This is a genomic window from Xylophilus rhododendri (assembly GCF_009906855.1).
GTDB lineage: Bacteria > Pseudomonadota > Gammaproteobacteria > Burkholderiales > Burkholderiaceae_C > Xylophilus > Xylophilus rhododendri.
In genome coordinates, this window is sequence record NZ_CP047650.1 from 3310879 (window position 1) to 3766020 (window position 455142).

Consider the following 455142-nt stretch of genomic DNA (forward strand, 5'->3'; position numbering starts at 1 on the left):
GCGTGCGGCTTTCGCCGGCATGCAGGTCGATCTCCCGCACCACCCGGCCCTGGTCGTAGACGAAGGCGACGTCGGCCAGCTCGATCACGTCCTCGATGTCGTGGGTGATCATCAGCGCCGGAATGCCCCAGCGCCTCCTCACCTCCCCCAGCTCGCGGCGCAGTTCGCCGCGCAGCATCGGATTCAATGCTGCGAAGGGTTCGTCCAGCAGCAGCACCTGCGGCTCGCAGGCCAGGGCCCGCGCCAGCGCCACCCGCTGGCGCTGGCCGCCCGACAGGTGCGCCGGCCGGCTCGCCGCCATCCCGGCCAGGCCGAAGCCGGCCAGCAGCTCCTGCACCCGGGCCTTGTCGGCCGCGCCCAGGCGCGGCCGCCAGGCCGAGGTCAGCCCGAAGGCCACGTTGTCGAACACCGACAGGTGCGGGAACAGCGCGTAGTCCTGGAAGAGGAAACCGATGCGCCGGGCCGGCGGCGCCAGCGCGATGCCGGCCGCCGAGTCGTAGAGCGTGCGGCCGTCCAGCCGCACATGGCCGCGTGTGGGGCGCAACAGCCCCGCGATCGCCTGCAGCGTCAGCGACTTGCCCGAGCCCGAGGGGCCGTACAGCGCCGCGAACGGCACATCCGTCGCGAAGCGTACCGCCAGCTCGAAGTGCCGCTGGCCGTCGGAAACCGTCAGCTGCAGGTCGACGTCGATCACGGCTTGCCGAAACCGTAGCGCTTGAAGACCGCCTGGGCCGCATCGCCCAGCAGGTAGTCGCTGAACTCCTTGGCCAGCGCCTTCTGCTTGCTGTCGGCGATCACGGCCACCGGATAGCTCACCGGTGTGTGGCCGCTCGGCGTGGCGACGACCTTGACCTTGTCGCCGGCGATCGCGGCGTCGGTGCTGTAGACGAAACCGGCATCGACCTCGCCGCGGCCCACGTAATCGAGCACCTGGCGCACGCTGTCGGCCTGCACGAACTTCGGCTCCAGCGGCTCCCACAGCTTGGCGCCGTCGAGCACCTGCTTGGTGTAGCGGCCGACCGGCACGGTCGCGACCTTGCCGATGGCGATCTTCTTGACGGCCGGGCCGCTCAGGTCCTGCAGCGACTTCACGTTGACCCCGCCGCTGGACGGCTCGATCAGCACCAGGCTGTTGGTGACGAAGTTGCGCCGGCTGTCGGCCTCGATCAGCTTCTGGTCGTTGGCGCGGTTCATGGTTTCCTGGTCGGCGCTGGCGAACACATCGACCGGCGCACCCTGGGCGATCTGCTGCAGCAGCGCGCCCGAGGCCGCGAAGTTGAAGCGCAGGGTGGCGCCGGGCTTGGTCGCCTCGAACTTGGGGCCGAGTTCCTTGAAGGCATCGGTCAGGCTGGCGGCGGCCGATACGGTGATCTGCTGGGCCGAGGCGGCCAGGGGCAGGGCGAACGTGGCGGCCACGGCGGTGGCACAGGCGACGAGGCGGAACAGGCGCATGGAAATCTTTCTGGGAAAAGTGGATTAACGAAGCGAGAAAAAGCGGTTGGAGACCACCAGCACCAGCACCGACAGCGTCGAGGTGACCAGCACCAGCAGCAGGGCCGTGTCGTCGTGGCCGGCCTGCACCGCGTCGTATATGGCCATAGACAGCGTCTGGGTCTGGCCGGGGATCGAGCCGGCCACCATCAGCGAGGCGCCGAACTCACCCATGGCCCGGGCGAAGGCCAGCAGCGTACCGGCCAGGATGCCGGGCCAGGCCAGCGGCAGCGTCACCCGCAGGAACACCGACATCGGCGACTGCCGCAAGGTGCTGGCCGCGGCTTCGAGCGAACGGTCCACCCCGGCGAAGGCCGCGCTGGCCGACTTCAGCACCAGCGGCAGCGCCACCACCGCCGAGGCCACCACCGCGCCGTGCCAGCTGAAGATGATGGTGTAGTCGAAATGGGTGCGCAGCCACTGGCCCAGCGGACTGCGCCGCCCGGCCAGCACCAGGATGCCGTAGCCGATCACCGTGGGCGGCAGCACCAGCGGCAGCATGAAGACCGCCTCCAGGAAACCGCTGCCAAGGAACTTGCGCCGGCCGAACAACCAGCCCAGCGCGATGCCCAGGACCAGGCTGCACAGGGTCGCCGCGGCGGCGACCTTGATCGAGAGCCAGAGGGGATGCCAATCGGTCGACTGGAGCAGGTTTTGCGTTGTATCCATGGGAATACGACGAATTGTTGCACAGGGGTACCGCCCCACGGAACGGCGGGAATAGACAGCAGACCGACAGCTTGCATGGCTAGAATCGGCCCCCATCCCTTGGGGAGTAGCCGGCTTTCACGCAATGTGGAAGCGCCAGCGTCAACACACTCGGCCGTCCAGAACGGCCGTGGCGCTGGCAACCCGCATCGACGATGCGGGCTGGCGAGACCATCGGCGCGTCAGCACGACCAGACATGGCCGGGCGGTGATGACGTGCCCATGCGCTCTCGCCCGGCCGCAAAAGAAATCCCGATGAATCTGCTCTCCACCGCCGCGCTCGCCCTGGCGATGTCCACCGACGCTTTCGCCGCCGCCATCGGCAAGGGCACCGCGCTGCAGAAACCCCGCTGGAGCGAGGCGCTGCGCACCGGCCTGATCTTCGGTGTGATCGAGGCGATCACGCCCCTGATCGGCTGGGCGCTCGGCCTGGCCGCCGCCAGCTACGTCAAGCAGTGGGACCACTGGATCGCCTTCGTGCTGCTCGGCGTGCTGGGCGTGCGTATGGTGATGGCCGGCTTCAAGCCCGACGAGGAGGAAGAGGCCGAAAAACCCAACCGCCATTCCTTCTGGGTGCTGGCGATCACCGGCTTCGCCACCAGCATCGATGCGATGGCGGTCGGTGTGGGCCTGGCCTTCCTGGATGTTTCGATCCTGCCGGTGGCGCTGACCATCGGCTGCGCCACCTTCGCCATGGTCACGCTGGGCGTGATGGTCGGCCGGGTGCTGGGCAACGTGGCCGGCAAACGCGCCGAGATGCTGGGCGGGCTGCTGCTGATCGGCATCGGCAGCGCCATCCTCTTCGAGCACCTCAGCGGCGCGGGCTGATCCTCAGGCCTTGACCGGCGAGGCAGCGACCAGATGTTCCGTCAGGAACCAGACCTGCAGCTCGTTGGTCCGCAGCACATTGCTCACCAGCACGTCGTTGGTGCCGGGGTCGCCCACTTCGTCGGCCTTGTCCGCGGCCTCGCGGGTGGCGATGATGATCTGTTCATGCGCTTCGGCCAGGCGCTTGATCTGCACGGCGGCCGGTTCGCGGCCACGCGGCGGGCGCGGGATCTTGGTCATCTCGGCCACGTCGGCCGCCATGGCGATGGCGATGCCGCCCAGCAGCTGGATGCGCTCGGCGATGATGTCCACCAGCTCGACCTGCGCCAGGAAATGCTGGTCGTACATCAGGTGCAGCTGGTTGAAGGTCGCGCCCACCACTTGCCAGTGGTGCTTCTTGTACATGTCGCGCAGCGTGATCGTGTCGGCCAGGCACTGGTTGAGCAGGGCCACGCTCTCCTTGCAGCTACGTTCCGAGAGCCCGTTGGGCATCTTCACGATCTCGCCGTACTTCTGCGTCTCGTGTTCGTACTGCTGCAGGTTGGGCTTGACCTCGGCGGTGCGCTGGGCGGTGGAGGCGGTCTTCTTGGGATTGGTTTTGGTGGCCATGGCGTTGGGTTGCGAAAAGGGTCCTGACAGCATGCGCCTGCGGGCCGCGCCGGCTGTGGGCGCCGGCCTGCGTTTGGCGTAGGCGGGCCGCCAGTCCAGAGGGCCGCGCCACTGGCGTGGAAAATGCTGGCTGCCCAACGCCTCCTGTTCTTCTTTCGAAAGCCTTCCACTCATGGCCAACCCCATCCGAGGGCGCCGCGGCATGGCCGTGGCGCCGCATGCGCTCGCATCCCAATCCGCCCTGGCGGTGCTGCGCGAAGGCGGCAACGCCATCGAGGCGATGGTCGCGGCCGCCGCCACCATCGCCGTCGCCTATCCGCACATGAACGGCATCGGCGGCGACAGCTTCTGGCTGGTCGCCACGCCGCAGGCGGGCGGTGGCCACGAGGTGGTTGGCATCGATGCCTGCGGCGCCGCGGCCCAGGGCGCCCGGCGCGAGAACTATGCCGGCCTGGCCGCCATTCCGTTTCGCGGCGGCCAGGCCGCGATCACCGCCGCCGGCACCCTGGGCGGCTGGGACCAGGCCCTGCAGCTGAGCCAGCGCCTGGGCGGCCGCCTGCCCCTGTCGCGCCTGCTGGCAGACGCCATCGACTACGCCCGCCACGGCGTGCCGGTCACCACCAGCCAGTACCTCAACACCTCGGGCAAACGCTCCGGCCTCGAAGGCGTGCACGGCTTCGCCGATGTCTTCATGCCCGGCGGCGAGCCACCGCGGCCCGGCACGCTGTTCCGCCAGCCGAAGATCGCCGCCACCTTTGAGCAGCTGGCGCGCGCCGGCCTCGACGACTTCTACCGCGGCGACCTCGCCCGCAGCCTGGCCGCCGACCTGGCACGTGCCGGCAGCCCGCTGGTGCTGGCCGACCTGCAGGCCTGCCGCGCCCAGCTGCGCGAGCCGCTGCGTCTGGCGCACAGCCACGGCACCGTCTTCAACATGCCGCCGCCCACCCAGGGCCTGGTGGCGCTGGCCATCCTGGGCCTGATGGACCGGCTGGGCGTCGAGCGTTTCGACCACCTCGGCCCCGACTACGTGCATGCCGCCGTCGAGTCGGTGAAGCAGGCTTTCGCCGTGCGCGACCGCCACATCACCGACCCGGCCCACATGCAGATCTCGCCCGCCGACATCTTGGCGCCCGCCGCGCTGGACGCCATGGCCGCGCGCATCGACATGGCGCGCGCCGCGCCCTGGGGCCAGGGCAAGGGCCCGGCCGACACCGTCTGGATGGGCGTGATCGACGGCGAGGGCCGGGCCGTCTCCATGATCCAGAGCGTCTATCACGAGTTCGGCTCGGGCGTGGTGCTGGGCGAGTCCGGCGTCAACTGGCAAAACGCGGCGCCTCCTTCTCGCTGGACCCGGGCCACATCAACACGCTGGAGCCGGGCAAGAAGCCCTTCCACACCCTGATCCCCGCGCTGGCCCTGCTCGACGACGGCCGCACCATGGTCTACGGCAACATGGGCGGCGACGGCCAGCCGCAGAGCCAGTCGGCGGTGTTCACCCGCACGGTGGTGCACGGCCTGAATCCGCAGGATGCGATCTCGGCGCCGCGCTGGCTGCTGGGCCGCACCTGGGGCCAGAGCTCGGACAGCCTCAAGCTCGAATCGCGTTTTCCCGCCGCCACGGTCGAGGCCCTGCGCGCGCGCGGCCACGAGGTCGATGTGCTGGGCGACTTCGACGAGACCTTCGGCCATGCCGGCTGCCTGCTGCGCCATCCGGACGGCAGCCTCGAAGGCGGCTTCGACCCGCGCTCCGACGGTTCGGTGGCGGCGTTCTGAGCGAGCAGCCCTGGATCGTGCACTGCGACGGCAGTGCCGTGCCCAACCCGGGCCGCATGGCCTGCGGCGTGGTGTTGCTGGCGCCGGACGGCAGCCGCCACACCGTGTCGCGCGCCATCCCCACGGTCGGCTGCAACAACGAGGCCGAGCTGTGGGCCATCACGGTCGCCCTGGCCGAACTGCGCAGGCTGGGCGCGACATCCGCTGTCCTGCACAGCGATAACAGCACCGTGGTCGCGCAACTGGCCGCCCCCGAGGCTGGGCGCCCGGCGCCCATCCTGCGCCTGGAGCCCGCCTTCGAAGCCGCCCGCCGGCTGATGGCCGAATTCGGCGAAGCGCGCCTGCAATGGGTGCCGCGCCACCGCAATGGCCAGGCCGACGCCCTGGCGCGCGCCGCCCAGGGCCTGCCCGAAAAGCCGGTATTGCCGCCCGGCCGCAAACGATTATCTAAAGCTCGGCGAAAAAACGGATGAAACGTGAATCGCCACGGCAATAACCGGGGCGGGTCTCGTCGAAGGTGTGGGTAGTTACTTGCAAATCTTCGATATTGCGCAGGCTGCAGTAAATCCATTCGTGGCCGGCGATGAAATGCTGGCCGGCCGTCTGGAAGGCGCTGAACCATTCGGCGCCGTCGTGCCCGATGCCCACCGCATGCGGCTCCACCATCCGGCGCACGCCGCGGTAGACGAAAGCGACGGCCTTTCGTTCCCGGATCGCTTCGATGAGCGCATGCAGCATGGCTTTGTGGTCCAAGGGTTTTCGTAGTGCTGGGAGGGCGGACGGCGAGTTGAGTGCTCGCGTCGAAAAAGTTTATCCCAGTCACCTTTGGAAATACCACCAACTCACAGTTGCGAGGACTACGCCATTCGGCCTATTCCTGGAATGAACCTTCGCTTCCGTCGAAAACCAGGCCGGCGCTGACGGCAGGCGCAATTTAGTCGACGGCATCACCTGTTCGGGTCATGACGGCCCGGCGGCGCACCGTCAGCATGGGAATTCCCAATACCCATCCCACCTGCGAGGCCATGACATGAGAGCGTTACCCGGCATTTCCGTGATCTTCATCGCGCTGGCGCTCGCCGCCTGCGGCGGCGGCAGCAACTCACCCACCGTCGTCGATGGTGGCACCGTGGTTTCGCCCGGCGTGCCGGACACGACCGTGGCACTCGGCGCCACCCTCAGCGGCACCGCCGCCACCGGCGCCGCGCTGGCCGGGGCCGCCGTCACCGTCAAATGCGACGGCGCCTCGGCCACCGCCACCACCGCCAGCAACGGCAGCTACTCGGTCACCGTCACCGGCGGCAAGCTGCCCTGCATGATCCGGGTCTCGACCTCCACCGTCGATCTCTACGGCATCGCCACCGGCAGCGGCATGAACGCCGCGACCGCCAACGTCACGCCATTCACCCAGCTCATCCTGGCCGCCGCCGCGCTGACCGATCCGGCGCTGCTGTTCCAGGGCTTCACCGCCACCAGCCTGAGCGCCGACACCCTGGCCACCGCCACCAGCTCGGTGGCCAGCGTGCTGGCGGCCAGCGGCATCGACATCAGCGGCGCATCGCCGCTGAGCACCGCTTTCGCGGTGGGCGACGCCAGCGATGCCAAGCTCGACGCCCTGCAGGCCAAGCTCGCCGCCGCCACCGCCACGCTGAGCGACCTGGTCGTGGCGATCAAGGACGGCACCACCGGCCTGTCCACCGCGCTGCTGACGCCGCCGGCCGTCTCCGCCTGCCCGCAGTTCCGCAGCATTGCCTACCGCGTGGCCTTCAACAGCGGCCGGCGGCTGCTGTTCACACCGGACTTCAGCGCCGGCACCGCCACCGTCACACGCTCGGGTGTCGCGGTCAGCGGCACGGTGGCGATCAGCACCACCACCGGCTGCCAGTTCACCTACACCGGCAGCGACGGCACGGTGATGACCGGCGTCGGCAACACCGAAGGCATCCTGGGCCTGCGCGATGCCAGCCGCGCCATCGTCGGCATCGGCCTGCCGCAGCAGAGCTTCAGCGTGGCCGACGCGGTGGGCGGCTGGAACACGGTGGAATACATCTACGACAGCTCCAGCGCCTTCTACAGCAGCGACTACAGCACGCTGCAGATCAGCGCCGCCGGCCCGATCACCAAGACCTTCTGCGACAACCTCGCCACCAACTGCACGGTGAGCGACCATGTGGCCAGCCTGGTGGCCGACTCCACCGGCGCGCTCAGCCTGAGCGGCCGGCTCGATTCCGACTATGTGGGCGGCGAGCCGGTGTATGCCTACAAGTCGCCCAGCGGCGGCAAAGTGCTGGTGGTGCCGATGACCAACGGCGGCATCCTGGTGGCGCTGCCGGCCGGCATCACCGAGACCCTGCCGACGGTGGGCGCCACCTCGAGCTACTTCGACCTGCTCACCCAGCCGAGCGGCTCGGGCTCCGCCTCCACGCTGACACGCGACACCAGCGTCGTCACGGCGGTCAACACCAGCACCGGCGCGGTGACCCGCGATATTCCGACCAAGTCCGTCACCGGCCAGGTGCGCTTCTACAACCAGCCGCGGCCCGGCATGCGCTACCGGGAACGCAACTCGGTGCAGAGCGGGCAGATCGCCCTGGCGCCCAACGGCACCAAGCTGACCGTCTATGGCGGCGCGGGGGCAATCAGTTCTTCGGGTTGTCCATCAACGATTGAGCGCCGGCCGGGGCGCGGCCCCGGCTCCCTCTCCGGAGTGCCGGCCCTCGCACCGGCAAGGCCGCAAGCCTAGTCAAGCACCCACCAGCCGGGCAGCAGGCGGCGGTAACGGGCCTGGTCGAAGCGATCGTCCATCAGCCAGACGGTGCCCCGGTCCGAGCCCGACCGGATCACCCGCCCCGCCGCCTGCACCACCTTCTGGAAGCCGGGGAACACATAGGCGTAGTCGTAGCCCCTGGCCGTTCCGTAGAGGGCCTGGAGCCGCAGCTTCAGGCGCTCGTTGACGGCATTGACCTGGGGCAGCCCCAGCGTGGCGATAAAGGCGCCGATCAGCCGGTCCCCGGGCAGGTCTATGCCCTCGCCGAACACCCCGCCCAGCACCGCGAAACCGATGCCGCGCCCGCCGGCGGCGAAACGCGCCAGATAGGCTTCGCGCTCCGCCTCCGACATCCCGCGCGACTGCGCCCACACGGGGATATCGGGCCGCAGCTCGACCAGCAGTTCCAGCGCCCGCTGCAGGTAATCGAAGCTGCTGAAGAAGGCCAGGTAGTTGCCCGGCGCGCGGTCGAACTGCGCGCCCAGCAGATCGACCAGCGCCCGTAGCGAGGACTCCCGGTGCTGCCAGCGGGTGGAGATGTGGTGGGCGATGCGCACTTCCAGCTGCTCGCCGCCGTAGGGCGAAGGCACGTCCAGGCTGGCTGTGTCGGCCGGCAGGCCGAGCAGGTCGCGGTGGTAGTCCTCTGGCCGCAGCGTGGCCGAGAACAGCACGGCGGCCCGGGCCAGGGCGAAGCGTGGCGCGAGAAAGCTGGCGGGCACCAGGTTGCGGATGTCGAGCTGCACCATGCCGCGGCCCGCCAGCCGCGTGGCATCGAACAGGGAATGCGCGGCCAGCGTCTCGGCACGCCGCGCGAAGGCCAGCAGCTCGAACCAGAAGCGCTGCAGCAGCGCGGTGTCGGTGCCGGGCGGCGCCTCGGACAGCGTCTCGCCTATTGCCGAGACGGCCTCCTGCAGCGCGCGTGAGAAGGCCTCCGGCACGGTGTCGAACTCGCGCCGGGCGCCGGTTTCCTCGCCCTCGGGGGCCAGGGCTTTCCAGGCCCGGTTGAGACGGTCCAGCGTGCGTTTGAGCACGGCGGGCGCCTGCCGGCGCAGCTCGGCGAACAGCCAGGGATCGAGGCTGGCCGAATACATGCCGCGCGCCCGCTCGATCAGGTTGTGCGCCTCGTCCACCAGCAGGCCGCAGCGCCATTCGGCCTCCAGCGCCAGGGCGAAGAGCAGGGCGCTGCCGTCGAACCAGTGGTTGACGTCGCCCACCACCACATCGCACCAGCGGGCCATTTCCTGGCCCAGGTAGTAGGGGCAGACCTGGTGCTGCAGGGCGATGCCGCGCAGGGTCTCGCGGTCCAGCGCCTGCGGGCTGGCGGCGGCCTGGGCGCGGGCGGCGGGCAGGCGGTCGTAGAAGCCGCGCGCCAGGGGGCAGGATTCGCCGTTGCAGGCGCGGTCCGGGTATTCGCAGGCCTTGTCGCGGGCCACCAGTTCCAGCACCCGCACGCCGGCGCCGAGCTGCTGCAGGGCGTCGAGGGCGAGGCGTCGGCCGGAGGTGCGGGCGGTGAGGTAGAAGACGCGGTCCAGGCCCGGCCGGTCGGGGCGTGGCGGCACGGCCGGTGGACAGGCGCGCAGGGCGGGGAACAGCGTGGCCAGGGTCTTGCCGATGCCGGTCGGCGCCTGGGCCATCAGGCGGCGGCCGTCGCGCTGGGCGCGGAACACGGCTTCGGCGAAGACGCGCTGGCCGGGGCGGAAGTCGCCGAAGGGAAAGGCCAGCCGCGCCAGGGCCGCGTCGCGCGCCCGGCGGTGCGCGGCCTCCTGTTCGGCCCAGGCCAGGAAGCGCTGGCAGCGGTCCTCGAAGGCCTGGCGCAGTTCGGCCGCGCTGCGCCGCTGCAGCAGCACGGTCTCCACGCCGCTGGACAGCTCGTAATAGACCAGGGCCAGTTCCACCTCGGCCAGCCCGCGCTCGGCGCAGAGCAGCCAGCCGTAGACCTCGGCCTGCGCCCAGTGCAGGGCGCGCTGGTGGGCCGGCTGCCGGGCCAGGTCGCCGCGGTGGGTCTTGATCTCTTCGAGGCGGTTGGCGACGGGGTCGTAGCCGTCGGCGCGGCCGCGCACCGCCAAGCCCTGCCAGCGGCCCGACAGCGTCACCTCCCGCTGGTAAGGGGCCGGGCGGCGCGCGGCCACGGCGGCATGGCCGGCGATGCCGTCCTGGGCGGTGGGCGAAGGCGAGAAACGGACGTCCAGATCGCCGCTGCGCCCGGTGAAGTCGCACAGCAGGCGCACGGCCACGGTGTAGCCCGGCGGGGTGGCGGCGTCGTCGGGCAGGGCGGCTGGCATGGGCCGCAGATGGTATCGGCGCGGGGGTTTTCCAGGTCCGCGGGCGCCGCTCAGGCGGTCGGCCGCTGCTCGAATCCGGCGGGTGGCGGGCCTTCGGCCTCGGCCACCGCCACGCCCTCCACCCGGGCCTGGGCCGGGCCCTGGCGCGACCAGTCGATCAATTCCTCCACCGCTTCGGCCGGGCCGCACACCAGGGCCTCCACGCTGCCGTCGCGCCGATTGCGCACCCAGCCGCTCACGCCCAGCGCCAGGGCCTGCTCCACCATGCTGGCGCGGTAATACACGCCCTGGACCCGGCCATGGATGTGCAGGTGGCGGCAGACGCTCGGCGTTTCGGACATACCCGGAATGCTGCCACGGAAGATGCCCGGCGATCTCGATTTCCGATACGATCTTCGCGCTTTGTAAGTAACGGTACAAGCGCGGCACGACCCACACCGACCTGGACATTTCCATGGCAGACAAACAGCTGGACGAATCCACCTGGAAGGCATTCGCGAGCAAGCGCGAACTCAAGGGTGCCGACCTGCAGAAGGCCCTGGCCGCGCTGGCCGCCGCCGAGAAGAAGGGGCCGCAGGGGGTGGACGCCGCCCTCGACGCGGTCGACAAGCAGATCGGCCTGCTGCAGAAGGAGCACAAGGCCGACAAGGACGTCGTCAAGCAGCTCGAAGCCATGAAGAAGGCCAGCGAGGCCGACCGCAAGGAGGCGGCCAAACAGGCCAAGGCCGCGGCCGCCAGCGCCGCAGAGGACGAGGAGGAAGACACCCCCGTCCTGCTCACCACCAAGATGATTCCGCTGGTGCGCCAGCTGAAGAAGGGCGATGTGAGCATGCACGCCATGATCGGCACAGCCGGCCGCAACACGGCCGTGCTGATCATGCGCAAGCCCATCGGCATTCCCCGCCGCAAGCTGCTCGCCGAGGCGCTGGATGCGACCGGCGGCGCCAAGTACGTCGTCGGTGAATGCCTGTGGGAGGCCGGCGCGCTGACCTTCGTGCTCAAGACCCAGGCCGCCGGCATGGCCAAGCGTCTGCGCGCGGCGCTGCTGGCGCAGACCGAGCTGCGGCTGAAGGTGCGGGTGCGGGGCGAGGACCCGGCCGATATCGACGAGGACGGCGAGGACGAGGAAGACGCCAAGCCCGCCGCCACCCAGAAGGCCGCTGAGAAACCGGCTGAAAAACCCGCTGCCGCCGAGACCGCCGAGCCCCCGCATGCCGCGCTCTACCGGCAGCGCCTCGACGAGCTGCACAAGCGCATGGCCGACGCCTTGAAGGCGCAGCACCCCGAATCCAACAAGCTGCGCGCGGTCAGCGGATTCGCCGAAGGCAAGGCCGAGGCCGGCGACTTCGCCGGTGCCGAGAAGGCGCTCGACATGCTGCAGAAGCTGCTGGAGCAGCCGGCGGCCACGCCCGAGGGCGCCGACAAGGCCGCCCTCGATGCCGCCCTGGACGGCTGGCGCAAGGCGCGCGCCGGCGTGCTGGCGCAGCTCAAGGACATGGCCGACGAACTCAAGGAAGACCGCGGCGAGGATCCGGACGACGAACTCGCCCGCGACGCCGAGCTGGAAGTCAACGCCGTGATGAAGCAGCTCACCGCCGAGCCGCGCACGCTGCAGCAGGTCAACGAACTCACCCGCTGGGTCACCCAGGACGACGTGGTCACCGATGTCGACGCCTACGTCGGCAATGTGCGCGCGCCGCTCACCACCGCCCTGGCCGCGCTGCGCCAGGCCTTCGGCCAGCCGGCCTGAGCCTGCGGGCCAAACAAGGACACCAAGACATGCCGACCAAACTGGGCCAATGGCTGGACGGGCGCAAGGCCAAGAACGAGCTCAAGAAGCGCATCCAGGACGATGCCGCCACCTTCGACAAGCTGATCAAGGAAGCCGTGGCCCTGGCCGGCAAGCTGCCCGAGCCGCAGCGCCGTGGCGGCGCCGCGCAGCTGCAGTTGCTGCGCGACCGGCTGACCGAGGCCCGGCTGCTGAAAGACCGGCAGAAGCGCGCCGACGGCATCACCCAGCTGGTGGGCGAAACCCGTGAGTGGATCGCCAAGGCCTCCGCGCCGGTCACGCCGCAGCAGCCGCCCCCGCAGCCGCAGCAGCCGATCCAGACCCTGGGCGAGGCGATCCGCACGCTGACGCAGGATGCCAAGGCGATGGCCCAGGCGGTGCGCCAGGCGCAGCTGGCCGTGCCGGCCGCCATGGAGAGCGCCATCGCCGCGGGCGACAAGCTGCTCGATCCGAAGACCGCCTATTCCACGACCAACTCGGTCAAGGGCCAGCAGGCGCTCAAGGCCATCGTCGATGCCAGGGCCAAGGTGGAGGAGTTCCTCGACGCCTGGAAGGCCGCCGGCCCGCAGGAACTGCAGAACCGCGCGGCCCTGCCCGATCCCAAGGCGCTGTTCCAGCCCCTGGAAGCCATGTGGCCCCTGCGCCTGGCGGAGGTCACGAATGCCTGGGCCAGCATGGCCGACACCGCCACCGCCGAGCGGGCGCTGCAGCAGTTGCGCAGCGGCCAGAACACGCTGGCGCAGTACCGCCAGGGCCTGCTGGGCCAGCACCAGGGCGCGGCCGCGCGCATCGAGGCGGTCAGCGAGCGCATCGGCGAAGCCGGCGCCATGAAGATCTACGAGCTGGCGCCCGCGCGGCTGCTGCTGAAGAAGGCCCAAGCCGACTATGTGGGCGCGGACAGCTCCGAGAAACTCACCGCCGTCACCCAGGCCCTGCAGGCGGCCGAAGCGGCCATCGAGAAGGCCAAGGCCGACATCGGCGAGGCGCGTGTCAAGGCGATGGAAAAGTTCGGCAAGCAGCGCCGGGCCCTGGCCGACCAGCTGGCCGCGGCGCGCCTGGTGCGCGGCGCGCTCGACGAGCAATCCGCCGTGTTCGCGGAGATCGGCAAGATCCAGAAGGAACTGGAAGCGGCCGACCGCGACCTGGGCACCTCGGTGACCTCCGCCGCCATCGACAGGGCCACCAAGCTGCTCGACGAGGCCATCGCCAAGGACATCGCCAAGGCGGCCGAGAAACTCTCCAAGGACCTGAAGAAGCAGGCCGAGGCCGACCTCGCCGCCCTGCCCGCCTACCAGAAGGCCTTCGCCCAGCTGCAGTCGGTGCGCACCGAGGTGGCCGGCATCAACGGCGGCCATGTGCAGCTGCAGGCCATCGACGCGCTCATGGTGCGCACCCGGGTGGACGCGCATGGCCAGCCGCCCGGCGGCTTCAAGGCCGCGGCCCAGACGCTGGCCGACGCCAAGATCGGCGAGTTCGTGGCCAAGGCGCGCAAGGCCGAGAAGGACTTCATCGCCAAGGAGCTCTCGCCAGCCGGCAAGAAGGCGCTGGAAGCGGCCGACAAGGCCGTGCTGCTCTACGGCCGCTGCCATCCGCAGTCCATGGTCGATGCGCAGAAACGCGCCATCGCCCTGGCCCTGCAGGCGCCCAACCCCGAGGCCGGGCTCGGCAAGATCACCGAGGACCTGACCGAGGCCGCCAGCAGCCAGCAGGAGGAACTCGCCCGCATGGGCCGCCTGACCGACGCGATCGAGAAGGGCCTGGACGAACTGGTCAAGCAGGGCTTTCCGGCCGGCAGCGCCGACCTGGCCGAACTGGGCCGCCAGATCGGCGCGGTGCGCGCCGCCCTGGCCGACTGGCGGGTGGAAAGCGCCACCACGCTGCTCGACAAGCTGCAGGACCTGGCGGTGGAACTCGGCAAGGACTTCGCCAAAGCCAAGCAGGACTGGACCGGCATCTACGAACAGCTCAAGCCCGTGCGCTCGCGCGCCGCCCAGCTCAGCAAGGCCACCGGCGCCATCGCCGGTCCGGCCAAGGGCCTGTTCGACAACATCGAGCAGACCCTCGCCGAACTGCAGGACGGCCGGATCGACCACCGCACCGCCGTCGAGATGGCCAGGCGCTACCTGCAGCGCGGCGCCGACCAGGACCGGGTGGCGGAGGAAGCCAAGTTCCCGCCCGGCTTCGACTTCGACGAATTCCGCATCGAGGCCGGCAAGCTCACCCAGCTCTGGAACACCCGCGCCAAGGGGCTGCGCGAGCAGATCGAGCGGCTCAACCAGGCGCTGCTCAAGCAGGGCCTCAAGGGCGGCGCCGGCTCCCTGGGCTGGGGCGCCCGCCTCACCGAACTGCAGAAGCAGCGCGACGAAGTCGACCGCGCGCTGCAGCCCAGGCTGGGCGAGCCCACCCTGCAGACCCTGGTGCGGTCGCACAACGAGCTGATGCAGCAGCTGGCCGACCTGGCCGCCAGCCTGCCCGATCCGGCGCAGACCGCGGACGCGGAATTCAAGCAGGCGCTGAAGGACGGCCAGGCCCGCGAGGCCAACGATGCCTGGGCCGCCAAGTACCGCGGCACCGAACAGCTGCTGCTGGAGATCGAGAAGGCCGCCGACGCGCCGCAGAAGGCGCTGCGCCAGCAGCTCCAGGCCTTCGAGCAGGCCAGCACCGATCCCAAGCAGGCCGAAGCCCTGGAGAAGCTGCGGGTGAGCTTCGCCCAGAAAGTGATCGAGAAGCGCCGCCTCATCGCCGCCGACAAGGCGCCGGCCCGCAACGAGGCGCAGAAGCTCAAGAGCGAGGTCGCCAAGAAGTTCATGAACCTGCAGGCGGACACCTTCAGGGACCTGTTCAAGGACCTGGGCCAGCGCGTCGACGACGCCCTGGCCATGCTGGACACCGACGACCCCCTGCTAATCGAGGCCGCCCGGCGCGAGATCGACCTGATCCGCCTGACGGTGGACGACGCCAAGGGCAAGGGCGACAAGGCCGGCGCCTCGCTCGACCAGGTGCAGAAGGCCTGGGCGAAGCTCTCCCACACCCTGGGCGACGACGCGGTGGTGCAGAAGCGCCTGCCGCGCACCTACGCAGGCCTGAAGGAGCGGCTCGACAAGGCCATCGAAGCCGCCAAACGCCTGCCGCCCGACCAGGGCCTGGCTGCCCTCGACCAGCTCGCCGAGCCGATCGGCCAGGCACGCGAGGCGGCCCTGGCCGCCCAGGTGAAGTACGACGGCTTCAAGCTGCGCAAGGAGGCGGTGGAAGCCCTCTTCGACAAGATGAAGGACCACACCGGCGCCACCCTGCTCGGCGGCCGGGCCAAGGCCTACAACGAACGGTTCGCCTCGCGCCTGAGCGACGCCCATGCGACGGCCCGCCAGGAAGGCGAACTCGAAGCCGCGCTGCAGCAGCTCGCCGCGTTGGAGACCGAACTCGACGGCCTGATGGCCCAGAAGCCCGACGAGGCCCGCGCCAGCCTGCAGGAGCTGAACGCCGACGCCGCGGAAGAGCAGCGCGAGCTGCGCGACCTGGCGCGCAACTGGAACAGCACCCAGTCCTACTGGATCGACAGCCTGGTCCCGGCGGTGGAGAGCGCCGTCAAGCAGCGCAAGGTCGAGGCCGAGGAGCAGGAGGTGGAAAGCCTCAAGGCCGCGGTCAACAGCATCGGCCGCTCGCTGGCGCCCTACCTGGACGTGGTCTCCAAGGTGCCGCACAAGCGCGGCCTCTCGAACGGCGCGCCGGACATGAAGGCCGCCCGCGCCGCCTTCGCCCAGGCCTATATGCGCATCGGCCAGCTCAACAAGACGGCGCTGCGCCTGCGCGAGGGCGGTGCCAGCACCAATGTGGACCTGGTGCGCGACCTGCAGAAGCTGGAGCAGGAGTGGGTGCGCCGCGTCGGCGAGCTGCGCGGCACCCTGGGCCAGCTGAGCGAGAGCATGAAGCAGCTGCCGGCCAAGGCCTCCGCCACCGAGGACCACGAGGACTACCTCTCGCCCGCCGACAAGCAGAAGCTCGAAACCGCCGTGGGGCAGATCACACCCATGCTCGACCGCCTCGCCAACCGCTTCCCGGCCGGCGCCTTCGCCGGGCCGCTGAAGGTGCTCGCCGCCCAGGACAGCTCCCTGGCCGACCGCAAGAAGGCGCGCGAGCAGGCCTTGCGCACCACCCGCCAGCTGGGGGCCGACGTGGTCGACAACCCGCTCTTCGTCCAGCTGTTCCGCGGCGCCGCCGCCGGCATGGTGGACGTCGATCCGCGCCCCGCGATTTCCTTCGTGCGTGCCGCGCTCAAGAAGATCGAACTCGCCGCGCTCGTCGGCATCTGATTCGGAGCTCCCCATGGCGACAATGAAAGACAAGGCCAACTTCCTGGCCGGCACCGCGGGCCTGGCGCAGGACATCGGCAAGGAACTGGTCAAGCGCGAGGCACGTGCCCAGGTGCTCGACAGCCTGGTCGGCCAGGGCCTGGACAGCTCGCGCGACGAGCTGCGCGCGGCCATGACCTTCAGCGTCAAGCGGCGCGACAGCAAGAAGGAAGTCCAGTCCATGGACGAGCGCGGCCAGCGCAAGTCGATCGAGACCGAGGACGCCCGCACCAAGTACGAGTCGCTGGACCCCAAGGTCGCCAAGCGCGTGACCGACGCGCTGGGCAAGATCCTGGTGCTGCGCGACAAGATGGCCGCCGCCAGGGACGACGCGGGCCAGCCGGTCTTCACCACCCAGGACATGATCGACGAGCTGTTCACCCCGCTGGTGCGCGAGGGCCTGCTGCCCGAGACCCTGGTGATCGACGGCTACAGCGAAGTCGCGGTGATGCTGCGCGAGGTCATGGGCTCCTTCCGCGGCATGCTGAAGAAGCAGGAAGACGACAAACGCGAGGCCGCCGCCAAGGCCGAGGCCAATTACCACAACGCCGGAACCAAGATGGAACGGCTCGCCAGCCTGGGCACCAAGGCCAAGGGCTTTGCCGAGGGCCAGATCGACACCCTGGCCGGCAAGGTCGGCATGACACCCGAAGAGCTGATGCGGGCCAAGACGATCACCACCAAGAGCCTGTCCACCGCCAAGTCGGTCTACGGCGCCTACAAGGCCGGCGTGGCGCTCGACAAGACGCTGGACGGCACCGTCAACCCGCAGCTGCTCAGCACCAAGATCGGCAAGATCAGCGCGCCCACGCACCTGGTGTCCTCGGCGCTGACGCCGGTGATCGGGCAGCTCAAGAACATTCCCGAAGGCCCGCTGACGGCGGTGCTGGCCGAGGTGGAGCAGCAGCTCACCGCCGCCGGCCTGAAGATGGACGAGGTGGTGCGGGTCTCCGGCGACAAGATGGTCGAGGTGCTCAAGGGCTTCGCCAAGCTGATCGAGACCGACGGCGTGAACATCACACGCGACGTGGTGAGTGTGCTCAAGAGCAGCATCTCCGGCGGCATCGGCCTGGGCGGCTCGGCCGGCGGCCGCGCCGGCACCGAGGGCGACATCGACAAGGCCGTGCGGCGCGGCGAGCTGCGCTCGGGCGCCCACGAGCTGGCCGACCGCATCGAGCAGGCGCTGCGCCAGGCCCTGTTGCCCCGCAGCCCCGCCGCCTCCGACGCGGTGGGCGGCGCCTTCGCCAGCGCCTTCGATGCCGATGCCCTGGTGGACCTCGTGGAGCCGGCGCTGGGCGGCTCGCCCGACACCCCGCCGCAGGCCACCGAGGTGGTGGCGCTCATCGGCAAGGCCATGGAAAAAGCCGTCGGCAAGGCGCACCGCGACCTGGCCCCCTTCGGCACCCAGCTGGCCAAGGCCTACCAGGGCGCGGCGGGCGGCGAGGTGTCGCGCCTGGGCGGCCTGTTCAAGAAGGGAAGCCTGGCGGATCCGTCCGGCGTCTTCGGCCAGCTCGTCAAGCCGGCCGGGGAAGCCGCCGAATCGGTGTTCGGCTCCGATGCCTTCCTGCAGGCGATCGCCGGCGACGAGGTCGGCGAAGGCATCAGCGCCGCCGCCAAGGAACAGAACGCCGGCCAGGAAGTGGAACTGGAAGAAGCCAACGAGGAACTCGATGATTTCGAGCGCCAACTGGTGCTGATCGACGAAGGCGGCATGGCGCTGGCGCGCCAGCAGTCGCTGGACGTGCTGATCGCGCAGGTCAAGGCCGACCAGCGCGACCTGGAGATCGTGCTCAAGGTGGGCTCGCTGCTGTCGGGCGCCGGTGGCGCCATCACCAAGCTGGGCACCGATTCGAAGAACGTCTCCATCGGCCAGCACATCGCCGAGCAGACCGCCGGCACCGTCGCCAAGACGGCCGCCAGCCAGGTGGCCGGCTCGCTGATACCGGCGCTGCAGGCGGCCGAGCTGGTGATGAAGATGTCCGTCACCATCGTCAAGATCGCCCGGCGCGCGGAGCTGGCCAGCAAGTTCAGCGCCGACGTCGGCAAGGCCCGCAAGGCCGGCAGCATGCTCATGCCCTCGATCGAGAACTTCTACTCGGCCAAGGTCACCCAGCAGGTCTACGCCAGCATCGAGCTGGCGCTGCAGACGGTGCAGCTGGCCGGCACCATCTGCGCCAGCGTGCCGGAGCCGATCACCATGGCGGTCGGCAAGGCGCTGACCGCCGCCAGCCAGGCGGCCGAGGCCGGCCGCGACCTGGCCAAGACGGTGCAGGACGAGGTCATGCTGCGCAAGGGCTGGAAGATCACCCTGGCCGCCATGAACAACCCCGCCAACCGCCGCGCCGGCCTGGACGCCCTGCGCCACAACGCCACCCTGGCGGTGCACTCCATCGCCTGGGCAGCCACCGACGGCAAGGACCCGATGGCGCGCGAGATCCTGCGCTCCTGCGGCGTGACCGCGCAGTCCCTGGCCGACTCGGAAAGCGACAAGGACAAGGTCATCGAATACCTGGAGACCCTGCTCGAGGAGGACCTGCGCTTCAAGGATTCGAGGAAGGTCAAGCTCGACTGGGCGCCCCAGCCCCTGCAGCTGAGCTACGCCGGCTGGTTCACCCTGAAGCAGCGCGCCCGCGGCGCCGAGCCGCCGCTGTCGGAGGACCCCACCGCCGACATCGACGCCGCGATGAAATTGCTCGACCTGCAGCCGCGCATCCACCTCATCCATGCGGATCCGACGCGCTACACGCCGGTGGAACTGCAAGGTTTCCACACCCAGGCCGAGAAGGCCGCCCGCCTGCTGGGCGCCTTCAAGCCGGTGGCCGCCGACCGCATGGCCCATGCCGAGATGAAGCTGATGAGCGAGAAGCTGCGCGCCCAGGCCGAGGACCGGGCACGGGAGCTGTCGGTGCTGGTGGAGGAGGCCAAGGCTTCGGTGCCGGTGCCGGTGCCGGTGCCGGTGCCGGTGCCGGTCTGATCCCGGGCACGGGTTAGATTCGACCCATGCCCACCTTCCTGCACACCGCCGATTGGCAGATCGGCCGCCTCTACGCCACCCTCCCGCCCGAAGACGCGGTGCCCCTGGCCGAGGCCCGCACCGCCGCCGTCGAGCGCCTGGCCGCGCTGGCGGTGCAGCATGGCGTGGATGCGGTGCTGGTGGCCGGCGATGTGTTCGATGCGCAGACGGTGTCCGACCGCACCATCCGCCGCCTCTTCCTGGCCATGGCGGGTTTCGCCGGGCCCTGGGTGCTGATCCCCGGCAACCACGATGCGGCGCTGGCCGAGAGCGTGTGGACCCGGGCGCGCCGCCTGGAGGTGGTGCCCGCCCATGTGCACCTGGCCCTGTCGCCCGAGCCCCTGCTGCTGGAATGCCTCCGCACCGCCGTGCTGCCGGCCCCGCTGACCCAGCGCCACACCTACGGCGACACGACGGCCTGGTTCGACACCGCGCCCAGCCCCGAAGGCTGGCTGCGCATCGGCCTGGCGCACGGCAGCGTGCAGGGCATCCTGGCCGACACCATCGATTCGGCCAACCCGATCGCGCCGGATCGCTGCCAGCGCGCCCGCCTCGACTACCTGGCCCTGGGCGACTGGCACGGCTGCAAACGCATCGACGAGCGCTGCTGGTACAGCGGCACGCCGGAGCCCGACCGCTTCAAGGCCAACGATGCCGGCCAGGCCCTGCTGGTGCGCATCGATGCGCCGGGGGCGCTGCCGGTGGTCACGCCGCTGCCGGTCGGCCAGTTCGAGTGGCGCAGCCAGGCGGCCGTGCTGTCCGTGCCTTCGGATCTGGATGAACTGCTGGATGGCCTGCAGGCCCTGTCGCCGCAAACCGTGCTCGACCTGACGGTGCAGGGCCAGCTCACCCTGGCCGGCCAGCAGCGCCTGCAGGCCGGGCTGGACCAGGCCGCCGCGCGCATCCGCCACCTGGGCATCGACCAGGCCGGCCTGCGCATGACGCCGAGCGACGAGGATTTCTCTGCGCTGAACGTCGATGGCTACCTGGTGGAGATCCTGGCCGAGCTGCGCGCCGAACAGGAAATGCCGGACCCGGCCGGCCAGACCGCCCGCGACGCCCTGGCCCTGCTCGGCTCGGCCCTGCTGGAGCGTCCGGCCGCCGGCGGGCAGGGAGCCGCGGCATGAGCCTGTACCTGAACCGCCTGCGGGTGCAGGAGCTGCGCCAGTTCCGCCAGCCCTTCGAGCTGCAGGACATCGAGCCCGGCCTCAACATCTTCGCCGGCCCCAACGAGGCCGGCAAAAGCACGCTGGTGCGCGCCATCCGCGCCGCCTTCTTCGAGCGCTACCGCTCGAAGATGGTCGAGGACCTGCGCCCGCGCGGCGATGCCGGCGCGCTGCCCGCGGTGGAGATCGACTTCACCCTGGACGGCCAGCCCGGCCGGCTGCAGAAATCATTTCTCGGCACCCGCGCCCGCTGCAGCCTGAGCCTCGGCGGCCAGACCTGGGACGGCGCCGATGCCGAAGACCACCTGGCCGCGCTGATCGGCTTCCAGTACGCCAGCAAGGGCGCCAGCAAGACCGAGCACTGGGGCATTCCCGGCCTGCTGTGGGTGGAGCAGGGCAGCGGCCAGGAACTCGCCGAAGCCGCCAGCCATGCACGCAAGCACATCCACACCGCCCTGCAGGAGCGCATCAGCCAGGACAGCGCCGGCGCCCTGGCGGCCACCGGCGGCGACGAACTGCTCGCCCGCTTCGAGCTGCAGCGCAACGAGCTGCTGACCAGCGCCGGCAAACCGCGCGGCGCCTACCAGGAGGCCATCGCCCGCGCCGAGGAGCTGCAGCAGCGGCTCGCCGAGGTGACCGGCCGCATCGCCAGCTACCAGCAGCAGGTGGACCAGCTCGCCCGACTGCGTGCCCAGCATCTGCAGGACGAGCAGGACCGCCCTTGGGAGCCGCTGCGCGAACAGCTCGCCGCCGCCCGCCAGACCGAGCAGGCCCTGGCCCAGGCGGCCCGTCAGCTGGCCGATGCCGGCGCCGGCCTGCAGCAAATGCAGGGCCGGCGCGAGCTGCTGCTGCAGCAGATCCAGTCCCATGAGCGACTGCAGCAGCGCCTGGCGTCGGGCCAGCAGGAAGCCGCACTGGCGGCAGACGGCGTGCAGCAGGCCGGCCCGGCCGCCGCCCTGGCCCAGCGCCATGCCGACGAGGCCCGCGCCGCCGCCGACCACGCCCGCAAGACCCTGGCCCTGGCGCGCCAGGAGGCCACACGCACCATGCTGCAGGCGCAGCAGCAGTCGGCCACGCAGACCCGCGACCGCCAGCAGCGCACGCTGCAGGCCGCGCTGGCCAGCCAGGAGGCGCTGGATTCACTGCAGGCCCAGGCGGCGGCCCACACCCTGGGCGAGGCGCAGCTGAAGGAACTGCGCCAGCTCGAACGCGGCTGGCAGGACCTGCTGCTGCAGCGCAAGGCCGTGTCCACCCGCCTGTCCTTCAAGCTGCTCGACGGCCAGGCCCTGGTGCTGCAAGGCGAGCCGGGCACGGACGAACGCCTGCAAGGTGAGGGCGAACGCCTGCTGGGCGAGCCGGTCCGGCTGCAGCTGCCGGGCCTGGGCGAACTCAGCATCACCCCCGGCGGGCAGGACCTGGCCGGCCTGGCCGCCCAATGCGAGGCCGCGCGTGTGCGGCTTGCCCAGCGCCTGCAGGCGCTGGGCCTGGTCGATGTGGCCCAGGCCGAAGCGCGTTTCGGGCAGCAGCAGGCCTTGCTTATCCACCTGCAGCATGCGCGGCAGGCGCTGCAGCAGGTCGCGCCCCAGGGCATCGCGCCCCTGCGGGACGGCCTGGCCCAGGCCGAGGGCCTGATGCAGTCCAGCCAGGAAGCCCTGGCGCAGCTGCCGCCCGCGCCGCCGCAGCCCGCGCCCGAACTGGCCGCCGCCGAGCGTGCCCAGGATGCGGCCGACCAGTTCGACCGCCAGGCCCGCGCCCTCCTGGCCGAGGCGCAGCAGGCCCAGGCCATCGCCCAGGCCGAGCACCAGTCGCGCGCCCGTGCGCTGGAGTTGCTGCAGGAGGAGCTGCGCGATCCGCAGCAGCAGGCCCGCCATGAACAGGCACAGCAGCAGCTGGGCGAGCTGGCGCAGGAGCTGCGGCTGCAGGCTGCGTTGGTCGAGGCCTTGACCCGGCAGCGCGAGCAGGCCCGGCCGGACATCGTGCAGCAGGACATCGCCCGGCTCGGCCGCAGCATCGCCCAGCTGGAACTGGCGCACGGCCAGCGGCATACCGAGATCCAGGTGCTGGACCATGCCTTGCAGCAGGCCGGGGCGGCGGGGCTGGACGAGCAGCGGCAGACGGCCGATGGCGAACTGGCGCGTGCGCGGCAGCGGCTGTCGGAGCTGCAGCGGCGTGCGGCGGCGCTGGACCTGCTGTGCGGCAAGTTGCAGTCGCGGCGGCAGGCTGCGCTGGCGCAGTTGCGGGCGCCTTTGCAGCGGCATCTGGAGCGGTATCTGAAGCTTCTCTTCGCGCAGGGCCGAGTGACGGTGGGGGAGGGCCTCACGCCCGATGTGCTGGTGCGGCCTGCTGCTGGCGGCGGGGAGGATGCCGGGGTGTTTGCCTCGCTGAGCTTCGGGGCGCGGGAGCAGTTGGGGGTGATCAGCCGGTTTGCCTATGCCGATCTGCTGCGGGAGGCGGGGCGACCTACCTTGCTGATCCTCGACGATGCGCTGGTGCATAGCGATGCCGGGAGGCTGGGGTTGATGAAGCGGGTGGTGTTCGATGCTGCGCAGAGGCATCAGGTTTTGCTGTTTACCTGTCATCCTGAGGGGTGGCGGGATATGGGGGTTTTGGTTCGGGCTGTCGGGCTTGCTTCTTCTTAGTTCTTCTCCTTGGCGGAGGGCTGGTTCTCCTGGCGGAGGGCGGAGCTGGGGCTGCGCGCCCCAGACCGCGCTCACTTTCTTTGCTTCGCTGTATGGACCGGGGACATAGGTGACAGGTGTGCGATGACATGGTTGACACCTTCGGGCGAGCTGCCCGAGGGGAGAACAGACCATGCCCTGGAGCACCCGAGACACCATGAGCCTTCGAGAAGAATTCGTCAGCCTGGCCCTGCAGGACGGCGCCAACCGGCGCGAGCTGTGTCGGCGCTTCGGCATCAGCGCGCAGACCGGCTACAAGTGGATCGCCCGCTACAAGCAATTGGGCTCGAGCGGCCTGAGCGATCTGTCGCGACGCCCGCAGTCGAGCCCGGCAGCCACCGCCCAAGCGCTGCAGCAGGCCGTTGTCGCCCTGCGCCTGCAGCATCCGGCCTGGGGCGGGCGCAAGCTCTCTGAGCGGCTGCACACGCTGGGCCACCCGCGCCTTGCGCCGAGCACCGTCAACTCCATCCTGCATCGCCACGGCCTGATCTCCAGCGCCGCCAGTGCCGCGGCCACGCCCTGGCAACGCTTCGAGCGCGAGCGGCCCAACGCGCTCTGGCAGATCGACTTCAAGGGCCACTTCCCGCTGGCCTCGGGGCGTTGCCACCCCCTGACGCTGCTCGACGACCACTCGCGCTTCAACCTCGCCATCCGCGCCTGTCCAGGCGAGACCAGCCAGGCGGTCGAGCAGCATCTGGTGGACGTGTTCCGCCGCTACGGCATGCCCGAGCAGATCAACGCCGACAACGGCGCGCCCTGGGGCGTACCGAGCCAGCCCGGGCAGCTCAGCGGCCTGGCGGTCTGGTTGATCCGCTGCGGCGTGCGGGTGAGCTTCAGCAGGCCCTACCACCCCCAGACCAACGGCAAGGACGAGCGCTTCCACCGAACGCTCAAGGCCGAGGTCCTGCAGGGCCGCGTGTTCAGCGATCTCGGCAGTGCGCAGCAGGCCTTCGACCTCTGGCGCGATGTCTACAACCAGCAGCGTCCGCACCAGGGCATTGCCATGCAGACGCCGATGAGCCGCTACCAGGCCAGTCCCCGCTGCTATCCCGAGGTGCTGCCGGAGATCGAATACGGTCCCGGGGACACGGTCATGACCGTGAAGTGGCTGGGCGAGCTGCGCTTCAGGGGGCGCCGCTACAGGGTGTCAAACGCACTGCGGGGCCTGCCCGTGGCCGTGCGTCCGCACGGCCAGACAGATGGCCTGTTCAACGTCTTCTTCATGCATCACTGGCTTCAGCAGATCGACTTGAGAGCGCACTGAATCAACAGCAGAATGCGTCAACCATGTCTTCGTACATGTGTCAGCCATGTCCCCGGTCCATACACTTCGCCAAAGAAAGTAAGCAAAGAAAGGCGACCCGGCTGCGGGAGTCCCCCTCCTTCGGAGGGGGCACGCTGCGGTGCTCGCAAAAGCGGGGTCCACGACAACTCGCTTCGCTCAAACAGGTCGTGGCCCTGATCCGCTTTTGCTGCGCTCCTCACTCACCCGCAGACGGGACCCGGGGAGCGGGGGCAGCCACTGCTTCGCAGGGCGACGGGCCGTCGCTGCGCTCGGCCTCCACTGAAATGCGGCCGATGACAAAGGGCGGGTTATTCAATCGGAGGCCGAGCGCAGCGACGGCCCGTTGCGCTGCGAAGCAGCCGCTGTCCCCGCTCCCGGGTCCCGTGAGCCCGAGAGCGAGGAACGGAGCAAAGGCGGATCAGGGCCACGACCTGTTTGAGCGAAGCGCAGCGTAGCGAGTTGTCGTGGACCCCGCCTTTGCGAGTACCGCAGCGGTGCCCGAAGGGCCTCGGGTGTCGGGTCGCCTTTCTTTGCTTACTTTCTTTGGCGAAGCAAAGAAAGTGAGCGCGGTCTGGGGCGCGCAGCCCCAGCCCCGCCCTCCGCAGGAGTAACAGAAACAGGAGCAGCAACCCGCCCCAAAACCCCATCCAGAACAATAGCCTGCAAGCTGCCAACAGCCTCCTCGAAGAACACAGGATCGTCCAGCGTCCGCCCCGTCAAAGCCTGCACCTGCACCCCAAAATCCGCATAGTGCTGCGTGGTGGCCCACAAAGCGAAGATCAGATGGTGAGGCTCGACAGCCGCCAGCCGCCCATCCGCCACCCAGGCCCGAATGACGTCGGACTTGCGCTCGACCAAGTCCCGCAACTCCCGCCCCAGCTCATCGCGCAGCAGCGGTGCACCCTGCACCATTTCCAGACAGAACAGCCGCGAAGCCTCGGGACTGTCCCGAGACACCACCAGCTTGCGCCGGATGTAGTCCGAGATCGCCTCCCGCGGATCCTGCTCCACGCTGAACCCCCGCAAGGGCTCCAGCCAGACGGTCAGCAGCTGCCGCAGCACCTGCACATACAGGTCCTCCTTGTTGGCGAAGTAATAGAGCAGATTGCTCTTGGAGACATCCGCCCGCGCCGCCACCTGGTCCACCGTGGTGCCATGCAGCCCGAAGCGCGAGAACAAGCCCAGGGCGGCCTGCAGGATCACGCTGCGTTTGTCCTCCGCCTGCCGCGGCCGGCGAACGGCCGATGCAGGACCTCGCTTGGCGGCCACCCGCGCGCGCACGGCTTTCTTTTTCACGGCCACCAAGGGCTTCTTCTGGATAGGCATGCGGACAAGTGTGGCCCAGCGCCCAGCAGGCCGACAAGCGCTTTTGACCATTTGGTCCAAATGGCACGGACCTTGCATTCCGCCCCGCCAGCACCGAACACCGCGAGGCAAAGCCATGACCCTGTTGTCCGTTCCCGTGATCGACCTGTCGCCCTGGTTCGAGGGCTCCCCCGAAGGCAAGGCCGCCGTCGCCCGCGCGGTGGACGAGGCATGCCGCAGCATCGGTTTCCTGGTGATCACCCACCATGGAATCGACCCCGCGCTGATCGAGCGCGTGGCCGCCGCATCGCGCACCTTCTTCGCCCTGCCGCTGGCCGACAAGCGCCGGGTGGACCGCCCGCGCGAGGACGCCGTGCGCGGCTTCAGCGCGGTGGGCGAGGAGGGCCTGTCGTACAGCCTGGAAGAGCAGGCCCCGGGCGACCTGAAGGAGTCCTTCTCCATCGGCCCTTCCGGCGTGCCCGAGGACGATTACCACCGCGGCCCGGCCGCAGGCGCCCACTTCGAGCCCAACCGCTGGCCCGACATCCCGGGCTTCCGCGAGGCCTATACCGAGTACTTCGACGCGATGAGCCAACTGGCACGCGAGCTGATGCGCATCTTCGCCCTGGCCCTGAAGCTCGACGAACGCTTCTTCGACGACAAGATCGACAGACACATCAGCATGTTCCGCGTGCTGAGCTACCCGCCCCAGCGCGAGGCCCCGCTGCCCGGCCAGCTGCGTGCCGGCGCGCACAGCGACTACGGCAGCCTGACCATCGTGCTGCCCGACGACAAGGGCCTGCAGGTCTTCAACAAGGCCGGCCAGTGGGTGGACGTGCCGCTGGTGCCCGGCAGCCTGGTGGTCAACATCGCCGACCTGATGATGCAGTGGACCAACGACCAGTGGATCTCCACCCTGCACCGGGTCGACAACCCGCCCTTCGAGACGGCCGGCGGCAACCGCCGCCAGTCGCTGGTGTTCTTCCACCAGCCCAACTACGACGCCGTCGTGGAATGCCTGCCGAGCTGCCTGGCGCCGGGCGAGGCACCGAAGTACGCGCCAGTGACTTCGGGCGACCACCTCACCTCCAAGTTCGTCAAGCAGACGACCTTCGGCGGCACCAAGGCCATGGCCTGAGGACGCAGCGAACGGCGATGGCGCATCTCTCCTACGTCAACATCTTCGCGCACGACATCGTGGCGCTGAGCGGCTTCTACCAGCGGGTCTTCGGCTTCGCCGAGATCGAGGCGATCCGCTCTCCCATCTTCCGCGGCCTGGACACCGGCCGCAGCAGCCTGGGCTTCAACGCGGCCGAGGCCTACGGGCTGCTCAAGCTCGACGAGCATGCCGAGACGCAGGGTGTGAAGTTCCTGCTCAACATCGATGTCGATTCCCTCGACGAGGTCGATGCCACCGTGCCGCGCGCGCTGGCCGAGGGCGCCACGCTGATCAAGGCGCCCTACGAGACCTACTACCACTGGTACCAGGCGGTGCTGCTGGACCCGGAGGGCAATGTCTTCCGCATCAATTTCATGATGGACCGCGAGGCGGTCTGAGCTTGCTTTCTTCTTCATCTCCCCAACGAGGTATCCCATGTCCGTCAAGCGTTCGATGAGCGGCGTCTTCGCCCTGCTGGCCCTGGCCGCCGTGTCCCTGCAGGCGCATGCGCAGGCGGCGGCCCAGGGCTTCACCCTCAAGGGCAAGCCCAAGATCGCCATGATCTATTTCGGCCCCAAGAACGACGGCGGCTGGACCCAGGCCTTCGACGAAGCACGGGTGAAGGTGGAGGCCGCGCTCGGCCAGAAGATCCAGTTCGTGGAGAGCGTTCCGGAAGACGCCTCGGCCATCAAGCCGGCGGCCGAGAAGTTCATCCAGCGCGGCGCCAACATCGTCATCGGCACCGCCTTTGGTTATTCGGACGCCTTCAAGGAACTGGCCGCCAAGTATCCGGACGTGGCCTTCCTCAACGGCTCGGGCACCACCAACGGGCCCAATCTCGAATCCTTCTACGGCCGCACCTACGAGAGCCAGTACCTCTGCGGCATGGCGGCCGGCGCGGCATCGAAGAGCGGCAAGCTGGGCTTCGTCGCCGCCAACCCCTTCGGCGTGGTGAACTGGACGGTGAACGCCTTCGCCCTCGGCGCGCAGAAGATGAACCCGGCCGCCACCGTCACCGTGATCTACACCGGCGCCTGGAACGACCCGGTGAAGGAACGCGCCGCCGCCATGGCGCTGATCGACCAGGGTGCCGACGTGATCGGCCAGCACGTCGATTCGCCCACGCCCCAGCTCGTCGCCCAGGAGCGCGGTGTGTACGGCACCGGCCACCACCGCGACCTGCGCCAGTTCGCGCCCAAGGCCACGCTGTGTTCCTCGGTGTGGGTGTGGGACAAGTTCCTGGTGCCCGAACTGAAGAAGGTCATGGCCGGCAACTGGAAGCCCCAGCCCTACGGCGCCTTCATCGAGATGAAGGACGGCGGCACCGACATCGCCGGCTTCGGCCCCGGCGTGCCCAAGGACAAGGCCGCCGCGATCACCGCCGAGCGCGACGCGATCATGAAGGGCAAGCAGGTCTACGCCGGCCCGCTGAAAGACCGCGACGGCAAGGAGCGGGTGGCCGCCGGCGCCACGCTGTCGGATGCCGACCTGTGGAAGATGGACTGGTACGTCAAGGGCGTGATCACGCAGAAGTGACGACCACGATGCCCGGCCATGCGCTCGAACTGTCGGGCATCCACAAATCCTTCGACGGCTTCGTCGCCCTGGCCGACGCGCAGTTCTCGGCGCGCTGGGGCGAGGTGCATGCCCTGCTGGGCGAGAACGGCGCGGGCAAGTCCTCGCTGATGAACATCGCCGCCGGTCTCTATGCGCCCGAGGCCGGCGAGCTGCTGGTGGACGGCAACGCGGTGCGCCTGGGTGGCCCGCGCGATGCGGCACGCCACCGCATCGGCATGGTGCACCAGCACTTCAAGCTGGTGGCGCCGTTCAGCGTGGCGGAGAACATCCTGCTGGGCCTGCCCACGCCCGACGATGCCGAGGAATCCGGCTATCGCAAGCGGCTGGGCCGGGTGCGCAACGAGATCCTCACCCAGGCCCATGCGCTGGGCTTCGAGATCGACCCGGACCGGCGGGTGGACAAGCTCTCCGTGGCCGAGCAGCAGCGGGTGGAGATCCTCAAGGTGCTGCTGGCCGGCGCCCGCATCCTCATCCTGGACGAACCGACCGCCGTGCTCACCGACCAGGAGGCCGCGCGCCTGCTGGCCACCGTGCGCCGGCTGGCCGAGGGCGGAACAGCGGTGGTGCTGGTCACCCACAAGATGGCCGACGTGATGCGTTATGCCGACCGGGTGACGGTGATGCGCGGCGGCCGCACCATCGCCACGGTCGATCCCGGCCAGAGTTCCGAGTCCGACCTGGTGCGCCTGACCGTGGGCGAGGCCGCACCGCCGCCACAGCGCACCGTGGCGCCGCGCGGCGCCGCCCGGCTGCAGCTGCAGGACATCCGCGCCGGCATGCTCGACGGCCTGTCGATGACGGTGCATGCCGGCGAGATCTACGGCCTGGCCGGCGTCGGCGGCAACGGCCAGGGCGAGCTGGCCCAGGCCATCATGGGCCTGCTGCCCCTGTCGCAAGGCCGCATGGAACTGGAAGGCTTCGGCGACCTGACCCAGGCCAGCACGGTGCAGCGCCGTGAACTCGGCATCGCCGCCATCCCGGCCGACCGCTACGGCCTGGCCCTGGCCGGCGCGCTGACGGTGGCCGAGAACTTCGGCATCGGCCAGGTGCATGCCGGCCGCTACGGCCGGGCCGGCCGGCTGGACCGGCGCCGCATGGAGGCCGATGCGGCCGAGGCGGTGAAGGCCTTCGACGTGCTCGGCGTGCGCTCGCTCAGGCAGAAGGCCGCGCTGCTGTCCGGCGGCAATGCCCAGAAGCTGGTGCTGGCCCGCGAGTTCGGCCGCAAGCCGCGCCTGGTGCTGGCGCACAGCCCGAGCCGCGGCCTCGACGTGCGTGCCGGCGCCCAGGTGCACGAACGCCTGCGCGCAGCGCGCGATGGTGGCGCGGCGGTGCTGCTGATCAGCGAGGATCTCGACGAGGTGCTGGCCCTGGCCGACCGCGTCGGTGTCATCGTGCGCGGCCGCATCGTGGCGGAATTTGCCGCGCCGGCCGAACGCCAGGCCATCGGCCAGGCGATGGTGGCGCATGCCTGAATCCCCATCTTCCGCACCCCGCCGCTTCGTGCCCCTGCTGGAGCGCCGCTACACCCTCGAACTGCGCCAGCAGCTGGGCTGGCCGCAGCAGGTGCTGGTCCTGGCGCTGGCCGTCTTCGCAGGGCTCTTCATCAGCGGCGCCATCCTGGTCGCGGCCGGTGTCTCGCCGGCCGACCTGCTCAACGAATTCATCGTCCAGACCTTCACCGATCCGGAGAACCTGCGTGCCGTGCTGTTCCAGGCCGCGCCCATGGTGATGGTGGGGCTGGCGGCGGCGCTGGCCTTCCGGGCGCGTTTCTGGAACCTGGGGCTGGAGGGCCAGATGATCTGGGGCGCCATCGGCGCCACCTTCGTCTCCATCCACGAGATCGGCCCGCCCGCCCTGCGCATGTGGCTGATGGCCGGCGCGGCCCTGGCCTGCGGGCTGGCCTGGAGCGTTTTCCCCCTGGCGCTGAAGATGCGCTTGGGCATCAACGAGATCATCTCCAGCCTGATGCTCAACTACGTGGCGGCCAACTTCCTGCTGCACCTGGTCTACGGCGCCTGGAAGGACCCGAAGGACTCTTTCCCCTACTCGCCCAAGTTCCAGCCCTTCGAGCGCCTGCCGGAGATCTTCGACGGCTTCTCCAGCGCCATCGTGCTGGCCGCCGTGGTCGCCCTGCTGGCCTGGTGGTTCGTGGACCGAAGCCGCGCCGGGCTCTACCTGCGTTTCATCCACGCCAGCCAGCGGGTGGCCGATGCGGTGGGGGTGCCGGTGCGGCGGCTGGTGATGGCCTCGGTGCTGCTGTCGGGCGCGCTGGCCGGTCTGGCGGGCTTCATGGTGGCGGCGGGGCAGGAGGGGCGGCTGACCCAGGCCTTCTACAACGGCTATGGCTTCAGCGGCATCCTGATCGCCTTCCTGGCCCGCAACAACCCGCTGGCCGCGAGTGTGGTCGCCGTGGTGGTGGCCACGCTCTTCGTGGCCGGACGCAGCCTGCAGGTGTTCTACCAAATCCCGTTCTCGATGGTGCAGCTGATCCAGGCCATCCTGGTGGTCTGCGTGGCCTCGTCGGACTTCTTCATCCGCCACCGCATCCGCGCCGTGGGAGCGGTGCACTGATACGCCGACCATGGACCTGATCGCCAACTGGCTGGGCAATATGCCCGACGCCGCCGTCCCCTTCGCGCTGGCTGCGCTGGGGCTCATCGTGTCCGAACGCGCGGGCGTGCTGTCGCTGGGCGCCGAGGGGCTGATGCTGGTCGGCGCGCTGGCCGGCATCGGCGTGCAGCTGGCGGTGCACGAGCCGGGCATCGCCCTCATCGGCTCGATGCTGGCCGCTGCCGCCGTCTCGGTGCTGTTCGCGGTGATGGTGGTGTGGCTGCGGGTGAACCAGGTGATCGCCGGGCTGGCGCTGGTATTCTTCTGCCAGGGGCTGACCGGGCTGCTGGGCACGTTGCTGGGCTGGACCAACCAGCCGGTCACCGGCCTCACGGCGGTGGCGCTCGGCCCGCTGGTGCAGCTGCCGGTGGTGGGCAAGCTGTTCCACCAGAACGTGGTGGTGTACCTGGTGCCTTTCATCATCGCCGGCGTGGTGCTGTACCTCAACCGCAGCGTGGCCGGCCTGCGCCTGCGCGCGGTGGGCGAGAACCCGCAGGCGGCGGACGCCGCCGGCATCCCGGTGCTGCGCACCCGTTTCCTGGCCATCGTCGCCGGCTCGGCGCTGGTGGGGCTGGCGGGCGGCTACATCGCCGTCATCAGCACCAAGCTGTGGATCGCCGGCATGACCGGCGGGCGCGGCTGGATCGCGGTGGGCCTGGTCATCTTCGCCCGCTGGTCGCCCTGGCGGGCCTTCGCCGGCGCGCTGCTCTTCGGCGGCATCGAGACACTCATCCCCCAACTCTCGGCCGCCGGCATCGCCATGCCGCAGTACTTCGTGCTGATGACGCCTTATCTCGTCACCCTGGGCGTGATGGTCTGGGTGGCCGTCACCCGGCGCGGCGCCGACGAAACCCCCGGCGCCCTGGGCGAGCCCTACCTCCGCGAAGAACGCCGATAGCCCCGGCATCCATCATGCAAGCCTACGTCTACGAACAGCCCCGCGAACTCGACCCCGCCGGGTTCGCCGACTACCTGAACCCGGCCACGACCGCCGTCATCTCCATCGACATGCACCGCGGCCATCTGGACGAGTCGCCCGACTGTCCCTGCCCCGCACCGCGTGCCCGCGACCTGGTCGCGCCGCTCGATGCTTTCCACGCGCAGGTGCGAGCGCTCGGCGTGCGCCTGGTGCATGTGCGCGCCACCGTGCGCCCCAACGGCGAGGACGACTTGAACGGCATCCCCGCCGCCTGGCGCCGCACCTTCCCCTTGTACGTGGGCGAGATCCCCAACTCCGCCGGCCATGCGATCGAGGGATCGAAGTGGACCGAGTGGTGCACCCATGTCGAGCCCACCGACATGCAGGTCAGCACCAAACGCCGCCTGTCGGCCTTCTATCCCAGCGACCTGGATTTCCTGCTGCGCAACCAGCGCATCGAGACGGTGGTGCTGGACGGCGGCTTCACCGACTGCTGCGTGCTCAACACCGCCTTCGATGCCAACAACTACAACTACCGGGTGATCGTGCTGCGCGACCTGGTGCGCGGCACCGATGCGCACCTGGAGGGGGCGGCGCTCAGCATGGTGTCGCTGCACCTGGGGCTGGTGATGGATTCGCAGGAACTGCTGCGGGTGTGGCGGGCCGCGGCCTGAGGCGCGCGCTTCAGCGCCGGTCGAAGAACTGCGTGTCGCCCAGGGCGACGGCGGTGCGCATGGATTCGTAGGCGGTCAGCACCCGGCCATAACTCCCCGGCCGTGTGCGCAGCATTCTTTCGACGCGTTCGAAGCGGCTGGCGTCGCAGTCCTCGCCGGCCGCGCAGCGCAGGGCGACATCGAACTCGTGCCGGTCGCATTGCAGGCCGGTGCCGCAGGGCAGCAGGTAGAGGGCCGAGGCCACGTCGGTGTCGGAATCCAGCGGATGGAAGTTGCCGTTGAGCATGAAACCCTTGCCGCCGTCGCGCGGTTGCAGCGCCAGGCGCCAGCCCAGGTCTTCGAAGACCAGCGGGTCTTCCATGCGCAGCACCTGGGTCACCGCCTGGCCGAGCCGTGCGGCCTGGGCCGGGTCCCTGGAATATTGTTCGAAGCTCGCGTGGTATTCGGCCACGGCCTTGACCAGGGGGTCTTGCGACAAACCGCTGCTCCACAGGTCCCGGGCCCGCGTTCGGGAGATTTCCTCCGAGACAAAATCCGCGCAGCGCATTTGCAGCTGCTTGCGTGCCAGATGCATGTGATGGGATTTGACGATTTCCGCGGCGGGGTGATCGGCCACCGGGCGGATATCGCCCGTCTCGGTTTTATCCGCCGAATCCTGGCATTGCCGCATGAATTTCACGGCGTAGAAATAACCGCCCTGTTCCGGATGCTGCAGCGCGTAGCTGAAAAACGCCCGCATGTCGCCGCCGGCGTTGTAGCGGCGCAGGAGTTCGGCCGAGATGTTGGGCGGGTCCTTCGAGTCCTCCGCCGCCGGGCCGGACGCGGCCATGGCGGGCGCGGTATCGGCATCGCCATCCGATTGGTCCACATGCGCCAGCAGCATCGGATCGTGGTGCGCCCACAAAATGATGGTGGCGAGAATGGCCGCCATGGCGGAGAGGGTGAATTTCATGCGGCGGCATTTTGGAGCCGCCGCCGTCATCCCGGTAATCCTGTTTCAAGATGACTAATCTTCGATATTGAATGACTTGGTCTCGAAAACCCCGATTGCCGATATCAAGTCATCAATATCCCGGCCCGCCTGTCCTGGCGGCTGCAGGCACCGGCTGCGCCGCCTGCCGCAGCGCATGCGTGATCACGCTCGAAGCCACGGTCGCGAAGAAGCGCGCCCCCCAGGCGCCGTAGCGCGCCTCGTCCGCGCCGTTCATGCCGATGATGCCGGCGCATTGGCCCGCGCCGGAGATGGCGCGTAGCGCCCGTTCGATCACCGCATCCACCTCCGGCGCCTTCCAGTCGCTGCCGAAACCCATCGAGTGCGACAGGTCGTTGGGCCCGACGAAGACCGCATCCACGCCTTCCACCGCGGCGATCTCGGCGGCTTGCGCGACCGCCTCTTCGGTCTCGATCATCACGATCAGCGCCACGCCCGCATTGCTGCGCCGGGTGTGCTCCGCGCCGGGAAAGGCGCCGTAGCCGGCGGCGCGCGGGCTGAAGGCGCTGCCGCGCCGGCCGGTGCCGGGGTAGCGCACCTGCTGCACCAGCTCGCGCGCTTCCTCGGCGCTCTGCACCATGGGGATCTGCACGCCGCTGGCGCCCATGTCCAGCACCCGGGCGATGTCCTGGCGCAGACAGCGCACCACCGGCGGTATGCCGCTGGCGCGCGCGGCGCGCAGCATGTGTTCGGTGATGCCCAGGTCGGCGCTGCCGTGTTCGTTGTCGATCAGGATGAAATCGAAGCCGGCATAGGCGCACATCTCCACGATGGCCGGGCTGGGCAGGGAGTTGAAGATGGCGCGCAGGGTGCGGCCGCTGCGCAGCAGGGCCGGCAGGCGGTCGTCGAGGGGGTGGCGGATGTCCGTGTTCATGCTCATGCTCATTCGGCCTGGATGCCCGCGTCGCGGATCACCTTGCCCCATTTCACGATCTCGGCGTTCTGGAAGGCGGCGAAGGCCGCGGAGGTGCGGCCGTCGGGCTCCACGCCCAGGTTGCGCAGCTTGTCCTGCACATCGGGCAGGGCGACGATGGCGGCGATCTCGCGGCCCAGCCGGTCCACGATGGGCGCGGGTGTGCCGGCCGGCGCGAAGATGCCCTGCCAGGACTGCATCTCGAAGCCCGGCACGCCGGCCTCGGCCATGGTGGGCACGGCGGGCATGTTGGCCAGGCGACGGGCGGAGGTCACGGCCAGCACCTTCACGCGCTTGCCGTCGATCATCGGGCGCGCGGCGGCCACCGTCTCGAAGACCATGTCGATCTGCCCGCCGATCAGGTCCACCATGGCCTGCGAGCCGCCCTTGTAGACGATCTGGCGCATGCGGGTGTGGCTGATGTTCTGGTAGAGCTGGCCGGAGAGGTGCTGCGAGGTGCCGGGGCCGGCGGTGCCGTAGGTCAGGCTGTCGGGCTTGGCGCTGAGTTCGGCGGTGATCTGCTGCACCGAGTCGAAGCGGCTGCCGGCGGCCACCACCAGCACGTTGCTCACCATGCCGACGAGGTCGATGGGCACGAAGTCCTTGACCTGCTCGTAGCCCAGGTTCTTGTTGAAAAAGGCGTTCACCGCATGGGTGGTGATGGTGCCGCCCATCAGGGTGTAGCCGTCCGGCGGCGCATGGGCCACGGACTGGGTGCCGACGATGCCGGACACGCCGGGCTTGTTCTCGATCACCACCGGCTGGCCCAGGCGCTGGCCCAGGTGCTGGGCGACGAGCCGGGCCACGCCGTCGGACACGCCGCCGGGCGAGAAGGGCACGACGAACTTGATCGGCTTGTCGGGCCAGGCGGCGGGCTGGGCCAGGGCGGGCAGGGCGACTGCCGCGGCTGCGAGGGCCAGAAAGAATTTGCGGGTCATCATGGTCTTTGTCTCCTTGTGTTTGTTCGAATCGGGCTCAGGCGGCGCGCACCGTGTCGCGCTCCACGATGCGGCAGGGAATCACCACATTGCGCGGCGCGGCGTCCTCGCGCATCTGCTCGTGCAGCAGGCCGACGGTGGCTTCCACCATCTCCTCCACGCTCTGCACCACGGTGGTCAGCCGGTAGGCGCCCCAGGCGGCTTGCGGCACGTCGTCGAAGCCGACGACACCCACCTCCTGCGGCACCTTCAGCCCCAGCTCCTGGCGCAGCACGTCGAGTGCGGCGATGGCCATGTGGTCGTTGGCGACGAAGAGGGCGTCGGGCTTCTCCTCGCCCGCGAACAGCTCGCGGGTGGCCTGCTTGGCCCGCTCGAAGTCGTAGTGGCCGTGCGCGCTGGCGAACACCGGCATGCGGGCCTCGGCCATGGCTTCGTGGAAGCCGCGTTCGCGCTCCAGGTTGGTGGAGGAGTTCTCCAGCCCCGCCAGGAAGGCGATGCGCCGGTAGCCGCGCGCCAGCAGCAGCTCGGCCACCAGGCGGCCGCCGCGCCGGTTGTCGGAGGTGACCGCGCTGGTGCCGTGGCTGGCGAAGGCGTGGGTTTGCGGCACCCGGTTGAACATCACCACCGGCACGCCGGTATCGGCGCACTGGCGCGCCAGGTCGGGCGAGAGCATGGCCGAGGCCATCACCACGCCATCGACCTGGTACTGCAGGATCTCGGCCAACACGCCGTCGGTCTGCTCGTCCTGCTCGGTGATGAACATCAGCACGTGGTAGCCCTGCTTCTGCAGCTTCTGCGAGAGCTTCTCGATCACCAGCGGATAGAACTGGTTCTCCAGGTAGCCCATCACCAGGGCGATGATCTGGCTGCGCCGGGTGATCAGGCTGCGCGCCAGGGCGTTGGGGCGGTAGCCCAGGGTCTTGGCCGCGGCGAGCACCCGGGCGCGGGTGTCCTCCGACACGCTGGCACCCGGCGTGAAGGTGCGGCTGACGGCCGACTGCGAGACCTTGGCCAGCTCGGCCACGGCCTGTGCGTTGGCGCCGGACCTCATGCGGCGCTCCAGCCGCCGTCCAGCATCAATGCGCTGCCGGTCATCAGGCTGGAGGCGTCGCTGGCCAGGAACACCACCGCGCCCATCACCTCCTCCACCCGGCCGAGCCGGCCGAGTGCGATGCGCTCGGTGACCCAGCCGCGGAAAGCGGGGTCGGCGAACATGCCGGCCGTCATGGCCGTCTCGATGAAGGTCGGGCAGATGGTGTTGACGCGGATGCCGCTGCCGCCCAGCTCCCAGGCCAGGGCCTTGGTCATGCCTTCGACCGCATGCTTGCTGGCGCAGTAGAGCGTGCGGCGCGGGCTGCCCACCACACCCATCTGCGAGGAGATGGTGACGATGGAGCCCGGCAGGCCGGCGGCCAGCAGGCCGCGGGTGACGGCGCGGGTCACGTAGAGGGCCGCCTTCACGTTCAGGTCGAAGACCGCGGCTATGTCCTCGTCCGACACCTCCACCAGCGGCTTGGGCCGGTTGAGGCCGGCGTTGTTGATCAGGATCTGGAAGGGGCTGGCGGCGGCGAGCCTGTCGTCCACGGCCTGCGGATCGGTCACGTCCAGCACCAGGTGATCGGCCTGGCCGCCCGCGGCGCGGATCTGCTCGCAGGCCTGGCGCAGCTCGTCCTCGGACCGGGCCGCCAGCGTCACCACGGCGCCGGCCTGGGCCAGCGCGGCGGCTGCGGCCAGGCCGATGCCGCGGCCGGCGCCGGTCACCAGGGCCTTGCGGCCATCGAGGCGGAAGCTGGGGGTGCTCGGCAAGCCGCTCATGGCGCCGCCACCGGCTCGTACCAGGGCAGGTCGGCGCGGTCGCCATAACGGCGCACCCGCAGGTTGGCCTGCTCGCCGTGGCCGGTGAAGTTCTCCATGTGGCACAGGCGCGAGCAGTACTCGCCCATGGTGGCGCTGGCCGCGTCGGTCAGCACCTTCTGGTAGGTGCAGGTCTTCAGGAACTTGCCCACCCACAGGCCGCCGGTGTAGCGCGCCGCGCGGTTGGTCGGCAGGGTGTGGTTGGTGCCGATGACCTTGTCGCCGAAGGCCACGTTGGTGCGCGGGCCCAGGAACAGGCCGCCGTAGTTGCTCATGTTCTGAAGGAACCAGTCCGCGTCGCGCGTCAGCACCTGCACATGCTCGAAGGCCAGCTCGTCGGCCTTTTGCAGCATCTCCTCGCGGCTGTCGCAGACGATCACCTCGCCGTACTGCTCCCAGCTCACGGCGGCGATGGCCGCGGTGGGCAGGATGGCCAGCTGGCGCTGCACCTCGGCCATGGTGGCGCGCGCCAGCGGCTCGCTGTCGGTCAGCAGGATGGCGGGCGAGGTGGGGCCGTGCTCGGCCTGGCCCAGCAGGTCGACGGCGCACATCTCGGCATCCACGCTGTCGTCGGCGATCACCAGGGTTTCGGTGGGCCCGGCGAACAGGTCGATGCCGACCCGGCCGTAGAGCTGGCGCTTGGCCTCGGCCACATACATATTGCCGGGGCCGACCAGCATGTCCACCGGCGCGATGCTGGCGGTGCCGACCGCCATCGCCACCACCGCCTGCACGCCGCCCAGCACCAGGATCTCGTCCGCGCCGGCCATGGCCATGGCGGTGACGATGGCCGGATGCGGCGCGCCCCGGTACGGCGGCGCGGTGGCCACCACCCGCTTCACGCCGGCCACCTTGGCGGTCAGCACACTCATGTGGGCCGAGGCGATCATCGGGTACTTGCCGCCCGGGATGTAGCAGCCGACCGCGTTGACCGGAATGTGCCGGTGGCCCAGCACCACGCCGGGATAGGTCTCGACTTCCACGTCGCGCATGGAGTCGCGCTGGATCTGGGCGAAGTTGCGGATCTGGGTCTGGGCGAAGGCGATGTCCTCGACCTCGCGGGCGGACAGGCTTTTGCGGGCCTTCTCGATCGCGTCGGCCGAGAGGCGGAAGTCAGCCGGGTCCCACTGGTCGAACTGGCGGCTGTAGTCGCGCACCGCGGCATCGCCACGGGTTTCGACCGCCTGGATGATGCCCTCCACGGTGGCGCGGACCTTGGCGTCGTCGTCGGCGCGGACCTGGATGTCCTTGCCGCGTTTGAGGTGTCTGATCATGGGTTTTGTCTCGTCGGGGACGGCATTGGCCGCTGGGTTGCATAGGTTTGCAAGACAGACTTTTGAGTCTGTGCAAACGTATGCAAAGGGGGTTTACCCTGGGCCCTGCCGATGGACGGTCGCTTCGGGCAACGAGCGGTCAATGGCCGTTCTTGCAGCCACTCCAGACTTTCGCCTGTGCCGCCCATCCATCGCTCAAGTAAACAAAAATGCTTGCATCGAGTCGCAATTTTGCTTATCTTCGGCGGCCGCTGGAGTCGAGTCTTGAAGATCAGCGAATTCAAACGATGGCTGGAAGCCGAGGGCGTGAGGATCGAGAACGGCACCAGGCACTGGCGCCTCTACTTCCGGGGCCACTGCAGCACGCTCCCGCGGCATCCCTCGCAGGAGTTGAAGGAAGGTACGCGGCGCGCCATCCTCAAGCAGTTGGGCATGAAGGCCTGAATGCGCCGGGCATCCCACATCCCCATGCCATGACCCATCGCAACTACCCCGCCTCGTTCGAGCCCGATCCGGATGGCGGTTTCGTGGTGACTTTCCGGGACATCCCCGAAGCCATCACCCAGGGCGACACCCGAGAAGAGGCCGAGTCCATGGCCGGCGACGCCCTGATCACCGCCATGGACTTCTATTTCGAGGAAGGCCGCCTGGTCCCGCCGCCGACCAAGGCACGCCGGCGCGAGGTGCTGGTCGCGCTACCCCTCTCGGTGGCCGCCAAGGTCGAACTTCTCAACCTTGTCGTGCAACGCAAGGAGCGCCCGGCCGACCTCGCCCGGGCCATGGGCGTGAAGCCGCAGGAGGTCACCCGGCTGCTGAACCTGCATCACGCCACCAAGATCGATACCCTGGCCGCCGCGTTCCGTGCGCTGGGGGGCGAGCTGGAATTGAACATCCGCTTCGCCTGACGCCGGCCGGCTCACACCTCCGGCAGCATCCAGTCTTCCGCACGCGCGAAGCAGCCGCTGTCGCCCAGCTTGCGCAGGCCCACGTCGGCCATCCAGCCGATGCGTTCGACCAGCAGCTGCAGCAGTTGCGCATGGTGGGGCAAGGCCTCCCCGTCCTCATCGACCGATGCCGCTTCGCGCGACAGGCCGACGGCCACGTTGGCCAGCGAGCAGAGCTGGCGCAGGACATGGCGGGCCTGCTCCAATGCTTCGGGGGTGATGTCCGATGCCAGCGCTGCATCGGGTCGTTCGTTCGATGGGTTCTTCGTCATGCCAGTCTCCTGTTCAAGAGAAAACCGGCGCACACCTGCTTGGAGGTGGCGGCGGCTCGAACGGGTTGGCGTACCGGACCAAAGCCTACGGCAAAAAACCGGCAGGGCGCGAACCCTCCCACTCGAGCCGCCATAAAACGGTTCGAATAGAAAAGGCCGCATAGCTGCGGTGGGCTAACGGCCTTAGCCGTGAGCTTTGGATTTTCAGGACGCCAATCCCGACCGCGTTCATCACGCGACGGCGAACTTTAACGGAAGCAGCGCGCGAAGCCCATCCTGTCATCCGATGGAGGGATGCCTTGCGACCACGCCCTTCTCAACTTTCATCGGCCAGCAGCGCAACGAATGCCCCAGGCGTCAAGCCCGCCCGTTCGGCTGCGTTCGCCGAGTCCTGGAGGCGGTACTGCAGCCGCTCGGCATAAAAGGCGCGCATGTCCTGGAAGTCCTGCACGCTGAGCATGACGCCGACCATGCGGCCGTGCTTCAACACGCCGATGGGCTCGCGTTGGGCGCGGTGCAGGAATTCACCGAACCGGGTTCTTGCTTCGGTGGCAGTCAAGGTCAGCATTGGGCACTCCGTCGATTGAGCGTTCGTTTTTACCCAATCGTTCAGCTGGGTCAACCATTGCCCCCCGCGCTGGCCTTGGCCGCAGCAGCCCCAGCAGATCGACAGTTTGTACACAGATTGATACGATTGCCCGCCGCCCGCTTCCCGGGCGCGCGGAAGGCCCTCCATGCCCGAGCACAGCGCCCAGCGCAATCCCGCCGTGGACATCGGCAAGGGCATCGCCATGCTGCTGGTGCTCTACGGCCATGCGATCGGCGAGCTCTACCTGTACGGCGACACACGCGCGGCCCCGGTCGCGGCGCAGCTCAAGCTGATCTACAGCTTCCACATGCCGGTGTTCTTCCTGTTCTCGGGCATGGTCCACCGGGTGCGGGAGCTGCGGCCGCAGCTGCGCAATGCCTGCGCGCTGCTCTTCACCGCCTACATCGTGCATGTCTTCTGCTGGGCCGCCGGCACGCTGTACGCCACGGCAGCGCCGGACTGGAAGGCGCTGGTGTTCCCGCTGATCGAACTGCGCCACTTCAAGGCGGTGATCGTCTGGTTCCTGGCCGCGCTGGCGCTGGTGCAACTGGCGTATCACCTGCTCAGCCAGGGTCCGATGGCGCGGCGCCTGGCGGTGGCCGCCATCGTGCTGGCCGGCTTCGTGTGGGCGCAGGCGCGGGCTTCCAATGTGTTCGAGCTGTCGGCGCTGTTGCCGGGGCTGCTCTTCTTCGCGGTCGGCCACCGCATGGCCGGGCCGGGCAGCCTGATGCAAAGGCTGGGCCGGCATGACGGACTGGTGCTGGCGGCGCTGGTCTTCACGGTGGTCTCGGCCGGCTGGAACACCGGCTGCCGCTGGGACCTGGCGGGCGACTGCCCCAATGTGCCCGGCAGCTTCGTGGCGCTGATGATCGCCGGCCAGTACGGCGTGCTGCCGCTGTTCCTGCTGACGGCGCTGGTGGGCTGTTTCGCGGTGGTCGGCCTGTCGCAGCGCATCGCCGTGCGCCTGCCGGCCGGCGGCCGGGCCCTGGCCTGGGTGGGCCGGCGCACGCTGCAGCTGCTGGTGGTCAACGGGCTGGTGATCTTTTTCCTGCACCCCTGGCTGGCCGGGGTGCTGGCGCCGCCCGGCAGCCTGTGGGCCCTGGAGGCAATCGCGCTGACCATGGTGGCGGGGCAGCTGCTGATGGTGCTGCTCTTCGGTTCGCTCACCTCGCTCCCGCTGCGGCTGGCCAAGTACCTGGCCGCCCGCCTGCCGCTGCTGCGCGCCTGAAGCGGTTCGGCGCGCGTCACAGCTGGTAGCAGGCCGGCCCGGCCGCCTGCCCATGATGTGCCGACAAAACCCCCACGAAGGCGATCATGGAATTCACCATCAACGGCAAGGCCGTGGAGGTGGCGTGCGACACGCGCACCTCGCTGCTCGACCTGCTGCGCGAGCAGCTCGGCCTCTCGGGCACCAAGAAGGGCTGCAACCAGGGCGCCTGCGGCGCCTGCACCGTCCTGGTGGACGGCGAACGCATCAACAGCTGTCTGGCTCTGGCGGTGCAGTACCAGGGCCGCGACATCACCACGGTGGAAGGCCTCTCGGGCGAGGGCGGCCTGCATCCGCTGCAGCAGGCTTTCGTGGCGCACGACGGCTTCCAGTGCGGTTACTGCACGCCCGGGCAGCTGTGTTCGGCCGTGGGCATGATGGCCGAGGCGCGGCGCGGCATGCCGAGCGTGGTGAGCGCCGACCTCTGCGCATCGAGCGTGGTGCTGGACCACGACGAGCTGCGCGAACGCATGAGCGGCAACCTCTGCCGCTGCGGCGCCTACAACGGCATCGCCGATGCGATCTCCGAGACCTTCGAGGCCGAGTCCGCCGCGCAGCCCGCGCTGAAGGAGGCCGCATGAACCCCTTCGCCTACCACCGCGCCAGCGATGCCCGCTCGGCCATCGCCCTGGCCGGCCCCGCGGCCGGCGCCAAATACCTGGGCGGCGGCACCAACCTGGTGGACCTGATGCGCGAGACCATCGAGCGGCCCTCCACGCTGGTCGATGTGTCGGGCCTGAGCAAGAACATCGAGGCCCGCGCCGACGGCAGCGTGCTCATCGGCGCCGCCGCCAGCAACAGCGCGGTCGCCCTGCACCCCGCCATCCGGGAGCGTTTCCCGGTGCTGGCCCGCGCCATCCTGGCCGGCGCCAGCGGGCAGATCCGCAACATGGCGACGGTCGGCGGCAACATCCTGCAGCGCACCCGCTGCCACTACTTCTACGACCAGTCCACCCGCTGCAACAAACGCGAGCCGGGCAGCGGCTGCGATGCGGTGGAGGGTTTCCATCGCATGCATGCGGTGCTGGGCACCTCGCCGAGCTGCATCGCCACCCATCCTTCGGACATGTGCGTGGCCCTGGCCGCGCTCGATGCGCTGGTGCACCTGTCGGGGCCGCAGGGCGACCGGGTGCTGCCGCTGGCCGAGCTGCACCGCCTGCCGGGCGACACGCCGCAGATCGAGCATGTGCTCTCGCCCGGCGAACTGATCGTGGCGGTGGAAGTTCCGGCGCTGGCCTTCGGCGCACGCTCGGCTTACCGCAAGGTGCGTGATCGGGCCAGTTATGCCTTCGCGCTCGTATCGGTGGCGGCTGCATTGGATGTGGAGCAGGGCCGGATCCAGGCGGTCCGCATCGCCCTGGGCGGCGTGGCCCACAAGCCCTGGCGCGCCCACCAGGCCGAGGCCGCGCTGCAAGGTGCCGTCGCGGATGAAGCGGCCTTCCTGGCCGCCGCCAACGCCGAGCTGGCCGATGCGGTCGGCCTGCGCGACAACGCTTTCAAGATCGAACTGGCACGCCGCACCATGGTGGCGGTGCTGGGCCAACTGGCCAAGGAGGCCGCATGAGCATCGTCCAGGAAGTCATGCAGAAGGCCGTGAAGGCCGTCCTGCCGCATCTGCCCGACCGTTTCGTGCCCGGCGCCTCGCCCGATGCACTGCGCGATCGCCATGGCCTGCTGGGCGAGGCGGTGGCCCGTGTGGACGGCCCGCTCAAGGTACAGGGCCGCGCCCGTTTCGCGGCCGAGGTCGACATGCCCGGCATGCTCTACGCCGCCTTGGCCTTCAGCAGCATCGCCCATGGCCGTATCGCGGAACTGGACACCTCGGCCGCCGAGTCGGCCGAGGGCGTCACGCTGGTGATGACCTACCGCAACGCGCCGCGCATGCAGCCGCCCTCCCTGATGATGACCAAGCCCCGCGCGGCCGGCGCCAGCCAGCTGCCGGTGATGCAGGACGAGCGCATCCACTGGAACGGCCAGCCGGTGGCCGTGGTGCTGGCCGAGACGCAGGAGCAGGCCGACCATGCCAAGTCCCTGATCCGCGTGCGCTACGAAGCCGAGCCGGCCGACACCGACTTCCACGCCGCCATGGCCCATGCCCGGGTGCCCGACACCGTCCTGGGCGAGCCGCCCCGGGTGGAGATCGGCGATGCCGAGGCGGCGCTCAAGGCCGCGCCCCACAGCGTCGATGCCATCTACACCTCGCCGCGCCACAACCACAACGCCATCGAACTGCACGGCGTCACCGTCGCCTGGCAGGACGGCAAGCTGCGGGTGCACGACGCCACCCAGATGATCAACGGCACGGCCTGGACGCTGGCCGAGGTCTTCGGCATGAAGGAGGAAGACGTCCATGTGAGCTCCCCCTTCGTCGGCGGCGCCTTCGGCGGCAAGGGCCTGTGGGACCACCAGATGCTGGCCGCGGCCGCCTCGAAGCTGGCCGGCCGCCCGGTGCGCCTGGTGCTTTCGCGCGAGGGCGTGTTCCGCGCCATCGGCGGCCGCACCACCACCGAGCAGCGGGTGGCCCTGGGCGCCAACGAGGACGGCACCCTGGCCGCCCTGATCCACACCGGCTGCGTGGCGATGACGCCGCACAACAACTGCCCCGAGCAGTTCACCTTCCCGGCCCGTCACCTCTACGCCACCAAGACCATGCTGCTGGAGCAGAAGGTGGCCGACATGCACATGGTGGCCAACACCTTCATGCGCGCGCCAGGAGAATCCATCGGCACCTTCGCGCTGGAGAGCGCGCTCGACGAGCTGGCCCACCGGATGCAGCTCTGCCCGGTGGAACTGCGCCGCCGCATCGAGCCCGAGAAGGACCCGTCCTCCGGCCTGCCCTTCTCCTCGCGCCACTACCTGAAGGCACTGGAGCAGGGCGCCGAACGTTTCGGCTGGGACCGGCGCCACGCCGTGCCCGGCAGCCGCCGCGAGGGCGAATGGCTCGTCGGTTTGGGCATGGCCACCGCCACCTATCCCTACTTCCGCATGCCGGGCGGCGCCGCCAGCATCACGCTGGGCGCGGACGGCAGCGCCGTCGTGCAGATGGCCAGCCACGAGATGGGCATGGGCACGGCCACCGTGCAGGCCCAGCATGTGGCGGTGCGCCTGGGCCTGCCGCTGGAGAAAGTGCGCTTCGAATACGGCGACAGCAGGATGCCCGCAGGCACCCTGGCCGGCGGCTCCTCGCAGACGGCCTCCATCGGCGCGGCGGTGATCGCCGCGCACGAAAAGCTGCTGGAGCGACTGCTGGAACTCGCCGGCCGCGAATCGCCGCTGCATGGCCTGAAAGCCGAGGAGCTGGACGCCCAGGACAGCGGCCTGTGCCAGCACGGCCACCCGGATCGCCACGAAAGCTACGCCTCCATCCTGTCCCGCGCCGGCCTCGCCGAAGTGAAGGTCGAGGCCGAAGCCCCGCCGCCGCTGGAAATGCAGAAATACTCCATGCATTCCTACGGCGCGCAGTTCTGCGAGGTGCGGGTGAATGCGGTCACCGGCGAGACCCGGGTCTCGCGTTTCCTCGGCTCCTTCGACTGCGGCCGCATCCTCAACGCCCGCACGGCCGCCAGCCAGTTCCGCGGCGGCATCGTCATGGGCCTGGGCCTGGCGCTGACCGAGGAGACCTTCTTCGACGAACGCAGCGGCCGCATCATGAATCCGTCGCTGGCCGAATACCACGTGCCGGTGCAGCTCGACGTGCCCGCCATCGACGTCATCTGGACCGACGAGCCCGATCCGCACAGCCCCATGGGCGCCCATGGCGTGGGCGAGATCGGCATCACCGGCGTGGGAGCGGCGGTGGCCAACGCGGTCTTCAACGCCACCGGCAAGCGGGTGCGCAGCCTGCCGGTCACGCTGGACAAGCTGCTCTGAGGCGTGGGCGAAGTCGATGGCCGCACAATCGTGCAGCCATCAACAAGAGACAAACGCGCAGCCCCTGCGCGTGCCAACAAGCCATGACAGCAGCCTTGCCAGACGCCGCGGCCCGCGCCGCCCAGGACCCACCCAACGGCGCGGAGGTCCTGGTGCGGACCCTGCTGGCCAACCAGGTGGACGTGTGTTTCGCCAACCCCGGCACCTCGGAGATGCACTTCGTCGCCGCCCTCGACCGCATCGAGGGCATGCGCTGCGTGCTGGGCCTGTTCGAAGGCGTGGTCACCGGCGCGGCCGACGGCTACGCCCGCATGGCCGACAAACCCGCCGCCACCCTGCTGCACCTGGCGCCGGGCCTGGGCAACGGCCTGGCCAACCTGCACAACGCCAAGCGGGCGCAGGTGCCCATGGTCAACATCGTGGGTGAGCACCGCCAGGGCCACAAGGCCACCGACTCGGCGCTGACCGGCGACATCGAGGGCATCGCCCGCACCATGTGCGACTGGGTGCACACCTGCAGCTCGGCCGACCACATCGCGCAGGACGCCGCCGCCGCCGTGCAGCGCGCCAACAGCCGGCCCGGCCGCATCGCCACGCTGGTGCTGCCGGCCGATACCGCCTGGACGCAGACCCGGAACAGGCAGCCGGTGGTGCTGGCGCCCGAGCCGCCGACCCTGCCGTCGGACCAGCGCTTCGACGCCGCGCTGAAGGCCTTGCGCAGCGGCGAGAACACCATCCTGCTGCTCTCCGGCCGGGCCCTGCGCGCCGGCGCGCTGGAGGACGCCAGCCGCATCGCCCAGCGCAGCGGCGCGCGCCTGCTGGCGCAGTACGCCAACGGCCGCATCGAACGCGGCCGGGGCCGGGTCGTCATCGAACGCACCCCCGCCCCGGTGGACCAGGGCGTGGCCGCCTTCCGCGATGCCCGCCATGTGATCCTGGTCGGCGCCAAGGTGCCCGCGCCCATGTTCGGCTACCCCGGCAAGCCGGACTACCTGATGGACCCGGCCGCCACCCTGATCGAACTGACCCAGCCGAGCGACGACCTGCCCGCCGTGCTGAAGGAACTGGCCGCCCGCCTGGGCGCGGCCGACGCCGCGCCGCTGCTGCAGCCCGAGGCGCCCCTGCCCCTGCCCGACGGCGCCCTCACGCCCGACGCGGTGCTGCAGGCCGTCTCCGCGCTGATGCCGCAGCAGGCCATCGTGGTGGACGAATCGGTGACGGCCGGCCGCGCCTTCTTCCCGATCTCGCGCGCCAGCGCGCCGCACGACTACCTGCAGCTGACCGGTGGCGCCATCGGCGACGGCATCCCCATGGCGGTCGGCGCGGCCGTCGCCTGCCCGGGCCGCAAGGTGATCAACCTGGAGGGCGACGGCAGCTCCATGTACACCATCCAGGGCCTGTGGACCCAGGCGCGCGAGCGGCTCGACGTGCTCACCATCGTCTTCGCCAACAAGGGCTACAAGATCCTCAAGGGCGAGATGGCCAACGTCGGCGCCGGCACCTGGGGCGCGCGGGCCGAGCAGATGCTGTCCATCGTCAACCCCGAGATCAGCTGGGTGAAGCTGGCCCAGGGCATGGGCGTGGAGGCCGCGCAGGCCACGACCACGCAGGAGCTGCTGCGCCTGCTGCGGCACGGCTTGGCGATGCAGGGACCCTTCCTGATCGAAGTGCAGCTGGCCTGACGGCCGGGCCGCGGGGCAAGCCCGGTACCCCCGGGATATCCCTGTCCCGCGGCCGTTGACGCTGCCGGAGGCGGCTGCTTATGATCCGATGACAGCGCTAACATCCGGATCCCCACTTCATGTCGTCTCCCGAAAAAACCCCTCCCACGCCCGAACCGACCCGCCGCAAGGCCCCCGAGGAGCTGCGCTCCCACCGCTGGTACGGCGTCAAGGACATGCGCTCCTTCGGCCACCGCTCGCGCACCGCCCAGATGGGTTTCAGCCGCGACGACTATCTGGGCAAGCCGGTGATCGGCATCCTCAACACCTGGAGCGACATGAACTCCTGCCACACCCACTTCAAGCAGCGGGTGGAGGAGGTCAAGCGCGGCGTGTGGCAGGCCGGCGGCTTCCCGGTGGAGATCCCTACCATCAGCCTGGGCGAGGCCTTCCAGAAGCCCACCACCATGCTCTACCGCAACATGCTGGCGATGGAGGCGGAGGAACTCATCCGCTCCTATCCGCTCGACGGCGTGGTGCTGATGGGCGGCTGCGACAAGACCACGCCCGGCCTGGTGATGGGCGCGCTGGCCAACAACCTGCCCAGCATCTTCGTGCCCGCCGGCCCCATGCTGCGCGGCGACTACAAGGGCAAGTACCTGGGCTCGGGCTCGGACACCTGGAAGTACTGGGCCGAGCTGCGCGCCGGCAACATCACCGAGCAGGACTGGCAGGAGGTGGAGGACGGCATCGCCCGCTCCCCCGGCACCTGCATGACCATGGGCACCGCCAGCACCATGACCAGCGCCACCGAGGCCCTCGGCCTGACGCTGCCGGGCGCCTCGTCCATCCCGGCGCCGGACTCGCGCCATTCGATGATGGCCACCCACTCCGGCAAACGCATCGTGGACATGGTGTGGGAGGACCTGAAGCCGCTCGACATCCTCACCCCCGCCTCCTTCGACAACGCGGTCGTCACCGCGCTCGGCCTGGGCGGCTCGACCAACGCCATCGTCCACCTGATCGCCATGGCGCGCCGCGCCAGCATCCCGCTGGACCTGGCCCGCTTCGACGAGCTGGCGCGCCGCACCCCGGTGATCGCCAACCTGCGCCCCGGCGGCCAGTTCCTGATGGAGGACTTCTTCTACGCCGGCGGCCTGCGCGCCTTCCTCAAGGAAATGGGCTCGCACATCGACGGCAGCCAGAAGACGGTCAACGGCCACACCCTGGGCGAGAACATCGCCGATGCGCAGGTCTACATCCCCGAGGTGATCCTGCCGCTGAAGGCCCCCAAGCTGGAAAGCGGCGGCCTGGCCGTGCTGCGCGGCAACCTGGCGCCCGATGGCGCGGTGATCAAGCCGGCGGCGATGGAGCAGCACCTGCGCAAACACACCGGCCCGGCCGTGGTCTTCCAGGACTACAACGACATGGCCGCGCGCATCGACGACCCCGAGCTGGACATCACGAAAGACAGCGTCATCGTGCTGCAGAGCGCCGGCCCGCAGGGCGCCCCCGGCATGCCGGAATGGGGCCAGCTGCCCATCCCGCAGAAGCTGCTGAAGGAGGGCGTGCGCGACATGGTGCGCATCAGCGATGCCCGCATGAGCGGCACCAGCTACGGCGCCTGCGTGCTGCATGTCACGCCCGAATCGCATGTGGGCGGCCCGCTGGCCCTGGTGCGCACCGGCGATCTGGTCACGCTGGACGTGGACGCCCGCCGCATCGCCATGGAAGTGAGCGACGAGGAAATCGCCCGCCGCCGCGCCGCCTGGAAGCCGCCGATGCCGAAGTTCAGCCGCGGCTACGGCGCCATCTTCCTGAAGCACGTGCAGCAGGCCGACACCGGCTGCGATTTCGACTTCCTGGCGCCGGACTACGTGGCCCCGGATGCGGCCCAGGCCTCCGCATTGGCCGGGGGCGAGCCCGAGATCCACTGAGACGGCGCGCCGCGCAAACACAAGACAAAAGAGACAAGACACCATGACCTCCACCCCCCGCACCCCGCGTCGCGCCCTGCTGCTGGCCGGCCTGCTGGCCGCCGCGCCGCTGGCCGCGCTGGCCCAGGCACCGGCGCCGTATCCGACCCGCGTGGTCACCATCATCGTGCCCTTCGCCCCCGGCGGCGGCACCGACATCGCCGCCCGCCTGGTGGCGGTGAAGCTGGGCCAGAAATGGGGCCAGTCGGTGGTGGTGGAGAACCGCACCGGCGCCGGCGGCCTGATCGGCGCCGAGGCGGTGAGCAAGGCCAAGCCGGATGGCTACACCCTGCTCGTGGGCAATGTCGGCACCCAGTCGATCAATCCCTCGCTCTACAAGATGCCCTACGACCCGGACAAGGCCTTCACGCCGATCTCCCTGTTCGCCGAGCTGCCCTTCGCCTTCGTCGTCAATCCCAACGTGAAGGCGACGACACCGAAAGAGCTGATCGCCCTGGCCAAGGCCGAGCCGGGCAAGCTGACCTATGCCAGCTCCGGCCAGGGCGGCTCGCCGCACCTCACGGCCGAGATCTTCCAGCAGGCCACCGGCGTGAAGTTCACCCATGTGCCCTACAAGGGCGGCGGCCCCGCCATGGCCGATTTGATGGCCGGCCATGTGGACATGCTCTTCGCCTCCATCCTGGAGACCAGCGGCTACGTCAAGGCCGGCAAGCTGCGCGCCCTGGCCGTGACCAGCGCCCAGCGCTCGCCCGCCATGCCGGAGGTGCCCACGCTGGCCGAACTGGGCGTGAACAACGCCGAATCCGGCTCCTGGGTGGCGCTGCTCGGCCCCGCCGGCCTGCCCGCTGGACTGGCCGAGAAGATCGCCGCCGATGTGCACGAGATCGTCGGCAGCGCCGACACCAGGGCCGCCCTCATCGCCCAGGGCGCCACGCCGCGCGGCGGCACGCCGGCCGAACTGCAGCAGACCATCGCCGCGGACAAGGAGCGCTACGGCAAGGTCATCAAGGCGGGCGGCATCCGTATCGATTGAAGCCGGTCCGCATCCACACAAAAAAGACAGAGACAAACACCATGACCACCCCCTTCCTCCCCCAGCGCCGCACCCTGCTGCGCGCCACCAGCGCCTTCGCCCTGCCGGGCGGCCTGCTCGCCAGCGCCGCCGTCCACGCGCAGGACAGCTGGCCCAGCCGCGCCATCACCTACGTCGTGCCCTTCACGCCCGGAGGTTCCACCGACGTGATCGGCCGCGTGGTCTGCCAGAAGCTCGGCGAGACCCTGGGCCAGCCGGTGGTGGTGGACAACCGTCCCGGCGCCGCCGGCGCCGTGGGCGCGGCCTATGTCGCCAAGGCCAAGCCGGACGGCTACACCCTCTTCGGCGGCACCATCAGCACCCATGCGATCAACGCCAGCCTCTACAAGAACCTGCCCTACGACCCGGTGAAGGACTTCGAGCCGATCTCGCTGGTGGCCTTCCTGCCCAATGTGCTGATGGTGTCCACGCAGTCCGGAGTGAACTCGGTGGCCGAGCTGATCGCGCTGCTGAAGAAGGATCCTTCGAAGCGCACCTTCGCGTCCTCGGGCGCCGGCACCTCCACCCATCTGGCGGGCGAGCTGCTGGCCGACCTGATCGGCGTGCCGCTGTCCCATGTGCCCTACAAGGGCACGCCGCCGGCCATGCTGGACGTGGCCTCGGGCCAGGTCACCTTCATGTTCGACCAGTTCACCGCCGCGCTGCCGCTGGTGCAGTCCGGCAAGCTGCGCCTGCTGGCCGTGACCACCGGCAAACGCGCCGCCATCGCTCCGCAGCTGCCCACGCTGGCCGAGGCCGGCGTGCCCGGTTTCGAGATGGCTTCGTGGCAGGCCATCTATGCGCCGAAGAACACGCCCAAGCCCATCGTGGAGCGGCTCTCGGCCGAGATCACCAAGGCGCTGAAGCTGCCCGATGTGCATGACAAGCTGACCAACCAGCTCGGCATGGAAGTCGTGGCCGGCTCGCCCGCCGACCTTGCCGCCCTCATGCAGAAAGAGATTCCCCGCTGGGGCGAGTTGGTCCGCAAGTCCGGCGCCTCCGTTTGATTCCCGTTAGACCTCCTCACCCATGACCGCACCCACCACCCCCACGCCCCTGTCCGACGAAACCCGTGCCCTGCTGCGCAAGGTCAGCGTGGCCACGCTGTGCACCCAGCTTTTCAAGCGCGGTTTCCGCAATGTCTTCCTGCAGGGCGTGGGCCGCCTGACCACGCCGAGCAAGGGCAACCTGGTCGGCCCGGCCTTCACCATGCGCAACATCCCGGCGCGCGAGGACATCGACCAGATCAGCGCCTTCGACGACCCCAACCACCCCCAGCGCAAGGGCATCGAGAGCGTGCCGCCCGGCCATGTGCTGGTGATCGACTGCCGGGGCGAGAAACGCGTGGCCTCGGGCGGCGGCATCCTCACCACCCGGCTCAAGGTGCGCGGCGCCGAGGGCCTGGTCTCCGACGGCCCGGTGCGCGACAGCGGCACCATCGCGCAGATGGATTTCCCGGTGTACTGCGCCGGCGGCAGCGCGCCGCTGAACCTGATCCACCACCACGCCATCGACCTCAACGTGCCGGTGGGCTGCGGCGGGGTGCCGGTCTATCCGGGCGACATCATGGTGGGCGACGAGGAGGGCGTGGTGGTCATCCCCGCGCACCTGGCCGAGGAGATCGCGCGCGACGCCACCGAACAGGAAAAGATGGAAGCCTTCATCCTGGAAAAGATCGAGGGCGGCGCGAAGCTGGCCGGCACCTATCCGCCCAACGCCGATACCCGCGCCGAGTTCGGCGAGTGGCGCAAGGCCAAGGGCATCTAGGAGACACACCATGCAACGCCGCCTTCTCACCGCTGCCCTCGTGGCGGCGTTCGCCTCCCTTCCCGCCCTGGCCCAGCAGCCGGCCTGGCCCGCGCGGCCGATCACCATCGTCGTGCCGGCCTCGCCCGGCGGGGCGATCGACCTGCTGGCCCGGCTGATCGGCAACAAGATGACGGCCGACTGGGGGCAGCCGGTCGTCATCGACAACCGCACCGGGGCGACGGGCATCATCGGCACCGACCTGGTGGCCAAGGCACAACCCGATGGCTACAACCTGGTGCTGGTGGCGAGCAGCCATGCGATCAATCCCAGCATGGTTCGGAAGCTGCCCTTCGATACGGTGAAGAGTTTCGAGCCGGTGGCGCTGACGCATGTGGTGCCGCTGGTGCTGGTGACATCGCCTGCGTTTCCGGCGAAGACGGTGCAGGACATCGTGGCCTATGGCAAGGCGCATCCCGGCGAGCTGAGTTTTGCTTCCAGCGGGAGTGGCGGGGCGCCGCATTTCTCGGGCGAGCTGTTCAAGTCGCTGACCGGGATTCAGATGACGCATATACCCTACAAGGGCAGCACGCTGGCGCATCCGGATCTGATGAGCGGGCGGGTTTCGCTGATGTTCGATACGGTAGCGGCCACCAATGCGCAGATCAAGGCGGGCAAGCTCAAGGCCTATGCGGTGACGACCTCTTCTCGGGCGGCTTCCCTGCCGGATGTGCCTACGATGCAGGAGGCTGGCATCGCCGGGTATGAGACCAGTACCTGGGGCGGGCTGCTGGCGCCGGCTGGCACGCCCAAGGCTGTGGTCGACAAGATCAATGCCGAGGTGAATCGGGTGTTGGCCCTGCCGGACGTCAAGAAGACTTTGCAGGACAACGGGATCGAGGCTGGGGGTGGGTCGCCTGCGCAGTTTGGGTCGTTTATCCAGGCTGAGATGGTGAAGTGGGGGAAGGTTGCCAAGGATGCTGGGATTCAGCCTGAATGAGGCTTTGTCATTCTGGGGTTTTGTCTCCTTGGCGGAGGGCGGAGCTGGGGCTGCGCGCCCCAGACCGCGCTCACTTTCTTTGCTTCGCTGTATGGACCGAGGACATGGCTGACACATGTGCGAAGACATGGTTGACGCATTCTGCTGTTGATTCAGTGCGCTCTCAAGTCAATCTGCTGAAGCCAGTGATGCATGAAGAAGACGTTGAACAGGCCATCTGTCTGGCCGTGCGGACGCACGGCCACGGGCAGGCCCCGCAGTGCGTTTGACACCCTGTAGCGGCGCCCCCTGAAGCGCAGCTCGCCCAGCCACTTCACGGTCATGACCGTGTCCCCGGGACCGTATTCGATCTCCGGCAGCACCTCGGGATAGCAGCGGGGACTGGCCTGGTAGCGGCTCATCGGCGTCTGCATGGCAATGTCCTGGTGCGGACGCTGCTGGTTGTAGACATCGCGCCAGAGGTCGAAGGCCTGCTGCGCACTGCCGAGATCGCTGAACACGCGGCCCTGCAGGACCTCGGCCTTGAGCGTTCGGTGGAAGCGCTCGTCCTTGCCGTTGGTCTGGGGGTGGTAGGGCCTGCTGAAGCTCACCCGCACGCCGCAGCGGATCAACCAGACCGCCAGGCCGCTGAGCTGCCCGGGCTGGCTCGGTACGCCCCAGGGCGCGCCGTTGTCGGCGTTGATCTGCTCGGGCATGCCGTAGCGGCGGAACACGTCCACCAGATGCTGCTCGACCGCCTGGCTGGTCTCGCCTGGACAGGCGCGGATGGCGAGGTTGAAGCGCGAGTGGTCGTCGAGCAGCGTCAGGGGGTGGCAACGCCCCGAGGCCAGCGGGAAGTGGCCCTTGAAGTCGATCTGCCAGAGCGCGTTGGGCCGCTCGCGCTCGAAGCGTTGCCAGGGCGTGGCCGCGGCACTGGCGGCGCTGGAGATCAGGCCGTGGCGATGCAGGATGGAGTTGACGGTGCTCGGCGCAAGGCGCGGGTGGCCCAGCGTGTGCAGCCGCTCAGAGAGCTTGCGCCCGCCCCAGGCCGGGTGCTGCAGGCGCAGGGCGACAACGGCCTGCTGCAGCGCTTGGGCGGTGGCTGCCGGGCTCGACTGAGGGCGTCGCGACAGATCGCTCAGGCCGCTCGAGCCCAATTGCTTGTAGCGGGCGATCCACTTGTAGCCGGTCTGCGCGCTGATGCCGAAGCGCCGACACAGCTCGCGCCGGTTGGCGCCGTCCTGCAAGGCCAGGCTGACGAATTCTTCTCGAAGGCTCATGGTGTCTCGGGTGCTCCAGGGCATGGTCTGTTCTCCCCTCGGGCAGGCAGCCCGAAGGTGTCAACCATGTCATCGCACACCTGTCACCTATGTCCCCGGTCCATACACTTCGCCAAAGAAAGTAAGCAAAGAAAGGCGACCCGACACCCGAGGCCCTTCGGGCACCGCTGCGGTACTCGCAAAGGCGGGGTCCACGACAACTCGCTTCGCTCAAACAGGTCGTGGCCCTGATCCGCCTTTGCTCCGTTCCTCGCTCTCGGGCTCACGGGACCCGGGAGCGGGAGCGGGGACAGCGGCTGCTTCGCAGCGCAACGGGCCTTCGCTGCGCTCGGCCTCCACTGAAATGCGGCGCTCAGTGTGGGCGGGTTATTCAATCAGAGGCCGAGCGCAGCGAAGGCCCGTCGCCCTGCGAAGCAGTGGCTGTCCCCGCTCCCGGGTCCCGTCTGCGGGTGAGCGAGGAGCGGAGCAAAAGCGGATCAGGGCCACGACCTGTTTGAGCGAAGCGAGTTGTCGTGGCCCCCGCTTTTGCGAGCACCGCAGCGTGCCCCCTCCGCAGGAGGGGGACTCCCGCAGCCGGGTCGCCTTTCTTTGCTTACTTTCTTTGGCGAAGTGTTTAGACCGGGGACATGGGAAACACCCGTGCGGGGACATAGGAAACACCTCGGCTCAATTGGAAGCGGTCGCCGCAGCGCTGTCCAGACGCATGAAGCAATGGTGGCTGAAGTAGATATCGAAGCAGCCGTCGTGCTCGGGATCGGGCCGGAAGGCCACCGGCAGGCGGTGTAGCGCGTGCGACAAGCGCAGCTTGTGGCCCTGGAACTTCACGAAGCCGTTCCAGCCCACGGTCACGACGTGATCGTGCTCGGCGTATTCGATCTCCGCCAGCGTCTGCGGCATGGCCCGCGGGCTCATGCGGTAGCGCTGTGCGGGTGTCTGCATGGCGATGCCCTCGTGTGGTCTTTCGTGGTTGTAGACAGCCCTCCAACGGTCGAGCGCGTCCTGTGCATGGGCGAGGTTGTCGAAAGTCCTGCCGTTGAGCACCTCGGCCTTGAGCGAGCGGTGGAAGCGCTCGAGCTTGCCGTTGGTCTGCGGGTGATACGGCGCGCTGTGGCTGACTCGCATGCCCAGCCGGATGAACCAGATGTCGAGCCCGCTGAGGTGGCCTGGTGCGCTCGGCGCGCCCCAGGGCGCGCCGTTGTCGGCGTTGATGCGCGCGGGCAGCCCGTAGCGCTCGAAGACGGCCTGGAGCTGGCTCTGCACCGTGGCGCTGTCGGTCCTGGCGCAGGCGGCCGCGGCCAGGTTGAAGCGCGAGTGGTCGTCGAGCAAGGTCAGCGGGTTGCAGCGCCCGGCAGCGGTCTCGAAGTGGCCCTTGAAGTCGAGCTGCCACAGGGCGTTGGGCTGCTCGTGCTCGAAGCGCTGCCAGGGCTGGCTGGCAGCGCTCGCCTCTTGAGGGATCAGGCCGTTGCGTCGCAGGATGTCGGTGACGGTGCTGGTGGCGGGCACCTCGCGGTGGCCGAGGTCCAGCAGCCTGCGGCAGATCTTGCGCGCGCCCCAGGCAGGATGCTCGCGCCGCAGCGCCAGGACGGCCGACTGCATGTCCGCGGGCGTCTGCAGCGGGCTGTGTACGGGGCGCCTGGAGCGCTCCACGAAGGCCGCCTGACCTTCCACTGCAAAACGCTTGAGCAGCGCATAGCCCGCCTTGGGCGTGATGTTGAAGCGCCGGCACAACTCGCGCCGATTAGCCCCTTCCTGCAGGGCCAGTTCCACGAACTCTTGCTTGGTGCTCATGAGGTCTCTCGGTTGCCAGGGCATGGGCTTCTCCTCGGCTTGACTGCCGCACAGAAGTGTTTCCCATGTCCCCGCACACCCGTTTCCCATGTCCCCGGTCTGAACAGCGAAGCAAAGAAAGTGAGCGCGGTCTGGGGCGCGCAGCCCCAGCTCCGCCCTCCGCAGGAGCAGCAGAAATAGAGCAAGATTCCCACCCGCCAAGCAACCCCCCCCAAAAAAAACCAGCCATCAGCATGCACCACAAAATCCTGATCCACCAAAACGCCTTCACCCCCGCCGTAGAAGCCCGCCTCAAGGCAAGCTACGAAGCAGAAATCCTCCCCCCTCGGGCCCTGAAAGGGACACCTTCCTGCAAACCCACGCCAAGGGCGTGGAAGCCATAGCCACCTCCGCCCGCTTCGGCGTGGACGCCAAGACAATCGCAGCACTCCCCGACCTGAAGGTCATCTCCAGCTTCGGCGTAGGCCTCGACACCCTGGACCTGGAAGCCGCCAAACAAAGAGGCATCCCCGTCGGCTACACCCCCGACGTCCTCAACGACTGCGTCGCAGACACCGCCTTCGCCCTCCTGCTGGACGTCTCCCGCCGCATCACCGAGGCCGACCGCGCCGTCCGCCAGGGCGCATGGAAGAAGGGCCAGTTCACCGCCGCGACGCGGGTCACCGGCAAGCGCCTGGGCATCCTGGGCCTGGGCCGCATCGGCAATGCCATCGCCAAACGCGCCTCGGGCTTCGACATGGAAGTCCGGTACCACAACCGCAAGCCCGCCCAAGGCTCGCCCTACACCTACGTCGCCTCGCTGAAGGAACTGGCCCAGTGGTGCGACTACCTGGTCATCGCCAGCGCGGGCGGCGCCGAAACCAAGGGCCTGGTCTCGGCCGAGATCCTCGACGCCATCGGCCCCAAGGGCTACGTCATCAACATCTCGCGCGGCACGGTGATCGACGAAGCCGCCCTGGTCGATGCACTCACCCATCAACGTATCGCCGGCGCAGGCCTCGACGTGTTCGAGCGCGAACCCCATGTGCCCGAGGCCCTGTTCGCCCTCGACAACGTGGTGCTGCTGCCCCACATCGCCAGCAACACCCACGAGACCCGCGCCGACATGGCGCAGCGGGTGGAAGACAACCTGGCCGCCTTCTTCGCCGGCAAGCCCCTGGTCAGCGCGGCCTGGTGAAACCATGAGCGCGGGGGAGATGTAACAGCGTCCGGAGAATTCTTCTGTTTGCAAGCGAGGTGTCAGCAAAGCGCGACTCCCGCGGCTAGCATGGCGGGCTCCGGTCCCCCCGAAGGGGCCGGAAACAAAGCCCGAGCCCACCACGCTTCGAAGGAGCCTGACGCATGTACCTCTCCCCCCGCATCCGCTGCTGGTTCGCCGCAGCTTCCCTCACCGCGCTGTCCGCCGTGCCCGGCCTGGCAGCGGCCCAGACCGCGGCCGCGATCAAGCCCAATGTGGTGATCCTGGCCACCGGCGGCACCATCGCCGGCGCCGGCGCCACCACCGTCAACAGCGCCAGCTACTCGGCCGCCAAGGTCGCGGTGGACAAGCTCATCATCGGCCTGCCGGAGCTGCAGAACGTCGCCAACGTGCGCGGCGAGCAGACCTTCCAGATCGCCTCCGAATCCTTCACCAACGACAACCTGCTGGTGCTGGCCCGCCGCGTCTCGGCCCTGGCCAAGGACCCGGCTGTCAACGGCATCGTGGTCACCCACGGCACCGACACCCTGGAAGAAACCGCCTACTTCCTGAACCTGGTGGTGCACACCGACAAGCCCATCGTGGTGGTCGGCTCGATGCGTCCGGGCACCGCGCTGTCGGCCGACGGCGCGCTCAACCTGTACGACGCGGTCAGCGTGGCCGCCTCGGCCGACGCCATGGGCAAGGGCGTGCTGGTCACCATGAACGACGAGATCAACAGCGGCCGCGACGTGGTCAAGCTGATCAACATCAAGACCGAAGCCTTCAAGAGCCAGTGGGGCGCGCTCGGCATGGTGGTCGAGGGCAAGAACTACTGGTTCCGCGCACCGGTCAAGCGCCACACGATGCAGAGCGAGTTCGACATCGACAGCATCCAGTCGCTGCCGGTGGTGGAGATCGTCTACGGCTACGGCAACGTGCCGCGTTCGGCCGTCGACGCGATCGGCGCCACGCCCGGCCTGCAGGCCATCGTGCACGCCGGCACCGGCAACGGCTCGGTCGCCGACCGCGTGGTTCCCGCCCTGCAGGACCTGCGCGCCAAGGGCATCAACGTGATCCGCTCCAGCCGCGTGCCGGCCGGCTTCGTGCTGCGTAATGCCGAGCAGCCGGACGACAAGTACGACTGGGTCGTGGCACATGACCTGAACCCGCAGAAAGCCCGGATCCTGGCCATGGTCGCGATGACGAAAACGCGCGATCCGAAAGAGCTGCAACGCATCTTCTGGTCTTACTGAACGAGCTTCGGCGGGCCGCTTCGGTCCCGCCCTCTAAAATCGCCGGTTCCGCGCCCGCACTCGATGCGTGGCGTATGGGCCGGCTTCTTTTTTGGATGGCCGGTCTCCACGCTCCAGCCGCCATGTTGTCCTTCCAGCAGATCATCCTCAAACTCCAGTCCTACTGGGCCGAACACGGCTGCGCCTTGCTGCAGCCCTACGACATGGAAGTCGGTGCCGGCACCTCGCACACCGCCACCTTCCTGCGCGCCATCGGGCCCGAGCCCTGGAAGGCCGCCTACGTGCAGCCCAGTCGCCGCCCCAAGGACGGCCGCTACGGCGAGAACCCCAACCGCCTGCAGCACTACTACCAGTACCAGGTGGTCTTGAAGCCCGCGCCGTCCAATATCCTGGAGCTGTACCTCGGCTCGCTCGAAGCCCTGGGCTTCGACCTGAAGAGGAACGACATCCGCTTCGTGGAAGACGACTGGGAGAACCCCACGCTCGGCGCCTGGGGCCTGGGCTGGGAGGTCTGGCTCAACGGCATGGAGGTGACGCAGTTCACCTACTTCCAGCAGGTCGGCGGCATCGACTGCAAGCCGATCACCGGCGAGATCACCTACGGCCTGGAGCGCCTGGCCATGTACCTGCAAGGCGTGGACAACGTCTACAAGCTGCAGTGGACCGAAGGCCTGACCTACGGCGACGTCTACAAGCAGAACGAGGTCGAACAATCCACCTACAACTTCGAGCACAGCGATGCCGACTTCCTCTTCACCGCCTTCAATGCGCACGAGAAGCAGGCCAAGCATCTGATCGAAGCCCAGCTGGCCCTGCCCGCCTACGAACAGGTGCTCAAGGCCGGCCACAGCTTCAATTTGCTCGACGCCCGCGGCGCGATCAGCGTGACCGAACGCGCCGCCTACATCGGCCGCATCCGCAACCTGGCGCGCTCGGTCGCCCAGAGCTATTACGAAAGCCGGGAGCGCCTGGGCTTCCCGATGGCGCCCCGCGAGTGGGTGGCCCAGATCCCGAAGAAGGCCGCATGAGCGCGAGCACGAACATGACGATGAACACCCGGAACCTGCTTGTCGAACTCTTCGTCGAAGAACTGCCGCCCAAGGCATTGAAGAAACTGGGCGACGCCTTCGCCGGCGTGCTGGCCGACCAGCTGCGCGCCCAGGGCCTGGCCGCCGCCGATGCCGCCGTGACCGCCTTCGCCTCGCCGCGCCGCCTGGCCGCGCATGTGACGGCCGTGGCCGCGCGTGCCGCCGACCGGGCGCAGTCGCAGAAGCTGATGCCCGTTTCCGTCGGCCTGGATGCCGCCGGCAACGCCACGCCCGCGCTGCTCAAGAAGCTGAGCGCGCTGGGCGCCGATGCGTCCGCCGTGGCGGGCCTGAAGCGTGCGCCGGACGGCAAGGCCGAAGCCCTGTTCTTCGAGAGCACCGTGCCCGGCGCCACCCTGGCCGCCGGCCTGCAGAAGGCGGTGGCCGAGGCCATCGCCAAACTGCCCATCCCCAAGGTGATGAGCTACCAGCTGGAAAGCGGCTGCGAGCTGCCGGGCTGGTCCAGCGTGAGTTTCGTGCGCCCGGCCCACGGCCTGGTGGCGCTGCATGGCGCGGACGTGATCGCCATCGAGGCCCTGGGCCTGCATTCGGGCCGCGACACCCACGGCCACCGCTTCGAAGCCGCCGTCGATCCGGTGGTGCTGCGCGACGCCGACAGCTACGCCGCCCAGCTGCGGGAAGAGGGTGCCGTGATCGCCGGCTTCGCCGAGCGCCGCGCCGAGATCGTGCGCCAGCTCCAGGCCGCGGCCGAAAAGGTCGGCGGCGGTGCCCGCCCCATCGAGGACGAGGCCCTGCTCGACGAGGTGACGGCCCTGGTCGAGCGCCCCAATGTGCTGGTCTGCCAGTTCGAGGACGAGTTCCTGGCCGTGCCGCAGGAATGCCTGATCCTGACGATGAAGGCCAACCAGAAGTACTTCCCGCTGCTGGATGCGGCGGGCCAGCTGACCAGCCGCTTCCTGGTGGTCAGCAACATCGCGCCGGCCGATGCCAGCGCGGTCATCGGCGGCAACGAACGTGTGGTGCGCCCGCGCCTGGCCGATGCCAAGTTCTTCTTCGACCAGGACCGCAAGAAGGCCCTGGCCTCGCGGGTCGCCTCGCTGGCCAAGGTGGTCTATCACAACAAGCTGGGCACCCAGGGCGAACGGGTGGAGCGCGTGCGCGCCATCGCCCAGGCCATCGCCACGCAGCTGGGCGACGCAACCCTGGCCGCGCAGGCCGACCGCGCCGCGCTGCTGGCCAAGGCCGACCTGGTGACCGACATGGTCGGCGAGTTCCCCGAGCTGCAGGGCACCATGGGCCGCTACTACGCGCTGCACGACGGCGAGGACGCCGCGGTGGCCGATGCGGTGGAAGACCACTACAAGCCGCGCTTCGCCGGCGACAGCCTGCCGCGCAACAGCGTCGGTGTGGTGGTGGCCCTGGCCGACAAGCTGGAGACCCTGGTCGGCATGTTCGGCATCGGCAACCTGCCGACCGGCGACCGCGATCCCTTCGCGCTGCGCCGCCATGCGCTGGGCGTGATCCGCATGCTCTCCGAAAAACAGCTGGCGCTGGACCTGGACGCCGTGATCCGCGCCGCGCTGCCGGCCTTCGGCAGCCTGATCGCCGACCCGTCGTCCGCGCTGTCCGACTTCGTCTACGACCGCCTCGCCGGCAGCCTGCGCGAGCAGGGTTTCAGCGCGCAGGAAGTCGATGCGGTCGTCTCGCAGCGCCCGCAGCGCCTGGGCGAGATCACCCAGCGGCTCGATGCCGTACGCGCCTTCGCCAAGCTGCCCGAGGCCGCCGCCCTGGCCGCGGCCAACAAACGCATCGGCAACATCCTGAAGAAGGCCGCCGCCACCAGCGTCGATGCCCATGTCAGCGAACTGCTGCTGCAGGAGCCCGCCGAGAAGGCGCTCTTCGCCGCCATGCGCGAGACCCTGCCGCAGGCCGACACCCGCTTCAACGCAGGCGACTACACCGCCTCGCTGCAGACCCTGGCCGCCTTGCGCGCGCCGGTCGACGCCTTCTTCGACGGCGTCATGGTCAACGCCGAGGACGACGCCCTGCGCCTGAACCGCCAGGGCCTGCTGGCCGAGCTGCACCGGGCTATGAACCGGGTGGCCGACCTGTCGCGCCTGGCCACCTGATACCCCACGGAGGTCCGCCCGATGAAACTCGTCATCCTCGACCGCGACGGCACCATCAACGAGGGCCGGACCGACTTCGTCTCCAGTCCCGAAGAATGGGTGCCGCTGCCCGGCGCGCTGGAGGCGATCGCGCGGCTCAACCATGCGGGCTTCCATGTGGTGGTGGTGAGCAACCAGCCGGGGCTGGGGCGCGGGCTGTTCGATGTGTCCACGCTCAACGCCATGCACACCAAGATGCACAAGGCGCTGGCGGCGGTGGGCGGGCGGGTGGACGTGATCTTCTACTGCCCGCACGGGCCGGAAGAGAAGTGCAACTGCCGCATGCCGGCGCCGGGGCTGTTCGAGCAGATCGCCGACCGCTACGGCATGTCGCTCGCCGGCGTGCCGGTGGTGGGCGACCGGCTGCGCGACCTGCAGGCCGGCCATTCGGTGGGCTGCGAGCCGCACCTGGTGCTGACCGGCGCCTACAGCAATGGCGTGTCCGATCCGCTGCCGCCGGACTTCCCCGCAGGCACGCAGGTGCATGCCGATCTCGCCGCCTTCGCGGCCTATCTGGTCGAGCGCGATGCGCTCGCCCTGCCTCCGGCCGCGCCCCGCGCGGCCAGCTGAAAAACTTCCATGGCCTTTCTGCGTTCTGTCCTGCATGCCCTGTGGATGCTGGTCACGGTGATTCCCTATGCGCTGGCGATCCTGCTGGCCACGCCTTTCGCCAAGGCCGACACGCTCTACTGGATGGCGGCCCAGTGGCTGGGCCTGGCCAGCGGGCCGATCGGCCGGGCCATCCTCGGCATCCGGCTGGAACTGCTGGGCTACGACCGGCTGCCGCAGGGCGACAAGAGCGCGGTGATCCTGCTGGTCAAGCACCAGTCCACGCTGGAGACCTTCCTGATGCCCACGCTGATGCCGCATCCGCTGGCTTATGTGTTCAAGAAGGAGCTGCTCGCCGTGCCCTTCTTCGGCTGGGCCATGGGCCGGCTGGACATGATTCACATCGACCGCGGCCAGCGCGCGCGCGCCTTCGTCAAGGTGGTGCAGCAGGGCCGGCGGCTGCTGGCGCGGGGCGTGTGGGTGATCATGTTCCCCGAGGGCACCCGCATCCCGCGCGGCCAGCGCGGCAGCTACAAGAGCGGCGGCACCCGCCTGGCGATCGAGACCGGCGTGCCGGTGGTGCCGGTGGCGGTGACCTCGGCGCGGGTCTGGCCGCGCAAGGCCTTCATCAAGCGGCCGGGCACGGTGGTGGTGTCGATCGGCCAGCCGATTCCCAGCGTGGACCGCAAGCCCGAGGAACTGATGCGCGAGGTCGAGGAGTGGATCGAGGCCGAGATGGAGCGACTGGACCCGGAGGCTTACCGCTGACCCGGCGGCCGCGACGATGGCGGGTCTGATCCAACTGGCGCTCGATTTCCTGGGCCTGTCGCCGGCCCACAGCGAAGGTGCGCCCGCGCCCGATACCGGCGCCATGCCGCCCTCGGCACGGCGCGGACCGCGTGGCGCGCGGCCGGATGTACGCATGGGCTCGGCGCCGCCGCGGCGTTTGCGGCAGGCGCCGCCGGCCCAGCCGGAACTCGACGAGCAGGCGGTGCTGCCGGTGCATCCGCAGGCCAACCGCCAGGCCCTGCTGCTGGGCCGCCCTGTCGCCTACCGGCTCGAACGCGGGCGGCGCGGCACGGTGGGTTTCATCGTCAATGCGCAGGGGCTGTCGGTGCGTGCGCCGGGCTGGCTGTCGCTGCACCGGGTGGATGCCGCCGTGGTGGAAAAGGCCGACTGGATCGTGCGCAAGCTCGCCGATGCCGGCGTGCGGCAGATCCAGCAGGAGGCCGTGCGCATGGTCTGGGCCGATGGCAGCCGCTTTCCGCTGCACGGCCAGCCGGTGGTCGTGCGCCTGGGCGCGCGGCGCGGGCAGGACGGTCTGCGCGAGGATGCCGAGGCCGGCGTGCCCGCCCTGTGGCTGGCCGTGCCGGCCGATGCGGCGCCCGAGAAGATCGGTGTGGCGGTACGGGCCTGGATGCAGCGCGAGGCGCGCATCGATTTCGCGGCCCGGCTCGACCGCTACGCCGCATCGATGGGCGTGCACTGGACGCGGCTGTCGCTGACCGATGCCCGCACCCGCTGGGGCAGCGCCACGGTGGGCGGCGCGATCCGGCTGCACTGGCGGCTGATGCACTTCCGGCCGGAGGTCATCGATTACGTGGTGGTGCACGAGCTGGCCCACCTCAGGCACATGGACCACAGCCCGCGGTTCTGGGCGGTGGTGCAGGAGGCCTTGCCCAACTACCAGGCGCTGCGCGCCGAACTCAAGTCCGACGACGCGCCTCGTTGGTAGCCCTCAGGCCGGTCGCGGATCGAAGGCTGCTGAAGTCGGCTCCGCACCCGCGCCGAAACGCCAGCTCGATGCGGTGACGCCGCCGAACACATGGGCATCGTGATAGACCAGCGTGGCCGCATCGTCGCCCGCCGCGCCGGCGGCCACCATCAGCGGGATCAGATGGTCCTCGCGCGGATGGGAGATACGGGCGCCGGGCGCCTGGTCCCATGCGCGCAGCGCGGCGGCGCGCTGCACGGCGGAGGAGGGCGCCAGGGCCTGCTGCAGCCAGGCGTCGAAGGCGGCCGACGGGGCCCGGGCGCCGGGGCCGAAATTGCGCAGGTTGTGATAACTCAGGCCGCTGCCGACGATCAGCACGTCCTCGTCGCGCAGCGGCGCCAGGGCGCGGCCGGCGGCCAGGTGGGTGTCCACGTCGTAGCCGCTCTGCAGGGACAGCTGCAGCACCGGCACATCGGCCTGCGGATAGATCACGGCCAGCGGCGCGAAGGTGCCGTGGTCGAAGCCCTGCTGCGTATCGACCTTCGCCGGCAGGCCGGCATCCGCGAGCAGGCCGCGCACCCGCTCGGCGACATCCGGCGCGCCGGGCGCGGGTAGCGCACCTCGTAGGTGTGCGGCGGAAAGCCCGAGTAGTCGTAGACCATGCCGGGGTTCGGCGTGCCCATCACCTCGAAAGCAGCGGCCTCCCAGTGGCCGGAGATCACCAGCACCGCACGCGGCGTGCGGCCGATCTGGCGCGGCATGTCGGCCAGGGCGGCATCCAGCGTGGCCAGGCGCGAGCGCATCTCGGGCATCCACGGCCAGGGGCCGCCGCCATGCGAGATGAAATAGACGGGCAGGCGGGCGAGGGCGGCGGTGTTCATCCAGCCCATGCTAGCGACGGCCGCGTGGGCTTGCAGGCCGCGCCCCCGATGCCCCCGGGCCGCTGGCAGAATCCGCCCCCATGACTGCAAGCAACACTCCCTCCGCCGCCCAGGGTTACGCCGGCGATGTGACTGCCCGACAGGCCTGGGACTGGGTCTCTGCCGGCGATGCCGTATTGGTCGATGTGCGCACCGATGCCGAGCGCGAATGGGTCGGTTATGTGCCCGGCGCCGTCGGGCTGGCCTGGAAGCAGTGGCCGGGCATGGCGCTGAACCCGGCGTTCGACGAGGGCGCGCGCGCGGCTTCCGAAGGCGGCGCGAAAAAGCTGGTGCTGCTGTGCCGCAGCGGCGTGCGCTCCATCGCCGCGGCCAAGCGGGCGACCGAGCTGGGCCTGCAGGCTTACAACATCCTCGAAGGTTTCGAGGGCGATCCGGATGCCGAGAAGCACCGCGGCCAGATCGGCGGCTGGCGTTTCCACGGCCTGCCCTGGAAGCAGAACTGAGCCGGCTCAGCCAGCCGGCGCAGGGCGGACGCCGAAGCGCCAGAAACCGTCCTCGCCGCGCTGGCGTTCCACCTGGCCGGTGAACCACAGGTAATGCAGATGCGCCACCGCCTCGCCCATGGCGAAGGTGGTCTGGTGCGCATCGAGTTCGCGCCGGAACAGCAGCCCCAGCACATCGGCCGCGCATTTCGGCGCCTGGGCGCAGGCCGCCAGCAGCTCGGCCAGCCGTTCGCGATGGTGCTGGTGCAGCTGGCCGATGCGCACCTGCAGCCCACGAAAGGGCTTGCCGTGCGAGGGCAGGGTCAGCGTGTCGGCCGGCAGCGGCGCGAAGCGGTCGATGGAGCTGAGGAAGCGTCCCAGCGAATCGGCCTCCGGCTGGCTGGCAGATACCGAGATGTTGGTGGAGATGCGCGGCAGCATCATGTCGCCGCCGATCAGCACGCCCAGCGCCGGGCTGTACAGCGCGATGTGCTCGGGCGCATGGCCGTAGCCGACGATGCAGCGCCAGCGGTGCTCGCCGATGGCGATCTCGTCGCCGTCGAGCATGCGCCGAAAGTTCGCCGGCACGGCCGGCACCAGGCTGCGGTAGTAGCCGCTGCGCTCGTCCAGCAGCTCCAGCGTGGCGGCATCGCGCAGGCCGTGCGAGGCGTGGAAGGCCGCCTCGCTGGCGCCCGCGCTTGCGTCCCGCCCGATGGCCAGGCAGGCCGCGTGGTAGTCGGTGGCGCTGATCCACAGCGGCGCCTGCCAGCGCTCGCACAGCCAGTGCGCCAGGCCGATATGGTCGGGATGCATGTGGGTGACGATCACCCGCAGGATGGGCAGGCCGTCCAGGCCCTGCTCGAACACCTGCTGCCACTGCGCGCGCGAGGCGGGCGCATCGATGCAGCAATCGACCACGCTCCAGCCCTCGCGCCCGTCGATGCGGTCGCGCAGCAGCCAGAGGTTGACGTGGTTGAGCGCGAAGGGCAGGCCCATGCGAAGCCAGCGCACACCCGGCAGCAGCTCCATCGCCGTGCCGGGCTCGGGCAGGGTGTCGGACCAGGGATAGTCGAGTTGACGCTCCAGCTCGTTCATGTCGATCGATTGACGTTAACGTCAACGTAAGATGTAATCCTGCATTGTAGGCAGGCCCGGTCCTTCCTGCCCGCGACCCCGCTCCTTGGCCTTCACCGACCCGCCGCCTTGCCCACCACCGCCGCCACTGCCGCTGCCCCCACCTACGCCATCGGCGACCTGGCGCGCGAGTTCGACCTGACCACCCGCGCCATCCGCTTCTACGAGGACATCGGCCTGCTGCAGCCGCAGCGCCAGGGCACCGGCGGCCGGGTGCGGGTGTACAGCGCGCGCGACCGGGCCCGGCTGATGCTCACCCTGCGTGCCAAGCGCCTGGGCCTGAGCCTGGGCGAAGCCCGCGAGCTGCTCGACATGTACGACGGCCCGCAGGACACCGTGCCGCAGCTGCGCCGCCTGATCGAGCTGCTGGCCGCGCACCGCGCGCAGCTGGAGGGCCGGCTGGCCGAGCTGCAGGCCAATATCGACGAGGTCAAGGCGCGCGAGCGCAAGGCAAAGGCCCAGCTCTCGCGGGCCCAACGCAACCCCTCTAACATCGAGACATGACTGAATCGACCAATTCCCCCGCACCTTCCATCGACGACCTGTTCAGCCACAACCGTGCCTGGGCCGCCCAGATGGAGCGCGACCGGCCCGGTTTCTTCACCGGCCTGGTCAAGCAGCAGACCCCCAAATACATGTGGATCGGCTGCTCCGACAGCCGCGTGCCGGCCAACCAGATCACCGGCCTGGAGCCGGGCGAGGTCTTCGTGCACCGCAACGTGGCCAACATCGTGGTGCATTCGGACCTGAACGCACTCTCGGCCATCCAGTTCGCGGTGGAGCGCCTGAAGGTCGAGCACATCATGGTGGTCGGCCACTACGGCTGCTCCGGCGTGCAGGCGGCGCTCGAAGGCGCGCGCATCGGCCTGGCCGACAACTGGCTGCAGCACATCAAGAGCACCCGCGACCGCCACCGCACCCTGATCGAAGGCCTGCCCGAGGGCCAGCGTGCCGATGCCCTGTGCGACCTCAACGTGATCGAGCAGGTGGTCAATGTCTGCGTCAGCACGGTGATGCTCGATGCCTGGGCGCGCGGCCAGAAGGTGGCCGTGCACGGCTGGGCCTTCGGCGTGCACGACGGGCTGCTGCAGGACCTGGGGCTGCGGGTGTCGGGCGGCGATTCGCTCGACGGCCTGTACCTGGCAGCCCTGGAGCGCATCGCGCTCAAGCGTCGCGCCGGCTGAACGCCAGCCACCCTCAAAACATAAACGGAGACAAGACATGCAGGACCCCATCGTCATCGTAGGCGCCGCCCGCACCCCCATGGGCGGCTTCCAGGGCGACTTCGCCAGCCTCGCCGCGCACGACCTGGGCGGCGTGGCCATCGCCGCCGCCATGGAGCGCGCCGGCATCGCGCCGGATACCGTCGGCGAAGTGCTCTTCGGCAACTGCCTGATGGCCGGTCAGGGCCAGGCGCCGGCGCGGCAGGCCGCCTTCAAGGGCGGTCTGCCGCAGAGCGCGGGCGCGGTCACGCTCAGCAAGATGTGCGGCTCCGGCATGAAGGCGGCCATGTTCGCCCACGACATGCTGCTGGCCGGCAGCCACGAGGTGATCGTGGCCGGCGGCATGGAGAGCATGACCAACGCCCCCCACCTGCTGCCCAAGGGCCGCAGCGGCATCCGCATCGGCCACGGCCAGATCTTCGACCACATGATGCTCGACGGCCTGGAGGACGCCTACCAGGCCGGCCGTTCCATGGGCACCTTCGGCGAGGAGTGCGCCGCCCACTACAGCTTCAGCCGCGAGGCGCAGGACCACTTCGCCACCACCAGCGTGCAGCGCGCCCATGCGGCCACGCTGGAAGGCCGCTTCGCCGCCGAGATCGCGCCGGTCACCGTCAAGGGCCGCAACGGCGACACGGTGGTCTCCATCGACGAAGGCCCGGGCAAGATCAAGCTCGACAAGATCCCGCAGCTCAAGCCCGCCTTCAAGAAGGACGGCACCATCACCGCCGCTTCCAGCTCCTCGATCAACGACGGCGCCGCGGCGCTGGTGATGATGCGGGCCTCGACGGCCGAGCGCCTGGGCGCCAGGCCCATCGCCCGCATCGTCTCGCACGCCATGCATGCGCAGGCGCCGGAGTGGTTCACCACCGCGCCGGTGGGCGCCACGCAGAAGGCGCTGGCCAAGGCCGGCTGGGGTGTGTCGGACGTGGACCTGTGGGAGGTCAACGAAGCCTTCGCCGTGGTGCCGATGGCGCTGATGCGCGAGCTGGAGCTGAACCACGACATCGTCAACGTCAACGGCGGCGCCTGCGCGCTGGGCCATCCGATCGGCGCCTCGGGCGCACGCATCCTGGTGACGCTGCTGCATGCGCTGAAGGCGCGCGGCGGACGGCGCGGGCTGGCTACGCTGTGCATCGGCGGGGGCGAGGCCACGGCGATGGCGGTCGAGCTGATGGGCTGATGGGCTGATGGGCCGAGGCCCTGGCGCTAAAGCATCACTAGCCTGACGGCAAGCCCACCACGGGCAGGAGATGTGGTTCTTTCGGGTAACCAACTTTCGCAAAGGCAAGTTGCGTAATTTGTGAGCGTCCGCTGACTTTCGGCGGATATGGTGCGCGGTTTTGTCCCAGGGCAGAACCCGCCATGAACCGCCAGTCCTTCCGTATCGTCTTCAACCGCGCCCGCGGCCAGCTGATGGCCGTGCAGGAAAGCGCGGCTTGCACCCGCAAATCCGCCGGCGGCGAGGGTTGCCGCTCCCGCCGCCGCTCCGTGGCCGGCGGCCTGTTCCTGGCCCTGCTCACCTGGGGTCCGATCCACGCCCAGATCGTCGCCGACCCCGGCGCCCCGGGCGGCCAGCGGCCCACGGTGCTCAACACCGCCAGCGGCATTCCCCAGGTCAACATCCAGACGCCGTCTGCCGCCGGCGTCAGCCGCAACACCTACGGCCAGTTCGACGTGAACCGGCCCGGCGCCATCCTCAACAACAGCCGGGTCGGCACGCAAACCCAGATCGGCGGCTGGGTCCAGGGCAACCCCTGGCTGGCCGGCGGCAGCGCCCGGGTCATCCTCAACGAGGTCAATTCCAGCAATCCGAGCTACCTGCGCGGCCCGGTCGAGGTGGCCGGGCAGCGCGCCGAGGTCATCGTGGCCAACCCGGCCGGCATCCAGGTCGACGGCGCGGGTTTCATCAACGCCAGCCGGGTCACGCTCACCACCGGCACGCCGGTGATGAACGGCGGCAATCTCGAATCCTTCCGGGTCCGCCAGGGCACGGTGCAGATCGAAGGCCTGGGCCTGGACACCCGCACGGCGGACTACACCACCATCCTCAGCCGCGCGATGGAGGTCAACGCCGGCATCTGGGCGCAGAACCTGAAGGTGGCCGCCGGCGCGCACGACGCATCGGCCGACGGCAGCACCGTCACGCCGGCCGCCGGCACCGGCGAGCGCCCGCGCTTCGCCCTGGACGTGGCGGCCATCGGCGGCATGTACGCCGGCCACATCTGGCTGATCGGCACCGAGGCCGGGCTGGGCGTCAACAGCCGCGGCACCATCGCCGCGGACGGCCCGCTGATCGTGACGGCCGACGGCCAGCTCATCAACACCGGCACGCTGCGCTCGGGCGCCGACGCCGACATCGCCGCCCGCACGCTCGCCAACGCCGGCACCATCGCCGCCGCCGGCAGCCTGCGCACCAGCACCGAAGGCACGCTGGACAACCGCGGCGGCACCATGGAAGCCGCGCAGCTGCGCCTGGCCAGCAGCCAGGGCGATATCGACAACCGCGGCGGCACCCTGCGCCAGACCGGCCCGGCCGGCCTCTCGCTGGCGGCGCCGGTGCTGAGCAACACGGCCGGCGGTTTCATCGGCTACGAGCCGGTGGCCGCAGCCGCAGCAGTGTCCCCATCCGCCGCCGCCGGCGGCGCGACCGCCTCGCCCGCCGTGGCCGCGGGCGATGCGCCCGATGCCTCCACCAACCCGGCCGCCGCCGCTTCGTCCGGCGGCTCTGCCCCGCTGCCGGCCGGCAGCATCGCCGCCGCCACGGTCCTGCGCAACGACGGCGGCCACATCTACGCCGGCAGCCCCGTCACGCTGGCGACACCTTCGGTCGACAACAGCGGCGGCACCCTGCAGGCGCAGTCCCTCGCCGTCAGCGGTGCGGAATTCCGCAACGTCGGCGGCACCCTGGTGCTGAGCCAGGGTTTCCGGGCCGATGTCGGCCAGTTCGACAACAGCGGCGGTACCGTGCGCGCCGGCTCGCTGGCCATCGCTTCGGCGGGCGACATCCTCAACCGTGGCGGCGTCCTGCTGGCGCAGGACGGCGCGGCCGACCTGCAGGCAGGCCGCGCGCTGGACAACACCGAGGGCCGCATCGCCGCCCAGGGCGCGCTGGCCCTGCGCAGCGCCGCGGCCACCACCAACACCGACGGCATGCTGGCCGCCGGCGCCGCACTCAGCCTGACGGCCGGCAGTGTCTCCAACACCGGCGGCACCATCGCCTCCACGCAAGACTCGGCCAGCGTGAGCGCCGCCACGGTGCTGGACAACCGCACGGGCCGCATCGAGGCAGCCCGGGACCTCACCCTGCAGGCCACCAACCTGCACAACGGCGGCGTGCTGCGTGCCGACCACGACCTGCGCGCCGATGTCTCGGCCGCGTTCACCGACGACAGCCCGGGCAGCGTCAGCGCTGCCGGCAATCTGGACATCGCGGCCGCCAGCATCGCCACCGCCGGCACGCTGGCGGCCGGCGCCTTGGCCGACGGCAGCCTCGCCACCAGCGGCGAGCTTCGCGTGAAAGCCGCCGGCGCCATCGCCGCCACCGGCCGCAACCTGGCCGGCGGCAGCCTGCAGGTGGAAGGCGCCAGCCTCGACCTCTCGGGCAGCGTCACCGCCGCCCAGGCCATCGCGGCGCGCGCCACGCAAGGCGGCATCGACACCCGCCAGGCCGAAGTCGTCGCGGCCGGCACCCTGGCCCTGGAGGCCGAGGCGGAACTGCGCAACCAGGGCGGAACCCTGGCCGGCGGCCAGCTGCGGATCGCCGCCGGCGATTACCAGGGCGCGGGCGGCGCCGTGCTCGCGCAGGGAACACTGCAGGCCCAGGTACGCGGCGCCTTCGACAACGACCACGGCAGCATCGCGGCCGGCGGGCTGGATGTGGCCGCCGGCAGCCTCTCCAACCGCCAGGGCCGCATCGTGGAGAGCGCGCCGGAAGGCTCGCCCGCCGGCACCGCGGGCGCCATCCGCAGCGCGGCCGGCCTGGACAACCATGGCGGGCTGATCGCCGTCCAGTCGGAGCACTTCACCCTGCAGGCCGGCGGCGCGCTCGACAACAGCGAAGGCGTGATCCGCCACGCGAGCGCCGATCCGGCGGCGGTGCTGGCCTTGTCCGCATCGGCGCTCGACGGCAGCAGCGGCCAGATCCTGGCCGACGGCGCCCTCCATGCCCAGGTGGCCGGCGCCTGGACGCAGGACGGCGGCCTGAGCAGCGCCGCCGCCCTGCAGCTGGAGGCGGGGCAACTCTCCAACCGCGCCGGCCAGCTGCAGCAGACCGGCCAGGGCGATGCCCGCATCGCCGTCGCTGGCAGCCTGGACAACCGCCAGGGCGCCATCGCCAGCAACGGCCGGCTCGACCTATCCGCCGCCAGCCTGCTCAACGGCGCGGGCCGCGTCCAGACCGCCGCCGGCGCCGACCTGGCATTGAACGCCGCAGGCGCCGTGGACAACCGGGACGGCGGCCTCATCGCCGCCGGCGGCCAGGGCCGCCTGAGCGCGCAGAGCCTGGACAACCGCGGCGGCGCGCTCACCGCGCAGGGCGCATTGGCCGCCGACATCGCCGGCCTGCTCGACAACCGTGAGGGCCTCGTCGCCGCCAACGGCGATACCCGCCTCGCCGCCGGCACCCTCGTCAACGACAGTGGCACCCTGGCCAGCGTGGAGTCAGGACTGCAGCTCGGCGCACGCCAGGCCGCCAGCAACCAGTCCGGCCGCCTGCAGGCCGCCGGCACACTCGCCTTTGCAGGAGCGGCACTGGACAACCGCCAGGGCCAGTTGATCGCCGGCAGCATCGATATCGACACCGGCGCGGCCATGCTGGACAACCGCGGCGGCACCATCGCCACCACCGCGCCCGCAGGCGATCTGCGCATCGCCTCCGGCCCCCTGCAAAACGATGCCGGCCTCATCCAGTCCGCCGGCGACCTCGCCATCGACACCCACGGCCAGGCCCTGTCCAACCGCGATGCCGCGGCCCATGCCAACCCGGACGCTCCGGGCGGCATCACCGCCGCCGGCCGGCTCGACCTGCAGGCCGGCCCGCTCGACAACAGCGCCGGCCTGGTCGCCGCCGCCGGCCCGCTGCACATCGCCCTGGCCGCCGGTGCCGACGGCACCGCCCTGCGCAACGCCGCCGGCCGCATCCTCGGCCAGTCCGGCATCACCCTCCAGACCGCCTCCGGCATCCTGGACAACCGCGTCGGCCAGATCCAGACCGCCGCCGACCTGTCGCTGGACGCCCGCAACGGCAGCGTGGACAACAGCGCCGGCCTGCTGCGTGCCGGCGGCCGACTGGACATCGCCGCCGCCACCGTCGCCAACCGCACGAGCAAGGAGCAGGACCAGGGCATCGAAGCCCGCGACCTCGCCATCCGCACAACCGTTCTCGATAACACCCAGGGCGCCATCCGCAGTGAAAACGCCATCGACATCGCCGCCAGCCGCCTGCTCGACAACAGCGCCGGCCTGATCGTCGCGGGCGGGACCCTCACCATCGCCGACCCGCAAGCGGCTGCTGCGCCCGCTTCCGCCACCCTGCTGCTGCGCAACGGCGGCGGCCGGCTGCTCGCCGGCACCGACCTCGCCATCGCCGCCGCCACCATCGAAGCCAGCGGCCAGGCCCAGGCCGGCCGCGACATGCGTATCTCCACCACCCAGGACACGGTGCACGACGGCCAGTGGAGCGCCGCCCGCGACCTCGCCTGGACCACCCCCGCCGACCTGCTCAACCAGGGCCTGCTGCACGCCGGCCGCACGCTCGATGTGCAGGCCCGCAACCTCGGCAACGCCGCCGGCGCCGAACTGAGCGCCGAAGTCACCACCGCCCTGCACGCCGCCGGCACCCTGGCCAACCAGGGCCTGATCGACGGCAGTGCCACCCGCATCGACGTCGGCACCCTCGACAACACCGGCGCCGCACGCATCTACGGCGATGACATCAGCATCGCCGCCCAGCAGCTGCGCAACCTCGGCAGCTTCGGCGGCGCCGCTCCCACCATCGCCGCCCGCGAGCGCCTGGACATCGGCGCCGCCACCGTCCTCAACCAGGACGGCGCCCTGCTGCTGAGCCTGGGCGACACCGCCATCGGCGGCAGCCTCGACGCCAGCCGCCGCGCCGCCGGCAGCGCCGCCGACATCACCAACGCCAGCGCCACCATCGAAGCCCTGGGCTCCATCGCCCTGAGCAGCGCCAGCGTGCAGAACCTCGACCTGCACCTGCAGACCGCCCGCCAGACGGTCTCCACCGGCCACGAGCAGACCCTCGTCCCCGATGGCCAGACCGAGCGCTTTCCCGCCAGCGAATTCGTGGAGATCGACGGCTACATCCATCACAAGCTGCATCCGGAACTCTATGGCACCGTGAAGACGCTGGAAGACGCCATCCGCCCGGCCGCCTGCGGCGACTGCACCGAAAACTTCATCTTCGAACCCGCAGATTCCCGGCGCTTCGAAGAGCTCGGCGTCACCCCGCCGCCGAGCGGCATGGGGCCCCTGGACCAGAACGGCGAGATCAACAGCCCCTGGACCCAGCTGCAGGCCGCCATCGTCCGCCACAACGCCGTGGTCGCCGAGAACGACGCCTTGTCCGTCGGCTACTCCGGCTGGACCGTCTACGACACCGACAGCACGACCAGCCGCGACGTCCTCATCGCCAGTGCCCCGGCCCGCATCAGCGCCGGCGGCGACATCCGCATCGCCGGCGCGCTCACCAACCGCGACAGCCAGGTCATCGCCGGTGGCGCCATCACCACCGACCGCCCGCCGCAGAACCTGCAGACCACCGGCCAGCAGATTGAACACAGCGCGGGCACGGCCACGCACTGGCACCGCGTCACGCACACCTTCCAGGATGCCAACGCCCACACCGACGGCACGCAGCCCTACCAGCCGGCCGACACCGTCACCACCTATCCGCTCGCCACCGGGCTGGCGTACCAGCAGTACGCCACCGCCAGCGGTGCCGGCCATTCCGCGGGCAGCGCGCCCCAGCCGGTGGCGCCGGTTCCGGCCGATGTCGCCAGCGGCCGCGTGGCCGCGGTGGCCATGCTTGCGTCGCCGACGACAGCCAGCGTCGCGGCGTCGGCCGACCGGGGTGCCGACAGCGTCGACACCAAGCTCATCGACGACGCCTTCCACACCACGCAGCCAGCGCCGCCGCCCACGCCGGCCGCGCCCGCTCCTGCCCCCGCGCCGTCCGCCGCCGATGCGGCCTTCGTCCGTGTCGCCACCCCGCCGCGCACCCTGCCCAGCGCCAGCCTGTTCAGCATCGACCCGTCCAGCAGCGTCCCCACCCTCGTCCAGACCGATCCGCGCTTCACCGACCGCAACCAGTGGCTCAGCAGCGACTACATGCTCGCCGCCCTGGGCCAGGACCCGGCCCTGGCGCAGAAACGCCTGGGCCACGGCTTCTACGAACAGCAGCTTTTGCGCAAACAGGTCGCCCAGCTCACCGGCCGGCGCTTCCTCGGCGCCCTGATCGCCAATGCCGGCAACGCCACGCAGGTCCGCGCGGGCCAGGACCTGAACATCGGCATGGTCGCGGTCGGCGCCAGCGAAAGCGTGGCCTGGAACACGCAGAACCACCGCAGCGAGTCCGAGACGGCCGAGATCGGCTCCAGCATCGCCACCGTCAGCGGCATCACCTCGCTGCAGGCGGCGCAGGACATCAGCATCCGCCAGGGCCAGCTCGAAGGCGGCACCGGCCTGCTGGCCGTGCAGGCCGGCCGCGACATCGCCATCGCTGGCAGCCAGGTCGTCGCCGACAGCGCCACCCAGCTGACCGCCGGCCGCGACATCGTCATCAGCGCCCAGACCCAGACCAGCAGCGAAACCCACGACCGCGCGCAAACCAGGAGCGGCCTCATGGGCTCGGGCGGCATCGGCGTGACCGTGGGCCAGCGCGCCCAGAACGAATCCACCACCAGCACCGCCACCACCGCAGCCGCCAGCACTGTCGGCAGCATCAACGGCAACATCGCGATCACTGCCGGCAACCAGTACCGCCAGATCGGCAGCGATGTGGTCGCGCCCACCGGCGACATCGCCATCCAGGCCCGCGACGTGCAGATCGTCGAGGCCCGCGAGACGACGCAAACCCACAGCGAACAGCACCTGCGCCAGAGCGGCCTGACCCTGGCCGTCACCAGCCCCGTCATCGCCGCGCTGCAGAGCGCCGCCGCCACCGTAGAGGCAGTCGGCCAGACGCAAAGCGGCCGCATGCAGGCGCTCGGCGCCGCCAGCGCCGCCATGCAGGCCGGCACTGCTGCACAGGGCCTCGCGGCGATGGGCAATGCCGCCAATCCCGCAGACGCCGCGAAGGCCGGCAACGTCGGCATCAGCCTGAGCCTCGGCTCCAGCCAGAGCGACAGCAGCACCGACCAAACCAGTGACAGCGCCCGGGGCAGCACGGTGCAGGGCCGCAACGTCGCCATCAGCGCCACCGGCGCCGGCCACGGCAGCAACATCCTGATCCGCGGCAGCGACGTCAGCGCCAGCAGCAACGTATCCCTCGACGCCGACAACCGCATAGACATCCTCGCCGCGCAGGACACCGCCAGCCAGCACAGCAAGAACAGCAGCAGCTCCGCCAGCGTCGGCATCGCCCTCCAGGCCGGCAGCAGCGGCTCCGGCATCGGCTTCAATGCGGCCGCCAGCATGGCCCGGGGCCATGCCGACGGCGAGGACGTGATCCAGTCCAACAGCCACATCAGCGCCGGCAACCGCGTGGACATCCACAGCGGCGGCGATACCAACATCATCGGCGGCGTCATCAGCGCCAACCAGGTCGCGGCCGACATCGGCGGCAAGCTCACCATCCAGAGCCTGCAGGACACCAGCCGCTACGAATCCAGGCAACAAAGCGCCGGCGCCAGCGTGATGGTCGGTGCAGGCGGCGGCGGCAGCGCCAGTTTCAGCAACAGCAACAGCAAGTCCAACGCCGACTACGCCAGCGTCGCCGAGCAGAGCGGCATCCAGGCTGGTGCCGGCGGGTTCCAGGTCAACGTCAAGGGCAGCACCGATCTCGTCGGCGGCATCATTGCCAGCACCCAGGCAGCCGTGGACTCCGGGGTCAACCGCTTCGACACGCAGAGCCTCACCACCAGCGACATCCAGAACCACGCCGACTACAACGCCAGCGGCTTCAGCCTCTCGGGCAGCTACAGCCCGGGCGGCACCGGCAAGGCCAGCGACGGCAGCAAGCAGGGCGCCACGCCCAACTCAGCCGGCGGCATCAACGGCGCGGCCGCAGGCATCGGCAGCGCCAGCGGGCACGCCAGCAGCACGACCACCAGCGGGATCAGCGGTATTGCGGGCAACACCGAAGCACGCACGGGCGCCAGCAGCAACGGCCTCGTCAACAACTTCGATCCGGACAAGGTCGCCAAGGAGGTCGCGGCCCAGGTGCACATCACCAGCACCTTCGGCCAGCAAGCAGCCAAAGCCGTCGGTGACTATGCCGACGCCAAATACAAAGAACTCAAGGACACAGACCCTGCCGAGGCCGCCAAGTGGGCCGAGGGCGGTGCCTATCGAGTCGCCGCCCACGCGCTCGCCGCAGGCCTCACCGGTGGCATACAAGGGGCTATTGGGAGCGCCGCCAGTCAACTCGCCATCGACGCGGTTGCCCAGCAGATCGCTCAGACCGATCTACCCACCGGCGTCAAGAACGCCCTGGTCGCTGCGGCCGGCACCGCCATCGGAGCAGCAGCCGGCGGCGCAGCAGGCGCAGCCGGAGGCTTCAACGCCACCACCAACAACTACCTGACCACCGCCGACCTGGCGAAGCACGACCCGGTCAAGGAGCGTCAGGCTCGCAGCCTGGAGAACAACGCCGCGGCCGAAGACGCCTGCCTCACCGGCAACGCCACGACCTGCGGCGGGGCGCTGGCCAAGGTTGCGGCCGACATCACCGACTTGAAGGACTATCAGACGCAGTTGGAACTGCAGGCCCAGCAGACAAGCGATCCGGCTGCGGCGGCTCAGCTGAATGCCCAGATCAGCGAAGTCAACAGCCAGATTGAGTCGGCGAGGAACGTCGCCCGGGTGGGGCTCATGGCGCTGGATGGAGGGAACTTCGATCTTTCTACCCTCACGCCGGACGAGCGCATGGCGATTGGGTTTGCGCTCGATCCAGTAGAGGGCGTGGGAAGACGCACCGCTCTAGATCGGTCAAATTTTGAGATGGTGAACATTCTCAAAATAACATTAGACCCTAAGATTGCGGGCCAGATGGAAGCGCGTGGGTGGGATTTGATCGACATTCATGCCGAGATCGGTCGCGGTGCAGTCGGTACTACGATGGATAACCGTTCCGCCGCGAAAACAGCCGACGGACAAGGACGAAATGATTCTGCGTCGGTATACGGATCAAAAAACGGTTATATCGTTGTCAACGATCGGACGGGCGAGATAGTGCAGTTAAGTAATAGAAATGATCCAAAATGGATTCCCGACAGTCGCATAATATGGAAATAATTTATGAAAATCGATGACCAAAAAATATATGAAGACGGCGAAGATTTTTTTGAATTAAATGGAAATGCTGTTATGAAGTTATCGCCCGAAGCCGCGCTTTCGGTTTGTAAGATTGCCACATTCCGCCGTGTGTCAATTGGCCGAATTGAGGGAGGTATTTTTAATGCCTCTGGTTTCGAGGCTCGTGGCGATTGTGTCTGGGACAGCAAAGTGGCGGTCATTTTTGATTCGCCTGGGGAAAACAACGAGCTTGCGGCAAAATTTATCCTCGAAGAGAAATTTGTGCACAACGCTTTTATATTGACAGTCTAAAATTTGGGGTAATTCCAATCGTATGACGGAATGTCATCCGGCAATGCGGCAGCATCCGCCATGGCAGGAGGCATCGCTTTCAGGTCGATAGCAAAAAAGTCGGTATAGGCGTTCGTCGGCAGAGTATCAACAACTCCGTCAGCATCAGCTGCAGCAGATCCCGCGCGCCGCGAGGATGCGGTGTACAGGGAATCGATTCAGCCCCGCACTCAGCCAGCAGCTATGAGGCCTTTTGGGAGATTGGCCTGCAAGGCGGGTGCAAAACAGTCGTGTTCCATATAAACGAGCATGAGCCATCACGGTGTCAGCAGGCGAGCTTTGCACCCGCCCGCTCGGATTGAAGGAAGCAGCGAGACCCCTCAGACCACGACCGCCTCATTCAGCGCCGGATAGTCCGTATACCCAGCCGCCCCCCCGTTATCCCCATAGAAGGTATTGGCATCCCAAGCATTCAAGGCCGCCCCCGCCTTGAACCGCGCCGGCAGATCCGGATTGGCGATGAACAGCTTCCCCCAAGCAACCGCATCCGCCTCGCCCGCCTCCAGCAGCTTCTCCCCGGTAGCCTGGTCCAGCCCTTCGTTGGCGATATAGACGCCGCCGAAAGCCGCCTTCAGCTGCGGCCCCAGGCGCGGCGCGGCCTGCGATTCGCGTGCGGCGATGAAGGCGATCTTGCGGCGGCCCAGTTCGCGCGCCACGTAGCCGAAGGTCGCGGCCCGGTCGGAATCGCCCATGTCGTGCGAATCCGCGCGCGGCGCCAGGTGCATGCCCACGCGGTCGGCGCCCCACACCGAGATGGCGGCGTCGGTCGCCTCCAGCAGCAGGCGGGCGCGGTTCTCGATGCTGCCGCCGTAGGCGTCGGTGCGGCGGTTGGTGCTGTCCTGCAGGAACTGGTCCAGCAGGTAGCCGTTGGCGCCGTGCAGCTGCACGCCGTCGAAACCGGCGCTTTTGGCGTTCTGGGCGCCGACACGGTAGGCCTCGACGACGCCGGCGATTTCCTCCAGCGCCAGCGCGCGCGGCTCCACGTAATCCTGCTGCGGCCGGATCAGGCTCACATGGCCCTTGGGCCGGATCGCGCTGGGCGCCACTGGCTTCTGGCCGTCCAGGTAGTCGGGGCTGGAGATGCGGCCCACATGCCAGAGCTGCATCACGATCAGCCCGCCGGCGGCATGCACCGCCTGGGTCACCAGCTTCCAGCCTTCGACCTGCTCGTCGGACCAGATGCCCGGCGTGTTCGGATAACCCACGCCCATGGGCGTGACCGAGGTGGCCTCGGTCAGGATCATGCCGGCCGAGGCGCGCTGGGCGTAGTACTCGGCCATCAGCCGGTTGGGCACGCGGCCGCCGCCGGTGGCGCGGGTGCGTGTCAGCGGAGCCATCACGATGCGGTTGCGGAGCGACAGTGCGCCTGCCTGCAGGGGGGTGAAAAGAGTGGTCATGGGTGCGACGGTATGGGTGGAAACACGGAGTGGCCGCACCTTATCGGCCGTGCCATCCGTGCGCTGCGCGGCATGGAATATCCCCATGGGATCGGGCCTTTGGCGGCCCGGCCCCGGGCCCGGAAGCGGTTTCGTGGCAGGCAGCGGGGGCGGTGCTAGAGTGCGCCGACCTGTTTTCCTGCGACTTCCGATCCCCGCATGACCGTGCCCGATCCCTGTCCCTGCGGCCGCACCGACGCCCGCCGCAAAACCCTGTCCTATGCCGCCTGCTGCGGCCGCTGGCTGGAGCATTTCGACACCGCGCCCGCGCCGGATGCCGAAGCCCTCATGCGTTCACGCTACAGCGCCTTCGTGCTGGAGCGCGAGGCCTATCTGCTGGCCACCTGGCATGCGGATTTCCGGCCCGCATCCTTGTCCTTCGACCCGGGTACCCGCTGGCTCGGGCTGGAGGTGCGCAGCTTCCAGGCCATCGATGCCGACCATGCGGAGGTGAGCTTCGTGGCCCGCCAGCGCGATGCCGGCGGCCGGGCGCACCGGCTGGAGGAGAACAGCCGTTTCGTGCGCGAGTTGGGGCGCTGGTATTACCGGGATGGCGACCTGGGGCCGGGCCATCCCAAGGCGGCTCAGAGGTAGGTGGGGCGCCGGCCGTAGAGCACATCGGCCGAGACGGAGACACGCACCAGCCGGTCCGGCACCGTCTTCTCGATCGCGAATCCCGGCAGCGCCGTATCCCGCCGCAGCGGCTGCATCAGCGCCTCGCCGCGCCGGTTGATCACCACCGCCACCTTGGGCGTGCGCGCCGTCTCGCCCACATGGGTGACCACGGCCGTCTCGCCATTCGTCAGCAGCACGAAGCAGCCGGGCGGATAGATGCCCAGTTCGCGGATCAGGATGCTGGCGAAGGGATCGTTGCGGCTCTGCAGGAACAGCTCGCGCGCCGCCTGGTGCGCCGGCAGCGGGCCACGCCCGGTGCGCGGGCTGTGCTTGGCGGTGAAGATGTCCACCAGCCGCAGCAGCTGCGACATCTCGCTCGGCCCCTGGATCTTGTTGGGGTAGCCGGTGCCGCCCTGGGCCTCGTGGTGCTGCTCCACCGCCTGCAGCCATTCGGCGTCGTGCAGGCCGGCGGCGCGCAGCATGCGGGCGCTGACCAGGGGATGCTGCTCGATCTCGGCGCGTTCGGCCTCGGTCGGCGGCACGCCTTCGGAGGCCAGCCGGCCCTGCAGTTCGAGGATGGACATGTTCATCGTCAGCGCCGCGCCCACCAGGCTCACGCAGCGGGTGCCGCTCCAGCCGATGCGCTGGGCCAGCACCGCGCACAGGGCGGCGCAGTGCAGGGCATGGGCCACGCCATAGTTGGACAGGCGGGTGTGGTCGTGCCGCAGGATCAGGTAGATCAACTCGTCCGAATGCTCCTGCGCCGTCGACACGACCATGGCCAGCGTCTGCCGCAGCCGCGCCAGGAACAGGCCGTCGCCGGGCGCGCGCAGCAGGCCGCCCAGGCGGGCTTCGAGTGTCAGCCAGCGGTCGGGCAGGGTGTCTTCCTGGTTGTCGTATTCCTCTTCGCTGCCGGGCAGTCCGGGGATGGCGGTGTCCACGAAAGCGCCGCGCGCCTGCAGGGCATCGGCCATGCCGATGTCCAGCACCACCTGGCCGCGCGCCAGCAGCAGCTCGCCGCTGGCGGTGCGCACATCCCAGGGCAGGGCGGCGCCGGCGACGACCTGCAGTCGTACTTCGTCGAAAGGGATGAGTTGCATGCGGACGGACCTCGAAGGGCGGCGCCGCGCACTGGCGGGCCGAAACGGAATATCGGGGAAATCTTAGGGCCTGGCGCTGCGCGGGAAAACCGCCAACTGGCGGGTATTGGCCGGCCATTTCCGGGCACTGCTGCGCGCAGGGCGACAATCCTCTCATGCCTGACACCCGCGACACCTCCTCCTCCATGCCCTTCGATGCCGTGCTGTTCGACTGCGACGGCGTGCTGGTCGATTCCGAACCCATCACCGGCGCCGTGCTGCGCGACATGCTCGAAGAGCGCGGCTGGAAACTCAGCCACGAAGATGTGATGCGCATCTTCGTCGGCAAGGCCGTGAAGGACGAAAGCGCGCTGATCGAGGCGCAGACCGGAAAGCCGCTCACGCCCGAATGGTTCGCCGAGTTCTGGCAGCGCCGCAATGCGCGCCTGTCGGCCGAGCTGCTGCCCATTCCCGGCGCGCCGGAGGCCGTGCGCCGCATCTTCGCGGCCTACAACGGCCGCATCGCCTGCGCCTCCGGCGCCGACCGCGGCAAGATCGAACTGCAGCTGCGCAAGATCGGCATCTACGACTGCTTCGAAGGCCGCTACTTCAGCGGCCACGACCAGCCGCGCAGCAAGCCCTATCCCGATGTCTACCTGGCCGCCGCCAAGGCGCTGGGCGTGGACCCCAAGCGCTGCGCGGTGGTGGAGGACACGGTCACCGGCGCCACCGCCGGCGTGGCCGCGGGCGCGACCGTGTTCGGCTACAACCCGGGCGGCCTGGGCCACAGCGGCACGGCCGACCTGCTGGCGGTGGGGGTGCACCGGGTGGCGTCGAGCATGGAAGAGATCGCCGACTGGCTGACCTGAACGGCGGGCGGGCCGGCAAGCGGCGCGCGCCTCATGCCGGCCGGGCCAGCGCCGCCAGCTTCTGCTCGAAAAAGCGTTCGTACTCGCGCACCACCTCGGCGTTCTCGTACAGCACGCCGATGCGTTCGGCGATGGCGGCGCGCATGGCGCGGCTGAACTCCGCGTCCGTGGCCAGGCGCAGGGCGATGCGCACATAGTCGTCCGCGTCCCGCGCGATCAGCTCGTGCAGTCCCATGAAGCGGTACATCCCGGCGGTGTGCATGCCCCGGTAGAAGGCGCCCGGCAGGGTGACCACCGGCGCATGCGCGGCCCAGGCTTCCAGCGTGGTGTTGAAGCCGTTGAAGTGCGGCGTGTCCAGCACCGCGTCGCAGAGCTGTTCCAGGTTCATCAGGTCCGGCATCGCCAGGCCCGGCAGGCAGGTGATGCGGTCCACCAGCCGGCCCATGCGGCCTTCCAGGCGGCGCAGCAGCACGGTGCTCCAGTGGGCCACCGGGGAGCGGGTCAGCAGGATGCGGGCCCGCGGATCGGTGCGCAGGATCTGCTCCAGGATCAGGTCGAAATCCGGGTGCAGCTTGAAGACGTACTGCGGGCAGATGAAGACATGCTCGTCGTCGCGCAGTCCGTAGTCCGCACGCTGCTTGAGGCGCTCGGGCAGGCGCGGGCGGTAGTAGTAGCTGAAATGCGGCACCCCACGCAGCAGGTGCAGCTGCTCGCTGTAGTGCGAGGCGGCGTCGGGCGGCTCCAGCTCGTCCACCGAGATCCACCAGTCCACGGTGGGGATGCCGGTGGTGTCGGGATGGCCGGCATGGGTGCACTGCAGCGGCGCCAGGCGGGCGTGGGCCAGCATGGACTGGTAGGGGTTCATGCCGATGTCGACGTAGAAGATCGCGTCGAAGCGGGCCTGTTCCAGGGTCTGTCGGTCGCGCTGCAGGTCGCCCTGGAGGTCGATCACACGGTCCGCCGCGGCGCGCATGGCGTGCGCCATGTCATCGCTGCGCCGCGGCGGCAGGCAGACGAGCACCACCTCGAAACGGCTGCGGTCGAGCTGGTCGACGATGCCGCGGGTGGTGCGCCCGATGCTGTGTGTGTAGAAGAGCGAGGAGGCGATCGCCAGCCGGATCCTGGCGCCCGGGCCGGCGTAGCCGGCCACCCAGGGCGCCGTGTAGTCCAGCTGCGGCATCGACTTGCGCGCCAGCAGCGCGCCCTTGCGCTGCAGTTCGCGGTCGTCGCGGCCGTGGTAGGCCAGGTAGAAGAAGCCGGGCGAGAACAGCGGCGGCAGGGTTTCGCTGCGGGCCAGGTAGTCGTCCAGCGTGGCTTCGAGCTTGCCGCGCAGCGTTTCGATCTGCTGCAGCGAGTCGGGCAGGCAGGGGAAGGCCAGCTCGATGCGTGCCTGCAGCGCGGGCGAGGGGTGATCCTGGTGGAGCGCCTCCAGATCGGCCAGGCCTTGCGCGAACTCGCCCATTTCGCAGCGGCAGTCCGCCAGCCGTTCCTGGGCGAGGCGGTGGCCCGGCACCATCTGCAGCAGGCGCTGGTACACCTCGCAGGCGGCCTCCAGGTGTTTGTGGGCCTGGTGCAGCGTGCCCAGGCGCAGCAGCGGCTCGGCCTGGCCCGGCATCGCGGATTCGGCGCTGGCGTAGGCGGCGGCCGCCTCCGCATGGCGCTGGTGTTTCTCGTGGATGGCGCCGAGCCGCAGCCATTGGGTGCCGGCGGCGGCGCCTTGCTGCATCGCCCGGCGCAGCGCATCGGTCAGCGGCGAGGGTTCGGGCATGGCGGCCAGCAGGCCCAACAGGTTGTCCAGCGCCTGCGCATGCCCGGGGGACAGTTCGAGCGCCCGCAGGTAGGCCGCGGCGGCCTCGCTCCAGTGCTGGCTGCCCTGGCCCTGCAGGGTCAGGCCGAAGTGGTTGTGGAAGTCGGCCTGGTGCGGATCCAGCGCGATGGCCATGGCCACCTGCTGCATGCCCTCCTGCGAGCGGCCCTGCTGATGCAGCGCATAACCCAGCAGGTTGTAGGCGTCGGCCGGCGGCGAGGGGGCCTTAAGCAGATGGCGGTACAGGCGTTCGGCCAGGCCGAGCTGGCCGCGCCGGTGCAGTTCGGCGGCCACCACCAGCATGTCGCGGGATGGGTCCGGCAGCGCCGGCGTGCCCTCCGCCAGGCAGGCCTGGAAGATCTCCGCGGCGAGCTCGGACGCGCCTTCGCGATGCAGGTGCACGGCAACGCCGATGAAGGTCTGGTGCTGGCTTTCCAAGAGGGCGCTCATCTCGTTGGGGAGTAGCCGGCCATTATTGCCCCGGGGGCTCGCGTCGCGCCCGGCCGCTTTGCCGCGGTGGGGGATCGGGTCTAGAATCCGCCCCGCTCCGGGGTGCATGGAACGACATGCTGAGACGGCAATACCTTTTGCCAAACCCGCGAACTTGAACCGGCTAGTACCGGCGTAAGAAGAGCTGCAGTTCCCTGGCCCCCTGGGCGGATCCTCCTTCATGGAGCGCATCCGTCCGGCGCGGGCCGGTCCGAACGATTTGCGGAGCACCCATCGTCCCCACGACCAGGAGTGCTTCCATGAATGCCCCGCACGAATTCGCCGAACTGCTTGCGCTGACCCGCGAGCCCTTCCCCGCCTCCCGCAAGGGCCGCATCGCAGGCAGCCGCGCCGACATCCAGGTGCCGGTGCGCGACGTGGCCCTGACCAGCGGCGAGACCGTCTCGCTCTACGACACCTCCGGCCCCTACACCGATCCCGCGGCCCGCATCGACGTGCGCCAGGGCCTGGCCGATGTGCGCGGCCCCTGGATCGCCGAACGCGCCGACACCGAGAGCTATGCCGGCCGCCTGGCCCGCATCCTGGACGACGGCGGCACCCACGAAGGCCGCGACCAGGCCCGCATCGAGCAGCTGCGCGCCGAGGCCGCCGCCCTGCAGCGCACGCCGCGCCGCGCGAAGTCCGGCGGCAACGTCACCCAGATGCACTACGCCCGGCGCGGCATCGTCACGCCCGAGATGGAATACGTGGCCCTGCGCGAGAACGGCCGGCGCGAATGGATGGCCGAATACGCGGCCGACACCGAACGCGCCCGGCGCGTGGCCGGCAACCCGATGGGCGCGCAGATCCCGCGCATCATCACGCCGGAATTCGTGCGCGACGAGGTGGCCCGCGGCCGCGCCATCATCCCGGCCAACATCAACCATCCCGAGGTCGAGCCGATGGCCATCGGCCGCAACTTCCGGGTCAAGATCAACGCCAACATCGGCAACTCGGCCGTCACCTCCAGCATCGAGGAAGAAGTGGAGAAACTGGTCTGGTCCATCCGCTGGGGCGCCGACAACGTGATGGACCTCTCCACCGGCCGCAACATCCACACCACCCGCGACTGGATCGTGCGCAACAGCCCGGTGCCCATCGGCACCGTGCCCATCTACCAGGCGCTGGAGAAGGTGGGCGGCGTGGCCGAGGACCTGACCTGGGAGCTCTACCGCGACACGCTGATCGAGCAGGCCGAGCAGGGCGTGGACTACTTCACCATCCACGCCGGCCTGCGCCTGCCCTTCATCCACCTGACCGCGAAGCGCATGACCGGCATCGTCTCGCGCGGCGGATCCATCATGGCCAAGTGGTGCATCGCCCATCACAAGGAGAGCTTCCTCTACACCCACTTCGAGGACATCTGCGACATCATGAAGCAGTACGACGTGAGCTTCTCGCTCGGCGACGGATTGCGGCCGGGCTCGGGCGCCGATGCCAACGACGAGGCCCAGTTCGCCGAGCTGCGCACCCTGGGCGAGCTGACGCAGGTGGCCTGGAAGCACGATGTGCAGACCATGATCGAAGGCCCCGGCCATGTGCCCATGCACATGATCCAGGCCAATATGGACGAGCAGCTGCGGCTCTGCCACGAAGCCCCGTTCTACACGCTGGGGCCGCTGACCATCGACATCGCGCCCGGCTACGACCATATCGCCTCGGCCATCGGCGCGGCCATGATCGGCTGGGCCGGCACGGCCATGCTCTGCTACGTCACGCCCAAGGAGCACCTGGGCCTGCCCGACCGCGACGACGTGAAGCAGGGCATCATCGCCTACAAGATCGCCGCGCATGCGGCCGACGTGGCCAAGGGCCATCCGGGCGCGCGCTACCGCGACGACGCGCTCAGCAAGGCCCGCTTCGAATTCCGCTGGCAGGACCAGTTCAACCTGGGCCTGGACCCGGATACCGCCCGTGAATTCCACGACGAGACCCTGCCCAAGGACAGCAGCAAGTCGGCCCATTTCTGTTCCATGTGCGGCCCCAAGTTCTGCTCGATGAAGATCTCCCAGGAGGTGCGCGAGTTCGCCGCCGAACGCGGCCTGGCCGACGAGCAGGCGCTGAGCGAGGGCATGGCCGAGAAGTCGGCCGAATTCCGCGCGGCCGGCGGCGAGTTCTACATCCCGATCCGGCAGGCCTGAAGATGGCCCGCATCGCGATCGCCGGCGCCGGCCTGCTGGGCCGGCTGCTGGCCTGGCAGCTGGGGCATGCGGGGCACGAGGTGGCGGTGTTCGATCCGGCGCCCGGGCCGGAGCCCACCTACGACGGCCACGGCGCGGCGGCCTTCAGCGCGGCCGGCATGCTGAGCCCCACGGCCGAACTCGACCGGGCCGATGCGGCCATCGCCGCACTCGGCTGGCGCTCCATCCCGCTGTGGCGCGACATCGTCGAAGGCCTGGGCGCTCCCGGCCTCTTGAAGCAGCGCGGCAGCCTGCTGCTGGCCCACCGTGCCGACCGGGCCAGCGCCCAGCGTGTGCTGGCCCGGCTGCAGGGCGCCCGCCCGGCACCGCAGGCCCTGGGCGCCGAAGCCCTGGCCACGCTGGAGCCGGCGCTGCACGGCGCGGCCAGCGCCTGGCTGCTGCCGCAGGAGGCGCAGATCGATCCGCCCGCCACGCTCTGCCTGCTGCAGCGCCGCGCCGCCGCCTCGGTGGACTGGCACTGGCGTTCGCCCGTCGCTGCCCTGTCGGCCGGACGGCTGCAGGCCGGCGGCCGGACGCTGCATGTCGACTGGGTGTTCGACACCCGCGGCCTGGGCGCCCGCTCGGGCAAGGCGGAGGACGGTGGCTTCGCCACGCTGCGCGGCGTGCGCGGCGAGACCGTCTGGCTGCAGGCGCCCGCCCATGGCCTGACGCGGCCGGTGCGCCTGCTGCATCCGCGCCATGCGGTCTACCTGCTGCCGCGCGGCGCGGACCGGGTCTTCGTCGGCGCCAGCGAGATCGAGTCCGAGGACCGCTCGCCCGTCTCCCTGCGCAGCTCCGTCGAGCTGATGGCCGCCGCCCACAGCGTGATGCCGGCCCTGGCCGAGGCACGCATCGAAAGGCTGGACCGCAACCTGCGCCCGGCCTGGCCCGACCACCAGCCCGGCACCGAGGTGAGCGAGGGCCTGGTGCGCATCAACGGCCTGTTCCGCCACGGCTGGCTGATGGCGCCAGCCCTGGTGCAGGACGCGCTGGCCCGGGCCGGACTGAAGGAGGCGTTGCATGCCTGAGATCGCCATCGAACTCGCCGGCCGCCCGCACCGGGTGCCCGAAGGCAGCAGCCTGGCCGATCTGCTGGCCGCGCTCGGCCATGCGCCGCAGGCCTGCGCCACCGCGCTCAACGGCGACTTCGTGCGCCGCGAACAACGCCATGCCACCCGGCTCGCCGAAGGCGACCGGGTGGTGCTCGTCCAACCCATCGTCGGTGGCTGAACCATGAACCCATCCTCCTGCCTGCCCGCCGATACCTGGCGGGTCGGCGACACCCTGCTGCGCAGCCGTTTCCTGCTGGGCACGGCCGGTTATCCCTCGCCGGCGGAGCTGGCCCAGGCCATCGCCGCCGCGCGGCCGGCTGCCGTCACCGTCGGCCTGCGGCGCGGCCTGGCCGGCGGCGGCGACGACAACGGCTTCGTCGCCACCGTGCATGCCGCGGCCCGCGCCGCCGGCGCGCAGCTGCTGCCCAACACCGCCGGCTGCCGCACCGCCCGCGAGGCCGTCGTGCTGGCGCAGATGGCGCGCGAGCTCTACGGCACCGACTGGATCAAGCTCGAAGTGGTCGGCGACGAACACACGCTGCAGCCCGATCCGGTGGAGCTGGTGGCGGCGGCGCGCGAACTGGCGCGTGATGGTTTCACCGTCTGGCCCTACTGCACCGACGACCTGGTCACCGCGCGCCGCCTGCTCGATGCCGGTTGCCCGCTGCTGATGCCCTGGGGCGCGCCCATCGGCTCCGGCCAGGGCCTGCTCAATCCCTTCGCGCTGCGCACGCTGCGCGAGCGCCTGCCCGACACCGTCCTGATCGTGGATGCCGGCATCGGCGCGCCCTCGCATGCGGCGCAGGCCCTGGAGATGGGCTTCGACGCGGTGCTGCTCAACTCGGCCGTGGCCCATGCGGCGCGCCCGGCCGCCATGGCGCAGGCCTTCCGCCTGGCCATCGAGGCAGGGCGCACTGCCTGGGGCGCGGGCGTGATCGCCCGGCAGGACTTCGCCGTGGCCAGCACGCCGGTGGGCGGCGAGGCCTTCCTGATCGGCGCGCCATGAGCGGCCTGGCCATTGTCTGGACCATCGCCGGCACCGACAGCGGCGGCGGCGCCGGCATCGCCGCCGATCAGCGCGCGGCCGATGCCTGCGGCGTGCACCTGTGCACCGCGGTGGCGGCGGTCACCGCGCAGAACTCGCAGGGCGTGCGGCGCATAGACGTGCTGCCGCCCGCCACCCTGGCCGCCCAGCTCGCCACGCTGGAACACGACCTGCCGCCCGCCGCCATCAAGACCGGCCTGCTCGGCGGCCCGCAGCAGGTGGCCCTCGTGGCCGAATGGATCGACCGGCTGCGCCAGCGCGCGCCGGTGGCGCTGGTGGTCGACCCGGTGCTCTCGGCCAGCACCGGCGCGGACTTCGCCGATGACGCCACGCTGGCCGCCTACCGCGCCCTGCTGCTGCCGCGCGCCACGCTGATCACCCCCAACCGCCGCGAGGCCGCCCGGCTGGCCGGCCTGCCGGAAGCCAGCGCCGCGCCGCTGCTGGCCGCCGCCCTGCGCTCGCGCGGCGCGCACAGCGTGTGTGTGACCGGCGGCGACGACACCCGTGCCGACGGCCTGGCCCTGGACTGGATGGACACCCCGCAGGCCGCCGGCTGGCTGGCCCTGCCGCGCCTGGACACGCCGCACCACCACGGCACCGGCTGCACCTTCGCCAGCGCCGCGGCGGCCGCGATGGCGCAGGGCTTCGTCGCCGCCGATGCCCTGGTGCTGGCCAAGATGGCGACCGCCCAGGCCTTGCGCCACGGCAGCGCCGCGGGGCAGGGCGCCGGACCGGTGCGGGCGCGCGCCGGCTTCGCGACGGATGCCTCGCTCATGCCGCAGATGTCGTGGAGCGCCGAGCCCTGCTTCGCCCCTTTCTCGTCGCCCGCCGCATGGCCCGCGCTGGGCCTCTACGCCATCGTCGACAGCGCCGGGCGGGTGGCCCGGGTGCTGGAAGCCGGCGTGCGCACGGTGCAGCTGCGCATCAAGACACCGCCCGGCCCCGACCCGGCCTGGCGCGCCCAGGTGCGCCAGCAGATCGCCGAAGCCGTCGCCCGCTGCCGCGAACACGGCGCGATGCTCTTCGTCAACGACCACCATGCCCTGGCCGCCGAACTGGGCGCTTCCGGCCTGCACCTGGGCCAGGAAGACCTGCTGGCGCTGGACGACGGGCAGCGCCTGGCCCTGCGCGCCGACGGCGCACCGGCGCTCGGCATCAGCTCGCACAGCCTGTGGGAGCTGGCGCGCGCCCGCTCGCTGGCGCCGCGCTACATCGCCTGCGGCCCGGTCTGGCCGACGCTCACCAAGCAGATGCCCTGGCGCGCGCAGGGGCTGGACAACCTGGCCTGGTGGGTGGCCATGGCCGGCGCGCCTGTGGTGGCCATCGGCGGCATCCTGGAGCCGGCACAGGCCGAGGCGGCGGCCGCGCGCGGCGCCGATGGCGTCTGCGTGGTGCGCGGCCTGGGCGATGCGCCTTCGGCCACGGTCCCCGCTTTCCTGCAGGCGCTGCGGCGCGGTGCCGGGGCCGCACGGCCGCCGCTGCCGCCAGGGCCGCGGCCCAGCCTCTGAAGCGGCTCAGCCGTAACGGGCATGCAGGTCCTGGAGCTGTTCCTGCATGCAGGCCTCTGCCGCATCTCGTTCTTGCGGCGTGTGGAGCGCCAGTCGCGACTGCAGGGACTCGACATACCAGTTGGTACACGGAACCGGGCGCTGCACACCCTGGCGCAAACATGCCAGCGCGATCGCGCGCAGAGGGGGGTCGAACCGCACGATGTGCGCCAGTGCGTGGAAATGGGCGATCTCCATCGACAGCGGATTCACGCTGCGCACCCCCAGCAGCAGCACCCGCAGCACCGGCATCTGGCGCTCCTGCGGCCAGGATTTCAGTTGCCACAGCAAGTGCAGGAACATGCTCAGCACCGTGGGGGCGAGTTCGCTGCCGAGGGCCTGCTCGCCCAGTACGCCGGACCAGAAAGCCTCGGCCAGTACCAGATACAGGCGCTGCTGCTCGACCTGCGGCAGCAGGAAGTCGGCTCCGAGCAGGGTGTCGAGCGCCGCGAATCCCCGCTCCGCCTCCACCGGACGCTGGCCCAGGCTGGTGGCCGCCGCGATGAAACGCAGCAGTTCGGCCTGGGCCTTGCGCCCCAGGGCCTTGCCCGCGGCGATGCCGGCCAGCCGGGTCAACCACGGCTCCTGCTGCGGCAGCGGCAGCCGCAAGACGGCCAGGGTGGCGCTGAGCAGCGCGCGCCGCGCCAGCGCCGGATGGGCAATGAAATGGATCTGCGGCAGCACCGCCGCCAGTGCCGCCGGCAGGTCGGCCGCCGAAGCCAGCCGGACCGCCGCGCGGGCACGGGCCAGGTCCGCGCCCACGATCGCGTTCAGGGCCTTGCTGGTGTGGGCCAGCGCCTGCAGATCAGGTGCGGACAGGAAGGCGAAGGTCCGTTGCTGCAGCTCCACCGGCAGGGTTTCCAGCAGACTCGGTTCGGAGCTGCCGACCCCGGCGTCTTCGGTGCCGTCTGCATCGGCATGGACGGACGCGGGACCGCCTGGCTTGTGACGTCCTGACGCGGCGCCGAGGTTCGCAGGAGGAAGGGTCATGGCTGGCTTCTCCTGCGGTCTTCAGGCCGCGTGCAGTTCGGTGCCACCGGTCACGATGCCGTGCAAGGTCTCCAGCAACGCGATGTGCAAGGCCTGGCGATCGCGCAGCGGAAAGTAAGGAGGGCTGGCCAGGAGCGCCTCCGTCATTTGGAGCCCGCACTCCGTTTTCAGCGACCAATCCTGTACCAGGGCCAGCAGACGGCGAAAGATCCGGGACACCGCCTGGTTCGTCTTTTCGGTGCGGTGGTACGCATCGCCCAGTGCACCCGTGCTGAAGGCCTGCGCCACGGCCAGGTAGAGCCTGCGCTGGGCGCGGGGATGCAGGCCGCGCGCCTCGGCCAGCAGCAGCTCGAAGGCGGCCAGTGCCGCCTCCACGTCCTGTGGCTGGCCGTCCAGCCGCTCCACCGCCGCGATCAGCTCGCGCAGGCGGGTGCGCCACACGGGGGTGTGCATGGGCGTTCCACCATCTCCAGCAGCCGGGCCAGCCAGTCCGCACGCTGCCCGGGTGCGAGCAAGGCCACGCTCAGGATGGCGATGCGCAGCGCGGGCAGCAACAAGGGCAGACGGGTGATGCGGGCCAGTTCCGGCAGCGCCGCCTGGAGCGCGGCCGGCAGGTCGCGGGCTGTCTGCAGGTTCCTGACCACCAGCGCGCTGCTGCGCGCCTGCGCGGTGCAGGCCTGCAGGCGGCGGCTGGTCGCCCACAGGGCGCCGACGTCGCGCGGGTCGTCGAGGCACAGGACGATGCGGTCGAGCATCTCGGTCGGCAGCATCTGCAGCGGGCCGGGCAGGGGGGCCAGTTCCTCATCGATGACGTGGGTATCCGGCTGGCCTGGATCCTGTGTGGTGACAGTGTCGGCCGCACGAACGGCGGCGCCGGGGTCGGCGTTGAGATGGAGCATGGTGTGCGGGTCTTCGTCGGCAGCGAGGGGACTCGATTCCAATGCCCCGCCGCGCGGGCCGGAAACCGCCGCACGAAGCGGCGGCGCGCCCACCGAAACGCCGTCTCAGGCCTGCGCGCCGGATGGATCGGGCCGTGCGCGCTTGGCCGGGCGGGCCTCGTCGGTCTGCCGGGCCTGCAGGGTCCTGCGCCGGTTCAGCTCGAAAACCTTGCGCAGTGCGCGGCGCCGCTCGCCGACGAGTTCCTGCACCTCGCGCCGCACCGGGTGGCGCATGAGCGCGGCGACGGTGTGCACCATCATCAGCTCCGGATCGGGGTCGAGGGTGATGCCGCCCCAGTAGGTGCACTCCATCGCGACGGCCCAGGCCGTGGACTTCAGTCGAAGGATCGCCGGCCAGGCGTGGGTCAGCCCCTGTACCCGCTCGCCCGGATGCAGGCTGTGCATGCCCAGCAGCAAGGGGGCCAGAACCTGGATCGCCCGCTCGTCCGGCCAGTTCCGCACCCGTTCCAGCAGGTGGACGAACATCGGCAGCACCCGCGGGTCGTGCGGCGTGCCGGCGGCGCCCTGGGGGCCCAGGGCGCCTGCCCAGAAGGCGCCGGCGATCGCGCGGTACACGGTGTCCTGCACCGCGTCGGACTGGTCGGCGCAGCCGTCTATCAGGCAGCCGAAGGCGGCGAAACCGCTGTCCGCCCGTGCCGGCCACCGGCCCAGGATCGCCACCGCCGTGCCCAAACGGCGCAGCCGCAGCCGCTCGTTTCGCGGGAAGCCCTTGGCGTCGATTTCATGGCCCAGGCGCGCGATCCAGGCATGGCGCTGCCAGGGCGGCAGGCCCAGCACGGCCAGCGTGGCCACCTGCAGCGCCGGGCGCGCCAGCGGCAGCCGGTCGATGCCGGCGATCTCCCACAAGGCCCGCTCCAGCGCCGCCGGCAGATCGGCCGCGCACGGCAGCCCCTGCACGACAAAACTGCGGGCCCGCTCCTGCGCCACGCAGGCCCGCAGGCCGCGGCTGGTGCCCGCCACCGCCGCCAGCTCGCGCGGCCCCAGGTGGGAAAACACCTGCTGCCACAGCTCCACCGGCAGAAGGGCCAGGGCGTCCAGCGCAGGCTGGGGCGGTGCTGCCCGACCGTCGGCATCGGCTGCCGGTGCTGGCGGATCATGCGCGCCGGCCCGGTGGCTGGCGGCGGCACCCGCCAGGATGGCCGATGGCCCGGGGAAAGCTGGGTGCATTGCAGCACTCGCTGGTCGCAAGGCGGGGGTGGGCTTCAGCGCCAGCCGGCTTCCAGTTCACGGCGCTTTCTCTCTGCCGCACGGGTCGCCCCGCGTTGCTCGATCGGCGGATAAGTTGCCAGTTCACTGTGCACCGCTTTTTCGAGCGGGCTGATGTCTCCATAGGTGAGGATGCCCTCGGCCAGGCAGGCCAGCCCTTGCGCCCGCCACTGCGGTTCCATGCGATCGACCGCCGACAGGGCGGCGACGAATATCGACTCCTGGGCGCGCGGGGGCAGGATGCGCATGGCCAGCAGCAGGTCTTCCAGAACATGCCTGCTGTCTTGCGGCGGCCAGGACTGGATGCGGCCCAGCAGGTCGCGAAACATCTGCGTCACACGCGGGTCCGGCGCCACGGAGTCGTCGCGGTGGCCGAGGACGCTTCTGTACAGCGCGCCGGCGAGTGCGCGGTAGAGCCGCCTGAGCCCCGCCTGCGGCAGGTCCGCGCTTGCGGCCAGCAGGGTCTCGAAGGCCGCGAATCCCTTGTCCGCCGGCACGGGGCCGAAGAAGTCCAGGCTCGCGTCCTCGGCCGCGGCGACGATGGCTTGCAACTGCTCCACCTCGTGGCTCGCCAGCGGCATCGCCGCCACGCCGGCCGACAGCTGCCGCAGGCACCGCCCGCGTTGCCAGAGCTGACAGCCCAGGATGGCCGCCACGGCGGCATGCACCACCACCCGTGCCTCGGCCAGGGAGCCGAGGGCGCTGATGCGCGGCATCTTCACGGCCAGCACCGATGAAATATCGTCGTCGTATTGCAGCAGCGCGTGGCTCAGGGCTTGCGCCTGCGAGGCCGCGGGCAGGGGGCTCGGGGTGCGCGCGGACAGTTCACCCAGCGGACCCGGCTCGTGCCGCGCTTGCACAGGCGCATCGCTGGCGGGATCGTCGGTGCGCTGGCCGGCATCGCCGACGCTTGCGCCGAGGTCGGAGCGGGTGGAGGAGGTGGAGTGGGTGGCGGGAAAGTACATGGAAGAGCGTTCGCGGGAAAGGCCGTCATTTCAAGGCTTCGCGGCCAAGCCGGTGAGCGCAACACGAAGACGCGTTCGGCGTTTCGAAGCGGCCGTCTCCAGTCAGCGGCACCGGCAGCACCTGCGGGGCCGGCCTCAGGTGTTGCGCTGGTGCAGGTCGTCGAGCTGCGCGCGCACCGCCTCGACCGCCGCGCGCACCTGCCCGGCCGGGCAGCCCTTCAACATCGCGCGGGTCTCCGCGATGCGCCAGTCCGTGTGCGGCATCACGGCCAGCAGGCCCTGGTGCAGGCATTCGAGTCCGATGGCCTGCAGATCGGGCCCCAGGAGCTGCACCTCCCGCCGCACCGTCACATGGGCCATCTCCAGCTGACGCCGGCTCAGGCTGCGCAGGCCCAGCAGCATCACCCGCAGCACCGGCGCGGAGGACTCGTGCGCCCAATAGTCGATACGGGACATCATGCGCATGAACAGGCGCAGCGCGGCGGGCTCGCCGGAGCCTGGCCATGCCGGCGGGTTCAGCACGCCGGCCCAGAGGGCCTCGGCGACGGCGAGGTAGAGCAGCAGCGTGTCGCCGCGCGTCAGCCGGGTGGCGTCGTTCAGCAATGCGTTGAGCGCCTGGCATGCACGCGCCGCCGGCACCGGGCGCCTGCCCAGGTCCGCCGCCGCCTCGATGAAACGCATCACCGCGCCGCGCGGCGCATCCGCCAGATCCTTGCCGGCCGCGATGGCCGACAGCTGGCGCAGCCAGGGCTCGCGCTGCGTCCGCGGCAAGCGCATCGTCGCCAGCGTGGCGCTGCGCAAGGAGCGCAGCAGCAGGCCGGGATGCACGATGGCGCGCATCCGCGGCAGGGTCGCAGCCAGCGCCTGCGGCAGGTCGGCGGCCCGGGCCAGCGATGCGGCATCGCGGGCGCGTTCCAGATCGGGCGCGAGCACGGCATGCAGGGCCCCGCAGCTCCGGCTGAGCGCTGCCAGGTCCGCTTCGCACAACCGTGCCGCCACCGCCTGCTGCAGTTCCACCGGCAGCTGCAGCAGGCCGCGGCCCGCGGATCGGGTCGGGGGTGGCGCCGGCAGGCGGGCCGATGTCCCCTCCGGCGCCCCATCGTCGGCCGCATGCAGCAGCCGCGCGGGCGTGGTCAAGGCATTCGGCTGATGGGGTCCGCCATCGGGCTGGCAGGCCAGCGCGCATCGCCGGAAGGCCTCGGCCAGGGCCAGGTGCAGGGCACGCCGGGTGCGGGGCTGCAGGTCGCCGGCCTGCGCCAGCAGCAGCTCGAATTCGGCGAATCCCGGGGCGTGCGGCGCCGGCCTGCGGCCCAGTTCCGCCACCGCGTCGATCAGGCGCCACAGCCGGCCCGAATCGGCCGAACGCGCGAACCGGTCCTGCGCCGCCTCGGACAGGCAGGAAAGCCAGGTGGCGCGCTGCCCGGACGGCAGGCGCAGCACGCTCAGCACGGCGATGCGCATCGCCCGCAGGGACGCGGCGGAGCCGGAGGGCAGGGCGGCGATGTCGCGCAGCGCAGCTTGCAGCGCGGCGGGCACATCGTCGGCCGCCTGCAGCCGGGCGCCTATGCGGGCGGCGGCCCTCTCCTGCGCCGCATCGGCCTGCCGTGCGCGGCTGCCGGCCCACACGCCGGCCAGGTCGCGCGGATTGTCGAGGCGAGACAGCGGCCCGCCCGGCAGATCCTGCGGCTGCGGTGGCAGCGGACCCGGCATGCCGGACAGGCGATCGGCCGGCGCGGGGACGACACAGGATGCCGGATCGGCGAGCCGCGCCCGGTGAGTGGAAAAAACGGGATGCATGGATGCTCGCGGGCAGGAAGGAACCCCGATTGGAGGAGCCAGCCCCCAGCGCGGGACCCGCACCGCCCGAAGATCGCGGCGGCGCGGCGAAGCGCGCACCGCGGCCGGCTCAGTGGATATCCGGCAGCTCGGGGAGCATCCTACGAATGGGCCGGGCGGCCGCGGCAGCGCTGGCTGAATGCATATACGACCTCCGCTCGCGCGCATGGTGGAGGCTGCCCAGCACGGCCCAGTTCGCCAGGTCGGATTGGCTGGGATGCAGGCGCTCCGCGGCCTGGAGCAGGTGGTCCCCCATCATGGGGCCACCGCCCGGCGACCACCTCGCCAGCAGCTGGTGGAACATCCGTGTCAGGCGGGGATCGGGCGGGGCTTCCGCGGCCTCGCCACTCTCGTCGCCGAAGACACCCGCCTCGAACGCCTCGGCCAGCGCGCGGCAGAGCACCTGGCGGGGGGATGGCCGCAACTCGGTGAACTGCGCCATCAACAGATCGAACGCAGCCCGCCCGCGCTGCGGATCGGCCGGCCTGCGCTCCAGCTGCGCGACCGCGTCGATCAGGCGGTGCAGCTGCTCGCGCGGGGCGCCGGGCGGGAACCTGGCATCCACCACTTCGGACAGGCGCGACAGCCAGGCGCGGCGTTGGGCCGGCGACAACGCCGGCAGGACGAGGATGGCCGTGCGCAGTGCCGGCAGCACCAGGATCAGCCGCTGCATGGATGCGGTCTCCCGCACGGCGCGTTCCAGCGCTTCAGGAAGATCGCTTGCGTTCTGCAGCATCCAGACCAGGGAGGCGCTGGTCCATTGCTCCGCCACGGCACGCTGCAGCTTGCGGCTGGTGCCGCGCACCGCCGCCAGGTCTTTCGGACTGCTCAGGTATCCAAAGATCGTGCCCAGCATTTCCGGCGCCGGCGATTCCAGGTGCCTGGGGTCACCGGCCTGAAGCGGGGCCAGTTCCTGCGGGACAAGCGACACGGGGTCGCCGGCCGGAGGAAGCTGCTCGATGACCGCCTCCTTGCACACGGTGCCGGCACTCACGGCAGAAGAGGAGGGGAAGGCAGCGTTCATGGCGGTCGTTCGGAAGCGGAAACCCGCGATTTCAAAACCCGGCCGTCGCGGCGGCCCTGGAGAACCCGAAGACTTCATCGACGCGCCGAAGCAGCCCCGCTCAGCCGCCCTGCAGCTCCCGCGCATCCGCCCGCCAGCGTCCGGGCGCCTGGCCGGTCCACAAGGCGAAGGCGCGCGCGAAACTCTTTTCGTTGCGAAAACCCGCGGCCAGCGCCACCTGCTTGATCGGCCGGCCGCTGCCGCGCAGCAGCGACTGGGCCAGGGCCAGGCGGGTCTCGTCCTTCAGCGCCTGCAGGGCAAAACCCTCCTCGTGCAGCTGGCGGTGCAGGCTGCGCGCCGACAGGTTCAGGGCCGCGGCCACCGAGTCGGCCGTGGCGAAGGGTTGCTGGCGCAGCTGTTCGCGCACCTGCTCGGCCAGCAGCCGGTCGCGCCGGTACTGGCGCACCGTCAGCGCCAGGGCGCGCTGCAGCATGGCGCGGGTGGCGGCCTCGTCGCGCACCAGCGGCAGACCGAGGTAACGCGCATCGAAAAGCATGCCGCTGCCCTCGCAATCGAAGTGCAGCGGGCAGGCGAACAGCAGCGCATACACGGCGGCATGGCGCGGCGCGGCATAGGCCAGCCGCGCCTGCCGCAGGGCGATGCGCGAGTCGATCGCCCAACTGGCGAAGCCATGCAGATTGCGCAGCAGCGTCACATGGCAAAGCTCGCGCAGCGCGGGCGCGATGGGCCGCTGCTCCTGCAGGCGCAGGCTGGCGATGTCGCCGTCCACCGCCAGGTGCAGCAGCACATCGTCCGTCAGCAGCCGGTGATGGCGGCACCAGCGCGCCAGCGCCACGCCCAGGGTGGGCGCGGTGACCGAGGCCCGGCACAGCATGCCGTAGCTGCCCCAGGGCAGGCGGCGCGAGAACCAGCCCAGGGCCTCGTCGTCGAGCTCCTGCATCGCATGGGCGCACAGGGCCTCGAATTGCGCTGCGGTGATGCGGCCGTCGCGCAGGCGCAGCTCGCGCGGCGCGATCCGTGCCTGGCGAAGCGCCGGGCCGGGGTCCAGGCCGCGCAGTTCGTAGGCGGTCAGGGCCGCACGGGCGAAGGCCATGGGCGTGGCGGCACTGGCGTTTTTCTTGGCTGGAACGGGCATGGCTCGGTGGCAGGATTTGCAACCATTGTGGCGCCATATGCGGCGCTGCGAGGCGTAGGCTGGCGGCTCCGACAGGAGACAAACCAAATGCAGCTACCCGGACTGGACTTCGGCCTCGGCGACACCGTCGACGCCCTGCGCGATGCCGTGGCCGACTTCGCCGCCACCGAGATCGCCCCGCGCGCCGCGCAGGTGGACCGCGACAACCTCTTTCCCGCCGACCTCTGGAAGAAGCTCGGCGACATGGGCCTGCACGGCATGACCGTGTCCGAGGAATATGGCGGCACGCAGATGGGCTACCTGGCGCATCTGGTGGCGCTGGAGGAAGTCTCGCGCGCCTCGGCCTCGGTCGGCCTGTCGTATGGCGCGCACAGCAACCTCTGCGTCAACCAGATTCACCGCAACGGCGATGCGGCGCAGAAGGCCCGCTACCTGCCCAAACTGGTCAGCGGCGAACATGTGGGCGCCCTGGCCATGAGCGAGCCGGGCGCCGGCTCCGACGTGGTCAGCATGCAGCTGCGCGCCGAGCTGAAGGGCGACCGCTATGTGCTCAACGGCGGCAAGATGTGGATCACCAACGGCGGCGATGCCGACACCCTCGTCATCTACGCCAAGACCGACCCGGCGGCCGGCGCCAAGGGCATGACGGCCTTCATCGTCGAGAAGGGTTTCAAGGGCTTCTCGGCCGGCGCCAAGCTCGACAAGCTGGGCATGCGCGGCAGCAACACCTATCCGCTCTTCTTCGACGACTGCGAGGTGCCGGCCGAGAACGTGCTCGGCGGCGAAGGCAATGGCGCACGGGTGCTGATGAGCGGCCTGGACTACGAACGCGCCGTGCTCTCCGGCGGCCCGCTCGGCATCATGGCCGCCTGCATGGACGCGGTGCTGCCCTATGTGCACGAACGCAGGCAGTTCGGCCAGGCCATCGGCGAATTCCAGCTGATGCAGGGCAAGGTGGCCGACCTCTACACCACCTGGCAGGCCACCCGCGCCTATGTCTACGCCCTGGGCAAGGCCTGCGACCGCGGCGACCATGCCCGCACCCTGCGCAAGGACGCGGCCGGCGCCATCCTGTATTCCGCCGAGAAGGCCACCTGGATGGCCGGCGAGGCGATCCAGGCCCTGGGCGGCGTGGGCTACACCAAGGACTTCCCGGTGGAGCGGCTGTGGCGCGACGCCAAGCTCTACGAGATCGGCGCGGGCACCAGCGAGATCCGGCGCATGCTGGTCGGGCGCGAACTCTTCGCGGAAACCGCATGAGCGCGCTCGAAAGCCAACTCAACCCCCGTTCGGCCGAATTCCAGGCCAACGCCCAGGCCATGCGGGCCCAGGTCGACGACCTGCACGCCCAGGTCGCCCGCATCGCTGCCGGCGGCGGTGAAGCCGCCCGCGCCAAACACGTGGCCCGCGGCAAGCTGCTGCCGCGCGAGCGGGTGGAGCGCCTGCTCGATCCCGGCACGCCCTTCCTGGAGATCGCCCCGCTGGCCGCCCACGGCATGTACGAGGACGCGGCGCCCGGCGCCGGCCTGATCGCCGGCATCGGCCGCGTCTCGGGCCGCGACTGCGTCATCGTCTGCAACGACGCCACGGTCAAGGGCGGCACCTACTTCCCCATGACGGTGAAGAAGCACCTGCGCGCCCAGGAGGTCGCCGAGCAGAACCGATTGCCCTGCATCTACCTGGTGGACTCCGGCGGCGCCAACCTGCCCAACCAGGACGAGGTCTTTCCCGACCGCGATCATTTCGGCCGCATCTTCTACAACCAGGCCCAGATGAGCGCCCAGGGCATCGCCCAGATCGCCGTGGTGATGGGCAGCTGCACGGCCGGCGGCGCCTATGTGCCGGCGATGAGCGACGAATCCATCATCGTGGCCAAGCAGGGCACCATCTTCCTCGGCGGCCCGCCGCTGGTGAAGGCCGCCACCGGCGAAGTCGTGAGCGCCGAGGACCTGGGCGGCGGCGACGTGCACACCCGGCTCTCCGGCGTGGCCGACCACTTGGCGCAGGACGACCTGCATGCCCTGGCCCTGGCCCGCGCCGCCGTGGGCCATACCGCCGCGCAAAAGCCCTTCGCGGCGCAGCGCCCCGCCGAGCCGCCTCGCTTCGATGCGCAGGAGCTCTACGGCGTGATCCCGGCCGACACCCGCAAGCCCTTCGACGTGCGCGAGATCATCGCCCGCATCGTCGATGGCAGCGAGTTCCACGAGTTCAAGGCGCGTTTCGGCGCCACCCTGGTCTGCGGCTTCGCCCACATCGAGGGCCAGGCGGTGGGCATCGTCGCCAACAACGGCATCCTGTTCTCGGAGTCGGCGCAGAAGGGCGCGCACTTCATCGAGCTGTGCTGCCAGCGCGGCACGCCCATCGTCTTCCTGCAGAACATCACCGGCTTCATGGTCGGCCGCAAGTACGAGAACGAGGGCATCGCCCGCCACGGCGCCAAGATGGTGACGGCGGTGGCCACGGCCAATGTGCCCAAGTTCACCGTGATCATCGGCGGCAGTTTCGGCGCCGGCAATTACGGCATGTGCGGCCGGGCCTTCAGCCCGCGTTTCCTGTGGATGTGGCCGAACGCGCGCATCGCGGTGATGGGCGGCGAGCAGGCCGCGAGTGTGCTGGCCACGGTGCGGCGCGACGGCATCGAGGCCAAGGGCGGCCAGTGGTCGGCCGAAGAGGAGGAATCCTTCAAGGCGCCGATCCGCCAGCAGTACGAGCGCCAGGGCCATCCCTACTACGCCAGCGCGCGGCTGTGGGACGACGGGGTGATCGATCCGGCGGACACCCGGCGGGTGCTGGCGCTGGGGCTGGCGGCGGCGCGCCATTCGTCGGTGCGCGAGCCGAAGTTCGGTGTGTTCCGCATGTGAGGGCGCGATGGTCGAAGTCTTATCCAAACCATGCGGGGAGCCGTGATGGCCTTGTTGAAAGTCGAAGTTCTGCAGACCGTGGCGCGTGTCACGCTGGCGCGGCCCGAGGTGCGCAACGCCTTCGACGAGCGGCTGATCGCCGAACTCGACGCGGCCTTTGTGGGGCTGTCGGCGCGTGAGGATGTGCGCTGCATCGTGCTGGCGGCCGAGGGGCCGGCCTTTTGTGCCGGCGCCGACCTGAACTGGATGCGGCGCATGGCCGATTACAGCCGGGAGGAGAACGTCGCCGATGCCGGTGCGCTGGCTCGCATGCTGCGGACCATCGCTTCCTGTCCGCAGCCGGTGGTGGCGCGGGTGCAGGGGGATGTCTATGCCGGGGGCATGGGGCTGGTGGCGGCTTGCGATATCGCTGTGGCCATCGACTCGGCCGGGTTTTGCCTGAGCGAGACGCGGATCGGGCTGGTGCCGGCGACCATCAGTCCATATGTGATCCGGGCCATCGGGCGGCGGGCTGCGCAGCGCTACTTCTTGACGGCTGAGCGCTTCTCGGCGGGGGAGGCGCTTCGGGTGGGGCTGGTGCACCAGCTTGTCGACTCGGTTGAGGCGCTTGATGGCTGTGTCGATGGGATCGTGAAGGCTGTTTGCCAAGGGAGTCCGGCTGCGGTGCGGGCTGCCAAGCTTTTGATCGATTCGGTCGATGGGGCTGTTCTTGACGATGCGCTTGTGGCGCTGACGGTTGAAGGGATTGCGGATATTCGGGCTTCTGCCGAAGGGGTGGAAGGGGTGCGGGCCTTTCTTGGGAAGCGGGCTCCTGGGTGGGTGTTGGGATGAATGGTTGCTGCCGCTGCTGGGGTGGTGGTGGTGCCTTGCTGGGGCTGTTCTCCTGCGGAGGGCGGAGCTGGGGCTGCGCGCCCCAGACCGCGCTCACTTTCTTTGCTTCGCCAAAGAAAGTAAGCAAAGAAAGGCGACCCGGCTGCGGGAGTCCCCCTCCTGCGGAGGGGGCACGCTGCGGTGCTCGCAAAAGCGGGGTCCACGACAACTCGCTTCGCTCAAACAGGTCGTGGCCCTGATCCGCTTTTGCTGCGCTCCTCACTCACCCGCAGACGGGACCCGGGAGCGGGGACAGCCACTGCTTCGCAGGGCGACGGGCCGTCGCTGCGCTCGGCCTCCGATTGAATACCGCCCCACACTGAGCGCCGCCTTTCAAACCCAGGCCGAGCGCAGCGATGGCCCGTTGCGCTGCGAAGCAGCCGCTGTCCCCGCTCCCGCTCCCCGGGTCCCATCTGCGGGTGAGCGAGGAGCGGAGCAAAGGCGGATCAGGGCCACGACCTGTTTGAGCGAAGCGCAGCGTAGCGAGTTGTCGTGGACCCCGCCTTTGCGAGCACCGCAGCGTGCCCCCCTCGAAGAGGGGGACTCCCGCAGCTGGGTCGCCTTTCTTTGCTTACTTTCTTTGGCGAAGCAAAGAAAGTGAGCGCGGTCTGGGGCGCGCAGCCCCAGCTCCGCCCTCCGCCAGGAGACCAACGCGAATCAACAGGAAGACAAGCCCCAAAATGTTCAAAAAAATCCTGATAGCCAACCGAGGCGAAATAGCCTGCCGAGTAGCCTCCACGGCCCAAAAACTAGGCATCAAGACAGTAGCCATCTACTCCGAAGCAGACGCAAACGCCAAGCACGTAGCAGCCTGCGACGAAGCAGTCCCCCTGGGAGGCAATACCCCCAGGAAAGCTACCTGAAGTGGCAGCACATCCTGCAGGCAGCCCAGCAAACAGGCGCAGAAGCCATCCACCCCGGCTACGGCTTCCTGAGCGAAAACGCAGACTTCGCCACAGCCTGCGCAGATGCCGGCCTCCGCTTCATCGGCCCATCCCCCAGGCCATCCGGGCCATGGGCCTCAAGGCCGAATCCAAGCAGCGCATGGAGCAGGCCGGCGTCCCCCTGGTCCCCGGCTACCACGGCGCGGACCAGAACCCGCAGCTGCTGCAGCAACAGGCCGCCCGCATCGGCTACCCGGTGCTCATCAAGGCCAGCGCCGGCGGTGGCGGCAAGGGCATGCGCATCGTCGAGCGCGACGAAGACTTCGCCGCGGCCCTGGCCTCCTGCCAGCGCGAGGCGCAGAACAGCTTCGCCAACGACGCCGTCCTCGTCGAGAAATACGTCCAGCGCCCCCGGCACATCGAGATCCAGGTCTTCGGCGACACGCAGCAAAACTACGTCTGGCTGTTCGAGCGCGACTGCTCGGTGCAGCGCCGCCACCAGAAGGTGCTGGAAGAAGCCCCCGCACCCGGCATGACGGAAGCCCTGCGCCAGCGCATGGGCCAGGCCGCCGTGGCGGCGGCACGCGCGGTGGACTACGTGGGCGCCGGCACTGTCGAGTTCATCGTCGAACAACGCGACGACGGCGCCATGGACTTCTTCTTCATGGAGATGAACACCCGCCTGCAGGTCGAGCACCCGGTCACCGAGGCGATCACCGGCCTGGACCTGGTCGAGTGGCAGCTGCGTGTGGCCTGCGGCGAGCCGCTGCCGTTGCGCCAGCAGGACCTGCGCATCCAGGGCCATGCCATCGAGGCGCGCATCTGCGCCGAGAACCCCGACAAGCAGTTCCTGCCGACCACCGGCACGCTCGCCGTCTACCGCACGCCCGCGGACGCCCACCATTTCAGTCGCGGCCCGCTGCGAATCGACGACGGGGTGCGCGAGGGCGACACCATCACGCCCTTCTACGATTCGATGATCGCCAAGCTGATCGTGCACGGCGCCACGCGGCAGGAGGCGCTGGCCCGGCTCGATGCCGCCCTGGCGCGGGTGCGCATCGTCGGCCTGCCGACCAATGTGCAGTTCCTGCGCCGGGTGGTGCAGAGCCCGTCCTTCGCCGAGGCGCGGCTGGACACGGCGCTGATCGAGCGTGAACGGGCCGTGCTGTTCGACCAGGACGAACTCGGCCTTCCGCTGACCGCCGCGGCCGCCGTGGTGCAGCAGCTGGCCGACGAAGAACGGCTGTCGCAAGGCGGCGACCCCTTCGCCAACCGCCAGGGCTGGCGTTCGCACGGCGCCATGCGGCGGCCCTTCGCCTTCGAATGGCGCGGCGAGCCGGTGCAGGCGGTGCTGGAGCGCGGGCGCGACGGCAGCCTCTCGCTGGCCGTCGGCGGAACCGCGGAGCCCCTGTCCTGGTCGCCGGCCGCCGACGGCGCCATCGACCTGCGCCTGGGCGGCCGGCGCATCACCGCCTTCGTGCACCGGCATGGGCAGCAGGCCCAGGTCTTCACCGACCGGGGTGCGGCGGCCATCGCCATCGTCGATCCGCTGGCCCATGCCGGCCACGCCCAGGACAGCGGCGGCCGGCTGACAGCACCCATGCCGGGCAAGCTGCTGTCCTTCGCGGTGAAGGCCGGCGAGCGGGTGGCGCGCGGCCAGCCGCTGGCGGTGATGGAGGCGATGAAGATGGAGCACACCATCGCCGCGCCGGCCGATGGCCTGGTGCAGGAGTTGCTGTACGCGCCCGGCGACCAGGTGGCCGAGGGCGCGCCGCTGCTGGTGCTGCAGGCCTGAGGCGGCTCAGCCGCTGGCCGCGTCGGCCGCATGCGCCTGCAGCCAGGCGCGGGCCTCGGCCCGAGTCCGGTCGCGGATCTCATGCCAGCGGGCACGCGAGGGGCGTTCGCCGGAGTCCAGGTAGGAGAAGGCTTGCAGCACCGCCGGGCGCAGATAGAAAGGCAGCGCGGCACAGTGGTCCAGCAGTTCCTGGAAATCGGTCTCGAGCACCGGCCTGGAGGACAAGCGGTCCGGCACACGGGGGCCGCCCAGACCAGGATCTGCGCCTGCTCCTCGGGATCCAGCTCCGGCAGGGCACCGAGCAGGCGGGGCAGCACGATCAGCGGCGTGTGCGGCAGCGCCGGCAGCAGGGCGAGCAGCCAGTTGCGGATCTCCGCCGGCTCCGTGGCCTGGCTCAGCGCCGTGGTGGTCTCGCCCAGCGCGGGCAGCCACTGCGCCAGCCACAGGCGCTGGAATTCCGGCGACGCCCGGGCCGTCCGACGCACGCCCACCAGCACGGCCACGCGGTGGCACGTTGGCAGCTCGGCGCATTGCGCCAGCAGCTGGCGGGCCAGCGCCGGAAGGCCGATGAATCGGGCGCCGGCCAGCAGCAGGAGCACTTGCTGGTGTTCGCATGGCGAGGCCTGGGCGCGTTCGATCAGCGCTAGGCAGGCGTCGCACAACTGCTGCAGGCTGTCGGCATCGCAGCGGAAGCTGTCGGTGTGGGCCTTGAGGATGCGCGCCGCCTGCAGCGGGCCGAAGGCGGCCAGGCTCTGCAGCAGATGGCTGCGCTGCCGCTGGTCTGCGAGGCGCGGCAGCAGCTTCAGGGCCTGCGCATGCACGGGGCTGCCTGCAAGTCCCAGCAGGGCCTGGCGCCAACGGGCGGCGCAGGCCGGGCCGTCGTCGCCGAGAGCGGCCAGGTGGACCTGCAGGCGTTCGAGCAGGCACAGCCGTATCTCGGGGTCGGCGATGGCTTCGATGCGTTCGAGCATTTCGAGGAAGGCCCGCAGATCGCCCAGCCGCGCGTGCTCGCGGGTGTCCAGCATCAGGCGCAGTTGCGCCTGCTGGTCTTCGGTGATGCCGGCCGCGTCCGGCGGGGACGCGGGCTTGCGGTGGAAGCGGCTCACCCGGCTCTTGAGCTGCAGCAGCTTGCGCCAGCGCTCGCGGGAGATTGCGCCGGTGGCCGCGCACAGCGTCAGCAGCTGCCGGCTCGCATCCTGCAGCGAATGGCAGGAGCGGCGCAGCAGAAAGTCGAGGGCATGGTCGATCTGCTGCTGGCGCAGCCCGCATGGCGCGGGCAGGTGGTCCAGCAGGTGCCAGATCAGCCGGTCGGTGTGGTCCGGCCAGAACCGGTCCACACCCGCCCAGGCGGCCTCCCAGCACGGGGCGGCGCAGGCCGGGGAAGGTCTGCCAGCGCATCGATCGCGGCCATGAGTTCGCCGGGCGTCTGCGCCAGCGCCAGGGCATGCATCGCCCGGCTGGCCGCGGCGGGCTGCCCGAAGACGGCGGCGAAGCGGCTGTTGAGCCGGGGCAGCTCCAGCACGGTGTCCAGCGGCGGCGTGTCGCGGTTCTGCCGCTGGATGGCCTGCGCGATCATCCAGAGCAGTTCGTTCGGGGTCTGCTCCAGGCGCGGCGGTGGCGGCGGCAGGCCGGTGTCGTCCTGGGGCAAGGGTGGCGTCGGTGGCGCGCCCTGGGCGCCGATCGGCGGCAGGCTCATGCCGGCTCCCGGCTCGCGAGGACGGCCAGCGAATTTTCGGCCCAGGCGGCCTGCGCCTGCGTGGTGTCGCGCTGCAGCGCGGTCAGCAGCGCAACGCTGGCCTGCGGCGCCGTCGCGCAGAAGCGCCGCAGGCAGCGCAGCGGGCCGGCCCGCAGGTGAAAGGGCAGGCGGCGGCAGGCTTCGATCAGCAAGACCCGGTGCGCTTCGTCGGTGTCGAACCGGCTGCGCAGGCAGTGGGTGAGCATCTGCTCCAGCACACGCGCCTGGTCCTGCGCCGGCAGCAGGGGCAGGGCGTCGATCTGCAGGCGCAGCACCGCGTCGCGGTTCTCCTCCTGGCGCAGCGCGGGCAGCAGGCCCTGGATGGCGGGCCAGGCCTGAGCGGCGTTGCGGGCCTGGCGCAATGTGCCGGACACCTGCGCCAGCGCGGTCAGCCAGTGCCGTTTCCAGAGCTGCCGCACATCGCCGCCGCACCGGGCGCCGGGTTCCAGCACGGCCAGCAGGGCGAGGCGATACCTGGGATCGACCCGGGTGCAGTCTTCCATGGCCAGCTCCTGTAAGCGCTGCATCACGGCCGGCTGACCGAGCCGGTGGATGAAGTAGCTCATGCCATGCAGAAACTGCAGGTGACCGCAGGGCTCCTCGCGCGAGCGCTGCAGCAGCGCGATGAGGCCATCCGCCATCGCCTGCCGGTCGTCGGCGTCGATGACGGGCGTGTCGATGTGCATGGCCAGCACACGGATCGCGTGCACCGGCGCCAGCTCGCCGAGTTCCTGCATGAGCTGGCGGGGTGTCAGTTCCAGCTCGTCCAGGGACAGCATGCGCAGGGCTTTGGCATGCCATGCGGCGCCGGGTACCCGCAGCAGGGCCTGGGTCACCGAGGCCAGGTCGAACTCCGCGCAGGGCTCCTCGCCGCGCTCCGGCCGCGCGCGCAGCAGCTCCAGCAGCTCGAACCGGATCGCCGGATCCTCGACCGCCTCGACCTGCCGGATCAGCAGCTGCAGCGCCTGCGCGGACTGCGCATGTCTTGCTCGCCCGCCGCAACGCTGCAGCAGCGCCAGCGCCTCGCGCCGCGCGGCCGGCAGCCGATCGACGCCGGGGATCTGTTCGATGGGATGCCGGTCGCGCAGCGGATCTTTCAAAGCCCTGCGCTGCAGCTGCATCAGCATGCGCCAGAGGCTGGCCGGGATGTCGGGAAGTTCGGCGCAGGACTTCAGGAGGCGGTCGGCCACGCCGGCCCGGTCGCCGAACCGTGGTCGCCGGGCCAGGTCCGCCAGGCGGTGCAGCAGCTGAAGGCGCAGCGGCTGCACGGGCGGCAGCCGGTCCAGCAGATCGCCAAGCAGGACCAGCGGCCTGGGATCGTGGTTGCGGCCGATCCAGTCGCAAAACCACGCCAGGGCCTGGTCCCAGCATTCGCCCAGGTACCGGTGCGGCGCATCCGCCAGCGCGTCCAGGGCCTGCCGCAACTCGGTGGGGTCCCGGGCCAACGACAGCGCCAGCATCAGCATGCTGGCGGCGATCGGCTCGTGGAAGGTCTGCTGCAGGCGGCTGTTCCAGAGGTCCTGCGACAGCAGCGGGTTGTCGGCCAGCGGCCAGCGCAACCATTCTTCGCTGACGAGCAGGCGGATCTCCGGCGGATAGGCTTCGAACTCGATCGCTACTTCCGCCACCGCGCACCCTTGCGCTTCGACAGGAGGCGGATGGGCCGCGGGCAGCGGCGCCGCCAGGTTCGCGAGGGCAGGCATCATGGTCGGTCGGTTTGCAGGCAGGCGGAGTCCGCAACGATGCGCAGGGACGGCCGACAGCGCCGCTTCGCGGGCGAAGCCGGCCGTGCCGCGGCGAAGAAGCGTTCAGCCGGGCGGCTGGCCGTGAGCCCATTCGCGGCGCTGCCGGGCCGTCCGCCCCTGCAAGCCGGCGAGCGCTTCCAGGCTTTGGTGCGGCGGCCAGCTGCGCAGCGATTCCAGCCGCTCCAATAACGTGGCGCGCAGGTAGAAGGGCAGTTGCGAACAGGCCTGCACCAGCCAGGCCTTGTGGCGGTCGTCGACCACATAGCAACCGTTCAGCAGCATCGACACGATCTGCCGCAGCAGGGGCGCCTGCGCGTGCGCATCGAGCAGGCGCAGCGCCGCGAGCTGGCTGCCCAGCACCGTGTCGCGGCTTTCGTGCCGTCGCAGGGCTGGCAGCAGGGCCTGGATCAGCGGGCCGGCCTGGGTGCCATCGCCGGCTTGCGACAGCAGGGCAACGGTGTCCTGCAGCGCGGTGTCCCAAGCGGTCTGCCATTCGGCGCGCAGGAGCGGCTCGCCCTCGATGCCGACCTGCAGTGCCGCCAGCACACGCAGGCGCTTCGCCGGGGTGAGCGCCGCGCATTCGTCCAGCAGCAGGCGGTCGAGCCGCTGCCACAGTTCCGGATCGACGACGCCCTCGGCCAGTCCGGCCAGCGTGCACAGAAAGGCCGCATGGTCCTGCGCCGCCTGGCGGGAGCGCGCCAGCAGCGAACCGATGCAGCCGGCCAGCAGCGCCAGGTGGGCGGGGCTGTCGTGGAAGGCCTTGATGTGCCGGATCAGCACCTGCAGCCCGACGCGCGGCGCCAGCGCGGCCAGCTGCACCGGCAATGCTTGGCCGATGGCGGGATCGTCGCGCAGGCATACCTTCTGCAGCACCTGCGGGCGCAGTGGCGAGTCGGCCAGGCGCAGCAGGGCGCGCGACAGTGCCGCGTTGGCCTGCTTCAGCTCTGCCGGCTCGAACACGCCCAGGCGCTGGCGCAGCAGGCAGAGCAGGTCGAAGCGGATCGCGCGGCTGCCGGCGGCTTCGATGCGGGCCAGCAGGGCCTGGGTGTGCTGCAGCGTGGGGGTGTGGTGCCGGCTGTCCAGGCAATCCTGCAGGACGAGCCACTGCCCGCGCTGCTGCGCGCTGAGGCCGGGTGTGTCAGCCAGCGCGCGGCGGCTGGCGTCATGCGGTGCCCGGTGCTGCAGCTGCAGCAGCTGGCGCCACAGCGGGGCGGGTATGCCCGGTCCTTGCGCCGTCAGGCGCAGGATGCGGTCGGCGCAATCGGAGCGCCAGGCGCCATGGCCGTGGTCGAGCAGGAAGGTGGCGGCGCGCCGCAGCTGCAGCAGGCGCATCTCGGCCGCGTCGGGCAGGCGGTCGAGCAGGTGGGTGAGCGGGGCCTCGGCCTGGCGCGCCTTCAGCCGCCGGGTCATGGCGGCCAGGGCCGGCCAGGCGGCCTGCCAGCACAGGTCCAGGTAGGGCGGCGGCACCGCCGCCAGCGCGTCGGCCGCCTGGCAGAAACGCGGCAGGTTCGGCGCCACCCACAGGGCCTTGATCACCTCGTAGGCCGCCATCGGACGGGTCAGCAGCCGGTGCTGGCGCTGGTTGCAGTCGAAGGCCGGCAGGCCGCTCTGCGCCGGGTTCTGCACGGCCCCGCGCAGGCTGCATTCGACGACCAGCAGCATCAGCTCGTCCGGCATCTGCTCGTAGCGGGTGGCGGGCGGGGGTTGCGTCATGTCGGGCGGCTGGCCGGCCGTGGTGGCGGTCGTGTTGCGCAGGGTGATGTTGTCCATGGTCGTGCGGGCCGCAGGCCATAGCGCTACGCAGCGGCGCTGTCGGCGGCCCAGGCCTGGATCTCGGCCTCGGTCCGCCTTCTCAGCTGAGCCAGGCGGGCGGCCACCGGGGCCGTGCTGCGCGGCAGGGCCCCGAGGCCCTTCAGCGCCTCCCGCCGCAGGTAGAAGGGCAGTCGGGCGCACAGCTCGATGAGCAGCAACAGGCCGGTCTCGGGCACTTTTTTCAGGACTCGCGCGGGGCGCAGTCCCTGGCAGAAGGAGGCCAGGATCTGCGCCTGCTCGGGTGGCTCGAACACAGCCAGGGCCGCCGGCAGCCGCCGCAGCAGCGACGCCGGATGCCGGCGTAGCGCGGGCAGCAGGGCTTTCAGCCAGATGCGGATGTCCGGCGCCCGTGTGGACCGGTCCAGCGCTGCGGCGATGTCCTGCCGGGTGCTGTCCCACAGCGCCTTCCAGGCAGGCTGGAAGTCCGGGCGCCGCTCGGCCTGCCAGTCCAGCGGCGCCAGCAGCGCCAGGCGCTGCTGCAGCGGTACGGCGGCGCACTCCGCGAGGAAGCGCTGACAGATCGCGGCGGTCAGGAAAAAGCGATTGTTCACCAGCCGGCGAAGCAAATGCAGATGCTCGTGCGGGTATTGCAGCGAGCGGTCGAGCAGCCCCAGCCAGGTCTTTTCCAGCAAGCGCAAGTCCTCGCCGCCCTGGTGGAAGGACCAGGCATGGTGCGCCAGGATGTCCATTGCCGCCAGCGGACTGAAGGCCTGCAGTTGCTGCAGCAGCTGCTGTTGCAACTGCAGGCGGCGCTGCGGATCGCCCTCTGGCGAGGGCATCACCTTCAATGCCTGCCGCGCGAACGGGGTGTTCCCGAATTCCAGGAAGGCCTCAGGGAGTTGGGTCGTGGTCAGGTCCTGCTCGCCACGATTGAGGTGGCACCGACGCTGCAGGAGCAGCTGCAGCATGAGCAGGCGAATGCGTGGATCGGCGAGCCGGCGTGCGCGTTCGAGCAGCTCCAGGAAGTGCTGCCGCCGGCCGAGGGTGGAGGTCCGGCGCATGGCCGCAAGCAGCGGCAGATCGGCCTGCTGGCCAGGCGTCAGCGAAGGCAGCACCAGCGCCGGAGGGTCGGGGTCAAGACGATGGAGACGCATGCGGCCGTACAGCCGCAGCAGCTTGTGCCAGGTGTCGTCCGGGATCGCGCCCATGGCGGCGCGAATCTGCAGCAGCCTGTCGGCCACGGCGTTGCGCATGCTGCAGCCATGGGCGGTGAGATACACGATCGCACGCTCCCACTGCAGGGCACGCAGCTGCGGATGACTTGGCAGGTGTTCCAGCAGATGCTCCACGCTGCGCTCGGTCTCCGCCGGATCGAGCCGCTGGAGCGCTGTCCAGACCGCATCCCAGCAAGGGCCGATGCAGGCCTCGGGAACCTCGGCGATCGTATCCACCGCGGCCTTGAAGGCATCGCCATCCGATGCCAGCCAGAGCCGGCCGATCACCTTGCTGGCCGCGGCCGGGCCGCTGAAGATGGCGTCCAGCCGGCTGTTGAGCCCGGCGATGACCGGCACGGTGTCCAGCGGCGGTGTGTCCGGGTTGCCGTGCTGGATCTCCCGGGCGACCATGCCCGGCAACTCGGGCACCAGCCCTTCGAAATCCGGAGGCGGCGGTACCGGCAGACCGGCGCCGGATGCCGGCAACTGCGAAGCTGCGCCTGGCGGCGGGATCATGGCGACTCGTCCGCTGCCCATGCCTGCATGGCTTCGTCGGTTTCCCGCTGCAGCTCCGCCAGCAGCGCGTCGCCGGGCTGCGGCGGCAGGTCGCTGTCGTGGGCCAGCGCTTCCAGGGGCGCGGAGCGCAGATAGAAGGGCAGTCCGCCGCACACCTCGATCAGGCGGCAGCGGTGCTCCGGCGTGAGCCAGCAGAAGGGCTCGCGTTCGAGCCGCTCGATGATCTGGCACAGCACACGCGCCTGGTCGTCCAGGGCCAGCAGGGGCAGGGCGGCCAGCAGGCCATCCAGCGCGGCGTCGCGCTGGCCGGACTTGCCCAACGCCGGGAGCAACGCCTGCACCAGCGGCCAGGCGGCCTCGGCCGAGCCAGCCTGCCGCAGCGCGGCGAAGGTGTCTGCCAGCGCGCGGTTCCAGCGCTCCGTCCAGCTCGGCGGAACGCCGATCACGCAGGAGGTGCCGGTTTCCAGAGCGGCCAGGATGGGCAGGCGCCAGCGCAGGCCGACCTGTTCGATCTCGCCCTCGACCAGGGTGCGCAGGCGCTGCCGTGAGGTCTGGTCCTCGATGAGGCCCGCGCAGTTCGCCAGCGCGAGCAGGAACTTCGGATGATCGTCCGCATGCTGCTCGCGGGACAGAACCAGCAGCTCCAGGAGGCGCTGCTCCAGCTGCGCGATGGCCTCCGGCTGATTCTGGAAGGCGAAGTGCTGCCAGTCCAGCACATGGGCCGCGGCCAGCGGCTGCAGTGGTTTCAGCTGCTCCAGGAGCGTCCGGCGAAGCGCGGGGTTCTGGTCCACCCACATGCTCAGCAGCACCTGCTGCCGCAGGTGGGTGGAGGCCAGGGTCAGCAGCATCTCGCGCTGTTTCTTGCTGACGACGCTCCAGACGTCGGGTTCGCGCCGCATCATGCACATGGTCGCCACCTGCAGCAGGTCGAAGCGGATGGCCGGATCGGCGACACCTTCGATGCGCTGGAGCAGTTCGAGTGCATCCTGCAGGCTGACCGTCTCCAGAAAAAATTCCCGGCAGCGCTGCAGGATGGCGAATTCCTGCTGCCGGTTCTGCGGCAGCCTGGCGACAAGGGCGGCGGACGGACGGAACAGGCCGCCGTGAGCCAGGTTCTTGCCCTGCAGGTGCAGCACCTTTCGCCACAGGCGGTCGGGCAGATCGGGCTCCGCGGCGCACAGGCACATGAGCTGGTTGGCGGGCCATTGCGTCTTGCCGTAGCGGCGGTGGTCCCGGCTGTGTTTCAGCAGGCAGGCGGCCGCGCGCTGCAGCTGCTGCAGGCGCAGACCGGATGTGTCGGGCAACTGCTCCAGCATGTGGATGAAGAGCCGCTCGAAATCCCGTGTCGGCTTTCGTCTGCCCAGGCGCTCCAGGTTGATCCAGGCGGCATCCCAGCATTCGGGTTCGTATTGCTGCGGGACCTCCTTCAGGGCTTCGATCGCCTTGCTGAAATCCTCGGTACCGCCTGCCACCCACAGCGCCTTGATCGCCCGATGGGCGGCAAGCGGCTTGGCGAACGTCTGGCGCAGGACCTGGTTGCACCTGCAGAAGGCCTTGATCGAATGGCCGGCCGGGGTCATCCGGTTGAGCTTCATTTCAGTCTCGGTGAAGAGCAGAAGGACCTCCCTGGCCTGGCGTTCGTACAGGGGCGGTGGCGCCGGGCGCCCGATGACTGATGCCGTCTAAGTGGTGGCGGGCAGGGTCATGATTTCAGGCCTGTGTGGCGCCTGCTGCGGCCGAGGCCATCCAGGCCTGCTGCTCCCGCGCGGTCTGCTCCAGCAGTGCTGCCAGCTGCGCCTGGATCGGGCCGGACGCTTCGCCCGGCAGCGTGCGGCGGCAAAGGTTCTGGAGCTTGTCCAGCGCTGGCGGCCGCAGGTAGAAGGGCAGCCGGACGCAGGCCTCGATCAGCAGGGATGTGTGCCCCTCCTCCAGCTGGCAGCCGTAGCGCAGGCAGCAGCGCAGCATGCGCTCCAGCATCTGCGCCTGGTCTCGCGGATCGAGCAGCGGCAGCGCGTCCAGCTGGGCCCGCAGGACGGCGTCGCGGCCCTCCCGCTTCGGCAGGGCCGGCAGCAGGCCGAGCAGCAGCGGCCAGGCGGCCTGGGCCGTGGTGGCCTGGCGCAGCGCCTGGGTGGCGGGCGCCACGGCGGCCTCCCATGCGGCGCTCCAGGCCTGCTCGACTTCGGCGCAGGACCAGACCTCTTTTTCGAGCTTTTCCAGGATCGGCAGCCGTTGCCAGGGCGGCAGCTGCGCGCACTGGTGCAGCACCAGCGTTTCGATGCGCTGGCGCTGCACGCGGTCGGTGAACTGCACGCAGAGCTTCGCCAGGCGGCCCAGGAAGAGCGGGTGCTCCTGCGGGTCCTGGCAGGAACGTTCCAGCAGCCGGTCGATGCAGACGTCCAGCAGCTGGCTGCCCTCGGTCTGGGACAGAAGGGTTTCGACCTGCCAGGCCAGCACACGCAGGGCCTGCAGCGGTGTCATGGCCGCCAGCTCCGCCGGCAGGGTCGCGGGCTCCGCCTCGCCGGGCCGAAAGCGCAGCCGGGTCAGCACCTGCCGGCGTTGCGCCGGGTCGGTGATGCGCAGCAAGGCCCGATCGATCGCCGCCTTGGCGACATCCCGGTACGGCGGGTTGGCCGCCAGCAGCAGCGGCAGCAGATGCCTGAACAGCTCCACGCGGACGGCCTGGTCTTCGACATCCTCGATGCGGCCGATCAGGGCCAGCATCTGCGCCTCGGTCATCGCTTCCAGGCCGACTTTGGTGCAGCCGCGCAGGAGTTCGAGCTGCCCGCGCTGCGCGGGCGACAGGCCGGGGGTGGCGAGGAGTTCGTGGTAGTCCGGCGCCTCCCGCGTGAACCGCGTGGCGCGCTGCAGCCGCAGCAGGCGGCGCCACAGCTCGTCCGGCATGTCGGGCATGAGGGCGGCGCAGCGGCGCAGGATGGCGTCGGCGCCCGCGCTGCTCCAGATGCCGGGGCCCTGGTGCAGCGCCCAGGAGACGGCCCGGTGCAGCTGCTGCACAAGCACGGCCGGGTCGGCCGGCAGGCGGTCGAACAGGTGGAAGAAGGCGGCTTCCACCTCCGGCCTGTTCTGCATGCGGGACAGCCGCGCCAGGGCGGACCAGGCGGCATGCCAGCAGTCGGACTGGTAGCGCAAGGGGATCTCGCCGAGGGTTTCGACGGCCTGCCGGAACTCGGGGAAGTCCGGCGCCGTCCACAAGGCCTTGACCGTCGCGTCGGCCCGGCGCAGCGGCGCCAGCTGCCGGGCCATTTCCCGGTTGCAGCCGCTGAAGGCGTGGACCGGACTGGCCTGCGGCCGCTCCAGCAGAAAGGGCTCCAGGGTGCCGAGTTTGATCTCGGGCGGCAGCCGCTCGAACCAGGGCGGGATCTGCTGGCCGGCCGCCGCAACGGTGCTGGCGAAGGAGGCACCCGGCGGCAGGGCCGGCGGCTGGGTCGCTGAGGGAAGCGTCATGGTCGGTGGAATCTGGTGGTCGAAGCGTTCGGCCCTCCAAGATGCCGGCTGCCGTCATGCAGCTGCGGGCCTCGGGCGAAGCCGCTGCCGCTGCGGCGAAAGCGCTGCTAGCCGACGGGTTTCGGGGCCGGGGCGGCAGTGGCTCCGCGGTCGTGGAGTCCGGCCTGCCGCTGCGCTTGCGTTTCTTCGTCCAGCGCCCCCAGCCGCGCCTTGACCGCGGCCGCCGCTTCCTTGCTCAGCAGATGCAGCAACTTCCCCGGCCGCGGCCGCAGGTAGCAGGGCAGTTGGCGGGCGGCCTCGATGAACTGCAGCAGGTGGCCGTCCTCCTTGTCGAACCGGTCCACGAGGTATTCGTGGCAGATCGTGTGCAGCGCCCGCACCTGGTCGTGCGGGTCGAGCAGCGGCAGCGCCGCCAGCTGCGCCTGCAGCACCGCGTCGCAGCTCTGCCGCTTTTTCGATGCCGGCACCAGGGCGTGGATCAGATGCCAGGCGGACGCGGAGCCGGTGGCCTGCCCCAGCGCCTGCAGGGTGCCGGCCAGGGCGGCGGCCCACTCGGCGCGCCAACGCTCCCGGAAGCCGGCTTCCGGGCCGTCCAGCGCCGCCAGGATATTCAGGCGATGGCCCACTTCGAGCCGCAGGCTGTCTTGCAGCACCAGGCCGCCGATGCGTGTGCGCAGCACGACATCGGGAATGCTCTTGCTGGCCCGGCCCAGCGTGTGCAGGAAGGCGGGGTGTCCGTCCGGCACCTGGCGGGAGCGCGCGAGCAGCAGCTCCATGGACTGGCCGGTCAACAGCAGGCCATGGGTGTCCACGCCCAGCGTCATCACCTGGGGTTCCAGCAAACGGATCGCCTCCACGGGCGGGAAGGCGAGCAGCTCGCGCAGCAAGTCCACACGCGGTGCGATTTCCTCCTCGAACGGGATCTCCAGCAGAACCTCCTTGCGCAGCGCCGGATCGGTGATCCGCAGCCGGGCCTGATGCACCTGCGTTTCGGCGGATTCGCGTTCCTCGGAGTGGGGATTGCCCATCAGCACGACCATGTACAGCAGTCCCAGCAGGTCCAGGCGCACGCCCGGGTCGGCGACACGCTCCACCTGGGCGAGCAGCGCCGGCAACTCCTCGGGGGCAGGCGCCGGCACATGCAATGCATCTGCAGCTGGAGCTGGTCCTGCTGCTCGGCAGTCAGGCCGGGGGTCCGCAGGATGCGCTCGAAGTCCGTGGCCACCTGTCGGTACTGGGTGCGTTGCTGCATCTGCAGCAGCTGGCGCCACACCCGCGGCGGCATGTCAGCCTGCTCCGCCCACAGCTGCAGGAGCCGTGCGGTGGATTCGACGCTCCAGGCGCTGGTGCCGCGGCTGCACTGGCTGCCGAAGCGGGCGGCACGCCGCAGCTGCTGCAGGCGCAGCCCCGGGTGGGCGGGCAGGCGGTCGAGCACAGCTGTGAACATGGCCTGGAGCTCGGCCGCCTTCGCAGGTGCGGACAGGGCCTCCAGCGCGTTCCATGCCGCCTTCCAGCATTCGGGCAGGTAGCAGGCCGGCGCCGATGCCACCGTATCCAGCGCGGCCTGGAACTGTGCCGCGTCGTTAGCCGTCCCCAGCGCATGGATCACCGCGCTGGCCGCGACTTCCAGGGCCAGCTCGCGGGCCAGGGTGCTGTTGCACTGGGCGAAGCAGGCGATGCCGCCGGACTCGGGCTCGAACAGCTGCCATTGGAGGTTGCAGCGTGCGATCGCCGACTTCATCTCGGGTGCCTGCTGCTCGTAGCGCGGCGGCGGGAGTGTCCTGGGCTTGGTGATGGGGCCTGGGGCTGTCGGCGGGAAATGCATGGTGGATGGGGATGGTTGATGGGCAAGCGCGAGGACCGGACGCCTGCGGCTTTTCAGATGTCCGTTCGATCCGCCGGCAAGGCCCGCCAGCGCTCGACGGCCTCGGCCGTCTGACGTTCGAGCGCCAGCAGACCTTCGTCTTCGCCCTCGTGGTGGGGCGCGATCAGCTTCCTGATCTGCATCAGCAGGCCGGGCCGCAGATGAAAAGGCAACTCGGCGCAGGCGGCGATCAGCTGCGTCACCTGCTCGCGGCTGGTCAGGAAAGGGCTGAACAGGCAGTGCAGGACGACTTCCTTCAGCGCCAGCGCCAGGTCCCCGGCCGCCAGCAGCGGCAGCTTGGAGAGCACGGTCTGCAGCACCGTGTCCCGCAGTTCCGGACGGCGCAGCGTGACCAGCAGGCACCGCAGGGCCGGCCACGCTTGCGCCGCCGTCCGGGCATGCTGAAGCGTTTCGATCGACTGCCTCAGGCAGGCCCGCCACTCCCGCGCCCAGACCTGCCGGGTTTCGCTGCTGCGCCAGTTCGCGGTGGAGAGCTTGTCCAGCAGCGCCAGCCGCAGGCAGGGTTCGAGCCGTGCGCACTCCTCCAGCAGGAGATCCGGCAGCTGCGGGGCCAGGCCGACCGCGCACACCAGGTGCACACGCAAGGCCAGCAGATGCAGGAAGGCGAGGTGCCCGGACGGCGTTTCGCGGGAACGCAGCAGCAGCGGAACCAGGCAGTCGGCCAGCAGCCGGCGGCCGCCCGCGGCTTCGAGCAGCCGATAGAAGTGGGCGCCGAGTACCCGCATCGCCGCCACCGGCGGCAGCCCGGGCAGTTCCTTGCGCAGTGTGTCGACCGACAGTTCGCCCTCTTTCAGGGGCAGCATGCGCAGCACTTCCTCGCGCTGCGCTGCCCCTTCGATGTTCAGCAGGGCGCGGCAGCGTGCCGCCGCGACCGTATCGGCATCCTCGGTGCGGGCGGTCGCGCGGCGGATGCGCAGCCACTGCAGCAGGTCCAGCCGCACGGCCGGGTCGGCGACGGTTTCCACCTCCGCGATCTCGTCGAGCATCTCCGCCAGCGTGCGTTGGCGATAGCGCTGGTCCATGCAGCGCAGCAGCAGCGCCAGTTCTGCGCGCCGCGCGGCCGGCAGCCGTTCGGCGCCGTCGATGTCCTCGATGCGTTCGGGGCCGGCTTCCGGATCGGCCACGCTGGTGTGGCGCAGCTGCAGCAGCAGGCGCCACAGGGCTCGGGGAATTTCCGGCAGCTCCAGGCAGGCGCGCAGCAGGCGGTCATGGAACTCCCGGCTCCAGGCGTCCGAGTGGCAGGCGTCGACGAAGCGGACGGCTCTCTGCATCTGCTGCAGCCGCAGCGCCGGCGCGGTGGGAAAACGGCTCAGCAGATGGTCCAGCAGCGCCTGCAGCTGCCAGGTGCTGCAGGGCGTGACCCAGCGGGGCAGGATCTTCCAGACATGCGCCCAGCAGTCTTCCTGGTACTGCACCGGCGCGTCCGCCAGCGCGTCGATGGCGGCGCGCAGCTGCGTGTCGTCCTGCGCGCAATACAGCGCGCGGATCAGATCGCTGGCGCGCAGCGGCTGCCGGTAGACGTCGTGCAGGTGGGCGTTGCCGCTGGCGATCGGCCCGATCGGGTTCTCGGCCGGGTGGAGTTTCAGCCAGATGTCGCTCAGCATCAGGGCCAGCTCGGGCGGCAGTTCCTCGAAGCGGGTGGGTTCGAAGTCGGCCTCGTCCTGTCCTTGCGCAACGAGCGGGGGGTTGCCTGGCAGCTGGACCGTGCGCGCTGGCTGCGGACGGGTGTCGTCTACCTGCATGGGGGTTCCCCATGGCTCGACGGGCGGGCGATGCCGCCCGGCGGCGGCAGGTCGATCCAGGCCTGCCGCTCCTGCCTGGTCCGCTGCTGCAGGGCCGCCAGTTGCGTGGCGCCCGGGCTCTCCGGGTCACTGCACAGGTAGCCCAGCGTGTCCAGCAGGCGGGGCCGCAGGTAAAAAGGCAGGCGGCCGCAGTCCTCGATCAGCTGCAGCGTGTGCTCTTCTTCCATGGCGAGGGGATCGACGACGCATTGGAAGGCGATGTCGTCCAGCAGCTCGGCCTGACGCTCGGGTTCGAACAGGGAAAGCGCGGCCCTTTGTGCCTGCAGCACCGCGTCACGGCTGTCCTGCAGGCCCAGCGCATTTGTCATCGCGAGCATCAGGGGCCGGGCGGCGCAGGCCGCCTTGGCCTGCCGCAGCAGGTCGCTGGTGGCGGCCAGCGCGGCCCTCTGCGCCGACTCCCAGTCTGGCCGCAAGGCATCGCCGGGCCAGGAGGCGGTGTGGCGGATCGTCAGCACGGTGAGGCGGTCCGCCGCCCCGAGCGCTGCGCTCTCCTGCAGCACCCGGGCGGCGATGTGCAGGCGCAGCGCCTCGTCGCCGAGCTGGCGGCTGGCGATTGCCAGTTTGTGCAGGAGCGCGGGATGCGTCTCTGCCGCGTTCCGGGAGCGCTCCAGCAGTGCATCCACGCATTGCCGCAGCAGGTCCATGCCTTCGGCATCGGGCGCGAAGTTCAGGAATTGACGGTCGAGCACCGCCATCGCCGCCAGGGGCGGCATCGCGGCCAGCTCCTGCAGCAGCGTGTCGCGCTCCGCGTGCCCCTCCTGGAAAGGCACGATTTCCAGCACCCTGGGACGCAACGCAGGATCGGTGAGCTTCAGCATGGCCTGGTGCACTTCGCGTTGCACATCGGCGAACTCCGGGCGCAGGCGACGCTGCCACATTGCGCGACTTTCCAGAACCCCGAACAGGGTGAGACGGATGGCCGGATCGGCAATGCGCTCGATGCGCGCCAGCAGGCCACGCAGGGCCCGCGGCGTCGGCTCGACGGGGTCTCTTCTCACGCAATCGCCGAGCAGCGTCAGCTGGCTGAATTGCGCTGCCGCCAGCCCGGCGGTCATGGCGATGCGCCAGTGCCTGTAGGCGGACGGGTGGTAGGACATGTGCAGCAGCTGCAGTTCCAGCAGTCGATGCCAGAGGCCGGGCGACAGGTCGGGGTACTCGGCGCAGCGGCGCAGGATGGTGGTGGCGGAGCTCAGGCTCCAGCCGACGCCCGCCTTCCTCTGCAGGAATGCCGTGGCCCGTCGAAGCTGGCGCAGGCGCAGGGCCGGGTTCTCGGGCAGGTGTTCGAGCATGTGCGCGAGCATGGCCTCGACCACCGGCGCCTTCGCATTGGCCGAGGCGAAGGCCATCAGGGCATGCCATGCGGCCTGCCAGCACTGAGACTTGTATTCCTGCGGTGCGCTGTCGATGGCATCGACCGCCCGCCGGAAGGACGGGACGTCCGCCGCCACCCACAGGGCCTTGATCGCCGCGCTGGCGGCCACCTGCCTGGCGAGCTGCGCGGCCAGGGCGGCGTTGCCCACGAAGACCTCCGGTCCGCCAGCCTCCGGCTGCCACAGCAGGCGGTTCAGGATGTCGTCGGCAATGGTCTGCTTCAGCTCGTTCGGCAGTGCCTCGAAGCTGAGCGGCTGCGGCGGGTGGATCGAACCGGACCCCTGCGAGGCGCTGGTGATGTGCATGAGGCTTAGTCCCCGGTGTCGTCGGTGGCCCGGGCCGTAAGCGCCAGGCCGGGTGCGTGCAGGGCGACCCAGGCCCTGTGCTCCTGTTCGGTCTCCTCCGCCAGCGCCTTCATCCGTGCCTGGCTGACGGCGGCCTCGTCCCCTGGGAGGAGCATGAAATTCAGCAAGGGGATCGAGTCGCGGCGCAGGTAGGAAGGCAGGCAGCGGCCGGCCTCGATCAGCTGGATCAGCTGGTCTTCCTGCATGCCCGCTTTGTTGACCGGGCTGAGCATGCATTCGATGCAGATCGTGTGCAGGTGCCGTGCGGCATCGTGCGGATGCAGCAAGGGCAGGGCCTCCAGCTGCGCCTGCAGCGCGGCATCGTGCTGGTCCGGCTTCGTCAGAGCCGGTACCAGGGCCAGCAGCAGGGGCCAGGCGGCGGCACCCGTCGTGGCCTGCCGCAGCGCATGGTGCGCGGCGGCCACCGCGGCCGTCCATTCGGCCTGCCAGCGGTCCTGGAGATCGATGTCCCTCCATTCGAGGCGGTCCAGCGCCGCCAGCACGTCCAGGCGCTGCGCCGCGCCCAGGGCCCTGCTGTCCTCCAGGACCAGGCCGGCGATGCGTGCATGCAGCGCCTGGTCGCGCAGGTGCCGGAGGTCCTTGCCCATGGCGCACAGAAAGGCGGGATGGCCGTCCGGCAGCTCCCGGGATCGCTGCATCGTTTCGTCCAGGCAGCGGCCGAGCAGGGCGATGCCGTCGCTGTCCCGGCCGAAGGCATGGGTCTGGCTGGCGATCACCTCCAGCGCCGCCAGCGGCGTGAGTGCGGCCAGTTCGGCCAGCAGGGTGTTCTGCGGCACCAAGTATTGCAGGAAGGGCAGGTTCTCCAGCACCTTGGGCCGCAGCGCTGCATCGCGGATGCGCAGCAGGGCCCGGTGCAGTTCGGCTTCGGCGGCGTTCAGTGCCTCGGAGGGCTCGGCGCAGGCCACGGCGCGCCTTTGCAGGCACCAGAGCAGAGTGAGACGGATGGCAGGGTCCGCGATCTGCTCGACGGGGCCGAGCAGGGCCCGCATGCGCTGCGGCGTCATCGGTCCGGGCAGGCCGTCCAGGCAGTCCAGCAACAGCGTCAGCTGCTGTTGCCGCTGCGGCGACAGCCCGGCGGTCCAGGCGAGCTGTCTGCCCGTTTCCAGATTCTCTGCACACAACTTGTCGGCCAGCATCTTCAACAGGCAGCGCCACATGCTGTCGGGCAGCACCGGCAGTTGCGCGCAGTGGCGCAGCAGTTTTGCGATCGGCGCCAGGCGCCATTCGCTGGTGAAACGGCTTTGTTTGTAGGAGAAGGCGACGGCGCGCCGCATCTGCCGCAGCCGCTGCTGCGGATCCTCAGGCAGACGGTCGAGCATGTGGAAAAAGAGGATCTCGACATCGGGCCGGGGAGGCGGGCGCAGTGCGCGGGTCTTCAGGGCACGCCAGGCGGCTTCCCAGCATTCGGCGGTGTGGTGCGGCGATACATGTTCGAGCGCATCGATCGCCATCCGGGCCTGCGCGACGCTCTTCGACGCCCACAAGGCCGAGATCGCCGCGGCGGCCGCGGCCGGCTCGGCGAGGGCACGGCCCAGCCGCTGGTTGCAGTCGGCCAGGGGCGTGACGCCGTCGGCCTGCGGATGGTCGAGCATCCAGCGCAGGCTCCAGTGGGCGACCTCCAGCAGCATCTCCTCCGGCAGTTCTTCGTAGCGCAACGGCGGGGCGCTGGCGGACGTCGATGCGGTCTGGCTGGCGACGGTGGTGGTGGTGGTGGTGGTGGTGGCGGTGACATGCATGCGGACGCTCTCCGCTCAGCGTGCGCCGGCGCCTGTCGCCTGCCTGGTGCGGCTCTGGATGGCCCAGTTCAGGTGCTCTTGCCTGGTCTGGCGCACCAGGTCGGCCAGCTGCCGGCAGCTCGGGGCTTCCGGCTGGCAGGGCAGCAGATCCAGCCGCGCGGGGCGCAGATGGAAGGGCAGGCGGGCGCAGGCCTGGATCAGCTGCAGGGCATGCTGTTCCAGCAGCATCGGATCTTGCTGGATGCAGCAGCCGACGATTTTCTGCAGCAGCCGAGCCTGCAGATGCGGCTCCATTGCCGGCAGCCCGTGCAGCATTGCCTGCAGCGCCGCGTCCCGGCTGTCCGGCCGGCGCAGCGCGGGCAGCAGACCCTGCGCCAGCCGCAGGACGGCGGCCGACGTGTCGGCCTGCGGCAGGGCCGCGATGGTCTCGTCCAGCGCGGTCCGCCAGTCGGCTTGCCAGCGCTGGCGCATGTCCATGTCGAACCAGTAGGTGATCTGCAGCGCTGCCAGGACGGTGAGGCGCGATGCCGGCTCCAGCGTCGCGCACTCCTGCATCACCCGCCTGGCGATGTCCTCGTTCATCCTGGCGCCACTGGCGTTCCGGCTGGCCATCGCCATGTTCCGCAGGAAGTCGGCATGCCGGTCCGGCGCAAGCCTGGATCGCTGCATCAGCTCGTCCAGGCAGCGGGTCAGCAAGGCGCGGCCCTGCGTGTCGAGGCTCAGGGCCCGGGCCTGCTGGAGCAGCACCTGTATCGCCTCGCTGGGGTCGAAGGCCGCCAGTTCCTGCGCCAGGGTTTCGCGCAGCGGATGGTCGGCGTGCGCTTCGATGCATCGCAGCACCTGCGGCCGCAGCCGGGGTTCGCGCACGCGCAGCAGGGCCTCGTCGGCGGCCTTCTCATTGCGTTCGCACTCCTCCTGCGTGCGGCTGACGCGCCTGACGCGGGCGCGCAGCGTCAGCAGCAGATTCAGGCGAGCGGCCGCATCGCGCACCCGCTCGGCGCCTTGCAGCCAGCCGGGGAAACGGCCGGCCAGGGGTCCATCCGTGACGTCGCGGTTGCATTCGACCATCAGTGCGAGTTCCTCCTGCTGCACCGGCGTCAGGCCTTCGAGGCTGCTGCCCGGCTGGAAGTCGCCAGCGGTCGAGAAGTGCATCCAGAACAGCAGCAGGTCGCGCCACAAGCTGTCGGGGATGCGGGGCAGGGCGGCGCAGTGCTGCAGCAGCCGGGTGGCGGATGTGGTGCCCCGCGGGTCGAAGATGCGATCCACCATGAAACGGGCCGCATGCTGAAGCTGCCGCAGGCGCTGGCCCGGATCGGCGGGCAGGTGGTCGAGGATGTGGAGGAAGGCGGCGTCCACCTGCGGCTCGTCGACGTTTTCGTCGCGGTCCGCCGCGGCCAGCACAGCCCAGGCGGCCCGCCAGCAGTCGCAGCGGTATTGCGCGGGCGCCTGTTCGATGGCGCCGAGCGCGGCCCGCAAACCCGGGCCGGTGCCGGCGGCCCACAGGGATTCGATCACCCGGCAGGTCGCGGACGGTTCTGCGAAGGTCTGTGCCAGGGCTTGATTGAGATCGCCGAAGAGGTCCGCGCCGCCGCACTGCGGCAAGGGGACGATCCACTGCAGCATCGCCCGGAAGACCTCGTACTTGATTTCGTTGGGCAGCGTCTCGAATCGGCCGGGCTCGTGGTTCTGCGCCACCAGGGGCTTCGACTGCTGGACGGGTACGAGATGCATGACGGGTCGCAAGGCATGAAAGGGAGCGCGACGATGCCGGGCCGCGTGCGCTCCCCGCATGCGCCATGCGAAGCCGGCACCCCCGTGGCGAAGCGGCACCGCCCGCGGCTTGCTGCAAGAATGTCGGGACAAGCCTTCCAGCCCATCCCATTGGAGACATGCCCCATGGACTATCCCGAAAGCGTCGCCCTGGTCGATGTCGGCCCGCGCGACGGCCTGCAGAACGAGAAGCAGCCGATCGCCGCGGCCGACAAGATCGCCCTGGTCCACCGCCTGCAGGCCGCCGGCCTGAAGCGGGTGGAGGTCACCAGCTTCGTCAGCCCCAAATGGGTGCCGCAGATGGCCGACAACACCGAGGTCATGGCCGGCATAGACCGCCAGCCCGGCGTGGCCTATTCGGTGCTCACGCCCAACATGAAGGGCTACGAGGCGGCGCTGCCCAGCCGGCCCGACGAGATCGTGGTCTTCGGCGCGGCCAGCGAGGCCTTCAGCCAGCGCAACATCAACTGCTCGATCGAGGAAAGCATCGAGCGTTTCCGTCCGGTGGTGGAGGCCGCCCAGGCCGCCGGCATCCATGTGCGCGGCGCGATCTCCTGCGCGCTGGGCTGCCCCTACGAGGGCGAGGTGGCGCCGTCCCGGGTGGCCCGGGTGGCCGGGCTGATGAAGGACATCGGCGTGCAGCATGTCGGCGTGGCCGACACCATCGGCACCGGCACGCCGCTCAAGACGCAGCGCGCGCTGGAGGCGGCCTTCAAACACTACGCGGTGCGCGAGGTGTCCGGCCATTTCCACGACACCTACGGCCAGGCCCTGTCCAACACCCTGGCGGCGCTGGAGCTGGGCGTGTGGCAGTTCGACACCTCGGTCGCAGGCCTGGGCGGCTGCCCCTATGCCAAGGGCGCCACCGGCAATGTGGCGACGGAAGACGTGGTCTACCTGCTGCACGGCATGGGCATAGAAACCGGCATCGACCTGGAGGCCCTGGCCGATACCGGCGCCTGGATCAGCGGCGTGCTCGGCCGGCAGACGCAGTCGCGTGTGGGGCGGGCCCTGCTGGCCAGACGGGCGGGCTGAGCCGCGCTTCGCTCGGGCGTGGCGGTTTTCGCGGCGCGGGGGGCGGGCCCGCGCGCCCTTTCCATGATGGCCGGTTTTGCCTGCCTTCGAGGAACCGACCCGCATGGACATCAGCCGCACGCCACCCGCACAGCCCTCATGGGGTGCGCTTTCCGCCGGGGCCGTCGATCCGTCGAAACCGCCGTCCGGCGGTGAGCCGACGCGGCTGGAGCACCTGTCCAACGAGCTGCTGGTGGAGATCTTCGACCACCTCGACCCGGGCTTCCGCTACCCGGGGCGCCGGCGTGGTGAGGAGGCACGCGGGATCGCCGTCTTCACCGGGCTCAACCGGCGTTTCGCCGAGGTGGGGCGGCACCATGCGGTCGCCGAGGATCTGGCCAGGAGGGCGCGCTGTCCCGGCACGGCGCGGCAGTGCGCCGACGTGGTGAAAGAGGCCCTGGCGCTGCCCGTCTCGCTGCGGCTGCGGGTACTGCACACCCTGGTGGAAGCGGTGCAGTTCGCCGACGGACAGGCGCACGGCGCACTCGCACGGGAGGCCGCCCGATGCATCGTGGAAGAGCACCCCGGCTTGCTGCGGCAAGACCTCTTCCTGAAACTGCAGATCCATGCCTTCGCCCGCAAGGACATCTGCTGTCCCTACCTCGACCGGCTGCATGAAACCGCCCCGCTTTCGCCCCGGCAGGAGCAGATGCTGCAGACCCGGTTCCATTCCGCCAGGGTCCGCACGCTCAGCGAACACCTGGCCCATGTGGAGCAGAAGAAGGGGCAGGACCTGCTGATGCACTCGCTGGCAGGTGTCTGCACGCAGCCCGCGGCGGACGTGGTGGCAACCATCCACCGCCGGCGTATCGATGCCTGGTTCGCCGGCCTGGAACCTGCGCGGCAGGCGACCATGCTGCGTGCCCTGGCCGCTGCGATCCGCAGCAGCAGCGTGCGCCATCGGCCGGCGCACTTCGAGGCGCTGCTCCTGCTGTACGGCCACCTGGCGCAGGCGGACCGCGGGCGCCACACCGGGCTGATGGAGGCCACGGCGCGCCATGTGCCGGGCGGGTTCGCGCAGCTGGCCGCGCTGACGGCTGCGGGCATGGTCCTTCCCCCACCGTCCGCCTCCAGCCGTGTTCCGCCGGACATCCTCGCCACGCCGCCCGTGGTGCCGCCGGACAGCGAACCGGAGGACGGCGTCCAGGTCGTCACGCGCACCCGGCTGGAGCAACTGCCCAACGAGGTCCTGCAGTGGCTCTTCGACTACGTCGATCCTTGCCTCGCCGATGTCGCGCCCGACGACAAGGGGGCACGCGGCGTGGCCGCCTTCACCAGCCTCAACCGCCGCCTGGCCCACGCCGGCCGCGACCATGCCGCCGCCGCGCGCATCCTGGCCGCGGCCCGCCGCCTGGCCACGCCGCAGCATTGCCAGGCCCTCGTGTCACCCCTGCTGCAACTGCCCGCCGCGCTGCAATCGCGGGTGCTGCATGCCCTGATGGAGCTGATGCGGCAGCACAATGGCCCGGTGCACTGGGCCATGCGGGAATGCGTCGTCCTGCTGCTGCTCGAACACCTGGGCGCGGCGGTGCGGGGCAGTGAATTCATCCGCGTCCAGCTGCACGAGCTGGTGCTGAACGGCGCCAGCGCCAGGCTGGAAAAGGCGGTGCGCGCCGAAGTGCCGCTCACGTCTCGGGAAGAGCATCTGGTGAGAACGCGTTTCTTCCGCTCCCGGCTCGGCATGCTCGGCGGCTACCTGTCGCTGACCCGGCACCGGGAGCCGGATGCCTGGGCCTCGGCGATCGCCGGCGCCTGTTCGCAGCCCGACACCAGCGAGCATGAACTGCTGGCCAGAGGCAGGATCGGCGAGCTGTTCGAGCAGATGGACGACACGCAGCGCCGGGCCATGTCGCGCGAGCTGCTGCGCGCCATCCGCACCAGCCTGCAGATCAACCGGGAGCTGCCCTTTCTGATGCTGCTGCGGCTGCATGAAAAAATGCCGGACGCGGAGCGCCGGTGGCATGTGCACCGGCTGGCCGCCGCGGCACTGCATGTGCCCGAAGGTCCCGAACTGCTGGCCGCCGCCCGACCAGGATAGTCCGGGCCCTGCTGGCCAGGCGGGCGGGCTGAGCCGGGCCTTTTCCGCCGCGACCCCTCGCATGCGGCGCGATCCATCCACGCATCGCGTTTCGTTTGCCCAGCCTGTTGTTCGGAAGGGCGGCAGGGCAGGACGGCTGGATTTTTCCACCATGCGGGAGGAACGTAGCTTCCTGTCTGTCCGGTGCTTCACCGGCAAGTTCGAAATCGTCGCTGCCTTGCTGCCGCGGATCAAACGCCTGGAGCCATGCGCTTGGATACTCACCATCGCGGGCACCTGCGCGCGATGCGACGCGGACATGCAGGCCTTGTCCTCAGGCCTGCGGCTGGATGCCCTTTTCAGCGGTATGGACGCAGCAGAGCAGTGGGCCATGTCCCGCGCGCTGCGCCGCTCGATACGCAACAGCCTGCAGCGGCAGCGGGCGGCGTCCTTCGAGGCGCTGTTGCTGCTGCATGAGAAAATGCCCGCCGCAGACCGTCCACGCCACGAACAGCGGCTGAGCGCCACGGCGTGCCATGTCAACGGCGGGGCAGCCCTGCTCGCCTGGCACCGGGCCCGCCGCATGGCGGACACGGTCGCCGCCGCGGCTTCCCCGCCCACCGAAACCGAGACCCCGCCATGGCCGATCCCCTCCTGGCCGCACCGCCAGCCGAGCCCGTCTCCCCGGTCTCCACCGCCCACCGCCTGATCCCCGAGGCGCATTCGCCCGAGGCGCGCGCCCTGCTGGCCGACCGGGCACGCATGGCCTTCGACCGCTGCACGGTGCCGGTGCCCTCGCCCTGCATCTCGGTGTGCCGCATGAACGAGGACCGCAGCCTGTGCCAGGGCTGCTTCCGTTCGCTCGACGAGATCCGCATCTGGTCGCGCAGCGATGCCCAGGAGCGCCGCGCCATCTGGACCCGCCTGCTGGCGCGCGCCGGCATGGCCGAATAGGAAGGCCGCCCCCATGCAGGCCTTCACCTTCCACCTCGATTTCGTCTCGCCCTACGCCTACCTGGCCTTCGAGCAGCTGCCGGTGGCGCTGGAAGGCTGCAGCTATGCCGCCGACTACCGGCCGGTGCTGCTGGGCGCCATCCTCAAGCAGTACGGCCACGCAGGCCCGCACGGCATCGCCCCCAAATACGCCTGGGTGCTGCGGCAGACGCGGTGGCTGGCGCATGCCCATGGCATCGCCATGCGGATGCCGGCGGTCCATCCCTTCGATCCCCTGCCGCTGCTGCGCCTGGCCCTGGCTTGCTCGCAGGACGGCGGCATCAGCCGCCATGTGGCCGGCCGCATCTTCGCGCATGTCTGGCAGGCCGATGGGGCCGATGCCAACGATGCGCAGCGCCTGGCCGCGTTGACGCGGGAGCTGGCGCCGCGGCTCGACCCGGCCTCGCCGGAGGTCAAGGCCCTGCTGCGGGCCAACACCGCCCGCACGCTCGAAGCCGGCGTCTTCGGCGTGCCCGCCTTCACCGTCGGCCAGGACATGCTCTGGGGCTTCGATGCCTTGCCGATGCTGCGTGCCCGGCTGCTGCAGGACGCCTGGTTCGCCGGCTAAAGGTCCGCGTTCTTCTGTTCGAGGAACAACGCCAGCATGGTGTTTTGTGTCTTCAACAGCCCGGACTGCAGCTGGAGCGGCAGGTCCCCATAGGCGGCACGCCTGAGCACGGCCAGACGGGTCCACCAGGTGTCTTCGTCGATGTCGGTATGCGCCAGCACATCCATGCTCGCGGCCGTCAGCACATCCAATCGCTCGTCCGGCAGGAGCTTGGGCGCGGCGGCCAGCAGGGGCGGCAGGGCGGTCTCCAGGCTGTGGGTGAAACGCAGGGCCGGCAGCAGGGCCTTGGCGAGGCGCCGTCTGGCCGCAGGCGTTTCGGCGGCCGCCAATGCCGTGCAGATGGCTTGCAGGGCCTGCTGCCATTGGGCTTGCCAGCGCGCCTGGCCATCCGGGTCTTGCTGGGAATGGATCGCCAGTTTCTCCAGGAAGGCAAGGCGCAGGTGCAGATCGAGCTGTGCGCAGTGCGCCAACAGCGCGCGGCCGATGTCCCGCCCCGGATCCTGGCCGCACCATTCGCAGATGCCGGCCAGGCGCAGCAGCAGCTGGGGGTGTTCCCGCACCCGGTCGACGCACTGGCGCAGCAGCGCCGGAAGCGCCTGCCGCAGCATGGGATCGAGCAAGGGCCCATGGCCGACCTCCAGCGATTCGATCAGGCGCAAGGCATCCTCCGGCGTGCGCTTCTGCACGGCCTTCAACACCACGCCCTGATCGTCGTTCCAGAAAGCGCGGAACACCGTTTGCAGCAAACGCGCTTCCAGCGGCGTGCCGATGAAGGGGGCGGCCGCGTCGCGCAGGGCCAGGCAGGCGATCTCCTGGTCCTGCTCGGGCAGCCCGAAGAGGCACGATTGCGCGTTGGCCAGCAGCAGCAGGCGGATATCCGGATCCGCGACCGCCAGGATGCGCCCCAGCAGGGCGTGGAATTCCGGGAGGGTGGCGTCATGGTCGACATCACCCAGGCGCATGCATTCCTGCAGCAGTGCCAGTTGCGCGGACCATGCCGGCGGCAGCCCGGCGACCGGCCCGCGCGCCTCGACGGACGAACGCACGCCCGCCAGGTGATAGAGCTGCAGCAGACGGCGCCAGGTGCCGGGCGCCGCTTCGCCGCCCGCGGCGCCCAGCTGCATGAGGCGCTCGACGAATCGCAAGGTGCAGGGCTGGCGGCCCCGTGTGACCAGATCCAGGGCGCAGCGCCACTGCTGCCGGCGCAGCACGGGGTGAGCCGGCAGCCGGTCGAGAAGGCGCCCGGCCAGATCGGCATCGGCATCCCTGAGATCGAAGCGCGCCAGGGCATTCCACACGGCGTTCCAGCAGGCCTCGTGGTACTGCTGCGGCATCTCGTCGATGGCATCGACCTCCGCCAGGAAACCCGCGGCGTCCGGAGCCTGCCACAAGGCGCGGATCAACTCGCTGGCGCCGAAGGGCGAGGCAAGGCTCTTGTCGAGCCTGCTGTTGAGACCCTTGAAGGGGTTGATGCCGGCTTCTTCGTTGCCGAGCTTGAGCAGCTTGTCGAGGATCTCGTACTGCAGTTCGACCGGCAGTCTCTCCAGCCAGCCCGGCTCGGTGCCGGCGGTGGTCTGCCATGCCGTGCGGCTGGCCGGGGGCGTGTGGCGCGTGTCTTGTACGGAAGCGGTGTTCATGGTGGCTTGAAGGGCGGGCGTCTGGCGCCGGGCAAAAAACCACGCACCATCGCCGCCGCGGTCCGGCGCACCGCACCTTGGAGCCGAATGCCTGCCGCGGTTTGCGAAGAATCCGGCCGAAGACAGGCGTTTTCCGGCTCCTGAAATCACCCTTGCGGGTTTCCCCGCGAGTTGTCAGAGAAGGGTCAGTTTCACGTCAGAAGCGGGTCAGTGCCGCATCCAAGAATGGACGCAGCCGCCCGGCGCGATGTCGCCGGGCCGCGCATCCATACCAACAGGAGACCCGCATCATGTCCAGCACCTACGCCCCGGGGCGGCCATCGAGCCCCGCGCCCGCGCCCCGGCCGATGACCTCCGAGGAGAAGAAAGTCATCTTCGCCTCCTCGCTAGGCACCGTCTTCGAGTGGTACGACTTCTACCTCTACGGCTCGCTCGCGGCCATCATCGCCAAGCAGTTCTTCAGCGGCCTGGATGCGGGCGCGGCCTTCATCTTCGCGCTGCTGGCCTTCGCCGCCGGCTTCCTGGTGCGGCCCTTCGGCGCCATCGTGTTCGGCCGGCTCGGCGACATGATCGGCCGCAAGTACACCTTCCTGGTGACCATCCTGATCATGGGCCTGTCGACCTTCATCGTCGGCATCCTGCCCAGCTACTCGGCCATCGGCGTGGCCGCGCCGGTCATCCTGATCGCCCTGCGCATGCTGCAGGGCCTGGCCCTCGGCGGCGAGTACGGCGGTGCCGCCACCTACGTGGCCGAGCATGCGCCGCAGGGCAAACGCGGCGCCTACACCTCGTGGATCCAGACCACGGCCACGCTGGGCCTGTTCCTGTCGCTGGTCGTCATCCTGGGCGTGCGCAGCGCCACCGGCGAGGCGGCCTTCGCCGACTGGGGCTGGCGCGTTCCCTTCATGGTCTCCATCCTGCTGCTGGCCGTGTCGGTGTGGATCCGCATGACCCTGTCGGAGTCGCCCGCCTTCGTGCGCATGAAGGCCGAGGGCAAGACCTCCAAGGCACCGCTGAAGGAATCCTTCGGCGAGTGGAAGAACCTGAAGATCGTGATCCTGGCGCTGGTCGGCCTGACCGCCGGCCAGGCGGTGGTCTGGTACACCGGCCAGTTCTATTCGCTGTTCTTCCTGACGCAGCAGCTGAAGGTGGATGCGATCACCGCCAACCTGATGATCGCCGGCGCTCTGCTGATCGGCACGCCCTTCTTCGTGCTCTTCGGCATGCTGTCGGACAAGATCGGCCGCAAGCCCATCATCATGGCCGGCTGCCTGCTGGCGGCGGTGACCTACTTCCCCGTTTTCAAGGGCCTGACGGTGGCCGCCAACCCCGACCTGGCGGCCGCGCAATCCAGCGCGCAGATCACGGTGACGGCCGATCCGTCCACCTGCTCCTTCCAGGGCAATCCGGTGGCCCGCGAGATCGACTTCCGCAGCTCCTGCGACATCGCCAAGCGCTACCTGGTGCAGAACTCGGTGTCCTATGACAACGTGGCCGGCCCGGCCGGTTCCGCCGCGGTGGTGAAGGTGGGCGACAAGGTCATCAGCGCGCCGGCCGGCAATGTGGTCGACCTGAAGTTCGACGCCGATTCCAGCGGCAAGATCGCCGCCTTCAAGAAAGAGGTGGGCGACGACCTGAAGGCGGCCGGCTATCCCGCCAAGGCCGATCCGGCCAAGATGAACAAGCCGGTGATGATCCTGCTGCTGGCCTGGCTGGTGATCCTGGTGACCATGGTCTACGGGCCCATCGCCGCCATGCTGGTGGAGATGTTCCCGACCCGCATCCGCTACACCTCGATGAGCCTGCCGTACCACATCGGCAATGGCTGGTTCGGCGGGCTGCTGCCGACGACCTCGTTCGCCATCGTGGCCAGCACCGGCAATATGTACAACGGGCTGTGGTACCCGATCATCATTGCCTGCGTGACGCTGGTGATCGGTACCTTGTTCATCAAGGAGACGAAGGACGTGGATATCTACGCCAACGATTGAGGCTCGTCCTTTTTTCTTTCCGGAAACGGGCCCTTTGCTGGAAGGCAGGGGCCTTTTTTCATGGCCGGGTTTTTTCGCCGGCCGCTTGGATGGGCAGGGCGGATTGCATCGACATCAGGCTGCTTTCGGTCAGCTCGATCTGGCGGTGCAGGCCGCCGTTCATCAGGCGCAGCAGGGTGCTGAGTTCCTGGCGGTCCGGTTCGGCGGTGCGCTGCGGATCGAGGAGTTTTTCCAGGCCTGTGTAGGCGGCTAGAAGTTCGCGGAGTTGGGCGACTTCGGTGATGGCGGATTGGGTGAGGGTGGCGAGGGTGCTTTCAGCCATGTTGGGCTTTCTAGTCGTTGTGATGGATAAACCACCGCACCCGCTTCCAAACGAGGGCGGCAGCTCGAACGGGTTGGAAGACCGGACAACTACTAGCGAAAACCGGCAGGGCAGGGCCCTCCCGTCCGAGCCGCCAAAACTGGGGCACGAACAGCGCAGCCGCAACGCTTCTTGAAGAGCGTCACGGCTGTTGTTTCACTAGCAGTTGTTCGGGCTTCCAAACCCGGCCGCTTCCTGGGGAAAACGGCGGATGAATTCTAAGCGGCGCTCTGGTTTTTCCTTCTTCTACTCCTACGGAGGGTGGAGGTGGGGCTCGCGTCGCCCCACACCCCGGTAACTTTCTTTCCATCGAAAGAAAGTCACCAAAGAAAGATTCGAATGCGGGAGCGGGGACGGGCTTTCGCCCGGGTCGGGCCTTTGTTTCGCTGCGCTTCACTCGGCTCTCGGCATGGCGTAGTGGGCTCAGCAACTGGAACGGATGCTCGAGGTTTGGGCCGCCCGCTCGCCAAAAGCTTCACGCACTGGCGCGGTTGGTGGGCGCTTGTTTTGGCGCACTGGCGGTTCTCCCGGATTGGACGCAGCGCTTGATCAAACTTGTCGGTTGGCTGAGCGTGAAGCTTTTGGCGAACGAGCGTCCCGATCCTCGAGCATCAGCAATCGTTGCTGAGATCAATTCGCCATGCGGAGAGCCGAGTGAAGCGAAGCGAAACAAAGGCCCGACCCGGGCGAAAGCCCGTCCCCGATCCCGCATTGAATTTTTCTTTGGTGACTTTCTTTCAATGGAAAGAAAGTTACCGGGGGTGTGGGGCGACGCGAGCCCCACCTCCACCCTCCCACGGAGTGGAAGAAGGAAAAACCAAGACCCCCGTTAAAGACCAGCAGCCAGAGCCCCCGGCATCCGCTCCCGCAAATAAGCCATCGCATGCTCAGCCCGAGCCGTCAGCGACCACTCCGCCCGGTGCACGAACCAAAGCGTGTCCATCACAGGCACAGCACACTCCGTAGCCCGCACAGCCTCGGCCTGCGCAAAGGCCTGCCGCGCATAGCGGGGCAGCACGGTAAAGCCCAGCCCCCGGGCAACAGGCTCCAGGATCAACCCGATCTGGTTGACATAGCCATGCTGCGGCAGGCCCCCCACCCCCGGATTCCCCGGAAAGTGCCGCGACAGCAGCCGCGTGGCCATCGCCTGCCCGTCCGGATGGTCGATGAACCCCAGCGCCACCAGGTCCTCCCAGCAATCGGCGACCGCACCGCGCGGCAGCACCAGCTCCAGCGGCTCCTCCACGAAGGCGGACGCGGCCAGCCGCGCATCCTCCGGCCGATAGGTCATCAGCCCCAGCTCGGCACTGCGCGAAAGCACGCTTTCCAGCACCTCGCTGTCGGGCCCGAAGCGGTGGCGCACCCGCAGCCCCGGATGCGCCGCCTGCAGGTCCAGCAGCAGCGGATACAGCGCCAGGCCGATGCTGCCGGGCGTGATCAGCGTCAGCTCGCCGCGCGTGGGCTCGGTATCGCTCAGCCAGCATTGCAGGCGATGGCCGGCCTGCTCCATCTCGGCGCAATAGCCCAGCAGCGCATGGCCGGCCGGCGTCAGTTCGATGCCGCGTGGCCGGCGGATCAGCAAGGGGCCCAGCGCCTGCTCCAGCTGCCGCACATGCTGGCTCACGGCGGCCTGGGTGAGACTGCGTTTGTCGGCAGCGCGGGTGAAGCTGCCCGTCTCGGCCAGGGCGACGAAGGTTTCCAGCCAGTGGGGATGCAGCATTAGGAAGTTTTATCGAGTCGATAAGGAGTTGATGGTTTTCATTATGGCGACAGCTGCCTAGACTCGCGCCCTCCCCACAGATCTCAGGGTTTACTCGCGTGTCCCATCTCTTCGCTCCCTTCCAGCTCAAGGACGCCGTCCTGCGCAACCGCATCGCCGTTCCGCCCATGTGCCAGTACAGCGCCATCGACGGCCTGGTCACCGACTGGCACCTGCCCCACTACACGGCGCTGGCGCGCGGCGGCGCGGGGCTGGTGATCGTGGAGGCCACGGGTGTTTCGCCCGAAGGCCGCATCACCCCTGGCTGCCTGGGCCTGTGGAACGACACGCAGGCCGAGGGGCTGGCGCGCATCGCGGCGGCCATCAAGGCCGGCGGCGCGGTGCCCGGCATCCAGATCGGCCATGCCGGCCGCAAGGCCAGCGCGCACAAGCCCTGGGAAGGCGACGACCACATCGCCGCGGGCGACCCCAGCGGCTGGGCCACCATCGCGCCCTCGGCCATCGCCTATGGCGGCAACCTGCCGCAGCTGCCGCGCGCGATGACGCTGGACGACATCGCCCGGGTGCAGGCCGACTTCGTGGCCGCCGCCGTGCGGGCGCGCGATGCCGGCTTCGAATGGCTGGAACTGCATTTCGCCCACGGCTACCTGGCGCAGAGCTTCTTCTCGGCGCACAGCAACCAGCGCGACGATGCCTATGGCGGTGATGCGCAACGCCGCTCGCGTTTCCTGCGCGAGACGCTGGCGGCGGTGCGCGAGGTGTGGCCCGAGAACCTGCCGCTGACCGCGCGTTTCGGCGTCATCGAATACGACGGGCGCGACGAGGAGACGCTGCAGGACTCCATCGAATTGGTGAAGGCGTTCAAACAGGGCGGGCTGGACATGCTCAACGTGAGTGTCGGTTTCACGATTCCGGACACCTCCATCCCCTGGGGACCCGCCTTCCTGGCGCCGGTCTCCGAACGGGTGCGGCGCGAGACCGGCCTGCCGGTGGCCTCGTCCTGGGGCTTCGATTCGCCGGCCAATGCCGACGAGGCGGTGGCCCAACAGCAGATCGACCTGGCGATGATCGGCCGGGCGCACCTGTCCAACCCGCACTGGTCCTACCAGGCGGCGCTGCAGCTGAAGGAAGCGAAACCGTCCTGGGTGCTGCCGGCGCCTTATGCACACTGGCTGGAGCGGTACCGCATCGCACAGTAGGCCTATGGCCGGCATCGGCGCGGGGCCGGCGGCTAAGCTCAAGGTATCGACAGATACCGGCTTTCCATGCATCCGAAACCGTTCCCGCCCGCGCCGCTGCCGCGCCGCCGTTTCGTCCAGACCCTGGCCGCCGCCGGCCTCGCCGGTGCCGCCCCGTGGTCGCTGGCGGCCACCGCGCCGCGCCTGGGCAGCCCGGAAGTCCTGCGCGGCACCGAGTTCGACCTCGTCATCGAAGAAACCTGGGTGAACCACACCGGCCGCCCGGCCCTGGCCACCACCGTCAACGGCTCGCTGCCCGGCCCCACGCTGCGCTGGCGCGAGGGCGAGACGGTGACGATCCGGGTGCACAACCGCCTGCGCGAGCCCACGTCCATCCACTGGCACGGGCTGATCCTGCCCTACCAGATGGACGGCGTGCCCGGCATCAGCTTCGCCGGCATTCCGGCCGGCGCCACCTTCACCTACCGCTTCGAGGTGCGCCAGAGCGGCAGCTACTGGTACCACTCGCATTCGGGCTTCCAGGAGATGCGCGGGCTGTACGGCAGCATCGTCATCGACCCGGCGCGTGCGCCCGCCCGGCCGTCGCAAGACCGCGACTACACCGTGCTGCTCTCGGACTGGACCGACGAAGACCCGATGCGCATCCTGGGCAAGCTGCGCACCCAGAGCAGCTACTACAACTACCAGCAGCCGACAGCGCTCGATTTCCTGCAGGACGTCTCGGCCACCGGCTGGCGCGCCGCGCTGGACCGGCGCCAGATGTGGAACCAGATGCGCATGAGCCCGACCGACCTGTCGGACCTCTCCGCCGCCACGCTCACCCACCTCATCAACGGCACCACGGCCCAGGGCAACTGGACGGGGCTGTTCCGGCCTGGCGAGAGGCTGCGGCTGCGCCTGGTCAACGGATCGGGCAACACCTTCTACGACGTGCGTATCCCCGGCCTGCCACTGCGGGTGGTGCAGGTGGACGGGCAGGAGATAGAGCCGGTGACGGTCGATGAATTCCGCTTCGGCCCCGGCGAGACCTGCGACGTGGTGGTGGTGCCCAAGGATGATGCCTACACCCTGTTCGCCCAGACCATGGACCGCAGCGGCCACGCACGCGCCACGCTGGCGGTGCGCCAGGGCTTGTCGGCGCCGGTGCCGGAACGGGACAAGGTCGAGTGGCTGAGCATGGCCGACATGATGGGCGCGATGGACCATGGTGCGATGGCGGGCATGGACCATGGCGCCATGGCGGGAATGCAAGGCATGGGCGCCATGACCGGCATGCAGCCCATGGCAGGCGCTGACGAGGCGCCTCCCGACCCCCTCGCCACCCCCGGCACCCGCGTGCGCCACGCCCGCACCGAATACGGCCCCAGTACCGACATGCGGGTCGACACCCCCCGCACCAACCTCGACGACCCCGGCATCGGCCTGCGCAACAACGGCCGCCGCGTGCTCACCCTGGCCGACATGAAGACCCTGGGCGGCCCGCCCGAAGAACGCGGCCCGGGCCGCGAGATCGAGCTGCACCTCACCGGCAACATGGACCGCTACACCTGGTCCTTCGACGGCCTGGAGTTCAGCCAGTCCACGCCGGTCGCGTTCCGCCACGGCGAGCGGCTGCGGGTGATCCTGCACAACGACACCATGATGACCCACCCCATGCACCTGCACGGCATGTGGAGCGACCTGGAGACGGCCGACGGCGACTTCCAGGTGCGCCGCCACACGATTCCCGTGCAGCCGGCGCAGCGGGTGAGTTTCCTGGTCACGGCCGACGCTCTGGGCCGCTGGGCCTGGCACTGCCACCTGATGCTGCACATGGAAGCCGGCATGTTCCGCGAAGTGGTGGTGGCATGAGCGCGGCCCGCAACCTCCTGCTGATCTGCCTGGCCGCCACCGCCGCCGGATCGGCCACCGCCCAGGCCATGGACCACGGCGCGATGCAGATGCAGGGCGGCGACCCGCCGGCCGACGCGCGCGACCCGCACGCGTACTCCGGCGGCTACCGCATGGGCACCGGCCTCTACGCCCTGCCGCACCAGGCCGGCACGGCGCACCAGATGGAGATGGCCGACGGCAGGAGCTTCGGCTCCTTCCTGGCCGACCGCCTGGAGCGCGCCGGCCATTCCGATGGAGTCGAAACCGCCTACGACCTGCGCGCCAGCTATGGCACCACCTACGACAAGCTGGTGCTCAAGGCCGAGGGCGAGGCCGCACAGGGCCGCATCGGCGAAGCGCGCACCGAACTGCTCTGGGGCCATGCGGTCGGCGGCTACTGGGACACCCAGCTCGGCCTGCGCAACGACGCCGGCCACGCCCGGCCCGGCCGCAACTGGTTGGCCTTCGGCGTGCAGGGCCTGGCGCCGTACTGGTTCGAGCTGGAGGCCACCGCCTATGTGGGCGAGGGCGGCCGCACCGCGCTGCGCCTGGCCGGCGAATACGAGCTGCTGATCACCCAGCGGCTGATCCTGCAGCCGCGGGTGGAGGCCAACCTCTATGGCCGCGACGATCCCGAGGCGCGGCTGGGCAGCGGCCTGTCCAGCGGCACCGCGGGCCTGCGGCTGCGCTACGAGATCAGCCGGCAGTTCGCGCCCTATGTCGGCGTGGAGCGCGCCGCCAGCTTCGGCGGCACCGCCGACTACGCCCGGGCCGCGGGCGCGCGGCCGGCGCAGACGCGCTGGGTCGCGGGCGTGCGGATGTGGTTCTAATCGCCGTCTCTTTCACCATCCCCAGGATCACCAGCATGTCCCTGTCCCGAGTCCTCGCCCGCGCGGCCTGCGCCGCCGCCGTCCTGCTCGCCAGCACCGCCGCCCTGGCCAACCCGCAGCTGCTGGCGTCGAACCCGGCCGAGAACGCCGAGGTGCCGGCGCTGTCGCGGGTCGAACTGAACTTCAGCGAGAAGCTCGCCGCGCGTTCGTCGGCCGCCAAGCTGACCATGACCTCCATGCCCGGCATGACGGGCCATCCGCCCATGCCCATGGCCGTGACCGTGTCGGCCGGCGAGGATGGCAAGACCATGCTGGTCACCGCCGACCAGCCCCTGCCCAAGGGCAGCTACCGGGTGGACTGGCGGGCCGCCTCCGGCAGCGCCAAGCCGGTGACGGGGACGGTGAATTTCACGGTGAAGTGACAGGAGCGTCCCCGCCATGATCGATTTCCGCAGTGTTTTCCTGCCCTATTGCGTGCTGAGGCTGATGGACGGCAATCACGTCGTGCTCAACCGCAACGAAGCCCCGGCCGGCCTGACTGTCGAGGGCGGCGTGAAGATGGAAGACCATCCGGTGCGAGTGCGCCTGCAGGACCTTAGGCCCGAGAGCATCGCCGCCGCCAGCGTGGACGGCAGCGGCGATGCCGCCCGCATCCTGCTGTACGACGACAACAGCATCCCCACCGATAGCGCCGAGCACTGGGCGGCCTACGGACGGCGCCTGCAGGCGCTGGCGGCGCTGGGGCTGGAGGCGGTGCGGGAGGGGGATCCGGAGTTCGTCGTCGTGCCGGACTTCCCGGTCTTCAAGGCCAGGGCCCGCTGAGCGCCGCCGGTCGGCGTATCTGGTCCCCTCGACAGGAATCGAACCTGTATCTAGCGCTTAGGAGGCACTCGTTCTATCCATTGAACTACGAGGAGGGGTTGCAGATTCTAGCTGTCTTTCATTGGAGAGCGTGCCCCGCTTGCCACCCCTGTATCATTCGATCCACCCTGGCAGTGAGTCGGGATGTGATACGGGAGTGAGTCGCCGATGGCATCGATTTCTAAGGTCGAAGGGCGCTGGCGTGCATTGATACGCCGGAAGGGGCACAAGCCTATCAGCAAAAGGTTTGACACCAAGGCTGCGGCTGCAGAATGGGCTCGCGCCATCGAGACGCAGATCGATGTTGGCCAGGTCCCCAAGATGGCCAGCCCGGCCACCATCGGGACCCTCATCAAGAAATATCGTGAACTGCGATCGACGACGAAGCCGATCCTGGATACCTCAAGCGAGCATTACGTGCTGAAACAGCTCACGCGCACGCTTGGCGAGATACGCGCGGAAGCACTTTCCGTCGACGATTTATTAGGTTGGGCTACGCGGCGCAAGGATGAGGGCGCCGGCCCTTACACAGTCAATTGCGATCTATCAAAGCTGGGGACGGTGCTGCGCTATGTAGGGGGTAGTCTGCCTGACGTAATCGGCACAGCCCGCCCAAAGTTGGCCTATCTCGGACTGATTGGTGGGGGCGGCATGCGTGAACGAAGGCCCGTTGAGGATGAGCTAGCCCGCATTTGTACTTGGCTGGTCGAAAACCGAGGTCAGGTCTATTCAGACTTCGTCCTTTTCAGCGCCTACACCGCCATGCGACGTAGCGAGGTCGCCCGCATCGCCTGGAGCGACGTTGATGAGAGGAAGCGCCTAGTGCTGGTGCGTGACCGGAAAGATCCGCGGAGAAAGATTGGCAACGACCAATGGGTTCCATTATTGGGGGAGTCTTGGAACGTTATGCAGCGTCAGCCCTCCAAGCAGGCCATTGGGGTAGCTCAGGAAGATCAGAGGATTTTCCCGATTCATCCCCAGACCATTTCGAAGTATTTTAAAGATGCGTGTCGTGAACTTGGCGTGCCGGATCTTCATCTGCACGACATGCGTCATGAAGGTACAAGTAGATTGTTCGAGGAAGGCTTCGAGATTCAAGAGGTGGCTTTGGTCACTGGGCACAAGGACTGGCGTCACTTACGCCGTTACACTCAGCTGAAGCCAGAGTCATTGCACTTAAAAGTTGGAAAGCAAAGGGGTTGAACATGGCAGTTCCGCGGGTGTTTGTTTCTTATTCTCACGACTCTCCAGAACATAAAGCGTGGGTGCTAGATTTGGCAACTAAATTGCGGCACAGCGGGGTGGAATCAATTCTTGACCAATGGGCGTTAGGTCCGGGCGGCGATTTGCCTCACTTCATGGAGCAAAATTTAGCCAGCGCGGATCGGGTGCTTATGATCTGCACCGACCCGTATGTAAAAAAGGCGAACGCTGGTACTGGCGGCGTAGGTTACGAAAAAATGATTATTACGCCCGAGTTGATGAAGAGCATTGATTCTCGGAAGGTCATTCCCCTTATTCGGCAGTCAGGAACAAAAAATGTTCCGGCGTTCCTTAACTCAAAAATCTATTTGGATTTTTCGCGAAGCGATCAGTTTGAGTTCAGCTTCGACGAACTGGTGCGCGATCTACATGGCGCGCCACTTTACGCGGCGCCTCCGGTCGCCGCCAATCCCTTTGATATTGCCAACGCGACAGAGCCGGTGGAGGCTGCGAAGCGCTCGTCTGACCCCATCATAAGTCTGATGAGATTGATCGTTAAGGCCTTCGATGCAAGTCATTTCGACTGGGTGAGGTACGCATACATCATCGAAAATTCAGAATATTCGCGAATTATGGTAGATATGTTTATTTCGGATTTGATTAACAAGCGGCTGGTAAGGCAGGACGACGAGAAGGATATATGGCTTACTGACGAGGGGCGCCGCTTCGCAATTGTGAATAATTTGACCGGGAAGCGTTGACGATCACCCCGCCTGTTGTCGACAAGTGTCCAGATACGTCGCGACATCTCTATAATCTGCAAACCGCTTTCCTCCATCGACATATGTGGGAACGGCGAGGGTTTTTTTGGCAACTTGGTTATAGATGGTATTCGGTGCCAAGTCTAATACCTCGCCGAGTTGCTCTACATTAAGCCGTAACCCATATTTCTCGACTAGATACGCTTGGGTAATAAGGCTCATTTCAGGCCCCCTCAATAGATAGCTGATAGCCGGCCGGATGAATTTGGACGGTGCCTCCGGAACTGCGGACCTCAGCAATCGCACGATCGAGGGCACGCCAATACTCGCCATGGCTGAGCTGGCTGAGTTGGAAGGCAAACAGATCGACGCCGGCGTCGATGTTGTCCAGCTCCTGGTAATACAGGGCTGTGGGCTTCCAGTGGCCGCTTGCCATCGCCCTCATGCGTATCTCGGCCAGGGCAAGCTGCGCGGCCTGGATGTGCGCCCGGGCGCCGCGAACGACGCCCTGCAGTTCGATGGTGTCAGCGATGTTCATGACGCTGACGACGTGAGTCCACTGGCCCTCGTTGGCAACGCCCTCGCGCAACGCCTTGAAGCCCGCACGGACGGGCTCCAAGGTGGCGTCGATCTCAGGCTTTGTGAGCAGGGTTGCCCTGGTCATGGCCAGCAGCATTGGGTTGGTGGATACCGGGCGCGGCCGGCGCGGTTTGCGGAGACCATTCATGCCAATACTCCTGCCTCGAAGTAGCCGAGGTTCCCCCCTGCAGGGTTGGAAGTCGAGGATCTCCGGGTCTGCGAGCACATGGCCGTAGGGACCGGTGAACCAGGGCGATTCATGCACACGCGCGCATGCCACCAAGCGCGCGGCGCCGATGATCCCTCCGCGCTGCAGGTCGCTCGGTTTGGGGAGCACCTCAAGGACATCGCGGATGCGTTCATCCGCGCGAATGAAGAGTCGGCAGGCCTCGTAATCAGGCATGGTCATAGCTTGGGCCGCGTGGATCAAAACGCGGCCGCGGCGGTATGTTGTCCAGCTGCGGTTTTCGACGGGCTTATGACCATTCACGATTAGCCAGGCCCACGGCTGGCGAATAGAAAGCGCGATCATGTTGCGGTCTCAGGAGTAGTGACCTCAACCCGAACGGGATGCATGGTCCGGCCAACGACGAAGAGCATCACGGCGCCGCCGGCGTTGAGGGCAGCCAACTCGGCAGCGTCAGGACGCCAGAACGAAACCACAGAAGGAACGTCGTTCTGCATGACATCCGTGATTGGCAAGGCCCCCACTGGCAACGCACCTTGGTACCAGCCGGCGGGTGCGCCGAGCACTCGATTGTTTGAGGAATGCTGGAAGAAGTTCATGCTGCGGCCACCTCCAGCTCGTCTTCTGCGAATGTCTCGACGCGCGCCTTTTTCTTGCCGACCGGATCTAAGCGCACATCCCATGCATAGCCGCTCTTCGACCTTCCGACGATCCGGCCGAGCTGCCCGGCGAACCCTTGAAGGTGCTCGGCCACATTGGTGCTTACTTGAATGCGCTGGGAAATCACGAAGCCGTCAGATGCACCGGGCGGCGGAGCCATGGCCTCAATTTCATCGGAGCGAGCTGTGGCCAAGTCGTAGCTGGCAGGCCCCGTTCGCACGTACCAGGTGTCGCCGTTGCGGGCCTCGATCGTCCCTTCCTTTCCAGCCACCTTGCGAATGTGACGATTCGGCCCTCTGATGCCTTCTTTGAATCGCACCGCCTGGCCAAGTGCAAAAGGCGCGGCGGCCGCACCAGGCTGCCGCAGGACAGCCTGGCCTTCGTCGCCTTGTGCCGCGACAGCGGCACCTGAGCCGGTGCCCTCGACTGCGTCCGCCGGCACCGGCGACGAGCTGGGCGCCGGGGCCTGCCGAAGGACAGGCCCCGCCTCGTCACGCTGCGGCGCGTCAGCGCCGCCTAGACCTGATCCCTCGGCTGCTTGAAGAGCCGCGGAGATCTGCGCAGATGCGTGTTCCTTCGAGGTCTTGGCAATTTCGTCAGCCGGCGCAGCCGGGCCTTTTTTGCCCTTGACCTTTTCTTTTCCTCCCCCCCGCACCCCACTAGCTTGCGCAGCAGGGGGTAGGGGTAGAGAGGCCTTTGGCGATCGGGATTTGGGCAGGAATTTGGCCTCCGCATCGGCCTTGGCCATGGAAATAATGGCCGGCAGGCGCGATGCATAGGCGATCCCGGCCACGAGCATCAGCCCGGCGTTTTCGCCGTGGCGCGCGCCGGAATCGCGCTGCATGATCACGAGCAAATGCAGCTGGTCGGGGTCGGGCGTTTCCTTAGCGTAGTCGAGCAAAGCCGAAGTTGGAGAGACTTTGCCCAGGCCGAGGAAATCGGAGAGCGCTGTAGCGTCATCAACGCTGAGGCTGTAGATCGCCGACTTCACTAGCACGCGATGCACATCCATCGTGAATGAGGCGCGGCCGGTGCCCCGGATCACGTTCCACGTCTGCTGCATCAGCATCGTGCGCCAGGCCTGCTCGTACTGTTGCTTCGCCTTCAGGAGAGCCTTGGCCTTCTTTTCCTCGGAAAACTCGCGTACTTCCTTGGCGACTTCCTGCGTCTCGTTCGCCTGGCTGTCCACGCTTTTCAGCAGCCTCAGAACGACCTCGTTGGGCAAGGCGGCGATGAGTGCACCGGCCTTGCGATGGTCCTCGATCATCACGGGCGTGATGCCTTCGGCTTTCATCTGCGCGCCGATGATCTTGCGCAGCGGAACGCCTGTTGGACTGTCCTCGGCATCGTCTAGGCGCTTGTAGCCCTTGTACTTGGGCTGATAGCTGCCCACCAGCAGCTCCTTGGCCTCAGTGCCGGCGATAACGGTCTGGCCTTTTTCCTTGGCCTTCGCAACGACGACCGCCGAATGTGCCTCCTGCTTTTTGTGAAAGCAGGGAGGGAAAGTGCAGACGTCCGGCCCCTTGACGTCAGAGAACAGATCCGGCTCGTGGCCTGTTCGCTTCGGGCATGTGCTGCATGCCCCGGCCTCGGGCAGCAGGGATGCATCGGTGATCTTGAAGCGGGCCTTGTCGAGCCGCAGCATGAACTCTTCTTGGAAGTGGTTTGCCGCGTCGCGGTAGCTCGGCACATCGCCTTGCCAGTCCTTTTTGACCAAGTACTGCAGCGCCTTGGCTTGCAGTTTTTCGTCAGGTATGCGGGCGATCAGCAGTGCCTTGCTGGCGTCGATCGTGCCCTCGCGCAATGCCGTGCGGCCTGCCTGGAACAGAGCCAGCAGCTTCAGCTTTGCGTAGACATAGGCCTTGCTCTTGCCGATCTTGCCCGCGACCTGGTCGGCCGAAAGCTTGCTGTGATCCATCAGCAGCTGATATCCCTCGGCTTCCTCAAGGGGCAGCAGATCGTCGCGCTGCAGGTTCTCGGTGATCTGGATGTCTAGCACCTGGTCGTCGGTGAGGAACCGCACCACTGCCGGCACGTCGGGCACGCCGGCAAGCCGGCTGGCCCGCCAGCGGCGCTCGCCGTACACCAACTCGAACTCCGGCAGGTCGGTGCCGCGCGCCCGGCCCTGGAACGTGTCCTGCAAGCGCTCGCCTGGCAGCGGCCGGACCAGGATGGGCGAGTGGACGCCGCTGGTCTTCACGCTGTCTGCCAGCTCGGAGAGCTTTTCGGCGTTGAAAGTCTTGCGAGGGTTCGTCAGGCTGGCGACGATGCGGTCGAGGCCGAGGCGCACGACAGCGCCATCCGGGAAACTCGCCATGGGGGCCGTAAGGGTGGTGGGAGCTTGGTTCATATGCTGCGACTCCGATAAAAGCCGGACTCAGTGATGGGATTGCCCTGCAGGTCGGTGATGCGGCCATCGCGATAACGCAACGTGTTTCCAATGCGCGAGGGGATCTCGTGCTGGGCATCGCTTCCAGATCGGTGGTGCCGGCCAGACAGCTCGGGGCAGTGGGTGTTCTCCGTAGAGACAGGAATGCGCCTGGGCCCGGCGACAAAGCGAGGGCGGTGCAGCAGGTAAACCGCCGTGAAGTGCTGCCCCTCCTCGGTGGCAAGGGGATACGGGCAGCTCTCATCGATGGACTTCCCGGCCTTGGCCGCGGCCGCTGCCAGGTTCTCGATGCGGATACGATCGGCTTGTTTGATCTTCACTGCGGCTGGGCCTGCAGGACGGTGACCTTGACCACATGCGGCATCACGATCCGCACCTCTAAGTGCTTGGCATCGAGCGTCAAATGCGTGCCCTTGCGGCAGTGATTCGCCCGAGCTTCAGCTGCCATCCGGCGGGCGCGCGGGTAGGGCTCTTCACCGTGCACGCCGAACGTCACAGCGCCGAGCTGGCACTGGAGCTCGTACACGACGACTGGCACGGGTTCCTCCCCCGCAGTTCGTGCACTCATGCGGAAATGGGCGTCCTGTGTCAGAACGCCAGTGAAGGTCAGCGCGTCAACTACGTGGATATCTTCTCGCGCCTGCAATGGATCGACATCGCCGAACATGTCGAGCTCGGCAGGCGCCGAGGCGTGTGCAGACGTCTGCACGGCATGTGCTTTGCTTTGCATGGGATGTCCTCAGATCAGAGGGAAGGGGCTGGCCAAAGCCGTCGTCGCTGCGCATCCCGCCGCGGCCAGGAATGCGAGCACGACGGTGATGGCGAAGGCTTTGGCAACGCGCTGACGGCGGCGCCGTGTGCGGAGGCGGTGCGTTTCTGCGGCCTGCACGAAGTAGTTCGGCTTAAGCACGGGCGCCTCCGTGTCGAAGTACTTGGGCGGGCCAGGCTGTGGGGAAGCGCCGCTCGGCGTCCTCGGCCGCGGCCGCGTTGCTGGCGAAGATGCCCACGTAGGTGACGCCGGCGACCTTGATGCGGAACGCGCTCATGACCGCATCCCCTGAAAGTACTCGTCCTGCAGGGGGTGGACGTGAAGGCGATCACGCAGCCGCTTGGGGTCCATCGCGCCACGGCCTTCGCCGTAGGCTTTGATCCAGCTAGCGGTGTTTACCGCGGCAGCATCGGCAATGAGCCAGCGTTCGGCCTGCGTCGATGCGACCATGTAGCGGTCGGCGCGGTCTTCTGCGCGACGCGCGCGAACCATTTGGTTGTCGGCGATCACCGCCAGGCCAACGACTGCGACAAGCAGTATTAGCAACAGCACCAGCGCGGTGGCGCCATTCATGACGCCACCCCCGGATGGTTAATCGAGAACACCCGCAGCTGCTCGCGAAAGACACGCTCTATCTGTGCCTTCGCCACGCACTGAATGGCGGCGGCCAGCTGCAGAGCTTCTTCAGCTGGCATCCATCGGCCTTCGCCTTCGAAGGCGATCCAGATCCATTCATCCCGCTGATTAAGCGTGCAGTCGGAAACTTCGAACCCATGCACAACGCTCGCTTGCCGTTGCACGTAGGTGCCGCTGAGGTCATGCGGAAGGTGGCGCTCGAACGATGGCGCGCGAGCCAAATGGGGGGATGCTGCCGGCGTGACCGAGCCGGCAATCGGTTGTGCAGACGTCTGCATGCGCACTCCTTGTTGGGATGCGCAAATCTATTCGATGTCGAATAACAAAGTCAATCGATATCGAATAATTCCTCCTGCTCCGCTATTCCATCCCTTTGGACTTGGAAGGAGTAGATCTTTGCGGAACGTCTTTTCCCGGTAGGCCCAGGGCGCCGATGATTCGTTCTGCCATGCTTTCTGCAAAACCGGCGTCGTCGGCTTTTTCGGCTACGTCTTTGAGGATCGCGGCGACCGAAGACCTGATGCCCGCTGGCTGTGGTTCTAGTAGGGCTCTCAGTTCTAAAACCAGTTCGCGAACCCCACGTGTGGGCGGGTTCAGCGGCGTTGGTGCTGGCACAGCCGGCGTTCGATCGGCCACTCTCCAAAGGACTCGGTGGTCCCCGGCCTTTCGGGCTTCCTTATTCATGTTAGACGCCACCCAGTCCGCAACGTCAGGGTCGTAGAAAGCCTCAACGGGAATGCCGAAGAACTTGGCAACAGGCGCCATGCTGGTCCGCCTGGGTTCGCGGACTTGCTTGTTCAAGTATTTTGCGATCGTAGGCTGGTGCACACCTTCCGCCTTCGCGGCGAGGCTGTTCGGATTGAGCCCCTCGGCGTCGAGCAGGAGCTTTAAAAGGAAGTGGCCATCCATCAGTCTAACTATGCGCTAACGAATAATTCGCTTCTGCATTGAAAAGCTATTCCATATCGAATAGGATGCAGGCATGGAAACGACCTTACAGCTCCTGAAACGACTTCGGTCCAGCGGGATGACCCAGATTGAGATCTCGAAAGAGACCGGCATTCCTCAGCCGCGTTTGTCGCGGTGGGAGCAGGGAGACGTCGCCCGTTCCGCGGATGACGCCCTCAGGCTGAACGATTTGGCGGCGAGACGAGATGCAGAAAGTGCTTCTGTCGCGGAAAGGAGCAGCCATGCAGCCGCTTAAGCCCATTGCATGGCGGCGACGTGCTATGGAGAGGGGTGAACGCGCTCGTGCATGGTGGTCACAAAACTTTTTACTGCTGTACCGCGGTGAAGAGCCCCTGTCGCCGCCGCCACCATGCATGGCCGAGCTAGTGCGGTGGCTGCAAGGACACGGGTCAAACTGCGCGGCGCCAGCTGCTGTTAAAGCGATTGCCCACGCAAGATCTTCACTTGTCCAGCCACGGTCCGACAAAACTCTGGCGACAGCTCTGGAGCATCTGGAGCGGTCTGCTTGAAAGCACTTGACGCATCCGAGATTTTTTCGAGCCAAGTAAGGCTGCGCTTGATTTCGGCGTCGAAAAGCGGATCTTTCTCTGCGACTTTTACAAGCGCTTGGATAACAAATTCGAGTGCGAATTTTCGAGCGTTGTTGAATTCGTCTTGGTCGAGCATGGGTGTCCCTTTCTTGGACCTTGGGTGCATGGAAGCTCCACTGTACCGAGGCTGCGGACACCCGCCTTTTCTGCCTTGCTGCCTGCCCAAACGACGCGCGGGTTGTCACTCCTCCAAGGTCTTGTCGCGGGCAGGCGCCGAGATTTCCGTGCATCGCGGTGGCAAGGCCTTTTCTTCCTTTTTTCATCGGGCTACCTCTCCATGGCACGCAGTGTCGCGGCGAGCGCCTGAGCGCAGCAATAACGACAAGGTCGAGGGGTCGCTATGGAGATGAGTATTTTGGATGCGGCCTACAACGTCGGCCAGGACTACAAGGATGGGGGGGCCGCAGGTCTGGCGCGCCGCATGGGCGAGAACCCGAGCCACTTCTCATCTCAGCTGGCCCAAACCGGTTCTGCGAAGCTCGGCCTGGCCACGGCGCTAAAGATGTCCGTCATGACCGGAGACCTGCGGATCCTTCAAGTGTTTGCCCAGGAGTGCGGCCAGATGCTTGTGCCGCTGCCGGAGATTCAGAGCCTCAGCACCGAGGATTGCCTGCAACGACTTGGAAGCGCCTCGATCGAGTTTGCGCACGTCGCCGCGACATGCTGCGAATCTCTCGCCGACGATGACGTGAATGCCAATGAGCTGGCGAGATTCAGGAAGGCCAAAGGCGTGCTGCAGAACGCCATGCACCAGCTGGACGTAGCCATGGCTGCCAAGCACGAAGCCAGCAAGCCGGCTAGCGAGCGGAGTGGTGGCGCAGCATGAGGCCCGCAGGCGAGGTTTCGATGGCGTTGCTTCACGCAGCTGTGTCTCTGTCTACGGCCGAGCGCGGCGCGACCCTACGCGAACTGGCTGGGTCAGCCCAGGTGGGGGTTGCGGCTGCTCGCCAGGCGGTCGCCAACATGAGCCGTAGTGGGCGGCTGGTGAAGTGCGGTGAACGCCCCGTGCCATACCGCAACCGCAAGGTGGCCGAGTACAGAGCTCCGCATGCCTTGCCGCCCGCCAATCGGGGGCCGGTCGAGCTGAGTGCTGTCCTTGCCTGCTGGGCGAGGTAGCAGCCGCGATGGCCGAAGTGATCATCCCCACAGTGGCCGAGCCACTGTGGGACAACATTCCTGCGAGCCTCGCGCAGCGTCAGCAGTGGCTGCTGTGGAAGTTCGAAATAAAGCCTGGGGCGAAGAAGCCCCAAAAGATCCCGTACTACGTGATGGGCGGTCGCCGTACTGGCGACGTGGGCAGTGATCGTGATCGCCAGCGGCTCGCCACGCTGCAGGTCGCTCAGCGCGCGTATGCCAAAGCGCAATGGGACGGTGTTGGCTTCGCCTTTCTGCCCGATGACGGCTTGATCGGCGTCGACCTTGATGGGCAGTGGAACGACGATCCCGAGGGCTGGACCGACCGGTGTCGGAACATCGTCCAGGCCTGTGGCAGCTACACCGAGATCTCGCCCAGCGGCAAGGGCGTCCACATCATCGGCAGCGGAACGACGACCACCAACAAGTCCAACGACATTGGGGTCGAGATCTTCTGCGGCAGTCAGTATTTCACCTTCACAGGCAAGCTCTGGCCGGATGCGCCTGCCGACGTGCAGCCGCTCGGCGAAATGGCCTTGCGTCGGTTGCACAAAACGGTGGATGAGGCCAAGGACGCCCACAAGAAGGCGAAGCAAGCGCCGCCGTCAGCAAGCAACGCCGAGCGCAGCCCTAGGTCGGCTGGCCAGGACGACTTCGCCTACATCAACGCGCAGGCGATGCAGGGGTTCGCGCTATGGGTGCCCGAGCTGTTCCCGAAGGCGCGGCAATACAAGGGCGGATACCGGATCACTTCCAAGGAACTGGGCCGCGACCTGCAGGAGGACTTGGCCATCCATCCCGAGGGCATTCAGGACTTCGGCGAGGAGGCGACATATACGCCTATCGACCTGGTCATGAAGTGGCGTGGTCTGGCGAAGCCCGCGGAAGCGCTCCATTGGCTTGCCGCCCGACTGTCCATCATCTTGCCAAAGCCAGGGGGGCGCGAGCCAAAGGCACCGCGCGCGAACGATCCGGCTCCCGCTGGGGGGCGGGGAGATGACGGTGGGCGCGGCGGCGCCGGCGATGGCGGCGGCTTCGGCGAGCCGCCTGACGACGATAGCGACCTCGAAGCGCTGCATGCCAAGCTGGTCACCAGGCGAGGCTTCCCCGTCGATTGCCGTGAGAACGTTCTCTATTGCCTGACGCTTGATCCTCGCCTGAACGGCTTGGTGCGCAAAAACGACTTCACGGGCTTACTGGAGCGAAGTCGAGAGACGCCCTGGGGCCGCGCAGCAGGCGAATGGGATGAGGAAGACGACCTTATGCTCGGCGAACACCTGTTGTTCAAACATGGCTTGGCCGTCAAGGCGAAGGCCACGCTTCGAGACGGCGTGATGATGGCCGCTCGCCTGCGCAAGTACAACCCGATCGTCGACCTGATCAAGGCTGCAACCTGGGACAAGGTTTCTCGCCTGGACCATTGGCTGGCTGACGTCTTCGAGGTCCAGCAGCGGGAGTACACGGCCCTCATCGGGCGGTGCTTTTTCATGGGGCTGGTCAAGCGCGCCTTGGAGCCTGGCTGCAAGTTCGACTACATGCTCATCATCAAGGGTGAGCAGGGCCTGCAGAAGTCCAGTGCTTGGCGGGCCATCGCCTACCCCTGGTTTACCGACAACGCGATCCGCATCGGCGACAAAGACAGCCAGATGGCCCAGCAGATGGCCTGGATCGTCGAGTCGGCCGAGCTGGAGTCGCTGAACAAGTCGGAGTCGACCCAGATCAAGCAGCATCTGTCGGCGCAGGAGGACTGGTATCGGCCTCCGTATGGCTCGCAGATGATCAAGGCGCCTCGCCACTCTGTGCACGTCGGCACGACCAATGCCGACACGTTCCTGCGTGACGCTACGGGGGACCGGCGCTTCTGGCCGCTGGAGGTGTTCGTGGTCAATCTCGAACTGCTCAAGTCCCTGCTGCCGCAGCTGCTCGCTGAAGCCTATGTTCGCGTTTCAGCAGACGAGCGGTATTGGCCCAACCGCGAGGAAGAAAAGCGGTTGATCTTTCCCGAGCAGGAGCCTTTCAAGCGCGGTGACCCCTGGGAGGAGTACCTGGGCGAATACGTCAATGCTGAGGTCGGCGCCACGCAGGTCGACATACCCCGGCGCGACCGCGAGTTCTTTCCGACCACCGAGTTGTTTGACAAGGCCCTTCAGATCAAGGCCGACAAGATCGATGGCTCGGGGAACATGGATACCCGGCTGGGCAACTGCATGAAGGCGCTCGGCTTCAAGCGTGAGCGCGAATCCACCGGGAAGCGCAGGAGGGGCTTCACTCGCCTGCGCCAGCCGGTGGATTCCGCCGCCCAGCCCGCGCAAGCCGCGGCACCGAATCAGTGGCAGGAGCCGGATGACGCCCTGCCGTTCTAACCCTTTCAACGACAGCGTGGCTGGATGCCATGCGGTTTGGCCTCGCCCCGGCCGGGCAGACGTTTGCACGTTTGCCTCCCCGGTCATGACGCCGCCGCCGTCCACCCTAGTCCACCCTTGGGCCACCCGGGGTGGACGGCGCAAGTCGTTGATCTATTACGGGAACTGTCCCGGCCGTCCACCGGACCACCCAATCCGGCCGTTCCCTCATGAGGCGTGCGTGCGCAGACAGGCAGGCGTGTGTCTGCGCGCGCGCCCGGGCGCAACCCACCCGCACCTACTGAGAGGGATGGACAGATGGACGGATCAAGCATTGACGCGGGTTTGCAGCGTCCACCCCATGACCACCAGCCGAGTGAGATCCCGATGAGCCAGCCAGCGAAACAGGTCAACATGCGCGAAGCCATGCCCCGGACCGCGAAGTGGGTCGCAGAGATGCGCGAAAGGCACGGAGCGCAATACATCGACCGCTGCATCCGAGCAGCCTTGGCCGGCGAGCGCAACCAGTTCTATGCCGTCGAGGGCGGGCATGTGGTGGGCACGCCGTTCGATTGGAGCGAAACGCTGCGATTCCTCGTCACGATGAGCATCGTGTCGGGTGGTCCCTACGTAGCCGCCATGCGCGATCCTGCCGGCGACGTGGACCTTGTCGTTGTTCCGCCGGCCGCGACGAATGGAGGCGCCAATGGCCCGCATTGAGTGGATGCACAACCGCCTTCAGAACTGGGCACTGTGGGCGGCGCGGGAACGCGGCGGGGGTCTGGGATTCTCCACTCAGTCGGTTCTCCTGCGGGATGTGACCGGCTCTGAGGCGCGCGAGTCATGGGTGCCAGTCGATGAGGTGGAGGCTGGCATCACGGATCGGGCGGTGTCATCCCTTGCTGAGCCTCATCCTGAATTGCACGAAACCCTGGTGCATTTCTACATCCACCAGCTGAGCGCGATCGGCATCGTGGCTGCTGGCTCGGCCGCAAGCGTATCGACGGTGCATAGCCGGCTGGCGAATGCTGACCGCAAGCTGGCCGCCTGGCTGGCTGCACGGACTGAACGCCAAACCGCGGCAGCGGCGCCGCTTCCCAAAGCCCCTCGCGTTACCGGCACGCTACGGCGCAGCAAAAATGGGAGTTTTACAACATAGAGCGAATCGGTACATTTCAGGCACCTTGAGAAAAATGGGTTTACGCGATGGGAACGCAGGGCTTCTCCCAAAAGCTGCGTCTTGCGACAGCAGTCAACAGGGTCAAGAAACAAGGAACTAAGCCGGTCAGCGAGGAAGAAAAGGCGCGGCACAGGCAGGTCGCAAAGGCTCGCGCCGACAAGCTACTCGCTGAGAACCTGGCACAGCGTGCGCTCGTTCAGAGCAAGCGCATCTAGTCCACACACATTCATCTACAGCCCGCCGCGAGCAATCGCGGCGGGCTTTTTCGTGGCCGGATGGAATCGCGCTGTCACGCCGAGCCCTGAAGGCGTCCCACCACGGGGAAATGGTGGGGTCAACGGCACGAATGCGGTCCCGTGTTATCAGGGTGCGCCGCGAACGGCAGGGTCCAGTTGGGTCAGATCAAGCCCAGCAAGTCCGATGGACCCAACAACGAAAGCTCTATGCCCGTCGCAGCCCCCCGCCCGTGCACGTATCCGGGCTGCGGGAGGCTCGTCCGCGACGGGTCTAGCCGGTGCGAGTCGCACCGCCGCTTCGAGCAGCGCCAGTTCGACCAGCAGCGCGGATCGGCTGCGTCACGCGGGTATGACTCGGCCTGGCAGCGTGCCCGCGAAGGATTCCTGCGAGCTCATCCGCTCTGTGCGAGCTGTGAGAAGGCCGATCTGGTGACACCCGCCACGGTCGTAGACCACATCGTCCCGCACAGAAACGACAAGGTACTCTTCTGGACGCGGTCCAACTGGCAGCCGCTCTGCAAAAAGTGCCACGACATCAAGACGGCCACCGAAGACGGTGGTTTTGGAAGGCGCAAGTAACTAACTAATGCTGGGTCTGGAGTTGAGCAAGGTGGCAGTTTTTAAACTTCTTTCCGCTTAGGCATGGGCACGGTTCGTTCCGGCCGATTTTGCCCGGCGCGGAAATTCGATATTCCCCGTTTGGCATCTTGGTGAATACCAACTTTGATCCTTTGAGGTTCTCGGAGATTACCTGCTCCGGCATCGTCACGGGGTGGTTGGTCACTTTGTCAATAGGTGTGAAGAAGATAGGACCAATCGCTGCACCCGAAATTTTCGCCTTTCTCGTATACCCGAGTTCAAAGGATTTAATCACTTCATGCGCCATTTGCCGAATGGCGGCTCGCTCTGGACTCGATACGTCAATACGAGATTCGCCGTCGCGAGATATAGTAACGCCAAGGGCGTTTTTGCGAGAAAAGGCCGCATATGAGGCGGGTATTTCGGGCGACACATGCCCCAAGCCCTCTTTGTTGGAAACGCGGTTGATCAAGTCCATGCGCGTCAACCGATTTCCCGTCCCATCATCGAGGACCACTGCATTTAACCAATCGGTCTGTGATATTGGGACGCTGGGCCCATGCGGCCAATCGAGAAAGGCCTCGTGCGTGCCCGAGTTCGTCCCCACAGCTGCAAGCGCGTGGTAGTTCGGTAAAAGCTCATCGCGTGGCATTGCAGTATCAATTAAAAGATGCGTTTCAAAGCCAGCTTGCCTCACGAGTGGCGGGGCGTCAGGCTGGCCCCTGAATAGGACGCGCATAACTTGAGCCATTGTTTTCGACTGATGTAATTTGCCGTTGTCGAAACCATCGGCCGCGTCTTTTAGTATTTCAATGCTGTCTCGAAAGTGTCCTGCGATCTCTTCTGGTGTTTGCTGGTACTTGGTCATGTATGAGTCCTAACTTCGCGGCTTGCAGCAATGGGCCGGATTCCGGCTCCGGCAAATATAAACCATAGACTTTTTTGGAGCTAAGTATGGCAATCCTTTCGATTACTGAGTTCGCGGCGCTGGGCGCTAACTCCCGGGGCGGTCTGGCGCCGGTTGCGGCAGTCCCACCCGCAGCTCAGCAAACTCTGGCGATCGCCGGTGCATCAGCCGCATCTGTCGCATTCAGCGCAAAAACGAACTTAGTTCGCCTTTGCTCAGATGTCGCCTGCTATGTGGAATTCGCAACCTCGCCAACAGCTAGCGCCACGAAAATGCGCTTGCCGGCCGGTGTTCCTGAGTACTTCGGAGTCCAGCCGGGCAAGGGCTACAAGGTCGCAGTGATTGCGGGCGCGTGATGCTGGTCGGTCGCCTTGGTTCTATCTTTGCGGCGTCGGCTGCTTCCGTAGCGCCGACTCCGGCACCACCAGCCTCGGCATTTCCGAGCGCTGTTAGGAACCTTGCGGTTACTGGCGCGAATCAGGACATGGTTCTGAACTATGCCTACGATGCACCGACCAGCGGACTCGCTGTGACAACTGCAGGCTATCTTCACTACCAGCGCCTTCTAGGTGACACCGCTTGGACGGCAATCGATCCGACTGCTCTGATGGTGGGTCGAGCTGCACTCGCAGGCCCAATGCCTGCTGGTTTCCTGACTCGTGGCAAGACCTACGAGTACCGTGTGGTGCCCACCAATTCCAGCGGCTCGGGTCCGGAGTCCATCGTCCAGATCTCGACCCCGATGATGACGCTGACGTCCCCGACGATCACTTCTGATCCTTTGGCTGGTACAGCTGTCACCTGGACTAACGGTACGGCCGTGAGCACCACGGGTGGGGCTACCCCGACGCTGACGCACAAGCTGTTCGTCAATGGCACCGAAGTGCTCAACGCCACCAGCGGCAGCTATACCTCGACGGTTGAAGGTGACGTGATTGCTGTTGCGATGGACGCAACTGATTCTTCAGGTACTGCCCGTGAAGTGGATGGCCGAACCATCTATGCGGTCGGCACCACCGTGGTCACCGAAACCTCATTCGAGGGCCGAGTTCGCAAACGTGCACTCCCTGCGACCAGCCGATTCACTGCCGGCACCCGCTGGCTGAACCTGGCGGCTCAGACAGTTGCGAACGTGGCGGCAAGCGTCTACACGGGAGCCATCGGCATGGTGGGCGTGCCGCAAATGGATACCGGCAACAAGCTGCTCATCAAGTCGGCGCCGGGGACATCCCTGGGCTTCGACATGACCTGGAGCGGTCTGACCGTTGCACCTCCGACGGACAAGATGCTGTCCGTGGTGCTGTACTTCCCGAATTGGCCTGACATTCCAAACCGGGTGCTGAACAGCATGGGGTTCGTTGTCCGCGGGGCAACCGGCGCCACCCGCTATATCTGCTCCTCGGCATACATCAATTTCGACGGCACCTGTACCGTGACTTTGATCGACGCCAACGACGCCGACGCCATGGCCGCGTTGAACAACGCGAACTACACGGTCACCTCCACGACCGGGAGCAATGGCGTCAACGCGCATTACAACTGGACGGAGAACATCTCCGACTTCCGCATCTACACCAACATCCAGAATATCCCGGATGCACAGGTGCTGCTGCTGGGCGTGTTCAGTTCCAGCCGTCTAAAGAAGCCGCTGATGCTGTCCACCACGGACACTTCCGACGAAAGCGCAGTGAACCTGATGGTGCCTGCTGCAAAAGCTCGTGGCATCAAGCCTGCGATCCGTTCTGGTGGTGCCGACATCTTCCGCAATACGGACTACCTGGCCGCGTTCAAGAAGGTGGTTGGTGATGGCTCGGCCGAGGTCTACAACGGTGCCTACCAGCGGTGGCCCAATGGCACGATCAGCGCCAAGCAAACCGAACTGGACTACAAGCAGCAGTCCGACTGGATGCGGACAAATGGCCTAGGCGATCCGGCTACCAACCCAGGTATCCGGGGTTACTCGGGTGCAGGCAATGCGCTGGGCGACCGAGCCAAACGCCAGCGGGCGGCATGGATGTCTGGTCTGACCATCATGAAGGGCGGCGCGAAGAACGGCATCTACTTCGGTCCTCACGGCATCGACGATCCAACGTCCCTGTTCACCTTCGGCAGTGGCTCGCTGAGCGCCATGCAGCGGTACACCAACATGGCTGAGAAGTTCGGCAGCATCGCTATCAGCTTCTCCCACAACTACGCCACCTATGGTTCGACGCCGGTGCCTGACGCCAATAACGGGGTCGCTACTGGCGGCGAGTGGATCGAGAACACGATCAGCCGTTTCGACTGGCTGAACACCAACTCGTCGAACGGCACGCTGAACGGAAAGATCAAAGCCGGCACCTTCAAGGAAATCAACGATTTCCTGCTCGGCAACTGATGCGGCGAGCCCCTCACCCTCGAACCCGGCCGCACTGGCCACCTACTGACCGCCCGTGCATCTCATGCGCGTTGGCCGCCTGGGGAGGGGGGGGCGATAAAGTTTCACGCGTTCAGAACCCAGACCGTCAGTTCAGGCAAATTTCTGCGCGCGCAGGTTTTAGGGGTGGGGGGGTACCCCCGCCAGACAGGAGAACACCATGGGTGCACGAGGACCAGCCCCGAAACCCGGCGAACTGAAAGCCCTCGAAGGCGGGCGCGGCCACCGCGCACTCAACCTCGACACCACGTTCCGGCCCGAGGTCGGCCTGCCGGACGCCCCGCGCTGGCTGACGCCCGAGGCGAAGAAAGCGTGGAAGCGGCTGGGCACTGAGCTGCTGTACTACAACCTGATCAGCAAGGTCGACCGCGACGCGTTCGCCATGCTTTGCCAAACCATCGGCCGCCTGGAGATCGTCGAGCGATCGATCATGGGACGGATGGGGCGCCTGCTGGAGCAGGACAAGGATGCGGCCGAAGCGCTGATGGACAGCACGCCCAATGGGCTGAAGGTCCAAGCCGCGATCTACCAGGTACTCAACAAGGAACAGGAGAAGCTGCACCGGATGCTCGCCGAGTTCGGTCTCACACCGGCGCAGCGAGCTCGCGTGACCACTGCCATCCGTGCGCAGCTGCAGCTTATCGACGGGGGCGGTGCTCCCGCTGTCACGCCCTCGGGCGCACCTACCGGCTTCGCCGACTTCAGATGACCACCTCTCCCTTTGTCACCCGCGCGGTCGCATATGCCCGCCAGGTGACAGAGGGGGAGGTTGCCGCAGGCAAGTTCGAGCGCCTGGCCTGCAAGCGCTTTCTGCGAGACATGGACCGGCAGGGCAGTGATGGCTTCCCATACCTGTTCGACGATGCCGCTGGCGCTCGCGCCTGCGTTTTCATCGAGCTGCTGCCGCACATCAAAGGACAGTGGGCCAAGCCGGAATACATCAACGGCCGTCTGCAGCATGGACGCCTCCGGCTGGAGAATTGGCAGGTCTTCATCGTTGTCCAGCTGTTCGGCTGGAAGCACCGCGTCTCCGGCCTGCGGCGCTTTCGTCGCGTGTACCTGGAGGTGGCCCGGAAAAACGCGAAGTCCACCCTGGCGGCGGGCATTGCCCTCTATCTGCTGGTGGCCGACAACGAGCCCGGGGCGCATGTGTATAGCGCGGCCACCACGGGCGACCAGGCCCGCGAGGTGTTCGACGTCGCACGCAATATGGCGCTGCGCCTGCCGGAGTTCCAGGCTCGCTTTGGCGTGGACATCGGCAAGCACGACATCACAGTGCCCGAGACGGCCAGTAGCTTCAAGCCTCTGAACGCCGAGGGCTCGACCCTAGACGGGCTGAACATCCACGGCGCCATCGTTGACGAGCTGCACGCTCACAAGACCCGGGCGGTGTACGACGTGCTGGACAGCGCAACGGGCGCCCGCAGCCAGCCGATGATCGTCATGATCACCACGGCCGGGAGCGACCGCTCCGGCATCTGCTACGAGCAGCGCGACTACACCTGCAAAGCGCTCGAAGGTGTGCTGCCGCAGGGCGAGGGGCTGGGCACCGACGATACATGGTTCGGCGTGATCTTCACGATCGACGATGGCGATAACTGGCAGGACCCCGCGGTGTGGCGCAAGTCGAATCCGAACCTCGGTGTGTCCGTCCAGGTCGACGATCTGCAGTCCGCGATCCGCAAGGCACAGGCCCAACCGAGCGCGCTCGGCAACGTGCTGACCAAGCGGCTCAATGTCTGGGTCAACGCCGATTCCGCATGGATGGACATGCAGGCTTGGGACCGGTGTGGCGACCGCAAGCGCGTTGCCTCGGCTGCGCGCCGGCTGCCCATGATCGGCAGCTTGGACCTGGCTAGCAAGATCGACGTGGCCGCCAAGGTGGCCCTCTACTACGACCAGGCCGAGGATCTTTACTTCCTCCGCCCCATGTTCTGGTTGCCGAGCCGCGCTGTGGAGCAAGGGTTCAACAGCCAGTACGAGGGTTGGCGCCGCGCCGGCCACCTGCAGGTGACCGACGGCGAGACGATCGACTTCGACGTGATCGAAGACGCGATCCGTGCAGACGTCTGCACTGAAGAAGTTCTCGAATATGCCTACGACCCGCACCAGGCTACGCAGCTGGTGGGGCACATGCTGGCCGAAGAGGTGCCGATGGTGGAGTACCGGCCGACGGTGTTGAATTTCAGCGAGCCCATGAAGACCTTTGAGGCTCTCGTGCTCAGCGGAAAAATCGTGCACGACGAGAACCCTGTCATGACCTGGATGGTCAGCAACGTGGTCTGCCACCGCGACCACAAAGACAACATCTACCCGCGCAAAGAGCGCGAGCAAAACAAGATCGACGGCCCTGTCGCCGCGATCGCCGCACTCGGCCGCTGGCTGGCCCAGGAAGTCAGTCCTGCGACCGGCTTCTGGGAAACCTTCGAGGAAACATGAATATCTCGCCCCGACACATGGCGCAGCTTGCGGTGCAAAAGGGCGCGGACATCACGCTCACGCAACCTGACGGCTGGCAGTTTCTCGGCATGGGTTCGCCGACCTGGGCCAAGGTGCCGGTCGGAGAGAACACCCAACTACAGATCGCTGCCGCCTTCAGCGCCATCCGGTTGATCTCGGAGACGGTGGGCACGATCCCGCTGCACCTCTACAGGCGCACCTCCCGTGGCCGGGAACGGGCGCTGGATGACGATCGCTATGGTTTCGTGCACGACCAGCCCAACGAGTACATGACGGCGGTCGAGTGGAAAGAGGCGATGGCGGTCAGCCTCTGCACGATGGGACAGGCCTACAACTACTGCCAGGCCTTCGAGTCCAGTGGCCGGATCGTCAGCATCCAGCCCGTACACAAGAGCCGCGTCCGGCCAGAGGTCAACCAGGCGGGCGAAGTGCTGTACCACTTGACCAAGCGTGATGGCAGTGCCCTCACCTTGAAGCGCGCGCAGATCTGCCCGGTTCGCGGCTTCGGCGGCATCGGCGATCTGGAGGGATACGCGCCGCACCGGCTGCACAGCAACAGCATGGCGCTGACGGTGGCTGTCGAGAAATACGGCGCCGAGTTCTTTGGCAGCGGCGGCCGGCCGACCGGCATCCTCAATACGAAGGCGAACTTCGGCAAGGAAAGCCGCGACAGCCTGCGGGCCGGCTTTGCGGAGTACATGCGCCAGTCATGGCTCAAGGGCGAACTTCCTGTGCTCGACAGCGATACCTCTTACACGCCCGTCAGCACGCCAAACAACGACGCGCAGTTCATCGAGACCCGCAAGCTGCAGATTGCCGAGATTGCCCGGATCTATCGGGTGCCGCTGCACATGCTGATGGAGATGGACAAGGCTTCCTACAACAACACCGAGCAGGCCAACAAACACTTCCTCGACTACACCCTGCTGCCCTACCTCAAGCGAATCGAGCAGGCGCTCAACAGCTGCCTGCTCACACGCGTTGAGCGCAAGACCTTGAATTTCGAGTTCGACGTGCGCGGCCTGCTGCGGGGCGACAGCACCCAGCGCTCGGAGTACTACGTGGCCATGCGCAACGCCGGCGCCATCACCCAAAACGAGATCCGCGAGCTGGAAAACATGCCGCTGATCGACGGCGCGGACGATCTGCTCGTGCCGCTGAACATGGCGCCCAGCGACCTGCTGCGCGGCTTGCTGAAAGGCAAAGAAGGAAACCCATGATGGACCGCATCGTTGCTCCCATAGAGATCAAGTCCGCCGACGACGACGGCACCTTTACCGGCTACGCCGCTGTCTTCGGCAACATTGACCTGGGCTACGACGTTATCGAGCCCGGCGCCTTCAAGTCGGCCAAGACCACCCGCGACGGCATGCTGCGGATCGCCATCGGCCACAACCTGACCCAACTGGCGGGCAAGGCCAAGTTCGAGCAGGACGACCACGGCTTGCGCGTCGAAGCAAAGCTCAGCCTCGGCGTCAGTTATGTCCGCGACAACTACCAGCTGATGAAAGACGGCGTGCTCGACGGCCTGTCTGTCGGCTTCAACATCCTGCGCGACGGCGCCGACTACGAGGAACGCTCGGGCAAGCATGTCCGCGTCATCAAGGCGGCCGAGCTGTGGGAGTTCTCATTGGTGCCGTTCGGTATGAACCCAGCGGCCCTGGTCGACAGCGTGAAGTCGATCCGTGATTTCGAGGCGCAGTTGCGCAGCCTCGGATACAGCCAGACCGAGGCGAAAGCTCTCGCATCTGGCGGTTTCAAGTCGCTGGCTCACCGGGACGGTGATCTGGACAGCGGGACGCTGGAAGACGCCCTCAGCAACCTCCGTCAATCCCTCACCTGGTAAATCTCATGAACATCACCCGAAAGCATCTGACCTTTGCCCTGATCGGCATCCTCGCCGTCGGCGCCATCTGCGCCTTGGCCGGCCACCCCATGGTCCCGCCCGAGTGGCTCGCCGGCATTAGCGTCCTGCCGTTCGCCACCGGCGAAACCGCTGTCGTCAAGCAGCTGGAGCAGCTCACCGACGTGGCCAAGGCGGCGAAAGAGGCCGTCGAGACCATGCGCAAGGCGCACAACGATCTGGACGGCCAGGTCAAGAAGCTGCACGACGAACTGGGCGTCGGCAAGCCCGACGCGATCACCAAGGCCGCATTCCAGGATGCGGTGGCCAAGGTCGACAAGGCTGAAACTGCGCTCGACAAGCTCAAGGGCGAAGTCACCGAACTGGCACAGAAAGCCGCCAACATGCTGGGCAGCGCCCAGCAGAAGAAGTCGCTGGGCCGGCAGGCGGCCGAAACCGACGTCGCCAAGAACTACCGCGGCGGCACCGTCGAGCTCGGCACCTTCGACAGCCCGTTGCATGCCAAGGCAGCGATCACCTCTGCGGTCGGAAGCGCCGGGCTGCTGGTCGATCCCTACCGCGTGCCCGGCATCCTCATGGAGCCCGAGACCCAGCTGACCGTGCGCGACCTGTTTCCGACGATCGGCATCAGCTCCAGCTCGATCGAGTGGCTGCGCGAGAAGCTGTTCACCAACAACGCCGGCCCGCAGAACGGTGAGGGCACGACGAAGAACGAGTCGGCCTGGACATTCGAGAAGATGCAGACCCCGGTCTCTACGCTCGCCCACTGGATCCCGGCCTCGCGCCAGATCCTGGCCGATGTGCCCGCCCTGGCTGGCCTGATCGACACCAAGCTGCGGACCGGCCTGAAGCTCAAGGAAGACGAGCAACTGCTGCTGGGCGACGGCCAGAACGGCAACCTGCTGGGCCTGATCCCTCAGGCGACTGCCTACAACCCGGCCAACATCCCCGCCGGCGCTACCTCGATCGATCACCTGCGCTGGGCCTTCCTGCAGGTCGCCAAGGCCAAGTACCCGGCCACCTTCGGCGTGCTGAGCCTGGACGACTGGGCGATCATCCAGATGATGAAGACCACCGACGGTGCGTACATCTTCGGCACGCCTACCGACGGCACCGCACCGCGGATCTGGGGCAAGCGCATCGTCGAGAGCTACGGCCTGGTGCCCGGTGAGTTCGTCGCCGGCTCGGGCTTCGCCGGCACGATCTACGACCGCGAGCAGGTGACCGTGCGGGTCGCCGAGCAGCACGGCAATTTCTTCGTGCAGAACATGGTGGCCATCCTGTGCGAAGAGCGCATCGCCTTCACCCTGGAACGCCCCGCCGCCATCGTCGCCGGCCAGTTGCCGGCCTGACCGCCTTTGCCACCACCACGGCCCGCCGGCATCGCCAGGCGGGCCGTTTCTTATGGAGATCCCCATGAAAGTTCTCAAGCCATTCGTGCGGCTGGGCAAGCGCTTCTGCTTCGGCGACCCGGCCCCCACGGACCTGGACGCCACCACCCTCACCGAATACCGCCGACTCGGCATGGTCGGGGAGGAAGTTTCCGAGGTGCAGGAACCCGACGATGTCGGCGCGCCGCTGCGGACATCGTCTCCCCTGACGCTGCAACCCACGGCGGCGACCGCCACGCCGCGTCCACAGCGTGGCCAGACGGGCGGACCGCGGAAGGGCAACGGTGCGAAGGGCACAGCTGCGGCGCCGGCCGGCTCCGCTGGCGTCGTGACAACGACGGCCCCAACATCGACAGCAGCTGTCGGCGATCCATCTGGCGAAGCTGGAGACAGGGCCGTGGACCTCGTCGATCACAAATCGGCAGCGTCTCTCCCCGGCACGGCGCTGCCCCTCGGACCGGTCGATGGCGCACAAGTGCCCCGACCGACCGAAGGCGCGCAGGCCGGCCCGGAGGACGCCACCCTGCTGGTACCCCGTAACGCCGGCGTTCTGTCGGTCGCAGAAGTCAAGGCGCTGGAAAACATTGGGGCGCCGGACGCGGTCGCCGCAGCGGCAGCAGGCGGCGCGACCTCGACGGACCCCAAGCAGTGAGCCTCAAGCCGACCGTCGAGCAGGCAATCCGGCGGCTGCGGCTCGACGATGACCTGACGGGCGATGTGCGGGACGCTATCGAGGCCGCCTTCGCGGAAACGCTTGCGTTTCTCGACGGGCGGCTCTACGAGGTGGAGTCGCCCGAGTCCCTGCTGGATCCGCGGGCCATCATCATGACGCCGGACATCATCGCCGCGCAGTTGCTGCTGGCCGATGCCCTGGTCGGTGCAAACGACACCCGGGCTCGGGAATACAAGCGGACCGCGGCGTTCAACATCCTGCGGCCCCGCAGGATTGCGGGGTGCTGAATGGATTCGCAGGACCGCAATCACCGAATCACGTTGCAGCGCCGAGGCGGCGCTCGCGATGCTGCCAACCAGCCCACCAACGACTGGGGCACTCATCGCCAGGCCTGGGCCAGCATTCGCCATGTCAGCGGCCTGCAGTCCATTAAGGCGGACACCCCCACATCGGTGGTGGCCTGCAGCGTGCGCATCGGTTGGTGCACTGATGTGACAGATGCCATGCGCGTGCGGCTGCGTGACGGCACCGTTTATGCCATCCAGGCCGTCATGCCTGACCTGCAGGCCAGGCAGTTCGTCGACCTGGTGTGCCAGAAGGTGGGCGGTCGTGGCTGACGGTTTCACGCTCGACGCCGACGCCTTCGTTGCATCGGCAGTGCAGCGTTTGGACGGCCTGGGCGAGGCGATGGGCGAGTCTGCGCTGCGCCAGGCGGCTGTCGCCGGCGCCCGCGTCTTCCAGGACGATGCGCGGCTGCGGGCTCCAGTCCGCTCCGGCGTGTTGGCACGCAACATCATCATCAAGCACATCCCCGAGCAGTCCGAAGCCGACCGCCTGCAGGTGTACTTCGTGACGGTGCGCCACGGCAGCTTCGGCCAAGACGGCGACGCCTTCTACTGGCGTTGGGTGGAATTCGGGCATCAGAAGTCTCGCCCTAAAGCCGCGGGCACCTCCTGGGCCGGGCACCGCGCTGCGATGCAGCTGGAGTTCGGGTCCTCCCGCGTGGCGGCGCGCCCGTACATGCGGCCCGCCTTCGAAAGCCGCCGCGATGCAGCGCTGCAGGCCATGCGCGACCGCCTCCGCGAGGCCGTGGATGCCGCCCTCCAAAAATTCCACCAGGCCTACAGCCGATGAGCATCGAAACCCTCCTGTCGCAGCTGCTACACGACGCCACCGAGGGCCGGCTCTATCCCGACGTCGCCGACGAAGGGGCAATGCTGCCCTACGCGACCTGGCAGCAGGCCGGTGGCCGCACCTTCCAGTACCTGGAGGGCGGCCAGGCCGACCTGCGCGAGTCCCGCATCCAATTCGCGGTCTGGGACGAAACCCGGCTCGGCGCGAACGCCCGCATGCGCGCGATCGAGGCCGTGCTGGTCGCCGCACCCATCTGTGCCGAAGCGCTGGGTGCTTTGGTAGCCGACTACGACCTGACCGCCGAGCTCTATGGCGCACGCCAGGACTTCTACATCCGCTGGCGCTGACGGCGCTCTGCCTCCTGTTCATCACTGCCCGCATCTCGCGGGCTTTTTTTTGAGGTCTCCATCATGATCTTTCTCCCCAACGGCGCATCCATCGCCATCGCCGCGCTGGCCGCAGCCAAAGCCATCACCGGCATCTCCAACGCCGCACCAGCCGTGGCTACCGCACCGGGGCACGGCGTCGCCGCCGGCGTGCCGGTGCTGCTGTCCTCGGGCTGGGGGCGGCTCGACGGCCGAGTCGTGCGCGCGGGCGATCCCGACACCAACACCTTCAAGCTGCTCGGCATCGACACCACCGACTTGCTGCGCTTCCCGGCAAGCGGCGGCGCCGGCAGCCTCCAAGCAGCTGCGAGCTGGACCGAGATCACCCAGATCCTCGACTCCAGCTCGGGCGGCGGCGAGCAGCAGTTCTACAACTACTCGTACCTGGAAGATCCCGAAGGCACCGAGCGCCAGATGCCCACCAACAAATCCGCGCGCTCCTTCACTCTCACCCTGGGCGACGATCCGGCCAAGGCCTGGTATGCGGCCCTCGATGCGACCGATCAGGCCAAGCTGCCGACCGTGGTCCGCGTGGTGCTTCCCAGCGGCAGCGTGATCTTCTACGTCGCGTACGTCTCTTTCGACAAGATCCCCAAGATCGCCAAGAACCAGGGCATGTCGGTGACGGCCGTCTTCGCCATCCAGTCCTTCAACCGCTACGCCGCCTGACTGCCATGTTCAAGCTCATCCCCGAACCCACCTTCACCGGAGTGGCCAAGATCGCGGCCGCCGGCGGCGCCACCCAGGAACTGCGCCTGGTCTTCAAACACCGCACGGTCGCGCACCTGCAGGCGTTCCTGGACCATGCCGCCGCCCATCCGGAGCGCAGCGATCTCGACGGACTGCTCGACATCGTCGCGGGCTGGGAGGACGTCGACGTGCCCTTCAGCCCCGAAGCCCTGGGTCAGCTGCTGGACAACTATCACGACGTGGTGCGGCCCGTAATGGACGCCTACTTCGAGGCCCTGCGCGGCGCCAAGCAGGGAAACTGACCGCGGCCGGCCAGGCGATGTACCGGCGCGTGCCCTCGGCCGCGCACCTGGCCGGCCTGGGCCTCTCGCCCGAGGACTTCGCCGTTCCTGAACTACCGCTCTGGCAGGAACATTGGCCCGCCGTGCGCTTGATGGTGGCGATGGCCACGCAGTGGCGCATGGGTCCCTCCGGTCCGGTGGGCCTCGACTACGCCGCGCTCGACCGCGTCCTGCGCAGCCTGCGCCTGGCCGATCCCGACGACGCCATCTTCCAGGACCTGCAGGTCCTCGAATCCGCCGCATTGGATGAGATCCACGCGGACTGACCACGCTCCCCTCTGAAAGCACCCATGGCCGCAGAAGAAATCGGCAGTGCCGTCATCAAGGCCTCCGTCGACGCCACGGGCGTGCAGACCGGCATCGGCAAGGCGAAGGAGGCCTTCGCCGACCTGGCGCAGGGCGCAAAGACTTCTTCGGCCGGCGTCAGCCAAGCGGTGCGCGAGATGGGCGACGAGGGAGAAAAAACCTCCGGCCGCGTGAGCCAGGCAGCGCGCTCCTTCATCGCCTCGCTCGAACGCCAGGCCCTGGCCGCGGGCAAGACCCGTAGCGAATACCTTGCGCTGCGTGCCGCCCAGCTTGGTGTATCCGAGCAGGCCTCGGGCTACATCGCCAAGATGCGCGAGGCTGAGCAGGCCACCGGCAAGACGCAGATGTCGGCGGCCGCCCTGAACGCGGCGCTGCGCGGCGTGCCCGCGCAGTTCACCGACATCGTCACCCAGCTGGCCGGCGGCGGCAGTCCCCTGCTGGTGCTGACCCAGCAGGGCGGCCAGTTGAAGGACATGTTCGGCGGCATCGGGCCGGCCGCCAAGGCGCTCGGGGGCTACGTCATGGGGCTCGTGACCCCCTTCACCGTGGCAGCGGCGGCCGCGGCGCTTCTTACGCTCGCGCTGTACCAGGGCCGCTCGGAGACCGCCGAATACGTCAAGGCCACGGTCCTGACGGGCAACTATGCGGGCCGCACTTCCGGCCAACTCGCCGACATGGCGCGCGAGATAAGCGCGAGCACGGGCACCACCGGCAAGGCCGCCGACGTGCTGGCCCAGCTCGCGGCCACCGGCAAGATCGCCGGCGATGCCATGGCGCCGATCGCCCGCGCAGCCCTGGCGATGAGCGCGGCCACGGGCGCTGCCATCGACAAGACCGTCGCGGACTTCGTGCGGCTCGCCGATGAGCCTGCCAAGGCCTCGGAAAAGCTCAACGAGCAGTACCACTACCTCACTGCCGCGGTCTGGCAACAGATCCATGCCCTGGAGGAAGAGGGACGCAAGGACGAAGCCTCGGCGCTGGCGCAGAAGACCTATGCGGCGGCGATGGCAGAGCGGGCTGCCGAGGTGCGCGAGAACCTCGGAACCCTGGAGCGCGGCTGGAACACGGTCGCCAGCGCGGCTGCGCGTGCCTGGGACGCGATGAAGGATGTCGGCCGTCCGATCACCCTCTCGCAGATCAAGGACAAGATTGCGAGCGTCACCGAGGAGCTCAACAAGCTCGACGCCGGTACCTCTGGTTTCGGCGAGACGGGCGGCGGCGCGGCCACCGGCGCAGGGCGGACCAGCAGCGCGATGCAGGCCAAGCTGCGCGCCCGCCTGGCCGAGCTCACCGCGCAGGCCGCGCCGCTCGAAGCCCAGAGCGCCACCGCCGCCATCCAGGCCGAGCAGGCCCGGCAGCAGCAGGCCCGGATCGAGGCGCAGAAGCGCCTGGATGCGCAGGAGAAAGCGACCCGCACCGCCGCCCAGAGGCGCAAGGAAGAGATCGACCAGCTCAAACGCGATGCCGACACGGTCGGCATGGCGAAGGACGAATATGACCGGCGTGTCGCGTCGATCAACGAAAAATACAAGGATCCGAAGACCGCCAGGCCCAAGGCCGTCACCGCCGATGCGGCCGAACGCTACCTCGACCAGCTGAGTCAGGAAAACGCCGCGGCCCTCACGCGGTCCTCGCTGCAGGAAAAGGCCTCGGCCGCCGTCGAGAAGCAAAGCAAGTTCGAGCAGCTGATCGCCGACATCCAGGCCAAGCAGGCGGACCACGGCCAGAAGTCGCTCACCGCCGATGAAAAAAGCCTGCTCGCTGCGCAGGACACCATCCGCGAGAAGCTCAAGCAGTACGTCCTGAACGAGAAGATCGCCGACCTGCAGGAGAAGTCGCTCAAGGCAGAACGCGACTTCGCCAATGCGGCCGAAGCCATCAACCGCACGATGGCGAGCGCACGCGAGTCCCGCGCCGAGCAGTACGACCGATCGCTTTCGGTGCTGGGCCTCGGCAGCCAGGCGCAGGAGCAACTCAACTCCACTAAGGCCATTTATCGCGAGTACCAAACCTACCAGCGTCAACTTGCACGCGAGGCCGGCGAGAAGGGCATGCTGGGCTCAGAGAAGTACGCGGCCGAGCGCAACCAGATCAAGCAGCAGCTGCAGCTCGCCCTACAGGACAACGAGCAGTACTACGCCTCGCTGCGTCAGAAGCAGGGCGACTGGACGCTAGGCGCCCAGCAGGCGCTCAACAACTACCTGGACAGCTCGCGAAACGTTTTTAGCCAGACCGCTTCGCTGGTGGGCAATGCGTTTTCCTCCATGGAAGACGCGCTGGTGACCTTCACCACGACGGGCAAGCTCAACTTCAAGAGCTTGGCCAACAGCATCATCGCGGACCTGGTGCGTATCCAGACCCGCCAGTCGCTATCGGGGGTCGCCTCGACCCTGCTGAGCAGCCTCTCCGGTGTTTTCGGGGGGAGCGCCTGGCAGTCAGCCGGTGTACAGGCGTCGGGTGCCGTGACCTCCGGTGTGGCGGGTGGAAACGTGGTGGGCACCGCTCTGGCGCCGCTTGCCAATGCCAAGGGCAATGTGTTCCAGGCTCCCGGTCTCCATGCCTATGCCAACCAGGTGCTCGAAAAAGCCACGCTTTTCCCATTCGCGAAGGGGGCTGCGATCGGCGTCGCCGGCGAGGCTGGGCCCGAAGCCATCATGCCGCTACGCCGCGGCGCGGACGGCCGCCTAGGCGTGAGCACTGCGTCAGGCGGCACAGGCGCTGTGGTCGTCAACAACTACGCCGGCGTGCAGGTTCAAGCGAAGCGGCAACAACGCGACGACGGCTCCGCATTCACCGAAATCCTTATCCGCGAAGTCGCCTCCATTCTGGGTGCGGACGTTGCCGACGGCAACGGTCCGATTGCTCGCGGGATTGAGCATCGCTACAACCTCAAATAGACAACCATGAATCCTTCTTGGCCTCGAGCTGTGCGTCTGTCTTTGGCAGGTGCGCAACAGCAGGACGCGTCCGTCATCGAGCGCTCCGACATGGAGCGCGGTCCTGCCAAGACCCGGCGCGCTGCCACCGACCCCATGGTGACCGTGAGCGCCACTGCGCTGTTCCTGGCAAGCCGCGACGTCGCAGCCTTCCGCGCTTGGCTCTACAGCCCAACCGGTGCGGACGCCGGTGCGGCATGGGTGGATTGGACCGACCCGCGAACGGGCGCGGTGCGGTCGATCCGAATCGTCTCTTTAGGCGCGCTCACGCCCATTGCGAGCTGTTTCGCCATCGCGCAGCAGCCCGTGGTCTTCGAATACTTGGAGACGGTGGAGGAGATCGCCGCAGGCGTACCGCTGCGCTGGGACTTCACCGCCAACGCCGATGGCTGGATTGCCTACCCTGGCCTGGGGACACTCACCTGGGCGCCCGGCAAGATCACGGCCGCCGCCGAGCCCGGCCGCTACCCCGTAATCCGGCGGCCCGACCTACAGATCTCGGGCGCATATCAGTCCGTCGTGCGGATGGCGATCACACGCCTGGCCGGCAGCGGATGGACGGGGAACCTCTACTACCAGACGCAGGGCCGCCCCTTCGATTCCGGCGGCTTCCGCAAGCAGATCGCCAACCCTGTGCCCGCCGTGGGCGCGAGCGCGGTGGTCACCTGGGACATGGCCCAGCTTACGGCAGGCGGCGCGGACTGGCTGCAGAACACCATCACCTCGCTGAGCGTGGACTTCGGTGCGGCTGCGGACGATGTGTTCGAGATCGACTGGATTGAGGTCGCTGCAGCATGACCCTCACGCCTCAGATGCGCGCGCAGCTGCAGCGCGTGAACGACCGCGACGGGGTGCTGCTGTTCCTGGCCATCACCCACCGCGCCTTCGCCGCGCCGGTGCGGGTGGTGCGCGACACCAGGAAGTGTCCCCGGCAGGAGCTGGTGGACGGCGTCCTGCAGACCGTCACCTACCTGCCGCTGCCCATCGAGATCACTCTGCCGCAGGACGTTCCTCGGGAGCAGGCGAGGGTGCAGATCCAGATGGACAACGTCGGCCGCGACGTGCTGAGCGAGCTGGAGGCATTGCCGGCCGGCGCGGCGCTCGATGTGACCGTCTTCATCACCAGCCGAGCCAGCCCGCAGACCGTGGATTGGGACTTCACCGCGGCCATGACCAAGGCGACCGCGACCTACGGCAGCATCGCCATCACCATCGGCGACGACTCGCTGTTCCGCGCGCCGGCCGTGGCCCTTCGATACGACGCGCAGACCGCGCCGGGGCTGTTCTGATGGCCGCCGTCACCATCCGCGACGCCGAGCGCTACCTGGGCATGGTGTACCAGCCTGGCGTGTTCGATTGCGCGAGCTTGGCGGTGCTGGTGCAGCACGACCTGTTCGGCCGCACCGTCAGCCTGCCCGGCGCCGCAGACCGCGCGCGCGGCCGGCGCGGCCAGGCTCGGGAGATCACCCGGCAGCACGTTGCCGCGCCGTTGTCCCAGCCCGCCACCGGCTGTGCGGTCCTGCTCTGGCAGGACGCCGGCTTCGGTGAGCCTCCTTTCAACCGGCAGTGGCACATCGGCACCGTCTTCCTCCACCAGGGGGCGGTGTGGGTGCTCCATGCCGCCAACGAAACCCAGGGAGTCGCCCTCAAGCGGCTCTCCGACCTCACCCGCCAGGGCATGCACCTGGAGGGCTTCTACCAATGGATCTGAGCTTCAAGCCCATCAGCCTGGCCATCGCCGCGCACCCGATGCGGCGCGATTTGGACGTGCGCCCCGTCGCGCCAGGCCGATCCCTCGCGCAGACCCTGGCGGAAGAGGGCATCACCGGCGACGGCTGGGAGGTTTCCATAGGCGGTGCGCTGGTGCCCGTCGCTATGTGGCCGCACGTCCGCGTTAAGGCTGGCCAGGTCGTCGAGGCCCAGTCCCTGATGCGGCGTCAGGTCGCGCAGCTGGCGGCGATCGTTGCACTGTCCTACTTCACGTTCGGCGCCGGCGGCTTGGCGGCTGCCGGCTCTACAGGGGGGGCTGGGCTCTTCGGTGTCGGCGGCGCCATCGGGGGTGGCTTCTGGGCGGCTGCAGCCACCTACGTCGCAGGCACGCTGCTGATCAACACACTGCTGTCGCCGAAGTCCACCAGCGCGGCCAGCGCCTCGGCCGCGGGCCCCGCCAGCTACGCCATCTCCGGCGTGCAGAACTCGCCGCGCCCGTTCGGCCGCCTCTGTCTGATGCTGGGCGAATGCCGGGTCGTGCCCGACCTGCAGTCCCGCCAGTACGGCGAGTTCCGTGGCGAGGACCAATACCTCTCGGCGATGTTTGCCGGCGGCATCAACTGCGGCCTGGTCACGGATCTGCGAATCGCCGGGACCAGCATTGCGGCCTACGAGGGCGTCACCGTCACCACGGCGGGCTTTCCGGGCATGGCCGAGCAGGCGATGCCGGTCTTTGACGTGGACACCATCGCGGGTGGCCTGCTCGACGCGCCCTCAGCGGTGCCGGGCCCGACCGTGCTGCGCACCAGCAGCCCGGACACCGTGGTCCTGGCGGTGGACATCGAGGCCCAGCTCTTCGCCACCGACCCGGGCTCCGGCAACTACACCGCCCTGGACCTGGACATCGTCATCCAGTACGCGCCGGCCGGCTCCGGCGCCTGGCAGCCCTTCGTCGGCACCAACCCGGCGGTGCGTCTGCGCAATGGCACTTCGCGGCCCCTGCGCGTCACCTACGTGCTGAACGTGCCCGCAGGCCAGTACGACGTGCGCATGTGGAAGGCCACGGTCAACACCGATTCCGATGGCGTCAGCGCGGGCGCCAGCAACACTGTCAGCTGGACCTCGCTCAAGAGCTACCAGGTGGATACCGCCGACTACGGCGGCCAGCCGCGGCTGCGCGTGGAGATCAAGGCCAGCGGCCAACTCTCGGGCTCGCTCGACTCGCTCACCTGGATCGGCCGCAGCGCGCCCATGCCGCTGTGGAACGGCACGGGCTGGGTCATGGTCGGCGAGCCCGGATCGGCCGGCGTCAGCAACCCCGGCGCCCTGGCCCTGCTGCTGCTACGCGGCATCTACCGGCCCAGCGACGGCAAGCGCATCGCCGGCATGGGCTTCAGCGACAGCCGCATCGACCTGGAGTCTTTCCAGGAATTCATGGTCCGGTGCATCGCGATGGATTTCCGCTTCGACGCCGTGATCCAGGAGGACATGGCGATCGGCGACCTGATCGACACCATCCTCGATGCCGGCTGGGGCCGTCTGTCGCGCGGTGGCAATGGCCGCTACCGCGTGACCTGGCTGGCCGAGGACCAGCCAATCGAAGGCGTGCTCAACATGGCCGCCATCAAGGCGCGGTCCTTCTCGGTGGACTACAACCTCGCGCCCGGCGCCGACGAGCTGAGCTACCAGGTCTTCGACCGGGACAGCGACTGGACGCTGCAGGCCGTGCGGGTGCAGGCGCCCAACGTCGTGGGCACGCCGCAGAACACCGCCAGCCTCACGGTGCTGGGCATCACCCGGCAGGAGCAGGCCGCGATGCGTGCTCGCCTGACGATGGCGCAGAACGTCTACGGCCGCAAGGTCATCAGCTTCGACATCGATCTGGAGCACCTGGACTACCGGGCCGGCAGCGTGCTGGCCGTCAGCCACGACCTGACGCAGTGGGGCTTCGGCGGCCGGCTCCGCGCCGTGACCGTCGCCGCCGGCCGCTTCATCGTATCGGTCGATGAGCCCGTGCCGGCGACGGCGGCCGCCACCCGTGTGCTCGGCCTGCGCGTGCCCGGCGAGCGGCAGATGCGGGTCTACCAGGTCAGCGCCGTGAGCCCCGACGGCCGGCGCATCACCGCCGCGGGCGACTGGCCCGGCACTGGCCTGGCCGGCGTGGAAGACGTGCTGTGGATGTTCGACTTCAAGGCGACCCCGGGCCAGCGCGTGCGGGTGGCGTCCATCACCCCGCAGGGGAAGATGACCGGTGCAACTGTGTCTTTTGTGCCCGAAGACCCGGGGTTCTGGCAATACGTGCTCTACGGTGCCTGGACGCCTCCGCCCAACAACAGCCAGCTGCAGCGCGCGCCGCAGATCACCCGGGCCTACGTGACCGAGCAGCTCAAGCGCGAGGGCAGCGGCTACGCCACCGAACTGACCGTCAGCTTCGAGGTCACCGGCCGCCTGGCGCGCGCCGAGGTGTGGGGCGCCACGGCCGGCACATCGCTCAAGAAGCTCGGCGAGACCACATCGAACAGCTTCACCTGGGGCGCTGCGCTCGACAACGTCTGGCGCATCGAGGTCCGGCCCTTCAACGACATTGCCGGCGGCAAGGCCTTCGCGCTGAGCTATGCCGTGCTCGGCCTGCGCGCGCCGCCGCCGGATCTGGCCAGCCTGTCACTCAACGGCCAGGTCTTGAACTGGCCCAACATCTCGCGCGACCTGGTGCCCGATCTTGCCGGCTACCGGATCCGCTTCAACTACGGCGAGAGCGATGACTGGGGTGTCGCCACACCGATGCACGAGGGGCTGATCACGGACTCCCCCTATCAGCTGCAGGTGGTGCCGCCCGGCGTCATCACGATTCTGGGCAAGGCCGAGGACACCTCGGGCAACCTGTCGGTCCATGCGGCGGTGCTGCGCGCGAACCTGGGAGACGCCGAGATCGCCAACGTGGTGCTGCAGCAGGACTACCGCGCACTCGGCTGGCCTGGCACCTACACAGGGGCGCATCTGGCGGGCGGCGACCTGGTGGCGGACAACACGTCGCCCTTCTACGGCCCGGCCGCCTCGCGCTTCTACAACCCGAACCCGAACGCGCCTTTCTACACCGCCAACTTCGCGGCGATGGAATGGGTCAGCGAGCGCTGGTGGGCGGGCGCGGACATCGCCGGCAGCACCCTGACCCTGGCCACCGACATCGATGGCGCGAACTACTCCATCGAATACCGCCGGCCTGGCAACACGCCGTTCTATGGGGATCCGACCGCTCCGTTCTACGGTGCGGCGGCCGATCCCTTCTATCCGGTCGATGAGGCTTGGCAGGTGTGGCCCGGCAGCCTGGATGTGGCGCCGTCCTTCTATCAGTTCCGGGTGCGCATCGGGTCCGGCCCGGTCGAGGGTGCGATCCGCGCCTTCGTCGCCACGATCGATGTGCCAGACCGTGAGGTCAGCCAGCAGCAGGCGATCGGCCCGGGGCCGACGCGGCTGGCGGGCCTGGCCGGGTTGTTCAACGTCATCAAGACCGTCCGCGGCTCGCTGGAAGGCGGCACCGCCACGGGCTTCTCCATCCTCGACCGGGACGCGGTCCTCGGCCCCCTCATCCAACCGTATGCCGGCGCGAGCGCGGGCGGCACTGCCAACTTCAATTTCGACGCGAAAGGATATTGACCATGAGTCTCTTGCCCGCCAAAGGCGACCTCGACGGCACCGCCGCCGGCCACACCACCGGCATGTTTCAGCTGGCGATCGGCGGGATGCGCGACTTCGTCGCCAGCCTGCTCGGCGCCGGCTCCGCAGATCTGCAGGCCACGAAGCTGCTCGCGCAGCAGACGCTGGGGATCGGCGGCCGCAACAAGATCATCAACGGCAACTTCGCCATCAACCAGCGCGGCGTAGCGGGAACGGTGAATCTGGCCGCCGGGGCATATGGCCACGACCGATGGAAAGCAGGCTCTGCGGGCGTCATCTACACCACCGCTTCGAACGGCGTGGATACAGATCTCACGATCACCTTCGGCGGTTTGGTGCAGGTGATCGAAGCCGGGCTTGTGGAGGGGGGCGACTACTGCATCAGTTGGGAGGGCACATCTCAGCTGTACCTCGGTGGCAGCACTTTCGTGACCAGCCCATACGTGCTGGCGGGGGTGACGCCAAACGTGACGCTGGGCCTGCAGTTCTCTGTGGGCACCCTAGGTCGGGTGCAGGTCGAGCGCGCGGTCGGCCAGAGCCCTTTCGAGCGTCGTCCTGTCGACATCGAACTAGCGCGATGCCAGCGCTACTACGAGACCGGCAAGCTGCTGCTCGGCGGCGCCTATCCCTCGGGCGGCGTGGGCGCGCAGGCCTACGGCGAGGCGCAGTTCAAGGTCACCAAGCGCGCCGTGCCCACCATGACCCAGCTCGCCGCCTCCAGCTCGGCCAACGTGCAGTCGAACGCTTTCACATCCACCACCACCAGCAGCGCCTCGGTGTTCTGCACGCACGACGTGAACCCGGGGAATTTCAGCCTCTCGCTCTATTGGGCGGCCAGCGCGGAGCTTTAAGCCATGTACCAATGCACCCAGACCGATTCCGTAATCCGCCTGGCCGATGGCGCGCTCATCCCGGCCGACCAGGGCAATACCGACTACCTCGCCTACCTGGAATGGGTGGAGGAGGGCAACGTCGCCGAGGCTGCACCGGTGGCGCCCATCGGCCCGGCGGTGCCGGCGGCCGTCACGCCGCGGCAGGCCCGGCTCGCCCTGCTGCACGCCGGCCGCTTGGCGGATGTGGCGGCGGCGATCGAGGCCCTGGCTGAGCCGCAGCGCACGGCCGCGCACATCGAGTGGGAGTTCGCCAGCAGCGTGGAGCGGGCCTCGCCGCTGGTGGCCACGCTGGGCGTCGAGTTGCACCTGTCGGAAAGTGAGCTTGATGCGCTCTTCCTCACGGCCGGGAGCCTGTAGTGCAGACGCATTTTTCGCGAGCGTTGCGGGCGTATGTGAGCTTAAGTGTGGGCGTGACCGCAGCGATAGCCATCTTCGATCCGACCCGCCAGCACCGGGAGGCCTTCGAAGGCGGGGCTAGCCTGCTGACATTAGGCAGCCTGGCCAGCATGGCCTTCCTGCTGGCGATCGCCTTAGCCGGCGCGCTCGATGTGGTCATCAACGACCTGCTGCCCGAGCGTTTCAGCATCGATTCCACGCACCGCCACCGGCACGTCGTCTTCATGTTGATGGCGATTGGCCAGGTCGCGCTGATGTGGCTCATGGTGAAGGCGAATCCGGGGGAGTGGCCGCCGGTGCTCGCGCGCTACGTCCTTGACGCGGCGTTCGCCGTCGGCATCGCAATCGCTGGCGTCCGGGACCACTACTTCCGGAGGGTCTACGGATGATCCGCTTCCTGTTACGCGCCATGCGCTTGCTGCTGGCCTTGCTGTGGCTGCCCACCGCTGCGGTTGCCTCGCAAGTCAGCTTCGGCCAGGCGATGCAGACGATCACCGTATTCGAGTGGGCGCTTATCTTCATGTTCTCCACGCTGGCCGGCGCGACAGCGCTGCTGATGAAGTTCAGCGCGCATGTGAACGCGGTTCCGCCTGGCCAGCCGGTGCCGCCCATGCGCAACCCCTGGGTGCTGTCGCTCAGCCACATGTTGGCCTCCTGGCTTGCCGGCCTCCTGGGCTTCTTCATCGCGTCGACCAGCGGGATGGGCGGGCTCTACGTGGCCATGTTCGTGCCGCTGTGCGCCTTTGGCGGCGCCAAGACGCTGGAGATCTTCTGGAAGCAGAAGGTCGGGCCGGCAGCAAGCGGCCCCGATCCCGCCTCCTAACCCGCAGTTCTCAAACACAGCCCGCCTCGTGCGGGCTTTTTTTTGTCTGGAGCAAACATGGCAACCAAACCGATTCCGCGCGGCATCCGCAACAACAACCCCGGCAACATCGACCGCAATGGCACAGCCTGGCAAGGTATGGCCGTCGACCAGTCGAGCGATCCGCGCTTCATCGTCTTTCAGGCGCCGAAGTGGGGCATTCGCGCCTTGTGCAAGGTGCTGCTGAGCTACAGCCTCAAGGCTGGTACGCCCGGCGTAGGTGCGGCGTCCATCGATACGGTGTACGAAGTCATACACCGGTGGGCGCCGCCCGTCGAAAACGACACCGAGGCTTATGTCGCGCAGGTGGCCAAGGCTCTGGGCGTAGCACCCAAGCAGGCGCTCGTCATGCGGGATCCAGCCGTCCTGGCGGGATTCGCCGCAGCCATCATTGCCCACGAGAACGGCCAGCAGCCGTACTCGACCGAACAAATCCGCGAGGGGGTGTCGCTGGCCCTGCTGCAATGACGGCCGCGCGCGCCGTGCTGCTGGCCCTGCTGGGCATGGCACTGGCATTCGCCGCTGGCACGTGGTACGGCACCGGCCTGGGCGAGGACCGGGAATATGCGAAGCGCGCTCGAGAGGACGCCATCGTGGACAAGGCTGGCCAGGCGGCACAGCTGGCGGCCGCCAAGGCCATCGCCGCCAACAAACCCCGCAATGTGACCATCCGCCAGGAGACCGAACGTGAAATTCAAACGCGCACTGTGTACGCTGATTGCCGCCATTCTCCTGACCAGATGCAGCGCCTCAATGAAGCCCTCACCGGCCGGGCCGAGCCCGCTGGTGTTAGCCAGCTGCCCGGACTTGGCGCCGCTTACCGAAGATAGTTTTGGAGACACAACGCGAAAGCTAATCGATGTTGCGTTCCAATATCGCGAGTGTAGAAATTCTGTTTTGGCTGGTTATTAGTCTGCAGTTCAAGGATTACGGCGAGGTTTTACGAGGGGAAAATTTTGGGTTAACAAAAAGCTGTTGTCTATAAGCTGCTATGAGTAAATTATCCAAAGCGACGCAGGTGGCAAAACCAAACTCAGCGGCTGCTCGGCCTTTCATCCACACGAGTTCGTTCTGAAAACTTCTTTCTGCGCTGGAATTAAGCCCTGCCATCAGTGCGTTTATGGATATCCACTCGTTTGCAAGGGTAGGGGTGTCCTCTAGCCATTGCATTGCCAACACATGCGTTCCTGAGTTGTGAAGTGCAGCATCTAACAGCCAGCCAAACTCCTGCGTGAATGAAACTTTGACATTCTCTCCGCATTCCTTATTTTTACTGAAAGCAGATTCCAACTTGAGTACGGATCTCAGAAAGTCGGCGCGACATTTATCAAAATAAATTTGATCTATTGCACGTTTTTCTGACGATCTTTGAAGCTTAAATTGCTGGCCAAGTACCAAAATAGTTAGAAAGCTCAATAACGGCCCATAAATACCACTCATTGCCGATCCCATTTCAGCCCAGCGGGTGTGGGAATGCGAGATGGTTATGCCAAAGGTAAAGCTGTAGATCGCGACGGGAGCCAGCAGAATCAGCCAAACAACTACCGAGCCTACGAGGCTCAAATGGTGCTTTAGGCGGTGCATTAGATGGTGTATTAGCTTTTTCAATGTATTGCCTCCCAATATGCGTAAATCACAACGCAAAGCCACCATGAAAACCAATTATGTCATGCGTACCAAGCGGCTAAATTAGGTAATCGCTAGTGGCATGCTCTCCCAGCACGTGGTGTAGTCGGGCGTCTTGCGCTCCTGTTTCATTATCCAGTTGCGCCGCGCACCTTCCACCCCCGCGCTGGCCATCGCCACAGTTCCGCGGCCGTAGCGCTCGTTGAGCTGGTCCACCGCCTGCATCAGCGAGCCGCGGTCTTCCACCCCGCCGTCCAAGGCCAGTTCGCCCTGCTCCACGGAGCCGTCCTGCAGGTCCAGCAGATGCACACCCGCCTTGGCCATGTGGAAGCCCGGCCGGTAAATCGCCTGCATGCCGCGCACCGCGGCCTGGACGAGCAGGCCGGTATCGGCCGTGGGCTTGCGCAGCGGCACCACCGTGGCCCGGCTGTACTGCGGCAGCTCCTTGCGATGCGGGCTGGTGTGCACGAACACGGCGACCTGGCCGGCCACGCTGCTCTGGCGGCGCAGCTTTTCGGCGGCGCGCTGGGCGAACTCGGTGACGGCCTCGACCAGGTCCTCCAGCTGCGTCACCGGCCGTCCGAAACTGCGCGTGCTGGCGATCTCCTTCTTGGCCGGCGGCTGGCCCTCCAGATCGATGCAGGGCATGCCCTGCAGCTCGCGCACAGTGCGCTCGAGCACGACACCCCAGCGCGCCCGGACCATGGCGGCATCGAGGCGCACCACGTCCAGCGCCGTCACCAGGCCGGCCGCCTGCAGCTGGGCGCCGATGCGCCGGCCGATGCCCCAGATCTCGCCCAGCTCGGTGGCCTGCAGGACGGTGTCGAGGTCCGACGCCGGCAGCGCCGCCAGGTTGGCGACCTGGGCCAGGTCCTCGCAGTAGCTGCCCGGCTTGCGCTCGGCCGTCTTGGCCACGTGGTTCGCGAGCTTGGCCAGGGTCTTGGTCTGGCCGATGCCGATGCCGCAGGGGATGCCGATCCACTCATGGATGCGCGATCGCACCCGGACCGCCCGGCGCGTCACATCCCGCACGCCGGCCAGGTCGATGAAGCTCTCGTCGATGCTGTAGATCTCCTGCTCCGGCCCCAGGCCGGCGGCGATCGACATCATGCGGTTGGACATGTCGCCGTACAGCCCGAAATTGGCGGACAAGGCCACCACCGTGCCCTCGGGCAGCTTGTCGCGGATCTCGAACCATGGCGTGCCCATCTGGATGCCGAGCGCTTTGGCCTCGTTGCTGCGGGCGATGGCGCAGCCGTCGTTGTTGGACAGCACGATCACCGGCCGGCCGGCCAGGCTGGGCCGGAACACCCGCTCGCAGGACACGTAGAAGTTATTGCCGTCGACCAGGGCAAACAGCGGCGCGCTCATGCCTTGAACTGCTTGATGCTGGCCGTGACCACGCCCCAGATCTCCAGAACCTGGCCATCGCGTGGGACGATGTCCGGATAAGTAGGGTTGGCTGCGACCAACCGGATGCGCTCGGCGCGCTTGTGCAGGTATTTCACAGTGAAATCACCGCCGTCGAGGACGGCCACCACGACATGGCCATGCGCGGCGCGGATTGCGCGGTCCACTACCAGCACGTCACCGTCGAAGATACCAGCCTCCCGCATCGAGTCTCCACGCACGCGCAGCAGGAACGTAGCCTGCGGGTGTTGCACCAGCTGCTCGGTGAGGTCGATGCGTTTGCAGTTGAAGTCTTCGGCCGGCGACGGAAACCCGGCCTGCACCCGGTCGCCTGCCAGCGGCAGAATCAGCGGCAGCAGCGAGATAGGAACTGGACGTTCCGGCAGGAGGGCGACGCGAGAATGCATGGCGGGGCAGGCTGGGTGGAAAGACTGATTAAATATACAGTTCTTTTGCGCCGTAGCGGTACGTCACGCGTCAGCCCGCGCCACGCCTCACAGTGGCAAAAACCCTGGAGCAATCATGAACCGCCACGCCCTGCAGGTAATCTCTGACGACTCAGGAAGCTTTCGCTGGGTGCTTTTGGCTTCGACCGACGAGGCCCTAAGGTTCGAGGCGCACAGTCACGCAGACTGTGACTTTGAAGACTACGCATCTGCGCTCAACGCCGGCACGCTGGCGCTAGCCGCAGCCGACGAACAACCGTACGAAAACGAAGCGGCAGTCCCGGCCGGTGATGCAGATTGCGCAAGAGCTGATGTGCCGGCAACGTGACCTGCAGATTCCGGCCGACGCCCAAGATTCGCAGGAACAGTTGTTTTTTTGGTCTACGCCTAAGACCGCCAGTGATGCGGAAGTGAGTCGCGCAGTTCAATTTCTCGCTGAAAACTCACGCTGAACTACGAGGGGGATTGCAACATGGCCACCTCTAATACTGCTAGAGTCGGTCGCAACCTGTTGAATCTTCAAAGAAATTTTCGGGGGCAAGTCGCCGATTGATCTGCCGGTGAGTCGCTTCGGGAAGCAGTCTAGGGCAAAAGTTCTATCCATTGGTCGAATCATAACAACTGCACTTTGCGCTTGCCTAACCAGCCAATGATTGCGCCAGAGCCGTTTTGTTAATTGCTGTTCTTGTTAATTAACAAAAAAACTGGTCAAAAAAATGCGAGCCCCTGTTGCGCTCGTTAATTTTGCGCTACCATTGCACCATGAGTGCAGACGACCTTTACAAGCGTGCGAGGGATGAACTGGCAGACATAGATGCCAAGTTGGCGCAACTGACGCAACGCAAGCTGGAACTGTTGGAATTTTTAAAGGCTGGCGCGCGCCTCTTTGGAGCGAGCACTTCAGACTCACAGTTTTTTTTGTCGGCGGATCAGAAACGTAAGTTCCTAACAACGTTGCCGAAAGCTAGCGCTCGACGTGCGACACCTGGAAAAGAGGTCATTGATGCTGCTAAAGCGATTGTCTCGGCGAAAGGGTCAATGAAGACTGAAGATCTGTTGGCACACCTTCAAAGCCAGGGGTACAGCATTGGAGGCAGCGAACCAGTTCGCATGCTCAGCGTTTTGTTGTCTCGCTCAGGCGAGTTCAATGCCGATCGGCGTGCAGGTTGGACGTTAAATATTGGCGAAAACAACAGCAAAAATACGCTGTTGTCAAAACTTTTGAGGGAAGGGAATTAACGCGTCACGTAACGCAAAACGAACAAAGCCGCCTGTTATGAGCAGGCGGCTTGATCGAGGTGCATCCATCTGGTATGACGTAAACACCTAGTCTTGGCGGACATGGGTAGTTTAAAGCACTTCATACCAGCGGTGGATGCGAGTTGCAACAACACCTTGGAGGGCTTGCCATGCAATGTTCCTATCCTCGTGGTGTACACGTTCGTAGCTACTCACGCTTCCGGTTCGGAAAGTGGGAAGACGTATGTGAACACTGCCGGTCTCAACCGTCGTAAACCGCTAGGTCTACACGAACGCCCAACTGAGTTGGTGCTGAGCTCAAGCTCAGGAATGAAATAAGCCCACCTACAGGTGGGCTTTTTTTGTGTCGCAAGTGATACGAAAGTGAGTCGTGGCGCCCTCTAGCCCTTTAGAAACTCCCCTTGAACTACGAGGAGAGCCGGCGATTGTAGGGGTGAGAGGCGGCCCTCCCGACCCGACGCACGGTCAGCGCGGACGAAAGGAGTCCTCGTACCTGTCCAGCATTGCATCCACGTTGTCGCCGCTCCGGGCCGCGTATGCGCTCAGCGAGCGCGTGGCGCCGGCCGTCAGGCTGTCGATACGTTGCAGGTTGACCTGGGTGGTCCTCATCACCTCGTAGTGCAGCTTCGGTTCTGCCGTTCGGCGCAGCATGTCGTCGGCGACCTGTCCCAGCCCGATGACAGGTGCTCCCGCGAAGTCTGCATCGACGATGCCGTTGAGCCGGCTTTCGCCCGGCACATGTCCAACGGTGCTGAGCCAGAACGCCTGGCTTGCGAGCAGCGGCGCGCAGCGGCCGGCGCCCAGCAGAGGCAAGGCCGCGGCCACCTCGTGCGGAAATGGCGGTACGAAGTACGAGGGATACATGCGCACATGCCAGATTTCCTGCGATCCGCGCCGGTAGAGCGACAGGGGCCTGCAGGACGGGATCACCGGTGCTTCGCGATAGCCGTCTTCGATCAGGCGCAGCCGCAGGTAGTAGTCGTCGTTGAAATGCGTGGTGACGACGGTGGCCACCCGGTGGCGCTCAGCATCGGTGGCCAGCGCACGGGCGGTTTGCAGGTCTTGCCTGGTCGCGTCCTGCCAGCGCAGGTAGAACATGCTGTCCCAGAGGCGACCGATCATCACCCGGGGGCCATCGCGCATGGAGGACAGGGCCGGCGGCGCCGCCAGTACCACCGCGGCCAGCCCGATGCAGGCGATGGCCAGGCGCCTGCGGCGCAGGTCGCTACCGCGCAGCCAGGACAGCACGGTCTGGATGCCGGTGCCGGTGTGCAGGGCGAGGACCGGGGCGAGCAAGGGCATGAAGTAGCGCGAGTCCGTCGCCACCCGCAGGGTGATCGCCACCACCAGCAGCGGATAGAAATAGAAGGCCGTCGCCCAGATCCAGCCGCGCAGGCCCGCGGGCTTTTCCTTCCAGCGCGTCCACGCACCAAGCACCAGCAGCGGGGGCGCGACGGCGCCGAGGAAAAAGACCAGTGGCAGGGCGCCGCGCAGCCAGTTGTCGGTCATGTGCTTTTCGGTGAACAGGCGGCTGATGCGCAAGGAGTCCAGGAAACCCGCACCATTGACCGGCGCGGCGGCTAGCTGGATCGCGCCGGCCACCGTCACCATCAGCAGCAGGCGCAGGGCGCAGGCAGTGGGCCGCTGCGGTCGTTGCGCGAACAACAGCATCAACATGGGCATGGCCAGGACGGCGTCCATGCGGCACAGGATCGCCATGCCTGCCAGGCCACCGGCGACGACGACCGCGATGCTGGGATTGGCGATGAAAATCGAAAACACGGCCAGTGAGGCGAAAGCGGCCGACACCACGTTGTCATTGAAGAAATATCCGATTTCCACCAGGCCCGGAATCAGAAAACAGGCGAAGACGGCAGTGAGAAACGGTATGCGGCCTTGGCGTGCGGAAAAAGCCGATGCGGACGCCATCAGTGCTGCCAGGCTGCTGCCCACCAATAGCCGGAATGCCGCGTTGCCGCCGTAGTCGAATAATCGGTTGGCTGCCGCCAGAATATCGACGGTGCCGGGTCGGGTGAGGAATATGAATTCGCCGATGAGGGCACGCGCAGGATCGTAGTTGTTGAGCGATCCCTGCTGTGCCAGCAGAACGGCCATGGCTTGCAGATGCGCTGTGAACTGCTCGCGATGTTCGGAACTGAACAGCGGCAGGCACCAATAAACCACCATGCCTACAGCCAAAAATTTCAGCGTCAGTTGAAAGCTTGGTATGTGTTTAAGTGAATTTTCTTTGGGCGATGGGTAAGTCGGCATGCACTAATTCGGGTTTTACGAATAACACAGGCGGCGGCGGCTGAATAATAAAAATTCGTATGAGGATGAGCTTTTTTGCCGGGTGCGAGTTTATCGGCATACCACGCCCTGTCAAGGAAATTGGCGCATCGGGATATTTATGTGGCCAAGTTCCTGAATACAACGTATCCCCGCCCGGGTTTTCAATGCCCGTCGGCGGGCGTTTCGGTCAGCGTGCGGGCGGCTTCACGCAGAAGCCGCCCCGCCCCGATCAGTTGTAGGTCAGCGTGTAGATCAGATCCAGCCCGTTCTTGCTGCTGCCGGCCTGGCCGCGCAGGGTCAGGCGCCGGGTCAGGTCGTAGAAGATGTAGAGCGATCCCACGGCGCCCGACAGGCCGTGTTCGTAGGTCACGTAGAGCTTCTGCGAGATGCGTTTGCCGAAGGTGAGCGCGGCGGTGCTGGCATCGCTGCCGCTGCCCGGGCCCTTGAAGCCGATCTCGTCCAGGCCGACGCGTTTGGCCATGCCGCCCGAGCTGCCCTTGCCGCCGGCCAGCAGCGCCAGCGCGGCCTGCTGCAGCAGCGCGGCTTCGGCGCCGCCGTTGGCGGTGCTGCGGCCCAGCACCACCCAGGACAGGATTTCGGCATCGGTCAGCCCGCTCTCGGAGTACAGCTTGACCTGCGGCGCCTGCGCCGTGCCCGTCACCCGCACGCCGGCGCGCACGCTGATGTTGGGGCGGATCGCCAGGATGTCGAGCGCCGGGTTGTCGATGGCGCCGCTGAAGCTGGCCACGCCCGATTCGATGTCGAGCTGCTGGCTGTAGGCGCGGTACTGGCCGGAGGCGGTGCGGATCTCGCCGGTGACGCGCGGCGGCAGGCCCAGGCCGGCGGTGCTGCGGATCTCCAGCTGGCCGGTCAGCCGGGTGGTGATGCCGCGGCCCTGCACCGCGAAGTCGTTGCCGAGGTTGAAGACGACCAGCACGTCCGGCGGCTTGGCGGTGCCCACGGCGGTGCTGGCGCTGGCGGCGCCGGCCTTCGCGGCCTGGGCGGCGTTCTCGCGGTCGATGGCCGCGGAATGCACATGCACATCGCTGCCCAGGGTGGGGGCGCTGTCGTCGGGCAGCAGGATCACGGCGCGGTCGGTCTTCAGGTCGGCGCGCAGCACCAGGCGGCCGTCGTCGCCCAGGCGGGCGTCTATGGTGCCGGAGAGCGTGAGCTGCCGGTCGGTGCGCACCGATACGCGTAGTGCCTGGGCCTGGGCATGGATGTCCATGCGGATGCCGTTGGCCCACGACAGGGTGCCGCTGCCGCGCAGCGTGCCGCCATCGGTCTCGGTGGCCACGGTGCGGGCGGTGGCCAGGCTGCCGGCGATGCCGGCCACCCGGGTGCTGGGGCCGTTGCCGCCGCGCAGGCTGAATTCGGTGATCTCCAGCCGGTCGCCCTGCAGGGTGCTGCGCAGCTGGCCGTCGTGCAGGTCGATGCCGTCGACCACCGAGCGCACCGCCAGGCCGTTGGCGTTGAGCGTGCCCGACCAGCGCGGCGCCACGCGGGTGCCGCTGAGCTGGGCGCGGGTCTCGAAGCTGCCCTGCACCCGCCAGCCCGGCGGCGCCAGCACCGACCAGACGCCGACCTGCGGCAGGCTGGCGTCCAGGCTGCCGGTGATGGGGGCGTTCTCGGGCCAGGCCCAGCCTTCGGCGCCGTGCGACAGGCGGGTGCCGGCGCTGGCCTTGATCACGCCGGCACGGGCGCTGTCCCAGAGCAGTTCGGCCTTCACGTCGTCGCCGTCGGCCGCGAGGTCGATGCGGGCGGCGATGACGCCGGCCGAGGTGGTCGGCACGTTGCCGGCGGCGGTGGCCGAGGCCTTGACGCTGTCCGCGCCTTTGCCGGTGCCGCTGCTGCTCACGCTGGAGGGCGTGGCGGTGCTGCCCGGCACCTGGATGCGGATGTCGCCCGAGGTGCGCGCCAGGCTGGCGCGGGCGCGCAGGGTGTCGCCGGCATCGATGTCCCAGCTGCCGTCGAAGACCAGGTCGCCGGCGAAGCCGGACTGGGCGATGGCGTCGCGGGCGCCCTGCGACAGCGCCTCGGCCCAGGCCATCGGCAAGCCCTTCAGCTGGCCTTGCGAACGTAGCTTGAGTTGCGCCGCGGCGCCGCTGCCGATGCTCTGCAGGCTGACCGGCTGCCACTGGATGGCGACCTTGCCCGGCGCCGGGCCGGCCAGGCTGGCGCTGCCGGCGGAGGTTTCCACCGCGAGGCTGTCCTTGGCCTGGCGGATCTGCAGCGAGAGGGGCGCATCGAGGTCGATCTTCCAGGGGCCGGGCAGTTGGCTGTCGGCGGCTTCGAGCTGGAGTTCGGAGAAGGCGGCGCGCCAGCGACCGGGGCCGTCCACGCCGCCGCTGGCGCGGGTACGCAGCGTGGCGCTCTGCGTGCCGGTGGCGGCCGAGCCCTGCAGCGAGAGCGTGGCCTGGGCGAGCGAGCCGGAGACTTCGCCTCGCATGCCCTTCAGGGCGATGGTGGTGGCGCGGCGGTTGGCGCCGGCCGCATCGGGCGTGGTGGAGGCGGGCAGGGCGATGTCGAGTTTGGGTGCGACGAGCGTGGCCTGCAGCGTGAGGTCGTTGCCCGAGGCGCCGCCCTGCTGCCAGCGGCGCTGGGCGCTTTCCCAGCCGCCGCGCCACTGGGCGTCGAGGCTGGCGCTGCCGTCCAGCGAGATGCCGGCCAGGGCGCCGCGCAGGCCGGGCAGGCCTTCGATCCAGCGCTGCAGCGTGGCCGCATCTGCCAGGGAGAGCTGGGCGCGGCCGGTGCCGGTGGCGGGGGCCATGTCGCCGTCGATGTTCAGTTTGGCGCCGGGCACCGAGGCCGTGACCTGGCCCTTGCCGGCACGGGCGGCCGGGCGCAGCTGCACCGCGCCTTCGGCGCTGGCGTCGGCGGCGCGCAGCTGGAATTTGCGCAGGTCCAGCAGGCCATCGGACCAGCGGCCGGTGGCCGACAGCGCCTGCAGGCCGAGGGTTTGCAGGGCGGTGGGTTGTGCTTGCCCCTTGCGGCGCGGCGCGGTGGACGGGGCGGCCTTGGCGGGCCGGGTGGCGCCCGTACCAGTGATCGCCAGGTCGAAGTCCAGCGGCTCGCCCTGCTGACTGGCGCTGGCCTTGCCCGAGAGCACCGGGCCGGCCAGCTGGGTGTGCAGTTCGCCGGGCTGGATGCCGGCCAGCGTGGCCACGACCTGCCAGGGCGCGGGTGGCGCGGCGGCGCCTTCGGCCGGCGCGGTCGCCTGAGGGCCCCAGCGGCCCCGGGCGCTGATCTCGCCGCCGCCGGCCTTGACCACGGCCTGGGAGATCGCCCAGGCGCCATCGGCGGTCTGCGCCGCCGCCACATCGGCCTGTTCGACCGGCAGCCGGCCCTGGTCCCAGGGGCCGGGCATGTCGTTGCGCAGCGCTGCCTTCACCTGCCAGCCTTCGGCCGTGGGGCCGGCATCGACCGTGCCGCCCAGCAACGTGGCCGGTGCCTGCGGCAGCAGCCGGGCCAGGTCGATCTGGGTCAGCAGCGCATGGGCTGTCACTAGCGGCTGCTTCTGCCAGGGCATGACCTGGGCGCGCAGATCGGCCCGCAGCGGTGAGTCGTCGGCCGGCCGCAGGGCGGCGGCGACGTCCAGGCGCGCATCGGCGCCGGCCAGCGTGCCGCTGGCGGACACGCCTGCGCCCACGGTCAGCGGCGCCACGCCCTCGGGCATGGGGGCCTGCAGCCGGCCCTTGAGCAGGGCTTCGAGCTGCATCGGGGCGGCGCCCTGCAGCTTGGCTTGCAGGCTGTAGTGGCCGTGGGCGACGTCCACGCCGTCGATGTCGAGCCGGTGCGCGCCGTGCTCGTAGCGGTAGCGGCCGGCGAGTTTTTCCACCAACAGCTCGGGCGGGCCGGTCCAGCGGATGGTGTCCACGCTGAAGGGCAGGTCGATGTCCACCGGCAGCACCAGGGACTGCAGCGGCTCGGTGGGCGTGTCCTCGCCCGGGCCGAGGCGGGTGACGGTGACGCTGCTGGCATGCAGTTCGCCGAGCGAGACCTTGCGCTGCAGCAGCGGCGCCAGCGCCCAGCCGATGCGCACGTCCTGTAGTTCCACCCGCAGCGTGGGCCCCTGCCAGACCAGCGCGCCGATGCGGCCGCCGGTGCGCAGGTTGCCGCTGACCTCGCGGGTTTCCAGGGTCTGCCCGGCGGGCAGGTAAGCGGCGGCGCGGGCGACCGCGGTGGCCAGCGATGTCGCGCTGCCGGCCCAGATCCAGCCGGCCGCCACCACGGCGACCAGCAGCAGCACCAGCGAGCCAAAGATGCCTGCGGCCCAGCGCAGCGCGCTGCGGCGCGGCCGGGGCGCCGGCGTCGAGGGGTTGGCGGACGGGTCGTCTTGCAAAGCCATGCGTGTCTTCGGATTCAGAAAGTGAAGCCCAGCCGCAGGTGCAGCCGGAACTTCTTGGGATCCACGCCATAGGCCACATCGGCCTGCAGCGGCCCGACGGGGCTGCGCCAGCGCACGCCGGCACCCACGCCGACCTTGGCCTTGAGGTCGCCGGGCTGGTCGGCGACCGCGCCGGCATCGATGAACAGGGCGCTCTCGAATTCGGTCATCTCGCCGTTCCAGACGATGGGCCGCTGCCATTCCACGCTGCCGGCGGCCAGGTACTTGCCGGCGTAGATCTGGCCGTCGACCGTGCGTGCGCCGATCTGCCGGTAGCTGTAGCCGCGCACGGTGGAGTCGCCGCCGGTCAGGAACAGCAGGGTGGCGGGCACGGTGGCGCTGTCCTTCACGTTGACCATGCCGGCCTCGGCGCGGAACTGCAGCCGGCCGCTGCGCGCCGGGCTGCCGTCGGCCTGCAGCTTGTCCAGCGGCAGGAAGGCCAGGCCGCGCGCATAGCTGCGCAGGAAGGGGGCGCGGTCGCCGATCAAGGTCATGCCGGGGCCGGCCTCCACCGCCACGCCGTAACCGCGGCTGGGCGCGGTGGGGTTGTCGAAGTAGCGGCCGGTCCAGTTCCAGGGCGTGCTGATGGCCGAGCCCGACGGCGGCGCGTCGGCATCGCCGTTGGTCGTGGTGGCGTAGTCGTACTGCAGGTAGTAGCCGCGGTCGATGTGGTCGGTGCTCTTGGCCCGGCCGCCGCGCAGGCGTCCGCTGTTGACCTCGTAGCTGCCGGTGAGTTCGCGCTGCAGTCGCTCGGAGGTGACCCAGCGCCACAGGTTGTCGTCGGGCAGCGAGGTCTGCTCGCTGCTGATGAGTTTGGTCTTCTGGTCGATAGAGACCTTGGACACCGCCCGCCAGCCGATCAGCGGCAGCTGGTTGTGGATGTGGTCCACCGACAGGCGCGGGCCGCTGTCGGTGCTGGCGCCGACGCCGAAGACGATCTTCTGCAGCTTGGCGTCGCGCACCTGGGCGATCACCGGCGCGGCCTGGGGCGTGCCGGCATCGGTGTCCAGCGTGAGGAAGACCGAGTCGTAATAACCGCTGGCCGCCAGCCGCTGCTGGGCGGTGAGCAGGGCGGCCTGGTCGTATTCGGCACCCACCGGCAGCAGCGACAGGCGCTGGGCGACTTCGGGCGGATAACGCTCCGCGCCCTTCACCTGCACCGGGCCGAAGCGGTAGGGCGGGCCGGAGTCATAGGTGACCGCGAGCCTGGCCTGGCTGGTGTCGGCATCCACGTCGGCGCTGCTGGAGGCGACGCTGGCGGTGGGATAGCGCCTTGCGGTGATGCGGCGCAGGCCGGCGGTCTTGGCGCTGTCCCAGGCGTCCTGGGTGAAGGGCTGGCCGCTGCGCAGGCCCCAGCCGGTCGTCACGTCGCGGCGCTGGACAGCGGCGGCGGGGTTGTCGGCGATGTTGCCGGCAAAGCCGATGTCCACCTGGGCGATGCGGGTGCGCTCGCCCGGATCGACCGCGATGGCGACCTCGCGCGGGGCGCGTGCGTCGGCCGGCGTCTCGCGCAGGTCCACGCTGATGCGGGGCGCGAAGTAGCCCAGGGTGCCGAGCAGGTCGCGGGTGTTGGCCTCGGCCGCGCCGAGCAGGCGGGAGAGTTCCTGGCCGTCCAGGTCCTGCAGCTGGCGGTAGCGCTGAAGCTCCAGGTGCAGGTTGAGATAGTCGCGGATCTCGTCGGGCGCCCGCACGTCGAGGGTGAAGGCCTCGCGCCGGGCTTCGCCGGCCGGCTTGCGGGCATTGGCCTGGGCGGCCTGCAAGGCCTCGCCGCTGCTCAGCACCCGGTCTCCGGGGGGCGATTCGGCGGCGGCCTCGGCCTGGGCCTTTTCCTTGGCGCCGGGCATCAGGCTGCAGCCGGAGAGCAGTACCAGCGCCAGGGCGCAAAGGCCGCCGGACACCGGTCGAAAAAACGCCGGCAAGGGTGCCGGCGCGGGGCGGAGTCGGAAGGCGTGTGTCGGTGTGGAAAAGGTTGCTGGCGCCCGGTCATCGTTTCATTTTGACAGCAGACGCATGGCCTCCTCCAGGCCTTTGAGTGACAAAGGGTACATATGCCCGGACATCAGCTGCTGCATCACACCGATGCTCTGGCGGTAGCCCCAGACGCCCTGCGGCTCGGGGTTGATCCAGGCATGGTGCTGGAAGTGGTGGGTCAGGCGCTGCAGCCATTCGGCGCCGGCTTCGGCGTTGTGGTATTCCACGCTGCCGCCGGGCTGCAGGATCTCGTAGGGGCTCATGGTGGCGTCGCCCACGAAGACGAGTTTGTAGTCGCGGCCGTAGCGCCGCATCAGGTCGAAGGTGTCGATCTTCTCGGCGAAGCGGCGCTGGTTGTGTTTCCAGACGAAGTCGTAGACGCAGTTGTGGAAGTAGTAGAACTCCAGGTGCTTGAACTCGCTGCGCACGGCGGAGAAGAGTTCTTCGACGCGCCTGACGTGGTCGTCCATGCTGCCGCCCACGTCCATCAGCAGCAGCAGCTTGACGGTGTTGCGCCGCTCCGGCCGCATGCGGATGTCGAGCCAGCCGGCATTGGCCGCGGTGCTGGCGATGGTGCCGTCGAGGTCAAACTGGTCCGGCGCGCCCTGACGGGCGAAACGCCGCAGCCGGCGCAGGGCGACCTTGATGTTGCGGGTGCAGAGTTCCAGGTTGTCGTCGTAGTCGCGGTAGGCACGCTGCTCCCAGACCTTGACCGCGCTGCGCCCGCCGCCGGTGCCGCCGATGCGGATGCCCTGCGGGTTGGCCCCGCCGTTGCCGAAGGGCGAGGTGCCGCCGGTGCCTATCCACTTGCTGCCGCCTTCGTGCCGGCCCTTCTGTTCTTCCAGGCGTTCCTTGAGCGTCTTCATCAGCTCGTCCCAGTCCATCTTTTGGATGGCGGCCTTCTGCTCGGGCGTGAGTTCGCGGTCGAGCAGCTTCTTCAGCCAGTCGCCGGGGATCTCGCCGAGCTTTTCGGTCAGCATCTGCACGCCCTGGAAATAGGCGGCGAAGGCGCGGTCGAAGCGGTCGTAGTGCTTTTCGTCCTTGACCAGCACGGTGCGGGCGAGGTGGTAGAAGTCCTCCATGCCGCCGCCCTCGCCCCGGCCATCGATGCCGGGGCCGACCACGCCGGCCTGCAGCGCTTCGAGCAAGGCCAGGTATTCGGTGACCGACACCGGCAGCAGGGCGGCCCGCAGGGTGAAGAAGAAGTCGATCAGCATGGGGCCTCCGTCACGCAGATGGGCTGGAAATTGTAGGGTCCTCTTTTCTTTCGTCTTGCTCTTCTTGCGCCTCGCCGAAGAAGCTGTTGACGGCCGGACCATAGCCCAGCACGTTCTTCACGAAGATGTTGGCCGTGTTCAGGGCCGAATAGAGGTCGAAGACGGTCTGCAGGATATCGGGCCGGTGCGCCACCAGGAAATGCATGCGCTCCTGTGCCGACATGGCCTGCAGGCGCCGCCGGTCGGCCCCGGACAGGGGCCGGGCGCTGGCCATGTCTTCGAACAGGCGCTGCAGCGGGCCGGGCGCGTCCAGCTCCTCCAGCGGGGTTTCGTTGCGGGGATCGCGCCGGCTCCAGGCATGGGCGTTCTCCAGGATGTCGCGCCAGGCCGGGTGCTGCAGGATATCCAGCGGATTGCCGGGCACACGCTCGCGGGGGCCGCCGCGCCTGGCGAAGTCCAGCAGCTGCTGGTAGTTGTCCAGCACGGCGCCCAGGCTGCCCGGCACGGCGCCGGCGAACCAGCTGCGGCAGGTCTCGTCCTTCTCGTCGAGCAGGGCCTGCATGGCGGCGAAATCGATGCGGCCCTGCGGGTCGCGCTGCAAGGCGGCGTTCAGGCCGCCGGTCTTCACGAAATTCATGCTGTTGTAGAAGGGATCGTTGCCCAGCCGGTGTGCCAGCGTGACATGCCGCACGCCCCCCACGCTGCCGCCCGCCTTGAGGCTGGCGCCGGGCTGGAAATAGGCCAGCACCTCGGGCATGACGGTGATGCTGCCCCGGGTCTCCATCCACCAGCAGAGATCGCGCACCAGCGAAGGCTGGCCGGCACCGGGGTGGCGGAACTTGCGCACCGTCACGCCGCTGGTTTCGCTGCCGGTCAGGGCATGGAAAAGCTTGCCGAAGATGGATTCGGGCTGGCGCATGCGTGCGATCTCTTCCTCGAAGGCGCTGCCCAGGTCCGCGGGAAAGTCGGGCTGGCCCGCGAAGTCGTCCAGCAGATGGTTGGCCAGTCTGGCCGAACCCGGCTGCCTGGCCTTGGCCCGGGCCGACACCTGGCCCGTGTGCACCGCATGGAACAGCGCCGGCAGATGGCTGCCCAGCAGCACGCTGAGCTTGCCCGCGGCGGTGTAGCTGGTGCCGCTGCCGGCACGCGGCAGCGGCGCCGGATGGTCGAACACGCTGGACTGGTAGGTCAGGGTGACGCTGGCGGTCAGCGGCAGGTTGTCGGTCACCGGGCCCAGGCCCTGGGCCAAACGGCTGCCGGCGGTGACGGCGGTATCGAGCACCGGCAGCTTCAGGGAGGGCAGTGTCATCGTCACCGTGAAATCGTCGCGGTCGCTCGGCCCCGGCTGGAGCACGACGGCATGGCGGGCGTGGAACTCGTTGCCCAGATCGTTGCCCTTGGCAAAACAGCTGGCGAGGAATCGGGCGTAGCCGGCGTTGCGCATGCGGGCCTCGTCGAAGGCCTGGCGTGCCTGCGGCGACAGGGCCTGGCGCTGGCGGGCGGCGGCGTCGGTCACCAGCGCGGCGGTCTTGCAGACATCGTTGCAGGCCAGGGCGATCAGGCCGCGGGTCAGGCCCAGGAAGTCGTCGATCTCCTCTCGGGTGGCGCTGGCCGGCGCGATGGTGTGGCGGCCCTGCCAGAAGGCGTCATTGATCAGCGCCACGGCCTCGCGGGATTCGGCCGAGCCGGGCGTGGCATGCAGCGCCGCGCTCTCCACGAACATGAAACTCGCCATCTGCCGGGCGGCGCGGGCAAACGGGATGTGCAGGCGCGCGGCGGCCTCCTCGGGTGCCAGCGTGCCCCGGGCCAGCATGCCTTCGAGCCAGGCGTCCTTGGGATGCTGGCCCGCCGGCGATGCGCCCGGGTGGCGATGGCGCTCGCGCAGATCGGCGAAAGGCTCGTAGCTGTCCAGGTAGGCCAGGTGGGGATGCGGCGCATCCGGCGACGCGGCGGCCAGCGTGCGCCTGATCCTGTTCATCGTGCGGAGCAATGCCGGCTTGCTGACCAGGTATTCCGGCAGCAAGGCCTTGTGCGGGTTGATGTGCAGGCGCTGCAGCTGGGCGGTGCGGAAATTGGCCTGTGTCTCCAGCTTGAAGTCCAGCGAGGGATTGAAACGGGGCAGGCCGGGTTTGGTGGCCTTGCGGGCCTCGGGGCCGGCGAGGGCCTGGAAGGCCTTGAGCGCTTTTTCGTAGCCGGCGCTGCCGATGCGGGCGCCGCCACTCAGGCTGGCGCCGACCTGGGCGGAGTGCCAGTAGGCCGGCTCCTGGTCCAGCGCCCCTGGCTGATTGGCACCGCCGGGCAGGGGCGGAACATCCGGCATCTCGATCAGGCCGTCGACGATCTGGCCGGCCTTGGCCAGTTCCTCGGCCGCCTCGCGCGCGCTGGTCGCCTGTTCGGCGGCATCCAGGTGGGTGAATACCTCGCGCATCTCGTCGCGGCGCAGCGGAATGGCGGCCGCGGTGGTCTGCGCGAGGCTGGGCAGATCCGGCGTTTTGGGCGCGGGCCGCAGCGCGCGCACCAGGGTGTCGATCCTGCGGGCCTGGGTGTGCAGCTCGCAGGCCTTGCGGCCGACGCCGACCTTCCCGCGCTTGGCATGGCGCGGCACGGATTCGCTGGTGCTCAGGCTTTCCACGCCGCTGAGAAAGCGCTGCAGTTCGCTGAAGAACTGATCGGTCGAGATGCGCAGGCGATTCCGGGAGGGATCGGCGGAGCGGTCCAGCAGCCAGCTCCAGAACCGCGCCGGCAGGTCGGTGCGGCTCGGATGCTGGATATAGTTCTGATAAACCGCCTGGTAATGCCGGCGTGGTTCGGGATGCGCTGTGTAGGAGCCATGAAAATATGCTCCGCTCAGCGATTGTTGGGCATACAGGGCGAGAATCGTGTTGAAGCCTTCCGTCAGCGAAAAACTCAGCTTCACGCCGCTGATGCGGATATGGTTGCAGTCGCCGTCGATATCGATGAAATCGCTGGTGCTGCCGATCAGGTCGACGGCGCCGGTGGCGCTCACGACATTGCTGATTTTTCCGCCCCCGGCCACGCTCAGCGTGTTGGTACTGGTTTTGCCATCGTCCACCCGGCGTTCGGTGCCGTGGCGTTTGGCGCTTTCCAGCCCCGCCAGATCGAAATGGTGGGGCACCGACTGGGTGCTGACATAACGCTTTATTTCTCGCAGGTAATCGCAATAAGCCTGGGCCAGTTCCGCCTGCTGCGGGCTGCCATGCTTTTTGGCCGCCTCGGCGGCGCGGCAGGATTTGTCGAGTGCCTTGTGCAGGGCATGTTCCACGACACGCAGGGCAATGGAAGGGGAGGCCGCCGTATCCCGGTCTTCGTGCTGGCGGTAATGCTCGGCGACGGCGCTGATCATGCGGTCGCGCAGCGGGCCGGCACGCAGTTCGGCGGCCGTGTCCGCATATTTCGCAGGCAGGGTGCCGGCGATCAGCCGGGCCAGTTGCTCCAGGTGCAGCAGGATGGCATAGGGTTGCGCGCCGTGGTGGCCGAACATGGCGGCAGCCTGAGGCTGGCTGCTCTCCTGCGTGGCGCACGCACCCATCCGCATCAGGTGGTGGCGTATCGAAGGCCGGGATTCGAAATCGACCGATTCGGGGGCCGCGGCCCTGGCCTTTTGCGCGCCATGGCCGTGCGGCGCATAGGGCACCCAATCGTCCGTATCAGCGCACGACGCACTGCGATGGGTGGAGATGTAATCGGCCAGGCGATTTTGTATGGCGGCTTCATCCCAGACCGCAGGCGGGGCGGAAAATGCCTGAAACGTCTTGCTTGGCGCGGCGGCAGGTTTTCTCTTCTTTTTCAGGACATGATGGGCGGCAGCCCTGAAATGCTTTTTTGTTGTGGAGACGGCGGCTTCTCCCGGGGGCAGAATCTGCTTTTTCCTGCCGTCCGCCAGAAACTGCAGCTGGCCCCCGCCATTGGGGTAGGGGACATACTGGGCGTAAAGGGTCGACGGAAGATTTGCCGGCGGCTGGCCCGGGTCCACCTCGATATCGCAAGACCGGCGGGAGGAGATGGAAACCAGGGGCAGCGTCATGGCAAGTTCCTAGATATATCCGTCCAATATTGATATATCTGGAACTTGTAAGGGCATTCAAACGAAGTTTTGAATGCCGGCGCGAAGTCGCGCCTTCGTTGCTCAGGTCTCGCGCGGCCGGTCGAGCTGGAACTGCAGGTGTGCCCGCACCGTCGGCCATTCGGTATCCAGGATGCTGAAGACCACGGTGTCGCGCAGCGTGCCGTTCTTGGTGATGCGGTGGTTGCGCAGGATGCCGTCCTGTTTCGCACCCAGGCGGGCGATGGCGGCCCGGCTGGCATGGTTGAAGAAGTGGGTGCGGAACTCCACCGCCACGCAGCCCAGGCCGTCGAAGGCATGGCCGAGCAGCAGGCGCTTGGCCTGGGTGTTGAGGGCGGTGCGCCGCACGCTGGGGCGGTACCAGGTGCTGCCGATCTCCAGGCGCCGGTTGGCCGCGTCGATCTCCATGAAGGTGGTCATGCCGGCGAAGCGGCCTGCGGCATCGCGCACGGTAAAGGGCAGCATGCGGCCGGCGCGCTGCAGGCCGAGGCGGCGTTCGATCTCGGCTTCCACGGCTTCGGGCGCGGGGATGTCGGTGGTCCACTGGCGCCAGATCTCGCCTTCGGCCACGGCCTCGCGGGCCTCCGCCGCGTGGGCGGCGGTGAGCGGTTCGAGCGAGGCGAAGGGGCCGCGCAGATGCACGGATTCGAAGGGGCTTTGGAGCGGCGTGAGAGCTGTGGTCATGTCAGCGGTTGCGGGCGTTCATCGCCACCAGTTTTTCGAAGAGGCTCAGGTCCTGTTCGTTCTTGAGCAGGGCGCCGATCAGCGGCGGCACGGCGATCTTGCCGTCGGCGCCCTGCAGGCTTTCCAGCGGCACGTCCTCGGCCAGCAGGAGCTTCAACCAGTCCAGCAGCTCGGAGGTGCTGGGCTTCTTCTTCAGGCCCGGCAGGTTGCGCACCTCGTAGAACAGGCGCAGGGCGGCGGCCAGCAGATCGCCCTTCAGGCTGGGGAAATGCACGTCCACGATCTGCTGCATGGTCGCCGGATCGGGGAAGCGGATGTAGTGGAAGAAGCAGCGGCGCAGGAAGGCGTCGGGCAGTTCCTTCTCGTTGTTGGAGGTGATGAAGACGAGGGGCCGGTGCTTCGCGCGGATCAGCTCGCGGGTCTCGTAGCAGTAGAACTCCATGCGGTCGAGTTCACGCAGCAGGTCGTTGGGGAATTCGATGTCGGCCTTGTCGATCTCGTCGATCAGCAGGGCCACCGGTTCGTCGGCGGTGAAGGCCTGCCAGAGCACGCCCTGCACGATGTAATTGCGGATGTCGCGCACCCGCTCACCCGACTCCGAGCCCGCCACCGAGGCCAGCTGGCTGTCGCGCAGGCGGCTCACCGCGTCGTACTCGTAGAGCCCCTGCTGGGCCTTGGTGGTGGACTTGATGTGCCACTGCAGCAGCGGCATGCCGAGCGCGCCGGCCACCTCCTCGGCCAGCAGCGTCTTGCCGGTGCCGGGCTCGCCCTTGACCAGCAAGGGCCGCTGCAATGCGACGGCGGCATTGACCGCCAGCATCAGGTCGGCGGTGGCGACGTAGTTCGATGTTCCCGTAAATCTCATGGGTTCCCGTGGCGCGGTCAGGCGCAAAAAAGTGAGCTTCCATGCGGGTAATCCGCGAGGCCGCGGCAGGCCTTTTCAGAGGGGGCCACGTCTATACTCGTTGCACAAAGGACGTGAACCTTCCAACGGAATTGTGCGCGTAAAAATGATCCAGCTGACCACCACGATGAAGGCGCTCGCGCTGGCCTTCGGCGTCGCCGCGATGTTGCCGGCGGCCCATGCCCAGGAAGTCCAGGGCGATGCCAAGGCGGGCGCCCGCAAGGTCGACATGTGCATCGGCTGCCACGGCATCGTGGGCTACCAGGCGAGCTTTCCGGAGGTCTACAAGGTTCCCAAGATCTCCGGCCAGAACGCCAAGTACCTGGGCAGCGCGCTCAACGCCTACCGGGCCGGCGAACGCAAGCATCCCACCATGCGCGGCATCGCCGACAGCCTGAGCGACCAGGATATCGCCGACGTCTCGGCCTACTACGAAGCGCACGGCAAGGAGTCCGGCACTTCGCCCCTGCCTTCCGAGGCTTCCCGCCAGCCGAGCGCGCAGGTGGATGCGCTGATCAAGAAGGCGGCCTGCGTGACCTGCCATGGGGCGAACTTCTCCAAGCCCATCGATGCGGCCACACCCAAGCTTGCCGGGCAGAACGCTGACTATTTGTATGTCGCCCTGCGGTCCTACAAGACCGAGAACAATGCCCAGTTCGGGCGCAGCAATGGGGTGATGGCGGGGATCGCCAGGCAGTTCTCCAATGCCGAGTTGAAGGCCATGGCGGGGTATATCGCTTCGCTGGATGGGGAGCTGAAGACGGTGCCTGAAGCGCGGTTTCACTCGCAGCGCTAGTTTGTTGGCTCGGGTGGCTTTTTGGGTTGTCTCCTTGGCGGAGGGCGGGGCTGGGGCTGCGCGCCCCAGACCGCGCTCACTTTCTTTGCTTCGCCAAAGAAAGTAAGCAAAGAAAGGCGACCCGGCTGCGGGAGTCCCCCTCCTTCGGAGGGGGCACGCTGCGGTGCTCGCAAAAGCGGGGTCCACGACAACTCGCTTCGCTCAAACAGGTCGTGGCCCTGATCCGCTTTTGCTCCGCTCCTCGCTCACCCGCAGACGGGACCCGGGGAGCGGGGACAGCCACTGCTTCGCAGGGCGACGGGCCTTCGCTGCGCTCGGCCTCTGATTGATCAATACCCGCCCTTTGCGACGCCCGGTCTTTCAGTGGAGGCCGAGCGCAGCGAAGGCCCGTTGCGCTGCGAAGCAGCCGCTGTCCCCGTATCCGGGTCCCGTGAGCCCGAGAGCGAGGAACGGAGCAAAGGCGGATCAGGGCCACGACCTGTTTGAGCGAAGCGAGTTGTCGTGGACCCCGCCTTTGCGAGTACCGCAGCGGTGCCCGAAGGGCCTCGGGTGTCGGGTCGCCTTTTCTTTGCTTACTTTCTTTTGGCGAAGCAAAAGAAAGTGAGCGCGGTCTGGGGCGCGCAGCCCCAGCCCCGCCCTCCGCAGGAGTAGCAAAAGAACCCAAGCTCAATCTTGAGTAGCCCGCCGCTGCACGCAGGCCACATAAGACTCCCCATCCGGCGGCCTCCCAGCCCGCTGACTCTCCCAAAGCATCTTCCCCAGGCAATCCATCGCCTCATGGTGCGCGTCATGCAGCGATCTCCGCCGCCGGGCCAGCAGCTCCACCGCCTGCCGGATCCCGCGCGGCTGGTCGATCGAGCATTGCTCGCTGATCGACAGGTGCATCGAAAGGTGCAAAAAAGGATTGAGCTGATCGCTCCCCGCCGGATAGACCCGCGCAACGGCGGCATCCGCATCCGACAGATCGGCGTGGTACTCCGGATGCTCGGCCGTCCACATCGAGGCCAGGGTTTCCAGCGCCTCCATCGCGTGGCCGTCGCGGGCCTTGGCATGGGCGGTACAGAAGAAGCGGCGGACGTCCGATTGGCTGGGCTGGAACATGGGCGCGCAGCGTAGCACGCGTGCCAAAGCCGCGGCAGACGATGTACTTATGTGCAGATCCCAGGCGTGTTTTTGGCCTCCGGTCTTGGCTATTTCGGGCCCATGAAGCCGGCCGATCCTTGCGCTTTGTCGCCGGAGAATTTTGGCGGATGCCATCCATACAGATGGTTTCTGAACCGTGTGCCTGCATGCAGATGCCACACGAAAGACCAAAAAATCCGAACACGACCATGAACCCATGTCCAGGCCCCAACGGCCGCCGCGATTTCCTCGAATTGCTCGCCCGCTCATCGGCGGGTGTCTTTGCCGTCACCTCAGCCGGAGCGCTCGTGGCCTGCGGCGGCAGCGGGGAGCCCGGAACCATCATCCCGCCGGGCCTGACTCCTGCGCCCGCGCCCGCGCCGGCGCCCGCCGTGGTGCAGCCGACGCCGGCGCCGCCGGTGTTCACGTCCGCCCCACATCTGCTGGTGGCGCCCATCGGGCGGCCGGTGGTCTGGGCGGTGCCGGCGGTGACCGGCTATCCGGCTCCCACCATCAGCTACGTGCTGAGCAATCAGGATGGCGTGCAGCGCGCCACGGCTTCTGGCACCTACACGCCGCAGGTCGAAGGAGAATTGCTGACCCTCGTGGCCACCGCGATCAACGCGAGCGGCCAGGCCAGCGCCACCAGCAACACCATCGCGGTGACGATTCCGCTGCCGATCACCGCCAGCTTCACGGCGTCCACCACCAGCGGGCAGATTCCGCTGACGGTGTCGTTCACCGATACATCGACGGGTGGGCCATTCAACTGGTCCTGGGAGTTCTTCGGTGCCGGCCTGGTGCAGTCGGGCGATCAGAACCCCAGCTATGTGTTCCGCGAGCCCGGCACCTACACCGTGAAACTGACGGCCATCAATCCCAGCGGCGGGCAGGACACGGCCACCCGGCAGGCCCTCATCACCGTGAGCGATCGCAGCTACGCGGCCCGTTCCTCGACGGTCAGCCGCTTCGCCGAAGGCGTGGAAGACGTGATGTATTTGCCGAATGCAGAACGCGTGGCCGCGGCCGAAGGCGGGCTGTTCTTCGACTTCGCGGCATCCGAGCCGACGGCGCTGCAACAGTGCGTATCCCAGATGCAGAGCGCAACCCGGTACTCCGACCAGCCGAGCGCGCGCAAGCTGATTTGCACCCAGGACGGCGGTTTCAGTGCTACCTGGGCAGTGGCGAGCAGGCCGGTCTACGACGCGGCAAGACCTATGATGCTGCGGTGCTGGTGCTCGGACAACGTGCTGGGTTTCTTCACCTTGACCATCGGCAATGGCGGCGCCAACAGCCAGTCGTGGTTCGTCACCAAATGGGGCTTCAAGCGCGGCTGGAATACCCTGGTGCTGGCCGGGCCGAACGACACGACGGTGCGCAACTATGTGGATCACGAAGGAACCAGTTGGGTTGGCCCGGCGCAAGGCAATCCTGCCGGCATGCATGGCTTGCCGATCGCCAGCATCGTGGTGACGGGGGCGGCGGTCGATGGCCTGCCATGGCCGGTGGGAGCAGCCATCGTGCTCGACCGCATCGAATTTCCTTCCCGGGTCAAGCCGATCCTGTCGTGGAGCTTCGACCAGATCTCCGGCAATCTGTACCAGGGCAAGAGCATCTTTCTCGATCTGTATATGCCCCTGTTTGCCAAATACGGGCTGGTGGGCGATGCACGTTTTCTCACCGTGGCCCGATTCGGCGAACTGCAGGCAGTGGCTGCGGGCTGGGGGCTCACCAACGGCACCTATCAGCGTGTGAGCGTCCTGGCCAACGAGCAGCAGGCGCTCGACGATTATGGCAACAACAACACGGCCATGGTGCAGGCCGGACTGCAGCCCGTGGACTTCGGCTGCATGCCCGGCCATGACAACGGCGGCGATGCATCCTGGGTGCTTGCGGCGCTGGCCCAGTTGGGCTCGCCGAAATTCCTGCGTGGATCGTCGCAACGCACCATCTACCACGGCAGCTCGGGGCACAACAACCGAGGCCATCTGTTCGGCATCTTCGACCAGGACGGCGACGACACTTCCGACGGTGCCCAGGCCTACATCGACGGCATGATCGCCTTCGGGGCCATGGCTGCCTGTTCTCGCACACCGACAACTGGAGCGCGGACAAGGCAGTGGCCACCGAACAGGTACTGGCCTACATCCGGCAGAAGGTGGATGCAGGGGCGATCGACTTTCTTCCGCTGTCCGCGCTGGGCACGCAGCGCTCGATGGCCCGGGCGCTGCTCGGATGGATGTAGCGCGACGCGCGGGGTAGGGGGAAAACCTGCTGGGGGCAGGAGCGGTGGCGTGGCCGGTTACACTCCGGCCGCGACAACGAATCTTGAACACTTGTTCGCCATAAGAACAAGTTCCACCCAAGCCCGCCTTGAGGCGGGTCCAGGAGACTCCTTCCATGATCGACAAGATTGCGGCCAGCGTGGCCGAGGCGCTGGCCGACGTGCGCGACGGCTCGACGGTGCTGATCGGCGGCTTTGGCACTTCCGGCAACCCCATCGAACTCATCGACGGCCTGATCGCCCAGGGCGCGAAAGACCTGACGGTGGTCAACAACAACGCCGGCAATGGCGACACCGGCCTGGCCGCGCTGCTCAAGACCGGCCGCGTGCGCAAGGTGATCTGCAGCTTCCCGCGCCAGGCCGACAGCTACGTCTTCGACGAGCTCTACCGCGGCGGCAAGATCGAGCTGGAGCTGGTGGCCCAGGGCAATCTGGCCGAGCGCATCCGCGCCGCCGGTGCCGGCATCGGCGCCTTCTTCTGCCCCACCGGCTTCGGCACCGAACTGGCCAAGGGCAAGGAGACCCGCGAGATCGACGGCAAGCAGTACGTGCTGGAGATGCCCATCCACGGCGACGTGGCGCTGATCAAGGCCGAGGCCGGCGACCGCTGGGGCAACCTCACCTACCGCATGGCGGCGCGCAACTTCGGGCCGGTGATGGCCACTGCCGCCAAACTCACCGTCGCCACGGTGCATGCGGTGAAGGAGCTGGGCGAACTCGATCCCGAGGCCATCGTCACGCCCGGCATCTTCGTCAACCGCATCGTCAAGATCGACCGCGTCGCCACCCAGGCCGGCGGTTTCAAGCAGGCCGCCTGAGGAGACACGCACATGGCTTACCAGAAACGCACGAAAGACGAGCTGGCCCGGCGCGTCGCGCAGGACATCTTCGACGGCGCCTATGTCAACCTCGGCATCGGCCAGCCCACGCTCGTCGCCAACCACATCCCCGCTGGCCGCGAAGTCATCCTGCAGAGCGAGAACGGCATCCTGGGCATGGGCCCGGCGCCGGCCAAAGGCCAGGAAGACTACGACCTGATCAACGCCGGCAAGCAGCCGGTGACGCTGCTGGCCGGCGGCGCCTTCTTCCACCATGCCGACAGCTTCGCCATGATGCGCGGCGGCCATCTGGACATCTGCGTGCTGGGCGCCTTCCAGGTCTCGGCCACCGGCGACCTGGCCAACTGGAGCACCGGCGAGCCGGGCGCGATCCCCGCCGTGGGCGGCGCCATGGACCTGGCCATCGGCGCCAAGCAGACCTGGGTGATGATGGATCTGCTGACCAAGCAGGGCGCCTCCAAGGTGGTGCAGCAGTGCAGCTATCCGCTGACCGGCCTGGGCTGCGTCAAACGCATCTATTCCGACCTGGCCACGCTGGCCTGCACACCGCAGGGCCTGCAGCTGATCGATGCCGTCGAGGGCCTGGGGCTGGAGGAACTCTCCACGCTGGTCGGCCTGCCGATCGCAGCGCCCGCCGCCTGATCCCATCCCAACACCGAGAGACAAACAGGATTCCCATGAGCCAGAACGCCTTCATCTGCGACGCCATCCGCACGCCCTTCGGCCGCTACGGCGGTGCCCTGTCCTCCGTCCGCGCCGACGACCTGGGCGCCGTGCCCCTCAAGGCGCTGATGGCGCGCAACCCGGGCGTGGACTGGGCGGCGGTCACCGACGTCATCTTCGGCTGCGCCAACCAGGCCGGCGAGGACAACCGCAACGTGGCCCGCATGTCTTCCCTGCTGGCCGGCCTGCCGCTGGAGCTGCCCGGCGCCACCATCAACCGCCTCTGCGGTTCGGGCATGGACGCCATCGGCACGGCGGCCCGGGCGATCAAGTCCGGCGAAGCCGGTTTGATGATCGCGGGCGGCGTGGAAAGCATGAGCCGCGCGCCCTTCGTCATGCCCAAGGCCGAGTCGGCCTTCAGCCGCGCCAATGCGGTGTACGACACCACCATCGGCTGGCGTTTCGTCAACAAGCTGATGAAGCAGATGTACGGCGTGGATGCCATGCCCGAGACGGCCGAGAACGTGGCAGACGACTACAAGATCGACCGCCTGTCGCAGGACAGGATGGCCCTGGCCTCGCAGCAGAAGGCCGTGGCCGCGCAGAAGGCCGGCTACTTCGATGCCGAGATCACGCCGGTCACCATCCCGCAGAAGAAGGGCGATGCGGTCGTCGTCTCCAAGGACGAACATCCGCGCGACACCAGCATGGAAGCCCTGGCCAAGCTGAAGGGCGTGGTGCGCCCGGACGGCACGGTGACCGCCGGCAACGCCAGCGGCGTGAACGACGGCGCCTGCGCCCTGCTGCTGGCCGACGAGGCCTCGGCCAAGGCCCATGGCCTGACCCCGCGCGCCCGCATCGTCGGCATGGCCACGGCCGGCGTGGCGCCGCGTGTGATGGGCATCGGCCCGGCGCCGGCCACGCAGAAGGTGCTGGCCCTGACCGGCCTCTCGCTTGCACAGATGGACGTGATCGAGCTGAACGAAGCCTTCGCCGCGCAAGGCATCGCCGTGCTGCGCATGCTCGGCCTGCAGGACGACGACCCGCGCGTGAACCCCAACGGCGGCGCGATCGCGCTGGGCCATCCGCTGGGCGCCTCCGGCGCCCGCCTGGTGACGACGGCCGTCAACCAGCTGCACCGCGGCGGCGGTCGCTACGCGCTGTGCACCATGTGCATCGGCGTGGGCCAGGGCATCGCGGTGGTGCTCGAACGCGTCTGAGCGCGGCCATCCAATAACAAGATTCAGGGACGAAAAAAATGAGCAAGAAGACACAGGCAACGGTGGTCAGCGGCGCCAGCTCCGGCATCGGCCGCGCCATCGCCGAGGCCCTGCTCGCCCAGGGCCGCACCGTGGTCAACCTCGACTACAACCTGCCCGACTGGCAGCATCAGAACCTGGTCTCCTTCCAGGCCGACCTGACCAGCGAGCAGGCCACCCGCGAGCGCGCCGCCGAGATCGCCGCCGCCTACGAGGTGGTGGCCCTGGTCAACAACGCCGGCGCGACCCGGCCCGGCACCATCGACACGGCCACCACGGCGCAGCTCGACGACGTGGTCGGCCTGCACCTGCGCGCCCCCATGCTGTTGGCCCAGGCCTTTCTGCCCTCGCTGCGCGCCAGCGGGCAGGGCCGCATCGTCAACATGTCCTCGCGCGCCGCGCTGGGCAAGGTGGACCGCATCGTCTATTCGGCCACCAAGGCCGGCATGGTGGGCATGACCCGCACCATGGCCATGGAACTGGGCCGCGACGGCATCACCGTCAATGCGATCGGCCCGGGCCCGATCGCCACCGAACTCTTCCGCAAGAGCAATCCCGAGGGCGCGCCGCAGACGCAGCGCATCCTCGACAGCATCGCCGTCGGCCGCATGGGTACGGCAGAGGACGTGGCCCGCGCCGCGCTCTTCTTCCTGGCACCCGAGAACGGCTTCGTCACCGGGCAGATCCTCTATGTCTGCGGCGGCACCACCCTGGGTCAGGCGCCGGTCTAAGAGCGCCACCCCGGGTATTTCCTTTCCGGCCACCGGAATTTTTTGCGGCTTTCGCCGCGACCAGAGACGACGCCCGCGCACGACGGGGGCGCCGTCGCGTCCCCCAAGGAGTGAAGACATGACCATCCGTATTTCCAGCCTGCCGCGCCGCGCGCTGCTCGCCACCGCCGCCTTCGCCGCCGCCGCCTGCGCCCTGCCGGCGCTGGCCCAGTCGGCCGCGGGTTTCCCGAACAAGCCGATCACCATCATCGTGCCCTTCGCCGCAGGCGGCACCACCGACATCCTGGCGCGCCTGGTCGGCCAGTACCTGGGCAACGAGCTGGGCCAGTCGGTCATCGTGGACAACCGCGTGGGCGCGGGCGGCAACATCGGCGGCCAGCTGGCCGCGCGCTCGCCGGCCGACGGCTACACCCTGTTCATGGGCACCGTGGGCACGCATGCGATCAACCAGTCGCTCTACAAGAAGATGCCCTTCGACCCGATCAAGGACTTCGCGCCCATCTCGCGCGTGGCCAATGTGCCCAACCTGCTGGTGGCCAACCCGCAGCAGCCCTTCAAGAACGTGCAGGAGCTGATCGCCTATGCCAAGGCCAATCCGGGCAAGATCAACTTCGGCTCCTCGGGCAACGGCAGCTCCATCCACCTGTCGGGCGAGCTGTTCAAGATGATGACCAAGACGGACATGATCCACGTGCCCTACAAGGGCAGCGCGCCGGCCATGAACGACCTGCTGGGCAACCAGATCGCCATCATGTTCGACAACATGCCCTCCGCCATCCAGCATGTGCGCGCCGGCAAGCTGCGTCCGCTGGCCGTGACCACCGCCAAGCGCTCGCCCGAGCTGCCCGACGTGCCGACCATCGCCGAAGCCGGCGTGCCCGGCTACGAGGCCACCTCCTGGTTCGGCCTGCTGGCGCCGGCCGGCACGCCGGCCGACATCGTCAACAAGATCGATGCCGCGCTGATCAAGGTCTATGGCAACCCCGAGCTGAAGAAGAAGATCGCCGACCAGGGCGCCGAGCCGGTGGTGGAGAAGCCGGCCGAATTCGCCGCCTTCATCAAGGCCGAGACGGCCAAGTGGGGCAAGGTCGTGAAGGAATCCGGCGCCACCCTGGACTGAGCACGCGGCGTCTGCAGGAATGCGCCGCCGGGCCTATGCTCGGCCTTCGGCGCACACCGCCCGGCCCGGCGCCACCCTTGTGTGGCGGCCGGGCTTTCTTCATCCCAGCAAGGATCCAAAACATGACCATCGACCGCCAGGCCCTGAACCAGCTCTTCCTCGACGCCCGCACCGCCAACGGCTTCACCGACCAGCCGGTGCCCAAGGAACTGCTGGAAGAGGCCTACGAACTGGCCCGTTTCGCGCCCACCTCCATGAACACCCAGCCCACCCGCTACGTGTTCCTGACCACGCCCGAGGCCAAGGCCCGCCTGCTGCCGGCCCTGTCGCCCGGCAATGTGGAGAAGACCCGCGGCGCGCCGGTCACGGTGATCGTGGCGACCGACACCCAGTTCTACGAATACATGCCCCAGATCTGGCACGGCGAGGGCGCGCGCGAGATGTTCGCCGGCAATGCGCCCATGGCCCAGGCCACCGCCACCCGCAACGGCACGCTGGGCGGCGCCTATTTCCTGCTGGCCCTGCGGGCGGTGGGCCTGGATGCCGGGCCGATGAGCGGCTTCGACATCGCCCAGGTCAATGCCGAGTTCTTCCCCGACGGCCGGCTGCAGGCCAATTTCCTGATCAACGTGGGTTATGCCGACACCAGCAAGACCTTCAACCGCAATCCGCGCCTGAGCTTCGAGCAGGCCGTGACGGTGCTCTGAGGCACAAAAAAGCGCCCGCCGGCATGAAGCCGGCGGGCGCCAGGGGGCGCCGGGGAAGGCGCCAGGTGTTCTGATGGATCAGAAGGTCAGGGCGTCGCCTCGTTCGATGGCGCCCGAGCGTTCGGCCTGCATGGCGGCCTGGCGCACGGCGGCGCGGTCGGCGCCGCTGCTGCGGACGGCCGGCACGGTCGAGCCGTAGCCTTCGCCGCTGTTCTGCAGGGCGACACGGGAGCTGCCGGCCAGGCTGGCGGCCTGGTTGGCGGCGAACGAGCGGTTCGACTGGACTTGCACGGCCTGGCTTTGCAGGGTGTCGCTGTCGCCCACGGGAGCGGCTTGTGCGGCGACGCCGGCGGCGAGCAGGGAAGCGATGGCGGCGGCCTGGAGCAGATTGCGGGTCTTCATGATGAGTTTCCTTCGGATGAGTTGATGTTTTTGCTTTTCCGTCGTCCCGCTTTCAGGCCGGGGCGCCGTCTCGGTGTGTCGTAGCGTTTCGGTTGCGGCCCATCGATGTGATGAACTTTAGGCTTGTGACGGCTTGGTGAAAACCCGGCGCGGGGCAAATCACCATTGCTGGAAATGGAATAATTCATCAGCGGCGTCCGACATACGGGCCGGTTTGCACGGGTGAAATCGCATGGATCGGCTGCAATCGATGAAGGTATTCCAGAGGGTGGCCGACGAAGGCAGCTTCGCGGCGGCCGCCCGGGCGCTCGACCTGTCGCCGGCGGCGGTGACCCGGCTGGTCAGCGACCTGGAGCGCCACCTCGGCACCCGGCTGCTGCAGCGCACGACGCGGCGCATCGCGCTGACCGAAGCGGGTGACCATTACCTGACCCGGCTGCGTGCCATCCTCGCCGAGCTGGAGGAGGCGGAGATCGCCGCCTCCGCCTCCAGCCGGGAGCTGCGCGGCGTGCTGCACATCGTCACCACGCCGGTGCTGGCCTCCTATTTCCTGGCGCCGCGGGTGGCCGCCTGGAGCCGGCGGCATCCGCGGGTGGTGCTGGACATCACGGCCGACGCCATGCCGCAGAACCGGGTCGAGGAGTTCGATCTGACCTTTCTCATCGAAGAGGAAAACTTCGACGCCAACCTGGTGGCGCGGCCGCTGATGCATGGCGAATGGATCCTCTGCGCCTCGCCGGACTACCTGGCCCGTGCCGGCACGCCGCGCGAGCCGCAGGACCTGCGCGAGCACAGCTACCTGCGCCACCAGCGCCGCCCGAGCGGCCGCCGCCTGCGCCTGCTGCCCGAGGGCGGCGCGGGCGAGGCGGTGGAGGTCGATGTGCGGGTGACGCTGCAGTCCCAGCATTCCGACGTGCTGCACCGCGCCGCGCTCGACGGTGCCGGCGTGGCGCTGCTGTCGCGCCTGCTCACCGCGCCGCAGATCGCCACCGGCGACCTGGTGCAGGTGCTGCCCGACTGGATGGGCGGCCGCTACACCCTGTTCGGCGCCATGCCGAGCCGCCAGCTGGTGCCGGCGCGCACCCATGCCTTCCTGGAATTCCTGCGCGAGCCTTTCGAGCAGCCGCGCGGGCTGCTGCGGCGGGTGGCGGTCTAGCCTTCAGAGCTGGTCCGCGGCCCCGCCGAAGCCGTTCTGGCGCCAGGCCTCGAACACCGTCACCGCCACCGCGTTCGACAGGTTGAGGCTGCGCTGCCCCGGCAGCATCGGCAGGCGCAGCCGTTGCGCTGGCGGAAAGAATCCATCCCGCAAATCCGCCGGCAGGCCGCTGGTCTCGGAGCCGAAGACGAACCAGTCGCCGGGCCGGAAAGCCAGGCCGTGGGCCGGCTGGCTGGCCCGGGTGGTCAACGCGAACATGCGCTCGCGCGCCGGCCGGGCATCGTCCAGCAGGGCCTGCCAGCTGGCGTGGCGGCGCACCTCGGCGAACTCGTGGTAATCGAGGCCGGCGCGGCGCAGCAGCCGGTCTTCCATCGAGAAACCCAGGGGCTCGACCAGATGCAGCCGGCAGCCGGTATTGGCCGCCAGCCGGATCACATTGCCGGTGTTGGGCGGGATCTCGGGCGCGACAAGGACGATGTTGAACATGGCGGCGATTGTGCTGGCTGGCGGCACCCGGGTTCGCATCGGTCGTTCGATGGTTCTCGTCGCGCAATTCGAAAGAGTTCTTCGACAGGACGCGCGTCTTTTCGTGCAAGGCGGCACTGCCGAGGTCAAAGGCTCATGGAATCGGTGCTCTTCCAACCGATGTTCCAAGGACGCCAATGGCCTATCCCTCTTCCGCGGCACCCACCGTTCCCACCTTCGCCGCTCCCGGCAACCCGCCGGAGGAGCACTTCGACGCCGAAGCCTGGGAGCTCACGCCCGAGACGCTGGCCGGACTGCTCCAGGCGGGCGGCGAGCAGGTCGGCAACATGCTGCGGCTCATGAGCACCTCCGTCGCGCAGATCCTGCGGCGGACACCGGACCGGGGCGAAGCGGTGGTGAAACTGGGCCTGCCCGGCGGTGTCGCGGTCCACATCGTGCGCAGCCTCAATTGGGAATCCCTGGCGGCCAGCCTGCGGCTCGACCGCGACAGCTCCCACCGCCTGTCGCAGGAGGCCTTCGGCAATGCCGTCTTCGTGGCCTCCTACCGCCATGTCGCCGAGGACGAGCCGGAGGCGGCCGATGCCCCGCCGCTGGACGCAGCCACCCAGGCGAAGGTCGACCGGCTCAAACGCGAACTGCGCAAGCACGCCAACGCCCGGCGCGACCTCAAGGCCTATTTCGGCGAGGCGCAGGTGCGGGCCCGCGCGCCGCGCCTGGCGCAGATCGCCTCCGCCGCGGTGGACGGCATCCTGGCCAGCCCGCCGGACCAGGCGGTGGACATGGACCTGCACATCCTGAACTACCTCTTCGCCACCGGCGCGGAAGCGATGACGGGCAGGGCGGTGGATCTGTCCCGCCATGCCGAGACCTTCCGCCGGTCCATCGCCACCATGGCGGCCACGGTGGGGTCGCCCTGGAAGTCCACCCTGGGGGCGCTCAACCAGGGTCTGGCGCGTTTCCTGGCACGCCATGCCACCCGCGCCCGCGGCCAGCTGCACGAGATGGCGCGCGACCTGGCCGGCGCGGCGCTGGGCCAGGCGGCGCCCAACCTGGTGGTCGACATCGTGCGCATGCATGGTTTCGTCCCCGCCGGCGTCACGCCGGAGCAGCTCAAGAGCGAGGATTTCCAGCCGGTGCTGGACGACATCGCCATGGAGTTCGCCGCCACCGTCTTCACCACTTCCAGCCTGATGATGCTGGTGCTCAACCATTTCATCGCCCGCCCGGCCGAGCTGCAGGCATTGCGCCAGCAGCTGGAGCAGGACTTCCCGCAGGGCGTGCAGGGCGTGGAGGAGCTGTACAACCTGCCTTCGACCCGCGCGCTGTTCCTGGCCTTCCTGGGCAACCTGCCGATCAACGTCGCCGCGCGCGGCGCCGTGGAAGACATCCGCTATACCGACAGCGATGGACAGGAGCACCTCATTTGTGCCGGGGACGCGGTGCTCTTCGACCTGCCGACGCTCCAGCGCAAATGCCTGGGCCCGATGCGCGAGCTGCTGGAGAACGCCGGGCCCCAGGCCGCGCTCTTCGACTTCCTGGACCTGCGCCGCAACGGCGGCCTGCTGCCGATGTTCTTCTCCGGGCCGACCATGTGCCCCGGGCGCTACACGGGCATCTTCACCGCCGCGCGTTTCCTGCTCGAACTGCTGCACCGCTGCGAGCTGTCCTATTACGCGGGCGGGGAAGTGCCAGTGAACTACGGCGTGGTCAACCGGCTCGGGGGCGATCCCCGCATGCGGGTGGAGGCACGCGACCGGTGGTTCGACGCGGAGGAACCATGGGGCTGCCCGGCGATGCAGGCGCAGCTGCATGAACTGTTGTGGGGAGCGCCCGGGCTGAGCGATGCGGATGCGACGGAGCTGGAAGCGGCCGCGCTGCCCCCGCCGCCGGCGGCGGCGCCGGCCTGCCCGATGCGGCCGCATCCCCTGCCGCTCTGAAACCGGCGTTCAGGGCCGCGGCGTGCGCGCCACGACCAGGGCCGAGACCGATGCCGCCCCGGCGGCACGCAGCACCCGGGCGGCTTCGTGCAGCGTGGCGCCGCTGGTCATCACATCGTCGACCAGCAGCAGGCGCCGTCCCCGGACCCGGGCGGCCCGCGCCGGCTCCAGGGCGAAGGCCCCGCGCACATGGCTGCGGCGGGCCTGGCGGTCCATGCCGCTCAGCGCGGCGGTATGGCGGATGCGCAGCAGCGTGGCGGTGTCGCACTTGGACGGCGCGAGCCGGCGGGCGATCAGCGCCGACTGGTTGAAACCCCGCTCCCGCAGGCGCAGCGGCGACAGCGGCAGGGGCAGCAGCAGTTCGGCGTCCTCGATGGCCGTCGCCGCACCGGGCATGCGGCGCAGCAACTCGGCCAGGGCGCGCGCCAGGCCGGCCTCGCCGCGGAACTTGAGGGCGGCGATGCCGCGGTCCCAGGGAAAGCCGTAGTCCACCGCGGCCAGGCAGGCATCCAGCGGCGGCGGCTGGCGCACGCAGGCGCCGCAGCGCGGCAGGCCGGCGGGCAGGGCGATGGCGCAGCTGGCGCAGCGGTGCACCGGGCGGGCGAAACGCCGCAGGCAGTCCTCGCAGAAGCTGCTCGCCGGCCAGGCGGCGCAGACCCGGCAGGCCGCGGCCGGCCCGGGCAGGGCGGCGAGCCAGCGGGTCATTCGGGCGGCGAGCGGGCGGAACATGGCGCGGCTCAATATACTCGGCGGCCCTGCCGGCCCGGCACCGTTTTCCGGCCGAGCCGACCCCGATCGCCCCATGGCCCCGCCCGCTTCCGCCCCCACGACCTTCCCCCGACCATCGCCGCGCCGGCCGCCCGGCACTGGCAGGACCTGCCCCCGCTGGGCGCGCCCGCCTCCCCCTGGCTGCACGAAGAGGTGGCGCGGCGCATGGCGCAGCGGCTGGAATGGATCGTCACCCGACCCAAACGCTGGGCCCACTGGTTCGCCCTGCGCGGCGGGCTCGAAGGCCATGCCCTGGTGCAGCAGCGTTATGCCGATGCCGGCTTCGACGTGGTGGAAGCCACGCCCGAACGCGCCGCCGCCGCCCGCGCCGCGCTGGAAGCGCCCTGGTGGAGCCCGCGCCGCTGGGGCGTGGGCGCCTCGGCGCCGCGTTTCCTGGCCGCCACCGAGGCCCTGCCGGCGCAGCGCAGTGTGGACATGCTCTGGGCCAACATGGCGCTGCACGCGGCCGCCGACCCGCAGGCCCTCATCGCCCAATGGCAGCAGGCGCTGGCGGTCGACGGCTTCCTGATGTTCTCCTGCTTCGGCCCGGACACCCTGCGCGAGCTGCACCGGGTCTATGCCGAACTCGGCTGGCCGCCGGCCGGCCATGCCTTCACCGACATGCACGACTGGGGCGACATGCTGGTGCACGCCGGTTTCGCCGAGCCGGTGATGGACATGGAGCGCATCGTGCTGACCTACGACAGCCCCGAACGCCTGCTGGCCGAACTGCGCGAGATCGGCCGCAACCTGCATCCGGGGCGCTTTCCCGCGCTGCGCGGTCGGCGTTTTCGCGAGCGGCTGCTGCAGGTCCTGGCCGAGCGCCTGGCCAGCCCCGCCGAGGACGGCCGCCTGGTGCTGACCTTCGAGATCGTCTACGGCCATGCCTTCAAGCCCCTGCCCAAGGCGCGCCTGGCGGCCGAAAGCGCCGTCGGCCTGGAAGACATGCGCCGCATGCTGCGCGGCAAGCGCTAGAAGCCCACGCGCGCCGGCCGCGAAACCCGCGTCAACACAGGCTTTCCCGCCCGTGCGGACCCGGGGTTGCACGGGTATCGCCAAAAAGGTGCCGCGATAGAATCGCAGCCACTCTCGGGCCTCGGGCGCCTGCCTGCGGCACTGTCTTACCCACATCCATACGTGTCCAACCTCGTCCTCCGCTTCGCCACCGTATCGGGCCAGGGCCTGCACTGGTTGCTCAAGCGCAACTGCTCGGTCACGCCGGTGCAGCTGGGTTGGGTGTATGCATCGCTCTGCCTGCTCTCGGCCGCGATCGCCGCCTTCTGCTGGACGCTGGGCGCCCATTTCGTCACCACCTTCGCCGGCCTGGAGCTGGCCGCCGTCGGTGTCGCCTTCCTGGTCTACGCCCGCCACGCCACCGACGGCGAGCGCATCTCGCTCACCGACGCCCGCCTGGTCATCGAACGCGAGACCGCCGGCCGGCTGGAGCGGGCGGAATTCCGGCGCGAATGGGTACGGGTCGAACCGGCGGAGGGCGATGGTTCGCTGATCCGTGTTTCGGCCCAGGGGAAATCGGTCGTGGTGGGCCGCTATGTGCGGCCGGAACTGCGGCCGGCGCTGGCCACCGAGATCCGCAAGGCCTTGCGGGCGGCCTGAAGGCCGCTGCCGGCGAGTCCGCGCGGATCGCGTGCCCCACGCCCGGTGCGACGCAAGTTTGGTTTTGAGAACGACACACAAATGAAGACGATGAAGCGCATCTCAAAGAAGCTCGCCAAGGCCCTGCCCCTGGCGGCCGCCGGCATCGCCAGCGCCGCCCATGCGGTGGGCGACCTGCCCGGCGGGCCGTCGGTGCGCCAGCTGAACCTGCCGGTCGGTGTCACCGGCATCTCGCAGGACCAGCATCTGCTGCACACCGGCATGCTGATCACCTGCACCGTGATCTTCGTGGCCGTCTTCGCGGTGATGTTCTATTCCATCTGGAAGCACCGCAAATCCAAGGGCTACCAGGCGGCCAACTTCCACGAGTCGGTGGCCGTCGAGATCGCCTGGACGGTGATCCCCTTCCTCATCGTCATCGTGATGGCGCTCACCGCCACCAAGACCCTGGTGGCGCAAAAGGACACCACCAACGCCGACCTCACGATCAAGGCCACCGGCTACCAGTGGAAGTGGGGCTACGACTACCTGAACGGCGAGGGCGCCGGCCTGGGCTTCATCTCCACGCTGCTGCCGGCGCACCGCGAGATGTCCAACAACGGCGCCAAGGGCACCATCCCCGACAACTACCTGCTGGAGGTGGACAACCCCCTGGTGGTGCCGGTGGACAAGAAGATCCGCATCATCACCACCGCCAACGACGTGATCCACGCCTTCGCGGTGCCGCAGTTCGGCATCAAGCAGGACGCCATTCCCGGCTTCGTGCGCGACACCTGGTTCCGCGCCGAGAAGACCGGCGACTACTACGGCCAGTGCCAGGAACTCTGCGGCAAGGAGCACGCCTACATGCCGATCCATGTGAAGGTGGTCTCGGCGGCCGACTACACCGCCTGGGTGGCCGACCAGCAGAAGAAGGCCGCGGCCAAGCTCGACGACCCCAACAAGGTCTGGACCCTGCCCGACATGCTGGCCCGCGGCGAGAAGGTCTACGCCGCCAACTGCGCCGCCTGCCACCAGGCCAACGGCAAGGGCGGCGGCCCGGTCAAGGCGCTCGACGCCGACGAGAAGGTGCTCAACGCCGACCACACGGTGCAGATCCACGTGCTGCTCAACGGCCAGAACAACAACACCATGCCTTCGTGGAAGCAGCTGAGCGACACCGACATCGCCGCCGTCATCACCTACACCAAGAACAGCTGGTCGAACAAGACCGGCCAGCTGGTGCAGCCCTCCGAAGTGCTGGCGCAGCGCAACAAATAAGACCGGCAGGAAGACACCATGAGCGCAGTCATCGACCACAGCCCGACCGATCCGACGGGCCACGGCCACGCTGGCCACGACGAGCACGAACACCATGGCGCGCCGCACGGCTGGCGCCGCTGGGTGTTCGCCACCAACCACAAGGACATCGGCACGCTCTACCTGCTGTTCGCCTTCGCCATGCTGATGGTGGGCGGCGTGCTGGCCCTGCTGATCCGCGCCGAGCTGTTCCAGCCGGGGCTGCAGCTGGTCAATCCCGAGCTGTTCAACCAGCTCACCACCATGCACGGGCTGATCATGGTGTTCGGCGCCATCATGCCGGCCTTCGTGGGCTTCGCGAACTGGATGATCCCGCTGCAGATCGGCGCATCCGACATGGCCTTCGCGCGCATGAACAACTTCAGCTTCTGGCTGATGATCCCGGCCGCGATCATGCTGGTGACCAGCTTCCTGCTGCCCGGCGGCGCGCCCGCCGCCGGCTGGACGCTCTATGCGCCGCTCACCCTGCAGATGGGCCCCTCGATGGACTCCGGCATCTTTGCGATGCACATCCTGGGCGCCAGCTCGATCATGGGCTCGATCAACATCATCGTGACCATCCTCAACATGCGCGCCCCCGGCATGACGCTGATGAAGATGCCGATGTTCGCCTGGACCTGGCTGATCACCGCCTACCTGCTGATCGCCGTGATGCCGGTGCTGGCCGGCGCCATCACCATGACGCTGACCGACCGCCACTTCGGCACCAGCTTCTTCAACCCTGCGGGCGGCGGCGACCCGGTGATGTACCAGCACATCTTCTGGTTCTTCGGCCACCCCGAGGTCTACATCATGATCCTGCCGGCCTTCGGCATCATCAGCCAGGTGGTGCCGGCCTTCGCCCGCAAGAAGCTCTTCGGCTACGCCTCGATGGTGTATGCCACCTCGTCCATCGCCATCCTGAGTTTCATCGTCTGGGCGCACCATATGTTCACCACCGGCATGCCGGTGACCGGGCAGCTGTTCTTCATGTACGCCACCATGCTGATCGCGGTGCCCACGGCGGTGAAGATCTTCAACTGGATCGCCACCATGTGGCAGGGCTCGATGACCTTCGAGACGCCGATGCTCTTCGCCGTCGGCTTCATCTTCGTCTTCACCATGGGCGGCTTCACCGGCCTGATCCTGGCCATGGCGCCGGTCGATATCCAGCTGCAGGACACCTACTACGTGGTGGCGCACTTCCACTACGTGCTGGTGGCGGGCAGCCTGTTCTCGATGTTCTCGGCCGTCTACTACTGGGCGCCGAAATGGACCGGCGTGATGTACGACGAGCGCCGCGGCAAGCTGCATTTCTGGTGGTCGCTGATTTCCTTCAACGTCACCTTCTTCCCGATGCACTTCCTGGGCCTGGCCGGCATGCCGCGCCGTTATGCCGACTATCCGATGCAGTTCGCCGACTTCAACGCGGTGGCCTCGGTCGGCGCCTTCTTCTTCGGCTTCGCCCAGGTCTACTTTTTCGTCTTCATCGTGCTGCCCATGATGCGCGGCAAGGGCGAGCCGGCGCCGCAGCGGCCCTGGGAAGCGGCCGAGGGGCTGGAGTGGGAAGTGCCCTCGCCGGCGCCCTTCCACACCTTCGAGACGCCGCCCAAGCTCGACGCCACCGCCACCCGCATCATCGGCTGAGCCGCCCCCGCCATGACACCGGAACAGAAACGCGCGAACCGCCGCCTGGGGCTGATCCTGGCCTCGATCGCCGCGGTGTTCTTCATCGGCTTTTTGGCGCGCGCCGCCTTGTACGCCCGCTAGGGCCGCCGATATGAAACTGCGCGGCCACAACACACGCATGCTGGGCAAGCTGCTGGTCGTGGCCGGCGGCATGTTCGCCTTCGGTTATGCGCTGGTGCCGCTCTACAACGCGATCTGCGAGGCCACCGGCATCAATGTGCTGGCCAAGTCCGAACTCAACCTGCCCGGCGCCGCGCGGCTGCCGGCCAACACCCAGGTCGATACCAGCCGCACCATCACAGTGGAGTTCGACGCCAATGCGCGCGGGCCCTGGTCCTTCCGCCCCGCCGTGTCCTCGTTGAAGGTGCATCCGGGCGAGCTGGCCACGGTGATGTACGAGTTCCAGAACACCCAGGACCGGCGCATGGCCGCCCAGGCCATCCCCAGCTACGCGCCGCAGCAGGCCATGGCGCACTTCAACAAGCTGCAGTGCTTCTGCTTCAACCAGTACACGCTGGATCCGGGCGAGAAGAAGCAGTGGCCGGTGGTGTTCGTCATCGATCCGCAGCTGGCCAAGGACGTGAACACCATCACCTTGTCCTATACCTTCTTCGAGGTCGGCGGCCGAACGCCGCCGGCACCGTCATGACGGACGCGACCAAGCCATCCGTGCTGCGGACGCTCAAGGCCGTGGCCTGGTCCTTCATCGGACTGCGCAAGGCCAGCGGGCTGGACGAGGACACGCGGCTCAATCCGCTCATCGTCTGCGCCGTGGGCATCGCCGCCACCTTCGTGCTGGTGATCGGCCTGATGGTGCTGGTGCGCTGGATGGTCTGAGCCGGTCAACGCCCAAGAAAACAACGATTCCAGGAGCCAGAAACCCCATGAGTGCCCATACCAGCAACGCCACGCCGTATTACTTCGTGCCCGGTGCCTCGCGCCATCCGGCGCTGGCCGCGGCGGGACTCTTCTTCGTGATCCTGGGTGCCTCGCAATGGATCAACGGCCACGAATGGGGCATGTACTCGCTGGCCGCCGGCATGATCGGCTGGCTCTTCGTGCTCTACCAGTGGTTCCGCGACGCGGTGGCCGAGAGCGAGGGCGGGCTCTACGGCTACAAGGTGGACCTGTCCTTCCGCTGGAGCGTGTCCTGGTTCATCTTCTCGGAGGTGATGTTCTTCGGCGCCTTCTTCACCGCGCTGTGGTGGGCCCGCTCGCATTCGGTGCCGGCCCTCGGCAGCATCGACAACGCCCTGCTCTGGCCCGGCTTCAAGGCCGTCTGGCCCAGTGTGGCCGCGGGCATGACGGCCGCGCCCGGCGGCCTGGTCGAGCCCTTCGAGACGGTCGGCCCCTTCTGGCTGCCGACCATCAACACCGCCCTGCTGCTGACATCGGGCGTGACCCTCACCATCGCCCACCACGCCCTGCGCGAAGGGCACCGCGCCCGCACCCTGGCCTTCATGTGGGCCACCGTCATCCTCGGCGTGATCTTCCTGTGCGTGCAGGGCTACGAGTACCACCATCTCTACACCGAGATGAACCTCAAGCTCAGCTCCGGCGTGTACGGCTCGACCTTCTTCATGCTGACCGGCTTCCACGGCTTCCACGTCTTCATCGGCATGCTGATGCTGCTCTTCATCACCCTGCGCCTGCGTAAGGGCCATTTCACGCCCGAACGCCATTTCGGCTTCGAGGGCGCGGCCTGGTACTGGCACTTCGTGGACGTGGTCTGGCTGGGGCTGTACACGCTGGTGTACTGGATGTGAGGGCGGCCGCCCGGCCCCCTGGACGAAAGGCGCCGCGAGGCGCCTTTTTTGCTGCCTTGCGGGACGCTTACTGACCTACCGGCAAGCCGGTCGGCCGGATATAACCCATCTTCCAAGCGACCAGGATGCAGATGAACAGCAGCACCGAGAAGCCCACCCGCAGCGCCAGCGCACGTGCCATGCCGCCGGACTTGGGCCGGCCTTCGCGGCCGTCGCGCAGCATGAAGAACAGGGCCGCGCCCAGGCTCGCCAGGATGGCCAGGAAGCCGAGTGCGATCAGCAGTTTCATGCACGGGATTATCCGGTGAGCCCCCCGGCCGTCCGCGCGGGTTTTCCACGCCGGGGCCGGCGTTTCTGGTGCATCACCGCGGCGGCGCTGCTGGGCATGCTGGTGACCGCCGCGCTGGGCCGCTGGCAGCTGCAGCGCGCGGCGCAGAAGGAGGCGATCGAGGCCTCCATGGTCCAGCGCGAGGCGCTGCCGGAACTCGACGGCAGCTCGCTCGCGGCCGGCGACACGGCCGCACTGCTGGACCGCCGGGTGCACCTGCGCGGCCGCTGGCTGGCGCAGCGCACGGTCTACCTGGACAACCGGCAGATGTTCGGCCGGCCCGGATTCTTCGTCTTCACGCCGCTCGAACTGTCGCCGCAGCTGGTGGTGCTGGTGCAGCGCGGCTGGATCCCGCGCAACTTCGAGGACCGCTCCCGCCTGGTGCCGATCCAGACGCCGGACGGCCCGGTCGAGCTGCACGCCCGCATCGCCGGCCCGCCTTCGCGGCTCTACGACTTCCACAGCGCGGCCGAGGGGGATTCGCCGATCCGGCAAAATCTCGACCTGGCCGCGTTCCGCCACGAGACCGGCCTGCCGCTGGTGGCCCTCACCGCCGTGCAGACCGGCGCGGCGGGTGAAGGCCTGCAGCGCGAGTGGCCGCCCGTCACCCTGGGCGTGGAACGCCACTACGGCTACGCCTTCCAATGGTTCGGGCTTTGCGCCCTCATCGTCTTCCTCTATGCCTGGTTCCAATTCATCCGACGCCCGCGCGCTGCCTGAGGCAGCGCCGCAAGCGCCCGGCCATTTGCTGGACCTGGCGGTGCATGCGCTGCCCGAGCCGGGTGGCGAGTTGGCGGCGGGTTCGACCTCGCGCGGACGCTGGAAGATGCTGTTCATCCTGGCGGTGTGCGCGGCGCCGGTGGTGGCCTCCTACTTCACCTTCTACGTGGTGCGGCCGCAGAGTCATCGCAGCTACGGCGAGCTGATCGCCGAGCAGCCGGCACTGCCCGATCTGGTCGCGCGGCAGCTCGATGGCGGCGCGGTGCGCCTGCCCTCGCTGGCCGGGCAATGGCTGCTGGTCAGCGTGGCCGGCGGCGCCTGCGGCGCGGACTGCGAGCAGCGTCTCTACCTGCAGCGCCAGCTGCGCGAGAGCCTGGGCAAGGAGCGCGACCGGCTGGACTGGGTCTGGCTGGTGGACGACGAAGCGCCGGTCGCCGCCACGCTGCAGCCCGCCCTGGCCCAGGCCACGGTGCTGCGCCTGCCGGCCGCCGACATCGCCCGCTGGCTGCAGCCCGAGGCCGGCCACCGGCTGACTGACCACCTCTACCTGGTCGATCCGCTGGGCCACTGGATGATGCGTTTTCCCGCCGCCATGGACATGGCCGGCGCCGCCAAGGCCAAACGCGATCTCGACCGCCTGCTGCGCGCCGCCGCCTCCTGGGACCGCGAAGGCCGCTGATCCCGTTTCCTTTTCCCCATGAACCCGACGCCGCTCTACGACTACTCGCCCCTGGTGCAGATGATGCTGACCGGGCTGCTGATCGCGCTCGGCCCGCTCCTGTGGCTGGCGTTGCGCAACCGCCGCGCCAGCCCCACGCGCCGCCTGCAGGCGCTGACCGTGCTGACCCTGTTCCTGACCTTCGACCTGGTGATGTTCGGCGCCTTCACCCGGCTCACCGACTCCGGCCTGGGCTGCCCCGACTGGCCGGGCTGCTACGGCGAGGCCCATCCGGTGGCCGCGCATGCGCAGATATCCGCCGCCGAGGCCGCCATGCCCGAAGGCCCGGTGACGCACCGCAAGGCCTGGGTGGAGATGGTGCACCGCTACCTGGCCACCGGCGTGGGTGTGCTGATCATCGCCCTGGCCATCGCCACCTGGCGCGCCTGGCGCCGCCAGCGGTTGCAGGGCGGAGCGGTGCCGCCGGTGCATCCGGCCTGGCCGATCGCCACGCTCTTCTGGGTCTGCGTGCAGGGTGCCTTCGGTGCCTGGACGGTCACGCTCAAGCTTTTTCCCGCCATCGTGGTGATGCACCTGGCCGGCGGGATCGTGCTGCTGGCCATGCTGGCGCTGCAGGCGGCGCGGCACGGTCTGGCGCAGCTGGGGCTGGCGCCGGTGCGCATCTCGGCGGCGCAGCGCGGCCTGCTCTGGGTCACACTCGCCGCCGTCTGCCTGCAGGTGCTGCTGGGCGGCTGGGTCAGCACCAATTACGCGGTGCTGGTCTGCGACGGCTTTCCGACTTGCCAGGGCCAGTGGTGGCCGCCGATGGACTTCGCGCGCGGCTTCGAGCTGTGGCGTCCGCTGGGCCAACTGGCCGATGGCAGTCCCATCGACTTCGCGGCGCTGACGGCGATCCACTATATGCACCGGCTCTTCGCCTATGTCGTCTTCGTGCTGCTGATTGCCGTGGCCGTGCGGCTGTGGCGGGTGGAGGGGCTGCGCCGCCCGGTCGCCACCATCGCCGGGCTGGCCGCGCTGCAGCTGGCCACCGGCCTGTCCAACGTGATCCTGGACTGGCCGCTGGTCGCCGCCGTGCTGCACACCGGCGGCGCCGCCGCGCTGGTCGCGGCCCTGGTCTGGGCACTGTCTTCCTCCCGTCGCGCGGCGCCGCAGCCGCGCCACCGTTTATCCTCGCTTCCCGCATGAATCCCGCCGCTCCCGTCGTCCACCCCCCGCCGCCGTGCCGCCCTCGCGCGTGCGGCAGTTCTACGCGCTGACCAAGCCGCGGGTGGTGCAGCTCATCGTCTTCTGCGCCCTGATCGGCATGGTGCTGGCCGTGCCGGGCGCGCCGAGCTGGGCGGAGGTGCAGCGCGCGCTGGTGGCCTGCGTGGGCATCTGGCTGGTGGCGGGCGCGGCCGCAGCCTTCAACTGCCTGGTCGAAAAGGGCATCGACGCACGCATGCGCCGCACGTCCTGGCGGCCCACGGCGCGTGGCGAGCTGGGCGACGGCCAGACCCTGCTGTTCTCCGGCGTGCTGTGCGCGGCCGGCTCGGCCATCCTGTATGTCTGGATCAACCCGCTGACCATGTGGCTGACCTTCGCCACCTTCGTCGGTTACGCGGTGGTCTACACGGTGGTGCTCAAGCCGCTGACGCCGCAGAACATCGTCATCGGCGGCGCCTCGGGCGCCATGCCGCCGGTGCTGGGCTGGGCGGCGATGACGGGCGATGTGGGCCCGGAAGCGCTGATCCTCTTCCTCATCATCTTCCTGTGGACGCCGCCGCACTTCTGGGCCCTGGCGCTCTACCGGGTGGAGGACTACCGCAAGTCCGGCCTGCCGATGCTGCCGGTCACCCACGGCAACGAGTTCACCCGGCTGCAGGTGCTGCTCTACACCTTCGTGCTGTTCGCCGGCTGCCTGATGCCCTTTGCCTACGGCATGAGTTCCTGGCTCTACCTGGTCGTGGCCATCGTGCTGTCGCTGGGCTTCTGCGGCTATGCCTTCGCCCTGTGGCGCGAGTATTCGGACGGCCTGGCGCGCAAGACCTTCCGTTTTTCCCTGATCCACCTGAGCGTGCTGTTCGCGGCCCTGCTGGTCGACCACTACCTGTTCTAGAAACCCGCGTCCATGAAGACCCGCACCTTTCTCCACCTGTTCGCCGGTGCCGGCGTGGCCGCCCTGCTGGGCGCCTGCTCCAAGGCGGCGCCGGGCCCGGCCTTCCAGGCGGTGGACATCACCGGCGCCGAATACGCCAAGGACTTCCACCTGCCCGATGCGCACGGCAAAACCCGCAGCCTGTCGGAATTCAAGGGCAAGGTCGTCGCCATCTTCTTCGGCTACACCCAGTGCCCGGACGTCTGCCCGACCACGCTGGCCGAGATGGCCGAGATCAGGAACCAGCTCGGCGCCGACGGCGACAAGCTGCAGACCCTCTTCATCAGCGTGGACCCGGAGCGCGACACGCCCGAGATCCTGCAGGCCTACATGGCCAACTTCGACGCCAGCTTCATCGCCCTGCGGCCGGAAAACCAGGAGCAGCTCGCGGCCGTGGCCAAGGACTTCAAGGTCTACTACAAGAAGGTCGACGGCAGCGCGCCCGGCAGCTACACCATGGACCATTCGGCCGCCACCTACCTGTACGACCCGATGGGCCGGCTGCGGCTCTATGCCAAGTACGGCGGAGGCAGCGCACCGCTGCTGGCCGACATCAAGCTGCTGATGCAGCAGACGGCCTGAGCGGGCGTCTCAGTCGGCGGTGATCCGCGCGCTGCGGATCACCTCGCCCATGGAAGCGGCATCCGCACGCACGCGGTTGGCCAGTCCTTCGGAGGAACTCCCCACCGCCTGCCAGCCCTGCTGGAAGAGTTTGCTGCGCATCTCCGGCGTTCGCACGATCTCCGAGAACAGGGCCGACAGCCGCGCCACCAGCGCGGGCGGCATGCTGGCCGGCGCGGCCGCCGCGTTCCAGATCTCCAGGTTGAAATCCGCGATGCCCGCCTCGGCCAGGCTGGGAATCTCCGGCACCAGCGGGCTGCGGCCGCGCGCGGTGATGCCGATGGCGCGCAGCTTGCCCGCGCGCGCCTGGGCGGCGGCCAGCGTGGGCGGCAGCAGGGCCAGCTGCAGTTCGCCGCCGATCATGGCGTTGGCCACCTGCGGATAGCCGGGGTAGGGCACATGCACCGGCGCCATCGGCACCCGGCGCTTGAGCAGTTCCATGCCCACATGGCCGACCGTGCCCACGCCCGGCGTGCCGTAGCTCCAGCGGTCGCCCGAGGCCCGGGCCGCCTGAAGGAAGGCCCGGGCGTCGGCGCCCGGGGCGTTGGCGGGTGCGGTCAGCACCAGGGGCGAGATGCCGATCAGGCTGATGGGGGCGAAGTCCTTCAGCGGGTCGTAGCCCAGCCTGGGGTTGATCAGGCGGGCGATGGTCATGTTGCCGTTGATCATCAGGCCGATGGTGTGATCGTCTCGGGCCCGGGCGACGAACTCGGCCGCGATGTTGCCGCCGGCGCCGACCTTGTTGTCCACGATGACTGGCTGGCCCAGTGCCTGGGACAGGGGTTCGGCCAGGGTGCGGGCGGTGATGTCGGGGGAGGAGCCTGCGGGGAAGCCTACGACGATGTGCAGGGGGCGGGTGGGCCAGGGCTTGCTTGACTGGGCCAGGACGGGGGCGGTTAGCAGGCTGCTGGCGGCCAGGCAGGTGCGGCGGGAGATCATTGTGTTTCTTGCTTTTGGTGGGTTATTTGATTTTATCTGCTGTGGGCTTTGGGTTTTTCTTCTGTGTTTTTAGGGTGGAGCTGGGGCTGCGCGCCCCAGACCGCGGTAACTTTCTTTCCATTGAAAGAAAGTCACCAAAGAAAAATTCAATGCGGGAGCGGGAGATATTTTTCGGGCCTTCGCTGCCGCTCGGCCTGGGGCAGAAATCGATATTGGGCGGCTCTGCCAGGCGACGATTTGGCCCTGTTTGATATAGCCGCCATGCCCCCAGTCCAGCCGAAACAGGCGCAGGACTGACGGCTCTTGATCGATCGCCGCGCTGGAATAGACGGGCATTTGGTATTTGGTATCACGGTATTGGCTGTTCCGCTGCAGGGCAGCGGTCCGAAGACTGGATAGCGAGCAGGCCAAATCGTCCAGTTCTCCGCCAGTTCGATCAGGCTCTGCCCCAGGCCGAGCGCAGCGAAGGCCCGAAAAATATCTCCCGCTCCCGCATTGAATTTTTCTTTGGTGACTTTCTTTCAATGGAAAGAAAGTTACCGCGGTCTGGGGCGCGCAGCCCCAGCTCCACCCTGAAAATAATAGAAGAAGTACAAAATGAAAAAAGCCGCTCTGAAATCCAGAGCGGCCCCTATGAGCAAAGATTACCGAGAAAGATCAGGCGTACTCAGCCAAAGCCTTCTTCATCTTCTTCATCGCAGCAGACTCGATCTGCCGAATCCGCTCCGCACTGACGTGGTACTCAGCCGCCAGCTCATGCAGCGTCATGCCACCCGACCCATCGTCGTTCACCTTGAGCCAGCGCTCTTCCACGATGCGCCGGCTGCGGTCATCCAGCGCTTGCAGCGCAGTGGCGATACCGTCCGAAGCCAGCACATCGCGCTGGTGCGACTCGATCATCGCCGTGGGTTCATGCGCCACGTCGGCCAGGTAGGCAATAGGCCCGAAAGCCTGCTCGCCGTCGTCCGAAGGAGAGGGGTCCAGCAGCACATCGCCGCCAGCCATGCGCATCTCCATCTCCAGCACTTCCTCCGGCTTGACGTTCAGCCGCTCGGCCATGGTCTCGACCTGGCCGGCGCTCAGTGTCTCGCGGTGCGTTACGCCAGCTTCGTCCATCGCCGAGTCGGCCTTGAAGGCCTGCTTCATCGAGCGCAGGTTGAAGAACAGCTTGCGCTGGCTCTTGGTGGTGGCCACCTTCACCATGCGCCAGTTCTTCAGGATGTATTCGTGGATCTCTGCCTTGATCCAGTACATGGCATAGCTCACCAGGCGCACGCCCTGTTCGGGGTCGAAACGCTTGACGGCTTTCATCAGGCCCACGTTGCCTTCCTGGATCAGGTCGCCGTGCGGCAGGCCGTAGCCCAGGTACTGGCGCGAGATGGACACCACCAGGCGCAGGTGCGAGAGCACCAGCTTTCCGGCGGCCTCGACCTTGTTCTCGTCGCGCAGTTCACGGGCGAAACGCTGCTCTTCCTCGGGCGTGAGCAGCGGCATGCGGTTGACCGCGGAAATATAGGCATCGAGGTTGCCCAGGGGCGGCACGATCGCCCACGGATTGGCGGGGGCGACGGCGGTTGCGGCTCCAGTTGAATAGTTCATACCGGGGGATCCTTTCCTCATGACGGGCATGTTAGCACTCGGTTAGAGAGAGTGCTAAGACCCGAGTTCCCTAGGTCTTCTCGCAGGGCGCCGGAGATTTCCGGGCGCCTGGAAAAAGAAGGCCGACCGGGCTATTGAAGCCACGGACGGCCCTGCGTTTCGTAGGAACGACGCTCGCAGTTATGCGCTGGTTCTTCCTGTTTCAAGAGCCATGCCGTCGCTTTGATGAAGATGTTTGCGCTTGCTCTCAGCCGAGCAAGGCCTGGGCGAACTCGCGGGCGTTGAAGGTTTCCAGGTCTTCCAGCTTCTCGCCCACACCGATGAAATAGACCGGGATCGGCCGTTCCTGGGCGATGGCCGCCAGCACGCCGCCCTTGGCGGTGCCGTCGAGCTTGGTGACGATCAGCCCGGTCAGGCCCAGCGCGTCGTCGAAGGCGCGCACCTGGGCCAGGGCGTTCTGGCCGGTGTTGCCGTCGATCACCAGCAGCACCTCGTGCGGCGCGCTGTTGTCGGCCTTCTGCACCACCCGCTTGATCTTCTGCAGCTCCTGCATCAGGTGCAGCTGGGTGGGCAGGCGGCCGGCGGTGTCGACCAGCACCACGTCCTTGCCGCGCGCCTTGCCGGCGGTGACCGCATCGAAGCTCACGGCGGCCGGGTCGCCGCCCTGCTGGCCGATGATCTCGACCAGGTTGCGGTCGGCCCACACGCCCAGCTGCTCGCGCGCGGCGGCGCGGAAGGTGTCGGCGGCGGCCAGCAGCACGGTGGCCTTGGCGTCGGCCAGGTGCTTGGTGAGCTTGCCGATGGAGGTGGTCTTGCCGGCGCCGTTGACGCCCGCGACCATGATCACGGTGGGCGTGTGCTGGCCGATGACCAGCGGCTTTTCCAGGGGCTTGAGCAGGTCGGCGATGGCATCGGCCAGCAGCGCCTTGACGGCGGTGGGCTCGGTGCTGCGGCGCTCCTTGACGCGGCGGCGCAGGTCGTCGAGCAGGTGCTGGGTGGCCTTGATGCCGGTGTCGGCCATCAGCAGGGCGTCTTCCAGCTCGTCGTAGAGGGCGTCGTCGATGCGGGCGTCGCTGAACACGGCGGCGATGCTGCCGCCGGTCTTGCGCAGGCCGCCGCGCAGGCGCTGCATCCAGCCGGAGCGCTCGGCCGTGCCGCCTTCTTCTGCTTGCGCGGCCGGCGCCGGGGCAGCCACGACGGGTGCCGCGGCCGGGGCGGGCGGCGCAAGCGGCGGCGGCGGCACAAGAGGCGCAGCGGCTGGCGGCGGTGGTAGCGGCGGCGCGGCCACCGGCACCGCCACGACGGGCGTGGGGGCGACAGCCGGCGCGGCTGGCGGTGGTGTCGTGGTCTCGGGCGTTTCGGCTGGCGCGGGCGCCAGGCCCAGCTGGCTCTTCAACCAGCCGAGCGCGCCTGTCGGCGCTGCGTCTTCCTGCGGGGGAGTGGTCGACGCGGGTTCCGGTGTGGCCGCCGGCGGCTTTTTCTTGAAAAAACTGAACATGGACGCGTTCTTAGAATCAAGCATTCTATGAAACGAGCTTTCCAACGCGGCATTGCCGTTCGAACCGGCTGGCGCGGCCTGGGTTTTGTGTTGTCCGCCAGCCTGCTGGCGACCGGTGCCGGGGCCCAGCCCAGCGGGCCGGACACACCCGGCGCCCCGATCGCCGCCGCCACGCCCGCCCCGGCCGTGGCAGCCGCCGACACCCGGCAGTTCACCCTCTCCAACGGCATGGCACTGATCGTGAAGGTGGACCGCCGCGCGCCGATCGCCGTCAACATGGTGTGGATACGCGCCGGCGCGATGGACGAGGTGGACGGCACCTCCGGCATCGCCCACATGCTCGAACACATGATGTTCAAGGGCACGCCCGAGGTGCCGGTGGGCGAGTTCTCCCGCCGTGTCGCGGCGCTGGGCGGCCGCGAGAACGCCTTCACCAACCTCGACTACACCGGCTACTACCAGCAGGTGCCGGCCGCCCGGCTGCCGGATGTGATGAAGCTGGAAGCCGACCGCTTCGCCAACAACGCCTGGCCCGATGCCGAGTTCCTGAAGGAACGCCAGGTGGTCGCCGAGGAGCGCCGCATGCGCACCGAGGACCGGCCGCGCAGCCGGCTCTACGAAGCCCTGTCCGCCCAGGTCTGGACCGCCTCGCCTTATCACCGCCCGGTGGTGGGCTGGATGGGCGACATCGCCGCCTTCACCGCCGACGACGTGCGCGACTTCTACCGGCGCTGGTACGTGCCGGCCAATGCCGCGATCGTGATCGCCGGCGATGTCGATCCCGAGCAGGTGCGCGGCTGGGCCGAATCCACCTACGGCCGCATCCCCGCCCGTGCCGTGCCGGCCCGCAAGCCGCGGCCGGAGCCGGTGCAGGTGGGCATGCGGCGCTTCGACTTCCGCGCGCCGGCCGAACAGGCCTATGTGGCGCTGGCCTTTCGTGCGCCCGGCCTGGAATCGCTGGAGGCCGACACGCCCGAGGCGCAGGACGCCCTGGCGCTGACGGTGCTGGCCGCCGTGCTCGACGGCTATTCCGGCGCCCGTCTGCAGCGCCATCTGGCGCGCGGCGAGAACCGGGTGGCCGATGGTGTCGATGCCTCGCATGCGCTGGTGGCACGCGGCCCCAAGCTCTTCACCCTGGCCGGCGTGCCGGCCAAGGGCCACAGCGCCGCCGAACTGGAAAAGGCCCTGCGCGGCGAAGTCGCCTTGATCGCCCGCGAAGGCGTGGGCGAGGCCGAACTGCGCCGGGTCAAGATCCAGTGGCGGGCCGGCGAGGTGTTCCAGCGCGACTCCGTCTTCGCCCAGGCGCAGGACCTGGGCAGCAACTGGGTGCAGGGCCTGCCGCTGGGTGCCGATGCGCGGCTGCTCGACCGGCTGGCGGCCGTCACCTCGGCGCAGCTGCAGTCGGTGGCGCAGCGCTATTTCGGCGACGAACAACTCACCGTCGGCACCCTGGTGCCGCTGCCGCCGGACCCGTCCCGGCCGCCCCGCCCCCAGGGCGATGAAGCCACGGGCGGGCCTGTCCATTGAACGATCGGAAAGAACCCATCATGGCTGTCCATTTCCGCCTTCTTGCGCCGCTGCGCTGGCCTCGGCTGCTGGCCGCCGGCCTGCTGGCGCTGGCCACCTGCGCCCAGGCCGCGCTGCCGATCCAGCACTGGCGCCGCGCCGACGGCGCGCAGGTCTTCTTTGTCGAGAGCCGGGCGGTGCCCATCGTCGATGTGCAGATCGATTTCGATGCCGGCGCCCGGCGCGAGCCGGCCGCGCTCACCGGCCTGGCCGGCGCCATGGCCGGCATGCTGGACAAGGGCGTGAAACCGCACGGCGCCGAGCCGGCGCTGGGTGAAGACGCGCTGGACGACGCCTGGGCCGAACTCGGCGCGCAGTTCGGCGCGGGCGCGGGCAACGACCGTTTCAGCTTCTCGCTGCGCTCCCTGTCCGACCCGGCGCTGCTGGCCCGCGCGGCAGCGCTGGCGGCCCGCGAGATCGGCGAGCCTTCCTTCCCCGAAACCGTCTGGACGGCGGAGCGCCAGCGCATCGCCGCCGCCCTGCGCGAGGCGGAAACCCGGCCGGGCACCCGCGCCGGCCGGCTCTACGAGCAGGCGGTGTTCGGCGAGCATCCCTATGGCCGGCAGACCACGCAGGCCAGCCTGCAGGCGATCACCGTCGGCGCCATGCGCGACTTCCATGCGCGCCTGCAGCCTTGCGGCGCCACGATCAGCATCGTGGGCGCGCTGGACCGCAGCCAGGCCGATGCCCTCGCCGCCAGCCTGCTCGGCCGCCTGGCCGAAGGCCGCTGCCAGGCCCTGCCGGCCGTGGCCGAGGTCCGCCCCTGGCGGCGGCGCAGGACATCCGCCAGCCCTTCGCCTCGGCCCAGGCCCATGTCTACATCGGCCAGCCCGGCATTGCCCGGCGCGATCCGGACTACTTCCCGATGACCGTCGGCAACTACATCCTGGGCGGCGGCGGCTTCAACTCGCGCCTGACCCAGCAGGTGCGCGAGGCGCGCGGCCTGAGCTACAGCGTGTACTCCGGCTTCGATCCGGCCATGAGCGCGGGCGCCTTCACCATCGGCCTGCAGACCCGGCCCGACCAGGCCGCGCAGGCGGTCGAGGTGGCGCGCGACGTGCTGGCGAAGTTCGTCGCCGACGGCCCCACCGAAGCCGAGCTGAAGGCCGCGCAGGACAACCTGATCGGCGGCTTCCCGCTGCGCCTGGACAGCAATGCCAAGCTGGTCGGCAATATCGCCAACATCGCCTGGAACGGCCTGCCGCTGGACTATCTGGACACCTGGACCGAGCGCGTGCGTGCCATCACCGCGGCCGATGTGCGGCGGGCCTTCGCGCGGGTGCTGCAGCCCGATCGCATGGTCACCGTGGTCGTGGGAGGTGCATCGTGATGAAGGCCGCCGTCAAGACCGCTGTCAAGACGCTGTCGAAGAAGAGCGCCCCGCCCAGGCCGCATGGCGGCGCGGGCGAGGTGCGCATCATCGGCGGCCAGTGGAAACGCACGTCGCTGCCGGTGCCCGATCTGCCCGGCCTGCGGCCCACGCCGGCCCGTGTGCGCGAGACATTGTTCAACTGGCTGGGCCAGGACCTGGCGGGCTGGCGCTGCATCGATGCCTTCGCCGGCAGCGGTGCGCTGGGCCTGGAATGCGCCTCGCGCGGCGCCGCGCAGGTGCTGTTGTGCGAGCAGGACCTGCGCCTGGCCGCGGCACTCAAGGCGCTCTGCACCAGACTCTCGGCCAGCACGGTCGAAGTGCGGCGCGGCGACGGCATCTCCGCCCTGCGCGCCGTACCGGGCGCCTGGGACCTGGTACTGCTCGATCCGCCTTTCGAGGCCGACCTGTTCGATGCCGCCCTCAAGGCCGCGGCCGCCGGCCTGGCCGCGAACGGCCTGGTCTACCTGGAGGCGCCCGAGGCCTGGGACCAGGCCCGCCTGGCCGAACTCGGCTGGTCCAGCGAGCGCCATCTGCGGGCCGGCGCGGTGCATGCGCACCTGCTGCGCCGCTCGGCATAATCGCGGCCACTCCGCTCCAGGCCGCACACCGCATGGCACCTCTCATCGCTGTCTATCCCGGCACCTTCGACCCGATCACCCTCGGCCACGAGGACGTGGTGCGGCGCGCCACCCAACTCTTCGGCCGGGTGATCGTGGCGGTGGCGGCCGGCCATCACAAGAAGACCCTGTTCAGCCTGGAAGAGCGGATCGAGATGGTGCGGGAAGCCGTCTCGCCCTATCCGCAGGTCGAGGTGGAAAGCTTCGCCGGCCTGCTGCGCGACTTCGTGGTGGCGCGCGGCGCCAAGGCCATGGTGCGCGGGCTGCGGGCGGTGACCGATTTCGACTACGAGTTCCAGCTCGCCGGCATGAACCGCGCGCTGATGCCGGAGGTGGAAACCGTCTTCCTGACCCCTGGCGACAAATACCAGTTCATCTCCAGCACCTTCGTGCGCGAGATCGCCCAGCTCGGCGGCGAGGTCGACAAGTTCGTCTCGCCGCCGGTGCTGGGACGCCTGCTGACCAAGGTCGGCCGCTGAGGCTTCAGGCCGCGACGGGCTGAGGGTCGGCCGGCCGGGTCATGTCGTCCTTGTCGTCGATCAGCGGCATGTCCACGCTCTCGTGGATCACGTCGTGCACGAAGCGCAGCTTGCGCAGCGCGCCGGGCGACAGGGCGAAGGGATAGGCGTCGTCCTGCCCCAGGCTGCGGTTGAGGCTGTTGAGCATCAGCGTCACCGGAATCCACTGCTGCACCAGCTGGTCGAAATCGCTCTCGGCAGATCCGAAGGGGTTGGTCACGCAGTCCGCGCCGGTCTTCGGGTCGCCCGGCACTTCCACCTGCGTGTGATAGGCCGCGGCCGTCTCCAGCAGATCGACCATGTGCAGGTAGTGCGCCCAGGTCTCGGCCCAGTCCTCCCAGGGGTGGGCGGTGGCATAGGCGCTGACGAACTGGCTCTGCCAATCCTGCTGGCTGTGATCGGTGGCGTAGTGGGCCTTGAGCGCCTGCTGGTAGTCCAGCGATTCGTCGCCGAAGACTTCGCGGAAGGCCGGGATGCGGTTCTGCTCGCGGATCAGCCGGTCCCAGTAGAAATGGCCGGACTCGTGGCGCAGATGGCCGAGCAGGGTGCGGTAGGGCTCGCCCAGCTGCAGGCGGCGGCGGGCGCGCTCGTCGTCGTCGGCTTCGACGATGTTGAGGGTGATCAGGCCCTCGTTGTGGCCGGTCATCACACGCGGGCCGCCGGGCAGGTCGGCCAGGAATTCGTAGACCGGGCCGTCGTCGGGGCAGCCGTTCTCGTCGCAGTCGATCGAGGCCAGGCCCAGGCGGGCCAGGGTGTAGAAGAGGCGGCGTTTGGCGACCTCGATGCGGAACCAGCGCTGGCGGTTCCCGGCGAAGGACAGGTCGGGCATCACCCGGGTCTGCCGGCACGAAACGCACAGCGCATTCGGGTCCTGCAGCGGCACGGCGAAGTTGCAGCTCTGGTGCAGGTCGTGGTTCAGGCACATGCGGTACTGCAGCGGCGCGCCTTCCGGGGCATGGCTGCGTGCCCACAGGGCAGGGGAGCCGTCGGCGTTCGGTGCGCTGGGTGCGAGCAGGGCGGCCATGGTGAGCTGGTCGGGCAGGAAGGCCAGAGCGCAGCCGCAGTTCAGGCACTGCACGTTTTCGAAGAAAACCGGATGGCCGCAGTTGTCGCAGTTGAAGATTTTCATGGGGCGGTTCGCAGGAGGCGGCGCTGGGAATTCGGAAGACGGCAGCGGAAACAGGGAGGATCAAAAAAGGCAGGCGCGAAGACTGTGCTTCGGCCTGCCTGGCTCGCCAGGTGCAGGCGCGGGGCCGTTGCCGGCGCGCGCCCGGTCCTGATTACGGGCGCACGACGATGTTGTTGCGCACGTCACGCACGTTCTTGGTGGCGCGGGCGATGGTTTCGGCCTGGCTCTTCTCGGTCTGCGACTTGGCGAAGCCCGACAGCTGCACCGTGCCGTTGAGCGTTTCCACGCTGATGGAGGTGGCAGACACGGACTTGTCCTCGGCCATCTTGGCCTTCACGGCGGTGGTGATGCCGGCATCGTCCACATAGGAGCCGACGGTCTGCTGGTGGCGGGCGACGGAGCAGCCGGCGGTGACAACGGTGATACCGGCGATGGCGGCGAAGGCAAGGGCGCGTGCGTACTTCATGATGGTGTCCTCGGAATGATGGAGTTCTGTTCGAAAAGCCAGTGCGCTAGTGGGTGGGCCCGGCTGCCGCGTCGCACGACACGCGGCAGCCGGTGGGTTTTGGGTGTGGACCCGGCCGATCAGCGTTGCAGCCAGTCGGTCAGTTCGTCTGCGTGTTCTTCTTCCTGCGAGAGCACGCCTTCGAGCAGGCGGCGGGTGGTCGGGTCCTTGTCGCCGATGATCTGGATCATCTGGCGGTAGGCCTCGACGGCGATGCGTTCGGCGACCAGGTTGGCGCGCACCATGGACTGCAGGTCCTTGGAGTCGTCGTAGTCGGCGTGGCTGCGGCCCTTGAGCGATTCGGGGCTGAAGTCGGGCTCGCCGCCCAGCTGCACGATGCGTTCGGCCAGCAGGTCGGCGTGGGCCGATTCCTCGTTGGCGTGCACCAGGAATTCATCGGCGATGGCCGGCGAATGGATGCCGGTGGCGGTGAAGTAGTGGCGCTTGTAGCGCAGCACGCAGACCAGCTCGGTGGCCAGTGCGTCGTTCAACAGCTTGACGATGGCGTCGCGGTGCGGGCCGTAGCTCGGCGTGACCGGGCCTTCGGTGATGTCGATGTTGGCGGCAGCCTTCAGCTTTTCCTTGTCGAGTTCGAGGGACTCGATCTCGTTGTGGTCGGCGATGTCGGTCAGGTGGGAGATCTTGGCGGCTTTCATTCGTGGGGTCCTTATTTGGTATTTTTTCGGTTGCTCAGAAGCGAAAGGGCGAAGTTCGATACCTGCGACGACTTCAACGCCGCCACGGCCAAACCTCCCAGGGAAACCAGGCGCCAGGGGCGGATCACCACCAGGGCGGCGCCGAGGCCGGCGGCGATGCCGACCAGCTTGAGCGGGCGCTGCCGCGCGTATTCGGCAATCACCGGCTGGGCCACCACACCGGCCACACGGACCGGGTGAAACTCCCACCAGGCGCGCAGGCTGTGGCGTGCCACGGCGAACCAGCCGGAGGAGGGCGCGGGCTGCTCCTGCCAGTCGTCCGGCTCGGAGGCGGCAAGGCCCGCGTCGGGTGCGGCGCGGCCGTCGGCCACTGCAGCGCCGGCCGGCAGATCGCGGGGCCGTGAACGCGGAGCGTTCGAACGCGTGGAGGGCACCAGCTCATGCATCAGCGCTTCGCGGGTGGCTTGCAGCCGCTGCTTGGCGGTCGGCTGCACCGGACCGGTTTCGCGGCCCATCATTTGCGTTCTCCCGCGATGCGCAGGGCCTGCACGTCGGCATCGATCTGGGCCTTCAGGCCATCGAAACGTGTGGCGGGCATGGGGGTGCGTGCATAGAGAAAACACAGGACCGTGGCCAGCAGTGCCACCAGGGGCACGATCACCAGGGCCCAATGGAAGGTATCGAGCGTGAAGCCCAGCATCACGGCGATGCCGGTCAGCGTGACGAAGACCGAAGCCATCACCACCATGGCGCCCCAGGCGGCCAAGCGGGTGGCGAGCTGAACACCGACGTCGCTCACCTCCTCGTGCACCAGCGAGCCATAGGCCGCCAGATGCTCGACCACCAGTTCGGGTTTGCGGATCAAAAGCGTGAACAGGGGTGGAGCATGGCGGCGGCTGGTACGGGTGCGAAGGGGATGAGCAGGCGCCCGGATCAGTAGCGGTTGCGGTTGTTGTTGCGGGTGGCGATCAGGATGGCGGCGGCGATGGCGGCACCGGTGGCGGCGGCGATCAGCACCGACTTCACAGGCTGCTCGGACACATAACGGCCGGTCAGGTCGCCGTAGCGGTTGATCTGCTGCTGGGCACGCGACTTGGCATCGTTGGCGTATTCCATGCCGCGGCTGGCCAGCTGCTGGACACGGGCGGTGATCTGGTCCACCAGCGGATCGACGTTGTCGCGCAGGTCACGCACCTTGTCGCCGGCCTTGTCCAGGGCTTCGTTGGCGAAGCCGCGGGTGGTTTCGACGGCGCCTTGGGCGGATTGCAGTGCATCGTCCGAAGCGGAACGGATGGTGTTGGCGGCCTTGGTGGTGTTGAGGGTCATAGGGTGCTCCTGGTTTGCTTGTGGATTGATGGACGGCTCGGGAAAAAACGCGAAAGCTCGGACGCTGCCTAGCCTCGGCGCATCAGGCTGACGACAAAACTGACGATAGCCATGATGACGAAGACGAAGAACAGGATCTTGGCGATGCCGACGGCACCGGCGGCAATGCCACCGAAACCGAAGATGGCGGCGATCAGGGCGATTACCAGAAACACGACGGCGTAATGCAGCATGTTCTCTCTCCTCAGTGCTGGTTATGGGCTCGATCGGTGGTCCGATCAACGTGGCTTGAGCTTAGCCAGAGGGGCCGTCAGGACTGATCGGCTGTGGGCGCGCAGGGGTGTCATCCCCGGAGGCCGTGACCTGTAGGAGTCCGCCGACGGTTGGGCGAACGGTCGAAGCGTTGCCCGAAGAGGTGTTCAGGCCGAATGCGGCAGCGTGGCCGAGATGACGGTTCCGCCGCCGACCGAAGAGACGATGCTCAACTTGCCGCCCGCCGCCTCGACCCGGTGGCGCATGCCGTGCAGGCCGTGGGTGGAGGGGTCGATGCGCTGCGTATCGAAGCCCACACCGTTGTCGCGCACCTCCACCGCGACCTCCCTCGGATGGGTGCGCACGGAGACCTGCACATGGCTCGCGCGGGCGTACTTGCTGATGTTGGTCAGCGACTCCTGCACCATGCGGTAGACGGTCAGCTGCGCCGATGCGTCCAGCGGCGAGATGTCGAGTTCGCAGGATATGGTCAGGCCACTGCGCTCGCCGCTCTCGCGCGTCAGGATCTCCAGCGCGGCGACCAGGCCGAGGTTGGACAGCGAACTCGGCCGCAGGTCCTCGATGATGTTGCGCTTGAGGGCGATGCCGCTGTTGAGCGTTTCGGTCAGGTGCTGCAGCCGCGCCAGCAGTTCCGGCGAATCGGTCAGGCGCGACTTGATGCGCGCCACGTCCAGCTTGGCAGCCGTCAGCAGCGAGCCGAGTTCGTCGTGCAGTTCGCGCGCCAGGTGGGCGCGCTCGTTCTCGCGCACCTCCTGCAGATGGGTGGCCAGTTCTGCCAGCGAGGCGGTGCGTTCGCGCACCAGGCCTTCGAGCCGGTCGCGTTCGCCCTCCAGCGTCTCCTGCTGGCGCTGGGCGGCGAGTTCCAGCGCCTGGGTCTGGCGCAGGTACATGTAGAAGGCGATCAGGCCGACCAGCGCCACCGCCGCGATGCCCAGCCGCGACAGCTGCAGCGCATGGATCACCTGGCGCTGGCCGTGCTCCACCGCACGGCTGCGCACCTCCACCAGGTGGGCGGTCTGCGCACGGATCGAGTCCATATGCTCGCGCCCGACATCGGTCAGCATGATGAAGCGCCAGGCCTCTTCGTTGCCCTGCTTGCGCAGGCGCACGCTGAGGTCCATTTCGGCGAGCTTGCGGGAGATGTTGCGCGAGAGTTCGGCCAGTTCGCCCAGTTCCTCGGGCGTGGACAGGTAGGAGCTGCGCAGCTTGTCGATGGTCTGGTTGAGACCGGCGGTGGCCTGGCTGTAGGGCTGGAGATAACGCTCGTCGCCGGTCAGCAGGAAGCCGCGCTGGCCGGTCTCGGCATCGAGCATCTGCTGCAGCAGCCGGCTCAGCTCCACCCGGGTCTGCTGGGCGCGTTCGATGTCCATCAGGGCTTCGGTGGACCGGTGGTACCCCGCCTCGTTGATGGCGATGAGCATGACGGCCGCGAGGACCGCGGCAGGCAGGCTGATCACCAGCTTGGGAAGGGAGAAGCGTCGCATCGAAAAGTCGGAGCCCTGGGAATATTTCGTGAATAATCGACGGCAGAGCGTAAAGGGCGTTGGCCCATCCGCTGCAGGCATTGTGCCCCCGGCATTTGGCGGCACTCCAGAAAGACCCTCAATGATCAAAATCGGAATTGTGGACGACCACGCCATCGTGCGTTCAGGTCTCAAGCAGTTTTTCTCGGACCACGTGGACCTTCGGGTGGTCGGCGAAGCATCCAACGGCCGCGAGGCGATCGACCTGATCCGCAACACCGAAATCGACGTGCTGGTGATGGACCTCTCCATGCCCGGCCAGACCGGCCTGGATGCGCTGGGCATGATCCGCGCCAAGGCGCCGGATGTCGGCATCCTCATCCTGAGCGGCTACCCGGAAGAGCATTACGCGATGAACCTGATCCGTCAGGGCGCCAGCGGCTACCTGAACAAGGAATGCGATCCGATGGAGATCGTCAACGCGGTGCGCACCATCTCGCTGGGCCGCCGCTACATCACGCCGGCCGTGGCCGACCTGCTGGCCCAGCAGCTCAACCGCAAGGACGATGCGCCGGCGCACGAACTGCTGTCCGAGCGCGAGTTCCAGGTTTTCCTGAAGCTGTCCAAGGGCGAGACGGCGGGCGATATCGCCAAGTCGCTGTCGCTCAGCGTGAAGACGGTCAGCACCTACCGCACGCGCCTGATGGAGAAGATGAACCTGGCCTCCAACAGCGACCTGACCTACTACGCGCTGAAGAACAAGCTGATCGACTGATCCGCCCGGCACCCTCCAAAACAAAAAGCCCTGCCGGCAAACGGCAGGGCTTTTTTGTTGGGCAGCGCCGTGCTCAGGACTGGGGCGGGAGAGCGGACACCGTTTCCGTCGCCGCACGGGTGCTGTGCTGGATGCAGTAATCGACCAGGGCATCGATTTCGTTGGACTTGTCGAAGACCGCGTTGACGCCGAGCTGGGCGCAACGGGTGCGCACATCCGGCGTGGCGTAGTTGCTGAGCACGGCGACCTTCTGGTGCGGCAGACGCTCCTTGCAGGCCGCCAGGATGCCCAGGCCGCTGCCCTGCTTGAGGAACAGGTCCACGATGGCCAGGTCCCAGGCCTCGGGGTTCTGCTCCAGCCAGTGGCGGCCATCGCTCTCGGTCTCGGCGATGCCGACGGTCTGGATCAGCGCCAGCTCCTCCAGCGTACCGATCAGGTTCTCGCGGATCGTGACGTTGTCTTCGACGATGTACGTTCTCAGTCCCAAGGTGCTTTGTCCAACGGAGTCGTGAAGGCGCGCGGCGCAGGCGTTTCGAATCGATTGTCAGTGAGTATGGATCATCGCGCCAGGGGCCCGGAGAGCCGATTGTGTGTTCGCCGGTCCCGTGCGGCCGCCGCCGAGGGCGCCGAAGGGATGTAGGCTCAAGACGACGGCGCTTGATCCCCTGGGACGACCGCCATTGATGTGTATCTGCATCACCATGCAGGCGATACAAGGCAGAAAAGAAAAAGGGCAGACAGCAGATGGCGTTTGGGGTCGGCAGTTCCACCGTTGGCAGGTTTCCCGGCCGCATCGCACGGGTGTTGGCGGGCGCGCTCTGGGCGGCCTGCCTCGGCGCCTTGGCCCAGTCGCCTTCGCCTGGTGTTCCCATTGCCGCGGTCGCCCATGTCGATTGGCAGCGTTACGGCGGCAAGTGGTACGAACTGGCTCGGCTGCCCAATGCCTTCCAGCGCAAGTGCATCGGGGATGTGACGGCCCGGTACCTCGCGAAAGAACAGGGCCGCATCGAGGTCGTCAACCAGTGCCGGCGCGACGATGCTTCCGAGGATGTGGCGCTTGGCGAGGCGCGTCTGGTCGACGGCGACGTCGGCAAGCTCAAGGTGCGCTTCGCGCCGCGATGGCTGGCGTGGATGCCGCTGGTCTGGGGCGATTACTGGGTGCTGGAAGTCGATGAAGGCTACCGGACCGCGCTGGTCGGCACGCCCGACCGGGAATACCTCTGGCTGCTGTCGCGCCAGCCGCAACGGCCGCCGGCAGAGGTGGATGCCTGGGTGCAGCGCGCGGCGGCCCTGGGCTTCGACACCAGCCGTTTGATCCGTACCGTGCAGACGGCCGAGAACACCCCGCCCGAGCCGGCTCCCGCGCCGCTGCCGGCTGCCATCCCCCTGTCTCCTGTTCCCGTTCCAGCCGCCAATCCGGACTCCACCCCGGCCACCAGCTCCCCATGACACTTGCAACTCCCGCTTCCTCTTCCGCGGACGCCCAGGGCGCACGCCGGCGCTGGCCGGCACGCCTGGCCATCGGTCTCGTCGTCCTGCTGCTGGCGCTGGTGCTGCTGATCGTGTTCTTCCCCTGGGACTGGCTGCGCGGCCCGATCAACCGCTATGTGAGCGACAAGACCGGCCGGCATTTCGCCATCACCCGCCACCTGGATGTGAAGCTGGGCCGCACCGCCACCGTGATCGCGGACGGCATCGAATTCGCCAATCCGGGCTGGGCCCAGGACCCCTATCTGGTCAAGGCGGAGAAGGCCGAGATCGGCATCCGCCTCTGGCCGCTGCTCAGCGGCAAGGTGGTGCTGCCCGCGGTCACGCTGCAGCAGCCCGAGATCGGCCTGCAGATGGAGCCGGACGGCCGGCGCACCTGGGCACTGGGCAAGGACAGCTCGGACAGCGGCACCACGCCCGACATCGGCCATTTGCTGGTGGACCGGGGCCAGCTGCACTTCCTGGCAGCAGACAAGGGCGCCGACATCCGGGTGAACTTCGGCATCGACCAGCAGATCGACAAGGACGTGCCCGGCGCGCTGCCTTTCAGCTTCGATGCCAAGGGCAGCTGGAAGAAGCAGGCCTTCGCCGCCAGCGGCCGCACCGGCAGCCTGCTGCAGCTCTCGCCCGGCGCGCAGACCGCGCCTTTCCCGGTCGAGCTGAAGGCTTCGGCCGGCCAGACCCGGCTGGCGGCCAAGGGCAGCATCGGCAACCTCTCCACCCTCGAAGGCGTGGACGCCCAGGCGCAGATGCAGGGCCAGAACCTGGCCGACCTGTACCAGCTGATCGGCGTGGTGCTGCCCGATACGCCGCCCTATGCGGTCAAGGGACATCTCACCAAACAGGGCGCGGCCTGGGACGTGGCCGGGCTGCAGGGCAAGCTCGGCAGCTCGGATCTCTCCGGCCACCTGCGTTACGACGCGGGCGGTGCCAAGGCCCTGCTGTCCGGCGAGGTGCAGTCCAAGCTGCTGGACTTCAACGACCTGGCACCGGTGATCGGCCTGGCGCCCACACCCACCAAGGGCAGCCGCACGACCGAGGCGGGCACCGTGCCGCCGGTCACGGCCGCCGCCGCGCAGAAGGGAAAGCGCTCCGGCGGCAAGGTGCTGCCGACGGCGAAGCTCGACCTGGAAAAACTCAACGCCATGAATGCCGACGTGAGCTACTCGGCGCAGAAGATCGAGCACATCGAGCAGCTGCCGCTCGACAGCGGCAAGGTGCATGTGAAGCTGACCGACGGCCTGCTGGTGCTCGACCCGCTGGACCTGGGCGTGGCCGGCGGCCATATCGCCGGCCATATCCGCGTGGACAGCAAACAGAGCCCGCCAGCCGTGAGCACCAGACTGGAAGCACGCGCGCTGCAGATCAACCGCCTCTTCCCCTCCATCGACAGCAGCAAGAACAGCTTCGGCAATGTCAGCCTGCGGGTGGACCTGCAGGCGCGCGGCGATTCGGTCGCCACGCTGCTGGCGCATGCCAACGGCGAGACCGGGCTGCTGGTGGGCAGCGGCCGCTTCAGCAACCTGCTGCTGGAGTTCGTGGGCCTGGACGGCGCCGAGGTGATCAAGTTCTTCCTGCGCGGCGACAAGGAGGTGCGCATGCGCTGCGGCGGCGCGGCCTTCGACGTGAAGAACGGGCTGATGACCAGCAAGGGCATCGTCTTCGACACGACGGACACGGTGGTCAACGGCGACGGCCGCATCAACCTGGCCGACGAGAGCATGTACATCACGCTGCGGCCGCAGCCCAAGGACAAGAGTTTCCTGAGCCTGCGCTCGCCGCTGATCATCCAGGGCACCTTCGGCGATCCCTCGGCCTTCCCGGACAAGGGCGCGCTGGCCGGCCGTGCGGCGGCCGCCGTGGCGCTGGGCCTGATCAACCCCTTCCTGGCACTGGCCGCGACGATAGAGACCGGCCCCGGCGAGGATGCCGACTGCCAGCGCCTGCTGACTCGGACCGACGCGCCCAAGCCGGTCAACCGCTGATCCGCGCGGCGCCTGCGCCGCATACCGGGCAGTGCGGATCGCGGGCCACCCGCAGGGTGGACCAGTCGATGGCCCGGGCGTCGAGCATGCGCAGGCTGCCGGGGAGGGCGGCGGCCGGCGGCTTGCGTCCCTCGGCGGTGGCCACATCGGCCAGCAACACCTGCAAGGCCAGGGCCGCCTGGGCCGTGCCCACCATGCCGACCAGGGGGGCGAACACACCCATGGTGGCGCAGGCCACTTCCTCGACGGCCGCGTCCGGCGGGAACACACAGGCATAACAAGGACTGTCCGCGCGCCGCGGGTCGTAGAGCGCGAGCTGGCCGTCCATGGCGATCGCCGCGCCGGAGACCAGCGGCTTGCGGGCCGCCACGCAGGCGCTGTTGATCAGCTGCCTTGTGTGGAAGTTGTCGCAGCAGTCCAGCACCAGATCGACGCCCGGCAGCGCCTGCGCCAGCCACGGGGCATCGGCGCGCCGAGCCACGACCTCGGTCCGCACCAGCGGATTGATCGCCGCGATCGCCTGCGCCAGCGATTCCACCTTGGGCATGCCGACCCGGTCCGCCGTATGCGCCACCTGGCGCTGCAGGTTGGTGGCGTCCACCGTGTCGTCATCGGCCAGGATCAAATGGCCGACACCCGCGGCGCCGAGATAGAGCGCCGCCGCGCAGCCCAGCCCGCCGGCGCCCACGATGAGCACATGGGCGCCTCGAAAGCGCTCCTGGCCTTCGATGCCGATGTCGTCCAGCAGGATGTGCCGCGAGTAGCGCAGCAGTTCGTCGTCGTTCATGCTCGGCCTGGAAATGAAAACGCCCCGCCGGACGGTTGGTCCTCGCGGGGCGTGGCGAAAAACGCCGGGAAGATCAGTTTTCCTTCTTCTCTTCCTTGCGCTCGACCAGGGTCTTGCTGACCAGCACCGGCTGGCCCTTGAACTGCTTGATCGCCTGGCTGAGCTGGAAGTCCTGCTCGGTGCCGAACTCGGGCATCTTCGGCGGCGGCTTCTTGGCTTCGGTCTCGGCTTCGAGGCGCTTGCGTGCTTCCTCGCGCGCCTGTTCGCGGGCCGGGTCCTTCACCTCGGCGCCCTGGCCGCTGTTGAGATGCTTTTCCAGGTCGGCCTCGCGGGTGCGCAGGGCGGCGAAGACATTGCCCTCGGCGGTCTCGTCCAGCATCACGTCGGGCACGATGCCGGTGGCCTGGATCGACTTGCCGCTGGGGGTGTAGTAGCGCGCGGTGGTGATCTTCAGGCCCGTGTCCGGTCCCAGCGGCCGCACGGTCTGCACCGAGCCCTTGCCGAAGGTCTGGTTGCCCATCAGCGTGGCGCGTTTGTGGTCCTGCAGGGCGCCGGCCACGATCTCGCTGGCCGAGGCCGAGCCTTCGTTGACCAGCACGATCAGCGGCACGGTCTTGAGTGCGGCCGGCAGGCTGCGCAGCGGATCGGAGCCGCCGCGGCGCTGGTAGAACTCGGGCGATGCCTTGTAGGTGGACTTGCTCTCCGCCAGCTGGCCGTTGGTCGAGACGACGGTGGAATCCGCCGGCAGGAAGGCCGCCGAGATGGCGACCGCCGCATCGAGCAGGCCGCCCGGGTCATTGCGCAGGTCGAGCACCAGGCCCTTGATGTTGGGATCCTGCTTGTACAGCTCGTCGACCTTGGTGACGAAGTCGTCCACCGTGCGTTCCTGGAACTGCGACAGGCGGATCCAGGCATAGCCCGGCTCGATCATCTTGGCGCGGACCGACTGGGTGCGGATCTCCTCGCGGGTGATGGTGACCGGGAAGGTGCGCGACTCGTCCTTGCGGAACAGCGTCAGCGTGACCTTGGTGCCCGGCTCGCCGCGCATGCGCTTGACCGCGTCGTTGAGCGCCAGGCCCTTGACCGCGGTGTCGTCGATCTTGGTGATCAGGTCGTTGGTCTTGATGCCGGCGCGGAAGGCCGGCGAACCTTCGATCGGCGAGACCACCTTGATCAGCCCGTCTTCCTGGGTGATCTCGATGCCCACGCCCACGAAACGGCCGCTGGTGCCCTCGCGGAATTCCTTGAAGGACTTCTTGTCGAAATACTGCGAGTGCGGATCGAGGCTGGCCACCATGCCGGAGATGGCATCGGAGATCAGCTTCTTGTCGTCCACCGGCTCGACGTAGTCGGTCTTGACCATGCCGTACACGGCCGCGAGCTGCTGAAGCTCTTCCAGCGGCAGCGGCGTCATCGCGCCGCGGGCCACTGTCTGCAGTGATACGGTGGTCAGCGCGCCGGCAATCACGCCCACCGAAATCCAGCCTGCCGTCTTCAATTTCTGGCTCATAGAAACCCTGTGCTACCTAATGCGTTTGGCTCGTGGAAAGCCGAATTCAATATACACCTAGGAATCGCAGCGAACGTAAGGGTTCCGTTGAGACACCCTGCTGTGTAAGCAAAAGCTTGTTGCTCAGCGCTTGCCCTGTGCCGCCACCGCCGCCGCGGCGCGGGCCGCGGCTTCCTGGTCGCCCAGGTAGTAGTGGCGGATCGGCTTCAGGTCGGCGTCGAGTTCGTAGACCAGCGGGATGCCGTTGGGAATGTTCAGGCCCACGATGTCGGCTTCGGACACATTGTCGAGGTACTTCACCAGCGCGCGGATGGAGTTGCCATGGGCCGCCACGACCACACGCTTGCCGGCCTTGATGGCGGGCGCCATAGCCTCGTTCCAGAAGGGCAGCACACGGGCGACGGTGTCCTTGAGGCATTCGGTCAGCGGCATTTCACCGGCGGCCAGCTTTGCGTAACGGCGATCGCCGGCCTCGCTGCGCGGGTCGTCCGAAGCCAGCGGCGGCGGCGGGGTGTCGTAGCTGCGGCGCCAGACCAGCACCTGCTCGTCGCCGTACTGCTTGGCCATGTCGGCCTTGTTCAGGCCCTGCAGGCCGCCGTAGTGGCGCTCGTTGAGGCGCCAGCTGTGCACCACGGGAAGCCAGGTGCGGTCGAGTTCGTCCAGCACATGCCACAGGGTGCGGGTGGCGCGCTTGAGCACGCTGGTGTAGGCCACGTCGAAGTCATAGCCTTCGGCCTTCAGCAGCCGGCCGCCGGCCTTGGCCTGTTCGATGCCGGTGTCGGTCAGGTCCACATCGGTCCAGCCGGTGAAGCGGTTTTCGAGATTCCAGGTGGATTCGCCGTGGCGGATCAGGACGAGCTTGTACAAGGGACGCGCCTTTCTGAGGGCTTCGGAGGGGCTCCGCAGGGACGGGAGCGGGAGGCAGAACGCGACATTCTAGAATCGAGGGCTTAGCCTTCGAAGGATCCGCGTGAAATTCGTCATCGACAACTGGTCGCTCTTCCTCATCGCCATCGTTTCCGGCGCCTTGCTGATCTGGCCCCTGGTGCGCGGGGCGGTGGGCGGCGACCTCACCCCTGCACGGGCCGTGCAACTCATCAACCGCGACAAGGCGGTGGTGATCGACGTGCGCGAGACGGAGGAGTTCGCCTCGGGCGCACGCATCGTCGGCGCCCGCAACATCCCCCTGGGCGAGCTCGAAGCCAAGCTGCCGGGCGCGGTCAAGAACAAGGCGGTGCCGGTGATCCTGGTGTGCTCCACCGGCGGCCGCGCCTCGCGGGCGCTGCCCATCGTCAAGAAACTGGGTTACGAGCAGGCCCAAGCCCTGGCGGGCGGACTCAAGGCCTGGAAAGACGCTAACCTGCCCCTCGAAAAGGCTTGAGAAGCGAGATCGCCCCATGAAGAACGTCACCATGTACACGACGGCCGTGTGTCCTTACTGCATCCGCGCCAAGCAGATCCTGAAGGCGCGCGGCGTGGACAAGATCGAGGAGATCCGTATCGATACGGATCCCGCCGCCCGCGCCACCATGATGGAGCGCACCGGCCGGCGCACCGTGCCGCAGATCTATGTCGGCGACACCCATGTCGGCGGCTGCGACGACCTGATGGCGCTCGATGGCCGTGGCGGGCTGGTGCCGCTGCTGCAGGCGGCCTGAGCGTCACGCCGCGCTGCCATAATCATCGGCTGCGTGCCTGCGCGGACACCCGTCCGGCGCAGGCTTTGTTTTGATTGACCGCACCCCACTTCAACCTCTTTGCGATTGCATCCCATGGCCGACCAAGCAGAACCCCAATTCCAGATCCAGCGCGTCTACCTGAAGGACCTGTCGCTGGAGCAGCCGAATTCCCCCGGCATCCTGCTGGAGCAGGAACAGCCCAATGTCGACATCCAGCTGGGCGTGGACGCTCAGGTGGTGGCCGAAGGCATCTACGAAGTCTCGGTGACCGCCACCGTGCAGACCAAGATCAAGGACCGTACCGTCTTCCTGGTCGAGGCCAAGCAGGCCGGCATCTTCGAGATCCGCAACCTGGCCGAAGAGCAGGTCGGCCAGCTGCTGGGCATCGCCTGCCCGCAGATCGTCTACCCCTACCTGCGCGGCAACGTCGCCGACGTGATCCAGCGCGGCGGCTTCCCGCCGGTGCACCTGGCCGAGATCAACTTCCAGGCCATGTACGAGCAGCAGCAGGCGCAGGCCGCGGCCACCGCCGCGGTTTCCACCGACCTGCCGCAGTAAGGGAACGGCGCATGTGGCGCGCGCCGCTGGCTGCATGAAGATCGCTGTCCTCGGCGCCGGTGCCTGGGGCACGGCGCTGGCCATCGCGGCGCGCCGCCAGGGTGGCCATTCGGTGCGCCTGTGGGCGCGTGACGCGGCCCAGGCCCAGGCCATGCAGGCGGCGCGCGAGAACCTGCGCTACCTGCCGGGCATCGGCTTGCCGGAAGGGCTGGAAGTCCTGTCCGGCGCTTTCCAGCCGATCGCAGCCAACAGCGACCTCGTCGTGCTGGCCACGCCCATGGCGGGCCTGCGTTCCATGCTGCTGGCGCTGCGCGATCTGGCGGCCCCGGTGGTGTGGCTGTGCAAGGGTGTAGAAGCCTCCGCCAGCGGCACCGGCCTGCTGCCGCACGAAGTCTGCGCGGCAGTGGCGCCCCGGCTGCGCGCGGCCGTGCTGAGCGGGCCGAGTTTCGCCCAGGAAGTCGCCCGCGAAAAACCCACGGCGCTGGTCGCCGGCAGTGCCGACATCGCCTTGCGTGAACTGCTGGTGCAGGCCTTCCACGGCAAGGCGCTGCGGGTCTATGCGAACGACGATGTCGTCGGCATCGAGGTCGGCGGCGCCGTCAAGAACGTGATGGCCATCGCCACCGGCCTGTGCGACGGCCTGCAGCTGGGCCTGAATGCCCGCGCCGCCCTGGTCACCCGAGGCCTGGTGGAAATGACACGCCTGGGCCTGGCGCTCGGCGCGCGCGCCGAGACCTTCCACGGGCTCTCGGGCCTGGGCGATCTGGTGCTGACATCCACCGGCGACCTGAGCCGCAACCGCAAGGTCGGCCTGCTGCTGGCGCAGGGCATGGACCAGCAACAGGCGGTCGCCTCGCTCGGCCATGTCGCCGAGGGCGTGTACTGCGCCCGCACGGTGGTGGAGCGGGCCCGTGCCCTGGGTGTGGAGATGCCGATCGCCGAGAGTGTCGTCGCTCTGCTGGATGGACGCATGCAGCCGGTCGAGGCGGTGGCCGCGCTGATGGAGCGCCAGCCGGTGGCCGAGAGCGACTGAGGCTTTTGTTCCGCCCAAAGAAAAAGGCCTCTTGCGAGGCCTTTTTGCTGGGTGCGGAAAAGAAGGATTACTTCTTGCCCTTGCCCTTCTTGGCGTCCGCTGCCGGTGCGGCGACCGGAGCGACGATTTCTTCTTCCACGGCCGGAGGAACAGCCGAAGCCACCACCGGGTTGGCCTTGCCGTGGCTCACGAACTTCACGCCCTTGGGCAGCTTGATGTCGTTGACGTGCACGGTGCCGGCGTTGTCCAGGGCGGACAGGTCGACTTCGATGAATTCCGGCAGGTCGCCAGGGAAGCAGGCCACTTCCATTTCGGTCATCGTGTGGGTGACCAGGTTGGCGTGGGTCTTCACGGCAGGAGACTCTTCCTGGCCCTTGAAGTGCAGCGGCACCTTCATCGACAGGCGGGTCTTGGCGTCCACGCGCTGGAAGTCCACGTGCAGCACTTGCTGCTTGAACGGGTGGTACTGCACATCGCGCAGCAGGACCTTGGCTTCGGCGCCGGCCAGTTCCATGTCCAGGATGGAGGAGTGGAACACTTCCTTCTTCAGGGCGTGCCAGAGGGCGTTGTGGTCCAGCTCGACCAGCTTGGGCTCCTGGCCCTCGCCACCGTAGACGATACCGGGGGTCTTGCCCGAATTGCGGAGACGGCGGCTCGCACCCGTGCCCTGCATGCTGCGTTCGAAAGCGACGAACTTCATATTGATTACTCCTGTGGAAGCCGACCGCGACCAGTGCGGCTCCGTTGATGAAAAAGCGCCCCGAAAGAGGCGCCGTCGATAAGCAGGCTGCCCGCGAAGGCAGCCGGCCGATTTCTTAGAAGAGGTTGTCCTGGTCCGAGAACAGGCTCATCACCGACTCGCCCTTGGCGATGCGCTGGATGGTCTCGCCGAACAGTGGCGCGATCGACAGCTGGCGGATCTTGCTGCAGTTCTTGCCGGCATCCGACAGCGGAATCGTGTTGGTGACCACGACTTCGTCCAGCGCCGAGGCGGTGATGCGATCGACCGCAGGACCGGAGAACACCGGGTGCGTGCAGTAGGCATAGACCTTCTTGGCGCCGCGTTCCTTCAGCACCTCGGCCGCCTTCACCAGCGTGCCGGCGGTGTCGATCATGTCGTCCATGATCACGCAGTTGCGGCCTTCGATCTCGCCGATCACGTTCATGACCTCGCTCACGTTGGCCTTGGGCCGGCGCTTGTCGATGATGGCCAGGTCGCAGTTGAGCTGCTTGGCCAGGGCGCGGGCGCGCACCACGCCGCCGACGTCCGGCGAGACGACCATCAGGTCTTCGTAGTTCTTCTGGCGCAGGTCGCCGAGCAGCGTCGGGGAGGCGTAGATGTTGTCGACCGGGATGTCGAAGAAGCCCTGGATCTGGTCGGCGTGCAGGTCCATGGTCAGCAGGCGGTCGACGCCGGCGGTCTGCAGCAGGTCGGCGACCACCTTGGCCGAGATCGGCACACGCGAGGAGCGCGGGCGGCGGTCCTGGCGGGCATAACCGAAGTAGGGGATGACGGCGCTGATGCGGTCGGCCGAGGAGCGCTTGAGCGCATCGACCATCATCAGCAGTTCCATCAGGTTGTCGTTGGTCGGCGCGCAGGTGGACTGCACGACGAAGACATCCCGGGCGCGGACGTTCTGGTTGATCTCGACGGTGATCTCGCCGTCCGAGAAGCGGCCGACGGTGGCGCTGCCGAGCTGGATGCCGAGATGGCGGGCAAGTTCGCCGGCCATGCCGGGATTGGCGTTGCCGGTGAAGACGAGGAAATCAGGGTGTTGAGCCTGCATGACGGTACCGGCGGCCTAGGGAGGTGCTGCGAAGGCCGCGCAACGGGCGCGGCGCTCATGAGAATTTGGCAGGGGAAGAAGGATTCGAACCTTCGCATGCTGGAATCAAAATCCAGTGCCTTAACCAGCTTGGCGATTCCCCTACACGGGTCCCCGGCCGAGGCCGGAAACCGTTTATCTTGCGCTGGATGCCCACCCCGCCAGAGGATGGATGTCCAGACTGCCGCATTGCCGATGAGTGCTGCCCACGGGGGCGCTGCTCCAATCGATGTCCTGCGACGTCGCTGCAAATACTGCACTTCCCGAGCCGGTCATCCTGGCTTTGAGTCCCTGTGAGGCAAACCATTCGATGGCTTGCGTGACCTCGGGACAAAGCGCTTGGGCAACTGGCTGCAGGTCGTTCGTTCCGAATTCAAATTTGTTTTCGGTTGTTGCTGCAGCGAAGCCCATGATCTTAGCAGCACTTGTGTCGCGTTTCAAATGCGGCGAAGAAAAAATTGTCCGGGTGTCGATTCCGGCCGACGGCTTGAGCACCGCGAAGCGCCCATGCGGCAGGGCGGTTTCGCCGGTCAGGGGCGCGATGTCTTCGCCGATTCCCTCGACCCAGGCGTTGTGGCCGCGCAGGAAGAAGGGCACGTCGGCACCCAGCGCCAGGCCGATTCTTTCGAGTTCGGGCAGGGCGAGGTCCAGCCCCCACAGCCGGTTGAGCGCCAGCAGGCAGGAGGCCGCGTCCGACGAGCCGCCGCCCATGCCCGCCTGCGCCGGCACCTGCTTGGCCACACCGATGTGGGCACCCTTGCCGCAGCCGGTGAACGACTGCAGGGCGCGGGCGGCGCGCAGCACCAGGTCGTCGGGGGGGAGTTCGACGGTGAGGTCCTCCCGGCTCAGGCCGCCGTCCTCGCGCAGTTCGAATTGCAGGGTGTCGCACCAGTCGATCAGCATGAAGACCGACTGCAGCAGGTGGTAGCCGTCGTCACGCCTGCCGGTGATGTGCAGGAAGAGATTGAGTTTGGCGGGAGCCGGTACGTCGTGGATCGCGCGCATGGCTTCAGTGGTCGAGTGCGACACGCAGGGTGGCCACCGGCAGCGGCTGCTGGCGGGTGGCGACGATGCGGCCCTGGGGCTGCGCGGAAAGATCCGCGGTCCAGCCGGGCACGGCGGCCGGCTTGCCGTCCAGCCAGTCGAAGAGCGAGGCGACCGGGATCGCAGTGCCGGTGGCGCGTGCGGCCAGTTCGTCGAGCGAGGCGAAGCGCTGCGGCTCTGACTGGCCGCCGCGCTCCAGGCTGGCGCCATCGGCCGTCCAGCGCAGCACCGCCAGGATGTTGCCGATGGGGGTGGTGAGAGTCAGCGAGCCGGCGCCGGCATTGCCCTGCAGTTCGAACATGGCGTAGAAGGATTGCGAGGGCGCATCTTCCACCTGCAGGGCCAGCCGGCCGTTCCAGCGTTCCACGGGCACGGCCGAAGCGGCCTGGCCTTGCGTGGGCGCGACATTCGCCGCCGGCGTGGCGCAGCCCGAAAGCAGCGCCAGGGCGCAGGCCGCGGCCGCGCCCAGGCGAAGCACCGCCCTCACAGGCGGACCTGCAGCCGCTTGATCACCTGCAGCAGCGTGTCGTTCTCGCGGTTGAGTTGCAGGCCTTGCTTGAAGACCTCGGTGGCGCGCTCGCGCTTGCCGGTCTTCCAGAGCACCTCGCCCAGGTGGGCGGCGATCTCGGCATCCGGCCGCGCGGTGTAGGCGGCTTCGAGGATGCGCACGGCCTCCTCGTTGTTGCCCATGCGGAACTCGACCCAGCCCAGGCTGTCGCGGATATAGGGGTCGTCCGGCGTGAAGCTCAGCGCCTTCATGATGAGTTCGCGCGCCTCGGGCAGGCGCACGCCGCGATCGGCCAGCGAATAGCCCAGGGCGTTGTACGCATGGTGGAAGTCGGGCTTCTTGGCGATGACCTCGCGCAGCAGGCGCTCCATCTCGTCGTTGCGGCCCAGCTTCTCGGCGTTCATCGCCAGGTCGTAGGTGAGGTCGACGTCGTCCGGCGCCTTCTCGTGCGCCTGGTTGAGCAGGCGGTAGGCTTCCTCGGGGCGCTTGTTGTCGCGCAGCAGCTGCACTTCGGCCAGCAGCTTGATGCGGGCATCGGCGGCATCGCGTTCGGGCAGCTGGCGCAGCAGGGCGCGGGCTTCGTCCATCTTGCCCTGGCTGGCCAGCAGCGAGGCGCGGCGCAGCTGGGCGGTGGCCAGGGCCTGCGGGCTGGAGACCTTGTCCAGCCAGGCATTGGCGGCCTGGGTGTCGCCGCGCTTCTCGGCGATCTGCGACATCACCAGATAGGCCTGGTCGCGGCCACGGGTCAGCGAAGCCGCGGCCGCGGGATTGCCGGGCGGGGCGCTGGGCAGCAGGTCCAGAAAGGTCTTGATCGACTGCTCGGCGGCCGGGTATTGGGCGTCCTGTGCTTCCTGGGTGCCGCGCACCAGCCAGGCTTCGGCGAAACGCGGGCTCTCGGTGGTGACGGTCAGCACCTCGGCCTTGGCTTCGGCATCGCGCCGGGCGTCGGCCAGGGTGCGGGCATAACCGAGGCGGATTTCCGGCAGCGGCGGCTTGCCCGCATCCAGATAGCGTTTGACCAGCGGCTCGGCGCCGGCCTTCTTGCCGGCCATCAGCTCCAGGGCCAGGATGGCCGCGCCTTCGGATGCGGGATCGGCCGCCTGCGCGCGTTTGGCGGCTTCCAGCGTGCCGTCGATGTCGAGCGCCGACAGGCGCATGCGGCCGACGGCCACCCAGGCGGCGGCGCCTTCGGCCGGAGTGGCGGGTTTGTCCAGGGCCTGCGCCAGGGCACGTTCGACCACCGACTGGGCGGCCTTGCGGTCGGTGACGCGGCCGTAGAGCTGGGGCAGGGCGTTGAAGGCCTTGATGCGGTCGGCCGGCTCGGTCAGCGCCATCTCGCGCGCCAGCGGCAGGGCGGATTCCTCCACCCGGTTCAGGGCGATCAGGATCTGCAGCACCATGGCGTTGGCTTCGCGCGAGGCGGGCTCGGCGTCCTTCCAGGCGCGGGCGGCCACCAGGGCGGAATCGCCGGCGCGGGCCTGCAGGGCGATCTCGGCGGCGCGGCGGAACAGGCGCTCGTCGCCGCTCTTGCGCGCCGCATCCAGCATCAGCTGGAAGGCGCTGCCGGGGTCGCCGCGGTCGGCGCTGATCTCGCCGACCAAAACTTCATAGAGCAGCTGGGCATCGCGCTGCTCCGCCGCGCTGGGGTCGTCGGGCTTGGCCTCGATCTTTTCCGCCGTGGCGGCGCTCGGCAGGGCGGGCTGCCCGGCGCCATCGGTCGTCGTGGCCTGCGCCAGGACGGCGTTCAGGTCAGGCGCGAAGGCGAGGGGCGGGCCTGGAGGGTGCCCGCAAGACAGGCGAGGAGTGCCGCGGCGGCGATGCGATGAAGCTGCATCGAACCATAATAATTCAAGCCCCATAACCCGCGCCGTCGGTGCCCACGCTGCTTGCATCCTGTTGCGGGGCGCGGCTTTCACCGGGGCGCGCTTCACATTCCCGATGCCTGAATTACCCGAAGTCGAGGTCACGCGACGCAGTTTCGCCGACCGTATCGCTGGCGCGCTGGTGCTGTCCGTGCGTGTGGGCAAGCCGCTGCGCTGGGCCCTGGGCTGCGATCCGGTGGAGCTGGCCGGCCGCAGGGTGGTGGTGGTGCGGCGGCGCGGCAAGTATCTGCTGATCGAACTCGACGAGGGCCTGCTGCTGGTGCACCTGGGCATGTCGGGCAGCCTGGCCTTCGCCGAAAGCCTGCCGCCGCCGGGGCCGCACGACCATTTCGAACTGCTCACCGACCGCGGCGTGCTGCGCCTGCACGATCCGCGGCGTTTCGGCGCGGTGGTGTTCGCGCCGGACGAGGCGTCGTCGGAGGCGCAGAAGCTGCTCGGCCACCTGGGCGTGGAGCCGCTGTCCGACGATTTCGATCCGATGCGTTTCTATGCCGGCCTGCACCTGCGCAACACGGCGGTCAAGCAGGTGCTGCTGGGCGGCGAACTGGTGGTGGGCGTGGGCAATATCTACTGCTCCGAAGCGCTGTTCGGCGCCGGCATCCGGCCGACGATGAAGGCATCGCGCATCAGCCGGCCGCGCGCCGAGCGGCTGTGGCGGGCCATCCGCGAGGTGCTGGCGCGGGCGGTGGAGGCCGGCGGCAGCACGCTGCGCGACTTCCAGAGCGCCGAGGGCCGCAGCGGCTATTTCCAGCTGCAGGCCATGGTCTACGGGCGCGAAGGTCTGCCCTGCCATGTCTGCGCCACGCCGGTACGCGCCATCAAGCAGGGCCAGCGTTCGACCTTTTTCTGTCCGAATTGCCAGAAATCCTGAGCAAAACCCGGGTGCTATAGTCAAAAACCCACCCCCCGCGCCAACGTGACCACCTCTTTTTCCGACCAGCTGGACCGTCACGGCGCCTGGCGCAGCAGCACCGCGCAGGGCATCGCGCAACTCTCGGCCTGGCTGGTCGAGCAGCAGCTGGCCGAAGGCGGCATGCTCGGCCGCCTGGCGCAGATCGGCGACACCCTGCAGCGCGACAAACTCATGGTGGCCTTCGTCGCCGAGTTCTCGCGCGGCAAGTCGGAGCTGATCAACGCCATCTTCTTCGCCCACCACGGGCGGCGCATCGTGCCCGCCAGCGCCGGCCGCACCACCATGTGCCCGACCGAGCTGGGCTACGAGAACGGCCAGCCGAGCCAGCTGCGCCTGCTGCCGATCGAGACCCGCACCGATCCGCGGCCGCTGTCGGCCTGGCGCCAGCAGCCCGAGGCGTGGACCGCCCTGCCGCTGGATGCCGGCCAGCCCGCGCAGATGGCGACCACGCTCGACAGCGTGGCCCAGGTGCTGCGTGTGTCGGTGGCCCGGGCGCGTGAACTCGATTTCTGGAGCGACGAGCAGCCCGAGAACAATCCGGTGCGCGGCAGCGACGGCCTGGTCGAGATTCCGATGTGGCGCCATGCCCTGGTCAATATCGACCATCCGCTGCTGCGCCAGGGCCTGGTCATCCTCGACACGCCGGGGCTGAACGCCGTCGGCGCCGAGCCCGATCTGACGGTGCAGCTGCTGGCCGACGCGCATGCCAGCGTCTTCGTGCTGGCCGCCGACACTGGCGTGACCCGCTCCGACCTGCAGCTCTGGCAGCAGTACCTGGCGCCGCGACAGGGCGACGGCCAGCACACCGACAACCGCATCGTGGTGCTCAACAAGATCGACGTGCTGTGGGACGGCATCAGCAGCGTCGCCCAGATCCATGCGCAGACCGACCGCCAGCGCGCCAGTTCGGCCGCGCTGCTGGGCGTGCCGACGGCGCGGGTGATTCCGGTGTCGGCCCAGCGCGGACTGGTGGCGCGCATCCAGAACGACGCGCCGCTGCTGCAGGCCAGCGGCCTGCCGCTGCTGGAGGCAGTGCTGGCGCAGGGCCTGGTCGCCAGCCGGCGCGAGGTGCTGCGCGATGCGGTCGAACTCGCCCTGGCACGGGTGCGCAGCGATACCGCCCGCCTGCTGGCGGTGCGCCGCCGCGAACTCGAAGAACAGGTGCAGGAACTGCGCGGCCTGCGCGGCAAGAACGACAGCGTGATCGCCGGCATGCGTTACCGCGTTGAGCAGGAGCAGGGCGAGTTCGACGCCAGCGAGAAGCGGGTGCTGGCCCTTCACGCGGTGCACGGCCGGCTGCAGAAGGAGGCGCGTGCCCTGCTGGAAGACGGCATGGCCGCGGACTTCACCGAACTGCAGCGCCTGCTCGGCCAGTCCGGCCTGAAGCTGGGCCTGCGCAAGGTCTACCAGGATGCCTTCGCCCGCGCCATGCAGCGGGTGCGCAAGGCCGAGAAGGCGGTGGGCGAGATCCACGCCATGATGAGTGCCGGCTTTCGCCAGCTCAATGCCGACTTCGGCTTCGCGCTGCAGGTGCCGCCCCAGCCGGCCATCGGCATGTGGGCGCACGAGATCGAACGCATCGCCCGCGCCCATGCCACCCAGGTCGGCCTGGGCCAGGCCTTGCGGCTGACCCAGCCCGCCGCCGGCGGCCGGCTGGCCCGGGCACTGGAATCGCGGGTGCGGGCGGTGCTGGTGGAGGCCGCCGAGGAGATCACCAGCTGGTGCCGCGCCGCCATGGCGCCGGTCGATTCGCAGCTGCGCGAGCGGCGCGGCGGCTTCGTGCGACGCATCGAGGCGATCGACCGCATCCGCGGCGCCGCCTCCAGCCTGGGCGAGCGCATGGGCGAGCTGGAGGCGCAATCGGCCCTGCTGGCGGCGCAGGAGCAGCAGCTCAGGCGCTGGTCCGACGATCCGGTTGCCGAGGGCGGCGCGACGTCCGAGCCGTCCCCCGCCGCCGCCTTGCCCGCGGCCGCCTGAATGGACACCTCGATGGAGCAGGGCGCCACGCGCCCGCCGCAGGATTTCGCCCGGCGCATCACCGGCTGGCAGGCCACCCACGGCCGCCACGGCCTGCCCTGGCAGGGCACACGCGACCCCTACCGGGTGTGGCTGTCGGAAATCATGCTGCAGCAGACCCAGGTCGCCACGGTGCTGGATTACTTCCCGCGTTTCCTCGCCCGCCTGCCCGATGTGCGCGCCCTGGCCGAGGCGCCGGCCGACGTGGTGCTGGGCCTGTGGAGCGGCCTGGGTTACTACAGCCGGGCGCGTAATCTGCACAAGGCCGCGCAGCAGGTGATGGCGCGTTTCGGCGGCGAATTCCCGCGCAGCGCCGAGGAACTGGCCACGCTGCCCGGCATCGGCCGTTCTACCGCGGCGGCGATCGCCTCCTTCTGTTTCGGCGAGCGGGCCGCCATCCTGGACGCCAACGTCAAACGGGTGCTGACCCGGGTGCTGGCCTATGGCGCCGACCTGGCGCGGCCGGCCGCCGAACGCGCGCTTTGGACCACCGCCACCGAGCTGTTGCCCTTCGGCGACGCCGAGACCCTGTCGCGCGAGATGCCGCGCTACACCCAGGGCCTGATGGACCTGGGCGCCACCGTCTGCGTGCCGCGCAATCCGCTGTGCCTGCTCTGCCCGGTGGGCGATGTCTGCGCCGCGCGGGCCGAGGGCAAGCCCGAGGCTTATCCGGTCAAGACCAAGACACTGAAGCGCAGCAGCGAATCCTGGTGGCTCCTGCTGCGCCGCGATCCCGAAGGCCGGGTGCTGCTGCAGCGCCGGCCGGAGCGTGGCATCTGGGCCGGCCTCTACTGCGTGCCGGTATTCGCCGACCGCGCCGCGCTGGACCTGGAACTGGCGGCGCATCCGGCCGGAGCGGTGCGGGACCTGCCGGTCTTCCTGCATGTGCTGACCCACAAGGACCTGCACCTGCATCCGGTGCTGGCCGAAGCCGCGCCCACGGTTTCGGAGGAAGACGGCACCCGCTGGGCCCTGCCCGCCGAATGGGCCGAACTGGGCCTGCCCACGCCGGTGCGGCGGCTGCTCGGCGAGCTATAGGGCCAAAGCCTCAGTCGATCTCGCGGTGCCGTTTCAGCGTGGTCCACTGCCCGCTGAAATGCGCCGCCAGCCGCTCCACCAGGTACACCGAGCGATGCTGGCCGCCGGTGCAGCCCACGCCCACGGTGACATAGCTGCGGTGGTCGCGCGCCAGCGGATCGAGCCAGCCGCCGACGAAGCCGGAGATATCGCTGAACATGCGTTCCACATCGGGCTGGCCGCTGAGGAATGCCATCACCGGCGCATCGCGGCCGGTGAGCGGACGCAGTTCGGCCTCGTAATGCGGATTGGGCAGCATGCGCACATCGAAGATGAAGTCCGCATCCACCGGCGTGCCGCGCTTGAAGGCGAAGGACTGGAACACCAGCAGCAGCTGGTCGGCCGGCGCGGTGATGATGGTCTTGATGTAGCGCTGCAGCTGCGCCCGCAGCATCAGGCTGGAATCGACCACATGCGCCTGTTCGCGCAGCTCGGCCAGCAGTTCGCGCTCCAGCTCGATCGCCTGGACCAGCGCCAGCTGCTGGTCGGCGATGTCGCGGCGCGACAGCGGATGGCGGCGGCGGGTCTCCGAGTAGCGGCGCACCAGGGTGTCGTTGCTGGCATCGAGGAAGAGCAGCCGCACCGCCACGCCCTGGGCGCGCAGCATGGCCAGCTGCTGCGGCACCAGGGGCAGGGCCGAGGCGCTGCGGGCGTCCATGGCCACCGCCACCCGCGGTGCGCGCTGGCGCTGTTCCAGCGCCGCGAAGGGCAGCAGCAGGTCGGGCGGCAGGTTGTCCACGCAGTAATAGCCGGCGTCTTCCAGCGCATTGAGCGCCACCGACTTGCCCGAGCCGGACACGCCGGTGATCAGGATCAGTTCCAGGGCCGGCGGCTTGGGGCATGGATGTTCATGGCGCGGCCGCTCCCGCATGCTGCAGCAGGTCGCGTGCATGGGCGCGGCTGGTGCCCGAAGGCCGGTCGCCGCCCAGCATGCGGGCCAGTTCGGCCACCCGTTCCTCGCCGCTGGCGGGAGCCACCTCGCTGCCGGTGGCGCCGCTGCGGCCGCGCTGCTTGGCCACCACCAGATGGTGGTTGGCGCAGGCGGCGACCTGGGGCAGATGGGTCACGGCCAGCACCTGGCGGTCGCGGCCCAACTGCTGCATCAGTTGGCCGACGGTGTCGGCCACGGTGCCGCCGACGCCGGAATCGACCTCGTCGAAGATCAGCGTCTGCGCCGTGCCCAGCCGGCTGGTGGTGACGGCGATGGCCAGCGCGATGCGCGAGAGTTCGCCGCCCGAGGCCACCTTGCCCACCGGCCGCGGTGTGCTGCCCGCATGGCCGGCCACCAGGAAGGCGACCTCTTCCATGCCGCCTGCGGCCGGTGCCTCGCTGTTCTGCAGGTCCACCTCGAAACGGCCGCCCTGCATGCCCAGGCCCTGCATGGCTTGCGTCACTTCGCGCGACAGCCGGGGCGCGGCCTTGGTGCGGGCCTGCGAGACCTTGCGGGCCTCGGTCTTGAAAGCCTTGTCGGCGGCCGCTTCGGCGGCCTGCAGCGCCTCCAGGTCGGTGGCCGCATCCAGCCGGGCGAGTTCCTCGCGCCAGCCGGCCAGCAGCACCGGCAATTGTTCCGGCGTGCGGCGGTAGCGGCGGGCCAGCGTGACCCAGGAGGACAGGCGCTCGTCCAGCCCGGCCAGCGCGCGTGGATCGGGATCGGTACGGCGCAGCCAGGCATGCAGCGAATGCACCGCGTCCTCGGCCTGCGCCAGGCTGGCGGACAGCTCCTCGGCCAGCGCCTTGAATTCCGGATCCAGCTCCTCCTGCGCCTGCAGCAGCGAATGCGCACGCGACAGCTGCGAAGTGGCGCCGCCGTCGTCCCCCTCCAGCGCCTGCAGGGCCGACTGCGCGGTATCGATCAGCGCCTGCGCATTCGACAGCCGGCTGTGCTCGGCATTGAGTTCCGGCCATTCCTCGGCGCCGGGCGCCAGTTTGTCGAGCTCGCCGATCTGCCAGGACAGCCGTTCACGCTCGCGCTGCAGCGAATCCTGCGCCGTGCGGGCTTCTTCCAGCGTGCGCTGGGCGGCGCGCCAGGCGCTCCAGCGCGACTGCATCGGCTGCACGTCCACCCCCGCGTAGGCATCGAGCAGGCCGCGCACCGCATCCGGCCGGGTCAGGCTCTGCCAGGCATGCTGGCCGTGGATGTCGACCAGATGCTCGCCCAGCTCGCGCAGCTGCGCGGCGGTGGCCGGGCTGCCGTTGACCCAGGCGCGGCTCTTGCCCTGCGCATCCACCGTGCGGCGCAGCAGCAGGGTGTCGCCCGCCTCGTAGCCGGCATCCTCCAGCCAGCCGTTCAGGGCGGCCACGTCGTCGAATTCGGCGCTGATCTCGGCCCGCGCCGCGCCTTCGCGCACCACGGCCGCCTCGGCCCGGCTGCCCAGCGCCAGCTGCAGCGCGTCGATCAGGATGGACTTGCCGGCGCCGGTCTCGCCGGTGAGCACGGTGAAGCCGGAGGACAGGTCCAGCTCCAGGGCATGCACGATGACGAAGTCGCGCAGGGCGATGTGTTTGAGTGCCACGGCCGTCAGGCTCCCTCGTTCCAGTGCAGCTTCCTGCGCAGGGTGTCGAAATAGTTCCAGCCCAGCGGATGGAGGAAACGCGCCTGGTGCTGCGAGCGCCGCACCAGCACCCGGTCGCCGTGCAGCAGCGAGGCCAGCGACTGCATGTCGAAATTGGCGCTGGCGCCGCGGCCGGCCACCAGCTCCACCTCGATCTCGCTGGCATCGGCCAGCACGATGGGGCGGTTGGACAGCATGTGCGGCGCGATCGGCACCAGCACCCATCCCGGCAGCGAGGGATGCAGCATCGGCCCGCCGGCCGACAGCGAATAGGCGGTCGAGCCGGTGGGCGAGGCGATGATCAGCCCGTCGGCCCGCTGGCTGGCCACGAAATGGCCGTCCACCTTCACCCGCAGCTCCACCATGCCGGAGGTGGCGCCGCGGTTGACCACCACGTCGTTCATCGCCGGTGCCTCGAACACCACCTTGCCCTCGCGGATCACCTGCGCCTCCATCAGGCTGCGGCGGTCCTCGGTGTAGAGGCCGGCCAGCATGGGCGCCAGGGTGTTGGCGTAGTTGTCCAGCGCGATGTCGGTGATGAAGCCCAGCCGGCCCTGGTTGATGCCGATCAGCGGCGTGGCGTACTGCGCCAGCTCGCGCCCTATGCCCAGCATGGTGCCGTCGCCGCCCACCACCAGGGCCAGATCGCATTCGCGGCCTATGCCTTCGGCATCCAGCGCGGGGAAATCCAGGCCGCTGCCGGCGGCGGTGGCGGCTTCCATGGACACGCGGCAGCCCTGGCCGTGGAGGAAGGCGGCAATTTCGGCCATCGTGGCGCGCACCGTATCGGCCTGCGCCTCGCCGACGGGCACGAAGTATTTGCCGACCAGCGCTACGTGGCGAAAATGCGTGTTCATATCGGGAAATTACACCATGCCAAAGTCTAGAATCCGCCGATGCTAGATGACCGTGCCAAGCTGCTGCTCAAAGCCCTGGTGGAGCGGTACATCGCGGACGGCCAGCCCGTCGGTTCGCGCACACTGTCGCGCGCCACCGGCATCGAACTGTCGCCCGCCACCGTGCGCAACGTGATGGCCGATCTGGAAGACCTCGGCCTGATCGCCAGCCCGCACACCTCCGCCGGCCGCATTCCCACCGCCCGGGGCTACCGCCTCTTCGTCGACACCATGCTCACCGCCCAGCGCAGCGTGTTCACCGAACACCCCGCCCTGGTGCCCGACCAGCCGCAGAAGGTCATCGCCAACGCCGCCCAGGTGCTGTCCAACCTGTCGCAGTTCGTGGGCGTGGTGATGGCGCCGCGCCGCGCCTCGGTGTTCCGCCACATCGAGTTCCTGCGGCTGTCGGAGCGGCGCATCCTGGTCATCATCGTCTCGCCCGAGGGCGATGTGCAGAACCGGGTGGTCATCACCGAGACCGACGTGGCCCAGCCGCGCCTGGTCGAGGCAGCCAACTTCCTCAACCAGAACTACGCCGGCATGGCGATGGAGCAGGTGCGCGAGCGCCTGCGTTCCGAAGTGCAGGCGCTGCAGGCCGAGATCGCCGGGCTGATGCAGGCGGCGGTGGCGCCCAGCCCCGATGCATCGGTGGCGGCCGACGAGGTGGTCATCTCCGGCGAACGCAACCTGCTGGCCGTCAGCGATTTCTCCAGCGACATGGGCCAGCTGCGCCGGGCCTTCGACCTTTTCGAGCAGAAGGCCGAGCTGATGCGGCTGCTGGAAGTGTCCGACCAGGCCCAGGGCGTGCGTATCTACATCGGCGGCGAAAGCCGCACGGTGCCGATCGAGGAACTCTCGGTGGTCAGCGCGCCCTACGAGGTCAACGGCCAGGTGGTGGGAACGCTGGGTGTGATCGGGCCGACCCGCATGGCCTACGACCGCATGATCCAGATCGTGGACATCACCTCCAAGCTGCTGGGCAACGCCCTCAGCCATCCGAAGTAGGCGGCTGCCCGCCCATCAGCAGGGGCGCGCTGTCGGCCGCGATCTGCTTGAGGATCTCCCACACCGCCTGCATGCGCGGCAGGCCCTTGTTCTCCACCGGCATCGACATCCAGAAGGTGCGGGTGAAGCGGGTCTGCTCCGGCAGCACCGGCCGCAGGCGTGCATCCGCCCCGGCCAGGAAGACCGGCAGCACGCCCAGCCCCGCGCCCGCCGCCACCGCCTGCCACTGCGCCACGATGCTGGTGCTGCGCACCGCGAAGCGGCGCGGCGAGCCCAGTTCGCGCAGGTACTGCAGTTCGCGGCTGAAGAGCAGCTCGTCGATATAGCCGACGAAGGGATGCTGCTGCAGGTCCTCGCCGCGGGTGATCGGCGGGCGGGCATCCAGATAGCTCCGCGCCGCATAGAGCCGCAGCTGGTAATCGCACAGCCGCACCGCGATGACTTCGCCGCGCGCCGGCCGCTCCAGCCCCACCACGATATCGGCCTCGCGCCGCCCCAGGTTCACCGTGCGCGGCACCGCCAGCAGGTCGATCACCAGCCGCGGCTGCCCGGCGGTGAAGGCCGCCAGCCGCGGCGCCAGCACCGCCGAGCCGAATCCCTCGGTGGTGCCTATGCGCACCGCGCCGGCCAGCTCGCCATTCGGCCGGTGGGCGGCGCGGTCGGCATCGATGGCGCGGCCGGCGGCCTCCATCGCCTGGGCATGGGGCAGCAGTTCGCGCCCGGCCTCGGTGGGCGTGAAGCCGGTGGCGCTGCGCACGAAGAGCGGCCGGCCCAGGGATTTCTCCAGGGCCTGGATGCGGCGCGACACCGTCGTGTGGTCCACCTCCAGCCGGCGCGCGGCGGCGGCCAGGGTGCCGGCCCGGGCGGTTTCCAGGAAGAAGCGCAGGTTGTCCCAGTCCATGTGGTTTCCGATGTGATCGCCCGGTTCGGTGGCCCTGCAAATCTGCAAGGAGAGCCTGCCATTTTCCCTGTTGTGGCGGCAATTTTGCAGGCATACGATGCGCCTTCGAGACACCAACAGGAGACACCCATGTCCGCACTTCCGGCCTCGCTGCCGCAGGCCCAGCCGCCCACCGTCAAGCTGCTGATCGGTGGCGAATTCGTCGAATCCACCAGCACCGAATGGCGCGACGTGGTCAACCCCGCCACCCAGGAAGTGCTGGCCCGCGTGCCTTTCGCCACCGTCGCCGAGGTGGATGCCGCCGTCGCCGCCGCCCAGAAGGCCTTCGTGACCTGGCGCAAGACCGCCATCGGCACCCGCGCCCGCATCTTCCTGAAGTACCAGCAGCTGATCCGCGAACACATGGCCGAGCTGGCCGCCCTGCTCACCGCCGAGCAGGGCAAGACCCTGGCCGATGCCGAAGGCGATGTGTTCCGCGGCCTGGAGGTGGTGGAGCACGCCGCCGCCATCGGCAACCTGCAGCTGGGCGAGCTGGCCAACAACGTGGCCGGCGGGGTGGACACCTACACCGTGCTGCAGCCCCTGGGCGTGTGCGCCGGCATCACGCCCTTCAACTTCCCCGCCATGATCCCGCTGTGGATGTTCCCCATGGCCATCGCCTGCGGCAACACCTTCGTCCTGAAGCCCTCCGAGCAGGACCCGATGGTCACCATGCGCCTGGTCGAGCTGGCGCTGCAGGCCGGCATTCCCGCCGGCGTGCTCAACGTGGTGCATGGCGGCGAGACGGTGGTCAACGCCCTCTGCGACCATGCCGACATCAAGGCGATCTCCTTCGTCGGCTCCACCCGCGTCGGCACCCATGTCTACCAGCGCGCCACCCTGGCGGGCAAACGCGCCCAATGCATGATGGGCGCCAAGAACCATGCGGTGGTGCTGCCCGACGCCAACAAGGAGCAGACCCTCAACGCCCTGGCCGGCGCGGCCTTCGGCGCCGCCGGCCAGCGCTGCATGGCGGTGTCGGTGGCGGTGCTGGTGGGGCAGGCGCGGGAATGGATTCCCGAGTTGGTGGCCAAGGCCCGCACCCTGCAGGTGGGCGCTGGCGTCGAGGCCGGCACCGATGTCGGCCCGGTCGTCTCGCGCGCCGCACGCCAGCGGGTGGAAGGCCTGATCGAACGCGGCATCGCCGATGGCGCAAAGCTGGAACTCGACGGCCGCCAGGTCCAGGTCAGGAACTACCAGGAAGGCAACTTCATCGGCCCGACCATCTTCAGCGGCGTCAAGCCCGGCCAGGCCGTCTACGACCAGGAAGTCTTCGGCCCGGTGCTGGCCCTGGCCAGCGCGGAAACGCTCGACGAAGCCATCGCCTTCGTCAACGCCAACCCCAACGGCAACGGCGTGGCCCTGTTCACCCAGTCCGGCGCGGCGGCGCGCAAGTTCCAGGAAGACATCGACGTGGGCCAGGTCGGCATCAACGTGCCGATCCCGGTGCCGGTGCCGCTGTTCTCCTTCAGCGGCTCGCGGGCGTCCAAGCTCGGCGACCTGGGCCCTTACGGCAAGCAGGTGGTGCTGTTCTACACGCAGACCAAGACCATCACCGAACGCTGGTTCGACGACGCCTCGGTGAGCAGCGGCGTGAACACCACCATCAGCCTGAAGTAAGCGATCGGGCCAGAATGCGATCCATGGCATACGAAAACCTCCTCCATGAACAGCGGGGCGCCGTGGCGCTCATCACCCTCAACCGGCCCAAGGCGCTGAACGCGCTATCGCCCGGGCTGACCGCCGAACTGGCCGGCCTGCTCGACCAGCTGGAGGCCGACGACAGCGTGGCCGTCATCGTGGTCACCGGCAGCGAGAAGGCCTTCGCCGCCGGCGCCGACATCAAGGTGATGAAGGAGTGGACGTACATGGACGTCTACAAGGCCGACTTCATCACCGCCACCTGGGAGCGCCTGGCCAAGTGCCGCAAGCCCACCATCGCCGCCGTGGCCGGCTACGCGCTGGGCGGCGGCTGCGAGCTGGCGATGATGTGCGACTTCATCATCGCCGCCGACACCGCGAAATTCGGCCAGCCAGAGATCACCATCGGCACCATCCCCGGCGCCGGCGGCACCCAGCGGCTGACGCGGTTCATCGGCAAGTCCAAGGCCATGGAGATGGTGCTCACCGGCCGCACCATGGATGCGGCCGAGGCCGAACGCTGCGGCCTGGTCTCGCGCATCGTGCCGTCGGCCGAGCTGATCGAGGACGCGATGAAGACCGCCGCCCGCATCGCCGAGCTGTCCCAGCCGGTGGTGATGATGGCCAAGGAGGCCGTCAACCGCGCCTACGAAACCACGCTGGCCGAGGGCATCCATTTCGAGCGGCGCCTCTTCCATTCCAGCTTCGCCACCGAGGACCAGAAGGAGGGCATGGCCGCCTTCGCCGAGAAGCGCAAGCCCGAGTTCAAGAACCGCTGAGCGGTCGACAACAAGAAGGAGACAAGAACATGAAGATCGGTTTCATCGGACTGGGCAACATGGGCCGCCCCATGGCGCTCAACCTCGTCAAGGCGGGCCACGAACTGGCGGTGTTCGACCCGGTGCCCGCCTCGGTGCAGGCATTGAGCACGGCCGGCGCCCATGCCGCCACCTCGGTGCAGGCGGTGGCGCAGACCCACGGGCTGGAGATGCTCATCACCATGCTGCCAGCGGCCGCCCATGTGCGCGCCGTCTACCTGGGCGAGGACGGCCTGCTGGCGGTCGTGCCCAAGGGCGTGCTGCTGGTGGACTCTTCCACCATCGATCCGATGACCGCACGCGAGGTCGCGGCAGCGGCCCAGCGCCAGGGCAATGCCATGGTCGATGCGCCCGTCTCCGGCGGTACCGGCGGCGCCGAGGCCGGCACGCTGACCTTCATGGTGGGCGGCGCCGATGGCGACTTCGCCCGGGTACAGCCGGTGCTGGCCCGGATGGGCCGCAACATCGTGCACTGCGGCGGCGCCGGCAACGGCCAGGTGGCCAAGGTGGCCAACAACATGCTGCTGGGCATCTCCATGATCGGCGCGGCCGAGGCCATGTCGCTGGGCGTGGCCCTGGGCATGGATGCGCAGGTGCTGGCTGGCGTCATCAACACCAGCAGCGGCCGCTGCTGGAGCACCGACACCTACAACCCCTTTCCCGGCGTGCTGCCCAATGCTCCCGCCTCGCGTGGCTACACCGGCGGCTTCGGCACCGACCTGATGTTGAAGGACCTGGGCCTGGCCACCGAGGCCGCCCGTGCCGCCAAACTGCCCGTGGCCATGGGCGCGCTGGCGCAGCAGCTCTACCAGGGCTTCAGCGCCCAGGGCCATGGCGGGCTGGACTTCTCGGCCATCATCGAAACCATACGGGGCAAGGCCGCATGACAGAGCAGATCCTCGGCGAAGTCATCGACGGCGTGGGTGTGCTCACGCTCAACCGTCCCAAGGCGCTCAACGCCCTCTCGCTGGAGATGGTGCGCGGCATGTACGAGCAGCTCTCGCTCTGGTCCACCGATCCGCAGGTGCGGGCCGTGCTGGTGCGCGGCGCGGGCGAGAAGGCCTTCTGCGCCGGCGGCGACATCCGTTGGCTGCACGACAGCTGGCGTGCCGGCGACGGCCAGTGGCTGCGTTTCTTCGAAGAGGAGTACGCCCTCGACCTCTTCATCGCCGAATACCCCAAGCCCTACGTGGCCCTGATGGACGGCTACACCATGGGCGGCGGCATGGGCATCGCCCAGCCTGCGGCCCTGCGCATGGTCACCGAACGCACCCGCATGGCCATGCCCGAAGTCGGCATCGGCTATTTCCCGGATGTCGGCGGCAGCTTCTTCCTGCCTCGGCTGCCGGGTTTCATCGGCTTCTACCTGGGCCTGACCGGCGTGCAGATCGGCGCGGCCGATGCCTTGTTCGCCGGACTGGCCGATGTGTGCGTGGGTTCGGCCGAAACGCAGGACCTCCCGGCCCTGATCGCCCGCCTTCACCAGATCCCCTGGCACCGCCCGCCGCAGCAGCGGGTCGCGGGCTGGACCACCCCGGCCGACATCGGCCATGCGCCGCTGTCCGCGCTGAGCGAGGCCATCGCCCTGCATTTCGGCCAGCCGGGCGCGGCGGCCATCGTCGCCTCCCTGCGCACCGAGCAGCGGCCCCAGTTCCAGCCCTGGGCCGAGGAGACCCTGGCCCTGATCGCCAAACGCTCGCCCCTGGCCGTGGCCGTGACCTGGGAGCTGCTCAGCCGCGGCTCCGGCGCCCCGCTGGCCGACTGCCTGCGCATGGAGCTGGCGCTGGACCAGGCCTGGCTGCCGCGCGGCGACCTGATCGAAGGCGTGCGTGCCCTGCTGGTCGACAAGGACCACAGCCCGCGCTGGAACCCGCCCACGCTCGAAGCAGTGGACGAGGCCCTGATCCAGTCATTCTTTCAGCCCGCCACCCAAGCCGCACAGGCCTGACGCCATGCACGACCAACTCCTGAGCGAAGAACAGCGCATGGTGCGCGACATGGCCCGCGATTTCGCCCGCGGCGAAGTGGCGCCGCGGGCGGCGGCCTGGGCCGAGGCCGGCTGGATCGACGAAGCCGTGGTGCGCCAGATGGGCCAGCTCGGCCTGCTCGGCATGGTGGTGCCCGACACTTTCGGCGGCTCCTTCACCGACTACACCGCCTATGCCCTGGCGGTGGAGGAAATCTCGGCCGCCGACGGCGCCCTGGGCGCGCTGATGAGTGTGCACAACTCGGTCGGCTGCGGCCCGGTGCTGCGCTACGGCAGCGAGGCGCAGAAGGCCCGCTGGCTCACGCCCCTGGCCACCGGCGAGGCCATCGCCTGCTTCTGCCTGACCGAACCCCAGGCCGGCTCCGAAGCCCACAACCTGCGCACCCGCGCGGTGCTGGAGGACGGCCACTGGGTGCTCAACGGCGCCAAGCAGTTCGTCACCAACGGCAAGCGCGCCCAGCTGGCCATCGTCTTCGCGGTGACCGACCCGGCCGCCGGCAAGAAAGGCATCTCCGCCTTCCTGGTGCCCACCGACACACCCGGCTTCGTGGTGCAGCGGGTGGAGCACAAGATGGGCATACGCGCATCCGACACCTGCGCCATCGCGCTCGACGACTGCCGCCTGCCGCAGGACGCGATGCTGGGCGAGGCGGGCCGCGGCCTGGCCATCGCCCTGTCCAACCTCGAAGGCGGCCGCATCGGCATCGCCGCCCAGGCGGTGGGCATCGCCCGCGCCGCCTTCGAGCGGGCGCTGGCCTATTCCCGCGAACGCCAGCAGTTCGGCAAGCCCATCGGCGAACACCAGAGCATCGCCAACCTGCTGGCCGACATGCACACCCGCATCAACGCCGCGCGCCTGCTGGTGCTGCATGCGGCGCAGCTGCGCACGGCCGGCCTGCCCTGCCTGTCGGAAGCCTCGCAGGCCAAGCTCTTCGCCTCGGAGATGGCCGAGCAGGTCTGCTCGCACGCCATCCAGATCCACGGCGGCTACGGCTACCTGGAGGACTACGAGGTGGAGCGCTACTACCGCGACGCCCGCATCACCCAGATCTACGAGGGCTCCAGCGAGATCCAGCGCATGGTCATCGCGCGGGAACTGGCGGGTTATCCCCTGGGTGTCTGAGGCTCGGCCAGGCGCCGCACCACCGCCCGCACGATCAGCGGCCCCAGCGCCAGCAGGCACAGCAGGCGCGCGGTCTGCAGGCCCATGACGAAGGGCAGGTCCACATGGGCCGAGGCCGCCAGGATGGCCACCGCGTCGATGCCGCCCGGGCTGGTGGCCAGGTAGGCGGTGAGCGGATCGATGCCGGCCCAGCGCGACAGCACCCAGCCCAGGCCGGCGCAGGCCAGGATCAGCGCGAAGATCGAGGCCAGCAGCCAGGGCAGCGAGCGCCAGGCGTGGCGCACCACGTCGCGGCTGAAACGCCGGCCTATGCCCCAGCCGATCAGGCAGTAGACGATCACCATCAGCCAGGCCGGCTGGGTGATGCGTACCCAGCCCAGGTGCTGCGCCAGCGCGCCGGCCAGCATCGGCATCAGCAATGCGCCGGAGGGCCAGCGCAGCCGCTGGCCGGCCCAGACGGCGGCGGCGCAGAGCAGCAGGGTCTTGGCCAGCTCCACCGCATCGAAGGGCGCAGTGGCCAGCCGGTGCAGCTGGCTGCCCATGCCGTGGCCCGCTGCGTCGGCAGTGCTCGGCACGCCATGCATCACGCTGGTGGCCACCATCACCACGATGGCCACACGCAGGTACTGCATCAGGGCGACATAACGCACATCGGCGCCGTTGGACTCGGCCATCATCGTCATCGCCGAGGCGGCACCGGGGAACACGCCCCAGAAGGCGCTGGTGCCCGGCAGCACCCGCAGCTGGTACAGGATGGCGCCGAGCAGCACGCTGAGCCCGACCACCGCCAGCAGTACCCCGGCGAACAGCAGCCCGTGCCGGCCCACCTCACGCAGCGCATCGGCATGCAGCCCGGTGGCGATCAGCAGGCCGACCATGCCCTGGGCGGCCAGCATGGTGTTCTTGGGCAGCGGCGGCGCGATGCCGCGCACGCTGAGCACGATGGAGCCGGCCATCGAACCGATCAGCCAGGCCGCCGGCAGGCCGGCCGCCACGAGCAGGAGCGAAATCGCGAGGGAAAGCGCCAGCAGTTGCAGCCAGCGCAAGGTGGAATCGGAGCGCAAGAGAAGGAGTCCGGTGCCGCGACGGGGCAAAAACGCAAAAGGCGCGCCAGGGTCGGCGCGCGGCGGTCAAGAGCCGCGAGTCTCGCAGATCATGAGCCGAAGTCGCTGCCGCACTTCGGGAAAGCAGGAAGCGGGCCGCCGCAAGATGCGACAATCGAAGGCTGGCGGGCCGTTAGCTCAGTTGGTTAGAGCAGAGGACTCATAATCCTTTGGTCGTTGGTTCAAGTCCAACACGGCCTACCAAAAATTATGTTTGCGAATCAAGGGCAGCTTGCTTATGCAGGCCCTTGCCGTTTCTGCCTCAAAACACGTCCCGGGACCGTTTTGGGTCTGCCAGAGGGTGTGACTAGCGCTGCCCCAGCAGAGGCGAGCGGCCAATCTTCTCGACCTTCGTTGCCATGATTGGCTCTGGGTCTGAGAACTTGGCCGCTGCAATGGGCTCGTCCAGCGACGGCAGGCTCCAGGTCTTCTGAAGACGCAGGCTGTTCATCCCGTCGTTCCACGCGTGCAGCATGCGCTTGCCCGTCTCGTGGAACGCTGGGTACTTCTCCGTGGCCACGACGACCTGGGGCGTAACCTGCACGATGGCCTCACAGATGCGTTCGACGCGCTCCAGCGTCTGCGCCGGCATCACGTTGCACCTGGCCTGCAGGAACCGCTCCAGGGCCTTGCCTGGCATCCATGTGCTGCGCCCGTCGACGGACATGCCCGGTGGATTCTTCGCGTAGTCGTCGTAGACCGTGATGGTCAGCATGTCGTAGACCGGTGCCAGTTCAATCTGCTCACGGGAGCTGTAGAGCAGGGCGATGTTCTTGGTGTGGCAATCGGCGTTGCGGAGCGCGTAGGTCAGCAGCAGCAGGTCTGCGAGGTGCGAGAGCGCTGCGTTCTGTTGTTCGGCCTGAGGCGTGACGTCCTTGATGCGGCCGACAACGCGCTCCCAGGTCGATTCGTACTTCTGCTCTGGCCGCAGCGTGAGCAGGCTGCACAAGTCTTCCATGCCTTTGCGGGTCGTGCCGTCGGCTTCGAAGTCGAACCGATGCACCACTAGCGCTTGCCCGTCGTCGGAGACTTCGGTCGTAGCCGTTGGAAAGCCCGCCTGGCGTGCTACCTCCATGCACAGATGCTCATTGAGCGCGACGCCGGGCAGCCGAGTTGTTGTGCCTTTGATGATGTAGCGCTCGGTAGCCAAGGTGCCCTTGGTGTGCTCACTGAAGGTGTTTGGCGAAAGGAACTTTGGAACGACGCCGGACACACCAGACACTGCATGCCGGCGCACCAGGTCAACAAAGGCCTCTTGCGAGTTGTCTCCCCTCAGGATGCCGTTCAGGTCGAACGGCACTGGCGGCTGCGTGGGGTTCGCGCCTGGCGTGGCCACCTTGACCCGTCCGATGGCGTTACGCCCGACGACGGAGAGCAGGCTCAAGGGCGATGCGCCGACATGCGGGCCAAGCTGCTCTTGGAGGATGGAGAGCAGGAAGCCCTCGGGCAGGTTCATCCGGAACAGCGGGTGCAGCTCCGGGTAGGCATAGGACTCCGTGCGCACGGGCATGAGCAGCGAGACGAACTGCTCAGGCGGGATGTCGGGGTGGTAGGCCATCACATGCCGGAAGCCATCCGTCGATTCCAGCGTGGCGACAGCTTGGTTGTGGACGTAGACGTGGAGCTTCATCGGCTCGTGCTCCACGGCGGATTGCCGGCCTCACTCGATTCCTGGGCCTGACGCTGCCGTTCCGCCAGAGCATCGTCCAGAGTGAAGCTGCTGCTCTTGGGCGTGAACGACAGCTCGTGGCCCAGCACCTCAAGGAGGCGAAGCAATTTTCGCGAGCCGAACTCTGCGACGCCGCCGGTCTCGAAGCGGGCGAGGGTCGACTGGCCCAAGCCGCTAAGGGCCGCGAGCTGCTTTTGCGTCATGCGGCGCTCTTGCCTGAGCTGCGCTACAGCTCGGCCGAGGGAATAAAGGCTGTCCATATGCTGTATGTGCTATCGCCGTGGCTGGCTAGAAGCCCTATCCTATTGGATTGAGAGGGCCTAGCGCGTCCCAGACTATAGCAAATAAGGCATCTTTTATTGTTGTCGTGGAAGCTGTTTCTTGCTGTATTTGCTATGCGATATCAAACGTCGCCTTAGCAATCAGAGCCTGTAAATACGTTCTTTTTCCATTCGGTTTTCTCGGGTGCAGGCGAATGTCCGTTGCGCGCGGCTGCAGCTCAGGTCGCAACGCCGCCCACCTCCTTCAGCGCCATCCAGAAATCCCCATTGAGGTGGGCGCGGGGATTGTCCGTGCGCTCCAGCAGCCCGATCTCCCGGTAGAAAGTGTCCACGCCCAGCTCGATCTCACGCACCTGCGCGCGCAGCGACTGCAGCACCGGCGTGCGCGGGATGATGGCCACGCCGCCGCCGCGGGCCACGAAGAGCACGATGGCCTCGATCGAGTCCGTCTCCAGCGCCTCGTCCAGCACATATCGCTTGCGCCGCAGGAAGCGGTCCACCAGATGGCCGCCGTGCGAGCGGCGGTCGTAGCGCACGAAGGGGCGGTGGGCCAGCAGCCAGGGCACGTCGTCGGAGCGCTCGTCGGCGGCGGCGATCAGCACGAAGGGCTCCTGCCGCAGCGCCCGCCAGTGCAGCACGCCTTCGAGCGGATAGGCCGGCCGCACGATCACCGCGCAGTCGAGCCGCTGCTGCTCCACCAGGCCGATCAGCTCGGCCGAGGCGCCGGGCGTGAGCTGCAGCTCCACCTTGGGAAAACGCTGGCGGAACAGCGGCAGCGCGTTCACCACGCTGCCCAGCAGTTCGGTCATTACCGCGCCGGCGCGCAGGGTGCCGGTCAGCGCAGCGTCGTCCACGCCCGAGGCCATCTGGCCGAAGAGTTCCAGGATCTGCTCGGCATGCAGCAGCGCGCGCCGGCCGGCCTCGTTGAGCACAGCATTGCGGCCGCTGCGGTCGAACAGGGCCACGCCCAGCGTTTCTTCGAGCTTGCGCATCTGCACGCTGACGGCCGAGGGCGTCAGGCCGATGCGGTCGGCCGCCGCGGCGAAAGTGCCGTGGCGGGCGATGGCGGCGAGGGTCTGCAGATGGCCGATCACGCGGGAGCGTCCTTCGAATGGTGAATATCTTTCACATGAAGCCAGAACAATATTCGTCTTTCATGGAGTTTTTCGATTCTAAGATCACCGGATGACCCAAGCCGCCCCCACCCGCATCGCCCTGTGCTGCAGCCACGTAGAAGGCGCCACCTGGGAAGCCCAGCTGCGCTCCGCCCTGCCGGACACCGCCATCAGCACCTGGCCGAAGGCCGACCCCGAGGCGCGCTGCGCCATCGTGTGGTCGCCCACGCAAGCCTTTCTCGATGCGCATCCCGCGCTCGAAGTCATCTTCAACATGGGCGCGGGCGTGGATGCCCTGCTGCGCCTGCAGCTGCCGCCCCAGGCCCGCATCGTGCGCATCGAGGACGGCGGCATGGCCGTACAGATGGCCGACTACGTCTGCCACGCCGTGCTGCGCCACTTCCGTGAATTCGACGTCTATGCCGGCAGCGCCGCCGCTGGCCAGTGGGCGCCGCGCAAGCCGCGTTTCCGCCAGGACTTCCCCGTCGGCGTGATGGGCCTGGGCGCCCTGGGCCGTCGGGTGGCCGAATCGGTCGCCGCCTTCGACTTTCCGGTGCTGGGCTGGAGCCAGTCGCCCAAGCAGATCGAGGGCGTCACCTGCCTGCATGGCGCCGACCAGTTCGACCGCTTCCTGCAGGGCACACGCATCCTCGTCAACATGCTGCCGCTGACGCCGGACACGCAGGACATCATGCGGCGCGACACCCTCTCGCGCCTGCTGCCCGGCGCCTATGTGATCAACGTGGCGCGCGGCGCCCATTTGGTGGAAGACGACCTGCTGGCCCTGCTCGACAGCGGCCACATCGCCGGCGCCACGCTCGACGTCACCCGCGAAGAGCCGTTGCCGGCCGGGCACCCCTTCTGGCAGCGCCGCGAGATCGCCCTGACCCCGCACATCGCCGCCCAGACGGTGGTGCAGGAAGCCATCGCCCAGATCGCCGCCAAGGTGCAGGCGGGCTTCGACCGCGCGGACCTGCCCGGCGCGGTGGACCCGTCGCGCGGCTACTGAATTCCCCCCAGCTCCATCACTTCGAAGACACCCCGATGAAATCCGCCTTCCACTTCGCCTTCAACGTCACCGACCTCGACCAGGCCCGCCATTTCTACGGCACCGTGCTCGGCTGCCGCGAAGGCCGCAGCACCGACACCTGGGTCGACTACGACTTCTTCGGCCACCAGATCTCGATGCACCTGGGCCAGCCTTTCCCCACCGCGCTGACCGGCCATGTGGGCGACAAGCTGGTGCCCATGCCCCACTTCGGCCTGGTGCTGGAGCGCCCGGACTGGCAGGCCATGGCCGACCGCCTGACCGCCGCCGGCACCGACTTCGTCTTCGAGCCGCAGCTGCGCTTCGCCGGCAAGCCCGGCGAGCAATGGACCATGTTCTTCCTCGACCCCTTCGGCAATCCGATCGAGGTCAAGGGCTTCGAGAACCTGGACGCGATCTACGCCAGCTGAGGGTGAGGCGCCTCAGGCGGCCGCTTCGGCGGGCTGCGCCAGCGTGAGCGCGGCGCAGGCCCGCTCGATGCGGCGGCAGGCGTCTTCCAGCACCGGCATGTCCACCGCATAGGCCAGGCGCAGATAGCCGGGCGTGCCGAAGGCCGAGCCATGCACGGTGCCCACATGGGCGGCGTCCAGCAGGTAGGCGGCCAGGTCCAGGTCGGTGCGCAGGATCGTGCTGTCCGGCGTGCTGCGGCCCAGCAGCCCCTGGCAGTTGGCGAAGAGATAGAAGGCGCCCTCGGGCAGGGCGCAGTGCATGCCCTCGATGCGCGCCACGGTCTGCAGCAGCCGGTCGCGGCGCTGGGCCAGCAGCAGCACCCAGTCCTCGATGAAGCCGGTGCCGCCTTGCAGCGCGGCCACGGCGGCCGCCTGCGAGATGGAGCAGGCGTTGGAAGTGCTCTGCGACTGCAGCACCTGCATGGCATCCACCAGCCAGCGCGGCCCGGCCGCATAGCCGATGCGCCAGCCGGTCATGGAATAGGCCTTGGAGACGCCGTTGACCGTCAGCGTGCGCTCCTTCAATGCCGGCTCCTGCGCGGCCGGCGTGGAGAAGCCCGGCACATAGCGGGTGTGCTCGTAGATGTCGTCGGCCATCACCAGCACCTGCGGATGGCGCAGCAGCACGGCGGTGAGCGCGGCCATCTCGGCGGCCGAATACACCGCCCCGGTCGGGTTGTTCGGCGAGTTGAGGATCACCCAGCGGGTGCGCGGCCCGATGGCCGCCTCCAGCGCCTCGGGCCGCAGCTTCCAGCCGTCCTGCTCATGGCATTGCACGATGCGCGCCACGCCATCGGCCAGGCCCACCATGTCGGGGTAGGAGACCCAGTAGGGCGCCGGCACCACCACCTCGTCGCCCGCATCCAGCGTGGCCAGGAAGGCGTTGAAGATCAGCTGCTTGGCGCCCGCGCCGACGATGACCTCCTCGGCCTGGTAGTGCAGCCCGTTCTCGCGCGCGAACTTGGCGATCACCGCCTGCTTCATCGCGGGTGTGCCCGGCACGGCGGTGTACTTGGTGTCGCCCGCCTCAATGGCGGCGATGCCGGCCTGTGCGATGTGCGGCGGGGTGGGGAAGTCGAGTTCGCCCTCGCCCAGGTTGATCACCGAATGCCCCTGCGCCGCCAGGGCCCGGACCTTGACCGAGATCTCGGCGGTGGGAGACGGGCGTGCCTTGCGCATGCGTTGCGCCAGCAGGGAAGCGGACATGGGGAACCCCGGAAATAAAAGATCCGGGATTGTATGAAATGACTAAAAAAGAGCAATCAACTCGTTGCGGCGGATGCACGCCGACCGGCTGAGGCCGCCGGCTTGCCGGGCCGCTCGGCCGCGTCGTCGGCATGCGTCAGGTGCTTGCGCATCAGCTCGCCGGCCTCGGCATAATGCCCGGCCGCCACCGCATCGATGATGGCCAGGTGCTCGCCGCACCAGTCGCGCACCCGGCGGCGGTTGACGTAGCCGGCGAACTCCATGAGTTTCCTCAGCCGGTTCTGCTGCTGGATCGCCTGCAGCACGAAGGCATTGCCGCTGAAGGCCGCGAACATCTCGTGGAAGGCGGCATCGGTCTCGAACAGCTGGGCGGCGGTGACCGAGGCGATGTCCGGATGCGAGGTCAGGTACAGGTGCTGCAGCCGCGAGCGCTCCAGCGCCGCGCGGTCGGGCTTGAAGCCGGGCAGCAGGAAGCAGCCGGGCTCGATCATCAGGCGGAAGCTGTAGCCGCCGCGCAGCGCGGCGTCGCTGTCGAGCGTGGGCAGGAAGGTCCAGCCGTGGCCCTTGTTGCGCTCGATCAGGCCGTCCTCGGCCATGCGGTCCAGCGTGCGCAGCACGGCGATGCGGTCGGCACCGTAGCGGCGGGCGATCTCGGTCTGGGTGACGGAATCCGGGATGTCGCCGGCCAGGCGGTCGTTGACCAGCCGGCGGTAGAGCGCGTCTTCGCCGCTGTCGGCCGCGCCCAGGCCGGCCAGGTCCTCGTCCAGCGGCGCGCGCGCCAGGAAGAAGCCCTGGTTGGGCCGCATCTCCACCAGCCCCTCCTGCGCCAGCCACTGCAGCGCGGCGCGCACGGGCGTGCGAGACACGCCCAGCAGGTCGGCCAGCGCCTGCTCGCGCAGATGGTGGCCGCGCTCGAAGCGTGCATCGAGCACCAGTTTGAGGATTTGCTGCGCCAGGCGGCGACTGTTCTGGCCGGCGGCTCTTGCCATGCGCGGACACCTTCTGAATGCGGTCGGGGGGCCGATGGTAGCGCCTGGCCGCCCTCCGAGGATTGTATTAATTGGCTCAACAAGAACAACGTGGAACGGATATTGCAAACCTGTCCTGCGTGGCCCCGGCGCGCACTGCTTTGGTGAACTCCATGCAGGAAACGCGCCGGCCCGAACCCTGTCCCCATTCGCACACCTAGGAAGCACCATGACCGGTCAACCACGTTTCTGCGCCCTGTTCGTCGCCCTGCTCGCCACGGCCTGCGCCGCATTCGCCGCGCCGCCGCCGGCCGCCGAGGCCCTGGTCGAGAAGGGCCATCTCACCTACGGCGTGGCCGCCACCTTCGCGCCCTTCGAGTTCAAGGACAACGGCCAGCTCACCGGCTTCGACATCGACATGATCCAGGCCCTGGGCAAGAAGCTCGGCCTGGAGCCGGCGCCGATGAACATGGAGTTCAAGGGCCTGATCCCGGCGCTGCAGGGCAACCGGCTCGACATCATCAATTCGGCCATGTACATCAACCCGGCGCGCGCCGCCCAGGTCGATTTCGTGCCCTATCTAAAGGTGGGCACGCAGGTGGTGGTGGTCAAGGGCAACCCCGCCAAGATCACCGGCCGCGACGACAGCCTGTGCGGCAAGACCATCGCCGTGACCCTGGGCGGCATCCAGGAGAGCTACGCCCGCGCCGACAACGAGCGCTGCACCAAGGCCGGCAAGGCCGAGGTCAAGGTCATGACCATGCCCACCGCCCAGGACTCGGCCCTCACCCTGCGCCAGGGCCGCGCCGATGCCATCTTCGACTCCACCCCCGGCAACGTGAAGCTGATGACCGAGATGGCCGGCGTGTTCGAGTCCACCGGCGCCGAGTTCGAGGCCAACACCCAGATCGGCATCGCGCTGCGCAAGGGCGACACCGCCATGCGCGCCTCGCTCGAAGCCGCGTTGAAGGAGATCGTCGCCGACGGCACCTACGCCAAGCTGATCGCCAAGTGGAAGTTCCCGGCTTCCGTCGGCCTGCTCAACAACTGAAGAACGCCGGATCGCGCATGTCCTTCTCCCTCGTCCTGAGCTACCTGCTGTCGCCGGCCTTCTTCCACGGCGCGCTGATCACGCTGCTGATCACCATCTGCTCGCTGGTCTTCGGCGCCGCCGTCGGCCTGCTGGTGGCGCTGCTGCAGGAAAGCCGCAGCCGCGCCGCGCACGGCATCACCATGGGCTACCTGTGGCTGTTCCGCGGCACGCCGGTGCTGTTCCAGATCATCTTCGTCTACAACGTGCTGCCGTCCTTCGGCATCAAGCTGTCGGCGGTGGTGAGCGCGGTGCTGGCGTTGTCGCTCAACGAGGGCGCCTACATGGCCGAGATCATCCGGTCCGGCCTGCAGGCGATCAAGAAGGGCCAGCGCACCGCGGCCCTGGCGCTGGGCATGTTCCCCTCCGGCGTGATGCGCCATGTGGTGATCCCGCAGGCCGTGCGCATCATCCTGCCGCCCATGGGCAACCAGATGATCGGCATGCTGAAGCTCAGCGCCCTGGTCTCGGTGGTGGCGGTGGAAGACCTGCTGCTGGTGGCCAACCAGACGGCCAGTTCCAACTTCAAGTACTTCGAGGCGCTGACGGCCGCCGGCATCTACTACCTGGCGCTGACCACGCTCTTCATGGCGCTGCAGTCGCTGATCGAACGCCGCCTCGATCCCAAGAGCCGCCGCAAGCGCGCCGCCCAGCCCCTGGCGCAGCGCCTGCTGGGCAGCCAGCGCCCCGGCACCGTGCGCTGAGAAAGCAAGGACAGCCCCATGGCACAGACCGACAAGACAAAACCGCTGCTGGAAATCATCGGCGTGGACAAGAGCTTCGGCAGCAACCGCATCCTGAAGAACTGCTCGATCAACGTGCAGGCCAAGGAGACGGTGGTGATCATCGGCCCCTCGGGCTCCGGCAAATCGACGCTGCTGCGCTGCGTCAACCAGCTCGACCCGGCCGACGGCGGCAACATCTTCTTCGAGGGCCGCGACGTCACCAACGACCCGCGCACCGCACCCCTGCTGCGGCGCGAGATCGGCATGGTGTTCCAGAACTTCGAGCTGTTCTCCCACCTCACCGCCGCCGAGAACATCATGCTGGCGCCGATGAAGGTGCTGGGCATGAGCCGCCACGACGCCCACGACATCGCCACCGCCCTGCTGCAGAAGGTGCGCATCCCCGAGCGCGCCGACCATTTCCCCGACGAACTCTCCGGCGGCCAGCAGCAGCGGGTGGCCATCGCCCGCGCGCTGGCCATGCGGCCCAAGGTGATGCTCTACGACGAGCCCACTTCGGCGCTCGACCCGGAAATGATCCGCGAGGTGCTCGACGTGATGGCCGAGCTGTCCGCCGAGGGCATGACCAGCCTGGTGGTCACCCACGAGATGGGTTTCGCCCGCCAGGCGGCCGACCGCATCGTCTTCATGGAGGCCGGCGAAATCATCGAGAACGCCTCCAGCACCGATTTCTTCGGCGGCGTGGTGCACGAACGCGCCCGCCGCTTCCTCGACCAGATCCTGCACTGACACCGCAACACCCATGACCGCCCACCTGCCCACCACCCTGCCCGCGCCCGACGTCGCCCGCATGAAGCGCGACCTGGCCGCCCTGGTCGCCATCAACACCGAGAACCCGCCCGGCCACGAGCTGGAAGCCGCCCGCCAGCTGAAGGCCCTGCTGGAGGCCGAAGGCTTCGACCTGTCGCTGTCGGAGTACAAGCCCGGCCGCGTCAACGTGATCGCGCGTTTCGAGAACGGCCCCGGCCCCACCTTCGCCTTCAACACCCATATCGACACCGTGCCCGCCGGCGAGGGCTGGACCAGCGACCCCTTCGTGCTGCGCGAGGCCGACGGCAAGCTCTACGGCCGCGGCAGCTGCGATGCCAAGGGCCCCATGGCCGCCATGATCGAGGCCTGCCGCATGCTGGTGGCGGTGCCCGAGGCCTGGTCCGGCACGCTGATGGCGGTGTTCACCGCCGACGAGGAAATCGCCAGCGAAGGCGCCAAGCATTACGTGGCCAACGAACCGCCGAAGATCGACTTCGCGGTGATCGGCGAGCCCACCTCCAACTGCGCCTACACCGCCCACAAGGGCAGCCTGCGCCCGCTGGTGCGGGTGCATGGCGTGACGGCGCATTCGGGCACGCCGCACCTGGGCGAGAACGCCATCTTCCGCGCCGCCCAGCTGCTGGGCTTGGTCGAGCACCACCACGAGAACGTGGTGCGCTGCCGCTGCCACGACCTGGTGGGCAGCGCCAGCCTGACCGTGACCCGCATCCACGGCGGCCATGCCGACAACGTGCTGCCCGGCGCCTGCGACCTGCTGCTGGACCGCCGCATGGTGCCCGGCGAGGACGAGGGCGAGGTCAAGGCCGAGATCGACGCGCTGCTGGCCCTAGCGCAGCAGAAGTTCGGCGTGCGCGCCGAGGTGCTGGAATACAAGGCCACCACCGGCGGCGCCACCGAGACGGCGCTCAGCGAATCCATCGTGCAGGCCAGCCTGGACGCCTGCCGCGAGCACAACCACGGCGAGGCCGGCCCCTACGGCTTCCAGGGCGGTTGCGACCTGGTGCATTTCCGCAGCCTGGGCACCACCGGCACCGTGATCGGCCCCGGCACCCTGGCGGTGGCGCACAAGCCCGACGAGTTCGTGCCCATCGACGAGTTCATCGCCTCCAGCCTGATCTACCGCGACGTGGCCCTGCGCATGCTGGCGCCTGCCGCGGCGTGAAGGCCAGCCTCCACACCGCGCGGCTGCACTACGGCAACGGCGTGGTGCTGCACACCGCGTCCTCCGGCAGCGTGGCGGAGCTGCACAGCCTGTACCTGCGGCTGGACGACGGCGAGCATGTAGCCGTGGGCGAGGTGCGCATCAACATCGCCTACCTCAACGGCTACAGCGCCGAGGAGGTGCTGCAGGCCGCCCTGGCCGCCGTGCAGGCGATCGATTGGGAGCGTTCGCCCGAGGTGCTGCTGGCTTCGATGTCCGCCTGGGCCGCGCCCTGGAGCATGCCGGTGCGCTGCCTGATCGACTGCGCGCTGCATGACATGGTGTCGCGCCGGGCCGCCCAGCCGCTGGCCGTCTGGCTGGGGCAGGGCGCCGCGGCGCCGCTGCGCTGGCACAGCAACCAGACCCTGTTCTGGTCGCCCTTCGAGGTCTTCATGGGCCAGGCCGAAGCCTATGTGGCACGCGGCTTCCGGGACCTGAAGGTGCGTGTGGCGGCCGGCGATTTCGCCGAGGACCTGCGCCGCCTGGGCGCCCTGCGCGACCGCTTCGGCGACACGGTGCACTTGGCCGCCGATGCCAATGCCCAGTGGAGCGCCGACGAAGCCCCCGCCCGCCTCGCGGCCCTGGCGCCCTTCGGCCTCGAATACCTGGAGCAACCCATCGCCACCACCCGCCCGGCCGACATGGCCGCGCTGGCCGACCGCAGCCCCATGCCCCTGATGCTCGACGAGGGCATGGGCACGCAGGCCGACGTGGACGGCCTCTGCGCCCTGGGCCACGAACGCCTGTGGGCCCACCTCAAGCTGGTGAAGCTGGGCGGCATCGCCCCCACCGTGGCGGCCGCGCGCCGGCTGCAGGCCGCGGGCGTGGCCTGCATGGTCGGCCAGATGAACGAAGGCGCGGCGGCCACGGCGGCCGCGCTGCACACCAGCCGCGCGGTGGCGCCGCGTTTCGCCGAGCTGTACGGCGCCGACGGCCTGGCAGACGACCCGGTCTCCGGCATCTCCTACGGCCAGGGCGACCTGGCCGCCGCCGGCGCCACCGGCCTCGGCACCGAACTCGATATTTCCCTCACCCAGCATCTCTGGAGTTCCTGAATGAGCACAACACCCAGCATTCCCGCCAGCGTGGTCCCGGGCGGCGAATCCGCCTTCAGCCGCGACGAATATGCCGAACGCGTGCGCCGCGCCCGGCTCAACCTGCAGCAGGCCGGCATCGACGTGATGGTCGTCACCGGCCCCGAGAACATCTTCTATCTCACCGGCCAGCAGACGCCCGGCTACTACACCTTCCAGGCCCTGGTGCTGCCGGTGGAGGGCGATCCGGTCTTCGTGATCCGCCAGCTGGAGTACTTCAACTTCATCTCCAACACCTTCATCAGCGACGCGGCCATCTACACCGACGGCGACGAGCCGGTGGGCTTCCTGGTGGACGTGATCCAGCGCAAGGGCTGGGCCGGCAAACGCATCGCCATCGACAAGCGCGGCTGGTTCCTGCCGATCGCCGTGTACGAGGCGCTGCAGGGCAAGCTCGGCACCATCCACGACGGCGCCGGTCTGGTCGAGAAACTGCGTGCGGTGAAGTCGCCCGCCGAGATCGCCAAGCTGGAAAAGGCCGCTTCCTACACCGACGCCGGCCTGCGCGCCGGCCAGGCCGCGGTGAAGGTGGGCGCCAGCGAGAACGACTTCGTCGCCGCCATGCTGCAGGCCGCCGTCGCCGCGGGTTCCGAGTACTTCGGCATGGAGCCCCTGGTTTCCTGCGGCCCGCGCAGCGGCATCCCGCACGGCACCTGGCGCCGCCGCAAGATCGCCCAGGGCGAGCCCGCCTTCCTGGAGATGGCCGCCAGCCACGACCGCTACCATGCCGCGCTGATGCGCTCGGCCTGGATCGGCCAGCCGCCGCAGGCCGCGATCGACATGGAGAAGGTCTGCCAGGACGCCCTGCAGGCCGCCCTCGACGCCCTGAAGCCCGGCGAACCCTGCGAGGCATCGCACAACGCCTGCCAGGCGGTGATCGACCGGGCAGGCTACACCGACGCCTTCAAGAAGCGCACCGGCTACTCGGTCGGCATCTCCTTCGCGCCGGACTGGGGCGAGGGTTCCATCCTCAGCCTGTACAAGGGCGTGACCACGCCGCTGCAGCCCGGCATGGCCTTCCACATCCCGCCGGCCCTGCGCATCTACGGCGAGTTCACGGTGGGCGTGAGCGAGACGGTGGTGATCACCGAGACCGGGTACCGGGTGCTGGGGACGGTGCCGCGGGAGATGTTGATTCTTTGAACGTCACGTGCCGGCCCGCCGCAGGGTCGGACGCGATGTTTTCGCGGCTGGCGGACGCCGGCCGCCTCCCTGAAAATCCCGTCTTTGTTCGAAACGACAAAGAGGCAGGGAATGAAGCTTGGTGACATTGCCCCGACGTGGATGGCCTTCCACGAGTCGTCCGGTCTTGGCCGTCCCATCCAGACGGAAGACCAGTACGAGACGCTGCTTGCAGTGGCGGCTGAACTTATGGATGCGCTGGTGCAGGACGACGCCGGCCCCCTCGGCGGGCTGGTGGAACTGGTGGCGAAACGCATCCAGGCGTACGAAGCGCGTGTGCACCCCTGGCCCAACGGCGCCACGCCGGCCCAGGTGCTGGAGTTCCTCATGGACCAGCATGGACTCAAGCAGGGAGATCTGCCGGAGATCGGCTCCCAGGGCGTGGTCTCGGAGATCCTGCGGGGCAAACGCGATCTGAACGTGCGCCAGATCGCCCGGCTGGCCGAGCGCTTCCATGTCAGCCCTGCCAGCTTCTTTCCCGAAGCCAGCGCGGCGCATCTCGAAGCCGCCTGAGCGTCTAGGCCTTGCCCAGCGCCCCGAACGCCGCACGCACCATGGCCTCGACCGTCGGCTGCACCCGGCTGGCGCGGTCTTCGCGCCAGGCGAAGGGCGCGGTCTCGTCCATGTAGAGGCTCTGGCACATCTCCAGCTGCACCGTGTGCACGCCCTCCTGCGGCCGGCCGTAGTGGCGGGTGATGAACCCGCCCTTGAAACGCGCGTCGGCGGCCCAGGTGAAGGGGCTGGCCGAGGTGGCGGCGACCACGGCTTCGCGCATCTGCGGTGCGCACGAGCGGCCATCGAAGGTGCCCACGTTCAGGCCCGGCAGCTCGCCCGGGAAGAGGCGCGGCAGCACGCTGGCGATGGAGTGGGCTTCCCACACCAGCACCTGGCCGTGCGCGGCCTTCAGGCGGTCGATCTCGGCCTGCAGGGCCTGGTGATAGGGCAGCCAGTAGTCGGCCACGCGGCGGGCCGTCTCGGCGGCGTCGGGCGGGGCGAAGCCCTCGGCGTAGATGGGCTCGCCGCGGAAGGTCTCCGCCGGGCACAGGCCGGTGGTGGTCTGGCCGGGGTAGAGGCTCTCGCCGTTGCTCGGGCGGTTCAGGTCGATCACATAGCGCGAGTAGTTGGCGCGCAGCATCGAGCCGCCCATCTTCAGGGCGAAGTCGTAGAGGCGGGCCAGGTGCCAGTCGGTGTCGGCCACCAGGCGCGCGGCGGGGGTCATGCGCGCGGCGAAGGTTTCTGGCAGGTATTCGCCGCCGTGCGGGATGGAAACCAGCAGGGGCACCGTGCCCTGGACGAGGGTCGAGATCTCAGGCGTCATGGAACAAGCGTCATGGAACGAGCAAAGGGGAGGAGTAGACAACAGGCCAGCGCCGCGCGTCCCAGACCTCGGGCCGCACCATGTCCGGCGGCGCCTGGCCGGCCAGGGCGGCGATGACCTGCCGCACGCAGCGGGTGGCGGTGGCCTGCAGCGCCTGCTGGGTGGAGCCGGCCACATGCGGGGTCAGCACCAGGTTGGGCAATGCGGCGAGTTCGGTGTCGACGGGGAAGGGCTCGGTCTCGAACACATCCAGGCCGGCGCCGAAGATGCGGCCCTCGCGCAGGGCTTCGGCCAAAGCGGCCTGATCGATCAGGCCGCCGCGCGAGGTGTTGACCACGATGGCGGTCGGCTTCATGCGGCGCAGCGCGGCGGCGTCGAGCATGTGGCGGGTGTCGGGGCGCAGCGGGCGGTGCAGCGAGACCACGTCGGCGGCCTCCAGCAGCGCTTCCAGCGAGGGCGCGGCGATCACGCCGGCGGCGGCCAGCTCGGCCTTGTCGGCACGGGGCGACCACACCATCACCCGCATGCCCAGCCCGCCTGCGGCCATGGCCGCCAGCAGCTTGCCACTGTGGCCGAAACCGACGATGCCCAGCGTGGCGCCGCTCAGCGACAGCAGCGGCTGCGAGAACTTGAAGGCCCAGTCGCCGGCCCGGGTGGCGCGGTCGGCGGCCGAGGACTGGCGGGCCGTGGCCAGCATCAGCATCAGCGCGTGCTCGGCCACCGCCTGGCTGTTGGAGCCGGGTGTGCAGGTGACCGGAATGCCCAGGCGCGAGGCATGGGCCACGTCGATGCGGTCGGAGCCGCTGCCGTGGTTGACGATGATGGCCAGGCGGGGCGCCAGGTCCATCAGCTCGGCGGTGAGGCCGTCGCGCACGATGGCGGCGTCGGCTTCGACAATCTCCTCGCGCAGGGCTTGCGGGTTCTTGGGCTGGCGCACGGTGAAGCCGGCGGCCTGCAGCAGCTCGGCACCGATCGGATGGATCGGGTGGTTGATCAGGCAGACAGCGCTCACGCCAAGCCTCCTGCGCGTCGCGCCAGCACGGCGCCCAGCACGGCGCAGCCGGCGGCGAAATCGTTCATCGTCATGGTTTCCTCAGGGTTGTGGCTGCCGTTGGCGTTACGCACGAACAGCATGGCCGATGCCACTCCGGCATTGGCGAAGGTGGCGGTATCGTGGCCGGCGCCGCTGGGCAGGGCCGGGGCGGCCAGGCCTTGCAGGGCGGCGGCCTCGGTCAGGGCCTGGCGCAGCGCGTCGTCCATCACGGCGGGCTCGCTGCCGCTGACGGGGCCGAAGTCGAAGACCACGCCGCTGGCGTTCCGCGCGGCCCGCTTCAGGCGGCGGTCCATCTCGGCCAGGGTGGCGTGGCTGCGCGAGCGGATGTCGATGCAGAAATCGACCTGGCCGGCGACCTTGCTCAGATCGGACTGGTGCGGGTCGGTTTCGACCCGGCCGAAGGTCAGCGTCAGCTCGTGGCCCTGGGCTTCCATCTCGGCCCAGTCCTGCTGGCTGCGCTGCACCAGCGCGGCGAAGGCGACGACCGCGTCCTGGCGGTAGAGGCGCGGCGTGGCGCCGGAATGGCCGTAGCGGCCGACGGCCCGCGCGGCGCGATAGCGCAGGCTGCCGCAGATGCCGGTGACGATGCCCAGCACGTCGCCCTGGCCGAGCAGGACCGGGCCTTGCTCGATATGCAGTTCGATGAAGCAGTCGATGGTGTCCGCTGTCAGCTGGGCCTCGCCGCGCGCCAGGGCCTGCGGCTGGCCGCCGAGTTCCGTCAGATGCTCGCCCAGCGTGCGGCCGGTGTCGAAGCGGCGGGCTTCCAAAGCCTCGGGGCCGAGTTTTCCGAAGGCCGCCTTGCTGCCGATATAGGAGACCGGAAACCAGGCGCTTTCCTCGGCACGCACGGCCATCACCGTCACGTCGCGCCCAGGCTGCACGCCGGCCGCCACCCAGCCGGCCAGCACCGACAGGCCGGCCACCACGCCGGCCGCGCCGTCGTAGTTGCCGCCCACCGGCACCGAGTCCAGATGCGATCCGGTCATCACCACCGGCAGCCCGCGTTCGCGGCCGGGGAGGGTGAGATAGAGGTTGAGGGCCGCATCGGTGCGCACCTCCAGGCCCAGCCGCCGGGCCTCGGCAGCAAGCAGGTCATGTGCACGCTGCTCGCCCGCCCCGTAGGTATCGCGGGTCACGCCGTCCTGGTCGGCGTTGTCCTGGCGCAGCCGCTCGAAGAGCCTGGCGGCCAGCGCCATGTCGGGAGCCACCGTCATGCCAGCACCGCCTGGGACGGATCCCATTCCCGCCCGGGCATGGCAGCGATCAGCGCGCGGGTGTATTCGTGCCGGGGCGCATCGAAGATCTGCCCCGGCGGGCCTTGCTCCACCACCTGGCCGCGGTGCATCACCAGCAGTTCGTCGCAGATCTGCGCGGCCACCCGCAGGTCGTGGGTGATAAAGATCAGCGCGATCTGCAGCCGATGCTGCACCTCGCGCAGCAGCTTCAAGACCTGGGCCTGCACCGACACGTCGAGGGCGGAAACGGATTCATCGGCCACGATCAGCTGCGGCTCCATGGCCAGCGCCCGGGCGATGCCCACCCGCTGGCGCTGGCCGCCGGAGAACTCGCCCGGATAACGGTCGAAGGCCGACACGTCCAGCTCCACCAGCTGCAGCAGCTCGCGCGCCCGGGCCTCGGCCTTTGCGCGCGGCACGCCGGCGGCCATGGGGCCGTCGCAGAGGATGCGACCCACGGTCTGGCGGGGGTTGAGCGATGCGAAAGGGTCCTGGAAGATCATCTGGATCTTGGCGCGTTTGGGGCGGAACTCGGTCTCGCTCAAGGGTGCGATGTCCTCGCCTTCGAAGAGCATGCGGCCGCCGTCGATGCCGGTGAGCTTGAGCAGGCATTTGCCGATGGTGGATTTGCCCGAGCCCGATTCTCCGACGATGCCCAGGGTCTGGCCGCGGCGCACCGAGAAACTCACGCCGTCCACCGCCCGCACCGCCCGCTTCTTGCGGAACAGGCCGCCGCCGCTGGCATAGGTCTTGGCCAGCTTCTCCACTTCCAGGATGGGCTTGCCGCGCAGGGCGGCGCTGTCGCCGTGCTGGGCGCGTTGATGCGGCACGGCGGCGATCAGGCGGCGGGTGTAGGGGTGCTGCGGGCGGTTCAAGACCTGCTCGGCCGTGCCTTGCTCCACCAGCACGCCTTTTTCCATCACCGCCACCCGGTCGGCGATCTCGGCCACCACACCGAAATCGTGGGTGACGAACATCACGCCCATGCCCTTCTCGCGCTGGATGCGGGCGATCAGGGCCAGGATCTGGGCCTGCGTGGTCACGTCGAGCGCGGTGGTGGGCTCGTCGGCGATCAGCAGGCGCGGCTCCAGCGCCAGGGCCATGGCGATCATCACCCGCTGGCGCTGGCCGCCCGACAGGCGAAACGGCCAGGCATTGCGCAGCGTGGCCGGGTCGGGCAGGCCGACGAAGTCCAGCAGCTCCAGCACACGCTGCTCGCGCGCCGGGCCGGGGTAGGCGCCATGCACCCGCATCACCTCGGCGATCTGCTCGCCCACGGTCAGCAGCGGGTTCAGGGCCGACAGCGGCTCCTGGAAGATCATGGCCATGTCGCGGCCGCGCATTTCGCGCAGGGTGTCTTCGGGGAGCTTCAGCAGGTCGCGGCCTTCGAGCAGGATCTCGCCGGCCTCGGGCTGCAGGTAGGGCGGCAGCAGGCCCATGATGGCGTTGGCGCTCATCGACTTGCCGGAGCCGGATTCGCCGACGATGCAGACGATCTCGCCGGCATGGATGTCGACGCTGATGCCGCGCACCGCATGGCTGCGGTCGCCGCCGCGGGGCAGGGCGATGCTGAGATCGCGGATGGACAGCAGGGGAGTCTTGGTGGAGGAGTCGCTCATGTCAGTCCCCGCGCTTGCGCAGTTGCGGGTTGAGGGCGTCGTTGAGCCCCTCGCCGATCAGGTTGATGGCCAGCACCGTCACCATGATCGCCAGGCCGGGCCACAGGCTCATCCAGGGCGCCTCGCGCAGCATGGTGCGGGAGGCGCCGATCATGAAGCCCCAGCTCATCATGTTGCGGTCGCCCAGGCCCAGGAAGGACATGGACGATTCGGTGAGGATGGCGGTCGCCGTCATCAGCGAGGCGGTCACGATGATGGGCGAGGCGGCGTTGGGCAGGATCTGGGTGAGGATGATGCGGCCCGGCGTCTGGCCGATGACGATGGCGGCCTGCACGAACTCGCGCTGCTTCAGGGTCATGAACTCGCTGCGCACCAGGCGCGCCACCGGCGGCCAGGAGACCATGGAGATCGCCCCCACGATCGAATAGATGGTGGGCTTGAAGATGGCGACCAGCACCAGGGCCATGGCCAGCTGCGGGATGGTCTGGAAGAACTCGGTGCCGCGCATCAGCAGGTCGTCGGTGCGGCCGCCGTGGTAGCCGGCGAGCGCCCCCACCAGGATGCCGAAGAGCACGGCCACGGCGGTCGAGACCACGCCGATCATCAGCGACACCCGCGCGCCGTAGAGCAGGCCGGCGGCGATGTCGCGGCCCAGCATGTCGGTACCCAGCGGGTAGTCGTGGTCGGTGAAGGGTTTGATGAGGGGATCGGCCACCATCGACCAGGGCGACTCCTCGAAGAAGAAGGAGGCGCAGGCGCCGGCCAGGATCACGATCAGCAGCAGGGCCAGGCCCAGCACCGCGCCGCGGTTGGCGGCATAGCGCCGCAGGAACTTTTTCATATCGCTTCTTTCAGGCTTCGGCGATGCGCGGATCGACGAAACGCAGGACCAGGTCGGTCAGCAGGTTGAACACCACCACCATGGTCGAGGTCACCAGGAAGACGCCGAGCAGCAGCTGGTAGTCGCGCTGCATCAGGGCGTCGAACAGCAGGCGGCCGATGCCGGGCCAGCCGAAGACGGTCTCGGTGAGCACCGCGCCGCCGGCCATCTGGCCGAGCTGGATGCCGGCGAAGGTGACCACCGGCAGCAAGGCGTTGCGCAGCGCGTGGTGGCGCACGATCTCGCCCACCGGCACGCCCTTGGCGCGGGCGGTCTTGATGAAGTCCATGCCCAGCACTTCGAGCATGGAGGCGCGGGTCAGCCGCGCATACACGGCCATGAAGAAGCAGCCCAGGGACACGGTCGGCAGGATCAGGTGCAGGGCCACGTCCTTGGCATGGGCCAGGCCCGTCAGGCCCGCGCCCACGGTCTCCATGCCGAAGGGCGGCAGCCAGTCGAGCTGGAGCGAGAAGAAGATGATCGCCAGCAGCGCCAGCCAGAACTGGGGCGTGGCGTAGATCAGCAGGGACACCGTCATCAGCACGCTGTCCAGCCACGGCAGGCGGCCCTGGTAGCGGCTGCGCGAGGAGATCACGCCCACCAGCAGGCCGAGCACGATGGCGAAGACGAAGGCGCAGCCCATCAGCAGCAGGGTGGCGGGCAGGCGGTCCAGGATCAGGTCGAGCACCGGCAGGCGCTCGCGGTAGGAAAAGCCCAGGTCGAAGCGCAGCACGCCGCGCAGGTAGATGAACAGCTGCATCCACACGGGCTTGTCCAGCCCGAAGTCGTGGCGCAGCTGGTCCACATAGGCCGGGTCCGAGGAGCCGGACTCGCCCGCCATCACCGCGGCCGGGTCGCCCGGCGCCAGGCGGATCAGCAGGAAGTTGACGATCACCACACCGAGGACGACGAAGACCGCCTTGCCGATACGGGAGAACAGGAAAGACAGGGTCTTCATCGCGTCGGGTCCGGGCTGCTTACTTGTCGATGTAGACGTCGGCGAAGGTGTCGTTCAGGCCGATGGCGGTCTGCGTCAGGTTGTGCACCTTGGCGCTGTACATGGTGGGGATCTCCATCTCGAACAGGAAGCCGTTGGCGACCTCTTCCACCAGGGTCTTCTGGATGGTGCTGTAGAGGCGCTGGCGCTCTTCCACCGAGGTGGCGGCCGCGGCCTTGTCCCAGGCCACGTCCATGGCCGGGTTCACATAACCCTGGTTGTTGACGAAGGCCGAGCCCTTGACCTGGTTGCGCGCCAGGTAGAGGCGGGCCACGCCCAGGGCGGGGTCGCCGTACTGCGAGGTGAAGCTGAAGGTCATGTCGAAGTCGAAGTCCGACACGCGCTTGGACCAGGTGCCGGCGTCGGCCGATTCGATCTCCACCTTGAAGCCGACCTGTTCCAGGGCCTGGCGGGTGTATTCGCCCAGGCGGTCCCAGGTGGCGCCGTAGGGGTAGGAGAGGATCTTGATCGGGGTCTTCGACACATCGACGCCGGACTCCTTGATCAGCGCCCGCGCCTTCTTCAGGTCGAAGGTGTAGGCCGGCACATTGGGCTCGTAGAAGGGCGTGGTGGACGACACCGGGCCGGTGGCGATCTTGCCCAGGCCGAAGAAGATGTTGTTGACCACGAACTTGCGGTTGATGGCTTCCATCACCGCCTGGCGCACCTTCAGGTTGTCGAAGGGCGGCTTCCTCATGTTCATCTGGATGTAGGCCTGCTTGGAGAACATCTCCCAGCCCGCATTGGTCGACTTGGTGTTGGCCACCTTCTTCAGGCGCGGCACGTCCACGTTGTCCACGTCGTTGGCGCTGACCACCTGCACGTCGCCGCGCTCGAAGGCCACGGCGCGCGAGGCGGCGTCGGGGATCACGTTGAAGACGATCTCGTCGAGGTAGGGCTTGCCCTTCTGCCAGTAGTCGGGGTTGCGCGACAGGATGATGTAGGAGCCCTTCTTCCATTCCTTGAACTTGAAGGGGCCGGTGCCGACCGGCGTCTGGTTGGCCGGGTTGCTCTTGTAGTCGGTGCCGTCGTAGAGGTGCTTGGGCACCATGGGCATGTTGTCGCTGACGAAGGACTTCAGGAAGGGCGCGAAGGGCTCCTTCAGACGGATCTCGACCTTGTTCGGGCCGACGGCTTTGATCGACTCCACGAACTGGTTGATGATGACCCGCGCCCGCGGGTGCACCTCGCGCAGGAACTTGTCCACGCTGAACACCACGTCGTCGGAGGAGAAGGGCTTGCCGTCGTGCCACTTCACGCCGGTCTGCAGCTCGAAGCTGTAGAGCTTGCCGTCGGGCGACACGGTCCAGGACTTGGCCAGGCCCGGCATGGGCTTCAGGTCCGGCGTCCAGGTCAGCAGGCTTTCGTAGATCTTGCCGGCGACGTACTGGGTGGGCGTCTGCTGGTTCAGGCCCAGCATCAGCGTCGGCGGCTCGGGCTGGGCGATGGCGCGCAGCGTGCCGCCACGGGTCTGCGCATGCACTGCCGCGGTGCCCGACAGCAGGGCCAGCGCCAGGGCGATGCCGGTGGCGACGGGGCGGAAAGTCTTCTGGGTACGCATGTGGAATCCTCAGGGTTCAAATTGGTGCACAACTGGTATACCAGTGGTATCTAGCAATGGGCATGCCACGGCGACCGAGGCGGGGAGCGCTTGGGATGTGCCCTGTTTCGGGGCGAAAGTCTTGGTATACCACTGGCATGCACTTTGCGTACCAAGGCGGTAGTGCTCGCCGGCGACGGTGCCGGCGGGCCTTCCAACCATGCTTGTTTACCGGAGCGTTTCGATGAAGACCAGGTTCTTGAAGATCGCCGGCGGCCTCCTGGCCGCCTCCTTGTTCACCACCGGTTTGGCCCAGGCCGCCGAGCTGAATTTCGCCAGCTGGGGCGGTGCCTACCAGGCGGCGATCCGCGATGCCTGGCTCAAGCCCTTCGCCAAGGAAACCGGCATCAAGGTGACCGAGGACACCGACCCGCAGGTCGCCAAGATCCGCGCCATGATCGACACCAAGTCCGTCGCCTGGGACGTGGTCAGCGAGAACAGCGCCCGCCTGGCGCGCGGCGTGAAGCTGGGGGTGTTCGAGAAGATCACGCCCGAGATGGTCGACCAGAAGCACATGATCGCCGCCGCCCGCAACGACTACGGCGTGCCCACCGAGATCTTCGCCACGCTGGTGGCCTATTCCACCAAGGCCTTCCCCGCCGGCAAGCCCCAGCCCAGCACCTTCGCCGACTTCTGGGACGTGCAGAAATTCCCCGGCAAGCGCACCCTGCAGGACGACCCCTCCACCGTGCTGGAAGCCGCGCTGATCGCCGACGGCGTGCCGGCCGCCGATGTCTACAAGGTGCTGTCCACCCCCGCCGGCGTGGACCGCGCGATGAAGCAGATCGAGAAGATCAAGCCCTATGTGGCCACCTGGTGGAAGAACGGCGCCGAGCCGGTCAACACGCTCGGCAGCGGCGAGGTCGTCATGGCCCTGGGCTGGAACGGCCGTTTCGACGCCGGCATCGCCTCCGGCCTGCCGATCGCCATGGGCTGGGGCGACTCCATCGCCCAGGTCGGCTACATGGCGCTGGTCAAGGGCGCGCAGAACCGCACCGAGGCCATCAAGCTGCTGAACTACATCGCCGTGCCCAAGAACCAGGCCGAGTTCAGCAAGTACATCCCCTACGGCCCGACCACCGAAGCCGCCTTCCCGCTGATCGACGAAGCCCGCAAGCAGCGCCTGCCTTCCACGCCCGAGCGCCTGAAGACGGCTGTCTTCATGGATTCGGAGTTCTGGGAGAAGAACGGCCCGGCCATCGTCGAACGCTACAACGCGATCCGCGCACGCTGATCCCCACAGGCCGCGCCCGATGAACAGCACCGCCATTCCCCTGCCGCCCGGCGCGGCCCTCCACGCCGCGCCGCGGCGCCGCTGGAACCGCGCGGCGGTGCTGGCGGCGGCGCCGCTGCTGGTGTTCCTGCTGCTCTTCTTCGTCGGGCCGATCGCCGGCCTGATGAAGGAGGGTTTCCTGGTGGACGGGCAGTTGAGCCTGTCCCACTACCGCCACCTGCTCGATACGCCCATCTACCGCATCGTGCTGGGCAATACCTTCACCATCGCGGTGGCAGTCACCATCAGCTGCGTGGTGATGAGCTACCCCCTGGCCTACCTGATGGCCAGCGTCAGCCCGCGCATCGCGCGCATCCTCTTCTTCGCGGTGCTGCTGCCCTTCTGGTCGAGCGCGCTGGTGCGCACCTCGGCCTGGATCGCCCTGCTGGGCAAGAACGGCCCGCTCAACGCTTTGCTCACCGGCACCGGCATCGCGTCCGAGCCGGTGGCCTTCCTCTTCAATTTCACCGGCGTGATGATCGGCACCACCCATGTGCTGATGCCCTTCGTGCTGCTGCCGCTCTACGCCTCCTTCAAGGCCATGGACCGCACGCTGGTACAGGCCGCGCAGAGCCTGGGCGCCGGCTCGGTCTCGATCTTCTCCAAGGTGGTGCTGCCGCTGACCAGTCCGGGTGTGGTGGCCGGCGGCATCATCGTCTTCATGAACGCGGTGGGCTACTACATCACGCCCTCGCTGATGGGCGGGCCGGGCCAGCGCATGGTGGCCGAGGTCATCTCGCACAACATCACCGAGGAACTCAACTGGGGCGTGGCCGCGGCGCTTGCCGGCGTGCTGCTGGTGACGGTGCTGGTCTCGCTGTGGGTGTTCAACCGCCTGTTCGGGCTGGACAAGCTCATCAGCGGCTCCGGCGGCAAGGGCAGCAGCGAGGCGCCGGCACGGCGCACGCCGGGCGGGCGTTTCTCGGTGGTGGCCGGCATCCTCAGCGTGCTTTTCCTGCTGGCGCCCATCGTGGTGGTGATACCGATGAGTTTCGGCACCTCGCAGTACCCGAGCTTTCCGCCGCCGGAATACGGCCTGCGCTGGTACCGCAGCTTCCTGGAGGAGGACAAGTGGCTGGCCGCCCTGTTCTCCAGCCTGAAGGTGGGCCTGATCGTGACCCTGCTGGCCAGCGTGCTCGGCATCGCCGCCGCGCTCGGCGTGCACAAGATGAAGTCGGGCGCCGGCAAGGTGCTCGATGCGCTCTTCGTCATCCCCATGTCGGTGCCTTCCATCATCACCGGCGTGTCGCTGTACTACATGACCGCGCCGCTGGGCTGGGTGGCCAATTCGGTGGCGGTGATCCTGGGCCACACGGTGCTGGCCGCGCCCTATGTCTACATCACCGTGCGGGCCGCGCTGCGCAGCTTCGACCACAGCCTGGAGCTGGCGGCCATGGGCCTGGGCGCGAGCTGGACAGTGATGTTCCGCCTGGTCATGCTGCCGGCCCTGCTGCCGGGGCTGATCGGCGCGGCCGTCTTCGCCTTCGTCACCTCCTTCGACGACGTGGTGATGGCGCTCTTCCTCACCAACGTGCGCAACCGCACGCTGCCCAAGCTGATGTTCGAAGGCCTGTCCAGCGACTTCGATCCCACGGTGATCTCGGCCTCCTGCCTGCTGGTGGCCGCCACCGCCCTCATCCTGATCGCCCAGCAGCTGCTCGGCCGCAAGAAAAACGGAGCCTGATCCATGTCCCTCGCACCCCACGCCGTCGCGGCCTTCGCCGAACGCCCCGAACGCCAGGGCAAGAACGTCACGCTGAGCGGCATCTGCAAGTCCTACGGCAAGACCATGGCCTTGCCCTCCATCGACCTGGACGTGGCGCGCGGCGAGTTCTGCACGCTGCTGGGCGCGTCGGGCTCCGGCAAGACCACGCTGCTGAAGATCATCGCCGGCTTCGAGGCGCCCGACAGCGGCAGCGTCTCCATCGCCGGCCGCGACGTGACCCGCATGCCGATAGCAGAACGCAATATCGGCATGGTGTTCCAGAACTACGCCCTGTTCCCGCACATGAGTGTGTTCGAGAACGTGGCCTTCGCCCTGCGCATGCGCAAGCTCAACCACGGCGACATCCGCCGCAAGGTGAATGACGCGCTGGCGCTGGTGAGCCTGCAGGCGCTGGCCGACCGGCTGCCCGGCGCGCTCTCCGGCGGCCAGCAGCAGCGGGTGGCGCTGGCGCGTGCCCTGGTCTTCACGCCGGACATCCTGCTGATGGACGAACCCCTGGGCGCGCTCGACAAGAACCTGCGCCAATCCATCCAGCTGCAGCTGAAGAAGCTGCACCACGACCTGGGGCTGACGGTGGTCTTCGTCACCCACGACCAGGAGGAGGCGATGAACCTGTCCGACCGCATCGTCATCATGGACCAGGGCCGCATCGTGGAGAGCGGCTCGCCCGAGGCGCTGTACCGCCGGCCGGCCACGGCCTTCGTCGCCGGTTTCCTCGGCGAATGCAATTTCCTGGAGCAGGGCGGCCAGGCGCTGGCGGTGCGGCCGGAGCATGTGCGCATCGGCGCGCGGCTGGCCGGCGGCGACATCGAGCGCGAAGGGCGTTTGCTGGTCGCCACCTTCTGCGGCCTGCACTGGAAGCTTTTCATCGCCGATGGCGAACGCACGGTGACGGCCTACGCGCCCATCGGCCTGTCCGAAGCCGAGCGCCAGCCAGGCTGCCTGGTGCGCTGGGGCTTCAGCGCCGGCGACGCCATGGCCTTCGTCGGAGCCTGAGCACATGTCCCAACGCATTCCCGACCCCGTCCCCGCGACGGACGAAAGCCCCGACCTGGCGGGCGATGCCTACCGCACCCTGCTGGAGATGATCCAGCTCGGCCGGCTCTCGCGCGACGAGCCGCTGCAGGAACGCAGCCTGGCCGCCACCCTGGGCATCTCGCGCACGCCGCTGCGCGAGGCCATGAGCCGGCTGATCGGCGGCGGCTTCGCGGTGCGCACGCCGCGCGGCCAGCTGATGGTGCGTGAACCCACGCTGCGCCAGTACCTGGAGATCCTGCAGATGCGCTCCCTGCTCGAAGGCGAGGCGGCGGCATCGGCGGCCACCCGCATGGACCCGGACACCGCCCGCAGCGTCATCGCCCAGGTGCAGGCCCACCTGGCCAGCCGCAACACCGACAAGGAAGCCAACCACCGCATCGACAACCTGGTGCACGACAGCATCGCCCTGGCCAGCGGCAACCAGCTGATGGCGCAGGCCATCCACGACCTGCGCATCAAGGCCCGCACCTACGACCAGAACGGCGCGCCCGGCCGCTTCGAGCCCGGCGTGGCCGAGCACGTCACCATCCTGCAGGCGGTGCTGGACCGCGACCCCGAGGCCGCCCGCTCGGCCATGCGCCAGCACCTGGAGAACGCCCGCGCCGGACTGGTGGCGCGGCATACCAGCCTGTGACCCCGTCTTTCCTCATGAACCAGAACAAGCAAGCATTCGACCTCGTCATCGTCGGCGCCACCATCGTGGACGGCAGCGGCCGGCCCGGCTTCGTGGCCGATGTGGGCATCGCCGATGGCCGCATCGCCGGCATCGGCACGTTGCCGGCCGATGCCGGCCGTGAACGGGTCCAGGCGGCCGGCCGGGTGCTGGCGCCGGGTTTCATCGATGTGCACACGCATGACGACCGGGCCCTGCTGACGCCGGGCGCGATGACGGCCAAGCTGTCCCAGGGCGTGACCACGGTGGTCACCGGCAACTGCGGGCTGAGCCTGGCGCCGGGGCAGGTGCGCGGGCCCATCCCGCCGCCGCTGGACCTGATCGCCACGCCGGAGTGGCTGCGTTATCCGCGTTTCGCCGACTACCTGGAGGCGATAGACCGCCAGGGCACGGCCACCAACGCCGTCTGCCTGGTCGGCCACCTGAGCCTGCGCGCCAATGTGATGGACGACCTGGAGCGGGCCGCCACGCCGGCCGAATGCCAGGCCATGCAGGAGCTGCTGGCCGATGCCTTGCAGGCCGGCGCCTGGGGCATGTCCACCGGCACCTTCTACCCGCCGGCACGCCATGCCAGCACCGACGAGATCGTGGCCGTGGGCGAGCCGCTGCGCGAGCACGGCGGCCTCTATGCCACCCACATGCGCAACGAGGCCGAGAAGGTCATCGATGCGCTGGACGAGACCTTCGAGATCGGCCGCCGCCTGGGCGTGCGGGTGCTGATCTCGCACCACAAGCTGGCCGGCGTGGCCAACCATGGCCGTTCGGTGGAGACCCTCAAGCGCATCGCCGCGGCGATGGAGAAGCAGCCGGTGTCCATCGACTGCTATCCCTACAACGCTTCCTCGACCGTGCTGCGGCCGGAGTTCGTGGCGCGCGCCTCCTCGGTGCTGGTGAGCTGGTCGCAGACCATGCCGCAGTTCGCCGGCCGCACCTTGTCCGATGTGGCGGCCGAACTCGGCTGCACCGACGAGGAGGCCGCCACGCAGCTGATGCCGGCCGGCGCCATCTATTTCATGATGGACGAGGCCGATGTGCGCCGCATCCTGGCCTTTCCCAAGACCATGGTGGGCTCGGACGGCATGCCGCACGACGAGCATCCGCATCCGCGTTTGTGGGGCACCTTCCCGCGGGTGCTGGGCCACTACGCCCGGGAAGAGAAGCTGTTCAGCCTGGAAACCGCCGTGCACAAGATGAGCGGCCTGACCGCGCAGGAGCTGGGCCTGGCCGGCCGCGGCCTGGTCGCTGAGGGCATGGCGGCGGACCTGGTGCTGTTCGATCCTGACACGGTGAACGACAGTGCCAGCTTCGCCGAGCCGCGTGCGCTCAGCGCGGGCATAGACCAGGTCTGGGTGAACGGGCGGCTGGCCTTCGCCGACGGCGCCCTGCAAGACGAGCACGCCGGGCGGGTGATCCGCCGCGGCGCCTGAAGCCCAGCCGGCTTCAGCCGGCGATGACCTCGATGCCCTCGGCCTGGAGGGCATCGCGGATGGTGCGGGCGAACAGCACCGCGCCGGGCTGGTCGCCGTGGATGCACAGGGTGTCCGCCACGATGGGCACGTCCTTGCCCGAGAGCGAACGCACCACGCCGTCGCAGACCATGCGTTTGACCTGGGTGACGGCCTGCTCCACGTCCTCGATCATGGCGTGCGGCAGGTTGCGCGGGGTGAGGGTGCCGTCGTCCTGGTAGCTGCGGTCGGCATACACCTCGAAGGCCACCGGCAGGCCCAGGTTCTGCGCCGCCTCGGTCATGTTGGCGTTGGCCACGTAGACCAGCAGGCCCGGGTCGTAGTCGTACACGGCCTGTGCGAAGGCGCGGGCCAGGGAGGCATCCTTGACCGTCATGTTGTAGAGCGCGCCGTGGCTCTTCACATGGTGCAGCTGGCTGCCCTGGCTTTGGGCGAAGGCCTGCAGCGCGCCGATCTGGTAGAGCGTGAGGTTGTAGACCTCGGCCGAGGTCATGGCCATGGCGCGGCGGCCGAAGCCCTGCAGGTCCGGCAGGCCGGGATGGGCGCCGATGGCCACGTTGCTGGCGATGGCGGCCTGCACCGTCTTGAACATCACGTCCGGATCGCCCGCATGGAAGCCGCAGGCGATGTTGGCGGAGGTGACGTGGCCGAGAATTTCCAGGTCGTTGCCCATGTTCCAGGCGCCGAAGCTCTCGCCCATGTCGCAGTTGATGTCGATGGATGCCATGTGGGTGGGTTCCTTTGTGTCTTGAAGTGGAAGTTCAGCGCAGCGACCGCGCCGCCTTGGCGCAGGCCGCGCCGAGGCGGGTTTCGGAGGCGAGCCAGAGTTCCTCGGCGGCCTGCTGGGTGACCGGCTCGAAGCCCAGCACATCGCCGGGCAGCGATTGCGCCAGCAGCGGCAGGTCGGCGCTGCAGACATAGCCGATCTTGGGATAACCGCCGGCGCTCTGCCGGTCGGCCATGAGCACGATGGGCTGGCCATCGGGCGGCACCTGCACGGTGCCGAAGACGGTGGCCTCGGACACCAGTTCCAGCGGCGCCTTCAGCTTGAGGGCCTGGCCGGACAGGCGGGCGCCCATGCGGTCGGTTTCCTGGCTGACGCGGTAGGGCAGGGTGGTGAAGGCGTCCTTCGCTTCGTCGGTGAAATGCGCCCAATGCGGGCCGGGGACGAAACGCAGGCGGCCGGGCAGGTGCGCCGGCAGCGTCAGGGCCCGCGGCAGGTCGGCCAGCATCGGCAGGCCGCTGTCGCGCAGCAGTTCGGCCAGCGGGGTTTCCTCGGCGGCGCCCAGGGGAAGTACATCGCCCTTCTTGAGGGCCCGGCCCTGGAAGCCGCCCAGGCCGCCGCGCACATAGGTGCTGCGGCTGCCCAGCACCGGCTCGGTGGCGAAGCCGCCGCGCACGGCCAGGTAGACGCGGGCGCCGGCGCGGCGCTCGCCGAACTCCAGCGCCACGCCGGCCCGCAGCATCACCGGGCGCTGCAGCGGCACCGGGCGGCCCTCGGCGCTGGCCTGCAGGTCGGCGCCGCACAGGGCGATCAGCACGTCCTGGCCGAAGCTGACCCGCGGGCCGGTGAGGGTGCATTCGAGCACCGCCGCATCGGCCGGGTTGCCCACCAGCGCATTGGCCAGGCGGTGCGACCACTCGTCCATCGGCCCGTTGACCGGCACGCCGATCAGCTGGTGGCCGAGGCGGCCCAGGTCCTGCAGCAGGCTGTACATGCCGGGGCGTTCGACCTTCATGACCGGCTTGTTTTTAACAACGCGGCTCATGGGCGGGCCTCCACCGTGTCGCGGAACTCTTCCGGCGTGATCGGCCGGAACTGGATACGGTCGCCCAGCTGCACCCGCGTGGGTGGATCCGCCGTGATGTCGAACATGTTCCACGGCGTGCGCCCCAGCAGGTTCCAGCCGCCCGGCGAGGTGGTCTGGTAGATGGAGGAGATGCCGTTGGCGATGGCCACCGAACCGGCCTCCACACGCGTGCGCGGCGTGGGCCGGCGCTTGACCTGCAGGCGGACATCCACCGGCCCGGCGAAGGCATTGCCCGGCGAGAAGAAGAAGGCATAGACCGTCAGCGGCCGGCTGCTGTGCAGGGTGACCACCTCCTCGGGCGAGAGCTGGCACTGGCGGGCCACGTCTTCCAGGTCGGGGCCGTATTCGCCGCCGTAGCAGGCCGGAATCTCGACCAGCCGGCCGGCGCTGGCCAATGCCGGCACGCCCGCGGCCAGAACCTGTTCGATCTGCCGGGTCAGCTGCACCGAGGGCAGGCCCTGGACCGCGCGGAAAGCCAGGGGCTGGAAATACACCGCCACCGTGGTGAAGGCCGGCACCACATCGACGACACCGGGCAGGGCGGCGTCCAGCAGGCGCGCGGCCACGGCGTGGACCAGGCGGCTCAGCGCCTCGTCCACCTGGGCCCCCAGGCGGACCATCAGGCAGCGGTCGCCGACGGGTTCGATCGACCCGTCCGCGGGCATGGCCAGGAGCGGCCGGTTTTCGGTGGCTTGCAGGTTCATGGCCGTGATTCTGGCGGCAGCAGCGCCGCGCAGGCCGCGACGATGCGTTCACAGGCCTCGCGCAGGCGTTCGTCCGACAGGGCATAGGCCAGCCGCACATAGGGCGCCAGGCCGAAGGCGGTGCCGGGCACCACCGCCACGCCGGCCCCTTCGAGCAGGTAGCGGGCGAAGTCGATGTCGCTGGCGATGAGCTCGCCCGCCGGGGTACGCATGCCCAGCGTGGCCGAGCAGTCGGCGTAGAGGTAGAAGGCGGCCGGCGGGCGGCGCATGGTCAGCAGCGGCGCGGCCCGGGCCAGGATGTCCAGCGCCAGGTCGCGGCGCGCGCGCAGGCGCTGGCGCCAGTCGTCGAGGAAGGCCTGCGGGCCTTCGAGGGCGGCCACCGCGGCGGCCTGGCTCACCGAGCTGGGGTTGCTGGTGCTCTGCGACTGCAGCAGCTCCAGCGCCTTGATCAGCCAGGCCGGCCCGCCCGCGTAGCCCAGGCGCCAGCCGGTCATGGCGTAGGCCTTGGAGACGCCGTTGATCGTCAGCGTGCGTGCCTGCATGGCCGGCGCGGCCTGGGCGAAGGAGCAGAAGCGGCCCTCGAAGACGATGGCCTCGTAGATGTCGTCGGCCACCACGAGCAGGCGCGGATGGCGGGCCACCACTTCGGCCAGGGCGCGGAATTCGTCCTCCGTGTAGAGCGCGCCGGAAGGATTGCCCGGCGCGTTCAGCATCAGCCAGCGGGTGCGCGGTGTGATGGCCGCGGCCAGCATTTCGGGGGTGAGCTTGAAATCGTTCGCCGCATCCGGCACCAGCACCACCGGCTCGCCGCCGGCGATGCGCACCATCTCGGAATAGGACACCCAGTAGGGCGCGACCACGATCACCTCGTCGCCCGCATCCACCGTGGCCAGCATGGCGTTGAACAGGATCTGCTTGGCGCCGGTGGCGGCGATGATCTCTTTGGCCTCGTAGCGCAGGCCGTTGTCGCGCACGAATTTGTGCATCACGGCCGCCTTCAGCCGGGGCGTGCCGCCGACGTCGGTATAGCGGGTCTGGCCCTGCTCCATGGCCAGCGCGGCGGCCTGGCGGATGTGCGCGGGCGTGTCGAAATCCAGTTCGCCCTCGCTCAGGCTGATGATGCTGCGGCCCTGGGCGGCGAGTTCGCGGGCACGGGCCGAGGCGGCGCCGGTGGCCGATGGACGCGCGGCGGCCAGGCGGGCCGACAGGCGGGTGTCCAGGGGCTGTTCGATGACGGATGGCATGGCTTCAATCTGGTGCGAAAACGGTCGAAAAGTGTGGTGCACACTTGGTATACCAGCGGTATATAGCAATGCCCGTGCCATGGCGGACGGCGGCGAGGAGGCACAATCGCCGGCACCATGAACACCAGCAAAGTCGCGGACGAGACATCCGCGGATTCCGACATCGACGACAGCGGCGGCCTGGGCAAGGGCCTGGCCAACCAGGCCTACGAGGCGCTGGTCGACCTGATCTTCTCGCGCGAACTCCAGCAGGGCGACCTGGTGCAGGAGCGCATGCTGGCGCTGCAGCTGGGCATCTCGCGCACGCCGCTGCGCGCGGCCATGCACCGCCTCGAAGGCGAACGCATCCTGGAGCGGCGCGGCGGCCGCCTGGTGGTGCGGCAGGTGACGCTGCAGGAGATCATGGAGGCGCTGCATGTGCGCCGCCTGCTCGAATCCGAGGCCGCGGCCAAGGCGGCCGGCAAGGTGCCCAAGCCCTTGCTGGACGGCCTGCGCCGGCGCATCCAGACCCTGCTGGAACTCGACGACCCGGCCAGCCCCGAGCACCAGGCGCTGGACGCCGACCTGCACGGCGCGGTCATCGAATGGTGCGGCAACCAGATGCTGGGCGAGATGATCGACGAGGTGCGGCGCAAGACCCGCATGTTCTCGCTCAAGCGCCTCAACAACCGCCTGGCGCCGGTCTGCCTGGAGCACCTGGCCATGGTCGATGCGCTGGAGCGCGGCGACGGCCCGGCGGCCGCGGCCGAGACGGCGCGCCATATCGACAACATCCGCCAGTCCATCATCGACAAGCTGGCGGGCTGAGCCGCGGGCGCTTTCAGGCCTGCTTGACCCAGGCCCCCGCCTTCAGGATGCCGTCTATGCGCTCGCCCTGGCCGCCGAGCACGCCGATGTCGGCCAGCGGATCGCCATCGACCACCAGCAGGTCGGCGTATGCGCCCGCCTGCACCACGCCCAGCTTGCCCTGCATGCCGACGATCTCGGCACCGGTCTGCGTGGCCTGGCACAGTACCTCGTAGGCGCCGAGGATGTTGGCGCGCAGCGTGAGTTCGTCGCTCTGGAACTGCTGCATGTCGCCCAGCAGGTCGGTGCCCAGGCCCATCTTCACGCCGTGTTTCTTCAGCAGGCCGAGTGCCGCGAAGCCCTGCTTCATCACCGCGTCGTTCTTCGCCAGTGTTTCGGGCGACAGGCCCATCCGCGCGCCGACGCGGGCCATGGCGTCGTAGGTCACCAGGGTGGGCACCACGAAGGCGCCGTGGCGGGCCATGGTCTCGGCCGCCTCGTCGTCGATCAGGTTGCCGTGCTCGATGGTGCGCACCCCCAGTTCCACCACCCGCTTGATCGCCTTGCCGGTATAGGCATGGGCCATCACATAGGTCTGGTGGTTGCCCGCCTCTTCCACCATGGCGCGCACCTCGTCCACCGAGAACTGCATGTTGCCGATCGGGTCGGTGGGCGATGCCACGCCGCCGGAGGCCATGATCTTGATGTGGCTGGCGCCGGCGCGCATCTCTTCCCGCACCGCCTTGCGCACGTCGTCCACGCCGTCGACGATGCGGCCGATGGCGCCCATGTTGCGGTTGCAGCCGCAGGGGTCGGGATCGGTGTTGTCGAAGCGTTCGCGGAAGTCGCCGTGGCCGCCGGTCTGCGACAGCGCCTTGCCGGCCACGAAGAGGCGCGGGCCGGGGATGATGCCGTCCTCGATCGCCTTGGCCATGGCGTAGTCGGCGCCGCCGGCATCGCGCACGGTGGTGAAGCCGCGCTTGAGCATGCCTTCGAGGATGGGCACCGCACGCAGGATGGCGAAGGTGTTGGGCAGGCGCCCGTTCAGGCCCAGGTTGGCCACCGAGGCGATGACGTGGGCATGGCAGTCCACCAGGCCCGGCATCAGGGTCTTGCCGGCCAGGTCGATGAGCTGGGCGCCGGGGATGTCCACCGGGCCGGGCGTGACCTGGGTGATGGACTCGCCGTCCACGACCACGTTGAAAAGCTCGGAGCCGGTATGGGCGTGGTCGCGGACCAGGGCGTTCTTGAAAATGATCATGGTGTCAGGTTTGTTCGCTGTGCTTGCCGAGGAAGAGGTCGGCCGCTTTCGGGTCGTTCAGCAGGTCCCGGGCGGCACCCTGCATGGCCACCCGGCCCTGGTCGATGATGTAGCCGCGCTGGCTGATGGCCAGCGACTGCCGGGCGCGCTGCTCCACCATCAGCACGGTGGTGCCGCTGGCGGGCAGCACCCGCACATAGTCCAGGATCTCGTCGACCCGGGCGGGCGAGAGGGCGGCGGTGGGTTCGTCCAGCAGCAGGGTGTCGGGCTGGCGCATCAGGGCGCGGGCGAAGGCCAGCTGCTGGCGCTCGCCGCCGGAGAGCGATCCGGCCGCGCGCCTGCGGTGCCCCGCCAGCGCCGGGAACAGGGCGTACATCGCATCGGCCCGCTCGCGCGGCTTCTTCACGCCCTGCACCACCAGCAGGTTCTCGTGCACCGACAACGAGGCGAACACATTGGCCACCTGGGGCACGTAGCCGATGCCGCAGTCGAGCCGGTCTTCCACCGACAGGGTGGCCAGGTCGGTGTCGCCCAGCATCACCGTGCCGCGCGAGCGCGGCAGCAGGCCCATGATGGCCTTGATGACGGTGGACTTGCCCGCGCCGTTGGTGCCGGCGATGGTGACGATCTCGCCCGGCATCACCTCCAGCGAGATGCCCTTGAGGATGTCGACCTCGCTGTAGCCGCCGGCCAGGTCCTGTACGCTCAGCACCGGCTTCATGCGGCGGCTCCCATGTAGGCGGCGCGCACCTGCGGGTGTTCCAGCACGGCGGCCGGCTCGCCATGGGCGATCAGCCTGCCGCTGTCGAGCACATAGAGGTCTTCGACCAGCCGGTTCAGCGCCATGAGGTTGTGTTCGATGATGAGAAAGCCGATGCCGCGCTCGCGGTTGATCTCGCGGATGCGCTCCGAAATTTCGTCGATCAGCACCGGGTTGACGCCGGCATAAGGCTCGTCGAGCAGGATGAAGCTCGGCTCGGACATCAGCGCCCGGCCCAGCTCCAGCAGCTTCTTCTGCCCGCCCGACAGGCCGCCCGCCAGCTTGCCGGCGACCGGCGCGAGCTTGAGGAAATCGATCAGGCTGTCGGCCCGCTCGCAAGCCTCCTGCTCGAACCTGCGCACCTTGCCGGGAGACAGGAAGAGCGACAGCAGCGACTCGCCCGGCTGCTTGCGCGGGCCGACCAGCAGGTTGTCGCGCACGGTGAGGTGCTTGAACTCGCGCGGGATCTGGAAGGTGCGGCCCAGGCCCATCTGCGCGCGTTTGTCGGCGCCGAGGGAGCCGAAGCCGGTGTCGCCGAAACGGACCTCGCCGCCGTCGGCCTGCATCAGGCCGCTGAGCACCGAGAACAGCGTGCTCTTGCCCGCGCCGTTGGGACCGATCATGCCGTGGATGCCGCCCAGCGTGGCCTCGAAGCTCACGCCCTGCAGCACCTGGAAGTCGCCATAGGCCAGGCTGATGTCCTTGACCGAGAGATGTTTCACTTGGCCCCCCGCGCGCCGAACACGCCCTGCGGCCGCCAGCGCATGAAAAGAATCAGCACCAGGCCGACGATGCCCAGCTGCAGGCTGCCCATGTGGGCGTCCGACACGCCCGGTATCACCCCGCGCAGGAACCGCACGCCCTCGGTGAAGGCCACCAGGATCACCGCCCCGGCCACCGCGCCGCGCAGCCGGCCGACGCCGCCCATGATGATGGCCATCCAGATGTAGAAGGTGACCAGGGGCAGGAACAGGTCCGGCACGATGTAGGTCATGTAGTGGGCGAAGAAGGCGCCCGCCAGGCCCGCGATGGCGCCGCCCAGCATCAGCACCTGGGTCTTGAAGACCGCCGGCTCCTTGCCCAGCACCCGCACGGCGGTCTCGTCGTCGCGGATCGCCTGGATGGTGCGGCCGTAGGGGCTGTGGGTGATGCGGCGCAGGAACAGCACCACGCCCACGATGCACAGCACCAGCATGCCCAGCAGCAGCATCTCGCTGAAACGCGGCGTGCCCCAGCTGGCACCCAGGCGCGGCACGCCGGCGATGCCGCGTACGCCCTCGGTGTACTGCTGCTCCTGCACCAGCACCAGGCGCCCGATCTCGGAAAAGCCCAGGGTGACGATGGCCAGGTAGTCGTCGCGCAGGCGCAGCGCGATGCGGCCCAGCGGCCAGGCCAGCAGGGCGGCGGCCAGGGCGGCTGCCGGGAAGGACAGCAGCGGGCTCAGCCCCGTCTTCATCGTCAGGATGGCCGAGGTATAGGCCCCCACGGCGAAGAAGCCCGCCAGCCCGAAGTTGATCAGGCCGGTGAAGCCGTACTGCAGGTCCAGCGACAGGCTCAGCAGGATGTAGATGCCGGTGACGATGGCGATGGTCAGGACATAGGTTTCCATCAGCGCACCTTCTGCACACGGTTGAACAGGCCCTGCGGCCGCACCAGCAGCACGATCACCATGACCACGTAGCCGATGGCGATCTTGTAGACGAAGCCGGTCCAGGGCGTGGCCAGTTCCTGCAGCATGCCCAGCAGGATGGCGCCCAGCACCGCGCCGACCGGGCTGCCCAGGCCGCCGATCACGGCGGCGGCGAAAGCCGGCAGCAGCAGGTTCCAGCCGGCATCCGGATAGATCACCGTGCGCACGCCCGAGACGGTGCCGGCGATGCCGCAGACCATGCCGGCGATGGCCCACATGGCGACCATGCAGCGCTCCCTGCGGATGCCGCTGACGCGGGCCAGGTCGGGGTCGTCCGCGATGGCGCGCAGCGAGCGGCCCAGCGGCGTCATGAACAGCAGCACGAAGACCGCCGCCAGCACCACGATGGTCAGCAGCGCCAGGCTGATGTCGGCCGGCAGGATGGAGATGTCGCCGAAACGCATGGCGCGCTGCAGCGGCATCTCGAAGGCGCGCGGCTCGTGGCCGAAGGCGATGCCCAGGGCGGCGCGCAGCACGAAGCCGACGCCGATGGAGGTCAGCATCAGCGTGATGACCGGGCGCCGCATCACCGGCCGGAAGGCCAGCCAGTAGGCGGCCAGCGCCGCGGCCGCGCCGGCCGCGGCGCCGCCCAGGCCGGCCACCACCAGCGAGCCGCTGAGGTGGTGCATGCCGAAGCCTGCGAAGCCGCCGACCGTCACGAAATCGCCGGTGGCGGCATTGGGGAATCGCGCCAAGCCATAGACCAGGGTGAGGGCGAGTGCGGGCAGGGCCATCAGCAGCCCCTCGACCAGCCCGTTGATCGCCAGGTTGATGTAGTCGGCGTAATTCACTGCCGGGCCTAGAGCTTGACGATGTACTTGCGGACCAGCTGGCCCTTCTCGATCTTCCAGGCGGCGAAGTCGGGCGTGACGTCGTTGAACTCGTCGAAGTTCAGCGCGCTGGAGGCGCCGATGTAGCTCACCCGTTCGCCGGCTTCGAGTTTCTTCTTGCCTTCGGCGAAGGTGTAGACCTGGGTGCCGCCGGCCGTGCCGATCTCGTGGACCTTCTTGGCGAGTTCGGTGCCGCTGGCCGTCGGGCCCGCGGCCTGCACCGCCAGGCCGAGGATGATGGCCTGGTCGTAGGCCATGGCCGCATAGGCGTTGCCCTGCACGTTGATGCCGGCCTTGCCCGCCGCTTCCGCGTAATGCTTGTAGCTGGGCGCGGCCTCGTTGCTGACCGTCTCGACCGAGATGATGCCCTCGGTCACTTCCGGGCCCAGGGCCTTGATCAGGTCGGCGTTGGCGGCCCAGCCCGGGATGATCCACTTGGTGTTGACGCCGGACTGATACCACTCGCGCAGGATGATGGTGGTGTCGGCCAGGTAGGAGCCGGTGACGATGACATCGGGCTTGGCGCGCAGCACCGATTGCAGTTCCGAGCGGTAGGAGGGGCGGTTGGGCTCGTACACCACGCTGGCCACGACCTCCTTGCCGGCGGCCTTCCAGGCGGTGGCGAAGCCCTCGGTATTGCCCAGGCCCGAGGCGTTGTTGAAGGCCATGGTGGCGGGCTTGGTGTAGCCCTCGCGCTTGGCGATCTCGGCGAAGGCGCGGCCGAAGCGGCCGTTGGTGGCCTGGAAGCGGAAGCCCAGCTTCTTGTCGTTGACCGGCGGGCCGCTCAGCGCCGGGGCGCCGGAGGCATGCATCAGCAGCACATTGGCTTCGTTGGTCAGCGGCATCACCGCCAGCGATTCGCCCGAGCTCCACACGCCGATCAGCGCCTTCACGTTGGACACCGACAGCAGCTTCTTGGCGCCCAGCACCGCGGCCTGAGGCGCGGTCTGCGAGTCCTCGCTGGAGACGACGAGTTTGGCGCCCTTGGCGCCGCCGGCCGCGTTGATCTCGGCCACGGCGATCTCGATGGCCTTGGACATGCCGGCGCCGTAGGGCGCGCCGGCACCGGTCACCGGCGTGAGCGCGCCGACCTGGAAGGTGGCCTGCTGGGCGAAGGCCGGGCTGGCGCACAGGGCGGCAAGGCCCACGGCGGACATGACGAAGGAGTGGATGGTTTTCATCTGCTTTTCCTGGTTGCGTGTACGGGAGGGCTTCATGTCGGGTTCCTGTGGCGTCGCGGTTGGAAGAAGGGACTCAGCGGAAACGGGAGATCGAGAAGGGCTGCAGGTCGATGGCGCCGTGCTCGCCGCCGAGCAGCTGGCCGATGAGGCGGGCGGTGGCGGCGCTCTGGGTCAGTCCCAGATGCCCATGGCCGAAGGCATAAAGAATGCCCGGGTGGGTGGGCGAGGGCCGATGACCGGCAGCGAATCGGGAGTGGCGGGGCGGTTGCCCATCCAGCGCCGGGCGCCGGCCTCCTGCAGGTCCGGCAGGTAGCGGCGGGCGAGCTGCAGCAGGGCGTCGCTGCGCTGGTAGTTGGGGGCGCTGTCCAGGCCGGCGAACTCGGCCGCGCCGCCGATGCGCAGGCCCACCGACAGGGGCGTGGCGACGAACTTGCGTTCGGCGAAGATCACCTCGCGGCCCAGCATCGAAGCGCTCTCTGGCAGGGTGGTGTTGTAGCCGCGCTCGCTCTCCAGCAGGGCCTTGTCGCCCACGCCCTGGCTGAGCCGCGCCGACCAGGCGCCGGCGGCCACCAGCAGGCGCTGGCCGGTGACCTTGCCGCCGCTGGCCAGCTGGGCCGTGGCCTGCGCCGGGCCCTGAGCCGAGATGGCGGCGACCTCGCCGCGCACCAGCACCGCGCCGCGCGCCTGCAGGGTTTCGCGCAGCCGCTGCACCACCCGCATCGGATCGTCGATATGGGCCCAGTCCTCCAGCATCACGCCGGCCGCGAAGGCGGGCGCGAGGGCTGGCTCCAGGCTGCGGATCTCGCTGGCCGAGACCTCGCGCCAGCGCACGCCCAGCGAGCGTTTCAGCGCCCATTCGGCGGCGTCCTGCGCGAAGGCGGCGGCGGTCTCGTAGACGGTGAGCGCGCCGCGTTTGTGGATGTCGCCTTGCAGGCCGATGTCGGCCAGCATGTCCTCGAAGGCAGGCAGGGAGATGTCGTTGATCGTGGCCAGCGCTCTTGCGATGCGCTGGAATCGCGCCGGCTCGGCCACCTTGCGCAGCGCCAGGAACCAGGGCAGCAGCCGCGGCGCATGCGCGGGCCGCACCGACAGCGGCCCCAGCGGATCGAGCAGCCAGCGCAGCGGCTTCAGGCCCAGCCCGGCCAGGCTCAGCGGCACGCATTCGCTGACCGCGATGCCGCCGGCATTGCCGTGGGAGGCCCGGTCGCCCTCGAAGTCGCGGTCCACGATGGAGACGGCCCAGCCGCGCCGCTGCGCCTCCCAGGCGCAGCTCAGGCCGACGATGCCGGCACCGACGACGACGAGATGCCCGCTCATTTCAGGATGAAGCCGTGGCGCAGCGGATCGCGCTCGTTGACGAAGAGGGTGTTGTGGCCGGTGATGCGGGCCCAGCCTTCGACCGTCGGCACGATGGCGTCGTAGTCGCCGACCTTGGCGCGCTCGGTGGCCATGCCGCGGAACTCGGTGCCGATGATGCTTTCGTGCACGAAGGGCACGCCGATCTCCAGCCGGCCCTTGGCCACGAGCTGCGCCATGCGGGCCGAGGTGCCGGTGCCGCAGGGCGAGCGGTCGATCGCCTTGTCGCCGTAGAAGACCGCGTTGCGCGCCGTGGCGCCGGGCTTCTTCGCGACGCCGGTCCACATCACATGGGACAGGCCGGCGATCTCCGGGAACTCCGGGTGGGCGAAGCGGTACTTCTCGTTGGCCTTGCGGCGCAGGATGGGGCTGAGGCGCTGGATGTCCGAAGGGCTCAGCTGGTCGAGGTCGGCATAGCCGGGCTGCGGCTCGACGATGGCGTAGAAGTTGCCGCCGTAGGCCGCGTCGAAACGCACCTCGCCCAGGCCTTCGACCTCGACCGAGAGATCGCTCGAATGCAGGAAGGAGGGCACGATGGTGAGCCGCACCGACTCCACGTACGGGCCGTCCATGGTGTAGCGGGCCAGCACCAGGCCGGCGGGCGTGTCCAGGCGCAGCAGGCCGGGTTCGCGCGGCTGCACCAGGCCGTTCTCGATGATGAAGGTGACGGTGCCGATGGTGCCGTGGCCGCACATCGCCAGGCAGCCGCTGACCTCGATGAAGAGGATGGCGATGTCGCAGTCCGGCCGGGTGGGCGGATAGAGGATGGTGCCGCTCATCACGTCGTGGCCGCGCGGCTCGAACATGAGGGCGGTGCGCACCCAGTCGAAGTCGCGCTCGAAGTGGGCGCGGCGCTCGATCATGGTCCGGCCCTCCAGCGCGGGCGCGCCGCCGGTCACCAGGCGCACCGGGTTGCCGCAGGTGTGGCCGTCGATGCAGAAGAAGCTGTGGTTCATGGCGGGCGCTCCGGCGCTGGCTTCAGTAGCCCAGGGCGCGCAGGTCGGCGAGGGTCTGCCTGGTGATCGCCACCGTGTTCTCGCGCTCGGCGCCGGCCAGGGGCTGGCGCGGGGGCTTGACGGCCTCGGAGGTGCCGCTGGTCATGTTCTCGGCCAGCTTGATGTGCTGCACCAGCTTGACCAGGGTGTCGAGGTAGTAGAGCGGATCGAGCGCGGTGTAGAGCTTGCGGGCCTTGGCGAAGTCGCCGGCGATCAGCAGGTTGAGCAGGTCGACCGAGGCCTTGGGCACGGCATTGGCCATGCCCGAGACCCAGCACTTCACGCCCAGGGCGGCGCTTTCCACGATCAGGTTGTCCACGCCGCAGACCACGTTGAGCCGGTCGCCGAAGCGGCTCAGCAGGCCGGTGATGCGGTGGGTCTCGTAGGACTCTTCCTTGATGGCGACGATGGTCGGCGCTTCGAGCAGCTCGGCGATCACGTCGGCCGTCAGGTCCACGCCGTAGCCGCGCGGGTTGTTGTAGAGCAGGATGGGCAGGGCGCTGGCCTTTGCGACGGCCTTGTAGAACTGCACCGTCTCGGCGGTGTCGGACTTGTAGGTGAGGCCGGGGAAGACCATGAGGCCATTCACGCCGATCTTCTCGGCCTCCCGGGCGAAGGTCACGGCGGAGGCGGTGTTGGTCTCGGCCAGGCCCGAGATCACCGGCACCCGGCCCTTGACCAGTTCGACCGCGGTGCGCAGCACGGTGAGTTTTTCCGCCGGGGAGAGCTGGGCGTTCTCGCCCACCATGCCCATCATCACCACCCCGCCGACGCCGGCCTGGATCAGCCGCTCCAGGCCGGCGCCGATGGCCGGGATGTCGAGGGAGAAGTCGGCCTTGAGTTTGGTGGTGACGGCCGGGAAGACGCCGGTCCAGTTGACGGAGGTCATGCAGAAGATCCTTGATGGGTGCCGCGAGAACGCGAGCCGGGGTAGGTGGGCGCAGCCAATATATTGGATACAACTTCAGTGGGGACGCAGGAACCATGCCGGCTACCAACGCCGCTGGTCCACACCCCTGCTAACATCGGGTCTATGGTTGGACTGGATGTTGGATCCAATATATATTTTTATTAAACCATCGCCTTCTTGCCGCCTGCAAGGGGTTTTCCAGGAGACGCCGCCATGCCGCGGACCGGTGCCGCCAGCCCCTGCCTGGGGCATGCGGCGGGCCATGGCGGTGCGGACGACATCAGGAGTTTCAACAGACATGCCGGCAAGCCAGCCACAGGCCGCCACCGCTGCGGCGCAGGACAGCGAAGGGCGCAGGCTCGTACGCAAGACGGCGGTCGAACTCGTCGTGGACGAGGTGCGCGCGCGCATCCTCAGCGGCGAATGCGCGCCCGGCTCGCCCCTGCGCCAGGAGGCGCTGGCCGAGGAACTCGGCGTGAGCCGCATACCGCTGCGCGAGGCGATGCGGCTGCTGAGTTCCGAAGGCCTGGTGGACCTGATTCCGCACCGCGGCTCCTTCGTCTCGATGCTGTCGACCGAGGAGGTGCAGGAGTTTTTCGACCTGCGGCTGCGGCTGGAGCCCTGGCTGTTCCGCCAGGCCTCCACCCAGCTGACCGAGGCCGAGCTGCAGGCCGCCACGTCCCTGGTCGACCGCATGGATTCGGCCAGCGCCAGCGAGTGGGGGCCGCTGAACTGGCAGCTGCACGGCCTGCTCTACGGCGGGGCGCGCAGGCCTGCGGCCGTCAACCTGGTGCGCACCCTGCACGAGAAGTCGGAGCGGTATTTCCGTTTCCAGGCGGTCAATGCCGACATCCGGCAGCAGTCGCGGCAGGAGCATCTGGAGCTGATCGCCCTGTGCCGCCAGCGCCAGCCCGATCTGGCGGAGCAGGCCATGGAGCGCCATATCGCGGACGCGGCCGGGCACATCCTGCAGATCGTCCGCCGCTACCTCGATGCGCCCGGGGCCGCGGCCTAAACTGCGCGCCGATGCGCGGCGATCCAACTTCCTACTTTCTCTCCGGCGAGAGCTTGCGCAGCCGCGGCGTGGGCGAACGGGTGCTGGCCGGCACGGTGGATTTGCCTCCCCTGCCCGAACGCCTGCTGGCCGACTGGCGGCGCGAGGCCCGCGAGGAACTGGGCATGGAGCCCGGCGATGTCGAAGTCATGCGCCTGGCCCGGGCGCGTGTTCGCTGGCCGGGGCTGCGCGAATGCCAGGCCGCCGCCGGCGCCTGGCTGGCCTCGCAAGGGCTGGATGCCCGGCTGCTGGAGGACGCCGACATGGCCCTGATGGCCTGCCTGGGCGCCCGCTTCCACCATGACGGCGCGCAGTACGGCCATGCCGCCTTCTTCAATCTCTTCGTCGGCGAGGACCGGGGCCTGGACCTGCTGTTCGCCCTGGGCGGCCAGCGCATCCCGCTGGTGCGCGGCACCGCCGTGGTCTTCGATACCTGCCAGCCGCATGCGGTGGTGCCGCGCGGCGCCTCGGCCTTCGACGCGGCCGCCTTCCTGCCGGAGCACGACTGGCTGCAGTTCTTCCTGACCTGGGAGTTGCCGGTCGAGGAGCCGGCGCTGGCGGGGGCGCTGGGCATCGCCTTCGATGTGGATCCGGAGGTGGCGGCCGTCCCGCACGAGCAGCTGCGGGTGCATGGCAGGCCGGCCGAGCCCTGCCCGGCCTCGGGGCGCTGGCTGGGTGGCTTCTAGCGGCGCGGCTTCAGGCGCGCAGCTTCTGCTCGAACAGCGCCCGCAGGGCCGACCAGCCGCGCGCCGCGCCGGCCGGGTCGTACACCGGGAAGTCGGTCACCATCCAGCCGTGGGCGGCGCCGGCATAGGTCTCGGCGCGGTAGTGCACGCCGCCTTCGGCCAGGGCCTGCTCGAAGCGCTCGGCCATCTCGGGTGGATAGCTGCCGTCCTGGTCGGCCGCCGCCAGGTAGAGCTCCGCTTTCAGCTGGCCGGCGATCCGGTGCGGGCTGGTCGGCGCATCCGTGGCCAGGTTGCCGCCGTGGAAACTCGCCACCGCCGCGAAGCGGTCTGTATGGGTGGCGGCGGCGCTGATGGCCATGCCGCCGCCCATGCAGAAACCGACCGCGCCCAGCGGGCCTTGGGCGACGGCATCGTGGCCCTCCATGAAGGCCAGGAAGGCCTCGCAGTCCTGCGCCGCCTTGTCGTTGCCGGTGGTCGCCATCAGCGGGCCGAGGATGGCGCCCACATCGCCCGCGAAAACCTCGCGCGGCACCAGCGGCCCGTAGGCGCCGTAACGGTAGTAGGGGTCGGGCAGCAGCACCGCATAGCCCATGTCGGCCAGCATCTGCGCCATCTCCACCATGGCCGGCCGGATGCCGCCGGCATCGGCGTAAAAGATCACGCCCGGCCAGCGGCCCTCGGCGGCGGGAGTGAGGAGCCAGGCGGGGCAGGCGCCGTCGCGTGTCGGGATGGTGGTGGCGGTGCAGGTCATGCGCCAGTCTAGACCGAGCGTGCCCTGTTCGTGGCGGATGCCGGCGCTACCATTGCCCGCCATGCCATCGACCAAGGCCCCCTTGCCGCGCCAGCCCGCTTCCTCCGATTCCGCCCTGCCGGCCGGCCGCGCCACCATCGCCGACGTGGCGCGTGCCGCGGGGGTCTCCAAGGCCACCGTCTCGCGTTTCTTCAACCACCGCGAGACCCTGCTGACGCCCGACATCGCCGCGCGTGTGCAGGCGGCCGTCACGGCCCTGGCCTATTCCCCCAGCCCCATGGCGCAGGCCTTGAGCCGGGGGCGTTCGCGCCTGATCGGCCTGGTGGTGGCGGATGTCACCAACCCGTTTTCGGTGGCGGTGCTGCGCGGCGCCGAGAAGGCCTGCCAGGAGGCCGGCTACCTGGTGATGCTGTTCAACCTCGGCAACGAGAGCGGGCGCGAGCGCCAGGCGATCGAGGCGCTGGCCTCCTACCAGGTGGAGGGCTTCATCCTCAACCGGGTGGGGGACGATGCGGCGGCCATGGCCGAGGCCGCACGCAAGGCCAGGCCGATGGTGCTGGTGGACCGGCGCAACGACACGCTGGCGGCCGACTTCGTCTCGCTCGACAACGTGGGCGCCACCCGCATGGCTGCGCAGCATCTGCTCGATGCCGGGTTCCGGCACCTGCTGTTCGTGACCGAACCGGTGGCGGATGTGAGTTCGCGGGTGGAGCGGGCCGAGGCCTTTCTTGCCTTTGTGCAGGCGGCCGGCATTTCGGGGGATGTGCTGGAGCATGAGCACGACGATGCGGGCCTGAGTGCCGGGTTGCGGCGGCTGCGTGCCGGGGCTGCTGGAGGACGTGCCGCGGTCATCAGCGGGAATGCGGTCACGACCTTGCGGGTGTCCACCGTGGTGGCTGGCATGGGGTGGAGCTGGGGGCTGGACCTGGGGTTCGTCGGCTTCGATGAGACCGACTGGGCGCCTTTGGTAGGGCCCGGGCTTACTACTGTTGCCCAGCCTACGGATGCCTTGGGGCATGCTGCTGTGGCTTGCCTGTTGGAGCGCTTGCGGGGGCTGGGCATGCGCCTCGGGAGATTTTGTTGCCTGGGCGCCTGGTGGTTCGTCGGTCTTCGGGTGGTGGTGCCTAGGGGCTCTGGACAGGGTTTGGTGGAGTGGGGGCGGGTTTGTTGCGGGTGCTGCTGATGTAGGGGCGCGGCTCTTTTGTCGAGGGGGCGTTTGCTGGGGAGGGTGGGTCTCCTGGCGGAGGGCGGGGCTGGGGCTGCGCGCCCCAGACCGCGCTCACTTTCTTTGCTTCGCCAAAGAAAGTAAGCAAAGAAAGGCGACCCGACACCCGAGGCCCTTCGGGCACCGCTGCGGTACTCGCAAAGGCGTGTCCTGGTCTAATTTCCAAAGACAAGTCGATAGGGGATTCAAACCCCTGAGGACAACTGGAACATGACGAACCGCCTTCCCCGCCGCAGCTTCGACGAGGCCTTCAAGCTTCAAGTCGTCAAGATGATCCGAGAGCAGAACCTGAGCGTGCCACAGGTCTGCAGAGACATGAGCCTGACCGACAGCGCGGTGCGCCGTTGGGTCGAGCAATACGATGCAGAGAGTGCAGGCCAGCCCGGCATTGGCAAGCCTTTGACCGAGGAGCAACGGCGTATTCGTCAGCTCGAAGCAGAGCTGCGGCAACTGCGCCAGGACAACGACATCTTAAAAAAAGCATCGGCCTTCTTCGCCCGGGAACTGAAGTAATCCACCGCGTGATTGCTCAGTGGCAGAAGAAGGCCGAGACAGTTGCAGTGAGCACGCTGTGTCGTGTCTTGAGTGTCAGCCGAGCAGGTTATTACGCAGCTCTTAAACGAGCAGCTCGGCCTGCCGTAATCGAGCCCATTGAGGTGCAATTGAAGGCCGCATTTACAGCGAGCGGGCGCAGTTACGGCAGCCGTCGGTTGCGTGCTGCGCTCGAGGTCCAGGGCATTGACGTTGGCCGCTGGCGCATACGCCGACTAATGCGCGAACACCGCCTGCAGCCAAGCTGGAAGCGCAAATTCGTTCACACCACCGACAGCCGCCACACGCTGCCGGTGGCTGCAAACGTGCTGCAGCGGCAATTCGCGCCAGCCTCGGCCAATCAAGCTTGGGTGGCAGACATCACCTATATCCGGACTCGCAGCGGCTGGCTTTATCTGGCTGCCGTCCTGGACCTGTATTCACGCAAGTTGATTGGCTGGGCTACTGCACCGAGCATGCCGGCAGAGCTGGTCTGTGCGGCTTTGGAGATGGCCATTGGCCAACGAAAACCCAGCCCCGGCTTGATCGTGCATACCGACCGGGGCAGTCAATATGCCAGCGAGCTTCATCGCGACGTACTGCAACGCCACGGCCTGCTGGCCAGCATGAGCGGCAAGGGCAACTGCTGGGACAACGCGGTGATGGAGCGCTTCTTCTTGAACTTGAAGATGGAGCGCGTCTGGCAGCGCGACTACGCCAATCACGCTGAGGCTGCTGCAGACATCGGCGACTACATCGTCGGCTTCTACAACAGCACTCGACTGCATTCGACATTGGGTTATCTGCCGCCCAACGCCTTCGAGCGAAAAATGGCAGCAACACGCCCTATCGAACTGTCCGAAAATTCTTGACCAGGACAGCGGGGTCCACGACAACTCGCTTCGCTCAAACAGGTCGTGGCCCTGATCCGCCTTTGCTCCGTTCCTCGCTCTCGGGCTAACGGGACCCGGGAGCGGGGACAGCGGCTGCTTCGCAGCGCAACGGGCCGTCGCTGCGCTCGGCCTGGGTTTGAAAGGCGGCGCTCAGTGTGGACTGGTGTTCAATCAGAGGCCGAGCGAAGCGACGGCCCGTCGCCCTGCGAAGCAGCGGCTGTCCCCGCTCCCCGGGTCCCGTCTGAGGGTGAGCGAGGAGCGCAGCAAAAGTGGATCAGGGCCACGACCTGTTTGAGCGAAGCGAGTTGTCGTGGACCCCGCTTTTGCGAGCACCGCAGCGTGCCCCCTCCGAAGGAGGGGGACTCCCGCAGCCGGGTCGCCTTTCTTTGCTTACTTTCTTTGGCGAAGCAAAGAAAGTGAGCGCGGTCTGGGGCGCGCAGCCCCAGCTCCGCCCTCCGCCAAGGAGAACCCCCCTGAGCAACAGCAAAACTCACCCCCCCGAAGCCTGCCAACCGAAGCCTCCACCCCTTCCCAGGCCCTCCGCCCCGGCGCAAACCGCGCCCGCATATACCCCGCCAGATCGGCGATCTGCCGATCGTCCAGAACGTCGCCGAACGCAGGCATGAAACCGACGGCGGCCGTAGGCGGCTGCCGCACACCTTCTAGGATGGCCCGCAGCAGGTTGTCGGGCGAATCGCTGTGCAGATTGCTGTTGAGCGCCAGCGGCACGTTGGCACCCAGCAGCTTCGGCCCGGCACCGTCGTGATGGCAGGCCGCGCAGGCCGAGTCGAACATGCGTTGCGCCGCGCCCGGCGGCGGAGCCGACGCCGCCGCGGCCAGCACCGCCTGGCGTGCCAGCGAGGGTGCATCGGCCGGCGCGCCGTTGAAGGAGGACAGGTAGCGCGCCATCGCGCGGATGTCCTCGTCCGGCAGGCTTTGCAGCTCAGCCACCACCGGCCCCATCGGCCCCCCGGCCGTGCCATGTTCGGCGCTGTGCCCGGTGCGCAGGTACTGGTAGAGCGCCTCGGCGCTCCAGGGCACAGGCGCCTTCGACAGCGCCGTCAGCGCCGGGGCTTCCCAGCCATCCACCATGGCGCCGGAGAGGAAGGCGTTGCCCGTCCGCTCCGCGCCGAGCGCATTGCGCGGCGTATGGCAGGCGCCGCAATGCCCCAGGCCCTGCACCAGGTAGGCGCCGCGGTTCCATTCGGCCGATTGCGCGGCGTCGGCGCGGTAGGGCGTGGCCTCGTGGAACAGGGCGTTCCAGCCGGCCATCAGGGGCCGCACGCCGAACGGGAACTTCAGGTCCGCTGGCGGCGTGGCGGCCCGCACGGCGGGCTGGCTCATCAGGTAGGCGTAGATCGCGGTCAGGTCCGCGTCGTCGATCCTGGCGAAGGCGGTGTAGGGGAAGGCCGGGTACAGCCGGTGGCCGTCGCGCGAGATGCCTTCGCGCATCGCCCGCTGGAAGGCGCTGAAGGACCAGGCGCCGATGCCGGTCTCCACATCCGGCGTGAGGTTGGTGGTGTAGATGCGGCCGAAGGGTGTTTCCATGGCCCGGCCGCCGGTGTTGGCCACGCCGCCCGGCACGGTGTGGCAGACCGCGCAATCGCCCGCCGCGGCGAGCTGGCGCCCGCGCTTCACCGTGGCCGGGGAATAGACGGCCGACCAGCCGCCCGCCGGCAAGGCCACCGGCGCGATCGCCGGCGGCATGCCCAGCAGGCCCGCGCCCAGCCCGAAGGCGCCGGCCGCCAGGGCGCCGATGCCGGCCCACAGCGAGCGGCGACGCGGCCAGGGCGCATCCACCGGCAGGGTGCGCACCGGCGGCCCGGCAGGCTCTTCGGGCGCGGCGGCATCGCCGAACAGCGGCTGCTGCGCCAGCGCCGCCCGCACCGTCTCCGGCGTGAAGGGCGGCGCACGAAAACGCAGGCCGGTCGCATCGAAGATCGCATTGGCGATGGCCGCCGTGCCCGGCACCGAGGACGATTCACCCACGCCCAGCGGCGCCTCCCCCGGGCGCGGCATGTGCAGCACCTCGATCACCGGCACTTCGCGGAAATTCAGGATCGGATAGCTGCCCCACTCCCGGTTCAGCGGCACGCCCGGGGCCGCTGAACCGCCCGGTGCGAAATCGACTCTTTCCTTGAGCGAGCGGCTCATGGTCTGCAGCACATTGCCGTGGATTTGATGGTCCACGCCCGCCGGGTTCACCAGCAGACCGGCGTCGTGGCCCACCACCACCCGCCGCACATGGACCTCGCCGGTGCGGCGGTTGACTTCCACATCCGCCACCCAGGCCGCCCAGGCCGCGCCGAAGCCCGGCCATTTGCTGTGGTTGTAGCGGGCATAGGCGAAGCCCTGGCCGCGCAGCCATTCACCCTCGGCGGGCTGCTGCCGTGGTGCGGTGTGCGCCAGCCAGCCGGCCTTGGCGGCGGTGGCGGCGACGAGTTCGGCGGCCCTCGCATCGGGCAGGTGGCGCAGCCGGAATTCCACCGGGTCGGCGCCGGCCGCCGTGGCCAGTTCGTCGATATAACTTTCGTGCGCGAAGGAGCTGGGCAGGGCCGACACGCCACGCAGCCAGGAGGCCCGCACGATGAGCGGCATGTCGTTCACCCCGACCCGCAGGTTGCGATAGGCGTATGGCGGGCGCGCGGTGCGGTCGCCCATCTCGTAGGCCTGGGCCAGGGGCTCGATGCTGCGTGTCAGCAGCAGGGCCAGGGTGGGCGCGCCGTTGGAGGGATAGCTGCTGCAGAAGTCGTAGGCCGCCACCGAGCCGTCGGCATCGAGCCCGCCGCGGATCTCCATCAGCTGCGCCGCGCCCTTGGGCTCCCAGAGGTGCTCCTGCTCGCGGCTCAGCTGCACCCGCACCGGCGCGCCCACGGCACGGGCCAGCAGCGCGGCATCGGCGGCCACGTCGTCGGCGCAGTTGCGGCCGTAGCAGCCGGCGGCTTCCATGCGCACCAGGTCGATGTCGATATCGGCCAGGCCGGTCAGCCGCGCCAGGTCGGCGCGCAGCACATGCGGGTTCTGCGTGCCGGCCCAGACCTTCAGGCGGCCGTCGGCCCAGTCGGCCACCGCGCAGGAGGGGCCGATGGAGGCATGCAGCTGGTAGGGCCAGACATAGGTGCGCGGCATGGGGGTGGCCATGCCTTGCAGCGCCCCGTCCACATCGCCCTCTTCCACCAGCGGCCGGTGGGTGGCGCTGTTGGTGCGCAGGGCATGGGCGATGTCCGACAGGTCCGGCAGGCCGGGCCAGGATTTCCATCGCACCCGCAGTTCACCCATGGCCTGCTCGGCCTGCTCCTCGCGCTCGGCGACGATGCCGACGAAGTCGCGTATCACCACCACCGCGCGAATGCCGGGGATGTGGGCGATGGAGCTTTCGTCCACCGCTTCCAGCGTGTTGCCGATGAAGTCGCCATGGTCGGCGCCGGCATAGGGCGGCCGCACCACCCGGCCGTGCAGCATGCCGGGCAGGCGCATGTCGTGCACGAAGACGAGTTCGCCGGTGGCCTTGGCGGGGATGTCCACGCGGGGCTGGGGCGTGCCGACGAGGCGGTAGTCGGCGGCCGCCTTGAGCGGCGTGGCCGGATCGAGCAGCAGCTCCGTATGGCCTTCGACCAGGTCGCCATAAGCGACGCGACGGGCCGGATCGGCCGACACGAACACCCAGCCATCCCGCGTGGCCAGCCGTTCGGCCGCCACGCCGAGCCGGGCGGCGGCCCTGGCGACCAGCCAGCCGCGCGCCTGCGCCGCCGCCAGCCGCAGCGGCTGCGCATGGTTCTGGATCGAGCCGCTGGCGATGGTGGCGCCCTGGTTGGGCGCCCGGGTGGTGTCGCCCAGCACCATGTGCAGGCGGTCCAGCGACAGGTCGAGTTCCTCGGCGGCGATCTGGCCCAGCGCGGTGCGGATGCCGGTGCCCAGGTCCACATGGCCGTTGAGCGCGGTGGCGCTGCCGTCGTCCCAGACGGCGAGCAGGATCTCCACGCCTTCGGCGGGGTTGCCCGCCACCGCCGCCGGCTGGCCCCGGGCGGGCAGCGGCGGCGCGGGCGGATGGCGCACCACCAGCAGCACGCCCTGGGCGCGGTGGAAGTCGGCCCGGGTCTGCGGCGTCTGGGCGCGCAGGGTCATGCCTTGGTGGCCCGGTTCGGGTTCTGCATCAGCACCACCGCCCGCCGCACCGCCCGCAGGATCTCCACATGGGTGCCGCAACGGCAGAGGTTGCCGGAGAGTTCGTCGCGCATGCGGGCCTCGCTCGGCTCGGGCTCGCGCGCCAGCAGGGCGGCCGTGGCCATCACCATGCCGTTGAGGCAGTAGCCGCATTGCGCGGCCTGCTCCTCGATGAAGGCCTGCTGCACCGGATGCGGCGCCTCGCGGCTGCCCAGGCCCTCCAGCGTGGTGATGCTGCGGCCCTGCACACCCATGGCCGGGATCACGCAGGCCCGCGCCGCCACCCCATCGACCAGCACGGTGCAGGCGCCGCACTGGCCCAGCCCGCAGCCGTACTTGGGCCCGTTGAGCGCCAGGTCGCTGCGCAGCACCTGCAGCAGGCTGGCATGGCGGCCGGCCTCGACCCGGACCGCGGCGCCGTTGACGGTCAGGGCGAAGCCGGGCATGTCGGTCTGTCCTAGACGGCGATGTCCGAGGACTGGATGCGCTTGACGCCCTTGGCCGCCATCTGCTTCCAGGCGGCGGCGACCGAGCCGTTGAGGTCGATGCCGCGCGTCGCATCCTCCACCACATAGACCTCGAAGCCGTTCTTGCGGGCATCCATGGCGGTCCAGGCCACGCAGAAATCGGTCGCCAGGCCGGTGACGAACACCGTCTTGATGCCACGCGCCTTCAGGTAGCCGGCCAGGCCGGTGGGCGTCTTGTGGTCGGCTTCCTCGAATGCGGAATAGCTGTCCATGTCCTTGTGGAAACCCTTGCGGATGATGAGCTGGGCCGTCGGCAGCTTCAGGTCCTTGCCCAGCGCCGCATCCTCGGTGCCCTGCACGCAGTGGTCGGGCCAGAGCACCTGCTGGCCGTAGCTCAGCTTGGTGGTCTCGAAGGGCTTGGTGCCCGGATGCGCGCTGGCGAACGATGCATGGCCGGCGGTGTGCCAGTCCTGCGTCAGCACGATGTTCTCGAAGGCCGGTGCGATCTTGTTGATGACCGGGATGACCTCGTTGCCGCCCTTGACGGCCAGCGTGCCGCCTTCGAGGAAGCAGTTCTGCACATCGACCACGATCAGCGCGGCCGTGCCGGGCTTGACCGGCGCGGCGGCGAAGGCCGGGAGGCCGAGGGCGCCACCGGCGGCGAGCGCGGCGGCGGATTTCAGGAGGGCTCTGCGGGGCACATGCGACATGGTGGAAATCTCCATTGGTTCAAGACACGGGACTCATACGCTGAGGTAGGCGCGCCGCACCTCCTCGTCCGCTTCGAGCGCGGCCATGCTGCCCTGGAAGCGGATCTGGCCCTTCTCCAGCACATAGGCCCGATCGGACACCAGTGCCGCGAAATGCATGTTCTGCTCTGACAGCAGGATGCTCACGCCCTGGCTCTTCAGCTCCAGGATCATCTGCGCCATCTGCTCCACGATCACCGGCGCGACGCCTTCGGAGGGCTCGTCCAGCAGCACCAGGAAGGGGTTGCCCATCAGCGTGCGGGCCACCGTCAGCATCTGCTGCTCGCCGCCGCTCATGCGGCCGCCGGGGCGCTGAGGCATCTCGCCGAGATTGGGAAAGAGCCGGAACAGGCGCTCGGGCGTCCACAGCGGCGCGGGTGTGCCGTCGCGCCAGGAACGTGGCGGCTGGCGGCCGACTTCCAGGTTCTCGACCACGGTGAGGTCGGTGAACACCCGCCGGTCCTCCGGCACGAAACCCAGGCCCAGCCGGGCCGCGCGATGCGGCTCGGCGCTGGAGATGTCCTCGCCCCTGAACGTGATCTGCCCACGCCGCTTGGCCAGCATGCCCATCAGCGCCTTGAGTGTGGTGGACTTGCCCGCGCCGTTGCGGCCCATCAGCGCCACCACCTCGCCACGGCCCACCTGCAGGTCCACGTCGTAGAGGATCTGCGCCGCGCCGTACCAGGCCTGCAGGCCGCGGGCTTCGAGCAGGGTCTCGGCGGCGGCCATCAGGCGATTTCCTTCTCGAAGGTCTTGCCGCTGCCGAAATAGACCTCCTGCACCTTGGGATGGTCGCGGATCTCCAGCGGTTTCCCCTCGGCGATCAGCCGGCCGCGCGCCAGCACGATCATGCGGTCGGCATAGGCGAAGACCACGTCCATGCTGTGCTCGGTGAAGAGCACGGCCATGCCGCGGGCCGTCACCAGCTCCTTGGTCAGCGCCATCAGGGCATTGCGTTCCTTGGGCGCCATGCCGGCGGTGGGTTCGTCCATCAGCAGCAGCTTCGGTGAATTGGCCATGGCCATGGCGAGTTCCACCCGTTTGACGTCGCCATAGGCCAGTTCGCTGCAGGGCCGTTCGGCCTGGGCCCGCATGCCGACCTGCTCCAGCAGCGCCAGGGCTTCGTCGCGCTTGTGATCGGCCGCGCGGCGCCACAGCGAGAACAGCCGCGCGTCGTGCGAGATCAGGGCCATCTGCACGTTTTCCACCACGGTGAGGGAGGCGAAGGTCTCGGCGATCTGGAAGGTGCGACCCACGCCCTGGCGCCAGATCTCACGCGGCTTCAGGCCCACGAGTTCGGCGCCCTCCAGGCGGATGGAGCCCCGGTCGGCACGCAGCTGGCCGTTGACCATGTTGAAGGTGGTGGACTTGCCCGCGCCGTTCGGCCCGATCAGCGCCAGCAGCTCGCCCCGGGCGAGCGTGAAGTCGATGCCATCGACCGCCTTCACCCCGCCGAAGGACTTGCCCAGGCCCGTCACCTGCAGCAGCGCACTCATGGCCGGCCTCCGCGCCACTCGAACAGCTGCCGCGCATAACCCGCGATGCCCTGCGGAAACAGCAGCACCAGCAGCAGGATGATGCCGCCCAGCATGGCGCGCCAGTAGTCGGTATTACGCGCCACCGTGTCGTGCAGCCAGTTGAAAGTGACGGCGCCGACCACCGGGCCGGCGAGGGTCTGGATGCCGCCCAGCAGCACCATCACCAGCCCATCGACCGAACGGCCCACACTCAGGGTCTCGGGCGAGATGCTGCCCTTGGAGAAGGCGAAGAGCGCGCCGGCCAGCCCCGCCACCGCGCCCGCGATGACAAAGGCCAGCCACTGCAGGCGCTTCACGTCGATGCCGATGGCGTCGGCGCGCAGGGCCGAATCCCGCCCCGCCCGCAGCGCATAACCGAAGGGCGAGAACAGCACCCGCCGCAGCCACAGGATGCCGGCGCCGGCCAGCACCAGCGTCAGTCCGTAATAGGCGGCGCGGCCCGAGAGCCACTGGGCCGGCCACACGCCGGTCAGGCCATTGCTGCCGCCGGTGAAGTCGTCCCACTGGTAGACGACCGCCCAGGCGATCTGCGCGAAGGCCAGGGTCAGCATGGCCAGGTACACCCCCGACAGCCGCACCGCGAACCAGCCGAAGATCAGCGCACCCACGGCCGCCACCAGCGGCGCAGCAATCAACGCCACCTCCATCGGCAGCCCGGCCGAGCGCACCAGCAGCGCCGCGCCATAGGCCCCCAGCCCGAAGTAGGCCGCATGGCCGAAGGAATGCATGCCGCCCGGACCCATGATGAAGTGCAGGCTGGCGGCGAAGAGCGCGGCGATCAGCAGGTCGATGGCCAGCACCGTGACATAGGGGGCACCCGCGGCCAGCCAGGGCAGCAGCGCCAGCACGAGGACCAGCACTGCGATGGCCACCGCATAGGCCCGCGAGGAGCGGCGCAGCGGCTGCTCCGGCAGGCCCTGCTGCCGCGCCACCGCCTGCGGCCGGCCGAACAGGCCCCAGGGCCGCCAGACCAGCACGGCGGCCATCACCAGAAACTCGACCACCAGCGTGGCCTTGGAAAACGAGATGCTGATGCCGAAGACTTCCACCACCCCCAGCCAGATGCACACCGCCTTCACCTCGGCGATCAAGAGCGCCGCCACATAGGCGCCCGGTATCGAACCCATGCCGCCCACCACCACCACCACGAAGGCGGCGCCGATGGCGGTCAGGTCCATCTCCAGATTGGCCGGCTCGCGCGGCAGCTGCAGCGCGCCGCCCAGGCCGCCCAGCAGCGCGCCGAGCGCGAACACCGCCGTGAACAACCAGGCCTGGTTCACGCCCAGCGCACTGACCATCTCCCGGTCCTGCGTGGCCGCGCGCACCAGCGTGCCCCAGCGGGTGCGGGTGAGCAGCAGCCACAGCAGGCCCAGCACCACCGGCCCGACGGCCACCAGGAACAGGTCGTACGAGGGGAACTGCCGCCCCAGGATCAGCACCGAGCCCTTGAGGCCCGGCGCACGCGGCCCGAGCAGCTCCTCGGCGCCCCACACCCACAGCGCCGCATCCTTGATCACCAGCACCAGCGCGAAGGTGGCCAGCAGCTGGAACAGCTCCGGCGCCTTGTAGATGCGGCGCAGCAGCAGCATCTCGATGGCCGCGCCGACGGCGGCCACCACCAGCGCCGCCAGCGGCAGCGCGATCCAGAAGCCCGCCGGGCCGATGGCCGAGGTCAGCGCCCCGGACAGGGAGTAGGCCGCATACACCCCCAGCATGAAGAAGGACCCGTGCGCGAAGTTGACGATGCGGGTCACGCCGAAGATCAGCGACAGCCCGGCCGCCACCAGGAACTGCGACGAAGCGCCGGCCAGCCCGTTGAGCAGCTGGACGACGAAGCCCGAAACGTCCATGCGCGGGTCCTGCTCAGTCTGCCGGGCGCAGCTGCTTGACCTCGGCGTCCGAGGGCTGGAACTTCGCGCCGTCGAGGTAGCTGTAGTCCACCATCACGCCCTTGCCGCCCTCGTTCTTCGTCTTGCCGACAAAGGCGCCCATGGTGGACTGGTTGTCCTGCGCACGGTAGGTGATCTTGCCGAAGGGCGTGTCCACCGGCAGGCCCTTGAAGGCGGCGGCGAGCTTCTCGGTATCGGTGCTGCCGGCCTTCCTGATGCCCGCGGCGATCGACTTGACCGCCGAGTAGCCCACCACCGAACCCAGGCGCGGATAGTCCTTGTAGCGGGCCTGGTAGGCCGCCAGGAAGGCCTTGTGCTCCGGCGTGGCGATGGTGGCCCAGGGATAGCCGGTGACGATCCAGCCGTTGGGCGCCTCGTCCTTGAGCGGGTCCATGTATTCGGGCTCGCCGGTCAGCACGCTGACCACGCTGGTCTTCTCGAACAGGCCGCGGGTATTGCCCTCGCGCACGAACTTGGCCAGGTCGGCGGCGAAGAGCGCGTTGAAGATCGCATCGGGCCTGGCATCGGCCAGGGCCTGCACCACGCTGCCGGCATCGACCTTGCCCAGCGGCGGCGCCTGCTCGGCGACGAATTCCACATCGGGCTGCACTTCCTTCAGCAGCTTCTTGAAGGTGGCGGCCGAGGACTGGCCGTACTCGTAGTTGGGATAGACGATGGCCCAGCGCTTCTTCTTCAGCTTGGCGGCTTCCGGCACCAGCATGGCCACCTGCATGTAGGTGGAGGGCCGCAGGCGGTAGGTGTACTTGTTGCCGTTCTGCCAGACGATCTTGTCGGTCAGCGGCTCGGCGGCCAGGTAGAAGAATTTCTTCTGCTTGGCGAAGTCGGTCAGCGCCAGGCCGGTGTTGGACAGGAAGGAGCCCATCAGCACATCGATGTGTTCACGCGCGATGAGTTCCTCGGCGATACGCACCGCGTCGCCCGGGTTGGCGTTGTCGTCGCGGGTGATGACTTCGAGCTTTTTGCCGTTGACGCCGCCGGCCGCATTGACCTCTTCCACCGCCAGCTCCATGCCCTTCTTGTAGGGCTCCAGGAAAGCGGCCTGCGCCTTGTAGCTGTTGATCTCGCCGATCTTCACCACGTTCTGGGCGAAGGCGGGAATCGAGGCCAGGGAAACGGTGACGGCGACTGCGGCATAAGCCGATGCGAGAACCAGGCGGCGCGGCGTGTGCATCTGAAAACTCCTGAATGGCGTCATTCGGTGAGGGAAATCCGCAAGGACGGAAAAACCAGGGAATCTAGCGTGTTCGAAGCAAGGACCGAACCCGGCCGCTTTCGCCCCGCCACTCCACGCGGCTCAAGAGGCGGATTAATCCTAGCGCACACACTCTATATCTCCAAGCATTCAAGGCGCCGCTTTAAAAGCGTGCACTGCGCGTCATTCATGCATCATTCAGGTGAATATCGCCCCAATATGGCGTCGGGTCGGCTTCGTATTTACCCGCTTATTTATAGTGTGTACACTTTTTGTCAAAGCGACAGGACCTCACGATTCCCTTTCAGCCCGCCGGGCAGGAGAAGCGCATGCAGAGCAAGACCAGAATCGCCATCATCGGTGCCGGCCTGGGCGGCGCGGCCGCCGCCAGCCTGATGCACCAGGCGGGCTTAGACGTGCGGCTGTACGAGCGGGCCAGCCACTTCGAGCGCATCGGCGCCGGCATCCATGTGGGCCCGAACGTGATGAAGGTGATGCGCCGCATGGGCATCGAGGACGCGCTCAACCGCCAGGGCGCGCATCCCGACTACTGGTACAGCCGCGACGGCATGACGGCCGAGATCATGTCGCAGATCCCCCTGGGCGATTTCGCGGTGAAGCACTACGGCGCGAGCTACCTCACGGTGCACCGCGGCGACCTGCATGCGCTGATGATGCAGAGCATCCCGTCGGAGATCGTCTCCTGGTCGAAGCAGCTGGAGCAGGTGGAGGACCGCGGAGACGCGGTCGTGCTGCGTTTTGCCGACGGCAGCGTGGAGGAGGCCGACATCGTGATCGGCGGCGACGGCATCAACTCGAAGCTGCGCGAGACCCTGCTGGGCGCCGAGCCGCCCAAGGACACCGGCTACGTGGGGCACCGCTCGGTCTTTCCCACTTCACGCATCAAGAACTTCAGCCACGACATGTGCTGCAAGTGGTGGTCGGGGGACCGGCACATGATGGTGTATTTCGTGACCGGGCGGCAGGACGAGATCTACTACGTGACCGGCGTGCCCGATGCGCCCTGGGACATGAGCCGCAGCTGGGTGCCCAGCAGCCAGGAGGAGATGCGCGAGGCCTTTGCCGGCTGGCATCCTGCGGTGCAGGCCCTGATCGAGGCGGGGGACACGGTCACCAAGTGGCCCTTGCTGGAGCGCGATCCGCTGCCTCTGTGGAGCCGGGGGCGGCTGGTGCTGCTGGGGGATGCCTGCCATCCGATGAAGCCGCATATGGCGCAGGGCGCTGCGATGGCGATCGAGGATGCCGCGATGTTGACTCGCTGTCTTTGCCTGACGGGGGCGGATCAGTATTCGGCTGCGTTTGCCATGTACGAGGCCAATCGCAGCGAGCGGGCCGGGCGGGTGCAGCTGGTGTCGCACAACAATACCTGGTTGAGGACCCAGGAGGATCCTGCCTGGTGTTTTGGGTACGACGTGTTCGAGGCGGCCCTGGTTTGAGATGAGGAGCGTGGTGCAGAGGACATTCCCGCCCTGAGCGCTCGCCCCTCAAGCAGCGCCGAGCCGACTCATCCGCAAGGAGCGCAGGCGCTATGGCACGATCCCGCCATGGCCGAGCCGTCCCGACGCATCCCTTACCGCAGCTGGCCCGGCGCCCTGGCCGTGCTGCTGGCCATCCTGGTGTATGTGGGCGGGCTGATGGCCTGGGACCGGCACACGCCGGGCAGCTGGCCGCTGGCCAGCGGCGAGACCATCGAGGTCGGCCCGGTGCGTTTCATCCCCGCCGAAGACTGGCGCATGGATGTGGCCCGCTCGCGCGCCGGCCGCTCGCTCACCCTGTTCAAGGGCGGCCACCGCTTCGTGGTGACAACCGGCGAATGGGCCGGCGGCCCGGAAGGCCCGGTGCGCCGCCAGCGCCGGCTGATGGAGCGCGGCCAGGGCCTGAGCATCGACGGCGATCCCTCCCGCTTCTTCAACAGCTGGGGCCTGGGCGGCGACACCTTCGCCTATTACGGCGCGCAGCTGGCCGGCCGCTTCTGGCAGGTGGTGGACCCGCGGCGCCGGCTGCTGGTGCAGGTCGACTGCTACGGCCCGGCCGAGGGCCTGAACGAGGCCTTGGCCGATGCGCGTGCCATGGTCGATTCGATGGACCTGGACGCACTGTGAAGCTCTACGCCTTCGACAGCGGCGGCGGCTGGCCGGTCGGCACCGACTCCTTCTTCCAGCCGCGCCGCGCGGCCTTCTGGGTGCTGGTGGCGCTGATCGTCAACGGCCTGTTCTACACCTCGCACATGTTCTCCACCGGCCTGAAGGTGGTGCCGGTGACCGTGCTGCTCGGGCTGCTGGCCTGGGCCGGCTACACCCTGGCCTTCGTGCTGGCGCTGCGCCTCTTCGACCTGCTGGAGCAGCATCCGCCGGAAGCCTTCGTGCTGGCCTTCTGCTGGGGCGGGCTGGGCGCGGTGTTCTTCGCGGTGCCGGCCAACGCGGCCTTCCAGAGCCTGTGCGGCAAGCTGGTGTCGCCCGAATTCGTGGCCGCCTGGGGCGCCGCGCTGGCGGGGCCGAGCACCGAGGAATTCCTGAAACTGGCCGGCGTGATCCTGCTGGTGCTGGTGGCGCGCAACCAGTTCCAGACGCATCTTTCGGTGCTGGTGGTGGGCGCCATGGCGGGGCTGGGTTTCCAGGTGGTGGAGAACCTCAGCTACACGGTCAATGCCTCGCTGCATTTCCCGCTGGAGAGCCAGCTCGATCCGGTCTGGCTCAACCTGCTCACACGCGGGCTGCTGGCCGGTTTGTGGACCCATGCGGCCTACACCACCGTCGCCTCCTACGGTCTAGCGTGGTTCCTGCTGCATCCCGAACGCTCGCTGGCGCGGCGGCTGGGTGTGGCCCTGCTGTGTTTCTTGCTGGCCTGGGGCTGCATTTCGTGTGGAACTCTCCCTGGCTGGAGGACCTGTTCGACGGCGGCAATACCGGGCTAGTGCTGCTGTCCCTGCTCAAGGGGCTGCCGGTATTGCTGGCGGCCGGGCTGGTGTGGCGGGTGGCGGCGCGCGAGAACGGCGCCTGGCTGCATGCGCTGGCGGCCTATTTCGTGCCCGAGCGGGAGCTGATCCGCAACGAGGAATGGCTGCGGCTGGGCGCGCCGCTGCTGCGGCTGCAGGCGCGCAGGGAGATCCGGCGGCGTTTCGGCTGGAAGGCGGGCCGGCTCAAGGCCCGGCTGCAGCGGGCGCAGCTGCGGCTGGTGCGCAAGGCAGCCACCTATGGGCGCGGGCCGCAGACCCGGCGGCACGAAGCGGCCGTGCGGCGGCTGCGTGCGGCGCTGGAGGCCGCGATGCAGGCCCAGCCGGGCTAGTGCCGGTAGACGGCCTTGGGGGTTTCGCCCGCCAGGGCCTGAAGCAGGTTGGTGGTGGCCAGTTCGGCCATGGCATGGCGGGTCTCGCCCGTCGCCGAGCCGATATGCGGCAGCGGCGTGACCTTGGCATGGGTGCGCAGGGGCGAGTCCTGCGGCAGCGGTTCGGTGGCGAACACGTCCAGCCCTGCGGCACGCAGCGGGCCATGGTCGAGGGCTTGCAGCAGTGCGGCCTCATCGACCGTGGCGCCCCGGCCGCCGTTGACGAAGATCGCGCCCGGCTTCATCTGCGCGAACACCTTCGCATCGATCAGTCCGCGGGTGGCGGCGGTCAGCGGCAGCAGGGCCACCACGATGTCGGACTGGGCCAGCAGCGACTCCAGCGAACAGTGCCGGGCAAGGCCCTGCAGCGGCGTGCCGGAAAGGTCCACCGCCCGCCGTGTGTGATACAGCACCGGCATGCCGAAACCCAGCGCCGCGCGCCGCGCCACCGCCTGGCCGATGCGGCCGAAGCCGAGCAGGCCGAGCGTCTTGCCGTGCACATCGGTGCCGAAGAGGTCCTCGCCGATGTTCTTCGTCCAGCGGCCTTCGCGCACCAGGGCCGACAGCTCCACGATGCGGCGGCTGCTGGCCATGACCAGGGCGAAGACCGTGTCGGCCACCGTCTCGTCCAGCACGCCCGGCGTGTGGCAGAGCGTGATGCCGCGTGCCTGCAGGGCCTCGATGTCGTAGTTGTCCACGCCCACCGACACGCTGGAGACCACCTGCAGCTGCGGCGCCAGCGCCAGCAGCGCGGCATCGACCGGGTAGCTGGAGCCGATCAGGCCGTGCGCCGTGGACAGCGCCGCGTCGAAGGCCGGCTTCTGAGCCGCCAGCTTGGGGTTGGCGACGGTGACATGGTGCTCGGCCTGCAGCCGCGCCAGCTGGTCATCCGGCAGTTCACGAAAGACGAGGACGTTCTTTTTCATGGTGGTTCAGAGCCCGGCGGCCTGCAGTTCGGCCCGCGTCGGCAGGCCTTCGGAATCACCCAGCACCTGCACCTGGCGGGCGCCGATCCAGCTGCCGCGCCGCACGGCTTCGGGCACGCTGCGGCCTTCGAGCAGGGCGCTGATCACACCCACCGCGAAGCCGTCGCCGGCCCCCACGGTATCGACCACCCGCGCGACCGGAAAACCTTCCACATGGCCGGTGCCGGCCGTGGCGTCGTCGTAGTAGGCGCCATCGGGCCCGAGCTTGACGACGACCAGCTGCGCGCCGGCCGCGCGGTAGAAGCGGGCGATGCCCTCGGCGCTGTCCTCGCCGGTCAGCAGCCGGCCTTCTTCCAGGCCCGGCAGCACCGCATGGGCCTTGGCGGCCAGGCGGTTGATCTCGGTGCGCATGACCTCGGTCGAAGCCCACAGCGTGGGCCGCAGGTTGGGATCGAAGGAGACGCTGCGGCCGGCGGCCCGCGCCACGTCCATGGTGCGGTGCGCCGCGGCCAGGCTGGTGGCCGAGATGGCGGCGAACACACCCGTGGCATGCAGGTGGCGGGTGGACTGCAGCCAGGCGGCGTCCACATCGTCCGGCCCCATCAGGCTGGCGGCCGAGCCCTTGCGGTGGTATTCGACCGGCGGATCGCTGCCGTCGTCCACCCGGCCCTTGAACTGGAAGCCGGTGCGCTGGGCCGGGTCGCAGACCACACGGTTGCAGTCCACGCCCTCCTTCTGCAGCTCGGCCAGCAGGTAGCGGCCCAGCGAATCGGCGCCCAGGCGGCTGGCCCAGCCCACCCGCAGGCCCAGGCGGGACAGGCCGACGGCCACGTTGATCTCGGCGCCGGCCATACGACGATGGAAGGTTTCCACCCGCTCCAGCGGGCCGGTCTCGTCGGCGATGAAAAGTGTCATGGCCTCGCCGAAGAGGGCCACGTCGCGTTGGGCGCCCGGCAAAGGCGCGGTGAAGACGGAGGTCATGCTCATGCGGTTTCCAGCTGCAGGCGGGCGGCCGCGCGCAGCACTTCGATTTCCTTGCTTGTGACGGTGACCAGGTCGTCGCCGATCAGGGGGTATTCGATGGCCCAGGGCACATCGGCCGGCAGGCCGCGCAGCACCGCGCGCCAGGGGGCGGCGGATTCGGCCAGGGGCACGGCCACCCATTTGTCGGGGCGGCGCTGCACGCCCTTGGCGTGTACATAGCCGACACGCGAGCCGAGCGCGGCGGCGGCCTGCAGCGGGCATTCGCCGAGGTAATGCCAGTTGCCGACGTCGAAGGTCATGGGCAGTTGCAGCCCGGCCGCATCGGCTGCCGAGAAGAAACGGACGAGCGAGGCCAGGGTGCCGGCGCCGGGCGTCTGGTCGTTCTCGATGACCAGCTCGCAGGCCGCGTGGTCCAGGGTGTTCTTCAGGTCCTGCAGCGATGCGGTAGAGACAGCGCCGAAGCCGCCGATGGACATCTTGAGCCGGGGTGCGGCCAGCTGCGCTGCGATATCCAGCGCGCGTTGCAGCGCATCGGCATCGAGCTTGCCATCAGCCTTCCACAGCCCTTCGGGGCTGGAATAGACCCGCACATTGCCGGCATCGCGCAGCGCCTGCAGCTCGCCGGCCGACGAGGCCAGTAGCTCGCCCCGCACCTCCACGCCATCGGCGCCCGCCTGGCGCGAGAGTTCCGCGAAATACAGCTGCCCATGCCGCATCACCTCGGCCGCGCCGAAGGAGGTCAGGGAGATCAATACGGGAGGCGCTTCGAACATGCCGGTGCCGTTCATGCGTGGTTCGAACTGAGGATCTGGCCGAGGAAGGTGCGGGTGCGTTCGTCCTGCGGATTCGAGAAGAATTCCCGGGGCGCCGCCTGCTCCACGATGCGCCCTTCGGCCATGAAGATCACCCGGTCGGCCACGCTGCGGGCGAAGCCCATCTCGTGGGTCACGCACAGCATGGTCATGCCGTCGTCGGCCAGGGAGATCATGGTGTCCAGCACCTCCTTGACCATCTCCGGGTCTAGCGCCGAGGTGGGCTCGTCGAACAGCATGATCTTGGGCGACATGCACAGCGCCCGGGCGATCGCCACCCGCTGCTGCTGGCCGCCGGAGAGCTGGCTGGGGTACTTCTTCGCCTGCTCGGGGATACGCACGCGGGTGAGGTACTTCATCGCCACCTCTTCCGCCTCGGCCTTGCCCATGCCGCGCGAGCGCATCGGCGCCAGGGTGCAGTTCTCCAGGATGGTCAGGTGCGGGAACAGGTTGAACTGCTGGAACACCATGCCGACCTCGGCGCGCACCCGGTCCACGTTCCTGCCGCCGGCCGTCAGCTCGATGCCGTCCACCACGATGCGGCCCTGCTGCACCGTCTCCAGCCGGTTGATGCAGCGGATCAGCGTGGACTTGCCCGAGCCCGAAGGGCCGCACACCACGATGCGTTCGCCGGCGCGCACGGCCAGGTCGATGCCGGTCAGCACCTGGAACTGGCCGTACCACTTGTTCACGCCCTCCATGCGGATGATGGGCGCTGGCGTGGCGGTGGAGGCGGCTGCGTCGGTCATGCTCGTGGCTCTCTTTTTGGACGGGCTTCTTACTGGAACTTGGGCAGGTCGGTGCTCAGCCACTTCTGGTAGAGCTTGTTCAACTCGCCGTCGGCGCTGTGTTTGGCGACGAAGTCGTTGACCGTCTTCTCCAGCTCGGCCTGGCCCGGGCGCATGGCGATGCCCATGTTCTGCTGCACCAGGTTGAACTTGTTCTCGAAGGTGTTGGCCGGCGCCCGCTTGGCGATCTGCGCGGCCACGGTGACCGAGCAGCCGATCGCATCGACCTGGCCCGACAGCAGGGCCTGCATGGCGGAGGCGTCGTCGTCGAAGCGGCGGATCTCGGTGCCTTCGGGCGCGGCCTTGGTCACGGCGATGTCCTGGGTGCTGGCACGCGCCACGCCGATGCGTTTGCCCTTCAGGGCGGCCGCATCCTTGATGGTGTCGGACTTCTTGCCGTACAGCACGATGGTGGCGGCCGCATAGGGCTGCGAGAAGGTGACCTGCTTGGCGCGCTCGGGCGTCACGGCGAGCGATGCGACCAGCAGGTCGACCTTGTTGGTCAGCAGGAAGGGAATGCGGTTCGGGCCGGTGACCGGCACGATATTGGCCTTCACGCCCAGGTCCTTGGCCAGCAGTTTGGCCACGTCGGCGTCGTAGCCGTCGGGCTGGTTCTTCGCGTCGGTGGTGCCGTAAGGCGGGAAGTCGACCAGCATGCCGATGGTGATCTCGCCCTTCTTCTTGATGTCGGCGACCGACTGGGCATGGGCCGGCAGGGTGGCGGCGATGCCGGTGCCCAGCACGAGGGCGGCGGCGATGACGGTGCGGCGTTGGATGAAACGAAGCATGGGAGGTCTCCTGATGGGTGGACGGTCGAAACGGGAAGGATGCTCAGCGCGAAAGAGCGGCCGACAGCCGGCGCTCCATGCGCCCGGCCAGCAGCGACAGCGGCCAGCACATCACGAAGTAGATGACGGCCACCACGCTGAACACCAGCAGCGGCTGGAAGGTGGCGTTGTTGACGATCTGCCCGGCGCGGGTGATCTCGGTGAAGCCGATGATGGCCGCCAGCGACGTGCCCTTGATCACCTGCACCAGGTAACCCACGGTGGGCGGCACGGCGATCTTCCAGGCCTGGGGCAGCACCACGTCCTTCATGCGCGAGGCATAGGACAGGTTCAGCGCCTCAGCCGCCTCCCACTGCCCGCGCGGGATGGCCTGGATGCAGCCGCGCCAGATCTCGCCCAGGAAGGCGGCGGTGTTGAGCGACAGCGCCACGCCGGCGGCCACCCAGGGGTTGATGTCCAGCCCCAGCACCGGTGCGCCGAAGAAAATCAGGAAGAGCTGCAGCAGCAGCGGCGTGCCCTGGAACACCTGCACGAAGGCAGTGGCCACACCACGCACCCAGGCCAGCGGCGAGACCCGCGACAGCGCCACCACCAGCCCGCCCAGTCCGCCGAAGAGGATGGCGATGGCCGACAGGGCCAGCGTCCACTTGGCGGCTTCGAGGATGAACCAGAACTCGGGCATTCCGAAAGTACGCATGGCGGGCTCCTTACTTCCGGTCCGGGTAGTTGAGGGTGGCGTTGAACACCAGCTTGAAGAAGGCCGAGAAGGCCAGCGAGAGCAGCAGGTAGATGCCGGCCACGACGATGTAGATCTCGAAGCTGCGGAAGGTCTGCGACTGGAGGTTGGCGGCGACCGAGGTGAGGTCGTCGGCCGAGATCACCGACACCACCGCCGAGCTGAGCATCAGCAGGATGAACTGGCTGGTCAGCGCGGGGTAGATGGCCCTCAGCGCCGGCTTGATGATGACGAAGCGGAAGATTTCCCAGCGCTTCAAGTTGAGCGCCAGGCCTGCCTCGATCTGGCCCTTGGGGATGGATTCGATGCCTGCGCGGATGATTTCCGCCGCGTAGGCGCCTAGGTTCACCACCAGTGCCGTCAGCGCCGCGGTGTAAGGGGACCAGCGCAGGCCTATGGCCGGGAGGGCGAAGAAGAAAAAGAAGAGCTGGACCAGGAAGGGGGTGTTGCGGATCAGCTCGATGTAGGCGTTGATCAACCAGCGCAGGGGCTTGGGGCCTGCTGTTTTGCCCCAGGCGCAGAGTACCGCCACCACCAGGCCGAAGAGCATGGCCAGGAAGGAGAGTTGCAGGGTGGTCCAGGTGCCCTTCAGGAGCAGGGGCCAGGCGGCGAAGACGTCGGCGAATTGGAACGTGTAGTGCACTGTTTTGGCTGCGCCGCTTGGGTGGGCCGCTTTTGTCTGAAACCGGTTTCAGTTTAGCCAGTGGGCTTTGGGGTGAGGGCTAGGGCATACCCTTGGGTGGGGTTTGGTCGTTGTTTTTTTTTGGGTGGCTGCCTTCGGCTTGTTTACTTCTTCTACTCCTACCGAGGGTGGAGGTGGGGCTGGCGTCGCCCCACACCCCCGGTAACTTTCTTTCCATTGAAAGAGAGGGTGATGACATACTTACTTGATTAACCTTGTGGGATCTAATCCATGAGGTTTCAGGTATGCCGAGAACAGGTCGCCCCCGGGCCATTCAGCCCGAGCATGAAGCACTGCTGCGAGACATCGTCAAGCAGCAACCCGAAGCCACCCTCGCACAGATTGCCCAGCGGCTGCAGGCCGCCGGTGGCCCTTCAGTCAGCCTGCTGACCCTGGGCAAGACACTCAGGCGCTGCGGCTACCGGCGTGTAGCCCCGCCGATCGTGTCCACGCCTGGACCCAAGCGCTACGGCTACACCAGCCAACACCGCCCTCCCGCGGGCAAGGGCAGCCCTTATCCCAGCAGCCTGACCGATGCCGAGTGGGCCCTGGTCGCCGACCTCTTCACGGCCAAGACCGGCCGGCCGGTCCTGCACGACCGCCGCCTGATGCTCGATGCCTGCTGCTACATCCTGCGCACCGGCGCGCCCTGGCGCTATCTGCCCAAGGACTTCCCGCACTGGAGCGTGGTGCTCAAGACCTTCCGGCGCTGGGTGCTCGCCGGGCGCTTCGAGAAGATGCAGGAGCGGCTGCGCCAGCAGTGGCGCCAACGCATGGGCCGCCCCCCCGATCCCAGCACCGTCATCATCGACTCGCAGTCGACCCGCAGCTCACCGCAGGGCGGCACACAAGGCTACGACGCGGGCAAGAAGACCAAGGGCCGCAAGCGCCACATCCTGGTCGATTCCCTGGGCCTGGTGGTGGCCCTGGTCATCACCGGTGCGCACGTGCATGACAGCGTTGCCGCTCAGACGCTGATGCAGCAAGCCTGCGCCAAGACCTGCACCATCAAGCATCTCTACGCCGACTCGTCCTACGGCGGCCGATGCGCCAAAGCCATTGCCAAGCAGCACAACATCGAAGTGCATATCGTGCGGCGCTGCCAGCGCCTGCCGGCCGATGAACCTGATCTGCCTGCGCAGTCCTTCGGCGCGCAGCCCAAGCGATGGATCGTCGAGAGAACCCACGCCTGGAACGAGAAGTGCCGTCGGCTGGTCATGCACCACGACCGCACTGACTCCAGCAGTGCTGCATGGATTTGGCTCAGGCAGACCTGTCAATTGGTTCGCAGGCCGGCTCCGCCAGCATGGGCTGTGTGATTGTCATCACCCTCTTTGGCGAAGCAAAGAAAGTGAGCGCGGTCTGGGGCGCGCAGCCCCAGCTCCGCCCTCCGCCAGGAGAACAACCCTCATCCAGAAGACCAAGCCCTCGGCCAAAAGAAACAAGCCCCAGCCTCCACCCTAAGCCGGCAAAAACGCCGGCAGCACCCGTCCTTCGCAGGCACCGAAACCGATGCTGCGAAACCCCTCGCGCTGGCCGCGGCCGCGCAGCATCACGCTGTCGCCGTCCTGCAGGAAGCCGCGCTGCTCGCCGTTGGCCAGCACCAGCGGCTGCCTGCCGCCGTCCGACAGCTCCAGCAGCGAGCCGCCCTGGCCGGTATCTGGGCCCGACTGGGTGCCCGAGCCGAACATGTCGCCCGGCCGCAGGTTGCAGCCGTTGACCGTGTGGTGCGCCAGCAATTGCGCCACGGTCCAGTAGGAGTCGCGGAAGTTGGACTGCATCAGGCGCTGGTGCGGCTGGCCCTGGCTGCGCATCCGTTCGGTCTGCAGCCAGACTTCGAGCTGGATGTCGAGCGCGCCCGCATCTCGGTTGTCCGGGCTGTCCAGGTAGGGCAGGGGCGCGGGTTCGCCCTCGGCGCGTTCGAAGGCGCAACGAAAGGGCGCCAGCGCCTCCATCGTCACGATCCAGGGCGAGACCACCGAGGCGAAGCTCTTGGACAGGAAAGGCCCCAGCGGCTGGTATTCCCAGGCCTGGATGTCGCGCGCCGACCAGTCGTTGAAGAGGCACAGTCCGAAGAGATGCGCCTCGGCCCCGCCCATGGGCACCGGCTCGCCCAGGGCGTTTTGCCGTCCCACGAAGATGCCCATCTCCAGTTCGTAGTCCAGGCGCTCGCAGGGCCGCAGCACCGGGCTGGCTTCGTCCGGCCGTTTGGACTGGCCCAGCGGCCGGCGAAAGCGCTGGCCCGAGACACCGATGGAGGAGGCCCGGCCGTGGTAGCCGATCGGCACCCAGCGGTAGTTGGGCAGCAGCGGGTTGTCCGGCCGGAACATGCGGCCGACGGCGGTGGCGTGGTGGATGCTGGTGTAGAAGTCGGTGTAGTCGCCGATGCGGGCGGGCACGGCCATCTCGGCCTCGGCCTGGGGCAGCAGGGCGGACGACCATTGCGGCTGCTGCGCCGCGCCTTCCCGCAGGCCCTCGCTCAGGCACCGGCGCAGCGCCAGGCTGGCGCCGCCGCCGCGGGCCATCAGGGCGTTGAGGCTGCCGTCCCCGGTGCCGGCCAGGGCCTGGGCGGCTTCGGTTGTGAGCTGGCCGGCATCGCGCAGGGCCAGCAGGTCCAGCACCTGGTCGCCGATGGCGGCGCCGGGCCGGAAGGCTTCCTCGCTGCCGGCGCGGCGGAAGATGCCCAGCGGCAGGTTCTGGATCGGGAAGTCGGTGTCGGGCCGGTTGGCCGAGTCGACCCAGCTCTGCAGGTGGATGTCGTGGGTGGCGTCGATGGAAGGTCGGGTCATGCGGTGGTGAAAGGAGGCGGTCATTCGGCCGACATGCCTGCGCGGCGGGCCACGTCGCCCAGGCGCTGGTATTCGGATTGGGTGAGGCTTTCGAGCTGCTGCGGGCTGGAGCCGCGGGGCGAGAAGCCGGCCTGCTGCAGCTTGTCCCTCACATCGGGCTGGGCCAGGGCTTCGACGATGGCCTGGTTGAGGGTGGCGATCACGTCGGCCGGCAAGCCGGCCGGGCCGTAGACACCGAACCAGGGTTCGAGCGCATAGCCGGGCAGGCCGGCCTCGGCCATGGTCGGCACCTGGGGCAGCGAGGGCGAGCGCTGCGGCCCGGCCACCGCCAGCGCCCGCAGGCGGCCCGACTGGATATGCGGCAGCGAGGCCGGCAGGTTGTCGAACATCACGCCCACGGTATTGCCCAGCAGGTCGTTGATGGCGGGGCCGCTGCCCTTGTAGGCGACGAGTGTCATGTCGGCACCTATGGCCTGGGCGTACATCACGCCGGCCAGGTGCATGGAGGTGCCCGCGCCGGCGGTGGCATAGGCCATGCCGGGCTGCTTGCGGGCGGCGGCGCTCAGATCGGCCACCGTCTTGATGGGCGATGCGGCCGGCACTTCCAGCACGATGGTGGAGGTGCCCAGCAGGCCGATGGCGGTGAAGTCCTTGCGCGGGTCGAAGGGCATGCTCTTGTAGACATGCGGGTTGAGCGCATTGGTGCTGATCGCACCGAAGCCGATGGTGTAGCCGTCGGGCGGCGCCTTGGCCACGGCGTCCATGCCGATGTTGCCGCCGGCGCCGCCGCGGTTGTCGATCAGCACCGGCTGGCCGAGCTTCTCGGACATCTTTTGGCCGACCGTGCGCGCCACCAGGTCGGTGGTGCCGCCGGGGGTGTAGGGCACGATGAAACGGATGGGCTTCTGCGGAAAGCCGGCGGCGAAGGCCGCGGGGGTGAGCAGGGCGCTGCCCGCGGTCAGGCAGGCCAGCAGCAGGCGGCGGCGGGGCGGGGTGTGGCGGGTCATCGGGTTTTGTCTCCTTCTGTGGTTTTTTCTCAGGGGGCGAAGCGGTCCGGCAGGCCTTGCCAGCAATCGGGATAGTCCGGGTCCAGCGCGCCGCCCTGCAGGGCGAAGGCGGTGGGCACGAAGCGCCAGCGGCTCTCGAACATGAAGGCCAGGGTGCCGTCGAGCTTGTGCGGCTGCAGCTCGGCGCCGCTGGCGCGCACATAGCTTTCCTCGTCGGGGCCGTGCGGCACCATGCCGTTGTGCAGGCTGGCGCCGCCGGGCTTGAAGCCTTGGGGCTTGGCGTCGTACTGGCCGTGGACCAGGCCCATGAACTCGCTCATCAGGTTGCGGTGGTACCAGGGCGGGCGGAAGGTGTCCTCCATCACCAGCCAGCGCGGCGGGAAGATCACGAAGTCGCAGTTGGCCGTGCCCGGCCGGTCGCTGGGCGAGGTGAGCACGGTGAAGATGGACGGGTCGGGATGGTCGAAGCTGATCGAGCCGATCACCATGAAGTTCGCCGTGTCGTACTTCAGCGGCGCCAGGTTGCCGTGCCAGGCGAGGACGTTGAAGGGGCTGTGGTCCAGGTCCGCCTCCCACAGCCGGCCGCCGAAACGCTTGACGAGCCGGTAGCTCCCGCCCTGCGCCTCGGCCGCCGCGACCGGCGCCTGGAAGTCGCGTGCATTGGCCAGGCCGTTGGAGCCTATCGGCCCCAGCTCGGGCAGCCGGAAATGCGCGCCGTAGTTCTCGCAGACATAACCGCGCGAAGGGCCGTCGGGCAGGCCCACCTTGAAGGCGATGCCGCGCGGCAGCAGGGCGATTTCCCCCGGGCGGACTTCGAGCACACCCATCTCGGTGGTCAGCAGCAGCCGGCCCTGCTGGGGCACGATCAGCATCTCGCCGTCGGCATTGACCAGGGCGCGCCGCTCCATCGAGCGGTTGGCCAGGTAGACCAGCGAGCCCACGCCGGACTGCTGCTCCACATCGCCGTTGGCCGCGACGGTGCACAGGCCGTCGATGAAGTCGGTGGGCGCTTCGGGGATGGGAAAGGGGTTCCAGCGCAGCGGCTCGGGCGGCATGGGGCCGCCGGCCTGCGCGCCGCTGGTCCAGCGCGGCTGTTCATAAGGCCGGTAGCGGCCCGACACCACCGAGGGCTGGCGCCGGTAGAGCCAGCTGCGCAGGTTCTCGTGGCGCGGCGCGGTGAAGGCGCTGCCGGAGACCAGCTCCGGGTAGAGCGCGAAGGGCGGCTTCTGCGGGCTGTTGCGGCCCAGCGGCAAGGCGCCGGCAACCGATTCGGTGGCGAACTGGTTGCCGAAGCCGTTCTGGTAGGCCAGCGGCGCGGCGGCGGTGGGGCTTTGCATCTTGTCTCCTGCCTGTTGTCCCCCGATGCTAGCGGCTGCACCGGCCCGGCCGCCATGGCGACAATCCAGGCCATGGATATCCGGCAACTCCGCTACTTCGCCAAGGTCGTCGAACTGGGCAACATCACGGCCGCGGCCGAGGCCTTGTTCATCGCCCAGCCCTCGCTCAGCCAGCACATGGCCAAGCTGGAGTCCGAGCTGGGCGTGCGCCTGCTCGAACGCAGCGTGCAGGGCACGACGGCCACGGCCATGGGCGACCTGCTCTACCGCCATGCCCGCACCATCCTGCGGCAGATGGAGGATGCCCAGGCGGCCATCCGGCGCGGCAGCGATGCGCCCTCGGGCCGGGTGGCCATCGGTTTTCCCACCAGCACCTCGCGCATCCTGGCCGTGCCGCTGCTGCAGCGGCTGCGCCAGCGTTATCCGCTGATCGAGCTGGAGCTGGTGGAGGCTTCCAGCGGCGACCTGGTCGGCCAGCTGGCGGCCAACCGCCTGGCCCTGGCGGTGACCATGAATGCCCGCGCCGATCCGCGCCTGCGCATCGAGCCGGTGATCGACGAGGAGCTGTTCGTGGTGGTCGGCACGGACCATCCCGCCGCGGCCTCGATGACGGTGGAGGCCTTCGCCGCATTGCCGCTGCTGCTGCCCACCCATCCCAATTCGGTCCGCGTGGCGGCCGAGGCCCTGCTGCAGGAGCGCCAGCTGCGGTTCACCCTGGTGGCCGAGACCAGCGCGGTCGAGATCCTGATCCTGGCCGCCGAGCAGGGCCTGGGCGGCACCCTGCTGCCGGCCTCGGCCTTCGCCCTGGCCGAGCGCCACGGCCGGGTGCGCGGCATCGCCCTGCAAGGCCGGCCGCTGACCCGCGAGCTGTCGCTGAGCCTGTCGGTCTCGGCGGCCTACAGCCCGGCGGTGCAGTGCGTGCGCGAAGTGCTGCTGAGGGTGATGGAGGAGGAGATCGCGCAGGGCCGCTGGTCGGGTGTGCAGCTGTTCAGCGATCAGCCGGCGCCGCCCAGGGCGGCCCGCCAGCCGTGAGCGTGAGCCCCGGCTGCCGCAAGCTCACTCCACCTGGATGTTGTTCTTGCGGATGAAGTCGCCCCAGTAGGCGGTATCGGTGGCCGCGCGCTGGCGGATCTCGGCCTCGCCGCCGCTCATCGGCGGCAGCGACAGTTCGGCCAGGCGGGCTTTGACGACCGGGTCGGCCATCACCTTCTGCAGGGCGGTGTTGAAGGTGGCGACGATGCGCGGGTCCAGGCGGGCCGGGCCGGTGATGGCGTACCAGCCGGGCATGGGCGGCACGTTCAGGCCGGCTTCCTTCACCGTGGGCACCTGCGGCCATTGCGGCACGCGGGTGGCGCCCAGCACGGCGATGGCCTGCACCTTGCCGGCCTGCACCTGGGGCAGAGTGGCGCCGACCACGCTGACCATGGCGTCGACCTCGCCCGAGAGCACGGCGGTGAGGGCCGCGCCCGAGCCCTTGTAGGGCACGTGCATCAGCTTCACGCCGGCGGTGGCGGCGATCAGCTCCATGGCGATGTGGGTGGAGTTGCCGACGCCGGCGCTGGAATAGGTCAGCTCGCCGTTCTTCTTCTTCGCCTGCTCGATGAACTGGGCGAAGCTCTTGATGCCGCTGGCATTGCTGGTGACCAGCACGAAGGGCGTGTCGGCGATGGGGGCGAGGTAGGTGAAGTCCTTGCTCGGGTCATAGGGCAGGGCCTTGTACAGCGCCGGGTTGAAGGCGATCTGCGAGACGCCGGCCAGCACCAGCGAATAGCCGTCGGGCTGGGCGCGCGCGGTGTTGCCCAGGGCCAGCAGGCCGTTGGCGCCGGGCACGTTCTCGATCACCACCGGCTGGCCGAGGGCCTGGCCCAGGCGGTCGCTGAGCAGGCGGGCGATCACGTCCGAGCCGGAGCCGGCGCCCTGCGGCACCACCAGCTTGATCGGCTTGGTGGGCCAGGCGGCCTCGGCGAAGGCGGGCAGGGCCAGGGGGCGCAGGCGGAGGCGGCGAGCAGCGAAACGAAGTTGCGGCGGGAAGAGGTCATGTCGGTCAGGGGATCAGGAGACGAAGGAAAGGGGAGCGGCCAGCGGCAGTTCGAACCAGCTGGCCTCGGGGCCGCGGCGGATGTCCAGCAGCGGCGGCCGGCCATGCGGCACCTGCGGGCCGTGGCCCTGGTCGCTGCCGCCGAGGGACAGGCGGATGCGGCTGCCCGCGGCGAAAGTCCAGGACACCGGCAGCAGCGCGAACAGCAGCCGGGCCGGCTCGCCCGGCACCAGCAGTCGGGCGGTGGCGCGGTCGTAGCGGTTGACCGGCCAGCTCGCCACGTAGTCGGGCGAGTCCGACAAGCCCTCGCGGTGCAGGGCCCGCAGATTGCCTTCGGTAACGTAGCGGCAGCTGCCGTCGGCCAGCACTTCGCTCAGGTAGACGTAGACGGCGGCGTCGGTCTCGGAAGAGACCAGCTCGATGCTGGCGGTGACATGGCCGGTCAGTTCGGCGGACGCGGCCAGCACCGGGCTGGTGTAGTGCAGGTACTGGGCCTGGCGGGCATCCCAGTCGGGGTAGTAGTGCTCCACGCCGACGGCGCCCAGGCGCTCCAGGCGGGTTTGCGTGCCGGTGGAGACGGAGAAGTCCACGGCGAGGCGGTCGCTGCCCGGCGCGCCTGCCGAGGCCGAGAGTCCGCCATCGGCGGCGGGATGCAGCCGGACCTTGCCCTCGAAGGGCGGCCAGGCATCGGCGGCTTGCCAGCGTTCGTCGTGCTGGGTGAAGTAGTGCACCGGCTTTTCGTGCTGCAGGCCGGTGTCCATGCCGCGCAGGTGGTGGTCGAAGAAACGCAGCACCTCGGCCAGCAGCGGGAACTGGGAGGCGGCCTGTTCACGCCAGGGCGAGACATTGCTGCGCGCGCCGTGGTCCCAGGGGCCGAGCAGCAGGCGGTGCTGGTGATTCGGCAGGGTGAGGAAACGGGTGATGGCCGAGTTGCTGTAGCCCGCGCCGTCGTACCAGCCGGAGATGGAGTAGATGGCCACGTCCTCGGGGATCTGCCGGGCGTAGTAGCCGGGGCTGCAGACATCCAGCGTCAGGGCCGGGTCGTGCAGCACCGCGTCGTGCTGGAAGGGCAGCTCGCGCGCCATGTCGGAGAGCCGGCAGTTGCTGCGGTGCTGCTGCAGGGCCTGGGCCAGCAGCCGGCCGTCCGGATCCTCGTCCACCGGCTGCGGGCCCTGGAAGGCGGGGTTGCCGTAGTAGGCGAACTTGGCCAGGGCCGGGCGGTCGTCCTGGTCCAGCGCCACCATCAGCTCGTCGTAGCGGCCGGTCCAGATGCAGGAGAGCACACCGCCGACGTAGAGCTGGTCGGTGTAGATGTCGGTCACCGCGAACAGGGGCGCGATCGCCTTCACGGCGGGATGGCGGGTGCTGGCCAGGAAAACGGCCGCCGCGCCCAGGTAGGAGATGCCGGTGCAGCCGATGCTGCCGTCGCTCCAGGGCTGCTGCGAGATCCATTCGGCGATCTCCTCGTAGTCGTCGCGCTCCTTGGGCGAACGCAGGGCGTCGCGGGTGCCGAAGCTGGCGCCGGTGCCGCGCACGTCCACCACCACCACCGCATAGCCTTGCGGCACGAAGGCGTCGCGGTAACGGCCGCAGTTGGGGCTGACCTCGATCGTGGGATCGCTGGTGACGAAACGCCGGTAGTAGGGCGTGAAGATGGCGATGGTGGGCACCCGGGCCGGTGCCGGATGGGCGGCGTCGCCCTGGGGCAGGTAGACGTCCACCGCGATGCGGCAGCCGTCGCGCATGGTCAGGTAGCAGGAGGCGGGCAGCGCGGGCGCGGTGAAGGCGGGCGGGCGGCCGGCCAGGTAGGCGGCGGGGCCCTGGCGCCAGGCGGCGGGGGAGGCGGGGTCTAAAGGGTCTGAGGGCTGGTCTCGGTCCGACATCGGGTCGCACGCTTTCGAAAAGGCCGCTTCGGGTCGAAGCGAAGCGGCTCATTCTCGAAAAGCCGGGCCCAGAGGAAAAATGCGAAATGTCGATCCATCCATAGGCTGACCCTATGTCGCGGCATCTCCCACGGCCCGGGGCCGGTGGGCATGCACGCAGCTCAGCACACTGGCCACCACCAGCAACAGGGCCGACCACTCCAGCGCACGCGGCCAGCGCTGTTCCCAGACGAAGCCGTAGAGCAGGGCGAACAGGGTCTCGAAGAGGATCATCTGGCCCACCATGGTCAGCGGCAGCAGCCGGCTCATGCGGTTCCAGAAAGCGTTGCCGGCGATGGAGGCGGCCAGCGCCACGCCGACCGACACGCCGATGAAACGCCACCATTCGGCGGGCGCATGCGAGCCGTGGTCCAGCAGCAGGGCCAGCAGCAGGAGCAGCAGGGACTGGGCGCCGGTCACCACGCCGGTGGCCAGGTTCCAGTCCTGCGCGGACACCTGCGGCAGGCGCGCCAGTTGCCGGCTGTTGCCGACGGCATAGGTCGTCCACGAAGCCAGCGCGCCGATGGCGCAGAGCAGCCCGATGGCGCCGCCGCGCGCCGCCTCGCCGTGCAGCGATTCCCAGGCGATGCACACCACGCCCGCCAGGCCCAGCAGCAGCGAGGGTGCCAGGCGGCGCAGCGGCACCGCATGGCGCTCGCGGCTGCCGATGATGGTGACGGCCACCGGCAGGAAGCCGATCACCAGCGAGGTCATGGCGATGCCGCCGCGCTGCACCGCGCTGGCCAGCAGCACGTAGTAGAGCGAGTTGCCCAGCACACTCAGCTCGCACAGGGCCCACCAGTCGCGCGCCTGCAGCTGGGCGCGCAGCTGGCCCCAGCGCGGCAGCAGCAGCGCGGTGGCGAACAGCCCATAGGACAGGAAGCGGCCCGCCGCCAGTTGCAGCGGCGTGAAGCCGCGCGCCAGTTCGGGCGCCAGGAACACCAGCCCCCACAGCGCGCCGGCCGCCATGCCGCAGGCGATGCCGGCGGCGGTGCCCGCGCCGAGCCGGCTCAAGGCCTGCGTTCCTGCATCAGCTCCTGCAGCCGGCGCAGCAGGTATTCGGGCGACAGCGGCTTGGACAGCACTTCCAGCCCGCCCTGCACCGCATGCTGCAGCTGCTCGGCATAGCCGGTGGCCAGGATCACCGGCAGGCCCGGATGCATCTCGCGCAGGCGGAAGGCGAAGGCGATGCCGTTCATGTCGCCGGGCATGGCGATGTCGCTCAGCACCACGTCGGGCAGGGCTTCGGCCGCCAGCATGTCCAGCGCCTCGCGGGGATGCGAGGCGCGCCGCACCCGCAGGCCGGCGGCGGCCAGCATCTCGGCGGTGGCCTGGGCCACCTCGTCGTTGTCTTCCACCAGCAGCACCCGGCCGGCCAGGGTGAGCGGCGTTGCGTCCTCGGCCTGCTCCGCCTGCGCGGCATCGCCCAGGCGCGGGAAACGCAGGTCGATGCAGGTGCCGGCGCCGGGCTCGCTGCGGATCTCCACGCTGCCGCCGGACTGCTGCATCAGCCCCTGCACCTGGCTCAGCCCCAGGCCCGATCCGGTGCCGCGTTCGCGGGTGGTGAAGAAGGGCTCCAGCACCCGCGGCAGCACATGGGCGGGTATGCCCACGCCGTCGTCCTGCACACGCAGCTGCACCTGGCCGTCGGCCGTGTCTTCGGCGGTGATGGTGAAGTGGCCGCCGTCGGGCAGCGCATGGCGCGCGTTGACGGCCAGGTTGATCAGCGCGAGTTCCAGCTCGCCGGGATCGACCCGGATCGTGCCGGTGGAAGCCGCCACCTCCTGGCGCAGCGCGACCTGCGGGCCCAGCGTGGTGCGGATCAGCTCGGCGGTGGCCGGCAGCCATTCCTGCAGCGCGATCGGCTCGGGCTGCAGTGCCTGCTTGCCGCTGAAGGACAGCAGCTGCCGCGTCAGCCGCGCGCCGGACCGGATGGCGCGCGACATGGCGCGGATCTGCGGCTCGCCGGCTTCGCCCGGATGCTTCCTGGTGTGCACATGCAGGCTGGTGTTGACGATGGCCAGCAGGTTGTTGAAATCGTGCGCCACGCTGCCGGTGAGCACCGCCAGGGTTTCCAGCCGCTGCGATTCCAGCATGGCCTTCTCCGCCGCCGAGCGGCGCCGGATCTCGTCGCGCAACGCCAGCGATGCGGCGGTTTCCTGGCGCGTCTTGCGCAGGGCCAGCCAGCACACCGACACCAGCACGATGGTGATCGCGGTCAGGGCGCCGCCGAGCAGCAGCAGGAAATGCCGCCACTGCGCGAACACTGCGCCGCGGTCGAGCCCGGCCACCACATAGGCCGGATAGCCCGGCACCTGGCGAAAGCTCACCAGCCGGGTGGCGCGTCCGCCATCGTGCGAGCGGCTGTCCACGCCCTCGGCCTCGCCGGCCAGGATGCGCGGCAGCACCGGGTTGTCGGCCGCCATGCGTTTGCGGCCGTCGGGCGGCGGCGGCCAGCGCGCCAGCAGGGTGCCGTCGCTGCGCACCAGCGCGAGGGTGGAGATGCGCCGGTTCTCCTCGGTCAGCGAGCGGTAGTAGTCGCGGAAGAAGGCCGGCGCCAGCGAGACGCCGATCACACCGTCGAAGCGCCCGTCGCGGTCCGGCCGCCGCATCGCCAGGTTCATCAGCTCGCGGCCGGTCTGCCGGCCGACGATCACCTCGCTCAGGGTGAAGCCGTGGTAGGGCGCGAGCTGCTGCGGCGTATCGCGCAGCCGGGCGAAATACTCGCGGTCCCGCACCAGGCCGGAGCGCTCCGGCGGCGCGTCGCTGCGCACCAGGGGCCGGCCCTGGGCGTCCCAGACATTGAGGTTGACGACGATCGGCAGGCCGACCGAGATGTCGGCCAGGCGCTGGCGGATCGCCGGCTCCTGGCGGTCGATTTCCTCGTCGGTGCCCGAAGTGAGCCGGGCGGTGATCTGCGCGATCTCGGCGGCGATGTCCAGCGTGTTGCGCGCATGCTCGGCGGCGAACTGGGTGGCGCGCCGGGCGGTGGCCTGGGCATCGGACTGCGCGCGCCCCAGGCCCCACCATGCCACCATGACGAAGATGGCCACCGGTATCAGCACGCAGGCCAGCAGCACCGTGCGCAGCCAGGCGATCAGCGGTGTGGTGGCGGCGGCGGGCGGGGAAACGGAAGGCGCCGGTGGGCTGCCTGGGGTCATCGGCGGCTTGCAGTGGGTCGGGGATACCCATGATAGAGGGGCTGCGTGTCCCCGGCGTGCCGCACCGCCCCGGGCCGGCGGCGCCTTCAGCGCGGCATGGCGCGCAGCCGGATCGCGATCGCCTTGGCCGCCGCCACGCTGGCAGGCCCGCCGTGCCGGGCCAGCGGCAGCAGGGGATTGCATTCCGGGTAGTAGCCGGCGGCGCTGCCCGGCGGGATGTCGTAGGCCACGATGCGCAGGCCGCGCACGCAGCGCTCCACGCCGTCGTCGATGGCGCAGCTGGCATCCACCAGTTGGCCTTCGGCCATGCCCAGGCGGGCGATGTCGCTGCGGTGCAGCAGCAGCACCCGGCGGCCGCCGCGGATGCCGCGGGAGCGGTCGTCCGGGCCGTGCACCGTGCTGCCGGATTGTTCGTCGCTGCTCAGCAGCATCAGCCGCAATACCGGATCGTCATCCCGCGCCGTGGCGGGCTCCGCCTCCAGCGGACCCTGTCCCAGGAAACAGGCCTTGCCGCTTTCGGTATGCCACAGCCGCTGGCGGGCCGGCCGTGGCCGCAGGAAGCCGCCGTGGGTGCGCAGCCGGCCGTTGAAATCCTGGAAATCCTCTGGCCAGGTCTGGGCGATGGCATCGCGGATGCGGCTGTAGTCCTGTGCCCAGGCCTGCCACGGCACCCGCGGGTTGGGCTCCAGCGTGGCCTGCGCCAGCCGGGCCAGGATGGCGCATTCGGACAACAGTTCGGCCGAGGCCGGGGACGCCGCGCCGCGCGAGGCGTTGACGCGGCCGGTGGCGTCTTCGCTGGACAGCGCCTGCTCCAGGCCCGACTGGCGGTCGATCTCGGTGGCGTCCAGCGCCGGCAGCAGCCAGGCCGAGGCGCCATGCAGCACGTGGCTGCGGCGCAGGCGGGTGGCGATCTGCACCGTCAGGCGCAGTTGGCGCCAGGCGGCCTCCACCCGGGGCGTGTCGGGCACTTCGCGCAGGAAGTTGCCGCCCAGGCCGACGAATGCACGCACGCCGCCGTCCAGCATGCCTTCGCAGGTCTGCAGCAGGTTCAGGCCGCTCTCGTGCGGCGGCTCGAATCCGTACAGCCGCGCCAGCCGGTGGCGCAGCGTGTGGCCGGGCGCGGTGCGCAGGCCCACGCTGCGCTGGCCCTGCGCGTTCGAATGGCCGTGCATCGGATGGATGCCGGCGCCGGGCCGGCCGATATGGCCGCCGAGCAGCAGCAGGTCGACCAGCATCTGCACATGGCGCACGCCCTGCCGGTGCTGGGTCAGGCCGCTGCCGTAGATGCAGATCGCGTTACGCGCCCGGGCGAAGACTTGCGCCGCCTGTTCCAGCTCGACGCGCGGCAGTCCCGAGAGGGCTTCGATGGTCTGCCAGGAGCTGGCCCGCATGGCCGCCTTGAAGGCTTCGAAGCCCTGCGTGTGCCGGGCGATGAAGGGCGTGTCTAGCACCCGCGGCAAACGCGCGGCCTGGGCCTGGTCGTCCAGCGCCAGCACCGCCTTGCACAGCCCGGTCAGCGCGGCCAGGTCGCCGCCGTTGCGCAGCTGCAGGTACTGGGTGCTGACGGTGGTGCGGGCCGGTGTCAGCATGTCGCGCGGCACCTGCTCGGCGGTGAAGGCGAGCAGGCCGCGCTCGCGCAGCGGATTGAAGCTGACCACCGGCACGCCGCGTTTGCGGGCCTCCTGCAGGTCGTGCAGAAAGCCGGTGTCGGCCGCGTTCACGTTCTGCCCGAAGATGAAGATCGCATCGGTCTGGGCGAAATCCTTCCGCGTCACCGTGCCGCCTTCCACGCCGATGGACAAGGGCAGCGCCACCGCGCTGGCCTCCTGGCACAGCTCGGATGCGCTGCACAGGTTGTTGTTGCCGTAGAGCCGGGCCAGCAGCTGCAGCAGATAGGCCGCCTCGGTCGAGGCCTGGCCGCCGCAGCAGAAGACGGCCGCGCGGGCGTCGTCACGCCGCAGGGCCTGCAGCTCGGCGGCGATGCCGGCGAAGGCCTGGTCCCAGCTCACCGGCAGATAGCGGTCGCTGTCCGCATGCCAGCGCAGCGGGGTGGTCAGCCGGCCGGCGGCCTCCAGGGCATGGTCGTCCCATGCTTCGAGTTCGGCCAGCCGGTGGCGCGCGAAGAATTCGGCATCGGCCTGCGGTCGGCGCGCCATGCGCGATGAGCGCTGGGGCTGCAACTGGTCCAGGCCCCGGGCTCCATCGAGCCCCAGGCCCTTCCTGGCGGCGAGGCAAACGTTGCCGGTTCGTTGTGATGCTTCATGTTTTGGAGCCTGCGAAGTGGTGTGTACAAACTACAGCCGCTTCCCGGATGGACGGTAGGCGCCGGACTGCACGGCCTGTCGGTCTGCGTGACTGGAAGGTGAACACGTGTCCTGCCCGGTTATCTCGTCAAGGCATTCCCGTTTCATTAACGGTGATATTGGTGCCGCCGGATATATACGGATTTGCCGCATTTGCGCGAGCCGTCTCCGTTTGGTGTTTTAGAATGAAAGCCGTCCTTATCTATTGACAGGATTCACAATGGCGACATTCAAGGAACTTCAGGCGCAGAAATCGGCTCTGGATGCCCAGATCGAGGCAGCCCGCAATGCGGAACTGGCCGATGCCATCACCCTGGCGCGCACGCTGGTGCAGGAATATGGAATCGACCAGCACCAGCTTTTCGGCCGCAGCCTCTCGCGCCGGCCCCTGCCCATTCGCAAGCTCGGCCTGGTGCCCGCCAAATACAAGGATCCGGCAAGTGCCAAGACCTGGAGCGGCCGCGGCAAGCCGCCGCGCTGGATCGCCGGCAAGGACCGCACGCCGTTTCTGATCCCCTGAAACCAAAGCCCGCGCCAGCGGGCTTTTTTAATGGCGCCGCCGCTTCTTTATCCGCGGCCGGGTAATGGCAGGGCCCTGGAGAATGCCGCTGCCGTATTAGTGCGCGGCCCCGCCCGGCATGCCGACACTGACTGCAAGCTGAATGTCCCGGCAGCCCGGCGGCTTCGGGTGCATTAAGCCAATCACAAGGATCTGCCGGCAACACTCGCGCCCCTCAGCGGCCGCACGACTGGCCGCTTTCGTCGAACGAGAGCCGAGACCATGAGCAGTTCCCCATCCGTCATGCGCCGCCCCCTGTGGTGGATCGTCGCCGCCGTCGTGCTGGTCGCCGCCGCCGCCGCCTTCGCCCTGTCCGGCAGGTCCGGCGGCGAGACCGCCGCTTCCGACGAGCCCGAGCCCTCGCATGCCGGCAAGGTGGCCGACGAGACGGTGCGGGTCTCCGCCGCCCAGCTCGCCGCGCTGGACATCGGCCCGGCCGGCGAGCGGACCTTCCAGAATTTGCAGCAGGCCATCGGCAACATCGACTTCAACCAGGACCGCACGGTGGCCGTCTCCACCGCCTACGCCGGCCGCATCGCGCGGGTGCTGGTCAAGGCCGGCGACGAGGTGCAGGCCGGCCAGACGCTCTACACGGTGGATGTGCCCGACATCGCCCAGGCCGCCTCCACGCTGATCTCCACCGCCGGCAGCCTGCGCACCGCCAACGACACGCTCAAGCGCGCCCAGGCCCTGGCGCAGGACAACAGCATCCCGCAGAAGGAGCTGCAGCAGAACCAGTCCGACCAGCAGGCCGCCGACGCCGCCTTCCGCGCGGCGCGCAAGACGCTGCAGCTCTTCGGCCTGGCCGAGGCCGACATCGCCCGCATCGAACGCGAGCACACCATCGACGTCGAAATGCCGGTGCGCAGCCCGATCGCCGGCCGCGTCACCGCGCGCGCGGCCCAGGTCGGCTTGCTGACCCAGCCGGGCGCATCGCCCGCGCCGGTCACCGTGTCGGACCTGCGCACCCTGTGGATGGTGGCCAGCATTCCCGAGTCCGACTTCGCCCTCTACCGCATCGGCCAGCCGGTGAAGGTGCGGGTGCAGGCCTGGCCCGACCGCACCTTCGAAGGCCGCATCAGCTACCTGGGCGACACAGTGGATGCCAACACCCACCGCATCTCGGTGCGCGCCGACGTGGCTGACCCCAAGCGCGAGCTGCGGCCGCAGATGCTGGCGGACTTCAGCATCTCGCTGTCCGCCCCGGCCCAGGCCCCCTCGGTGCCGGCCGCCGCCGTGGTGCGCGAGACCTCGGGTGTCAACACCGTGTGGGTCAGCGCCGGCACCGATGCACAGGGCAAGCTGCTCAAGCGCCGCCAGGTCACGGTGGGCCGCACCGACCAGGGCCAGGTGCAGATCGCCTCCGGCCTGCAGCCGGGCGAACAGGTGGCGCGGCGCAATGCGCTGTTCCTCAGCAATCTCTACGAGGCGAATGCCGAATGAGCGTGCTCTCCTGCTTCCTGTCCGCCACCTGCTGAGGAGCCGACCGTGATCCGACCTATCCTGGCCGCCGTGCTGTCGCGCCGGCCCGTCGTGCTGCTGGGCCTGCTGGCCTTCATGGCCGCCGGCATCTTCGCCTTCCTCAAGCTCAACGTCGAGGCCTATCCCAACCCGGCGCCGGTGATCCTGGAGATCACCGCCCAGGCGCCCGGCCTGTCGGCCGAGGAGATGGAGCGCTACTACACCCGTCCGATGGAAGTGGGCCTGGCGACCACGCCGGGCGTGGACAACATCCGCTCGACCTCGTTCTACGGCCTGTCCTTCGTGCGGGTCACCTTCAAGTACGACACCGACTACTACTTCGCCCTCACGCAGGTGGCCAACAACCTGCAGGCCAACGTCAACCTGCCGAATGGCGTGCAGGCGCAGATCCAGGCCTCCAGCCTGGTCGGCGAAATCCTGCGCTACCAGGTCAAGGGCCCGCCCGGCATGGGCGTGACCGAGCTGCGCACGCTGCAGGACTGGGTGATCGAGCGCCGCCTGCTCACCGTGCCCGGCGTGGTGCAGGTGGTGACCTGGGGCGGCACCACCAAGGAATACCACGTGGAGCCGGACCCGCGCCTGCTGGAGTCGCGCGGCATCACGCTGGCGCAGCTGATCTCGGCGATCGGCAATGCCAACCTGAACGTGGGCGGCCGGGCGGTGAGCCTGGGCGACCAGTCGGTCAACATCCGCGGGCTGGGCCTGGTGGAGAACGTGCAGGACATCGGCAACGTCGTCATCACCCAGCAGAACGGCCTGCCGGTGCAGGTCAAGGACGTGGCCCGCATCGTCGAGGGCACGGTGCCGCGCCTGGGCGAGGCCGGCCGCGACGGCGAACGCGACGTGGTGACCGGCGTGGTCATCATGAACCGCACCCTGCACACCAAGGACGTGATCGGCCGGGTGGAGGACGCGGTCAAGAAGATCAACTCCGACCATAGCCTGCCCCCGGGCGTGACCCTGGCGCCCTACTACGACCGCTCGGTGCTGGTGGGCGTGACCACGCACACGGTGCTGCACAACCTGATCTTCGGCTGCGTGCTGGTGTTCCTGATCCAGTGGATCTTCCTGGGCGATTTGCGCAGCGCGGTGATCGTCAGCGTGAACATCCCCTTCGCGCTGTTCTTCAGCATCATGATCCTGGTGGCCACCGGCGAGTCGGCCAACCTGCTGTCGCTGGGGGCGGTGGACTTCGGCATCATCGTGGATGCGGCGGTGATCCTGGTGGAGAACATCTTCCGCAACTTCCAGCGGCGAACGCCGGAGCGGGCCATGATGCTGCGGGCCATGGCGCAGGCCGCCCATGGCGCATCGCTGTCGCCCAAGCAGGGCTGGACCGCGCGGCTGCGCATGATCTACCTGAGCGCGACGCAGGTCGACAGCTCGGTGCTCTTCTCCACCTGCATCACGATCGCCGCCTTCACGCCGCTGTTCACCATGCAGGGCGTGGAAGGCCAGATCTTCGGCCCCATGGCGCGCACCTACGGCTACGCCCTGGCCGGCGCCTTGATCGCCACCTTCACCATCACGCCGGTGCTGGCCAGCTATCTGCTGCCGGCCAAGATCCAGGAGAAGGAAACCGTCTTCGTGCGGGCCATCGAGCATGTGTACCGGCCGGCGCTGCACTGGGCGCTGGCCAACGCCCGCATCACCGTGGCCTTCGGCTGCATCGCCCTGGTGGGCGGCGGCTTCCTGGCCACGCGCCTGGGCAGCGAGTTCCTGCCGGCGCTGGAAGAGGGCAACCTGTGGATCCGCGCCTCCATGCCGCCGACCATTTCGCTGGATGCCGGCTCGGCCCAGGTGGACCGCATGCGGGCCCTCATCAAGGAGTACCCGGAAGTCGTCACCATCGTCTCCCAGCACGGCCGGCCGGACGACGGCAGCGACGCCGCCGGCTTCAACAACGTGGAGCTGTTCGCGCCGCTCAGGCCCTACGAGCAGTGGCGGCTGGGCATGAACAAGCAGCGCATGGTGCGCGAGCTGCAGGCCAAGTTCGAGAACGAGTTCCCGGGCGTGGGCTTCAACTTCTCGCAGTACATCCAGGACAACGTGCAGGAAGGCCTGTCCGGCGTGAAGGGCGCCAACTCGGTGAAGATCATCGGGCCCGACCTCGCCACGCTGGAGAAGCTGGCCGACGAGGTGATGGAGACCATGGCCAAGATCGACGGCGTGGCCGACCTCGGCATCTTCCATGTGCTGGGCCAGCCCAATATGAACATCCGCATCGACCGGGCCAAGGCCGCGCGCTACGGGCTCAACACCGGCGATGTGAACGCGACCATCCAGGCCGCGCTCGGCGGCACCAGCGCCACCACGGTGCTGGAGGGCGACCGGCAGTTCGGCCTGACCGTGCGTTTCCCCGAGCGCTATCGCGGCAACATGGATGCGGTCAAGGCCCTGCGCATCGGCTACACCACGAGCGGCGGCGGCACGGCCTACATCCCGCTGTCCGACGTGGCCACCATCAGCGTGGACACCGGCGCCACCTACATCTACCGCGAGAGCAACGAGCGCTACATCCCGATCAAGTTCACCGCCCGCGGACGCGACCTGGGCGGCACCGTCTCGGAAGTGCAGAAGACGGTGGCCGCCAAGATCAAGCTGCCCGAGGGCTACCGCATCGTCTACGCAGGCGAGTTCGAGAACCTGCAGCAGGCCAAGTCGCGCATGGCGATCGCCATTCCGCTGGCGGTGGCGCTGATCGTGGTGCTGCTCTATGCGCTCTTCAGCAGCTTCGCCTACAGCATGCTGACGCTGGCGGCCGTGCCCTTCACCGTGCTGGGCGGCATCCTGGCGCTGTGGCTCACCGGGCAGGTGCTGAGTGTGTCGGCCATCATCGGCTTCATCTCGCTGCTGGGCGTGTCGGTGATGGACGGCATCCTGATCCTGGGCACCTTCAAGGACCTGAAGAACGCCGGCCGCGACGACCTGCAGGCGATCACCGAGGCCTATGAGAGCCGCATGCGGCCGCTGCTGATGACGGCGCTGTCGGCCTGCATCGGCCTGTTCCCGGCCGCCATGTCGCACAGCATCGGCAGCGAGGTGCAGCGGCCTCTGGCCACCGTGGTGGTGGGCGGCATGCTGATCGGCCCGCTGTTCCTGCTGCTGGTGATGCCTGCCATCCGTCTGGTGGTGCTGCGCCGCCTCAAACCGTCCAAACGCCGCATCGGCCTGGGAGGCAAACGTGCTGCCTGATGTCCTCGATATGAAACGTGTCGCCATCGCCTGCGCGGTGCTGGTCCTGGCCGGCTGTGCCGCCGTGGGGCCTGATTACCAGAAGCCCGTCACGCCCGCGCCGGCGTCCCTCACCCGCGACGCCCTGTCGCTGGGCAGCACCGCCGGCCCGATCGCGCCGGACTGGTGGAAGGTCTTCGGCTCCCCCGCGCTCGATGCCATGGTCGCCGAAGGCCTGGCCAACAGCCCCACCGTGGCGGCGGCCCGCGCCACCCTGCGCGCCGCCCAGGAGAACGTGGCGGCCCAGCGCGGCCTGTTCGCGCCGCAGGTGCAGGCCGGCTACAACTTCACCCGGCAGAACGTGGGGCAGAGCCAGCAGTCGCCGCTGAACTCGGGCGACTCGGTCTTCAACTACCACACGGCCTCGCTCAGCGTCGGCTACACCCCCGACCTGTTCGGCGGCACCCGCCGCACGGTGGAGCAGGCCGGCGCCCAGCTCGACAGCCAGCGCTGGCAGCTGCAGGGCGCGCAGCTCACGCTGGCCAGCAATCTGGTCGGCGCCGCGCTGCAGGTGGCCATGCTGGCCGAGCAGGTCGATCTGACGACCCAGGCCGTCGATGCCATGCAGGAACAGCTGCGGGTGATGCGCAATCTGCAGCGCAACGGCTACGCCAGCGGCCTGGACGTGGCCACGCAGGAGAACCTGCTCAGCCAGGTGCAGCAGTCCCTGCCGCCGCTGCAGAAATCGCTGGAGCAGACCCGCAACCTGATGGCCGTGCTGATGGGCCGCACGCCCGATGCCAGCCTGCCGCAGCTGCGCCTGGCCGACATCCGCCCGCCGGCACTGCCGCAGGTGGTGCCCTCCGAACTGGTGGCGCGCCGGCCCGACGTGCGCCAGGCCGAGAGCGACCTGCATGCGGCCAGCGCCGCCATCGGCATCGCCAAGGCGGCGCGGTTCCCGCAGCTCAACCTCACGGCATCGCTGGGCGGCGGCGCCACCGAGTTCGGCCGCATGTTCTCGGCCGGCAATCCGGTCTGGTCCATCGGCTCCGGCCTGCTGGCGCCCATCTTCGACGGCGGCACCCTGCAGGCCCGCCAGCGGGTGGCCGAGGCCCAGTTCGACGCGGCGGCGGCACAGTACCGGGGGGCGGTGCTGACCGCGTTCCAGAACGTGTCCGACACCCTTTATGCCCTGGACATCGACCAGCGCGCCCTGCAGGCGGCCGATGCCAGCGTGGCGGCCACCCGCGCGGGCTATGAACTCACCCAGTCGCAGCTGACCCAGGGTTATGCCTCGCGGCCCTCGATGCTCGCCGCGCAGCAGGCCTGGCTGCAGGCCCGCGCGGCGCGGGTGGCCAGCTACGGCACTTTGGTCGGCGACAGCGTGGCCCTGTATCAGGCTTTGGGGGGTGGTGCCATCCCGTGAACAGGGGACCATATTCCGCGAATAGGTTTCAAAAATTCACAGATAGCGCAAGCGTCCTACAGCATCGGCATGGACTCGGGAGCATCTTGATGGTCTCGGGTCCACGTGTTGGCAATAGGAGGCTCCATGCACTGCAAAGGCCGCTTCATTTCGGAAGCCTACAAGGATGGACGGCGCTATGTCTTCGAAGCCAGCTTCGACGACCTGCGCTGGCATGCCACGATCTGGGACGAGGAGGGCCAGCTGCACGGCGACATCGAATGCGCGCCCTGCGGCCAGGGCCGGTGCGGCGAGGAGCTGGAGGATGCGGTGTCCGACTGGGTGCACAACGCCATCGCCTTCGAAGTGGGCTTCAGCCCGAGCGACCATTGCGTCCATCCATCGCCGGCCGAGCAGCTCGCCACCGTCATGCGCGGCCCCATGGTTTGAGGGCCGCCGCCGGCCCGGATGTGCCGGCCCTATTACAGTAGCGGGGACTCGTCGCCAATTCCCCACTTTGAACCGCTCCACCGTCCCACCTGCACCCGACGCCTTGCCTTGCGGCCTGATCGTGGCCACGGCCGCTGGGGAGATTGCCTGGGTCAATCAGACACTGCGAGACTGGATCGGGCTGGGCCCTGAAGAGCCGCTGGGCTGCGCCCGCATCGACGAACTGCTGGTGCCGGCCGAGCCCGCCGTCGGCCGCCGCGGCCTCGATGCGCTGCTCCGGCAAGGCCAGCCGCTCTTCGAACTGCCGGTGTCCATCGCCCGCCGCGACGCCAGCGAGCTGCCCATGTCTGTCACCGCCTCGCGCCGCGACGACGGCTCCGGCCTGTTCGACTTCGTGCTGATACCCGCGCGCCAGATGCAGTCGGCCCAGGAGGAACTGCGGCAGACCCAGGAAGAGCTGCGCATGCTGGTGCACGAGTCCACCCGCCACGAGGCCGACGCTACCGACCGCGCGCTGTTCGCCGAGCAGATCGTGGGCATCGTCAGCCACGACCTGCGCAATCCGCTGTCGGCCCTGCACACCGGCCTCACCGCCCTGGGCCGCAGCCAGCCGACCGAACAGCAGCAGCGCATGCTCGAACGCATGGGCCGCAGCCTTGAGCGCGCCAACCGGCTGGTGGCCGACCTGCTCGACTTCACCGCGGCGCGGCTGGGCGCGGGGCTGTCCTCGCATGCCCGTGCGATCGACCTGCACGAGGTGGTGGGCGAGGCGCTGGAAGAGCTGCGTCTGGCCTTCGCCGGCCGCGAGATCCAGCATGTGCGCGAAGGCGACGGCTGGTGCCTGGCCGACCCCGACCGGCTGGCGCAGCTGCTGGGCAATCTGGTCGGCAATGCCATGGCCTATGGCGCTGCCGGCGAGCCGGTGCGGGTGGTCTCGCGGGTGGATGGCGGCGAGGGTGAAGGCGAGGTGTCCGTGGGCGTGCACAACCACGGCCGGCCCATCCCGCCGGAGAACCTGGAACGCATCTTTGTGCCCCTGGTGCGCGGCGAGGGCGACGGCCGCAGCCGCAGCGTGGGCCTGGGGCTCTATATCGTCGAGCAGATCGCCAAGGCGCATGGCGGCGAGGTGCGGGTGGAATCGCAGGCATCCGCCGGCACCACCTTCACCGTGAATTTCCCGCGCAACCGCTAGGAGCCCGCCCGGATGGGGGAGGTCGGCATGCGCCGATCGGCCGGCTATCGCGGGTATTGAGGAGCTTTATCCGCGCCGCCACGGTTCTGACCCAGAATTTGCCTTCTTGCCCACAACGAAGTTCGAAGGAAAAGAACCATGGACGCATCCAAGACCGAATCCAAGTGCCCGTTCAGCCAGGCCGCCGGCCAAGGCACCACCAACCGCGACTGGTGGCCCAAGGCCCTGCGCATCGACCTGCTGCACCAGCACTCGGCCAAGTCCGATCCCATGGGCCAGGACTTCGACTACGCCGCCGAATTCAAGACCCTCGACCTGGCCGCCCTCAAGGCCGACCTGGCCGCCCTGATGACCGACTCGCAGGACTGGTGGCCCGCCGACTTCGGCCACTACGGCCCGCTCTTCATCCGCATGGCCTGGCACAGCGCCGGCACCTACCGCATCGGTGACGGCCGGGGCGGCGCCGGCCGCGGCCAGCAGCGCTTCGCGCCGCTCAACAGCTGGCCGGACAACGTGAGCCTGGACAAGGCCCGCCGCCTGCTCTGGCCGATCAAGCAGAAGTACGGCCGCAAGATCTCCTGGGCCGACCTGCTGATCCTCACCGGCAACGTCGCCCTGGAGACCATGGGCTTCAAGACCTTCGGCTTCGCCGGCGGCCGCGCCGACACCTGGGAACCCGACCAGGACGTCTACTGGGGCCGTGAAGACAAATGGCTGGGCGGCGATGTGCGCTACACCCAGGGCTCGCCCGGCGTCGAGGGCCATGGCGTGCTGGTCAAGGACGACGACAGCGAGAAGCCGCACACCCGCGACCTGGAGAATCCTCTCGCCGCCGTGCAGATGGGCCTGATCTACGTCAACCCCGAAGGCCCGGACGGCAAGCCCGACCCCATCGCCTCGGCCCGCGACATCCGCGACACCTTCGGCCGCATGGCCATGGACGACGAGGAAACCGTGGCCCTGATCGCCGGCGGCCACACCTTCGGCAAGACCCATGGCGCCGGCCCCGCCGAGAACGTGGCCCACGAACCCGAGGCCGCCGACATCGAAGCGCAGGGCCTGGGCTGGAAGAACGGCTTCGGCAGCGGCAAGGGCGCGGACGCCATCACCAGCGGCCTGGAAGTCACCTGGACCACCAAACCCACCCAGTGGACCAACGAGTTCTTCGAGATCCTCTTCGGCCACGAATGGGAACTCACCAAGAGCCCGGCCGGCGCCCACCAGTGGACCGCCAAGGGCGGCCAGGACATCATCCCGCACGCCTTCGACAAGTCGAAGAAGCAAAAGCCCACGATGCTGACCTCCGACCTGGCCCTGCGCATGGACCCGGCCTACGAGAAGATCTCGCGCCGCTTCCTGGAGAACCCCGACCAGTTCGCCGACGCCTTCGCCCGCGCCTGGTTCAAGCTGACCCACCGCGACATGGGTCCGCGTGTGCGCTACCTGGGTCCGGAAGTGCCGGCCGAAGTGCTGATCTGGCAGGACCCGGTGCCCGCCGCCGAAGGTGCGCCCATCGACGCCAAGGACATCGAGTCGCTGAAGCAGAGCGTGGCCGCCTCCGGCCTGACGGTCGCGCAGCTGGTCTCCACCGCCTGGGCCTCGGCCTCCACCTTCCGCGGATCCGACAGGCGCGGCGGCGCCAACGGCGCCCGCATCCGCCTGGCGCCGCAAAAGGACTGGGCGGTGAACCAGCCCGAGCAGCTGTCCAAGGTGCTCGCCACGCTCGAAGGCATCCAGCAGAAGTTCAATGCGCAAGCCGGCGGCAGGAAGGTCTCGCTGGCCGACCTGATCGTGCTGGCCGGCGGTGTGGGCGTGGAGCAGGCGGCCAAGGCGGCCGGCAGCACCGTCACCGTGCCCTTCACCCCGGGCCGCACCGACGCCTCGCAGGAGCAGACCGACGTGGCGTCCTTCGCCCCGCTGGAGCCTGTGGCCGACGGTTTCCGCAATTTCACCAAGAGCCGCTTCAGCGTGCCGGCGGAAGTGCTGCTGGTCGACAAGGCCCAGCTGCTGACCCTGACCGGCCCCGAGATGGCGGTGCTGGTCGGCGGTCTGCGGGTGCTGGGCGCCAACGCGGGCGGCTCGAAACAGGGCGTGTTCACCGACCGGCCCGGCACGCTGAGCAACGACTTCTTCGTCAAGCTGCTGGACATGGCCACCGAGTGGAAGGGCACTTCCCGCTACGACTACGAAGGCCGCGACCGCAAGACCGGCGCCGTGCAATGGACCGCCAGCCGCGCCGACCTGGTCTTCGGCTCCAACTCGGTGCTGCGCGCCGTGGCCGAGGTCTATGCCAGCGCCGATGCGCAGGCCAAGTTCGTCGCTGACTTCGTCGCGGCCTGGACCAAGGTGATGGAGCTGGACCGCTTCGATATCGCCAAGTAAACCTTGCCTTGTCCCTCCGGGGCGCCACGGGTCATGCCGTGGCGCCCTTTTTCGTTTGCCAGGCGACAAGCGGTCAATGCCGCCCAATAACATGCCCGTTTCGGGTATGATTTTGAGTGGAATGCGATGGAGATCCTCAAACGCAAGGACTTTGCGCGGTGGCAGGCGGGAGAGCGGCTCGCCGATTCCGCGCTGTGCAAGGCAGCATGGGAAATGGAACTCGGCCTGGTGGAAGCCGACCTCGGCGGGTGCCTCTACAAGAAGCGGATTGCGCGCCCGGGTGGGGGCAAGAGCGGCGGCTACCGCACGCTGTTGTCGATGCGGGTCGGCGAACGGTATGTCTTCCTGCATGGCTTTGCCAAAAGCGCGAAGGCCAACATCACGCCGGACGAAAGGCAGGCCCTGCAGTTCGCCGGGCAGATATTTCTGGAGTTGTCGCCTCAGGGCCTGATGAAGGCCATGCAGGCCGGCGTTTTATTGGAGGTCCGTTGTGACAAGCAAACTCATTGAATCGCTGCGCGGCGACCTGGCCGCCCTCGAAGACGCCGGTGCGATCGGCAAGCTGACCATGCGCCAGTTCGACGCGATCTGCCCGCCGCCGGTACGGGCATTCAGCGCCGTCGATATCCGCAAGCTGCGCGAAAAGCTGAAGTTCAGCCAGCCGGTCTTCGCCCTGCACCTGCACACCACCGCTTCCACCGTGCGCAAATGGGAGCAGGGCGATACGCATCCTGCGGGGCCGGCCTTGAAGCTGCTCAACGTGATCGCCGACAAGGGCCTGCAGGCCATCCTCTGAAGGGCCTCAGAGGATCTGCGACAAGGCGTGCCGGTCCGGCCGCCAGATCTCGCGGCGCGCCCAGCCGCCATCCTCCAGCGCTGCATAGCGGCGCATCTCCCCATTGGCGATCTCCAGGCCGCTGACCTCGGCCTCGCCCAGCTCTTCGAGCTGCATCACCAGCGCCCGCAGGCTGTTGCCATGGCCGACGACGGCCAGCCTGCGTCCGGGCGACAGGGCCGGGGCGATCACCTCCGGCCAGCACTGCGCGACCCGCCAGGCGGTCTGTTCCAGCGACTCGGCCTCGGGCAGGGTGCCGGCCTGCGGATGCTCGCTCAGCGTGCTGGCCAGCGGCGCGATCTTCGCCAGTTCCGACAAGGGCAGCGGCGGCGGCACCGCCCGGTAGGAGCGGCGCCAGGTGCGCACGGCCTCGGCGCCGAACTCGGCCACCGCGCCCGGCTTGGAGCGGCCGGTGAGGGCGCCGTAATGCCGCTCGTTGAGCCGCCAGTCCAGGGTGCGCGGCACGGCCGGCGCCTGCATCGCGTCGAGCAGCACATCGACCGAATCCACGCAGCGCCGCAGCAGCGAACTGAAGACCCGGTCGATCGAGACGCCCTCGCCGCGCAGCCGATCGCCCAGCTCCCGCATCTGCCCTACGCCCGCCGCGGTCAGCCCCACGTCGGCCCAGCCGGTGAAGCGCTGTTCATGGTTCCAGGCCGACTCGCCATGGCGGATCAGCAGCAGTTCAGCAGGCGAGAGAGCGGTCGGCATGGCCCGCATTCTGGCCCGGAAAAGGTTTAGGGAAAACTCGTACGACTGAATGATTGTCTGATGGTTATATAATTTTTTCGGTCAGAACGATCCACCAAGTTAAGCAAAGGAGGCCGCCCCGATGGACGACCAGAACCTGTTCGAAAAGGGATTCGCCAACCGCAAGCAGGTGCTCGGTGCCGCGCATGTGCAGAAATCCTGGGAGGCGGCCGACGACTTCAACCGGCCGATGCAGAAGCTGGTCACCGAGTACTGCTGGGGCGCCGTCTGGGGCGACGAGACGCTGGACTTCAAGACCCGCAGCATGCTCAACCTGGCCATGCTCACCGCCATGAGCCAGCACCACGAGCTGTCGGTGCATGTGAAGGGCGCCCTGACCAATGGCGTCAGCCGCGAGGAGATCCGTGCGGTGCTGATGCAGGCGGCGGTGTACTGCGGCGCGCCCTTCGCGCTGGCGGCCTTCCGCATCGCCACCGATGCGATCAAGGCCTGGGACGAAGCCCAGGCAGCACAGGGAGCCCAGGCATGAACCAGCAGAAGCTCGGCTTCATCGGCCTGGGCAATATGGGCGGCCGCATGACACGCCGCCTGGTCGATGCGGGCCTGTCGGTGTCGGGCTACGACCCGGTCGCCGGCCGCGCCGAGGCCGCTGGTGCGCAGACGGCCGCCAGCATCGCCGCGGTGATGGCCCATGGCGACGTGGTGCTGATGTCCCTGCCCGACAGCAAGGTGGTCGAGGTGGTGGTCGAAGGCCCGGACGGCGTGCTCGCCCATGTGCGGCCCGGCCAGACGGTGATCGACCTCAGCACCGCCGCCACCAGCTCCACCCAGCGCCTGGCCGCCCGTTTCGCCGAGGCCGGCGCCTTCTACATCGACGCCGGCATCTCCGGCGGCGCAGCGGCCGCGGAGAAGGGCAAACTCACGCTGATGATGGGCGGCGACGCCGCCGCCATCGAAGCCATCCGCTGGGTGCTGGCGCCGATCAGCACCAAGGCCCTGCGCATGGGCGACAGCGGCGCCGGCCACACCACCAAGCTGCTCAACAACTTCCTCAACGCGATCGCGCTGTCGGCCACGGCCGAGGTGATGGTCGCAGGCAAGAAGGCCGGGCTCGATTTGGCCCAACTGCTGGAGATCCTCAACAGCAGCAGCGGCGTCAACTTCGCCACGCAGAACCGCTTCCCCTCCATCGTCAAGGGCGACTACCTCGAAGGCGGCCTCAGCAGCAAGCTGATGACCAAGGACGTGGTGCTCTACATCGATCTGCTGCATGGCCTGGGCGTGAGTTCGCTCAACGCCTCCGGGCCGCTGGCCAGCTTCGGCCTGGCCACCGCGCTGGGCTACGGCGAGCAGATCAGCAACCGCGTGGTCGATGCGATCGGCGACGTCTCCGGCCATGTGCGCCTGCATTCCCCATCACCAGGAGATTCGAAATGAAAGTATTCCATGGGCGCTCCGACGGCGCCAAGTCCGAGCAGCGTTCGTCCACCTTCAGCGGCACGGTCTGGGCCGATCCCATCATGCCCAAGCAGGACAACGTGATGATCGGCCACGTGTTCTTCACCCCTGGCTCGCGCACCTTCTGGCATACCCACGAGGTCGGCCAGGTGCTGACGGTGACCAGCGGCCGCGGCTGGGTCTGCCTGGAGGGCGAGCAGCCGCAGGAGATCCGCCAGGGCGACGTGGTGTGGATCCCGGCCGACGAGCGCCACTGGCATGGCGCGGCGGCCGACAGCTTCATGTCGCACATCGCCACCTCCATCGGCGAGACGCGCTGGGAAGAGGAAGTCCAGCAAGCCGTCTACGCCGCAGCCGGCTGAAGACCCATCAGGAAGCACCGAGCCATGATCCACGAACTCCGCATCTACCACTGCGTGCCCACCCGCCTGCCGGCGCTGCACGAGCGTTTCCGCAACCACACCCTGGGCTTCTGGCAGAAGCACGGCATCCGCCAGCTGGGTTTCTGGACCACCCTGGTCGGCCCGACCAACCATTCCCTGACCTATCTGCTGGAGTGGAAGGACCTGGCCGAACGCGAGCAGAAGTGGAACGCCTTCCAGGCGGATGCCGACTGGATCAAGGCCCGCGCCGCTTCCGAGGCCAGCCAGCCCATCGTCGAACGCATCGAGAACCAGATCCTGGTGCCGACCGACTACTCGGCCCTGAAGTAGTCCGGGCCATCCACGGCCCGGGCAGCGCGACAAAAAGAAAACGAAGGAGACACAAGCCATGGGACAACTCACCGGCAAGACCGCCGTGGTGACCGGCGCGGGCGGCGGCATCGGCCGCGCCATCGCCGATGCCTTCGCGGCCGAAGGCTGCACCGTCGCGCTGCTCGACAACAACGCCGAGCTGCTGCGCCAGCCCAGCGCGGCGCTGCCGGCCTCCGGCGGCCACGCCTATGTCTGCGACGTCTCCAAACGCCTGCAGGTGAAGGAAGCCGTGGACGACTTCGTCGCCAAGACCGGCGGCCTGGACATCGTCGTCAACAACGCGGTGTACTTCAGCTACAGCCCGCTGGCGGTGATGGACGAGGACATCATCGACCGCATGATCGACGTGGGCCTGAAGGGCACCTTCTGGAGCCTGCAGGCCACCACGCCGCACCTGGCGGCGCGGGGCGGCGGCTGCGTGATCAACCTGTCTTCTGTGGCGGTGTCCTTCGCCATCAAGCATGCGGCGGTCTACAGCAGCATCAAGGGCGCGATCGACTGCCTGACCCGGCAGCAGGCGGTGGAACTGGGGCCGCAGGGCATCCGGGTCAACGCCCTGGCGCCGGGGCCCGTCTCCACGCCGGGCGCGCGTTCGGTCATCACCGACGAGGGCTGGCAGTCGCGCAAGTCGCGCACGCCGCTGGGTCGGCTGGCCTCGCCGGAGGAGATCGGCGCCAGCGCGCTCTTCCTGGTGTCGGAGGCCGCCGCCAGCATCACCGGCGTGACGCTGAAGATCGACGGCGGCATCACGGTCACCGGCCCCTGAGGCCGCCGCCATGCAGCCCCCATCCATGGACAGGCCCGGCCTGGGCGCGGGCCTCGTCGCGCGCGCCTTCGACCTTCCGGACTTCGCGCCGGAGGTGATGGCCAAGGCGCGGCGCTGCCTGCTCGACTATCTCTCCTGCGCCTTCGAAGCCGCCGACCGGCCCTGGAGCCGGCAGGCGGCGGCGCTGGCCCGGCGGCAGCCGCAGGGCGCGGGCATCGTGGGCCGAAGCGGTGCCTATGGCGCCGGCGATGCGGCCTTCGCCAATGCCGTGGCCGGCCATGGGCTGGTGCGCGAGGACATGCACCCGGCCAGCATCGCCCACCTGGGCGTGGTGGTGTGGCCCGCGCTGCTGGCGCTGGCCGAGACCGCTCCCCGGCCGGTCTCCGGCCGCGATCTGCTGCTGGCCGCCATCGTCGGCTACGAGACCGGCGCGCAGCTCGGCAAGGCGGTGATGACACCCGAGCTGGCGCGGCTGTTCCGCCCGACCGGCCTGGTCGGCCCTTATGCCGCCGCGCTGGCCAGTGCACGCCTGCTGGGGCTGACGCAGGCCCAGGCGCTGTCCGCTTTCGCCCTGGCCGGCAACTGCAGCGGTGGCCTCAACGAATGGCCGCGCCATGGCGGCAGCGAGATGTATTTCCACCCCGGCTTCGCGGTGCGCAATGCCATCGCCTGCATCGAGTTGGCCGCTGCCGGCGCCACGGCCTCGCCCACCATCCTCGAAGGCCCGGCTGGGTTCTTCGCCGCCTACGGCCGGGGTGCGAGCCCGGTGCCGGACAGCGGGCTGGCGCTGTTCGGCGAGGGCGGGCCGCAGATCCTGTCGGTGTTCCACAAGGCGGCGCCGGCCTGCAACTTCGCGCAGTCGCCCTGCCAGGCGGCGCTGGCCGTGGCTGGACGTCTGCAGGGCGGCTCGCGCCGCATCGCCGCCATCCGCATCGCCACCACGGCCGCGGCCCTGGCCTATCCGGGCTGCGATGCGCGCGGGCCCTTCGACAACCAGCTGCAGGCCAAGATGAGCATCTTCTTCGGCGTGGCCGCCACGCTGGCGCGCCAGGCCCTGGACGAGTCCGGCTTCGACCGCCTGGACGACCCCGAGATCACCCGCCTCATCGCCGCGACCACGCTGGTGGCCGACCCCGGCTTCACGGCGGCCTTCCCGGCCCGCCAGGGTGCCCGGGTGACGGTGGTGCTGGACGACGGCCAGGAGCTGTCGGCCTCGCTCGACGACGTCCAGCCGGCCGACGACGCCCTGATCCGCCAGCGCCTGCGTGCAGCCGCCACCCGGGCGCTCGGCGAACCGGCCGCCATCGCCATCGAGGCCGCAGTAGACGGCCTGGAACACGAGCCGGACTCCGGCAGCATCGGCCGCCTCTGCGCCGCCACCCACGATACCCAGGAGAACCCCGCCCATGCCTGACTTCCAGTTCATGGTGGAGGCCTTCCTGCAGGCCCTCGTGGCCGGCCTGCTGGTCGGCGCGCTCTACGGCCTGATGTGCGTCGGGCTGGCGATCATCTTCGGGATCATGCGGGTCATCAATTTCGCCCAGGGCGATTTCATGATGCTGGGCATGTACGTCACCTACTACCTCTTCGTGCTGGTCGGCATGCAGGGGGCGATGGGCACGGTGGGGCCGTACATCGCCATCGTGCTGGCCGCGCCCATCATGTTCGCGGTCGGCTGGCTGGTGCACTACTTCCTGATCAGCCGGGTGACCGGCAAACGCACCGCCACGCTCGACGGCGGCGGCCACTACGCCCAGCTCATCCTCACGCTGGGCATCGCCCTGGTGCTGCAGAACGGGGCCATGATGATCTTCGGCCCGCAGCTGCAGTCGGTGCGCACGCCGCTGTCGAGCAGCGCCTGGGAGATCGGGCCGCTGTGGGGCGATGCGGTCAGCATCTTCATCAACAAGGGGCGCGGCGTGGCCACGCTGATCTCGGTGGTGGTGATCCTGCTGCTGGCGGCCCTGATCCAGCGCACGCGGCTGGGCAAGGCGCTGCGCGCGGCGGCCGACAACCCGGTGGCCTCCACCTACATGGGCATCGACGTCAACAGCGCCTACCGCATCGCCTTTGCGCTGGGCACCTGCGTGACGGCGGTGGCCGGCGGCCTGCTGTCGACCAACTACCCCTTCCATCCCTTTACCGGCCTGGAGTTCGTCATCATCATGTACGCGGGAGTGGTGCTGGGCGGCATCGGCAGCATCCTCGGCGCCTTCTGGGGCGGCATGATCATCGGCCTGGTGCAGCAGCTCTCCAGCCTGGTGCTGCCCACGCAGCTGCAGAACGCGGCGATCTTCGTGTTCTTCCTGCTGATCGTGACCCTGCGTCCGCAAGGCCTGTTCGGCCGCGTCTCGGAGAGGACCTGAGCCATGAAGCGCCTGTCTTCTCCCGTGGTGGCCGTGATCCTGGCCGCGCTCTACCTGCTGGCCGCGATGCAGGTCAGCAATACCTACTACCAGCTGATCTTCACGCTGGTGCCGGTGTGGGCCTGCTTCGGCCTGTCCTGGAACATGCTGAGCGGCTATACCGGCCTGGTGTCCTTCGGCCACGCCGCCTTCTTCGGGCTGGGCGCCTATGCCACGGTGCATGCGCAGATCCACTGGGGCATCTCGCCGTGGATCATGATCCCGGTGTCGGGCCTGCTCGGCGCGCTGGCCGGGCTGCTGGTGGGCTGGCCCACCTTCCGGCTGCGCGGGCATTACTTCGCGCTGTCGATGCTGGCCTATCCGCTGGCGCTGCTCTACGTGGCCGAATGGCTGGGCTGGCAGGAAGTGACCTTCCCGATGAAGCATGCCGATGCCGCCTGGTACATGCAGTTCTCCGATGCGCGGGCCTATACCGCGATCGCCACCGGGCTGATGCTGCTGTGCATCTTCATCTCGGCCTGGGTGGAACGCACCCGCTTCGGCCGGGCGCTGATCGCCATCAAGCAGAACGAGGCGGCGGCGGAAGCGGCGGGCATCGATACGCTGCGCTGGAAACTCAAGGCCATCGCGCTCAGCGGCGCCATGGCCGGCGCCATCGGCGGCTTCTATGCGGTGGTGCTGCTGGTGGTCACGCCGCAGTCGGTGTTCGGCATGCTGGTTTCGGCGCAGGCGCTCACCGTGTCGATGTTCGGCGGGGTGGGCACGCTGTGGGGGCCGGTGATCGGCGCGGCGGTTCTTACGCCCCTGGGCGAGCTGCTGCATGCGCGGCTGGGCGGGGCCTATCCGGGCATCCAGGGGGTGATCCTGGGTGTGGCCATCATCGCGGTGATCCTGCTGGCGCCGGAGGGGCTGTATTGGAAGGTGCGGGACTGGTGGCGCGGGCGCCATGCCGAAGCCGAGCCGGCCCTCGACGCCTCGGACGTGGCCACCCCCGCCGCCGACGTGCCGGCGCGGCGTGCGCCGCCCCAGGGCGAGGTCATCCTCGACGTGCGCAACATCGGCAAGACCTTCGGCGGCCTGCGTGCGGTGCACGACGTGAGTTTCCAGGTCCGGCGCGGCATGATCCTGGGCATCATCGGCCCCAACGGCGCGGGCAAGACGACGCTGTTCAACCTGCTCAACGGCTTCATCGCGCCCAACGGCGGCCAGGTGCTGCTCAAGGGCGTGGACATGGCCGGCCGAAAGCCCCATGTGCTGTGCGCGGCCGGCGTGGGCCGCACCTTCCAGGTGATGCGGCCCTTCATGCGGCTGTCGGTGGCCGAGAACGTCAAGGTGGGCGCCTATGTGCGCGCCACGTCGGAGCGCCATGCCCAGGAGCTGGCCGACGCGGCCGTCGCCCGGCTCGGCCTGGCGGCGCATGCCGGGCGCATCGCCTCCTCGCTCAGCACCCGCGAGCTGCGGCTGATGGAACTGGCGCGTGCGGTGGCCGGCCAGCCCGAGATCCTGCTGCTCGACGAGACCCTGGCGGGCCTGGGCCTGGACGAATCCGAGACGGTGGTCGCCGCCATCCGCTCGCTGGCCGCCGAAGGCATGACCATCGTCATCATCGAGCACACCATGAAACTCATGGTGCAGCTGGTCGACGAGTTCGTGGTGCTCGACCACGGCGAGGTGCTGGTCGTCGGCGACCCGCAGGCCATCACGCAGGACAAGCGGGTGGTGGAAGCCTATCTCGGCAAGAAGTGGAGCGCGAAAAATGCTTGAGATCGAAGGCCTGGTCGCCGGCTATGGCGCCGTGCCGGTGCTGCACGGCCTGTCGCTGAAGGTGCTGGAGGGGCAGTTCGTGTCGGTCGTCGGCCCCAACGGCGCGGGCAAGAGCACGCTGTTCAAGACCATCTCCGGCACCCTCGGCGCCAGTGCCGGTTCGCTGCGTTTCGAAGGCCGCGACCTGCTCACGGTGCCGGCGCACCAGAGGCCGCACCTGGGCATCGCCCATGTGCCGGAGGCGCGCCAGGTGTTCGCCTCGATGACCGTGCTGGAGAACCTGGAACTCGGCGCCTACACCGAGGCCGGAAAGCGCGACTGGAACCGCAACCTGAGCCGCATCTACGAGTGGTTCCCGGTGCTGGCCCAGCGCTCGCGCCAGCTGGCCGGCACCTTGTCGGGCGGCGAGCAGCAGATGGTGGCCATCGGCCGCGGGCTGGCTTCGTCGCCCAAGCTGCTGATGCTGGACGAGCCCTCCATGGGCCTGTCGCCGGCCATCGCCGATTTCATCTTCGAGCGGCTGATGGAAATCCGCCGCGACGCCAGGCTCACCATCCTGCTGGTCGAGCAGCGTGTGGCCGAGGCCCTGCAGTCGGCCGACTACGGCTATGTGCTGGAGACCGGCCGGGTGGTGCTCGAAGGCGGCAGGCAGGCGCTGGAGGCGGACGACCGGGTGCGCCGCGCGTACCTGGGCATGTAGGTGGGTCCGCCGGTCGGCGGGCCACGGTGGCTAGGCATCACGAAGGAGACAGACATCATGGAATTCCAGAAGCATTTCAATCGACGCGCAACCGTGCAGGCCGCCATCGCTGGCCTGGGCCTGCTGGCCGCGGGCGGCGCCATGGCGGCCGATCCGGCGCCGGTGCAGGTCGGGCTGATCGCGCCGACTTCGGGCCTCTACGCCCGCTTCGGCCAGGTGATGAAGATGGGCGCCGAGCTGGCGGTGGAAGACATCAACAAGCAGGGCGGCATCAAGTCCATGGGCGGCGCCAAGCTCAAGCTGGTGGTGATCGACTCCGGCGACTCCACCGAGAAGGCCAAGAGCGCGGCCCAGCGCATGGTGTCGGAATACCCCGACCTGTCGGTGGCCACCGGCGCCTATCTCAGCTCGTTCACGTTGGCGGTGACCGAGGTGACCGAGCGCGCCAAGCTGCCGATGCTCACGCTGTCCTACTCCGACCAGATCACCGGCCGCGGCTTCAAGTACATCTTCCAGACCTCGGCCACGGCAGGCCGGCAGGCCGATATCGCGCTGCCCTCCATCCTGGACCTGGCCGAGAAGGCCTCGGGCAAACGCCCGCAGACGGTGGCCATCCTGACCGACAACACGGCGGCATCGCTGTCCACCGTGAAGGCGCTGAAGGAAGGCGGCCTGCTGGAGAAATACAAACTCAAGCTGGTGGTGGACCAGACCTTCACGCCGCCGCTGTCCGATGCCTCCTCGCTCGTCCAGCAGGTGCGCTCGCGCAAGCCCGACCTGCTGTTCTTCCTGCCCACGGTGATCTCCGACTCCAAGCTGCTGCTGGAGAAGATGAACGAGATGAACGTGAAGGTGCCCACCATCGGTTTCGGCATCGCCATCGCCGAGCCGGACGTGCTGAGCACCATCAGCCCGCAACTGCTCAACGGCGTGATGTCGGCCGTGGGCAACTGGGGCGCCAAGGGCCAGGAAGACCTGATCCAGCGCATGAAGACCCAGTACAAGGAACCGTGGATGACGCAGAACGCCATCTCCACCTACGGCGATATGTGGATCATGAAATCCGCGCTGGAGAAGGCCGGCAAGCCCGACCGCGAGGCCGTGGCCACCGCGCTGCGCGGGCTGGACGAAGGTCGCTCGCCCTATTTCCCCGGCGGCGTGATCAAGTTCGACGAACAGGGCCGGCGCATCGGCGCGACGCTGACCGTGATCCAGTGGCAGAACGGCATCCCCGTGACCGTGTTCCCGCTGGAGAACGCGGTGGCCAAGGCGCTCTGGCCCACCGGCAAATAAAGCCTCAGTGCTTCTCGGGCTGCTCGCGCAGCACGTTCAACGCGACTTCGGCCGCGTTGCTCACATGCATGCGGGCGGTCTCGCGGGCCGTCTTGGCATCGCGTGCCACCAGGGCATCGACCAGGGTGCTCAGCTCCACCAGGCTCTTCTGCGAGCGGCCCTTGTGCTGCAGCGAGGTGGCGCGCAGCAGGGTCACCCGGGTGTTGAGCAGGCCCAGCACCTGGCCGAGCGATTCGTTGCCGCTGCCGCGCACCAGGCTGGCATAGAACTCGTTCTTGGCCGCCACCCGCACGGTGGGGTCGCTGCTGTTGATGCTGGCCTTGAGCTCCTTCAGCGCCTTCTTCAGGTCCTTCTGCTGCTCCTCGGTGGCGTGCTGCGCGAAGAGTTCCGCGGCCAGGCCTTCGAGTTCGCGGCGCACCTGGTAGATCTGCTCGGCCTGCGCCACCGACACCCGCGCCACCACCGGGCCGCGGTTGGGCACCACGTCGATCAGGCCCTCGGATTCGAGCTGGCGCAGCGCCTCGCGCACCAGGGTGCGGCTGACGCCGATCATCTCGCACAGCTCCTTCTCGGTCAGCCGCTCGCCGGCGGCGAAATGGCCGCTGGCGATCGCGTTGCGTATGCCCTCGACCACGCTCTGCCGCAGCGGGGCGGCGACACGGACGATGCGGAAATCGCGTTCGGGTGCGGAGGTCTTTTCGGTCGCGGGCATGGGCAGGTTCCGGGGCTTTTCGGTGCGGATGCGAGAGTGTAGCGGGGGCTTTCACTCGCCTGCGTGGAATACTGTATTCGCATAATACAATCTGTCGAAAAACAATTCTGCAACGGAGACAAGTCCAGCATGAACGACGACAAGCGCCTCATCGGCAGGACCGCCCTGGTCACCGGATCGGCCGGCGGCCTGGGCTTGGCCATGGGGCAGGCGCTGGCCGAAGCCGGGGCGCGGGTGGTGCTGCACGGGCTGGAGCCCGAGGCTTGCATGCAGGCCGCCTGCGCGGCCATGTCGGCCTCGACCGGCGCCGAGGTGCTCTACCGCCAGGTGGACCTGACCGACCCCGCCGCCATCGCCTCGATGATGCAGGCGCTGATCGCCGGCTTCGGCGGCATCGACATCCTGGTCAACAACGCGGTGACCCGCCACATCGCGCCCATCGACGACTTCCCGCCCGAGGCCTGGGACCGGGCGCTGGCCGTCAACCTCTCGGCCGCCTTCCACACCATCCGCCTGGCGCTGCCCGGCATGCGGCAGCGGCGCTGGGGGCGCATCTTCAACATGTCCTCGGTGTACGGCTCGCGGGCCACGCCGAACCGCATCGACTACGTGACCACCAAGAGCGCCATCCTGGGCATGACCCGCTCGGTGGCGCTGGAAGCTGCCGCCGACGGCATCACCTGCAATGCGCTCTGCCCGGGCGCGGTGCACACGCCGGGCGCGGAGGCGCGCATCCAGAAGCTGATGCTGGATGAGGATGTGGACTACGAAGAGGCGATGAAGCGCTTTCTGGTCGGCAAGCAGCCCTCGGGCAAGTTCGTGGAGAGCCGGCATGTGGCGGAGCTGCTGGTGTTCCTTTGCGGGTCTGCCGGCAACGAGATCAACGGCGCCATGCTGCCCATGGAGGGCGGCTGGCTGGCGGGATAAACAAGGTTCATCAAAGGAGTAGCGAGATGGGACAAGAGCAAGGCAAGCCGACGGTGGGTTTCGTCGGCGTGGGAACCATGGGCCGGCCGATGGCCAGGCGCCTGCTGGAAGCGGGCTACGGCGTGGTGGTGTTCGACCTGAACACCGAGGCCGTAGCCGAGCTGGTGGCGCTGGGCGCGCGTGCGGCGGGCAGCGTGAAGGCGGTGGCCGACGAGGTGCGCATCGTCTTCACCAGCATGCCGACGGTGGCGGTGTTCAAGCAGGTCGGCATGGGTGCCGGCGGCGTGGTCGAGGGCGGCGCGGTGAAGATCATGGTGGACCTCTCCACCGTGGGCAGCACCGCCACGCAGGAGGTCGCGGCGGCCCTGCTGGCACGCGGCATCCAGGTGGTCGATGCGCCGATCAGCGGCGGCGCGGCGGGAGCCAAGGCCGGCACGCTGGCGGTGATGGTCGCCGGCCAGCCGGAGGCGGTGGCCGAGGTGCTGCCGCTGTTCCAGGTCTTCGGCAAACCCTTCGTGGTGGGCGAGAAGCCGGGCCAGGCGCAGCTGATGAAGCTGCTCAACAACATGCTGTCGTCCACCGCCTTCGCCGTCACCGCAGAAGCCTTCGTCGCCGGCATGCGCGGCGGGCTGGACCCGGAAGTGATGATGAGTGTGTTCAACGCCGGCAGCGGCCGCAACAACGCCACGGCGGACAAGTTTCCCAAGTACGTGCTGGGCCGCAGCTTCGATTTCGGCTTTCCCATCTCCAGCGTCTGCAAGGACATCGGCCTGGCGGTGGACGAATGCCAGAAGCTCGGCGTGCCGATGTGGGTGGGCGGCCAGTCGCGCCAGCTGTGGCAGTCGGCCTATCTGCAGAACGGCGCCAGCATGGACATGACGGCGCTGGTGAAGTTCGTCGAGCAATGGTCGGGGAAGGCCTGAGATGGGCACGCCGCTTCCCACCTACGAGATCCAGGCGGTGCGCTACGCCACCCGCGACGGCCAGCGCCGCGACCACTTCATCGGCGGCGATCCGCACGAGGCGCCGATGCCGATGGACTACTTCGTCTGGTTCATCCGCGGCGAGGGCCGCACGGTGGTGGTCGACACCGGCTTCACCGCCGAGATGGCCGAGCGGCGCAAGCGCCGGCTGCTGGGCTCGCCGCTGGATCTGCTGGCCCGCTGCGGGGTGGATCCGGCCGAGGTGCAGGACGTGGTCATCACGCATCTGCACTACGACCATGCGGGCAATCTCGGGGGCTTTCCCAAGGCCAGCTTCCATCTGCAGGAACGCGAGATGGCGTTTGCCACCGGGCGCTATATGTGCCATCACGCGCAGCGGCACAGCTACGAGCCGGATGACGTCTGCGACATGGTTCGGTTGCTCTACAAGGACCGGCTGCGTTTCCACGACGGTGATGCGGAGCTGTATCCGGGCATCACCCTGCACCGCGTCGGCGGCCATACCGACGGCCTGATGTGCCTGCGGGTGCACACGCAGCGCGGCTGGGTGGTGCTGGCCTCGGACGTCTCGCACTTCTACGAGAACGTGAACACCGACCGGCCGTTCACCCTGGCCTTCCATGTGGGCGACATGCTGGAGGGCTTCGATACCCTGCGCCGGCTGGCCGATTCGCCGGACCACATCGTGCCGGGCCATGATCCGCAGGTGTTCCTGCGTTATCCCCCGGCGGATGGCGCGGGGCAGGGCATCGCGGTACGGCTGGACCTGCCGCCCGAACGGCCCCTGCGCTACGCCGACTGAGCGCCGCCTCACCACACCCGGTCCAGCGCCTCCCAGGCGGCGGCCAGGGGGGCTCGGCGCTGCGGGAGGCCAGGGACACGAACTGCAGCTCGCAGGCGATCGATACCCGATCCGCCACGGCCAGGCCGTGCGTCTGGCTTTCGCGCATCGCGATCGCATCGCGCACCAGGCTCAGCCCCACGCCGGACTTGATCAGGTCGAGCATCGATGACTCCTGGTCCACCAGCGCCGCCAGCCGGGGAGAAAGCCCGCGCGGCTCGAAGACCTCGCCCAGCAGCCGGTGGTGCACCGACTCGGGCGGCGTGCCCAGCCAGGGCAGCGAGGCCAGCGCCTCCCAGTCGCGTCCCTGCAGCTGGGGCCCCCAGCCCGCCGGCCCGACCACGCGGTAGCTGAAGCGGTTGAGCGTGCGGACGGCCAGCGCGGGCTGCAGCGCCTGCGTGGCCTCCAGCCCGGGGCTGAGATAGAAACCCACATCCAGCGCGCCCTGCTGCACCTGGGCCAGCACGTCGCCGCTCATGCCGTGGCGCAGCTCGGTGGCCACCTGCGGCGCGGCCTCGACCAGCTCGCGCAGGTAGTCGCCCAGGCGGATGAAGGGCGGCTCCAGGATGGTGCCGATGCGCAGTTGCCCGCGCACCGTGCCCTGCAGCCGGGCGGCGGCCTGCGCGAAGTCGCCGGTCGCGGCCAGCACCCTCTCGGCCTGCGGCAGCAGGGCCGCGCCATCGGCGCTGAGGGCCAGCCCGTGCGGGGTGCGCTGGAACAGCTGCAGCCCGGTCAGCTCGGCCAGCCGCTTGAGCTGCAGGCTGATCGCCGGCTGCGAACGATGCAGGCGCAGCGCGGCGCGGGACACGCTGCCTTCCTGCGCCACGGCGACGAAGGTGCGCAGGATCTGAAGGTCGAGGGAAGCCAGGCTCATATTTGCCGAGCTTATATCCCTGTTTTGGCGAATTCATTGGCGCGTGCCCGAACGCGGTAGCAAACTCGCCCGCCAATGGACCGGAAAACCCGCGGTCCGGCAAATAACAGTCGGCCTCCAGCGCCGGCGGAGACAAAAGACGTGAGCGACACCAGCTTCGACTACATCGTCATCGGCGCGGGCACCGCCGGTGCGCTGATGGCCAACCGGCTGTCGGCCGATCCGGGCAAGCGGGTGCTGCTGATCGAGGCCGGCCGCAAGGACGACTACCACTGGATCCACATCCCGGTCGGCTACCTCTACTGCATCGGCAATCCGCGCACCGACTGGCTCTACAGCACCGAGGCCGAGCCGGGCCTCAACGGCCGCAGCCTGCGCTACCCGCGCGGCAAGACGCTGGGCGGCAGCTCCAGCATCAACGGCATGATCTACATGCGCGGCCAGGCCCGCGACTATGACGGCTGGGCCGCGATCACCGGCGACGACACCTGGCGCTGGCAGAACGTGCTGCCGGCCTTCAAGCAGCACGAGGACCACTACCTCGGCGCCAACGAGATGCACGGCGCCGGCGGCGAATGGCGGGTGGAGAAGCAGCGCCTGCGCTGGGACATCCTCGATGCCTTCTCCCAGGCCGCGCAGCAGGCCGGCATTCCGCACAGCAGCGACTTCAACACCGGCGACAACGAAGGCATAGGCTACTTCCAGGTCAACCAGAAGGGCGGCCTGCGCTGGAACAGCGCCAAGGCCTTCCTGCGGCCGATCTGCTATGGCCGGCCCAATTTCGAGCTGTGGACCGGCGCGCAGGTGATGCGCCTGCTCTTCGAGCGCCAGCCCGACGGCGGCCAGCGCTGCAGCGGCGCCGAGGTGTGGAACGGCAGCGAGCGACTCACGGTGCGTGCGGCGGGCGAGGTGATCCTCTGCGCCGGCGCCATCGGCTCGCCGCAGATCCTGCAGCTCTCGGGCATAGGCCCGGCCGACACGCTGCGCGCCCAGGGCATAGCGCCGGTGGCCGACCTGCCCGGCGTGGGCGCCAACCTGCAGGACCATCTGCAGATCCGCGCCGTCTTCAAGATCGAGGGCGCGCCCACACTCAACGTGCTGGCCTCGTCCTGGTGGGGCAAGGCGCGCATCGGCCTGCAGTACCTGGCCTCGCGCAGCGGGCCGATGAGCATGGCGCCCTCGCAGCTCGGCGCCTTCACCCGCAGCTCGCCCGACCGGCCCTGGCCCAACCTGCAGTACCACGTGCAGCCGCTGTCGCTGGATGCCTTCGGCGATCCGCTGCATGCCTTCCCGGCCTTCACCGCCAGCGTCTGCAACCTCAATCCCACCAGCCGCGGCACGGTGCGGCTGCGCAGTGCGAATTTCCAGGACGCACCGGCGATCGCGCCCCGTTATCTCTCCACAGAAGAGGATCGCCAGGTCGCCGCCGAATCCCTGCGCCTGACCCGCCGCATCGCCGCCCAGCCCGCCCTGGCGCCCTACAAGCCGCAGGAGTTCAAGCCCGGCGTGCAGTACCAGAGCGACGAGGAACTGGCCCGCCTGGCCGGCGACATCGCCACCACCATCTTCCATCCGGTGGGCACGGCCGCCATGGGCGCCGACGGCGATCCGATGGCGGTGCTCGACTCCCGCCTGCGGGTGCGCGACGGCCGCGGCGGGCTGATCGCCGGCCTGCGGGTGGTGGACGCCAGCGCCATGCCCACCATCACCAGCGGCAACACCAACAGCCCCACGCTGATGCTGGCCGAGAAGGCCGCCGCCTGGGTGCGGGCCGATGCCCGCGCCGCCGAAACCGCCACCGTCAAGACTTCCCACATTCCGGAGACCATCGCATGAACCAGACAAGCAAACCCCTCACCCGCAACCAGCGTTTCAGGGCCCTGTTCCAGCCGGGCGAAGCCTTCGTCTGCATGGGCGCCTTCGACGCCATCAGCGCCAAGCTGGCCGAGGGCGCGGGCGCGCCGGCCATCTTCGTCAGCGGCTTCGTGGCCTGCGGCGTGGAGGCCGGCGAGCCCGACATGGGTGCGCTCTCGCAGCGCGACATGTTCGAGCACATCCGCCGCGTCTGCCGCGCCACGAACCTGCCTGTCTTCGCCGACGCCGACACCGGCTACGGCGGCATGCTCGACGTGCAGCGCACCATCCGCCTGTGGGAGGAGGCCGGCGCCTCCTGCCTGCACCTGGAGGACCAGGCCCTGCCCAAGAAATGCGGCCACTTCGCCGGCAAGACCCTGGTGAGCAAACACGAGATGGTGCAGAAGGTGCGCGCCATGCTCGACGCCCGCCAGGACCCGGACTTCTTCGTCGTGGCCCGCACCGATGCGATCGCCGTCAACGGCCTGGAAGACGCCATCGACCGCCTCACCGCCTATGCCGCGGCCGGCGCCGACGGCCTGTATGCCGACGCGGTCGAGAGCGTAGCGCAGATGGAGGAGCTGAAGCGCCGACTCGGCCCGCTGGGCAAGCCGCTGCTGTTCAACATGGTCACCTCCGGCAAGAGCCCCACGCTGAGCCTGAAGGAGGTCGCCGACCTGGGCTTCTCCTTCGCCCTCTGTCCGGTGGAGCCGGTGCTGGCCATGCACAAGGCCGTCAAGACCATGATGGAAACCTTCATGCAGAACGGCTGCGACGTGCGCGCCGTGCAGGACCAGCTCACGCCCTTCGAGGAATACAACCGCTTCGTGGGACTGCCCGAATCGGTGGCGCAAGAGCAGAAGTACACCGCGGCATAAGACCGCGGCAGACCGACAACGGAGACAAGGACAAGACCATGAACTTCTTCCACAAGATCGCCTGCGCCGCCACCATGGCGACCATCGCCTGCACCGCCTTCGCCCAGGAGGCGCAGTACCCGGCCAAGACCATCCGCATGCTGATCCCGTCCACCCCCGGCGGCGGCACCGACTTCATCGCCCGCACCCTCAGCATGAAGCTGGCCGAAGCCAACCCCGGCTGGACCGTGGTGCCCGACAACCGCCCCGGCGCCGCCGGCACCCTGGGCCTGGGCGAGACGGTGCGTTCCAAGCCGGATGGCTACGAACTGGTCATCGGCCAGACGGCCAATGTCTCGCTCGCCCCCTGGCTGATGAAACTCAACTTCGACCCGGTCAAGGACCTGACCCCGGTCGCCCTGGCGGTGGAAGCGCCCATGGTGCTGGCGGTGGCCGAGAACTCGCCCTTCAAGACCTGGGCCGATGTGCTGGCCTATGCCAAGGCCAACCCCAACAAGCCGCTGAACTACGGCACCTCGGGCACCGGCAGCGTGGCCCATGTGGCGGCCGAGCAGATCCAGGACAAGAGCGGCTTCAAGCTGCAGCATGTGCCCTACAAGGGCTCGTCCCCGGCGCTGGCCGACCTGATGGGCGGGCACCTGGACCTGGCCGGCACCTCGCTGGCCTCGGCTCTGCCGATGCTGCAGGGCGGCAAGATCCGCGCGCTGGCCGTCACTTCCGCCAAACGCGCGACGGCGCTGCCCAATGTGCCGGCGCTGTCGGAACTGGGCTACCCCGGCTTCGCCATGGTGGAGTGGTATGGCGTCTTCGGCCCGGCCAACCTGCCGGCGCCCATCGCCGACAAACTCAACACCGAAATCAACAAGGCCCTGCAGCGCCAGGACGTGCGCAGCGCCATCCTGGCCCAGGGCCAGGAGCCCAAGCCCGAGAGCCGGGCCGCTTTCGCGGCCATGGTGAAATCCGACAACCAGACCTCGCAGGCCATCATCTCCAAGGCCGGCATCAAGCTCGAATAAACCAGCAGCCCATGAACATCGTCTTCCTCGACCGCGCCACGCTTTCGCCCCAGACCACGCTGCCGGCCTTCGGCTTCGAACACCGCCTCGAAGTCTTCGACCGGACCCGGCCCGAGGAGGTGGCCGCGCGCATCGCGGATGCCGACATCGTCATCGTCAACAAGGTCAAGCTGCCGGCCGAGCTGCTGGCCGCCGCGCCCCGGCTGAAGCTGGTGGCCGTGGCCGCCACCGGCACCGACAACGTGGACATCGCCGCCTGCGCGGCCCGCGGCATCGCCGTCAGCAATATCCGCAACTATGCGAAGCATTCGGTGCCGGAGCACACCTTCGCGCTGATCTTCGCCCTGCGCCGCAGCATCGTGGCCTATCGTGAGGCGGTGCGCGCGGGCCGCTGGCAGCAGGCCGGGCAGTTCTGCTTCTTCGACTATCCGATCCGCGACCTGGCCGGCTCCACCCTGGGCATCGTCGGCGACGGCGCGCTCGGCAACGCGGTGGCGGCCATGGGCCGGGCGCTGGGCATGAACGTGCTGTTCTCGGCGCACAAGGGCCGCGGCGGGCAGGGCTCGCTCTACACGCCTTTCGAGGAGGTGCTGGCGCGCTCCGACGTCATCACCCTGCATTGCCCGCTGCGGCCGGCCACCCGCAACATGATCGGCGCGGCCGAGTTCGCGCTGATGCGCAGGAAGCCCCTGCTGATCAACACCGCACGCGGCGGCCTGGTGGACGAGTCCGCGGTCGGCCCGGCACTGCAGGCCGGCCAGATCGGCGGCGCCGGCTTCGACGTGACGAGCGTCGAGCCGCCGCCGGCCGACCATCCCTTCATGGCGCTGCTGGACCGGCCCGACTTCATCCTCACCCCGCATGTGGCCTGGGCCGCCGACGAGGCGGTGCAAAGCCTGGCCAACCAGCTGGTGCACAACATCGAGGCCTTCCAGCGCGGCGAGCCGGTCAACCTGGTCAAGCCGGCGGCCTGAGATGGTGGACATGAGCGACCCGCGCGCCCTGCTGCGCCAGCTCTACGACGCCGCCGTGCGGCGTGCCCAGCCGCTGCACACCATCGGCCCCTTCCTGCCGCCGCCGCCGCGCGGCCGCACGGTGGTGATCGGTGCCGGCAAGGCGGGCGGGGCGATGGCGCAGGCGGTCGAGGCGCTGTGGCCCGCCGATGCGCCGCTGGGCGGCCTGGTCGTCACCCGCTACCACCATGTGCCGCCGCGTCCCGCCGGCCTGCCCGAACGCATCGAGGTGGTGGAGGCCGCGCATCCGGTGCCCGACGCGGCCGGCCTGGCCGCCGCCGAACGCATGCTGGACCTGGTGCGCGGACTGGGGCCTGACGACCTGGTGCTGTGCCTGATCTCCGGCGGCGGCTCGGCCCTGCTGACCTTGCCCTGCGAAGGCCTGACGCTGGCCGACAAGCAGCGCATCAACCGCGAACTGCTGCTGTCGGGCGCCCATATCGGCGAGATGAACTGCGTGCGCAAGCACCTCTCGCGCATCAAGGGCGGCCGGCTGGCGGCGGCCTGCGGCCAGGCCCAGGTCCTGACCCTGGCGATCAGCGACGTGCCGGGCGACGACCCCGCCGTCATCGCCAGCGGCCCCACCGTGCCCGACCCGACCACCTGCGCCGATGCGCTGGACATCCTGCGCCGCTACGGCATCGCCTTGCCCGATGCGGTACGTGTGCAGCTCGAATCCGGCGCGCTGGAAACACCCAAGCCGGGCGACGCCGTCTTCGCCCGCCAGCGGGTGGAACTCATCGCCACGCCGCAGCAATCCCTGGAAGCGGCCGCGGACGCGGCACGCGCCCTGGGCCTGACGGCGCATGTGTTGAGCGACGAGATCGAAGGCGAATCGCGCGAGGTCGGCAAGGTGCATGCCGCCCTGGCCCGCGCGGTGGCCCGGCGCGGCCAGCCCTTCGCGGCGCCCTGCGTGATCCTGTCCGGCGGCGAAACCACGGTCACCGTGCGCCCCCAGCCGGCCGGCACGCCCAAGGGCCGCGGCGGCCGGGCAGGCGAGTTCTGCCTGGGCCTGGCGCAGGCCCTGCAGGGCGAGCCGGGCGTCTGGGCGCTGGCGGCCGACACGGACGGCATCGACGGCGTGGAGGACAACGCCGGCGCCTTCGTCGCGCCCGACACCCTGGCGCGCGGCGCCGCGGCCGGCCTGTCGCTCGCCGATCACCTGGACCGCAACGACGCCTATGCCTGGTTCGACGGCCTGGGCGATCTGCTGGTCACCGGGCCCACCCACACCAACGTCAACGATTTCCGCTGCCTGCTGGTGCAAGGCTGAGCGCGGCCGGCGCTTCCCGCGGCGGCTCCGCCACGGGCATTCGCAGGATGCGGCCCAGCAGGGCGCGCACCCGGCGGTTGGGCTTGAGGCCATCGGCCTCCATGCAGCGGAGCACCTGGAGCGCGTCGGCCGGCTGCCGCGCATCCCTGCATGCGCTGAGCGTGACGAAGTAGAACTGCTGGTCGGGGAAGATGCCCAGAAAGCGGCCGTGCTGCCGCACCTCGCGGAAGTAGAACGATGCCTTCGCGAGGTCGTGCGCGCAGCCGTAGGCATGGATCAGGCTGGTGTAGGTGCACAGGTCCGGTACGCATTTGCCCCGATTCATGTCGTCGACCGCGGCGGCTGCCAGGTCGGTCTGCCCGAAGCGGCCGCTGGTGGCGATGATCGCGTTGAACAGCGTCGTATCCGGCTGGAAACGGACACCGTCCGGGTTGGCCACGGCCTGGTTGAGCTGGGCCAGGCAGGCCAGGGTTTCCTCCAGGCTCTTGGCCATGGCGAGCCGGTGGGTGGCGAACTTCAGCAGGGAGTCGTGGCTGGAGATGCCGCGATGGAAATTCCGCATCTTGCGGAAGATCTGCCGGGCGGACTCGTACTGCCGACCGTGCGAGATCAGGATGCCGGCATCGGTGCCGGATGGGCGAAAAAGCTCGTTTTCGCCGGCCGCGCGAGCCGTGGCCACGGGCAGCGCCTCCTGTCCTGCGGGCAAGCCGGCGCTTTCGGGCTCCAGCGCCTGCAGCCCATTCGCAGGCCTTTCGGGAGGGGGCCAGGCCGGGGGCGCGGCGGCGCCATTGAGACGGAGGTCCATGGGGCACGATTCTTGGAAATCCGCGCCCTTCGACCCGGCCCCGCAGCCGCAGCGCTACCCGCCCGCGCGAAGGCGGGCCCGGCTCAGCTGCCCGACTGCTCCAGCACTTCCAGGAAGGTGCGCCGCCACCAGTGCACGTCCTGGGCCCGTATGCCGGCCAGCAGCTTCTGGTGGCGCTGCTGGCGTTCTTCCAGCGGCATGCGCAGGGCGCGCTGCAGGGTCTCGGCCGTGCCCTGGGTGTCGTAGGGATTGACCAGCAGCGCGTCCTTCATCTGCTCGGCCGCACCCGCGAAACGCGACAGCACCAGCACACCCGGATCGGCCGGGTCCTGCGCCGCCACGTATTCCTTGGCCACCAGGTTCATGCCGTCGCGCAGCGGCGTCACCAGGCCGACGGCGGCGGCCCGGCACAGGCCCGGCACCCGTTTGCGGGCCACGTTGCGGTGGATGTAGCGGATCGGCATCCAGTCCAGCTCGCCGTAGTCGCCGTTGATCGCGCCGCACAGGCCTTCCAGTTCCACCCGGATGTCGGTGTACGCATCCACGCTCTCGCGCGTGGGCGAGGCGATCTGGATCAGCGTGGCGCTGTCGCGGTTCTCCGGATAGAGCTTGAGCAGTTCGCGGAAGGCCCGCACCCGGTGCGGTATGCCCTTGGAGTAGTCCAGCCGGTCGATGCCCAGCAGCAGGCGGCGCTTGTGGTACTCCTCCTTCATGCGCAGATAGGTGTCGCGGCCTTCCTTGGCATGGGTCAGCGCGGCGAACTCGTCCACGTCGATGCCGATGGGAAAGGCCTGGCAGGTGATGGTGCGGCCGAAGGCGCGATAGCGGTGTTCGCCCAGCGCCTCGGCGCCCATCTCGGCCTCGGCATAACGGCTGAAGTGGGTGGCATCGGCCTCGCTCTGCAGGCCCACCACGTCGTAGGAGAACATGGAACGCATCAGCCACTCGTGCTGCGGGATCGCGGCCAGGATCAGCTGCGGCGGCAGGGGGATGTGCAGGAAGAAGCCGATCTTCTGCTTGCAGCCCATGGCGCGCAGCTCGGCGGCCAGGGGGATCAGGTGGTAGTCGTGCACCCAGATGACATCGTCGTCCTTCAGCAGGGGCAGCAGCTTGCGTGCGAACAGCTGGTTGACGCGGCGGTAGCCGCCGATGTGGTCGGCATCGAAATGCGCCAGGTCCAGCCGGTAGTGGAACACCGGCCAGAGCACGCCGTTGCTGTAGCCCAGGTAGTAGCTGTCGTGGTCCTCGCGGCAGAGGTCGACGGTGGCCAGCTTGACCGGGCCGGACTGCTGCTGGTGCAGCTCGCCTTCGCCGGGCGTGCCGCCCTCGATGATGTTGCCGCTCCAGCCGAACCACATGCCGCCGGTCTTGTTCAATGCCTCGCCCAGGGCCACGGCCAATCCGCCTGCCGCGGCCTTGCGCGGGTCGGCCACGCGGTTCGATACGACTACCAATCTACCCAAACCAAATCCTTTCAGCCTCGCGGCTTTCTCTCGTTTTCAAATGACGCTGTCCCAGGGAGCGGACAGGCGCATGGCGGCGTTGATGATGCCCACCATCGAATAGGTCTGCGGGAAGTTGCCCCACATCTCCTTGGTTTCCGGATGGGTGTCCTCGCTCATGATGCCCAGGTGGTTGCGCGCGGCCAGCATGGTCTCGAAGATGCTGCGGGCCTCGTCCTTGCGGCCGATGCGGGCCAGGGCGTCGATCAGCCAGAAGGTGCAGATGTTGAAGGCCGTCTCGGGCTTGCCGAAATCGTCCGGCGCCTCGTAGCGGCGCATGTAGGGGCCGTCGCACAGGCTCTTCTGCATGGCTTCCACGGTGGAGACGAAACGCGGGTCCTTGGGGTCGATGAAACCCACCTCGGCCATCAGCAGCACGCTGGCGTCGAGGTCGCGGCCGCCGAAGCTCTCGGCGAAGGCCTGGCGCTCCTCGCTCCAGGACTTGGCGATGATCTCCTCCTGCATGCGCCTGGCGTGGCCATGCCAGTACTCGGCGCGGTCGGGCAGGCGCAGCTTGTCGGCGATCTTGGCGATGCGGTCGCAGGCGGCCCAGCTCATCAGCGCCGAGGACGTATGGATGCGCGCCCGGGTGCGCAGCTCCCACATGCCGGCGTCCGGCGTTCCGTAGACGGCGATGGCCTTCTCGCCGATGGTCTCCAGCTGCACGAACTCGGCCTTGCCGGCACGGTGCAGCAGGCGCTGGTCGTGGAAGGCCTGGGCGGCGCCCAGCACGATGTTGCCGTAGACGTCGTGCTGGAAATGCTCCTGCGCCTGGTTGCCCACCCGCACCGGGCCCATGCCGCGGTAGCCGGCCAGGTGATCGACGAAGGATTCGGGCAGCTGCTGCTCCATGCCGATGCCGTAGAGCGGCTGCACATGGCCGCCGCGGGCGGAGATCACCACGTTGCCGAGCCAGCGCAGGTAGTCCTCCATGGTGCCGAGTTCGGACAGGCTGTTGAGCGCCCGCACCACGAAGAAGGCATCGCGCAGCCAGCAGAAGCGGTAGTCCCAGTTGCGCTGGCTGCCCGGCGCCTCGGGGATGCTGGTCGTCATGGCCGCGACGATGGCGCCGGTCTCCTCGAAGAGCGAGAGCTTGAGGGTGATGGCGGCGCGGATCACGGCGTCCTGCCACTCCAGCGGCAGGTGCAGGCGCTGGGTCCACTTGCGCCAGTAGGCGATGGTTTCGCGTTCGAACTCGCGGGCGGTGTCGGCGATGCCGCTGTGCAGGGTCTCGTCGGCGCCCAGCATGAAATGCAGGTCGTGCGTGAGCATGAAGGGCGTCTTCGACAACACATGCGAGATGGGCGCATCGGTGTTCAGCCGCAGGATCATGTCCTGGCCGACGAAACGCATGTGGTTGCTGCCGCGGGTGATCTTGGGCGTCTCGCGGCCCCAGTCGAACTTCAGGTTCAGGTTCACCCGGATGCGCGGCGAGCCGTGCAGCGCACGCACCCGGCGCACCAGCATCTGCGGGCGGAAGAAGCGATTGCGGGAGAAGAAGCGCGGCGCGAAATCGATGATCTCGATCGCATGGCCGGCCTTGTCGTAGAGCCGGGTGCGCAGCACCGCGGTGTTGAGTTCGTAGACCTGTTCGCTGCGCTCGAAGTCCTCGATCTCGATGTCGAAGGCCGTGCCTTCCGGGCCGGGCTGCAGCAGGGCGTTGAAGACCGGATCGCCGTCGAAGCGCGGCATGCAGCACCAGACGATGCGGCCGCGGATGTCGACCAGGGCGCTCAGGCCGCAGTTGCCGATCAGGCCGACACGCAGCGAGGGATCGGCCGGCGGGCCGAAGCCGGGTTCGCGGGCCGCTTCACGGGCGGCTTCGCCGGCGATGGCGGCGGCGGATGCGGCGGCGGAGGTGGGGGTTTCGGGCAGGCTCATCGGCGTTCTTTCTGGCTGTCTCTGCCTGGCCCGGCGGCGGGGGAGAAGGTTCCCCGCCTCGGCGAGGCAGAACAAGGACGTTGACGAGGACCTTACCAAACGCCGGCCGCCGCCCGCGTAGGCCATGTTCGCCGATGGCCGCGCCGCTGGCTGGCCGGGCCGGCGCGGCGCTTATTCGTCCGTCACTTCGGTGATGACGGGGCCGGTGCGCGGCGTCTGGCTTGCCTTTGTCGTGGCATCGGGCGCCTGGTCCTCGTCCGCCGGTTCCTCGATGACAGGGCCGGGTACCGACGCCGCGGCAGCCTGTGGCCGGGGGCGTGGCATCACCACTTCGAGGACGTCCGCGAAAAGCGGCATGTCGTCTTGCACGAAGCGCGCTTTCCCCAGCGAGATTTCGCGCAGGGTGGCCAGGATGGCCGCGAAGCTGCACAAGCCGGCGAGCAGTTCGTCGCCAAAGTGCGGGTGATATTCCTGGGTGCGCACCAGTTCCACCGTCCGGGGATCGTGGGGCGGCAGGGTCTGGCCCGGCGCGAGCAGCAGCTCCAGCTCCTCGACGATCGGCAGCAGATGCTCGATGCAGGTGACGAGCAGCAGGGCCGTCAGCGGGTCGAACAGATGGCGGGCAGATCCGAAATCGGTGTCTTGCGCGGTCTCCGTACGGTCGTCCGGCAGTTCGAACAGCACGCTGAACGAACGGCGTGATGTGCCTGGATCGGCTTTCACCTGGGTGCTGTCCTTGGTGGGCACGCGGCGCAGGTCTGGCAGAGAACGGTGGTGGCTGGGATGAAGGGGATGGAAGGCCATGGATTTCCTCGATCGCCGAGGCTTCGGCGGGCTTGATGAACAAGCCTCCAAGATCGCCGCCCCATCCCCTGTCCAGGCCCGGCCGGCCGAAGCCGCGCCATGCCTGGCGAAAAGAAGCGCCTGGCCTCAGCCCGCTTCGCTGCCCGGCTGCCCGGCGGCGGCTTCATCCGCATCCCGGCCGACCGAGGCGGCCAGCGGCGCCAGGGTGGTGCGCGCACTTGCCAGCCAGCCGCGCAGCGCGGCCGAACTCAGGCAGCGGTGCTGCGCGAGGCTGGCGCCTTCGCCGATCTTGATGCCGCGCCCGCCCAGCTGCTGGGCGGCGGCGATGCCGGATTCATCGGTCACGTCGTCGCCGGCGAAGATGGGCACACGGCCGGCGAAGGGCTCGGTGGTCATGAAATAGGCGATGGCCTGGCCCTTGTGGATGCCGGCCGGCTTCACCTCGACCACGCATTTGCCGTAGAGCAGCTCCACGCCGGAGCGCCCGGCGACGATCTGCTGCATGGTGGCGCGGCACAGGGCTTCGAGCTGCGGCGCATGGCGGTAGTGCAGGGCGACCGAATGGGGCTTGCGTTCCACCAGCAGCCCGGCGTGCTGCGCGGCCAGTTCGGACATGGCCTCCACCGCGTCCTCCAGCGGCGGCTGGTCGACCGAGGGCCGGCTGCCGTCGGCCATGCGGTATTGCGCGCCGTGCTCGCCGGCCACGGGCAGCAGCAGGGGATGCAGGAACTGGTCGATGTCGGCGATCGGCCTGCCGGTCACGATGGCCAGGGCGCCGCCGAGCTGGCGGTGCAGGGCATCCAGGGTGGACACCAGCCCGCCCGGCACCCGCACGGCATCGGGCGTGGCCGCGATGTCGACGAGGGTGCCGTCGAAGTCGAGGAAGAGGGCGGTATCCGGCAGTACGGTAGGCAGTAGCAACATCGCCCGGGACCTTACCAAAAACGCCCGATGGGCGGCGTAGGCGAAGTTCGCCGATGCGGCCGGCACCGCCCGCGGCCTCAGTCAGGCAGTGTGAGTGCCACCTGCCCGTTCTCGATCCGCAGCCGGCCGAGCGAGAACAGCAGGCAGGCCAGGCTGTGCTGCGGATGCACCAGGGTGCAGGCGCCGATGGCGCCGTCCACGCTCGGATCCCGCGCCGCGTGGTTGCCGGCCACCGCGGCCTGGTCCGCGCCGTTGACGATCAGGTCGCCCGCCTGCGCCCAGTCGCCGGGCAGCTTGCCGATCCAGCCCACGGTCGGCTGGCCGTCGGCCTCCAGGGCCTGGTTCACCGCCAGCCAGACGGGGCCGTCGGCGGACCGGTCGGTGAACACCGCCTCGATGCCCTGCGCACGCAGGGCCACGACGCTCTGCACCAGCGCGGTGGCGACGATCCCGCGCGCGGCCTCCCGGTCCTGCGGGTTCAGCCGGCCGAGGAAAGCACCGGTGCCGACGGCGGTGAGCACCACCCGCCGCGGCCGCTCGCGGCGCACCGCCTGGTCCAGGTGGTCGAACAGGGCCTCGATCTGCCGGCGGTAGAGGTCCTGGCGCAGGCGGCCCTGCTGCACATAGAGGTCCATCTCCGGCTGCAGCGTCGAATCCAGGGCCGGCGCGGCGAGGTTGAGCACCCGCACCGGCACCAGCCGGCCGTCGGCGACCATGCCGGTGCGCATCTCGAAGGAGCTGGGCCGGCCGGGCTCCAGGCTGCCGGTGGCCAGGGCCTGGGGGGTCTGGTGGAAGCTGCGTTCGCAGCCCAGGATCTGCCGGTTGATATCGGCATAAGCGCAACGCATGGCGATATTGGTCAGGTCGCGGCGCAGCAGCTGCTGCGAGGCCAGCCGGTCGTCCTGGCCGCCGTAGACACGCATGGACCGGAGCAGATCCACGAAAGCCTCGGCCGGCAGCGTGGCCATCGCCTGCTCGAACTGCGGCCCGAAGCCCTGGAAGCGGTTCAGATAGAGCGCCATGGCTCGATGGATCGCCTGGCGCAGCGCGGCATCCGGGCCGGCCAGCAGCGCGGCGACATCGTCCAGTTTCGCGGCCGCCGCGCCGGCGGCCGCGGGGACCAGCGGCAGGGGCTGGAGCTCCAACGCTGCTGCTGCCGGCTCGGCGGACGTGTCCTGCACCTCCTCGATCAGCACCGTCGTCGGGCCCGCCGGACTGGTCAGGGTGTTCTCCTCCTGGTCTTCCGGCTCCTCCACGATCGGCGAGGGCATGCCGCGTGCCGGTGGCATGGTCGCCACTGCGTCCTGCCAGTCGCAGGGCAGCAGCAATGCGTCGAAGGCATTGGCGAACAGCATGGTGTCGCGCCGGCTGAAGTGTTCCAGGCCCAGGGCCATGCGCTCGAAGGCGGCGATGCAGGCGGCCAGGCAACGCGCGCCTTCGCCCATCTGGTCGGTTTCGCCGGCCTGCCGGGGATGGCGCAGCAGCTGCCGGGTGCGTGGATGGGCCGCGGCCGATAGCTCGTCGTCCCCGACCTGGGCCCGCAGGAAGGCCAGCACCGGCAGCAGGTCGAGGCGCCCGGTGGCCGTGGCCATCGCGGCACGCCAGCTGTTCTCGTCCACGACGGGGCGGCCCAGGGGCGCACGCACGGCGGCGGCCTCGAAGCAGCGGCTTTCCGAGCGCAGCAGCTTGCGCACCAGCACTTCCTCCTCCTGGGCCGATTCGACATAGGCCAGCTGCAGCGTGCGCAGGTAGCGGGCCGCGAAGCCCGGCAGCACCGCATCGAGCTGCCGCGCCAGGGCCTTGCGCACCGTGTGGTCGAAGCGGGCGGCCTCGAGTTCGTCGGAGCAGCCGTCCTGACGCCGCTGGTCCAGGGAAAGCATCAGCGTGCGTGCGTCCGGGATCAGGCGCGCGTTGGGGCTGTGCCAGGCGTGGCGCAGCATCTCCAGCAGCACCCGGCCGTGGAAACCGGCCTGCTGCAGCTCCAGCAGTTCCGGAATGTCGTGCGGGATGTTGCAGTTCTCGCCGTCGGGCAGCTGCTGCAGCCGGTGCACGCAGTGGGCATCGAGCGACTCGGAGATGGCTTGCCAGCCGTCGTCGGCGGCCCCGAACTGGATTTCATGGGGCACGACCTCCAGATCGGCCAGTTGCCGGGTGGTGGCGCAAAGCGGCGGCGGAGAGGGCGGCGGGGAGGGCGGCGCGGATGTCTCCCGGTCGGCGGGCCGCGGATCGATCGCCGGGGCAGGCTGGAGGAAACGGAAAGGTCGCAGGCGTTCGGTAGAAGGGACATGGCGGCGCGGTCGCGGAAGGCAAAGGAAGTCGCCGAAGATCCCCGTGCCGCCAGGCCCGCACAGCCGCGCTTGCGAAAACCCGCAAGCCGGCGCGAAGCCGGCCATGGCCGTAAAGCCCCCGTAAAAGGCGGTCCTCCCGATTCCGGACCGTGCGCCGCCCCGCTTACCATCTGCCGCGTCCGCCTGCCTCCTGCCAAACCCATGCCACAGCCTCTGCCGCCCGAGACCGCTCCCGCCCGCCCTGTTCGCCCGCGCCGCGCCGGCCGGACCATCGCCGTGCTCACCGTGCTGGTGCTGCTGGCCGCGGGCGGCGGCTGGTGGTGGAAGCGGCACCACGACGCCCAGGCCGCCGCCAGCGCCGTGCCCGGCGCGGTGCCCGGCCCCGGCATGTCGCAGGGCCCCGGCGGCATCGGCGGGCCGGGTGCGCGCCGTTTCGTCGGCAACCAGGCGCAGCCGGTGTCGGTGGCGCGGGTGCAGCGGCGCGATGTGAAGGTGCTGCTGCAGGCCATCGGCACCGTCACCGCGCAGAACACGGCGGTGGTGCGGACCAAGGTGGATGGCGAGCTGCAGGCGATCCGCTTTCGCGAAGGCGATCTGGTCAAGGCCGGCGCGCTGCTGGCGCAGATCGATCCGCGCAGTTACCAGTCCGCCCTCGACCAGGCGGCCGGCGGCCTGGCGCGCGACCAGGCCCAGCTGAAGAATGCCCAGATCGACCTGCAGCGCTACCAGGACCTGCAGGCGCAGGACTCCATCGCCAAGCAGCAGGTCGACACCCAGGCCGCGCTGGTGCGCCAGCTGCAGGGCACCGTGCAGGTGGATCAGGCGCTGGTCGACGCGGCCCGGCTCAACCTCTCCTACACCAAGGTCACCGCGCCCATCTCCGGCCGGCTCGGCCTGCGCCAGGCCGACCTGGGCAATGTGGTGCATGCGGCCGACACCAACGGCATCGTCACCATCACCCAGACGCAGCCGATCAACGTGCTGTTCTCCATCCCCGAAGCCAGCCTGTCGCAGATCGCCGCCAAGCTGCGCGCCGGCCAGACCCTGCCGGTGGAAGCCTGGGACCGCGACCGCCGCAACAAGCTGGCCACCGGCCAGGTGAACTTCATCGACAACGCCATCGACACGACCACCGGCACCATCAAGCTGAAGGCCGTGTTCGCCAACGCCGACGGCGCGCTTTTTCCCAACCAGTTCACCAACGTCGTGCTGCAGACCGACACCCTGCACGGCACCCTGGCGGTGCCCGGCGCGGCGGTGCAGCGCGGCACGCAGGGCACCTATGTCTATGCGGTGGGCGAGGACGGCAAGGTGGCGGTGCGCAAGATCACCCTCGGCCCGGTGGAGAACGACTGGACCAGCGTGCAGGGCGAACTGCATGCCGGCGAGCAGGTGGTGACCGACGGCGCCGACCGCCTGCGCGACGGCGCCCAGGTGCAGGTGATCGCCGCCAACGCCGCGGCCGCCGCCGATGCGATGCCGGCCAACAACCGCGGCCGCGGCGGCATGGCCCAGCTGCCGCCGGAGGTGCGCGAGAAGCTGCGCACCATGTCGCCGGAGGACCGCCGCGCCTATATCCAGAAGCTGCGCGAGCAGCAGGGCGGCGCGGCTGGCGCTGCCGGTGCCACTCCCGGCGCCGCGCCGGCCGCCCCGGCTGCTCCCGCCGCGGGCGCCGCCACGCCGGCACCGGCCCCCGCAGCCCCGGCCGCGCGCTGAGCCGGGCATGAACCTGTCGCGCATCTTCATCCTGCGGCCCGTGGCCACCTCGCTGCTGATGGTGGCGTTGCTGATCTCGGGCCTGCTGGCCTGGCGGGTGCTGCCGCTGTCGGCCCTGCCCGAGGTGGACTATCCGACCATCCAGGTCACCACCCTCTATCCCGGCGCCAGCCCGGACGTGATGACCTCCTCGGTCACCGCACCGCTGGAGCGCCAGTTCGGCCAGATGCCGGGCCTGGCGCAGATGTCCTCCACCAGCTCCGGCGGCGCCTCGGTCATCACCCTGCGTTTCGCGCTGGACATCGGCCTGGACGTGGCCGAGCAGCAGGTGCAGGCGGCCATCAACGCCGGCGGCAACCTGCTGCCGAGCGACCTGCCCATGCCGCCGGTCTACAGCAAGGTCAACCCGGCCGACGCGCCGGTGCTGACGCTGGCGATCACCTCGCCCTCGCTGCCGGTGATCCGGGTGCACGATTTGGTGGAGAACCGGGTGGCGCCGCGCCTGTCGCAGGTGGCCGGCGTCGGCCTGGTGGCGATCGCTGGCGGACGCCGCCCGGCCGTGCGCATCCGCGCCAACCCGGCGGCGCTGGCCGCGGCCGGGCTGACGCTGGAAGACGTGCGCACCACAATAGCCGCGGCCAACGTCAAGCAGGCCAAGGGCAGCTTCGACGGCCCGGCGCGCGCCTCCACCATCGATGCCAACGACCAGCTGCAGTCGGCCGCCGAATACCAGTCGCTGATCCTGGCCTTCAAGAACGGCAATCCGATCCGGCTGCGCGACATCGCCGAGATCGTGGACGAGGCCGAGAACACCCGCCTGGCCGCCTGGTCCGGCGTGTCCGGCTCGCCGATGAAGGCCGGTGTCATCCTCAACATCCAGCGCCAGCCCGGCGCCAACGTCATCGAGACGGTGGACCGCATCAACGCCCTGCTGCCGCAGCTGCGCTCCACCCTGCCGGCCTCGCTCGACGTGCAGGTGCTGACCGACCGCACCACGACCATCCGCGCCTCCGTCTTCGACACCCAACTGGAGCTGCTGCTGGCCATCGTGCTGGTGGTGGCGGTGATCTTCGTCTTCCTGCGCAGCGCCCGGGCCACGCTGATCCCGGCGCTGGCGGTGCCGTTGTCGCTGATTGGCACGCTGGGCGTGATGTACCTGGCCGGCTTCTCGATCAACAACCTCACGCTGATGGCGCTGACCATCTCCACCGGCTTCGTGGTGGACGACGCCATCGTGATGATCGAGAACATCGCCCGCTATGTGGAGATGGGCGACTCGCCGATGGAAGCCGCGTTGAAGGGCAGCGCGCAGATCGGCTTCACCATCATCTCGCTGACCATCTCGCTGATCGCGGTGCTGATCCCGCTGCTGTTCATGGGCGACGTGGTGGGGCGCTTGTTCCACGAATTCGCGATCACGCTGGCGGTGTCCATCCTGATCTCGGCGGCGGTGTCGCTCACGCTCACGCCCATGCTCAGCGCCCGCCTGCTGCGCCACGAGCGCGAGGAAGACCATGGCCGGCTCTGGCGCGGCGTGGGCCATATGTTCGACCGCACCATCGCCGGCTACGGCCGCATGCTCGACAAGGTGCTGGACCACGGCGTGCTGACCCTGCTGGTCTTCGCCGCCACGCTGGCGCTGACGGTGCTGCTGTATTTCGCCGTGCCCAAGGGCTTCTTCCCGGTGCAGGACACGGGGGCCATCCAGGCGACCACCGAGGCCGCGCAGTCGGTCTCGTTTGCCGCCATGTCGCGGCGCCAGCAGGAACTGGCCGACAAGGTGCTGGCCGATCCGGCGGTGCAGAGCGTGTCGTCCTTCATCGGCGTGGACGGCGCCAATGCCACGCTCAACACCGGCCGCCTGCTGATCGGCCTCAAGCCCAAGGAGTCGCGCGAACGCATGGACGTGGTGCTGGCCCGCTTGGCCCGCATCACCGCCGACATGCCGGGCATCCAGCTCTATCCGCAGCCGGTGCAGGACCTGACCATCGAGGACCGGGTGGCGCGCACGCAGTACCAGTTCCTGCTGTCCTCGCCCGACACCGCCGAGCTGCGCAGCGCCACCAGCCGCCTGCTGGAGCGTCTGCACACCCTGCCCGAGATCACCGACGTGGCCAGCGATCTGCAGGACCAGGGCCTGCAGGCCTATGTGCAGATCGACCGGGCCGAGGCCAGCCGGCTCGGGGTGACGGTGGCGGCCATCGATACCGCGCTGTACGACGCCTTCGGGCAGCGGCTGATCTCGACCATCTTCACGCAGTCGAACCAGTACCGGGTGGTGCTGGAGGTGGGGCCGCAGTTCAGCGTGGGGCCGGAGGCGCTGGCCACCATGTACGTGCCGGGCGCGGCAGGCTCCGCGCCGGTGCCGCTGTCGACCGTGGCTCGGGTGATCGAGAAGCCGACTTCGCTGGCGGTGAACCATGTGGGGCAGTTGCCGGCGGCGACCATTTCCTTCAACGCCGCGCCCGGGGTTTCTCTGGGGGATGCGGTGGAGGCGATCAAGCGGGAGCAGCGAGCGCTGAACCTGCCGATCAGCGTGGCCACGAGTTTCCAGGGGGCTGCGCTGGCCTTCCAGGCTTCGCTGGCCAATACGCTGATGCTGATCCTGGCGGCGATCGTCACGATGTACATCGTGCTGGGGGTGCTGTATGAAAGCACCATCCATCCGGTGACGATTCTTTCGACCCTGCCTTCCGCGGGGCTGGGGGCCTTGCTGGCCTTGCTGGCTGCGCGGCTCGATCTCGACATCATCGCGATCATCGGGATCGTGCTGCTGATCGGGATCGTGAAGAAGAACGCGATCATGATGATCGACTTCGCGCTCGATGCCGAACGGGATCAGGGGTTGACGCCTCGGGAGGCTATTCGGCAGGCCTGTCTGCTGCGGTTTCGGCCTATCTTGATGACTACTCTGGCGGCTCTTCTTGGGGCCTTGCCCTTGATGCTGGGGACTGGGGTGGGGCGGAGTTGAGGCATCCGCTGGGGGTCACGATGGTTGGTGGGTTGATCGTCAGTCAGCTGCTGACTTTGTTCACTACGCCTGTGATCTATCTTGGGTTTGAGGGCTTGGCTCGGCGGTGGCGGGGTTCTGCTTTATGAGCCCTGCTTCCTGCTTTGGTTCTGTTCTCCTGCGGAGGGCGGAGCTGGGGCTGCGCGCCCCAGACCGCGCTCACTTTCTTTGCTTCGCCAAAGAAAGTAAGCAAAGAAAGGCGACCCGGCTGCGGGAGTCCCCCTCCTGCGGAGGGGGCACGCTGCGGTGCTCGCAAAAGCGGGGTCCACGACAACTCGCTTCGCTCAAACAGGTCGTGGCCCTGATCCGCTTTTGCTCCGCTCCTCACTCACCCGCAGACGGGACCCGGGAGCGGGGGCAGCGGCTGCTTCGCAGCGCAACGGGCCTTCGCTTCGCTCGGCGTCTGGCTGATGAATACCCGCCCTTCGCCACGCACGGTTTTTCAGTGGAGGCCGAGCGCAGCGAAGGCCCGTCGCCCTGCGAAGCAGTGGCTGTCCCCGCTCCCCGGGTCCCATCTGCGGGAGAGCGAGGAGCGCAGCAAAGGCGGATCAGGGCCACGACCTGTTTGAGCGAAGCGCAGCGTAGCGAGTTGTCGTGGACCCCGCCTTTGCGAGCACCGCAGCGTGCCCCCCTCGAAGAGGGGGGACTCCCGCAGCTGGGTCGCCTTTCTTTGCTTACTTTCTTTGGCGAAGCAAAGAAAGTGAGCGCGGTCTGGGGCGCGCAGCCCCAGCTCCGCCCTCTGCAAGAGAGCAGGCCCTCCGCCAGGAGAACCCGCCCTCCGCAAGGAGCAAAGCAGTGAACCTCTCAGCAGTCTTCATCAAGCGCCCCATAGCAACCAGCTTGCTAACGCTAGGCATAGCCCTGGCCGGCGCCATGAGCTTCTTCCTGCTCCCAGTGGCGCCACTGCCCCAGGTGGACTACCCCACCATCTCGGTCTCAGCCAGCCTCCCAGGCGCCAGCCCCGACACCATGGCGGCAACGGTAGCCACCCCCCTGGAACGGTCACTAGGCGCCATAGCAGGCGTCAACGAGATGACCTCCACCTCCTCCCTGGGCAACACCCGTGTCACGCTGCAGTTCGACCTCGACCGGGACATCGACGGCGCGGCAAGAGACGTGCAGGCCGCGATCAACGCGGCAAGGGCATTGCTCCCCAGCGGCATGCCCAGCAACCCCACCTACCGCAAGGCCAACCCTTCCGACGCCCCCATCATCATCCTGTCGCTGACATCCAAGACGCTGACCCGCGGCCAGATGTACGACGCCGCCTCCACGGTGCTGGCCCAAAGCATCGCCCAGGTGGAAGGCGTGGGCAACGTCCAGATAGCAGGCGGCGCACTGCCAGCGGTCCGCATCGAACTCGACCCGACCAGGCTCTCAGCCAACGGCATCGCCCTGGAAGACGTCCGTACCGCGGTCACCGCGACGAACGCCAACCGCCCGCTCGGCTCGGTGGAAAAGGGCGACCGCTACTGGCAGGTGGCCACCAACGACCAGGCCCGCAGCGCCTCCGAATACGCCCCGCTGGTCATCCGTTTCCAGAACGGCAATGCAGTCAGACTCCAGGACGTGGCCGAGGTCACCGACTCGGTGCAGGACGTGCTGAACTACGGCTCGGTCGACGGCACGCCGGCCATCATGCTGCAGGTCTACAAGCAGCCCAACGCCAACATCATCGAATCGGTGGCCGCCATCAAGGCCATGCTGCCGCGGCTGCAGGCCTCCATCCCGCAGGCCATCGACCTCACCGTGGTGAGCGACCGCACGCCCACCCTCAAGGCCTCGCTGCGCGAGGTGGAGCGGGCGCTGGTGATCGCCATCGGCCTGGTCATCCTGGTGGTGTTCCTGTTCCTGCGCAACGGCCGCGCGGCGCTGATCCCCAGCGTGGCGGTGCCGGTGTCGCTGGCCGGCACCTTCGGTGTGATGTACCTCTGCGGCTATACGCTCGACAACCTCTCGCTGATGGCGCTCACCGTGGCCACCGGCTTCGTGGTGGACGACGCCATCGTGGTGCTGGAGAACATCACCCGCCACATGGAGCGCGGCAAGACGGCGCTGCAGGCGGCGCTCGACGGCGCGCGCGAGATCGGCTTCACCGTGGTGTCGATCAGCCTGTCGCTGATCGCGGTGTTCATCCCCATCCTGCTGATGGGCGGCATCGTGGGCCGGCTGTTCCGCGAGTTCGCGGTGGTGCTGTCGGCCTCCATCCTGGTGTCGATGCTGGTGTCGCTGACCACCACCCCGATGATGTGCGCGCAGCTGCTGGGCCGCCCGGCGCGTCCGGCACGCCAGCCGGGCCGCGTCGGCCGCGCCTGGGACGGTTTTTCCAACCGGGTGCGGCAAGCCACCGCCCGGGGCTACCGGCGTTCGCTGGCCTGGACGCTGCGCCACCAGCCGGTGGCCCTGCTGGCCCTGGCCGCGGTGGTCGGGCTCAACGTCTATCTTTACGGCGTGATCGACAAGGGCTTCTTCCCGCAGCAGGACACCGGCCGCGTCACCGGCTTCGTGCGGGCCGACCAGGCCACCTCCTTCCAGGCGATGCAGGAGCGCATCAAGCGTTTCATCGCGGTGATCCAGAGCGATCCGGCGGTCGACCATGTGATGGGTTTCACCGGCGGCGGCCAGCGCAACGGCGGCTTCATGTTCCTCTCGCTCAAGCCCCTGTCCGAACGCGACGCCTCGGCCGACCAGGTGGTGGCTCGCCTGCGCGACCGGCTGGCCAGCGAGCCGGGGGCGCGGCTCTTCATGAATCCGCAGCAGGACATCCGCATCGGCGCGCGCGGCTCCAACGCCAGCTACGAATACACCCTGCAGGCCGACAGCAACGAGGAGCTGCGCACCTGGGAGCCGCGCATCCGCCGGGTGCTGCAGGCCCTGCCCGAGCTGGAGGACGTCAACAGCGACCAGCAGGACAACGGCCTGCAGACCTCGCTGGTGATAGACCGCGATGCGGTGACCCGCCTGGGCCTGACGGTGGCCAAGGTGGACGCCACCCTCAACGACGCCTTCGGCCAGCGCCAGGTGGGCGTGATCTACAACCCGCTCAACCAGTACCGGGTGGTGATGGAGGCGGCGCCGCGTTTCCTGCAGAGCCCGGAGACCCTGCGCGGCTTCTTCTTCGTCAACAGCGCCGGCCAGCAGATACCGCTGACCGCCTTCGCCCGGCTGGAGCTGACCAACACCGCGCTGTCGGTCAGCCACGACCGCGGCACGCCGGCCACCACCATCAGCTTCAACCTGCCGGTGGACGGTTCGCTGTCGGCGGCCACCGATGCGGTCAACAACGCGATCGCCGAACTGGGCGTGCCGGTCTCGATCCGCGGCAGCTTCGGCGGCACGGCGGGGGCCTTCAAGGATTCGCTGGGCAACCAGGTCTTCTTGATCCTGGCGGCGCTGGTCACCATCTACTTGGTGCTGGGCATCCTGTACGAGAACCTGGTGCATCCGATCACCATCCTCTCGACCCTGCCCTCGGCCGGCGTGGGCGCGCTGCTGGCGCTGATGCTGTTCAGGACGGAGTTCTCGCTGATCGCGCTGATCGGCATCATCCTCTTGATCGGCATCGTCAAGAAGAACGCGATCATGATGATCGACTTCGCCATCGTGCGGCAGTCGCAGGGCGCGGGTGCGACGCAGGCGATCTTCCGCGCCGCCCACATGCGGCTGCGGCCCATCCTGATGACCACCGTCGCCGCGCTGCTCGGCGCGCTGCCGCTGGCGCTGGGCCATGGCGACGGCGCCGAGCTGAGGAAGCCGCTGGGCATCGCCATCGTCGGCGGACTGGTGCTCAGCCAGTTGCTCACGCTCTACACCACCCCCGTCGTCTATGTGGCGCTGGACCGGCTGGCGCGCCGCACCCGCGCCCTGCGCTTGCCGCGGCTGATGCGCTCGGCGGCCTTCAAGGATGTACCCGATGCGGTCTGATCTTCGTCACGGCTTCTTGCCAGCCCTTCCGGTCGTGCTGGCCGTGCTGGCCCTCTCCGGCTGCAAGTTCGCGCCGGCCTACCAGGTGCCGTCCTTCGAGATGGCGCCCGCCTACAAGGAAAACGCCCTGTGGCAGCAGGCCAGTCCCGCCGAGCCGTCCGCCGTGCCCGAGGCCTGGTGGACGATGTTCGGCGATGCCGAGCTGAACCGCCTGCAGGACCTGGCCGCCGCCGGCAACCAGACCCTGGCCGGCACCCTGGCCCAACTGCGCATCGCCCAGGCCGCGCTGGACGCCAGCCGGGCGCCCCTGTTGCCCACCCTCGGCGTGAACGCCGGCGGCACCCGCAGCAAGACCGGCAGCGCCAGCAGCGGCACGGTGGATGCCAACGGCAATGTGGTGGGCAACACCAGCGCCCGGCCGCGCAACGTCTTCACCCTGCAGGCCAGCGCCAGCTGGGAGCTGGACCTGTGGGGCCGCATCTCCTCCGGGGTGGATGTCGCCAACGCCCGGGTGCAGGCCAGCGCCGACGACCTGGCCGCCGCGCGCCTGTCGATGCAGGCCAGCCTGGCGCAGACCTACTTCGCGGTGCGCGCGGCCGAGGCGCAGCTGGCCGTGCTGGACGACACCATCGCCGCCTACGAACGTTCGCTGCAGCTCACCCGCAACCGCTACACATCGGGCGTGGCCAGCGCCGCCGACGTGGCGCAGGCCGAGTCGCAGCTGTATTCCACCCGGGCGCAGCGCCTGGAGTCGGCGCTGAGCCGGGCGCAGCTGGAGCATGCCCTGGCCGCGCTGCTGGGCCGGGCGCCGGCGGATTTCACCCTGGCGCCCACGGCCAGCCTGCCCGAGGCGCCTGTCGTGCCGGTGGCGCTGCCGGCCGCGCTGCTGCAGCGCCGGCCGGACATCGCGGCGGCCGAGCGCCGGGTGGCGGCGGCCAATGCGCAGATCGGCGTGGCCCGGGCGGGCTTCTTCCCGGCGCTGACGCTGTCCTCGGCGGTGGGCTACCGCAGCAGCACGCTGAGCGACATCGCCAGCGCGCCCAATCTGTTCTGGTCCATCGGGCCGGCGCTGGCGCTGTCGTTGCCGGTCTTCGATGGCGGCGCCTTGCGCGCGGCGGTGAATTCGGCCGATGCCAATGTGCAGGCGGCGGCCGCCACCTACCGCCAGACGGTGGTCACCGCGCTGCAGGAAGTGGAGGACAACCTGGTCGCCGCCGCCGCGCTGCAGGAGGAGCTGGGCGTGCAGCAGCAGGCCCTGGTGGCGGCGCAGAAGGCGCTGGACGTGACCAACAACCAGTACCGGGCCGGCATCGTCAGCTACCTCAACGTGGTGACGGCGCAGTCCACCGTGCTGTCGGCGCGGCGCAGTCTGCTCGATGTGCGCAACCGGCGGTTGGTGGCGGTCAATATTCTGCTCAAGAACATTGGCGGTACTTGGGGGGCGGTGCGGGGTTGAGCTTGGATCGCGCTTTTAGTTTCTCGCGGGTGTTGATTTACTGCCTTCGGCTTGGTTACTTCTTCTACTCCTACGGAGGGTGGAGCTGGGGCTTGCGCCGCCCCAGACCGGCGGTAACTTTCTTTCCATTGAAAGAAAGTCACCAAAGAAAAATTCAAATTCGGGAGCGGGGACGGGCTTTCGCCCGGGTCGGGCCATTGTTTCGCTGCGCTTCACTCGGCTCTCCGGATGGCGATTTGATCTCAGCAACGATTGCCGATGCTCGAGGATCGGGACGCCCGTTCGCCAAAAGCTTCACGCTCAGCCAACCGACAAGTTTGATCAAGCGCCGCGTCCAGATCCGGGGAAAATCGCCAGTGCGTTTAATCAAACGCTCACCAAGATAATCAGAGCGTGAAGCTTTTGGCGAACGGGCGGCCCGAATCTCGAGCATTCGTTCCAGTTGCTGAGCCCACTACGCCATGCCGAGAGCCGAGTGAAGCGCAGCGAAACAAAGGCCCGACCCGGGCGAAAGCCCGTCCCCGCTCCCGCTCCCGCTCCCGCTCCCGCTCCCGCATTTGAATTTTTCTTTGGTAACTTTCTTTCAATGGAAAGAAAGTTACCGGGGGTGTGGGGCGACGCCAGCCCCACCTCCACCCTCGGTAGGAGTAGAAGAAGTAAATAAAAACCTCTTAAATTAAGGGCCGCTCCAAAACGCCACTCAAACTGAGCGCAGGCAGGAAAAAGAGATGCTCCCCGCCCGGCTACCAGCCAGCAACTTGACATCGATACCGAAATACGGATCGGGAGACGCGATGGTGCCGTAAGCATTGTCGAAACCGCCCGGCGCCGGTGCCCGGTAGCCGGGATAGATGCCCAGTCCCGAGTCGTTGACAGCCCGCAGGTCCAGACCCGCCACCCCCTGGTTGTTGGACTGCGTGGTGTCGAAATACATCGGGCAGGTGCCCACAGCCCAGTCGCCCTCGAAAGCCGTGGCACGGCTGATCCAGGACTGCTGGCTGGCCACGGCGATCTCGGGGAACACCAGGACCAGGTAGCGGTCGGTGGTGCCGGGGTTGGCTGCCGCACTCAGGATGCCGGTCACCGGATCGTAGGAGAAACCGGACCAGTTCGAGCCGACGACGCGCGGCAGCGCGATACGGCCGCCCGTCAGCCGAATGAAGGCCGGCAGGTCCCGCACCGGATAGGGCGTGGGCAGGCCGGTGACCGCCTGCTGCATCAGCGGCAGCCAGCTGCGCGCGGCCTGGTCGTACAGGGCGAAATTGCTGTTGTAGCCCCAGTAGCAGAGCGGCAGGTCCGCGGCCAGGGCCACGGCGCGCAGATGGGCGTTGTACTCGGCCCTGTCCTGCGGCGTGCGGGGCACCGAGCCCCGGGCGATGTTGACGGATACACCGGCCTCGCCGATCCACAGCGGCACCGACTGGTCGGCGGCCCATTGCCGCGCCCAGCGGATATCCTCGGAAAAATTCGCCAGCCCGGCGGCATTGAGTGCATCGGCGCCGTGGGTGAAGTTGTAGGGCGTGTAGTAGTGCGGCGAGACGCCCAGCGGGCCGGCGTCGCCGGGGATCGCCAGGCGGGCGAGTTCATTGTTCCAGGGTTGCAGCCACATCACGCGGCTGGCGTTGTTGCCACCGGTGGCACGAATGGCCGGGATCACCGCTGCATACCAGGCGTTGAGCTGGTCCGAACTCAGGCCCGGTGCGTAGCCGGTCTGGGTGGTCTGGGCGGGTTCGTTGACCAGGTCGAAGGACAGCCGCGGCGAAACGTCCCGGTAGCGCGTGGCCAGCTGCAGCCAGATGGCGGTGGCGCGCGCCGTGAGCTGGTCGGTGGTCAGGGTGGCCACGTTCTGGTAGTCGTCGAAGTAGATGTCGTTGCTGTGATCGCCCTTCCACTGCAGGTAGCCGTGCAGCGGATCCAGCACCACACGGTCCAGGCGCCTCAGGGCCGCCGTGATTTCGGCATCTAGCTTCTGCAGGAAGGATTCGGCGATCAGGCCGTTCACGTCGGCGCGCGCCGCGCAGTTGGCGGGAATGCGCACATGGCCGAAGTTGCCCTCGTAGCGCATGGTGTCGAAATCCTGCAGAGCGACCGCGTAGGGCGCGCCACCGGCCTCGCTGAGGTTTTCCAGGTAGTCGCTGGGCTGGGTGCCCAGGCCCATGCCCGCGAGGTACTGCGCAAGGCTGGCGGGTTCTGCGAATACGGGGTCCGGCACTTCGGGAGCGGCTGCCGGCGCATCGGCCGCGGGCGGGGCGCCGGCAGCGGCCGTCGGCGCGGCGGCGCTCTCCTGGCCGCCTCCGCCACAGCTCATGCAGGCTGCACTCACGGATGCCAGCGCCGACAGCAGAAGCGCGCGCCGGCCCGCCTGTACGGTTGGCGTGTCTTTGTCCTGGCCCGTCATGCCGGTCAATGGAACTCCCTGCGTGCATGGATGCCCCCGATGGGGGTGCCTGCGCTGAAACTAGCATGGTCACAAGACAGGCTCGTAACGGCATGCTGGCCGCGCAGGCGCCGGTCGGATCGGCCAACGCACCCAAGCAAAATCCGTTCCCCGAGAGGACTCAATCCACGCGCAGGCAGGAAAAGACGATCTGCCCGCCCGGGCTGCCGGCCGCCAGCTGCAGCTCGATCGCGAGGAAAGGCTGCGGCGATGCGATGCTTCCGTAGGCTTGCTCGAATCCACCCGGTGCGATGGGCAGGTAGGGATAGATCTGCTGCCCCTGGTCGTCGACACCACGCATGTCGAGCCCCGGCACGCCGGACTTGTTCGGCGCGGTGGCGTCGTAGTAGAAGGGGCCGCTGCCGATACGCCAGTCGCCGCCGAAGCGTGTCGCGCGGACGCTCCAGGTCTGGTCGCTGGCCACCGGGATGTCCGGAAACACGATGGCCACGCCCCACGCCGAAGCGCCGGGATTGGCCTGGGCCGTCAGCACGCCCGAAGCCGGGTCGTAGGAAAAACCCGGCCAGACGTGCGTAGGGTCGAAAAGCTTGTTGATGCGGCCGCCGGTGAGCACCTGATAGGCCGGCACCGGCCGCACCGGCAAGGGCATCGGCACGCCGCTGACGGCCTGCAGCATGCCCGGCAGCCAGGCCTGGGCGACCTGATCGTACTGGGCGTAGGCGCTGTTGTAGCCCCAGTAGGTGATGGGCACGCCCAGGTCCAGGGCGGTGTTGCGTACATGCGCGGTGAATTCGGCCCGTTGCGCCGGATCGCGCGGCTGTGTCCTGACGTCGATGTTGATGGAAACCCCGGTTTCGCCCACCCACAGCACGGTGTCGCGGCTCACCGCCCAATCCCGCGCATAACGCACGTCGGCGGCATAGACGGCCAGGTCGGCGGCGGTCAGCGCATCGGCGCCCATGGTGAAGCCGAAAGGGCTGTAGTAATGCGGGCTGACCCCATGCGGGCCGGTATCCGCGGGCAGGGCCAGCAGATCGAGCCGGTTCGCCCAGGGCTCCATCCAGAGCATGCGCTGGGCATTCAGGCCGCCGGTGGCGCGGATGGCGGGGATGACCGTGGCGTGCCAGGCATCGAGCTCGGCGGCGGTGATGCCTGGCGGATAGCCGTGCTGCAGCGGCACGTTGAAGGGCTCGTTGAACAGGTCGAAGGCCAGGCGTGTCGTCAGGCCCTGGTAGCGGGTGGCGAGCTGACGCCACATGGCAGTGGCCCGGACCGCATGCTGGGCGGACGTCAGCTGGGCGACGCGTTGATAGTCGTCGTAGGCATAGTCGTAGGCGTGGTCGCCTTTCCACTGCAGGTAGTGGTGCAGCGGGTCCAGGATGACCCTCGGAAAGCGCTCCAGGGCCAGTTGGATCTGCTTGTCGACCACCAGGAGGAAGGCCTCGGAGATCAGCCCGTCGACATCCGCGCGGGCGGCGCAGTTGGCGGGTATGCGCAGGTGGTCGGCCAGGCCTTCATAGCGCATCCGGTCGAAGTCGGCGGCGCCGACGGCGTGGGCCAGGCCGGCGGGCTGGTAGGCGGTTTCGAGGTAGTCGCTCGCCTGGGTGCCCAGATGCATCGCCGACACGTATTGCGCGGCCGTCTCGGGATCGCCCGGCTGCGGGCCGCCGGCGCCGGAGCCGAGCCCGCCGCCCGCATCGGTGACCACCGTGCCGGGGTTGCCGCCGCTGCAGGCGCCGAGGGCCAGGCCGCCGACCGAGGCCGCGGCGAGGCCGAGCAGGCGCCTGCGGCGCGCAAAGGCCGGCGCCGGCCCGCCGGGGAATGCTGTTTTCATGGGCGGATATCTCGTGCAGTGGGTACTGCCGAAACCTTATCCGCTGTCTGCGCTCACTCCTGTGTTCGTCCTTAGTCCGTAGGGGTGGACTGCCGCCGTCTGTGTTGCTCGGCCTACACCGAACGGATGCAGGCGAAACGGATCTGCCCGCCGGGACTGCCGGGTTGCAAGCCCAGATCCACGCCCATGAAGGTGCCGGGCGAGACGATGGTGCCCATGGGGGTATCGAAGCCGCCGGGTGCCATGGGACGATAGGGATAGAACTGCTTGCCCGCCTCGTTCACGCCGCGGCCATCGATGCCGCGCTTGCCGTTCTGGTTGGGCCGGTCGGCGTCGAAGAAGATCGGCAGCACGCCGATGCGCCAGTTGCCGGTGAACTCGAGGGCCCGCACGATCCAGGATTGACCGCTTTCTATCGCGATCTCGGGGAACACGATGGTCACGGTGCGTTCACTGCCCGAATCGTTGGCCTGGGCGGTGAGGATGCCGGTTTCGGGATCCCAGCGGAAGCCGGGCCACTGGCCGTTGGCGAAGAAACCCTGTGCCATGCGGCCGCCCTTGAGCACGGTGAAAGCCGGGACGGTACGCACCGGATAGGGCTGTGGCAGGCCGCTCACCGCCTGCCGCATGCCCGGCAGCCACTGGCGCGCCGCCTGGTCGTACTGAGCGAACGCGGCGTTGTAGCCCCAGTAGCACATGGGCACGCCGGTGGCCAGACCGACGTTGCGCACATGGGCGGTGTATTCGGCCCGGTCGGCTTCGGGGCGCGGGATCTTGCTGGCCTGCCTGACCTTGGAGACACCCACCTCGCCGATCCAGATCGGCACCCGGTTGAGTCTTCCCCAGCGCTTGGCGTATTCGATATCCGCGCTGAAGTTGGCCAGGCCTGCCGCGGTGAGGGAGCCCTCGCGATGCGTGAACTCGAAGGGGCTGTAGTAGTGCGGCGAGACGCCCAACGGGCCGGCATCGGAAGGGATCGCCAGCAGGTTCAGCCGGTTGTCCCAGGGCTCCAGCCAGATCATGCGGCGGGCATTGTTGCCGCCGGTCGCACGGATCGCCGCGATCACCTGCGTATACCAGCTGTTGAGCTGGTCCGAAGTCAGGCCGACCGGAAAACCGTCCTGCTGGGGTGCCGACACCGGCTCGTTGATCAGGTCGAAGGACAGCCGCAGCGACAGCGACTGGTAGCGCTTGGCCATCTGCACCCACATGGCCGTGGCGCGCACCGCATGCTGGTCGGACGTCAGCTGGGCGACGGCGGCGCTGTCGTCGTAGAACTTGTCGTAGTGGTGGTCGCCTTTCCACTGCAGGTAGTGGTGCAGCGGATCCACCAGCACCCGCTCGAAGCGCTCCAGCGCCAGCTTGATCTGATTGTCGAGCTTGACCAGGAAGGCCTCGGAGATCACGCCGTCGACCGTGGCATGGGCGGCGCAGTTGGCGGGAATGCGCACATGGTCGAAGCCGCCTTCGTTGCGCATCACGTCGAAATCCGCAGCGCCCACGGCATTGCGCTGGCCGGCGGGTTCGTAGGCGGTTTCGAGATAGTCGCCGGCCTGGCAGCCCAGGTGCATGGCGGCGACGTACTGCTCGGCGGTGGCGGGCTCGTCGAAGCCTTCGCCCGAGCGCCCGCGCTTGCCGCCGCTCTGCGCCAGCACGGCCGGCGCGGCGGCCGTGCCCGCGAGTGCGATGACCAGCTTGCGCCGCTGGTGGTCGGTGGACTGCATGTACTGACTCCCTGTGGTGGTTCGGTTCAGCGCGCCAGCACCGAAGCCAGCGCCTGGCCGGTATGCGTGCCCAGGCGCACCACGTCTTCGGGCGATGCGGTGGCGACGACTGTACCGCCGCCGGAGCCGCCTTCGGGCCCCAGGTCGATGATCCAGTCCGCTTCGGCGATCAGGTCCAGGTCGTGTTCGATCACCAGCACGCTGTGGCCGGCGTTGGTCAGGCGGTGCAGCACCTTGATCAGCCGCTCCACGTCCGACATGTGCAGGCCCACCGTGGGTTCGTCCAGCACGTAGAAGGTGTGCGGCGCCTTGTTGCCGCGCCGGGTGACGTCGTCGCGCACCTTGCTGAGTTCGGTCACCAGCTTGATGCGCTGCGCCTCGCCGCCCGACAGCGTGGGCGAGGGCTGGCCCAGCGTCAGGTAACCCAGGCCCACGTCCACCAGCAGCTGCAGCGGATGGGCGATCACCGGCATGCTGGCGAAGAACTCGACGGCCTCGTCCACCTCCATCTGCAGCACGTCGCCGATGGTCTTGCCGCGCCAGCTCACCGCCAGCGTCTCGGGGTTGAAGCGCGCGCCGTGGCAGGCCTCGCAGGGCACCTTCACATCCGGCAGGAAACTCATGCCGATGGTGCGCACGCCCGCGCCCTCGCAGACCGGGCATCGGCCCTCGCCGGTGTTGAAGGAGAAGCGGCCGGGGCCGTAGCCGCGGGCCTTGGCTTCGAGCGTGTCGGCGAAGAGCTTGCGGATGGTGTCCCAGAAGCCGATGTAGGTGGCCGGGCAGCTGCGCGGGGTCTTGCCGATGGGGGTCTGGTCCACCTCCAGCACCCGGTCGATGCCCTGGTAGCCGTCGAGCGAATCGCAGCCGGCCCAGGCGGGGTGCTGGCCGGCGTCGTCCTGGTCGCGGCCGGCGCGGGTGCTGCGCTGCTGCACGGCGGCCTGCACATTGGCCAGCAGCACGTCGCGCGCCAGGGTGGACTTACCCGAGCCGCTGACGCCGGTGATCGCCACCAGGCGTTTCAGGGGCACGTCGATGTCGACTTCCTGCAGGTTGTGCAGGCTGCCGCCGCGCAGCTCGATCCAGTCGATCTCCACGTCGGGCGCCGAGGCGCCGTCGGCCAGCGAGGGCGCGACCGGGCGGCGCGGCTGCAGCGGATGCTTCATCGCATGCAGTAGGTAGCGGCCGGTGACCGAGTCCTCGGCCGCCGAGATGTCGGCCACCGTGCCCTGGGCCACGATGCGGCCGCCCCGCCGACCGGCGCCGGCGCCCACGTCGATGATGTGGTCAGCGCGGCGGATGGTGTCCTCGTCGTGCTCCACCACCACCAGGGTGTTGCCCTTGTCGCCGAGCTTGTGCAGGGCATCGAGCAGGATCTTGTTGTCGCGTGCGTGCAGGCCGATGGTGGGCTCGTCCAGCACGTAGCACACGCCCTGCAGGTTGCTGCCGAGCTGCGCGGCCAGGCGGATGCGCTGGGCCTCGCCGCCCGAGAGCGTGGGGGCGCCGCGGTCCAGGGTGAGATAGCCCAGGCCCACTTCACCGAGGAAGTCGAGCCGGCTGACGATCTCGGGCACCAGGTCGCGGGCGATGCCGGCCTCGCGGCCTTCCAGCGCCAGGCCGTCGAACCAGGCGTGCAGGTCGAGCACGCTGCGTGCGGCCATGGCGGCGATGCCTTCCTCGTGGAACCGCACGGCGCGTGCGGTGGGGTTCAGGCGGGCGCCCTGGCAGCTGGGGCAGACGGTGTCGCCCACGCCTTCGGCATCGGGCTCATCGAAGGTCTGCTCCCGGCCCTTCTGGTCGTCGGCCAGCACCGAGTCGTCGAAGACCTTGCGCTGCTCCTTGCTCAGCTTCACGCCGGTGCCCACGCAGTCGGGGCACCAGCCGTGCTTGCTGTTGTAGCTGAAGAGGCGCGGGTCCAGCTCGGCATAACTCGTGTGGCAGACCGGGCAGGCGCGTTCGGTGGAGAAGGCCAGCAGCTTGCCGATGCCGGCGGTGGGCGTGCCCGACTCCATGGCCTCGGCCAGGCCCTCGATGTCCGACAGCACATGCACCACGCCCTTGCCGTGCTGCAGCGCCTGCGACAGGGCGGCGCGCAGCTCGGCCTCGTTCTCTGGCGAGACGAAGAGGCTGGCCACCGGCAGCTCGATCGTGTGTTCCTTGAAGCGGTCGATGCGCGGGAAATTGGTGGTGGGCAGGAAGTTGCCGTCCACCCGCAGATGGGTGTAGCCGCGCGGCCGGGCCCAGTCGGCCAGTTCGGTGTAGACGCCCTTGCGTGCGGTGACCAGCGGCGCCAGCAGGCCGATGTGCCGGCCGCGGAAACGCGCCAGCAGCTGGGCGGCGATGCTTTCCTCGGTCTGCGGCTGCACGGCGGCGCCGTCGTGGATGCAGTGCTGCACGCCCAGCTTCACATAGAGCAGGCGCAGGAAATGCCAGACCTCGGTGGTGGTGCCGACGGTGCTCTTTCGGCCGCCGCGCGACAGGCGCTGCTCGATGGCCACGGTGGGCGGAATGCCGTAGACCGCGTCCACCTCGGGCCGGCCGGCCGGCTGCACGATGCTGCGGGCATAGGCGTTGAGCGACTCCAGGTAGCGGCGCTGGCCTTCGTTGAAGAGGATGTCGAAAGCCAGCGTGGACTTGCCCGAGCCGCTGACGCCGGTCACCACCGTGAAGATGCCGCGCGGAATGTCCACACTCACGCCCTTGAGGTTGTGCTCGCGGGCATTGACGATCTGGATCGCGTTCGGCCCGGTGGCCGGCTTGCGCCTGGCCTTCAGCACCTGCTGCAGCGGCACGCCTTCCTCCACCGCATGGCCGCCCAGGCCCAGCGCCTTTTCGTATTCGGCCAGGGCCTTGCCGGTGTGCGAGACCGGGTGCAGGCGCAGGTCTTCCGGCGGCCCTTCGGCCACCACCAGGCCGCCGCCTTCGCCGCCTTCCGGACCCAGGTCGACCACCCAGTCGCTGGCGCGGATCACGTCGAGGTTGTGTTCGATCACGACCAGCGAATGGCCGGCGTCCAGCAGCTTGCGCATGGCACGCATCAGCTTGGCGATGTCGTCGAAATGCAGGCCGGTGGTGGGCTCGTCGAACAGGAAGAGCGTGCCCTTGCGGGCGACGGGCTGCCGGCTGCTGCTGCCGTTCTTGGCGGCCTCGGCCAGGAAGCCGGCGAGCTTCAGGCGCTGGGCCTCGCCGCCGGAGAGCGTGGGCACGGGCTGGCCCAGCTTCACGTATTCCAGGCCCACGTCCACGATGGGCTGCAGGGCGCGCAGCACTTCGCGGTCGGTGGCGAAGAGGCGCACCGCCTCGCTCACCGTGAGTTCCAGCACGTCGGCCACGCTGAGCAGCCGGCCGCCGCGCTCCACCTTCACTTCGAGGATCTCGGCGCGGTAGCGCCGGCCGTCGCAGTCGGGGCAGCGCAGGTAGACGTCCGACAGGAACTGCATCTCCACATGCTCGAAGCCCGAGCCGCCGCAGGTCGGGCAGCGGCCGTCGCCGGAGTTGAAGCTGAACTTGGAGGCGGTGTACTTGCGTTCCTTGGCCAGGGCCGAGACGGCGAAGATCTCGCGCACCGCGTCCCAGGCGCCGACATAACTCACCGGGTTGGAGCGGGCCGTCTTGCCGATGGGGGACTGGTCCACGAAGACGACGTCGGCCAAATGGTCGGCGCCCAGCAGGCGCTCGTGCGCGCCGGGTGTCTCGGTGGCCTTGCCGAAATGGCGCAGCAGGGCGGGGGCGAGCACGTCCTGCACCAGGCTGGACTTGCCCGAGCCGCTGACGCCGGTGATGGCCACCAGGCGCTGCAGCGGGATCTCGACATCGATGTTGCGGAGGTTGTGCTCACGCGCGCCTTCGAGGATGAGGCGCGGCGTGCTCTCGCTCACCAGGCGCTTCATGCCCATGCCGATCTGCTTGCGCCCGCCCAGGTAGATGCCGGTGAGGGTGTCGGCGCGGCGCAGGTCCTCGATGTCGCCGTCGAAGACGATCTCGCCGCCGCGCTCGCCGGGGCCGGGGCCCATGTCGATGACACGGTCGGCGGCCAGCATCACGGCCGGGTCGTGCTCGACCACGACGAGCGTGTTGCCGGCGTCGCGCAGGCGGTGCATGGCCTGGGTGATGCGGTCCATGTCGCGCGGATGCAGGCCGATGCTGGGCTCGTCCAGCACGAACAGGGTGTTGACCAGCGAGGTGCCCAGGGCGGTGGTCAGGTTGATGCGCTGCACCTCGCCGCCGGACAGCGTGCGGCTCTGCCGGTCCAGCGTGAGGTAGCCGATGCCCACGTCGTGCAGGTAGCGCAGCCGGGTGGTGATCTCCTCGAACAGCAGGCGCAGGGCCTGCGCGTCGGCCTCGCCGGCGACGGTGCCGTCGCCGTGGTGTTCCACCCGGTCGAAGAAGCGCCGCAGCCGCTCGATCGGCAGCAGCATCAGGTCATGCAGGCACAGGCCGGGCAGGGCTTCGAGCTGGGCGCGGCTCCAGGCGGTGCCGCTGGGCAGGAAACGCTGTTCGGGCGCCAGCACCTCGTCGGCGTCTTCCTTGCTGCCGATGCGCCAGAGCAGCGGTTCGAGCTTGAGCCGCGCGCCGGCGCAGGTCGGGCAGGTGGTGTAGCTGCGGTACTTGGACAAGAGCACCCGGATGTGCATCTTGTAGGCCTTGCTCTCCAGATAGGCGAAGAAGCGGCGGATGCCGTACCACTGCTTGTTCCAGTTGCCTTCCTTGAAGCCGGGCGTGCCCTCGATCACCCAGTCGCGCTGCGACTGGCTGAGTTTGTTCCAGGCGGTGTCGCGCGGGATGCCGGCGGCCTCCGCGTACTTCATCAGGTCGTCCTGGCATTCGGACCAGGCGGGGGTCTGGATGGTCTTGACCGCGCCGGCGCGCAGGGTCTTCCTGTCGTCGGGGATGACCAGGCCCCAGTCCACGCCGATCACGCGGCCGAAGCCGCGGCAGGATTCGCAGGCGCCGGCCGGCGAGTTGAAGCTGAACATCGAGGGCAGAGGGTCCGAATAACGGATGTCGCTCTCGGGGCAGTGCAGGCCGGTGGAGAAGCGCCAGGTCTCGGTCGGCTCCTCCGCACCCGGCGGCGTGACATGCACCGTCACCCGCCCGGCGCCGCGCTTGAGCGCCACCTCGATCGCCTCCACCACCCGCGAGCGCTCGGCGGTGCCGATGCGGAAACGATCGGCCACCACGTCCAGCACCTTGCGCGGGCCGGTGGGCGTGGCCACTTCGCGCTCGGCATGGATGCGGGTGAAGCCGCTGGCCGAGAGCCATTGCTCGATCTCCTCGCGCGAGGTGCCGCCCGGCAGTTCGACCGGGAAGGTGACGACCAGGCGCGGGTCTTCCAGCACGGCGGCGCGCTGCTGCATCTCGGCATAGATGCTGTCGGGGCTGTCGTGGCGCACCGGCAGGGCGGTCTGGCGGTCGAACAGCCGGGCGGCGCGGGCGTAGAGCAGCTTCAGGTGGTCGTTCAGCTCGGTCATCGTGCCGACCGTGGAGCGCGAGGAGCGCACCGGGTTGGTCTGGTCGATGGCGATGGCCGGCGGCACGCCTTCCACCCGGTCGACCGCGGGCTTGTCCATGCGGTCGAGGAACTGGCGCGCGTAGGCCGAGAAGGTCTCCACGTAGCGGCGCTGGCCTTCGGCGTAGAGGGTGTCGAACACCAGGCTGGACTTGCCCGAGCCGCTGGGGCCGGTGACCACCGTCAGCTCGCCGGTGCGGATGTCGAGGTCTAGGTTCTTGAGGTTGTGCTGGCGCGCACCACGGATGCGGATGGTGCCTTCGGATCGATCGGTCATAGCGCCTGCAAATAGGGGTGGGGGCGAAAGATTCTAGGGGCCGGTCCGGCGGACAGACGCGACCGGATGTGTCAGCGCCTTGCCTGGGCGCGGCGCGATTTTCTTCGTTATCAAGGACAGGCGTGCGTGGTGCCGGGGAAGGCCATGCAGGGCGATGGACAGCATCTCGGGTTTTTCCATTGCGCCGCCCGTGAAGCGGTCTTAGTCATGAACCTGCCATCGCACGGCCAGAGTGCCGCCTTCCCGCCTTTGTCGATCACCATCCGCAAGTCGGCCATCCCGGGCTACGTTCCGTCGCCGCCGGAGTACGGCCTGAGCGCCGATGTGGTGGCGCAAGCCTTGCGCACGCTTGCGGTCGCCGAGGACAGCCAGTTTTCCAGCTCCGACGAGGAGTCCGAGGATTCCCGCGGCAGCACGCAAACACCCGCCGCTTCGGTGCGGGAGCTGGTGCGGCGGTACCTGCAGGACCATCCCGAAGCGGACGGGCACACCGGCCGGCAGATCTGGACGGCGCTGTGCCAGGAGGGGCATGCACTGGAACTCAAGCGTGTGGCCATGGCCTGCCATCACCTGGTGCGCTCGCGCGATGCCCTGTCGATCATCGTGCCCTGCGCCCGCGAGCGCCGCTTTCGCCTGCTCGGCGAGGGCGAGGCTCCGCGCGTGACCTGCTCGCAGCTCAACTGGGAGGTGCTGATCAAGCTCGCCGCCCGCAGCTGCGGCGGGCAGGAGGAACTGGCCGTCGTCACCGGCCGGCCTTACAGCGAGGTCCGGGCCTTCGTGCCGGCCATGCGGTCGGCCGGCGCCCTGGAGGAGGGGCGCGGCGTGTCGGGCCTGGACATGCGTAATGCCGCCATACGCGAGGAGATGCTGCGCATCCACCACCTGCTGCATCCGCTGCGAAAACGGACCCCGCTGCCCGACAAGCCCGAGGTGCCGGTCCACGGGCCGGACAGCGTGCAGCGTTTCCTCAGCACCCAGCCGCCCGAGGAATGGTTCACCACCACCGACCTGCAGCAGCGCTTCGAAACCTTCGGCAACAACCTGTGGGTGTGGGACAGCCTCAAGCGCCCGGTGAAACACTGCTGGGTGGAGAAGCGGAAAGATCCGTCGGCCAGGCGCTACTACTTCCGGCTGCATCCGCAGTACCGCGCAAGGCTGGCGCGCGCGGCGGCGGACGTGGACTGGGCCGCACTCTTCGGCGGAAAGGAGCCGGAGCACGAGCCGCCGGAGCTGGCCGAACCGTCGATGCAGCCGGAGCAGCCGCAGGATCTGGCGGTGAAATCCGGCGGCATGGCGGCGCAGCCCTCGGCTCGCGTGGTTCCGGCATCGGCACCGTCAGCCGGCGGGTCGCCGGTGCGGCAGGTGGGCGACCTCTGGGCCTATCTGCAAAGCCGCGGCGTCGCCGGCACGGATGCCGGCGACCCGGACCAGGTGCGGGAGTTCATGGCCACCCAGGGCCGCCGCTGCGGCCCGCAGGGCCAGCCGCAGGCCAGCGCCCAGGCGGTGGCGGCGGCACTGTCGGAGCTGCCGCAGCCCCGCCACGCCGTGCTCTGCCTGTCGGTGCAGCCCGGCTACCTGGAGGTCTGGCAGGACACGCAAGGTAGCTGGCAGGTGCAGCCCCCTTATGCCGCGGGGCTGTCCGCGATCCGCCACGATCCGACGGAACTCTGGCCGGTGCTGACACGTTTCTTCGACGGGTCGGCGCGCCGCGTGCAGCTGGTGCCGGTGCTGGAGGGTTGATGCCATGTCGATGCCACCTCTGGATTCGAACGGCGCTTGGTCCGCCCGGACGAAATCGACTTCCGTGCGCAAGACCTGGCGCCATGTCCAGGAGAGCCGGCGCGAAAGCCGGCGCGAAAGCCGGCGCGATGTGCACAGCCCGGAACTGGCCGCATTGGCGGAGTGCAACAGCTCGCCTCACGACGACGGCAGTTTTTCGAGCGGCGCCGATGTGCACGCGGCGGCGCTGCAGACGGACCGGCCGGTGGACGAGCCGCTGGCCGCACTGGTGCTGCGCTACCTCGCGGCCCATCCGTCGGATGAGGGCGACACTGCCCGGGAAATCATGGAGGATCTGGAGAAACTCGGCCATGTGCTGGACATGAAGCTGGTGGCCTCGGCCTGCCACCACCTGGTCGGTGCCCAGAAGCTGGTGGGAACGGCCATCGCGGGCAGCCACATGAAGACCTTCCGCCTGCCGCAGACCGGCGAGCGGCCGGCCCTGCACCTCTCGCAGCTCAACCGCGAAGTGCTGCTGGTGCTGCTGGCCGGCAGCTGCACGACCTGGGGCGAACTCATGCGGGCGACTGGCAGAACCGAAAGCCAGGTCAAGGATTTCGTGCGCCTGCTGCGCCGCACGGAGGGCGCGCCGCGCGGGACCGGCCTGCCCGGCCTGAACCTGGACAACCCATTCGTGCAAGAGGAGCTGCAACACGTCCACGACATCCTGCATCCCCAGGCCACACGCACGCCCGAGCCGGCCGTGCCGCAGGCGCGCACCCATGGGCGCCACAGCGTGCAGCGCCTCCTGGCGGTGCAGCCGCCGCAGGAGTGGTTCAGCCGGGCCGCGCTGGAAAAGTATTTCGACATCCGGGGCTGCGGCAACTGGGCGCTGGAAAGCATCGAACGGCCTTGCAATCACGGCTGGCTGGAGAAGCGCTGGGACGACAGGAAGCAGTGTTTCTTCTTCCGCTTCGCACCCGCCTACCGCGCCCGCCTGGCGGCAGCCGCGGCCGGAGTGGACTGGGCGAAGGTACTGAAGCCCTGGGCGATGCCGCCATGCCACCTGCGCAGCATGCTGGACTACCTGCACAGCCGCGGCATCGATGCGGCCGAGCCCGGCCAGGCCGGCCGGGTGCAGGAGTTCCTGCGGGCCCAGGGCCTGCGCTGCGTGCCGCAGGACGCAAGGCTGGCCAGTGCGCAGGACGTGCTGACGCAGCTCGGCACCCTGCACGCGCCCGGCCAGGCCGTGCTCTGCCTGCCGCTCTGGCCGGCCTACCTGGAGGTATGGCGCGGCGCGGACGGTGCCTGGCTGGCGCGGTCGCTGCTCGATGCCGGGCCCACGCCGCAGGACGCGGATGGCGCCGAGGGCGTGGCCCTGTCGCAGGTGCTGGAACACTTCTTCGCGGTGCCGGGCCGCAGCCTGGAGATCGTGGCGCTGCCCGGGGCTTGAGCGGCCTGCTTCGCGCCGCCGGTCGGGCTTGCGCCGCGCCAGCGCAAGCACGCCGGGCGTGGCCGAGCATGGCGGCTTTGCATCCTGTCGCCATGACATTTCCACCCACCGAGACCTGCGGCAGCCCGGCGCGGACTGGCTCCACCGGATCGAACGGCAAGCCCGCCGGCCAGGACAGGCGAGCACCCGCCTCGCCGCCTCCGGCGCTGGCCTTGCTGCCCTCGCGCAGTTCCGGCTCGGGCGATGGTGATGCCGGCTTCTGCAGCGTCGGCTGCGGCGGTGACGCGCCGGCTTCGTCCGGGCCGTCGACCTTCTCGGCGGCGCTGCGCTTGCTGATCCGGCGTTTCCTGGCCGAGCATCCGCGCGAGCGGGGCTATTCGGCGGCGGCCATGCGCCATGCCTTCCATGACGCCGGGCATGCGGTCAACGCGCGCCAGATGACCGTGGCCTGCAGCCGGCTGTGCACTGTCGAGGGCGTGCTGACGATCGTCAGCGACGGCTGGCATACCCGTTGCTATCGCCTGGTGCGCAGCGGCGAAGCGGCGCGGTTCACTTGCTCGCGGGCCGAGTGGCCGATCCTGCTGGCCCTGGCCGCCGGCCGCTGCGCGAACGCGGTCGAACTGCAGCAGACCACCGGCCAGTCCGAGGGCGAGGTGAAGGCGCTGTTGGCGTCCCTGTGCAGGGCGGGTGCCGCGCATCCGGACCAGGGCTTGCCGCGCCTGAACTTCAGGAATCCCCAGCTGCGCGCGCTGCTGCAGCGCATCTGCGCCATGCTGCATCCCGCCCTGGAACGCACGCCCCTGCCGAAGCGGCCGCAGCCGGCGCCCGACGGCCCTGAGACGCTGCTCGGCTTCCTGGAAAGCCAGCCGCCGCAAGAGTGGTTCACCGGCGCGGATCTGCAACGCCGTTTTCTAGGCCGGCGGCGGCACGGCTGGGCGCGGCGCAGCCTGCAGCATGCGCTGTCGCTCGGCTGGATCGAGTCGCGTGGCAGGTTGTGCAGCGAAGCCTTTCGACTGCGGCCGGGCTATCGCGACGAGATCGCGCAGGCGGCGGCCGGCGTGAACTGGGCAGCGTTCTTCCGCAAGCGGGATGCGGTGGGCGCCGCCGATGAGCCGGGGCCGAAGCGGCCGCGGCCGTCGGGCCAGACGCCGGATTGATCCGGGCTGAGCCGGTCCGCGATCCCTCGCGCCAGGGGGCGGGGCTCACCATAATGCGGCTCCCGCCACAGCCCAGCCGGAGCGCGCCATGACCCTTTCCCGCTTCCCGTCGCCGCAGGCAGCGACCCGCCACGCCGCGCAGCCCGGGCGCCGCCGCTGGCTGGCGGCCGCGGCGCTGGCCTCGGCCGGCCTGGCCGGATGCGCGCGGCCCGCGGTGCCGGTCGCGCCGGTAGTCGGCGGTGCGCAGGAGCATGCGGCCGACGATGTGCCCCGCATCGACATGCACAGCCATGCCGGCCGCGTCTCCCTGGGCCATGACGCCGCGCGCGCCGCCTCGCGTCCCTTCCTGCCGGTGGCCGAGGCGATGCGCGCCGGCGGGCTGGACGTGCTCTGCCTGGACATCGTGGCCGACGGCAGCGCCACCCGGGTCTCGGCCGACCGCCGCAAGATCGAACCCTGGCGCACGCCGGCACCCGGCGAGATGGCCGACTGGGCCCGCCTGTCCTTCGCCCGCGCCGAGGCCCTGATCGCGCACGAGGGCCTGCTGGTGGCCAGCGATGCCGCCGCCCTGCGGGCCGCCCGCCGGGCCGGGCCCACCGTCATCGTGTCCAGCGAAGGCGCCGATTTCCTCGAAGGCGATATCGACCGGCTGGAGCAGGCCTGGCGCGAGCACCGCCTGCGCCATCTGCAGCTGACCCACTACCGCCCCAACGAGCTGGGCGACATCCAGACCGAGGCGCCGGTGCACGGCGGACTGACCGATTTCGGCGCAGAGGTGGTGCGGCGCTGCAACCGCCTGGGCCTGGTGGTGGACGTGGCGCACGGCACCTTCGAACTGGTCAGGCGCGCGGCGGCCGTGAGCAGCAAGCCCCTGGTGCTCTCGCACACTTCTCTGTCGCAGCGCGCCGGGCCGCGCAGCCGGCAGGTCACGCCCGAACATGCACGGCTGGTGGCGGACACCGGCGGCGTGGTGGGTGTGTGGCCGAGCGCGGGTGTCTTCTCCTCGATCCAGGCCATGGCCGAGGGCGTGGCCCGCATGGCCGACGCCATCGGCATCGAGCATGTGGGCCTGGGTAGCGACATGCTGGGCTTCATCTCGCCGCCGGTGCTGCAGAGCTACCGGCAGCTGCCCGAGCTGCGCGCGGCGCTGCGGCAGGCCGGGCTCTCGGCCGGGGATGTGACGAAGGTGATGGGCGGCAACTACCTGCGTGTGTTCACCGCCGCGGTCGGCTGAGCCGCCTAGACTCGCGGCCATGGAAATCTACAAGGTCGGCGGCGCGATCCGCGATGCCCTGCTGGGGCTGCCGGTGCAGGACACCGACTGGGTGGTGGTGGGCGCCACGCCCGAGGCGCTGGTCGCCCAGGGCTATCTGCCGGTGGGCAAGGACTTTCCCGTCTTCCTGCACCCCCGGACCCACGAGGAATACGCCCTCGCGCGCACCGAACGCAAGACCGCGCCCGGCTACCACGGCTTCGCCTTCCACGCCGCGCCCGAGGTGACGCTGGAGGAAGACCTGGCGCGGCGCGACCTCACCATCAACGCCATCGCCCAGCCGGTGGACGCCGTCGGCGCGCAGGGCCTGGTCGACCCCTTCGGCGGCCAGCGCGATCTGCGGGACAAGGTGCTGCGCCACGTCACCGAAGCCTTTCGCGAGGATCCGGTGCGCATCCTGCGCCTGGCGCGTTTCGCCGCGCGTTTCGCCGACTTCTCGGTGGCGCCGGAAACCCTGGCGCTGATGCGCGGCATGGTGGCCGACGGCGAGGTCGATGCCCTGGTGCCCCAACGCGTCTGGCAGGAAATCAGCCGCGGGCTGATGGAGCGCAAGCCCTCGCGCATGCTGGAGGTGCTGCGCGACTGCGGCGCCCTGGCCAGGCTGCTGCCCGAGGTGGACCGCCTGTGGGGCGTGCCGCAGCGCGCCGACTACCACCCCGAGATCGACACCGGCGTGCACCTGAACATGGTGCTGGACATGGCCGCCCGGCTGCAGGCGCCGCTGGAAGTGCGTTTCGCCTGCCTGACCCATGACCTGGGCAAGGGCACCACGCCGGCCGACATCCTGCCGCGCCACCTCGGCCACGAGGGCCGCAGCGCCCGCCTGCTGGCGCCCCTGTGCGACCGGCTGCGGGTGCCGCTGGCCAGCCGGGCGACGGCCGACGTGGTGGCGCGCGAGCACGGCAACATCCACCGCAGCGGCGAGTTGGACGCGGCGGCGCTGATGCGCCTGCTGGAACGCTGCGACGCATTGCGCCGACCCGAACGCTTTTCCGATGTGCTGCTGGCCTGCGAATGCGATGCACGCGGCCGTCTCGGCATGGACGAAAACGCCTATCCCCAGCGCCAGCGGCTGCTGGCCGCGCAGGCGGCGGCGCTGTCGGTGGAGACGGCGCCGGTCGCCGCCGCTGCCGCGGCCGCCGGCGCCAGGGGCCCGAAGATCGGCGAGGCCGTCACCCGCGCCCGCGTGGCCGCGATCGCCCAGGCCCTGGCTACATCACCCTGAACTGCGGCTCGTAGGGCTTGCTGACGGTGAGTTCCTCGGACATGCCGAAGAGCTTGACCCGCAGCCGCCCCATGTCGTCGCGCCGCACCCGTTCCACGAAACGGAAGTTCAGCAGGGTGGAGCGGTGGATGCGCTTGAAGAACTTGCCGTCGAGCAGCTGTTCGAACTCGGCGATCGGCGTGCGCACCAGGCCTTCCTGGTCGGCCATCACCACCCGGGTGTATTTGTTGTCGGCCTGGAAGTAGTAGATCTCGCAGGTCTGGTAGACCACCATGTCGGTGCCGCGCGCGGCGGTGATGGTGGCCAGCGGCAGCACCGGTGGCCGGCCCGGCAGGGTGCTTTCCACGGCGCGTTTGTAGAGGCGGTCGAGGGCGCGCTCCAGCCGGCCGCGGGTGACGGGTTTGAGCACGTAGTCGACGGCGGCCACATCGAAGGCGCTGACGGCGAAGCTCGGATCGCCGGTGGTGAAGATCACCGCCATGTTGCCCGACAGCGCGCCGAGCCAGGAGGGCTCGTCGCTGTCCTTCATGTGGATGTCGAGCAGCAGCACATCGGGCTTGTGCTGCGCCACGGCCTGGACCACCTGCGCCACGCTGTCGACCCGGGCCACGATCTGCCAGCTGGGACGCAATTCCTGGATCAAGCCCACCACATGAGCCTGCTGCAGCAGGTCGTCTTCGGCGACGATCACTTTCATGCCTGGCTCCGAACGGGTTCCGTCGTCGGACTCCCAAGACTCCGAAGATTTGCAGACATTGTTGCACCTATCGATCCGCGTTCACCCATAGAAGAACGCGAAGAAACTCACGGAAAGCACGGAATGTCAGAGGGCCGAAGCCCAGGGCACCAACGCGCCGGCCTCCGCGAGGACGACATTTCAGCTCTTGCATTCAATCAAGAGCGCTTGTCATTGAATCTAATCGAAAGTTTGACCGTCGAAGGCCCGATCAGCGGGCGGAAAACCTGTTCCTTAGGGCCAAACGACCCCGTTGTCATTCAGGATGGCATCGAGTGGCACATCGTGGGCTTCGGGCTCCAGGTCCGGCAGGAAACCCTGGGTGAAACCCAGGCCCACGGTGAAGGGCCGCGGCTCCAGCGCGGCCAGCGTGCGGTCGTAAAAACCGCCGCCATAGCCCAGCCGGAAGCCGCCCGGGCCATAACCCACGCAGGGCACGAAGAGCAGGGTGGGCACCACCAGTTCCGTGTCCTTGGGCTTGGGAATGCCGTAGGCGTCCTCCTCCATGGGGCAGCCGGGGTACCAGGCGTGGAAGCTGAGCGTCTTGTGCTCCCGGTCGATCACCGGCAGGGCGATGCGGCGGCGCTGGGTTTCCCCGGTGAGTTCGCCGTCCTCCTTCCAGCGGTGCAGGGCGGGCAGGGGATCGAACTCCCCCTTGATCGGCCAATAGGCGCCGATGACCGCATCGGGCCGGCCTATCAGCCATATGCGCATCACCCTTTGCAGCAGGTCGGCCCGCTGGAGCCGGTCGGGCAGGTTCAGGCGTTCTTCGATCAATGCCCGGCGAACGGCGGCTTTGTCCATAATTCCCTTGATGACGATACCTTGGAAGATTCTGACATCGGCCGCCCTGGTCCTGTCGGCCGTGTGCCCCGCATTTGCCCAGCCCCTGTCGCCCAGAAGCGGCGACGACGCCGTGCTCGACATGTCGCAGGCCTTCCGCCGGGGCGACCGCAACCGCCTCGCGGCCCTGCTGCCGCTGGTGCGCGGCCATGCCCTGGAACCTTGGGCCGCCTACTGGGAACTCAAGGTGCGGCTGCAGGATGCGGCGCCGGAGGAGGTCGATGCCTTCCTGGCCCGCTGGTCCGGCACCTACCAGGAAGACCGCCTGCGCAACGACTGGCTGCTGCTGCTGGGCCAGCGGCGCGACTGGCAGCGTTTCGCCCAGCAGTATCCGGCCTTTCGCATGAACGACGACCGCGAGGTGCGCTGCCACGCCCTGCTGGTCGGCCAGCTCGGCGGCCTGCCCGCCCCGACGGGCGGCGCCGCCGACGCGCCCGCCGAGGTCTTGCGCAACTGGTATGCCCAGCGCGAAGCCGACGACGGCTGCGCCAATGCCGTCGCCAGCTTCTTCGCTGCGGGCCGCATCGAGCCGGCCGCCATCTGGCGCAAGGCACGCCTGGCGATCGAGGCCAACCGGCCGCGGCTGGCGCGCAATGCGGTGGATATCGTGGCGCCCGATGCCTCGGCCCAGGTGGCCGAACTGAGCGACAACCCGGCGCGTTTCCTGGCGGCGCGAGCGGTCGCCAACTCCAAGGTGCGCAAGGAGCTGGTCACCCTGGCCCTGCTGCGCATGGCGCAGTCCGACGCCGATGCCGCCGCGCTGCAGCTCGACGGCAAATGGAGCGTGCAGATCTCCGCCGAGGAGCGCAACTATCTCTGGGGTGCCATCGGCCGGCAGGCGGCGACCAAGCTCTCGCCGCTGGCCTCCGACTACTTCGGCCGGGCCACGAAGGACGCCGACCTGAGCGGCGACATGCTCGGCTGGAAGGTGCGTGCCGCCCTGCGCGCCGGCCGCTGGCGCGATGTGGTGTCCGCCACCGGCGCGATGGACGAGGCCACTCGCGCCGATCCGGCCTGGGTGTATTGGCGCGCCCGGGCGCTGGTGGCGATCCGTCCGTCGGAAAACCAGCGCGCCGAGGCGCAGCAGCTGCTGGAGAGCATCGCCAGCCCGCGCGGCTTCTACGAACAGCTGGCGATGGAGGAGCTGGGCCGTCCCATCGTGCTGCCGCCGCGCCCCGCGCCGCTGACGCCCGAAGAACGCGACGCCGCCCGCAACAACGGCTCGCTGGCGCGCGGCCTCTACGCCATCCTGCTGGGCCTGCGCAGCGAAGGCGTGCGCGAATGGAACTACGCGACGAATCTGCACAACAGCGGCGGCATGTCCGAGCGCGAACTGCTGGCCGCCGCCGACATGGCCTGCCAGAGCGAAGTGTGGGACCGCTGCATCAACACCAGCGAGCGCACCCGGGTCGCCTTCGACGCCACCCAGCGCTTCCCCATGCCGCACGAGAAGCTGGTGGTGCAGCACAGCCGGCGGGTCGGCATCGATCCGGCCTATGTCTACGGCCTGATCCGCCAGGAGAGCCGTTTCGTCACCGATGCCCGCTCCGGCGTGGGCGCCTCCGGCCTGATGCAGGTGATGCCGGCCACCGCGCGCTGGACGGCCAGGAAGATCGGCCTGAGCGGCTTCACGCCCGACCAGCTGGCCGACCGCGACACCAACATCACCATCGGCACCGCCTATCTCAAGCTGGCGCTGGACGACTTCCAGGGCTCCATGCCCCTGGCCGCTGCCGCCTACAACGCCGGCCCCGGCCGGCCACGCGCCTGGCGCGAGGGCCCGGTGCTGGAAGCCGCGATCTGGGCCGAGAACGTGCCTTTCGCCGAGACACGCGACTATGTGAAGAAGGTGCTGGCCAATACGGTGAGTTACGCGGCCTTGCTCAGCGGCCAGCCGCAGTCGCTCAAGACCCGGCTGGGCAATGTCGGGCCCAAGGACCCGAATTTCGTCGAACCCAGCAAGGACCTGCCCTGAACCCGCGCTTCACACCTGCGTGGGTTTCATCGAGCCGAATTCCTGCAGCTCGATCGCCAGATGGCGGTCCTCGTCTTCGTCATCGTCCTCGACCAGCTGGGCGTACGTCTCGGCGCCAGGCGCGGAATACAGGCTTTTGACCTTGCGCCAGGCGGCATACATGAAAGCCGCGGTGACCGTCGCGCCGCCCCATACCGCGAGCGCGAGCACGGCGATCTGAGCGGGCGACCATGCCACTGGCGGATTGAAAGCAGGTCCCGCCAGATCGCCGGGCCCGGCCGTGGACAACTGGCTCAGCATTTCATCGGTGAGATACAGATTGCCGCAGCCGGGCGCCCGGGCTTCGCGCGAGTCGATGAGGCCCAGTTGGAAATACGGGTGTTCCAGCACATTCTGCGGCAGGCTTTCATAAGCATCGAGCTGGGTCAGATTGCCGCCTTGGCTCAGATAGCGCACCAGCGTATCCACGCCGAATTCCGGAAACGGCGGGTAATTTTTCAGCGTCGGTTGCGGCGCCTGGAAATCCGCGTTCTGCCATACGGCGCGCTCGGGCAGTTCGATGCCGGCCTCGCGGTAGGGCCGCAGCCTCAGCAGTTCGCAGGAGGTGTGGCGGGCGGTCCTGTCGTAGACGATGTCGCGGCCGAAGGCCAGATGCTTCAGCACATCGGCCGGTAAATAGGTGCGGGCGGAATGCAGGCTGATTTCGCCGCCTTTCCGCAGATAATCGAAGAGGGTTTCGATCGAGAATTTATCGAAAGATGGATAACCGTCGAGAGATGGGCTCGATTCAGAGGTCGGGGCCCCGTCGATGTCCGCCTCATAATCGTAATTCGCAGGATCCGGCACTTCCGGATAGGAGATATTCAGGGTGGGTGCATTGGCTAGTGAAAACATGGCAGAAATGGGTTGAACAGGCATCGCCAGGATTTTCGAATATGCGGCCGTTGAAAATCGGCGACGATATTCAGCCGAAACCCGGCACGCCGCGGCGAAGGCGGTTGCCGCCGCTTCAGTTGCCCGGGCTGCGTGCGGGAAGCGTGTTGGCCATGTCCAGCACCCAGGCGCCCTCGCGCCGCGCCGCGCCGCTGCGCTCCAGCTCCGCCACCAGCACGCCGGCCCAGGCGTCGAAGGGCAGGCTGGGGAAATAGCGGCGGTGCACGGTGCGCAGATAGGCGGTGGCGCCGGCCCAGGCGAGCAGGGCGCCGAGCTGCTGGCGCCGCCAGTCGAGCAGGCGGAACTTCAGCAGCACCCGCGCGGCATGGCCGGCGTGGCGGGCCGGGTCCAGCAGGAAGCCGGCGAGCCGGCGCCGCGCGGCGGCCAGGGCGGCCGGCACGTCGTCGAACACCGGGCCGTGGCCGGGCACCACCACCAGCGGCTGCAGCTGCTCGATCAGGTCGAGGGTGGCGGCGACTTCGCCGAAGGCATCGGCGCCCTCCAGCTCCGGGAACACCACGCCGAAGCCGTCGGCCCAGAGGGCGTCGCCCGAGATCAGGGTGCGGCTGGCGGGCTCGAAGAGCACCACCGCATGCATGTCGTGCCCCGGCGCCGACCAGACCTGCCAGTCGCGCCCGCCCAGGGCGATGGTTTCGCCGGGCTGCAGCAGGCGCTGGAAAACGAAACGCGGGCATTCCTGTCCGGTGGCCGCGTAGCTGAGCGCGGCTTCGTCCCAGTCGCGCACGGCGGCGGCTTCGCCCGGCGGTATCGCGGTGACCAGCTCCGGATAATGCTGCTGCAGCGCCGCATTGCCGCCGCAGTGGTCGCTGTGCAGATGGGTGTTGAGCAGCAGTTCCAGCGGCTGGCCGCCGAGAGCCTGCTCGACCAGCTCCACGGTCTGCTCCGCATGGCTGCAGTAGCCGCTGTCGACCAGTGCCGCCGGATGGCCCGGCTGGTGGAACAGCACGTTGTTGGACGAGAGCCAGCCGCGTTCGAGCACCGTCATGCCCTCGGGAAGTGCTTGCATGGGCAGCGTCGCAGGTGGGTGAAGGTCGGCCATTCTTTCGTCGGGCCCCGGCATGTGCCAGCGGGCTTCTACCGAGCCGGCCCTTCCGTGCGACGATGGCGGGCTGCATCGCACCGGACCCCCATGCTCGCCCGACTCCAGCAACGCATCACCCTCGGGCTGCTCGCCTGCACGGCCGTCTGGCTGATCGCCTGGTGGCGCTTCTCGCCGCCGACGGCCGTGGCCGGCGGCTTGCTGCTGCTGTTCGGCCATGCCTTTTTCATCGGGCTGGAGATGCTGGCGATGCGCCAGGTCAACCGTGCCGACCCGGCGCCGCGCGCCGGCACCGCGATGCTGCTGCGCGCCTGGCTGCGCGAAAGCCTGATGGCGCCGCGTGTCTTCTGCTGGCGCCAGCCATTTTTCGCGGACGCCGTGCCCGACCACCTGCCCGCCGACGCGGCCGGGCGCCAGGGCGTGGTGCTGATCCACGGCTTCGTCTGCAACCGCGGCTTCTGGACGCCCTGGCTGCGCCTGCTGCGGGCGCGCGGCCAGCCCTTCGTCGCGGTGAACCTGGAGCCGCTCGTCGCCGACATCGAGGCCTACCGGCCCATCGTCGATGCGGCGGTCGCCCGCATCGCCCAGGCCACCGGCCGGCCGCCGGTGCTGCTGTGCCACAGCATGGGCGGACTGGCGGCGCGCGACTGGCTGCGTGCGGACGGCAATGCGTTGCGCGCAGCCCGCATCGTCACCCTGGGCACGCCGCACCAGGGGACCTGGCTGGGGCGCTTCTCCCAATCCGGCAGCGGGCTGCAGATGCGCCGGGACGGCGCCTGGCTGGCGGCCCTGGCGGCGGGCGAGCCGGACAGCCTGCGCCAGCGCATGCAGTGCTGGTATTCGAACTGCGACAACGTGGTGTTCCCCAGTTCCACCGCCAGCCTGGCCGGCGCGGACAACCGCTTCGTGCCCGGCCTGGCGCATGTGACGCTGGCCTTCGATCCCCGGGTGATCGAGGCGGTGCTGGCCGATCTTGCGGAGGATCTAGGGTAAACCCTTGATATGACCTAAAATCACGGGATGTTCCCCTCCAAAGCCTGGCTCCAGGCCTCCTTGCACGCCGGCAGCCGCTGGCTGCGGCCCGCCCGGCCGGCCGGCTCGGCCCGCCACGCGGCGGCTTCGCTGGTGCCGATCCGGGTGCTGGGGCCGTCCTACCGCGAACGCATCCGCGCCCACCTGCTGGCGCTGGACGAGGGTGATCGCTACCTGCGCTTCGGTTACGTGGCGCGCGACGCGCAGATCAACCAGTACGTGGCCCGGCTCGACTTCGACCGCGACGAGATCTTCGGCATCTACAACCGCCGGCTCGAACTGATCGCCGTCGCCCACCTCGCCTACGGCGATGCCGGCCAGTCGCCGCGCACGGCGGAGTTCGGCGTGTCGGTGGTGCCGCGGGTGCGCGGCCGCGGTTTCGGCGGCCGGCTGTTCGCCCGGGCCATCGTGCATGCGCGTAATGCCGGCATCGGCCAGATCGTGGTGCAGGCGTTGAGCGAGAACGCCGCCATGCTGAAGATCGCGCGCAAGGCCGGCGCCACCGTGCAGCGGGACGGCTCGGAGTCGCAGGCCTATCTGGCCCTGCCGCCGGCCACGCTGGACAGCCGTGTGCAGCAGTGGTGGGAGGCGCATATCGGCGAGACCGACTACCGCCTCAAGCGCGACTCCAAACGCTTCTGGGACTGGATCGGCGGCATGCAGGAAGTGCGCAAGGGCGTCCGTTCCGGGCGCCTGCCGACCGGGCGCTAGGGCCGCACAAGCCCCGATCCGCCCCGACCGGCCGGGCTTCCGCTATCCTTGCCGTTCCTCAGCAACCGCACGTCCTGCACCCCCCGCCCGTGTCAGACCCCCATCCTTCGCGCGCAGAGAAGGAAGACAAACGCACCTTCCTGCAGAAGGTCGCCGAATTCATCCACCCCGCTCCGGAGTCCAAGGACGACCTGGTGGCCGTCCTCGCCGAAGCCGAGGACAACGACATCATCGGCCCCGATTCCCGGGTGATGCTCGAGGGCGTGCTCCGCATGGGCGACAAGAGCGCCGGCGACGTGATGGTGGCCGCGCCGCGCATGGATGTCATCGACATCGACGCGCCCTACGAAGACCTGCTCAACCTGGTCATCGACACGGCGCACTCGCGTTTCCCGGTGTTCCACGGCGAGCGCGAGAACATCATCGGCTTCCTGCTCGCCAAGGACCTGCTCAAGCTGCAGCGCGCGCCGGACCTCAACATCCGCGCCCTGCTGCGCCCCGCGATCTTCGTGCCCGAGAGCAAGGGCCTGAACGACCTGCTGCGCGAATTCCGCGCCAACCGCAACCACCTGGCCATCGTCATCGACGAGTTCGGCCGGGTCGCCGGCCTGGTCACCATCGAGGACGTGCTGGAGCAGATCGTCGGCGAGATCGAGGACGAGTTCGACATCGGCGAGGAAGAGGGCGACATCTTCGCCCTGGCAGACCGCAGCTACCGCGTCTCCGGCGACACGCCGATCGAGCGGGTGGCCGAGGCCTTCGACACCGTCATCGCGCCCACCGACGCCGAGGACGAGTTCGACACCATCGGCGGCCTGATCGCCCACGAGATGGGCCATGTGCCGCGCCGGGGCGAGATCTATGAACTCGGCGGCCTGCGTTTCCTGGTGATGCACACCAAGGGCGGCGCGGTGCGCTGGTTCAAGGTGACGCCGGCGGCAGCCGCGCCGGCGCCCGAGGACGCTTGAACCGCGCCCCCTGGCCCCGCCGCGGCGGCCCTGGCACCTGGAGCGCCCTGGCGCTGGCGGTGCTGGCCGGCCTGGCGCAGGCCGCCTCCATCGCCAGCCCGCTGAACGGCGCGCCGCTGTGGTGGCTGCAGGTGCTGTCGCTGGCCGGGCTGGTCGCGCTGCTCGAACAGGCGCCCAGCGCCCGCGCCGCCGGCCTGCGCGCCTGGGTGTTCGCCACCGCCTGGCTCTGCGGCACCTTCTGGTGGCTCTATATCTCCATGTACACCTATGGCGGGCTGCCGGCTCCGCTGGCGGCACTGGCGGTGCTGGGGCTGGCGGCTTTCCTGTCGACCTATTACGGCGTCGCTGGCGCGGTCTACCGCGCCTTGCCGGCGCGCGGGCTGGCGCGGCGCGCGCTGGCCTTCGGCGGGCTGTGGCTGGTGGCCGAGCTGCTGCGCAGCAGCTGGTTCACCGGCTTTCCCTGGGGCGCCGGCGGATATGCCCATGTCGATGGCGCGGCGCCCTGGCTGGCGCCGCTGGTCGGCGTCTACGGATTGGGTGCGCTGGCGGCCGGGCTGTCCGCGGCCATCGCCTGCGCGCTGCTGGCGCGGCGGCTGGTGCCGGCCGCTGTCGCGGTGCTGGCCCTGTGCCTGGGCAGCTACTGGCCGCAGGGCGAACGCGCCGCGGCTTCCACGCCGCCGCTGTCGGTGGCGCTGCTGCAGGGCAATATTCCGCAGGACGAGAAATTCCAGGCCGGCAGCGGCGTGCCCACGGCCCTGGCCTGGTACCGCGAGCAGATGGAATCGGCCACCGAATCGCTGATCGTCGCCCCCGAGACCGCCATCCCGGTGTTGCCGCAGGAGCTGCCGCCCGGCTATGCCGACGAGCTGGGCAAACGCTTTGCCAGCGGCCAGCAGGCGGCCCTGTTCGGCATTCCGCTGGGCAATTCCTCGCAGGGCTACAGCAATGCCACGCTCGGCCTCAAGCCCGGCCAGGCCTCGACCTATGTGTACGACAAGCACCATCTGGTGCCCTTCGGCGAATTCGTGCCGCTGATGTTTCACTGGTTCACCGAGATGATGGACATCCCGCTGGGCGACTTCCGCCGCGGCGATGTCGGCCAGCCCTCGTTTGTCTGGCAAGGCGAGCGCCTGGCGCCCAACATCTGCTACGAGGATCTCTTCGGCGACGAACTGGCCCGGCGTTTCACCGACCCGGCCCAGGCGCCGACCATCTTCGTCAACGTCAGCAACATCGGCTGGTTCGGCAACACCATCGCCATCGACCAGCACCTGAACATCTCGCGCATGCGTGCGCTGGAGTTCCGCAGGCCGATGGTGCGGGCCACCAATACCGGCGCCACGGTGGTGATCGACGACGGCGGCCGGGTGACCGCATCGCTGGAGCCCTTCACCCGCGCCGTGCTGCACACCCAGGTGCAGGGCCGCTCCGACGCGCCCACGCCTTATGCGCGCTGGGCCGGGCGCTGGGGCCATGCGCCGCTATGGGTGCTGGGACTCGCCGTGGCCTGGCTGGCGGGAGCGTGGCGGGTGCGCCGGCGAAGCTGACAGAACGCTGGCGCCGGGCGTTTCTCCGGATGACAGCGGACCTTGGAGCATTCCTTAATCGGCATGGGGCCATAAGCCCGCCAGAACCGAGACAAGGAATCCCGTCATGCAACGCCGCCACCTCCTGCAAAGCGCCATCGGCGCCGCAGCCCTCGCCACCACCGGCGCCCAAGCCCAGTCCAGCGCCGGCTTTCCCGCCAAGCCGATCCGCCTGGTGATCGCCTTTCCCGCCGGCGGCCCGACCGACATCACCATGCGCCAGCTGGCCGAGAACGCCTCGAAGCTGCTAGGCCAGCCGGTCATCGTCGAGAACAAGCCCGGTGCCGGCGGCACCCTGCCGGCGCAGATGCTGCAGAGCTCGCCGGCCGACGGCTACATCCTGGCGCAGATCCCCCTGGGCGTGTTCCGCATCGGCTACACCACCAAGATCAACTGGGACCCGGTCAAGGACATCCGCTACGTCATCAACGTCACCGGCTATGCCTTCGGCATCGTGGTGCCGACCAACGGCCCCATCAAGAACTGGGCCGACTTCGTGGCCTATGCCAAGGCCCATCCCGGCCAGCTGAGCTACGGCTCCACAGGCACCCTGACCAGCCCGCACCTGACCACTGAACTGGTGGCGCAGAAGCTGGGCATCCAGCTCAACCACATCCCCTACAAGGGCAGCTCCGAGCTGATGCAGGCGGTGATCGGCGGCCATGTGATGGCTGCGGCCGACTCCACCGGCTTCGCCCAGCAGGTGGCGGCCGGCAACCTGCGGGTGCTCAACACCTGGGGCGAGCAGCGCCTGGACAAGTTCCCCGACGCACCCACGCTCAAGGAACTGGGCCTGGACATCGTGCAGAACTCCCCCTTCGGCATCGGCGCGCCGCGCGACACGCCGCCGGATGTCGTCGCCAAGCTGCACGACGCCTTCAAGAAGGCCATGGAAGACCCGGCCTACCTGCAGGCCCTGGCCCGCTACGACATGCTGCCCAACTACATGGACTCGGCCCGCTACACCCGCTTCGCGCAGGACACGGTGGCGCGCGAGAAGGCCCTGATCGACAAGCTGGGCCTGGCCAAGCCGACCTGAGCAGCCGCCGCACGCCGGGGCGGACAATCGCCGCATGTCCGACCCGGCCTGGCAGACCATCCACATCCACCGCGAGGCGCCGCCCAAGCCCGTCCTGGGCGCGCCCTGCAACGGCTGCGGCCAGTGCTGCCTGGTGGAGCCCTGTCCGCTCGGCATGGTGATCTCCCGGCGTCGGCGCGGCGCCTGTGCCGCCCTGCGCTGGGACGAGGGCCAGCGCCTCTACCGCTGCGGCGTGGTGAGTGAGCCGGCCGAGGTGCTGGGCCCGCGCTGGCGCTGGCTCGGCCCGCTGGCGGCGCGGCTGGCGCGGCGCTGGATCTCGGCGGGATCGGGCTGCGACGCCGAGCTGGAATTGGCCCCCGGCGACCGCGCCGGATGAATCCGCCGGAAACGACTCCACACTTCTTACACATTCGCTTGACGCCCGGTCAAGGTTGTCACCGCAGACTGCGCCGGCCGCAGCGTTTCGCCGTGCGGCTCCTGCCCCTGGCCCGCACCGGCCTGCCGGGCCTTTCCTAGAGATCACTCCCGGAGTTCCCTTTCCATGGATCACGCACAGCTGCTGGCCGACGAAGCCAAGTATTGTTCCTTCGGCGACACCGTCCACTACGTCAATCCGCCCAAGATCTTCTCCGGCTGCGAGGGCAGCTACATGCACGACGACAAGGGCGTGCGCTACCTCGACCTGCAGATGTGGTACTCGGCCGTCAACTTCGGCTACAAGAACAAGCGCCTGGAAGAGGTGATGATCAAGCAGCTGCACGAGCTGCCGCAGATCGCCAGCCAGTACCTGCATCCCACCAAGATCGAGCTGGCCAAGTGGATCGCCCAGGACGCCGAGGCCAAGTGGGGCCGCGAAGGCCGGGTGCACTTCAACGTCGGCGGCGCGCAGGCCATCGAGGATTCGCTCAAGGTGGTGCGCAACGCCAGCAACGGCAAGAGCCTGATGTTCGCCTTCGAAGGCGGCTACCACGGCCGCACCCTGGGCGCCTCTTCCATCACCTCCAGCTACCGCTACCGTCGCCGCTTCGGCCACTTCAGCGACCGCGCCCAGTTCATTCCCTTCCCCTACCCCTTCCGCCGCCCCAAGGGCATGACGGCCGAGGAGTATTCGGAATCCATCGTCAAGGACTTCGCCCGCAAGTTCGAGAACGAATACCACGCCATCTGGGACCCCAAGACCAACCAGTGCGAATACGCGGCCTTCTACGTCGAGCCGATCCAGGGCACCGGCGGCTACGTCATCCCGCCGCCGAACTTCTTCAAGGGCCTGAAGAAGGTGCTGGACGATCACGGCGTGCTGCTGGTCGTCGATGAGATCCAGATGGGTTTCTGGCGCACCGGCAAGCTCTGGTCGATCGAGAACTTCGGCGTGCAGCCGGACGTGCTGGTCTTCGCCAAGGCGCTGACCAATGGCCTCAACGCCCTGTCGGGCCTGTGGGCGCGCGAGGAACTGATCAACCCCAAGATCTTCCCGCCGGGCTCCACCCACTCCACCTTCGCCTCCAACCCGCTGGGCACCGCGCTCGGCCTGGAAGTGCTGAAGATGACGGCCGAGGTCGATTTCGGCAAGCAGGTGAACGAGAGCGGCGCCTACTTCCTCGAAGGCCTGAAGGACCTGCAGAAGCGCCACAAGGAAATCGGCGATGTCGACGGCCTGGGCCTGGCCCTGCGCGCCGAGATCTGCACCGACGACGGCTTCACCCCCAACCGCGCCCTGCTCGACAAGATGGTCGACATGGGCCTGGAAGGCACGCTCGAATACCAGGGCGAGAAGCGCGGCCTGGTGCTGGACGTGGGCGGCTATTACAAGAACGTGATCACCTTCGCGCCTTCGCTGATGATCAGCCGCAGTGAGATCGACGAAGCCATGGTCCTGCTGGACCAGCTGCTGACGCGCGCCAAGAGCGCCTGAGCGGCGTGCGCAACGCGCTGGAACCGCCGGCACTGGCCCGGCAGTTCGCGGCCTGCCCGCCCGAGGGCTTCGTGGTGGCGGATGTCCTGGGGGCGCCGCTCTTCGTGGCGCCCTTCGACCTGCTGACCACGGCCGACGACGCCCTCAAGCAGCGCGCCGCCGCGCTGCCGGGCTTCGCCCGCTGGTCGCGCTGGCTGCGCATCCGCACCGCCTTCGTCGGCACCACGGCGACCGAATACGCGCCGCTGCCGGCGGATGCGGCGCCCGCCGCGCTGGTAGCCGCCCTGCGCGAAGGCCCTGGCCGGCAGCACCGGCTGACCATCGTCAAGGACCTGCCGCAGCAGTCGCCGCTGTTGGCCGACGAGGACAACGCCGTATCCGAGGCCTTCATCCAGGCGCTGCAGGCCCGGGGTTTCGTCGCTGTCGAGGGTCAGGCCCTGGCCTATGTGCCGATCGACTTCGCCGATGGCGATGCCTACCTGGCCCGCCTGTCCACCAGCCGGCGCAAGAACTTGAAACGCAAGCTGCGCAGCCGGGCCGAGCTGGAGATCCTCCGTCTGCCGACCGGCCCCGCCTTCGCGGACGACGCGGCGGTCGATGCCTATTACGCCCTCTACCAGGGGGTGTTCGCCCAGAGCGAGATCCACTTCGACAAGCTGGGCCGCGAGTTCTTCGCCGGGCTGCTGCGCGACGCGGACAACGGCGGCATCGTCTTCGAATACCGCCGCCAGGCCGACGGCGTGCTGCTCGGCTGGAACCTGTGCTTCGAATACGGCGGCAAGCTGGTCGACAAGTACATCGGCCTGGCCTATCCGGCGGCACGCGAGGTCAACCTGTACTTCGTGAGCTGGATGGTGAACCTGGAATACGCCATCGAGCGCGGCCTGTCCCACTACATCGCCGGCTGGACCGATCCCGAGGTCAAGGCCCAGCTGGGCGCCTCCTTCACCTTCACCCGCCACATGGTCTACGTGCGCAACCCCCTGCTGCGCGCCCTGGCGCGGCGTTTTGCCGGCCGCTTCGAAAGCGACCGGACCTGGAGCGAAAAGGAATGACCCAGCCGCTCGCACCCGTGGTGCTGGACATCGACCGCTCGGTCGGCGCCTTGCCGGGCGAGTTGCGCATCGACCTGGCGAGTTGGCAGGAGCTGGTGCGCTTCGGCTGCGGCCTGGCTGCCATGCGCCGCTTCGGCCAGGCGCTCGACACCAGCCTGCCCGCAGCCGACCGGCACGGCACGGTGTTTTTCGGCAGCGGCGATTTCCACCATCTGAGCTGGCCGCTGATCCTGCGCCAGTTGCGCCAGCAGCCCGGCCGACGGCTGCGGGTGGTGGTGCTGGACAACCATCCGGACAACATGCGTTTTCCCTTCGGCGTGCACTGCGGCTCCTGGGTGCGCCAGGTGGCGCTGCTGCCGCAGGTCTCGCATGTGCATGTGGCCGGCATCACCTCGGGCGACATCGGCCTGGCCCATGCCTGGGAGAACTACCTGCGGCCCCTGGCCGCCGGCAAGCTCACCTACTGGAGCTGCGGCGTGGAAACCGGCTGGGGACGGCGGCTGGGGCTGGGCCGGGGCTTTCGAAGCTTCTCCAGCCTCGAAGACCTGACACAGGCGCTTTGCGACACACTCGCCGCCTCGCCCGAGCCCACTTATTTCTCGGTCGACAAGGACGTGTTCGCACCCGAGGTGGTGCGTACCAACTGGGACCAGGGCCGCATGACCGAGGCGCAGGCCATGGCCATCGTGCAGGCGCTGCGCGGCCAGATCGTGGCGAGCGACGTGACGGGCGAAGTCTCGTCCTACCGCTACGCCACCGCCTGGAAACGCTGGCTTAGCGCCGGGGATGGGCAGGACACCGAGATCGATGCCCGGACGCTGCAGGCATGGCAGGCGGGGCAGGGCGATTTCAATCTCCGGCTGCTGGCCGCCCTGGGGGCTTGAGGGCATTCCTTACACTGCCGCCCCATGCCCTGGCACGCTCACCTCGAACTGAATTACACCCGCGACCCGCACAACCCCGCGCGCACCGTCGCCCGGCATCTGCATGAGGGCCCGCTGCGCATCCTGCAGAGCCTCTATCCCGAGGGCGAAGGCATCTGCCACAACGTGCTGGTGCATCCGCCGGGCGGCCTGGTCGGCGGCGATGTGCTGGACATCGCCATCGAGGTCGGCGCCCGGGCCCACGGCCTGCTCACCACACCCGGCGCGGCCCGCTTCTACCGCTCGCAGGGCGAGGTCGCCCGCCAGCTCACCCGCATCGCCCTGGCGGAAAACGCCCGCCTCGAATGGCTGCCGCAGGAAGCCATCTGCTACGACGCCTGCGACGCCGAGAACCGGCTCAGCCTGCGGCTGGCCGAGGGCGCGCAGCTGATCGGCTGGGATGTCAGCGCCTTCGGCCTGCCGCATGCCGGCCTGCCTTTCCTGCGCGGGCGGCTGCGCCAGCACATCGAGATCCCGGGCGTCTGGCTGGAGCGCGGCACGATCGACGCGGCCGACAGCCGCCTGCTCGACGGCCCCCTGGGCCTGGCCGGCCACCGCTGCATGGCCACCGCCTTCCTGGCCTGCGGCACCGCCATGGCACGCACCGAACGCGAGCATGCGCTGGAGGCCGCACGGGCCGTGATCGAGGCCCACCCGCTCTGCCACACCGCCGGCGTCACCAGCCCGGATGCCCGGCTGATCGTGGTGCGGGTGCTGGCGCCGGTGGTGGAGCCGGCCATGGACTTGCTGCGCGCCGTGCGCGGCGCCTGGCGCCAGGCCTGCTGGGGCCTGGCGCCGACCGTGCCGCGCATCTGGAACATGTAGGGGCTGGTCGCCTCAGGGCAGCATGTCGTCCAGCGCCTGGCAGCGGGCCCGCTGCGGCGAGGGCGCGGCGAAGATCTCCGGCGGCGCGGCGGCCCGCTCGGCCTGCATCCACTCCTCCAGCCGGTTCCAGGCGAAGCGGCCGATGGCCTGCAGCCCGACGAGCGTGCAGATGAGCAGCGCCGGCGGCATGCCATCCGCCGCGCCCGAACTCGGCCCGAAGGGCGGGTGGCAGTGCCAGGGCTGCTGATCGGGCGCATACGAAGCGCATCCGGGAAAGGTGGGCAAGGACATGAGGACTCCTGAGGTGAAGGTGACGCCTGCAGCGTGCCGCCCGCGCGCCGCCCGGGCGTGTTCGAGGCGATGTTTCGGCCGCGCATGCGACAGCCCTGGCCCGCAAAGTGCATCGACCCCGTACGCCATTGGTCGTACATGCCTTTTTCCGCGCAGCTGCGAGGAAGCCGGCGCCTGAATTACCATCGTTTTTTCCGCCGAACACGCACCGAACCGAGGCCGCCTGCATGGAACTCACGCCCCGAGAAAAAGACAAGCTCCTCATCTTCACCGCCGCCCTGCTGGCCGAACGCCGCAAGGGGCGCGGGCTCAAGCTGAACTATCCGGAGGCGGTCGCGCTGATCAGCGCCGCCGTCATGGAAGGCGCCCGCGACGGCAAGACCGTGGCCCAGCTGATGAGCGCCGGCCGCGAGGTGCTGTCCCGCGCCGACGTGATGGACGGCGTGCCCGAGATGATTCCCGACATCCAGGTCGAGGCCACCTTCCCCGATGGCACAAAACTTGTGACGGTCCACCAGCCCATCCCCTGATATCCCGAATCTGCCCAGAGAGAGACGACCATGATCAGCATCCTCGGCGCCCTTGCAGCGCGTGTCCTGCCCTTCGCCGCCAGCGTCGCGCCGCTGTCGGCCCTGGCCCATCCCGGCACCGACGACGGCGGCCACCACGGCTTCCTGGCCGGCATGCTGCATCCGCTGGCCGGCGCGGACCACCTGGCCGCGATGGTCGCGGTGGGCCTCTGGAGCGCCCTGGCCGCGCGCCGCGCCTGGCCCGACCTGCTGGCCGCGCCGCTGGGCTTTGCTTCGATGCTGGCGCTGGGCGCCTTCGCCGGCCTGTACGGCCTCGGCCTGCCGGCCATCGAGCCGATGATCGCCGCCTCGCTGCTGGTGCTGGGCCTGCTGGTGATGACCCGGCTGCGCCTGTCCGCCGCGCCGGCCGGATTGCTGGTCGGCGCCTTCGCGCTGTTCCACGGCCTGGCCCACGGCCATGAATTCGCCGGCCAGCCGCATGCCGACCTGACGGTGGCCGGCATGCTGGTTTCCACGGTCGCCCTGCATGCCGCCGGCATCGCCTGCGGCTGGGCCCTGCGCGAACGCAGCCGCTGGCTGCCGCGCATCGCCGGTGCGGGCGTGGCCCTGTTCGGCGTCGCGCTGCTGGCCGGCGTGGCCTGAACCCCTTTGGACAAAGGCAAGCCATGACGCCCGGAGAACTTCTCGTCGATGACGGCGAACACCCGCTCAACACCGGACGGCGCACCGTCACGGTGCTGGTGAAGAACGCATCGGAGCGGCCCATCCAGGTCGGCTCGCACTACCACTTCGCCGAGACCAACGGCGCGCTCGACTTCGACCGGGCGGCCGCCCGCGGCATGCGGCTGAACATCGCCAGCGGCACGGCCGTGCGTTTCGAGCCCGGCCAGCAGCGCACGGTCGAGCTGGTCGATTACGCGGGCGACCGCATCGTCCACGGCTTCCGGGCCCTCGTTCAGGGAGCCCTGTAATGGCCACCATCGGCAAACGCGCCTACGCCGAGATCTTCGGCCCCACCGTCGGCGACCGGGTCCGCCTGGCCGACACCGAGCTGATCATCGAGGTCGAGCGCGACTACACCCTGCTGGCCGGCGCCTATGGCGAAGAGGTCAAGTTCGGCGGCGGCAAGACCATCCGCGACGGCATGGCCCAGAGCCAGCGCAGCAATGCGCAGGGCGCCATGGACCTGGTGCTGACCAACGCGCTGATCCTGGACCACTGGGGCATCGTCAAGGCCGACATCGGCATCAAAGGCGGCCGCATCGCCAAGATCGGCAAGGCCGGCAATCCGGATACCCAGCCGGGCGTGGACATCGTCATCGGCCCCGGCACCGAGATCCTGAGCTGCGAGGGCAGCATCGTCACCGCCGGCACCATCGACAGCCACATCCACTTCATCTCGCCGCAGCAGATCGAGGAGGCGCTGGCCTCCGGCACCACCACCATGCTGGGCGGCGGCACCGGGCCCGCCACCGGCACCCTGGCCACCACCAGCACGCCCGGCCCCTGGAACATCGAACGCATGATGCAGGCGGCCGATGCCTTCCCGATGAACCTGGGTTTCCTCGGCAAGGGCAACGCCAGCCGGCCCGACGCGCTGCGCGAGCAGGCCGACGCCGGTGTCATCGGCCTGAAGCTGCACGAGGACTGGGGCACCACGCCGTCGGCCATCGACACCTGCCTGTCGGTGGCAGACGAGCACGACATCCAGGTGGCGATCCACAGCGACACGCTCAACGAATCCGGCTTCGTGGAGAACACCATCGCCGCCACGCGCGGCCGCGGCCTCTGCGCCTTCCACACCGAGGGCGCCGGCGGGGGCCATGCACCCGACATCCTGCGGGTGGTCGGCGAGGCCAACTTCCTGCCCTCGTCCACCAACCCGACCATGCCCTACACCGTCAACACGCTCGACGAGCATGTGGACATGCTGATGGTCTGCCACCACCTCGACGCCGGCATCGCCGAGGACCTGGCCTTCGCCGAGAGCCGCATCCGCAAGGAAACCATCGCCGCGGAAGACGTGCTGCACGATCTGGGCGCGATCAGCATGTTCAGCTCCGACAGCCAGGCCATGGGCCGGGTCGGCGAGGTCACGCTGCGCTGCTGGCAGACGGCGCACAAGATGAAGGTGCAGCGCGGCACCCTGGCCGAGGACAGCGCCCGCCACGACAACTTCCGCGCCAAGCGCTACATCGCCAAGCTGACCATCAACCCGGCCATCGCCCACGGCATCGCCCACGAGGTGGGCAGCATCGAGGAGGGCAAGTGGGCCGACCTGGTGCTGTGGAAGCCGGCCTTCTTCGGCGTCAAGCCCAGCGTGGTGCTCAAGGGCGGCTTCATCGCCCTGGCCGCCATGGGCGATCCCAACGCCTCCATCCCCACGCCGCAGCCGGTGCACTACCGGCCGATGTTCGGCAGCTTCGGCGGCGCCATCGCCAAGGGTTCGTTCACCTTCGTCTCGCAGGCCGGGCTGGCCCAGGACATCGGGCGCAAATACGGCCTGAGCAAGCAGCTGTCGGCGGTGAAGAACGTGCGCGACATCCGCAAGCAGCACATGGTGCACAACAGCGCGCTGCCGGTGATGGAGATCGATGCGCAGACCTATGCGGTGCGCGCCGACGGCCAGCTGCTGACCTGCGAGCCGGCCAAGGTGCTGCCGATGGCGCAGCGGTATTTTCTGTTCTGAGATTTTAGTCGGCGTGCGTCTGCAGATGGCTACGGATCCAGCTCGCGAAATCCGCCTCGGACAAGTCGCCCGAGGCCAGCTTGAGCATGGTCAGCACGCAGTCGGCATCGTCAGCGCCGAGGTCGAAGCCGTTGAGCGCCAGAAACAGTTCCACCGCGACAAAGGCCGTGCGTTTGTTGCCGTCCACGAAGGGATGGTTGCGCGCAATGCCGAAACCGTAGCTGGCCGCCATGTCGGCCGCGTCCGGCTGGCCGTACTGGGCAAGATTGCGCGGGCGGGCGAGGGCGGATTGGAACAATCCGTCGTCCCGCACACCCGCGCCGCCGCCGTGTTCGGCGAGCTGCTCGTCATGCACGGCTCGAAGGACCGCTTCGTCCAGCCAGACCCAGGGCTGGTTGGCCGCGCTCATTTGGCCAATTCGCGCAGCACGTGCCTGCGGCTCTTCATGATGCGGCGCGCAGCGGCCATCTGCTTTTCAAATTCGGCGTCGTACGGGCTCAGGGCGATACCGTTTTCGGTATCGGTCATGAAGATGTTGTCGCCCTTTTCAAGCTTCATCCGCGCCAGCACATCCTTGGGCAGGATCACGCCGACCGAATTGCCGATCTGGGTCAGTTTGAGTGCGGACATGATGGCCTCCTGAAGGTCGAAGTTATAACGAACGTTATATTATCTCCGGATCTTTCCAGACCGCAATCGCCCATGCTCACCGTCAACAAACTCATGCCCCAGGGCAAGGGCCTCGCGCCCGTGCTGCTCAAACGCGCCGCCACCGTCGAACTCGACTGGGACGTGCGCCAGAAGAGCCGCTTCGATGCCGAGGACTCCACCGGCCGGCGCCTGGGCGTCTTCCTGCCGCGCGGCACGCTGGTGCGGGGCGGCGACGTGCTGGTGGCCGAAGACGGCTCGCTGGTGCGGGTGATCGCGGCGCCGCAATCGGTGCTGCGCATCACGCCCTGCGCCAACCACGGCAGTCCCTTCGACCTGGTGCGGGCGGCCTACCACCTGGGCAACCGGCATGTGCAGATCGAACTCACGCCCACGCACCTGAAGATCGAGCCGGACCATGTGCTGGCCGACATGCTGCGGGCCATGCATCTCATCGTGAACGAGGCGCGTGAAGGCTTCGAGCCCGAGGGCGGCGCGTATGCGGCGGGCGGGCATTCGCACGGCCATGACAAGGCGCACGGCCACGACCATGGTCACGACCACGGTCATGAAGCCCATGTCCACGGCCCCGACTGCGGCCATGACCATCACGATCACCACGACCATGCCGCCGCGCCAGCGGTCGTGCACTTCCACACCAGGCGCCCTTGACCGCCTTCACCCCCGGCCTGCTGCAGCTGATCTGGCTGGCCTCGCCGGCCCTGCCGGTGGGCGGCTTCTCCTATTCCGAGGGGCTGGAAGCGGCGGTCGAATGGGCCGGCGTGAACGACGAGGCCAAGGCCGCAGACTGGATCTCCGGCCAGCTGCAGCTGAGCCTGGCCCGCTGCGACCTGCCGGTGCTGCTGCAGGCCGTGACGGCCGCGCGCGCGGACGACGGCCCCCGCCTGCGCCAGCTCGATGCCTGGGTGCGCCAGACCCGCGAGACCAGCGAGCTGCGCCTGCAGACCGAGCAGATGGGCCGCTCGCTGGCCGACTGGCTGCGCGGCCTGCACCCCGAGGACGCGGCCCTGCTCGCCGGCTGGCAGCCCAGCTATCCGGTGGCCTTCGCCGTCGCGGCCGCCCGCACGCAGGCCAGTGCCCAGGACATCGCCGCCGCCTTCTGTTTCGGCTGGGCCGAGACCATGGTGCAGACGGCGATCAAGGCCGTGCCCCTGGGCCAGAGCGCCGGCCAGCGCATGCTGGGCCGGCTGGCCGGGGAGATCCCCGCCGCGCTGGCCCATGCCGCCACGCTCGACGACGACAGCCGCCAGGCGCTCAGCCCCATGCTGGCCATCCTGTCGGCGCGCCACGAAAACCAGTATTCCCGTCTCTTTCGCAGCTGAAGCACCGCACCATGACAAGCGCACTCCACACCATCGCCCACCGCACCAAGAAACTGCCGCCGCTGCGGGTCGGCATCGGCGGGCCGGTCGGCTCCGGCAAGACCACGCTGCTGGAAATGCTCTGCAAGTCCATGCGCGACAAATGGGACCTGGTGGCCATCACCAACGACATCTACACCAAGGAAGACCAGCGCCTGCTCACCATCAGCGGCGCGCTGCCGATGGAGCGCATCGAGGGCGTGGAGACCGGCGGCTGCCCGCACACCGCGATCCGCGAGGACTGCTCGATCAACCTCGAGGCCATCGACCGCATGCTGGAGAAGTTCCCCGATGCCGACGTGGTGTTCGTGGAGTCCGGCGGCGACAACCTGGCCGCCACCTTCAGCCCCGAGCTGAGCGACCTGACGATCTACGTGATCGACGTGGCGGCCGGCGAGAAGATCCCGAGGAAGGGCGGCCCCGGCATCACCAAGAGCGACCTGTTCATCATCAACAAGACCGACCTGGCGCCGCACGTGGGCGCCGACCTGTCGGTGATGGAGAGCGACACCCGCCGCATGCGGCCCGACCGGCCCTTCGTGATGACCAACCTGCGCACGAAGGATGGCCTGGCCGAGGTGGTGGACTTCATCGAGCGCCGGGGCATGCTGGTCGGCTGAGCCCCGTCACTTCACTGCGCCGGTGTGCGCAGGAAGTTCCAGGGCATGTGGGCCAGCATGTCCTGCTGCATCTGGATCTGGCGGTAGAGGTGGCGCGCCAGGGCCGGCGGCTTGTGCGAGAGCAGGCCCTCGGGCGTCTGCTGGACCATGGCGAAGCCGCGGCGCAGCAGCAGCCATTGCAGCAGCGCGGTGGCGGTCAGGCCGCCGTCGCCGAAGAAGTCCTCGCGGTGCAGCTCGCAGCACAGGGTGGCGATGATCCCGCAGCGCTGCAGCTCCTGGTCGGCGGCGCAGTCGGCCATGCGGCGCTCGTACTGGGCCAGGAGTTCGCCCATCTGCTCCATCCGCACCGAGGACAGCACGGGCGCATCCGGCAGGTGGATGTGGCAGGCCAGCATCTGGCGCATCTGGTTCAGCCATTCGGTGCTGACTTCCGGCTGGCGGCTGTCATGCCAGCCGCGCAGGATCAGTGTCATCACCTGGCAGGCCGCGGCGATGGAGCCCGGATGCATCACCTCGTAGGGCCGGAACTGGGTCGAGGGCTCGAAGCTCGCGCCCGCGCCGCGCTCGGCCAGGTAGCAGTGGCGCAGCGGCGCGTAATAGAAGTAGGTGCAGGCGCTGCCGGCCAGGGCGTGCAGGGCGCTGTCGGCATTGGCCAGCTGCACCAGGGTGAGGTCGGTGGGGCAGGCCAGCTCCACGCTGCGGTGGCGCAGGCGCAGGTCGCGCAGGGTCTCCAGCAGGATGCGCTGGCAGTCATGGCCGCGCACCAGGCCGTCGAGGTAGAGCCGGGCGATGCGGTCGAAGGCGGCCTCGCAGGCGGTGTCCGAGCGCGCCGGCGCGGGCAGGCTGCGGTTGGCTTCCAGCATCTCCAGCAGCTGGCGGTAGGCATCGACCAGCACGATCTTGCGCACCCGGCACAGGTCCAGGCCGCCGATGAACAGGCCTTCCAGCAGATGTTCGTACCAGTCGTGCTGCGCGGCGTTCAGCGGCTCGATGCCGATGGACGCGATGGCCTGCGCATCGAGCTTCTGCTCGTGCAGGTGCCTGCCGCCGCAGCGCAGCAGGTCGTGCAGGGTCTGCTCGATCGGCCAGCTGCTGTCGTAGTGGCGGTCGGCCAGGTCGGTCTCGGTGGCGGAGCGCCCGCGCAGGGCGTGGGCCTGGACGATGGAGCAGAGGTGGTTCAGCGGGGGCGGCTCCTGCGGGGCCCGCTCCGGCTCGGGTTCGGGCTCGGCGGGCGGCGGGGCATGGACCACCAGCGGGCTGTCGCGGCCGGTGGGTACGCAGCACAGCATGTCCTTGAAGTGGGGATGCAGGAGGTCGTGCATGGGACGGGCGCGGACGCGCGGGGTGGAGGTGCCATGCTGCGGCCGGCGCCGCGCGAGCGCAGCGCCGCCCACGAATGCCTGGGCCCACGGCCGAATGCCGGCGGGCCGGCCGGACTCAGCCGGCCCGCGGGCCTGCGGCTGCCTGCGCGAGGATGCGGCAGACCGATTCGAAGCGCGCCTCGTCCAGCCAGGGGCTGTTGCTCAGCGCCAGCAGCCGCGCGGCCAGGTCGCGGGTGTGGGGCAGCGCACCGGGGTCGGCGGGCGGCACCACGCCGGCATAACGTTCGTAGTCCGGCAGGGCCGAGACGAAGGGCAGCGAGATGCCGCAGCCTGCGCCCCAAAGCGCCTGCAGCGCCCGTTCGCGCGCGGCGGCATCGGGCATCAGCAGCAGCAGCACCGGCCAGGTGCCCGCGGCACCGGTGACGGCCGGGCTGTCGCGCAACACCTTCACGCCGGGCGCCAAGGTGGCCAGCCGAGCCGCACGGCGGCGTCCGCGTTCGGCGCCTTCGGCCAGGAAGGCCGGCAGCCGCGGCAGCGCCCGCACGCCGACGGCGCGGCGCCAGCGGCCCACCGTGTGCATGGGGATGTCGGCATCGAAATCGTCGCCGGCCGCGGCCACCCGGTCGCCCCGCGCCAGCGCCTTGCGCAGGCCGGCGCCATAGGCCATGCGCATGCGTTCGGGGCGGTACAGCGCGGCATAGGCCAGCAGCTCGGCGCTGCGCCGCAGTTCCCAGCCGACGCGGCGCGGCGCCAGCTCGGCCGAGACCTCGCGCAGCAGGGCACGCAGGGCCGGATCGCGGGCGATCAGCACGCCGCCCTCGAAGAGCGTCAGGCCCTTGCCCACGGCCAGGCTGAAGAAGGCGATGTCGCTGTCCGTGCCCACGCTGCGGCGTCCCACCTTGGCGCCCAGGGCCTGGGCCGCGTCCTCGATGACGAAGGCGCCCACCGCACGCGCGGCGATGCGGGCGGCGGCGGCATCGACCACCCGGCCACCCAGGTGGGTGGGCACGATGGCGAGTGTGTCCGGCCCGCACAGCGCCGCCAGCGCAACCGGGTCCAGGTCGAGCGAGCCGGGCGCCAGGTCGCAGAGCGCCAGGCGCAGGCCGCAGCGGGCCACGGCCAGGGCGACCAGCGGGCAGGTGTAGCCCGGCACGATCACGGTCTGGCGGCCGGGCGCCATGCGCTGCAGCGCGGTCAGCGCGATCACCAGCGCCGAGGTGCCGGAGCATTCCAGCTGCACCTGCGGCACGCCGAGGTGGCGCGCCAGGGCGGATTCCAGGCCGGCATCGCCGCCCCAGCGCAGGTCCGACCGCAGCAGCGGCAGGCCGGCGGTGGGGGGAACGTCGAAAGGCGGCTTAACGCTCATGGGCCAGCGCGGCCGCGCCGGTGGCCTCGTCCTCGTCCGTCTCGGAGACCGCCAGGCAGCCGATGCCGGCCACGATCAGCAGCCCGCCGGCGATCTGCGGCCAGCCGATGGTCTCGCCGAACAGCCACACCGACAGCGCCAGCACCGACACGATCTCCAGGTGCGAGGCCGCGAAGGCCGGCCCGATGGGCGCATGCTTGAGCAAAGTCATCCAGGTGAAGAAGGCCCCCACGTAGCCGACGAAGGCGCCGTAGATCCAGGGCTGGCTGAACACCCGCGCCAGCCAGGCGGTGTTCATTTCCAGCGGCAGGGCATGCATGCCGGCCGTCTTGAAGCTGAGCTGGGCCAGGGTGTCGAAGGCCATCAGCACCAGGAAGCCGATGACGTAGAAGCTTTTCTTCATCCCGGCAGCCCCACCACCGCCACGCCGACCGACACCAGCAGGATGCCGGCCACCCGCATCCTCGAGAGCTTCTCGCGGAACAGGATGCGGCCGGCGATCATGATGGCCACGATGTTGATCGAGCCCAGCAGCACGCCCTCGGACAATGGCACCAGCGACAGGAAGGCCAGCCACACCAGGAACTCGATCACATAGCAGGCCACGCCGATCCACAGCCAGGGCCGCGCCGCCATGAAGCGCCAGCGCGCCAGGCCGTCGCCGGCCAGCGGGTCGCCGGCGGCCGCCTTGAAAGCCAGCTGGCCGCCGCTGTCCACCAGCACGTTCAACACCCAGAGCACGGCCACCAGGGGCGTCACGCCGCGTCCTTCTGCGGGCGGGCGGCCTCGGCCAGGCCCTGCACGAAGGCCACGGTGGCGCGGATCACGGTGCGCCGTTCGCGGTCCACGGTGACCATGTGGTAGCTGTCGTCCAGCAGCACCAGTTCGACCGGTGCGTGCTTCACGCCGTCCACGATCTGGCGGGCATTGGCCACGTCGGCGATGTCGTCCTCGCGGGCATGCACCACCAGCACCGGCGCACGCACGGTGGACAGGCGCGACAGCACCCGCCGCGCCAGCCCGCGCATCTCCACCACCGACCACCAGGGGTTGCCCGGCAGCCCGGCGGCGGCGCTGTCGCCGGCATGCATCTGGGCGACGATCTGGCGGCGCAGGGCTTCGTCCTTGATGCCGTAGGGCGGCTGTTCCATGAAGACCCGGTGCCGGCCTATGCCCAGCGCCCGGAAGATCGGCAGCAGCACGTCGCCCATGCGGGTGTAGAAGGGCATGCTCCAGCCGTCGTAGCGGAAGGTCGCCGACAACGCCGCCACGCCGCAGACCAGTTCCGGCCGTTCCTCGGCCAGGGCCAGGGAGAGCACCGCGCCCATCGACAGGCCGGCCACCACCAGGCGGTCGACCTGCGCGGACAGGCGCTCGGCGCCGGCTTCGACGCTGGCATACCAGTCCTGCCAGCGGGTGGCCAGCAGGTCGTCCATGTCGCCGCAATGACCGGCCAGCTGCACCGCATAGACGGTGAAGCCGGCCTTGTTGAGACCGCGCGCCAGCAGGCGCATCTCGTTGGGGGTGCCGGTCAGGCCGTGGATCAGCAGCACGCCGGTGCGGCCGTTCGCGCCCTGGCCGGGCATGAAGAATTCGTGCGGTGTCACGCACACGGCCTCCAAAGCGCTGGCGGCGAAGCCTGCGTCGTCGTTGGCCGCGGTGTCCCGCGCGATGTTGAGGGCGGCGCTCATTCGCCGCTCATGCCGCCATGCTGGCGGCCGTCCGCATGCTGACGGTGGCCGGCAGCAGGGCAAGCGCTTCGCCGAAGTCGGCGTACTCCGCGTGCGGAATGCCCCGGCTGCGGCAGTAGTCGATCAGCTTGTACTTGGCGAAGACGAAGTCGGCCTTGCCCGAGACGCAGAAGTCCGAGGTGCTGTCGCCCACGAAGAGCACGCGGCCGCCGGTGTCCTGCGCGGTGGCGGCGCGTTCGCACTTGCAGTTGCCGCTAGCGCGCACGCAGGCGGCATTGGCATGGGGCGACTGCAGCTGCCAGCTGCGCGCGCCGGTCTGCACCAGGCGGTTGGCGTACACCGGCAAATCGCCCAGGCCGTGCAGGGTGAGCACGGTGGAGATGCAGTGGTCGATGCCGTCGCTCACCACCTGCACCGGCAGGCCCATGGCGCGGGCGGCGCGGGCAAACGCCGCGAAGTGCGGATCGACCTGGATGGTGGCCAGGTGGGCCTGCAGCTCGGCCAGCGACATGTCGAGCAGGGCGACCTGGCCCTTCATGCATTCGCGCGAGCCGATCTCGCCGCGCTCCCAGGCGTCTTCCAGTTCCTGCCAGCCGGGCTTGCCGAAGCGGTTGAGCAGGGAGTCGGTCACGTCCTCCACGCTGATGGTGCCGTCGAAGTCGCACTGGATGGTCCAGGGCGCGTTGGCGGGCGCGGCCTGGCGGGCGGCGGGCGCGATGGGGATGGAACGGCGCATCACGGAAGCGGCGGACGAAGCGGAAGCAAGCAAGTCATTCATGGAAATTCACCCTGACGTTCTGGCCGACGCGCCATGCGCCGGCTTCCTGCGCGCCCGCGGCGGGCGCCTGATCGAAAACGAGAAAACAGTCGACCACCCGCTGGCCGGCGCGCGGCGCGCTGCCGTCGTCGTCGAGCCGGGTGGCGCCCATCACCGAGGCCACGCGGACCACCTTGGCACGGCGCGGCGCGGCGCTGGCGCCGGCCGTGCTGTCGATGCTCACGTCGGCCGACATGCCGGTGCGCACCGCCGCGGCGAAGCTTTCGTTGAGTTCGGCGCGCACCTGCAGCGGCCGGTTCGGCAGCAGCACCAGCAGCGTGCGGCCGGACTGGGTCTCCAGATGGGCGCCGGTGTGCACGGCCACACGCACCACGCTGCCATCGACCGGCGAGCCCAGCGACAGGCGGGCGACCAGGGCCTGCGACTGCGCCAGCTTGCGGGCGGCGACCTGGGTTTCGGCGGTGGCCACGGCGACGGCGGCCTCGAGTTCGCGGGCGGCCTGCTGGGCATCGTCGGCGCGCTGGCGGTCCAGGCCGCCGGCGGCAGCGGCTTCGGCCAGGCGGGCGGCGTACTGGCGCGCGGCCGGCAGCTTCACCGCCTGGGCCTGCTGGCGGGCCTGGGCGGCCTTGAGTTCGGCCTCGGCCACGGCGCTGTCCTGGCGGGCGGCATCGGCGGCCAGGCGCAACAGCACCTGGCCCTTCTTCACCGTGTCGCCCTCGGCGACGTTGACGGCTTCCACCAGGCCATCGGCCGGCGCGGAGAGTTCGACCAGGCCGCCCTGCACCTCGACCTTGCCGCGGGCGATGGCCACGCTGCGCGCGCCGGCCGCCGGGGCTTGCGCCTGGGCCTGGGCGGAGGCGATCGCCGCATTGCGTTCGTTGCAGCCGGCCAGCAGCAACGGCAGGGTCAACAGGAGAGTCAGGGCGCCGCGGACGGGCGTCTGGGAAATGTTCACGAGAGCCTGGCTCCTTGCGAGTTGGGCGCGGTTTGCGCGGCACGCCCCAGGCCATCGGCCGGCTGCCAGTCGTTGCAGATCACGCCGTCTTCCATGCTCAGCACACGGTCGGCGTGGCGCACCGCGCGCGGGTCGTGGCTGACGCACAGCACGGTGGTGCCGTGCGAGCGCGCGATGCGGTGCAGGATGTCGATCACGCGCTGGCCGTTCTCGGCATCCAGCGCGCTGGTGGGTTCGTCGGCGAACAGCAGCTGCGGCTCTTTCGCCAGGGCGCGGGCGATGGCCACGCGCTGCTTCTCGCCGCCGGAGAGCTGGGCCGGGCGCAGCTCGGCGCGGTGCGCCATGCCGACCTCTTCCAGCACCTGCATGGCGCGGGCGGCGGAGCGTTTGTTGTCCATGCCCAGGTAACCCAGCGGCAGCTGCACCTGCTCGCGCGCGGTCAGCGCCGGGAACAGGTTGAAGCCCTGGAAGACGAAGCCGGTGTGGTGCAGGCGAAAGCGCTCCAGCGCCCGCTTGTTCATGCCGGCCAGGTCTTCGCCCAACGCCCGCACCTGGCCGTTGTCCGGCGCCTGCAGGCCCGACAGGAGCGACAGCAGCGTGCTCTTGCCGCAGCCCGAGGGGCCGGAGATCAGCGTCAGCTCGCCCGGGTAGACCGCGGCGCTCAGGCCGTGCAGCACCTGGGCGCGCACCACGCCGGTCACGAAGGATTTGTTCACCCGCAGCGCTTCCAGCGTGGGGGCGATGTTGCGGCGCTGCGGCGCCGGCGGACGGTGGCTGGGGTTCATCGCAGCAGCTCCGCCGGATCGGCGCGCAGCAGGCCGCGCATGGCCAGCAGCCCCGACACCAGGGCCAGCACCGCCACGATGGCGCCGCACAGCAGCGACACCTTCAGGCTCATGGCCACCGGCACGTCCTGGGTGCCGGCCAGGGCCAGCAGGGCGGCGCTCATCAGCGCGGCCATCAACAGGCCCAGTCCGCCGACCCAGCAGGCCTGCTCGACCACCACCCGGCCCAGCGCCGCCATGCTGGCGCCCAGCGCATGCAGCACCGCGTATTCGCGCGAGGAGCCCGCCACCACGCCCATCAGCGACTGGCTGGTGACCACCGCGCCCACCACACACACGATGACCGCCATGAACAGCACCGCCACGCCGGCGCCGGTGCCGAACAGCCAGTAATGCTGCGAGCGGCGGGCGAACTGCTCGGCGGTCCAGGCCTCGAAGGGGCCGAAGGCGGCATCGGGGCGCAGGCGCTGGCGCACCGCGTCGGCATCGGCACCGGGGCGCACCCGGGCGACGTAGTAGGTGGCGCCGGCCGGCGCGTCGTGGCCGGCGATGCGGCGGGCGGTGTCGATCGAGGCCAGCACGTTCACGCCGCCCAGCGCCCGCAGGCCGGGCAGCGCGGCAATCACCGTCACCGGCTGGTTGCCGATGTTGCCGCTGCCGCCGATGGCCACGCCGAGCTGGTCCAGGTCGGCCCGGTCCACGATCACCGCGCCGGGCTCGTCCAGGCGCTGGCGCAGGCCGCGCGGCAGGAGTTCCGAGAACAGCATGCCCTCGGCCTGGGTGCGGATGCCCGACACATAGACCGAGACGCCGCCACCGTGGCTGCCGGCCGCATGCCAGTCGCCTTCGACCCAGAGATAGGGCTCGACATCGGCCACGTCCGCATCGCTGCGCAGGCGCATCTCCACGTCGGGCGAGACGGCCCGGCCGAAACTCACGCTCTGCGTGCCCGGATAGCCGGCCCAGATGTCGGCCGAGGATGCGCTGACGTACAGAGCCGCGCTTTCGAAAATGCCCAGCACCAGCGCCGCCTGCACCGTCAGCAGCACGCCGGAGAAACCCAGCGCGAAGACGGCCGGCAGGAAGCGGCGCCATTCGTGCAGCAGTGTCTTGCGGGCCAGGGCGATCATCGCGGGCCGTCCTGCGAAACCTGCTCGGCCGCCGGCAACGGCGCGCCGCCGAGGGCCTTGTACAGGTCGACGAAGGCCAGGGCCTGGGCCGCCTGGGCGCCGCTGCGCTCGGCCTCGGCCTGCAGCGCGGCGCGGTCGAAAGCGAGCTGCTCGTATTCGCTGGCCAGGCCGCTGGCCAGCAGGCTGCGCTGCGAACGTGCCCGGCGCTTCTGCGCGGCCGAGGCGTCGGTCAGCCGGGCCAGGCGCTCGCGCTGCTGTTCCAGGGCGGACAGGGCGACCTCGGCTTCCGAGACGCCTTGCAGCACCGTCTGGCGGTAGCTCAGCAGGCTGGCCTGCAGGGCTTCGTCCTTGGCATCGGCGCGGGCGCGGCGCTGGCCCCAGTCGAACAGCGGCAGGTCGATGAAGGGGCCGACGGCCGGCACCTGGTTGCTGGAGGTGCGCCGGTTCTGGGTGATGTTGAAGGCGTACAGGAAGGAGGCGCCGAAGGAGACGCGCGGATACAGCTCGGCCTGCGCCACGCCCGCTTCGCCGGCCGCCTGCAGCACGGCGGCTTCGGCCTGGCGCACATCGGGGCGGGTGCGCAGCAGGTCGGCCGGCAACTGGTCGATGGCGACCGGGCCCAGGGTGGGCAGGGCGGCGGCTTCGCTCCAGGCGGCGTCGGGCGCGGCGCGGCCGAGCAGCACGGACAGGGCCTGGGAGGCCTGCACCGCGGCCTGGCGGGCGGTGGGCAGCATCGCGGCGGTGCGCGAGCGGCGGGCGGCGGCTTCCTCGTCCTCGCCGTTCTCGGCGACGCGGCTGCGCAGGCGCGCGGCCGACAGGTCGATGGCGCGGCCGTCCAGGCGCAGCAGATGGTCGAGCAGCTCGGCCTGGCGCTGGGCGGCGCGCAGCGTCAGGTACTGGTGCACGACTTCGGAAACCACCGAGACACGCGCGGCCTGCAGCGCGGCCTCGCTGCTGTCGAGTTCGGCCCGGGCCAGGCGCTGGGCGCTTTCGCGCATGCCGAACAGGCCCAGCTCCCAGCTCACGTCCAGGCTGGCGTGCAGGAAGGAGTCGGTGGCCGAGACGTCCTGCAGGGTGCGCACATTGCCGGAGACGCTGGGCAGATAGGGCGCGTTGCTGCGCTCGGCCAGCCGCCGCGCCTGGCGCAGGCGGCTGCGGGCCACGGCCACATCGAGGTTCTGCGCCAGGGCCTCATCGACCAGGGCATCGAGGCGCGCATCGCCCAGGTTCTTCCACCAGGACTGCAGCGCCGGCGCCGCGGCGCCCGGCGGCGTGGCGGGCGCATGCGCCCAGCCGGCCGGCAGGCCGGCGGTGGGCAGCCGCGGCACCGCCGGGCTGGCGCAGCCCGCCAGCAGGCCAGCCGCCAGGGCGAGCACGGCCAGGCCGCCGCGACGGGCGGGCAGGGCAGGGCAAAAACGCGACGCTGGAAGCATTCGGTGCGACGGAAGGGGCGTGGGTGGGGTTTGCCGGAGCGACCGGCGGGGCGCGAGGCCCGATGCCTGCATTGAATCGCCGCCGCCTTGCGCCGCAATGCAGGGAATGTGGAGAAACCGTGGAGGCGCGTTCGACGCCGCAGGCTGTCTTGCACGCGAATGCCCGCATCCGGGCCTGGGGTCTTGAATGCGTAGTCAGGTGTTGTTCAAGTAACAGTTGATAAGCTCACCCCGCCGCATGAACGCAACGCTCACCCCCACCGGACCGCTGGTGCTGGTCGTCGAAGACGAACCGGCGATCGCCGACATCCTGGTCGCCTACCTCCGCCGCGAGGGCTTCCGCACCCACTGCGCCGGCGACGGCCAGGCGGGCCTCGCCGCCTTCGCGCAGGAGAAACCGGCGCTGATGCTGCTGGACATCCACCTGCCCGGCATGGACGGCATCGACGTGCTGAAGCACGTGCGCGCCGAGGACGACACGCCCGTCATCATGGTCACCGCGCTCGCCGACGACGTCGACAAGCTGCTGGCCCTGCGCATGGGCGCCGACGACTACGTGGTCAAGCCCTACAGCCCGCCCGAGGTGGTGGCGCGGGTCAAGGCGGTGCTGCGCCGCAGCGCGGCCAAGGCGCCGGCCAAGCCGCAGTCGGTGCTCAAGGTGGGCCGGCTGGAGATCGACCAGGAAGCCCACATCGCCCGCGCCCTCAACAGCGACGGCCGGCCCGAGACCCTGCCGCTGACGCTGACCGAATTCCGCCTGCTCGCCTGCCTGGCCGCGCAGCCGCGGCGCTGCTTCTCGCGCAGCCACCTGATCGAGACCTGCCTGCCGGAGAGCGACGCGCTCGACCGGGTGATCGACTCGCATCTCTCCAAGCTGCGCCGCAAGCTGCAACTGGCCGGCAACGGCGAACTCATCGAGACGGTGCGCGGCATCGGCTACCGGCTGTGGCCCGGGGAGTAGAGCGGATCTGGGTCCGCTTCGGGCTCTGGATCGCCGGCACGGTGCTGGTCACCATGGGCCTGCTCGGCGCCAGCGTGATGGTGTTCGCCGAACTGCAGTACCACAGCTTCTACCGCAACCTGCCGCAGCCGGTGCGGGTGGAGCTCGACGCGCTCAACGACCAGGACCTGGAAGACAGCCCGCGCGCCGTCGAGATCTACGGCCAGTACTGGAAGGGCGACCTGCTCTTCGGCGAGAAATGGTCGCTGGTGATCGGCCTGTTCATCTGCCTGCCGGTGGGGCTGGGCGTGGGTTTCTGGGTGTCGCGCATCGTCACCCTGCCGCTGGCCTCGATGGCCGAGGCGGCGCAGCGGGTGGCGGTGGGCGATTTCTCGGTGCGCGCCGAGCCCGGCCGGGCGCGCGGCGAGATCACCGCCATGGTGGTCGACTTCAACCACATGATCGATGCGCTCGAAGGCCTGGAGCGCGAACGCCGCGCCACCGCCGCCGCCGTTTCGCACGAACTGCGCACGCCGCTGGCGGTGCTGCGGGCGCGCCTGCATGCGGTGTGCGACGGTGTCATCGAGGGCGACGAGACCGAGTTCCGCCGCCTGCTCGGCGAGGTCGAGCACCTGGGCCGGCTGGTGGACGACCTGCACACCCTGTCGGTGGCCGAGGCCGGGCGCCTGTCGCTGCAGCACGAGCGCCTGGACCTGGGCGGCCTCGTCGAGGACACACTCACCGGCATGGAGCCACGCATCGCCCAGCGCGGCGTGATGCTGGAATGGGTGCCGGCCATCGGCCCGGTCTGGGTGCGCCTGGACCGCGACCGCATGCGCCAGGTGCTGACCAATCTGGTCGAGAACGCCTTGCGCCATGCTTCGGAAGGCGGCTGGCTGCAGGTGGCGCTGGGCGTGGAGGGCGAGGATGCCCTGCTGTCGGTGGCCGACGACGGCCCCGGCCTGCCGCAGGACATGCGGAACAACCCCTTCCGGCGTTTCCAGAAATCGCTGCACGGCAACAGCGAGGGCGTGGGGCTGGGCCTGTCCATCGTGCATGCGCTGGTGGTGCAGCAGGGCGGCGAGGTCGGCGCCGAGGACCGGGCGGGCGGCGGCACGGTGTTCACCGTGCGTATGCCGCTGGCCTGAGGCGGGCGGGCGGGCTCAGGCGGCCCAGCGGTCGAACAGCGTTTTCAGGTAGCCGGCCGACGCGATGACGTCGGGATCGATGCTGGCGGTGGCGAAAGCCTGGTGGTCGAAGGGCTCGCCGGCCGCGTCGGCTTGCTGCTCGGCCCGGCTGACCGCGAGCAGCGCATTGCTGCGCGCCAGGAAATCTCCGCCCGAGACGAAGCGCGGGTCCTGCGGGTCGTCGATGTCGGTGCCTTCGTCCAGTTCGTCGATGGCGCGCCTGTAGCGCTGCAGCGGATCGGGCCGGGCCGCGGCAGGCGGGGCGGCCGGCTCCGGCGGCCGCACGAAGGGCCGGGCCTCGCTGGACATGAAACCGAAGTAATGCTCGACATGGCTGGCGGCACTGTCCACCAGGGCCTGGGTGAGCGCGGGGTCCAGCTTCTGCCGGCGCGCCACGGCGCGGGCGTGCTGCTCCTTGGCGGCGATCAGCTGGTCCTGCAGCACCCGGCCCAGGACCATCCTGGACTCCGGCCGCAGCAGCAGCCTTTCTGCACCCCAGAAGAAGTGCAGGGTCTTCTCCTCTTCCCACTGGGTGCCCCGGGCGTAACCGAACTTGGCCTCTTTCAGCATCCGCGCCGCCATGCTGCGGCTCAGGATGTCGCGCATCTCGTCGACCGTGGAAGGCTGGCGAGTCGCCAGCTTGCGCAAGGTCTCGGCATGCATGCGCCAGCCTGGTGCCGCCTGCAGTTCCATCAGTTGGTTGAACAGGATCAGGCCCGTCGAGATCGTGCTGTCGATGGAGGCCGACGCCTCGGTTGCTTGGGGGCCGGCGTGGCCGAGTTCGTCGGCGATCCTCATCAGGGCGGCGTGCAGGGAATCGACGATGAAGGGCTGCTGCTGCGTGAAGAATTCGTCCGTCTGCGCCACCGGCACGATCTGGCGTCGATTAATGTCGCGCAGCGAAAAGTTCCCGATCGGGACGGCTTTGTCCGGATGCGCTTTCGTCAGTTCGGCGATGACATAGCGGTGCGCCGCGCCCACCAGCGCATCGGCCAGGGCCTGCGGGCTGGCCAGCCTGCCGCTGGCCAGGTCGGCCCGCAGCTGTTCGCGCGCGGAGCTGTCGAGCACCGCGGGCACCGCGACGGGTTCGGGCGGGTGGAAGATCGCGTCCAGCCTGCTGTCCCGGCCGCATTCGACACGCAAGGCCTCGGGCAGCATCTCGGCGAGCCTGGCCAGCAGCTCGCGGTCCTCGTTGCTGAGCGGGCCCCGCCGGCGTGCCAGGGCGATGGCTTTCAGCACATCCAGCAAGGGCGCGACACGGAAAGGGCCGATGCCCGGATCGCACCAGTAGTACTTGCCGGCGGGATTGCGTTTGTCCAGGTGGTAGCGGGTCTCCTCGGTGCGGTCGGGGCGCGACGCTGGATCGGTGTCGCCGGTCACGGCGGCCAGCGCCGCGTGGAGGCCGCTCAGGTCCGAGGTCTCGTGCGGGGCGGCTTCGAGCAGGGCCTGCACCAGGTCTGCGAAACGCGTCGCGGCGCTGGCGGCGGGCGAGGAGAAACAAGCGTCGGTGCAGTCCGGAGCCGGGATGTCAAAGGGCATCGTCGGCTTTGCGGCCGTGGATGTCTGATCGTCCCTGGATGGCGGTGGATGCTGGCGGGAAACGAGAGGCCGGGATGTGGCGATGGCCGAGGCGTCGGGAGGCGGCAGCATGGGATCTCCTGAGGAAGACTTTCGATCCCGCCGACGCTAATTTTTTGGCGCCTTCGGCCTGCAGCCGCCAACCGAAAGACGGTCATCCCGACCGAATGGCGAGGCGGCGTCTCAGGCCGGCCAACGGGAGAAGCTTGCCTGGAGGTAGGGCGCCGCGGCCGCCACGTCGGCATTGGTGCTGCTGTCGATGAATGCCGCGCGGTCGAAAGGCGTGCCGGCGATGCGGGCGGCGCGCTCCGCCCGGTTGACTTCCAACAGGGCATGGCTGCGGAGCAGGAAATCGCTGGCCGACACGAAACGTGGGTCCTTGGGATCTGCGATGCGAGTTCCGTTTTCGAGATCTTCCACGGCCTGCCTGTAAGGTGCGTCCGTCTCGCTGAAGGGCGCCATGCCTGCTGGCGTGGCGAACGGGTCCGCTGCCTGGGCCATGAAGTCGTAGTAATGCCGCACGTGGCTGACCGTGTTGTCCAGCAGTGCCTCGATCCCATCCGGCGGCAACTGCTGTCGTTTTCCAATGGCCTGCGCCTGCACCTGTTTGAACTGGATGATCAGGTCCTGGATGGCTTTGCCGAGCGCCATTTTCGAAGCGGGTTTCCGCAACAGTTTCAACGCCGTCCAGAAGAAATCGACGCTGGTCCTTTCCTCCACGCTCGTATGCCCGAATTTCTTCAGCGTGACCTGCCTTTGCATCATGCTTTGCTCCAGGATTTCGCCGATGTGCTCGGGGGTCGAGGGCTGGGTTTGTGCGATTTCCCGCAGTACGTAGTCATTGGCCTGGTGCCGTTGCGGGATTTCGAGGATGTTCTGGAGCAGCAGCAAACCGTCGGAAAGAATGCCGCCGATTTCCGGTCCACCGGCGGATGGCGCGAATGCCGGATCGTTGAGCATCTCCAGCATTGCCGTGTGTGCGGCGGCCAGGGTGGCCTGCAGGTTTTCCTGCGTGAATTCGGAGAGTTCCGTAGACGAGACGTAGCCGTGCTTCACGCCGCCCAGTCCGTATTTGCCGATTTTCATCGCTGCGCCCGGATACAGCCGGGCCAGGCGGACGGCATAGTTCCTGTCCACCGCATCGAGCAGCACCGCGGTCAGTTTCTCGGGTGAATCGATGGAACCGTCGAGCAGGGCGGCGCGCCATTTTTCGATGTCGTTATTCAAGAACAGCGCCTGCGGTTCGGCGGCGCTGCCTGCAGCGCCGGATTTTTCCCTCAGTTCCCGGACGATTTCCAGATTGGCGGCGAGATAGGCCTGGTAATCGCCGCTGGCATCGAGTTGGCTTTGAATGGCGTCCACCCGCTGCGCCATCGCGGCATCCGAAACCGGCAGATGCTGCAATGCCTTCCGCCATACGGCCTGCTTGAGGACTTGCCCGACCAGCCTGCCGTCATGGCCCGAGGTTTCGAGCATCCAATTCTTGAGCGAATCGAAGGCCCGGCCTTCCGGACATTCGAACGCCGGATCGAATGCGAAAGTCAGCACGTCCAGCAATGCCGCTGGCGGCAGGATTCCCAGGAGGGTGGAGAGATCGGATTTGGCGAACAGTTGCTGCAAGCAGGCTGTGCTCGCATGTTCCGCCGACACCAGGGCTCCGGCGAGGTCATGGAGTCGGTCTGCCGCGCTGCTGGCGGGGAGGGGCGCCTGCTGAGGGTCCGGCTGGCTGAAGGACGCGGCGTCCGCCGCGATTTTCGGCACGGCCTCCTGCAGCGTCTTGCCGATGCCGCCGGTTGCAGCGGGCAAACCGGGTGGCTGCGGGCCGGGCGCGGCTTGGGGCTGCGGGGCCTTGCGGCCCAGGCATTGGGAGAGGTTGGAAAGAAATTGGTGGAAGTGCGAGCTGAACATGGGCATCCCGGGAGAGCGTTGACGGCGAAAGCAGCGCCACTGCGGGCCGTGCCTTGTCGTCAAGCTATCTCCTGGGATGCGCAACCGAAGGCACGAACACGAAGATCCGGCAGCGATTGCGATGTCTGCTTCGTGTTCGCAGTGCTCGGAGTGCGTGTTCAGCCGGCCCGCGCGGCCAGGATGGCAGCGACGGTCTGGGCGAATCCGGCGCCGCGGCTGCCTTCGGCCAGGTAGGCCGGCCATTGCGTCAGCCGGGGCAGGAAACGCGCCACATTGGCCACGCCCACGCTGTGGGCGAAGGCGCCGAACATCAGCTGGTCGTTGGTGGAGTCGCCGACATAGGCCCAGCGGCCGATCTCGGCATCCAGCGCGCGGCCGAGCAGTTCCCGCACCACCCAGTGCGCGCCGACCAGCTTGTCGTGCCCGCCCAGCCAGCCGTTGATGTGGATGCTGCTGACGGTGGCGTGCAGGCCCTCCGCGCGCATCAGGGTGACGACGGCGGCGATCCTGTCCTCGTCGAGGTGGGCGAATTCGCTGTGGTCGATGGCGATGTCGGTCTCGCGGCCGGGCGAGTCGGTGGCGCGGAGGGCACCGGGGATCTCTCGCTCGATGCGCGCCAGCACCTGCTGCAGCCGCGCGAAGTTCGCCGCCCGGGTGGCGGCATCGTCGCGGTAGAGGCGTTCGACCGAGACGCCGTCGGCGCGCGCCACCGGCACCAGGGCGACGGCGCCGTTCTCGGCCACCAGCGCGTCCAGCGGCCAGCTGGCGGCGAAGGCCAGGCTCCAGCCGACCGGCCGGCCGGTGATGGCGATGCGGTGCAGGCCGGCCTCGCGCAGGGCTGCCAGGGCGGCCAGCGCGTCGGGGGTGATGGCGCCCTCGGTGGTGAGGGTGTCGTCGATGTCGGTCATCACCCCGACCAGGCCGCGCCGCGCTTCGAGCGGCCAGGCGGCCAGCGGGCGCAGGCGGTCGCTGTGCATCGCGCGCTCAGCCTGCGTTCTGCAGGGCCAGGCCGGCGTGCTCGCGCAGGGGGTGGAAATGGATCTTGGGGAAACGCTCCTGCGCCAGCCGCACGTCGTAGGGGCTGGTGCAGAGGTAGGCCAGGGTGTCGGCCGCGTCGTGCGCCAGGCGCAGCGGATAGGCGTCGGTGAAGGCGCGCAGGTCGGCCGGGTTCTCGGCGGTGATCCAGCGGGCGCCGGTGTACTGGCAGCCTTCCAGGCGCACGTCGGCGTCGTATTCGGTCTTCAGGCGGTGCTGCACCACTTCGAACTGCAGCTGGCCCACGGCGCCCAGCAGCATGGCGCCGCCGGCATCGGGCTTGAAGACCTGGATCGCGCCTTCCTCGCCCAGCTGGGCCAGGCCCTGCTGCAGCTGCTTGGTGCGCAGCGGGTTCTTCAGGATCACGGTCATGAAGAGTTCGGGCGCGAAGAAGGGCAGGCCGGTGAACTGCAGGGCCGCGCCGCCGGTGATGGTGTCGCCCAGCTGCACGCCGCCGTGGGTGGTGAAGCCGATGATGTCGCCGGCGAAGGCCTCATCGACCGCCTCGCGGCGCTGGCTCATGAAGGTGACGACCGAGGTGGGCCGCAGCTCCTTGGCGGTGCGCTGCACCTTGAGTTTCATGCCGGGCGTGTATTTGCCCGAGGCCATGCGCACGAAGGCGATGCGGTCGCGGTGGTTGGCGTCCATATTGGCCTGGACCTTGAAGACCACGCCGGAGAAGTCCTCGTCTTCCGGCCGCACCTCGCGGGTGACCGGCTGGCGGTTGACCAGCACGGTGCTGCTGCGTGGCTGCGGCGAGGGGGCCAGGTCGACCAGGGCGTCGAGCACTTCCATCACGCCGAAGTTGTTCACGCCGGAGCCGAAGAAGACGGGGGTCTGCCGGCCGGCCAGGAAGGCCTCGCGGTCCCAAGCGGGGGATGCGCCGGTGGCCAGCTCCATGCTTTCCATGGCGGTGTCCCATTCGGCGCCGAAGCGCTCGCGCAGGGCCTCGGGCGCGGTCAGGGGCACGGCCTCGAAATCCTGCGGGCGGCGTTCCGAGCCGGACTCGAAGACGGTCATGGCCTGGGTGCGCAGGTTGACGATGCCGCCGAAGGCCTTGCCCTGGCCCACCGGCCAGGTCATGGGCACGCAGGGCATGCCGAGTTCGCGTTCGATCTCGTCGAGGATGTCGAGCGGCTCGCGCACCTCGCGGTCCATCTTGTTGACGAAGGTGATGATGGGCGTGTCGCGCTGGCGGCAGACCTCGATCAGCCGCCGCGTCTGGGCTTCCACGCCGTTGGCCGCGTCGATCACCATCAGGGCCGAGTCGACGGCGGTGAGCACCCGGTAGGTGTCTTCCGAGAAGTCCTTGTGGCCGGGGGTGTCGAGCAGGTTCACCACATGGTCGCGGTAGGACATCTGCATCACCGAGGAGGCCACCGAGATGCCGCGCTGCTTCTCGATCTCCATCCAGTCGGAGGTGGCGTGGCGGCTGGCCTTGCGCGCCTTGACCGAGCCGGCGATCTGGATCGCGCCGGAGAACAGCAGCAGCTTTTCCGTCAGCGTGGTCTTGCCCGCGTCAGGGTGGGAAATGATGGCGAAGGTGCGGCGGCGGCTGGTTTCCGCCAGGAAATTCGAGGACAAGCGGGTCTTTCGG

General features: G+C 68.8%; 403 protein-coding genes, 3 tRNA genes, 7 pseudogenes and 2 riboswitches (1 of these 415 only partly in view). Of the genes and pseudogenes, 228 read left to right on the forward strand and 185 right to left on the reverse strand.

Going from position 1 to position 455142, the window contains the following annotated elements:
• The 3 genes in view from GT347_RS15360 to modB are tightly spaced (at most 24 nt apart) and all read right to left on the reverse strand, a layout consistent with a single transcriptional unit that may run on beyond the window.
• Positions 1-694 carry the 5' portion of a sulfate/molybdate ABC transporter ATP-binding protein gene (locus GT347_RS15360; protein WP_160553014.1) on the reverse strand. It extends 80 nt beyond the left edge of the window, so 694 of the gene's 774 nt are visible here — the first part of the coding sequence; it begins with the start codon at positions 692-694; its stop codon lies off the left edge, out of view.
• Positions 691-1452 carry a molybdate ABC transporter substrate-binding protein gene (gene modA, locus GT347_RS15365; RefSeq protein ID WP_160553015.1) on the reverse strand — a complete coding sequence of 254 codons (762 nt, stop codon included), beginning with the start codon at positions 1450-1452 and terminating at the stop codon, positions 691-693. Before modA ends, GT347_RS15360 begins: the two co-directional genes overlap by 4 nt.
• 24 nt (positions 1453-1476) lie before the next feature.
• Entirely contained in the window at positions 1477-2160 is a 684-nt protein-coding gene (gene modB, locus GT347_RS15370; RefSeq protein WP_160553016.1) for a molybdate ABC transporter permease subunit, read from the reverse strand.
• An 89-nt stretch (positions 2161-2249) separates the two neighbouring features.
• A riboswitch (yybP-ykoY riboswitch) is annotated at positions 2250-2363 on the forward strand.
• 91 nt (positions 2364-2454) lie between these two features.
• On the opposite strand from modB, the gene mntP reads away from it, so the two are divergent.
• Positions 2455-3027: a manganese efflux pump MntP gene (gene mntP, locus GT347_RS15375; RefSeq protein ID WP_160553017.1), complete on the forward strand. Its 573-nt coding sequence runs from the start codon at positions 2455-2457 to the stop codon at positions 3025-3027.
• Positions 3028-3030: 3 nt separating this feature from the next.
• Here mntP and GT347_RS15380 read toward each other — a convergent pair whose 3' ends face one another.
• Positions 3031-3636, reverse strand: a complete 606-nt coding sequence (locus GT347_RS15380) for a Dps family protein (RefSeq protein ID WP_160553018.1) — start codon at positions 3634-3636, stop codon at positions 3031-3033.
• 202 nt (positions 3637-3838) lie between these two features.
• Between GT347_RS15380 and GT347_RS15385 the strand changes: the two are divergent.
• Both GT347_RS15385 and GT347_RS15390 read left to right on the forward strand, forming a co-directional pair.
• Positions 3839-5409, forward strand: a pseudogene (locus GT347_RS15385) (gamma-glutamyltransferase family protein).
• 17 nt (positions 5410-5426) lie between these two features.
• Positions 5427-5882, forward strand: coding sequence for a ribonuclease HI family protein (locus tag GT347_RS15390; RefSeq protein ID WP_407704097.1), 456 nt, complete (start codon positions 5427-5429; stop codon positions 5880-5882).
• Here the strand turns inward: GT347_RS15390 and GT347_RS15395 are convergent.
• Complete coding sequence (locus tag GT347_RS15395) at positions 5857-6147, reverse strand: hypothetical protein (protein ID WP_160553019.1); 291 nt, start codon at positions 6145-6147, stop codon at positions 5857-5859. The two genes, GT347_RS15390 and GT347_RS15395, sit on opposite strands and share 26 nt — an antisense overlap.
• 292 nt (positions 6148-6439) lie before the next feature.
• Here GT347_RS15395 and GT347_RS15400 point away from each other — a divergent pair, with 292 nt between their 5' ends.
• Entirely contained in the window at positions 6440-8152 is a 1713-nt protein-coding gene (locus GT347_RS15400) for a hypothetical protein (protein ID WP_160553020.1), read from the forward strand.
• On the opposite strand, the gene GT347_RS15405 is transcribed toward GT347_RS15400, so the two are convergent.
• Complete coding sequence (locus tag GT347_RS15405) at positions 8149-10458, reverse strand: ATP-dependent DNA helicase (protein ID WP_160553021.1); 2310 nt, start codon at positions 10456-10458, stop codon at positions 8149-8151. The genes GT347_RS15400 and GT347_RS15405 overlap by 4 nt on opposite strands.
• Positions 10459-10508: 50 nt before the next feature.
• Entirely contained in the window at positions 10509-10799 is a 291-nt protein-coding gene (locus GT347_RS15410; RefSeq protein ID WP_160553022.1) for an acylphosphatase, read from the reverse strand.
• Positions 10800-10912: 113 nt separating this feature from the next.
• On the opposite strand from GT347_RS15410, the gene GT347_RS15415 reads away from it, so the two are divergent.
• From GT347_RS15415 to GT347_RS15440, 6 genes are all read left to right on the forward strand, one after another.
• Positions 10913-12208: a hypothetical protein gene (locus tag GT347_RS15415; RefSeq protein WP_160553023.1), complete on the forward strand. Its 1296-nt coding sequence runs from the start codon at positions 10913-10915 to the stop codon at positions 12206-12208.
• Positions 12209-12237: 29 nt separating this feature from the next.
• A complete protein-coding gene (locus GT347_RS15420) occupies positions 12238-16557 on the forward strand; it encodes a coiled-coil domain-containing protein (protein WP_160553024.1) in 4320 nt (1439 codons plus the stop codon).
• 13 nt (positions 16558-16570) lie between these two features.
• Positions 16571-19570 carry a hypothetical protein gene (locus tag GT347_RS15425; protein WP_160553025.1) on the forward strand — a complete coding sequence of 1000 codons (3000 nt, stop codon included), beginning with the start codon at positions 16571-16573 and terminating at the stop codon, positions 19568-19570.
• Positions 19571-19596: 26 nt separating this feature from the next.
• A complete protein-coding gene (locus GT347_RS15430) occupies positions 19597-20736 on the forward strand; it encodes a metallophosphoesterase family protein (RefSeq protein WP_160553026.1) in 1140 nt (379 codons plus the stop codon).
• The gene (locus GT347_RS27850) at positions 20733-23414 is read left to right on the forward strand and encodes an AAA family ATPase (RefSeq protein ID WP_160553027.1); all 2682 of its coding nucleotides are present in this window, start codon (positions 20733-20735) and stop codon (positions 23412-23414) included. The genes GT347_RS15430 and GT347_RS27850 overlap by 4 nt, the downstream gene beginning before the upstream one ends.
• 172 nt (positions 23415-23586) lie before the next feature.
• Complete coding sequence (locus tag GT347_RS15440; RefSeq protein WP_160553028.1) at positions 23587-24717, forward strand: IS481 family transposase; 1131 nt, start codon at positions 23587-23589, stop codon at positions 24715-24717.
• A gap of 555 nt (positions 24718-25272) precedes the next feature.
• On the opposite strand, the gene rutR is transcribed toward GT347_RS15440, so the two are convergent.
• On the reverse strand, positions 25273-26064 hold the full coding sequence (gene rutR, locus GT347_RS15445; RefSeq protein WP_160553029.1) for an HTH-type transcriptional regulator RutR: 792 nt from the start codon (positions 26062-26064) through the stop codon (positions 25273-25275).
• Between the two features lie 115 nt (positions 26065-26179).
• On the opposite strand from rutR, the gene GT347_RS15450 reads away from it, so the two are divergent.
• Genes GT347_RS15450 through GT347_RS15480 form a run of 7 tightly spaced genes read left to right on the forward strand, consistent with a single transcriptional unit; the run spans position 26180 to position 32983 of the window.
• On the forward strand, positions 26180-27181 hold the full coding sequence (locus GT347_RS15450) for an isopenicillin N synthase family dioxygenase (protein WP_160553030.1): 1002 nt from the start codon (positions 26180-26182) through the stop codon (positions 27179-27181).
• A 17-nt stretch (positions 27182-27198) separates the two neighbouring features.
• Positions 27199-27600: a VOC family protein gene (locus tag GT347_RS15455; protein ID WP_160553031.1), complete on the forward strand. Its 402-nt coding sequence runs from the start codon at positions 27199-27201 to the stop codon at positions 27598-27600.
• 55 nt (positions 27601-27655) lie between these two features.
• On the forward strand, positions 27656-28738 hold the full coding sequence (locus GT347_RS15460) for a BMP family ABC transporter substrate-binding protein (protein WP_160555379.1): 1083 nt from the start codon (positions 27656-27658) through the stop codon (positions 28736-28738).
• Positions 28735-30252: an ABC transporter ATP-binding protein gene (locus GT347_RS15465; RefSeq protein ID WP_229722330.1), complete on the forward strand. Its 1518-nt coding sequence runs from the start codon at positions 28735-28737 to the stop codon at positions 30250-30252. Before GT347_RS15460 ends, GT347_RS15465 begins: the two co-directional genes overlap by 4 nt.
• Positions 30245-31351: an ABC transporter permease gene (locus GT347_RS15470; RefSeq protein WP_160553032.1), complete on the forward strand. Its 1107-nt coding sequence runs from the start codon at positions 30245-30247 to the stop codon at positions 31349-31351. The genes GT347_RS15465 and GT347_RS15470 overlap by 8 nt, the downstream gene beginning before the upstream one ends.
• Before the next feature lie 10 nt (positions 31352-31361).
• Complete coding sequence (locus GT347_RS15475; protein ID WP_160553033.1) at positions 31362-32288, forward strand: ABC transporter permease; 927 nt, start codon at positions 31362-31364, stop codon at positions 32286-32288.
• Positions 32289-32302: 14 nt separating this feature from the next.
• On the forward strand, positions 32303-32983 hold the full coding sequence (locus tag GT347_RS15480) for an isochorismatase family cysteine hydrolase (RefSeq protein WP_160553034.1): 681 nt from the start codon (positions 32303-32305) through the stop codon (positions 32981-32983).
• A 10-nt stretch (positions 32984-32993) separates the two neighbouring features.
• Here GT347_RS15480 and GT347_RS15485 read toward each other — a convergent pair whose 3' ends face one another.
• From GT347_RS15485 to hisD, 6 genes are all read right to left on the reverse strand, one after another.
• Positions 32994-33935 (reverse strand): hypothetical protein, encoded by a 942-nt coding sequence (locus GT347_RS15485; RefSeq protein WP_160553035.1) that lies wholly within the window; start codon positions 33933-33935, stop codon positions 32994-32996.
• Positions 33936-34047: 112 nt separating this feature from the next.
• On the reverse strand, positions 34048-34854 hold the full coding sequence (locus GT347_RS15490; RefSeq protein WP_229722331.1) for an HpcH/HpaI aldolase family protein: 807 nt from the start codon (positions 34852-34854) through the stop codon (positions 34048-34050).
• Positions 34855-34856: 2 nt separating this feature from the next.
• Positions 34857-35828 (reverse strand): Bug family tripartite tricarboxylate transporter substrate binding protein, encoded by a 972-nt coding sequence (locus GT347_RS15495; protein ID WP_160553036.1) that lies wholly within the window; start codon positions 35826-35828, stop codon positions 34857-34859.
• Between the two features lie 34 nt (positions 35829-35862).
• Positions 35863-36876, reverse strand: coding sequence for a LacI family DNA-binding transcriptional regulator (locus GT347_RS15500; RefSeq protein ID WP_160553037.1), 1014 nt, complete (start codon positions 36874-36876; stop codon positions 35863-35865).
• Entirely contained in the window at positions 36873-37640 is a 768-nt protein-coding gene (locus GT347_RS15505) for an SDR family NAD(P)-dependent oxidoreductase (protein ID WP_160553038.1), read from the reverse strand. The genes GT347_RS15500 and GT347_RS15505 overlap by 4 nt, the downstream gene beginning before the upstream one ends.
• A complete protein-coding gene (gene hisD, locus GT347_RS15510) occupies positions 37637-38953 on the reverse strand; it encodes a histidinol dehydrogenase (protein ID WP_160553039.1) in 1317 nt (438 codons plus the stop codon). Before hisD ends, GT347_RS15505 begins: the two co-directional genes overlap by 4 nt.
• A gap of 264 nt (positions 38954-39217) precedes the next feature.
• Between hisD and GT347_RS15515 the strand changes: the two genes are divergently transcribed.
• Together GT347_RS15515 and GT347_RS15520 are read left to right on the forward strand one after the other, a co-directional pair.
• The gene (locus GT347_RS15515; RefSeq protein WP_160553040.1) at positions 39218-39397 is read left to right on the forward strand and encodes a type II toxin-antitoxin system HicA family toxin; all 180 of its coding nucleotides are present in this window, start codon (positions 39218-39220) and stop codon (positions 39395-39397) included.
• A 29-nt stretch (positions 39398-39426) separates the two neighbouring features.
• A complete protein-coding gene (locus GT347_RS15520; protein WP_160553041.1) occupies positions 39427-39858 on the forward strand; it encodes a type II toxin-antitoxin system HicB family antitoxin in 432 nt (143 codons plus the stop codon).
• An 11-nt stretch (positions 39859-39869) separates the two neighbouring features.
• Here GT347_RS15520 and GT347_RS15525 read toward each other — a convergent pair whose 3' ends face one another.
• Both GT347_RS15525 and GT347_RS15530 read right to left on the reverse strand, forming a co-directional pair.
• Positions 39870-40169 (reverse strand): hypothetical protein, encoded by a 300-nt coding sequence (locus GT347_RS15525; protein ID WP_160553042.1) that lies wholly within the window; start codon positions 40167-40169, stop codon positions 39870-39872.
• Positions 40170-40485: 316 nt separating this feature from the next.
• Positions 40486-40737, reverse strand: a complete 252-nt coding sequence (locus tag GT347_RS15530; RefSeq protein ID WP_160553043.1) for a type II toxin-antitoxin system Phd/YefM family antitoxin — start codon at positions 40735-40737, stop codon at positions 40486-40488.
• A gap of 166 nt (positions 40738-40903) precedes the next feature.
• On the opposite strand from GT347_RS15530, the gene GT347_RS15535 reads away from it, so the two are divergent.
• The 10 genes from GT347_RS15535 (at position 40904) to GT347_RS15580 (ending at position 53311) form a co-directional block, all read left to right on the forward strand.
• A complete protein-coding gene (locus tag GT347_RS15535; RefSeq protein ID WP_160553044.1) occupies positions 40904-41986 on the forward strand; it encodes a hypothetical protein in 1083 nt (360 codons plus the stop codon).
• An 86-nt stretch (positions 41987-42072) separates the two neighbouring features.
• Positions 42073-42606 carry a 2Fe-2S iron-sulfur cluster-binding protein gene (locus tag GT347_RS15540; RefSeq protein WP_160553045.1) on the forward strand — a complete coding sequence of 178 codons (534 nt, stop codon included), beginning with the start codon at positions 42073-42075 and terminating at the stop codon, positions 42604-42606.
• Entirely contained in the window at positions 42603-43589 is a 987-nt protein-coding gene (locus tag GT347_RS15545; protein ID WP_160553046.1) for an FAD binding domain-containing protein, read from the forward strand. The genes GT347_RS15540 and GT347_RS15545 overlap by 4 nt, the downstream gene beginning before the upstream one ends.
• Positions 43586-45895 (forward strand): xanthine dehydrogenase family protein molybdopterin-binding subunit, encoded by a 2310-nt coding sequence (locus GT347_RS15550; RefSeq protein WP_160553047.1) that lies wholly within the window; start codon positions 43586-43588, stop codon positions 45893-45895. Before GT347_RS15545 ends, GT347_RS15550 begins: the two co-directional genes overlap by 4 nt.
• Before the next feature lie 83 nt (positions 45896-45978).
• The gene (locus GT347_RS15555; RefSeq protein WP_160553048.1) at positions 45979-47577 is read left to right on the forward strand and encodes an acetolactate synthase large subunit; all 1599 of its coding nucleotides are present in this window, start codon (positions 45979-45981) and stop codon (positions 47575-47577) included.
• Positions 47578-47696: 119 nt separating this feature from the next.
• A complete protein-coding gene (araD, locus tag GT347_RS15560) occupies positions 47697-49493 on the forward strand; it encodes an L-arabinonate dehydratase (RefSeq protein ID WP_160553049.1) in 1797 nt (598 codons plus the stop codon).
• A 43-nt stretch (positions 49494-49536) separates the two neighbouring features.
• Entirely contained in the window at positions 49537-50526 is a 990-nt protein-coding gene (locus tag GT347_RS15565; protein ID WP_160553050.1) for a Bug family tripartite tricarboxylate transporter substrate binding protein, read from the forward strand.
• Positions 50527-50567: 41 nt separating this feature from the next.
• On the forward strand, positions 50568-51572 hold the full coding sequence (locus GT347_RS15570) for a Bug family tripartite tricarboxylate transporter substrate binding protein (protein ID WP_160553051.1): 1005 nt from the start codon (positions 50568-50570) through the stop codon (positions 51570-51572).
• Between the two features lie 22 nt (positions 51573-51594).
• On the forward strand, positions 51595-52332 hold the full coding sequence (locus tag GT347_RS15575) for a ribonuclease activity regulator RraA (protein WP_160553052.1): 738 nt from the start codon (positions 51595-51597) through the stop codon (positions 52330-52332).
• Positions 52333-52342: 10 nt separating this feature from the next.
• On the forward strand, positions 52343-53311 hold the full coding sequence (locus tag GT347_RS15580) for a Bug family tripartite tricarboxylate transporter substrate binding protein (RefSeq protein ID WP_160553053.1): 969 nt from the start codon (positions 52343-52345) through the stop codon (positions 53309-53311).
• A gap of 152 nt (positions 53312-53463) precedes the next feature.
• Here GT347_RS15580 and GT347_RS15585 read toward each other — a convergent pair whose 3' ends face one another.
• Together GT347_RS15585 and GT347_RS15590 are read right to left on the reverse strand one after the other, a co-directional pair.
• The gene (locus GT347_RS15585; protein ID WP_160553055.1) at positions 53464-54594 is read right to left on the reverse strand and encodes an IS481 family transposase; all 1131 of its coding nucleotides are present in this window, start codon (positions 54592-54594) and stop codon (positions 53464-53466) included.
• A gap of 642 nt (positions 54595-55236) precedes the next feature.
• Positions 55237-56382 carry an IS481 family transposase gene (locus GT347_RS15590; RefSeq protein WP_160553056.1) on the reverse strand — a complete coding sequence of 382 codons (1146 nt, stop codon included), beginning with the start codon at positions 56380-56382 and terminating at the stop codon, positions 55237-55239.
• A 379-nt stretch (positions 56383-56761) separates the two neighbouring features.
• Here GT347_RS15590 and GT347_RS15595 point away from each other — a divergent pair, with 379 nt between their 5' ends.
• The 7 genes from GT347_RS15595 to GT347_RS15625 all read left to right on the forward strand — a co-directional run bounded on the left by GT347_RS15595 (position 56762) and on the right by GT347_RS15625 (position 64289).
• Positions 56762-57535, forward strand: coding sequence for a 2-hydroxyacid dehydrogenase (locus tag GT347_RS15595; protein ID WP_407704098.1), 774 nt, complete (start codon positions 56762-56764; stop codon positions 57533-57535).
• A gap of 164 nt (positions 57536-57699) precedes the next feature.
• On the forward strand, positions 57700-58791 hold the full coding sequence (locus GT347_RS15600; protein WP_160553057.1) for a type II asparaginase: 1092 nt from the start codon (positions 57700-57702) through the stop codon (positions 58789-58791).
• Between the two features lie 122 nt (positions 58792-58913).
• Positions 58914-59819, forward strand: coding sequence for a glycine--tRNA ligase subunit alpha (glyQ, locus tag GT347_RS15605; protein ID WP_160553058.1), 906 nt, complete (start codon positions 58914-58916; stop codon positions 59817-59819).
• 20 nt (positions 59820-59839) lie between these two features.
• The gene (gene glyS / locus GT347_RS15610; protein WP_160555383.1) at positions 59840-61966 is read left to right on the forward strand and encodes a glycine--tRNA ligase subunit beta; all 2127 of its coding nucleotides are present in this window, start codon (positions 59840-59842) and stop codon (positions 61964-61966) included.
• Positions 61967-61987: 21 nt separating this feature from the next.
• Complete coding sequence (gmhB, locus tag GT347_RS15615; protein ID WP_160553060.1) at positions 61988-62575, forward strand: D-glycero-beta-D-manno-heptose 1,7-bisphosphate 7-phosphatase; 588 nt, start codon at positions 61988-61990, stop codon at positions 62573-62575.
• A gap of 9 nt (positions 62576-62584) precedes the next feature.
• Positions 62585-63322 carry a lysophospholipid acyltransferase family protein gene (locus GT347_RS15620; protein ID WP_160553062.1) on the forward strand — a complete coding sequence of 246 codons (738 nt, stop codon included), beginning with the start codon at positions 62585-62587 and terminating at the stop codon, positions 63320-63322.
• Positions 63323-63338: 16 nt separating this feature from the next.
• Complete coding sequence (locus GT347_RS15625) at positions 63339-64289, forward strand: M48 family metallopeptidase (RefSeq protein WP_160553063.1); 951 nt, start codon at positions 63339-63341, stop codon at positions 64287-64289.
• A 3-nt stretch (positions 64290-64292) separates the two neighbouring features.
• Here GT347_RS15625 and GT347_RS15630 read toward each other — a convergent pair.
• Positions 64293-65149, reverse strand: a pseudogene (locus GT347_RS15630) (DODA-type extradiol aromatic ring-opening family dioxygenase).
• An 80-nt stretch (positions 65150-65229) separates the two neighbouring features.
• Between GT347_RS15630 and GT347_RS15635 the strand changes: the two are divergent.
• Positions 65230-65652, forward strand: a complete 423-nt coding sequence (locus GT347_RS15635) for a rhodanese-like domain-containing protein (RefSeq protein WP_160553064.1) — start codon at positions 65230-65232, stop codon at positions 65650-65652.
• A gap of 6 nt (positions 65653-65658) precedes the next feature.
• On the opposite strand, the gene GT347_RS15640 is transcribed toward GT347_RS15635, so the two are convergent.
• Entirely contained in the window at positions 65659-66726 is a 1068-nt protein-coding gene (locus GT347_RS15640; RefSeq protein ID WP_160553065.1) for an MBL fold metallo-hydrolase, read from the reverse strand.
• A 108-nt stretch (positions 66727-66834) separates the two neighbouring features.
• Here GT347_RS15640 and GT347_RS15645 point away from each other — a divergent pair, with 108 nt between their 5' ends.
• The 5 genes from GT347_RS15645 (at position 66835) to GT347_RS15665 (ending at position 78773) form a co-directional block, all read left to right on the forward strand.
• Positions 66835-67269, forward strand: coding sequence for a MerR family transcriptional regulator (locus tag GT347_RS15645; RefSeq protein ID WP_160553067.1), 435 nt, complete (start codon positions 66835-66837; stop codon positions 67267-67269).
• Entirely contained in the window at positions 67266-67949 is a 684-nt protein-coding gene (gene can / locus GT347_RS15650; RefSeq protein WP_160553068.1) for a carbonate dehydratase, read from the forward strand. The genes GT347_RS15645 and can overlap by 4 nt, the downstream gene beginning before the upstream one ends.
• A gap of 37 nt (positions 67950-67986) precedes the next feature.
• Entirely contained in the window at positions 67987-69171 is a 1185-nt protein-coding gene (locus GT347_RS15655) for an acetyl-CoA C-acyltransferase (protein WP_160553069.1), read from the forward strand.
• A 182-nt stretch (positions 69172-69353) separates the two neighbouring features.
• Positions 69354-78461: a two-partner secretion domain-containing protein gene (locus GT347_RS27855; protein ID WP_160553071.1), complete on the forward strand. Its 9108-nt coding sequence runs from the start codon at positions 69354-69356 to the stop codon at positions 78459-78461.
• Positions 78462-78464: 3 nt separating this feature from the next.
• Complete coding sequence (locus GT347_RS15665; RefSeq protein WP_160553072.1) at positions 78465-78773, forward strand: colicin immunity protein; 309 nt, start codon at positions 78465-78467, stop codon at positions 78771-78773.
• A gap of 359 nt (positions 78774-79132) precedes the next feature.
• On the opposite strand, the gene GT347_RS15670 is transcribed toward GT347_RS15665, so the two are convergent.
• Complete coding sequence (locus GT347_RS15670; protein ID WP_160553073.1) at positions 79133-80209, reverse strand: alkene reductase; 1077 nt, start codon at positions 80207-80209, stop codon at positions 79133-79135.
• A gap of 198 nt (positions 80210-80407) precedes the next feature.
• Here GT347_RS15670 and GT347_RS15675 point away from each other — a divergent pair, with 198 nt between their 5' ends.
• On the forward strand, positions 80408-80842 hold the full coding sequence (locus tag GT347_RS15675; protein ID WP_160553075.1) for a YchJ family protein: 435 nt from the start codon (positions 80408-80410) through the stop codon (positions 80840-80842).
• Here the strand turns inward: GT347_RS15675 and GT347_RS15680 are convergent.
• Positions 80833-81963: an HD-GYP domain-containing protein gene (locus GT347_RS15680; protein WP_160553076.1), complete on the reverse strand. Its 1131-nt coding sequence runs from the start codon at positions 81961-81963 to the stop codon at positions 80833-80835. The two genes, GT347_RS15675 and GT347_RS15680, sit on opposite strands and share 10 nt — an antisense overlap.
• Before the next feature lie 155 nt (positions 81964-82118).
• Here GT347_RS15680 and GT347_RS15685 point away from each other — a divergent pair, with 155 nt between their 5' ends.
• Positions 82119-82811, forward strand: a complete 693-nt coding sequence (locus tag GT347_RS15685) for an HAD family hydrolase (protein WP_229722332.1) — start codon at positions 82119-82121, stop codon at positions 82809-82811.
• A 31-nt stretch (positions 82812-82842) separates the two neighbouring features.
• Here GT347_RS15685 and GT347_RS15690 read toward each other — a convergent pair whose 3' ends face one another.
• Positions 82843-85068 carry an O-linked N-acetylglucosamine transferase family protein gene (locus GT347_RS15690; protein WP_160553078.1) on the reverse strand — a complete coding sequence of 742 codons (2226 nt, stop codon included), beginning with the start codon at positions 85066-85068 and terminating at the stop codon, positions 82843-82845.
• Between the two features lie 88 nt (positions 85069-85156).
• Positions 85157-85266, forward strand: a riboswitch (TPP riboswitch).
• A gap of 101 nt (positions 85267-85367) precedes the next feature.
• Between GT347_RS15690 and thiC the strand changes: the two genes are divergently transcribed.
• The 5 genes from thiC to thiD are packed head-to-tail and all read left to right on the forward strand — an operon-like array spanning position 85368 to position 90892.
• A complete protein-coding gene (gene thiC, locus GT347_RS15695; RefSeq protein WP_160553079.1) occupies positions 85368-87248 on the forward strand; it encodes a phosphomethylpyrimidine synthase ThiC in 1881 nt (626 codons plus the stop codon).
• Between the two features lie 2 nt (positions 87249-87250).
• Positions 87251-88315, forward strand: coding sequence for an FAD-dependent oxidoreductase (locus GT347_RS15700; protein WP_160553081.1), 1065 nt, complete (start codon positions 87251-87253; stop codon positions 88313-88315).
• Positions 88308-88517 (forward strand): sulfur carrier protein ThiS, encoded by a 210-nt coding sequence (gene thiS / locus GT347_RS15705; protein WP_195812353.1) that lies wholly within the window; start codon positions 88308-88310, stop codon positions 88515-88517. Before GT347_RS15700 ends, thiS begins: the two co-directional genes overlap by 8 nt.
• Positions 88518-88520: 3 nt before the next feature.
• On the forward strand, positions 88521-89345 hold the full coding sequence (locus GT347_RS15710) for a thiazole synthase (RefSeq protein WP_160553082.1): 825 nt from the start codon (positions 88521-88523) through the stop codon (positions 89343-89345).
• The gene (thiD, locus tag GT347_RS15715) at positions 89342-90892 is read left to right on the forward strand and encodes a bifunctional hydroxymethylpyrimidine kinase/phosphomethylpyrimidine kinase (protein ID WP_160553084.1); all 1551 of its coding nucleotides are present in this window, start codon (positions 89342-89344) and stop codon (positions 90890-90892) included. The genes GT347_RS15710 and thiD overlap by 4 nt, the downstream gene beginning before the upstream one ends.
• 6 nt (positions 90893-90898) lie before the next feature.
• Here the strand turns inward: thiD and GT347_RS15720 are convergent, their stop codons facing one another.
• The 8 genes from GT347_RS15720 to GT347_RS15755 form a co-directional block, all read right to left on the reverse strand.
• Positions 90899-91921, reverse strand: a complete 1023-nt coding sequence (locus GT347_RS15720) for an F-box protein (protein ID WP_160553085.1) — start codon at positions 91919-91921, stop codon at positions 90899-90901.
• A gap of 21 nt (positions 91922-91942) precedes the next feature.
• Entirely contained in the window at positions 91943-92374 is a 432-nt protein-coding gene (locus GT347_RS15725) for a hypothetical protein (protein ID WP_160553087.1), read from the reverse strand.
• Positions 92335-92820, reverse strand: coding sequence for a hypothetical protein (locus GT347_RS15730; protein ID WP_160553088.1), 486 nt, complete (start codon positions 92818-92820; stop codon positions 92335-92337). Before GT347_RS15730 ends, GT347_RS15725 begins: the two co-directional genes overlap by 40 nt.
• 105 nt (positions 92821-92925) lie before the next feature.
• A complete protein-coding gene (locus GT347_RS15735; protein WP_160553089.1) occupies positions 92926-94047 on the reverse strand; it encodes an F-box protein in 1122 nt (373 codons plus the stop codon).
• A gap of 35 nt (positions 94048-94082) precedes the next feature.
• Positions 94083-95051, reverse strand: a complete 969-nt coding sequence (locus GT347_RS15740; protein WP_160553091.1) for a hypothetical protein — start codon at positions 95049-95051, stop codon at positions 94083-94085.
• Between the two features lie 135 nt (positions 95052-95186).
• Complete coding sequence (locus GT347_RS15745; protein ID WP_229722333.1) at positions 95187-96848, reverse strand: hypothetical protein; 1662 nt, start codon at positions 96846-96848, stop codon at positions 95187-95189.
• Between the two features lie 109 nt (positions 96849-96957).
• The gene (locus GT347_RS15750) at positions 96958-97911 is read right to left on the reverse strand and encodes a hypothetical protein (protein WP_160553094.1); all 954 of its coding nucleotides are present in this window, start codon (positions 97909-97911) and stop codon (positions 96958-96960) included.
• A 100-nt stretch (positions 97912-98011) separates the two neighbouring features.
• A complete protein-coding gene (locus tag GT347_RS15755) occupies positions 98012-99046 on the reverse strand; it encodes an AraC family transcriptional regulator (RefSeq protein ID WP_160553096.1) in 1035 nt (344 codons plus the stop codon).
• An 87-nt stretch (positions 99047-99133) separates the two neighbouring features.
• On the opposite strand from GT347_RS15755, the gene GT347_RS15760 reads away from it, so the two are divergent.
• From GT347_RS15760 to GT347_RS15775, 4 genes and pseudogenes are all read left to right on the forward strand, one after another.
• A complete protein-coding gene (locus GT347_RS15760) occupies positions 99134-100306 on the forward strand; it encodes an isovaleryl-CoA dehydrogenase (protein ID WP_160553097.1) in 1173 nt (390 codons plus the stop codon).
• Complete coding sequence (locus tag GT347_RS15765; RefSeq protein WP_160553098.1) at positions 100303-101907, forward strand: carboxyl transferase domain-containing protein; 1605 nt, start codon at positions 100303-100305, stop codon at positions 101905-101907. Before GT347_RS15760 ends, GT347_RS15765 begins: the two co-directional genes overlap by 4 nt.
• Before the next feature lie 45 nt (positions 101908-101952).
• Entirely contained in the window at positions 101953-102738 is a 786-nt protein-coding gene (locus GT347_RS15770; RefSeq protein ID WP_160553100.1) for an enoyl-CoA hydratase/isomerase family protein, read from the forward strand.
• Between the two features lie 719 nt (positions 102739-103457).
• Positions 103458-105456 (forward strand): annotated as a pseudogene (locus GT347_RS15775) (acetyl-CoA carboxylase biotin carboxylase subunit).
• Between the two features lie 6 nt (positions 105457-105462).
• Here the strand turns inward: GT347_RS15775 and GT347_RS15780 are convergent.
• On the reverse strand, positions 105463-105681 hold the full coding sequence (locus GT347_RS15780) for a hypothetical protein (protein ID WP_160553101.1): 219 nt from the start codon (positions 105679-105681) through the stop codon (positions 105463-105465).
• Positions 105682-105962: 281 nt separating this feature from the next.
• Here GT347_RS15780 and GT347_RS15785 point away from each other — a divergent pair, with 281 nt between their 5' ends.
• A complete protein-coding gene (locus GT347_RS15785; RefSeq protein ID WP_160553102.1) occupies positions 105963-106103 on the forward strand; it encodes a hypothetical protein in 141 nt (46 codons plus the stop codon).
• Between the two features lie 653 nt (positions 106104-106756).
• Here GT347_RS15785 and GT347_RS15790 read toward each other — a convergent pair.
• The 12 genes from GT347_RS15790 to GT347_RS15845 form a co-directional block, all read right to left on the reverse strand.
• A complete protein-coding gene (locus GT347_RS15790; protein WP_160553104.1) occupies positions 106757-107152 on the reverse strand; it encodes a hypothetical protein in 396 nt (131 codons plus the stop codon).
• Entirely contained in the window at positions 107149-108897 is a 1749-nt protein-coding gene (locus GT347_RS15795; protein ID WP_160553105.1) for a hypothetical protein, read from the reverse strand. Before GT347_RS15795 ends, GT347_RS15790 begins: the two co-directional genes overlap by 4 nt.
• A 102-nt stretch (positions 108898-108999) precedes the next feature.
• Positions 109000-110706: a hypothetical protein gene (locus GT347_RS15800; RefSeq protein WP_160553106.1), complete on the reverse strand. Its 1707-nt coding sequence runs from the start codon at positions 110704-110706 to the stop codon at positions 109000-109002.
• 26 nt (positions 110707-110732) lie between these two features.
• Positions 110733-112418: a hypothetical protein gene (locus tag GT347_RS15805; protein WP_160553107.1), complete on the reverse strand. Its 1686-nt coding sequence runs from the start codon at positions 112416-112418 to the stop codon at positions 110733-110735.
• Positions 112415-114013, reverse strand: a complete 1599-nt coding sequence (locus tag GT347_RS15810) for a hypothetical protein (RefSeq protein WP_160553109.1) — start codon at positions 114011-114013, stop codon at positions 112415-112417. The genes GT347_RS15805 and GT347_RS15810 overlap by 4 nt, the downstream gene beginning before the upstream one ends.
• A gap of 115 nt (positions 114014-114128) precedes the next feature.
• Positions 114129-115880, reverse strand: a complete 1752-nt coding sequence (locus GT347_RS15815; RefSeq protein WP_160553110.1) for a hypothetical protein — start codon at positions 115878-115880, stop codon at positions 114129-114131.
• 107 nt (positions 115881-115987) lie between these two features.
• Entirely contained in the window at positions 115988-116950 is a 963-nt protein-coding gene (locus GT347_RS15820) for a hypothetical protein (protein ID WP_160553112.1), read from the reverse strand.
• Positions 116908-117705, reverse strand: coding sequence for a hypothetical protein (locus tag GT347_RS15825; RefSeq protein WP_160553114.1), 798 nt, complete (start codon positions 117703-117705; stop codon positions 116908-116910). The genes GT347_RS15820 and GT347_RS15825 overlap by 43 nt, the downstream gene beginning before the upstream one ends.
• A gap of 53 nt (positions 117706-117758) precedes the next feature.
• Positions 117759-119507 carry a hypothetical protein gene (locus GT347_RS15830; RefSeq protein WP_160553116.1) on the reverse strand — a complete coding sequence of 583 codons (1749 nt, stop codon included), beginning with the start codon at positions 119505-119507 and terminating at the stop codon, positions 117759-117761.
• Complete coding sequence (locus GT347_RS15835; RefSeq protein WP_160553118.1) at positions 119498-121243, reverse strand: hypothetical protein; 1746 nt, start codon at positions 121241-121243, stop codon at positions 119498-119500. Before GT347_RS15835 ends, GT347_RS15830 begins: the two co-directional genes overlap by 10 nt.
• 5 nt (positions 121244-121248) lie before the next feature.
• A complete protein-coding gene (locus tag GT347_RS15840) occupies positions 121249-123039 on the reverse strand; it encodes a hypothetical protein (protein ID WP_160553120.1) in 1791 nt (596 codons plus the stop codon).
• A 15-nt stretch (positions 123040-123054) separates the two neighbouring features.
• Positions 123055-124770, reverse strand: coding sequence for a hypothetical protein (locus GT347_RS15845; protein WP_160553122.1), 1716 nt, complete (start codon positions 124768-124770; stop codon positions 123055-123057).
• Between the two features lie 165 nt (positions 124771-124935).
• On the opposite strand from GT347_RS15845, the gene GT347_RS15850 reads away from it, so the two are divergent.
• The 5 genes from GT347_RS15850 to GT347_RS15870 all read left to right on the forward strand — a co-directional run bounded on the left by GT347_RS15850 (position 124936) and on the right by GT347_RS15870 (position 129461).
• Positions 124936-125844, forward strand: a complete 909-nt coding sequence (locus tag GT347_RS15850) for a hydroxymethylglutaryl-CoA lyase (protein WP_160553124.1) — start codon at positions 124936-124938, stop codon at positions 125842-125844.
• 103 nt (positions 125845-125947) lie between these two features.
• A complete protein-coding gene (locus GT347_RS15855; RefSeq protein ID WP_160553126.1) occupies positions 125948-127921 on the forward strand; it encodes a hypothetical protein in 1974 nt (657 codons plus the stop codon).
• Positions 127922-127982: 61 nt separating this feature from the next.
• Positions 127983-128609 carry a hypothetical protein gene (locus GT347_RS15860; protein WP_160553127.1) on the forward strand — a complete coding sequence of 209 codons (627 nt, stop codon included), beginning with the start codon at positions 127983-127985 and terminating at the stop codon, positions 128607-128609.
• Positions 128610-128662: 53 nt separating this feature from the next.
• The gene (locus GT347_RS15865) at positions 128663-128854 is read left to right on the forward strand and encodes a DUF1289 domain-containing protein (protein WP_160555386.1); all 192 of its coding nucleotides are present in this window, start codon (positions 128663-128665) and stop codon (positions 128852-128854) included.
• A gap of 13 nt (positions 128855-128867) precedes the next feature.
• Complete coding sequence (locus tag GT347_RS15870; RefSeq protein WP_160553129.1) at positions 128868-129461, forward strand: DsbA family protein; 594 nt, start codon at positions 128868-128870, stop codon at positions 129459-129461.
• Here GT347_RS15870 and GT347_RS15875 read toward each other — a convergent pair.
• On the reverse strand, positions 129458-131098 hold the full coding sequence (locus GT347_RS15875) for a hypothetical protein (protein WP_160553131.1): 1641 nt from the start codon (positions 131096-131098) through the stop codon (positions 129458-129460). The two genes, GT347_RS15870 and GT347_RS15875, sit on opposite strands and share 4 nt — an antisense overlap.
• 290 nt (positions 131099-131388) lie before the next feature.
• On the opposite strand from GT347_RS15875, the gene GT347_RS15880 reads away from it, so the two are divergent.
• On the forward strand, positions 131389-133089 hold the full coding sequence (locus tag GT347_RS15880; RefSeq protein ID WP_160553133.1) for an MFS transporter: 1701 nt from the start codon (positions 131389-131391) through the stop codon (positions 133087-133089).
• A 58-nt stretch (positions 133090-133147) separates the two neighbouring features.
• Here the strand turns inward: GT347_RS15880 and GT347_RS15885 are convergent, their stop codons facing one another.
• Both GT347_RS15885 and GT347_RS15890 read right to left on the reverse strand, forming a co-directional pair.
• Positions 133148-133411, reverse strand: coding sequence for a hypothetical protein (locus GT347_RS15885; protein WP_160553135.1), 264 nt, complete (start codon positions 133409-133411; stop codon positions 133148-133150).
• Positions 133412-134279: 868 nt separating this feature from the next.
• The gene (locus GT347_RS15890) at positions 134280-135170 is read right to left on the reverse strand and encodes a LysR family transcriptional regulator (protein WP_160553137.1); all 891 of its coding nucleotides are present in this window, start codon (positions 135168-135170) and stop codon (positions 134280-134282) included.
• 98 nt (positions 135171-135268) lie between these two features.
• Between GT347_RS15890 and GT347_RS15895 the strand changes: the two genes are divergently transcribed.
• From GT347_RS15895 to GT347_RS15915, 5 genes are all read left to right on the forward strand, one after another.
• Positions 135269-136369, forward strand: coding sequence for an NADH:flavin oxidoreductase/NADH oxidase (locus GT347_RS15895; protein ID WP_160553139.1), 1101 nt, complete (start codon positions 135269-135271; stop codon positions 136367-136369).
• A 66-nt stretch (positions 136370-136435) separates the two neighbouring features.
• The gene (locus GT347_RS15900; protein WP_160553141.1) at positions 136436-138220 is read left to right on the forward strand and encodes a copper resistance system multicopper oxidase; all 1785 of its coding nucleotides are present in this window, start codon (positions 136436-136438) and stop codon (positions 138218-138220) included.
• Positions 138217-139071 carry a copper resistance protein B gene (locus tag GT347_RS15905; protein WP_160553143.1) on the forward strand — a complete coding sequence of 285 codons (855 nt, stop codon included), beginning with the start codon at positions 138217-138219 and terminating at the stop codon, positions 139069-139071. The genes GT347_RS15900 and GT347_RS15905 overlap by 4 nt, the downstream gene beginning before the upstream one ends.
• 35 nt (positions 139072-139106) lie before the next feature.
• Positions 139107-139493 carry a copper resistance protein CopC gene (locus GT347_RS15910; RefSeq protein ID WP_160553144.1) on the forward strand — a complete coding sequence of 129 codons (387 nt, stop codon included), beginning with the start codon at positions 139107-139109 and terminating at the stop codon, positions 139491-139493.
• Between the two features lie 16 nt (positions 139494-139509).
• Entirely contained in the window at positions 139510-139893 is a 384-nt protein-coding gene (locus tag GT347_RS15915) for a hypothetical protein (protein WP_160553145.1), read from the forward strand.
• 20 nt (positions 139894-139913) lie between these two features.
• On the opposite strand, the gene GT347_RS15920 is transcribed toward GT347_RS15915, so the two are convergent.
• A tRNA-Arg gene (locus tag GT347_RS15920) sits at positions 139914-139988 on the reverse strand.
• A gap of 112 nt (positions 139989-140100) precedes the next feature.
• Here GT347_RS15920 and GT347_RS15925 point away from each other — a divergent pair.
• Both GT347_RS15925 and GT347_RS15930 read left to right on the forward strand, forming a co-directional pair.
• A complete protein-coding gene (locus GT347_RS15925) occupies positions 140101-141135 on the forward strand; it encodes a site-specific integrase (RefSeq protein WP_160553146.1) in 1035 nt (344 codons plus the stop codon).
• Positions 141136-141137: 2 nt separating this feature from the next.
• The gene (locus GT347_RS15930; protein ID WP_160553147.1) at positions 141138-141896 is read left to right on the forward strand and encodes a toll/interleukin-1 receptor domain-containing protein; all 759 of its coding nucleotides are present in this window, start codon (positions 141138-141140) and stop codon (positions 141894-141896) included.
• Positions 141897-142119: 223 nt separating this feature from the next.
• On the opposite strand, the gene GT347_RS27580 is transcribed toward GT347_RS15930, so the two are convergent.
• The 10 genes from GT347_RS27580 to GT347_RS15980 all read right to left on the reverse strand — a co-directional run bounded on the left by GT347_RS27580 (position 142120) and on the right by GT347_RS15980 (position 148025).
• Positions 142120-143007 (reverse strand): ASCH domain-containing protein, encoded by an 888-nt coding sequence (locus GT347_RS27580; RefSeq protein WP_229722334.1) that lies wholly within the window; start codon positions 143005-143007, stop codon positions 142120-142122.
• A complete protein-coding gene (locus GT347_RS15945) occupies positions 143004-143261 on the reverse strand; it encodes a hypothetical protein (RefSeq protein WP_160553149.1) in 258 nt (85 codons plus the stop codon). Before GT347_RS15945 ends, GT347_RS27580 begins: the two co-directional genes overlap by 4 nt.
• A complete protein-coding gene (locus GT347_RS15950; protein WP_160553150.1) occupies positions 143258-145672 on the reverse strand; it encodes a ParB/RepB/Spo0J family partition protein in 2415 nt (804 codons plus the stop codon). The genes GT347_RS15945 and GT347_RS15950 overlap by 4 nt, the downstream gene beginning before the upstream one ends.
• Complete coding sequence (locus tag GT347_RS15955; protein ID WP_160553151.1) at positions 145669-146031, reverse strand: hypothetical protein; 363 nt, start codon at positions 146029-146031, stop codon at positions 145669-145671. The genes GT347_RS15950 and GT347_RS15955 overlap by 4 nt, the downstream gene beginning before the upstream one ends.
• On the reverse strand, positions 146028-146441 hold the full coding sequence (locus GT347_RS15960) for a hypothetical protein (RefSeq protein ID WP_160553152.1): 414 nt from the start codon (positions 146439-146441) through the stop codon (positions 146028-146030). The genes GT347_RS15955 and GT347_RS15960 overlap by 4 nt, the downstream gene beginning before the upstream one ends.
• A 9-nt stretch (positions 146442-146450) precedes the next feature.
• The gene (locus tag GT347_RS15965; protein WP_160553153.1) at positions 146451-146621 is read right to left on the reverse strand and encodes a hypothetical protein; all 171 of its coding nucleotides are present in this window, start codon (positions 146619-146621) and stop codon (positions 146451-146453) included.
• Positions 146614-146757, reverse strand: coding sequence for a hypothetical protein (locus GT347_RS27300; protein ID WP_195812354.1), 144 nt, complete (start codon positions 146755-146757; stop codon positions 146614-146616). Before GT347_RS27300 ends, GT347_RS15965 begins: the two co-directional genes overlap by 8 nt.
• Positions 146754-147053 (reverse strand): hypothetical protein, encoded by a 300-nt coding sequence (locus GT347_RS15970; RefSeq protein ID WP_160553154.1) that lies wholly within the window; start codon positions 147051-147053, stop codon positions 146754-146756. The genes GT347_RS27300 and GT347_RS15970 overlap by 4 nt, the downstream gene beginning before the upstream one ends.
• Positions 147050-147394 (reverse strand): hypothetical protein, encoded by a 345-nt coding sequence (locus tag GT347_RS15975; protein WP_160553155.1) that lies wholly within the window; start codon positions 147392-147394, stop codon positions 147050-147052. Before GT347_RS15975 ends, GT347_RS15970 begins: the two co-directional genes overlap by 4 nt.
• Before the next feature lie 82 nt (positions 147395-147476).
• Positions 147477-148025 carry a helix-turn-helix domain-containing protein gene (locus tag GT347_RS15980; protein ID WP_160553156.1) on the reverse strand — a complete coding sequence of 183 codons (549 nt, stop codon included), beginning with the start codon at positions 148023-148025 and terminating at the stop codon, positions 147477-147479.
• A 118-nt stretch (positions 148026-148143) separates the two neighbouring features.
• Here GT347_RS15980 and GT347_RS28075 point away from each other — a divergent pair, with 118 nt between their 5' ends.
• On the forward strand, positions 148144-148320 hold the full coding sequence (locus GT347_RS28075) for a helix-turn-helix domain-containing protein (RefSeq protein WP_407704165.1): 177 nt from the start codon (positions 148144-148146) through the stop codon (positions 148318-148320).
• A 179-nt stretch (positions 148321-148499) separates the two neighbouring features.
• On the opposite strand, the gene GT347_RS15990 is transcribed toward GT347_RS28075, so the two are convergent.
• Positions 148500-148751 carry a hypothetical protein gene (locus GT347_RS15990; RefSeq protein WP_160553158.1) on the reverse strand — a complete coding sequence of 84 codons (252 nt, stop codon included), beginning with the start codon at positions 148749-148751 and terminating at the stop codon, positions 148500-148502.
• Between the two features lie 264 nt (positions 148752-149015).
• Here GT347_RS15990 and GT347_RS15995 point away from each other — a divergent pair, with 264 nt between their 5' ends.
• The 5 genes from GT347_RS15995 to GT347_RS16015 all read left to right on the forward strand — a co-directional run bounded on the left by GT347_RS15995 (position 149016) and on the right by GT347_RS16015 (position 154146).
• Complete coding sequence (locus tag GT347_RS15995) at positions 149016-149501, forward strand: phage regulatory CII family protein (RefSeq protein ID WP_160553159.1); 486 nt, start codon at positions 149016-149018, stop codon at positions 149499-149501.
• A gap of 298 nt (positions 149502-149799) precedes the next feature.
• Positions 149800-152172, forward strand: a complete 2373-nt coding sequence (locus tag GT347_RS16000) for a VapE domain-containing protein (protein WP_160553160.1) — start codon at positions 149800-149802, stop codon at positions 152170-152172.
• 366 nt (positions 152173-152538) lie between these two features.
• On the forward strand, positions 152539-152871 hold the full coding sequence (locus GT347_RS16005) for a hypothetical protein (RefSeq protein WP_160553161.1): 333 nt from the start codon (positions 152539-152541) through the stop codon (positions 152869-152871).
• Entirely contained in the window at positions 152858-153310 is a 453-nt protein-coding gene (locus tag GT347_RS16010) for a hypothetical protein (RefSeq protein WP_160553162.1), read from the forward strand. The genes GT347_RS16005 and GT347_RS16010 overlap by 14 nt, the downstream gene beginning before the upstream one ends.
• A gap of 464 nt (positions 153311-153774) precedes the next feature.
• The gene (locus tag GT347_RS16015; RefSeq protein WP_160553163.1) at positions 153775-154146 is read left to right on the forward strand and encodes an HNH endonuclease signature motif containing protein; all 372 of its coding nucleotides are present in this window, start codon (positions 153775-153777) and stop codon (positions 154144-154146) included.
• 4 nt (positions 154147-154150) lie between these two features.
• On the opposite strand, the gene GT347_RS16020 is transcribed toward GT347_RS16015, so the two are convergent.
• Complete coding sequence (locus GT347_RS16020; RefSeq protein ID WP_160553164.1) at positions 154151-155014, reverse strand: YecA family protein; 864 nt, start codon at positions 155012-155014, stop codon at positions 154151-154153.
• 86 nt (positions 155015-155100) lie between these two features.
• Here GT347_RS16020 and GT347_RS16025 point away from each other — a divergent pair, with 86 nt between their 5' ends.
• The 26 genes from GT347_RS16025 to GT347_RS16150 all read left to right on the forward strand — a co-directional run bounded on the left by GT347_RS16025 (position 155101) and on the right by GT347_RS16150 (position 178016).
• Positions 155101-155409, forward strand: coding sequence for a hypothetical protein (locus tag GT347_RS16025; RefSeq protein WP_160553165.1), 309 nt, complete (start codon positions 155101-155103; stop codon positions 155407-155409).
• 128 nt (positions 155410-155537) lie between these two features.
• Positions 155538-157430: a hypothetical protein gene (locus GT347_RS16030; protein ID WP_160553166.1), complete on the forward strand. Its 1893-nt coding sequence runs from the start codon at positions 155538-155540 to the stop codon at positions 157428-157430.
• A gap of 199 nt (positions 157431-157629) precedes the next feature.
• Positions 157630-158178, forward strand: a complete 549-nt coding sequence (locus tag GT347_RS16035; RefSeq protein WP_160553167.1) for a phage terminase small subunit P27 family — start codon at positions 157630-157632, stop codon at positions 158176-158178.
• Positions 158175-159908: a terminase large subunit gene (locus tag GT347_RS16040; protein WP_160553168.1), complete on the forward strand. Its 1734-nt coding sequence runs from the start codon at positions 158175-158177 to the stop codon at positions 159906-159908. Before GT347_RS16035 ends, GT347_RS16040 begins: the two co-directional genes overlap by 4 nt.
• Positions 159905-161149, forward strand: coding sequence for a phage portal protein (locus GT347_RS16045; protein WP_160553169.1), 1245 nt, complete (start codon positions 159905-159907; stop codon positions 161147-161149). Before GT347_RS16040 ends, GT347_RS16045 begins: the two co-directional genes overlap by 4 nt.
• Positions 161146-161775, forward strand: a complete 630-nt coding sequence (locus GT347_RS16050; protein WP_229722335.1) for an HK97 family phage prohead protease — start codon at positions 161146-161148, stop codon at positions 161773-161775. Before GT347_RS16045 ends, GT347_RS16050 begins: the two co-directional genes overlap by 4 nt.
• Before the next feature lie 5 nt (positions 161776-161780).
• On the forward strand, positions 161781-163145 hold the full coding sequence (locus GT347_RS16055) for a phage major capsid protein (RefSeq protein WP_160553171.1): 1365 nt from the start codon (positions 161781-161783) through the stop codon (positions 163143-163145).
• 64 nt (positions 163146-163209) lie between these two features.
• Entirely contained in the window at positions 163210-163836 is a 627-nt protein-coding gene (locus GT347_RS16060; RefSeq protein ID WP_160553172.1) for a hypothetical protein, read from the forward strand.
• Positions 163833-164144: a hypothetical protein gene (locus GT347_RS16065; RefSeq protein ID WP_160553173.1), complete on the forward strand. Its 312-nt coding sequence runs from the start codon at positions 163833-163835 to the stop codon at positions 164142-164144. Before GT347_RS16060 ends, GT347_RS16065 begins: the two co-directional genes overlap by 4 nt.
• On the forward strand, positions 164145-164474 hold the full coding sequence (locus tag GT347_RS16070) for a phage head closure protein (protein ID WP_160553174.1): 330 nt from the start codon (positions 164145-164147) through the stop codon (positions 164472-164474).
• Entirely contained in the window at positions 164467-164991 is a 525-nt protein-coding gene (locus tag GT347_RS16075) for an HK97 gp10 family phage protein (protein WP_229722336.1), read from the forward strand. The genes GT347_RS16070 and GT347_RS16075 overlap by 8 nt, the downstream gene beginning before the upstream one ends.
• Positions 164988-165338 (forward strand): tail completion protein gp17, encoded by a 351-nt coding sequence (gene gp17, locus GT347_RS16080; protein ID WP_160553176.1) that lies wholly within the window; start codon positions 164988-164990, stop codon positions 165336-165338. The genes GT347_RS16075 and gp17 overlap by 4 nt, the downstream gene beginning before the upstream one ends.
• Positions 165339-165401: 63 nt before the next feature.
• On the forward strand, positions 165402-166046 hold the full coding sequence (locus tag GT347_RS16085) for a phage tail protein (protein WP_229722337.1): 645 nt from the start codon (positions 165402-165404) through the stop codon (positions 166044-166046).
• A gap of 5 nt (positions 166047-166051) precedes the next feature.
• The gene (locus tag GT347_RS16090) at positions 166052-166369 is read left to right on the forward strand and encodes a phage tail assembly chaperone (protein ID WP_160553177.1); all 318 of its coding nucleotides are present in this window, start codon (positions 166052-166054) and stop codon (positions 166367-166369) included.
• A 17-nt stretch (positions 166370-166386) separates the two neighbouring features.
• Positions 166387-166674, forward strand: coding sequence for a DUF1799 domain-containing protein (locus GT347_RS16095; RefSeq protein ID WP_160553178.1), 288 nt, complete (start codon positions 166387-166389; stop codon positions 166672-166674).
• A gap of 24 nt (positions 166675-166698) precedes the next feature.
• The gene (locus GT347_RS16100) at positions 166699-169611 is read left to right on the forward strand and encodes a phage tail tape measure protein (RefSeq protein ID WP_160553179.1); all 2913 of its coding nucleotides are present in this window, start codon (positions 166699-166701) and stop codon (positions 169609-169611) included.
• Positions 169612-169617: 6 nt separating this feature from the next.
• Positions 169618-170448, forward strand: coding sequence for a hypothetical protein (locus GT347_RS16105; RefSeq protein ID WP_160553180.1), 831 nt, complete (start codon positions 169618-169620; stop codon positions 170446-170448).
• Positions 170445-170939, forward strand: a complete 495-nt coding sequence (locus GT347_RS16110) for a DUF1833 family protein (RefSeq protein ID WP_160553181.1) — start codon at positions 170445-170447, stop codon at positions 170937-170939. Before GT347_RS16105 ends, GT347_RS16110 begins: the two co-directional genes overlap by 4 nt.
• Complete coding sequence (locus GT347_RS16115; RefSeq protein ID WP_160553182.1) at positions 170939-171361, forward strand: hypothetical protein; 423 nt, start codon at positions 170939-170941, stop codon at positions 171359-171361. The genes GT347_RS16110 and GT347_RS16115 overlap by 1 nt, the downstream gene beginning before the upstream one ends.
• Entirely contained in the window at positions 171352-175014 is a 3663-nt protein-coding gene (gene gpJ, locus GT347_RS16120; protein WP_160553183.1) for a TipJ family phage tail tip protein, read from the forward strand. Before GT347_RS16115 ends, gpJ begins: the two co-directional genes overlap by 10 nt.
• 2 nt (positions 175015-175016) lie before the next feature.
• Positions 175017-175886 carry a hypothetical protein gene (locus GT347_RS16125; RefSeq protein ID WP_160553184.1) on the forward strand — a complete coding sequence of 290 codons (870 nt, stop codon included), beginning with the start codon at positions 175017-175019 and terminating at the stop codon, positions 175884-175886.
• A gap of 3 nt (positions 175887-175889) precedes the next feature.
• On the forward strand, positions 175890-176285 hold the full coding sequence (locus GT347_RS16130; protein ID WP_160553185.1) for a hypothetical protein: 396 nt from the start codon (positions 175890-175892) through the stop codon (positions 176283-176285).
• Positions 176285-176713: a hypothetical protein gene (locus GT347_RS16135; RefSeq protein ID WP_160553186.1), complete on the forward strand. Its 429-nt coding sequence runs from the start codon at positions 176285-176287 to the stop codon at positions 176711-176713. The genes GT347_RS16130 and GT347_RS16135 overlap by 1 nt, the downstream gene beginning before the upstream one ends.
• Positions 176710-177147 carry a hypothetical protein gene (locus GT347_RS16140; protein ID WP_160553187.1) on the forward strand — a complete coding sequence of 146 codons (438 nt, stop codon included), beginning with the start codon at positions 176710-176712 and terminating at the stop codon, positions 177145-177147. The genes GT347_RS16135 and GT347_RS16140 overlap by 4 nt, the downstream gene beginning before the upstream one ends.
• 57 nt (positions 177148-177204) lie before the next feature.
• Positions 177205-177654 carry a structural protein P5 gene (locus GT347_RS16145; protein WP_160553188.1) on the forward strand — a complete coding sequence of 150 codons (450 nt, stop codon included), beginning with the start codon at positions 177205-177207 and terminating at the stop codon, positions 177652-177654.
• Complete coding sequence (locus GT347_RS16150) at positions 177651-178016, forward strand: hypothetical protein (RefSeq protein WP_160553189.1); 366 nt, start codon at positions 177651-177653, stop codon at positions 178014-178016. The genes GT347_RS16145 and GT347_RS16150 overlap by 4 nt, the downstream gene beginning before the upstream one ends.
• A gap of 97 nt (positions 178017-178113) precedes the next feature.
• Here GT347_RS16150 and GT347_RS16155 read toward each other — a convergent pair whose 3' ends face one another.
• The 3 genes from GT347_RS16155 to GT347_RS16165 all read right to left on the reverse strand — a co-directional run bounded on the left by GT347_RS16155 (position 178114) and on the right by GT347_RS16165 (position 180629).
• On the reverse strand, positions 178114-178749 hold the full coding sequence (locus GT347_RS16155) for a hypothetical protein (protein ID WP_229722338.1): 636 nt from the start codon (positions 178747-178749) through the stop codon (positions 178114-178116).
• Between the two features lie 126 nt (positions 178750-178875).
• A complete protein-coding gene (locus GT347_RS16160; protein ID WP_160555388.1) occupies positions 178876-180171 on the reverse strand; it encodes a Y-family DNA polymerase in 1296 nt (431 codons plus the stop codon).
• Between the two features lie 8 nt (positions 180172-180179).
• The gene (locus GT347_RS16165) at positions 180180-180629 is read right to left on the reverse strand and encodes a LexA family protein (RefSeq protein ID WP_160553191.1); all 450 of its coding nucleotides are present in this window, start codon (positions 180627-180629) and stop codon (positions 180180-180182) included.
• A 115-nt stretch (positions 180630-180744) separates the two neighbouring features.
• On the opposite strand from GT347_RS16165, the gene GT347_RS16170 reads away from it, so the two are divergent.
• Positions 180745-180996, forward strand: coding sequence for a hypothetical protein (locus tag GT347_RS16170; protein ID WP_160553192.1), 252 nt, complete (start codon positions 180745-180747; stop codon positions 180994-180996).
• A 434-nt stretch (positions 180997-181430) separates the two neighbouring features.
• Entirely contained in the window at positions 181431-181907 is a 477-nt protein-coding gene (locus tag GT347_RS16175; protein ID WP_160553193.1) for a hypothetical protein, read from the forward strand.
• A 486-nt stretch (positions 181908-182393) separates the two neighbouring features.
• Here the strand turns inward: GT347_RS16175 and GT347_RS16180 are convergent, their stop codons facing one another.
• The 5 genes from GT347_RS16180 to GT347_RS16200 all read right to left on the reverse strand — a co-directional run bounded on the left by GT347_RS16180 (position 182394) and on the right by GT347_RS16200 (position 195297).
• A complete protein-coding gene (locus tag GT347_RS16180) occupies positions 182394-184199 on the reverse strand; it encodes a hypothetical protein (protein WP_160553194.1) in 1806 nt (601 codons plus the stop codon).
• 250 nt (positions 184200-184449) lie between these two features.
• Positions 184450-188568 carry a translocation/assembly module TamB domain-containing protein gene (locus tag GT347_RS16185; RefSeq protein ID WP_160553195.1) on the reverse strand — a complete coding sequence of 1373 codons (4119 nt, stop codon included), beginning with the start codon at positions 188566-188568 and terminating at the stop codon, positions 184450-184452.
• Between the two features lie 14 nt (positions 188569-188582).
• Positions 188583-190451, reverse strand: coding sequence for an autotransporter assembly complex protein TamA (locus tag GT347_RS16190; RefSeq protein ID WP_160555389.1), 1869 nt, complete (start codon positions 190449-190451; stop codon positions 188583-188585).
• 147 nt (positions 190452-190598) lie between these two features.
• Positions 190599-191795: a vWA domain-containing protein gene (locus GT347_RS16195; protein WP_160553196.1), complete on the reverse strand. Its 1197-nt coding sequence runs from the start codon at positions 191793-191795 to the stop codon at positions 190599-190601.
• A gap of 10 nt (positions 191796-191805) precedes the next feature.
• Positions 191806-195297 (reverse strand): hypothetical protein, encoded by a 3492-nt coding sequence (locus GT347_RS16200; protein WP_160553197.1) that lies wholly within the window; start codon positions 195295-195297, stop codon positions 191806-191808.
• A gap of 129 nt (positions 195298-195426) precedes the next feature.
• On the opposite strand from GT347_RS16200, the gene GT347_RS16205 reads away from it, so the two are divergent.
• Positions 195427-195873 carry a hypothetical protein gene (locus GT347_RS16205; protein ID WP_160553198.1) on the forward strand — a complete coding sequence of 149 codons (447 nt, stop codon included), beginning with the start codon at positions 195427-195429 and terminating at the stop codon, positions 195871-195873.
• A 69-nt stretch (positions 195874-195942) separates the two neighbouring features.
• Here the strand turns inward: GT347_RS16205 and GT347_RS16210 are convergent, their stop codons facing one another.
• Together GT347_RS16210 and GT347_RS16215 are read right to left on the reverse strand one after the other, a co-directional pair.
• Positions 195943-196563 carry a GNAT family N-acetyltransferase gene (locus GT347_RS16210; protein ID WP_160553199.1) on the reverse strand — a complete coding sequence of 207 codons (621 nt, stop codon included), beginning with the start codon at positions 196561-196563 and terminating at the stop codon, positions 195943-195945.
• Between the two features lies 1 nt (position 196564).
• Positions 196565-197428 carry an AAA family ATPase gene (locus GT347_RS16215; protein ID WP_160553200.1) on the reverse strand — a complete coding sequence of 288 codons (864 nt, stop codon included), beginning with the start codon at positions 197426-197428 and terminating at the stop codon, positions 196565-196567.
• 145 nt (positions 197429-197573) lie between these two features.
• Here GT347_RS16215 and GT347_RS16220 point away from each other — a divergent pair, with 145 nt between their 5' ends.
• Positions 197574-198263 (forward strand): c-type cytochrome, encoded by a 690-nt coding sequence (locus GT347_RS16220; protein ID WP_160553201.1) that lies wholly within the window; start codon positions 197574-197576, stop codon positions 198261-198263.
• Positions 198264-198929: 666 nt separating this feature from the next.
• Here the strand turns inward: GT347_RS16220 and GT347_RS16225 are convergent.
• Positions 198930-199364 (reverse strand): DUF1841 family protein, encoded by a 435-nt coding sequence (locus GT347_RS16225; RefSeq protein WP_160553202.1) that lies wholly within the window; start codon positions 199362-199364, stop codon positions 198930-198932.
• Positions 199365-199953: 589 nt separating this feature from the next.
• Positions 199954-200127 (reverse strand): hypothetical protein, encoded by a 174-nt coding sequence (locus GT347_RS27585; protein WP_229722339.1) that lies wholly within the window; start codon positions 200125-200127, stop codon positions 199954-199956.
• Between GT347_RS27585 and GT347_RS28080 the strand changes: the two are divergent.
• Positions 200117-200239: pseudogene (locus GT347_RS28080) on the forward strand (hypothetical protein); the annotation flags it as partial. The gene GT347_RS27585 and the pseudogene GT347_RS28080 sit on opposite strands and share 11 nt — an antisense overlap.
• 83 nt (positions 200240-200322) lie before the next feature.
• Here GT347_RS28080 and GT347_RS16235 read toward each other — a convergent pair.
• Positions 200323-200535: a hypothetical protein gene (locus GT347_RS16235; protein WP_160553203.1), complete on the reverse strand. Its 213-nt coding sequence runs from the start codon at positions 200533-200535 to the stop codon at positions 200323-200325.
• A 969-nt stretch (positions 200536-201504) separates the two neighbouring features.
• Between GT347_RS16235 and GT347_RS27860 the strand changes: the two genes are divergently transcribed.
• The 7 genes from GT347_RS27860 to GT347_RS16265 all read left to right on the forward strand — a co-directional run bounded on the left by GT347_RS27860 (position 201505) and on the right by GT347_RS16265 (position 206988).
• The gene (locus tag GT347_RS27860; RefSeq protein WP_268236181.1) at positions 201505-201630 is read left to right on the forward strand and encodes a hypothetical protein; all 126 of its coding nucleotides are present in this window, start codon (positions 201505-201507) and stop codon (positions 201628-201630) included.
• 155 nt (positions 201631-201785) lie between these two features.
• Entirely contained in the window at positions 201786-202487 is a 702-nt protein-coding gene (locus GT347_RS16240; protein ID WP_160553204.1) for a 3-oxoacid CoA-transferase subunit A, read from the forward strand.
• A gap of 12 nt (positions 202488-202499) precedes the next feature.
• The gene (locus GT347_RS16245) at positions 202500-203150 is read left to right on the forward strand and encodes a 3-oxoacid CoA-transferase subunit B (protein ID WP_160553205.1); all 651 of its coding nucleotides are present in this window, start codon (positions 202500-202502) and stop codon (positions 203148-203150) included.
• A 35-nt stretch (positions 203151-203185) separates the two neighbouring features.
• Complete coding sequence (gene pcaF, locus GT347_RS16250; protein WP_160555390.1) at positions 203186-204391, forward strand: 3-oxoadipyl-CoA thiolase; 1206 nt, start codon at positions 203186-203188, stop codon at positions 204389-204391.
• A gap of 38 nt (positions 204392-204429) precedes the next feature.
• Positions 204430-205161 carry an SDR family NAD(P)-dependent oxidoreductase gene (locus GT347_RS16255; protein WP_160553206.1) on the forward strand — a complete coding sequence of 244 codons (732 nt, stop codon included), beginning with the start codon at positions 204430-204432 and terminating at the stop codon, positions 205159-205161.
• A 118-nt stretch (positions 205162-205279) separates the two neighbouring features.
• Entirely contained in the window at positions 205280-206281 is a 1002-nt protein-coding gene (locus GT347_RS16260; protein ID WP_160553207.1) for a Bug family tripartite tricarboxylate transporter substrate binding protein, read from the forward strand.
• 122 nt (positions 206282-206403) lie between these two features.
• Complete coding sequence (locus GT347_RS16265) at positions 206404-206988, forward strand: malonic semialdehyde reductase (protein WP_160553208.1); 585 nt, start codon at positions 206404-206406, stop codon at positions 206986-206988.
• 78 nt (positions 206989-207066) lie between these two features.
• Here the strand turns inward: GT347_RS16265 and GT347_RS16270 are convergent, their stop codons facing one another.
• The gene (locus tag GT347_RS16270) at positions 207067-207390 is read right to left on the reverse strand and encodes a hypothetical protein (RefSeq protein ID WP_160553209.1); all 324 of its coding nucleotides are present in this window, start codon (positions 207388-207390) and stop codon (positions 207067-207069) included.
• A gap of 250 nt (positions 207391-207640) precedes the next feature.
• Between GT347_RS16270 and GT347_RS16275 the strand changes: the two genes are divergently transcribed.
• The gene (locus GT347_RS16275; protein WP_326830359.1) at positions 207641-208546 is read left to right on the forward strand and encodes a LysR family transcriptional regulator; all 906 of its coding nucleotides are present in this window, start codon (positions 207641-207643) and stop codon (positions 208544-208546) included.
• A gap of 3 nt (positions 208547-208549) precedes the next feature.
• On the opposite strand, the gene GT347_RS16280 is transcribed toward GT347_RS16275, so the two are convergent.
• Positions 208550-209032: a tRNA (cytidine(34)-2'-O)-methyltransferase gene (locus tag GT347_RS16280; protein WP_160553211.1), complete on the reverse strand. Its 483-nt coding sequence runs from the start codon at positions 209030-209032 to the stop codon at positions 208550-208552.
• A 176-nt stretch (positions 209033-209208) separates the two neighbouring features.
• Between GT347_RS16280 and GT347_RS16285 the strand changes: the two genes are divergently transcribed.
• Complete coding sequence (locus tag GT347_RS16285; protein WP_160553212.1) at positions 209209-210969, forward strand: hypothetical protein; 1761 nt, start codon at positions 209209-209211, stop codon at positions 210967-210969.
• A 9-nt stretch (positions 210970-210978) separates the two neighbouring features.
• Here GT347_RS16285 and GT347_RS16290 read toward each other — a convergent pair whose 3' ends face one another.
• On the reverse strand, positions 210979-211698 hold the full coding sequence (locus tag GT347_RS16290; protein ID WP_160553213.1) for a ComF family protein: 720 nt from the start codon (positions 211696-211698) through the stop codon (positions 210979-210981).
• Positions 211699-211902: 204 nt separating this feature from the next.
• On the opposite strand from GT347_RS16290, the gene GT347_RS16295 reads away from it, so the two are divergent.
• The 8 genes from GT347_RS16295 (at position 211903) to GT347_RS16325 (ending at position 218084) form a co-directional block, all read left to right on the forward strand.
• Positions 211903-212712 (forward strand): biotin synthase, encoded by an 810-nt coding sequence (locus GT347_RS16295; RefSeq protein WP_407704100.1) that lies wholly within the window; start codon positions 211903-211905, stop codon positions 212710-212712.
• A gap of 162 nt (positions 212713-212874) precedes the next feature.
• On the forward strand, positions 212875-213351 hold the full coding sequence (locus tag GT347_RS16300) for a DUF2244 domain-containing protein (protein ID WP_160553214.1): 477 nt from the start codon (positions 212875-212877) through the stop codon (positions 213349-213351).
• Positions 213352-213441: 90 nt separating this feature from the next.
• On the forward strand, positions 213442-214611 hold the full coding sequence (gene coxB / locus GT347_RS16305) for a cytochrome c oxidase subunit II (protein WP_160553215.1): 1170 nt from the start codon (positions 213442-213444) through the stop codon (positions 214609-214611).
• 18 nt (positions 214612-214629) lie between these two features.
• The gene (ctaD, locus tag GT347_RS16310; RefSeq protein WP_160553216.1) at positions 214630-216276 is read left to right on the forward strand and encodes a cytochrome c oxidase subunit I; all 1647 of its coding nucleotides are present in this window, start codon (positions 214630-214632) and stop codon (positions 216274-216276) included.
• A gap of 12 nt (positions 216277-216288) precedes the next feature.
• Positions 216289-216399 carry a cytochrome oxidase small assembly protein gene (locus GT347_RS27590; RefSeq protein WP_229722340.1) on the forward strand — a complete coding sequence of 37 codons (111 nt, stop codon included), beginning with the start codon at positions 216289-216291 and terminating at the stop codon, positions 216397-216399.
• A 10-nt stretch (positions 216400-216409) separates the two neighbouring features.
• A complete protein-coding gene (locus tag GT347_RS16315; RefSeq protein ID WP_160553217.1) occupies positions 216410-216967 on the forward strand; it encodes a cytochrome c oxidase assembly protein in 558 nt (185 codons plus the stop codon).
• The gene (locus tag GT347_RS16320) at positions 216964-217155 is read left to right on the forward strand and encodes a DUF2970 domain-containing protein (protein WP_160553218.1); all 192 of its coding nucleotides are present in this window, start codon (positions 216964-216966) and stop codon (positions 217153-217155) included. Before GT347_RS16315 ends, GT347_RS16320 begins: the two co-directional genes overlap by 4 nt.
• 47 nt (positions 217156-217202) lie before the next feature.
• The gene (locus GT347_RS16325) at positions 217203-218084 is read left to right on the forward strand and encodes a cytochrome c oxidase subunit 3 (RefSeq protein ID WP_160553219.1); all 882 of its coding nucleotides are present in this window, start codon (positions 217203-217205) and stop codon (positions 218082-218084) included.
• Positions 218085-218151: 67 nt separating this feature from the next.
• Here the strand turns inward: GT347_RS16325 and GT347_RS16330 are convergent, their stop codons facing one another.
• On the reverse strand, positions 218152-218373 hold the full coding sequence (locus GT347_RS16330; RefSeq protein ID WP_195812355.1) for a twin transmembrane helix small protein: 222 nt from the start codon (positions 218371-218373) through the stop codon (positions 218152-218154).
• Between the two features lie 96 nt (positions 218374-218469).
• On the opposite strand from GT347_RS16330, the gene GT347_RS16335 reads away from it, so the two are divergent.
• Genes GT347_RS16335 through GT347_RS16355 form a run of 5 tightly spaced genes read left to right on the forward strand, consistent with a single transcriptional unit; the run spans position 218470 to position 222527 of the window.
• Complete coding sequence (locus GT347_RS16335; protein ID WP_160553220.1) at positions 218470-219132, forward strand: SURF1 family protein; 663 nt, start codon at positions 218470-218472, stop codon at positions 219130-219132.
• Complete coding sequence (locus GT347_RS16340) at positions 219092-219811, forward strand: hypothetical protein (RefSeq protein ID WP_160553221.1); 720 nt, start codon at positions 219092-219094, stop codon at positions 219809-219811. The genes GT347_RS16335 and GT347_RS16340 overlap by 41 nt, the downstream gene beginning before the upstream one ends.
• 18 nt (positions 219812-219829) lie before the next feature.
• Positions 219830-220996 (forward strand): COX15/CtaA family protein, encoded by a 1167-nt coding sequence (locus GT347_RS16345; RefSeq protein ID WP_160553222.1) that lies wholly within the window; start codon positions 219830-219832, stop codon positions 220994-220996.
• Between the two features lie 34 nt (positions 220997-221030).
• Positions 221031-221906, forward strand: a complete 876-nt coding sequence (cyoE, locus tag GT347_RS16350) for a heme o synthase (RefSeq protein WP_160553223.1) — start codon at positions 221031-221033, stop codon at positions 221904-221906.
• A gap of 12 nt (positions 221907-221918) precedes the next feature.
• A complete protein-coding gene (locus GT347_RS16355) occupies positions 221919-222527 on the forward strand; it encodes an SCO family protein (RefSeq protein ID WP_160553224.1) in 609 nt (202 codons plus the stop codon).
• Between the two features lie 9 nt (positions 222528-222536).
• On the opposite strand, the gene GT347_RS16360 is transcribed toward GT347_RS16355, so the two are convergent.
• From GT347_RS16360 to ftsY, 3 genes are all read right to left on the reverse strand, one after another.
• Complete coding sequence (locus tag GT347_RS16360) at positions 222537-223505, reverse strand: Bug family tripartite tricarboxylate transporter substrate binding protein (protein ID WP_160553225.1); 969 nt, start codon at positions 223503-223505, stop codon at positions 222537-222539.
• Positions 223506-224162: 657 nt separating this feature from the next.
• Positions 224163-225134 (reverse strand): RNA polymerase sigma factor RpoH, encoded by a 972-nt coding sequence (gene rpoH, locus GT347_RS16365; protein WP_407704101.1) that lies wholly within the window; start codon positions 225132-225134, stop codon positions 224163-224165.
• 217 nt (positions 225135-225351) lie between these two features.
• Complete coding sequence (ftsY, locus tag GT347_RS16370) at positions 225352-226602, reverse strand: signal recognition particle-docking protein FtsY (protein ID WP_160553227.1); 1251 nt, start codon at positions 226600-226602, stop codon at positions 225352-225354.
• Between the two features lie 27 nt (positions 226603-226629).
• Between ftsY and GT347_RS16375 the strand changes: the two genes are divergently transcribed.
• The 4 genes and pseudogenes from GT347_RS16375 (at position 226630) to coaD (ending at position 230636) form a co-directional block, all read left to right on the forward strand.
• Positions 226630-228129: a M16 family metallopeptidase gene (locus tag GT347_RS16375; protein WP_160553228.1), complete on the forward strand. Its 1500-nt coding sequence runs from the start codon at positions 226630-226632 to the stop codon at positions 228127-228129.
• 20 nt (positions 228130-228149) lie between these two features.
• A pseudogene (locus GT347_RS16380) lies at positions 228150-229498 on the forward strand (M16 family metallopeptidase).
• Positions 229498-230118, forward strand: a complete 621-nt coding sequence (gene rsmD, locus GT347_RS16385) for a 16S rRNA (guanine(966)-N(2))-methyltransferase RsmD (protein ID WP_160553229.1) — start codon at positions 229498-229500, stop codon at positions 230116-230118. The pseudogene GT347_RS16380 and the gene rsmD overlap by 1 nt, the downstream one beginning before the upstream one ends.
• A gap of 32 nt (positions 230119-230150) precedes the next feature.
• Positions 230151-230636: a pantetheine-phosphate adenylyltransferase gene (coaD, locus tag GT347_RS16390; RefSeq protein WP_160553230.1), complete on the forward strand. Its 486-nt coding sequence runs from the start codon at positions 230151-230153 to the stop codon at positions 230634-230636.
• 4 nt (positions 230637-230640) lie between these two features.
• Here coaD and GT347_RS16395 read toward each other — a convergent pair whose 3' ends face one another.
• The 8 genes from GT347_RS16395 to GT347_RS16430 all read right to left on the reverse strand — a co-directional run bounded on the left by GT347_RS16395 (position 230641) and on the right by GT347_RS16430 (position 236048).
• Positions 230641-231804 (reverse strand): zinc-binding metallopeptidase family protein, encoded by a 1164-nt coding sequence (locus tag GT347_RS16395; protein WP_160553231.1) that lies wholly within the window; start codon positions 231802-231804, stop codon positions 230641-230643.
• Positions 231805-231955: 151 nt separating this feature from the next.
• Positions 231956-232270 (reverse strand): BON domain-containing protein, encoded by a 315-nt coding sequence (locus GT347_RS16400; protein WP_160553232.1) that lies wholly within the window; start codon positions 232268-232270, stop codon positions 231956-231958.
• 119 nt (positions 232271-232389) lie between these two features.
• Positions 232390-232965 (reverse strand): ferritin-like domain-containing protein, encoded by a 576-nt coding sequence (locus GT347_RS16405; protein WP_160553233.1) that lies wholly within the window; start codon positions 232963-232965, stop codon positions 232390-232392.
• Between the two features lie 11 nt (positions 232966-232976).
• Positions 232977-233483 carry a hypothetical protein gene (locus GT347_RS16410; protein ID WP_160553234.1) on the reverse strand — a complete coding sequence of 169 codons (507 nt, stop codon included), beginning with the start codon at positions 233481-233483 and terminating at the stop codon, positions 232977-232979.
• The gene (locus GT347_RS16415) at positions 233480-233830 is read right to left on the reverse strand and encodes a hypothetical protein (protein ID WP_229722341.1); all 351 of its coding nucleotides are present in this window, start codon (positions 233828-233830) and stop codon (positions 233480-233482) included. Before GT347_RS16415 ends, GT347_RS16410 begins: the two co-directional genes overlap by 4 nt.
• A gap of 68 nt (positions 233831-233898) precedes the next feature.
• The gene (locus GT347_RS16420) at positions 233899-234291 is read right to left on the reverse strand and encodes a hypothetical protein (protein ID WP_160553235.1); all 393 of its coding nucleotides are present in this window, start codon (positions 234289-234291) and stop codon (positions 233899-233901) included.
• A gap of 68 nt (positions 234292-234359) precedes the next feature.
• Positions 234360-234524 carry a DUF1328 domain-containing protein gene (locus GT347_RS16425; protein WP_160553236.1) on the reverse strand — a complete coding sequence of 55 codons (165 nt, stop codon included), beginning with the start codon at positions 234522-234524 and terminating at the stop codon, positions 234360-234362.
• Positions 234525-234710: 186 nt separating this feature from the next.
• Positions 234711-236048: a CHASE3 domain-containing protein gene (locus GT347_RS16430; protein ID WP_160553237.1), complete on the reverse strand. Its 1338-nt coding sequence runs from the start codon at positions 236046-236048 to the stop codon at positions 234711-234713.
• A 121-nt stretch (positions 236049-236169) separates the two neighbouring features.
• Between GT347_RS16430 and GT347_RS16435 the strand changes: the two genes are divergently transcribed.
• Positions 236170-236802: a response regulator gene (locus GT347_RS16435; protein WP_160553238.1), complete on the forward strand. Its 633-nt coding sequence runs from the start codon at positions 236170-236172 to the stop codon at positions 236800-236802.
• 73 nt (positions 236803-236875) lie between these two features.
• On the opposite strand, the gene GT347_RS16440 is transcribed toward GT347_RS16435, so the two are convergent.
• Entirely contained in the window at positions 236876-237289 is a 414-nt protein-coding gene (locus GT347_RS16440) for a response regulator (protein ID WP_160553239.1), read from the reverse strand.
• 257 nt (positions 237290-237546) lie between these two features.
• Here GT347_RS16440 and GT347_RS16445 point away from each other — a divergent pair, with 257 nt between their 5' ends.
• Together GT347_RS16445 and GT347_RS16450 are read left to right on the forward strand one after the other, a co-directional pair.
• Entirely contained in the window at positions 237547-238251 is a 705-nt protein-coding gene (locus tag GT347_RS16445) for a lipocalin family protein (RefSeq protein WP_160553240.1), read from the forward strand.
• Positions 238248-240275 carry an AsmA family protein gene (locus GT347_RS16450; protein WP_160553241.1) on the forward strand — a complete coding sequence of 676 codons (2028 nt, stop codon included), beginning with the start codon at positions 238248-238250 and terminating at the stop codon, positions 240273-240275. The genes GT347_RS16445 and GT347_RS16450 overlap by 4 nt, the downstream gene beginning before the upstream one ends.
• On the opposite strand, the gene GT347_RS16455 is transcribed toward GT347_RS16450, so the two are convergent.
• The 3 genes from GT347_RS16455 to gpmA form a co-directional block, all read right to left on the reverse strand.
• Positions 240265-241062 (reverse strand): HesA/MoeB/ThiF family protein, encoded by a 798-nt coding sequence (locus GT347_RS16455; RefSeq protein WP_160553242.1) that lies wholly within the window; start codon positions 241060-241062, stop codon positions 240265-240267. The genes GT347_RS16450 and GT347_RS16455 overlap by 11 nt on opposite strands.
• A 73-nt stretch (positions 241063-241135) precedes the next feature.
• Complete coding sequence (locus tag GT347_RS16460) at positions 241136-242572, reverse strand: S41 family peptidase (RefSeq protein ID WP_160553243.1); 1437 nt, start codon at positions 242570-242572, stop codon at positions 241136-241138.
• Between the two features lie 123 nt (positions 242573-242695).
• Complete coding sequence (gpmA, locus tag GT347_RS16465; protein WP_160553244.1) at positions 242696-243439, reverse strand: 2,3-diphosphoglycerate-dependent phosphoglycerate mutase; 744 nt, start codon at positions 243437-243439, stop codon at positions 242696-242698.
• 103 nt (positions 243440-243542) lie between these two features.
• Here gpmA and GT347_RS16470 point away from each other — a divergent pair, with 103 nt between their 5' ends.
• The 4 genes from GT347_RS16470 (at position 243543) to GT347_RS16485 (ending at position 245842) form a co-directional block, all read left to right on the forward strand.
• Positions 243543-243953 carry a rhodanese-like domain-containing protein gene (locus GT347_RS16470; RefSeq protein ID WP_160553245.1) on the forward strand — a complete coding sequence of 137 codons (411 nt, stop codon included), beginning with the start codon at positions 243543-243545 and terminating at the stop codon, positions 243951-243953.
• Positions 243954-243969: 16 nt separating this feature from the next.
• Entirely contained in the window at positions 243970-244230 is a 261-nt protein-coding gene (gene grxC, locus GT347_RS16475) for a glutaredoxin 3 (protein WP_160553246.1), read from the forward strand.
• 114 nt (positions 244231-244344) lie between these two features.
• Positions 244345-244809, forward strand: coding sequence for a protein-export chaperone SecB (gene secB, locus GT347_RS16480; protein ID WP_160553247.1), 465 nt, complete (start codon positions 244345-244347; stop codon positions 244807-244809).
• A 34-nt stretch (positions 244810-244843) separates the two neighbouring features.
• Positions 244844-245842: an NAD(P)H-dependent glycerol-3-phosphate dehydrogenase gene (locus tag GT347_RS16485; RefSeq protein WP_160553248.1), complete on the forward strand. Its 999-nt coding sequence runs from the start codon at positions 244844-244846 to the stop codon at positions 245840-245842.
• Between the two features lie 67 nt (positions 245843-245909).
• On the opposite strand, the gene GT347_RS16490 is transcribed toward GT347_RS16485, so the two are convergent.
• The 6 genes from GT347_RS16490 to GT347_RS16515 form a co-directional block, all read right to left on the reverse strand.
• A complete protein-coding gene (locus tag GT347_RS16490; protein WP_160553249.1) occupies positions 245910-246542 on the reverse strand; it encodes a 50S ribosomal protein L25/general stress protein Ctc in 633 nt (210 codons plus the stop codon).
• A 115-nt stretch (positions 246543-246657) separates the two neighbouring features.
• Positions 246658-247629, reverse strand: coding sequence for a ribose-phosphate pyrophosphokinase (locus tag GT347_RS16495; RefSeq protein WP_160553250.1), 972 nt, complete (start codon positions 247627-247629; stop codon positions 246658-246660).
• Between the two features lie 66 nt (positions 247630-247695).
• Positions 247696-247772, reverse strand: a tRNA-Gln gene (locus tag GT347_RS16500).
• 31 nt (positions 247773-247803) lie between these two features.
• Positions 247804-248673, reverse strand: a complete 870-nt coding sequence (gene ispE, locus GT347_RS16505; RefSeq protein WP_160553251.1) for a 4-(cytidine 5'-diphospho)-2-C-methyl-D-erythritol kinase — start codon at positions 248671-248673, stop codon at positions 247804-247806.
• 4 nt (positions 248674-248677) lie between these two features.
• Positions 248678-249199 (reverse strand): outer membrane lipoprotein LolB, encoded by a 522-nt coding sequence (locus tag GT347_RS16510; protein ID WP_160553252.1) that lies wholly within the window; start codon positions 249197-249199, stop codon positions 248678-248680.
• Positions 249196-251112 carry a tetratricopeptide repeat protein gene (locus tag GT347_RS16515; protein WP_229722342.1) on the reverse strand — a complete coding sequence of 639 codons (1917 nt, stop codon included), beginning with the start codon at positions 251110-251112 and terminating at the stop codon, positions 249196-249198. Before GT347_RS16515 ends, GT347_RS16510 begins: the two co-directional genes overlap by 4 nt.
• Before the next feature lie 46 nt (positions 251113-251158).
• Between GT347_RS16515 and mutM the strand changes: the two genes are divergently transcribed.
• Genes mutM through mutY form a run of 3 tightly spaced genes read left to right on the forward strand, consistent with a single transcriptional unit; the run spans position 251159 to position 255070 of the window.
• Positions 251159-251974, forward strand: a complete 816-nt coding sequence (gene mutM, locus GT347_RS16520; protein WP_160553253.1) for a bifunctional DNA-formamidopyrimidine glycosylase/DNA-(apurinic or apyrimidinic site) lyase — start codon at positions 251159-251161, stop codon at positions 251972-251974.
• Positions 251975-252019: 45 nt separating this feature from the next.
• Positions 252020-253993 carry a dynamin family protein gene (locus GT347_RS16525; RefSeq protein WP_160553254.1) on the forward strand — a complete coding sequence of 658 codons (1974 nt, stop codon included), beginning with the start codon at positions 252020-252022 and terminating at the stop codon, positions 253991-253993.
• Positions 253994-255070, forward strand: a complete 1077-nt coding sequence (gene mutY, locus GT347_RS16530; RefSeq protein ID WP_407704102.1) for an A/G-specific adenine glycosylase — start codon at positions 253994-253996, stop codon at positions 255068-255070.
• Between the two features lie 10 nt (positions 255071-255080).
• Here mutY and rapZ read toward each other — a convergent pair whose 3' ends face one another.
• From rapZ to GT347_RS16545, 3 genes are read right to left on the reverse strand one after another with little or no spacing between them, the layout of a single operon-like run.
• Positions 255081-255980 (reverse strand): RNase adapter RapZ, encoded by a 900-nt coding sequence (gene rapZ / locus GT347_RS16535; RefSeq protein WP_160555396.1) that lies wholly within the window; start codon positions 255978-255980, stop codon positions 255081-255083.
• On the reverse strand, positions 255958-257622 hold the full coding sequence (recN, locus tag GT347_RS16540) for a DNA repair protein RecN (protein ID WP_160553255.1): 1665 nt from the start codon (positions 257620-257622) through the stop codon (positions 255958-255960). The genes rapZ and recN overlap by 23 nt, the downstream gene beginning before the upstream one ends.
• Before the next feature lie 5 nt (positions 257623-257627).
• Positions 257628-258518: an NAD kinase gene (locus GT347_RS16545; RefSeq protein ID WP_160553256.1), complete on the reverse strand. Its 891-nt coding sequence runs from the start codon at positions 258516-258518 to the stop codon at positions 257628-257630.
• A gap of 39 nt (positions 258519-258557) precedes the next feature.
• Here GT347_RS16545 and hrcA point away from each other — a divergent pair, with 39 nt between their 5' ends.
• A complete protein-coding gene (hrcA, locus tag GT347_RS16550; RefSeq protein WP_160553257.1) occupies positions 258558-259562 on the forward strand; it encodes a heat-inducible transcriptional repressor HrcA in 1005 nt (334 codons plus the stop codon).
• On the opposite strand, the gene GT347_RS16555 is transcribed toward hrcA, so the two are convergent.
• Positions 259546-260463 carry a LysR family transcriptional regulator gene (locus GT347_RS16555; RefSeq protein ID WP_160553258.1) on the reverse strand — a complete coding sequence of 306 codons (918 nt, stop codon included), beginning with the start codon at positions 260461-260463 and terminating at the stop codon, positions 259546-259548. The two genes, hrcA and GT347_RS16555, sit on opposite strands and share 17 nt — an antisense overlap.
• 129 nt (positions 260464-260592) lie before the next feature.
• Here GT347_RS16555 and GT347_RS16560 point away from each other — a divergent pair, with 129 nt between their 5' ends.
• Genes GT347_RS16560 through GT347_RS16580 form a run of 5 tightly spaced genes read left to right on the forward strand, consistent with a single transcriptional unit; the run spans position 260593 to position 266071 of the window.
• Positions 260593-262122, forward strand: coding sequence for a CoA-acylating methylmalonate-semialdehyde dehydrogenase (locus GT347_RS16560; protein WP_160553259.1), 1530 nt, complete (start codon positions 260593-260595; stop codon positions 262120-262122).
• 23 nt (positions 262123-262145) lie between these two features.
• Positions 262146-262922 (forward strand): enoyl-CoA hydratase, encoded by a 777-nt coding sequence (locus GT347_RS16565; protein ID WP_160553260.1) that lies wholly within the window; start codon positions 262146-262148, stop codon positions 262920-262922.
• Between the two features lie 29 nt (positions 262923-262951).
• Positions 262952-263848 (forward strand): 3-hydroxyisobutyrate dehydrogenase, encoded by an 897-nt coding sequence (mmsB, locus tag GT347_RS16570; RefSeq protein ID WP_160553261.1) that lies wholly within the window; start codon positions 262952-262954, stop codon positions 263846-263848.
• Positions 263845-264909, forward strand: a complete 1065-nt coding sequence (locus GT347_RS16575) for an enoyl-CoA hydratase/isomerase family protein (protein WP_160553262.1) — start codon at positions 263845-263847, stop codon at positions 264907-264909. Before mmsB ends, GT347_RS16575 begins: the two co-directional genes overlap by 4 nt.
• 4 nt (positions 264910-264913) lie before the next feature.
• Positions 264914-266071: an acyl-CoA dehydrogenase family protein gene (locus GT347_RS16580; protein WP_160553263.1), complete on the forward strand. Its 1158-nt coding sequence runs from the start codon at positions 264914-264916 to the stop codon at positions 266069-266071.
• Here GT347_RS16580 and GT347_RS16585 read toward each other — a convergent pair.
• Positions 266053-267135: an AbrB family transcriptional regulator gene (locus tag GT347_RS16585; RefSeq protein ID WP_160553264.1), complete on the reverse strand. Its 1083-nt coding sequence runs from the start codon at positions 267133-267135 to the stop codon at positions 266053-266055. The two genes, GT347_RS16580 and GT347_RS16585, sit on opposite strands and share 19 nt — an antisense overlap.
• A gap of 166 nt (positions 267136-267301) precedes the next feature.
• On the opposite strand from GT347_RS16585, the gene GT347_RS16590 reads away from it, so the two are divergent.
• Positions 267302-267378: transfer RNA gene (locus GT347_RS16590), tRNA-Ile, on the forward strand.
• A 103-nt stretch (positions 267379-267481) separates the two neighbouring features.
• Here GT347_RS16590 and GT347_RS16595 read toward each other — a convergent pair.
• The 3 genes from GT347_RS16595 to GT347_RS16605 form a co-directional block, all read right to left on the reverse strand.
• The gene (locus tag GT347_RS16595) at positions 267482-268804 is read right to left on the reverse strand and encodes a type II toxin-antitoxin system HipA family toxin (protein ID WP_160553265.1); all 1323 of its coding nucleotides are present in this window, start codon (positions 268802-268804) and stop codon (positions 267482-267484) included.
• Positions 268801-269046, reverse strand: a complete 246-nt coding sequence (locus GT347_RS16600; protein WP_160553266.1) for a helix-turn-helix domain-containing protein — start codon at positions 269044-269046, stop codon at positions 268801-268803. The genes GT347_RS16595 and GT347_RS16600 overlap by 4 nt, the downstream gene beginning before the upstream one ends.
• Before the next feature lie 296 nt (positions 269047-269342).
• Positions 269343-270218: a LysR family transcriptional regulator gene (locus GT347_RS16605; RefSeq protein WP_160553267.1), complete on the reverse strand. Its 876-nt coding sequence runs from the start codon at positions 270216-270218 to the stop codon at positions 269343-269345.
• Between the two features lie 91 nt (positions 270219-270309).
• Here GT347_RS16605 and GT347_RS16610 point away from each other — a divergent pair, with 91 nt between their 5' ends.
• Both GT347_RS16610 and GT347_RS16615 read left to right on the forward strand, forming a co-directional pair.
• Positions 270310-271248: a 2-hydroxyacid dehydrogenase gene (locus GT347_RS16610; RefSeq protein ID WP_160553268.1), complete on the forward strand. Its 939-nt coding sequence runs from the start codon at positions 270310-270312 to the stop codon at positions 271246-271248.
• Between the two features lie 35 nt (positions 271249-271283).
• Positions 271284-271697, forward strand: a complete 414-nt coding sequence (locus tag GT347_RS16615; RefSeq protein WP_160553269.1) for a VOC family protein — start codon at positions 271284-271286, stop codon at positions 271695-271697.
• Between the two features lie 12 nt (positions 271698-271709).
• Here the strand turns inward: GT347_RS16615 and GT347_RS16620 are convergent, their stop codons facing one another.
• The gene (locus tag GT347_RS16620) at positions 271710-272942 is read right to left on the reverse strand and encodes a pyridoxal phosphate-dependent aminotransferase (RefSeq protein ID WP_160553270.1); all 1233 of its coding nucleotides are present in this window, start codon (positions 272940-272942) and stop codon (positions 271710-271712) included.
• Positions 272943-272998: 56 nt separating this feature from the next.
• The gene (locus tag GT347_RS16625; protein WP_160553271.1) at positions 272999-273931 is read right to left on the reverse strand and encodes a GntR family transcriptional regulator; all 933 of its coding nucleotides are present in this window, start codon (positions 273929-273931) and stop codon (positions 272999-273001) included.
• A 208-nt stretch (positions 273932-274139) separates the two neighbouring features.
• On the opposite strand from GT347_RS16625, the gene GT347_RS16630 reads away from it, so the two are divergent.
• The 7 genes from GT347_RS16630 to GT347_RS16660 all read left to right on the forward strand — a co-directional run bounded on the left by GT347_RS16630 (position 274140) and on the right by GT347_RS16660 (position 280507).
• Positions 274140-274961 carry an ABC transporter substrate-binding protein gene (locus GT347_RS16630; RefSeq protein WP_160553272.1) on the forward strand — a complete coding sequence of 274 codons (822 nt, stop codon included), beginning with the start codon at positions 274140-274142 and terminating at the stop codon, positions 274959-274961.
• A 17-nt stretch (positions 274962-274978) separates the two neighbouring features.
• Positions 274979-275704, forward strand: a complete 726-nt coding sequence (locus tag GT347_RS16635; protein WP_160553273.1) for an amino acid ABC transporter permease — start codon at positions 274979-274981, stop codon at positions 275702-275704.
• An 18-nt stretch (positions 275705-275722) separates the two neighbouring features.
• Positions 275723-276475, forward strand: a complete 753-nt coding sequence (locus GT347_RS16640) for an amino acid ABC transporter ATP-binding protein (RefSeq protein ID WP_160553274.1) — start codon at positions 275723-275725, stop codon at positions 276473-276475.
• 13 nt (positions 276476-276488) lie between these two features.
• A complete protein-coding gene (locus GT347_RS16645) occupies positions 276489-277679 on the forward strand; it encodes a M20 family metallopeptidase (RefSeq protein WP_160553275.1) in 1191 nt (396 codons plus the stop codon).
• Complete coding sequence (locus tag GT347_RS16650; protein ID WP_160553276.1) at positions 277676-278773, forward strand: mandelate racemase/muconate lactonizing enzyme family protein; 1098 nt, start codon at positions 277676-277678, stop codon at positions 278771-278773. The genes GT347_RS16645 and GT347_RS16650 overlap by 4 nt, the downstream gene beginning before the upstream one ends.
• Positions 278774-279955 carry a M24 family metallopeptidase gene (locus GT347_RS16655; RefSeq protein WP_160553277.1) on the forward strand — a complete coding sequence of 394 codons (1182 nt, stop codon included), beginning with the start codon at positions 278774-278776 and terminating at the stop codon, positions 279953-279955.
• Positions 279956-280066: 111 nt separating this feature from the next.
• Positions 280067-280507 carry a helix-turn-helix domain-containing protein gene (locus GT347_RS16660; RefSeq protein WP_229722343.1) on the forward strand — a complete coding sequence of 147 codons (441 nt, stop codon included), beginning with the start codon at positions 280067-280069 and terminating at the stop codon, positions 280505-280507.
• A gap of 4 nt (positions 280508-280511) precedes the next feature.
• On the opposite strand, the gene hutG is transcribed toward GT347_RS16660, so the two are convergent.
• Genes hutG through GT347_RS16695 form a run of 7 tightly spaced genes read right to left on the reverse strand, consistent with a single transcriptional unit; the run spans position 280512 to position 288658 of the window.
• Positions 280512-281312 (reverse strand): N-formylglutamate deformylase, encoded by an 801-nt coding sequence (hutG, locus tag GT347_RS16665; protein ID WP_160553278.1) that lies wholly within the window; start codon positions 281310-281312, stop codon positions 280512-280514.
• A gap of 10 nt (positions 281313-281322) precedes the next feature.
• The gene (locus tag GT347_RS16670) at positions 281323-282324 is read right to left on the reverse strand and encodes a hydroxyacid dehydrogenase (RefSeq protein WP_160553279.1); all 1002 of its coding nucleotides are present in this window, start codon (positions 282322-282324) and stop codon (positions 281323-281325) included.
• Positions 282321-283580: a Zn-dependent hydrolase gene (locus tag GT347_RS16675; RefSeq protein WP_160553280.1), complete on the reverse strand. Its 1260-nt coding sequence runs from the start codon at positions 283578-283580 to the stop codon at positions 282321-282323. Before GT347_RS16675 ends, GT347_RS16670 begins: the two co-directional genes overlap by 4 nt.
• Positions 283577-285220: an ABC transporter ATP-binding protein gene (locus GT347_RS16680; RefSeq protein ID WP_160553281.1), complete on the reverse strand. Its 1644-nt coding sequence runs from the start codon at positions 285218-285220 to the stop codon at positions 283577-283579. The genes GT347_RS16675 and GT347_RS16680 overlap by 4 nt, the downstream gene beginning before the upstream one ends.
• Before the next feature lies 1 nt (position 285221).
• Entirely contained in the window at positions 285222-286061 is an 840-nt protein-coding gene (locus GT347_RS16685; RefSeq protein ID WP_160553282.1) for an ABC transporter permease, read from the reverse strand.
• Positions 286062-286071: 10 nt separating this feature from the next.
• The gene (locus GT347_RS16690) at positions 286072-287058 is read right to left on the reverse strand and encodes an ABC transporter permease (RefSeq protein WP_160553283.1); all 987 of its coding nucleotides are present in this window, start codon (positions 287056-287058) and stop codon (positions 286072-286074) included.
• Positions 287059-287077: 19 nt separating this feature from the next.
• Positions 287078-288658, reverse strand: a complete 1581-nt coding sequence (locus tag GT347_RS16695) for an ABC transporter substrate-binding protein (RefSeq protein ID WP_160553284.1) — start codon at positions 288656-288658, stop codon at positions 287078-287080.
• Positions 288659-288881: 223 nt separating this feature from the next.
• On the opposite strand from GT347_RS16695, the gene GT347_RS16700 reads away from it, so the two are divergent.
• From GT347_RS16700 to GT347_RS16720, 5 genes are read left to right on the forward strand one after another with little or no spacing between them, the layout of a single operon-like run.
• Complete coding sequence (locus GT347_RS16700) at positions 288882-289931, forward strand: ABC transporter substrate-binding protein (protein ID WP_160553285.1); 1050 nt, start codon at positions 288882-288884, stop codon at positions 289929-289931.
• A gap of 19 nt (positions 289932-289950) precedes the next feature.
• Entirely contained in the window at positions 289951-291654 is a 1704-nt protein-coding gene (locus tag GT347_RS16705; RefSeq protein ID WP_160553286.1) for an ABC transporter permease subunit, read from the forward strand.
• Between the two features lie 3 nt (positions 291655-291657).
• Positions 291658-292692: an ABC transporter ATP-binding protein gene (locus tag GT347_RS16710; RefSeq protein WP_160553287.1), complete on the forward strand. Its 1035-nt coding sequence runs from the start codon at positions 291658-291660 to the stop codon at positions 292690-292692.
• Between the two features lie 4 nt (positions 292693-292696).
• Entirely contained in the window at positions 292697-293368 is a 672-nt protein-coding gene (locus tag GT347_RS16715; RefSeq protein ID WP_160553288.1) for a GntR family transcriptional regulator, read from the forward strand.
• Between the two features lie 14 nt (positions 293369-293382).
• Positions 293383-294834 (forward strand): N-acyl-D-amino-acid deacylase family protein, encoded by a 1452-nt coding sequence (locus GT347_RS16720; protein WP_160553289.1) that lies wholly within the window; start codon positions 293383-293385, stop codon positions 294832-294834.
• Between the two features lie 13 nt (positions 294835-294847).
• On the opposite strand, the gene GT347_RS16725 is transcribed toward GT347_RS16720, so the two are convergent.
• Genes GT347_RS16725 through GT347_RS16740 form a run of 4 tightly spaced genes read right to left on the reverse strand, consistent with a single transcriptional unit; the run spans position 294848 to position 298632 of the window.
• Positions 294848-295600, reverse strand: a complete 753-nt coding sequence (locus GT347_RS16725; protein WP_160553290.1) for a LamB/YcsF family protein — start codon at positions 295598-295600, stop codon at positions 294848-294850.
• 34 nt (positions 295601-295634) lie between these two features.
• Complete coding sequence (locus GT347_RS16730; RefSeq protein ID WP_229722344.1) at positions 295635-296642, reverse strand: 5-oxoprolinase subunit C family protein; 1008 nt, start codon at positions 296640-296642, stop codon at positions 295635-295637.
• A complete protein-coding gene (pxpB, locus tag GT347_RS16735; protein WP_229722345.1) occupies positions 296639-297388 on the reverse strand; it encodes a 5-oxoprolinase subunit PxpB in 750 nt (249 codons plus the stop codon). Before pxpB ends, GT347_RS16730 begins: the two co-directional genes overlap by 4 nt.
• Positions 297385-298632 carry a pyridoxal phosphate-dependent aminotransferase gene (locus GT347_RS16740; RefSeq protein WP_160553291.1) on the reverse strand — a complete coding sequence of 416 codons (1248 nt, stop codon included), beginning with the start codon at positions 298630-298632 and terminating at the stop codon, positions 297385-297387. The genes pxpB and GT347_RS16740 overlap by 4 nt, the downstream gene beginning before the upstream one ends.
• A 117-nt stretch (positions 298633-298749) precedes the next feature.
• Here GT347_RS16740 and GT347_RS16745 point away from each other — a divergent pair, with 117 nt between their 5' ends.
• Positions 298750-299439 carry a GntR family transcriptional regulator gene (locus GT347_RS16745; protein ID WP_160553292.1) on the forward strand — a complete coding sequence of 230 codons (690 nt, stop codon included), beginning with the start codon at positions 298750-298752 and terminating at the stop codon, positions 299437-299439.
• A 13-nt stretch (positions 299440-299452) separates the two neighbouring features.
• Here GT347_RS16745 and GT347_RS16750 read toward each other — a convergent pair whose 3' ends face one another.
• The 9 genes from GT347_RS16750 to GT347_RS16790 all read right to left on the reverse strand — a co-directional run bounded on the left by GT347_RS16750 (position 299453) and on the right by GT347_RS16790 (position 308380).
• On the reverse strand, positions 299453-300679 hold the full coding sequence (locus GT347_RS16750) for a metal-dependent hydrolase family protein (RefSeq protein WP_160553293.1): 1227 nt from the start codon (positions 300677-300679) through the stop codon (positions 299453-299455).
• 4 nt (positions 300680-300683) lie between these two features.
• Positions 300684-301400: an ABC transporter ATP-binding protein gene (locus GT347_RS16755; RefSeq protein WP_160553294.1), complete on the reverse strand. Its 717-nt coding sequence runs from the start codon at positions 301398-301400 to the stop codon at positions 300684-300686.
• Positions 301397-302161 (reverse strand): ABC transporter ATP-binding protein, encoded by a 765-nt coding sequence (locus GT347_RS16760; protein ID WP_160553295.1) that lies wholly within the window; start codon positions 302159-302161, stop codon positions 301397-301399. The genes GT347_RS16755 and GT347_RS16760 overlap by 4 nt, the downstream gene beginning before the upstream one ends.
• The gene (locus tag GT347_RS16765; RefSeq protein WP_160553296.1) at positions 302158-303048 is read right to left on the reverse strand and encodes a branched-chain amino acid ABC transporter permease; all 891 of its coding nucleotides are present in this window, start codon (positions 303046-303048) and stop codon (positions 302158-302160) included. Before GT347_RS16765 ends, GT347_RS16760 begins: the two co-directional genes overlap by 4 nt.
• Complete coding sequence (locus GT347_RS16770) at positions 303048-303920, reverse strand: branched-chain amino acid ABC transporter permease (protein ID WP_160553297.1); 873 nt, start codon at positions 303918-303920, stop codon at positions 303048-303050. Before GT347_RS16770 ends, GT347_RS16765 begins: the two co-directional genes overlap by 1 nt.
• Positions 303921-303928: 8 nt before the next feature.
• The gene (locus tag GT347_RS16775) at positions 303929-305176 is read right to left on the reverse strand and encodes an ABC transporter substrate-binding protein (protein WP_229722346.1); all 1248 of its coding nucleotides are present in this window, start codon (positions 305174-305176) and stop codon (positions 303929-303931) included.
• Positions 305177-305311: 135 nt separating this feature from the next.
• Positions 305312-306457, reverse strand: coding sequence for an NAD(P)/FAD-dependent oxidoreductase (locus tag GT347_RS16780; RefSeq protein ID WP_229722347.1), 1146 nt, complete (start codon positions 306455-306457; stop codon positions 305312-305314).
• Complete coding sequence (locus tag GT347_RS16785) at positions 306454-307452, reverse strand: 4-hydroxyproline epimerase (protein WP_160553298.1); 999 nt, start codon at positions 307450-307452, stop codon at positions 306454-306456. Before GT347_RS16785 ends, GT347_RS16780 begins: the two co-directional genes overlap by 4 nt.
• Before the next feature lie 22 nt (positions 307453-307474).
• A complete protein-coding gene (locus GT347_RS16790; protein ID WP_160553299.1) occupies positions 307475-308380 on the reverse strand; it encodes a dihydrodipicolinate synthase family protein in 906 nt (301 codons plus the stop codon).
• A 319-nt stretch (positions 308381-308699) separates the two neighbouring features.
• On the opposite strand from GT347_RS16790, the gene GT347_RS16795 reads away from it, so the two are divergent.
• The gene (locus tag GT347_RS16795) at positions 308700-309416 is read left to right on the forward strand and encodes a GntR family transcriptional regulator (RefSeq protein WP_160553300.1); all 717 of its coding nucleotides are present in this window, start codon (positions 308700-308702) and stop codon (positions 309414-309416) included.
• Between the two features lie 11 nt (positions 309417-309427).
• A complete protein-coding gene (locus GT347_RS16800; RefSeq protein WP_160553301.1) occupies positions 309428-310141 on the forward strand; it encodes a hypothetical protein in 714 nt (237 codons plus the stop codon).
• A gap of 10 nt (positions 310142-310151) precedes the next feature.
• Here the strand turns inward: GT347_RS16800 and GT347_RS16805 are convergent, their stop codons facing one another.
• A complete protein-coding gene (locus GT347_RS16805) occupies positions 310152-310892 on the reverse strand; it encodes a dienelactone hydrolase family protein (protein WP_160553302.1) in 741 nt (246 codons plus the stop codon).
• A gap of 61 nt (positions 310893-310953) precedes the next feature.
• Here GT347_RS16805 and GT347_RS16810 point away from each other — a divergent pair, with 61 nt between their 5' ends.
• Positions 310954-312075, forward strand: a complete 1122-nt coding sequence (locus GT347_RS16810) for a LacI family DNA-binding transcriptional regulator (RefSeq protein WP_407704103.1) — start codon at positions 310954-310956, stop codon at positions 312073-312075.
• 252 nt (positions 312076-312327) lie between these two features.
• A protein-coding gene (locus tag GT347_RS16815) for an IS3 family transposase (RefSeq protein ID WP_160550549.1) occupies positions 312328-313520 on the forward strand; the annotation gives its coding sequence in 2 pieces (ribosomal slippage) (positions 312328-312601 and positions 312601-313520; 1194 coding nt in all).
• Positions 313521-313931: 411 nt separating this feature from the next.
• Here the strand turns inward: GT347_RS16815 and GT347_RS16820 are convergent.
• The 7 genes from GT347_RS16820 to GT347_RS16850 are packed head-to-tail and all read right to left on the reverse strand — an operon-like array spanning position 313932 to position 323540.
• Positions 313932-317666 (reverse strand): molybdopterin cofactor-binding domain-containing protein, encoded by a 3735-nt coding sequence (locus GT347_RS16820; RefSeq protein WP_160553303.1) that lies wholly within the window; start codon positions 317664-317666, stop codon positions 313932-313934.
• Complete coding sequence (locus GT347_RS16825) at positions 317663-318151, reverse strand: (2Fe-2S)-binding protein (RefSeq protein WP_160553304.1); 489 nt, start codon at positions 318149-318151, stop codon at positions 317663-317665. The genes GT347_RS16820 and GT347_RS16825 overlap by 4 nt, the downstream gene beginning before the upstream one ends.
• Positions 318152-318162: 11 nt before the next feature.
• Positions 318163-318882, reverse strand: a complete 720-nt coding sequence (pncA, locus tag GT347_RS16830) for a bifunctional nicotinamidase/pyrazinamidase (RefSeq protein WP_195812356.1) — start codon at positions 318880-318882, stop codon at positions 318163-318165.
• Positions 318883-318915: 33 nt separating this feature from the next.
• On the reverse strand, positions 318916-319650 hold the full coding sequence (locus GT347_RS16835) for an ABC transporter ATP-binding protein (protein ID WP_160553305.1): 735 nt from the start codon (positions 319648-319650) through the stop codon (positions 318916-318918).
• Positions 319650-320417, reverse strand: coding sequence for an ABC transporter ATP-binding protein (locus GT347_RS16840; RefSeq protein ID WP_160553306.1), 768 nt, complete (start codon positions 320415-320417; stop codon positions 319650-319652). Before GT347_RS16840 ends, GT347_RS16835 begins: the two co-directional genes overlap by 1 nt.
• A complete protein-coding gene (locus tag GT347_RS16845; RefSeq protein WP_160553307.1) occupies positions 320414-322309 on the reverse strand; it encodes an ABC transporter permease in 1896 nt (631 codons plus the stop codon). The genes GT347_RS16840 and GT347_RS16845 overlap by 4 nt, the downstream gene beginning before the upstream one ends.
• 13 nt (positions 322310-322322) lie before the next feature.
• Complete coding sequence (locus GT347_RS16850; protein ID WP_160553308.1) at positions 322323-323540, reverse strand: ABC transporter substrate-binding protein; 1218 nt, start codon at positions 323538-323540, stop codon at positions 322323-322325.
• A 350-nt stretch (positions 323541-323890) separates the two neighbouring features.
• Here GT347_RS16850 and GT347_RS16855 point away from each other — a divergent pair, with 350 nt between their 5' ends.
• The 4 genes from GT347_RS16855 to GT347_RS27595 all read left to right on the forward strand — a co-directional run bounded on the left by GT347_RS16855 (position 323891) and on the right by GT347_RS27595 (position 326867).
• The gene (locus GT347_RS16855; RefSeq protein ID WP_160553309.1) at positions 323891-325018 is read left to right on the forward strand and encodes an FAD-dependent monooxygenase; all 1128 of its coding nucleotides are present in this window, start codon (positions 323891-323893) and stop codon (positions 325016-325018) included.
• A 108-nt stretch (positions 325019-325126) separates the two neighbouring features.
• The gene (locus tag GT347_RS16860; protein ID WP_160553310.1) at positions 325127-325684 is read left to right on the forward strand and encodes a hypothetical protein; all 558 of its coding nucleotides are present in this window, start codon (positions 325127-325129) and stop codon (positions 325682-325684) included.
• Positions 325681-326496 (forward strand): PrsW family intramembrane metalloprotease, encoded by an 816-nt coding sequence (locus GT347_RS16865; protein WP_229722348.1) that lies wholly within the window; start codon positions 325681-325683, stop codon positions 326494-326496. Before GT347_RS16860 ends, GT347_RS16865 begins: the two co-directional genes overlap by 4 nt.
• Positions 326442-326867, forward strand: a complete 426-nt coding sequence (locus GT347_RS27595) for a hypothetical protein (RefSeq protein WP_229722349.1) — start codon at positions 326442-326444, stop codon at positions 326865-326867. Before GT347_RS16865 ends, GT347_RS27595 begins: the two co-directional genes overlap by 55 nt.
• Here the strand turns inward: GT347_RS27595 and GT347_RS16870 are convergent.
• Genes GT347_RS16870 through GT347_RS16900 form a run of 7 tightly spaced genes read right to left on the reverse strand, consistent with a single transcriptional unit; the run spans position 326864 to position 332583 of the window.
• Positions 326864-327832, reverse strand: a complete 969-nt coding sequence (locus tag GT347_RS16870) for a 2-hydroxyacid dehydrogenase (protein WP_160553311.1) — start codon at positions 327830-327832, stop codon at positions 326864-326866. The genes GT347_RS27595 and GT347_RS16870 overlap by 4 nt on opposite strands.
• Before the next feature lie 6 nt (positions 327833-327838).
• Complete coding sequence (locus GT347_RS16875) at positions 327839-328819, reverse strand: sugar kinase (protein ID WP_407704104.1); 981 nt, start codon at positions 328817-328819, stop codon at positions 327839-327841.
• A complete protein-coding gene (locus GT347_RS16880) occupies positions 328816-329604 on the reverse strand; it encodes a sugar phosphate isomerase/epimerase family protein (RefSeq protein ID WP_229722350.1) in 789 nt (262 codons plus the stop codon). Before GT347_RS16880 ends, GT347_RS16875 begins: the two co-directional genes overlap by 4 nt.
• Complete coding sequence (locus tag GT347_RS16885; RefSeq protein ID WP_160553312.1) at positions 329601-330377, reverse strand: amino acid ABC transporter ATP-binding protein; 777 nt, start codon at positions 330375-330377, stop codon at positions 329601-329603. Before GT347_RS16885 ends, GT347_RS16880 begins: the two co-directional genes overlap by 4 nt.
• Before the next feature lie 29 nt (positions 330378-330406).
• Entirely contained in the window at positions 330407-331204 is a 798-nt protein-coding gene (locus GT347_RS16890; protein ID WP_160553313.1) for a transporter substrate-binding domain-containing protein, read from the reverse strand.
• Between the two features lie 43 nt (positions 331205-331247).
• Entirely contained in the window at positions 331248-331901 is a 654-nt protein-coding gene (locus tag GT347_RS16895; protein ID WP_160553314.1) for an amino acid ABC transporter permease, read from the reverse strand.
• 10 nt (positions 331902-331911) lie between these two features.
• A complete protein-coding gene (locus GT347_RS16900; protein WP_160553315.1) occupies positions 331912-332583 on the reverse strand; it encodes an amino acid ABC transporter permease in 672 nt (223 codons plus the stop codon).
• Between the two features lie 284 nt (positions 332584-332867).
• Between GT347_RS16900 and GT347_RS16905 the strand changes: the two genes are divergently transcribed.
• Complete coding sequence (locus GT347_RS16905; protein WP_160553316.1) at positions 332868-333941, forward strand: IS5 family transposase; 1074 nt, start codon at positions 332868-332870, stop codon at positions 333939-333941.
• Between the two features lie 141 nt (positions 333942-334082).
• Here GT347_RS16905 and fahA read toward each other — a convergent pair whose 3' ends face one another.
• Genes fahA through hmgA form a run of 3 tightly spaced genes read right to left on the reverse strand, consistent with a single transcriptional unit; the run spans position 334083 to position 337755 of the window.
• Positions 334083-335411 (reverse strand): fumarylacetoacetase, encoded by a 1329-nt coding sequence (fahA, locus tag GT347_RS16910; RefSeq protein WP_160553317.1) that lies wholly within the window; start codon positions 335409-335411, stop codon positions 334083-334085.
• A gap of 20 nt (positions 335412-335431) precedes the next feature.
• Positions 335432-336418, reverse strand: coding sequence for a Bug family tripartite tricarboxylate transporter substrate binding protein (locus tag GT347_RS16915; RefSeq protein ID WP_160553318.1), 987 nt, complete (start codon positions 336416-336418; stop codon positions 335432-335434).
• Positions 336419-336447: 29 nt separating this feature from the next.
• Positions 336448-337755, reverse strand: coding sequence for a homogentisate 1,2-dioxygenase (gene hmgA / locus GT347_RS16920; RefSeq protein WP_160553319.1), 1308 nt, complete (start codon positions 337753-337755; stop codon positions 336448-336450).
• Positions 337756-337809: 54 nt separating this feature from the next.
• Here hmgA and GT347_RS16925 point away from each other — a divergent pair, with 54 nt between their 5' ends.
• Entirely contained in the window at positions 337810-338787 is a 978-nt protein-coding gene (locus tag GT347_RS16925) for a LysR family transcriptional regulator (protein ID WP_229722351.1), read from the forward strand.
• A gap of 24 nt (positions 338788-338811) precedes the next feature.
• Here the strand turns inward: GT347_RS16925 and GT347_RS16930 are convergent, their stop codons facing one another.
• The 5 genes from GT347_RS16930 to GT347_RS16950 all read right to left on the reverse strand — a co-directional run bounded on the left by GT347_RS16930 (position 338812) and on the right by GT347_RS16950 (position 347032).
• Entirely contained in the window at positions 338812-339684 is an 873-nt protein-coding gene (locus GT347_RS16930; protein ID WP_229722352.1) for a Bug family tripartite tricarboxylate transporter substrate binding protein, read from the reverse strand.
• A 123-nt stretch (positions 339685-339807) separates the two neighbouring features.
• A complete protein-coding gene (locus tag GT347_RS16935; RefSeq protein WP_160553320.1) occupies positions 339808-341676 on the reverse strand; it encodes a CocE/NonD family hydrolase in 1869 nt (622 codons plus the stop codon).
• A 111-nt stretch (positions 341677-341787) separates the two neighbouring features.
• Positions 341788-342684, reverse strand: a complete 897-nt coding sequence (locus GT347_RS16940) for a DMT family transporter (RefSeq protein ID WP_160555406.1) — start codon at positions 342682-342684, stop codon at positions 341788-341790.
• Between the two features lie 41 nt (positions 342685-342725).
• Positions 342726-344876 (reverse strand): ATP-binding protein, encoded by a 2151-nt coding sequence (locus tag GT347_RS16945; RefSeq protein ID WP_160553321.1) that lies wholly within the window; start codon positions 344874-344876, stop codon positions 342726-342728.
• A gap of 86 nt (positions 344877-344962) precedes the next feature.
• Positions 344963-347032, reverse strand: coding sequence for an FdhF/YdeP family oxidoreductase (locus GT347_RS16950; RefSeq protein ID WP_160553322.1), 2070 nt, complete (start codon positions 347030-347032; stop codon positions 344963-344965).
• A gap of 367 nt (positions 347033-347399) precedes the next feature.
• Here GT347_RS16950 and GT347_RS16955 point away from each other — a divergent pair, with 367 nt between their 5' ends.
• The 9 genes from GT347_RS16955 (at position 347400) to GT347_RS16995 (ending at position 358619) form a co-directional block, all read left to right on the forward strand.
• Positions 347400-347699, forward strand: coding sequence for an H-NS histone family protein (locus GT347_RS16955; protein ID WP_160553323.1), 300 nt, complete (start codon positions 347400-347402; stop codon positions 347697-347699).
• A gap of 261 nt (positions 347700-347960) precedes the next feature.
• A complete protein-coding gene (locus GT347_RS16960; protein ID WP_160553324.1) occupies positions 347961-349181 on the forward strand; it encodes an efflux RND transporter periplasmic adaptor subunit in 1221 nt (406 codons plus the stop codon).
• A 45-nt stretch (positions 349182-349226) separates the two neighbouring features.
• Complete coding sequence (locus GT347_RS16965; protein ID WP_160553325.1) at positions 349227-352415, forward strand: efflux RND transporter permease subunit; 3189 nt, start codon at positions 349227-349229, stop codon at positions 352413-352415.
• 10 nt (positions 352416-352425) lie between these two features.
• On the forward strand, positions 352426-353820 hold the full coding sequence (locus GT347_RS16970) for an efflux transporter outer membrane subunit (protein WP_160553326.1): 1395 nt from the start codon (positions 352426-352428) through the stop codon (positions 353818-353820).
• Between the two features lie 126 nt (positions 353821-353946).
• A complete protein-coding gene (locus tag GT347_RS16975; protein WP_160553327.1) occupies positions 353947-354249 on the forward strand; it encodes a hypothetical protein in 303 nt (100 codons plus the stop codon).
• A 67-nt stretch (positions 354250-354316) separates the two neighbouring features.
• Entirely contained in the window at positions 354317-355441 is a 1125-nt protein-coding gene (locus tag GT347_RS16980) for a sensor histidine kinase (RefSeq protein WP_160553328.1), read from the forward strand.
• Between the two features lie 138 nt (positions 355442-355579).
• On the forward strand, positions 355580-357823 hold the full coding sequence (katG, locus tag GT347_RS16985) for a catalase/peroxidase HPI (RefSeq protein WP_160553329.1): 2244 nt from the start codon (positions 355580-355582) through the stop codon (positions 357821-357823).
• Positions 357824-357949: 126 nt separating this feature from the next.
• Positions 357950-358333 (forward strand): type II toxin-antitoxin system RelE/ParE family toxin, encoded by a 384-nt coding sequence (locus tag GT347_RS16990; RefSeq protein WP_160553330.1) that lies wholly within the window; start codon positions 357950-357952, stop codon positions 358331-358333.
• Positions 358314-358619, forward strand: a complete 306-nt coding sequence (locus GT347_RS16995) for a helix-turn-helix domain-containing protein (protein ID WP_160553331.1) — start codon at positions 358314-358316, stop codon at positions 358617-358619. The genes GT347_RS16990 and GT347_RS16995 overlap by 20 nt, the downstream gene beginning before the upstream one ends.
• Before the next feature lie 6 nt (positions 358620-358625).
• Here GT347_RS16995 and GT347_RS17000 read toward each other — a convergent pair whose 3' ends face one another.
• Positions 358626-359369, reverse strand: a complete 744-nt coding sequence (locus GT347_RS17000; RefSeq protein ID WP_160553332.1) for a 2,3-bisphosphoglycerate-dependent phosphoglycerate mutase — start codon at positions 359367-359369, stop codon at positions 358626-358628.
• Positions 359370-359490: 121 nt separating this feature from the next.
• Here GT347_RS17000 and GT347_RS17005 point away from each other — a divergent pair, with 121 nt between their 5' ends.
• Genes GT347_RS17005 through GT347_RS17050 form a run of 10 tightly spaced genes read left to right on the forward strand, consistent with a single transcriptional unit; the run spans position 359491 to position 368471 of the window.
• Positions 359491-359898: a carboxymuconolactone decarboxylase family protein gene (locus tag GT347_RS17005; RefSeq protein ID WP_160553333.1), complete on the forward strand. Its 408-nt coding sequence runs from the start codon at positions 359491-359493 to the stop codon at positions 359896-359898.
• Positions 359895-360806, forward strand: a complete 912-nt coding sequence (locus GT347_RS17010; protein ID WP_160553334.1) for an NAD(P)-dependent oxidoreductase — start codon at positions 359895-359897, stop codon at positions 360804-360806. The genes GT347_RS17005 and GT347_RS17010 overlap by 4 nt, the downstream gene beginning before the upstream one ends.
• Positions 360803-361189: a cupin domain-containing protein gene (locus tag GT347_RS17015; protein ID WP_160553335.1), complete on the forward strand. Its 387-nt coding sequence runs from the start codon at positions 360803-360805 to the stop codon at positions 361187-361189. Before GT347_RS17010 ends, GT347_RS17015 begins: the two co-directional genes overlap by 4 nt.
• Before the next feature lie 24 nt (positions 361190-361213).
• Positions 361214-361540 (forward strand): NIPSNAP family protein, encoded by a 327-nt coding sequence (locus GT347_RS17020; RefSeq protein ID WP_160553336.1) that lies wholly within the window; start codon positions 361214-361216, stop codon positions 361538-361540.
• Between the two features lie 58 nt (positions 361541-361598).
• Positions 361599-362348 (forward strand): SDR family NAD(P)-dependent oxidoreductase, encoded by a 750-nt coding sequence (locus tag GT347_RS17025; RefSeq protein ID WP_160553337.1) that lies wholly within the window; start codon positions 361599-361601, stop codon positions 362346-362348.
• A gap of 10 nt (positions 362349-362358) precedes the next feature.
• Positions 362359-363762, forward strand: a complete 1404-nt coding sequence (locus GT347_RS17030; RefSeq protein ID WP_229722353.1) for an MmgE/PrpD family protein — start codon at positions 362359-362361, stop codon at positions 363760-363762.
• Positions 363755-364714: a branched-chain amino acid ABC transporter permease gene (locus GT347_RS17035; RefSeq protein WP_229722354.1), complete on the forward strand. Its 960-nt coding sequence runs from the start codon at positions 363755-363757 to the stop codon at positions 364712-364714. Before GT347_RS17030 ends, GT347_RS17035 begins: the two co-directional genes overlap by 8 nt.
• A 3-nt stretch (positions 364715-364717) precedes the next feature.
• A complete protein-coding gene (locus GT347_RS17040; RefSeq protein WP_160553338.1) occupies positions 364718-366478 on the forward strand; it encodes a branched-chain amino acid ABC transporter ATP-binding protein/permease in 1761 nt (586 codons plus the stop codon).
• Positions 366471-367178 carry an ABC transporter ATP-binding protein gene (locus tag GT347_RS17045; protein ID WP_160553339.1) on the forward strand — a complete coding sequence of 236 codons (708 nt, stop codon included), beginning with the start codon at positions 366471-366473 and terminating at the stop codon, positions 367176-367178. The genes GT347_RS17040 and GT347_RS17045 overlap by 8 nt, the downstream gene beginning before the upstream one ends.
• Before the next feature lie 57 nt (positions 367179-367235).
• Positions 367236-368471, forward strand: a complete 1236-nt coding sequence (locus GT347_RS17050) for an ABC transporter substrate-binding protein (protein ID WP_160553340.1) — start codon at positions 367236-367238, stop codon at positions 368469-368471.
• A gap of 4 nt (positions 368472-368475) precedes the next feature.
• On the opposite strand, the gene GT347_RS17055 is transcribed toward GT347_RS17050, so the two are convergent.
• Positions 368476-369183, reverse strand: coding sequence for a GntR family transcriptional regulator (locus tag GT347_RS17055; RefSeq protein ID WP_160553341.1), 708 nt, complete (start codon positions 369181-369183; stop codon positions 368476-368478).
• Between the two features lie 129 nt (positions 369184-369312).
• On the opposite strand from GT347_RS17055, the gene GT347_RS17060 reads away from it, so the two are divergent.
• The 3 genes from GT347_RS17060 to GT347_RS17070 are packed head-to-tail and all read left to right on the forward strand — an operon-like array spanning position 369313 to position 371856.
• Complete coding sequence (locus tag GT347_RS17060) at positions 369313-370110, forward strand: 3-hydroxybutyrate dehydrogenase (protein WP_160553342.1); 798 nt, start codon at positions 369313-369315, stop codon at positions 370108-370110.
• A 26-nt stretch (positions 370111-370136) separates the two neighbouring features.
• Positions 370137-371033, forward strand: coding sequence for an NAD(P)-dependent oxidoreductase (locus tag GT347_RS17065; protein ID WP_160553343.1), 897 nt, complete (start codon positions 370137-370139; stop codon positions 371031-371033).
• A gap of 1 nt (position 371034) precedes the next feature.
• Positions 371035-371856, forward strand: a complete 822-nt coding sequence (locus GT347_RS17070) for an N-acyl homoserine lactonase family protein (protein ID WP_160553344.1) — start codon at positions 371035-371037, stop codon at positions 371854-371856.
• A gap of 8 nt (positions 371857-371864) precedes the next feature.
• On the opposite strand, the pseudogene GT347_RS17075 reads toward GT347_RS17070, so the two are convergent.
• Positions 371865-372769: pseudogene (locus GT347_RS17075) on the reverse strand (LysR family transcriptional regulator).
• Between the two features lie 141 nt (positions 372770-372910).
• Here GT347_RS17075 and GT347_RS17080 point away from each other — a divergent pair.
• From GT347_RS17080 to GT347_RS17100, 5 genes are read left to right on the forward strand one after another with little or no spacing between them, the layout of a single operon-like run.
• Complete coding sequence (locus GT347_RS17080) at positions 372911-374605, forward strand: GMC family oxidoreductase (RefSeq protein ID WP_160553345.1); 1695 nt, start codon at positions 372911-372913, stop codon at positions 374603-374605.
• A complete protein-coding gene (locus tag GT347_RS17085) occupies positions 374602-375501 on the forward strand; it encodes an isocitrate lyase/PEP mutase family protein (RefSeq protein WP_160553346.1) in 900 nt (299 codons plus the stop codon). The genes GT347_RS17080 and GT347_RS17085 overlap by 4 nt, the downstream gene beginning before the upstream one ends.
• 38 nt (positions 375502-375539) lie before the next feature.
• Positions 375540-376517, forward strand: a complete 978-nt coding sequence (locus GT347_RS17090) for a Bug family tripartite tricarboxylate transporter substrate binding protein (protein ID WP_160553347.1) — start codon at positions 375540-375542, stop codon at positions 376515-376517.
• 11 nt (positions 376518-376528) lie between these two features.
• Positions 376529-377491: a D-2-hydroxyacid dehydrogenase gene (locus GT347_RS17095; protein ID WP_160553348.1), complete on the forward strand. Its 963-nt coding sequence runs from the start codon at positions 376529-376531 to the stop codon at positions 377489-377491.
• Between the two features lies 1 nt (position 377492).
• Positions 377493-378803: a glycerate kinase type-2 family protein gene (locus GT347_RS17100; RefSeq protein WP_160553349.1), complete on the forward strand. Its 1311-nt coding sequence runs from the start codon at positions 377493-377495 to the stop codon at positions 378801-378803.
• Here GT347_RS17100 and GT347_RS17105 read toward each other — a convergent pair.
• The 6 genes from GT347_RS17105 to GT347_RS17130 all read right to left on the reverse strand — a co-directional run bounded on the left by GT347_RS17105 (position 378769) and on the right by GT347_RS17130 (position 386845).
• Positions 378769-379608 carry a pentatricopeptide repeat-containing protein gene (locus GT347_RS17105; protein WP_160553350.1) on the reverse strand — a complete coding sequence of 280 codons (840 nt, stop codon included), beginning with the start codon at positions 379606-379608 and terminating at the stop codon, positions 378769-378771. The genes GT347_RS17100 and GT347_RS17105 overlap by 35 nt on opposite strands.
• Before the next feature lie 83 nt (positions 379609-379691).
• Positions 379692-381071, reverse strand: coding sequence for an alpha,alpha-trehalose-phosphate synthase (UDP-forming) (otsA, locus tag GT347_RS17110; RefSeq protein ID WP_160553351.1), 1380 nt, complete (start codon positions 381069-381071; stop codon positions 379692-379694).
• Between the two features lie 36 nt (positions 381072-381107).
• Positions 381108-382991, reverse strand: coding sequence for a glycoside hydrolase family 15 protein (locus tag GT347_RS17115; protein WP_160553352.1), 1884 nt, complete (start codon positions 382989-382991; stop codon positions 381108-381110).
• A gap of 171 nt (positions 382992-383162) precedes the next feature.
• Entirely contained in the window at positions 383163-383795 is a 633-nt protein-coding gene (locus GT347_RS17120; protein ID WP_160553353.1) for a hypothetical protein, read from the reverse strand.
• A gap of 126 nt (positions 383796-383921) precedes the next feature.
• Positions 383922-384719 (reverse strand): trehalose-phosphatase, encoded by a 798-nt coding sequence (gene otsB / locus GT347_RS17125; RefSeq protein WP_160553354.1) that lies wholly within the window; start codon positions 384717-384719, stop codon positions 383922-383924.
• Between the two features lie 77 nt (positions 384720-384796).
• On the reverse strand, positions 384797-386845 hold the full coding sequence (locus GT347_RS17130; RefSeq protein ID WP_160553355.1) for a hypothetical protein: 2049 nt from the start codon (positions 386843-386845) through the stop codon (positions 384797-384799).
• Positions 386846-387208: 363 nt separating this feature from the next.
• On the opposite strand from GT347_RS17130, the gene GT347_RS17135 reads away from it, so the two are divergent.
• The 4 genes and pseudogenes from GT347_RS17135 (at position 387209) to GT347_RS17150 (ending at position 397113) form a co-directional block, all read left to right on the forward strand.
• On the forward strand, positions 387209-388723 hold the full coding sequence (locus GT347_RS17135) for an MdtA/MuxA family multidrug efflux RND transporter periplasmic adaptor subunit (protein WP_160553356.1): 1515 nt from the start codon (positions 387209-387211) through the stop codon (positions 388721-388723).
• Positions 388724-388730: 7 nt separating this feature from the next.
• Positions 388731-391822 (forward strand): annotated as a pseudogene (locus GT347_RS17140) (MdtB/MuxB family multidrug efflux RND transporter permease subunit).
• 706 nt (positions 391823-392528) lie between these two features.
• Positions 392529-395657: a multidrug efflux RND transporter permease subunit gene (locus GT347_RS17145; protein WP_160553357.1), complete on the forward strand. Its 3129-nt coding sequence runs from the start codon at positions 392529-392531 to the stop codon at positions 395655-395657.
• The gene (locus GT347_RS17150) at positions 395647-397113 is read left to right on the forward strand and encodes an efflux transporter outer membrane subunit (protein WP_160553358.1); all 1467 of its coding nucleotides are present in this window, start codon (positions 395647-395649) and stop codon (positions 397111-397113) included. Before GT347_RS17145 ends, GT347_RS17150 begins: the two co-directional genes overlap by 11 nt.
• A gap of 700 nt (positions 397114-397813) precedes the next feature.
• Here the strand turns inward: GT347_RS17150 and GT347_RS17155 are convergent.
• The 4 genes from GT347_RS17155 to uvrA form a co-directional block, all read right to left on the reverse strand.
• Positions 397814-399421 (reverse strand): glycoside hydrolase family 5 protein, encoded by a 1608-nt coding sequence (locus tag GT347_RS17155; RefSeq protein ID WP_160553359.1) that lies wholly within the window; start codon positions 399419-399421, stop codon positions 397814-397816.
• A gap of 250 nt (positions 399422-399671) precedes the next feature.
• Positions 399672-401345, reverse strand: a complete 1674-nt coding sequence (locus GT347_RS17160; protein WP_160553360.1) for a glycoside hydrolase family 5 protein — start codon at positions 401343-401345, stop codon at positions 399672-399674.
• 113 nt (positions 401346-401458) lie between these two features.
• Entirely contained in the window at positions 401459-403069 is a 1611-nt protein-coding gene (locus tag GT347_RS17165) for a glycoside hydrolase family 5 protein (protein ID WP_160553361.1), read from the reverse strand.
• Between the two features lie 26 nt (positions 403070-403095).
• Entirely contained in the window at positions 403096-408852 is a 5757-nt protein-coding gene (uvrA, locus tag GT347_RS17170) for an excinuclease ABC subunit UvrA (RefSeq protein WP_160553362.1), read from the reverse strand.
• A gap of 207 nt (positions 408853-409059) precedes the next feature.
• Between uvrA and GT347_RS17175 the strand changes: the two genes are divergently transcribed.
• The 5 genes from GT347_RS17175 (at position 409060) to GT347_RS17195 (ending at position 415679) form a co-directional block, all read left to right on the forward strand.
• Positions 409060-410592 carry a hypothetical protein gene (locus tag GT347_RS17175; RefSeq protein ID WP_160553363.1) on the forward strand — a complete coding sequence of 511 codons (1533 nt, stop codon included), beginning with the start codon at positions 409060-409062 and terminating at the stop codon, positions 410590-410592.
• Positions 410593-410656: 64 nt separating this feature from the next.
• Entirely contained in the window at positions 410657-412024 is a 1368-nt protein-coding gene (locus GT347_RS17180; protein WP_160553364.1) for a hypothetical protein, read from the forward strand.
• A gap of 92 nt (positions 412025-412116) precedes the next feature.
• Positions 412117-413181, forward strand: coding sequence for a hypothetical protein (locus GT347_RS17185; RefSeq protein WP_160553365.1), 1065 nt, complete (start codon positions 412117-412119; stop codon positions 413179-413181).
• An 88-nt stretch (positions 413182-413269) separates the two neighbouring features.
• Positions 413270-414415, forward strand: coding sequence for a dipeptidase (locus GT347_RS17190; protein WP_229722356.1), 1146 nt, complete (start codon positions 413270-413272; stop codon positions 414413-414415).
• A 19-nt stretch (positions 414416-414434) separates the two neighbouring features.
• Positions 414435-415679, forward strand: coding sequence for a multifunctional CCA addition/repair protein (locus GT347_RS17195; RefSeq protein ID WP_160553366.1), 1245 nt, complete (start codon positions 414435-414437; stop codon positions 415677-415679).
• Here GT347_RS17195 and GT347_RS17200 read toward each other — a convergent pair.
• Positions 415666-416376, reverse strand: a complete 711-nt coding sequence (locus GT347_RS17200) for a LytR/AlgR family response regulator transcription factor (protein WP_160553367.1) — start codon at positions 416374-416376, stop codon at positions 415666-415668. The two genes, GT347_RS17195 and GT347_RS17200, sit on opposite strands and share 14 nt — an antisense overlap.
• Before the next feature lie 273 nt (positions 416377-416649).
• A complete protein-coding gene (locus GT347_RS17205; RefSeq protein ID WP_160553368.1) occupies positions 416650-417219 on the reverse strand; it encodes a 5-formyltetrahydrofolate cyclo-ligase in 570 nt (189 codons plus the stop codon).
• Between the two features lie 10 nt (positions 417220-417229).
• Here GT347_RS17205 and GT347_RS17210 point away from each other — a divergent pair, with 10 nt between their 5' ends.
• Positions 417230-419233, forward strand: a complete 2004-nt coding sequence (locus tag GT347_RS17210) for a lytic transglycosylase domain-containing protein (RefSeq protein WP_160553369.1) — start codon at positions 417230-417232, stop codon at positions 419231-419233.
• A 9-nt stretch (positions 419234-419242) separates the two neighbouring features.
• Here the strand turns inward: GT347_RS17210 and GT347_RS17215 are convergent, their stop codons facing one another.
• Complete coding sequence (locus GT347_RS17215; RefSeq protein ID WP_160553370.1) at positions 419243-420127, reverse strand: hypothetical protein; 885 nt, start codon at positions 420125-420127, stop codon at positions 419243-419245.
• A gap of 115 nt (positions 420128-420242) precedes the next feature.
• Positions 420243-421193 carry an MBL fold metallo-hydrolase gene (locus GT347_RS17220; protein ID WP_229722357.1) on the reverse strand — a complete coding sequence of 317 codons (951 nt, stop codon included), beginning with the start codon at positions 421191-421193 and terminating at the stop codon, positions 420243-420245.
• Between the two features lie 123 nt (positions 421194-421316).
• On the opposite strand from GT347_RS17220, the gene GT347_RS17225 reads away from it, so the two are divergent.
• From GT347_RS17225 to GT347_RS17270, 10 genes are all read left to right on the forward strand, one after another.
• Complete coding sequence (locus GT347_RS17225) at positions 421317-422219, forward strand: esterase/lipase family protein (RefSeq protein ID WP_160553371.1); 903 nt, start codon at positions 421317-421319, stop codon at positions 422217-422219.
• Positions 422220-422246: 27 nt separating this feature from the next.
• On the forward strand, positions 422247-422969 hold the full coding sequence (locus GT347_RS17230; RefSeq protein ID WP_160553372.1) for a GNAT family N-acetyltransferase: 723 nt from the start codon (positions 422247-422249) through the stop codon (positions 422967-422969).
• Between the two features lie 89 nt (positions 422970-423058).
• Positions 423059-423937 (forward strand): HlyC/CorC family transporter, encoded by an 879-nt coding sequence (locus GT347_RS17235; protein ID WP_160553373.1) that lies wholly within the window; start codon positions 423059-423061, stop codon positions 423935-423937.
• Positions 423934-425484, forward strand: a complete 1551-nt coding sequence (gene lnt, locus GT347_RS17240) for an apolipoprotein N-acyltransferase (protein WP_160553374.1) — start codon at positions 423934-423936, stop codon at positions 425482-425484. The genes GT347_RS17235 and lnt overlap by 4 nt, the downstream gene beginning before the upstream one ends.
• A 106-nt stretch (positions 425485-425590) precedes the next feature.
• Positions 425591-426562, forward strand: coding sequence for a tripartite tricarboxylate transporter substrate binding protein (locus GT347_RS17245; RefSeq protein WP_160553375.1), 972 nt, complete (start codon positions 425591-425593; stop codon positions 426560-426562).
• A gap of 34 nt (positions 426563-426596) precedes the next feature.
• On the forward strand, positions 426597-426938 hold the full coding sequence (locus GT347_RS17250; RefSeq protein WP_160553376.1) for a hypothetical protein: 342 nt from the start codon (positions 426597-426599) through the stop codon (positions 426936-426938).
• A gap of 165 nt (positions 426939-427103) precedes the next feature.
• Positions 427104-428474, forward strand: a complete 1371-nt coding sequence (locus GT347_RS17255; RefSeq protein WP_160553377.1) for an aspartate aminotransferase family protein — start codon at positions 427104-427106, stop codon at positions 428472-428474.
• A 5-nt stretch (positions 428475-428479) separates the two neighbouring features.
• The gene (locus tag GT347_RS17260) at positions 428480-429529 is read left to right on the forward strand and encodes a GNAT family N-acetyltransferase (RefSeq protein ID WP_229722358.1); all 1050 of its coding nucleotides are present in this window, start codon (positions 428480-428482) and stop codon (positions 429527-429529) included.
• Positions 429526-430413 (forward strand): arginase family protein, encoded by an 888-nt coding sequence (locus GT347_RS17265; protein WP_160553378.1) that lies wholly within the window; start codon positions 429526-429528, stop codon positions 430411-430413. The genes GT347_RS17260 and GT347_RS17265 overlap by 4 nt, the downstream gene beginning before the upstream one ends.
• Before the next feature lie 24 nt (positions 430414-430437).
• Positions 430438-431277, forward strand: coding sequence for an urease accessory protein UreD (locus tag GT347_RS17270; protein WP_160553379.1), 840 nt, complete (start codon positions 430438-430440; stop codon positions 431275-431277).
• A 12-nt stretch (positions 431278-431289) separates the two neighbouring features.
• Here GT347_RS17270 and GT347_RS17275 read toward each other — a convergent pair whose 3' ends face one another.
• Positions 431290-431568 carry a hypothetical protein gene (locus GT347_RS17275; RefSeq protein WP_160553380.1) on the reverse strand — a complete coding sequence of 93 codons (279 nt, stop codon included), beginning with the start codon at positions 431566-431568 and terminating at the stop codon, positions 431290-431292.
• Positions 431569-431795: 227 nt separating this feature from the next.
• Here GT347_RS17275 and GT347_RS17280 point away from each other — a divergent pair, with 227 nt between their 5' ends.
• From GT347_RS17280 to ureC, 4 genes are read left to right on the forward strand one after another with little or no spacing between them, the layout of a single operon-like run.
• Positions 431796-432098, forward strand: a complete 303-nt coding sequence (locus tag GT347_RS17280; protein WP_160553381.1) for an urease subunit gamma — start codon at positions 431796-431798, stop codon at positions 432096-432098.
• A gap of 30 nt (positions 432099-432128) precedes the next feature.
• Entirely contained in the window at positions 432129-432740 is a 612-nt protein-coding gene (locus GT347_RS17285; protein ID WP_160553382.1) for a HupE/UreJ family protein, read from the forward strand.
• A 23-nt stretch (positions 432741-432763) separates the two neighbouring features.
• Entirely contained in the window at positions 432764-433069 is a 306-nt protein-coding gene (locus GT347_RS17290; RefSeq protein ID WP_160553383.1) for an urease subunit beta, read from the forward strand.
• Entirely contained in the window at positions 433069-434787 is a 1719-nt protein-coding gene (gene ureC, locus GT347_RS17295) for an urease subunit alpha (RefSeq protein WP_160553384.1), read from the forward strand. The genes GT347_RS17290 and ureC overlap by 1 nt, the downstream gene beginning before the upstream one ends.
• A gap of 4 nt (positions 434788-434791) precedes the next feature.
• On the opposite strand, the gene GT347_RS17300 is transcribed toward ureC, so the two are convergent.
• Complete coding sequence (locus GT347_RS17300; protein ID WP_160553385.1) at positions 434792-435196, reverse strand: type II toxin-antitoxin system death-on-curing family toxin; 405 nt, start codon at positions 435194-435196, stop codon at positions 434792-434794.
• A complete protein-coding gene (locus GT347_RS17305; RefSeq protein WP_160553386.1) occupies positions 435193-435417 on the reverse strand; it encodes an AbrB/MazE/SpoVT family DNA-binding domain-containing protein in 225 nt (74 codons plus the stop codon). The genes GT347_RS17300 and GT347_RS17305 overlap by 4 nt, the downstream gene beginning before the upstream one ends.
• Before the next feature lie 72 nt (positions 435418-435489).
• Here GT347_RS17305 and ureE point away from each other — a divergent pair, with 72 nt between their 5' ends.
• From ureE to ureG, 3 genes are read left to right on the forward strand one after another with little or no spacing between them, the layout of a single operon-like run.
• On the forward strand, positions 435490-436107 hold the full coding sequence (ureE, locus tag GT347_RS17310) for an urease accessory protein UreE (protein ID WP_160553387.1): 618 nt from the start codon (positions 435490-435492) through the stop codon (positions 436105-436107).
• Entirely contained in the window at positions 436104-436778 is a 675-nt protein-coding gene (locus tag GT347_RS17315; protein ID WP_160553388.1) for an urease accessory protein UreF, read from the forward strand. The genes ureE and GT347_RS17315 overlap by 4 nt, the downstream gene beginning before the upstream one ends.
• A gap of 11 nt (positions 436779-436789) precedes the next feature.
• Entirely contained in the window at positions 436790-437437 is a 648-nt protein-coding gene (gene ureG, locus GT347_RS17320) for an urease accessory protein UreG (protein ID WP_160553389.1), read from the forward strand.
• Positions 437438-437448: 11 nt separating this feature from the next.
• Here ureG and GT347_RS17325 read toward each other — a convergent pair whose 3' ends face one another.
• The 10 genes from GT347_RS17325 to GT347_RS17370 all read right to left on the reverse strand — a co-directional run bounded on the left by GT347_RS17325 (position 437449) and on the right by GT347_RS17370 (position 446897).
• Positions 437449-438759, reverse strand: a complete 1311-nt coding sequence (locus GT347_RS17325; RefSeq protein WP_160553390.1) for a hypothetical protein — start codon at positions 438757-438759, stop codon at positions 437449-437451.
• Between the two features lie 115 nt (positions 438760-438874).
• A complete protein-coding gene (locus tag GT347_RS17330) occupies positions 438875-440125 on the reverse strand; it encodes a DegT/DnrJ/EryC1/StrS family aminotransferase (RefSeq protein ID WP_160553391.1) in 1251 nt (416 codons plus the stop codon).
• The gene (locus tag GT347_RS17335) at positions 440115-440528 is read right to left on the reverse strand and encodes a DMT family transporter (RefSeq protein ID WP_160553392.1); all 414 of its coding nucleotides are present in this window, start codon (positions 440526-440528) and stop codon (positions 440115-440117) included. Before GT347_RS17335 ends, GT347_RS17330 begins: the two co-directional genes overlap by 11 nt.
• Positions 440525-440884 carry an EamA family transporter gene (locus GT347_RS17340; RefSeq protein ID WP_160553393.1) on the reverse strand — a complete coding sequence of 120 codons (360 nt, stop codon included), beginning with the start codon at positions 440882-440884 and terminating at the stop codon, positions 440525-440527. Before GT347_RS17340 ends, GT347_RS17335 begins: the two co-directional genes overlap by 4 nt.
• Positions 440881-441816 carry an alpha/beta hydrolase gene (locus tag GT347_RS17345; protein WP_160553394.1) on the reverse strand — a complete coding sequence of 312 codons (936 nt, stop codon included), beginning with the start codon at positions 441814-441816 and terminating at the stop codon, positions 440881-440883. The genes GT347_RS17340 and GT347_RS17345 overlap by 4 nt, the downstream gene beginning before the upstream one ends.
• Before the next feature lie 7 nt (positions 441817-441823).
• Positions 441824-442552 carry an MtnX-like HAD-IB family phosphatase gene (locus tag GT347_RS17350; protein ID WP_160555412.1) on the reverse strand — a complete coding sequence of 243 codons (729 nt, stop codon included), beginning with the start codon at positions 442550-442552 and terminating at the stop codon, positions 441824-441826.
• A 34-nt stretch (positions 442553-442586) separates the two neighbouring features.
• Positions 442587-443549, reverse strand: a complete 963-nt coding sequence (locus tag GT347_RS17355; protein ID WP_160553395.1) for an efflux RND transporter periplasmic adaptor subunit — start codon at positions 443547-443549, stop codon at positions 442587-442589.
• Positions 443546-444334, reverse strand: coding sequence for an ABC transporter ATP-binding protein (locus GT347_RS17360; RefSeq protein ID WP_160553396.1), 789 nt, complete (start codon positions 444332-444334; stop codon positions 443546-443548). Before GT347_RS17360 ends, GT347_RS17355 begins: the two co-directional genes overlap by 4 nt.
• Positions 444331-445464 (reverse strand): ABC transporter permease, encoded by a 1134-nt coding sequence (locus GT347_RS17365; RefSeq protein ID WP_160553397.1) that lies wholly within the window; start codon positions 445462-445464, stop codon positions 444331-444333. The genes GT347_RS17360 and GT347_RS17365 overlap by 4 nt, the downstream gene beginning before the upstream one ends.
• On the reverse strand, positions 445461-446897 hold the full coding sequence (locus GT347_RS17370; protein WP_160553398.1) for an efflux transporter outer membrane subunit: 1437 nt from the start codon (positions 446895-446897) through the stop codon (positions 445461-445463). The genes GT347_RS17365 and GT347_RS17370 overlap by 4 nt, the downstream gene beginning before the upstream one ends.
• A gap of 238 nt (positions 446898-447135) precedes the next feature.
• Here GT347_RS17370 and GT347_RS17375 point away from each other — a divergent pair, with 238 nt between their 5' ends.
• Both GT347_RS17375 and GT347_RS17380 read left to right on the forward strand, forming a co-directional pair.
• Positions 447136-447858, forward strand: a complete 723-nt coding sequence (locus GT347_RS17375; protein WP_160553399.1) for a response regulator transcription factor — start codon at positions 447136-447138, stop codon at positions 447856-447858.
• Positions 447843-448985 carry a sensor histidine kinase gene (locus GT347_RS17380; protein WP_160553400.1) on the forward strand — a complete coding sequence of 381 codons (1143 nt, stop codon included), beginning with the start codon at positions 447843-447845 and terminating at the stop codon, positions 448983-448985. Before GT347_RS17375 ends, GT347_RS17380 begins: the two co-directional genes overlap by 16 nt.
• A gap of 15 nt (positions 448986-449000) precedes the next feature.
• Here GT347_RS17380 and GT347_RS17385 read toward each other — a convergent pair whose 3' ends face one another.
• The 4 genes from GT347_RS17385 to GT347_RS17400 all read right to left on the reverse strand — a co-directional run bounded on the left by GT347_RS17385 (position 449001) and on the right by GT347_RS17400 (position 455129).
• The gene (locus GT347_RS17385; RefSeq protein ID WP_160553401.1) at positions 449001-450563 is read right to left on the reverse strand and encodes a hypothetical protein; all 1563 of its coding nucleotides are present in this window, start codon (positions 450561-450563) and stop codon (positions 449001-449003) included.
• 222 nt (positions 450564-450785) lie between these two features.
• Entirely contained in the window at positions 450786-452510 is a 1725-nt protein-coding gene (locus tag GT347_RS17390) for a hypothetical protein (RefSeq protein WP_160553402.1), read from the reverse strand.
• Between the two features lie 158 nt (positions 452511-452668).
• Positions 452669-453487: an HAD-IIB family hydrolase gene (locus GT347_RS17395; protein ID WP_160553403.1), complete on the reverse strand. Its 819-nt coding sequence runs from the start codon at positions 453485-453487 to the stop codon at positions 452669-452671.
• 7 nt (positions 453488-453494) lie between these two features.
• On the reverse strand, positions 453495-455129 hold the full coding sequence (locus GT347_RS17400) for a peptide chain release factor 3 (RefSeq protein ID WP_160553404.1): 1635 nt from the start codon (positions 455127-455129) through the stop codon (positions 453495-453497).
• Positions 455130-455142: the final 13 nt, after the last annotated feature.

Excerpts from the sequence above, each read along its gene's own strand:
- modA (WP_160553015.1), bottom strand. The coding sequence starts at position 1,452 with ATGCGCCTGTTCCGCCTCGTCGCCTGTGCCACCGCCGTGGCCGCCACG.
- modB (WP_160553016.1), bottom strand. The coding sequence starts at position 2,160 with ATGGATACAACGCAAAACCTGCTCCAGTCGACCGATTGGCATCCCCTC.
- mntP (WP_160553017.1), top strand. The coding sequence starts at position 2,455 with ATGAATCTGCTCTCCACCGCCGCGCTCGCCCTGGCGATGTCCACCGAC.
- GT347_RS15380 (WP_160553018.1), bottom strand. The coding sequence starts at position 3,636 with ATGGCCACCAAAACCAATCCCAAGAAGACCGCCTCCACCGCCCAGCGC.
- GT347_RS15395 (WP_160553019.1), bottom strand. The coding sequence starts at position 6,147 with ATGCTGCATGCGCTCATCGAAGCGATCCGGGAACGAAAGGCCGTCGCT.
- GT347_RS15400 (WP_160553020.1), top strand. The coding sequence starts at position 6,440 with ATGAGAGCGTTACCCGGCATTTCCGTGATCTTCATCGCGCTGGCGCTC.
- GT347_RS15405 (WP_160553021.1), bottom strand. The coding sequence starts at position 10,458 with ATGCCAGCCGCCCTGCCCGACGACGCCGCCACCCCGCCGGGCTACACC.
- GT347_RS15410 (WP_160553022.1), bottom strand. The coding sequence starts at position 10,799 with ATGTCCGAAACGCCGAGCGTCTGCCGCCACCTGCACATCCATGGCCGG.
- GT347_RS15415 (WP_160553023.1), top strand. The coding sequence starts at position 10,913 with ATGGCAGACAAACAGCTGGACGAATCCACCTGGAAGGCATTCGCGAGC.
- GT347_RS15420 (WP_160553024.1), top strand. The coding sequence starts at position 12,238 with ATGCCGACCAAACTGGGCCAATGGCTGGACGGGCGCAAGGCCAAGAAC.
- GT347_RS15425 (WP_160553025.1), top strand. The coding sequence starts at position 16,571 with ATGGCGACAATGAAAGACAAGGCCAACTTCCTGGCCGGCACCGCGGGC.
- GT347_RS15430 (WP_160553026.1), top strand. The coding sequence starts at position 19,597 with ATGCCCACCTTCCTGCACACCGCCGATTGGCAGATCGGCCGCCTCTAC.
- GT347_RS27850 (WP_160553027.1), top strand. The coding sequence starts at position 20,733 with ATGAGCCTGTACCTGAACCGCCTGCGGGTGCAGGAGCTGCGCCAGTTC.
- GT347_RS15440 (WP_160553028.1), top strand. The coding sequence starts at position 23,587 with ATGCCCTGGAGCACCCGAGACACCATGAGCCTTCGAGAAGAATTCGTC.
- rutR (WP_160553029.1), bottom strand. The coding sequence starts at position 26,064 with ATGCCTATCCAGAAGAAGCCCTTGGTGGCCGTGAAAAAGAAAGCCGTG.
- GT347_RS15450 (WP_160553030.1), top strand. The coding sequence starts at position 26,180 with ATGACCCTGTTGTCCGTTCCCGTGATCGACCTGTCGCCCTGGTTCGAG.
- GT347_RS15455 (WP_160553031.1), top strand. The coding sequence starts at position 27,199 with ATGGCGCATCTCTCCTACGTCAACATCTTCGCGCACGACATCGTGGCG.
- GT347_RS15460 (WP_160555379.1), top strand. The coding sequence starts at position 27,656 with ATGAGCGGCGTCTTCGCCCTGCTGGCCCTGGCCGCCGTGTCCCTGCAG.
- GT347_RS15470 (WP_160553032.1), top strand. The coding sequence starts at position 30,245 with ATGCCTGAATCCCCATCTTCCGCACCCCGCCGCTTCGTGCCCCTGCTG.
- GT347_RS15475 (WP_160553033.1), top strand. The coding sequence starts at position 31,362 with ATGGACCTGATCGCCAACTGGCTGGGCAATATGCCCGACGCCGCCGTC.
- GT347_RS15480 (WP_160553034.1), top strand. The coding sequence starts at position 32,303 with ATGCAAGCCTACGTCTACGAACAGCCCCGCGAACTCGACCCCGCCGGG.
- GT347_RS15485 (WP_160553035.1), bottom strand. The coding sequence starts at position 33,935 with ATGAAATTCACCCTCTCCGCCATGGCGGCCATTCTCGCCACCATCATT.
- GT347_RS15490 (WP_229722331.1), bottom strand. The coding sequence starts at position 34,854 with ATGAGCATGAACACGGACATCCGCCACCCCCTCGACGACCGCCTGCCG.
- GT347_RS15495 (WP_160553036.1), bottom strand. The coding sequence starts at position 35,828 with ATGATGACCCGCAAATTCTTTCTGGCCCTCGCAGCCGCGGCAGTCGCC.
- GT347_RS15500 (WP_160553037.1), bottom strand. The coding sequence starts at position 36,876 with ATGAGGTCCGGCGCCAACGCACAGGCCGTGGCCGAGCTGGCCAAGGTC.
- GT347_RS15505 (WP_160553038.1), bottom strand. The coding sequence starts at position 37,640 with ATGAGCGGCTTGCCGAGCACCCCCAGCTTCCGCCTCGATGGCCGCAAG.
- hisD (WP_160553039.1), bottom strand. The coding sequence starts at position 38,953 with ATGATCAGACACCTCAAACGCGGCAAGGACATCCAGGTCCGCGCCGAC.
- GT347_RS15520 (WP_160553041.1), top strand. The coding sequence starts at position 39,427 with ATGACCCATCGCAACTACCCCGCCTCGTTCGAGCCCGATCCGGATGGC.
- GT347_RS15525 (WP_160553042.1), bottom strand. The coding sequence starts at position 40,169 with ATGACGAAGAACCCATCGAACGAACGACCCGATGCAGCGCTGGCATCG.
- GT347_RS15530 (WP_160553043.1), bottom strand. The coding sequence starts at position 40,737 with ATGCTGACCTTGACTGCCACCGAAGCAAGAACCCGGTTCGGTGAATTC.
- GT347_RS15535 (WP_160553044.1), top strand. The coding sequence starts at position 40,904 with ATGCCCGAGCACAGCGCCCAGCGCAATCCCGCCGTGGACATCGGCAAG.
- GT347_RS15540 (WP_160553045.1), top strand. The coding sequence starts at position 42,073 with ATGGAATTCACCATCAACGGCAAGGCCGTGGAGGTGGCGTGCGACACG.
- GT347_RS15545 (WP_160553046.1), top strand. The coding sequence starts at position 42,603 with ATGAACCCCTTCGCCTACCACCGCGCCAGCGATGCCCGCTCGGCCATC.
- GT347_RS15550 (WP_160553047.1), top strand. The coding sequence starts at position 43,586 with ATGAGCATCGTCCAGGAAGTCATGCAGAAGGCCGTGAAGGCCGTCCTG.
- GT347_RS15555 (WP_160553048.1), top strand. The coding sequence starts at position 45,979 with ATGACAGCAGCCTTGCCAGACGCCGCGGCCCGCGCCGCCCAGGACCCA.
- araD (WP_160553049.1), top strand. The coding sequence starts at position 47,697 with ATGTCGTCTCCCGAAAAAACCCCTCCCACGCCCGAACCGACCCGCCGC.
- GT347_RS15565 (WP_160553050.1), top strand. The coding sequence starts at position 49,537 with ATGACCTCCACCCCCCGCACCCCGCGTCGCGCCCTGCTGCTGGCCGGC.
- GT347_RS15570 (WP_160553051.1), top strand. The coding sequence starts at position 50,568 with ATGACCACCCCCTTCCTCCCCCAGCGCCGCACCCTGCTGCGCGCCACC.
- GT347_RS15575 (WP_160553052.1), top strand. The coding sequence starts at position 51,595 with ATGACCGCACCCACCACCCCCACGCCCCTGTCCGACGAAACCCGTGCC.
- GT347_RS15580 (WP_160553053.1), top strand. The coding sequence starts at position 52,343 with ATGCAACGCCGCCTTCTCACCGCTGCCCTCGTGGCGGCGTTCGCCTCC.
- GT347_RS15585 (WP_160553055.1), bottom strand. The coding sequence starts at position 54,594 with ATGCCCTGGAGCACCCGAGACACCATGAGCCTTCGAGAAGAATTCGTC.
- GT347_RS15590 (WP_160553056.1), bottom strand. The coding sequence starts at position 56,382 with ATGCCCTGGCAACCGAGAGACCTCATGAGCACCAAGCAAGAGTTCGTG.
- GT347_RS15600 (WP_160553057.1), top strand. The coding sequence starts at position 57,700 with ATGTACCTCTCCCCCCGCATCCGCTGCTGGTTCGCCGCAGCTTCCCTC.
- glyQ (WP_160553058.1), top strand. The coding sequence starts at position 58,914 with ATGTTGTCCTTCCAGCAGATCATCCTCAAACTCCAGTCCTACTGGGCC.
- glyS (WP_160555383.1), top strand. The coding sequence starts at position 59,840 with ATGAACACCCGGAACCTGCTTGTCGAACTCTTCGTCGAAGAACTGCCG.
- gmhB (WP_160553060.1), top strand. The coding sequence starts at position 61,988 with ATGAAACTCGTCATCCTCGACCGCGACGGCACCATCAACGAGGGCCGG.
- GT347_RS15620 (WP_160553062.1), top strand. The coding sequence starts at position 62,585 with ATGGCCTTTCTGCGTTCTGTCCTGCATGCCCTGTGGATGCTGGTCACG.
- GT347_RS15625 (WP_160553063.1), top strand. The coding sequence starts at position 63,339 with ATGGCGGGTCTGATCCAACTGGCGCTCGATTTCCTGGGCCTGTCGCCG.
- GT347_RS15635 (WP_160553064.1), top strand. The coding sequence starts at position 65,230 with ATGACTGCAAGCAACACTCCCTCCGCCGCCCAGGGTTACGCCGGCGAT.
- GT347_RS15640 (WP_160553065.1), bottom strand. The coding sequence starts at position 66,726 with ATGAACGAGCTGGAGCGTCAACTCGACTATCCCTGGTCCGACACCCTG.
- can (WP_160553068.1), top strand. The coding sequence starts at position 67,266 with ATGACTGAATCGACCAATTCCCCCGCACCTTCCATCGACGACCTGTTC.
- GT347_RS15655 (WP_160553069.1), top strand. The coding sequence starts at position 67,987 with ATGCAGGACCCCATCGTCATCGTAGGCGCCGCCCGCACCCCCATGGGC.
- GT347_RS27855 (WP_160553071.1), top strand. The coding sequence starts at position 69,354 with ATGAACCGCCAGTCCTTCCGTATCGTCTTCAACCGCGCCCGCGGCCAG.
- GT347_RS15665 (WP_160553072.1), top strand. The coding sequence starts at position 78,465 with ATGAAAATCGATGACCAAAAAATATATGAAGACGGCGAAGATTTTTTT.
- GT347_RS15670 (WP_160553073.1), bottom strand. The coding sequence starts at position 80,209 with ATGACCACTCTTTTCACCCCCCTGCAGGCAGGCGCACTGTCGCTCCGC.
- GT347_RS15675 (WP_160553075.1), top strand. The coding sequence starts at position 80,408 with ATGACCGTGCCCGATCCCTGTCCCTGCGGCCGCACCGACGCCCGCCGC.
- GT347_RS15680 (WP_160553076.1), bottom strand. The coding sequence starts at position 81,963 with ATGCAACTCATCCCTTTCGACGAAGTACGACTGCAGGTCGTCGCCGGC.
- GT347_RS15685 (WP_229722332.1), top strand. The coding sequence starts at position 82,119 with ATGCCTGACACCCGCGACACCTCCTCCTCCATGCCCTTCGATGCCGTG.
- GT347_RS15690 (WP_160553078.1), bottom strand. The coding sequence starts at position 85,068 with ATGAGCGCCCTCTTGGAAAGCCAGCACCAGACCTTCATCGGCGTTGCC.
- thiC (WP_160553079.1), top strand. The coding sequence starts at position 85,368 with ATGAATGCCCCGCACGAATTCGCCGAACTGCTTGCGCTGACCCGCGAG.
- GT347_RS15700 (WP_160553081.1), top strand. The coding sequence starts at position 87,251 with ATGGCCCGCATCGCGATCGCCGGCGCCGGCCTGCTGGGCCGGCTGCTG.
- thiS (WP_195812353.1), top strand. The coding sequence starts at position 88,308 with ATGCCTGAGATCGCCATCGAACTCGCCGGCCGCCCGCACCGGGTGCCC.
- GT347_RS15710 (WP_160553082.1), top strand. The coding sequence starts at position 88,521 with ATGAACCCATCCTCCTGCCTGCCCGCCGATACCTGGCGGGTCGGCGAC.
- thiD (WP_160553084.1), top strand. The coding sequence starts at position 89,342 with ATGAGCGGCCTGGCCATTGTCTGGACCATCGCCGGCACCGACAGCGGC.
- GT347_RS15720 (WP_160553085.1), bottom strand. The coding sequence starts at position 91,921 with ATGACCCTTCCTCCTGCGAACCTCGGCGCCGCGTCAGGACGTCACAAG.
- GT347_RS15725 (WP_160553087.1), bottom strand. The coding sequence starts at position 92,374 with ATGCACACCCCCGTGTGGCGCACCCGCCTGCGCGAGCTGATCGCGGCG.
- GT347_RS15730 (WP_160553088.1), bottom strand. The coding sequence starts at position 92,820 with ATGCTCCATCTCAACGCCGACCCCGGCGCCGCCGTTCGTGCGGCCGAC.
- GT347_RS15735 (WP_160553089.1), bottom strand. The coding sequence starts at position 94,047 with ATGCACCCAGCTTTCCCCGGGCCATCGGCCATCCTGGCGGGTGCCGCC.
- GT347_RS15740 (WP_160553091.1), bottom strand. The coding sequence starts at position 95,051 with ATGTACTTTCCCGCCACCCACTCCACCTCCTCCACCCGCTCCGACCTC.
- GT347_RS15745 (WP_229722333.1), bottom strand. The coding sequence starts at position 96,848 with ATGCATCCCGTTTTTTCCACTCACCGGGCGCGGCTCGCCGATCCGGCA.
- GT347_RS15750 (WP_160553094.1), bottom strand. The coding sequence starts at position 97,911 with ATGAACGCTGCCTTCCCCTCCTCTTCTGCCGTGAGTGCCGGCACCGTG.
- GT347_RS15755 (WP_160553096.1), bottom strand. The coding sequence starts at position 99,046 with ATGCCCGTTCCAGCCAAGAAAAACGCCAGTGCCGCCACGCCCATGGCC.
- GT347_RS15760 (WP_160553097.1), top strand. The coding sequence starts at position 99,134 with ATGCAGCTACCCGGACTGGACTTCGGCCTCGGCGACACCGTCGACGCC.
- GT347_RS15765 (WP_160553098.1), top strand. The coding sequence starts at position 100,303 with ATGAGCGCGCTCGAAAGCCAACTCAACCCCCGTTCGGCCGAATTCCAG.
- GT347_RS15770 (WP_160553100.1), top strand. The coding sequence starts at position 101,953 with ATGGCCTTGTTGAAAGTCGAAGTTCTGCAGACCGTGGCGCGTGTCACG.
- GT347_RS15790 (WP_160553104.1), bottom strand. The coding sequence starts at position 107,152 with ATGAGCCTGCCGCCGATCGGCGCCCAGGGCGCGCCACCGACGCCACCC.
- GT347_RS15795 (WP_160553105.1), bottom strand. The coding sequence starts at position 108,897 with ATGATGCCTGCCCTCGCGAACCTGGCGGCGCCGCTGCCCGCGGCCCAT.
- GT347_RS15800 (WP_160553106.1), bottom strand. The coding sequence starts at position 110,706 with ATGGACAACATCACCCTGCGCAACACGACCGCCACCACGGCCGGCCAG.
- GT347_RS15805 (WP_160553107.1), bottom strand. The coding sequence starts at position 112,418 with ATGATCCCGCCGCCAGGCGCAGCTTCGCAGTTGCCGGCATCCGGCGCC.
- GT347_RS15810 (WP_160553109.1), bottom strand. The coding sequence starts at position 114,013 with ATGAAGCTCAACCGGATGACCCCGGCCGGCCATTCGATCAAGGCCTTC.
- GT347_RS15815 (WP_160553110.1), bottom strand. The coding sequence starts at position 115,880 with ATGACGCTTCCCTCAGCGACCCAGCCGCCGGCCCTGCCGCCGGGTGCC.
- GT347_RS15825 (WP_160553114.1), bottom strand. The coding sequence starts at position 117,705 with ATGCATTTCCCGCCGACAGCCCCAGGCCCCATCACCAAGCCCAGGACA.
- GT347_RS15830 (WP_160553116.1), bottom strand. The coding sequence starts at position 119,507 with ATGCAGGTAGACGACACCCGTCCGCAGCCAGCGCGCACGGTCCAGCTG.
- GT347_RS15835 (WP_160553118.1), bottom strand. The coding sequence starts at position 121,243 with ATGCACATCACCAGCGCCTCGCAGGGGTCCGGTTCGATCCACCCGCCG.
- GT347_RS15840 (WP_160553120.1), bottom strand. The coding sequence starts at position 123,039 with ATGCATGTCACCGCCACCACCACCACCACCACCACCACCGTCGCCAGC.
- GT347_RS15845 (WP_160553122.1), bottom strand. The coding sequence starts at position 124,770 with ATGCATCTCGTACCCGTCCAGCAGTCGAAGCCCCTGGTGGCGCAGAAC.
- GT347_RS15850 (WP_160553124.1), top strand. The coding sequence starts at position 124,936 with ATGGACTATCCCGAAAGCGTCGCCCTGGTCGATGTCGGCCCGCGCGAC.
- GT347_RS15855 (WP_160553126.1), top strand. The coding sequence starts at position 125,948 with ATGGACATCAGCCGCACGCCACCCGCACAGCCCTCATGGGGTGCGCTT.
- GT347_RS15860 (WP_160553127.1), top strand. The coding sequence starts at position 127,983 with ATGCGGCGCGATCCATCCACGCATCGCGTTTCGTTTGCCCAGCCTGTT.
- GT347_RS15865 (WP_160555386.1), top strand. The coding sequence starts at position 128,663 with ATGGCCTTCGACCGCTGCACGGTGCCGGTGCCCTCGCCCTGCATCTCG.
- GT347_RS15870 (WP_160553129.1), top strand. The coding sequence starts at position 128,868 with ATGCAGGCCTTCACCTTCCACCTCGATTTCGTCTCGCCCTACGCCTAC.
- GT347_RS15875 (WP_160553131.1), bottom strand. The coding sequence starts at position 131,098 with ATGAACACCGCTTCCGTACAAGACACGCGCCACACGCCCCCGGCCAGC.
- GT347_RS15880 (WP_160553133.1), top strand. The coding sequence starts at position 131,389 with ATGTCCAGCACCTACGCCCCGGGGCGGCCATCGAGCCCCGCGCCCGCG.
- GT347_RS15885 (WP_160553135.1), bottom strand. The coding sequence starts at position 133,411 with ATGGCTGAAAGCACCCTCGCCACCCTCACCCAATCCGCCATCACCGAA.
- GT347_RS15890 (WP_160553137.1), bottom strand. The coding sequence starts at position 135,170 with ATGCTGCATCCCCACTGGCTGGAAACCTTCGTCGCCCTGGCCGAGACG.
- GT347_RS15900 (WP_160553141.1), top strand. The coding sequence starts at position 136,436 with ATGCATCCGAAACCGTTCCCGCCCGCGCCGCTGCCGCGCCGCCGTTTC.
- GT347_RS15905 (WP_160553143.1), top strand. The coding sequence starts at position 138,217 with ATGAGCGCGGCCCGCAACCTCCTGCTGATCTGCCTGGCCGCCACCGCC.
- GT347_RS15910 (WP_160553144.1), top strand. The coding sequence starts at position 139,107 with ATGTCCCTGTCCCGAGTCCTCGCCCGCGCGGCCTGCGCCGCCGCCGTC.
- GT347_RS15915 (WP_160553145.1), top strand. The coding sequence starts at position 139,510 with ATGATCGATTTCCGCAGTGTTTTCCTGCCCTATTGCGTGCTGAGGCTG.
- GT347_RS15925 (WP_160553146.1), top strand. The coding sequence starts at position 140,101 with ATGGCATCGATTTCTAAGGTCGAAGGGCGCTGGCGTGCATTGATACGC.
- GT347_RS15930 (WP_160553147.1), top strand. The coding sequence starts at position 141,138 with ATGGCAGTTCCGCGGGTGTTTGTTTCTTATTCTCACGACTCTCCAGAA.
- GT347_RS27580 (WP_229722334.1), bottom strand. The coding sequence starts at position 143,007 with ATGATCGCGCTTTCTATTCGCCAGCCGTGGGCCTGGCTAATCGTGAAT.
- GT347_RS15945 (WP_160553149.1), bottom strand. The coding sequence starts at position 143,261 with ATGAACTTCTTCCAGCATTCCTCAAACAATCGAGTGCTCGGCGCACCC.
- GT347_RS15950 (WP_160553150.1), bottom strand. The coding sequence starts at position 145,672 with ATGAACCAAGCTCCCACCACCCTTACGGCCCCCATGGCGAGTTTCCCG.
- GT347_RS15960 (WP_160553152.1), bottom strand. The coding sequence starts at position 146,441 with ATGCAAAGCAAAGCACATGCCGTGCAGACGTCTGCACACGCCTCGGCG.
- GT347_RS27300 (WP_195812354.1), bottom strand. The coding sequence starts at position 146,757 with ATGAGCGCGTTCCGCATCAAGGTCGCCGGCGTCACCTACGTGGGCATC.
- GT347_RS15970 (WP_160553154.1), bottom strand. The coding sequence starts at position 147,053 with ATGAATGGCGCCACCGCGCTGGTGCTGTTGCTAATACTGCTTGTCGCA.
- GT347_RS15975 (WP_160553155.1), bottom strand. The coding sequence starts at position 147,394 with ATGCAGACGTCTGCACAACCGATTGCCGGCTCGGTCACGCCGGCAGCA.
- GT347_RS15980 (WP_160553156.1), bottom strand. The coding sequence starts at position 148,025 with ATGGATGGCCACTTCCTTTTAAAGCTCCTGCTCGACGCCGAGGGGCTC.
- GT347_RS28075 (WP_407704165.1), top strand. The coding sequence starts at position 148,144 with ATGACCCAGATTGAGATCTCGAAAGAGACCGGCATTCCTCAGCCGCGT.
- GT347_RS15990 (WP_160553158.1), bottom strand. The coding sequence starts at position 148,751 with ATGCTCGACCAAGACGAATTCAACAACGCTCGAAAATTCGCACTCGAA.
- GT347_RS15995 (WP_160553159.1), top strand. The coding sequence starts at position 149,016 with ATGGAGATGAGTATTTTGGATGCGGCCTACAACGTCGGCCAGGACTAC.
- GT347_RS16000 (WP_160553160.1), top strand. The coding sequence starts at position 149,800 with ATGGCCGAAGTGATCATCCCCACAGTGGCCGAGCCACTGTGGGACAAC.
- GT347_RS16005 (WP_160553161.1), top strand. The coding sequence starts at position 152,539 with ATGAGCCAGCCAGCGAAACAGGTCAACATGCGCGAAGCCATGCCCCGG.
- GT347_RS16010 (WP_160553162.1), top strand. The coding sequence starts at position 152,858 with ATGGCCCGCATTGAGTGGATGCACAACCGCCTTCAGAACTGGGCACTG.
- GT347_RS16015 (WP_160553163.1), top strand. The coding sequence starts at position 153,775 with ATGCCCGTCGCAGCCCCCCGCCCGTGCACGTATCCGGGCTGCGGGAGG.
- GT347_RS16020 (WP_160553164.1), bottom strand. The coding sequence starts at position 155,014 with ATGACCAAGTACCAGCAAACACCAGAAGAGATCGCAGGACACTTTCGA.
- GT347_RS16025 (WP_160553165.1), top strand. The coding sequence starts at position 155,101 with ATGGCAATCCTTTCGATTACTGAGTTCGCGGCGCTGGGCGCTAACTCC.
- GT347_RS16030 (WP_160553166.1), top strand. The coding sequence starts at position 155,538 with ATGGTTCTGAACTATGCCTACGATGCACCGACCAGCGGACTCGCTGTG.
- GT347_RS16035 (WP_160553167.1), top strand. The coding sequence starts at position 157,630 with ATGGGTGCACGAGGACCAGCCCCGAAACCCGGCGAACTGAAAGCCCTC.
- GT347_RS16040 (WP_160553168.1), top strand. The coding sequence starts at position 158,175 with ATGACCACCTCTCCCTTTGTCACCCGCGCGGTCGCATATGCCCGCCAG.
- GT347_RS16045 (WP_160553169.1), top strand. The coding sequence starts at position 159,905 with ATGAATATCTCGCCCCGACACATGGCGCAGCTTGCGGTGCAAAAGGGC.
- GT347_RS16050 (WP_229722335.1), top strand. The coding sequence starts at position 161,146 with ATGATGGACCGCATCGTTGCTCCCATAGAGATCAAGTCCGCCGACGAC.
- GT347_RS16055 (WP_160553171.1), top strand. The coding sequence starts at position 161,781 with ATGAACATCACCCGAAAGCATCTGACCTTTGCCCTGATCGGCATCCTC.
- GT347_RS16060 (WP_160553172.1), top strand. The coding sequence starts at position 163,210 with ATGAAAGTTCTCAAGCCATTCGTGCGGCTGGGCAAGCGCTTCTGCTTC.
- GT347_RS16070 (WP_160553174.1), top strand. The coding sequence starts at position 164,145 with ATGGATTCGCAGGACCGCAATCACCGAATCACGTTGCAGCGCCGAGGC.
- gp17 (WP_160553176.1), top strand. The coding sequence starts at position 164,988 with ATGAGCATCGAAACCCTCCTGTCGCAGCTGCTACACGACGCCACCGAG.
- GT347_RS16085 (WP_229722337.1), top strand. The coding sequence starts at position 165,402 with ATGATCTTTCTCCCCAACGGCGCATCCATCGCCATCGCCGCGCTGGCC.
- GT347_RS16090 (WP_160553177.1), top strand. The coding sequence starts at position 166,052 with ATGTTCAAGCTCATCCCCGAACCCACCTTCACCGGAGTGGCCAAGATC.
- GT347_RS16095 (WP_160553178.1), top strand. The coding sequence starts at position 166,387 with ATGTACCGGCGCGTGCCCTCGGCCGCGCACCTGGCCGGCCTGGGCCTC.
- GT347_RS16100 (WP_160553179.1), top strand. The coding sequence starts at position 166,699 with ATGGCCGCAGAAGAAATCGGCAGTGCCGTCATCAAGGCCTCCGTCGAC.
- GT347_RS16105 (WP_160553180.1), top strand. The coding sequence starts at position 169,618 with ATGAATCCTTCTTGGCCTCGAGCTGTGCGTCTGTCTTTGGCAGGTGCG.
- GT347_RS16110 (WP_160553181.1), top strand. The coding sequence starts at position 170,445 with ATGACCCTCACGCCTCAGATGCGCGCGCAGCTGCAGCGCGTGAACGAC.
- GT347_RS16115 (WP_160553182.1), top strand. The coding sequence starts at position 170,939 with ATGGCCGCCGTCACCATCCGCGACGCCGAGCGCTACCTGGGCATGGTG.
- gpJ (WP_160553183.1), top strand. The coding sequence starts at position 171,352 with ATGGATCTGAGCTTCAAGCCCATCAGCCTGGCCATCGCCGCGCACCCG.
- GT347_RS16125 (WP_160553184.1), top strand. The coding sequence starts at position 175,017 with ATGAGTCTCTTGCCCGCCAAAGGCGACCTCGACGGCACCGCCGCCGGC.
- GT347_RS16130 (WP_160553185.1), top strand. The coding sequence starts at position 175,890 with ATGTACCAATGCACCCAGACCGATTCCGTAATCCGCCTGGCCGATGGC.
- GT347_RS16140 (WP_160553187.1), top strand. The coding sequence starts at position 176,710 with ATGATCCGCTTCCTGTTACGCGCCATGCGCTTGCTGCTGGCCTTGCTG.
- GT347_RS16145 (WP_160553188.1), top strand. The coding sequence starts at position 177,205 with ATGGCAACCAAACCGATTCCGCGCGGCATCCGCAACAACAACCCCGGC.
- GT347_RS16150 (WP_160553189.1), top strand. The coding sequence starts at position 177,651 with ATGACGGCCGCGCGCGCCGTGCTGCTGGCCCTGCTGGGCATGGCACTG.
- GT347_RS16165 (WP_160553191.1), bottom strand. The coding sequence starts at position 180,629 with ATGCATTCTCGCGTCGCCCTCCTGCCGGAACGTCCAGTTCCTATCTCG.
- GT347_RS16170 (WP_160553192.1), top strand. The coding sequence starts at position 180,745 with ATGAACCGCCACGCCCTGCAGGTAATCTCTGACGACTCAGGAAGCTTT.
- GT347_RS16175 (WP_160553193.1), top strand. The coding sequence starts at position 181,431 with ATGAGTGCAGACGACCTTTACAAGCGTGCGAGGGATGAACTGGCAGAC.
- GT347_RS16180 (WP_160553194.1), bottom strand. The coding sequence starts at position 184,199 with ATGCCGACTTACCCATCGCCCAAAGAAAATTCACTTAAACACATACCA.
- GT347_RS16185 (WP_160553195.1), bottom strand. The coding sequence starts at position 188,568 with ATGGCTTTGCAAGACGACCCGTCCGCCAACCCCTCGACGCCGGCGCCC.
- GT347_RS16190 (WP_160555389.1), bottom strand. The coding sequence starts at position 190,451 with ATGCCCGGCGCCAAGGAAAAGGCCCAGGCCGAGGCCGCCGCCGAATCG.
- GT347_RS16195 (WP_160553196.1), bottom strand. The coding sequence starts at position 191,795 with ATGCTGATCGACTTCTTCTTCACCCTGCGGGCCGCCCTGCTGCCGGTG.
- GT347_RS16200 (WP_160553197.1), bottom strand. The coding sequence starts at position 195,297 with ATGTTCGGCCACCACGGCGCGCAACCCTATGCCATCCTGCTGCACCTG.
- GT347_RS16205 (WP_160553198.1), top strand. The coding sequence starts at position 195,427 with ATGGCCGTGCGGCGCATAGGGCACCCAATCGTCCGTATCAGCGCACGA.
- GT347_RS16210 (WP_160553199.1), bottom strand. The coding sequence starts at position 196,563 with ATGACCACAGCTCTCACGCCGCTCCAAAGCCCCTTCGAATCCGTGCAT.
- GT347_RS16215 (WP_160553200.1), bottom strand. The coding sequence starts at position 197,428 with ATGAGATTTACGGGAACATCGAACTACGTCGCCACCGCCGACCTGATG.
- GT347_RS16220 (WP_160553201.1), top strand. The coding sequence starts at position 197,574 with ATGATCCAGCTGACCACCACGATGAAGGCGCTCGCGCTGGCCTTCGGC.
- GT347_RS16225 (WP_160553202.1), bottom strand. The coding sequence starts at position 199,364 with ATGTTCCAGCCCAGCCAATCGGACGTCCGCCGCTTCTTCTGTACCGCC.
- GT347_RS16240 (WP_160553204.1), top strand. The coding sequence starts at position 201,786 with ATGATCGACAAGATTGCGGCCAGCGTGGCCGAGGCGCTGGCCGACGTG.
- GT347_RS16245 (WP_160553205.1), top strand. The coding sequence starts at position 202,500 with ATGGCTTACCAGAAACGCACGAAAGACGAGCTGGCCCGGCGCGTCGCG.
- pcaF (WP_160555390.1), top strand. The coding sequence starts at position 203,186 with ATGAGCCAGAACGCCTTCATCTGCGACGCCATCCGCACGCCCTTCGGC.
- GT347_RS16255 (WP_160553206.1), top strand. The coding sequence starts at position 204,430 with ATGAGCAAGAAGACACAGGCAACGGTGGTCAGCGGCGCCAGCTCCGGC.
- GT347_RS16260 (WP_160553207.1), top strand. The coding sequence starts at position 205,280 with ATGACCATCCGTATTTCCAGCCTGCCGCGCCGCGCGCTGCTCGCCACC.
- GT347_RS16265 (WP_160553208.1), top strand. The coding sequence starts at position 206,404 with ATGACCATCGACCGCCAGGCCCTGAACCAGCTCTTCCTCGACGCCCGC.
- GT347_RS16270 (WP_160553209.1), bottom strand. The coding sequence starts at position 207,390 with ATGAAGACCCGCAATCTGCTCCAGGCCGCCGCCATCGCTTCCCTGCTC.
- GT347_RS16275 (WP_326830359.1), top strand. The coding sequence starts at position 207,641 with ATGAAGGTATTCCAGAGGGTGGCCGACGAAGGCAGCTTCGCGGCGGCC.
- GT347_RS16280 (WP_160553211.1), bottom strand. The coding sequence starts at position 209,032 with ATGTTCAACATCGTCCTTGTCGCGCCCGAGATCCCGCCCAACACCGGC.
- GT347_RS16285 (WP_160553212.1), top strand. The coding sequence starts at position 209,209 with ATGGCCTATCCCTCTTCCGCGGCACCCACCGTTCCCACCTTCGCCGCT.
- GT347_RS16290 (WP_160553213.1), bottom strand. The coding sequence starts at position 211,698 with ATGTTCCGCCCGCTCGCCGCCCGAATGACCCGCTGGCTCGCCGCCCTG.
- GT347_RS16295 (WP_407704100.1), top strand. The coding sequence starts at position 211,903 with ATGGCGCAGCGGCTGGAATGGATCGTCACCCGACCCAAACGCTGGGCC.
- coxB (WP_160553215.1), top strand. The coding sequence starts at position 213,442 with ATGAAGCGCATCTCAAAGAAGCTCGCCAAGGCCCTGCCCCTGGCGGCC.
- ctaD (WP_160553216.1), top strand. The coding sequence starts at position 214,630 with ATGAGCGCAGTCATCGACCACAGCCCGACCGATCCGACGGGCCACGGC.
- GT347_RS27590 (WP_229722340.1), top strand. The coding sequence starts at position 216,289 with ATGACACCGGAACAGAAACGCGCGAACCGCCGCCTGGGGCTGATCCTG.
- GT347_RS16315 (WP_160553217.1), top strand. The coding sequence starts at position 216,410 with ATGAAACTGCGCGGCCACAACACACGCATGCTGGGCAAGCTGCTGGTC.
- GT347_RS16320 (WP_160553218.1), top strand. The coding sequence starts at position 216,964 with ATGACGGACGCGACCAAGCCATCCGTGCTGCGGACGCTCAAGGCCGTG.
- GT347_RS16325 (WP_160553219.1), top strand. The coding sequence starts at position 217,203 with ATGAGTGCCCATACCAGCAACGCCACGCCGTATTACTTCGTGCCCGGT.
- GT347_RS16330 (WP_195812355.1), bottom strand. The coding sequence starts at position 218,373 with ATGAAACTGCTGATCGCACTCGGCTTCCTGGCCATCCTGGCGAGCCTG.
- GT347_RS16335 (WP_160553220.1), top strand. The coding sequence starts at position 218,470 with ATGCTGGTGACCGCCGCGCTGGGCCGCTGGCAGCTGCAGCGCGCGGCG.
- GT347_RS16340 (WP_160553221.1), top strand. The coding sequence starts at position 219,092 with ATGCCTGGTTCCAATTCATCCGACGCCCGCGCGCTGCCTGAGGCAGCG.
- GT347_RS16345 (WP_160553222.1), top strand. The coding sequence starts at position 219,830 with ATGAACCCGACGCCGCTCTACGACTACTCGCCCCTGGTGCAGATGATG.
- GT347_RS16355 (WP_160553224.1), top strand. The coding sequence starts at position 221,919 with ATGAAGACCCGCACCTTTCTCCACCTGTTCGCCGGTGCCGGCGTGGCC.
- GT347_RS16360 (WP_160553225.1), bottom strand. The coding sequence starts at position 223,505 with ATGATCTCCCGCCGCACCTGCCTGGCCGCCAGCAGCCTGCTAACCGCC.
- rpoH (WP_407704101.1), bottom strand. The coding sequence starts at position 225,134 with ATGCCCGTCATGAGGAAAGGATCCCCCGGTATGAACTATTCAACTGGA.
- ftsY (WP_160553227.1), bottom strand. The coding sequence starts at position 226,602 with ATGTTCAGTTTTTTCAAGAAAAAGCCGCCGGCGGCCACACCGGAACCC.
- GT347_RS16375 (WP_160553228.1), top strand. The coding sequence starts at position 226,630 with ATGAAACGAGCTTTCCAACGCGGCATTGCCGTTCGAACCGGCTGGCGC.
- rsmD (WP_160553229.1), top strand. The coding sequence starts at position 229,498 with ATGAAGGCCGCCGTCAAGACCGCTGTCAAGACGCTGTCGAAGAAGAGC.
- coaD (WP_160553230.1), top strand. The coding sequence starts at position 230,151 with ATGGCACCTCTCATCGCTGTCTATCCCGGCACCTTCGACCCGATCACC.
- GT347_RS16395 (WP_160553231.1), bottom strand. The coding sequence starts at position 231,804 with ATGAAAATCTTCAACTGCGACAACTGCGGCCATCCGGTTTTCTTCGAA.
- GT347_RS16400 (WP_160553232.1), bottom strand. The coding sequence starts at position 232,270 with ATGAAGTACGCACGCGCCCTTGCCTTCGCCGCCATCGCCGGTATCACC.
- GT347_RS16405 (WP_160553233.1), bottom strand. The coding sequence starts at position 232,965 with ATGAAAGCCGCCAAGATCTCCCACCTGACCGACATCGCCGACCACAAC.
- GT347_RS16410 (WP_160553234.1), bottom strand. The coding sequence starts at position 233,483 with ATGATGGGCCGCGAAACCGGTCCGGTGCAGCCGACCGCCAAGCAGCGG.
- GT347_RS16420 (WP_160553235.1), bottom strand. The coding sequence starts at position 234,291 with ATGACCCTCAACACCACCAAGGCCGCCAACACCATCCGTTCCGCTTCG.
- GT347_RS16425 (WP_160553236.1), bottom strand. The coding sequence starts at position 234,524 with ATGCTGCATTACGCCGTCGTGTTTCTGGTAATCGCCCTGATCGCCGCC.
- GT347_RS16430 (WP_160553237.1), bottom strand. The coding sequence starts at position 236,048 with ATGCGACGCTTCTCCCTTCCCAAGCTGGTGATCAGCCTGCCTGCCGCG.
- GT347_RS16435 (WP_160553238.1), top strand. The coding sequence starts at position 236,170 with ATGATCAAAATCGGAATTGTGGACGACCACGCCATCGTGCGTTCAGGT.
- GT347_RS16445 (WP_160553240.1), top strand. The coding sequence starts at position 237,547 with ATGGCGTTTGGGGTCGGCAGTTCCACCGTTGGCAGGTTTCCCGGCCGC.
- GT347_RS16450 (WP_160553241.1), top strand. The coding sequence starts at position 238,248 with ATGACACTTGCAACTCCCGCTTCCTCTTCCGCGGACGCCCAGGGCGCA.
- GT347_RS16455 (WP_160553242.1), bottom strand. The coding sequence starts at position 241,062 with ATGAACGACGACGAACTGCTGCGCTACTCGCGGCACATCCTGCTGGAC.
- GT347_RS16460 (WP_160553243.1), bottom strand. The coding sequence starts at position 242,572 with ATGAGCCAGAAATTGAAGACGGCAGGCTGGATTTCGGTGGGCGTGATT.
- grxC (WP_160553246.1), top strand. The coding sequence starts at position 243,970 with ATGAAGAACGTCACCATGTACACGACGGCCGTGTGTCCTTACTGCATC.
- secB (WP_160553247.1), top strand. The coding sequence starts at position 244,345 with ATGGCCGACCAAGCAGAACCCCAATTCCAGATCCAGCGCGTCTACCTG.
- GT347_RS16485 (WP_160553248.1), top strand. The coding sequence starts at position 244,844 with ATGAAGATCGCTGTCCTCGGCGCCGGTGCCTGGGGCACGGCGCTGGCC.
- GT347_RS16490 (WP_160553249.1), bottom strand. The coding sequence starts at position 246,542 with ATGAAGTTCGTCGCTTTCGAACGCAGCATGCAGGGCACGGGTGCGAGC.
- GT347_RS16495 (WP_160553250.1), bottom strand. The coding sequence starts at position 247,629 with ATGCAGGCTCAACACCCTGATTTCCTCGTCTTCACCGGCAACGCCAAT.
- ispE (WP_160553251.1), bottom strand. The coding sequence starts at position 248,673 with ATGCGCGCGATCCACGACGTACCGGCTCCCGCCAAACTCAATCTCTTC.
- GT347_RS16515 (WP_229722342.1), bottom strand. The coding sequence starts at position 251,112 with ATGCAAGCAGCGTGGGCACCGACGGCGCGGGTTATGGGGCTTGAATTA.
- mutM (WP_160553253.1), top strand. The coding sequence starts at position 251,159 with ATGCCTGAATTACCCGAAGTCGAGGTCACGCGACGCAGTTTCGCCGAC.
- mutY (WP_407704102.1), top strand. The coding sequence starts at position 253,994 with ATGGACACCTCGATGGAGCAGGGCGCCACGCGCCCGCCGCAGGATTTC.
- rapZ (WP_160555396.1), bottom strand. The coding sequence starts at position 255,980 with ATGCGGGAGCGGCCGCGCCATGAACATCCATGCCCCAAGCCGCCGGCC.
- GT347_RS16545 (WP_160553256.1), bottom strand. The coding sequence starts at position 258,518 with ATGAACACGCATTTTCGCCACGTAGCGCTGGTCGGCAAATACTTCGTG.
- hrcA (WP_160553257.1), top strand. The coding sequence starts at position 258,558 with ATGCTAGATGACCGTGCCAAGCTGCTGCTCAAAGCCCTGGTGGAGCGG.
- GT347_RS16555 (WP_160553258.1), bottom strand. The coding sequence starts at position 260,463 with ATGGACTGGGACAACCTGCGCTTCTTCCTGGAAACCGCCCGGGCCGGC.
- GT347_RS16560 (WP_160553259.1), top strand. The coding sequence starts at position 260,593 with ATGTCCGCACTTCCGGCCTCGCTGCCGCAGGCCCAGCCGCCCACCGTC.
- GT347_RS16565 (WP_160553260.1), top strand. The coding sequence starts at position 262,146 with ATGGCATACGAAAACCTCCTCCATGAACAGCGGGGCGCCGTGGCGCTC.
- mmsB (WP_160553261.1), top strand. The coding sequence starts at position 262,952 with ATGAAGATCGGTTTCATCGGACTGGGCAACATGGGCCGCCCCATGGCG.
- GT347_RS16575 (WP_160553262.1), top strand. The coding sequence starts at position 263,845 with ATGACAGAGCAGATCCTCGGCGAAGTCATCGACGGCGTGGGTGTGCTC.
- GT347_RS16580 (WP_160553263.1), top strand. The coding sequence starts at position 264,914 with ATGCACGACCAACTCCTGAGCGAAGAACAGCGCATGGTGCGCGACATG.
- GT347_RS16595 (WP_160553265.1), bottom strand. The coding sequence starts at position 268,804 with ATGAAGCTCCACGTCTACGTCCACAACCAAGCTGTCGCCACGCTGGAA.
- GT347_RS16600 (WP_160553266.1), bottom strand. The coding sequence starts at position 269,046 with ATGACGCAAAAGCAGCTCGCGGCCCTTAGCGGCTTGGGCCAGTCGACC.
- GT347_RS16610 (WP_160553268.1), top strand. The coding sequence starts at position 270,310 with ATGACCCAAGCCGCCCCCACCCGCATCGCCCTGTGCTGCAGCCACGTA.
- GT347_RS16615 (WP_160553269.1), top strand. The coding sequence starts at position 271,284 with ATGAAATCCGCCTTCCACTTCGCCTTCAACGTCACCGACCTCGACCAG.
- GT347_RS16620 (WP_160553270.1), bottom strand. The coding sequence starts at position 272,942 with ATGTCCGCTTCCCTGCTGGCGCAACGCATGCGCAAGGCACGCCCGTCT.
- GT347_RS16625 (WP_160553271.1), bottom strand. The coding sequence starts at position 273,931 with ATGGCAAGAGCCGCCGGCCAGAACAGTCGCCGCCTGGCGCAGCAAATC.
- GT347_RS16630 (WP_160553272.1), top strand. The coding sequence starts at position 274,140 with ATGACCGGTCAACCACGTTTCTGCGCCCTGTTCGTCGCCCTGCTCGCC.
- GT347_RS16635 (WP_160553273.1), top strand. The coding sequence starts at position 274,979 with ATGTCCTTCTCCCTCGTCCTGAGCTACCTGCTGTCGCCGGCCTTCTTC.
- GT347_RS16640 (WP_160553274.1), top strand. The coding sequence starts at position 275,723 with ATGGCACAGACCGACAAGACAAAACCGCTGCTGGAAATCATCGGCGTG.
- GT347_RS16645 (WP_160553275.1), top strand. The coding sequence starts at position 276,489 with ATGACCGCCCACCTGCCCACCACCCTGCCCGCGCCCGACGTCGCCCGC.
- GT347_RS16655 (WP_160553277.1), top strand. The coding sequence starts at position 278,774 with ATGAGCACAACACCCAGCATTCCCGCCAGCGTGGTCCCGGGCGGCGAA.
- GT347_RS16660 (WP_229722343.1), top strand. The coding sequence starts at position 280,067 with ATGAAGCTTGGTGACATTGCCCCGACGTGGATGGCCTTCCACGAGTCG.
- hutG (WP_160553278.1), bottom strand. The coding sequence starts at position 281,312 with ATGACGCCTGAGATCTCGACCCTCGTCCAGGGCACGGTGCCCCTGCTG.
- GT347_RS16675 (WP_160553280.1), bottom strand. The coding sequence starts at position 283,580 with ATGACGGTGGCTCCCGACATGGCGCTGGCCGCCAGGCTCTTCGAGCGG.
- GT347_RS16680 (WP_160553281.1), bottom strand. The coding sequence starts at position 285,220 with ATGAGCGACTCCTCCACCAAGACTCCCCTGCTGTCCATCCGCGATCTC.
- GT347_RS16685 (WP_160553282.1), bottom strand. The coding sequence starts at position 286,061 with ATGAAAAAGTTCCTGCGGCGCTATGCCGCCAACCGCGGCGCGGTGCTG.
- GT347_RS16690 (WP_160553283.1), bottom strand. The coding sequence starts at position 287,058 with ATGAAGACCCTGTCTTTCCTGTTCTCCCGTATCGGCAAGGCGGTCTTC.
- GT347_RS16695 (WP_160553284.1), bottom strand. The coding sequence starts at position 288,658 with ATGCGTACCCAGAAGACTTTCCGCCCCGTCGCCACCGGCATCGCCCTG.
- GT347_RS16700 (WP_160553285.1), top strand. The coding sequence starts at position 288,882 with ATGAAGACCAGGTTCTTGAAGATCGCCGGCGGCCTCCTGGCCGCCTCC.
- GT347_RS16705 (WP_160553286.1), top strand. The coding sequence starts at position 289,951 with ATGAACAGCACCGCCATTCCCCTGCCGCCCGGCGCGGCCCTCCACGCC.
- GT347_RS16710 (WP_160553287.1), top strand. The coding sequence starts at position 291,658 with ATGTCCCTCGCACCCCACGCCGTCGCGGCCTTCGCCGAACGCCCCGAA.
- GT347_RS16715 (WP_160553288.1), top strand. The coding sequence starts at position 292,697 with ATGTCCCAACGCATTCCCGACCCCGTCCCCGCGACGGACGAAAGCCCC.
- GT347_RS16720 (WP_160553289.1), top strand. The coding sequence starts at position 293,383 with ATGAACCAGAACAAGCAAGCATTCGACCTCGTCATCGTCGGCGCCACC.
- GT347_RS16725 (WP_160553290.1), bottom strand. The coding sequence starts at position 295,600 with ATGGCATCCATCGACATCAACTGCGACATGGGCGAGAGCTTCGGCGCC.
- GT347_RS16730 (WP_229722344.1), bottom strand. The coding sequence starts at position 296,642 with ATGAGCCGCGTTGTTAAAAACAAGCCGGTCATGAAGGTCGAACGCCCC.
- pxpB (WP_229722345.1), bottom strand. The coding sequence starts at position 297,388 with ATGAACCTGCAAGCCACCGAAAACCGGCCGCTCCTGGCCATGCCCGCG.
- GT347_RS16740 (WP_160553291.1), bottom strand. The coding sequence starts at position 298,632 with ATGCCATCCGTCATCGAACAGCCCCTGGACACCCGCCTGTCGGCCCGC.
- GT347_RS16745 (WP_160553292.1), top strand. The coding sequence starts at position 298,750 with ATGAACACCAGCAAAGTCGCGGACGAGACATCCGCGGATTCCGACATC.
- GT347_RS16750 (WP_160553293.1), bottom strand. The coding sequence starts at position 300,679 with ATGATCATTTTCAAGAACGCCCTGGTCCGCGACCACGCCCATACCGGC.
- GT347_RS16755 (WP_160553294.1), bottom strand. The coding sequence starts at position 301,400 with ATGAAGCCGGTGCTGAGCGTACAGGACCTGGCCGGCGGCTACAGCGAG.
- GT347_RS16765 (WP_160553296.1), bottom strand. The coding sequence starts at position 303,048 with ATGGAAACCTATGTCCTGACCATCGCCATCGTCACCGGCATCTACATC.
- GT347_RS16775 (WP_229722346.1), bottom strand. The coding sequence starts at position 305,176 with ATGAAGCCCTCCCGTACACGCAACCAGGAAAAGCAGATGAAAACCATC.
- GT347_RS16780 (WP_229722347.1), bottom strand. The coding sequence starts at position 306,457 with ATGAGCGGGCATCTCGTCGTCGTCGGTGCCGGCATCGTCGGCCTGAGC.
- GT347_RS16785 (WP_160553298.1), bottom strand. The coding sequence starts at position 307,452 with ATGAACCACAGCTTCTTCTGCATCGACGGCCACACCTGCGGCAACCCG.
- GT347_RS16790 (WP_160553299.1), bottom strand. The coding sequence starts at position 308,380 with ATGACCTCCGTCAACTGGACCGGCGTCTTCCCGGCCGTCACCACCAAA.
- GT347_RS16795 (WP_160553300.1), top strand. The coding sequence starts at position 308,700 with ATGCCGGCAAGCCAGCCACAGGCCGCCACCGCTGCGGCGCAGGACAGC.
- GT347_RS16800 (WP_160553301.1), top strand. The coding sequence starts at position 309,428 with ATGCGCGGCGATCCAACTTCCTACTTTCTCTCCGGCGAGAGCTTGCGC.
- GT347_RS16805 (WP_160553302.1), bottom strand. The coding sequence starts at position 310,892 with ATGACCTGCACCGCCACCACCATCCCGACACGCGACGGCGCCTGCCCC.
- GT347_RS16810 (WP_407704103.1), top strand. The coding sequence starts at position 310,954 with ATGCCATCGACCAAGGCCCCCTTGCCGCGCCAGCCCGCTTCCTCCGAT.
- GT347_RS16820 (WP_160553303.1), bottom strand. The coding sequence starts at position 317,666 with ATGACCCTGCGCGCCCAGACGCCGCAGACCCGGGCCGACTTCCACCGC.
- GT347_RS16825 (WP_160553304.1), bottom strand. The coding sequence starts at position 318,151 with ATGCCCGGCTTCGCCCTGACCGTCAACGGCGCCGCGGTCCGGGTCGAG.
- pncA (WP_195812356.1), bottom strand. The coding sequence starts at position 318,882 with ATGTCGCATGTGCCCCGCAGAGCCCTCCTGAAATCCGCCGCCGCGCTC.
- GT347_RS16835 (WP_160553305.1), bottom strand. The coding sequence starts at position 319,650 with ATGGCCGCCGCCGAGACCCTGCTCGAAGCCCGCGGCCTGCAGGCCTGG.
- GT347_RS16840 (WP_160553306.1), bottom strand. The coding sequence starts at position 320,417 with ATGAGTGCGCTGCTGCAGGTGACGGGCCTGGGCAAGTCCTTCGGCGGG.
- GT347_RS16845 (WP_160553307.1), bottom strand. The coding sequence starts at position 322,309 with ATGGACGTTTCGGGCTTCGTCGTCCAGCTGCTCAACGGGCTGGCCGGC.
- GT347_RS16850 (WP_160553308.1), bottom strand. The coding sequence starts at position 323,540 with ATGCACACGCCGCGCCGCCTGGTTCTCGCATCGGCTTATGCCGCAGTC.
- GT347_RS16855 (WP_160553309.1), top strand. The coding sequence starts at position 323,891 with ATGCAGAGCAAGACCAGAATCGCCATCATCGGTGCCGGCCTGGGCGGC.
- GT347_RS16860 (WP_160553310.1), top strand. The coding sequence starts at position 325,127 with ATGGCCGAGCCGTCCCGACGCATCCCTTACCGCAGCTGGCCCGGCGCC.
- GT347_RS16870 (WP_160553311.1), bottom strand. The coding sequence starts at position 327,832 with ATGAAAAAGAACGTCCTCGTCTTTCGTGAACTGCCGGATGACCAGCTG.
- GT347_RS16875 (WP_407704104.1), bottom strand. The coding sequence starts at position 328,819 with ATGAGCATGACCTCCGTCTTCACCGCGCCTTTGCCGGGCGCCCAACGC.
- GT347_RS16880 (WP_229722350.1), bottom strand. The coding sequence starts at position 329,604 with ATGAACGGCACCGGCATGTTCGAAGCGCCTCCCGTATTGATCTCCCTG.
- GT347_RS16885 (WP_160553312.1), bottom strand. The coding sequence starts at position 330,377 with ATGACCGACGCAGCCGCCTCCACCGCCACGCCAGCGCCCATCATCCGC.
- GT347_RS16890 (WP_160553313.1), bottom strand. The coding sequence starts at position 331,204 with ATGCTTCGTTTCATCCAACGCCGCACCGTCATCGCCGCCGCCCTCGTG.
- GT347_RS16895 (WP_160553314.1), bottom strand. The coding sequence starts at position 331,901 with ATGCGTACTTTCGGAATGCCCGAGTTCTGGTTCATCCTCGAAGCCGCC.
- GT347_RS16905 (WP_160553316.1), top strand. The coding sequence starts at position 332,868 with ATGCCGAGAACAGGTCGCCCCCGGGCCATTCAGCCCGAGCATGAAGCA.
- fahA (WP_160553317.1), bottom strand. The coding sequence starts at position 335,411 with ATGACCCGACCTTCCATCGACGCCACCCACGACATCCACCTGCAGAGC.
- GT347_RS16915 (WP_160553318.1), bottom strand. The coding sequence starts at position 336,418 with ATGACCCGCCACACCCCGCCCCGCCGCCGCCTGCTGCTGGCCTGCCTG.
- hmgA (WP_160553319.1), bottom strand. The coding sequence starts at position 337,755 with ATGCAAAGCCCCACCGCCGCCGCGCCGCTGGCCTACCAGAACGGCTTC.
- GT347_RS16925 (WP_229722351.1), top strand. The coding sequence starts at position 337,810 with ATGGCGACAATCCAGGCCATGGATATCCGGCAACTCCGCTACTTCGCC.
- GT347_RS16935 (WP_160553320.1), bottom strand. The coding sequence starts at position 341,676 with ATGTCGGACCGAGACCAGCCCTCAGACCCTTTAGACCCCGCCTCCCCC.
- GT347_RS16940 (WP_160555406.1), bottom strand. The coding sequence starts at position 342,684 with ATGGCGGCCGGCGCGCTGTGGGGGCTGGTGTTCCTGGCGCCCGAACTG.
- GT347_RS16945 (WP_160553321.1), bottom strand. The coding sequence starts at position 344,876 with ATGACCCCAGGCAGCCCACCGGCGCCTTCCGTTTCCCCGCCCGCCGCC.
- GT347_RS16950 (WP_160553322.1), bottom strand. The coding sequence starts at position 347,032 with ATGGCGCGCCGACCGCAGGCCGATGCCGAATTCTTCGCGCGCCACCGG.
- GT347_RS16955 (WP_160553323.1), top strand. The coding sequence starts at position 347,400 with ATGGCGACATTCAAGGAACTTCAGGCGCAGAAATCGGCTCTGGATGCC.
- GT347_RS16960 (WP_160553324.1), top strand. The coding sequence starts at position 347,961 with ATGAGCAGTTCCCCATCCGTCATGCGCCGCCCCCTGTGGTGGATCGTC.
- GT347_RS16970 (WP_160553326.1), top strand. The coding sequence starts at position 352,426 with ATGAAACGTGTCGCCATCGCCTGCGCGGTGCTGGTCCTGGCCGGCTGT.
- GT347_RS16975 (WP_160553327.1), top strand. The coding sequence starts at position 353,947 with ATGCACTGCAAAGGCCGCTTCATTTCGGAAGCCTACAAGGATGGACGG.
- katG (WP_160553329.1), top strand. The coding sequence starts at position 355,580 with ATGGACGCATCCAAGACCGAATCCAAGTGCCCGTTCAGCCAGGCCGCC.
- GT347_RS16990 (WP_160553330.1), top strand. The coding sequence starts at position 357,950 with ATGGAGATCCTCAAACGCAAGGACTTTGCGCGGTGGCAGGCGGGAGAG.
- GT347_RS17000 (WP_160553332.1), bottom strand. The coding sequence starts at position 359,369 with ATGCCGACCGCTCTCTCGCCTGCTGAACTGCTGCTGATCCGCCATGGC.
- GT347_RS17005 (WP_160553333.1), top strand. The coding sequence starts at position 359,491 with ATGGACGACCAGAACCTGTTCGAAAAGGGATTCGCCAACCGCAAGCAG.
- GT347_RS17010 (WP_160553334.1), top strand. The coding sequence starts at position 359,895 with ATGAACCAGCAGAAGCTCGGCTTCATCGGCCTGGGCAATATGGGCGGC.
- GT347_RS17015 (WP_160553335.1), top strand. The coding sequence starts at position 360,803 with ATGAAAGTATTCCATGGGCGCTCCGACGGCGCCAAGTCCGAGCAGCGT.
- GT347_RS17020 (WP_160553336.1), top strand. The coding sequence starts at position 361,214 with ATGATCCACGAACTCCGCATCTACCACTGCGTGCCCACCCGCCTGCCG.
- GT347_RS17025 (WP_160553337.1), top strand. The coding sequence starts at position 361,599 with ATGGGACAACTCACCGGCAAGACCGCCGTGGTGACCGGCGCGGGCGGC.
- GT347_RS17030 (WP_229722353.1), top strand. The coding sequence starts at position 362,359 with ATGCAGCCCCCATCCATGGACAGGCCCGGCCTGGGCGCGGGCCTCGTC.
- GT347_RS17035 (WP_229722354.1), top strand. The coding sequence starts at position 363,755 with ATGCCTGACTTCCAGTTCATGGTGGAGGCCTTCCTGCAGGCCCTCGTG.
- GT347_RS17040 (WP_160553338.1), top strand. The coding sequence starts at position 364,718 with ATGAAGCGCCTGTCTTCTCCCGTGGTGGCCGTGATCCTGGCCGCGCTC.
- GT347_RS17045 (WP_160553339.1), top strand. The coding sequence starts at position 366,471 with ATGCTTGAGATCGAAGGCCTGGTCGCCGGCTATGGCGCCGTGCCGGTG.
- GT347_RS17050 (WP_160553340.1), top strand. The coding sequence starts at position 367,236 with ATGGAATTCCAGAAGCATTTCAATCGACGCGCAACCGTGCAGGCCGCC.
- GT347_RS17055 (WP_160553341.1), bottom strand. The coding sequence starts at position 369,183 with ATGCCCGCGACCGAAAAGACCTCCGCACCCGAACGCGATTTCCGCATC.
- GT347_RS17060 (WP_160553342.1), top strand. The coding sequence starts at position 369,313 with ATGAACGACGACAAGCGCCTCATCGGCAGGACCGCCCTGGTCACCGGA.
- GT347_RS17065 (WP_160553343.1), top strand. The coding sequence starts at position 370,137 with ATGGGACAAGAGCAAGGCAAGCCGACGGTGGGTTTCGTCGGCGTGGGA.
- GT347_RS17070 (WP_160553344.1), top strand. The coding sequence starts at position 371,035 with ATGGGCACGCCGCTTCCCACCTACGAGATCCAGGCGGTGCGCTACGCC.
- GT347_RS17085 (WP_160553346.1), top strand. The coding sequence starts at position 374,602 with ATGAACCAGACAAGCAAACCCCTCACCCGCAACCAGCGTTTCAGGGCC.
- GT347_RS17090 (WP_160553347.1), top strand. The coding sequence starts at position 375,540 with ATGAACTTCTTCCACAAGATCGCCTGCGCCGCCACCATGGCGACCATC.
- GT347_RS17095 (WP_160553348.1), top strand. The coding sequence starts at position 376,529 with ATGAACATCGTCTTCCTCGACCGCGCCACGCTTTCGCCCCAGACCACG.
- GT347_RS17100 (WP_160553349.1), top strand. The coding sequence starts at position 377,493 with ATGGTGGACATGAGCGACCCGCGCGCCCTGCTGCGCCAGCTCTACGAC.
- GT347_RS17105 (WP_160553350.1), bottom strand. The coding sequence starts at position 379,608 with ATGGACCTCCGTCTCAATGGCGCCGCCGCGCCCCCGGCCTGGCCCCCT.
- GT347_RS17115 (WP_160553352.1), bottom strand. The coding sequence starts at position 382,991 with ATGAGCCTGCCCGAAACCCCCACCTCCGCCGCCGCATCCGCCGCCGCC.
- GT347_RS17120 (WP_160553353.1), bottom strand. The coding sequence starts at position 383,795 with ATGGCCTTCCATCCCCTTCATCCCAGCCACCACCGTTCTCTGCCAGAC.
- otsB (WP_160553354.1), bottom strand. The coding sequence starts at position 384,719 with ATGTTGCTACTGCCTACCGTACTGCCGGATACCGCCCTCTTCCTCGAC.
- GT347_RS17135 (WP_160553356.1), top strand. The coding sequence starts at position 387,209 with ATGCCACAGCCTCTGCCGCCCGAGACCGCTCCCGCCCGCCCTGTTCGC.
- GT347_RS17150 (WP_160553358.1), top strand. The coding sequence starts at position 395,647 with ATGCGGTCTGATCTTCGTCACGGCTTCTTGCCAGCCCTTCCGGTCGTG.
- GT347_RS17155 (WP_160553359.1), bottom strand. The coding sequence starts at position 399,421 with ATGAGCTGTGGCGGAGGCGGCCAGGAGAGCGCCGCCGCGCCGACGGCC.
- GT347_RS17160 (WP_160553360.1), bottom strand. The coding sequence starts at position 401,345 with ATGAAAACAGCATTCCCCGGCGGGCCGGCGCCGGCCTTTGCGCGCCGC.
- GT347_RS17165 (WP_160553361.1), bottom strand. The coding sequence starts at position 403,069 with ATGCAGTCCACCGACCACCAGCGGCGCAAGCTGGTCATCGCACTCGCG.
- uvrA (WP_160553362.1), bottom strand. The coding sequence starts at position 408,852 with ATGACCGATCGATCCGAAGGCACCATCCGCATCCGTGGTGCGCGCCAG.
- GT347_RS17175 (WP_160553363.1), top strand. The coding sequence starts at position 409,060 with ATGAACCTGCCATCGCACGGCCAGAGTGCCGCCTTCCCGCCTTTGTCG.
- GT347_RS17185 (WP_160553365.1), top strand. The coding sequence starts at position 412,117 with ATGACATTTCCACCCACCGAGACCTGCGGCAGCCCGGCGCGGACTGGC.
- GT347_RS17190 (WP_229722356.1), top strand. The coding sequence starts at position 413,270 with ATGACCCTTTCCCGCTTCCCGTCGCCGCAGGCAGCGACCCGCCACGCC.
- GT347_RS17195 (WP_160553366.1), top strand. The coding sequence starts at position 414,435 with ATGGAAATCTACAAGGTCGGCGGCGCGATCCGCGATGCCCTGCTGGGG.
- GT347_RS17200 (WP_160553367.1), bottom strand. The coding sequence starts at position 416,376 with ATGAAAGTGATCGTCGCCGAAGACGACCTGCTGCAGCAGGCTCATGTG.
- GT347_RS17205 (WP_160553368.1), bottom strand. The coding sequence starts at position 417,219 with ATGGACAAAGCCGCCGTTCGCCGGGCATTGATCGAAGAACGCCTGAAC.
- GT347_RS17210 (WP_160553369.1), top strand. The coding sequence starts at position 417,230 with ATGACGATACCTTGGAAGATTCTGACATCGGCCGCCCTGGTCCTGTCG.
- GT347_RS17215 (WP_160553370.1), bottom strand. The coding sequence starts at position 420,127 with ATGTTTTCACTAGCCAATGCACCCACCCTGAATATCTCCTATCCGGAA.
- GT347_RS17220 (WP_229722357.1), bottom strand. The coding sequence starts at position 421,193 with ATGCAAGCACTTCCCGAGGGCATGACGGTGCTCGAACGCGGCTGGCTC.
- GT347_RS17225 (WP_160553371.1), top strand. The coding sequence starts at position 421,317 with ATGCTCGCCCGACTCCAGCAACGCATCACCCTCGGGCTGCTCGCCTGC.
- GT347_RS17230 (WP_160553372.1), top strand. The coding sequence starts at position 422,247 with ATGTTCCCCTCCAAAGCCTGGCTCCAGGCCTCCTTGCACGCCGGCAGC.
- GT347_RS17245 (WP_160553375.1), top strand. The coding sequence starts at position 425,591 with ATGCAACGCCGCCACCTCCTGCAAAGCGCCATCGGCGCCGCAGCCCTC.
- GT347_RS17250 (WP_160553376.1), top strand. The coding sequence starts at position 426,597 with ATGTCCGACCCGGCCTGGCAGACCATCCACATCCACCGCGAGGCGCCG.
- GT347_RS17255 (WP_160553377.1), top strand. The coding sequence starts at position 427,104 with ATGGATCACGCACAGCTGCTGGCCGACGAAGCCAAGTATTGTTCCTTC.
- GT347_RS17265 (WP_160553378.1), top strand. The coding sequence starts at position 429,526 with ATGACCCAGCCGCTCGCACCCGTGGTGCTGGACATCGACCGCTCGGTC.
- GT347_RS17270 (WP_160553379.1), top strand. The coding sequence starts at position 430,438 with ATGCCCTGGCACGCTCACCTCGAACTGAATTACACCCGCGACCCGCAC.
- GT347_RS17275 (WP_160553380.1), bottom strand. The coding sequence starts at position 431,568 with ATGTCCTTGCCCACCTTTCCCGGATGCGCTTCGTATGCGCCCGATCAG.
- GT347_RS17280 (WP_160553381.1), top strand. The coding sequence starts at position 431,796 with ATGGAACTCACGCCCCGAGAAAAAGACAAGCTCCTCATCTTCACCGCC.
- GT347_RS17285 (WP_160553382.1), top strand. The coding sequence starts at position 432,129 with ATGATCAGCATCCTCGGCGCCCTTGCAGCGCGTGTCCTGCCCTTCGCC.
- GT347_RS17290 (WP_160553383.1), top strand. The coding sequence starts at position 432,764 with ATGACGCCCGGAGAACTTCTCGTCGATGACGGCGAACACCCGCTCAAC.
- ureC (WP_160553384.1), top strand. The coding sequence starts at position 433,069 with ATGGCCACCATCGGCAAACGCGCCTACGCCGAGATCTTCGGCCCCACC.
- GT347_RS17300 (WP_160553385.1), bottom strand. The coding sequence starts at position 435,196 with ATGAGCGCGGCCAACCAGCCCTGGGTCTGGCTGGACGAAGCGGTCCTT.
- GT347_RS17305 (WP_160553386.1), bottom strand. The coding sequence starts at position 435,417 with ATGTCCGCACTCAAACTGACCCAGATCGGCAATTCGGTCGGCGTGATC.
- ureE (WP_160553387.1), top strand. The coding sequence starts at position 435,490 with ATGCTCACCGTCAACAAACTCATGCCCCAGGGCAAGGGCCTCGCGCCC.
- ureG (WP_160553389.1), top strand. The coding sequence starts at position 436,790 with ATGACAAGCGCACTCCACACCATCGCCCACCGCACCAAGAAACTGCCG.
- GT347_RS17325 (WP_160553390.1), bottom strand. The coding sequence starts at position 438,759 with ATGCACGACCTCCTGCATCCCCACTTCAAGGACATGCTGTGCTGCGTA.
- GT347_RS17330 (WP_160553391.1), bottom strand. The coding sequence starts at position 440,125 with ATGAGCGTTAAGCCGCCTTTCGACGTTCCCCCCACCGCCGGCCTGCCG.
- GT347_RS17335 (WP_160553392.1), bottom strand. The coding sequence starts at position 440,528 with ATGAAGAAAAGCTTCTACGTCATCGGCTTCCTGGTGCTGATGGCCTTC.
- GT347_RS17345 (WP_160553394.1), bottom strand. The coding sequence starts at position 441,816 with ATGAGCGCCGCCCTCAACATCGCGCGGGACACCGCGGCCAACGACGAC.
- GT347_RS17350 (WP_160555412.1), bottom strand. The coding sequence starts at position 442,552 with ATGCGCCGTTCCATCCCCATCGCGCCCGCCGCCCGCCAGGCCGCGCCC.
- GT347_RS17360 (WP_160553396.1), bottom strand. The coding sequence starts at position 444,334 with ATGAACCCCAGCCACCGTCCGCCGGCGCCGCAGCGCCGCAACATCGCC.
- GT347_RS17365 (WP_160553397.1), bottom strand. The coding sequence starts at position 445,464 with ATGATCGCCCTGGCCCGCAAGACACTGCTGCACGAATGGCGCCGCTTC.
- GT347_RS17370 (WP_160553398.1), bottom strand. The coding sequence starts at position 446,897 with ATGCTTCCAGCGTCGCGTTTTTGCCCTGCCCTGCCCGCCCGTCGCGGC.
- GT347_RS17375 (WP_160553399.1), top strand. The coding sequence starts at position 447,136 with ATGAACGCAACGCTCACCCCCACCGGACCGCTGGTGCTGGTCGTCGAA.
- GT347_RS17385 (WP_160553401.1), bottom strand. The coding sequence starts at position 450,563 with ATGCCCTTTGACATCCCGGCTCCGGACTGCACCGACGCTTGTTTCTCC.
- GT347_RS17390 (WP_160553402.1), bottom strand. The coding sequence starts at position 452,510 with ATGTTCAGCTCGCACTTCCACCAATTTCTTTCCAACCTCTCCCAATGC.
- GT347_RS17395 (WP_160553403.1), bottom strand. The coding sequence starts at position 453,487 with ATGCACAGCGACCGCCTGCGCCCGCTGGCCGCCTGGCCGCTCGAAGCG.